This is a genomic window from Halorarum halophilum, assembly GCF_013401515.1.
GTDB lineage: Archaea > Halobacteriota > Halobacteria > Halobacteriales > Haloferacaceae > Halorarum > Halorarum halophilum.
The window spans coordinates 501,947-937,919 of record NZ_CP058529.1 but is presented as its reverse complement, the minus strand read 5'-3'; the positions used below and the strand labels follow the sequence as shown (position 1 = coordinate 937,919).

The window sequence follows — 435,973 nt, the reverse complement described above, 5'->3', positions numbered from 1 at the left end:
CGGGAGCGGCGACCGCGGGGCTTGGTACGGCGAGCACGGCGACGACCTCGCCGACAGACTCGCGGACGTGACCGAGCGCGCGGAGTACCGCGAGGTCGCCGACTGGGTCGAGCGCGAGGCCCCGCCCGAGGCCGACGACGAGGAGGACATGGACCACGTCCCCGGCCTGCTCCGCCAGCTCTCGCGTGAGCCCCGCGAGCGCCCGCTCATCGAGGTCGCCGACAAGCCCCTCGAGGAGTTGACGTACGACGACGTCCGCCTCCGCGAGTACGACCCCGCCGAGGGAATCCGGTTCGCGGTCGCCGAGTGAGCGATGGACCTGGTCATCATCGCCGCCGTCGCGGCCAACGACGTCATCGGCGCGGACGGGGACATCCCCTGGCACCACCCTGAGGACCTCCGGCACTTCAAGGAGACGACGATGGGGAGCCCGGTCGTCATGGGCCGTCGCACCTACGAGTCCATCGCGCGCGACCTCGGCGGGCCGCTCCCCGGCCGGACGAACATCGTCCTCTCCCGGTCCGCCCCGGACCTCGGCGGGGGTCCCGACGCCACTCCCGCGTCCGACTTGCCCGACGGGGTCGTCGTCGTCGGCTCCCCCGACGAGGCGGTCGCGGCGGCCGAGGCGACGGGCGCGGACACCGTGTACGTCGCCGGCGGCGGCGCGGTGTACGAGGCGTTCCTCGACCGCGCGGACCGGCTGGTCCTCACCGAACTCCACGACGCCCACGAGGGGGACACGGTGTTCCCGGAGTGGACCCGCGGGCGATGGCGGGAGGTGGACCGTGAGGAACGGGACGACTTCGATTTCGTGGTCTACGAACGGATCGACGGGTGATCGACGCGGCTCCGACGGTCGGACTGCCGTCGCCTACCCCGGCTGTTCGAGTCGGTTCAGCCGAGCGAAAGGTCCGGCACGTCTGAGCGAAATCGCTTTCCGACGGCCGGCCGCCCGTCCCCCATGGGACGACCCCGCGCCGCCGTCGTCTGCTGTCTCCTCCTCGTCCTCGCCGGCTGCGCGTCCGTGTCGGTGCCGGGCGATCCCGGCCAGCCGACTGGGGAACCGGCAACGGCCACTGACGGGACGTCCGGAACGAGCACGCCGCCGGCAGATGGGACCACGGTGACCGTCGTCGAGGTCGTCGACGGCGACACCGTGAAGCTCCGCTACCCGAACGGGACGCGCGACACGGCCCGCCTGCTCGGGGTCGACACGCCCGAGGTGTACGGCGAGAACACGCCGGGCGAGTTCGAGGGCGTCCCGGACACCGACGCCGGGCGGTCGTGCCTTCGCGAGTACGGCGACCGGGCGAGCGCGTTCGCGAAGCGGCAACTCGTCGGCGAGGAGGTCACCATCACCTTCGACGCCAACGAGCCGCGACGGGGCTACTACGACCGCCTGCTCGTCTACGTCCACCACGACGGCCGGGAGTTCAACCACCGGTTGATCCGTCGCGGCCTGGCGCGGGTGTACGACTCCTCGTTCGAGAAGCGCGACGCCTACTACGCGACCGAGTCCGCGGCGATGGACGACGGACGCGGGCTGTGGGCCTGCCGCGACGGCGACGCCGGGACAGGCACGGCGACCGTGACGAGGACCGCGTCCGCCACCGCGTCGCCGCCGACGGGAACCGGCGTCGTCGTCTCGGAACTGCACGCCGACGCCGAGGGCGCCGACGGCGAGAACCTGAACGACGAGTACGTCGTCGTGACGAACCGGGGGGACGAGGCGGTCGACCTGAGTGGCTGGACGCTCACCGAGGCCGCCGGACGCACGTACACCTTCGCGGACGGGACGACCCTCGCCGCCGGCGCGTCCGTGACCGTCCACGTCGGCACCGGCGAGGACTCCGACGGCCACCGGTACTGGGGCCGGGAGAGCCCCGTCCTCAACAACGACGGCGAGACCGTGACGCTCCGCGACGCGAGCGGCGAGGTCGTCGCGGAGCGGTCCACCTGAACGGGTGAACTGATAACGGATCCGGCGCGGCCACCGACCAATCGGGATCAATGACGAACGGGCGGACGGGATAACTGCGGGCAGACGGGATAACTGCGAACGGATGAGACAGCCAGCCCTTACGTGGCCGGACCCACCAGGTACTGGTATGAGTAGCAAGGCGACCTTCGAGGTGTACGAGGATCGCGTGGACGAGTGGCGCTGGCGGCTCGTCCACGACAACGGACGGATCATCGCGGACTCCGGCGAGGGGTACGCGAGCAGGCAGAAGGCCACCGAGGGGTTGGAGAGCGTCAAGCGGAACGCCCCGGACGCGGACGTCGTTCGGGTGGATGGGTGAGCGGTCGCTACAATTCCCTTTAGGGAGGCTTTTTCCGGCGCCGACACATAGCCGAACTCGATGACCGATACCGTGAGAACGAGCAGCGCTGGAGGTGCGCGATGAGAGGAAACGACCAGCAGGCGTACGACCGCGGGACGTCGCTCTTCTCGCCGGACGGGCGGATCTACCAGGTCGAGTACGCGCGGGAGGCGGTCTCGCGGGGCGCGCCCTCGGTCGGCGTACGGACGGCGGACGGCATCGTCCTCGCCGCGCAGGCCCGAGCGTCCTCGACGCTGATGGAGTCCGAGTCTATCGAGAAGCTGCACAAGCTCGACGACCACGTCGGCACCGCGAGCGCCGGCCACGTCGCCGACGCCCGACAGCTCATCGACTACGCCCGGCGGATGGCCCAGGGCAACCGCCTCCGCTACGGCGAGTCGGTGGGCGTCGAGACGCTGACGAAGTACGTCACCGACCACATCCAGGAGAACACCCAGCGCGGCGGCACGCGACCGTACGGCGCCGCGCTGCTCGTCGGCGGCCTCGAGAACGGCAGCCCACGGCTGTTCGGCGCGGATCCGTCCGGGACGCCGCACGAGTGGAAGGCGACCGCCATCGGCGGTTCGCGCGGCGAGATCCAGGAGGTCCTCGAGGAGGGCTGGACCGAATCGCTCTCGCTCGACGGCGGCATCGACCTGGCGCTGCGCGCCCTGCTCACCGCGGACGACGAACTGGACGCGGGGGATCTCAGCGTCGCCACCATCACCGAACACGACGGCTACCAGTCGCTCACCGTCGAGGAGATGGAGGAACTCCTCGAGGGGATCGACGTCCCCGACGACGGGGAGAGCGAGGACGAGGAGGAGTAGGCCCGCCACCGGCCGCCGGTGGGGCATCGGAATTCGATTCTTCAGAGCCGAACGCCGAGCCGCTGGTCCGTCAGCGTCTCCGAAATCGAACGCTCGACCCGCCGAGGCCCACGGGGGTACCCGGGTTGCCCCAACCTCCCCCTTTTAGCACGACGGTGTCGTCCTCGGCGACATGACCGACTCCGTCACGCTCGACCGAATCCGGGTGTTCCCCGTGAAGTCCCTCGACGGCGTGGACGTGGACGCCGCGAGGATCGGGCCCGGCGGGCTCGACCCGGACCGGGAGTTCGCCGTCCTCGACGCCGACGGCGAGTACGTGAACGGGAAGCGCGAACGGGAGATCCACCGCGTCCGCGCCGAGTTCGACCTCGACGCAAGGCTCGTCGGGCTGGCGGCACCGGGGATGGACGACGCGACGTTCCACCTCGACGACGACCGCGCGGCGATGGCCGACTGGCTCGGCGAGTTCCTCGGCTACGAGGTGTCGCTCGTCGCGGAGCGACCCGGCGGCTACCCCGACGACACCGAGGCCCACGGCCCGACGGTCATCTCGACGGGGACGCTCGGCGAGGTGGCGTCGTGGTACGACGGGATCACCGTCGAGGGGATGCGACGGCGGCTCCGCGCGAACCTCGAACTCGCTGTGCCGGAGCCGTTCGCGGAGGACCGACTGTTCACCTCGCGCGGCGAGCGGGTCGGCTTCCGCGTCGGCGACGCACGGCTGGAGGGCGTCAACCCGTGTCAGCGCTGCGTCGTCCCGTCCCGCGACCCCGACACGGGCGAGGAGTACCCGGGGTTCAGGGAGCGGTTCGTCGAGAAGCGGCGGGCGACGATGCCGGAGTGGAGCGGGGGCGACTGGTTTGACCACGACTTCCGGCTGATGGTGAACACCGCGGTTCCGGCCGACGCGCACGGGGAGGAACTCCGCGTCGGCGACCCGGTGGAGGTACTCGAGGCGGTTGAGGCCGGGGAGTAGTCGGGCTCAGACCGCGTTCCGTTCCGCCTCGATGCGATCGACGTACGCCTCCGTCACGCGCTCGAGGATGCGCTCGCCGGCCTCCCCAGTCGCCTGTCGGGGGTCTCCGAGGACGCCGTTCTCCGTGATCGACCTGAACCCCTCGCTGAGCAACCGGGCGGTGCTGACCTCGCCCTCGTGACCCACCTCCAGTTCGTCGATGCGGACGAGGCCCTCGTCCACCGCCATCACGACGGCCGTCTCCGCGGCGCCCGCGTGGATCACCGGCTCCTCGTCCAGTCCAGCCTCGCGCAGCCCCTCGTTCTGCAACGCCATGAGCTCGTGGAGGTCGGCGACGGCGATCACGCTGGCGTCGATCTCGCGGGCGACGTCGGGCGCGACGGTGTTGACGGGCGCGAAGTTGCCGCCGTGGGTCGGCACGAGGGCGATGTGCTCGAAGCCGTGCTCGTCCAGCGACCGGCAGTACCCCCGAACGGTGTCCATCAGCGTCTCCGGGGGAACCGTGATCGTCCCGGGGAACTCCATGTGGTGACGGAGCATCCCGGTCGAACGGTCGGCGCCGCGAGCGCGTCGCCGAGGCCCTCCGCGATTCGCCGCGCGAGTTCGTCGCCGGCCAGCGTGTCCATGACGAGCGGCAGGTGCGGACCGTGCTGTTCGATGGAGCCGACGGCGACGACGGCCGTCCGCGTTCCGTTCTCCAGCTCCGATTCGACCTCCGTCCAGGTACGCTCCTCGAGGAGAACCGACGTGTGAGAAGACATCGTTCCTCGACGTCGTCGACGACGAACATAAACGTTGGTCCGCTACGCGGCCGCTACGCCCGGTTCTCGACTCGTTCGACCAGCCGGCGGACGAGGGCGTACTCGATCGCGTAGAACGCCGCGGCCGCCACGGTGACTACAGCTACCGCGGGGATGGGCGGGGGGCCGTCGAGTCTGGTTCCGATTCTGAGGAGGAGAGTTACCTCTAACGCCAGCGCCAGGGGCCCGAACAGTACGATCCCGGCGAACGCGACCCTGAACGGGAACCGCCCGTAGTGGCGGATGAAAGTCAGGTACTCCTCCGCAACCCTCCCGAGCACCGCCTCACGCCCCGTCCGAGTACTCCTCGTACTCCTCCGGCGTGTACGTCTTGATCTCCAGCGCGTGGACCTCCCTCGTCATCGCGTCGCCGACCGCGTCGTAGACGAGCTGGTGCTGCTGGACGAGCGACTTCCCCTCGAAGGCGGGCGAGACGACGACGGCGGCGAAGTGCTGGTCCTCGTGGTCTGGGTCGGGCGCGCGGGGCGTCGTCACGGTCGCCTCGGCGTCCTCGATGCCGGCCTCGATGGCCGCCTCCACGTCTTCGGCGTTCATGGTCGTGTCTGGGATTCCGGAGGGGAAAAGCGGTCGGATGCTCGTTCGGTCCCCATTGGCCGTCAGGTTGCGTCGGTTCGACTGGCACCACGACCGCGAACGTTCTCGGCCTCTTCAGCCCCACCTATCTCGGTTTCGTCCACGAGCAACCCAGTCGAAGTGGAAAGCGTCGCTACGTCGCTCACCGACGGGCTTACGCGGCCCCCGACTCCATCGGAGCGCGTGACCGACGACGCGACGCTCGTCCGCGAGCGCATCCTGGCCGGGCACGCGGACCTCCTCGGGACGGTGGCCGACTGCGCCGAGGCGGTCGCGGCCGGCTGGGACGGCGACGCGACGGCCGACCGCGAGGCGGTGGTCCCGCCGCTGCGCGCCGCGCTGGAGCGGGCCGGCGCCCTCAGCCGGCTTCCATCGTTGCTACACACTGCCGCCGAGGCGCTGGGGACGTCGTTGCCGGCGGAGCCGGTGGCCGCCCCGCCGTACGTCGTCGTGACCGCGACCGGGCCGGTCGTCCGCGCGACGTTCCCGGACCGCGGTCGGCTGGTTGTCGAGATCCGCGTGTTCGCGGTCGAACCCGGCGGGGGCGGGGACGACCCGCGGTACCGACGCGTCACCGCCGACGATGCGGACCCCTCGCCGGCGGTCGGCGTCGCGTTCCGGTGACGGCGGCCTTTTGGTGGTCGGTTCCGTCCCGGCGCGTATGCGAATCGTCGACTACGACCTGTACGCGGTGCCGCCGCGCTGGCTGTTCCTCCGCATCGAGACCGACGACGGCACGGTCGGCTGGGGCGAACCCGTCGTCGAGGGGCGGGCCCGGACCGTGAAGGAGGCGGTCTCAGAGCTGATGGACGACTACCTGCTCGGCGAGGACCCCCTCCCCGTCGCGGACCACTGGGAACGGCTCTACCGCGGCGGGTTCTACCGCGGCGGCCCGGTGCTCATGTCCGCCATCGCCGGCATCGACCAGGCGCTGTGGGACATCAAGGGCAAGCACCTCGGCGCGCCCGTCCACCAGCTCCTCGGCGGGCCGGTCCGCGACAGGGTCCGGGTGTACCAGTGGGTCGGCGGCGACAGGCCAGAGGGCGTCGCCGAGGCGGCCCGCGAGAAGGTCGACGCCGGCTTCACCGCCCTGAAGATGAACGGGACGCCGGAACTGGAGCGCGTCGAGTCCCCAGCGGCGATCGAACAGGCCGCCGAGCGCCTCCGGACGGTCCGCGAGGCGGTCGGTCCCGAGGTCGACATCGGCGTCGACTTCCACGGCCGGGCGACCAAGACGGCCGCGAAGCAACTGGTCGCCGCCCTCGAACCGTACGAGCCGTTCTTCGTCGAGGAGCCGGTCCTCCCGGAGCACGACGACGCGCTCGCGGACATCGCCGCGTCGACCTCCATCCCGATCGCCACCGGCGAGCGGATGTTCCACCGGACGGACTTCAAGCGGATCCTCGAGGAGAACGCCGTGGACGTCATCCAGCCGGACCTCTCGCACGCCGGCGGCATCACCGAGGTCCAGCGCATCGCCGCGATGGCGGGCGCCTACGACGTGTCGGTCGCACCCCACTGCCCGCTCGGGCCGGTCGCGCTCGCCTCCTGCCTCCAGCTCGACGCCGTCGCGCCGAACGCCCTGATCCAGGAGCAGAGCCTCGACATCCACTACAACGAGACGAGCAACGTGCTCGATTACCTGGCGGACCCCTCCGTGTTCGAGTACGAGGACGGCTACGTTCCGATTCCCGACGGCCCGGGGCTGGGCATCGAGGTGGACCGGGACGTGCTGGAGGAGCGCGACGGCCACGACGACTGGCACAACCCTGTGTGGCGCCGTCCCGATGGGTCCGTGACGGAGTGGTGATTACGGGTCGTCGACGCATCCCGCGTTTCTCCTTCTCGCTCTGCGACCGCTGACGCGCTGACGATCGTGGAAGCCCCCGCGGCCCCTTCCATTCCCACCCTGCCGGATTCCGGCGAAGTGACGCGACCCCGACTACCGAACGTGCACGCTGCTGGTAGTCCCCACTGAGCGTTTGCAGATCGACGGTCAGGGGGATGCGGCGGGCGCGAACGCGAGCGGCGCCGTCAGGCATCGGGAGCCGCGCCCGCCGGGAGGACTGGGGACAGGGCGCAATGGCGACCGACCGTCCAGGGTGCGGGATTGAAAGGAGCCGAGACGCCGGGGGCTTTCGAACCGCTCCGATCGGCGATAACGACGTCCCAACGGACAGTGTCCCATTCGCACCAGACCTGAAGTCCCTTGCAACCGATAGAAAACACATCGAATGACCAGCATCGACAACTCAGCCATCGAGGCGAAGCGGCTCCCCTCCCGATTCCGCGACAGGACCGCCGTCGTCACCGGCTCGACCCGCGGCATCGGCGCCGAGATCGCGCGCCGACTCGCGGCGGAAGGGGCGAACGTCGTCGTCACCGGACGCTCCGAGGAGTCCGGACGCGCGACCGTCGAGGACGTCGAGGACGTCGGCGGGGACGCCGTCTTCGTCCGGGCGGACCTGCGCGATCCCGACGACATCGCGGCGCTGTTCGAGGCGACTTCCGAGCGCTATGGCGGGCTGGACGTCCTCGTGAACAACGCGGGCGTGGAGACGACCACTGCTGCCGACGAGGCGACCATGGACGACTGGGAGTCCGTCTTGGAGACCGACCTCCGCTCGTACTGGCTCTGTGCCAAACACGCCCGCGAGTACGTCGACGAGGGTGCGATCGTGAACGTGTCATCGAACCACGCCCACGCGACCACGCCGGGGATGTTTCCGTACAACGCCGTCAAGGCCGGCGTCGACGGGATGACGCGGGCGATGGCGCTCGACTTCGGGCCGAACGTGCGCGTGAACTCCGTCGACCCCGGCCTCGTCGCGGTCGACCGGACGACCGGGGAGATGTCCGTGGAGCGCCGCGAGGAGCTTGCGAGCATCCACCCGACGGGACGCATCGGCAGGCCCGAGGACGTCGCCGCCGCGGTCGCGTTCCTCGCGAGCGACGAGGCCGGGTTCGTCACCGGCGCGAACCTGACAGTCGACGGCGGGCGGACGGCGGTGCTGCAGGACGACACCCTGCCGGACTATCGGGAGCGTCGGGAATAGGGCGGGAGGTCCCCGAACGCGGAGAACCGAGCGGACGGTCCCCCGTCGATTCCCCCTGCCCAGTCAGTCTACACTCCCTCGATCAGCGGCGGACTCGGTCGTCGTCGTATCGAGCCCGAAGAGCGCGTTCCCGCCGCAAAAGCAGGTGAGGTAGTTGACGAGCAATCCGCCCCCGGCGAGGGCCGCGGTGACAGCCTTGGTCCGCTCGCCGTCGAGTAGCGCGGCGACGGCGACGACGAGCAACCAGCTACCCAGTACGCCCCGTACCACTCGGTCCAGACCGCCGACGTTCCGAATCACGACGTGAACCGGATACGAGCCGACGGCAGGAAGTAGTTCCCCCGGTGTCCTCGGGCTGTTTATGGGCGTCCTTCGAGGGTGTCCGCGAGAGCCCTACGACAGTAACCCTTCGAAATGAGACGAAGTCGGATCCAGCCCGATTACCATCGTCGGCGCCAGGTCGGACAGGCAGACTGCGGGCGACAGCGCGCCCGAGTGCGTCCGCGTGGTCGTCGACAGGGTCGGGGGACGGCGGGTCCGCGCCTACTTCCCCTCGAACTCGGGCTCGTCGTCGGACATGAACGCCGTCACGCCCTCCATCAGGTCGTCGGTCGCCATCAGGTGGCCGAACGCCTGCGCCTCGATCTCCAGGCCGGCGTCGGTGTCCTCGCGACCGCGGAGCATCGCGCGCTTCGTGTAGCGCTGGGCGACCGGCGGGCCGGCCGCGAGGTTGCGGGCGAGTTCGAGGGCGCGCTCCTCGAGCTGCTCGTTCGGGACGACCTCGTTGAGGAAGCCGTAGTCCGCCATCGTCTCGGCGTCGTAGCGCTCGGCGGTGAAGATGATCTCCTTGGCCCGCCCCTCGCCGACGATGTGGCGCAGGCGCTGGGTGCCGCCCCAGCCCGGGAGGAGCCCGAGATTGTGTTCCGGCTGGCCGAGTTCCGAGCGCTCGGAGGCGACCCGGAGGTCCGCACAGGTCGCGAACTCCATCCCACCGCCGAGGCAGTAGCCGTCGATGCCGGCGACGACCGGCACGTCGGCCTCCTCGAACTTCCCGAAGGTCGTCTGGCCCTTCCGCGAGAGCTCGACCGCGCCGAGCGGGTCCGCGCCGCCGGCGGCCATGCTCTGGACGTCGGCGCCGGCCGAGAAGGCGCGGTCGCCCTCGCCCGTGACGAGCACGGCGCGCACCTCGTCGTCGGCGTCGAGCAGGTCGATCGCCGTCGAGAGCTCGTCGAGCATCTCGGCGGAGACGGTGTTCATCCGATGGGGACGGTCGAGGACGATGCGGCCGACGTTCCCGTCGCGCTCCAGCCGGATGGCGTCGAACTCCGGGGCTCCCTCCCCGTCGTCGCCGTTCGCTTCGTGGAACCCCTCGCCCGACTCGGCGAGTTCGCGGAGGAGCGGGACGACCTCGTACCGCTCCGCGCCGGTCTCCTCGTGCAGGTCGTCGAGCGACTCGACGAGGGTGTCGAGCCCGCCGGCGTCGGCCATCTTCGCCGGGCCGTCAGGGAAGCCGGCGCCGAGCATGACGGCGCGGTCGATGGCGTCCGCGTCGGCCACGTCGTTGCCGACGAGCCCGGCGACCTCGTTGGCCATCACCGCGAGCAGTCGGTCGCGAACGTCCTCGCGGCCCGCGTCGGAGGGGATGTCGGCGCCGCCGTCCTCGTAGTCGTAGAACCCCTCGCCGGTCTTCTTGCCGAGCTTCTCGTTCTCGACCTTCTCGGCGAGCAGGGGGCACGGCTCGTAGGCCGGGCCGAGCACCTCGTGCATGTACTCCAGCACGTGGTAGCCCACGTCGACGCCGACCTGGTCGGCCAGCTCGAAGCTCCCCATCGGGAGGCCGATGTCGAACTTCGTCGTGGAGTCGACCTCCGCGACCGTCGCGTCGCCCTCGTGGACGATCCACGCCGCCTCGTTCATCAGCGGGACGAGCACGCGATTCACGATGAACCCCGGCGAGTCCTTCCGGACGCGGACGGGCGTCTTGCCCATCTGTTCCGCCACGTCCTCGACGAGTTCGAGGGTGCCGTCGGCGGTGTGGGTCCCGGAGATGACCTCGACGAGCTGCATGCGCACCGGCGGGTTGAAGAAGTGCATCCCGCAGAACCGCTCGGGGCGATCGGTCACCTCCGAGAGCTCCGTGATGGAGAGGCTGGAGGTGTTCGAGGCGAAGACGGCGTCCGCGGGGGCGTATTCCTCGACGTCCGCGTACACGTCCTTCTTGATGTCCATCTTCTCGGGCACCGCCTCGATGACGAGGTCGGTGCCGGCGACGGCCTCCTCCACGTCGACGAGGGGCGTGACGCGGTCGAGCGCCGCGTCCGCGTCGCCCTGCGAGATCTGGTCCTTCTCCGCGAGCTTCCCCAGGGACCACTCGATCTGGTCGTAGCCGTTCCCGACGAACTCCTCGTTGATGTCGCGCATCCGTACCTCGTAGCCGGCGAGCGCGGCCACCTCGGCGATGCCGTGACCCATGTTCCCGGCGCCGAGGACGGTCACCGTCTCCACGTCTGATGCGTCCATGGTAGGCGGGTCGAACGGGCCCGGATTCAACGTTTCCCCTCGAGCGCGCGTGAACGGAACTCCCGTTCACCGTCGTTCCCGTTCATCGCCTCACGTGCAGACGCGTGTTTCTCAGCCCATTCCGGCGTCCGTGACTCCGCCCGGCGCGACGTCCGCTACTCGGACTCGTACTCGGCCCAGATGTACCGCGTCGCCACCGATCGGTAGGGTCGCCACTGCTCGGCCACCTCGCGCATCTCGGCCCGCGTCATCTCCGCGCCCTCCCCGTACAGCTGTTCGATGCCCCGCCGGACGGCCAGGTCGCCGAGCGGGAGGATGTCCTCCCGCTCGAGGACGAACAGCAGGAACATCCGGGCCGTCCAGTCGCCGACGCCCTTGATTTCGGTGAGTTGGTCGACCACCTCGTCGTCGGAGTAGGCGGCCAGCCCCTCGCGGGTGAAGTCCCCCTCACGGAAGGCGTTCGCCGCGTTCCGAAGGTACTCCACCTTCATCCGGGAGAGGCCGGCCTCGCGGAGCGCCGGTTCCTCGGCCGCCAGCACCATCTCGGGGTTGACCTCGTTGTTCAGGAGGTCGAACACCCGTCCCTTGACGGCGGCCGCGCTCGCCGTCGAGAGCTGCTGGTTGATGATGGAGACGCACAGTCGCTCGAACTCCGACCACTCACGCTCGGAGTACGGGTCGTGTCGGTCGATGAGTCCCGCCATCACGGGGTCCTGTCGCAGTACGGAGTGGGCTTCTTCGTGCATGGTTCGATCGCGATCGATGGTGGGTACGGGGGGCTGCTCGGCTGAAAGGCTCTCGGTTGTCGCCGCGGCGGTTCGTCGGCGGACCGGCGACCGCGGGGCCTGGCCGGTGCTCAAGCTGACTTGACACCCTGCGGCCTACCTTCCTGTCTGCCTACCTACCGCTGAAAAACGATCCTGTCGGCGGCTACGCGTCGTCCTCGTCGTCGTCCTCGTCGGGGTCGTCCTTCATCTCCTGCAGCCGGGAGACGAGGTCGTCGGTCGAGGCACCGCTGTCGAACGTCATCTCGCCCTCGTGCTCGTTCTCGTGTGCGTCGACGGTCGCCTCGTCCCCGGGTCCCTCGTTGGACTGTTGCCGTTCCTGCTCGGATTCGTCGTAGCTACCAAAGCCCATACTCGTCCCGAGGAGCCCTGCACGGAAAAGAGGTCTGACTCTCCGGCTCCGGTCGCGGATCGGGGTTCATCCCTCACTCCTCGCCCGACTCCTCCTCCTCCTCCTCGTCGCGTTCCTGGCTGACAGTCTCGTCGGCGCGCCGCCTCACGTCGACCTGGTAGTGCTCGAGGATGTCCCGGCCGAGCAACAGCGGGTACTCCATGTGCGAGCGGTCCTCGACGCTCGCGGTGACGGTGTGCTGGTCGCCGCCGATGCCGACGACGAGGTCGACGACCGGCCGCGCCTTGCCGCGCTTCATGCTCCCGGACTTCACGCGGGTCATGCTCTTGATGGGGCCGGCGCCGATCTCGGCTGCGAGTTCCGTGTCGATCGAGGAGCGCGTCGCGCCCGTGTCCGACTTCGCGAACGACTGCGTCGAGCCGCGGGTGCCCGCGACGACGACCTCCTCGATGTACCCGATCAGCGGCGTGTCCTTGGGCCGTTGCTGGGACCCCCTCGGCATGCACGAAGGGACTGAGTCGTCGAGGACAGTGGCGAGTTCCGCCACGCGGTCGTCGTCCACGGTTCCCCCGGCGCGCTCGATGGCGAGTTTGGCGATGTACGGGGCGGGCGAACGGCCCGTCGCCTTGAACAGTCCCTTGAACCCCGCCGTCGGGTTGACCTCGAGGACGTACCAGCCGTCGAACCCCTGCACGAGGTCGACGCCGGCGTAGTCCAGTCCGATCGTCTCTGCGGCCGCGATCGCTAGTTCTTTCGCCTCATCGTCGAGGCTGTCGGTCGCGTCCTCGACGTCGCCGCCGAGCGCGACGTTCGTCCGCCAGTCGTCGTCTGGCGCGTAGCGGTTCATCGCGCCGACGATCTCGCCGTCGACGACGTACACCCGCTGGTCGTGGTGGCGCACCTCGTCGCGGTCGATGAGCTCCTGGAGGAACGCCTGCCGGTTGCCGACCATCGGGTTCACCGGCTCCCGGAGGTCCAGTTTCCAGGTGCCGCCGCCGTGGGTGCCGATGGCCGTCTTGTAGACTCCCTCGGGCGTGAAGCGGCTCCGGCCCTCGTTCAGGCCGGCGTTCGAGAGCGCAAGGAGCGCGTCGGGAACGCGGATGCCCGCCTCCGAGAGCGCGACGGCGGTTGCGAACTTGTGGACGGCCGTGAGCACCGCTTCCGGCGGGTTGAGAGTCGGCCGCGCCTGCGCGAACGTTCCCGCAAGCCCCAGGCCCTCTGCGGGCTCCGGCGTGTTCGAGAGCAGCATCCGGTTGGCGATCACGTCGACGTCCGGCTCGATCTTCACCTCCCCCTCCTCGATGCTGACCGACGCGTTCTCCTCGCGCAACCACTCGGGGTCGTGCCCCAGGTCCTCCACGGCGTTGCAGATCGCCTTCGACTCCTTGCTCGTGTGGAGCGCGAGCACGCCCACGCGAACCGGATCCTCGTTCATACCGATTCGTGCCACGGCGCGAGTAAAGTTCTCCCGGTCCTCGTGGCCGCCTGTGACGTTTTCGGGCGCTGTCAGGACTGCTTCGGGGCCGCTGACCGGGGCGTCCCGGAATCAGCGATGATATCGTTCCGCGCAACCTTATACGGGTCGACCCCCACGCTCGGGTATGAACGACGACGGGGCGTTCACCTACGATGGGGGAACTGTCGCGCCCGGCGAGCGCGAGAACCTCCGGTTCGTGGTGAGCGAGACCTACCTCGGCGACCCGGTCCGCATCCCCGTTACCGTGGTGAACGGTGAACGGGACGGGCCGACGGCGTTCCTCTCGGCGGCCGCCCACGGCGACGAACTCAACGGCATCGAGGTCGTCCGCGAGGTGGCCCACGAGTGGGACCTCTCGGACCTCGCGGGGACGATCATCTGTCTCCCCGTGCTGAACGTCCCGGCGTTCCTCGCCCAGCAGCGCTACCTGCCGGTGTACGACCGCGACCTGAACCGATCGTTCCCGGGGTCGCCCGGCTCGACGAGCGCAAAGCGGATGGCCGACCGCATCTTCCGGAACTTCATCGAGCCGTGCGATCTGGGGCTGGACTTCCACACCTCGACCAGGGGACGGACCAACATGCTCCACGTCCGGGCGGACATGTCGGACCCCGCGGTGGCCCGCGTCGCCCGCGCGTTCGGGACCAACGTCGTCATCGACAGCGAGGGTGGGTCGGGCATGCTGCGGGTCGAGGCGTCCGCCGTGGACACGCCGACGATCACCGTGGAGATGGGCGAGGCCCACCGCTTCCAGCGACCGCTCATCGACGAGGCGCTGGAGGGCGTGCTGAGCGTCTTCACCGAGTTCGGGCTCGAACTGGGGGACGCCGTGCGCTGGCCCGGCTGGCGCACCGTCATCACCAACTCGAAGGAGAAGACCTGGCTCCGGGCGGACGCCGGCGGCATCGTGCACATGCACTTCGACCACGGCGCGCTCGTCCACGAGGGCGACATCGTCTGCACCATCACCAACCCGTTCAAGGACGACAACGTCCCGGTCGAGGCGCCGTTCACGGGGCTGCTCGTCGGCGTGCTCGAGAACCCGGTCGTCTACCCCGGGAACCCGCTGTGTCACCTCGTCGAACTGGACGAGCGGACCAGGCGGGTCGTCGAACGGGAGCAGTCGCCCAACGGCGTCGGCGAGACCTGACCCGACCCTCGCCCGCTTATCACGACTCCGCCCGTACTGGCACGACATGTCCGGAGCTACCGAACCTCTCCCGGAGTCGACGCGCGTCGGCCGGACCGTGCTTCACGTCGCCGACCTCGCTGGCACGACGGCGTTCTACCAGCGCGTCGTCGGGCTGGCGGTCCTGACGCGGGAGCGGACGACCGCGACGCTCGGCGTCGACGGGACGCCGCTCCTCGTCCTGGAGGCGGACGCGGACGCACCCGAACGCGACGAGTCCGCCACGGGCCTCTACCACAACGCGTTCAGGGTTCCCACCCGTGGCGCGCTCGGCGACGCCCTGGCCCGGATTCGGAACCACTGGCACCTCGACGGGGCGTCGGACCACGGCTTCAGCGAGGCGCTCTACCTCGCGGATCCGGAGGGGAACGGCGTCGAGATCTACCGCGACCGACCGCGCGAGGACTGGCCGTTCCGTGAGGACGGCCGGCTGCGCGGGATGTCGGACCCCCTCGACCTCGACGCCCTCGCGACGGACGCGATCGGCGGAACCGGGGCACCGGCCGGTACGACCGTCGGACACGTCCACCTCGAGGTCTCCTCGACGGAAGCCGCACGGGAGTTCTACGCCGGGACGCTCGGCTTCGACGTGACGACCGACCTCGCGCCGTCGGCGCTGTTCCTCTCGGCTGGCGGCTACCACCACCACGTCGCCGTCAACACGTGGCACCAGCGCTCGACGCCGGCGGCCGGACGGGGACTAGAGTGGTTCGAACTGATTCTCCCCGACGGGGACGCCGTCGCCGCCGTCGCGGAACGCGTGGAGGCGAGCGGCGGTTCAGTCGCGGAACTCGACGACGGCGTGGAGATCGCGGACCCCGACGGCATCGCGATCCGGCTTCGACCCGAGGAGTGAACCACGTCGTCACCCGCCTGCCCCCCTTCACCGGAACCGTCGTCGATCCCGATTCACCCGGCTCGTCCCCAAGCCTGATTCACCGGGACCGCCGCCGGGTCCATCCTCCCGTCTCGCTCGGGGATTCGATCCCGCGTCGTGCCCCCGTCCGACCCCGACGCCATGCCGTACACGTAACTACTATACCCCCATGGGACCGAGCCACGAGCACGCATGAGCCAGTCGTACGACAGGGGCCTCGTGGAGGACTTCGGCCGGTGGCGGGAGTTCTCGGCGGGGATGTGGGCGTGGGTGTTCCACAAGTTCACGGGCTGGGTGCTCGTGGGCTACCTCTTCACCCACATCGCCGTGTTGAGTACAGCGACGACCAGCGAGACGGCGTACACCAACACCATCCAGGCGCTGGAGTCGCTACTCGTCGTCCGCCTCCTCGAGATCGGGCTGCTGGCGGTGGCCGTCTTCCACATCCTGAACGGCCTCCGCCTGCTGTTCGTCGACCTCGGGGTCGGCCTCCGATCGCAGGACAGGAGCTTCTACGCGTCGCTGGTGCTGACGGGCGCCATCGTCGTGGCCTCCGTCCCGACGTTCCTCGCGGGGGTGTTCGGCTGATGGCCGAGCACTACTCCTCGTTCGAGCGCGGCGGGCGCGGATGGCTCTGGCAGCGCATCACCGCGGCGTTCCTCGTCGTCGTGCTCGCGTTTCACTTCTTCCTGCTCCACTTCGTGAACCACGCCGACGAGGTCACGTTCATGGCCTCGAGCGTCCGGATGGGGGACCTCGCCTACTACTCGCTGATGATCCTGTTCCTCGTCACGGCGACGTTCCACGGCGTCAACGGCGTATACAACGCGCTCGTCAACCAGGGTCTCACCGGTACCAGGAAACGGGTCGTCAAGTACGTCCTCGTGCTCGCGAGCCTCGTCCTGATCGTTCAGGGCGTCCGCACCGCGAACGCGTGGGCCGGCCTCCCGACGTTCTAACCATGAGTACGCAAATCCCAGAACCGGAAACCGAGGCGGAGAGCGAAGGCGCGGAGTCGGAGACGGCCCCGGCGGAGACGCTCCCACCGGCCCAGCAGGCCAGGCTGCAGCGGAAGGCCGAGGAGCGGGCCGATCGCGAGGAGCGCGCCCGCGAGGAGGCCGAGGAGGAGGCCTCCTCGGACGAGAACACGTACCACCTCAAGGTGTTCCGCTACGACCCCGAGGTGAAGGGGAAGCAGGAGCCCCGCTTCGACGACTTCTACGTCCCGTTCGAGAAGGGGATGACCGTCCTCGACGCGCTCATCCACGCGCGGGACACCTTCGACTCCTCGCTCACCTTCCGTCACTCCTGCCGGCAGGCGATCTGCGGGTCGGACGCGTTCTTCATCAACGGCTCCCAGCGGCTCGGCTGCAAGACCCAGCTGTCGGACCTCGACGAGCCGGTCCGCGTCGAGCCGCTCCCGCACGCCGAGGTGCGAAAGGACCTCGTCGTCGACATGGAGCACTTCTTCGACCAGATGGAGTCGGTCGAGCCGTTCTTCCAGACGAACGACCTGCCCGACGACGAACTCGAGGAGCAGCGCCAGAGCCCGGAGAACCGCGAGAAGGTGAAGATGTCCACGCGGTGCATCTGGTGTGCCGCCTGCATGTCCTCGTGTAACATCGCGGCGGGCGACAACGAGTTCCTCGGGCCGGCGGCCATCAACAAGGCGTACCGCTTCGCGATGGACGAGCGCGAGGGCGAGGACCTCAAGCAGCACCGGCTGAACATCATCGAGCAGGAGCACGGCGTCTGGCGGTGCCAGACCCAGTTCTCCTGCACCAACGTCTGTCCGAAGGACATCCCGCTCACCAAGCACATCCAGGAGCTCAAGCGCGAGGCGGTCAAGAGCAACCTGAAGTTCTGGTAGCGACACACGACACTACACAAACCATGCACGAACACGACGTCATCGTGGTCGGCGCCGGCGGCGCGGGACTCCGCGCGGCCATCGCCGCCCAGGAGGAGGGCGCGGACGTTGCCATCGTCTCGAAGTTGCACCCGGTGCGGAGCCACACGGGCGCGGCCGAGGGCGGGATCAACGCCGCGCTGCGCGACGGCGACTCCTGGGAGGACCACGCCTACGACACGATGAAGGGCTCGGACTACCTCGGCGACGCGCCAGTGGTCGAGACCCTCTGCAAGCAGAGCCCGAAGGAGACCATCCAGCTCGAACACTGGGGGATGGCGTTCTCGCGGGACGAGGACGGGCGTGTCTCCCAGCGGCCGTTCGGCGGCCTCTCGTTCCCCCGCACCACCTACGCCGGCGCCGAGACGGGCCACCAGCTGCTCCACACGATGTACGAGCAGCTCGTGAAGCGCGGCGTCACCGTCTACGACGAGTGGTACGTCACCGACCTCGCGGTCACCGACGAGGAGCGACCAGAGGACCGCACCTGCCACGGCGTCGTCGCCTACGACATCAAGTCGGGCGAGCTCTCGGGCTTCCGGGCGAACGACGGCGTCATCCTGGCGACCGGCGGCCCCGGCCAGGTGTACGACCACACGACCAACGCGGTGTCCAACACCGGCGACGGCGTCGCGATGGCCTACCGCGCGGGCGTCCCCATGGAGGACATGGAGTTCATCCAGTTCCACCCGACGAGCCTGCCCAGCACGGGTGTGCTCATCTCTGAAGGCGTGCGCGGCGAGGGCGGCATCCTCTACAACGCCGAGGGCGAGCGCTTCATGTTCGAGTACGGCTACGCGAGCAACGACGGGGAACTCGCCTCCCGCGACGTCGTCGCCCGCGCGGAGCTGAGCGAGGTGAACGCGGGGCGCGGCATCGAGGACGAGTACGTCCACCTCGACATGCGCCACCTCGGCGAGGACCGCATCACCGACCGACTGGAGAACATCCTCCACCTCGCGGAGGACTTCGAGGGCGTCGACGGGCTGGAGGAGCCGATGCCCGTGAAACCCGGCCAGCACTACGCGATGGGCGGGATCGAGACGGACGAGAACGGCGAGACGTGCATCACCGGCCTGTACGCCGCGGGCGAGTGCGCCTGCGCGTCGGTCCACGGGGCGAACCGCCTCGGCGGCAACGCGCTCCCCGAACTCATCGTCTTCGGCAAGCGCGCCGGCCAGCACGCCGCGGGCAGGGACCTCGGCGAGGCCCAGGTGACGACGGGTCAGCAGGGCGAGTACGAACTCGGCGAGGTCGACACGCCGGTCGAACCCGGCGCGGTCGGCGCGACCGGCACCGGGGACGACGCCGCGGCGGACGGCGGCGTCAGGACGGAGACGGGCAACGCAGCCGCCGGCGACGTCGTCGAGCGGACCGTCGAGGCCGAGCGCGAGCGCGTCCAGGCGCTGATGGACCGCGACGAGGGCGTCCAGCACGCCGAGATCCGCGCGGCCGTCCAGCAGTCGATGACCGCGAACGTCAACGTGTTCCGCGAGGAGGCGGGGCTCAAGCAGGCGCTCCGCGACATCCGCGAGGCCCGTGAACGGTACCAGGACGTCTTCGTGAAGGACCCATCGCGGACGTTCAACACGGACCTCATCCAGACGATCGAGACACGCAACGTCCTCGACCTCGCGGAGGCGATCACGCTCGGCGCGCTCGCCCGCGAGGAGTTCCGCGGCGCCCACTGGCGCGCGGAGTTTCAGGAGCGCAACGACGACGAGTGGCTCAAGCACACGATGCTGTCGTGGAACGACGGCACGCCCGAACTGTGGTACAAACCGGTCCTCCTCGAGGGCGAGGAGAAGAAGTACGAGCCGAAGATCCGGTCGTACTGACTCCACTGTTCTCTCGAAAGTTTTGCCGGACCGGTCCGTCAGGAGTCGAAGACCGGGTCCGACACGCGTCGACGCCCAGTTTACTCGGAACCCGATGAACCCGTCACGTCGCCGTCGATGGCCTCCAGAGGCCCTCTCCGTGGGATTTCGACGATAGTCGTACGGGGGTTTTACGGGTGTCGAAGCCATGGTGTCGGTACGATCATGCAGGCACGTACGCGACCCGGACCGACGGGCGAGGCGGAGACGGCGATGGAGCGAGTTCCGGCGGAGCTCTCCTCGCCCCGCGCGAAACTGGTCTACCTCTACCTCGCGACCCACGGCGCGGTCACGGAGGACGACCTCTGTGAGGGGCTCGACATGAAACGCCTCTCGCTGTACAGCATCCTGAAGACGCTGCGGAAGGGCGGCTTCGTCTCGCGGGACGACGACCGGTACGTCCTCGACTGATTCTCATCGGGTGGTCGGTGCGGTCAAGTTCCAGGACGTGAGCTTCGGGGATCCGAAACCGCGAGGAACTACCAGGAAGCCCCCGTGGTTCTCGACTTACGGGAGACGTTCCTGCTCGCTCGCTTCGCTCGCTGTCGTTCGAGAGAGCGAAGCTCTCTCGTGATGACGAGACGGCAGAGCCGTCTCGAACCATGCGGGCTGCGACTCCCGAAGTCCCGTTCGCTGACGTTCACGAGACTCGCGCGCCACACGCTGGGCTTTCCCTCGGAGCAAGCTCCTCGGACGTGCACGAAAATCGGAGTTTTTCGGCAGCGGGCGAGCGCTTCGCTCTCGCGGCCTCAGCGAATCCCCGATTCGCAGAGTGATGAACGGCGTAGCCGTCTAGAACCATCACGCTTGCTGGTGCTCACGTGACCCTCACGCCCATCGAGTGGCGCGGCCCGGCTATCGAACGCGTACGCTACGGTTGTCAACCGCGACGCTCGACTGACCATCCGGGGGCTCTCGAGGCGGTCGCTCGTCCGTCGACCAGCGACCGAATCCGATCACGGAAAAAACGAGCCGGTGAAGCCGATTAGCCGCCCAGGAAGTCCTGCCGGACCTGCTCGTCGGCGAGCAGCGCATCGCCGGAGTCGACGTAGGCGTTCTCGCCGTTCACGAGCACGTAGCCGCGGTCGCAGCGCCGGAGCGCTTCCTTCGCGTTCTGCTCGACCATGAGGATCGACGTCCCGTCCGCGTTGATCTTGTCGATGCGGTCGAACATGTCCGCGACGAGGTCCGGTGCGAGGCCGGCCGACGGCTCGTCGAGGAGCAGGAGGTCCGGGTCGAGCATCAGCGCGCGACCCATCGCGAGCATCTGGCGCTGTCCGCCCGACATCGTGCCGGCCGTCTGCCCCTCGCGCTCTTCCAGGATGGGGAAGCGGTCGTAGATCTCCCGAATCCGGTCCTCGGGGACGTCGTCGAGGATGTACGCGCCCATCTCCAGGTTCTCACGGACCGAGAGGCTCTCGAAGACGTTCTCGTTCTGCGGGACGTAGCCGACGCCCCGGTGGATGATCTCCTCGGGCGCCAGGCCGTGGATGGCCTCCTCCGCGAACGTCACCGTGCCGCCCATGTAGGTCGTCAGCCCGAACACCGACTTCATCACGGTCGACTTGCCGGCCCCGTTCGGGCCGACGATGGTGACGTACTCGCCGTCCGCGACGTCGAGGTCGACGTCCCGGAGGATCTGGAGGTCGCCGTAGCCCGCGTCGAGGTCCCGCACCCGGAGCAGGGCGTCGCCGTCGGTCGCGGATTCGCTCGCCGCCGTCGCGCCGGAGGCGCCGGAAGGGGACGCCTCGGCGGGGCTTCCGTCGCCATCTCGGGCGTCCACCTCGGCGGGGTTTCCGTCACCGCCTCGGGCGTCCACTTCCCCGGCGTCCGAGTGCCGACTCGGGTCACCCATTACACGTCACCCCCGAGGTACGCCTCGACGACCTCCTCGTTGCCTGTGATCTCCGCGGGCGTGCCCTCGGCGAGCACCTGCCCCTGATGCATGACGATAACGTGTTCGCAGTTCTCCATGATGACGTCCATGTCGTGTTCGACGAGCAGGAACGTGTTGCCCCGCTCGCGCAGTTCGTGTACGCGGTCGAGCAGTTTCTCCTCCAGCGTCGGGTTCACGCCCGCCAGCGGCTCGTCCAGCAGGACGAGTTCGGGGTCCGTCAGCAGCGCTCGGGCCATCTCCAGCAACTTTCGCTGGCCGCCCGAGAGGTTCCCCGCGTACTCGTCCGCCAGGTGGTCGATCTCGAAGAACTCCAGCTGCTGCCAGGCACGCTCGCGGAGCTCCTCCTCCTGTTCGATCACCTGGCCGCGGAGGCCGGGGAGGACCGAGTGCCAGAAGCGCTCGCCGACCTGGCCCTTCGGCGCGAGCATCATGTTCTCCAGCACGGTCATCTCCTCGAGTTCACGGGCGATCTGGAACGTCCGGACCAGCCCGCGGTTCGCGATTCGGTGGGTCGACAGCCCGGTGATGTCTTCGCCGTGGAACCGCACGGTCCCGCTCGTCGGCCGGTGGACGCCGGTGATGAGGTTGAACGTCGTGGACTTGCCCGCGCCGTTCGGGCCGATGAGCCCCGTCAGCGTCCCCTCCTCGACGGAGAAGCTCGCGCCGTCGACGGCCGTGATGCCGCCGAACGTCTTGCGGAGGTCCTCGACGACGAGGGGCGGCTCGGAGTCCTCCCCGGGAACCGCGTCCGTCGACTCCTCGGGGGGAGCCTCGGTCGCCTCACTCATCGTCGCCACCCCCGTCGGTCGCGGCGGTACGGCGGCCGAGCGGCACCGCGGCGGCCTCCTCCTTCCGGTGGCCGAGCAGCCCCTCCGGCCGTCGCTGCATCAGCCAGATGAGGATGGCGCCCACCAGGATGAACCGCAGCGCGTTGATGTTGTTGAGCATGAACGCGAGGAACGGCAGCACCTTCCCCTCGAGGAACGGACCGACCGCCCCCGGGAACGTCGGCGGTGCCTGGCCGAGGTTGACGTAGTTCGAGATCACGCGCCTGAGGTACGTCGGCCCCTCCCAGAGCAGGGAGGCGAACAGCGCGCCACCGAGCACGCTCCCCGTGTTCGAACCCGCGCCGCCGATGATGAGCGCGACCCACACGTAGAAGGTGATGATCGGCCGGAACGCGGCGGGGTTCGTGTACCCCTGGCTCCCGTGCCAGAAGATGCCGCCCAGCCCCATCAGCCCGCAGCCGAACATGAACGCGACGATCTTGAACCGCCGGGTGTCCTTCCCCAGCGCCTCGGCGACCTGCTCGTCCTCGCGGATCGCCTTCAGTACCCGACCGAACGGGGAGTTCCCCACCCGGACGAGCAGCACGTAGAACAGCGCGACACCCGCCGCGAGCACGAACAGGTACGCGACGCTCACGATGACCGGCGGGTTCACCGCGAGGTCGAGCGTGAACGCCGGCAGCGGGACGACGCCGAGCCAGGAACTGCCCGGGGGGACGAGTTCGATCCGGAGGTCGCGGAACAGCGGGAACAGCACCGAGCCCAGGAACGCCGGGTCACCCCCGCTGTAGAACAGAAGCCTGACGGGGTTCACGGGCATCGAGATGCCGCCCGCGCCGCCCGTCCCCGTCTCCATCCCGACGAGCGGGATCGTGAACTCCTGGAACGTCTGCGAGGTGAGGGTGAGCCTGACGATCTCGGAGAACGCGACCGTGACGATCGCGAAGTAGTCGGCGCGCAGTTTGAGCGCCGGGAGCGCGGCGAGCAGTCCGACGAAGGACGCCGCGAGTACCCCGCCAAGGACGCCGACAGGCAGCGGGAGCCCGAGCCCCGGAACGCCGCCGACGCCGGGATCGACCGGCCCGGTGAGGATCGCCATCGTGTAGACGCCGACTGCCATGAAGGCGGCGACGCCGATGTTGAACACGCCCGTGTACCCCCAGTGGAGGTTGAGCGCGAGCACCATCATCGCGTACACGGCGGTGAAGAAGAACACCGAGGCGAGCGAGTTCACCAGTCCGTTGAACCCGTATCCGAGCGCTACCGCGAACACGAAGAAGCCGATCGACACGTGGCCGAGTACAATGAGCAGTTTGTCGAGATCCGAGTGCATCCACCGTTCGTCGAGCCACGCGATGTACGGCTCCATCGGCGGCGCCACCGCGAGGTACAGCGTCCCCGCGAGGACCAGCGTGTAGAGGAAGCCGATGAGCGACCCGCCGATCGGCAGCGAACCGAGGTCGAACGAGAGCACCGCCCAGAACACGAGCAGGCCCACGAACAGGTGGCCGAGCGCCGTCGCCCACGCCACGCTCCCGCCCTCCGCCCACTGCTCGCGGAACCAGTCGCGGTACTCGTTCCACGCCCCCACGTCGAGGGGGTTCGAGTCCCGGTCCACCGTCCGATCGTGATCGGTCACGGCCGGACACCCCCTGTCGTTCGGTCGGAGCACGTGCAGCGTGCGAGGTAGCTCACGCGAGCCGCCTCAGGCGGCGAGCGAGCGTGAGGTGAAACGATCGGGGTCACGCCGTCGTCACCCCGGAGAAGATCCCCTCCGGCTTGAACAGCAGGACGAAGATCATCACGGCGAACGCGGCGACGGTGGAGAACTCGTTGGGGATCCAGACCAGCGAGAGGTTCTGTGCGATCCCCATGACGACCCCGCCGAACATGGCTCCGTAGATGGAGCCGATCCCGCCGAGGATGACCGCCGCGAAGATGAGCAGCAGCAGGATCCAGCCGAACTGGAAGTTCATGGTGCCGCGTTCGAGCGCGATGAGGAACCCGCCCGCGCCCGCGAGTCCGCCCCCGATGATCCACGTGAACCGGACGACCCGCTCGGTCGGGATGCCGGTGATCCGCGCGAGGTCCTCGTTGTCGGCCATCGCGCGCATCGCCTTCCCGAGCTTCGTGCGCTGGAGCAGGAGGTGGAGCCCGAGCATCAGCCCGGCAGCCACGACCACGAGCGTCAGCTGGTGGGCGCCGATGTCCACCGTACCGCTGCCGACCGCGAACGCGTACTCGGGGGCTGCCTGCGCGTTCGTGAGCCCGCGGGTCCGCTGGTTGAACACGATGAAGATGATGTACCGGAGCACGAGCGCGACGCCGATGGAGGCGATGAGCAGCGAGATGCCCTCCTCGTCGCGCATCGGCTTGTAGACGACACGGTCGATGAGCAGCGAGAGCACGACCGTGAACGCGCCGGCGACGACGATGCCAACGAGGATGGCGAACGGCGACGTCGCGATGGAGACGCCGAGTTCGCGCGTCGAGAGCTGTCCGATGAAGAGCAACGTCGTGAGGTCGAACTGCCCGAAGCCGGCGATCGCCCACGTCACCGCCCAGCCGGCGAACGCCCCGCTCGTCACGTAGTCGCCGTGGCCGAAGTTCGCGAAGTTCAGGATGCTGTACGTCATGGACAGTCCGACGCCGGCGAGTCCGATCGACAGGCCGACGACCAGCCCCTCCCAGAGATACCCGACCAGGGCAGCGACGGTGATGTCGCCGGTCGAGAGCTGTCGGAGGAGGTCCAGGAACAAGAGCACACAGAGTACCGCGGTCACGACGACGGGAAGTCTGTCGCCGATGACGCGGCGTCCGTGCGCGTACGATTCGCTAATACCCATTGCGATTCCCTCTCACAGTCTCGGGGTCCTTTGAGGGAGTTAAATGTTCCCTCACGCGCGCGTGCGACCACCATTATTCGCATCGCCGTTCGATCGTGCTCGCGTTCCATCCCAACCCACGCCGGAAACTCCAAGCGGCGCGCCCCCGTCGGTGTGTGTGATGGACGGCGTGAGGATCGAGCGCGCGAGGATGGACGACTCGGACAGGCTCGCCGACCTCTGGGTCGACCTGGCGGCGGGCCAGCGTGCCCACGGCTCCTCCCTGCGCGCCGAGGAGAACCGCGCCGTCGCCCGGGACGCGGTGGCCCGTCACATCGTCACCGGTGGGCTCCTCGTCGGCAGGGACGAGGACGGGATCCAGGGGTTCGTCATGTTCGCACCGGAAACGGGGAGCTACGAGCAGGACGTCGAACGAGGCGTCATCCGGAACCTCTACGTCCGGCCGGCGGACCGCGGAAACGGGCTGGGCGGTCTGCTGCTCGCGGCCGCCGAGGAGGAACTCGCCGCCGAGGGGGCCGACGTGGCGTCCCTGGAGGCGATGGCCGACAACGAGGACGCTCGGCAGTTCTACGAGCGCGCCGGCTACGAGGAACACCGCGTGGAGCTCGAAAAGCCCCTGGGGGCGGGCGAAAACGATACCGATTCAAGGGAGGGCGAGTAATCGCCGACGCGCGCCGGGGGAGCATGGGCGGTGCATGCACTCGACTTGTAATCGAGACTTCGCGGGTTCGAATCCCGCCCCCGGCTCTCCCTTCGAGTTCCACTCGAGTGGCAGTCGGTTCCAGGGGGAAGTGTCCGGTTCCAAATCTCCATCGTACCGTCCGAAATCGGCCCTCTGAAACGGTTTAACAGCCCTCTATTATTGTTCCGAGAGCGCATCCGATACCCCGTGAGCAACCAGAACGTCGCCGACTCCCGTCCCGTCCCGCTTGCATCGACGACCGTTTATGAGGGCGAAACGGTGGCCACGACGGTCACGTTCGCGATGGGCTCCGTCCGCGGGGTCGACGCCGCGGAACTCCCCCCCATCCACGACGCCGTCGACACCGACGCGCTCGACGCGCTGTTCCAGGGGAGCGCTCGAACGGGGCAGGTCAGCTTCCCCTACTGCGACCACCTCGTCGTCGTCGACGGGAACGGCCGCGTCGAGATCCACGATCGACCCGTCTGAGGCGGGTCTGCCGAGTAGAATCCCGAGATCGTTCGGTACCACGCTCCCGGGAGCGGCCGGCCGGACTCACTCGACGACGAGCGTCAGGTCCGCGCCGATTCGGAGGCGGCGGTTCCCGCCTGCGTTCCGGTACGCGATCGCGGGCTCCTCCTCGTCGACGATCTCGTACTCGCGCGTCATCGCGACCCCGAACCGTTCCCAGGCGTCGGTCCCCGTGCCGCGGACGTTCAGTAGATCCAGGACCTCCGGGTCGCGGACGTGAGCCAGCAACGGCGGCGTTACGCGGCCGTATCCGCAGGTCGTACAGCCGAGCTCGGCGACGGCCCCGACCGAGAGTTCGCAGGTGCGACACCGCGTCGTCTCCCCCGCGTCGTGATCGAGACACACCACGAGTTCGGCGTCGACCGACCCACCGCACTCCGGGCAGGTGTCGGCCGCGAGCATTCCGATCTCGCGTTCGAACCTCGCGTGAGCCAGTTCGAGGACCTCGGCCGGACTGCGCTCGTCGAGGCCGGCGGGAGGGTAGACGAGCGCGGAGAGCGTCCCGGGCGGGGTGTAGTTCAGCGCGAGGGTTCCCTCGCACGCCCGACACCGGGTGAACACGTGCTCGTTTCCGTACGAGACGGCGACTGGTTCCCCGCACAGGAAGCACGTCTCGTCGACGGTGACCGGTCCGAACCGCGGGTCGTCGGTGAACGTCCCGCTGAGCACGGCGCGCACGACCGACTTGCTCGCCTGGCGCATCGCGTACCCCTCGTCGACCTTCTCGACGAACTGCCCGGTGAGGCGGCTCAGGTGGTAGTTGAACTTGCCGCTGTCCGGCTCGTCGACGGCCTCCTGGAGTTCCGAGTACGCGACGGAACCGCGGTTGTGGTCGCCGCGTTCGGTGGCTTCGTAGAGGGCGAACAGTATCGAGAGCCGAAGCCGTTCGCCGAGCAGGGCGAACGCGGACTCCGGGGAGAGTTCGGTCTCCCCGTCGCGGTCCATGACGTCGTGTAAGTACAGCTGTCTGAAAACTCTATTCAAAAATAACACGCTTCTGCCAATGAATTATCCGGGATAGATCGACTTCCACGCCTGCCCGAGACGGAAATTCGACCCAGGGTCCCAACGGAGGGTCACTCGACGGTGGGTCTTATCCCCGCGGGGCGCCTTCGATCGGGTATGAGCGAACACGAACGAGCGACGCTCGCCGGCGGGTGCTTCTGGTGTGTCGAGGCGGCGTTCAAGGAACTCGACGGCGTGTCCGCGGTGACGTCGGGGTACGCCGGCGGCCACGTCGAGGACCCGTCCTACGAGGAGGTCTGCAGCGAGACGACCGGCCACGCCGAGGTCGTCCAGGTGGAGTACGATCCGGACGTCATCTCCTACGCCGATCTCCTCCGCGTGTTCTTCACGATCCACGACCCGACGACCCTGAACCGGCAGGGACCGGACGTCGGCGAGTCGTACCGCTCGGCGATCTTCCACCACGACGACGGCCAGCGGGAGACGGCCGAGGCGTTCATCGAGGAACTCGAGGCCGAGGACGCCTACGACGACCCCATCGTCACGGAGGTCGAACCGCTGGAGGCGTTCTACGAGGCCGAGGAGTACCACCAGGACTACTACGCCAAGAACCCGAACGACGGCTACTGCCAGTTCAACGCCGACCCCAAGATCCGGAAGGTGCGCGAGAAGTTCGGGGACAAGGTCACGCGGAGCGCCTGAGGCTCACGCGGCCTTTTCGCGTGAACACACGTCGTCCGATCGTCCTCTGGCGGGTGTCCGGCCAGCGGCCCAATCACCCGGCACCGGGAAAGCACTCATTAATAGAGGGGTGACTACCGATATGGATCGTCGTCGGCTCCTTCTCGCTGCCGGTTCGTTCGTCCTCCTCACTCCGGAATGCGCGAGCACTCGAACCACGAGCAGAGCCACCGGTGAAATCCACGATTCGGAGAAACTGATCGAGTTCGGATGGCAGGAGGAGAGTCCGCTCGTCGGCGGTCTCTCGCCGCGTTCGGAGACCCGATATCACCTCGCCGTCGTCGGCTCATCGTCGGATAACGACGTTAACCGGGGGTTCCTTCGCGAGAACGACGGTGAGCACCTCCTCACCTTCCTCGATGAAACGTCGTTCGGAACGAACCGGATCCTCGCACTGCAGGCACGACATTCGAGCGGTGCCCGGTACCTCGACGCGGAGTCGCTCCGCCTCGACGTCGGCGAGCGGATCGAGGGGTCGATCTCGATCGGTACCGCCGAGGGCGGTGCGACGGCGCTGACCCGTGAAACGCTGTTCGTTCGATTCGAGGTGGGGGAGAACGAACCGACCGACGCGCGGATCACTGTCCAGGGGTTCGACGGGGACGTTACCGTGAGTAGCGAGTAGTCCGCACGAATGGATCGCCGGCCGTCGCAACCCACGCCTGCGGACCGGTGTATCGGTGCGATTACATCGCGCAGTACGGGGATTTCGACCGGACGACCCCCGGTCGGCCACCACGCCTTTGTGGCGGACGCGAGTTCCCCCGTTGCGGTTCGCGCCGACGAACTGAGTCACGTGGGCGTGTACCGTTCCGTTCCGACGGCTCGGTCGAGATCGCGACCGGCAGGCGAACGTCCCACGCGGACGGTCGCTTTCGACAGCCGAGCGCGACTCGCGACGACGCGATACCTCGGGGAACGTTTTTAAAATCGGCGTGCACTTACTCGCTATGGACGGCGCGGACCGGTTCTTCCTCGTCATCGTGCTGCTGATTCTGCTGTTCACGCTCGTCGGCGTCGCCATCAGCGTCCTCTGAGATGGGGCGTGATCGCCCCGGCGTGCCGCGGGAGGGTGTCCACTCGGGGTCAGTTCCTCGATCCGTGCTCAAACACCATCGACGCACTTGCTCCCGATTCGGTGGGTTCCGAAGCAGTAGGGGTGAAACGGGAGAATCGAGCTGCGGACGATCGAGTGCGTCGGGCCCCCGCCCGTTCAGACGCGGGGCTCGGTCGCCTCGGCGTCCTCGAGGACCCGGTTCTTCAGCGCCTCCCCGGTGTCGCCGTCGAAGAGGTGGATGGCGTCCTCCGGAAAGCGTGCGACGGTCTTGGTTCCGGCCTCGACGGTCCGCATCCCGCCGACCGTGGCCACGAACGTCCGGTCGTCGTCCTCGAACGTGAGGTACACCGCGTTCTCGTTGCCCATCGGTTCGACCACGTCCACGATCGTCTCGTAATCGTGTTCGCCAGTCGCGGCGTCGACCAGTTCGACGTCCTCCGGGCGGACGCCCAGCGTGACTTCGGTGGCCGACCGGACCGCGGAGGCGGCGTCCTCGCTCAGTGGGTAAGTGAAGTGCTCGCCGACGAGGGTGTCGCCCTCGACCGTCATCTCGAAGAAGTTCATCGAGGGCTCGCCGATGAACCCGGCGACGAACCTGTTCGCCGGACGGTGGTAGCACTCCAGTGGCGTCCCCGCCTGCTGGAGCCTGCCGTCGTCGAGGACCGCGATGCGGTCGCCCATCGTCATCGCCTCCGTCTGGTCGTGGGTGACGTACATCGTCGTCACGTCCAGGTCCTCCTGGAGTCGCTGGAGCTCGGTTCGCATCTGCGAGCGGAGCTTCGCGTCGAGGTTCGACAGCGGCTCGTCCATGAGGAACACCTCTGGATCCCTGACGATGGCCCGCCCGAGCGCGACGCGCTGCTGTTGCCCGCCCGAGAGCTCCGATGGCTTCCTGTCGAGCAGCGGTTCGATGCCGAGCATCTCTGCGGTCTCCTCGACGAGTTCGCGGATCTCGGCGTCGGACATGTCGGTGGACTCCTCGAGCCCGAAGGACATGTTGCCGCGGACGGTCATGTGCGGGTAGAGCGCGTACGACTGGAACACCATCGCGATGTCCCGCTCCTGGGGTCCCTTGTCGGCGATGCTCTCGTCGCCGAGCAGGATGTCCCCGGAGGTGACCGTCTCGAGCCCCGCGACCATCCGCAGGGTGGTGGATTTGCCGCAGCCGGACGGGCCGACGAGGACGAGGAACTCCCCGTCCCCGATGTCGACCGAGACGTCGTCGACCGCGACGATGTCGCTTCCGTCGTCGTCGGTGAACACCTTGCTCAGGTGTTCGAGTGCGAGTCGTGACATGATCAGGTTGCAACCCCCTCGGCGAACTGCTCGCCGAACGCGATGTAGACGACGAGCGTAGGAAGCGCGGCGACGAACGCGCCGGCCATCCGAAGCCCGAAGTCGACGCCTTCGAGCGACGCTCCGAGCCCGGCCAGCTTGAGCGTCACGGGAGCGGCCGGGCTCGTGGCCGAGGAGACCAGGATGAGCGCGAACAGCAGGTCGTTCCAGATCTGGGTGAACTGGTAGATGAGCACCACGGCGAACATCGGCGTCGACAGGGGGAACACGATGCGGCGGTAGACGCGCCGCAGGGTCGCCCCGTCGAGCCTCGCGGATTCGAGCATCTCGGTGCTCATCGACTTGTAGTACGAGCGGAAGAGGATCGTACAGATCGGGATCCCGTACGCCACGTGGGCGATGATGAGCTCGATGATGCCGGCGTAGTCGGAGGAGATGCCGAGCAGGTTCCAAAGCGGCAACTGACCGAGCGAGAGGATGTAGAACACCTGCGAGAGCGGCACGAGTACCGCCTGGTACGGGATGAAGATGCCGGCGACGAACAGCACGAGCACCGGCACCTGGTACTTCCAGTCGACGAGCGTCAGCCCGTAGGCGGTGAAGCTCCCGATGAGCGCCGACAGGATCGTCGCCGGGATCGCGTACAGGAGGCTGTTGAACACGCCGATCGCCAGGGTGTCGAACGCCCGCTGGTACTTTCCGAGGGTCGCTCCGTTCGTGGGGAACTCGGTGAACGGCCACACGGGCGGCGCGTACGGCGCGGTCCCCGTGACAGCGCTGGTGGTCTTGAGTGACGTGACGAACCCCGCCTCGATGGGGGCGAGGAAGAACGCCACGAGCAGTCCGAGCGCCGCGTACAGCGCGACGCGGTAGCCGGTGAGGGACGCGAGGAACGACTCCTCGCGCGTGTGTGTCTCCGTACTCATAGGTTGTCCCGCGTGTACTGGTGATAGAGGTACGGGCCGACGACCGCGAGCGCCATCGCGAACAGGATGACCGCGATCGCGGCGCCGTACGCCCAGTTCGTGTTGCTGTACGCCTCGCGGACCATCTTCGTCGCGAGGATGTCCGCGCCGTTCGGCGGGCGGTACCCGCCGACGAGCGCGTAGAGGAAGTCGAACGCCTTCAGCGCGAACACCATCAGCACGACCGTCGCGCTGATGGTCGCGTTCTTCAGCTGCGGCACGATGACCCGCCAGTACATCCGGGGGATGCTCGCGCCGTCGACCTTCGCCGCCTCGAAGTGCTCGTCCGGGATCGCCCGCAGTGCGGCCAGGTAGACGACCATCGTGTAGCCGCTGAACTGCCAGACCAGCGCGAAGATGATCGCCCCGAGGACCAGGCTCGAGTTACCGATCCAGTTGTACGGGCCGAGTCCGACCAGCCCGATCACGGCGTTGACGATACCGCTGTCGAGGTCGTACATCCACAGCCAGAACTGGGCGGTGACGACGAACGACAGGCTCATCGGCAGGAGGTAGATCGTCCGGAACGTGTTCTCGAACCGGATGCCACGATCGACGAGGATGGCGATGAGCATCCCGAACACGAGCGCGACGATCGTGAACGCCACGAGGAGGACGAACGTGTTGACGGCGGCCTGGACCACGTTCGGGTCGTTCGCCGCCCTGACGTACATGTCCAGGTCCAGGTTCGAGTAGTCGGGCGAGCCGAACCCCGAGAAGTCGGTCAGCGAGATGAGGACGTTCCAGCCGATGGTCCCGTACACGAAGAAGGCCATCAGGAGGAACGGCGGCAGCCAGAACGGGGCGGACTCGACGAAGTCGCGCCCGAACCGCTCCTCCAGCCGCGACCGGACGCCGTCGTCGGCGCCGTCGCCTCCCGTCGCTACACCCCCGTCGGTCGCGACCTGTTCGCCCCCTTCGGTCCCCGTCCGTTCGGCTTCCTCGCGTCCTCCTCGAGCGCCGAGGCTGAGCGACCGGACCAGTCTGGTGAAAAATCGCTCCATTTGTGCCTGGGTGACCGTCTCAGTTCTGAACCGCGTTCATGAACCCGTCCGTGGCCTGCTGGACGTTGTACGGTCCGGTGAACTGGTTCGTGATGACGTTCTCCAGATCCGTCATCGTCTGGGACTCGACCGCGAGGCCGTGGGCCAGGGTCGGCGGCAGTTCGGTCGCGTTCTCGAAGTCCTCGATGGTCTCCTTGAGGTACGGACCGAACTCGCTGGTGTCGACGCCGGTACGCGTCGGGATGGAGCCCTTGTGCTGGTTGAACGCCACCTGCGCCGTCTCCGAGCCGGCGAACTCGAGGAACGTCTTGGTGTTCTCCGGCGACGGGTTGTCGCCCGGCATGATGAACGAGTCGATGTGGAACGTGTAGAGCTCCTCCGTGCCGGGGAACGTCTTGTGGCCCCAGTGCTCGTCGTAGTTGAAGTTCTCCGCGCCCCGGTAGGCGCCGGCGGCCCAGTTGCCCTGGTGGATGAAGGCGGCGTCGCCGTTGATGATCTTCTGGTTGGCCGCGGTGAGGTCCGTGGAGGACGCGTCGTCGTTGATGTAGTTCTCCAGGATTTCCTTCGTCGTCTCGAAGGCAGTCTTCACCGCGTCGCGGCCGCCCTCGCCGTTGACGAAGCTCATGTACGCGTCGTATCCGCCCGTCGAGAGCAGCACGACCCCGAAGAGCTGGAGCGTCGTCCACGCGCTCTGCATCGCCTGGGCCATCGGGACCGCGTCCGTCTGCTCGTCGACGGTCTGGAGGGCGCTCAGGAGCGCGTCCGCGGAGTCGAGGTCGTCCGGGTTGACGCCGGCCGCCTCGACGACTTCGACGTTGTAGAACAGGCAGTTGAGCCGGTGCGAGCCGATGGGCATCGCCCGGTACTCGCCGTTGTACTTGCACAGTTCGGCCGCCTCCGGGATGTGGGCGTCGAGCATGCCGTTCTCCCAGACGTCCGTGACGTTGCCGAGCGCGCCGTCGTACTTCGCGAGGTTCTTGCCCGGCCAGCCGGCGAAGGAACTCGGCGGGTCACCGCTGTTCAGGCGGTTCGCGACGACGGTGTCGAGGTTCTCGTTGCCGCCGCCCCCGATGGGGCTGAAGTTGGTCGGCATGTCGGGGTACTCCTCCTCGAAGGCGGTGACGAGCGCCTCGGCGGCCGCCGCGCCGTCGCCGCCGGTCCACCCGTGCAGGACCTCGAGTTCGTTGTTCCCGCCGCCGCCCATCCCCATGCAGCCAGCGATGCCGGTAAGCCCCGCTGCCCCGGCGCCCGCTGCACCTTTGAGGTACGTCCGCCGTGTGAGTTCCGTGTCCTTCATGGTTTATCCCTCCATGACAGAGGTTAACGACTTCTTCCACAAGGCGCCACTTAACCCTTCTCAAGTTAACTCCTCGCTGAGTGAACTTCACGGCGCGAATCACCGGAAAGAAAGGCTCTCGTTCCACATGCCCGATCACCGTTCGCTTTGGCGGAATAATCGCTGCTGATTCAGCTATGACGGAATCAGTTCGTCGCTACCGGCGAGCGCGTTCAGGAGCGTCACCGCCTCCGGTTTCGAGAGCGGGTCGTTCGCGTTGCCGCAGTGGGGCGACTGGACGCAGGCCGGGCAGCTGTCGGCACAGCCGCAGCCGGAGATGAGCCGGGCGGTCCGGCCCATCAGGTCGGCTGCGAAGTCGTAGGCGGCCCTCGTCAGGCCCACACCGCCGGGGTAGCCGTCGTAGATGAACACCGTCGACCGGCCGGTGTGGCGGTGGTACGGCGTCGAGAGCCCGCCGATGTCCGCCCGGTCGCAGAGCAGCGAGAGCGGCATGAGCGAGATCATGCCGTGTTCGGCCGCGTGGATGCCGCCGTTGAACCCCGCCTCGCCGCCGATCGTCCGCATCTCCGACTCCACGTCGTCCGGGACAGTGTAGTAGAGCGCCGTCGTCGAGAGGCTCGTCTCCGGGAGGTCCAGCGCCTCGCTGCCGAGCGTCTCCCCGGTCGAGCCGTCGCGCCGCTCGAACCCGGTGATCCGCTCGGTGACGGTCACGTCGGCGAACCGGACGGGCGTGTCGGGACGTGCCTCCAGCGCCTTCTCCCGCCGGTCCGCCTCGACGGTGACGTCTTTGTCCGTGAGGACGCGGGTGTAGTAGTCGGCCCAGGTCGGCTGGAGTCGCGCCGCGTCCCGGTCGAGGTCGAGGTCGACGACCTCGTACGACTGGCCCTGGTGGTGGTAGATCGCGCCGGGGTGGGCGTCGCGGAGCGCGTCGGAGAACGACAGCGACGCGATGCGGTCGTTCGACCGGGCGTCCAGCAGGTCGACCTCGCGCTCGTCGATGGTCCGCAGGCTCATCGCGTGCTGGGGGCTCTCGTCGCCAGAGTGCGTCCAGCGGATCCCGTCGTCGGTGGTCCGCCGTTCGAGCGTCCCCGCGGCCTCGAGATCCGTGACCACGTCCGGGAACCCCTCGCCGAAGTGCCGCTCGTCGTCGGGCGAGAGCCAGTTCTCCGCGGCCGCGCAGGCGACGTGACGGGGGCGGAGTTCGTCGTTCTCGGGGTCGACCATCGCACGCTCGGGCTCGCCCGCGAAGAAGTCCTCCGGGTTCGCCATCAGGTACTGGTCGAGCTGGTCCTCGCCGCCGACCATCACCACGAGCGCGGGGTCCGTCCCCCGCCCGGCCCGGCCGGCCCGCTGGAACGACGCCATCCTGGTACCCGGGTAGCCGTCGAGGATGACGGCGTCCAGGCCCCCCACGTCGACGCCGAGTTCGAGCGCGTTCGTCGACCACACGCCCCGGACGTCCCCCGAGTGGAGGCCGGCCTCGATCTCCCGGCGGCGGTCGTGCGTGAGCGCGGCCTGGTACGCCTCGATGTTCCCGGCGAGGTCGTGGCGGCCGCGGTTCCGCAGTTCCTCGGCGGAGTCGGTCGCGTAGCGTTCGGCCGCCTGCCGCGCGCGTGTGAAGACGAGCGTCTGGTAGCCCCGAGAGACGAGATCGCAGAACAGCCGTTTGGTCTCGGTGTGACTGGAGCGCCGCCGTCCCGACTGCCGGTCCGCCACCCCGCCAGTGTACTCGGGCGGGTTCCACAGCAGCCAGTTGCGCGGCCCGCGCGCGGAGGTGTCCTCGTCGACCAGGATGAAGCCGTCGGTCGGCTGGCCGGTGACGCGGCTCGCGTGCTCGACCGGGTTGCCGATGGTGGCCGAGCAGCAGACGAACCCCGGGTCCGCGCCGTACCGCTCGCAGATGCGGTTCAGTCGCCGCAACAACAGCGCGACCTGGGAGCCGAACACGCCGCGGTAGCCGTGTACCTCGTCGACGACGACCAGGTCGAGCGAGGAGAAGAACCACTCCCAGTGCCGATAGGCCCACGGGAGCAGCGCGTAGTGCAGCATGTCCGGGTTCGAGAGGAGGACCGTCGGTCGGCGGCTCCGCACGTCACGCTTCTCCCCGTCCGAGAGCCGTCCGGTGTACTGGTCCACCGAGACACGGGAGCCAAACCCGAGCCCCCGTGCGAGCTCCGAGAGCGTCTCGGACTGGTCCGCGATGAGAGCGTTCTGCGGGGCGAGGTACAGCGTCCGGCCCCCGTGGTCCATCGCGTTCTCGAACGCGGGGACCGTGTAGGCGAGCGACTTCCCGCTCGCGGTCCGGGTGGCGAGCACCACGTCGCGGCCGTCACGGATCGCCTCGACCGCCTCCGCCTGGTGCTCGTACAGCCTGTCGATACCCTCCGCGGCGAGCGCGTCGGCCAGCCGCGGCTCGAGATCCACGTCCGCGAAAGCCGCCTCGCGGCCTGGGAGGGTCCGCTCGGCCGCGACCTGCCCCTCGTAGTACGGGCGGTCGCGGAGCCACGCGACGGTGTCGTCCACGGTTCGTGTGGGGGAGCCGCCGGCTTACGGATTCCGGTCGTCCCCGACGGAACCCGCCTCACGCAGGGAGAGTCGAATGACGCGCCCCACTCGACGAGCAACCTCGCCGGCGAGACGTACACCGGCGCTTCAACGACTCGGCTCGAGAGCCAAGACGGCACCTGTCGGTGAGGCGTGAACTGACCGTTCCGACCGGCGCGAAGCCGCGGTCGGTGCCTCCTACTGCTCCCCGACCGCTCGCTCGATCGCCTCCTCGACCGCTTCGACGACCCCTAGTTCCGCCACCGACGGCTGACGCTCCCGGTGTGCCGCCAGGGTAGCGACCGTCTCCAGGTCGTCGCCGTCGGCAGCGTACACTAGCACGCTCGTCGCCCCGAACCGGATGCGCGCCACGCGCCGGCCGCCGAGCGAGAGGTCGAGCGTCGCGCTCGCGTCGCCGTACCCCGCCTGTCGGTCGAAGTCGGCCAGGTCGTCGACGACGCGCACGACCTCGGCCGCCCTGTCCGCCAGCCCCGGCGGGTAGCCACCGACCCGCTCCTCGAGGAAGGCCGTCAGGTCGCCGACGTCGCCCGGCAGGCGCACGCCGGACTCCCTGGCGAGCGAGACCAGTTCATCCCCGTCGTACAGCTCCACGCCGTTCTCCCGGGCCGCATCCCGCGCATCCTCGGTCGGCTCGCCGGTGCAGGCGAGGACGACGAACGAGAGCGCGCGCTCACGGGCGAGCGCCGCCGCCTCCTCGACGGGGCGTTCGTCCACGTCGCCCCGATGTACCCGGACGATCGCCTCCTCGCCGTCGCGGCGGAGCGCGAGTTCGACGGTCCCCTCCGGCGTCGGCGGGGCGACCGACGCGTCCCAGTCGAGCCAGGCGGCCCCGAGGCGGTCGAGGAACGCCGCCAGTTCCCCGTCGGGGAGCGTCTCGAGCGTCTCGTGGGACCCCATCACGCGTGGAGGTTCGTGCCCACCGGGAAAACCGTGGCGTCGGTTCACTTCCGCCCCGACCCGCGGCGTTATGCGCTCCGGGCGCTCCCGCTCTCTCATGGACGAACCGTTCAGCGTGGACGTTCCCGGCGGCTCCCTCACCATCGACGGCGCGTTCCTCGACGCCTCGCCGGACGAGGTCCGCGACCAGGCGGCCGACTACGCCGCGGGCGAGCGCACGTCGTTCGATGCGGCCGTGGCCTACCCCGACTCCTTCACGGGCGAGGTGATGCGGGCGATCGCGGCCATCCCCTACGGCGAGACCCGGACGTACGGCGATCTCGCGGCGGACCTCGGGACCAGCCCGATCGCCGTCGGCGGGGGCTGCGGGCGCAACCCCGTCCCGCTCGTGGTGCCGTGTCACCGCGTCGTCGGTGCCGACGGGCTCACGGGGTTCTCCGGGGACGGCGGACTGGACCAGAAGCGCGCCCTGCTGGAACACGAGGGCGCCCTGCCGGCGGACGGGGCGTAGTCGCCTGGACGGCACGCGCCCTTTTAGTCGCCGGAGCCACATCCCCGGCCGTGAGCGACACCGTCGAACTCGTCGTCCGCGAGGGGAACCCGGACCACTCGCGCGCTCGCCGGCTCTTCGACGCGGACGTGGCCGCGAAGTTCGCGCTGCTCTGCACCGCGCTCCCGCAGTCGGACTGCTGGAAACAGGTGTGCGCCTCCCTGGTGATGCTAGAGCACATGGCCGCACACGACGAACCGCCCGGCAACGCGACGCGACACGACTGATGAGCGACGCGGTCGGCGGCACGTACACGCTCGTCCTCTCCGTTCCCGAACCGATCACGGTCACCGTCGGCGCCCTCGGGACGCGGCGGTTCCCGGATGGCGGGTACGCCTACACGGGCAGTGCGCTCGGTCCGGGCGGGTTCTCGCGGATTGACCGTCACCGCCGCGTCGCGGCCGGCGACCACGACGTCCGCCACTGGCACGTCGACTACCTCGCCGGCCACGACGGGGTCGCGCTCGTCGACGTCGTCCGGGCGGTCGGTCGCGACGTCGAGTGCCGCGTCGCAGACGCGCTCGCGGACGGGCCCGTCGAGGGGTTCGGCGCGTCCGACTGCGGCTGCCGCTCGCACCTGGCCGCCTACAATGGCGTCGACGCCGTCCGTTCGGCGGTCCGGGACGCGTACTCGTCTCTGTAACGCCGGCGTCGACCCGGACACGCCGGCCGTGTCCGAAGCGGGACGGATGAACTAATGGCCGGGACGCCGAAGCGGTGGTATGTTCCCACCGCTGCCGTACCTCGAGTGGATCGACGGCCGCCCGTCGGCCGCCCGCCACGACCTCACCTCGAGCGACCTCCGCCGCGATCAGCCGAACTCCGTTTCCGACGCCGTGCCCCCGAGGCTCGCCGACCTCCCCGTCTCCGACGACGGGACCCCGCTCGTGGAGTTCGTCGCCGCGGAGTACGACGTGGACCCCTCCTCGGTCGTGCTCGCGGCCGGCGCGACCCACGCCAACTTCCTCGCGGCGGCGACCGCACACGCCCTCGCGGTCGAGCGCGGTAACGCCGCCGACCCGACGCCGCGCGCGCTGGTGGAGGTTCCGGGGTACGGACCGCTCGTGGAGACGCCGCGCGCGCTCGGGATGCGGGCCGACCGGTTCAGGCGACCGCTCCCCGAGGCGTCCATCGACAGGGCGCGCGTGGAGGCAGCCATCCACGAGCCCGCGCTCGAACGGCAGTTCACGCACCTGACGATCACGAACCGGCACAATCCGACCGGGGCGCTCACGACCCGTCGCGAACTGAAGCGTCTCGCGAAGGTGACGCGGGAGAACGAGGGCTACCTCATCGTCGACGAGGTGTACGCCCCGTACGTCGCCGAGGCTGACGGCGACGCCGGCTTCGGCGGGCCGACGGGGGCCGGCCTCCGCGGCGTCGTCTCCGTCGGGTCGCTCACCAAGTTCCACGGGCTCTCCGGCCTGCGGGTCGGCTGGCTGATCGCGCCCGAGCGGTTCGCCCGCCGGGCCGAGCAGGTGAGACACCACGTCCCCGCGCTCGCGGGCCCGAGCGTGGCGCTCGCCCGGCGATTCTTCGCCAACCGCGACGAACTCGTGGCCGAGGCGCGGGACCACTGCGCCGCGAACCACGAGCTACTCGCCGACTTCGCCGATGCCAGGTCGGACCTGATCGGTCCCGTCGCCGAGGGCTGCCCGTTCGCCTTCCTGTCCCACGAGTCTGCCGACGGCGACGCCGTCGCGGAGGCGGCCTGGGAGGACGACGTGCTGGTCGTTCCCGGCCGGTTCTTCGGCGAGCGCGACTGGTTCCGGGTCGCCCTCGGGAACGGTCCGGACGACTCCGCGGAGGCGCTGGATGCGCTCGGCTCGGTGCTCGACGGGCTCTGAAGGCGGGTGCTATCCCGACGCGGCAGTACCTGACGAACGGGGGGAGTGACGAGTAACCGACGGAATGTGACGGGTGGAGCCCGCCGGTCACACCGACCGGGGGTTCGCGAGCGTGTCGGCGAGCTTCTCGACCGGGTGGGGCGGCTCGTCGGCGCCCTCGCGGTCCTCGAGCTGGGATCGGCAGGACGCGCCCGGGGCGACGACCACCTCGCCGCGGCTCGCGTCGACCTGCTCGTAGAGGATGCTCGCGACCGCCTTGCTCATCGAGTAGTGCTCCGCCTCGTAGCCGAAGCTCCCGGCCATGCCACAGCAGGTGGAGTCGAGCGGGTCCACGTCGTAGCCCGCCCGGCGGAGCACGCCGACCGCGTGGTGGTCCTTCTTCGTCGCCTTCTGGTGGCAGTGGCCGTGGTAGGTGAGCGACTCGCCCTCACCGTCGCGGAACGGCATCGCCTCGTCGAGCCGGAACGTGTCGACGTACTCCATCACGCCGTAGCTGTTGGCGGCGACCAGTCCCGCGTCCTCGTCGGGGGCGACCGTCTCGTCGCTCGTCGGGTCCGGGTCGTCGTGCACCTCGCCTCGGAAGTCGAGCAGGTCGGACTGGAGCATCACTGCCTCGGATGGCTCCACGAGGACGACGTCGCGCCCGTCCCGGACCCGCGGGGCCAGGTCGGCCACGGCCTCGTCGAGGTGCTCGCGCGCGCGGTCGATGAAACCGAGCGAGTGCGCCGGCCGGCCGGTGTCCTCGACGTCGGCGAGTTCCACGCGGACGCCGGCCGCCTCCAGCGCGAGGACGGCCGCCCTGCCGGCGTCGGGGTGGTTGTAGTTAGTGTACGTGTCGGGCACCAGCACGGCGACGCGGGTCGCGTCGGCTTCGGGGATGGCCGGCCCGCCGCGGTCCTCGAACCAGTCGCGGAGCGTCTCGCGGTGGAACGCCGGGAGGTCGCGCTCGCGGGCGATGCCGAGCGCCTGCTCGGCCACGAGGCCCGCACCGGGCAGGCTGGTCGCCCAGTTCGAGAGCGGCGCGAGCGCGGAGCCGAGTTTGCTGAGGGTGTTCACCTCGGCGAACATGCGCTCGCGGAGGCTTGCCCCCTCGCGCTGGTGGTGCTCGTGGACGACCTCGGCCTTGAGCTTCGCCATGTCCACCCCGCTGGGACAGTCGACCTTGCAGCCCTTGCAGCCGACGCACATGTCCAGCACCTCCTCGCGGAACTCGTCGGTGAACGGGTCGCCCGGCAGGTCGCCCGAGAAGGCCTGCCGGAGGAGGTTCGCGCGGCCGCGCGTGGACTGGATTTCCTCGTTGGCGGCGCGGTACGTCGGGCACATCACCCCGCCGGTGGTGGACTGCTTCCCGCGACAGCCGCCGCAGCCGTGACACAGCTCCGCCATGCCCTCGAAGCCGTTCTCGTTCTGCCAGTTCAGCTTCGGATCGAACCCCTCGTCGAAGTCATAGTCGGGATCGAACCGGAGGTTCTTGGTGAGGTCGTGGTCGCCGCAGACGTTGCCGGGGTTGAGCAGCCAGTCCGGGTCGAACGCGGTCTTGAGCGACCGGAACGTGTTCCAGACGTCGTCGCCGTACAGCTTCCGGTTCCACTGGGTCCGCGCGCGGCCGTCGCCGTGCTCGCCCGAGACCGACCCGCCGTACTCGGCGACGAGGTCGGTCGCGCGGTCGGCGATGTCGCGCATCGCGGAGACCCCGTCGACGTCCTTCGTGTTGACGAGCGGCCGGACGTGGAGCACGCCTGGACCGGCGTGCGCGTAGAAGGTCGCGAACGTGTCGTTGTCCGCGAGGATCTCCCCGAACGCCGCGACGTACTCCGGGAGGTGCTCGGGCGGGACCGCGCAGTCCTCGATGAACGAGATGTGCTTCGCGTCGGAGGTGCGTCCGAGGAGGATCGGGAGCCCCGCCTTGCGCATCTTCCAGAACGTCGCCCGCCGCTCGGCGTCGTGGGCCTCCATGGCAGCCCGCGCGCGAACCGGCGCCCCGGTCTCGACGCGGTCGCTCGTCGGTTCCGCTTCAGTCTCGGTGTTGGGCGAGCGGTCGGCGACGAGGTCGGCCACCTTCCGCCGGCCCTCGTCGTCGTCCTCCGCGTAGAACTCAACGAGGAGCAGCGAGTCCGTGCCATCGGGCAGCAGGTCGACGACCGGGCCGAACTCGGTCGTCTCGCGGGCCAACCCCAGCAGCACGTCGTCCATCACCTCGACCGCCGCCGGGTCGTGTTCTAGCACGGGGGCCACGTCCTCCATCGCGTCGGCGAGCGAGTCGTAGGTGAGCAGCGCGACCGCCTTCGTCTCGGGCACCTCGACCAGCGACACCTCGACCTCAGTGACGATGGCGAGCGTCCCCTCGCTGCCGGCCATGAGGCGGCCGAGGTTGACGACGCCCTCCTCGCCCCGCTCACCGCGGGCTTCCTCGACGAGCATATCGAGGTTGTACCCCGAGACGTTCCGCTTCATGTCCGGGAACGCCTCGGCGACCGCGTCGCCCTCCTCGTCGACGATTCGCGCGACCTCGGCGTAGATTCGGTCGCGGACGCTCCCCTCCGGGTCGCCCTCCTCGCGTAGCGCGTCGACCTCGATCTCCCCGAACGTCTCGACGCTCCCGTCCGCCAGCACGACCTCGCACTCCTCGACGTAGGCGTCCGTCTTGCCGTACTTCAGCGAGTGGGCGCCCGTGGAGTTGTTGCCGACGGCGCCGCCGATCGCGGACTTGTCGCGCCAGGCCGGGTCGGGCGCGAACTTCAGGCCGTGCGGCGCGAGCAGCTCGTTCAGGTCCCCCAGGATGCACCCGGCCTGGACGGTCGCACGCTCGGCGTCGGGGTCGATCCCGCGGATCCCATCCATGTAGCGCGAGAAGTCGAGGACGACCGCCTCGTTCACGCTCTGACCGGCGAGCGACGTGCCGCCGCCGCGCGGCAGTACCGGGATCCCCTCGTTGGCGCAGTAGGCCATCGCCGCGGCGACGTCTGCGGTCGACTTCGGCATGACGACCCCGATGGGCGTCACCTCGTACGCCGACGCGTCCGTGGCGTACATCTGGCGCGAGTAGCTGTCGAAGCGCACGTCGCCGTCCACGCGCTCCTCCAGCGCGTCCACCAGGTCCGGTCGGGCGACGTCGTCGGAGACGAAGTCGTAGTCCGCGCCGGACAGTTCGGGATCGCCGCCCGGCGTCGGCACGTCGGAACTCATGCGGGTGGCTCGGTGGTGGAGTCGCATAAGCGCGGTGGACGCGGCGAGAGCCGGCGGGGGAGTCGCCGGCGAACGACCCATGGTAGCGCAACACACAAACGCCGCGGGTCGATAGCTGTAGACATGACAACGAACGCGCTATCGGCGTTCCGCGCGAGCGCCGAGCGACACCACGCGACCGTCCACGAGGTGACACCGGCGGACGTCGGCCCGACGCTCGACGCCCTCGTCGAACCCCCCGCGGTCGGCGTCGCCCCCGGGTTCGACCTCCCGTCGTCGGTCGAGACCGACCCGTCTCCGGCCGACCTCGACGCCGCGCGGACCGGCGTCACCGTCGCCAGCCTCGGCATCGCCGACTACGGCACCCTCGTGCTCGAGCAGGATGCGGCGGCCAGCGAGGCCGCGTCGCTGTTCCCCGAGCGCCACGTCGCGCTCCTCCGAACAGAGGACGTCGTCCCGAGCATCGGCGACGCGCTCGGCACCCTCGGCCCACGCCTGCGGGACGGGGGGAGCGCCATCCTCGCGACCGGCCCGAGCGCGACCGCCGACATGGGCGAACTGGTGCTCGGGGCACACGGCCCGGAGGCCGTCGACGTCGTCCTCGTCGGCGAGGAGTACGGCGACGAAGCGGGGAGCGATTCTAACGTCGCCGACGCAGCCGACCCCACAACGGTCGACGCCGGGGGCACGGACGCGGAGGCCGACCGATGAGCGAGGCGCGCCGGGAGAAGGCCGAGAAGCTCCACCACCTGCTTGAGACCGAGGGCGACACCGTGGCGGAGAACACGCGCCTGTTCAACCGGGGTCGGTACGAGGCGACGGCCGATCTCGCCGACTACGAGGCGCTGAAGGACGAGGCGCGGGCGATTAAGGAGGACGCGATCGAGCGGCTGCCGGAGCTCATCGAGGAGCTTCGCGACAGCGTCGAGGCGAACGGCGGCAACCTGTACGTCGCGGACGACGCCGCGGACGCGAACCGGTACGTCCGCGAGGTGGTGACCGACCGCGGCGACTCGGTCGTGAAGAGCAAGTCGATGACGACCGAGGAGCTCGAACTGAACGAGGCGCTGGAGGAGGCCGGCGTCGACGTCACCGAAACCGACCTCGGCGAGTGGGTGTTGCAGGTCGCCGACGAGGCACCGTCCCACCTCATCGGGCCGGCGCTACACAAGTCCAGCGAGGGCATCGCCGACCTGTTCAACGAGCAGTTCGACCTCGAGGAGCCGCTGGAGACGCCCCGGGAGCTGACGAAGTTCGCGCGCGACCAGTTGCTCGTCGACATCGAGGAGGCGGACGTCGGCATCACCGGGGCCAACTTCGTAACTGCGGACTCGGGCACCGTCGCGCTCGTGACGAGCGAGGGCAACGCCCGGAAGTCGGCGCTCGTCCCCGACACGCACGTCGCCATCACCGGGATCGAGAAGGTGATCCCCGCGGTCGAGGATCTCGAGCCGTTCCTGGAACTCATCGGGAAGTCGGCGACCGGCCAGGACGTCCCCTCGTACTACTCGCTGCTGACCCCGCCGCTGACGTCGCCGCCGGTGGACTTCGAGAGACCGAACGAGGCCGTGACTGACGACCCGGAGGGGAGGGAGTTCCACCTCGTGCTCGTCGACAACGGCCGGAGCGCGATGCGCGAGGACCCCGACCTGAAGGAGACGCTGTACTGCATCAGGTGCGGCGCGTGCGCGAACTCGTGCGGCAACTTCCAGTCGGTCGGGGGCCACGCGTTTGGCGGCGAGACGTACACCGGCGGGATCGCCACCGGCTGGGAGACGGGCGTCGAAGGGCTGGAGAGCGCCGCCGAGTTCAACGACCTCTGCACGGGCTGTACCCGATGCGTGCCCGCCTGCCCGGTGAAGATCGACATCCCGTGGATCAACACGGCGGTCCGGGACCGGGTGAACCACATGGACGGCGAGGGCGAGTTCGACTTCCTCGTCGAGGGGTTGACGCCCGACGACGAACCGGCCGGTCTCGACCGGGCGAAGCGGCTGTTCGGCAACTTCGAGACGCTCGCGAAGTGGGGGAGTGCGACGGCGCCGCTGTCGAACTGGATCGCCGGCAGCGCGCCCGCCCGGTGGGCTATGGAGCGCTGGATCGGCGTTTCCAGCGAGCGCGACCTCCCCGAGTTCCAGCGGGAGACGCTCGTCGACTGGTTCGAGACGAGGGGCAGTCGCGTCGACGCCGCGGACGCAGAGCGCGAGGCGGTGCTGTACCCGGACGTGTACACCAACCACGTCGCCGTCGAGCGGGGGAAGGCGGCGGTCCGAGCGCTCGAGGCGCTCGGCGTCCGGGTGGTCGTACCGCGCTCCGCGGCGGTCGGGAGCGGCCGCGCGCCGCTCTCGCAGGGGATGGTCGAGACGGCGCGGGGGCAGGCCGAACGGTTCCGCGACGCGCTGTCGTCCGAACTCGACCGCGGCCGCGACGTCGTGGTCGTCGAGCCGAGCGACCTGGCGGCGATCCGTCGGGAGTACGAGAAGCTCCTCCCCGCCGACGACTACGAGCGGCTGTCGGAGTCGAGCTTCGAGGTGATGGAGTACGTGTTCGGCATGCTGGAGAACGGTGCCGACGGGAACGAACTCCGCGCGGGTGACCAGGAGCCGGTCGACTACCACGCCCACTGCCAGCAGCGGACGCTGGGACTGGCGGCCCACACCGTCGCCGTGCTGGAGCGGCTGGGATACGAGGTGACGACCTCCGACACCGAGTGCTGCGGGATGGCCGGGAGTTTCGGCTACAAGTCGGAGTACTACGAGCTGTCGATGGACGTGGGCGAGCCGCTGCGCGAGCAGTTCGGCGACGACGGCCGCCGGGTGCTCGCGTCCGGGACATCGTGCGTGGACCAGCTGGAGGCGCTGCTGTCGCGACCCGCGACCCACCCGGTCGAGCTGATCGCCCCCGACACGTCCCCGCGTTGACGGGCGTCTGACGCCCGTCCTCCGTTGGGACGCTTTTAAGACCCGCCACTCCGTTTCCGTCGGTATGGACGCAGACGGCTCCCCTCAGGAGATCACCACGCTCGTCGGGCGCGAGGTGTACTCCAACAACGGGGTCTTCGTCGGCGAGGTGGAGGACGTTCGGCTCGATCTCGACACCCAGGTCGTCACCGGTCTGGCGCTCACCGAGTTGAACGGGGAACTGTTCTCGGGCCGCATCGAACCCGGGAAGGGCGTGATGTTGCCGTACCGCTGGGTGCGCGCGGTCGGCGACGTCATCCTCATCAACGACGTCATCGAGCGCCTCAAGGACGACGAACACGAGGAAGCGCTGGCGTAACCGGGGGCCTCCCTTTCCTGCGATATCTCGGAGTACAGGACCGTAAGGAAGACCGGAAGACGGGACCGGCGGCGGTCGGGCCAGGTCAGGACCCGTTGCTCGACTCGCTACCGCCGCTACTGCTGCCCGAACTCTCGACGCCCATCGCGTCGAACAGCTTCCTGCGGACCGCCTCCTCGGAGAGCTTCAGGAGGGTGTCGCGGTTCGACTCGCTCGCCTCGATGCCGGTGAACAGCCCAAGCGGGATCTCGGCGTTCCCCTGCGTCGAGTGGCCGGCCGCCTCGCCGATGTCCGAGAAGGCGTCCTGGAGGACGTTGCCGATGTTGATGCGGATGTCCTTCGAGCGCGCCGCGAGGTAGATGGTGTCGTCCGCGATGCCGAAGACGGCGGACGTTGTGATGCCCTCCAGGTCGAGTAGCTGCTGGGCGGCCTGCGCGAGCGCCTCGCGGTCGCGGATGAACCCCGCGTTCGAGACGAGGTGGCTCCCCTGGACCTCGCGGTTCTGGATGGCCTCGGCGAGCACGTCGAGCGTCTCGGGCGACATCGAGGGCGACTCGACCTCCTCCAGCATGTCGTGGTCGGCGAACGGGTGGAGGTAGGCGGCGGCGGTGAGATCCGCGGGCGTCGTGTCGCGCTTGAAGTCGACCGTCTCCGCACGGATGCCGTACAGGAGGGCCGTCGCCACCGTCTCGCTCGGCGAGAGGTCGAACTCCTGGATGTACTTCGTGAGGATGGTCGAGGTCGCGGAGACGTTCCGGCGGATGTCGGTGAACTCCGCCTCGAACGACTCGTCGGGCTCCTCGTGATCGATGTAGATGTCGACGTCGGCGCCGATGTCGAGCTGGCCGGCCTCGGAGTAGTCGACGAGCGCGAGCGCGCCGTAGCTCGACAGCGGGCCGGCGTCCTCGCGCGCCCGAAGGTCGATGCCGAGCGTGTTGACGAACGCGCGGTTCTCCTGGTGGCCGATCTCGCCGTCGTAGAGGATGTCGGCCTCGATGTCGTACTCGGCGGCGATGGCGGCCAGCGCGACGGCCGCGGCGATGGAGTCCGGGTCGGGGTTGTCGTGCGCGAGGATGGCCAGGTGGCCGTCGGTGTTCTCGAGGATGTCGGCGAGCTGTCTCGCCTTGTACTCCAGCTCCCCCGATTCGAGCGCGCGTAGCGCCGAGTCGGCGATGACCGTCGAGGGGTTGATCACCACGTCGGCCCCGAGCTGCGTGAGTTCGTCCTGGCTGACGGGGTCCGACGCACGGACGACGACGTACTGCTCGCCGTCGCGGTCCCGGATGGCCCGGACGGCCTCCTTGTTCGCGTCCACGTCCGACGAGAGGATCAGGATGACGTCCCTGTCGGCGACGACGCCGGCGACGTCGTCCTCCGCGATGTCCTGGACCTGCGCGTTGAGGTCCTGGTCGCGCAGGGCCTCGACGCGGGACTCGTCCTTGTCGAGGATGAGCACGTCCTTGCCCTCCTCCGTGAGATCGTCCGCGACGGCGTGCCCGACGCTCCCACACCCCAGAATCGCGTAGGTAGACATCGAGGAAATCGTCACCCCAGTACTCATTGGTGACTCGCCGTCGGGCGTCACGGGACTTAAGCGGTGATGTTCGTTCACGACCGAGAGCGGGCGGGAAGCGGAAGGCATTTTACAGGGACGGCGGAAGTTACGAGCGTCGGGGCCGGTAGCTCAGTTAGGGAGAGCGACGGACTCTTAATCCGTCGGTCGGGGGTTCAAATCCCTCCCGGCCCGTGCAACGAGACGGTGAGCGGAGCGAACCGTCGTGTGAACCGGTAGGGGGGATTTGGGGTAGACCGGACGCGCGCAAGGGAGTGAGCACGTCCGGGCGTGGTTCAAATCCCTCCCGGCCCGTTTTCCGCGCGACACAACTGCGGGGAGCGTCAACGACGAGTCCGCGTAGCGCTGTGACGGCTCACCGGGGGATTCGTCCCACGCAGAGCCAGTCTACATTCTCCTCGGTCGTTGTGGTACGCGAGCCCCGGACCTCGAGAGTTCCACAACCTGAATACGGGGTCACGTTGCGCCAATAAGCGTGGACTACCCATCCCACTATTGGAAAAGTGTCACTCTACGACATCTCTTGAGGGAATTGAGTTTGATGCTTGTCCAATTTGTGCCCTAAAATCCACATGGCTGCCACATCAGCACGCGAAGTGCTTTGTATGTGGCCTACATCGAGTCACGAGCATTGATAACAAGTGCAATTTAGTGTATGAACAGCATCAACAGCCCGCTACGGAAGAGCAGCAACAGTATTCGATCATGACTCGTACTCGGTATCTATTCTCCCCTCGGATACGCACTGTCGCCATCACGCTCGTACTCCTCTGCTCGGCGCTCACTATGGGCGTGCCAGTGGGAGCGAGTGCGCCGGACGGACCTGCGAACGACCTGCACACCAACGTTTCGGCCGCCGACTGCGACGAGACGGAACTCGAGTTCGCCGACACGCCGACGAGCGAGGGGATACCGGTGACGGCGTGTTTCCCCCGCGGGGGATTCGTCCTGGTTAGTATCGGCAGCGCTTCCAATGCTGCTACGGCCACCGAGTTCTACGACGTGACCCAGAGCCGGTATCTGGAACCGGGCGAGCGAGCGACGCTCGTGCTGGAACTCCCCGAAGCGATCCCGTTCGAGGACGAGGACGAGAACCCGCTTCCGGAAGTGATCGTCCAGACGAGGGCCGTCGAGGACACAAACGAGAACGGGGAGTTCGACTTCGAACGCCCCGACTTCACTGACGGACATAAGGGGGAGGATACGAACGTGAAGGAACTCCAGACGACGGTAGTCTACCCCGTGGACGCTCCCGGGGAGGACTGCTGAATCCGCTCGCCGAGTGCCTCGGGGTCGACGCGGACGGGTGGACGTAGACGCTCGTTACCCTGCGCGCGATAGGCGAGGATTCGGCCCCGCCTCGCGCTCCGTAACTCAGCCGTCCGAGCGTCCGCAGTCCACCGCGACCTCGTAGGACACCGGCAGCTCCTCGCAGTCCATGATCTCGGCGATCTGCTCGGCCGTGAGGCTCCCCTCCTCGCGCGCCCGGCGGAGGAGGCGGGCGACGCGCCCGCTCGCGGGCTGGAGGCGGTTGTCCCCGGCCATGAAGCAGTAGTACTCGGTGGCGACGTCGATGGCCTGCGAGCGGGAGCGCTCCCCCGTTGCCTCCTGGAGGGCGTCGTACACCGACTGGCGGCGGTCGGTCAGCCTGATGGTCGTGGCCTCGCTCTTAGTGCGAGTGTAGTCGGCAAGTGGCAAATATCCTCAGATGACTGAAGCCACGGTTTAAGCGACGGATTCGGGGGGTTCCCGGTGACCCCGTCTCAGTACGTCGATAGGGTCGCGCTGGCGATCCGGAGTTCTACCAGCCCGCTCGACGTTTCATCGTCGACGCCTCCCTCTCGGGCTCCCGCTCCGCCGTCGGCGGCTCCACTGCCGGACGTCCCCCCGTCGGTCACAGTCCCTCCGCCCGTATCCGGGTCATCGTCGGCGTCAGCGTCGTCGGCTGCGTCACCGTCGGCTCCCCCACTCTCGCCATCGCCCCCGTACTTCTCGTCGATCCGTTCGAGCAGCCACGACTCGCGTTCGTCGTCCTCGACGATCCGGGCGGTGGCGAGCAGCGTCGCGTTCCAGTCGACGTTGCCGGCGCGGTCGGCGCTCTCGACGGAGACGGCGACGCGGGGGTTCCGCCGGAGGTTCCGGAGCTTCCGCCCGCCGGTGGACACCCAGAGCGACCCGTCGTCGTAGGCGTACCAGACGGGGGCGACGTGGGGTCGGTCGTCGACGCTGGTGGCGAGGTGCGCCGAGAGGGATGCGTCCGCGATACGGTCGACGACGCGGTGGGGGATTGTCATGGCTCCGTTACGGACGTCGCGGGCAAAACGGCGCCGCCCACCCCGGACGAAAACCCGCTATCGATCCGGCTCGCCGTCGAGCGCCGCTCGCTGTAACCGACGGCCCCGTTCCGTCTCGACTTCGAGCTCCGGGACCGAGGTGGGCTTCAGATCCTCGTCGATGGCGACGAACACGAAGTACGAGGCGGTCGTCTGTTCCCGCTCGCCGGTCCGCGGGTTCTCCCGGAACGCCCGGAGGCGAACGCGGACGCTCGTTCGACCGGTGGCGAACGCGTACGACTCGATCACGCACGTGTCGCCACGGGGGATCGGTCGCTCGAAGTCGAGGCGGTCGATGCTCGCCGTGACACACGACTCGCCGGCGAGGCGCATCGCGGACAGCGCGCCGGCCTCGTCCATCCACTTCGCGACGTTGCCGCCGTGGGCGGTGTCGTAGTTGTTCGTGTCGTCCGGCTGGACGCGCTCGCGGTTCTCGATGAGCGTGTCGACGAGGGTGACCATGGTCCGCGTTCCCGCCGTGTCGCCTTGAAGCAACGGCACTCGCCACCCGACACGACCGCGACCTCGAACGGCGAGTCGCGGCGACAGTTGCCGACTCGGTCGTGCGGTTTCGACGCCTCTTTGCCGGCGGTCGTCGGAGCGCCGGTGTGCCCCCCGACGAACAGCCGTCCCCGCTCCAGTTCTGGACGCTCTACCTCTCCCGCTTCGCGGGCGGGTTCGGGTCCATCACGCTCATCATCCTGATCCCGAAGATCGCCCCCGAACTCGGAATCGGCGGCGTCGGTTTCGGGCTCCTCTACACCGCCTACACCCTCGCACAGACTGCCACGGTCGTCCCGCTCGCCTGGGCCGGCGATCGGTACGACAAGCGGCTGGTGCTGCTCGGGACGCTCGCGCTCGGGATCGTCACGTACGCGGCGTTCGGCTTCGTCACCACGGAGTCGCAACTGCTGGCCGTTCGGGCGTTCCAGGGCATCGTCTTCACCGGGATGGGGCTCATGACGCTCGCGCTCGTCGGCGAACTCGCCACGACCGGGACGCGCGCGAACCACATCGGGAAGTCCAACGCCGCCTCGTTCGCGGCGTCGATCCTGGGCGGCCTCTCGGCGGGGTTCCTCTACGACTACTTCGGCGGCTCCTACGAGGTGTTCCTGCTCATCACCGGACTGTACGTCGTCACGTTCGGCGCGACCGCGCTCCTGCTCTCGGCCGACGACACCCGGATCGGCGGGTTCCCGTTCTCGGACCTCGCGGTGAACCGTCGCATCCTCACGCTCACCTCCTTCCGCGCGCAGTACGCCGTCGCCGTGACGCTCGTCCGCAACTGGGTCCCCGTGTTCGCCGGGTTCGCGCTCGCGCAGGGCGGCCTCGGCTATCCGGCGTTCGCCGTCTCGGTCATCACCGTCTCCGAGAAGTTCACGAACATGCTCCTCCAGCCGTTCACCGGCCGGCTCTCTGACAGTGCGGGTCGGTCCCTGTTCGTCTTCGCCGGCGGCGGCGCCTACGGGCTGGTCGCGCTGCTCGTCCCGTTCACGCCCGTCATCGGAGGGTCGCTCGGTCTCCCCGGCTCCCTGCCGGTCGTCGGCGCCGTGTCGGCGGCGTTCCTCCCCCTGCTCGCGCTCAACTGCGGGCTGGGCATCGCCGACAGTTTCCGCGAACCGGCCAGCATGGCGCTGTTCGCCGACGAGGGGAGCGACGGCGACGGCGTCGCGTCGAGTTTCGGCATCCGCGAACTGGTGTGGCGCCCCGGGTCGGTGGTGGCGCCGATCGCCGGCGGCTGGCTGATGGCCGAGGTCGGGATGGACTCGGTGTTCTACGCCGGCGGCGCGTTCGCGATCCTCGGCGCGCTCACGCTCCTCGGGGTGCTCTGGCGGACCCACGGCGCGGGCGCGCTGCGACAGTGGTGACCTGAAGCGGAAAATCGCGGCGGACGTCTCCGTCCGCGTCGGTTCGACTACCCAGAAAAACGTGTCGGCGACGGGCTTCCAGCTACAGTTCGCTCGCGACCGTCTCGGTCCCCGCGCCCACGTCGACGTCGGCGCCCTGTTCGCGGAGCGTCTCGCCCAGCGCACTCACCAGGAACGAGACGTTGCCGGGTCGGGCGGAGTGACCCATGCAGCCGATGCGGAAGATGTCGCCCGACAGGTCGCCGAGGCCGCCGGCGATCTCGACGTCGTAGTTCGCCAGCAGGCTCTCGATGACGGCGCCGTCCGTCACCCCGTCAGGGACGCGTACCGCGTTGAGACTCGGCAGCCAGAACTCGTCCGCGGCGTTCATCTCGAGCCCCATCGCCTCGACGCCCGCCTTCAGGGCGCCGGCGACGTCGCGGTGGCGGTCCCACCGCTGTTCGATGCCCTCCTCCGCGACGAATCGGAGCGACTCGCGGAGAGCGTACACGTTCGTGATCGGCGCCGTGTGGTGGTACGCGCGCTCGTCGCCCCAGTACCCCTCGAGCAGCGAGAGGTCGAGGTACCACGAGCGGGACGGCTCCTCCCGCCCCAGGACCTTGTCCATCGCGCGGTCGTTCAGGGTGAGCGGCGAGGCGCCCGGCGGGCACGAGAGGCACTTCTGCGGGCCGGAGTACGCCACGTCGACGTCCCAGTCGTCGACCCTGAGTTCGACGCCGCCGAGCGACGTGACGCAGTCGGCGATCACGTAGGCGTCGTGGTCGTGGGCGATCGACGTGAGTTCGGGGACGCTCGGCTGGCGCACGCCCGTCGACGTCTCGGCGTGGACGAAGCCGAACACGTCGGGCTGGTGTTCGTCGAAGGCGTTCTTCACGTCCGCGGGGTCGAGCGGCTCGCCCCACGGCGCGTCCACCTCGACGACCTCGCCGCCGGCGCGGCGCGCCATGTCGGCCATCCGACCGCCGAAGTAGCCGTTCGTCGGGACGAGCATCGTCTCGCCGGGTTCGACGAGGTTGCCGATGGCCGCCTCCATCGACGCCGACCCCGTCCCGGAGACGGGGATGGTCCACTGGTTGTCGGTTCGGAACGCGTACCGCAGGAGCTCCTGAGTCTCGTCCATGATCTCGACGAACGCGGGGTCGAGGTGGCCGACGAGCGGGGTCGACATCGCGCGGAGTACTCGGGGGTGAACGTCGCTCGGGCCGGGACCCATCAGCGTTCGGTCTGGCGGCGTAAGTTCATCAACTTCGGGTCGGTCCATGTGCGTGGCGAATACAGGCCGGGCCAAAAACGCCGCGCTTCCGGTCGAGACGACCGGGACAGGTCGGAGAGCTGACGCCGCTGATGGTCACGACAACGATGGGGAGTGCATACAGGCCGTTTCACTAGAGGGAGTGACCGGCCGTGTATCGGCGAGTTCCTCGGGGCGATTTCCCGATTCGTCCGGGACGGGTTCGCCATCCGCTAGCTGCATGATTCTCCCGGCGGCGTCCTCGCGAGTGCGCCGGTCCATCGGGACCCCGAACAGATCCAGCACGCGTCCCCGGCGTTCCGCGACCGAGGCGAGTACTCCCTCGGCGTACAGCCGCTCGACCGTCTCGATACGCAACCGATCGGTCGTGAGGCCGACGGCCGGCAATTCGCGGTCCGCGACGATGTCAGTGAGTTGGATCAGCGAACGACCCGTGTGGTGCCAGTCGGTGACGGAGCCGGAGTAGTCGGAGACGAGCACGTCTGCCGCGCGCATGCTCTCGTCGGGGGTACGGGACCGACTAGCAGCGCACGTGGGCTTCGGCTGGCATCGTTCTTCCCGATCGAGCTGTTGAGCAGACGATTCCGTCGAGTTCCAAGTGATCGGAACGTGTTCGACTAACTTCCGTTCGGGAAGACGCTCGCAGGTTTCGATACTGTGGGCGACCGAGGGGTAGGGGAGACGGACGCCGGTATCGGGAACGGGTTTACAAGCCGGGTGCCTAAGGTCGACGTATGGCCGAGAACACGACTGACGGGGGGTGGTTCGAAGGGTTACGCCCGGGCGACCTCGACGGTTCGCGTGACGCGATCGAATCAGGGTCCGCCGACTCCCCGGCGGATTGGCCCGAACGGGCGATCGAAGCGGGCTTCGTCGCCGACGAAGGTGAGTACTACGCACTCCTCCACGAAGCGACGGTGGCCGCCGCCGAGACCGCGGTCCGCGAACGGGAGCGAGCGGACGACCAGCAGCTGAAGCACGGTGTCCGGGCCATGGACGACGCCGACCGGACGGCGAACGAACTTGCCGAACGGCTCGCCGAGTGGGCCGGGAGCGTCTACGACGAGTCGGGTTCGGGCGTCGACTACGCCCGCGACGTCGCCGCGCGGGACCCAGAGGGCCCCGTCGAGGAGCGGGTCGTCTCGCTCGCGTCCACCATCGTCGACCTGTCGGACGAGGCGCGGGAGCTGGAGTCGTTCATCGAGGCACGGGCACCGATCGCGGCGCCGAACCTCGCCGCCCTGGCCGGCCCGGTGCTCGCGGCACGGCTCGTGTCGCTGGCCGGCGGGCTGGAGGCGCTGGCAAAGAAGCCGTCCGGGACGCTCCAGGTGCTCGGCGCGGAGGACGCGCTGTTCGCCCACCTCCGGGGACACGCCCCCTCGCCGAAGCACGGCGTCATCTACACCCACGAGTACGTCAACGGAACCAGGCCGGCGGACCGGGGGTCGGCCGCACGCGCGCTTGCGGGCAAGCTAACCATCGCGGCCAGAATCGACCACTATTCCGGAGATCGCCGTCCGGAACTCGAAGCCGAACTCGACGAGCGGATGCGGACCATTCGGGCGCGTGCCGGCGACGGGGAGGGTGACGATGAGTGACCTACCCGACGGAGTGACTCGCCGGGACGTCGAGGGCAGAGAGCGGCTTTGCACGCGCGGTCGGCCGGTATACGGGGAGCCGACTGACGGCGACTGGCGCGTCTGGGACGCCTCGCGGTCGAAGCTCGGCGCGATGCTGGAGCTGGGGATGGAGACAGGGTTGACCGGCGGCGAGTCGGTGCTGTATCTCGGCGCCGCGAACGGGACGACGGTGAGCCACGTCGCCGACTTCGCCGGCCCGACGTACGCCGTCGAGTTCGCGGCCCGGCCCGTCAGGGACCTGCTGGAGGCCGCCGAACCGCGCTCGAACCTCTTCCCGCTGCTGAAGGACGCGCGCAAGCCGGCGACGTACGCCCACGTCGTCGAGGCGAACCTCGACGTGGTGGTCCAGGACGTGGCGACGCGCGGTCAGGCGAGCGTGGCCAACCGGAACGCCCGGTTCCTCGCGGAGGACGGTCGGCTCCTGCTCGCGGTGAAGGCGCGGTCCGAGGACGTCGCCGAGCGCCCGGAGGAGGTGTTTGACGAGGTCCGCTCGGAACTGGAGGAGCGCTACGAGATCCTGGCGGAGTCGCGGCTGGACCGCTTCCATACCGACCATCTCGGTATCGTGGCGCGACCACGGTAGCCCGGGTCGACGGCTTCGAGGCGATCGTCGTGATCGTCCCGCCTCGAAACTGCGGATCCTTGCTCGGCCTCTCGGCTACGCGGACTACGGGTCCCGGCCCCGCAGTCGGAACCCCTCTACGTCCGTGCGCCCTGGTCCCGTTCCCCTATTTGAACCTTCGTTGTCCCGCGCCGCCCGTGCGCGGAAAGCGCACGACTCGAGCCGCTATCCCGAGATATATACTACCCCGCGCCCAACCCCGCTCCGATGGAGACTGGTTCGCGGGAGTCGTTCGCTCGGCTGGGGACCCTGGGGGTCGAGGAGGAGTTCTACGTCGTCGACGACGGGGGCCGACCGACTTCGGGCATCGACGACCTCGTGTACGGCGACGCCGAGCCCCCCGAACCGCTCGCCGGCCGCATCGACCACGAGCTGTTCAAGTTCACCGTCGAGACGCAGACGCCCCTCGTCGAGGACCCCGCGACAGTCGAACGGCACGTGACCGCCGTCCGCGACGCGCTCGTCGAGCACGCTGCCGATCACGGCTATCGCATCGCCGCCGCCGGGCTCCACCCGGCCGCGAAGTGGCGCGAACTCGACCACGCTGAGAAGCCCCGGTACCGGTCCCAGCTCGACCGAATCCAGTACCCGCAGCACCGGAACACGACCGCCGGGCTGCACGTCCACGTCGGCGTCGACGACGCGGACAAGGCCGTCTGGGTGTCGAACGAACTCCGCTGGTACCTCCCGCCGCTGCTCGCGCTCTCGGCCAACTCGCCGTTCTGGAACGGGTTCGACACCGGCCTGGCCTCGGCACGGGCGAAGATATTCGAGGGGCTGCCCAACACCGGCATGCCGACCCGGTTCGCCGACTTCGAGGCGTTCGAGCGGTTCGAACGGCGGATGGTGGAACACGGCTCGATCGACGACCGCGGCGAACTCTGGTACGACGTCCGACCGCACACCGACCACGGGACCGTCGAGGTGCGGACCCCCGACGGCCAGTCGGACCCGGCCGCGGTGTGTGCGTTCGTGGAGTTCGTCCACGCGCTGGTGGTCGACCTCGCGGAGCGATACGAGGACGAGTCGGCCCCGACCGACGAGGCGGTCGTGCCCGACGGCGACGGGCACGGTGGCCTCCGTCGGGAACTCCTCGACGAGAACAAGTGGCGGGCGATGCGGTACGGCCACGACGCGTCGTTCGTCGACCGGGACGGCGAGTCGACGGTGGACCTGCCGACCGTCGTGGACCGCGAGTGCGACCGCCTGGACGTGAACGGGCTCCGGGCGCTCGTCGACGGCGAGTCGGGGGCGCAACGACAGCGACGAATCCACGAGGCGGACGGACTCGACGAACTCTGCCAGTCGTTGCTCGTTTAGTCGTCGTTCGGGCGACGAGTTTTTGCGGGCGGAGTGTTGACCGGCTCACGCACTATGGCTTCCGACGACGGTCCCGACGAGCTCGGGGACGCGGGCAAACGGGCTGAGGGAACCCGGACGGACGGGGCGAGGGAGGAGCTCCGCGGGGCGAGGGAGCGACTCGAGGAGGGCGCGGGGGAGGTCGCCGAGAGCTTCGACCAGCGCGCAGTTGACCTGCTCTCCTGGCTCCTCGACACGGAGACGCGCGCCCGCATCTACGTCTTCCTCCGACAGAACCCCGGCTCCACCAGCCAGGAAGTCGCGGACGGGACCGGGCTCTACCCGAGCACCGTCCGCGAGGCGCTCGCCGAACTCCACGGGGACGAGACGGTGACGCGACGGAAGCGCGAGGCCGCCGGCGCCGGCAACAACCCGTACGAGTACGAGGCGATCGCCCCGTCGACGCTCGTCGAGGGCGTGGTCGAGGAGGTCCAGTCCGAACTGAACACGGTGTTCAACCTCGATCGACACCTCGGGAGGGACGAGAGCGACGAGACCGAACCCGTGACCATCTCCGTCGAGACGGTCGACGGGGACGACGCTTCGGGCGGGGAACCGGCGGACGACGCGGACGCCACCACGGACCCGGACGGGGCCGTGGACGAGGAAGACGAACCGTAACGCCCCACTTATGGTTCGCCGGAGTAACGCTGCCGTATGAACGTCGCGCTGGGCGGGACATTCGACCCCATCCACGACGGCCACCGCGTGCTGTTCGAGCGCGCGTTCGAACTCGGTGACGTGACGGTCGGGCTCACCTCCGACGAACTCGCCCCGAGGACCCGCCACGAGGACCGCTGGGTCCGCCCGTTCGACGAGCGCAAGCGCGACCTGGAGTCGGAACTCGAACCCCTGGCGGCCGACCACGACCGGTCGTTCGAGGTCCGCGAACTCACCCAACCGACCGGCATCGCAACCGAACCGGAGTTCGACGCGCTCATCGTCTCCCCGGAGACGCGGGCCGGGGGGGAACGCATCAACGAGATCCGTCAGGAACGCGGATTCGACTCGCTCCGGATCGAGGTGGTCGAGCACGTCCCAGCCGAGGACGGCGAACGCATCTCGTCCACGCGCATCGTGAAGGGCGAGATCGACGAGCACGGCAACCTCACCCCCGAACGGGAGGGGCGCGGGACCGCCCGCCCGGAGTAGCGTGGCGGCGGACGGCGCCTCGGCGTGGCTCGCACGTCGGTCGTCGGGAACCCTCCTGCTGCTCGCGGGCGGGACACTCGGGCTCGTCGGGTTCTCGCTGATCCGTGCGGGGGGAACCGACCCGGACAGCCTCCTCGCGTACGTCGGCGGGGCGCTGCTATTACTCGGTCAACTGGCGGCCATAGTTTGACTGGTCGCCCTCGCGTGGCGCGTCGTCCGGGACCGTCGCTGATCGTCGCCCTCCTCCCTCCGCGGGGCGGTCACCACGTCGGCGGCGAGAACCCCGCGTCCTCGAGGATGTCCTTCCAGTGTTGCTGGACGGAGAGCCGGGTCACCTCCATGGCGTCCGCGACGCGCGTCTGTGACCGTTCGTCCCCGGCGATGAGCGCCCCGGCGTAGAGCGCCGCCGCGGCCATCGCCGGTTTCGACCGCTCCGCTTCGGGGACGTGTGAGAGGAAGAGGTCCGTTGCGTTCGACCGCGCCTCGCCGGAGAGGTCGAGCGACTCCGCGGCCCTGCGGAGTCGCGCCAGCCACTCCTCGTTCTGCACCTCGTCGCTGGCCCGGTACATGGGCCGGGATACGACCCGACCGTACTTAACGGCTCGGCGCCCTCCGACAACTTCTTACGGCGATTCCCGGTACGTTCGTGCGAGCGCGGGTAGCCAAGCCAGGCCAACGGCGCAGCGCTTAGGACGCTGTCCCATAGGGGTCCGCCGGTTCGAATCCGGTCCCGCGCACTCCGCAACTCCGTTGCGTCGTGCAGTTTTCTTGGGGCGTCAGATAGAACGAAAGACCCCAATATGTCCGAAAACAGACCGAAAACGCTGGAACGCTGTCCCGTAATGGATGGAAGTGAAACAGAACCGAACAGGTCTATCAGAATCGTCCCCACGCCCAACGAAGAGCTACTGACCGAGAAGGAACAACTCGACTACTACGAGTACCGCAAGTCGTTCCTGACGTGGTTACTGAAATTTGGCAAGAACCCGGAGATGGCGAAAGGCTACTCTCCGTATACCGTCTACGCGACCGGCTACCGCTCCGCCGCGTTTGACCGATGGGTGTGGGACCACAATGGCGGATACAAAGCTCCCCCGACGGAGGAGGACGCGACGGTCTTCATGGACGAAGTGGCACTTAGTGACGACTCGGACTGTATGAAGGGCAAGAAGTTAGAAATGCTCCGTCGCTACTCGAAGTGGCTGTCAGAACAGCACGGGCAAGACCAGTGGGCGTTCCCCTGGAAGTTCAAGAGCGGCGGTGGAAACAACCAACCTCGCGATTTCCTGTCCGTCGATGAGCGACGTGCTATCCGTCAAGCTGCGCTTGGCCTCGACGGGAACCCCGCCTACGGTGTGGAGGACAAGGACGCGCTCGCTGTCACAGACGGGAGTTGGAAGTTTACCTCAATAGTGTGGACGTCCCTCGACGCGGCTCTACGGCCTGTGGAAGTGGGGCGGGCCAAGGTCGGATGGGTAGACCCTGATAACGGAGTCCTGCGAATCCCAATCGAGGAATCTAGCAAGAACGACGGCAACTGGACAGTCAGCGTTACCGACCGCACTGCAACAGCACTGAAGCGATGGCTTGAGGAGCGGGCAAGCCACCCTCGCTATGAGGATACGGACGCTTTGTGGCTAACCCGTCACGGGAACAGGTACGGTGCCAACGAACTTCGGCGGTTACTGCATGGATTGTGTGATAGGGCAGGAATCGACTATGAGCACCGGCAAATGTCGTGGTACACAATCCGGCATAGCGTAGGAACGTACATGACCAAGGAACGGGACTTAGCCGCGACGAAAGCCCAACTGCGTCACAAGTGTCCGAAGACGACGATGAAGTACGACCAAGTCCCGGTCGAAGACCGCCGGGACGCACTTGACCGCATGGGGTAACCATGAACGAACACAATCCACCTAAAATCGATGAGAACCGGCTGGCCGAACTCATGCAGGAGTACGCGAGCGCCAGCAACCGTGAACAGGAACGAGAGATTGAGAGTGAAGTTCTCAAAGAAACGGTGTGGCGAGTAGGTAAGGACGGGCGTCTGGACGGTTGGGCGACCTTCAGTCGGGACGAGTGGATGTGGCTCACCGAGAACGTCGAAGCGAAAAACATGGAGGCCGAAGCGAAACTTAGGAGGCCCTACCTCCAAGTCCTCTAATAGACGGTCAATACTGCCACGTTTCCTTTTCCGACTCAGGTCTGGCCGACTTCTACGAGAACGCCGGACCTTCCATAATGCCGTATTCTAATTTCCACTTGAAACCCCCAGGAACGGCGGTGACAGCCGTAGGATGTGACTGGCGAGCGAGTGAATATGAGCGGGGCTGTGCTATCGAAACACTATGACAAAGGGTCATCCGCTGACAAAGCCGAGCGACGCCGGGAACACATTAGAGACATTTAGTTTGTATCAGATTTGTCGTTTTTCGTTGTGATAATGGAGAGACGCTGAATATCGTCTTCCAGTAGCACAACGCTGTGTTCGCCATGATTGTCCATCTCGCCACTAGAGCGGTTAAGCCACGAAGGATTTTCAAGAACCAGTTGGCGCTCTTTTCCCACCCGGCTGTATTCGCTCAATATTCCGTTGACTAGTTCTCGGTCCGACGTAATTACACACACCTCATGAGCGTTTTCGAGTCCTCCCTCCCACGGTTGCCGATGGTGACGTGAATACGCGTTACGGGACCACAACCTTCGCCTGATTTGTTTTGGGACATCATATGTCAGTCCAACCGCGTAGACGACTCCGAGGGCAACGGAAGCCGTTAACAAGCCGAGAACCAAATCAGCTCGGAACTGTGGTGTGAAGAAGATAGTTCGTGTAGATGAGAGAGTGGAGACCGTACCTCCGGCCATCTGATAAATAGCAATGAATACTGTGTCTATTATCAAGCTAGAAACAAGACTGAAACCTAAGAGTTCAGTATCCGTAACCTCTTTCTCAACAACTCCTAAACTAATTGCAATTAGCGTAGCAATAAATCCCGGTGTGATTAGTAGAAGTGCGAGGAGTATGTATTCGGGCGAGAGCGTCGGCACCACGAAGAATCAGAAAACGGGATTCTATTCGTCTGAAGAACTGCTACCTTCTCCAGAACTGCCGTTCCCCTCGCTACTGCTACCACCGCTACCCTGCATATCGTGCGGGATGTGTCCGGTTGCCTCTTGACGAGACGGGCCGTCGCCACTGTTGGAACCACTTTTTCCTATACTACGGCTATTTGAACGACTGTTCTCCGTTGGCACTTCCTTGCTGAGTTCCCTACTCGACTCTGAGGAGGAGGATTCACTGCTTGAATCAGATGATTCGTCACTCATGGTTAGTAACTATCGACAAGGACAAAAGAAGGTATCGGAAACCTCTGCCAATCATCGACATTTGGTGGCCGCATGCCTTTGCAGAGAAAGGACAGCTCATAAGAAAAGCGGGACACCTCCAGCAACTAAATCCTTAGATTTCCTCCATTAGCTTGTCCTTCTTCCTCTCAAACTCTTTCTCAGTCACAACTCCTCTATCACGAAGGTCGGCAAGACGTTCCAATTTGTCCAATGCACTCTCTTCAGAGGATTCATCTCCCTCTGACCCAATTTCCTCCTTTCTCTGACGGATATAATCAACAACCTCGTCTGCAAGGCCAGGTGCGCTCCCTCCCGCGCTAATCTTGTAGGAGTGCCCAGCCGTTTGGATACGGATATGCGATAGGACTCGTCGTTGGACAGAAAGCCCAATAATATCTTCAAACAATACTGTGTACTGGCTTCTCTTTCCTGTAATGGAACTGGCCAGCATTATCACCTTTTTATCCGTTACAAGAAGTTGACTACTGTACCCCTCATCGTTATCATCGATATCTAAATCGAATCCGTTGAGGAAATAGACGAGTTTTTCTCCTTCGTCAAGCCAATCCAAGGGAGCCTTCCCCATCTTCTTCATCCGAAGCGTCTCTGGATTGACCTCATTTCGCATTTCGTTTGCCACTTTCTCTGCTTGCTCAACAGAATATTCTTGAGTATATGCTGCTTCTTCTACTGTCTTCTTTCCTTTCTCAAACTCCTCTTTCGCCTTTTCCCAAAAACCCATAAACCCCTAACCGACTTTTCAGAGTATGAATCTTTCTGCTGAAACTCTTCCTTTTTACTATCTCTCAAGAGCGAGCCTTCTCCATCAACAAGATATTGAAGAAGTGCTTTCGACCATCACGGACAATAGTCGGGAAGTCAAATCCTCCATACGACCGTATTTCAATTTCCACCTAAAACCGTCAGGAACGGCGGCGACAATCCTCATACTTCCGGCAGTTTAAATAGCCATTGGGCATTGGTCGTGGTGGGCTTCCGGCGGAACGCGAGCTGCTTCATTTCAAGAACTAGCCCATTGGAACAGCCACAAAATAGGTCTGCGAATCTATCGAGGGAGATTTGAATAAATTTGGTCCCAATAGCGATTTGTCAAGAACGGCAGGAGAACAAGAAGCATGGCAATGACCCCAATCACTTGGCTTGCCACATCTGCAGTCGCAATTAATGCACCAAGAAAAGCACCAAGTAGTGAATACTCAACTTGAAGTGCCGATTTTCGACGCTTCTCTCGCGATGATTCCTCCGGTGCTGAAAATGGTTCTCGGCCCATATGTGGGCAATGGTACTGATGGAAGCGTACAGTTCTTTCCCTGTACTTAGTGAACGCAGTGACAGGGACTCTCCCTAAAAACGATAGCCGCTGTGACCCATCCAACAGGAGCCCCGGTGACCCCCCGTACTGCGTTTCTTGTCTTCAACGTAGGAAGACTCTCGGTGGTTCACGGAAGCCCGTGGTGAGTTCGTCCGGACCTCTGAGGGCCATCGTAGGGGGGTAGACGTTGGTCACAATGACGGCCAGCTGATGACCGTGGAGGGTGTGCAATGAGCGTGACACCCTATCAGTGGGACACCAATGGGCGTACCTGTAGAGGCCCTGCTCATCTCATCACTGTCCATATTTCCCGGACAACGTCAAGAACGCCGCAGTACACGGAGTGTACCGGTCATTATTTGCCGGTCAATAGAAACCGGTCACACTTGTCAGGATATGGTCAATAGGGATACTAATACTGAATACAGGTCCATTGTCGTCAACGAGAACGGTGAAATACAGAACTTGTATCAAACGACTGTGTTCAAGTGGGACACCCTTCAGACACAGACCGGTCGTAGATAACCGGTCATCGTCAAGAACGGCCGCGACTCCATCTCCGTGAACAGGTACAACATGACCGGTCCAGGGGTTGGAAGGGAAGGAACGCTCGGTGGCCCGCTCCCACCCCTGCGGGGCGGGTCGGTGGGCGGCGGCGTTCTTGCGGATTTCAAGACCTTGTCTCTCACCTACTTCCTCTCACTTGTAGGAATAGAGTTTGGTATATACAGGGGGTCGGTCATTTATATACTCATACTTCTGCATGGAGGACTTGATTCACCGCCTCATTTCGAACAAAGTCTGGTTCATACATCGGCTTGAAGTCCGGTACCCTGTCTCGAACCCTTTCTAAGCACGAAATGACGGTTGGAGTGTCTAACGGCAGTTCTTCCAAGAACTCCATGAATAGGATATGCCGGTCGTTCGTAGCATCATAGGCTCGCCTAATCGACCCGTCGTAAGCCTGCCGTGAGGGGAAATCCTTCTTCCCCGGATAGTAGACGTACCGCTCGTCACGGTCGCCGTTCTCCTTCGTCTGCTGGTTCTCGTTGTGTACCAGCACGCAGATACAGAACGGGACGACGAGCCACTTTGATTGCTCACCGTATTTCTCTGACGGGAAAGCCCGCATATCGATATGCTGGTCGTAGAGCCTACAGACTCGGCGCTTTTGGTGTTCAGTCATTTCTAACGTGTCGGAAATCGCATGACACCAGTACCAATCGTCGCAACGCCGGAGCCACGTATTATCATGCCAGGCCAGATTGTGCGTACCGGCGTTGTACCTCTGAAACCGGTGGTCTCTTTTCTCAACTTCGCGGCGACGACTTGATGGTAGTCCCCTCTGCCACGCTTGATAGTCGTGGTCGTTCACGTCGAGAAACGTCGTGTTCCGGGTGAAGGGGGCAAATGTCCAATGATACTCATTTACGTCTCCTTCAAGCATTGAGGCAGTGTGAGTAGCAAAATGTTCCTCGTCAGTTCTAATCTCTTCTGCGGCATTGTTACTGTACATCATAGGTCACCAAAGGGATATGGCGATGGCAGGAACCTACGCATCCACCAACTTGAGAGCGAAAAACACCGCTCTCTTATTCCCTCAATAGCATATACGTGGGAGACGGCATAATATTAGCGTGACACTTGTAGTAGCACGGCTTAATGGTGGTCTGGAAAATCACCAAAATTGTCGCACCGACTAACGATTATTCGCGGTCACAGAGATAGTCTGGTGTTGCAACCGTCCTCCCTGTCGCCGTCGTTCTTGCCACTTCACACTCCATTTGGTAGGTAGATGTAGACCACAGCCGCCGCTCCGACAGTTTTCTTGTGAAGGTCTCCCCGTTCGGTCAATTCCTCCAGTTTGTTATACGCCGACGGACGCGAGCAGTCCAATGCCTCGGCTACCTCGGTGGCGGTGAGGACTGGCACAACGGCGTTCTTGAAGACGTCAAGGACGCTATTCAGTGTTATTTGCTCAGTGTAGCGCCCGCCCTCATCCCGCTTTCTACCCATGTGTCTGCGTGGGAGCGGCTTCGCTATAACACCATTGACTGCGGAGTTAAAGGAGAACGCTTAATACCACTAACTCCGGAGTTACTGGTAGAGAAGTCGGGTTCCTCGGGACGTGTGAAAGTGTCCGGGCGTTGGAGCGCCCGAACGTGGCTTCTCACAGGACTGGAAGCCAATGGCAACTACAAGCCGAATCGGAGAAAAGCGTACCGCTGTTGACCACCTATCGTTTGACGCCCGCACAGCGAAGCGTGTCGCTTGGGAGTCGTGGGAGTTCACCGTGGTCGGTCCGTACCAAGTCCGAGTAACGAACGCGAGCTACGGTTTCAAGAAGGACAAGCACGCTTACGTCGTCGGCGTTGAGGACCGTGAGGGTATCGTAGTGCCCGCCGAGTGTGAGTGCCCGGCAGACGTACACCGGGACCCCGACTGCAAACACAAAGTAGCACTTGCTTCCGTAGGTGGCCCAACTGTTCTCAACGCGGCGGTCATTTTCGAGAACCCCGCCCCCGCCACCGACGACAGACCGGCGGTTAAGACCGGGACGGACCTACTGGCGGTGGACGGCGGCGTTCTCGCGGATGCCAAGCTCGACGACAACGAGGAGTGTAAGGAGTGCGCGGAACTTTCAGACCTTCCCTGCTTCGACTGCTACTGTGACCAGCGGGAGGCTCGTTAACCATGCCTGTCCCCCGGAAGGTCAAAGAGTCCTGTCCCCGGTGCGGTGACTCCAGCGACGTGGTGATGTTCGCGAAGGCGGAAGGGACCATCACCAAGGAGTGCTACACCTGCAAGTCCTGCGGGTGCGAGTGGACCGAAGTGAAGTAGCCGACTGAAAGATACTTTCCTCCCCCCTTCGTTCTCGTCGTTGTCCAATGCCGCAGTTCATGGAGGGCGACCGTGTTCGGATAGACATCCCCGACGAGACGGACCCCGACCACGACGCCTACCATGGGGTCCACGGGACAGTCATTAATGTCGTTGAGGACGACGCCGATACGCTGACCGGTGATGCCCGCGAGTCCATAATTTACCGTGTCGAACTTGAAGCGGGTGGTGAGGTAGACTTTCGTTGGAGGGATTTGCGACCCCGGTGAGATTGTCTGGTGGTTTTAACTTCTGTCTGACCTAGGGTACCCTCAATGAAGGAGGCGGCTGCCAAGGACTATATTCGTGACCAGTACTTGGGGATAACTCCCACGCAGTTTGAGCAGTTATCCAAGCTTGTCCTTGAGCGGTCAGAGCGAACACGGGAGCTTGAGTTAACGCCGTTTCGCCAAGATGGGGGTATAGACGTACACGCTGTAATTGAGCGTGACCTCTTTTGGGCGAGGTTGGGTGTTCAGGTCAAGCAGTATCAAGAAAGCTCGAATATTGGCCTGTCGGGGATTCAGCGGTTCAAAGGTGCCCTGTTCGACGTTGACTATCAAATTGGTACGTACATTACTTCTTCAGGGTATACTGACTCCGCGATTGAGAGCGCCGAACAAAGCTACCTCCGCCTGATTGACGGCGAGCGGTTGGCTGAAATTATGCTCAATAGTGAAATTGGGGTAGAATATGTCGATTCTTCTACCTACCATGAGGATATTGAGTTTTGGGAGGCGTTCGAGAAACCGGAAGAAGAAGGCATTATCCCAACCAGCGAGGTTCCCCAAGCCGACCATCTCCATATTATTCGGACAACTCTTGAAGCAGTTGACAGAGGCTATACTATCGTCCCTGAAATCAAGTCGTACTTGGACACCAACGCTGAAAGTTCATATGTCGAACGGCAGGGCTTGTACTACCCCGACGCCGCATGGATGTTGGGTCTACTGCATAAAGGGTTTCAGAAGAAGGTAAACGGTCAAAAGAAGCGAGAGTTCGGCCTCACTCGACGTGGAGAGGAGTACCTTGAGTTAGTCGAGGTTGGACAAGACGAAGCTGCGAAAGAGGTTCTTTGCGAGGCCATTAGAGGGGTCGAAATGATAGAACGGATTACTGCCGAAATACGGGAAGAAGGGGTCATTACTCACACCGAATTAAAGGAAATCATAGATAGGGAGTCTGCCGTTACAGGGACGACGATAACAAGGAGAGCGACTACCTGTGGAAAGTGGATAGACTACCTTCCAGAGTATCAAAAACGAACTACGGGAGGCCCACAGAGATACGAATATGTGGGTGACGGCTTAGGTAACTGGTCGTGATTTAATAAGAAGAAAGCGACTCCTTTCGTTTCTGCTCGGGGACCGACGTGAGAATAATCTCGTCTGCCCCGGTGCGGTTTTCGCCGTCGCTGTTGATACTCCGCCTTGCCTCTAAGGGGACCACAAAGAGGTCTTCATTTTCAATATACTCCTGATAGCGGTCTTCTTTCTTGTAAAGCCTCTCCGCAGCACCGGAATTGGACATAGCTACCTCCACTCCTTGTTCGTGAAGGTCCAATACGAGGTGGAGCAGTTCTATTTGGTCGTCTACGTCGAACGTGTCGCTGAAGTATTCTGCAAAGTTCTCTCCGGACCCCTTCTGGTATGGAGGGTCAAAGTACACTAAGTCTTCAGCTTCGGCTTCGTGGCCGATATACCGATAATCTTTGTTCATAATGTCTATCCCTTGGAGAGCATCGTGAGCCTCCTGAAGCTGGTCGGGGTGAACGATGTCGGGATTGCTGTAAGACCCAATCGGCACGTTAAATTCCCCACTCTGGTTCTCTCGGTACAGTCCGTTGAAGCAGGTTCTGTTCAGGTAGAGAAGAAGTGCGGCCTCCTTTACGCGCTCGTCGTACCTCATTTGGCCTCGCTGATTACGGAGGCGATTGAACTCGTCTCTGCACTCGTAGTAGAACTCCTCAGAGTGGTTTTCCTCTAATTCTTTGGCCTCCTCGACCATATCTCGCCAATCTTCACTCTGGAGGATTGAGTAGAAATTCATTAATCGCGGGTTAATATCATTTATACTCCCGTTGCCAGGTTCTAAATCGAAAAAGAGGGCACCTCCTCCGAAGAACGGCTCATGGTATGCGTCGTAATCTTGCGATATACACGCGCGGAGCTTGTGGAGGATTTGCCGTTTCCCTCCAGCCCATTTCAAGACCGGCTTCGCCATCTATGGTAACAGAACAAGATTGAGGCGGTGATAGGCCTTACGTTGAGTAACGCCGTTCACCTTCCCCCTCCGTCAGGGCGGGCGTTCTCGCCGGAGTCCGGTGCATTGTCAAGCCGTGAAGGAAGGAATACCGACCTCCCCATTACGAGAAGGAGCGAATCATCGGGTTAAACGTCGGTGATTAAATGACTCTACAATGAACTACTCTCCCCGTTCTACGGGAATAACGTCTAACACTGTCCCGTGAAAGCTTATATACTATCGAGGGTGTACTACTTAAACAGACGCGCCAAGAGAGCCTGAAAGGGGCAGAGATGGCCGCTAAACCGTGCTTTCGGCACGGTTGTGCTTAGGACGCTGTCCCATAGGGGTCCGCCGGTTCGAATCCGGTCCCGCGCAGTGAGCGAGTTTTCGAGCGAAGTGAGAAACCGACCGAACGGGTGAGTCGTGTGGACGCGTTCCGGACTGGATACAAATCCGTCCCAACCGAGATGCAGACGAGTACGACGTGTTCGACGACGGTCCAGCGCCAAACGACTTACCGTCGGTCCCAGTCATACTGAACTATGTTCACCGAGGTCGCGCAGAACCTGTTCGTCCTCTCGGAGCCGCTCTCGTTCTACGGGTTCCAGATCGGCCGGAAGATGATCGTCGTCCGCCTCCCGAACGGAGACCTCTTCGTGAACTCCCCCGCGGAGTTGACGGCGGAGCGGATCGAGGCGCTGAACGACCTCGGGACGGTCAGATACGTGACGCCGTCGAGCAAACTGCACGGCCACCTCTACATGGAGGACTATGCACGGACCTTCCCGGAGGTCGAACTGTTCGCCGCGCCCGACCTGGATCGTCGGCGGACCGACCTCGCCTTCGACGGCCTACTCGGCAGTAGTCCGGACCCGCGGTGGGCGGACGTCCTCGATCAGACGGCGTTCCTCGGCCACCGATGGCTCACGGAGATCGAGTTCTTCCACGTTCCGAGTGGGACGTTGATCCTGGGCGACGTCTGTTACAACCTCGGCCCCGAAGTCCCGCTGAAGACCCAACTGTTCGCTCGACTCCTCGGCATGTACGGCGACGTCTCCGTACCGCTGGACCTCCGGTACACGATGAAGAACGAGGCGGCTGGACGCCGGTCAGTAGAACGAATCCTCGACTGGGACTTCGAGCGCGTGATCGTCGGCCACGGACGGATCGTCGAACGCGACGCGAAACGTCGAGTTCGGGATGCGTTCGAGTGGCTCGTCTAACCGGGACCGGCTGGTCGAGACGGACCAGCACTCGGACTCACTGTCCGTGTGAGTGCTGTGTAGACCACGGCTTCATGCGGACGCGACGCCGTTACCTCTGGGAAACCGTATCTCCACCTCGAATCGGTTCGAGGCGGAGCTGAAGACGAGTAGATAATTCGCACTCGAAGTGACGTTCATCCATCCTGTCCGACGCGGAACTGATTTGTGTTCTGCCTCGGAAGCGAAGCCATGAACGATCGGCCGGCGCCGATGCGAGCCTACGTCGAACTGTTCGACGCCTCGCCGAACCCAGCCCTCCTCGCCGGCCCCGACTTCCGCATCGTCGACGCCAACCAGGCCTGCGTCGAGTTCACGGGCTACTCACGGGAGGAACTCCGCGGGAAACTGCCCGAGGTCCTGTTCACGAACCCGGAGCCCTTCGAGGAGGCGATCTCGGCGTTCGCCGCGGGGGAGACGTGGCGCGGCACCTTCGAACTGGAGGCGCGGGACGGGCGATTCAAGTACGGCCAGGGGATCGGCGCGCCGATCCAGGACGGCGAGGAGATCGTAGGCTACTTCGGCATCTTCGTCGACGCGACGCGACTGCGCCGGTACGAGCAGACGCTGAACATCTTCTCGCGGGTGTTCAGGCACAACCTCCGGAACGACGCATCCGTCGTGCTGGGCTACCTGGAACTGCTCCGCGAACACGTTGACAGCCCCGAGGCGCTCTCGGCGGCCACGTACGTCGAGCACCGCGTGCGGACGCTGCTCGACCGGGCGGAGACCGCACGCCGACTCGAGTCCGTCCTCGACGCGGGCGGGGAGGACCTCGGGCCGGTCGCGCTCGACGAGGTGATTCCGGACGCCGTCGAACGTACGGCCGAGCAGTTCCCGGAGGCGACGTTCAGAACCGATCCGATCCCGTCCGTGGCCGTCGCGGCGGACGACGCGATTCCGGAGGTCCTGTCGGCCGTGCTGGAGAACGCCGTCGTCCACAACGACGTCGATCGGCCCGTAGTCGAGGTGTCCGTGGAGACGGACCTCGGGAGTGATCAGGTGCTCGTCACCGTCGCCGACAACGGACCGGGTATCGACGCGGACGAGGTGCCGGCGGCGCTCGGCGACCGTGAGGCGAGCCAGCTCGAACACGGCGCGGGTCTCGACCTGTTCTTCGTCTCCTGCGTGATGAACGAGTACAGCGGTCGCCTCGACATCCGAGACAACCACCCTCGGGGAGCGGTGGTGGAGCTCCGGTTCCGCCGCGTCGACCGGCCCTGACGGCCCTCCATGCGGGCGTCCAGTATCGTCTGCCCGGCGTATGACAGGGTCGCAAGGACTTTGACGGCGCCGCGGGACCGTACAGGAAATGTCCCGTTCCACCGACCTCCTGTCCGACCTGGTGGCGGACGTCGACGGGGTCTTCCTCTTCTCGCCAAGCGGGTCGATGTACGGTGAGTTCGCCGACGCCGGCGAGGAACCCGTCGTCATCGCGGACGAGAACGACCACGACGCCGAGCGGTTCGTCGAGTTGCCACTCACGTTCGACAACGTTCGGGACCGCATCCGGTTCGGGGTCGAGGGCTCGATGGATCAGGGGTTCGCGGAGGACGGGGACGTCGTGGCCTGCGCGGTCGGCGTCCTCGACGACTCCATCGACAGTGTCATCCGCACGCCCGTCTCCGAGTCGATGCACTCGGGCATCTACGACCTGTTCGCGAACTCGCGGGCCGACCCGAACGTCATCCGGGACGTGTTCGACGTCGCCATCGAACTCGGGAAGAAGGGCCAAAAGGGGAAGCCGGTCGGGGCGCTGTTCGTCGTCGGCGACGCGGGCAAGGTAATGAACAAGTCCCGGCCGCTGTCGTACAACCCGTTCGAGAAGTCCCACGTTCACGTCGGCGACCCGATCGTGAACGTGATGCTCAAGGAGTTCTCCCGGCTCGACGGCGCGTTCATCATTAGCGACGCGGGGAAGATCGTCTCGGCGTACCGCTACCTCGAACCCGCGGCGGAGGGCGTCGACATCCCGAAGGGGCTCGGCGCGCGCCACATGGCCGCCGGCGCGATCACCCGTGACACGAACAGCATCGCCATCGTGCTCTCGGAGTCCGACGGCCTCGTCCGCGCGTTCAAGGGTGGGACGCTCATCCTCGAACTCGACCCGGAGGAGTACTGAGCCATGTCGGTCGCTGACGTAACGATCTCGCTCGCACAGGTGACACCCTCCGGGATCCCCCCGGAGTCGCCGGGTCGCCTCGGACGCGTCTTCAACTCGATCCCGCCGCGTATGTGGCTGGCGATCGGGGTCCTCCTGCTCGGGGCGTTGCTGAGCTACGTCGTCATCGCGGTGAACCGTCGCATCCTCGAGGGCGCCGGCGTCCCGGAGACGATCGAGGGGACCGCGTTCGAGCGCACCGCGCGCGAGTTCGGCACCTCGACGGTGGCGATCATCGCCCGCCTCTCCGGCTACTTCATCTTCATCCTCTCGGTGCTCGTCGCGCTGACGGTCGCGGACGTGACCTTCATCTCGGAGTTCTGGAACCGCGTCGCCGTCTTCCTCCCGAAGGTGTTCATCGCGATCCTGGTGCTCATCATCGGCATCGTAATCGGCGACAAGGCCGAACTGTTCGTGGAGGAGCGACTCCGCGGCGTGAAGCTCCCACAGGTGAGCGTCCTCCCGCTCGGCGCGAAGTACAGCGTGTTCTACATCGCGGCGCTCGTCGCGCTCGGGCAGGTCAACGTCGCGACCAACGCGCTCATCGTCCTGCTCGGCGCCTACACGCTCGCCGTGGTGCTGTTCGCCGCGCTCGCCTTCCGCGACCTGCTCGCCTCCGGCGCCGCCGGCATGTTCCTCCTCCTCAACCAGCCATATGGCATCGGCGACCGCGTGCGTATCGGCGACACGGAGGGCATCGTCCAGGAGGTGGACATCTTCGTCACCCACGTCGAGACCGACGACGAGGAGTACGTCGTCCCGAACCGGCAGGCGCTCACCGAGGGCGTCGTCCGCGTCAGGCAGTAGGATCTGATCCGGGATCCGTGTCGGCGACCGACGCGTCACTCCCGTTCGACGGGTTCGGCGGGGACGCCAGCGACCGTCTCCCCGGGCGGCACGTCGTCGGCGACGAGCGAGTTCGCGGCGACCTGTGCGTCCGCGCCGATGTGGACGCCCGGCAGCACCGTCACCTTCGCGCCGAGCATCGCCCGGTCGCCGACGACCACGTCGCCGACGCGGTACTCGTCCTGCAGGAACTCGTGACACAGGAGCACCGAGTCGTAGCCGACGATGGCGTCCTCGCCGACCGTCACGCGCTCGGGCCAGAAGACGTCCGGCGTCGCCTCCAGTCCCCACGAGACCCCGGCGCCGACGTCCGCGCCGAGCCGCCGGAGCAGCCAGTTCTTCAGCCGGAGGCTGGGGGAGACGCGGATCAGCCACACGACGAGGTAGTTCCGGGCGACGACGAGGGGTGACCTCGCGTCGGTCCAGAACTGGAGCGAGTTGCGCCCGCCCGGGGTGGCGTGTCGCTCCATCCGATCATACCGCGCCGGTCGGTCGTCGTCCGTTCCGACGCCGTCGGTCGCGCCCCCATCGTCCGTCACGGCACCCTCTCCGGGCGGCTTCGACATGAAACCACCCGTCGTCGGTTCCGTCCGCCGGGATCGGGCACCAGTTCGGTCGGGGCCAGGTCGTGTCCGGCAGGTTTCAGATATGATACTCGCGGCCGAACGCTTACCAGCGGCGTCCGAGACGTGTCGCCGATGCCAGACAGACAACTCCAGGCCCGGATGCTGGTCTCCGGCGCGATCCTGTTCGGGTTCTACGTCCTGCTCGCTAAGTTCGTACTCGTCCCGATGTTCGGAATCGGAGTCGCGGTCGCGGGGAGCGGGCTCCTCGTCGTCGGCCAGTACGTGCTCGGAACGAAGCTCGCGCTCTGGCGGGTCGACGCCGAGGAGCTCTCCAGGGAGGAGTACCCCGAGGTGTACGACCGCTTCGAGCGGCTCTGTGCCGAGCGGGACCTCCCGCAGCCGGACCTGCTCGTCGGCCGGATGGGGACGCCGAACGCGTTCGCCGTCGGTCGCCGGGGCGCGGGCGTCGTCGTCGTCAGCGAACTTATGCTCGAACTGCTCGATCCGGACGAACTGGAAGCGGTGCTCGCACACGAACTCGCCCACATCGACAACCGCGACGTCGTGATGCTCCTGCTCGGGCAGACGGTCGCGACGCTCGTCGGACTGGCCGTGTTCTTCGTCGTGGACCTGCTCGCCGACGAGATCCCGGGCGGGTTCGTCATCGCCTGGATCGTCTCGATGCTCGCCCAGCTGCTCGTGATGGTGTTCGTCTTCTCCATCTCGCGCTACCGGGAGTTCGTCGCCGACAGGGAGGCCGCGGACGCGACCGATCCGGCGGCGATGGCGTCGGCGCTCGCCACCATCGAGGCGGTCGGGACCCACGAACAGGCAGCCAACGTCGACGACTCGGTCGCCGCCCTGTGCATCTTCGGCGGCAGACGCGGCCTCCTCGCCGCGCTGTTCTCGACGCATCCGTCGACCGAGAAGCGGATCGTGAAACTGGACGCGATGACGGACTGAGTCCGGTTCGAGTCCGTTCCGCTCTTACTCGCCGCGCAGTTCGGCCATGTGGTCCACGCGTCGCTGGACGAGGTCGGCCGTTCCGATGTCGTGGCGCACGTGGAACCCCTCGTCTACGCCTTCCAGGGCAGCCTCCGCTTGCTCCTCCGCGGCCGCGATGGAGTCGCCCCGGCCGACGACCGCAAACGAGCGGGAGGTGGTCGTGTACAGGCCGTCGTCCCGCTCGTCGACGCTGGCGTAGAACAGCAGCGCGCCTTCGTCGTCCTCGTTCACGTCAACCGAGATTCGAGCGCCCGCCTCCGGGTCGGTGGGGTAGCCCGCCGGGACGGCGTACTTGCAGACGGTCGCCTCGCCCGAGAACGAGAGCTCCGGGAGCGCGTCGCCGTCGCGGGCGGCCGTCAGCACGTCGAGGAACGGCGTCGTCAGCACGGGAAGCGTGTTCATCGCCTCGGGGTCGCCGAAGCGCGCGTTGAACTCCACGACCCTCGGCCCGTCCGCGCCGAGCATGAACTGGCCGTAGAGCACGCCCTTGTAGTCCGGGAGGGCCTCGACGACCGCCTCGAGCACCGCGACCGCGTCGTCGTAGTCCGCGTCGATCATGAACGGGAGCGTCCGGCCGGTGTCGGAGTAGCTCCCCATCCCGCCGGTGTTCGGACCCTCGTCGCCCTCGTAGGCCCGTTTGTGGTCCTGGATCGCCGGCGTGACGCGGAACTCCCCGTTCGCGACGAACGCCTGGACGGTGAACTCCTCGCCGACGAGCCGCTCCTCGACGACCCACTCGTCGTGGTCGGCCCCGCGGACGTAGGCGGCCGCCTCCTCGTGGGTCACCTGGTCGCCGGTGACGCGGACGCCCTTCCCCCCCGTGAGCCCGGCGGGCTTCACCGCCACGTCGTCGTCGACTGATTCGACGTACTCCGCGGCGGCGTCGGCGTCCTCGAACGTCTCGAAGTCGGGACAGCCCGGGATGGACTCCTCGCGCATGAACCGCCGCTGGTAGGCTTTGTCCGTCTCCAGCCGCGCCTCGGCCGCCCGCGGGCCGAAGGTGTAGACGCCCGCGTCGTCCAGTTCGTCGGCCACGCCGGCCTCGAGGGCCGCCTCCGGGCCGACGACGGCCAGGTCGGCGCCGATCTCCTCCGCGTACGTCAGGATGGCGTCGGCGTCGCGCTCCTCCGCCGACCTGAAGCCGTCGGCGAGGGCGGCGATTCCGGGGTTGCGGTTGCTCGCACAGGCGTACAGGTCGCAGTCGTCCGCCAGCGCGCGGGCGATGGCGTGTTCCCTGCCGCCGCCGCCGACGAGGAGCACCGTCTCTGTCATGGTCCCAGCGGGTACGCACAGAAGTGTAAACCTTGCTCTCCGAGGGGGACTCGATGGGCACGAGCGTGCATACGGAGGGCGAACGAACGGCGGACAAGTCGGACGACCGCCCACCTTTTCCGGCGCGCGCCCGACGGTCCGAGTATGAGCGATCCGACGGCGCGAAACCGGCTGGACGAGGAGGCCAGCCCCTACCTGCGCCAGCACGCGGACAACCCGGTCAACTGGCAGCCGTGGGACGGGGACGCGCTCGAAGCGGCCCGCGAGCGCGACGTGCCGATCTTCCTCTCGGTCGGCTACTCCGCGTGCCACTGGTGTCACGTGATGGAGGAGGAGTCGTTCGAGGACGAGGCCGTCGCGGAGGTGTTGAACGAGTCGTTCGTGCCCGTGAAGGTCGACCGGGAGGAGCGCCCTGACCTCGATCGGGTGTACCAGACCGTCTGTCAGCTGGTGAGCGGTCGCGGCGGCTGGCCGCTCTCCGTCTGGCTCACGCCGGAGGGCGAGCCGTTCTACGTCGGGACGTACTTCCCCCGCGACGGCCGGCAGGGGATGCCGGGGTTCATCGACGTCTGCCGGAACGTCGCCGACTCGTGGGCCGATCCGGAGCAGCGGTCCGAGATGGAGAACCGGGCGGACCAGTGGACCGCGGCCGTGACCGACGAACTCGAGGAGCCCGAGTCGTCCGGCGAGTCCGACGACCTCGACCGGCCGGACGATACCGGGGACGAGGTGGAAGTGGAGCGGTTCCTCGACGAGGCGACGACCGCGGCCATCCGGAGCGCCGACCCCGAGTACGGAGGCTTTGGCCGCGGCGGTCCGAAGTTCCCCCAGCCCGAGCGCGTCGACCTCCTCATGCGGGCGCACGCCGAATCCGGGCGGGACGAACCCTTCGACGTCGCGATCGGCACTCTCGAGGCGATGGCGAACGGCGGCCTGTACGACCACGTCGGCGGCGGGTTCCACCGCTACTGCACCGACCGGGAGTGGGTCGTCCCCCACTTCGAGAAGATGCTGTACGACAACGCCGAACTGACGCGAGTGTACCTCGACGCGTACCGGCTGACCGGGCGATCGCGGTACGGCGTCGTCGCCCAGGAGACCCTCGGGTTCGTCGACCGCGAACTCTCGCACCCCGATGGCGGCTTCTACGCCACCCTCGACGCCGACTCCGGCGAGGGCGAGGGGGAGTTCTACGTCTGGACGCCCGATAGGGTCCGGGAGGCGGTCGAGGACGACCTGACGGCCGACCTGCTGTGTGACCGCTTCGGCGTGACCGACGCGGGGAACTTCGAGGGCGGGAGGACGGTCCTGACGATCTCGGCCGGGATCGACGAACTCGCGGAGGAGTACGACCTCGACGTGACGGAGGTGCGTCGCCGACTCACCGACGGCCGACTCGCGCTGTTCGACGTGCGCGAGGAACGCGAGCGGCCGCCGAGGGACGAGAAGGTACTCGCGGGCTGGAACGGTTTGATGATCTCCGCGTTCGCCACGGGCGGCCGCGCGCTCGGCGAGGAACTCGCCGACAGCGCCGTCGACGCGCTCGCGTTCGTCCGCGAGCACCTCTGGGACGGCGAGCGGCTCTCCCGGCGGTTCATCCAGGAGGACGTGAAGGGCGAGGGCTACCTGGAGGACTACGCCTTCCTCGCCCGCGGCGCGTTCGACACCTACCAGGTGACTGGCGACGTGGCGCACCTCGCGTTCGCGCTCGACCTCGCGCGAGTCATCCGCCAGGCGTTCTACGACGCCGACGCGGGCACCATCTACGCGACGCCGGCGGACGGCGAGGAACTCGTGGCCCGGCCCCAGGAGCCGAAGGACCAGTCGACCCCGTCCAGCCTCGGCGTGGCGACGTCGCTCCTGCTCGACCTCCACCAGTTCGCGCCCGACGAGGGGTTCGAGGACGTCGCGACGGACGTGCTCGCGACGTACGATTCACGGATCCGTGCAAGCCCGCTCGAACACACTACGCTCGCGATGGCGGCGGCGAAGCGAGCGCGCGGGCCCATCGAAGTCACCCTCGCAGCGGACGACCTGCCGGAGGAGTGGCGCGAGACGCTCGCGGGCCGTTATCTGCCCGGCGCGATCGTCGCGCCGCGCCCCGCCGCCGACGGCGAACTCTCGGACTGGCTCGACGAACTGGGGCTAGCGGAGGCGCCGCCGGTGTGGGCAAACCGCGATGTGCGCGACGGCGAGCCGACGGCGTACGTCTGCGAGAACTTCACCTGTTCCCCGCCGAACCACGACCTGCGTGCGGCGCTGGAGTGGTCGAGCGAGCGAGGGACCTGACCCCGTCTCGGATCGGCGGTTCCCGGCGACGTTCGGGCGGCGGCCATCGAGGATCTGTTCCGCCGTGTGGGCCACTCACATCGTCGGACGGTGGTCACTTCGTGATGTTTAAGTAGGGCTCACGTGTTCCTCCGAACGGAGACACTGTAGGGGCAGTCGGGTCCCGAGTCCCGGGCGCGGTCGCTCGCAGGGCGACGATACTGAACGCAGGTGTTGCGGTAGCCAAGCCTGGCCCAAGGCGCTGGGTTGCTAACTCAGTGGCGCAAGCCTCCGGGGTTCGAATCCCCGCCGCAACGCTGTCCAGCCACCAAAAGACATGAGTGCAGAAGAACCAGAGGACGCGCCAGACGGCGAGGAGGACGACGAGGACCTCCAGTACTTCGTCCGGATCGGCCAGACCGACCTGGACGGGACGAAGACCGTCGAGCGCAGCCTCACGGAGATGAAGGGTATCGGCCAGCGGACGGCGCGACTCGTCGCCGAGACGGCGGACGTGGACCGAACAGCCACGTTCGGCCGTCTCGACGACGAGTCGATCGACGCCGTCGTCGACGTCGTCGAACACCTCGAGGACCACGTCCCGTCGTGGATGGTCAACCGGCAGAAGGACTTCTTCACCGGCGAGACCACCCACCGGACGGGCGGGGACCTCCAGGAGAAGCGACGTCACGACATCAACCGCATGAAGATGATCGACTCCTACAAGGGGACCCGGCACAAGCGCGGGCAGAAGGTCCGCGGTCAGCGGACGAAGTCCACGGGGCGGACCGAGGGCACCATCGGCGTCAACGTCGAGGAGATCCGCGAGGAGGCCGCCGAGGAGGCCGCCGCCGCCGAGGAGGAGGGTGACGAGCTCTAATGACGACAGGTAAGTCCACCAAGCGCTACGAGACGCCGAACCACCCCTACCAGGGTGAGCGCATCGCCCAGGAGTCCGATCTGCTCGGACGCTACGGGCTGAAGAACAAGGAGGAACTCTGGCGCGCGCAGTCGGAACTGCGCGACTACCGCCGCGAGGCGCGACGCCTCATCGGCGACGCGCAGGGGGACATCGAGGTCGCCGGGGAGGCCGGCGAGGACTTCGTCACCCGCCTGCGCCGCTACGGCATCCTCGGCGAGAGCGACGAGATCACCGAGGTGCTGTCGCTGGAGGTCACCGACGTGCTCGAGCGTCGCCTCCAGACGGTCGCCTACCGGAAGGGCGTCGGCAACACGCCGAACCAGGCGCGCCAGTTCATCGTCCACGGCCACGTGGTCGTCGGCGACGCGCGCGTCACGCGCCCCTCCTACCAGGTTCCGACCGACGAGGAGGACCTCGTCTCCTTCGACGAGACGAGCCCCCTCGCCGACGACCTCCACCCCGAACGCGCGGAGGGTCAGTAAATGAGTGACGCAGAGAACACGCCACAGGGCGAGGGCAAGTGGGCCATCGCCAACGTATTCGCATCGTTCAACAACACGCTCATCACCGTCACGGACGCCACGGGCGCAGAGACGCTCGTGAAGTCCTCCGGCGGCGCCGTCGTGAAGCAGAACCGCGACGAGGCGTCGCCGTACGCGGCGATGCAGATGGCCGAGGGGGTCGCGGAGGACCTCCTCGCGCAGGGCATCGAGGGCGTGCACGTCCGTGTGCGCGGACCCGGCGGGAACGCGCAGAAGTCCCCCGGGCCGGGCGCGCAGGCGACCATCCGGGCGCTCGCGCGCGCCGGGCTGGAGATCGGCCGCATCGAGGACGTGACTCCCATCCCGCACGACGGCACGCGGGCACCGAAGAAGAACCGGCTGTAACCCACCATGGCAGACGAATTCGACGTGGAGGTAGTTTCCCGGGACGACCGCTCGGCGCGCCTACTCGTGCGTGGGCTCACGCCCGCGATCGCGAACGGCATCCGACGGAATGTCCTCGCGGAAGTGCCGACGCTCTCCATCGACACCGTCCGGTTCGTGGAGAACACGTCGGTGATGTTCGACGAGATGGTGGCGCTCAGGCTGGGACTCGTCCCCCTGACGACGCCGCTCGACGACTACGAGATCGGTGACACCGTCACCGTCGCGCTCGACGTCGACGGGCCGGCGACCGCGTACTCGGGCGACATCGAGACGTCCGACGAGCGCGTCCAGCCGGCCGACGAGAACATCCCCATCATCGAGCTGAAGGACGGCCAGCGCCTCGAGTTCGAGGCCGACGCCGTCCTCGATACGGGGAAGGACCACGCCAAGCATCAGGCCGGCGTCGGCATCGGCTACCGGCACCTCCAGCGGGTGGAGGTCGTCGGCGAGCGTGGCGAGTTCGACGAGGAGGAGCCCAACATCCTCCGCGGCGTCATCGAGACGGAGGACGGCGAGTACGTCCACACCGACGAGTTCGGCGCCGATCTCACGAACAGGTACCCCGGCAAGGAGCTGGAGGTGACCGACGTCCCCGACGCGTTCGTCTTCCATATCGAGTCGGACGGGTCCATGGGCGTCGACGAACTGATCCTCCGCGCGGTCGAGTCGCTGCAGGACCGCGCGGACGAACTGTCGATCAAGGTCGCAGTCTAAACCGACCATGTCCGCATCCCCCACTCGAACGGCGTTCGCTCCCGCGACGAGCGGCGCGTCCGCGACGCGAACCGCGGCGCCCGCGACAGGTGGGACCGAAAGCCGTTTAACCGGGGATGCGGTACGACGGAGTGCTTGCAGGGATAGCCAAGTCTGGCCAACGGCGCAGCGTTCAGGGCGCTGTCCTGTAGAGGTCCGCAGGTTCAAATCCTGCTCCCTGCACTCCCACTCCGTTTCTCTCATCGGTCCCGCGGGGGGCAACGTCCTCCCCGAGGGGCCACGATACTCCACTACGGAGGTTCACTATGAGTAGTAGCAAGACCAATCCGAGACTTCAGAACCTCATCGCCGAACTGAAGTCGGTCGCGCGTTCGTCCGACGCAGCAGTGTGGCAGGACGTCGCCGACCGGCTCGAAAAGCCGCGGCGCACGCACGCGGAGGTCAACCTCGGCCGCATCGAGCGGTACGCGAACGAGGACGAGACCGTCATCGTGCCGGGCAAGGTGCTCGGCTCCGGCGTGCTCCGCAAGGACGTCACCGTCGCCGCCGTCGACTTCTCCGGAACCGCCGAGACGAAGATCGACCAGGCGGGTCAGGCCGTGACCCTGGAAGAAGCGCTGTCGAACAACCCCGAAGGATCCGACGTACGGGTGATCCGATAATGAGCCTCGCAGAGTTCGATGCCGACGTCGTCGTCGACGCCCGCGACTGCATCATGGGTCGCGTCGCGTCCGAGGTCGCCCAGCGCGCGCTCGACGGCGAGCGCGTCGCCGTGGTGAACGCCGAGCGGGCGGTCATCACCGGCAACGAGGAGGCCACGATGGAGACGTACCGCAAGCGCGCGGAACTCGGCTCCGATCGGGGCCCGTACTACCCGAAGCGGCCCGACCGGATCTTCAAGCGGGCCATCCGCGGGATGCTCCCGTACAAGAAGACGCGCGGCCGCGAGGCGTTCGAGAACGTCCGCGTGTACGTGGGCAACCCCTTCGAGGAGGGTACGGCGACCACGTCGCCGCGCGGCGACGGCGAACCCGTCGAAGCCCAGATCCTCGAGGGTACCTCGCTGGACCGCCTGTCGACTATCAAGTTCACGACGCTCGGGGACGTCTCCGAGAACCTTGGAGCGAACGTAACATGGTAACGAACACATCAGGGAAGAAGAAGACGGCCGTCGCCCGCGCCACCGTGCGCGAGGGCGAGGGCCGCGTCCGAATCGACTCCCAGCCCGTCGAGCTCGCAGAGCCCGAGCAGGCCCGCCTGAAGATGCTGGAGCCGTTCCGCATCGCCGGCGAGGACCTCCGGTCGAAGGTCGACATCGACGTCGTCGTCAACGGCGGCGGCTACTCGGGGCAGGCAGACGCCGCCCGAACCGCCATCGCGCGGGGGCTGGTGCAGCATCTCAACGACGCCGAACTCCGGGATGCGTTCATGGAGTTCGATCGCTCGCTGCTCGTGAACGACTCGCGGCAGTCCGAGCCGAAGAAGTGGGGCGGGCCCGGCGCTCGTGCCCGCTACCAGAAGTCGTACCGCTGAGGTGATCCACCAATGATGATTCCCGTCCGGTGTTTCACGTGCGGCACCGTGATCGGTGAACACTGGGAGGAGTTCAAGGCCCGCGCCCGCGAGGGCGAGGAGGATCCAGCCGAGGTGCTCGACGAACTCGGCATCCACCGGCACTGCTGCCGCCGGATGATGATCTCCCACACCGACCTCGTCGACGTCGTCTCACCGTACCAATGAGCGAGAACGAACAACCCATCCGGTACAACCGGTACGAGAAGGCCCGCATCCTCGGGGCGCGAGCGCTGCAGGTCGCGTACGGCGCCCCCGTGCTGATCGAGAGCGACCAGTCGGAGCCGATCCTCATCGCCGCCGAGGAGTACGACGCGGGCGTCCTGCCGTTCACGGTCAGACGGGAGGGCGCATGACCCGCATCGCCTCGGTGTCGCTCCGGCGCGTCCTCGACTCCCGGGGGAACCCGACCGTCGAGGCGGACGTCCTCACGGAGTCGGGCGGCTTCGGCCGCGCGGCGGCGCCCTCCGGGGCGAGCACGGGCGAGTACGAGGCGATCGAACTCCCGCCGCGGGAGGCCATCGCCGCGGCCCGTCAGCACGCCGTCCCCCGGCTCGTGGACGAGATCCACGCCGGCAACCAGCGCGACGTCGACGCGGCGTTGCGCGGTGCGGACGGCACGAACGACTTCTCCGAGATCGGCGCCAACAGCGCCGTCGCCATCTCGATGGCGGCCGCGAAGGCCGGCGCCGACGTGCTCGGCGCCCCGCTGTTCCAGCACCTCGGGGGGACGTTCCGCGACGCGAACCGGTCGTTCCCCGTCCCGCTGGGCAACGTCGTCGGCGGCGGCGAGCACGCCAAGGAGGCGACCCACATCCAGGAGTTCCTCGCCGCGCCCGTCGGCGCGCCGTCGGTCTCCGAGGCCGTCTTCGCGAACGCCGCCGTCCACGCGACCGTCGGCGACCTGCTCGACGAGCGGGGCGTCCCGGCCGCGAAGGGCGACGAGGGCGCCTGGGCGCCCCCAATCGACGACGCCGAGGCGTTCGAGGTCGTCGAGGAGGCGACCGATCGCGTCGCCGACGAGATCGGCTTCGACGTGCAGTTCGGCCTCGACGTGGCCGCCGCGGAACTGTGGGACGCCGACGCCGGCGTCTACCGGTACGGCGACGTCGAGCGGACGCCCGACGAGCAGATCGACTACATCGCCGACCTCGTCGACGAGTACGACCTCGCGTACGTCGAGGACCCGCTCGACGAGGACGCCTACGACGGCTTCGCCGACCTGACGGACCGGGTCGGCGACCGGACGCTCGTCTGCGGGGACGACCTGTTCGTCACCAACGTCGAGCGGCTGGAGCGCGGCATCAACGTCGGCGCGGCCAACAGCATCCTCATCAAGCCGAACCAGATCGGGACGCTGTCGGACGCGTTCGACGCCGTGGAACTGGCCCACCGGAACGGGCTGGACGCAGTCGTCTCCCACCGCTCGGGCGAGACCGAGGACACGACGATCGCACACCTCGCCGTCGCCACGGACGCCCCGTTCATCAAGACGGGGACCGTGGGCGGCGAGCGAACCGCCAAACTGAACGAACTCATCCGCATCGCGGAGGAAGCCGTATGAGCGAAAGCGAAAACGACACCGAAGAGGCGCCGGCCGAGGAGGAGGTCGACGAGACCGAGGCCCCGGCCGAGGAGGCGCCCGAAACGCAAGAACAGCCGGACGAGGCGGCCGACGCCGAGTCCGAGGAGGGGACCGACGGAGCCGAGGACGAGGCGGCCGAGGAGGCCGGCCCGCGCTTCGACGAGGACGTCATGCCGGACGAGGAGGCCGACCTCCTCATCCCGGTCGAGGACTACCTCTCGGCCGGCGTCCACATCGGTACCCAGCAGAAGACGAAGGACATGGAGCGGTTCATCCACCGCGTCCGCGACGACGGCCTCTACGTGCTCGACGTGAGCCAGACGGACGGCCGCATCCGGACCGCGGCGGACTTCCTCGCCAACTACGACCCCGAGCAGGTGCTCGTCACCTCCTCGCGCCAGTACGGTCGGTTCCCGGCCGAGAAGTTCGCCGACGCCATCGGGGCGCGCGCCCGCACCGGGCGGTTCATCCCGGGGACGCTGACGAACCCCGAGTACGCCGGCTACATCGAGCCGGACGTCGTGGTCGTCACCGACCCCATCGGCGACGCGCAGGCGGTCAAGGAGGCCATCACGGTCGGCATCCCCGTCATCGCCATGTGCGACTCAAACAACCAGGTGAGCAACGTCGACCTCGTCATCCCGACGAACAACAAGGGTCGACGCGCGCTGTCGGTCGTCTACTGGCTGCTCGCCAACGAGACGCTCGACCGCCGCGGCGCGGAGCCGACCTACTCCCTCGAGGACTTCGAGGCCGACCTGTAGTCGGGACTCGACATTCGTTGCTTTCTCCGGGCTTTCACCGTCACCAGCAATCGCACGGCCGCGCCGCTACCTGACCTGGCTGTGCGGTTCCGCTACGAAGTCAACGTCGACGAACGGTGAGTTCCGACTGTACCTATCCAGCGTGTTCGCGGTCCCTGATCACCGCTCGAGTTGCCGCTCGGCGGCCGGCCGGTCCGGCGCGGCCAGTTCGGCGTTCGAGACGGTCTCCCCCTCGCCGAGGCGGACGACGGCGCGCGCGCCGGCGAAGCCGAGCACGCGCTCCCACTCGGCGAGCGTTCCGAGCGCGCCGTCGTCGCCGGCCGAGAACTCGCGGGCGTCGACGACGACGGTGAAGCCGGGATCGCACTGCTCGGCCGCGTGGCGGGCGCGCGCCATCGCGGCGACGACTCCCGACGTGGAGAACGTCCCGGAGAACGTGAGATACAGCCGGTTTCCGTCGGGGTCCCTGTTCACTTCCGGACCGGACCCGGTGGGAGTCGTGGAACTCATGGAAAAGGACACGGCACCAACGAACCATAATCCCACCGCCTCATTATCCGATAAGATAATTGGAACATATAACCACTAGGCGTTCGAACGCTGTCTCGGAGCCCCCCAGTAAGCGTCTGCTATCGAAAGTTTACCCCTCACTGGAGACCGGTTCGTGTTCCCTACTGGCTCCGGAACCAGGGGGTTCGAACGATCGTCGAGCGTGTAGGATCGCCATACGGGTCGCTGCTACCGAATCGTGCCGCAGAATCGGCGATGGTACGCATCGCCGCGCGCCTTCGGACGACGCGCGAACGCCGTTGCACCTCTCCCCGAATCGACGCCCGCGGACGGGTCCCCGGGATCGTCGTCACACGCGTGGTGGCGTCCCCGCGCCACGGTGTCACAGGGTACTGTAGTTAGCTTAAACCTATCGGTGCGGTATCAGGACGGGCGGACGTTTGTCGGCGATTGCCGGCGGGGGAGAGTCGCAACTTCTGTTACCCCTCCCGCGGAGTAGGGGGTATGACCACCTGCAGCGCGCCGGGGAAGGTGTACCTCTTCGGCGAGCACGCGGTCGTGTACGGCGAGCCGGCGGTGCCGTGCGCCATCGAGCGCCGTGCGCGCGTCACCGCCGAACCCCGGGAGGACGGGCGCGTCAGGGTCGAGGCGCCCGACCTCTCGCTGGACGGGTTCACCGTCACCTGGGACGATTCCGCCGACGAGCGCCCGGACCTCGACGTGCCGACGCCGCTCGTCGAGGCCGGGATGGGCTACGTCAACGAGGCCGTCGCCCAGGCGCGCGACGCGGCCGACGCCCCCGAAGTCGGCTTCGACATCACGGTGGAGTCGACCATCCCGCTCGGCGCGGGGCTGGGCTCCTCCGCGGCCGTGACCGTCGCGGGCATCGACGCGGGAACCCGCTCGCTCGGCGTCGAACTCTCGACCGAGGAGATCGCCGACCGCGCCTACCGCGCGGAGTACGAGGTGCAGGACGGCCAGGCGTCACGGGCGGACACGTTCTGCTCCGCGATGGGCGGCGCGGTCCGCGTCGAGGGGGAGGACCGCCGGACCATCGACGCGCCTCCGCTGCCGTTCGTCATCGGTTACGATGGCGGTGCGGGGGACACGGGCGAACTGGTGGCCGGGGTCCGCGCGCTGCGGGAGGAGTACGGCTTCGCAGCCGACACCATTGGCGCCATCGGCGACGTGGTCCGGCGCGGAACGGAGGTGCTTCGGGGGAGCGAGCCGAACGGCGGGGCGGACGAGGAGCTCCTCGCCGAACTCGGCCGCCTGATGGACTTCGATCACGGGCTGCTCGCCGCGCTCGGCGTCTCCTCCCGGTCGCTCGACGCGATGGTGTGGGCCGCACGAGACGCCGACGCGTACGGCGCGAAGCTCACCGGCGCAGGCGGCGGCGGCTGTATCGTCGCCCTCGACGACACGGAGGCGACCGAGACGGCGCTGGACTACACCCCCGGCTGCGAGACTGCGTTCCGGGCGGAACTGGCGACCGAGGGCGTCCGGGTGGAGGGAGCGTGACCACGGTTCTCAAGCTCGGCGGCTCGGTGATCACCGAGAAGGACAGCCCCGAGACGCTCGACGGGCCGGCGCTCGCCGCCCTCGCCGACGCCATCGCCGAGTCGCACTCGGGGGCACGTCGGGCCGCGAACCGGTCCGACGAAGTCGCCGGGGCCGACCTGGCGGAACTCGTCGTCGTCCACGGCGGCGGCTCGTTCGGCCACCACCACGCCGCTACCCACGGCGTCTCCACGATCGACGGGACCCACGACGTCGGTGCGATTACCGACATCCACGGCGCGATGACGACGCTCAACCGGTTCGTCCTCTCGCGCCTCCACGAGCGCGACGTGCCGGCGGTGCCGGTCCACCCGCTCTCGGCGGCCGCGCGGGATACGAACGCGACCCTCTCGATGCCGACCGACCAGGTGGCGACGATGCTCGCCGAGGGGTTCGTGCCGGTGCTCCACGGCGACGGGGTCGTCCACGCCGGCGAGGGCGTGACGGTGCTCTCGGGCGACGAACTCGTCGCGCACCTCGCGCGTGAACTCGATGCCGACCGCGTCGGCGTCTGCTCGACGGTCCCGGGCGTGCTCGACGGGGACGACGAGGTGATCCCCGGAATCGACTCGTTCGACGAGGTCGCGGACCTGCTCGGCGCGAGCGACGCGACGGACGTGAGCGGCGGCATGGCCGGCAAGGTGCGGGAGCTCCTCGACCTCGGCGCGCCGGCCCATGTCTTCGGCCCGGACGCGCTCGCCGAGTTCCTGGACGGCGGCGAACCCGGCACCAGGATCGGCTGACCGCCGCACCTACCCGGCGCCGTTCGGTGTCACCCGAAGGCGCGTCGAAGCCCCGCCCGTAGCGCTCGTCGCTTGACCAGCAGGAACGCGACGAGGACGAGCAGGAAGCCGCGCACGGTGCCCGGTGCCAGCGTCTCCTTCAGCACCAGCCACCCGAACGCGGCGGCGAACGGCGGAATGGCGTACTCGAGCAACCCCGCCTGGATCGGTCCGAGACGGTCGAGCAGGCGGAAGTACAGCAGGAAGCCGCCGGCGCCCGGAACCACCGCGAGGTACACCAGCCACCCCAGACTCCCGGCCGTGGCTGTGGCGTCGCCGACGCCCTGGCCGAGCGCGAGCGCCGCGACGTGGAGCGAGGCGGCGCCGACAAGCGCCATCCACGCCTGCATCGCGAGCGGTCGGAGCGTGGCGTCGTCCTCGCGCGTCGTCACCGCGCCGAGCACCCACGCGACCGCGGAGCCGAACACGAACAGCGCGCCGGCGTTGGCCGCGAGGTTCCGCGGATCAGGCCTCGCGATGACTAGCAGGCCGCCGAAGCCGACCAGGACGCCGAGCACGCCGACCGCGTCCAGACTCTCGTCCGACCGAAGGAGGCGGGTCGTCATCGGCGTGAGCACCGGGATGAGCCCGATGAGCGTCGCGGCGACGGCGCTCGTGACGTACACCTGGCCGCTGAACAGGAGCGCGTGGTGGGCACCGATGCTGAACAGGCCGCCGGTCGCGATGGGTCGGAGGTCGCCCGCGCCGGCCGGCCGAATTCGTCTCCCGCCCGCGAACGCGAGACCGAACAGCAGGACCGCGGCGATGTCGAACCGGAGCGCCGCGAGCAGCACCGGCGGGAAGTCGGCCAGCGCCGCCTTCGTGGCGACGAACGCGGTACCCCACACCGCGGCGAGGGTGAGAAAGCCCGCCGCGTCTCTCGCGCCCCTCACACTTCGAACCGGAGTCCATCGCGGGCGACGCGGACGTCGCCGTCGAACTGGTCGCGGACGCTCGCCAGCATCTCCTCGTGTCTACCCTCCGTGTGGGGGTAGAGGTGCGTCAGATAGACGCGGTCGACCTCGTGGCCGGCCAGCGCCCCGCCGAGTCGACTCGGCGTGGGGTGGTTGTCCACGTCGACCTCGTCGGGGAACGAGCAGTCGTGCGCGAGCACCCGGGCGCCGTCGGCGAACGCCGCCAGCCCCTCGAACGCCTCGGCGTCGCCCGAGAAGACGAAGTCGTCGTCGCCGCCGGGGTCGGAGAACCGGTAGGCGAAACACTGCACCGAGTGGATCGTCTCCCGCGCGGCGACCTCGAACCCCGCGAGCTCGAACTCGGAGTCGGGGTGGACCTCCCGCACCTGGAGGTCGACGCGGCCGTCCAGGTAGTCGTGCACGTCGAGCATGCCGTCGAGGATACCCTTGGTACCCGGCGGGCCGACCACCTCGAGTTGCTCCTCGCCGGCGAGCCAGCGGGCCTTCAGCAGCGCGAGCAGGTCGGAGACGTGGTCGAGGTGGTGGTGGGTCAGGAGGACAGTCGACACGGCCTCGTAGCCGGGGTCGGTCTGGGCGAGTCGGTGGAGGATCCCGGCCCCACAGTCGACCAGCAGCGGCCCGCGGTCGCCGGGTGCGGCCTCCAGCAGGAGGCCGGTCTGGACCCGGTCCGGGACGGGCATCGCCGCGCCGGTGCCGAGGAACGTGACGCGCATGAGGTGGATTCGGACGTCGTGTCGGATAGCGGTGGCGATTAGCGTCAGCAGTGGTCGACGGGAGGTAACCCGGCGCGACGGTCGACCGGTGGTCGAGACGTCGAAACCCCGCGCCGAACTGGTCGGTGGAAGGTCGCCCCCTGGTCGGGTCTGATCACGTCGTCCGTCCGAATTTCACTTCCGCCGCCCGCACAACCCACTTACCCGCTCGCCGCCTCCACACTCCCAATGCGAGGACGGGAACTGCTCGCGGCGACGGGGGTCGAGTACGAGTTCGACCCCGCCGCGGTTCCCATCGAGGACGAGGGGGTCCTGGAACGACTCGAACCGTCCGTCCGGGAGTGGTGGGTCGAACAGTTCGGCGAGTACGTCCCCGGCAACGGCGGCTTCTTCACGCCACCCCAGCGCGAGGCCATCCCGCTCATCGCCGGGGGGACGAACAGCCTCATCTGCTCGCCGACCGGGTCCGGCAAGACGCTCGCGTCGTTCACGGCCATCATCAACGACCTCTACCGCCGCGAACGCGAACTGGACGACGGGCTCGACAACGCCGTCTACTGCCTGTACGTCTCACCGCTGAAGTCGCTCGCGAACGACATCCACCGGAACCTGGAACTCCCCCTGGCGGGCATCTCCGGGAAGCTCGCCGACCGGGGGTACGAGACGGAGATCCGCCACGCCATCCGCCACGGCGACACCGGCGACAGCGAGCGCCAGCGGATGCTGGAGGAGACCCCGCACATCCTCAACACGACGCCCGAGACGCTCGCCATCCTGCTCAACTCCCCCAAGTTCAAGGAGAAGCTTCGGAGCGTCGAGTACGTCGTCGTCGACGAGATCCACAGCCTCGCCGAGAACAAGCGGGGCACCCACCTCGCCGTCTCGCTCGAACGGCTCGAGCGCATGTGCGAGGGCTCGCCCACTCGGATCGGCTGTTCCGCGACGGTGGAGCCGCTCTCGACGATGGCCGAGTTCCTCGTCGGGGGACGGCGGACCGACGGTGGCGAGTGGGAACCGCGCGAGTACGAGATCGTCGACACGCGCTTCGTCCGCGAGTTCGACCTGAAGCTGGAGTGTCCGACCGACGACCTCATCGGCACGCCGCGTACCGTCGTCAACGATCGCTTCTACGACCGCCTCCACGAACTGATCCAGGACCACGAGAACACGCTGGTGTTCACGAACACCCGGTCGGGCGCCGAGCGGGTACTCGGCACCCTGCGGGAGCGGTTCGACGACTACGACGAGGGGAACTCCGGCTGTCACCACGGCTCCATGTCGAAGGAGACCCGCGAGACCATCGAGGGGAAGCTGAAGTCGGGCGACGTCGACGTGGTCACCTCCTCCACGTCGCTGGAACTCGGCATCGACATGCCCCACCTCGACCTCGTCGTCCAGGTCGGCTCGCCGAAGTCGGTCGCCGCCCTCCTCCAGCGCGTCGGCCGAGCGGGCCACCGGCTCGGCCAGACAGTCGAGGGCCGGGTCATCGCGCTCGACCGGGACGAACTGGTCGAGTGCGCGGTGATGCTCGAGAAAGCCGAGGAGGGGTTCGTCGACCGCGTGTTCGTCCCCGAGAACGCCCACGACGTCGCCGCCCAGCAGGTGTACGGCATGGCCATCAACGACGTGTGGCGCGAGGCCGACGTCCGGGAGACGCTCCGCTCGGCCTACCCCTACCGGGGCTTCGACGACGACGACTGGGAGGTGCTGATGCGCTATCTCACGGCCGACTACGAGGGGATGGAGGACCGCAACGTCTACGCCAAGATCTGGCGGGACACGAACGACGCGCCCGACGGCGAGCACCACTACCCCGAGTACGACGTCGGCGAACACCTAGTCGGCAAGCGCGGCCGGCTGGCGCGGGTCATCTACATGACGAACATCGGCACAATCCCCGACTCGTTCACCTGCGACGTGTTCGTCCGCGGGACCGACGAGTGGGTGGGCCAGCTGGACGAGAACTACCTCGACACGCTGGAACCCGGCGACGTCTTCCAGCTGGGCGGGAGCAACTACGAGTACCGGTATCGGCGCGGCTCGAAGGTCCGCGTGGACCGGTCGAGCGCCCGCCCGACCGTCCCGTCGTGGTTCTCCGAGCGCCTGCCGCTGAGCTACGACCTCGGTCGCGAGGTGCTGGCGTTCCAGCGCGACGTCCTGGACCGGCTGGACGACGGCGGCCCGCCCGCGGCCCGCGAGTGGCTCCGGACGTTCCCGCTGGACGAGAACTCCGTGCGGGCGATCACTCGGATGTTCGACGAACAGCTCCGGTACGCGGGCGAGGGCTCCGTCTCGACGCCCGATCAGCTTGCGATCGAGGTGGAACTCGACCGCGAGGAGTACCGTCGACACTACTACGTCCACTCGAACTACGGCAGGGAGTTCAACGACGGTCTCTCGCGGCTCGTCGCGGCCCACTGCGCGCGACGGGCGAACACGAACGTCAAGGTTGCGGTCGCGGACAACGGGTTCACGGTGTCGATGCCGCTGAACCGGAAGGTGGACGTGCCGGGCGTCATCGAGGAACTGGACCCCGACGACGTGCTCGCCGACCTCCGCGCGGCGCTCGACGGGACGGACCTCCTCAAGCGCTACTTCCGTATCAACGCCACGAGGGCGCTGATGATCCTCAAGCGATACAAGGGGTACGAGAAGTCCGCCGCCCAGCAGCAGGTGTCCTCGGAGATGCTCATCTCGTTCGCACAGGAGCGCGAGTCGTTCGCGGTGATGGAGGAGACGTACCGGGAGATCACCGAGGACAAACTGAACCTCCAGGGCGTCCGCGAGGTCGTCGAACGGATCGGGTCGGGCGAGATCGCGGTGACGAGCCGGGAGGTCGACAGCCCGTCGCCGCGGGCGTTCGGCCTGGCGACGCTGATGGCCAGCGACGTCGTGCTCGCCGAGGACGAGTCGGCCGTCCTCCAGGAGTTCCACGAGCGCGTGCTCTCGGAACTCGGCGAGGACGCGAGTAGCGGTGTGCTGGCCGAGAGCGACGACTGACCGTTCTCCGCACTCGAACTGTCCCCGCTGTACGTGTCGCTCCGAGCAGTCACACGGGGTGTCGAGCGGGCCAGGTCCGGCCATGCGAATACAGGCGTCGCGGGCAAGGTCGTCGGGACCGAGGCGAACGTACGATGGATCTGATGGAACCCACCATAGACTGCCACGTCGGAACGGGGGACGGCGAACCATGAGCGTGGACCTGAAGGACGTCGAGGATCAAGTGATCGTCGTCACCGGCGCGTCCTCGGGCATCGGCCTGTCGACGGCGCGGATGGCCGCGGAGCGGGGAGCACAACTCGTGCTCGCGGCCCGCAGCGAGGACGCGCTGGAGGAGTTGACCGGGGAGATAACCGAGGCGGGCGGCGACGCGGTGTACGTCGTCGCCGACGTGAGCGACCAGGACGACGTCCGCACGATCGCGGAGGTGGCCGAGGAGACGTACGGCGGGTTCGACACGTGGGTCAACGTCGCGGGCGCCTTCATCTACGGCAAGCTCGAGGACACCCCGATCGAGGACATGCGGCGACAGTTCGACACCAACGTCTGGGGCCTGCTGTACGGCTCGCTGGAGGCGGCCGACCACCTGAAGGAACGCGGCGGTGCGATCATCAACGTCGGCAGCGTCGTCTCCGACCAGGCCATGCCCCTGCAAGGCAGTTACTCGGCCTCGAAGCACGCCGTGAAGGGCTTCACCGACTCCCTGCGCATGGAACTGGAGGAGGAGGGGGCGCCCGTGTCCGTGACGCTCGTCAAGCCGAGCGCCATCGACACGCCGTACCCCCAGCACGCGAAGAACTACATGGACAGGGGGGCGCGCCTCCCGCCGCCGCAGTACGCGCCGGAGACGGTGGCTCGGACGATCCTGCACGCCGCGGAGCACCCCGAGCGCGAGGTGTTCGTCGGCTGGGGCGGCAAGAGCATGGCCGTGCTCGGCCACTACGCGTCGAGTCTCATGGACACGCTCATGGAGACAGTGTTCTACCGGTTCCAGCGGGCCGACCGCGAGCCCGGCCCGCTGGAGGACAACAGCCTCGACGAGCCGGGAGGGGAACTCGAGGAGCGGGGCGACTACGACGGCCACGTCTCCGAGACGAGCGTCTACACCAGGCTCTCGCTGCGAACGACGCCCGCGGGCAAGGTCGTCGCAGGACTCGGGGTGGCGATCCTGCTGGTGTACGCCTACGTCAGGGCGATGGGAGACCGGGGCGAAGGGACCGAGTGAACTCCGAGGCGGAACGCCCCGATACGCCAGGTCCGAAGCGTGTCCGGACGCCGGGGTGCCGACCGCCACCCGACGGGACCGGGTCGCCCCCCGCGAAACCCCTCACCCTTTTGATGGAGCGTCGGAACCAAACCCCCATGGAGACACTCGACCCCCGCGTCCGCCTCGTCTGGATCGGGGGCGCGCTCGTCACCGCCGCCGTCCTCGCGGTCCTCGGGTTCGGCGTCAGGCGCTTCGGCGTCCCGTTCCCCGAGGCGGCGATCGTCGCCGTCGTCGCGCTCGCCGCGGTCGTCGGCGTCGTCCTCGCGCTCCTCCGCTACCGGGTGTGGCGCTTCGAGGTGCGCGGCGACTCGCTGTACCTCGTCCGCGGCGTCCTCACCCGGACGGACACCTCGGTGCCGTTCGTCCGCGTCCAGCACGTCGACACCCGCCGCGGGCCGGTCGAGCGGGCCGTCGGACTCGCCAGCGTCGTCGTCTACACGGCCGGCACCCGCGGCGCCGACATCACCATCCCCGGGCTGACCCCAGAGCGGGCCCGGACGCTCCGCGAGCGCCTGCGCGACCTCGCGACCGAGAGCGAACTGGACGCCGTCTGAGATGACCCGGCTCCACCCGCTCTCGGCGCTCACCGACGCTGTCCAGCGCGCCCTCCAGTTCGGCTCGTTCGCCCTCTTCGCGAGCATCATGCTCTCGGGTCCGCTTGGCGTCGTCGACGTCCTGCCGGCGCTGCTGCTCGCGCCCCTGGCGGCGGTGGTCGGTGCGGGCTACGCCGTCGCGCGCTACCTCCGGTTCGAGTACGACCTCGGCCCCGAGCGTCTCGTCGTCACCTCCGGCGTGTTCTCCCGGCAGGAGCGTGAGATCCCCCTCCGCAGGATCCAGAACGTCGACGTCTCGCGCTCGCTCGTCCAGCGCGTGCTCGGCCTCGCGACGGTCAGGTTCGAGACCGCCGGTGGGAGCGCCACGGAGGCCGAACTGGACGCCGTCGGGGCCGAGGACGCGGAGCGCCTCCGCCACCAGGTCGGCGAGCGGGTCCGGGCTCTCCGGGAGGGCGAACGGTCGACCGGCGCCGCGGTAGACGACGAGGTCGGCGCGGTCGATACCGGCGGTTCCCCCGGCGAAGCGGGGACTACCGGCGTCACCGGGAGCGAGGTGGCGGCCGGCGGATCGGAGTTCGACGACTCGTTCGCGGGGTCCCGGGGCGAGACGCTGTACGAGATCTCTGCGAGGGACCTGCTCGTCCTCAGCGCGATCTCCTTCCGGCCCGGCGCCATCGCCGCCCCCGTGTTTGGCGCGCCCTTCGTCGGCGACGCCGCTACCCGGGGCGGCGTGCTGTTGTTCCGGTTCTTCGGCGGCGGACGCGAGGGCGGGGCCACTGACCTGCTGGCGGCGGCGTTCACCGCGCTCGTCGGCCTCGTCGCGTTCGCGGTCACCGTGTGGATCGCGAGCGCCGCGCTGACGTACGCCCGCTACTACGACTTCAGGCTCGAACGCGTCGCGGACGAACTGCGGTACGAGCGCGGTCTGCTCGGCCGCTACAGCGGCACCGTCCCGCTGGAGAAGGTTCAGACCGTGTCGATCGGCGAGAACGTCGCCATGCGCCGGCTCGGCTACGCGACGCTCTCGGTCGAGACGGCCGGCTACGCGCCCGGGTCGAACCGCGCGGGCGGCGCGGAGACGACGATCCCGCTGGCGGCGCGCGGACGAGTGCTCGACCTCGCGCGGGACCTCCAGCCGTTCGGCCGGCCGACGTTCGAGCGGCCGCCGACCCGCGCGCGACGGCGGTACGCGATCCGCTACGCGCTCGTCTCCGTCGGCCTCGCCGCGGTCGTTCTCGGGGCGAGCTGGCTCTGGACGCCGCTTCCGGCGATCGCGGCAGCGGTCCCCCTCGTCGGCCTCGCGCTGGCGCCGATCGCCGCGCGATCGAAGTGGCGTCACCGCGGGTACGACGAGCGCGAACGCGCGATGCTCACCCGGTCGGGGTTCTGGTACCGGAGCACCCGCGTCGTCCCGTACTACCGGCTCCAGACGGTGTTCGCGCGAAGGACGATCTTCCAGCGTCGCTGGGACCTCGCCAGCCTCACGGCCGACACGGCGTCGACGACGAGCATCGTCGGCGGCGACGCCACCGCACACGACATCGACGGCGACGAGGCGGACGACCTCCGGGAGCGCCTGCTCGACCGGCTCCGGGAGGACCTCGCCGAGCGCCGCGGCCGCTCAGCAGGCGGATCGGAGGGAAGTGTGTCGCCGGATACCGGGCGGAACGCTCCCGGGGAACGGGACGGCTCGGGAACGGTTGCCGGTGCCGGGGAGGAAGGCGGGGACGAATACCGGGACGGGGCGGGGGGCGGGGACGGGCACGCGCCCTGAACACCGGCCCACCCCCCTGGAAACCGTCCGTCGGATCGGGCCGGTCACACGTCGTAGGAGGGGACCCTGGCGTACCGGCCGAACAGCGAGCCGAGGACGTAGCCGTACGCGAAGTGGGCGAGCAGGGTGGTGACGACGAACACCCAGAACGTCACCCCGCTCTGGTCGATCTCGAACGCGAAGAAGAACCCCGTCCAGACGATGGTGGCGAACGCGACGCCGCGGAGACCCAGTGACCGCTCCGGCGGGAGGAAGCCGGCCAGCGAGACGAACAGGATCGGGAGCATCGTCATGCCGGCGCCGACGAAGAGGATCACGCCGACCGGGAACGCCCACGGCGAGGTGGTCGAGATGCCGACCAGCTCGGAGAGGCTCGCGAACGCCACCGGCGTGAGCGCGCCGAATGTGTACGCGACCGCGAAGAACGGGAGCATCGCGAGTATCCCGACGAAACCGGCGCCGCCGGCGATCACCAGTTTACGGGGGGTGATGTTCCGGGAGCTGTTGCCGCCGGACTCGGTTTCTGAGGCCGTCTCGGAGGAGTTCGACATGGTCCCCCAGATGGTCACGATTTCAATAAACGCGGGCCCTGCACTAGCGACGTGCCCACTCGAGCATCCGGCGGTAGAACGGCTCGGACGCCAGGGCGTCTGAGTCGCCGACGAGACAGAGCGCCTTCCGCGCGCGCGTCAGCGCGACGTTCACCCGGCGCGGATCCTCGAAGATGGGCGAGTCGAGCGAGTCGGTCGCGACGAACGAGACGACGATCACCTCCTCGCTCGACCCCTGGAACCGGTCGACGGTGTCGACGGTCACGTCGGTCCGCCGGCCGATCTCCGCGACCTGCGCGCGGAACGGCGCGATGACGCCGATCCCCTCGCGCGGCACGCCGGCGTCGACGTACGCCTCGACGATCTCCTCGACGCGCTCGGCCTCGATCGGGTTCGCGTTCCCCTCGCGCCGGCCGTCGGGATCGACGAACGACACGCCCTCGCGGAGGTCCGGCGGGAGGTCCGTGACGTCGACGCCGAGGTCGCCGAGCGTCTGGCCGGCGACCTCGGGCGTCGCCGGCCGAAGCGCCCCGTCGTAGAACTCCGCCGAGGAGAACGCCTGGATGCGCTGGCTCATCCGGTACTGCCGGTCGAGCATGACCCCGGCGTCGGGGTGCTCCTCGATGAGCCGCTGGAACAGCGACCGCTGGAGGCCGTTCTCCGCCCGGACGACGGGCGGTAACTGCTCGTGGTCGCCGACGAGCACGAACCGGTCGGCGAGGTTGACCGGAGCCAGCGTGCCGGGTTCGGTGAGCTGTGACGCCTCGTCGACGAGCGCCACGTCGAACTCCTGCTCGCGCATCGCGCGCGACCCGCAGGCGGCGGTGGTGGCGGCGACGACCGGCGCGCCGTTGAGCTCAGCCGCACGATCGTTCGGCTCTCCTCGCCTGACGAGCCTGATGTCCTGCATGTCGCCGCGGACGCCGGTCTCCGTGCCGTACCGGACGGCGCCCTCGTACCCCTGCTCGCGGAGGGCCTGGAGGGCGTTGTCGACGGCGCGGTTCGTGAACGCCGACAGCAGCACGCGGTCGCCGCGTTCGACGAGCGCGCGGACGATGCGGGCGATGGTGTACGTCTTGCCGGTCCCGGGCGGGCCGTGGACGAGCGCGAAGTCCTCTGCGTTCACGGCGCGGTTCACCGCCCGGTTCTGCGACTCGTTGTTGTCGATGAAGGTGCGCTCCCCGTCCGAGAACTCCGGCTCCCGTCGCCCGAACAGCACGTCCTTCCTGTCGGGGTCGCCCTTCAACAGCGCGTCGTGGAGCGCCGTCAGCATCCGGTCGACGGAGATCTCCGAGGGGTACACATCCAGCCGTCGGAGGTCGACCGGCTCGTCGGCGGTGACGACGACCTCTTCGTCGAGCCGCTCGATCCGGCACAGCTCGCTGTGACCCGCCGTCGGGTCGCCGTCGGAGGCGAGGGCGACGTCGCCCTCGCGGAGCTTCGAGACGGCTTCGGGGTCCTTCCGAGCCCGCAGGCGCCAGCCGCCACCGGGGAGTTCCTCGCGGTCGACCGGGTCGAGGTCGACGAGCGCTCTGTCGTCGGCCGCGCGCTCTTCGGGGGTCTGCTCCCAGAGCTTCCGGTACTCGGCGTGGGTCTCAGCGCGCTCCTCCTCGATGGCGCGGTAGAAGCGGTCGAAGTACTCGCGCTCCTCCTCGGGGAGGGGCGTGCCGATCTGGCCAGCCTTCGACTCCTGGTCCAGGCGCCCGGAGACGACCATGCAGGTGTCCTGCTCGAAGCAGTACTCGCACTTCGCGTTCGCCTCGAAGCCGGTCGGCACCGACGTGTCGAACTCCATCGCGGCGATCTCGTTGCGCGTGCGGACGACGAAGTCGAGCAGGCCCTTCCCGACCGAGAACTCCTTGGCCGGCGAGAGGTCGCCGCTCGCCTCCGACCGGTCGAGCGCCGTGTTCTTCGTGTACAGCAGCGTGCCGGTGTCGGCCGGGACGCCGCGCTCCTGGAGGAGCAGCGCGTAGCAGGCCGCCTGGATCTTGTCCTGGAAGCGCGGGTCGCGGTTCGTGTTCTTCCCCGTCTTGAGTTCGACCGGCATCCCGCGGCGCAGCGCGTCGGCCCGGCCCTTCACGCCGAACGTCGGCGAGATGAGCGTGTACTCCGAGCGCCAGTCGTCCTCCTCAGGGGTGAGCGTCCCCTGGTTCAGCCAGCCCTCGATGGCCGCCGCGTTCCGGCGCACCTCGTCGGCCACCTCGTCGCGCTCACGGCCGAGCAGGCCGAGTTCGAGGCCGGCGTTCGCCACCTGGTCCTCGATGCTCTCCTCCAGGTCGACGCCGCGCAGCAGGTCGCCGAACACCTCGTGGACGATGGTCCCCTTGACCACTGGGTAGTTCAGCGGGATGCCCGAGAGCTTGTTCAGGTAGTACATCCGCGGGCACTGCACCCACGACCGGACGTCCGTCACGTCGACGAGGAAGTCTGGTTCGAGGACGACGTACGACTCCTTCGAGGTCGTGTACCCCTCCCGATCGCCGAAGTCGTCCCGCTCGGCGTCCGTGACCAGCAGTTCCATGCCCGGCTCCGCGTGCTCGGCGGTGTGGGTCCACTTGCCCCACAGCGTCACCGTGACCGCGTCCGCCGCCCCGCCGTCGGGGCGGACGGTCAGTTCCGCCAGATCGCGCTCGCCGTACTGCGTGTCCACCGAGCGCACCTCGCCGACCTCCAGAACCGGGCCGCGAACGTTCACTATCGGAGTGGGTCGGTGCGTGGGAAAAACGGTGTCGGTAGTCGGACCGCATCCGGCACCACGTCGGGCGAGGCGTCGCCCGGCCCGCCCACCTCCTCCGGTGGAGTTTACCGCACCGGCGTCTCAGGGCCGGCCATGGAGTACTTCGCTGTCGCAGTCCGCTGGCTTCGCCTGGCCGACGACGGGCTCACGGGCAAACACCGCGTGCTTACGGAGTCCGTCGCGCCGACGATGCGCGCTGCCGAAGCCGACGGCGACGTGGCGTTCTGGATGCACTCGTTCTGGGACGCCAGCGGCCGGTACGACGCGCCGACGCTCCGGCTCATCGTCGGGACGGAGGGCGACCCCGCGGAGTCGGCCGCCGCGGTCGCCGAGGCGCTGGAGGCCCACGGCGTCCCCGCGGACGCCTACGACGTCGACGCCGACTTCGAGGCCGAGCGCCTCCGCCGGTTCTGGGGCGACCACCTCGACGACTGGGCCCTGGCGAAGGCGGCGCTCTCGGACCTCGCGGTCGCCGCCGTCGAGGACGACCTCGGCGAGTCGTTCGCGTTCCATCGGACCGTGAACCGCCCCGGACACGTCTGGGCGAACATGCTCGGCTGCACGTACCTCGACGAGGCGGCGATGTACGTCGCGCTCGCCAGGGGGTACCTCCAGCTCCTGAACCACGGCGAGGGGCCCGAGGGCGGCCCCGTCGCCGACGCGCTCGCCCACCTCGACGCGGCGGCAGCGGGGCTCCCCGACCCGATGCAGGAGCTGAACACGACGGAACTCGGCGCCGCGAACGCGAGCGGGACCCGGACGCCGCGGCGCTGATCGACGATTACAGTCGGATTCGGTGAGAACGCCTCCGGACCCGTCCCCAGAACGGACTCCCGTTTACGGTCGATTTTCTCCTCTCGACGCTCAGTTCGCGTCGGGAGCCGCGAACTCCACGAGCGTCAGGTCGCGATCGAGCGCGCAGTACTCGTGGGGCGGGTCGCCCCGGACCTCGGTGATCCGGTGTTCCTCGTCGAACGACGCGCCCTGGGGGACGCAGTACTCGTGGCTCGGGCACTCGACGTGCGGGCACGGCCCGGCCAGCGAGCCCTTGCTCCCGGCGTAGGCCCCCTTCGAGGGGACGCAGGCCGTGACGCCGGCCGGTTCGACCTCGACCGCGCGGACGCCGCCGTCGTGGACCGCGCAGTCGAGGAGCTGGGTGTTCTCGCGCACGTCGCTCACGCGGTAGCGGCGACCCTCCTTTAGGTTGAGACACTGTTCGCGGTACGGACAGCCCTCGCAGGCGGCCGACTCCCCCTCGTAGACGAACTCGGTCCCCACCTCCGCGAGGCGGTCGCCGACGAGCGTGACCGTGGTCATGCCCGGCCCTACCCGGCGGCGGCGGTTACGCCTTTCGCCCCGTCAACTCGTCGAGTTCCGCGAAGTACTCCTCGCGGGGGACCTGGTAGGCGCCCCGGTAGTCGATCTCCCCCGACGCGAACCGGTCGGTCAGGTCCCTGGCCGCGGCGACCGCCTCCTCCCGCTCGTCGTGACGACTCGACTCGGCCTCGACGTCGGGTTCGAGGAACAGCGTCACGCGCCACTCGTCGGCCTCGCGCTGGGCGGCGCCGGGACGCCTCCTAGGCGACCCGTTCGTCACGTAGAGGGTCGGGAGACACGCCGCGGGGAAGCGATCGCCGTCGAACACGTCTGGGCGGTAGACGAGCACGGTCCGGCCCTCGGCCTCCTCGTTCCACACCCGCCAGCCGTCCGGGAGCGACGCCGACTCGAAGCTCATATCGACCGCTAGGGCGGCGGGCCACAAATGCCGTCCGCTCGGCCGCCGACGGGGGGCGTACTTAAAGGAGGGCGGACGCCCGGCATGCGCAGGGCTGACGCGTGCGGTTCAGCCTCCCTGCCGGGGCAAGGCTTTTAGGTGTTAACAACCCACATGGCATTAAGCCTCCCCCAAGAAGGGGGAGGTCGACCCCGCTCGCTCCGCCGCTCTGGTCGCTTCCCCGCCGTTTCAGTCGCGTGGGCTGGGTCGAACACGGTCGGCGTCGGACCGACGTTCGTCGTCGGCCACGCGGACACACACAACCATGACCGGAGCCATGAAAACCCTCGAGGAACTGAGCGATCGATACAAGGAGACGGTGCCCTCGGACCTGCGCGAGGCGAAGTCCTTCGACTGGTACCTGTCCGAGGTCCACGAACACCCCCGAATCGCGCGCAACGCCCACCAGCGCGTCGCCGACATGTTCGACCACTACGGCACGCGCTACGACGAGGACGCGGGCGTGGTGGAGTACCTCATGGCCAGCGAGGATCCCCTCCACGACGGCGAGAACACCTTCTACGGCCGCGAGGTCCACGAGTCGATCCACGAGTTCGTGAACAAGGTGAAATCGGGGGCTCGCGGGCTCGGGCCGGAGAAACGGATCAAGTTGCTCCTCGGCCCCGTCGGATCGGGCAAGAGCCACTTCGACTGGCTCGTCCGCCGGTACTTCGAGGACTACACCCGGACCGACGAGGGGCGGCTGTACACCTTCCGGTGGACGAACCTCCTCGACGTCATCCCGGACCAGGACCCCGCGGACGACACCGTCCGGTCGCCGATGAACCAGGACCCGCTCGTGCTCCTCCCCCAGCCACAGCGCGAGGAGGTGATCGAGGGGCTGAACGAGGTGCTCGACGCGCCCTACACCATCCGGAACGAGCAGAGCCTCGACCCCGCATCGGGCTTCTACATGAACGCGCTGCTCGCGGAGTACGACGACGACCTGCAGGCCGTCCTCGAGAACCACGTGGAGATCGTCCGCCTCGTCGCGGACGAGAACCGCCGGCGCTGCGTCGAGACGTTCGAGCCGAAGGACAAGAAGAACCAGGACGAGACGGAGCTGACCGGCGACGTCAACTACTCGAAGCTCGCGGTGTACGGCGAGAACGACCCGCGATCGTTCGACTACGCCGGCGCGTTCTGTAACGCCAACCGCGGCATCTTCAGCGGCGAGGAGCTGTTGAAGCTCCAGCGCGAGTTCCTCTACGACTTCCTCCACGCCTCCCAAGAGCAGACGATCAAGCCGCGGAACAACCCCCGCATCGACATCGACCAGGTGATCGTCGGCCGGACGAACATGCCCGAGTACCGGGACAAGAAGGGCGACGAGAAGATGGAGGCGTTCAACGACCGCACCAAGCGGATCGACTACCCGTACGTCCTCGAGTACGGCGAGGAGGCGGAGATCTACCGGAAGATGCTCCGGAACGCCGACGTGCCCGACATGCACATCGAACCCCACGCCATGGAGATGGCGGGTCTGTTCGGCGTGCTCACCCGCATCGAGGAGCCGTCCGACGGCGGCGTCACGCTTGTCCAGAAGGCGAAGGCCTACAACGGCGAGATCGACGAGACCGACGACATCGACGAGCGGAAGCTCCGCGAGGACGGCGACGCGGTCGCCGACATCGCCGAGGGGATGGAGGGCGTCTCCGCGCGGTTCATCGGCGACGAGATCGCCGAGGCCATCATGGACGCCACCCACCGCGGCCGGTCGTACCTCTCGCCGCTGTCGGTGTTCTCCCATTTCGAGGAGAACCTCGAGAACCACGGCTCCATTCCCGAGGACAACCTCGAACGCTACGAGCGCTACCTCGAACTCGTCCGCAACGAGTACCGCGAGCGCGCCATCGAGGACGTCCGCCACGCGCTCGCCTACGACGTTGAGGAGATCCAGCGGCAGGGCGAGAAGTACATGGACCACGTCATGGCGTACATCGACGACGCGACCGTCGAGGACGACCTCACCGGCCGCGAGCAGGAGCCCGACGAGACGTTCCTGCGCTCGGTCGAGGAGAAGCTCGACATCCCGGGCGACCGCAAGGACGACTTCCGCCAGGAGGTCGCCAACTGGGTGTCGCGGCGCGCGCGCGAGGGCGTGAGCTTCGACCCGCAGGACAACGACCGACTGCGCCGCGCGCTCGAGCGGAAGCTCTGGGAGGACAAGAAACACAACATCAACTTCTCCGCGCTGGTCTCGGCCGGGGAACTCGACGACGACGAGCGGAGCGCCTGGGTCGACGCGCTCCACGAGCAGGGATACTCGCGTGAGGGGGCTCGCGAGGTGCTGGAGTTCGCCGGCGCGGAGGTGGCAAAGAGCGAACTGGAGCAGTGATGACCGACTACATCGACCGTGCCGACCGCGCGCTCGCCGGCGCCTACGAGCCGCCGATGAGCCTCGGCGAGTACGTCGACCAGGTGTTCGAGCGGCCCGCGACGGCCGCTGGCTCCGCGGCGTACCTGCTCGGGGCCATCGAGTCGCTCGGCACACGGACCGTGGTGGAGGAGGGCGAGGAGCGGGAGCGCTACCGCTTCTTCGACGACCCGAACAACGACGGCGAACACGCGGTGCTCGGCAACACCGCCGTGCTGAACGCCTTCGTCGACGACCTGCGCACGCTCGCGGCCGGTCGCGGCAAGGACGAGAAGATCCACTGGTTCGACGGGCCGACGGCGACCGGGAAGTCCGAGCTGAAGCGTTGCCTCGTCAACGGCCTGCGCGAGTACTCGAAGACCGAGGAGGGCCGACGGTACACAGTCGAGTGGAACATCGCGGGCGGCGACGACGCCGGGACCCTCGGCTACGGCACGACACAGGATCACGAGGACGACTGGTACGAGAGCCCGGTCCGGACCCACCCGCTCTCGGTGTTCCCCTCGGACGTTCGCCGCGAGCTGCTCGCGGAGTTGAACGACAGTTCCGACCCGGAGTTCCCCATCCGCGTCGACGCCGACCTCGACCCGTTCAGCCGCGAGGCGTACGACTACCTCGAGGAGGAGTACCGCCGGGAGGGTCGCAGCGACCTGTTCTCGGCGGTGATCGACGACCGACACCTCCGGGTGAAGAACTACGTCGTCGACGTCGGTGACGGCATCGGCGTGCTCCACGCCGAGGACGACGGCAGCCCCAAAGAGCGGCTGGTCGGCTCGTGGATGCCCGGGATGCTCCGTGAACTCGACAGCCGCGGCCGGAAGGACCCGCGGGCGTTCAGCTACGACGGCGTGCTCTCGCAGGGGAACGGCCTCCTCACGGTCGTCGAGGACGCGAGCCAGCACGCGGACCTGCTCCGGAAACTGCTGAACGTCCCCGACGAGCGTCGGGTGAAGCTCGACAAGGGCATCGGGATGGACCTCGACACGCAGCTCGTCGTCATCTCGAACCCCGACCTCGACGCCGAACTCGACCAGTTCTCCGACCGGAACGGCCGCGACCCGCTGAAGGCGCTCAAGCGCCGGCTCGACCGCCACGAGTTCCGCTACCTCACGAGCATCTCGCTGGAGACGGAGCTGATCCACCGCGAACTCACCAACGAGACCCAGGTGTGGGAGACGGTCGCCGCCGCGGAGGCGACGGACGGGGACGGCGCCGACCCGACCGCGTCGGGCCGGCTCGACTCCCGCGCGACCCGCCTCGGCGGGACGGACCGGGAGGCCGTCCGACGGGCCGTCGACGAGCGCGTCCGCGCGCCCATGCGCCTGACCGTTCGCGACGAGCGCGGCCGGACCAGTTCGCGCGAACTCGCCCCGCACGCGCTGGAGGGCGCTGCGGCCTACAGCGTCGTCACGAGGCTCGACGGGGAGGACCTCCCGAAGGACCTGTCGCTCGTCGACAAGGCGCTGCTATACGAGAAGGGGTTCCTCCGCGAGGGCGACGACCGCGTCGACGCGGACGAGTTCGAGTTCGAGGGCGAGGACGGCGTCCACGGCATCCCGGTGACCTACACCCGCGACGTCATCGCCGACCTGCTCCACGAGGAGACCGACCGGGCGCACCCGGACCTGGACGTCGGCTCGGTGTTGATGCCCGACGATATCCTCGATGAGATGGCAGAGGGGCTCGACGAGGCGCCGGTGTTCTCCCGGGCGGAGGCCGCCGAGTACGAGAACCGTCTCGCCGAGGTGAAGGAGTACGTGTTCGACCGCCAGGAGCGCGACGTGCTCGACGCGGTGCTCGCCGAGAAGGGCGTCCCGGAGGAGACCGTCGCCGAGTACGTCGAGCACGTCTTCGCGTGGGACGCGGGCGAGCAGGTGGAGACCGACCACGGCACTGTCGATCCCGACCCGCTCCTCATGCAGGTGTTCGAGACCGAGCACCTCGGGCGATTCGAGGAGGACGACTACGACGGGACGAAGCCGACCTCCCCGGTCGCCCGCTTCCGGACGGAGAAGGTCATCACGGCGCTGAACCGCTACGCGTGGGAGCACCGCGACGAGGACTTCGCCGTCTCCGACGTCGACCTCGGGGAGATCCCCGTCATCCGGGAGGTGCTCGACACGCACTCCTGGGAGGACGTGCGGCGCATCTTCCCCGACTTCGACCCGACCCGGTGGGACGACCCGCCGGCGAACACGGAGACCGAACGGGTGAAGGAACGCACGGTCGCACACCTCCGCGACCGCGGGTACAGCCCCGCCTCGGCCGAGTTGACCGGCCGGACCGTCATGCGGGAGGTGAGCGCGCGATGGGACTGAGGGAGGACCTCGAACGGTTCCGGGAGATCGGCGACGAGCGCCGTCCCGACCTCGAGGAGTTCATCCGCGAGGGCGACCTCGCCGGGGGGAGCGACCGGATCCGCATCCCGGTGAAGATGGTCGACCTGCCGGAGTTCGCCTACGACCAGCGCGACATGGGCGGCGTCGGCCAGGGGCAGGGCGGCACGCCCGAACCCGGCCAGCCGGTCGACGTCCCCGGCGATCCCGGGGACGGCGACCAGGATGGCGACGGCGACGAGGCCGGCGAGGGAGGGGGCGAGCACGGCTACTACGAGATGGACCCCGAGGAGTTCGCCGAGGAGCTCGACGAGACGCTCGGGCTGGACCTCGAACCGAAGGGCAAGCGCGTCGTCGAGGAGCTCGAGGGCGACTTCACGGAGCTGACCCGCGCCGGCCCGAACTCCACGCTGGACTTCGAACAGCTGTTCAAGCGCGGCCTGAAGCGGAAGCTCGCAACCGACTTCGACGAGTCGTTCGTCCGCGAGGCGTGCAAGGTCGAGGGCGTCGACGCCCGCGACGTGTTCCGGTTCTGCCGCGAGGAGAACGTCCTCGTCTCGCTCGCGTGGGTCGAGGAGGCGATGGACGAGGTCGCCGACGAGCGCGGCGCCTGGGCCTCCTTCGACGAGGTCCGCGAGGAGGTCGAGCGCGAGCCGATCACCGACCGCATCCGCCGCGACGGCCTCCGCCAGGTGCCGTTCCGACAGGAGGACGAGCGGTACCGCCACCCCGAGATCGTCGAGAGGAAGCAGAAGAACGTCGTCGTCGTCAACATCCGCGACGTGTCGGGGTCGATGCGCCAGCGCAAGCGCGAGCTTGTCGAGCGGGTGTTCACGCCGCTCGACTGGTACCTGACCGGCAAGTACGACGAGGCCGAGTTCCGGTACATCGCCCACGACGCCGAGGCGTGGGAGGTCGAACGCGGCGAGTTCTTCGGCATCCGCTCGGGCGGCGGGACGCGCATCTCCAGCGCCTACGAACTGGCCGCGGAGATCCTGGAGGAGTACCCCTGGAGCGAGTGGAACCGCTACGTGTTCGCGGCGGGCGACTCCGAGAACTCCAGCAACGACACCGTCGAGAGCGTCGTGCCGCTGATGCGCGAACTCGACGCGAACCTCCACGCCTACGTGGAGACACAGCCGGGCGGCGGCGCTGTGAACGCGACCCACGCCGAGGAGGTCGAGCGAGAACTCGCCGACCGCGACAACGTCGCCGTCGCCCGCGTCGGCGGGCCCGCGGACGTGACCGGCGCGATCTACGAGATACTCAGCACGGAGGACGACTCATGACGACGAACGGGAACCGCCGCGCCCGCCGGGAGGCGGCGCGGCTCACCGAGGCGACCGAACGAGCCCGGGACCTGGCCGAACGGCTCGGCCTGCGACCGTACCCGGTGAACTACTGGGTCGTCGACTACGACGAGATGAACGAGCTCATCGCCTACGACGGCTTCCAGACGCGCTACCCGCACTGGCGCTGGGGGATGAAGTACGACCGCCAGCGCAAGCAGGACGCGTTCGGGATGGGCAAGGCGTTCGAGATCGTCAACAACGACAACCCCTGCCACGCGTTCCTCCAGGAGTCGAACGCGCTGGCCGACCAGAAGGCCGTCATCACGCACGTCGAGGCCCACGCGGACTTCTTCCGCAACAACGAGTGGTTCGCCCGGTTCGCGGGCGACCGCGAGGAGCCCGCGGCGGCGGCGATGCTCGAGCGCCACGCGCACACCCTCGCGGGGTACATGGACGACCCCGAGATCGATCGGGGCGAGGTCGAGCGGTTCATCGACGCCGTGCTCTGCCTCGAGGACACCATCGACCAGCACCGCGCGCTCGCGGACGAACGGGGCGGCACGTTCGAGCAGGAGGTCGCCGACATCGAGGAGCGGCTCGACCGGCTCGGGCTCTCCCCGGAGGTTCGCGACCAGGTGTTCGACGACGAGTGGATCGCCGACCGGGAGGGCGAGGAGAGCCCCGAGGAGCCGCGCCCGGACGTCCTGGCGTTCCTCCGCGAGCACGGCGAGCGGTACGACGAGGGGGAGGGCAAGGCGGTCGAGCGGGAGCCGTGGATGGACGAGACGCTGGAACTGCTCCGGCGGGAGGCGTACTACTTCGCCCCGCAGAAGCTGACGAAGGTGATGAACGAGGGGTGGGCCGCCTACTGGGAGTCGCTGATGATGGCCGAGGAGGGGTTCGCCGCGCCCGACGAGTTCCTCACCTACGCCGACCACCAGTCGCGCGTGCTCGGCTCGCAGGGGCTGAACCCGTACAAGCTCGGCAAGGAGATCTGGGAGTACATCGAGAACACGACCAACCGTCGGGAGGTCGTCGACAAGCTGCTCCGCGTCGACGGCATCACCTGGCGGAGCTTCCACGACGTGGTCGACTTCGAGGAGGTCCGGGAGCTGATCGAGCCGGACCCCGTGATCGACGAGATCCGACCGGACACCCTCGACCGGCTCGACCCCGACGACCCGCGCGTCGACGCCGACAGTCTCGCCGCCGCCAGGGCGGGCGAGATCGACGTGGAACGCTACCCGTGGGCGGTGCTCACCAACGAGGGGCTCGCGGAGCGGCACTTCTCGCTCTCCAAGCCCGCGCACCGCGGCTTCCTCGAGCGCGTCGGGCGCTCGGAGCTCGAACGGCTCGCCCGGTACATGTTCGACGACGGAAAGTACGCGAGCGTCGAGGAGGCGCTCGCAGACGTCGACTACGGCGTCGGCTGGGACCGGATGCGCGAGGTGCGCGAGAGCCACAACGACGTGACGTTCCTCGACGAGTTCCTCACGAGCGAGTTCGTGACCGAGGGGAACTACTTCACCTACGAGTACTCCCAGGCGGCCGGGGGGTACCGCGTCGCCAGCACGGACCCGGAGGACGTGAAGAAGAAGCTCCTGCTCCGGTTCACCAACTTCGGGAAGCCCAGCATCGCCGTCTTCGACGGCAACTACGCGAACCGCGGCGAACTGCTGCTCGGCCACCGGTACAACGGCGTCGCGCTCGACCTGGAGAAGGCCGAGCGGACGCTCGAACGCACCTTCGAGCTCTGGGGGCGCCCGGTGAACCTCGCCACCATCGTCACCGAGTACGACGAGCACGAACTCGAGGTGGCGAGCCGTCGCGGCTACGAACCGACCGGTGAGGAGGTCGGCGTGCTCCTCAGGTACGACGGCGAGACGGTCGAGCGCCACGACCTCGACGCGGACCTCGAGGAGCGGATCGGCGCCGAGGGCGTCGACTACGACACCAAGCCCGAGGAGTGGCTGGCGTAATCTGTCCCGATTCCCTCCTCGTTTCGCGTTCAGTTCAGACGAACTCGTCCGAGCACCGCGGCGGGCCCGTTCACCGACGGACGGTCGATACGCGCCGATACGAGTGAGGATACGAGCGTCGCGCCCCGTTCGTGGGTTCTTTTTGCCGGTGTGTGCAGAACGTAGCATGGACGAGGCAGTCGACGAGGACGTTCGCCAGAGCGACCTGGTCCACGAGCGACTCCGGGAGTCGCCGATCAGGCGCTGGGTCCTCCTGGACGGGAACCGATACGTGCTGGCGATACTGCTCTCCCTGGTAGTCTTCGTCTCGTGTACCGTGATCGGGCTGGCGGGGTACATCCCGGTCACCGACTCCGACACGGCGACGACGCTCATCGGCTCGATCGTCGGCGGAACGCTCCCGTTCATCACGATCGTCCTCGCGATCAACCAGCTAGTGCTCTCACAGGAGCTGGGCTGGACCGGCGATCTGCAGGATCGGTTCGAGCAGATGCTCGCGTTCCGTCGGCAGGTCGAGGAGCTGACCGCGTCCCAGATCAGTCCGGCCTCGCCGGCGGACTTCCTCCAACTCATCGTCGAGACTGTCGTCGAGCACGGCGGGACGTTCCGCTCGGAAACCGACCACGTCGACGATCCGGAACTCGACGCGCTGATCGAGGACTTCGTCGAGGCGATCGAGAGCGAGGGGGAGATCGTCTCGGACGCCCTCGAGGACGCGGACTTCGGCACCTTCGACGCTCTGTCGGCGGTTCTCGGTCACTACAACGGCGCCCACCTACACGCGGCACGCACCATCCGAGCGGTGTACGGTGAGGACATCCCCGCCGACGCGCTCGAAACCCTCGACGGTCTCGTCGAACTGCTTAGCCATCTCGCGGTGGCCCGCCAGACGTTCAAGACGTTGTACATGCAGTACGAACTCGCGTACCTCTCCAAACTGTTGCTGTACGTCGGGTTTCCGACGCTGCTGGGCGGGGGAATCTTCATGATGACCTACGGGTCGATCATCGAGGCGGTAGCCGAGCCGATACCGCTCGTCTTCATCGTGAGCACCGCGGTCACGCTCGTCTTCCTCCCGTTCGTCGTGCTCCTCGTCTACACGTTCCGCATCGCGACGATCGCGAGCCGTACTGCCGACTTCGGTCCGTTCGTCCCCCGGGTCGACATCGACGGGTGAGGCCCGACCCGAATCCCAACGGCGTACCGAACACGATAGGGCTTTGAGAGGGCGCGTGCGGTTGGAGACGTATGAACCGCCGGCGAGTGGGCACGAGCGTGTACGCCGGGTTCCTCTTCCTGGTTCTCGGCCTCATCGCGTGGGTCAGCGGCCAGCCGTTCATCTTCCCCAGCCTGGGGCCGTCCGCGTTCATCCTCGCGTTCGAACGCCGGGGCGAACGAACGCGCGTGTACCGCATCGTCGGAAGTCACGTGATCGGCGGCATCGCCGGACTCCTCGCGTACTACCTCATCGCGAGTGGCGTATCACTCACGGCCACTCCCGCCGGATTCTCCCCAGGCGGGCTTCGTCTGGCAGCGAGCGGGTTCATCTCGATCGTCCTGACGAGCTGGGGGATGATCGCGACCGACACGAACCACGCCCCGGCGTGCGCGACGACGCTCATCGTCTCGCTCGGACTGCTCTCGACGCCGCGCCAGGTCGCCATCATCGTCGTGAGCGTCGTGATCCTCGCGGAGGTCCACTGGGCCGTCCTCGCCTCGTTCAAGAAGGCGGTCGGCGGGACGCACCCGCGCATCGGCGACGACTGACGACCGGGTCGAACACCACCAGTCGTCCGGCGGACGGACGGGGTTGGTCGGGAACTCCCGTTCGGCGTCGGTCAGTCGGTGGCGCCCTCATCGCCGACTTCGGTCTTCCTCTCGTGCGCCTCCGCTCGTCAGTTCGTTCCTCGCGGGACGTTCGGTTCTCGGATCGAAATGTCGCACCTGGCTTACCCGGACACGTCGTCGGCCCGCTCCGCAGGGAGAACGCGCAACAGGCCGTCGGCCGCGAGATCGTCGGTGGTGACGAACAGGATGCTGTCGCCGCCGGTGACGGCGGTGCCGCCGTCGATCACGCTGTCCCAGTGATCGAGGACTACGTCGGGGATCGGCAGTTCGCGGACGTCCTCGCCGATCTCGCTGCTGGCGACGTACCGCACCCCGTCGCGCCCCTCGATCGCATCGTAGTCCTGGGAGACCAACACCTCGTCGTCGCCCGTTCGAATCCCCCAGAACGCCTCGGCCGAGTGCGCCAGGAAGCCCTGGTTGAACGCCCGCTGTGGAGCCGGGACCTCCCGGCTCTGCCTGTCGATCGCCGCCTCACCCAGTCGGTCGACGTCCTCGGTCTCGACGCCGGCGCCGGAGCCGGTTCCAGTGTCCACCGCGCCCGTCGTCGTCTCGTCGCTCGTGGTCTCCGTACCACCGGCGTCTCCTGTTTCACGCGTGGTCGCCTCCGCGAGGTCATCGCTATCGACGCCGGTGTCGGCGACCTCGCGTTGGTCCACCGATGCCGACTCGGCGTCGGTGTCAGATTCGGACTCGAGCCCGGATCCCACGTCCTCGACGTCGGGGGACGTGTCCGTGACCTCAGCGGCCGCCTCGCCGGCGGCGTGGTCCTCCTCGCCGACGCCGCCGGCCTCGTCGGCGACCGCCTCGACGTCGGGGCCGGTGTCGACCACGTCGGTTTCCTCGACGGTCGACTCCCTGCCCAGGATGCGGAACCGCCGCTGGGCGAGCGCGGCCGCCAGGAACGCGGCTCCGACGGCGAGCCCCGCGAGCCCGCGCTTGCGCTCGCCGCTCACGAACGCTCGGAGGCCGCCGAGGAGGCCTACTCCGCCGATAACCGTCGGCACCGCGCCCGATTCGACGCCGTGCCGAAGGGACGGTGCGAGCTTCGAGACGTACTCGCGGCCGCTCTTCGCTACGCCCCGCGCCGTTCCGACGCCTGATTCCGACTCCGATCGTGCGGTGGTGTCGGGCTGTGTCACACCGGACCGTTCGGTCGCGACGCACAAATCCTCATGGGCCCCCTATCCCATCTGGAATGGACCGGTCGTCTAGCTGGATCGTTTCTTCCCGGCGACCAGAACCACGTGCTGGCGATCGGTCGACGCTCCGGATCGGAATCCCGTCCCTCGCGGTTCCCGTTTCGCTCGAAAATGCTCGGTCAGGGATTTGAACCCTGGTCGTCGGCTCGAAAGGCCAACATGATTGGCCGGACTACACCAACCGAGCGTACTTCCACCTTCCGCTCGGGGTGTGTTAATCGTGTCGAATCGTGGCGCCCGCGCTCGGTCAGGTCCAGTCGTCCAGACCCGTCTGGGTGAGCGCCTCCTCGATCCGCTCGAAGCCGCGGCTCACCTCGTCGGCCGACACCTCCCACTCGTCGATCACGTACTCGCGGGCGTCCCCGATGTTCGGGTTCACGGTCGTCTCCAGATCGTACTCGTCGGTCGTCGGGGGTTCGAAGAAGAACTCGCGGATGCGCTCGGCGTACTCGATCTCCGCGCCCCGGGCCTCCAGCACCGCGAACAGGTCGCCGCGCTCCTTCACCTCCTTCAGCGCCGTCTTCGGGCCGATGCCCGAGACGCCCTCGTTGAAGTCGGTCCCGCAGAGCATCCCGACGTCGACGAGCTGCTCGTAGGTGATGTCGTGCTCCTCCAGCGTCGCTTCGAGGTCCATCAGCTCCGGGTCGCCCGAGGAGGTGAGCTTCCGGAGCGTGCGCGGCCCGCCGAACAGCAGGACGTCGTAGTCCTCGCTGCCCGTGTAGTCCACGTCGCCGACGCGGTTCATGTACGCGCACTGGGCCTCCCCCTCGGCCGGGGCCTCGACGACCGGCACGTCCAGCCGGCGGAGCAGTTCGCGGGAGGTCTCGTGGATGGTCTCGGTGAGCCGCTGGGTTCGCGCCTCGAGCCGGGCCGCCTCGATGGCGTCGCCGCGGTCCTCGGCTGCCTGGCGGAGTTCCTCGGCCTGTTCGCGGGCCTCGCGGCGCTTCGCCACCTCGTGGTCCTTCAGGTCGGTGACGCCGCCGTCGAAGACGAAGACGGGCGTGAGGCCGTGCTCGAAGAACTTCGGGAGCCCCTGGACGATGCCGATGAGGTTCGCCACCTCGGTCCCGCCGGCCGTGGTGTACTTCCCGTCGGACGTGAACTTCACCGTCGTCGTGAGGTACCGGTAGAGCCAGTTGTGCGCGTCGACCGCGACGACGCCGTTCACGTCGTCGAAGGCGACGTCCTCGATGGCCGCGATGTCGCGGAGGTCTGCGTTTCCCATTGCCGGCCGTACGGCGCTCCGGGTGTTGAAACCCCCGAGTCGGGCCCGGGCGTTCCCGTCGCGGCTGTCGTCAACGAGTCGCGGTCGTCCCCGGCGGCCCGCGTTCGCGCTTCTCCCGGGCGAACGCGACCTCCCCGTCCGTCAGGTCCTCCCGGTCCGCGACCGCGTCGAGTCCGGCGCGGTACTGCTCCGGGTTCCGGGCGGCCGGTTCCACGGCCGGCCGTTCGAGCACCACCTCGGCGATCCCGGTCGTCTCGCCGGTGAAGCCGAACCCGGCCCTGTAGAGCGCCTCGTAGGAGTAGGGGTTGTTGACCGCGATGCGGACGCGCTCGAACTCGCGGCCGGCCGCGCGCTCGCAGACGAACGTGCAGAGCCGCGGGCCGAGCCCCTCCCCCCTTCGGTCGTCCCGGACGGTGACGTATCGGAGTCGGAGCGCGTCGGAATCAGTCCGGTCCACGTCGAACGCGACGGCGGCCAGCACCGACGACTCCATCGAGTCGGTACTCTCCCCGTCTCCAGGGTCGGTCTCGGTCCTGTCGGCCTCCTCGTGTTCCCAGCCGTCCGGCGCGAGGACGGCCTTCCCGGTTCCGGACATGACGAACTTCCCCGCGTAGGCGTACCGCCGGTAGTCGAGCCTGAGCGTCGGACCGTCCGTCGGCCAGCCGAGCAGGCGGGGTTCCATACCCCCAGTCGCGGCCCGAACGGCATGAGCGCCACGGCTTTGAGTCGCGGCCACGAACCCGGGGCATGTTCGGCCCGGGCGACGTTCGCTTCTTCGACACGATCGCGGGACTGTACGACCGCACGATGCCTGCGGCCGGCACTGCGGACCTCCAGGCGGGCCTCGCGTTCGCCCATCGCCCGCTCGAACGAGTCCTCGACGTGGGCGGCGGGACCGGACGCGCCGCCCGGGCGCTCCGGCCGCGGGGGATCGAGCCGACCGTCGTCGACCTCTCGGCCGGGATGCTCGCTCGCGCCCGGGCCGTCGGCCACCCCGCGATCAGGGCCGACGTCGGGGCGCTCCCCGTCCGCGACGGGGTCGCCGACGCGGTCGTCGTCGCTGACGCGCTACACCACTTCCCGTCGCCCGGGACGGCGCTCGCCGAGTGCGCCCGCGTCCTCGCGCCGGGCGGGGTGCTCGTCGTCCGGGAGTTCGATCCGACGACCCGCCGCGGCCGTGCCCTGGCCTCGCTCGAACACCTTACCGGGATGGACTCCCAGTTCTTCGCTCCCGACGACCTGGCCGACTCGCTCGCGGCCGAGGGACTGCGGAGTTACGTCGTCCAGCCGGGTTTCGGCTACACGGTCGTCGGCGTGAAGCCCACCGATGAGGACGGTTCGTAGCCGGGACGGCCGAACCGTGAGCGGGACGAGGGGAAACCCATTGGCGAATCCACCACGGGGTTCGTAACGGGAAGCGAGGGCGTTTACGGCAGCGGGCCGGGCGACCTCCCCCTGCTACTCGCTCTCACCGGTCGAACTGGAACCCGGAACGTTAAGCGGGGTCGCGCGAACCCCCGGACATGGCAGTCGCCGACTTCCTCGACCGCCGGGTGGACGCGGGGGCGCTCCCGCTGGCACTCGGCGACGTCCTGGTCATCCTGGCGTTCATCTACGCCGGATCGCTCCGTCACGAAAGCGTCGCGTTCCCGCCCGCCGGCGTCGGGGACCTGACCACGTTGCTCGCGATCGCCGCGCCGTTCCTGATCGGCTGGGTGATCGTCGCGCCGCTGGTCGGGGCGTACTCGGCGGGGGCGCTCGAATCCGCGAAGGCGTCGGTTCCGCTCACCATCCGCTCGTGGATCCCGGCCGCGATCCTCGGGCTCGTCATCCGGGCGACGCCGTGGGTCGAAGGGGGCGTCCAGGTCGTCTTCGCCGTGGTGATGCTCCTCGTCGGCACAGTCTGCCTGGGTCTGTGGCGGGTCGTCGCCGCGCGGTTCGTGTAGTCCGACCGGACCCGGATCCCCGGATCGGGAATCGGGAGCAGTCGAACGATTCAGTTTTCCCGAAGGGTCCCGCCGTTCCGACGGTTCAGCCCGTTCCCCTCCCCGTATCGAGGCAACGACACCTATTTGCTCACACCCCGATTTCGCTCCACCGTGACGTTCCTGGTCCCGTTCGACGGCTCCGAACTCGCCGAGGCGGCGCTCGTCCGCGCGACACGGTTCGGGGCCGTGCTCGAGGAACGCGTGCCCGCCGTGAGCGTCGTTCCGAGGGGGAACGCCGACTACGCCCGGGAGCGCGGCTGGATCGGGCCCGACGAACCGTTCGACGTGACGGCCGTCGTGTCCGGACTACACGAGCGCGTGACGGAACTCTGCCCGAGCGCCGACTTCCGACACGAGGTCGTCGATCGGTACGCGCCCGCCGGGACGATCTCGCGGCGAATCCGGCGCGTCGCGGTCGACGAGGGGGCGTCGATGGTGTTCGTCGGCAGCGAGAACGCCGGGCGCCTCGTCACCTCGCTCGGCAGCGTCGGCGGGACCCTCGCGTCCGCCGGCGACTACGACGTGGTCATCGTCCGGAACCCGACGCCCGCGCGGATCGCGAGGCTCCACGAGGAGACCGACCGTCGCAACTCCCGTTCCGACTTCTTCCTGCCGGAGTGACCGGACGACGGTTCAGCGCCGCCAGAGGTACACCCCGACCGCGGAGGCGACGACGGCGAAGCAGGCGAGGATCGCGAACAGCGTCGGCGGGTTCGCGTACTGGAGGACGACGCCGGCGACGGTGCCGCCGAGCGCGCCGACGCCGAACACCCCGAGATAGGTGTAGCCGTACGAGAGTCCGCGCGTGCCGGCGGGGGTGTACTCCGCGACGGTGGCCTGGTAGAACGGCTGGACGACGAACAGCGACGCGCCGAGCACGAACCCGACCACGAGCAGGGGGACGACGCCGGCGTTCGCCGCGGGGAGGAACAGCACCGCGAGCACCGCGAGCAGGCCGAAGCCGCCGGCGATGCCGCGTTCCACGGGGATGCGGTCGGTCAACTTTCCGCCGACGAACTGCCCGAGGACGCCGACCATCAACAGCCCGGAGTAGAAGTAGTCGCCCGGACGGACCCGCCGCGAGCCGACTTGCTCGATACCCAGCGTCTCCAGGAGTCCCGGCGGAACGACCGACGAGACGGTGACGGGGGAGAACGTCGGGATCCCCTGGAGCAGGTCGGGCATGAACGTCAGGATGCCGCGGTAGTACAGCCCGGAACACATCACGACGAGGAACACGAGCGCGAAGGAGCCGGTGAACAGCCGGGCGCTCTCGCGACGGAACTCCGCGAGCGAGTCGACCCCCGAGGAGGCCTTCGAGTCGCCGCCGTCCGTTGCGGCCTCGACGGCCGCTGTCTCGTCGAAGCTCGCGGTCGTCGCGTACGCGGCCGCGAGGAGGGCGGGAACCGCGAGCACGATGGCGACCGTCCGCCACTCGAAGAACAGCAGGAGGACCGCGGTGAGGAGCGGTCCGAGTCCGATGCCGAGGTTGCCGGCGATCCCGTGGTAGGCGAAGCCGGAGCCGCGCTCCTCGACGCCCTTCGAGATGAGCGCCAGCCCCGCGGGGTGGTACACCGACGCGGAGACGCCCCAGACGACCATCGCAAGGGTGACGGCGACGAGCCCGGGCGAGACGCCGAGCAGGACGAACGAGGCGGCCATTCCGGCGAGGCAGGCCGTGATCAGCCGTCGGGAGCCGATGCGGTCGACGAGAACGCCGCCGGGCAGCGCCCCGAGGCCGAACAGTCCGTAGCCGATCGTGACGAGGACGCCGAGCGTCGCGGACGTGACGGCGAGCTCCACCGGTCCGAGGCTGATGACGTCGAAGGCGTCGAGCCAGACCGGGATGAAGATCGGGATGGAGAGCTCGTACGTGTGGACCATCCCGTGGGCCAGCATCACGAGCGCGACGATCGATCGGTCGTTTCGATTCACTGGTCCGATATCCGGGACTGTCCCACCTGTAAGCGTCGGTCTCGGCAGCCCTCTCCGAGTCCCCCGGGTCCCGGCAGAGCGAAACGGCTAACCGACCCCCCTCACAAACCGGGACCCATGAGCACGCACGACTGGCCGCACGACCCCGACGGCGAGGAGGGGAGCGAGGGACGCCGGAAGTACGGACACGCGGTACTCGTGAAGAAGATCGACGAGGAGGACGACTTCCCGCTCCGCGCCGGCGACTACGCCGACGAGTTCGGCGACCACCCGGTCCGACTCGACGCCGACACCGTCGTCTCCGTCGCCGACATCTTCGCGGGCATCGACGACGACGCCGAGTACGACGACATCGTCGCCTTCCACAAGGCGGTCGGCGCCGCGATGCGCGAACAGGGGTACTGGACGTACGAGGGCGCCGACGCCTTCGTCCGGTAGCCGGGTCGTCCGACTCCGCTTCTCACGCCGTCACAGTCCGTGCCGAGCGACGCCGGGTGCCGCGACTGCGCACTCCATGGTGGTACGGACCTCGCGGATGGCAGTACGGACTGTACGGACGGCCGGGGTTTCTCTACAGTCGCGGTCTACTCGCCGTCGATGCGGGAGCCGGTCACGTGCTTCTCGAGCGCGCCGCGCTCCCAGGTGCGCGTTGCGTCGCCGTCGACCTCGTTCTGGAGCCGCTCCTGCAGGAGGTTGACCGCCATCGAGTTCGCCCCCTCGGGGATGATGAGGTCGGCGTGCTTCTTCGTCGGCTCGATGAACTGCTCGTGCATCGGTTTCACCGTCGAGAGGTACTGGCCGATGACGCCCTCGAGGTCCCGGCCACGCTGGACCACGTCGCGTTCGATGCGCCGGAGGATGCGCACGTCGGCGTCCGTCTCCACGTAGAGACGGAGGTCGAGCATGTCGTTGATGGCGTCGTCGTACAGCCCGAGGATGCCCTCGACGACGATGACGTCGGTCGGCTCGACGGTGACGGTCTCGTCGGCGCGGTTGTGGATCTCGAAGTCGTACTGGGGCATCTCGACCGGCTGACCCGACAGGAGCAGTTCGAGGTGCTCGCGCAGGAGCCCCCACTCGAACGCGTCCGGGTGGTCGTAGTTGACCTCCTCGCGCTCCTCGAGGTCGAGGTGCGAGAGGTCCCTGTAGTAGTTGTCGAGCGGGATGCGCGTCACCGAGTCCTCCACGTTCTCGGTGATGAGCCGCGCGACGGTGGTCTTGCCGGCACCGGTACCCCCGGCGATGCCGACGACGAACGAGGGGTACGTCATTCACCAGTTACCCCGGCGGCCGGCGGTTTGAACGCATCGCTCGCGCTCCGCGCGTGACAGCCACCACCAGGCGTGTGAATCGTAACCGGACGCCGGAATCACTGCCTGCCGGCAGATCACTACCGGACGAGGGAATCAGATCTGACAAGCACAGCCGTGGAAATGGGCGAGCTCATCGCGGGCCGCCGACCGATTCGCCCACGAACGGCCCGTTCACGGGGCGCAACCTCCGGGTGCGGACCTCTTCGCTCATCGGACAAGTTTATATCCGGGTGGAACATGGTCGCCGATATGGTACGTGATATCGACCGTCGCGACATGCTGAAGAGCGTCGGAGGTGCCGGCGTCATCGGACTCGCCGGCTGCATTACGCAGAACGGCGGAAACGGTGACGGGAACGGCGATGGAAACGGCGGCGGGGACACCCCCGAGCCCGGGGACACCGGGACGGACACGCCGGACGACTCCGGCGGCGAGAGCCGGACCATCAACCACGGCGTGCTCATGCCGGTCACCGGCGACCTCGCGTCCCTCGGCGGCACCATCCGGGACGGCGCCATCCTCCCCGCGGCAGTCCTCGACGGCGAGGACCTCCCGGTCACGGTCAACATCCAGGAGGAGGACACGCAGACCGACCCGCAGGCCGGCGTCCAGGCCGCCAACTCGTTCGCGAGCTCGGGCGTCCCGTCCGTCACCGGCGCGGCGTCCTCCGCGGTGAGCCTCCAGGTGTACCAGCAGACGTTCATCCCGAACGGCATCGTCGGCTGCTCGCCCGCGTCGACGAACCCGAGCATCTCAAACCTCGAGGACGACAACCTCATCTACCGTACGTGCCCGTCGGACGCCCTGCAGGGGCCGGTGATGGCCCAGGCCGCCGCCGAGAAGCTCGGAAGCTCGACGGCGTCGGTCATGTACGTGAACAACGACTACGGCCAGGCACTCAACGGCGCGTTCGTGGACGCCTTCAGCGGCGAGCAGGGCGGGACGGTGCAGTCCGAAGTCGCCTTCGAGAAGGAGCAGTCGTCCTACTCCTCGCCGCTCTCGAACGCGATGGGCGGCGACCCGGACCTGCTGGTCGTTATCGGCTACCCCGCCTCGGGGATCCAGATCTTCCGCGACTTCTACGCGGAGTACAGCGCGGACACCGACATCATGGTGACCGACGGCCTGCGCGACGGCACGCTCCCGGACGAGGTCGGTAACGACATGGCCAACGTCTACGGGACCTCCCCGCTCGCACAGGGTCCCGGCACGGACGCGTTCAACCAGCAGTACCAGGACGAGTACGGCCGCGCACCCGGCGTGTTCAACGCCCAGGCGTACGACGCCACCGCGGTGTGCCTGCTCGCCAACGCGGCCGCTGGCGAGAACAGCGGCGACGCCATCAAGGAGCAGATGCGGAACGTGGCGAACCCGAACGACGGCACCGAGATCACGCCCGCGAACCTCGCGGAGGGTGTCCGCATGGCCGCGAACGGCGAGGCGGTGTACTACCAGGGCGCCTCCTCGAACGTCGACTTCGACGAGAACGGCGACATGCAGGCCGTGACCTACGAGTACTTCCAGTTCAACACGAGCGTCGAGGGCAACCTCGAGCAGCTCGACGCCATCGACTTCGAAGCGTAGACCCCCGGTCCGCGACCCCTGTTTTTTCGAGCGGCGTGCGACGCCCGACCATCCGACGAGCCTCGGCTGACTCGACGTAGCGAGTACCCGGCCCGTCCCATTCACGGTGGCCGACCCAACTATACCGGCAACCGCACGCCCTACCGCGGCCTTTACGCCGCGGTGCTCGAAGGCACTCCCCATGCACGTGCTACGGAACGGGACGGTCGTCGACGCTGACGGGACCCGGGAGGCCGACGTCGCGGTCGAGGCCGGCGAGATCATCGCCGTCGGCGACGTGGGTTACGGCGACGCGGAGACGGACGTCTCGGGTCGGTTCGTCGCGCCGGGGCTCGTCGACAGCCACGTCCACCTGATGATGGACGGGCGACCGGACGTCGCCAGCGCGATCGCGGAGAGCGACTTCGAACACGCGTACGTCGCCGCCGCGAACCTCCGTGCGGCGGTCGAGGCGGGCGTGACGACCATCCGCGATCTCGGAGCGCCGAGCACGCTCGCGCTCGACGCCGGGACGGCGGTCGCCGCGGGGAAGCTCGTCGGCCCACGCGTGCTCGCCTGCGGGGAGAACGTCACCATGACCGGCGGACACGGCCACTGGTTCGGCCGGGAGGCCGACGGCCCCGACGAGGTCCGCCGGGCGGCCCGCGAACAGCTCAAGCGCGGCGCGGACGTCGTGAAGTGCATGGCGACCGGCGGCGTCCTCACCGAGGGCGCACAGACCGGCGCCCCCGAACTCACCTACGAGGAGATCGAGGCGCTCGTCGACGCCGCGTCCGCGAAGGGCGTGCCGACCGCGGCCCACGCCCACGGGAGGGAGGGCCTGCTCAACGCCGTCGACGCCGGCATCACGAGCATCGAGCACGGGACGTTCATGGACCGGGAGGCGGCGGCGGCGATGGCCGACGCGGGCACCTACTGGGTGCCGACGGCGAGCGCGCTGTTCAACATCGTCGACAACCCCGACGCCGGCATCCCCGCGTCGGCGATGGCGAAGGCGGAGGCCTCCGCGGAGTCGTTCGTCACCTCCTTCGACCACACGGCCGCCGAGGGCGTCACGGTCGCGATGGGGACCGACGCCGGCACGCCGTTCAACTACTTCGGCGACATCCCCCAGGAGATGGGCTACATGGTCGAGCACGGGATGACGCCCGCGGAGGCGCTCGAGGCGGCGACCGTGAACGGGGCGGAGCTCTGCGGCCTCGACGACGTCGGCAGGGTCGCGGAGGGTTACCGCGCTGACCTCGTCGTCCTCGACTCGAACCCCGCCGAGGACGCGGACGCGTGGACCGATCCGGAGCACGTGTTCGCCGACGGCGTTCACGTCGTCTGAGCGGTCGGAGTCGGCGGTCGGTCCGCGTTCCCCTCGAATCAGTCCTCCAGCGGCTCCCGAGGTTCCACGTTTCGGGCCTCCGGGGCCGGCGCGTCAGCGGTCCCCGCAACCCACTCGCAGGCGTTCGCGAGCACCCGCTGGATCGTCCCGTCGTGGTAGATCGGGTACGTCTCGTGGCCCGGCCGGAAGTAGAACACCCGACCGTTCCCCCGAGTCCAGCAACAGCCCGACCGGAACACCTCCCCACCCTCGAACCACGAGGTGAAGACGGTGGCCTCCGGCCGCGGAACGTCGAACGGTTCGCCGTACATCTCGGAGCGCGGGAGTTCGATCGGGCCGTCGACGCCCGCGGCGATGGGATGGCCCGGTTCGATCGTCCAGACGCGCTCGCGCTCGCCGGTCTCGCGCCACTCCAGCGACCCGCTCGTACCCATCAGTCGCCGGAAGGGCTTCGAGAAGTGGGCCGAGTGGAGCACGACGAATCCCATCCCCTCCAGGACCCGTTCCTGAACCCGGTCGACGACCTCGTCGGTCACCTCGTCGTGCGCCTCGTGGCCCCACCAGAGCAACACGTCCGTCCCGTCGAGGACCTCCTCGGTGAGGCCGTGCTCCGGTTCGTCGAGGGTGGCCGTTCGAGTGTCGAACCCGTACCCGTCGAGCGCGTCGGCGACGGCGACGTGGATGCCGTCGGGGTAGACCTCCGCGACCTCCTCCTGCTCCCGCTCCTGTCGGTACTCGTTCCAGACGGTGACCGTCGTCATGGTGGAATGTGCCGGCGGAGGGCATTAGGCGGTTTCGCCGGCCGGCCGTTCGTCCCTTCATACGCTCGACCGTTCGTCCACGTTCCCGAGTTCCGTTCCGACGGGACCTGCAGTTCGAGAGTCTGACGATACCGGATCACCGGGAGGGGGTCGGAAGCGGGGAAGCAACCGCGCCAATCCGCCACACGGCGGCGTCGAAGCGACACCGTTTTAATGTGGTCCGCGCTATCTGCTGGTGCGCACTGACGCTGTGCGATGCACGCTCTGGTAGTGTAGTCCGGCCAATCATATTGCCCTCTCGAGGCAATGACCGGGGTTCAAATCCCCGCCGGAGCATCCTTCTGTGGTACGTGCCGACCGTGACGAGTGACGTCTTGGTCTCGAAGAGTAGTCGGTTCTCGTCAGGCCACGGTCGAAATCGAAGGTGGAGTAGCGGTCGGCGTCAGTTCCCCGTTCCGTCCAGCAACTCCGACAGCGGGTCGAGGTGATCGATCCCCACGACGGCTACGACGCTCCCGGTCTCCCGGAGGTCGGCCAGCCGATCCGCCATGTGTGCCTCCCGCGTCGCGTCGCGGAACGCCGTGGCTCGTGACGCGGTACACGGTCCGAGCGCGCTCGTAAGCGCCTGGGACTGCCGGATCTGTCTCCGCTCGTCCGCGGCCTGGTCCTCGGGGTCGTCCGCCCAGGTGCAGTCGTGCGCGACGGGCACGTCGACCTCCAGGCGAACGCCGGTCCGGGCGGCCAGAGCGCCGGCCACCCGGCAGACCACCGCGCGCTTCGATGCCGAGGCGAGGCCCGACAGGATCCGCTTCGCCTCGGGCCGGGACGGCCGTTCCCTCGAGAGGGTTCGGACCAGCCGCCGGTAGAACGCGCGGTCGGGACCGTCGATCCCGGCGACCGCGTCGGTCCGTGCGGCCTGGATCGCCGCGCTCATCTCGCCACCGAACGTCGGCGGCGTCCGCTCCCCCTCCGCGTACTGTTCGAAGAGTCCGACGGCGAGAGGCGGGAGTTCCAGGGCGAGCACGTCGGGGTCGACGGCGTCGACCACCGTCCGAACGCGGTAGGTGCTCGCCGGATGGTCGTGGACCACGCCGACCAGGGTCACGCGGCCGCCGGTAGGCGAGTCCAACTCCTGTCGAACGTAGCTATCACCGAATCGCGGGTCGTCGTCGCGTACAGTCATCGTACTCCCCCGGTAACGGGGCCTTACCGCTCCCAACTGGCAGAGTGTGATAAACGTTCCTCTGCCGGTTTCCGATCTGATAACGACCGGTTGGTGACGGGATTCGATCGGGTCCGGTTTGGCCGGCTCGACAGCTCCCGACGCCGCGTCGGCTCGTCGGAGTTCAGGCCGAGGTCGTACCCGCTGCCGGAAAACTCAGGAACTGCTCGAGAGCGGCTCCCGCAGCGCCCAGGAGTCGCTCGTCGGGTCGAGCCGGGAGGGTTCGGCGCCGCGGTCCGTCACGATCCCGGCGTGGTACAGCATCGCCTTCAGCTGGAAGACCGTGGGCGAGTGGTAGACGTCCCCGTCGCGGAGTTCGCCGACCCGCAGGTCGCCGTCACCGTCGAGAACTCGACTGCGGACTTCGTCGGTTCCCCGGACGAACAGTTCGACGGTGAACGTCGGGTGGTGGACGTGGAGCCACTCGACGAGGTCGACGAGCGACGGGTCGGCGATCCCGTCCCCGTGCATCGTCTGGAGTTCCTCGACCAGCAGTCGCGTCGCGGGGTACGTCCAGACGACGCGACGCGTGAGCAGCCCCCAGTCGGGGGCGACGTCGCAGAACCGGCCCCGCGAGCCACGCCAGTCGTCGAACTCGTCCAGCGCGGCGTCGACCGACCCGTACCGACCGAGGGCGAACCGGACGACCTCCCGACCCATCGGGGTGAGTTCCACGCCACGTGGTCCCTCCTCCACGAGTCCGAGGAACGCGGCACCGGAACGGGCGCCGTCGACGGCTCCGACGACGCGCTCCGCCAGGACGTCCCACGTCTCGCCCGGATGGTACAGCGCGAGGGGGACCCCGAGGTAGTTCTTCGGGTGGTTCAGGCCGAACGACCTGTCGGCGACCCCCTGGGCCGTGGCCTGGAACCGGATCGCCGTCGCCTCGTCGGAGGTGCGGTTGCCGACGACGCGCGGAACCTCCAGCGGATCGACGCGACCGTCCGCGTCGACGCCGAGGACGCCGACGTTCAACTCGCGGGCGAGCGTCCGAACCGACTGCGTGATCGAGTCGTCCGGCGCGGCAAGGTACGCGGCGTTCGCCTCGTGGAGCCGATCGTACGCCTGGACGACGCCTCGCTCGACGTCCGCCGTCCCGGTGCCGGTGTACCCCTTCGCCTCGATCGCGATCAGGGGCGGGTGCTCGCCGAACCGCTCGACGGCGAGGAGGTCGTCCTCGAGCACGCGGACGCCGACCAGGTCGGGATAGCCCGAGCCGACCCGGACGTGGTTGAACGGCGCGAGTCGCTCGCGGACCTCGGCCGGGATGGGCTCGCCGTGGAGCCACTCGTCCGTCCCGAACTGCGTGTCGCAGACGGCGTACGTGTTCGGCTCGTCGGTCTCCGGGAACAGACGGCGCTTCGCGTGGGCGAGGACCTGCGGTTCGGAGAGCGACGCCGCGGTAGCCATGGCCTCGGGTTTTCAGGGTGACGACAAGAAGCTTCGGCCCCGCGGCTCCGGCGGTCCGCCATCTCGGCCGTCCCGGGTCGTCCGAGCCGATTCGGGGTCCCGGTCTCAGAGCGCCGTCGCGCCGGCCGCCACCGGGAGCGCGCCGCCGGTCACGAACCGCGCGTCGTCGCTGGAGAGACACATGAACGCGGCGCTCACGTCCTCCGGATGGAGGATGACGGTGAAGAGGTTGTCCGGTCCCGTCTGCTCGGCGATCTCGGCGACTTCGAGGTCGCGCGCGACTCAGGACTCGATCTTCTCGACGATCTGGTCGGCCTTCTCCCGGGCCTCGTCCTCGTCGTCCACCTTCCCCACTGGGACGAGGACGCTCTGGATCTCCCAGTCGTCGTCGTCCCCCCCTTCCTGGTGGCCGGTGCGGACCTCGGCGTCCTCGACGACCGACCCGGCCGGTTTCTCCGCCCAATCGGGCGTGCGGATGGCGTCGAAGTCGTCCGGGTCGCGGTAGCGGACGTGGTAGTAGTCGTCTCCCTCGTCGACCTCCTCGATCGATGGGGTCTGCGCCATGTCCGACGTGGGGGTCCCCGTTCCGAAGAACGACGTGCCGACATTCGCAAGGATGGGGTCTCGACGGGACTATCGCGCGAATTCCGCGGTCGGCTCGAAAAGCAGCACGCCGGGGGCACCGGTGTCGACGTAGCCGAGCGAGCGAAGCGCGTGCGCGCAACTACCGTCGTGGACGTTCTCCGGGAGCCTCACCGGGGGTCACGTGTTCGGGAGACACTCGACCGGAATCGACGTGTCACGGACGGAATCAGGCCCCGAACCGGCGGCGTACTGTAACCATTAAGGGGGAATGTCGTCTACGTCGACTCGATGACGGTGGACGTCCGCTCGGGGCGGGACGGTCCCGGGCTGGAGCGAGTTGTCGGCGCGCTCGACGACGACGCGTGCCGGGAGATCGTCTCGGCCCTCGACGAGCCGATGAGCGCACAGGAGGTCGCCGACTCGGCGGACGTGCCGCTCTCGACCACCTACCGGAAGCTCGACAAGCTGACCGACGCGTCGCTGGTGAACGAGGAGACCGAGGTCCGCCCCGACGGCCACCACCGGTCGCGGTACGTGGTCGACTTCGAACGAATCGTCGTCGAACTCGACGAGGGGCGCGAGTTCGATCTGGACCTCGAACGACCGCGGGACACGCCGGAGGGGCGCCTCGCGAACATGTGGTCGGAGGTGCGACGGGAGACGTGAGCCACCTCGCCGACTACATCTCGACGGGGGTCATCGCGTTCAAGAGCATCACGCTCGTCCTCGGCGGCATCGTCACGTTCCTCGCGTTCAAGGCGTACCGCCGGACGCACGCGACCGCCCTGGGGGCGCTGGCGCTCGGCTTCGGGTTCGTCACCGTCGGAGCGATGCTGGCGGGGATGGCCCACCAGGCGTTCGGCTTCGCCACCGAGTCGGTGATCCTCATCGAGAGCGCGCTCACGGCCGTCGGCTTCGGTATCATCGTGTACTCGTTGTACAGCGAGTGACGAACGGCGTCGGACTGCGAGCGACGGCCGGTCGGGAAGCCAAAAAAGGGTGTTCGTGCCGACGGTTCAGCCGAGGACGTACTCGAGGACGGGGTAGCGCTCGACGAGGGGCTGGCCGTCGACCTCGTAGTTCTCGATGTACGCGTCGAGCCCGAGGATCCGCCCGGCGCCGAACGCGGCGACCGCGAGGAACACGAGCATGTACGCGAAGTCCCCGTTGATCACGCCGTGGGCGACGTCCCAGTTCCCGAAGTAGAACAGGAGCATCATGAGCGCGCCGAAGAACGCGGCGAGGCGGGTGAACGCGCCCACGAGGAGCCCGAGCCCGATGAGGAGCTCCCCCCACGGCACCGCGACGTTGGCGAACTCGACGAACCAGGCGGTCTGACCCATCCAGGTGAACAGGCCGACCAGCGGGCTCCCGTTCGCGGCGGGCGAGTTCAGCAGGTACCACTGCGCGCCGAACGAACCCCCGGCGATCTTCGTCCACCCCGAGTAGAGGAACGCGTAGCCCATCATCAGTCGCAGCGCGAGGACGAACCACGCGCTGAGGCTGTGGGCACGCGCCCTGACCTCGATCCCGCCGAGTCTGCTCTCGAACACGTTCGCGCTTCCGGTGTTGGTAGATTCCATCGTCGTTCCTCCTACAGGTAGACTGTGGCCGGGGAACGGCATATAACGGAACAGCGATTCCCGGGCTCCGAGAACCGTCCAGGGGCGCGCGGAGCAGGCGTGGTGGCGACGTCACCGGCGGCACGACTCCGAACGGAACACTCCTCGAGGACGGCGGTCCGGGCCCGCCGGCGAAAGAATGGCGTCGGTTGGAGGGCGGCTCAGTACTGCTGGGTCTGCTGCTGGGCCCCGACGACCCCCTGCTGCTCGATGGACTCCAGCATCCGCCAGGTCGACTCCACCGCTCGATCGAGCACGCTCGCGCACTCCTGGCAGTGCGAGTGGGCGTGGCGGGCGCACTCGTTCGCACACTCCTCGGCCGCGATCGCGAACGTCTCCGCGAGTTCCGGACCGAACGGCGAGTCGCGCGCCATGAACTGTACGTTCTCGACGGCGAGGTCGGCGACGTCCCGGCAGAGTCGGATGCACTCCGCCATCTCCGGCCATTCCATGAGGCAGCGGTCCGCACACCACTCGCAGACCGTCGCCGCCTGGACGAAGTCGTGCAGCGCGAGTCGCATGTCGCTCGTCAGCGACGCCTCGAACTCGCTCGCTGGGGGCTGGGTCATGCCCTGACCACCGATCTGGGTCTGCTGTTGGCCGCTTGGCTGGAACTGCTGTTGACTCCCCGGCTGGACCTGCTGTTGGCCGCCGGCCTGGATTCCCTGCTGACCGCCGGGCTGGACACCTTGCTGGCTACCGGACTCGAGGCCCTGCTGGCCGCCGAACTAGAGGCTCGACTGCTGGCCCGGAGACTGGTACTGCTGCTGCCCACTACTCCCGGCAGCCTGCTGACTGCTTGGTTGATACTGCTGCTGACCGCCTTGCTGGGGATACTGCTGACCAGTAGGTGGACCGCTTCCGGAACCCTGCTGGACTCCGGTGCCGTACTCCACCGTCTCCCCGCCCGATCCGCCGATTCCGGTCCCCGTTCGAGGTGTCCGCTGGGACACGTTACAGGTCCTCCTTCAGTCTGATCTCGTCGTCGGAGATCATCCCGATAGAGGATCGGTCGAGCGGGTAGTCGTCCTCGTCCCTGTCGCTCCATCCGAGCTTCGACGTGATGGTGTCCGTGATTCCGGGGTCCGGGTCGACGTACGCCGTGCCGCCACGGACGTCGGAGACCATGCCGATCTCGTCGCCGTTCGCGTTGACCACGCGCTTCCCCTCGTCGTCTTCCGTGAGTGCTCTCTCTGACATCGTGTGTTCCTCCGTGCCGATCTGGTGTATCGATCCACCACCGAATCGGAGACGGACGGCCAGCCGTGTCGGACCGCCGTCCGCCGGTTTCGGGTGGCAAGTGAACGCTCCCCGGCCAGCCGCATTTGTTATAGGTGTCGTAGCCGGTCGCCGGGAATCGGGCCGCCAGATGTCGGAGAAGGTACGGCCGCGTTACTCGCTCGCGTCGCCTGCTCCGACTCGATTCGCCGACCCTCGCACCCGGAGACCGACGACGGATTTGGGGTCGTGAGTCGACCGTCTCCGGCGAACGCGTAGCTCGGGACGGGACCGCGATCGGCGAGGGCGAACCCTTCCGCTCGACAACGTCGCCCTACTGTTTCCAGATTTCCGTCCCGGTGGAATCCGACGCGACGCGTCCCCGTTTCCCACAATCACCTGCGTACCGGACGGACTCAGGGGAATGGGGCCGTACCGCAAACCGATGTTTCACCGCCCGGGATTCCCCCGTCGGTCGTTCTAGACGCTCTGGTCCTCCTCGTCGTCGGGCTCGTCGCTCCCGCTCCCGCCGCGGTCGGAGTAGCCCTCCCGACCGACCGCGCCGTCGCCGACCATCGTGAAGATGGCCTGGCGGACCGCGTCCGCCGACTCGTACGTGGTTCCCTCCTGCGGACCGAGTACCGTCACGAGCGTCTGGGAGCCCGATTCGAGGTCGAGTTCGTGATCGCCGTACTCCTCGAGGAGCTCCTCGTTCTCGACGGGGTACTCCAGGTTCTCGAGTTCGTCCGCGAGGGAGCCGAAGTCGACGCCCTGCTCGCGGTTGTCGTCATTCTCGTCGGCCATGAACGTTCGGTCGGCGGGTCGCCACAGGTAAGTCCCTTCCCCCGGCCGTGGCTCGGTCCTTTTCAGGCGACGACCGAACGGCGTCCGGACTCCCACGAGTAGCGGTCGGTTCGGTCCCGAATACAACCGAAGTGGATGTCCGCTCAGACGCGATTGTGCTACGGCAAACCCACTTTCGACGGTTCGTCGGGATCGCCGGGATTCCCACCTCCCGGTTCCGACGATGAAAAGCTACTTGCGCTCCGGTTCCCGACTCTTCGGCATGAACGGGTACGGGAGCGACGGGGGGCCCGCCGGCGTCCTCCGGAACAAGCGGGACGCGACCCGGTACCAGATCCTCGTCCAGATCGCGGAGCGCCAGCCGGCGGTCAGCCAGCAGGAGGTCGCCGACGCCATCGGCGTCACCTCGCAGGCGGTGAGCGACTACCTCCAGGGGCTCGTGGACGAGGGGTACGTCCGCAAGCACGGCCGCGGGCGATACGAGGTGACGAAGGAGGGGGTGGACTGGCTCATCACCCGCACGGACGAACTGCGGGAGTTCACCGACCACGTCTCCGAGGACGTCATCGGACAGGTCGAGATCGACACCGCCCTCGCCACGACCGACATCGCCGAGGGTCAGGAGGTGTCCATCTCGATGCACGAGGGCGTCCTCCGGGCGGCCGCCGGCCCGGGCGGAACCGTCACCGCCGTCGCCGTCACCGACGCGAACGCCGGCCAGGACGTGGGCGTCACGAACTTCGAGGGCGTCCTGGAGTACGACCTGGGCAAGGTGACCGTGCTCGCCGTCCCCCTTGTTCAGGACGGCGGGAGCCGCGCCGTCGACGTCGACGCGGTCCGCGACGCCGCGGCCGACCACGACCTCCTCGGGGTCGCCGGGACCGAGGCGCTGGCGCTCGCGCGGCGGGCCGACCGCACGCCTGACATCCGTTTCGGCACCCCGCTCGCGGTCCAGGAGGCGTCGATGAAGGGGCTCGACGTGCTCCTGCTGGCGGCGACGAGCGAGGTGGCGACCCACACGAACAAGCTGGTCGCGGAGAACATCAGCTACGAGGTCGTCGACGCGACGGAGTGACGTCTCCACACGAACGCCGCGCACCCGGACCATTCTCCCGGAACGCCCCCCGTCTGATCAGTCCCGGTCGAACCCAGCCGGTTCGACTCCGGTGACCGCCGGTCACCCCTCGTCGGCACGGCGGAGCGTCATGCGGAGTTCCGTTCCTTCTTCGGGCGAGTCGAGGATGTCCAGGCTCCCCCCGGAGGCAGTGACGATCCACTTGACCAGCCACAGGCCCAGGCCGCTGCTGTGGGTGAGCGCCGTCTCCGTCTGCCGTTCGATCGCCACCCGGTCCTGTTCCGGGATGCCCGGTCCGTCGTCGCGGATCCGCAGCTGGACGATTTCGCGACCGTGCTCTTCGACCGCGTCGAGCGAGATCGAGATGGCGACCGGCGGCTCCCCGCCGTGGCGGAGCGCGTTCTCCAGCGCCTCCCGAATCGCCGCGTCGAGCACCGGTACCGCGGAGACTTGGCACGACGCCGGCAGCGAGACGTCGAGTTCGACGCCCGGCCGCCGTTCGAACGCCTCCACGCGCCTCCGGACGACGGCCGCGAGGTCCACCGACACCCGGTTGGACTCGTCGTCGCTTCCGAGCAACCCCTCGAGCGTCGCCGCCTTCTCGCTGTGCCCGATGAGTTTCGCCGCCGCCGACTGGATGCGCCGCACGCTGTCGAGCATTCGCTCGTCCCGGACCTCCCGTTCGAGGATGTCCGCGTGGCCCGAGATGACCTGTACGTCGTTGCGGAGGTTGTGCCGCAGGAAGCGGTTCAGCACCTCGAGCTGGGCCCGACGGCGGTTGCCCGTCACGTCGGTGAGGAACCCCTCGAGGGTCGCGGAGTCCGCCTCGTCGGTGAACAGCCCCGTCGCTCGTTCGCGCACCCATCGCTCGCCGGAGTCCGCGGTCACGAGCCGGTAGGTCGCCTCGTAGGACCTACCCTCCAGGAGCGCGGCTCGGCGCTTTCCGACGATGCTCGCACGGTCGTCCGGGTGGACGAGGTCGCCGAAGGCAACGCCGTTCTGGCTCGTGAGCGTCGCGGGATCGTACCCCGTCAGTTCGGCCGCGTAGTCGTTCACGAACGCCAGCCGATCCACGTCGTCCGTCGACGTGCGGAACACCATCCCGGGAAGGCTGGCGACGAGCGACGAGAACTGGGTCTTCTGTCGCTCCAGCGCGCGGGCCGACTCGGCCCGTTCGGCGGACGTCGCGACGTGGGCGGTGAGCAACTCGGCGAGTTCCAGGTCGTCGTGCGAGAAGGCGTCGGGCTTCCGGGAGAACGCCTGGAACACGCCGATGCTGCCGACCGGGACGGTGATCCCCGAGACGATCCCCCCGACCATCGGCTGTGCCTCCTCCTCGACGGCGACGTCGGCCACGAGTTCGCTCTGGCCGGTCCGGTACACCCGCCCCGCGACGCCCTGATCCGTGTCGAGCAACCGCTCGGGCAGGTCGAGTTCGGAGGACGACGCCGCGACGACGAACTGCCCGTCGACCGCCCGGAGGAACGTGCACTGGTCGAAGTCGAGGAGCTCCTCGGCAGCGTCGACGGCGAGTTCGAAGACGTCCTCTCCCGTCTCGGCGGTTACCATCTCGTCGGCGACGTCGTGGAGTCTCGCGATCCGCTTGCGGTTCTCCCGGAGCGCGTCGACGCTCCGGATGCGTTCGAGCGCGTCCGCGGCGTGTCCCGCGAGTAGCTCGGCGAGTTCGAGGTCGCGCTCGGAGAACGCCCCGACCGCCGTGGCGCTCGCCTGGAACACGCCGACCTCGTCGATGGGGACGCTGATGACCGACCGGTGGCGGCGGTGTCCGTGCTCGTCCTCGTCGAACGTGTGGACGTCGTCCACCCGGAAACTCCGCCCCGTCTGGTAGGTCCTCCCCGCCAGGCCGTAGTCGTTCGGAACGGCCTCCGGAAGGTCCGCGGCGACGTCGGAGGTGCTCGCCTTCGTGACGAGGTTCGCCCCCTCGACGACCGAGACGGTGCTGGTGTCGAAATCGAGGATGTCGGTCGCGGCGGACACGGTCAGATCGTACACCGCCTCGGCCTCCACACATGATTCGAGCTGCGTGGCGACGTCGTGGAGGCGCTCGACGGGGCGGACGGACCAGTCCCGGTGGGACCACGACGGCGTCCCGCGCACGAACAGCACCACGTCGCAGTCCTCCCCCTCGGCCCGTCGGGCGGCGACCTCCGTCGTCACCTCGCCGGTCGGCCCGCGATCGAACACCCACACGAAACTGTCGCCCGTCTCGACGCTCCGGTCGATCGCGTCCAGCAGCCGGTCCGCATCGTACACGGTCGGGCTCCGAGGGCAGATGCGCGACAGCGGTCGACCGACGAGTTCGGACCGGGGGACCTCGAGCAGCGACGCGGCGACGTCGTCCGCATCGACGATGGTGCCGCCGCTCACGGCGAGCGTTCCTTCGTCGAAGGGGCTGCTCGCGTCCGCGGCGGCCGTCACGTCCAGCGCCTGTCCGTCATCCGTCATCGGCGCCGGGGACTGATTCCGGGGTTGTCAACGCTCCTCGCGACACGGGGGAGAGTGGCGAGAGGAGTTAATATAACCTTTGGCGCGCCGGTCGAGAAATCCCCCGTTCCGGGTTACCGCCGGAGCCGATCCGCGACGCGAACCGTCCCGTCCTGCAGGCCCCACGCCTTCTCGGCCGCGATAACGTACTGCGCGACCGGACGCGAGACGTACTCGGCGGAGACCTCCCCGTCTAGCCTCGACAACTGCTCGTCGCCGTGTGCGACCAGGTTCCCCAGGGCGGGGAGCACCTCGGCCGCCAGCGCCGGTTCGGTCGGCGAGTCGACCGCGGAGCGAAGCGCGGTGACGGCGTCCCGTCGTCGTATCCGGACGTCCCCCGCGTCCTCGACCTCGTACAGTTCCCCCTCGGAGACGTCGTTCCGAACCGCGTCGAACGCTCCCAGCGCGGCGAACCCGTCCACGGCGGCCACGAGCGCACGGGCAGGGCGATCGGCGACGGCCTCCTGCTCCCAGAGGTGGAACGAGAGGTCATCGGCGAGGTCGTCCAGCGCCCACCTCGCGGGGGTGTCCTCCACGTCACGGTCGACGTAGTCGGATACCTCGCGGTCGCGGGCGATAGACCGGTCGGCGGCGGCCGACCGAAGTTCCTCGGTCGACTCGGTCGCGGCCCGTTCCAGCCTGTCACCGAGTTCTCGCCGTTCGTCGAGCGAGTCGAGGAACCGTCCGTAGAGATGCTCCGCGTCCCCGACGAGCGCGCGAACCTGCTCGTGTCTCCCGGCCAGTTCGCCTACCCCGAGCACCCCGTCGGACTCCCGGTGCCGGTGGTCCGGCCGTTCGAGATGGGATGCTGCCCTCCGGAGAAACCCCTCCAGCGCCGCGTGGACCACTGTCGCCCTGACGGGGTCGTCCCCGACGTATCGGACGCGGTCCCGGAGGTCGGAGAGGTCCCCGCGAAGCCCGCCAGCCTCCGCTTCGACGTCCCCTCGCGTGAGGGTCCCGTCGGTGGCGCGCCACGCCGCGGAGACGGTCATTGCGGACTTGCGAGCGTATCGCGCCGCGGTGAGGCGCTCTCGTGCCGACGCAGCGTCGTCCGCCCGACGCAGTTGCTCCGCCGCCCGCTCGGCCTCCCGGCTCATGTGCTCGCGAACGACGCCGTTGGGGACCTCGTCCGGGCCGAGCGGCGTCGGAACGTCCTCGAGCAGGTCGCGCGCGCGATCGCTGCTCCCCGACAGTTGGGTCTCCTCCAGGCGGACCGGGAACGTCTCCGGGACACGAGGGTCCGGCCCGTCCACGGCCGTACTCACCGCGGAACCGTCGAGCGTCGGACCTCCGGTTCCGAGGAGTTCCAGGTCACTACAGCCGGCGAGGGCGACGGCGCCGGCGAGCGCGAGCGCCCCGCGGCGCGTCGTTCGCGGACCGGTCATCGGTTCGCCTCCGTCGACCCGGTCGACCCGGTCGTTTCCGACGTTCCGGTCGCCACGTCGGAGCGCTCGTGTATCCAGGGTGGGAGGTGGCAGCCGCTGGAGCTCATCCCCGAGCCGTGGCTGCGAACCTCGTCTGGATCGAGCGTATCCGGAATTCGGACTAGCGTCGCGACGGTGTCGCGGGCGTCGGCCTCGCAGCTGACGCTCACGTCGCGGAGTTGGCGACCGTAGTCCGTCCGCACCTCGTCGGCCGACCAGCCGACGTAGCAGAGCTCGGTCCGGAAGCACTCGCCAACGCGCGACTGCTCCACGTACACCGTCTCCGCGTCGTAGTCCGTCGCGTCGAGGAACTCTCGGGCGTCGTCGGCGTCGACGCGGTCGTCGAAGCGGAGGCGCCTAGCGGTCTCGGTGTCGGCGACGAGCCGGTGGACGTGCCGGCGGCTCCGTTCGTCGGTCGTGCCCGTCTCCTCCGTTGCCGTCCAGACGACGGGGGACTCGTCTGGGGCTCGGAGGGTGAGATGTTCGGGGTCGACCACGACGTTTTCCGGGCCGCGTCGGCCTTCGGTCGGGATCGAACGTGGGGTATCGACGTCGTTACAGCCGGCCACGACCGGGAGGAGTGCCGCGACTCCGCGGAGGGCGTCTCGTCTCGTGATGGGGACCATCCTTCGAGTCGACTGGTGTATCGTCCTACAAATAACGGCCGGATGTCCGGTGACGGCGTCCGGTCGTCACTCGAACGAGCGGAGGTCGACCAGCGCGCTCATGACGTTCCGCTCCGCCTTCCGAAGGTGTTCCGCGGCGGTCCCCGCCGAGCAGCCCAGTTCCGCGGCGACGTCGGTGGCGTTCGCCTCGCTCGGAACGGCGTAGTAGCCGAGGTCGACGGCGACGGCGACGGCCTCGCGCTGTCGGCCCGTCAACCCCGGGTCGAACGCCGCCTGCCTGTCGTCGTACTCGCCGACGCGGTCGATCGACACGTCCAAGCCGTCCGGGAGGTCGTCCACCGTCGACTGGAGCGCCGCCGGATCGCCCAGGACGGTCACGTGAGCCTCCCCGCCGTCGACGAACTCGACCGGCGGCACGACGATGACACCGGTCCGCGAGAACCGCTCGAAGAGGGCTGCGTCGAAGGCGTCCGCCTCCTGCTCGATGTACGCGTAGAACGAGTTCTCGCCGAGGTGGGTGAGCTCGTAGTCGACGATGCCGTCCGCCGCCTCCAGCGCCGCGGCGTACGTGTCCGGGTCCCCGTCCACGTAGAACAGGAGCGTATCCCAGCCCTCGGTGGCGGTGTTGCCGTGGAGGAGCAGATCGCGCTCCACGCCCTCGTCCCGGTCGATGAGTTCGTGGACCGGGTGGACGACGTCGTCGTGGAACCGGAGGGTCAACCGGACGTACTTCATCGCTCACCGCGAACGTGCCGCTCCGTTGTTATAAATGACCTCGTCGGTGCGGCGCAACCGACTGGTCGGCATCGACGAATGGTCGGGTATGAGCGCCCAGTCCTCCAGACCGGACCCCAGGTCCGCCCGAGCCGCCGACGAACTGGCCGACCTGCTCGGCGAGCACGTGCTCGCCCGCGAGGAGCACCGCAACGCGCCGGGCTTCGTCGTCCGCCCCGACGCCGTTCAGGATGTCCTCTCCATCCTCAAGGCCGAAGCCGGCTTCGACCATCTGTCGTGTGTCACCGCCCAGGAGTACGAGGACCGCTACGAGTCCATCTACCACCTGAAGAAGTACGACGACCCGACCCGTGAGGTCAGCGTCGTCGTCCCGACCGATCGGGAGGATCCGATTTCGCAGTCGGCCGAGCCTGTGTTCCGGACGGCCGACTGGCACGAGCGGGAGGCGTACGACCTCGTCGGCATCGAGTACGACGACCATCCCGACCTCCGGCGCATCCTGCTTCCCGAGACGTGGCAGGGCCACCCGCTCTCTCGCGACTACGACCAGAACTGTCCTCAGGTAGTCACTCACACGGAGCACGCGAACCCGCTCGCGGACGACGCTCGGGGTGAGGGTGACTCGGACACGATGTTCCTGAACATCGGGCCGCACCATCCCGCGACCCACGGCGTGCTCCATCTGGAGGTGACGCTCGACGGCGAGCAGGTGGTCGACGTCGACCCCGACATCGGGTACATCCACCGCTGCGAGGAGCAGATGTGCCAGAACGGCACGTACCGCCACCAGATCATGCCGTACCCCGACCGATGGGACTGGAGCGGGGCCGGCCTGCTGAACGAGTGGGCGTACGCGCGCGTCGCCGAGGACCTCGCCGACATCGACGTCCCCGAGTACGCGCAGGTCGTCCGCACGATGAGCGCCGAACTGTCGCGTATCCTCGCGCACCTGCTCGCGGTCGGCACCTACGCCCTGGACGTCACGGGGGAGTTCTCGGCGACGTTCATGTACGCGATTACCGAGCGCGAGCGGGTACAGGACCTGCTGGAGGACCTGACTGGCCAGCGGCTGATGTTCAACTACTTCCGGCTCGGGGGCGTCGTCTGGGACCTCCCCGAGCCTCGCGAGGAGTACAACGGGAAGGTCCTGTCGTTCACGGACGACCTGCCTGAGCGTCTCGCCGAGTTCCATGAACTCCTGACGGCCAACGAGGCCGTCCAGATCCGAACGCTCGACACCGGTCGGCTGGGCCCCGAAACGGCGAGGTCGTACGGCTGTACCGGCCCGGTCGCCCGTGCGTCGGGCGTCGACTACGACCTGCGCCGGGACGACCCGTACGGCTACTACGACCAGCTCGACTGGAACGTCGTTACCGAGGACGGCTGCGACAACTTCGCCCGCCTGCTCGTCCGGCTTCGGGAACTGGAGGAGTCCGCCCGGATCGTCGAGCAGTGCGTCGACCTGCTCGAGGACTGGCCCGAGGACGACCGCGAGATCCAGGCGAACGTCCCTCGGACGCTGAAACCGGAGGACGACACGGAGGTGTACCGTGCAGTCGAGGCCGCGAAGGGCGAACTCGGCATCTACATCCGCGCGGACGGGACGGACGAGCCGGCGCGGTTCAAGATCCGGGGTCCGTCGTTCTCGAACTTGCAGGCCCTGCCCGAGATGTCCCGGGGCGAGTACGTGCCCGACCTGATCGCCACGCTCGGCAGCCTCGACCCGATCATGGGCGACGTCGACCGCTGAGACGGTTCGACGGGCTTCCACGGGCGGGGTCCGCTCCCCAGCGCGTGGGTCACCGGAACTCCGTAAACCCTTACTCACCGCTCGGTTTACGAGCGGACGATGAGCACGGACACTCGGCAGGTCGACCTCGTCGGCGACGCGGTCGTTGGCAACCTCGCCCGCGCGGCGCTGTTCGCGGCGCTCACGGGCGTGTTCGCGTACGTGTCGTTCCAGCTTCCGGTGACGTCGGTCCCGTTCACGCTGCAGGTGCTCGGCGTCTTCCTCGCCGGCGCGTTTCTCGGCCCCGTCTGGGGGGCGTCCTCGATGGTGCTGTACATCCTCGCCGGCGTCGTCGGTGCGCCGGTGTTCGCCTACGGCGCCGCCGGCGTCGGGGTACTGTTCGGCCAGTGGGGTGGCTACCTCTGGTCGTACCCGTTCGCTGCGGGCGTCGTCGGCCTCGCGGCCCACGGCGTCGGCGACCTCGTCGATCCCGCCGAGGTCGGACTCCCCCGCCTCGTCGGCGGGATGGTTGCGGCCACGCTCGTCGTCTACACGTTCGGCACAGTAGGGTACGCCGTCGTCGGCGACGTGGGGCTCGTCACGGCGCTCCTCGCGGCCGCCGTCCCGTTCGTCCCGGCCGAACTCGTCAAGATGGCCGCGACGATCGGCGTCGTCCGGAGCGACGCCGTGGTCGCCCGGTAGATGATCTCGGTCCGCGGTGTGACCCACCGCTACGGCGGCGCGGTCGCGCTCGACGACGTCTCCCTGTCGATCCCGGACGGCGAGTTCCTCGTCCTCGCCGGCGCCAACGGCTCGGGGAAGACGACGCTCGTCCGGCACTTCAACGGCCTCCTCGCGCCCGACGAGGGCGAGGTCGTCGTGGACGGGACGGCCGTGGGCTCGGACCTCGTCGCCGCCCGAACCGCCGTGGGGATGGTGTTCCAGGACCCTCGCGACTCGTTCGTCGCGGCGACCGTCGGCGCGGACGTGGCGTTCGGCCCGGAGAACCTGGGGCTCCCGCGTGCCGAGATCGACGCCCGCGTCGCGGACGCGCTGGAGGCGGTCGGGCTGTCGGGCCGCGAGGACGAGCGCGTCGACCGGCTCTCCGGCGGCGAGCGCGAGCGAGTCGCCATCGCCGGTGCGCTCGCGATGCACCCCAACCACCTCGTGCTCGACGAGCCGTTCACGGGGCTGGACGAACCGGCCCGTCGTTCCGTCCTCTCGCGCCTCGACGACCTCCGGGCCGGAGGAACGGGCGTCGTCGTCGTCACCCACGACCTCCGCGACGTGTTCGACCGCGCGGACAGACTCGTCGTGCTCTCGAACGGCCGGGTCACCGTCGACGGCCCGCCCGCCGAGGTGCGCGACGCGCTCGCGGACCTCCCGGTCCGCGTCCCGGATTGATGCTCGCCTACGCCTCCGGCGAGACGCTCGTCCACCGGCTCGACCCCCGGACGAAGCTCGGGGTCCAGGTCGCGTTCGTCGCCGCGGCGTTCGTGCATACGACGCCTCTCGGACTGCTCGTGCTCACGGTCCTCGTGCTCGGCGTACTCGGGGCCGCCGGGCTCCGACCGCGAACGGCGTTCCGCGAGGTCCGCGTGGTCGTGCCGTTCCTGGCCGCCGGACCGATCATCGAGGCGGCTCGGTTCGGGTCGCCGTGGCTCGACCTTGGGGACGCCGTCGCACCCGCGCTGGCGAGCTATCGGACCCTGCTCCTGCTGGCGCTCGCGCTCACCTACGTGAGAACGACGCCGGTGCGCCACTCCGAGGCCGCCGTCGCCTGGGCGATTCCAGGGCGGGTCGGACGGCTGGCCGCCCTGGGGGTCGGGCTCGTCTTCCGGTTCCTGCCCCTCCTGCAGGCGGACGTCGCCCGCGCACGAGAGGCCAGTAGCGCACGCCTCGGCACCGAACGACCCCTCCGGGATCGAGTTCGGCTCGTCGCGGCGGCCGGACTCGGTCGCGCGCTCGGCCGTGCCGACAGGCTCGCCGTCGCGATGCGCGCCCGATGCCTCTCCTGGGACCCGACGCGCCCGGACCTCCGGCCGGGTCGCGCCGACCTAGTCGGTGGCGCGCTCGCGGCGGCGCTGGTGGGCTGGGCGTTCGCCCCGGGACTCGTGGGACTCCTCTCCGCCCCATAGCGACGGGATGACGACGGTCTTTTTACGGACCCCGTTGGAGTTCCGGACGACAATGGGCGAGAGAGCGGCGGAGGACTGGTTGATTCGCTATCTGGTCGTGCTCGTCGTGGGCGTCGTCGCCATGCTGGCGCTGCTGTACGGTCTCGTGCTCGAGTGGTCCCCCGTGACGGTCCTCGGGTCCGTCGTCGCGCTCGTGCTGGTGTCGGTCCTGGTCGCGCGGGACCTCCGGAGCTGGCGCGCGGCCTGATCAGGCCGCGTCCGTGAGGCGCGCGAGTTCGTCGTCGGACAGTTCGAGTTCGGCCGCGCCGACGTTCTCCTTGAGGTGGTCGACGCTCGACGTGCCCGGGATCGGGAGCGTCACGTCCGACCGGCCGAGCAGCCAGGCGAGCGCGACCTGGCGCTCGGTGGCGTCGTGTTCGTCGGCGATCTCGGCGAGGGGGGCGGCGGCGTCGCCGAGGTCGCCCGCGGCGAGCGGGAAGTAGGGGATGAACCCGACGCCCGCGTCCTCGCAGGCCTCGAGCACGTCCTCGTGCTCGCGGTTCGCCACGTTGTAGTCGTTCTGGACGGTCGCGACGTCGACCTGCTCTCTCGCCTCGTCCAGTTGTTCGACGGAGACGTTCGAGAGGCCGACGTGCGAGACGTGTCCCTCGTCCTTCAGCTCCGCGAACGCCGCGACGCTGTCGGCGAACGGGGTGTCCGGGTCGGGCCGGTGGAGCTGGTAGAGGTCGATGGTGTCCACGCCGAGGCGGTCCTTGCTGACGAGCACCTGGTTCCTGACGTAGTCGGGGTCGGCGTGGGGTTTCCACTCCCCGCTATCGTCGCGGAGCAGCCCCGCCTTCGTCGCGACGACGGCGTCCTCGGGCGCGCCGGCCTCCCGGAGGAGGCGCTCGGAGACGCCGGGGCCGTAGGAGTCCGCGGTGTCGACGAAGTCGACGCCCAGGTCGAGCGCGTGCCCGACGACCTCGCGTGCTTCGTCCTCGTCGTCGGGGCGGCCGATGATGCCCTCGCCGCAGAGCCGCATCGCGCCGAATCCCATTCGGTTCACGGTCGTCTCCCCGTCGAGGTCGAACGTGCCGGCAGCGCCGGCGTCGGGTGTCTTGCTCATACACGCGGACGTCGGGTCGCCAGTTGGAAAGGGGATTCGGCGGCGATACCGTGGCGTTCATCTACGTCCGAACCAACCCCCGCCCGTGATCCCCCTCCAGTTCGGTCCCGGGTTCGGGCTGTTCCGCCTCTTCGGCCTCCTGTTCGCAGTCGTCGCGTTCGCGATGGCGTGGAAGCCGCGCGAACTCTCCGCGCGGCGGATCCGGTCCCCCGACGGGAGCCTGGCGACGATCGAGCCGACCGACGCGCAGGTGACGCTCCTCCGCGTCGTCGCGGTCGTCTTCGGCCTCGTCGGCCTGGCGATGGCGCTCGGCGGGCCGTTCGCGCTGCTCAGGATCTGAAGCAGTCGGGTATCGACCCTGCCTACAGCGTCGGAGTCGCCGCTGTTCGGTCGGCGTCCCTAAAATCGTGAAGTCGTGTGGTGCTCGGTCGTCGCCTGTCGGCGACTGCGAGTGTCCTTACAGGCGCTCGACGTTCGTCGCGCGCGGGCCCTTGGGGGCCTGCTCGATGTCGAACTCGATCTCCTGTCCTTCCGTGAGGTCCTCGCCGCCGACATCTTCCATGTGGAAGAAAACGTCGTCGTCCGCGTCCTCGGTGGAAATGAAACCGTAACCGCCCGTGTCGTTGAAGAAATCAACCTTGCCTTTCGCCATTGCAACCGAACTGAGAGGGGCCGAAGGGATAACCCTTCCGCGAGTCGCGGTACCACGGCCCTCGCCCCCCTCGGGGCTGACCGAACCCCGTGTGACCGTCCGCCGTTCCGCGTTCAGGCGGGTCCGAGGTAGCCCCACGCGAGGAGTTTGTCGCCCTCACCCTCGATCCACCGCTCGCCGATGTCGTCGCGGTAGTAGAGGTTCGGGATGACGATGTCGTCGATCCGGCCGTACGCCTGCTCCCTCGCCTCCCGCATCGTGGTCCCCTTGCCGGTGACCACCAGCGGCATCCCGGACTCGCCGGCGGCGCGCCACTGGCCGTCGTCGTTCGCGCTCGGGTCGCACGGCTCCTCGCTCCCCGGTCCGCCCTCGCCCACCGACACGCACTTCGCGTCCTCGATGTGGATCCCCTCGCGCGAGTCGGTCTCGAAGACCACGGCGGCGTTGCGCGAGTTCTCGTCGTACGTCTTCCCGTCGTCGAACGGGAACGGCGGGAGGACCACCCGGACGCCGACCTGGTACCCCTGGTGGACCCGAAGGTCCGGATCGTTCCCGTGCGCGAGGTCGTAGAGGAACTCGCCCGTCGGCGACTCGAACGACTCCTCCTGGAGCGTGATGGTCGGGTAGCCGAACCGCGGGGTGAACTCCAGCGGGTAGATGCCCGTCTCGTCGACGATGCAGTTGAGGTCGATGCTGCCGACGTACCCCTCGTCGGCCAGCCAGCCCTCCAGCTTCCCGAGCGTTCGGGAGAACAGTTCGTTCCGCCCCGCCCAGAACATCGAGGTTCCCATCTCGCCGGTCGAGGGGCCGATGTTCCCCGGGAAGAGCCGCTTGTGCTCGAAGTTGAAGTTGATCCGGTCGACGAACGACTCGCCGTCGAAGAAGCCGCAGACCGCCACCTCGACGCCCTCGGCGCGGCGCTGGAGCTGGAACCCCTTCATCCGGTGGCCCCACGCCTTCTCGTACGCCTCCAGCACGTCGACCACGTCGCTCCCGTCGGCCTCGCGCCCGACGTACACCAGGCGCTTGACGTTCTGCACCTCGCCCAGCGGTTTGATGACGTAGGGTGCCGGGTGCTCCCTGACGTGTTCGATGGCGGCGCCGAAGTCGGAGAACTCGCGGTGTTCGAGCGTGGTCACCCCGTGCTCCTCGAGGACGTCCATCGCGTACCCCCGGTCCTCCTCCAGCAGGTCGGTGTTCGGCGTCCCGCCGACGACGGCGTGCCCATCCGCGCGGAGATCCTGTGCCAGTCGACCCGTCCCGATATCGGAGCCGACCCAGATGTCGTCGAAGACGATCACGTCGGCCCAGTCCGACTCGGCGCGCCAGTCGTCCGTCTTGTGGACAAAGCCGTCTGCGATCTCGCGGTCGCTCTCCGCCTCGATGTAGTACCGCACGTCGTGGCCCTCCTCGTACACCCGCCGGGCGACGTCGCCGATGAGGGCGGCGTCCAGCGAGCAGAAGAGGAACCGTTTCGGCTCCATGGTGGGGAGCCACAGGGCGGGCTTATATAGCCGGTGGCGACCCGACGCGACGGCCGCAGGGGGTGAGGGTACCCCGAACCTACTCGGGCGCCCGGCCACGAGCCCTGCCCGAATCGGTGCATTTCGACCCCCCGGTTCGCTGCAATCGAAAGGCTTGACTGACTGGCCAGTCAGGTTACGGTAGAGCCGGCTTCACGGTCGGATTTCCCTCCACCACGATGAATCAGGAGAATCAGGAACACGACACCGAGACGGCGTTCATGGAGGCGACGTACCGGGCGCTCTGCGAGCACGGGTACGCCGACCTCACCATGCAGGACATCGCCGACGAGACGGACAAGAGCAAGGCCGCCCTCCACTACCACTTCGAGGGCAAGGAGGACCTCCTCCTGCGGTTCCTGGAGTACCTCCGCGACGACTTCGCCGAGCGCACCGCCGACCCGGCCGGCGACACGTCCGCCGAGCGCCTCGTCGCGCTCGTCCGGACGGTGCTCGGCACCTCGGAGGACGGCCCGGACCAGCAGTTCAACACGGCGTACATGGAGATCAAGGCACAGGCGCCGTTCCGCGACGGCTACCGCGAGGTCCTTCGCGAGATGGACGAGGGGCTCCGCTGCGAGGTCCACGACCTCGTGGCTGCCGGCGTCGAGGCGGGAGAGTTCCGCGCCGACACCGACCCGGACGAGGTGGCGGGGCTCGTCGTCACGTACATCCACGGGACGTGGACGCGCTCGGCCGCGGTCGGCGAGGACGTGCCCGCGATGCGCGAGCGCCTCGTCAACTACATCACGGATCTGCTTGTCGACGGGGCGGACGCCACCTTCGACGCCGACCCGGAGGTGCCCGAGTGAGCCTGCGCGACCGCCTCTCGACGGTGTTCAAGGGCCGCGATGAGTTCGACCTGACGTCGGGCGACATCGGGAAGCCGCTGTTGTACCTCTCGCTGCCCATCGTCATCACGAACCTCCTCCAGACCGCCTACAACCTGGCGGACACGTTCTGGCTGGGCCAGTACAGCACCGAGGCGCTGGCGGCCATCTCGTTCGCCTTCCCGATGGTGTTCCTGCTCATCTCGCTCGGGATGGGCATCTCGGTCGCCGGGAGCGTCCTCGTCGCCCAGCACACGGGCGCCAACGAGGAGCGCGAGGCCGAGTACGCCGCCTCTCAGACGGTCACGTTCGCCATCATCGCGTCGCTCGTTCTCGGCGGGATCGGCTACCTCTTCGTCGGCGACTTCCTCGCGCTGCTTGGCGCCTCGGAGGAGGTGCTCCCGCTGGCGACCGACTACATGGAGATCATCGCGCAGGGGCTCGTGTTCATGTTCGGCTTCTTCGTGTTCGTCGCGCTCATGCGCGGGTACGGCGACACGATCACGCCGATGCTGGTGATGCTGGGGACGGTCGTGCTCAACATCGTCATCGACCCGTTCCTCATCTTCGGCTTCGAGAACAACCCCCTGTTCGGCATGCTCGGTGCGCGGGGGCTGGAGGCGAGCCTGCTCGCCGCCACCGGCTACACCGGATCCGGCGTCGCCGGTGCGGCGTACGCGACCATCTTCTCCCGGTCGATCGCGCTCGTGGTCGGCCTCGCCATCATGTTCCAGGGCGTTCGCGGTGTCGAGATCAACCTCCGCGACATGGCGCCGGACTTCACATACGCCCGGCGGATCGCCAGGCTCGGCGTGCCCGCGTCGATCGAGGGGACCGGCCGCTCGCTCTCCGTGAACCTGATGCTCGTCATCGTCGCGTTCTTCCCGACGACCGTCGTCGCGGGCTATGGGATCGGCGTCCGGGTGTTCTCCGTCATCTTCCTCCCGGCGATCGCGGTGGCACGCGGGGTCGAGACGATGACCGGCCAGAACATCGGCGCCGGCAAGCCGGACCGCGCGGCCGAGGCCGCGCGGCTCGCGGCGAAGGTGATGCTGATCGTGCTCACGGGCGTCGGCGTGGTCACCTGGATCGCCGCCGCGCCGATCGCGTCCGTGTTCACCGACGACCCGGTCGTCGTCGCGGTCACGGAGGATTTCCTGCGCTGGGTCGCGCCCAGCTTCGGGTTCATCGGCGTGATGCGGGCGTACACGGGGAGCTTCCGCGGCGCGAGCAAAACGCTCACCGCGGCGGCCATCTCCGTCACGATGCTCGGGCTCATCCGCCTCCCGATCGCCTACTTCGCGGTGCGGCCGCCGTCGTTCCTCCCGTTCGCGGCGTTCGACGAGACCGGCATCTGGATGTCGTTCGCCGTGTCGAACGCGCTCGGCGCCCTCATCGCCTACGCCTGGTACCAGCGCGGGACGTGGCGCGGGGGCGACCTCACCGAGGAGGAGGGTCGAGTCGGCGAGGACGGGGAGGTCACGACGCCGGCGGTCGACGACTGAGCCGAACCTCCACCGAAGCATTATCCTCGCGCGCGCCGTTTCCCCCACCATGGACGCGGAACCGGACTCCATCGCCGACGAGAGTCGGGTATGGCTCGTCGAGCGCACCTACGGCGACGACGAACTGAACCTGATCATCCTCGTGTACGCGACGCCCGACGGCGACCGATACGTCCGAAAGGAGCGCGCCCTGACGAGCTTCGCCGACGACCGCCCGACGCGGGCGTCGCTGACGGTGCCGACCGACGAACTGGGCACGGTGACCGACGAGGACGACCGCGAACGGTACGCGGAGGAGGCGTCGCGGATGGCGGCCGAGCACGACCCGGACGACACGATCTGAGCGTCGAGGCGGCGGGGGGTCGGTGCATCGGGGGGTCGGGGCTTCCCGTCGCGAAGGAGTCGGCAACGGACGAGGGAGGGAACACGGTTTTTACTCGGTAGCTGAACAGACACCTATGCTTCACGCGACAGGGCCGCTCCTGACGGTCGACGTCTCCGAGCGCACCGTCGAGGAGACCGACGTCTCCGACACCCTCGAGGAATTCATCGGCGGGCGCGCGGCCGCGACAGCGCTGGCCCACGAGCGGATCCCGTTCGACGCCGACCCGTTCGGGCCGGAGAACCGCGCCTACCTCGCCACCGGCCCGCTCCAGATGAGTCGGATGAGCTTCACCGGGCGGATGAGCATGACCGGCCTCTCGCCGCTCACCAACGGCCTCGCGTCGACGAACGCGGGGGGATACCTCTCGCGCAACTTCGTCGACACGGGGTACTCGGTCGTCGAGTTCACCGGGCAGTCGGACGACCTGCTCGCAGTCCACGTCACCGACGAGGGGGTCGAGTTCGAGGCGGTGCCCGAACTGGAGGGCGCCACCGTCCCCGAGACGTCCGACTACGTCGAGGAACGCCGCGACCTCGGCCCGGAGAACTGCATCGCCATCGGCCCCGCGGGCGAGAACCTCGTCCGGTTCGCGTCGGTGATGACGTTCGACTCGCGCGCGTTCGGCCGTGGCGGCCTCGGCGCCGTCCTCGGCTCGAAGGGCATCAAGTGCGTCACCTTCGAGGGCGACTCCAGCCCCGAGATCGAGATATCGAACCCGCCGGCGATGGACGTCCACCGGGAGGCGGCCACCAGCGACGACCGGATGAAGCGGCAGGGGACGACCGGCGGGACGGAGTTCATCAACGACAACTTCGCGCTGCCGACGCGCTACTTCGACGAGTACGAGTTCGAGTCGGCCGCCGCCATCGGCGGCGACGCCGTTGAGGAGAAGAAGTACAAGAAGGGCGCCTGTTCCCAGTGCGCGTACGCCTGCAAGCTCCCCACCCGCGACGAGGCGGAGGGCGTCGAGACGGAGGGGCCGGAGTTCGAGACCGTCTACTCGTTCGGCTCCTGCCAGGGCGTCGGCGACATCGTCGACGTGATGAAGGCGAACAAGTTGTGCGACGACCTCGGCATGGACACCATCTCCGCGGGCGTCACGGTCGCGGCGTACCTCAAGAGCGAGGACGCATTCGGCGACGCGGAGCTGGCACAGGAAGTCACAGAGAAGATCGCCTACCGCGAGGGCGTCGGCGACCTGCTCGCGGAGGGCGTCGCGCGTGCGCACGAGGAACTCGGCGTGAACAACTACTCGGTGAAGGGGATGGAGTTCGCGGCCCACGACGGGCGCGTGCTCCACGGGCAGGGGCTCTCGTACGCGGTGGCGAACCGCGGCGGGGACCACATGTACGCCGGGATGCTGGGGCTCGAGTACTCGGGCGAACTCGACCCGGAGGGGACCCTGGGTAAGGCGGAACGGCTCGTCCACGAGGAGAACCGGAACGTCATCCGCGACTCGGGGATCGTCTGCGCGTTCGCCGGCGACTACGTCACGAACGACCGACTCGCCGCGCTGCTGGAGACGGACTACGAACACCTGCTGGAGATCGGCGCCCGGATCGTCGCCCGCGAGCGCCACTTCAACAACCGGCGCGGGATGGACGTCGAGGCCGATCGGCTCCCGTACGAGGACGAGGTGCCGGACCTCGACGCCTCCATCGGGGAGTACTACGAGGCGCGCGGCTGGAACGACGACGGAACCGTGCCGGCCGACGCGCTCGACTCCATCGACGAGACGGCGGTCGGCGCGCGGGCGATCGCGGACGACTGAGCTACCCGCCGTACACCGAGGGGACGAGTCGGATCACGTCGCCGTCCTCCAGTTCGGTGTCGAGTCCGTCGAGGTGGCGGACGTCCCGCTTCTCCTTCGTCACGACTGTCGAACCCGCAGGCTCCCCGTCGCCGACGAGTCGTCCGGCCAGTTCGGGGTACTCGCCCTCGAGGTCGGAGAGCAGCGCGCCGACGGTTCCGACGTCCGTCTCGCGTAGCGTCCGCTCCGTTCCAGTGGCCTCCCGAAACGGTCCGAAGAAACGACACTCGATCTGCACGGTCGGGAGTTGCGGCGCTGAGCCTTGTACCCGGCGGTTCCTGACGACGAACGGCGACCGTTCGTGGTGCCCACTCACGACGGTCGCCGGCTACGGTCGGGGTCGTCGCTGCCCCACTCCCGAGAACCCGTGGCCCATCGAGCACCCGTTCGAACCCACAGACATCGGCGCACGATGGGCACGAGGAATTATCATCCGAACATGATAACTCTTTTGCCGGTTCCGACAGGTCCGGTGTCGCTTTATCCGCCGCTCGCGAACCCTTCCACATGAACGAGGAGCCGACACCCGACGCCGGCGCAGGTGAGCAGGGTGGGGCGGAACCCGGTGACCGGGACGACGCGGACGGGGGGGACACCTTCGGCGTCGGCATCCACGTTACCGCGGAGGAGTTCCGGTTCGTCGTCCACGTCCCCGCCGACATCGACTCCGGCTGGTCCGATCCCGAGGCGTTCCAGCGGCGGATCGAGGAGGTGACCTGGGACGTACTCGACAAGGAGGAGACGCTCCGAAGTCTGTCGGAGACGGCGTCGGCGGGCGAGACGGTGACGATCGGAACGGTGTCGATGCGCCCCCCCGGAACCGTCGTCTCGCACACGCTGTCCGCTCCCGAAGTACGGTCGACCGAGAACCCGTAGTTCGACTCAGTCCGCCAGCGACTCGATGGCCTCGCCGATCGTCGCGACGCGTTCCGGATCGTAGGCCGTGAGGTCGTATCGGTTCGCGGCGACGGTGTCGCCCCACACGCCCAGTGCGCCGAGTTCCACGAGCGCGCGGAGCGCCGCGCCGAGGGTCCTCGGCGTCGTCCGGGGGTCAGAGAGGGTCGCGTGGACCTGCTTCGCCTGCGGGTAGGACATCTCTACCGCCTCGAGCCCGCGCCTGGCCTCTCGCCAGTGCTGTCGGAGGTAGCCGAAGTTCGTCGGGTCGGTCGCGCGCAGGTAGGAGAGGCCGACCTCCGCGGCCGCCCTGGCCGTCTCGTCGTCCGCCGGCTCGAACCGGCGTGAGACGAGTGCAGCCGCCTCGACGTCCGTCGGGAGGCCGACGTGGAGCTCCGCGCCGGCAGCAGCGGCGGCCGACGCGAGGTCCTCGATCGCGGCCTCGGGGTCGTCCGAGTCGGCGAGGACGAACGTCGGGTCGTCGACGACGACCGTGCCCCCGGACGCGTCCGCGAACGCGTCCTCGATCGGCGCCGTCGGGTCGGTCACTGGCCGTTCGAGCACCGAGACGAACACGCCGCCGCCGACGGCTCGACCGCCCCCACCGGACGACGCGGTCGCACCGCGGACCGTGTCGTCGACGCTGACGTAGTGGCACCGCCCCTGGGGCGTTCCCGAGAGGGATCGGTGCCACTCGTCCACCGTCGTGGCCTCGAGAAGCGCGACGTGCGTCCCGCCCGCGGCGACGGCTGCCTCCCGCAGTCCGCGGTCCTCGGCGTGTACACGCGGGGCGCAGGCGGCGTGTTCGCTTGAACCCATTCGACCTTCAATAGCCGACCGTTGGCTTAAAATTATGGATATTCGTCGGTTCGAACGGATTTCCGCCTCGTCGGCCTGTTCACCCTACACGGCGGAGGTAGCCCTCGCTTTGCCTCGAGAACCGGTCTCGGAGGTGATTGAACGCGCGAGCACGGGAGGCAGACACCCGTCTTTATAAACCCATGGTTTATAAGCAGAGACGAGGAACGACGACGCATGACGGACCCGGCAGACTCAATCGAAATCCAGAACGTGGTCGCATCGACGGGTATCGGGCAGGAACTCGACCTCGAAGCGCTGGCGGAGGACCTCCCCGGGGCCGACTTTAACCCCGACAACTTTCCCGGTCTCGTGTACCGGACCCAGGAACCGAAGGCGGCCGCGCTCATCTTCCGCTCGGGGAAGATCGTCTGTACGGGTGCAAAGAGCATCGCCGACGTGCACGACGCGCTGGGAATCATCTTCCAGAAGCTCCGTGATCTCTCCATCCCGGTCGAGGAGGACCCCGATATCACCGTCCAGAACATCGTCTCCTCGGCCGACCTCGGTCACCAGCTGAACCTCAACGCCCTCGCCATCGGGCTCGGGCTCGAGGACGTCGAGTACGAACCCGAGCAGTTCCCCGGTCTGGTCTACCGGATGGACGAACCGGACGTGGTCATCCTCCTGTTCGGCTCGGGGAAGATCGTCATCACGGGCGGGAAGCGGACCGACGACGCCGAGGGCGCGGTCGAGGAGATCGTCGAGCGCATCGAAGCCCTCGGCCTGCTGGGCTGAGGACGGCGCACAACGGGACAAAGCGTTTATACGAAGACCGCCTATTGCGACTCAGTGGCATCCCGACAAGGGGGCTCCGGCGCCGGCCGGGCGGCGGACCCCAACTCGGACGGCGTGTCGCTCCCGACCGCCCCCCGCGTGCCCGGTGGCTCGCGACCGGACGCAGGGGGCCGTGACGTTTCTGCGCCCCCCTCACGCGACCCGACAGCCTACGCGCAGACGGACCACTTCCGCCAGCGACTCCGCCAGCAGGGGCGGTACGTGACGCTCCCCCTGGCCGCGGAAGCGATCCGGAGCGGCCAGCTCCGCTGGAACAGCAGCGACGGCTGGCGCTTCGCACTCGTGGACGAGGGCGTCAGGTACGTCATCGTCGTCGGCGACACGGAGACGCCCTCGCCGGTGCTCGTCACCGGATGGACGGAGATCGCAGACTGGGAGACGGTGGCCGAGTCCGATCGGTGGTCCGAACTCGACGCGCACACCATCCGGCTCCGGGCGGACCTCTCCTCGCACAAGGAGCGACAGATCCCTGGTCGCATCCGTCCCCGGGTCGTCACCCGCCCCTTCGAGATCGGCGGCCACCGCGTCCGAACCGCCGCCGGCGACGGCTTCGTCGAGTGTGTCGACTGCGGCGGCCGCTTCCGGTCGAAACGCGCACTGTGCGAGTGTCGCTGTCGGTAACCGGGCGCAACTCGTTCGGGTGACTCCGGGACGCGCCCGGAGAACGCGACTCCTTTACAGCGGCGGGTGCTACGCTCGCCGATGACCGACGATGCCGGCGGCGACGAGCCTCCACCGACGGGCGACGCCGTCGAGAGGGGGGCCGAGGGCGTCACCGTCGACGAGTTCTACGACGCGGTCGAGGCCGAGGAGCGACCCGTCCTCACGGCCTCGCAGGTCGCCCGCCGGCTCGGACTGACCCAGGCCGCGACCGGGGACGCGCTCGACGCGCTCGCGGAGTCTGGGGTCCTCGAACGGGTCGACGTCGAGACGGACCCGATCGTCTACTACCCCGCCACCTGGGGCGAACTGGCCGAGCGCGAGCGCGTCGTGCTGTTCCCTGACCGGCGGCAGGTCGTGGTGGACCGGCCGACCCAGTACACCCAGGCGCAGCTCTCGCAGTTCGCCCACCTCGTCGACTCCACGGGGACCGACCCCGGAACCCGGGGATACCTCTACGAGATCCGCCAGGAGGACGTGTGGGCCGCCCCGTTCGACGACCTCTCGGAGTTGCTCGCACGGATGCGGTCGGTGTTCCCCCGCCGGTCGCCCCACCTCGAGGCCTGGGTCGAGGATCAGTGGAAGCGCGCGCGCCAGTTCACCCTCCGGACGCACGAGGACGGGTACGTCGTGCTCGCGGCCGAGCGCGAGGAGCTGATGGGGAACGTGGCCCGCCAGAAACTCGACGAGACGCACCTCCAGGCGGACCTCTCCGACACGGAGTCGTGGGTGAACACGAACGAACTCGGCGCCATCAAGCGGATCCTCTACGAGGCCGGCTACCCGGTCCGCGACGAGCGTGACCTCGACTCCGGCGACCCGCTCGACGTGGCGCTCACAGTGGAGCCCCGGGCGTACCAGGCCGACTGGCGGGACCGGTTCCTGGAGAAGCGGGCCGGCGTGTTCGTCGGGCCGCCGGGGAGTGGGAAGACGGTGGCTGCCATCTCGGTCCTCGCTGCGGTCGGCGGCGAGAGCCTGATTCTGGTGCCCTCCCGCGAACTCGCGGGACAGTGGAAGGCGGAGCTCCTCCGGCACACCGACCTGACGGCGGAGCAGATCGGCGAGTACCACGGCGGCGCGAAGGAGGTCCGACCGGTCACGATCGCCACCTACCAGACCGCTGGGATGGACCGCCACCGCTCGCTGTTCGACTCGCGCGAGTGGGGACTCGTCGTCTACGACGAGGTCCAGCACATCCCGTCGGACGTGTTCCGCCGGACCACGGACCTCCAGACCAAACACCGGCTCGGCCTCTCCGCGACGCCCGTGCGCGAGGACGACCGGGAGGAGGAGATATTCACGCTCATCGGCCCGCCCATCGGCACCGACTGGAGCGCGCTGTTCGACGCGGGCTACGTCCAGGAGCCGGAGGTCGAGATCCGCTACGTCCCGTGGCGCGACGAAGAGGCGCAGAACGAGTGGGCGAGCGCGGACCGACGGGAGAAACACCGGGTCGCCGCGCGGAACCCCGCGAAGATCGGGGAGATCCGACGCCTGCGGGAGCAACACGCCGACGCGAAGGCGCTCGTCTTCGCCGACTACCTCGCGCAGGGCGAGGCGATCGCCGAGGCGCTCGGGGTCACGTTCGTCTCCGGCGAGACGCGCCACATGGACCGGCGGACGCTGTTCGAGGAGTTCCGCCAGGGAGAGCGCCGGACGCTCGTCGTCTCGCGCATCGCCGACGAGGGCATCGACCTGCCGAACGCCGAACTCGCGATCGTCGCCTCCGGGCTGGGCGGGAGCCGTCGGCAGGGCGCCCAGCGCGCCGGGCGGACGATGCGGCCCGCCGGCTCGGCGCTCGTGTACGTCCTCGCGACGCGGGGAACGAGCGAGGAGGACTTCGCCCAGCGACAGATGAACCACCTCGCGGAGAAGGGTGTCCGGGTGCGCGAGCGGACGGTCGAGTGACCGGACGGGCTACTCCTCGGTCCCGGTGTCCGACCCGAAGTCGGGTTCCGTCCACCGGTCGTCCGCCTCGACGGGCGCGACTGCGTACTCGATCTCCTCTTCGGAGAACTCCACGTCGTGCGACCGCATGAGTTCACGCTGCCACTCGGCGCTCAGTTCACCCTCCCCTTCCGGCCCCACACGGGCGCCGTGGTCCTTGAAGAAGCGCGTCCCGCGGCCGAGCCGCGACCCCTCGCCGGTGTGCTTGTCGAAGGCGACGTCGTACTCGCCGCCAGGCTCGAACTCGCCGACCGGGAAGTCGTGAGTCGGGTCCTCACCGGCGTCCCGTGCCTCAGCACGCTCCTCCGCGACGGTCCGGAAGTACTCGTCGGCGTTGGGGCCTTCGCGCGTCGACGTGGCACGGGCGCACGCGAGCGCGGCGTGGATCGCGCAGAGTCGTCCGCGCCACTCGGCCGGCTCCCAGCGCTCGGTCGCGAGTTCCTCGTATCGTTCGACGAGCAGCGCGACGTCCTCGCCCGCGCGGAGGTCCTCGACGGTGTAGAGCGTCAGCCGGTCCCAGAGGTTCCACGCGAACCCCGACCGCGCGAGCTCCCAGGCTGCCCAGGCGGCGACCTCCTCGTCCGAGCGACGGACGGCCTTCTGGAGCAGGCTCGAGACCGCGTAGCGGTTGTAGCCGCCGTCGGTCTCGTCGGAGCCCTTCGGGTCGCCGAAGTCGTTCGTGGCGTCGGCGTCGGGGTCGCGGTCGGAGAGGTCGCCGTCGGCCCCGAACGTGGCCTGTCTGCCGTCGTCGTCCATGTCGGTCGGGTGTGGGCGGGACGCGATAAATCCCCCGACGGGAGCGTGGTTCGGCGGGGCGAACGGGAGGTAACCGGGAGTTCGTTCGTCCGTCCGCTCGGGTCGGCTTTCAGGAATTCGATGCCCCGTGACGCCACCCGTCACGCCCGGTAAGATACGCTTACTGGTGGCGGTTTTTGGCTTGCCGATTACGCTGCTGGCGTGTGCAGGCACGCCGGTTATCGAAGGACGTTTACAAGTTGTGGTGCTTACGACGATGAGAAACGGCGAGGAGGGAGACGCCATCGTCTCCGTCAGGGACGTCCACAAGGTCTACGAGCTCGGCGAACCGGTGCCGGTGCTCAACGGCGTCTCCCTCGACCTCCAGCGGGGCTCGTACACCGCGATCATGGGGCCCAGCGGCTCGGGCAAGAGCACCCTGCTGAACCTCGTCGGCTGCCTCGACCGGCCGACCACGGGAACCGTCCACGTCGACGGCGTCGACGTCACCACCCTCGACGACGCCAAGCGCACGACGGTCCGGCGCGACAAGGTGGGCTTCGTCTTCCAGCAGTTCAACCTGATGCCGAAGCTCACGGCGATCCAGAACGTCGCGCTGCCGCTGGTGTTCAAGGGCGTCCCGCGCGCCCAGCGGCGGGAGCGGGCGAGAGAACTGCTGGAACGGATGGACATGTCCGACCGCGGCGACCACCACCCGAACGAACTCTCCGGCGGTCAACGCCAGCGGGTCGCCATCGCCCGCTCGCTCGCCAACGATCCCGCGCTGTTACTGGCCGACGAGCCGACGGGGAGCCTCGACTCCGAGACGGGCGCCCGCATCATGGGCGTGTTCGAGGAGCTCCACGAGGCGGGCAACACCATCGTCCTCGTGACCCACGAGCGACCCATCGCGGAACACGCGGAGCGCATCGTCCACCTCCTCGACGGCGAACTGGAGCGCATCGAGGAACTCGCCGACGCCTCGCCCGACGAGGACGGAGGGGGGACGGAGGCCGATTACCGATGGACTTCGTAGAGACGTTCCGTATCAGCTGGCTCAACATCCGGAGCCACAAGCTCCGGTCCGTTCTGACCACCCTCGGCGTCGTCATCGGCGTCGCCGCGGTCATCACGTTCGTGACGCTTGGCGCGGGCCTGCAGGCGGACATCGTCCAGACGATCGCCGGCGACAACGCGGACATCCTCTACGTCTCGGCGGAATCCGGATCCGACAGTGGTCTCCCCAGCGTCAGCGGCGGGGAGACCGTCTTCACCACCCACGACGTCGAGCGGATACGCGAAATCGATGGCGTCGCCGGTGTCGCCCCGCAGGGGGGCATCGTCTCGTCGTCTGTAACCCACGAGAACTCCTCCGTCTCCCGCCAGTGGGTCTCGGTCACGACGCCGAACTACTTCGCCATGAAGGGGTTCAGGTTCATCGAGGGCCGTCCCTACCGAACTGGTCAGGAGGAGGTCGTCCTCAACGAGCGCGCCGCGCAGATGTTCCAGGAGAACGTCTCCGTCGGCGACCGGATCACGTTCGTCCGGGCCGTGAACAACGAGCCGTTGAACGCGACAGTCGTCGGCATCGTCCGGGAACAGTCGAACGAGGGCGGCGCCACCGAGTCGTTCATCGGTCGGGAACCCCAGCCGGCCATCTACGCGCCGCCGGACCCCTACTACGCCAACACGAGGGTCAGCCCGACACAGGACATCCGCCAGCGCGTCTACAACCAGATCGTCGTCGAGGCGGAGAGCCCGGGGCAGGTGGAGGCCGTCCAGGGACGGATCCACCAGTACCTCGGTGAACAGTCCGACGCCAGCATCCTGAAACCGGCCGACGCCCAGTTCGGGGTCACCACGTACGACCAGCTCGTCAACCAGATCCAGGACATCAGCAGCACGTTCACCGCCTACATCACCGGCATCGCGGTCATCTCGCTCGTCGTCGGCGCCATCGGCATCGCCAACATCATGCTCGTGAGCGTCACGGAACGGACCCGCGAGATCGGGATCATGAAGGCGCTCGGCGCCCAGAAGCGGGACATCCTCCAGCTGTTCCTCCTGGAGGCCGTCCTGCTCGGACTCATCGGGGCCGTCACCGGCGCGATCGCGGGTGCGCTGGGCGGGTACGTCGGCACCCGACTCATCAACCTCCCGCTCGCCTTCCGCCCGGAGTGGTTCGTCCTCTCCATCGTCGTCGGAATCGTCGTCGGCATCCTCGCCGGCCTCTACCCCGCGTGGAGCGCCGCCAGCACTGACCCGATCGACGCGCTTCGGTACGAATGATCCGACACAGCCTCGCCCGATCGACGAGTCGCTCCCAGTACGCCCGAACCCCCAGTTCGGGTCCCGCACGTCCCGAGGGTGTTTCCAGGACCGAGGTTCGATGGCCACGATAGGAGATCTCCGGGCATCGACCGAGCGCGACGTCGCCGTCACCACCGCCGACGCCGTCTTCCTCCTCCCGGGAGTAGCCGCGAGCGCGCTGGTGTACGCGGCCTACCTCTCGACGCACCCGTTGCCGTCCTACGGCGCCGGTCTCTTCCACGCGATGGCGGCGGCCGTCAGCAGCCACGGCTACCTGCCGCCCGAGACGGTTCCGGGCTACACGGCGGACGGCGTCCCGTTCGCCTATCCGCCGCTGGCGATCTACGCGCTCGCAGTCGTCCAGGACGCGACGGGGGTCGACGGGCTGACGCTGGCGCGCGTGCTCCCCGGGCTCGTCTCGACGCTCGCCGTCGTCCCGACCTACTTCCTCTCGCGGGCGCTGCTCGACACCCGCATGCAGGCGGCGCTGGCGACGGTGCTGGCAGCCACGTCGCCGCCGGTACTCCAGTGGCACCTGTCCGCGGGCGGCGTGGTTCGGGCGCCGGCCTACCTGTTCCTGCTGACCGGTCTCTACGCGGGTGTTCTGCTGTTCGGGGAGCGAACCCGGTCGTGGCTGTGGCCCGCCGCGGGGCTGTTCGGGCTCACGATGCTCACGCACCCCCTGTACGCGGCCGCGTTCGGTCTCAGCTACCTCTGGCTGTACGTCGCCCTCGACCGGACGGTGGGAGGGCTCCGGGACGGGGCGATCGTCGCCGGGGGCGGGGTCGGGCTCGCGTCCCCCTGGCTGGTCACGGTCGCGACCACCCACGGCCTTGGGCCGTTCACTGCGGCCGCGGGCACGCACGGCGGGATCGGCGGCCGGCTCGTCGACCTGCTCTCCGGGCGTGGAGTCGCCTCCGTCCTCTTCAGCACCCTCGGTTCGGGGACCGGCTCGCCGGCAGGCCAGTTCGTCCTCTGGGTCTGGCTGGCGCTCGTTATCGCGGCCTTCGCGTACACGCTCCTCGCACGAGGAGTACTCCTGCCGGGCTGGTTCCTCGTGATCGGCGCGACGCTGTGGAAGGGACGGTTCGCGTTCCTCCTCGGCGCGGTGGTGACGGCGTTCGCGACCACCCACGGCCTCCCGCGACTCCTCGACAGGCTGGGCAACGTGCAGAGGCCGGACCGCGTGCGCCCGGAGCAGATCGGGGTCGCCGTGGCCGTCCTCCTCGCGGTCACCAGCACCGCAATCGGCGGCCTCTACGCCGCAGGGGCGATCCAGACGCACCCCGGGAACCCGAGCCAGCCGCAGTACGTCGACGAGTCGGACGTCGAGGCGATGGAGGCCCTCGAGCGGACCACCGGCCCGGACGCCGAGTTCGTCGTCCTCGGCGACGCCGCCGAGTGGTTCCCCTACCTCGCGAACCGGACCATCCTGACGAGCCACTGGGGCGTCGAGTGGCGCGGCGCCGACGAGTTCACCCGTCAGTTCAGCCTCCAGCGACGGATCTCCCACTGTCCCACCGCCGCGTGTATCACCAAACAGCTCCGGGCGAACGGGATCGAGCCCGACTACCTGTACGTCCCCACTGAGCCGTACACGGTCAACGGCGTCGTGTACCGCCCGCCACCCGGCCGGATCGGGGGCCTCGTGGCCGACGACCGCTACCGCCCCGTCTACGTGAACGACGGGGTCGTCGTCCTCGCGGTCGGTCGCCGTGGCAACGCGTCAGCATCGTCCGCCCCCGACTCTTCCATGCCCCGGCTATGGCCGTCTCCGGCGTAGTTACCGCACGCACGGAGCAGCGATGTCGTCCACGTCACGTCCCCGTCACGTTCCGGTTGTAGTGCCGGTCTCCCCCAGGGCCTCGCCGACCCACGATGGTCGGGAGACCGACGAGACGCCGAGTTCCTGGAGGTCGAACGAAATCGTGTGGGTCCGGTCGCTGCCCTTGATCGTGTAGTCGAGGGTGGCGTCGAACTCGTGGATGCGCCCGTCCTCGTCAACGACGACGGTCGCGCTGAAGTTGCGGGGGTCGGACGCGCCGTTGGGAAGCTGGGTCTCGATGTGGGTCGCGTTCTCCAGTTCGGTCGCGGTGAGGGTGTAGCGCATCTCGCCGCCGATGGGTTCGCCGGACGAACTGCTCCCGTTCGCGGTTCCGGTGTCGGTCACCGTGTAGGTGGCCGAGCGGAGGTACGGCCGCATGAGGAACGCCGCCGAGAGGCTACCGTTGGACTTCCCCTCCCCTGTCTCGTAGCTCGTCCGACCGTTCTCGACCCGCTGTCTGGCTTCGACGCTGTCGTTCCCCCAGAACTCCGTCCCCCGGGTGGCCGACCCGACGGTAGCCTTCGCGTCGGTCTGCTGGGACTGGCGGTACTCGGCACCGTCGACCACCACGGACCGGTTCGCGGTTCGGTGGACGTCGACGAGGACGCCCCGCCGGTAGACCGTCACGTTGGCCGACCCGTTCGCCGAGAACCCGTCCGCGAGGAGCGCCGACGTGTGGGCCCGGAGCAACGACGTCGAGGAGTCCAGCTCCCCGTCGGTCACCCCCGGCGGCTCCGACCGGTCCTCCCCCTCCTGGGCGGCGACCAGTGGACCCGCCGCCGGTGCCGTCACCATCACGAGCGCCAGTGCCAGTACCCAGCGGCGGGGCGTGTTTGCCATACGCCGATATTCGACGGTATCTCGGAAAAAAGAGCGTTCCAGTTGCCGACCAGGTTACGTCCCGTAGTGACGGTGCTGGTCGGCCGTTCGGTTCCGACGGCACCGGAGGGTACCGTTCGTGCTCGTCGTCCGTGTCCGCCGGGTTCGTTCGGGTGCGATAAACCCCCCGACGGGAGCATGGTTCGGCGTGACGAACTCCCGACGAATGAGAATCCTTAAGTCCGCCACCGGGCGAGTAGACGATGGGCCGCCCTTAGCTCAGCCTGGTAGAGCAGCCGACTGTAGATCGGCTTGTCCCCCGTTCAATTCGGGGAGGGCGGACTCGATTCTGCCGCCGCCACCGCGAACGAGCGAAGCGAGTGAGCCGGCGGCGGCCGTCGTGTACACCCCGAGCCCAATTGAAGAGAGGAGTCGCACGCCCGGAACGGCGCGAAGCGCCGCATGCCTGGAACGTCTCCGCGTATTCAATTCGGGGAGGGCGGACTTCGAAGCCATGTCATCCGGATTCACGGGATAGCGCGCAGTTCGACGCTCGTTCGCATCGAATCTACGGGGGTCCAATTTTGCCGAGTACAGCCACCGACCTCGCGTGTTTCGCAATCGGGTCGCCGACCCCGGTCTATTTCTTCACGCAGTCGCCGATCCGGAGATCGTTGAACTCCTTCCGCGATACTTCGACGGCGTCGCCACCCTCGTCGCCGGGGACACCGTTGCAGTCGTGGGCCCCGTATCGAACGAGGTAGTAGGGTTCGTCGGGGCCGAACTCGCGTTCGAGCGCGCGGTGGAGATCCCTCGAAACGTACGTTCCGTCGTCGAACGCGTCCGTGTACTCGTCGTGAATCGTATGACTCACTGTCCCATCGGATTCACGCGACACGGTCATGATGATCAACGACCCCGGTTCTCCGCCGGCGTCGACTGCCATCTCCCGCCAGAAGATCCGTCCCTCTCGACCGGATCGGAATCGATCGTATCCGATCCACCCGCCGGCACCGACGCCGAGGACGGCGAGAACTGACCGGCGCTTCATGTACCAGAGACTTCAGACTCTGCCTAATAACTCCAGGGAAAATCCCCTTCGTCCCGTCGGACGCCTTCTGCCTCCATCTGCTCGACTAGCTCCGGCGGCGACGACGCGAACGATTGGGGTTCCCGGAAACGACCTCGGGGACGCAACCCGTTCCGGAGAAGGTCAACTTATTAGACGTCGCTTCGGGGTCCGAGCGTGAACGGAGACGAGAGCGGAGGGTCCGGGAGGGAGTCGGATCGGACGTCGTTCGTCGAGTACGGCATCGAGGACCGCCCGTCGTTGTCGGCCTCGGTCGTCCTCGGCCTCCAGCACTACCTGACGATGGTCGGCGCGAACGTCGCAGTGCCGCTCATTTTGGCGGGGGCGCTGGGGATGCCCACCGGCGAGACCGCCCGGTTCGTCGGGACGTTCTTCGTCGTCTCGGGGGTCGCGACGCTGGCGCAGACGACGTTCGGGAACCGCTACCCCATCGTGCAGGGGGCGCCGTTCTCGATGCTCGCGCCCGCGATCGCGATCGTCACCGTGGTCGGGGCGACCGCCGGCGAGCCACTCTGGCAGACTCGCCTCCAGGCGCTACAGGGCGCCATCATCGTGGCGGCGCTGGTGGAGATCGCCATCGGCTACTTCGGCATCGTCGGGAAACTCCGGCAGTACCTCTCCCCGGTGACTATCGCGCCGACCATCGTCCTCATCGGCCTCGCGCTGTTTGACGTCCCGCAGGTCACCGCCGCGACGAACGACTGGTGGCTGCTCGGGCTGACGCTGCTGCTCGTCCTCGCGTTCTCCCAGTACCTCGACCGACGACACTGGGCGTTCCGGCTGTTCCCAGTCATCCTCGGGGTCTCCATCGCCTGGGTCGTCGCCGCGGCCCTGTCGGTCGCCGGGGTCTACGGTTCTGGAGCGCCGGGCTACGTCGCCCTCGGCACCGTGGCGGACGCGCCGGCGGTGGTACCGATCTACCCGTTGCAGTGGGGGATGCCGACGTTCCAGCTCTCCTTCGCCATCGGGATGTTCGCCGGCGTCCTCGCCTCCATCGTCGAGAGCTTCGGCGACTACCACGCCGTCGCCAGGCTCGTCGGTAGCGGCGCGCCGAGCGAGGAGCGCATCAACCACGGCATCGGCATGGAGGGGATCATGAACGTCTTCTCCGGGATCATGGGGACCGGCGGCTCGACCTCCTACTCCGAGAACATCGGCGCCATCGGGCTGACGGGCGTCGCCTCCCGGTTCGTCGTCCAGATCGGCGCGGTGATGATGCTCGTCGTCGGCTATGTCGGCTACGTCGGACAGCTCGTCGCGACCATCCCCGACCCCATCGTCGGGGGCCTCTTCGTCGTCATGTTCGGCCAGATCGTCGCGGTCGGCCTCTCGAACCTGACGTACGTCGACCTCAACTCCTCGCGAAACGTCTTCATCGTCGGGTTCGCGCTGTTCGTCGGGCTGGCGATCCCCGAGTACATGGGCGCCGTCGGCAGCGCCGAGGCGTTCCAGGCGGGGATGGCGACGGTCCCGCTGCTCGGCCCGGCTCTCGGCACGTCCGTCTTCGCGGGCACGATGTACGTCGTCGGCACGACGGGGATGGCCGTCGGCGGGCTGGCCGCGCTCGTCCTCGACAACACGATACCGGGGACGGACGAGGAGCGCGGGCTCACGCGGTGGGAGTCGCTGACCGAATCGTCGGACGCCTTCCAGCCCTTCTGGCGAGAGTGGTTCGGCGGCGACGAGCGGACGCCCGACGCGGAGCGGTGATCGACGCACCTCGAACGAGGGACGAGGGTCAGCGAAGAAGTGCAGTCGGCTGAAGGACTCCCCGACTGGAAACAGGGAACGGACGCGGCCGCTCAGCGTCCTACACTCCCCTCCATCTCGTCGGCCCCCTTCAGCTCTACCGCCTCGTCGGTGATCCGCTCGATCTGCTGGGACTCGATGGGGAGGTCGTCGTCGTCGCTGCTGCCCCAGTCGAGCGCGGCCCTGATCCGCTCCGCGATCCCGGGCTCGGGGTCGATGTACATCATCCTCCCGCTGTCGTCGACGTCCGTGACCATCCCGACCTCGTCGCCGGTCGAATCCACGACCGTCTTGCCGATCTCGTCGTCCGTGAGCGTGATCGCGCCCGTCTCGGCGACGTCGGCCTCGACTTCGGCGTCGCTCGTCGCGACCGTCCCGGTCTCGCTCGTGTCGGCCTCGGTGGCGCCCGCCGTGGTCGTCTCGACCCCCTCCTCCTGGGGGGTCGTCTCGGCGACGTCCTCGCTGTGGATCGTCTCCATTCCGAGCAACTCGCCCTCCACGACGTCCGCACGGAGGCGCCGCCGGTCGACGACCTCGTCTTCGACCAGACGCTGGCGGTCGAAGTACGTGAGGATCGTCTCGTCCTCGTTCATGTCCGTCTCGACGTCGTACTCCGTCATGACCTCGTCTGCCGACATGTCGACGTCGAGGATGTCGCTCTCGACGATGGTCTGCTGGAGCCCCTCGATGTCGATGTCCCGGTCCTCGACCGTGTCGGTCTCCGTGACGTCCTCCTCGACGATGCGGCTCTCGACCGTGAGTCGCTCGTCGATCTCGCGCGTGACCGCCCACGCCTCCTTCACGTCCAGTTCCGCGTGGTACGGGAGTTCGTCCCCCGGGCCGAGGGCGCCCATCGGCTCGCCGGTAGCGTAGTCCGTCGCCCCGATGCTCTCGAAGTATCGGTTCGTGTCGAACAGGTCCTGCTCGTCGACTCCGCGGTCATCGACGAGTTCGCAGTCGGTGCACTCGCGCCGAAGGAGGTCGACGTCGACCACCTGTTGATCGACGATCTCCGTGTCGATCAGTTCGCTCTCGACGGTCGCGTGCTCGACGATGACGCGCTCGACCACGGTGGTCTCGGTGATCTCGCTCCGCACCGTCTCGCCCTCGAGCAGGCGTTCCTCCATCTCCTCGCGCTCGAGGTCCATCCGGGTCAAGGCGTCCCGCCTCCCGGTCACCTCGAACGTCTCGTCGGCGCCTTCGCCGTGGTGGATGACGACGTAGTCGCCCTCGTCGATCTGGGTGAAGAACTCGTCCCAGTCGACGCGCTCGTGGGTTTCGCCCATCTCGGACTCCCGGACGAAGCGGTACCCCTCGGCGTCGCCCTCCTGGTGACGGACGGGAATCGTGCCGTGTTCGTCGGCCCACTCGCGGATCGTCTCCCTGTCCGTCGACATACGTCTCTCTCCCGGTCGGTCAGAACTGTCGGACATAGCGTCTCACTCTTCCACGCTCAGGCGAATAAAAACGGAACATCGTTCGACGTTTCGGCGCTCGGTAGGCAGGTCCATTTTCGAAGGTAACGTTCGATTGTCGGTTCATCCGCTCGATCGGTTGGCGGGGTCGTGGCGGTAAGGAGGTGCATCCGATCGACCGGATCTGTACGTCGGCGGTTCACCCTGTACTCGTCGGCTACCGCGAGTCTGTCGGTTCCGGGGTCTCCCGGGGAACGTGGACCAAACCGAGCGGGAAGGCTCTAGCTACGTCCTCAATCGACGCGCTCGGAGGTTTCCTCGTACCGGTTCGCCAGTTCCACGTAGTGCGTTGCGGGCGCCCGCGCGGCCGCCTCGTCGACCTCGGCCTTCGGTTCCGCCGGGGAGCCGACGACGAGCGTCTCGGGAGGCACCTCGGTTCCCTCCGTCACCACCGACCCGGCGCCGACGACGGCGCCCTCGCCGACGGTCGAGCCGTCGAGAACCACGGCGTTCATCCCGACGAGCGCCCCCTCCCCGACCGTCGCGGCGTGGACGATGGCGCCGTGTCCGACCGTGACGTCCGCTTCGAGTTCGGCGTCCTCGTGCAACACGGCGTTGTCCTGTACGTTCGAGCCCTCGCCCACGACGATCGTCCCGCTGTCGCCCCGGAGGGTCGCGTTCGGCCAGACGCTGGCCCCGGCTTCGAGCACGACGTCGCCGATGACGACCGCCGCGTCGTCCACGTACGCCGAGTCCGCGATTCGCGGCGTGGTGCCGTCGACTGATCGGATCACGTGATCCACCAGCCCGAGCGCCCGCTTGAACCTGCCCCTCCCGGAGGGGAGACACGAACCTGTCGATGGAGTCGGGCTGGAGGTCGGTCCGACGACGAGATTGATCCGAGGTTTGATCGATCCGAGGTTTATGTGTTCGGTGGTCCAATGGCCGTCCATGGCTCACGTCGCTGTGGTCGGTGGGGGGCCGGCAGGACTCTCGGCCGCGCTGTTCCTCGCGAAGAACGGCCTCGACGTCACCGTCTACGACACCGACGAGACCTGGATGCACAAGGCTCACCTGTTCAACTATCCCGGCATCGACTCGCTCGACGGGGACGCCTACATCGAAGTAGCCCGTGAGCAGGCGACGCGCTTCGGCGCGGAACTCCACTTGGGCGAGGAGGTCACCGCCGTGAGCGACGACGGCGGACTCGCGGTCACGACCGGCGAGGACGAGTACGATGCGAACTACGTCGTGCTCGCGACCGGAGCGAACCGAGACCTCGCGGAGGACCTCGGCTGTGACACCACCGAGGAGGGCGCGATCGCCGCGGACGTGACGATGGAGACCAGCGTCGACGGCGTCTACGCCACGGGCGCGATGGTTCGGACCGAGGAGTGGCAGGCGATCATCTCGGCCGGCGACGGCGCCGCCGCGGCGCTCAACATCCTTTCCCGGGAGCGGGGGGAACACTTCCACGACTTCGACACTCCCGCGGACATCCGTGAGGCGTTCGCCACCCTCGTCGACGAAGGTTGAAGTCGAAAGGGGCGACCACGCTCGCCGTGCGCTGATCCGCCGCCGACGAGGGTGAAGCGAGTGTGCGGTGCGCCCCTCGTCGACCATGCCGCGCCGCCTGTTCGCCCACGATCGCTCGTCTTCCGGGCCGTAGAATCCGCGTAGCGTCGCATCCGCCGTCCGCAAACGCAAGCACTAACGGAGCTCCCGCGTAGCCGACGCTGTGTCACGACTGGCCGTCGCCGAGGAGCGCGTCCCGCCGCTCGCCGCGCTCGTCGTGGCCGTCCTCGCGGTGTCGACGAGTGCCATCCTCGTCGAGTGGAGCCACGCCCCGAGCATCGTGAAGGCGCTCTACCGCGTCGTCTTCACAATCGCACTCCTCCTCCCGATCGTGCTCGGCCGGCCGGACGACCGCGCCGCCTTTCGCCGACTCCGCCCGCGGGATACGCTCGTCGCCGTCGCCGCCGGCCTCGCGCTCGCGGTCCACTTCGCCGCCTGGTTCGAGAGCCTCCGGTGGACCTCCGTCGCCGCGAGCGTCACGCTCGTCCAGGCCCAGCCCCTGTTCGTCGCGGCGGGCGCCTGGGCGCTGCTCGACGAGCGCGTCACCCGGAAGACGGTCCTCGGCATCGGCGTCGCGCTTGCGGGGATGCTGGTGATGAGCGGCGCCGACGTGGTGCTCGGGACGGCGGCGCTCGCCGGCGAGCGCCCGCTGTTCGGCAACGCTCTGGCGGTGCTCGGCGCCGTCACCGCCGCGAGCTACGTGCTCGCCGGCCGGTCGCTCCGCCAGCGACTCCCGCTGCTCCCGTACGTGCTCGTCGTGTACGCGAGCTGTGCGCTCGCGTTGCTGGTGGCGACGATCGCGCAGGGGTACCCGCTCGTCGGCTACCGGACCCGCGAGTGGCTGCTCTTTCTCGCCATGGCCGTCGGACCGGGGGTGTTCGGACACACCGTCATCAACTGGGCGCTCGCGCACGTCGAGTCCAGCGTCGTTTCGGTGTCGTTGCTCGGCGAGCCCGTGGGGAGCACGCTCCTCGCGGTGTTCCTCCTCGCGGAGTACCCGACGCCGATGACGCTCGTCGGCGGCGCCGTCGTCCTCGCCGGCGTCTACCTCACCGCGGCGGCGCGACGAAGCGGCTCGTAGTCCGGGCTCTCCCCCTCACTCCAGCAGTTCCCTCGTCCGCCGGTGTCGATGGCGGAACATCGGCTCGAAGCCGACGACAGCGAACGGGCCGAGCGCCCTGCCGAACGGGCCGCCGGGGAGCCGGTACCGAACGTCGTCCTGCACGACGGTCCCGTCGCCGTCCGCACGGAACCGGTGGGTGTGACGCCACGCCGGGAACGGTCCCTCCTCCATCGTGTCGACGAAGTAGCCGTCGGTCTCCCCGGCCTCGCGCTCCCGGATGTACGAGGTCCAGGGCCGACGCGGTCCGACGCCGAATGGCCGGACGCTCATCCGGAGGCGGGTTCCGGCCTCCAGGACGTCCGGATCAACCTCCCCGTCGGGGCCGACGACGCGCTCGACGCGCAGGTTCATGAACGACGGCGTCACCGCCTCCAGGCCGGAGACCCGCGAGTGGAACGACCAGACCTCGTCGAACGGTGCATCGACGCGCATTCGACGCCGGTAGGTGCTCATGCAGAGGCGTACGGGTTCGCGATAGAAACCGTCACCGGCGGGCGAGGAGGCCGGCGGGGACACCGACCGCAAGTGGCGACCGTATCGGTGGTTTTTACGACGACTCACCCCGAGTCCTCGCGTATGAGCGACGACGGAGACTACCGCATCGAACGCGACAGCCTCGGCGAGATGGAGGTCCCGGCCGACGCGTACTGGGGCGCACAGACCCAGCGCGCGGTCGAGAACTTCCCCATCTCCGGAATCAGCTTCGGCCGACGGTTCGTCCGGGCGCTGGGCGTAGTCAAGAAGGCCGCGGCGCGGGCGAACCGTGACCTCGGTCACGTCGACGAGGACGTGGCTGGGGCCATCACGGAGGCGGCCGACGAGGTCATCGCCGGCGAACACGACGACCAGTTCCCCGTCGACGTGTTCCAGACGGGGTCGGGCACCTCCTCGAACATGAACGCGAACGAGGTCATCGCCAACCGCGCGGCCGAACTCATGGGCGAGGGGATCGGCGACCGCGTCGTCCACCCGAACGACCACGTGAACTTCGGGCAGTCGAGCAACGACGTGATCCCGACGGCGATGCACGTCGCCGCGCTCGAGGCCGTGGAGAAGGACCTGATGCCGGCGCTGGAGGAGCTCCACGCCGCGCTCGAGGAGAAGGAGGCGGAGTTCGACGGCGTCGTCAAGACCGGCCGGACGCACCTCCAGGACGCGACGCCGGTCCGACTCGGCCAGGAGTTCGGCGGCTACCGCGCGCAGGTACAGAAGGGGATCAAGCGCGTCGCCGACACGCGCTTCCACCTGCGCGAACTCGCCCTCGGCGGCACCGCCGTCGGGACCGGGCTCAATACCGACCCCGAGTTCCCCGAGCTCGCGGCGGAGTACATCTCCGAGGAGACGAACACGCAGTTCCGCGAGGCGGACAACCACTTCGAGGCGCAGGCGGCCCACGACGCGATGGCCGAGGCGCACGGCGCGCTCCGCACGGTCGCGGGGAGCCTGAACAAGATCGCGAACGACCTCCGGCTGCTCGCCTCCGGCCCACGCAACGGCCTGGGCGAGATCGAACAGCCCGAGAACCAGCCCGGGAGCAGCATCATGCCGGGCAAGGTCAACCCCGTCGTCGCCGAGGCGGTGAACCAGGTCCACAAGCAGGTCGTCGGCAACGACGCCGCCGTCGCCGCGGGCGCGGCGGAGGGACAGATCGACCTGAACCTGTACAAGCCGGTGCTGGCGCACAACTTCCTCCAGTCGACGGAGCTCCTCGCGAACGCCTCGTCGGTCTTCGGCGAGCGCTTCGTCGCGAAACTGGAGGCGAACGAGGAGTACTGCGCCGAGCGCGTCGAGCAGTCGATGGCGCTCGCGACCGCGCTCAACCCCGCGATCGGCTACGACAGGGCCAGCGAGGTCGCCAAGACCGCGCTGAAGGAGGACAAGACCGTCCGCGAGGTAGTCCTGGAGAAGGGCTACCTCTCCGAGGAGGAGGCCGACGAGGTGCTCGACCCCGAGGCGATGACGCACACGGGTATCCTCGGCGAGGACTGACCGAATTCGGACGTTCCCGTCCCAACAGTTTTTCTCACAGCGCCGCGACCGTGCGCCCGTGACCGACGAAGACGACATCGCACGCGGGCTGGAGGACGTCACGGTCGCCGAGACCCGCTTGAGCAGCATCGACGGCGAGGCCGGCGAGCTGGTCATCGGCGGCTTCCCGCTCGCCGAACTCGCGGGCAACGTGACGTTCGAGGAAACAGTGTTCCTGCTCCGGGAGGACAGGCTGCCGAACGAGTCCGAACTGGCGTCGTTCCGCGAGGATCTCGCGTCCCGTCGCGCGATCGCCCCGGAGACGCGGGAGACGCTCCGCGCGGCCGCCGAGGACGGGTTGCCGGCGATGGACGTGCTCCGGATGGGTGTGGCCGCCGCGAACCTGGGTGGTGACGCCGACGGAGCGGGAGGGACGGACGAGAAGCAGGAGTTGGGCGACCTGTCGGACGACGCGCTCACCGCCATCGCGGTGATGCCGACGGTCGTGGCGGCGTACTGGCGCTATCGCGAGGGGGACGAGCCAGTGGCGCCCCGCGAGGACCTCGGCCACGCGGCGAACTACCTCTACATGCTCACGGGGGAGGAACCGGACGAGGCAGCGGTTCGGGGGCTGGAGACGTACCTCAACACCGTGATCGACCACGGGCTGAACGCCTCGACGTTCACCGCACGGTGCATCGCCTCCACCGAGTCCGACGTGTTCTCGGCGGTGACGGGCGCCGTCGGCGCACTGAAGGGGCCGCTCCACGGCGGCGCGCCCGGCCCGGTGCTCGAGATGCTGATCGACATCCACGAGTCCGGCGACCCCGAGGCGGCGGTCCGGGAGCGCCTCGACGCCGGCGAACGGTTGATGGGATTCGGTCACCGGGTCTACTCGGTTCGAGACCCGCGTGCGGCCGTCCTCTCGGACGCGGCGGAGTCGTTCTACGAGGAGTCGGGGGACACCGATTTCTTCGAGTCGGCCCGCGAGGCGGAACGCGTCGGTGTCGAGGCGCTCGCCGAGCACAAGCCGGGTCGACGGCTCGAGACGAACGTGGAGTTCTACACCGCGGTCCTGCTCCACGGCATCGGCATCCCGCGGGAGCTGTTCACGGCGACCTTCGGCGTCGCCCGCGTCGGGGGCTGGACCGCCCACTGTCTGGAACAGCGGGAGGACAACCGGATCGTCCGTCCGCGCGCTCGCTACGTCGGCGAAACCGACCGGGCGTGGACCCCAGTGGGCGAGCGGTAGTCGGGGTCCCGGAACGGGCGGTAGTCGGGGTCGGCGGAGGGCGAATCCCGTCGGACTCGCCGGGACCTCCCGAGACAGTCCCCGCCTAGACTCCTTCCTCGATCCGGTCGTATCGCTCGCGGAACCGCGACTCGCAGGAGGGACAGCAGAAGTGGTACAGCGACCCGTCGAGACGGGCGGTCGCGCCCTCGCTCGTCACGGAGTTCCCGCACTCGACGCACTCGAAGGCGAACTCGGTCGCGCCGACGCTCGGCGTCCACTCCGCGTCGGCGAGCGACTCGACCGCGAGGTCGGCGATCCGTTCGGGGCCGAGCGTCGACTCGACCCACTCGTAGGTCGGGCCGTGGGGGACGCGAGCGTGGGCGAGGACGTCGCCGTCGGCGGTGAGGAACACGTGCTCGACGGCCGCGTCGTCGGAGAGCGCCCCCCGCACCGCCTCGCGCTCCCCCGTCGCCGGGGTGACTCGGAGGAGGACCGGCGTCCCGGCGCGGAGGGTGGATCGGTCGACGTCGATGGTGAACCGCCGGATGACCCCGGCCTCGCGGAGTCGGGAGACCCGGTCGGAGACGGCCGGCGGGGAGAGGTCGACGGCCTCGCCGATGTCGCTGTAGGACCGGCGGCCGTCCTCGGCCAGCATCCGGAGGATGTCCAGGTCGGTGTCGTCCAGGTCGGACATGCGTCGGTCCACGAGCCCCGCGGCAAAGTTCCTGTCCAAACCGCCATTCGGACGCGCTCGGGGACGCTCGGGGGCGCTCGGGGGCGCTCGGGGGCGTACGCATCGGTACGTTCAACACGTATCCCCGCGAGAGTCTCGACATGCAGCAACTCATCTCCCGGAGTACCGGCCGGGATCTCCTGCGGTGCCGCCGGTGCGGCACCGAGTTCCCCGAGGGGCGCGCGACGACGGACGGGTGGCACTACTCGTGCCCCAAGGACGGCTGTGAAGCCACCGGGATCGGCGACGGCCTGAAGCGACTCGACTGACGCAACTCGACGGACTCGACTTTACGGACCACGCCCACCCGATCCCGTCCGGAGTAGGGCTCCCGCCCTGCGGAGACGGAGCCCGGCCAGCCGCGGCGGCCGCCGCGACTCATACCCTTTTTGCCCCCGGACGCCGCACGTCCGCGTAATGACCGACCGCGACTACGACGACCTCGGACTCGTCGCCGGGCTGGAGATCCACCAGCAACTCGACACGGCGACGAAACTGTTCTGCGGGTCGCCGACGACGCTGCGTGAACCGGCGGAGGCGGAGCGGACCATCAGCCGGTTCCTCCACCCGACGAAGTCGGAACTCGGCGAGATCGACGAGGCTGCCCTCGAGGAGTCACAGGTGGAGCGGGAGTTCGAGTACCTCGCGTACGACACGACTTGCCTCGTCGAGGAGGACGACGAACCGCCCGCCGAGGTCGACGCCGAGGCGCTCTCGGTCGCCATGCAGATCGCGAACCTGCTCGACGCGACCGTCGTCGACCAGGCGCACGTGATGCGGAAGATCGTCATCGACGGGTCGAACACCTCCGGCTTCCAGCGCTCGATACTGCTGGGCCAGGAGGGCGAGATCGAGACGCCCGACGGACCCGTCGGGATCGAGGATCTGATGCTGGAGGAGGAGTCCGCAAAACGCGTCGAGGAGACGGACGAGGGCGTCCGCTACTCGCTCGACAGGCTGGGCATCCCGCTGGTGGAGATCGGCACGAAGCCGGACATCTCGACGCCGGCCCAGGCCCGCGACGCCGCCGAGCGCATCGGCATGCTGCTCCGCTCGACGGGCGCCGTCAAGCGCGGACTCGGCACCATCCGGCAGGACGTGAACGTCTCCATCGCCAAGGGGGCACGCGTGGAGATCAAGGGGGTGCAGGCGCTGGACCAGATCGACGAGATCGTCGCGCTGGAGGCCGACCGGCAGGCGGAACTCGTCGCCATCGCCGGGGCGCTCCAGGGGCGCGACGCGGCGGTCGGCGAGCCGGTCGACGTGACCGGGGTGTTCGCCGACACCGACTCCGGCGTCATCGCGGGCGCGCTCGACGCCGGCGGCGAGGTCCACGCGGTCCGGCTCGAAGGGTTCGAGGACCTCGTCGGACGCGAACTCCAGCCGGACCGCAGGCTCGGCACCGAACTGTCGGACCACGCGAAGCGCCACGGCGCGGGCGGCATCTTCCACACCGACGAACTCCCCGCCTACGGCGTCACCGAGGCCGAAGTCGAGGCGCTCCGCGAGGCGGTCGACGCCGGCCCGAACGACGCCGTCGCGCTCGTCGCCGACGACCCCGATACGGCGGAACTCGCCATCGAGGCGGCTGCCGACCGCGCGCGGGCGGCCATCGAGGGGGTCCCTGAGGAGACGCGAGGCGCCAACGACGACGGGACAACGCGGTACATGCGGCCGCTCCCCGGCGCGGCGCGGCTCTACCCCGAGACGGACGTCCCGCCGGTCGAACTCGACCCGGCCGACGTGGAGACGCCGGAGCTCCTCACCGAGAAGTCAGAGCGGTACGCCGACGAGTACGGCCTCGACGCCGGTCTCGCAGAGCAGGTGGCGTACGGCAGGCGGATGCCGCTGTTCGAGGAGGCCGTCGACGCGGGCGTCGACCCCACCTTCGCCGCCACGACGCTCGAATCGACCGTGACTGAGCTGCGACGCGACGACGTGCCCGTCGAGAACGTCTCCGACGACCAGTTCCTCGCCGTGCTCGCGCTCGTCGAGGACGGCGACCTGGCGAAGGAGGGCGTGGTCGACGTGCTCTCGACGCTCGCCCGGAACCCCGACCTGAGCGCCGAGGAGGCCGTCGAGGAGGCCGGGCTGTCGGGGGTCGACGACGAGGAGGTCAGGGAGGCGATCGCCGAGGTCGTGGAACGCAACGCCGAGCAGGTCGAGTCGGAGGGGATGGGCGCCTTCTCCGGCCTGATGGGCGAAGCGATGGGCGCGCTCCGCGGCAAGGCGGACGGCGAGGTCGTGAGCGACGTCCTGCGCGAGGAGATCCAGAAGCGGGCGTGAGCGGCGGGCCGGCCGGCCCGCGGAACGTCGAACCCTCGAACGGCGAATTGGACGGCGGTCGGATTCTCCCGGGATTCCTCCTGGCGCCCCGCGAACCCGCACCGTTTTGAGCGCGCCACCCCTCGATTCAGGCGTGCCCGTTCAGGACGACCTCGCCAACCCGTACGGCATGGACGAGGACTGCCCGAACTGCCCGGAGCTCGTCGCGTGTCGCGAGCGCGTCGTCCACGGTTACGGCGACGCCGGTGCTGAGATCATCCTCATCGGCGAGTCGCCGACCGCGGCCGCGGAGGAGAACGGCGTGCCGTTCACGGGCGACGAGGCGGGGCGCCGGATCCAGCGGGTCCTCGGCGAACTCGGGCTCTCGCGCTCGGACCCGAACGCCGACGAACCGGAGCTCCAGAACGTCTATCTCACCTACCTCGCGCGGTGTCGCCACCCGGACCGACCGGCGACCGACGGGGAGGTCGCGAACTGCGAGCCGTTCCGGAACGCGGAGCTCCGGATGATCAACCCCGAGCTCATCGTCCCGGTGGGCCAGCGCGCGCTGAAGGAACTAGCGGTCGAGTACACCACCCGCGCGCCGGGGAGCTTCGACGCGGAGGCCGAGCACGCGACGACCGTTCGCGGGCGCGGGTTCGAGCTGTTGCCGATGAAGGACCTCGAGGAGTTGACCGACGAGGACGCGGACGCGTTCGTCGAGCACGTGCTCGAGAACGTCTTCTCACGGGACTACCGGCAGACGAAGGGTCGGCGGAGTCGGTAGCGGACGGTCCCGGAGCCGAGAAAGGAGGCGGCGAACGTTTCCTGCCGCTGAAATCGGATCGGGCTACCAGTACGGGGTCCGCCAACGTCGCGGCGCCGTCTTCCGCCCCCAGTACACCCCTGCGGCCACGGCGACACACAGGAGGCCGAGCGTCGCGAGGACGCCGGTCTGCGAGAGCCCCGTCGCTGCGAGCGAGGCCAGCGAGCCGAGGACCACCAGCGCGACGAGCAGCGTTCCGACGACGCCGAATCGAGCCAGTCGCATGGGTTCGCTCCGGCGGCCGAGTGTATAAGCTTGAAGGACGCGCCTCCCGACATCCACACATGACCGTCGTCGTCGTCCTCGCCGACCCGCCTCGCCCCGGACTCGTTCTCCCCGAGCTCGCGGAGACGTCGCCCCTCACGGCCGAGGACGCGGCGGAACTGTACGCCGCGCTGGTGCGGGACACCGTGCTGGCGGTCGAGCGCTCGGGGGGCGAACTCCTCGTGAACTTCCGGCCCGACGACCTCCTCCCCGACGAGCACGTGACGGACACGTCCAGCGAGGCGGAACTCCGCTCGCTGGCCGCCGGGGCGCTGGCGGACGTGACCGAGGCGCGGTTCGAACCGCAGGTCGGCTCGGATGTCTCCGCCCGCGCCGGCAACACGGTGGCGCACCTGCTCCGCGAGGAGGGCGCCCAGTCGGTCGCGGTGGTCCGCGGAACCGCGCCGCTGTTCACCCGGACGGTCGTCGACTCGGCGGCGATGAAGCTCCGGACGAACCAGACGGTGCTCGGCCCGTCGACGCGCGGCCGGACGTTCTTCGCCGGCTATACGGAGCCGGTGGACTTCGCGGACTCCTTCGGCGACGCGGAGCTGGAGACGCTGACGGACCGCGCCCGCGACGTCGGCCACGACGTCGAGTACCTGCCGATGCAGGTCGCGGTCGAGACGGGCGCGGACCTGCGCGACCTCCTGCCGGTGCTCTGGTCGCGCATCGCTGCCGAGCGCATCGTGCCCGAGCACACCGCGTCGTTCGTCCACGACCGGGGGCTCCGGGTGCGCGACGGCGAGATCGTCATCGACGGATAAGTCGTACGGAAGACACTTATCGAGTCCGTTGGAATCCGGTCTCGATGTCCTCCACACGACGCACCGCCCTCGAAGTCGCAGGCGCCACGCTCTTCGGGCTGGCTGGATGTGCCGGGAGGCTCGTCGGAGACGGCGCAAGATCGAACTCGCCGACCGAGGAACCGACCGAATTCCCGACGCCAGCCGCTTCGTCCGCACCGGAGGAAACCGCGGCCGTCGGCGAGGCACTGACCGTCGAGGGCGCGACGGTGTCGATCACCGACGTCCGGGTCCAGTCGTCGTTCCAGTATCACGACTCGGACGATTCGATGGACGTGATCTCCGAGAGCGGCGTCTGGTACGTGTTCGCCGGGGTCGAAGCCTCGGTGGGGAGTTCCGGTGACCCCCCGAGGACGACCGATTTCACGCTGGTCACCGACGGAGGCGAACTCGCTACGCCGACCGGGGTTCAGGGAGGTGGACAGCACGTCCGCGGCTGGGAGGGAGCATACGACGCGGGGTCCACCGCCGAGGGCTGGATCGCGTTTCCCGTCCCGGCTGAATCGTCGGTCGAGGGGGCTCGGATTACGCTCGGCGACGGCTCGTGGCGGTTGGACGACGAGCACGTCGAGAGGGTCGCGGGGCCGAAGCCGACGTTCGAACTCGTCGCGTTCGAGGTCCCCGAGACGGTGGAGGCGTGGAGTCGGTTCGAGGCCTCGGTCACCGCACGGAACGCGAGCGAGGTACCGGGGACCTACAGGGCCGTGCTCAACGTTGCGGGCGGCGTGGCGGCCTACGCGCCGTATCCGTTCGAACTGGAGCTCGAAGCGGGTGAGGAGGCGACGTGGACGAACGAGTTCGGGAGGGACGTGACCGATCCCGGGACTCGGATTCGCCACTACCTCCGGTCGCCTACCGGCGACCGCAGCGCGGAGACGCGGATCCCCGAGCTCTCGACCGGGACTTCGGACTGACCGATGGGGACGAACGGAACGACTTTTGTCCCGCGTCGAGAAGCAACGACCGCGGTGGGATGGCAGAGCGGCCTATTGCGCCTGCCTTGAAAGCAGGTGGCGCAAGCCTCCTGGGTTCGAATCCCAGTCCCACCGACTGTTTCAGTACGCTGAGCCTCCCCTCCGTCAATTAAACTGGGGTTTAGCGTCTCCTCCTATTTGCACTTGGTTCTGGTTGTGGCGCGTGCCGGCGAGCCTCCGTGCTCGCCGGATGCGCTCGAGGGGCGAGCGAACGAAGTGAGCGAGTCGGCTGGGGAGGATGAGGAGAGGGTCGAGGGCTTTCGGGGCGCAGTTCTCGACGGACACGGTCGTTCGGAATGGAGCACAGACGCACCGAACCCATCCCGCAACGCCCAAACGCCCACCCCATCAACGAGACTCCAAGAATGGAGCCGAAACGCGAGATGACGTCGGTCGACCTCACGGCCCTCGTGGGCGAACTCGGTCGCTACGAGGGCGCGAAGGTCGACAAGGTCTACCTCTACGGCGACGACCTCGTGCGGTTCAAACTCCGCGACTACGACCATGGCCGGGTCGAGCTCCTGGTCGAGACGGGCGACGTGAAGCGCTGTCACGTCGCCGACCCGGCCAACGTCCCCGACGCCCCCGGCCGACCGCCGGAGTTCGCGAAGACCCTGCGCGCCCGCATCGGCGGCGGCGAGTTCGCCGGCGTCGAGCAGTTCGAGTTCGACCGCATCCTCACCTTCGAGTTCGAGCGCCCCGACGAGGACACGCTCGTCGTCGCCGAACTGTTCGGGCAGGGCAACGTCGCCGTGCTCGACGAGAACCGGGAGGTCCAGCGCAGCCTCGAGACGGTCCGGCTGAAGTCCCGGACCATCGCGCCGGGCAGCCAGTACGAGTACCCGCAGTCGCGGCTGCATCCGATGGACGTCGACTTCGAGCCGTTCGCGACGCGGATGGCCGAGTCCGACACCGACGTCGTCCGGACGCTGGCGACCCAGTTGAACTTCGGCGGGCTCTACGCCGAGGAGTTCTGCACCCGGGCGGGCGTCGAGAAGGCGACCGACATCGAGGAGGCGACCGAGGAGCAGTTCCGGGCGATCTACGACGCGATCGTCAGGTTCCGTGACCGGCTGAACGCCGGCGACCTCGACCCGCGCGTCTACCTGGAGGACGGCGAGGTCGTCGACGTGACGCCGCTCCCGCTGGAGGAGCGCGAGGGGCTGGAGAGCGAGGCGTACGACGACTTCAACGCCGCGCTGGACGCCTACTTCCACCGGCTCGACCTCACCGAGGACGAGGAGGTCGACGAGTCCCCCGACTTCGAGGCCGAGATCGAGAAGAAACAGCGCATCATCCAGCAGCAGGAGGGCGCCATCGAGGACTTCGAGGAGCAGGCCAACGAGGAACGCCGGCGCGCGGAGCTCGTGTACGCCCACTACGACCTCGTGGACGACGTCCTCTCGACGGTCCAGAGCGCAAGGGAGGATGGGCTCCCGTGGGAGGACATCGACGCGACGTTCGCGGAGGGGGCCGAGCGCGACATCCCCGAGGCCGAGGCGGTCGAGGACGTGAACGGCGCCGAGGGGACGGTCACCGTCTCGCTCGACGGGACGTCGGTGACCCTGGACGCCTCGACCGGCCCGGAGAAGAACGCCGACATGCTGTACAAGGAGGCCAAGCGCGTCGAGGAGAAGAAGGAGGGTGCGGAGGCGGCGATCGAGAACACCCGCGAGGAACTCGCTGCCGTCCGCGAGCGGAAGGAGCAGTGGGAGCAGGCGGACGAGGAGCCGGCGGATGCGGACGCGGCGGAGTCCGAGGGGGACGATGCGGAGGACGGCGAGGGGGACGAGGAGCGGCAGGTCGACTGGCTCTCCCGCGCCTCCGTGCCCGTCCGCCAGCAGGACCACTGGTACGACCGGTTCCGGTGGTTCACCACCAGCGACGGCTTCCTCGTCATCGGCGGGCGCAACGCCGACCAGAACGAGGAACTGGTGAAGAAGTACATGGACGCCGACGACCTGTTCATGCACGCCCAGGCCCACGGCGGCCCGGTCACGGTCATCAAGGCCACCGACCCATCAGAGCCGGCCCGCGACGTGACCATCCCCGAGCAGTCCCGCGAGGAGGCGGCCCAGTTCGCGGTCTCCTACTCCTCGGTGTGGAAGGACGGCCGCGGGGCCGGCGACGCCTACCTCGTCACGCCCGACCAGGTGTCGAAGACGCCCGAGTCGGGCGAGTACATCGAGAAGGGCGGGTTCGTCATCCGCGGCGACCGCGACTACTACGACGACGTCCCGGCGAAGATCTCGGTCGGCGTCCAGGTCGAACCGGAGACGCGGGTCGTCGGCGGCCCCACGTCGGCGATCGAGGAGCGGGCGGAGTCGATCATCGAACTCCGGCCGGGGAAGTTCGCGCAGAACGACGCCGCGGTGAAGTGCTACCGCGAGTTCAAGCGGCGCTTCGCGGACGACTCGTTCGTCCGGAAGGTCGCGTCCGCCGACCGGATCCAGGAGTTCCTCCCCCCGGGCGGGAGCGACCTGCTCGGGGTGTAGGATGCTGCGGGAGGCGCTTCGGTTCCCGTTCCGGGGCGACCGCGGGAACGTCCTCGAGACCCTGGCTGTCGGCGGGGGACTCCACCTGCTCGCGGCATTCCTCCCGGTCCTTCCGCTCGTACCGGTAGTGGGCTACCTCGTCGGTGTGCTCCGTGACGACGGAGGGGACGAGCCGCCGCTGTTCAGGGAGCCCCGACGGCTCCTCCGGGACGGACTCCTCGGCTCGGTTGTCTGCCTCGCGTACCTGCTCCCCCCGGCGGCGTTCCTGCTGCTCACCGTCGGACGGGCGGCCGTGGACGGGATACCGGGCGACGTGCCGTCGTCCCTGTTCCTCGCGTTCAGCACCCTCTCGCTGCTGATCGCCGTGGCCTTCGCGTACGTTCTGCCCGCGGCGCTCGTCGCGCTCGCGCGCTCGGGACTTCGGGCCGCGTTCGCCCCGCGAGCCCTCCTCGGCGCCGTGACGAACGGGCGGTACTTCTACGGCTGGACCGTCGGCGGGGCCACGTTCGGGTCGGCGCTCGCGCTCACCCCGGCCCTGAACCCGATCGCGGTCGGCTTCTTCGTCCTCTTCTACGCCGAGGTGGTCGCTGCGGCCGCCTGGGCCGACGCCGTCCGGGGAAACCGTTTTACTCCGGGTCGGTGACCTGCCACCCGTGATCGAAGAGTCACTGCGGTACCCGTTGAACAGCGACGACCGGGTCGCGACGCACCTCATCGGCGGACTGCTGCTCGTCCTGAGTATCCTCGTACTGCCGGCGTTCGTCGTCCAGGGCTACCTCGTCCGCGTGCTGCGATCCGCGGCGGGCGGCGAGACGGAGGCGCCCTCGTTCACCGGCTGGGGCGGCCTGTTCGTCGACGGGCTCAAGTTCCTGCTCGTCAACCTCGTCGTCGGCCTCGTCATCGCGATCCCGTTCGTCGTCGTCTCCGTCGTGGTCTTCGGGGGCGCCGCCGCGATCGGTGACGCGGGCGGGGAGACCAGCGTCGCGGCACTGAGTCTCGTCGGGATCCTGCTGTTCGCCGTCGCGACGCTGTTCGCCGTCGTCGTGTCGTACTTCCTCCCGGCGATGTTCACGAACTTCGCGGTGGAGGGACGTCTCGGCGCCGCGTTCGACCTCTCGACGGTGAAGTCGATCGCGTTCACCACCGACTACCTCGTCGCCGTCCTCCTCGCGGTGGTCCTCGGTGGCGTCATCAACTCGATCGGGAGCCTGTTCGCCATCGTCCTCGTCGGCATCCCGATCCTCTTCTACGGGCAGGTCGTCACCTACTACCTGTTCGGCCGGGCGTACGCCGAGGGTCGTTCGGCGGCCGGGCTTCCGCCCGCGACCGTCGTGTCGACACCGCCCTCGACGCGGACGACCGACCGCTCCGGCCGCGTCTGAGAAGGCCTTAGTAGCCGGGTCGCCCATCCCCGGCCATGCGAATCGAAGGCCGCGGCCGCGGCGCGGAGGGCCGCGAGCGGCTCACGGTCGTCCCGGAGACGACCGACGACCTCTGGCACCTCTCGCACGTCCTCGAACCCGGCGACCTGGTCGAGGCGGACACGACCCGACGGGTCCAGCGCGACGACGACAACCTCCGGGACACCGGGGGTGAGCGCGAGCCCATGCACGTGACCCTCGAGGTCGAGGACGTGGAGTTCGCGCGGTTCGCCAACCGCCTCCGGGTCGGCGGCGTCATCGTCGGCTGCTCGCGCGAGGACCAGCTCGATCACCACCACACCATCAACGTCGAGGAGCGCTCGGAGCTGACCGTCGAGAAGCACTTCAAACCCGACCAGCTCGAGCGCGTCGAGGAGGCGGAGGAGGCGACCGACGCGCCCGACGTGGCCATCGCCACGGTCGAGGAGGGAGCGGCCTACATCCACACCGTCCAGCAGTACGGCACGGAGGAGTACGCGAGCTTCACGAAGCCGACCGGGAAGGGCGAGTACGCCCGTCCCCGCGCGGAGCTGTTCGCCGAACTCGGCGACGCCCTCTCCCACCTCGACTCGGACGCGATCATCCTCGCCGGCCCGGGCTTCACGAAGAACGACGCCCGCGACTACATCGCCGAGGAGCACCGCGACCTCGACGACCGCATCACGGTCGTCGACACCTCCGCCGCGGGCGACCGCGGGGTCCACGAGGTGCTCAAGCGGGGCGCCGTCGCGGACGTCCAGCAGGAGACGCGGATCGCTCGCGAGGCGGAACTCATCGATCAGCTCACCGAGCGCATGGCAGAGGGCGCGAAGGCCACGTACGGCGTCGCGGAGACGATGGAGGCGGCCGAGTTCGGCGCCGTCGAGACGCTCCTCGTCCTCGACGAGCGCCTCCGCTCCGAGCGCCAGGGCGAGGGCGACTGGGACGTCGACGCGAACGACCTCATCGAGGAGGTCGAACAGAAGGGCGGTGACGTCGTCGTCTTCTCCGAGGAGTTCGCGCCGGGCCAGCAGTTGAAGAACCTCGGCGGCGTGGCGGCGCTGCTCCGGTACCGGCTCCAGTAGCGCGACGTCGGCAGTGGCGTGCCGCCCGGGGATTTGTTCGCCCGCGTCCGAACGGAGCCGGACAGGAGTTCCGGGTATCGGAACGAGGTACCCCAGTACGAGCAAATTATGCCAAGGCTGAAGCGGCTCTGATTGAACGATTTTCACAAATTACTATAATCGAGTCCGTTCTGTTATCCACTGATGTCGAACGCATGGGTCACAGGCGCTTTCGGAGACGAAGCGTTCCCGGACCCCGACGACGCCGACAACGTGACGTACAATCCGTCCTTCGAGCGCCTCCGCGAACTGGCCGCGGGCGGCGAGACGACGACGGAGTACGGCTGTCCGGCGTACGTGAGCGAGCACCGCTCGCGCAACGCCGACCTGACACGGAACGCCGTCGACGACGAGTTCGACGGCGAGGACTACGCCCGCTTCGAGGCGGCGGCCGCCCACGTCGGGGAGCACGAGATGCTCTGTGTCGACCGGCGGATGGGTCGCCACCCCGACCACTCCTCGGTGTGCCGGCTCTTCGTCCCCGTCGAGCACGCGCGGATCGCACTCGCGTGGGCGAAACTGTTCGAGCCCGTCGAGTCTGCGGGTACGGGTGCCGGCGCGCCCGACCCCGACTTCGTCACCGTCCAGCTCCCGGACTGGGACGAGGTCGCGATCCGCGTGCTCCCCGACGAGGGCGTCACGGTCGTACTCGGGACCGATTACTCTGGAGAGGCGAAGAAGTCGTTCCTCCGGCTGTTCATGTACTACGCGAAGCGCGCCGGCGGCCTCGGGCTCCACGCGGGGAGCAAGCGCGTCGTCGCCCGGACTGCCGGCGGGGACGGTGAGCTCGAGGAGGTCGGACAGTTGTTCCTCGGCCTCTCGGCCACGGGCAAGTCGACGCTGACAGCCCACGGACTCTGGCTCGACGAGCCCGAACGAGCGACGATGCTCCAGGACGACGTGTGCGCGCTGCTCCCCGACGGCAGCGTTGCCGGCAGCGAGGGGAACGGGCTGTACGTCAAGACCATCGGCCTCGACCCGGAGGAGCAGCCGGCGGTGTACGAGGCGGTGACCCACGAGTCGGCCGTGCTCGAGAACGTCTCGGTCGACGAGGACGGGACCGTCGACTTCGACAGCGACGAGTACACCGCGAACGGCCGGGCCATCGTCCTTCGCGAACACCTCTCCTCCGCCGACGAGGACATCAACCTGGACCGCGTCGACCAGGTGTTCTTCATCACGCGCAACCCCGCCATGCCCCCGGTCACGAAGCTCGACCCTGACGAGGCGGCCGCGGCGTTCATGCTGGGCGAGTCGATCGAGACCAGCGCCGGCGACCCGTCGAAGGCCGGCGAGTCCATCCGCGTCGTCGGCACCAACCCGTTCATCGTCGGCCCGGAGGGCGAGGAGGGGAACCGATTCCGGGACCTCGTCGCGGAACTCGACGTTGACTGTTTCGTCCTCAACACGGGGACGCTCGGGGACGGGAAGGACATCGGCGTCGACGACACGGTCACCATCCTTCGCGAACTCTCGCGCGGCGCCGTGGAGTGGACCACCGACGACGCGACCGGGCTCACGGTCCCGAGTTCCGTGCCGGGGATGGACATCGGCTCCTTCTCCGTCGCGGAGCACGTCGACGGCTACGAGCGGACGCTGCGGGACCTCAGGGACGAGCGCCGGGCGTACCTCGCCGAGTTCGAGGAGCTCGACGGGGCGATCCGGGACGCCGTCTACTGAGCATGCCCAGAGGGTAATCTCTCGACGGGAGCACCCTCCGGGTGCCGACTCGGTATCGAGGTACCATCGAGGGCCGGACCCGTGGCACCTCGTCGCCGGACGTAGTACCGCGGGCTCGCTCCGGTGACGGTCCCGGTCGCCGGAGTCACCAGCCATAAGGGGGCCATCGATCAATCACTCGTATGGCAGGAATCGACCGCGGGCACGCGATGTGGCTCGTCCTCGCGTGCGGGTTCCTCTTCGTGAACTTCTTCCGCAACTCGACGGCGGTGCTCGCAGGCGACCTCGCGGCCGTCTTCGACGCCACGGCGGCCGAACTCGGCCTCCTCCACTCGTCGTTCTTCTACATCTACGCGGCCGCCCAGCTCCCCGCCGGCCTCGTCGCCGACCGCTACGGACCGCGCAGGGTCGTGGCCGGCGGGCTCGTCGGGATGGCCGTCGGCGTCGCGGTGTTCGCGGCCAGCGGGTCGCTCGCGGTCGGGTTCCTCGGCCGGGCGCTCGCCGGTCTCGGCGGGAGCGTCATCTACGTCGCCGTGCTGCGCTTCTGCGCGAACTGGTTCGCGTCGGACGAGTTCGCGACGATGACGGGCTTCACCATCGCCGCCGCGGGCATGGGCGGCATCCTCGCGACGACGCCGCTCGCCATCGCGTCCGACGCGGCCGGCTGGCGACCGGTCATGTTCGGGTCGGCCGCGGCGATGGGGGTCGTGGCCGTCGGCGTGTACGCGGCCGTCCGGGACCGACCCGACGACGCCCGGGTCGAGGCCGCCGCCGACGGGTCCCAGTCGCTCGGCGACGTGATCGCGGGCGCACGACGCGTGCTCTCGGACCTCGAGACGTGGCTCATGGGGATCATGCTGTTCCTGGTCATCGGGCTGAACTTCACCGTCGTCGGCCTCTGGGGCGTCCCGTACATGGTCCACGTCCACGACGTCTCGGTCGCCACGGCGGCGACGACGGTGCTCGCGGCGAACGTCGGCTTCGCGCTCGGCTCGCCCGTGCTCGGCGCGCTCTCGGACCGGCTCGGCCGGCGCACGGAGGTCATCCTCGCCTCCTGTCTCGTGTTCCTCGCGTCGTACGCGGTCGTGTTCCTCACGGTCGCGCCGCCGCTCGTCGTCGTCGGCGCGGTGCTGTTCGTCGCCATGTTCGTCACCGGCGGCACCGCCGTCTCATACACGGTCGCGAAGGAGCGCCACCTCGACGACAGCGGCGCCGCGACGGGCACGGTGAACGGACTCGGGTATCTGGGCGCGGCCGTGTTCCCGGCGGTCATGGGGCTGGTTCTCGACGCGTACTGGACGGGCGAGGTCATCGACGGGGCGCGCGCGTACACCCCGGCGGGGTACCGGGTCGCGTTCGGCGTCGTCACGCTCGGCGGCGTGGTCGCCGTGGGCTGCGCGCTCGCACTCCACGTCAGGGAACGGCGGCGGACGAATGCCGAGGCGGCGGCAGGCGCGGACTGACCCGTCGGACGAAAAAGCGGACTTCGACAGTGGATTCCCTGCTTCCCGCGTGACGTCGATTACTCCCCGGTGAGCGCCTGGCTAGCGGGCGAGAGGTCGATGGGCGTGCCGAGCCCGTCCTCGACGGCCTTCTCGTACAGCAGGTAGGCGGCGGCGGTCGTCTCGATCCCGGTTCCGCCCGAGTCGAAGATCGTGATCTCGTCCTCGTCGGTGCGGCCGGATTCGACCCCGGCGACGACCTCGCCGAGTTCGGCGTGGACGTGGTCCTCCGTGACGACGCCCGCCTCCAGCGCCGAGATGAACGAACCGGCGTCCCGCGTGACCCGTTTCCGGAGGTCCGGCACGTAGGTGCCCCGCCGGATCGTCTCGTGGTCGAGTTCGCGCTTGTCGGGGTCGTACTGGCCCATCGCGGTGACGTGGCTCCCGGGTTCGAGCTGGTCGCCGTCGAACACCGGCTCGTCGGCGTTGGTCGCCGTGACGACGATGTCGGCGTCCTCGATGGCCGCCGCGGAGGAGGCGACGGCCGCGACCGACGCGTCGAGCGCCTTGTTCAGTTCGCCGGCGAACTCCTCCCGGCTCTCCTTCGTCGGCGAGTACACCCACACCGTCTCGAGGTCCCGGACCGCGGCGGCCGCCTTCAACTGGCCGCGGGCCTGCGCGCCGCTTCCGATGAGCGCGAGCGAGGTCGCGTCCTCGCGGGCGAGCGCGTCGACCCCGACTGCCCCTGCGGCGCCGGTCTTGAAGGGGTTCATCGACGCGCCGTCGAGCAGCGCCAGCGGCTCGCCGGACTCGGCGTCGAACAGCGGCGTCATGAACCAGGCGTCCCGCTCGCCGAAGCCGGCCGAGTACATGTACCCGCCCATCGCGCCGGTCTCGGGGAGCACGGCCGCGTACGTCGTGAACATCCCCGGCGGATCGTCGTTCGCGAGTTTCGTGCGCGGTTCGGCCGGCGCACCGTCGCCCACCTGCCGGTAGGCGTCGCGGACGGCGTCGACGTACTCGCCAGGCGATGCGAGGCCCGCGACCTCATCGCTCGACAGGAACAGCGCCTCGGTCATGACTCGCGGTTCGACGGGAGGGGTGAAAAGGACTGTCGCCTAGTCGGCGTTCGGCGGTGCGACGGACGTCGTCGTCTCGGTCGCGGCCGATCCGGTCGTGGCACCGGGGCCGCGCACGAACATCGCGTGGGCGATGAGGAGCGCGGCGACACCACCACCGACGGGAACGGCCATCTGCACGGACAACCCTGCCAGCGCGAGGAGCGCGGTGATTCCGAGGAGCGCGGCGGGAATGAGGCCGAGAACGTAGTCGTGGTATCCGGTCATAATGTATTACATACTATGGCCGGCGGCCATATAATTGTTTTGCATACGTCCCCTGTGGGGGCTGAGTTGGGGATGGTTTGGCCATCCATAACTTATGGGGAACCCAGGATTCCAATTCTGATAACGCGCCCCTCACGTCCAGCGATTGACGCATGTTAGCAGCCGACAGCCACGTGTGAGAACAGTTACGTGGGGGCCGTCCGACGCCGACCCGTGAAGCGACAACTGGGGTACGGCTCGCTCCTACTGGCCGCCGGGTGCTGGCTCGGTGCAGTGACGGTGCGGGCCATCGCCCCGTTCGAGGGGCTGACCGTCGGCTCGTTCCCGGCCGACGCGGTGCTCGTCCGGGCCCTGCTCGTCGGCGGCGTCGCCTTCGCTGCGTACGGCAGTTACCTCCTCGCACTCCGGCTCGTGCTCCGCACGGAGAACAAGCGACGCGCCCACGACCTCCGGAACGTCCTTCGGCTCCTGTTCGGCGCCGCCGCGGTCGTGACCGCGCTGGGCGCGCTCACCGAACAGTGGCTCGGGGTCCTCCTGTCGCTCGGCGTCGTCGGCTTCGCGGTCACCTTCGCGCTCCAGCAGCCGCTGCTGTCGCTGATCGCGTGGTTCTACATCATGCTGAACCGGCCGTACACGGTCGGCGACCGCGTCCAGATCGGCGAGGCCAGGGGGGACGTCATCGAGGTGGACTTCCTCGTCACGACGCTGTGGGAGATCAACGGGCCGCTCGTCTCCTCGAACCAGCCGTCCGGCCGGGTGGTCACTGTCCCCAACAGCACCGTGCTGTCGGCCGAGGTGAGCAACTACGGCGGCGAGTTCCCGTTCGTCTGGAACGAGCTGACGGTCCAGGTCGCCTACGAGACGGACCTCGCGTTCGCCCGCGAGCGGATGGTCGCGGTAGCGGACGACCACCTCGGCGACGACATGGAGCGGGCCATCGGGCGCTACCGCGAGCGCCTCTCGGAGACGCCCGTCGAACTGGAGGTGAACGAACGCCCGGCCGTCAACGTCGTGCTGGGCGAGTCGTGGGTCGAACTCAAACTCCGGTACCTCGTCCACCCGCGCCGGGGAACCCGCGTTCGAAACGCCCTCTACGAGCGCGTCCTCGATGAGTTCAACGAGCATCCGGACCGGGTCGGCTTCCCGATCGGCCGCAACCGCTGACCGCAGGCGCACTTTTCCCCGTCGCCGTCCAGAGCCGGGTATGAACCGGGAGGACGCGGTCCGGACACTCCGAGTCGCCGGCGTCGGGGTCGCGGGCGCGCTCGGTGGCGGGCTGTTGTTCGTCCCGGAGCGAGTCGCGCCGACCGCAGGTCCGGTCGCGCCCGCGGCGTTCCTCCTCGCCGGTGGCGCGTTCGCCTGCGTCGCGGCCGCGTTCGCCGTGCTCCGGTCCGGACCGTTCGGGACGGGGAGGGGGCTCGTCTACCGCGCGGTCTCGCGAACGTGGGGCTCGCGCGCGGCGGGCGTCGTCGCCGCCTGGCCGGCGGTCGCCGCGTACGTCGCGCTGCTCGCGCTGCTCGCGAACTGGTTCGGCCACCTCGGGACGCTCCCCCCCGACGCGGCCGCCTGGATCTCGGGCGTCGGCCCGACGGGCCCCGTCTCGGCCGTCGAGATCGTCGTCGGCCCCCTTCCCGACCTGCCGGCCGGGCCGATCGGTGCCGCCGCCTGCGCGCTGGCGCTCGGCGTCCACCTACTCGGCCCCCGCCGCGCGGTGACGGCCGTCGCCGTTCCCGTCTGGACGCTGCTCGTCGCGCTCGTCGCGGCGCTCCTGCTCGCGTTCGTTCCCGGCGTGGGCGAGTTCGTTCCCGGCAACTACGACCCGCCGTTCCCGACCGACGACCTCCGCAGGGCGCCGTTTACGCGATTCGCCAGGGGTCTCGGCACGGCGCTGTTCGCGTTCCTCGGCGTCGAGGCCGCGGCGAGCGTGGACGTCGGCGGGTGGTCCCGTTCGAACGACGGGCGTTCGACAGGCGGGCCGGACGCGTCCGCGGGCGTGCTCCTCGCCGTCCTCGCGGTCGGGCTCGTGACGGCGCTGGCGACGTTCGTCTCGCTCGGCGTGGTGAACTGGATCCGACTCACGCTCGCCGACGTGCCGACCGCCGACGCGCTCGCCGCGTACCTCCCGGTGGACCCCGCCCTGTTGACGGCGGCCGGCAGCCTGCTCCTCGGCTGGACCGCGCTCGTCGCGCTCGGGTTCCCCGCCTCCCGGACGCTCGCGGGCTTCTCGGAGCTCGCGGGCGACGATACGTCCGTCGAGCCGGTGACAGCGGGCCTGGTCGTCTGCTACGGTGCGGCCGCGGCGATCTGCTTGCTCGGTGCCGTCGCACCGGCGCTGTACATCGCCGTCCCCGGTCTCGCGATCTCGTATCTCGCCGTCGTGCTCACGGCTGGGGCACTTCCTTGGCGCCGCCCCGACCTGTGGGCCGAGTGCGGCCTTCGGCCGGGCCGTCGGCTCCGGGTCGCGCTGGCCGGGGGCGGCGTCCCGGTCGCCGTCTCGGTCCTCGGGGTCGCGCTCGTCCGCGACCCGTCGGTCGTCCTCTCCTGGACGCTCCACAGGGTCGCTCTCACCGTGCTCGGCTTCGATCTCGTCCGGGACCCGCTGGAGAGCGCGGTCCCCGCCGTGCTCGCCTGGGAACTGGTCGGGCTGGGCCTCCTGTTCGTCCTTCGGGACTACCGCGAGGCCCGCGGCGTCCGCCTCCCGCCGCTGTCGGGGTCCGGCGGCGAACCGTAACCGCCTCACCCCTGCGGTGTCTCGGGTCCGACGATGGAGAGAGGGGCGATCCCGATCGCCGACCTGGCCGGACCGTTCGATCTGCAGGCGACCGTCGAGAGCGGCCAGTCGTACCTCTGGGACCGCGCGGACGACAACACCTACGAGTCGCTGTCGGCCCACGGCGGCGACCACTGGTTCGGGACGGTCGTCCCGCCCGTCGACGGGGTGACCGACGAGCGGGCGGTGGTCCGTGTCCGGCAGGTCGACGGCCGGCTGGAGTGGGAGTCGACTATCGATGCCGTGCCGCTGCTCACGCACCTGCTCAGGCTCGACGACGACCTCGACGCGATCCTCGACGCCACGCCGGACCTCCCGCTCCTCCGGCGCGCGTACGACGCCTACGAGGGGATGCGGCTCGTGCGCGACCCGCCGTTCGGCTGTCTGGTCTCGTTCATCTGCTCGGCCCAGATGCGCGTCTCGCGCATCCACGGGATGCAACGGGCGCTCGCCCGGACGTACGGCGACGAGATGGAGTTCGACGGGCGCACGTACCACGCGTTCCCGACGCCCGACCAGCTCGCGGCGCGGACAGAGGCCGAACTCCGAGACCTGTCGCTCGGCTACCGGGCACCGTACGTGCGGCGGACCGCGGAGATGGTCGCCGACGGCGAGGCCGACCCGACCGACGCGGTGGGGCTGTCCTACGAGGAGGCCCGCGAGTCCCTGAAGCGGTTCGTCGGCGTCGGCGACAAGGTGGCCGACTGCGTGCTGCTGTTCTCGCTCGGCTTCCTCGAGGCCGTCCCGCTCGACACCTGGATCAGGACCGCCGTCGAGGACCACTACCCGGACTGCGAGCGCGGGAACTACGCGGGGACCTCGCGTGCCATCCGGGAGCGGTTCGGGGGCGAGTACGCAGGCTACGCGCAGACGTACGTGTTCCACTACCTCAGGGCCGGCGGGGAGTGACGGGACGTCCTGAGCGCCCCTGATCGAACCGGGAGGAGGGAGATCGGCTCGGTCCAACGCGCCAGCGAGGACCCGGGGGCGCTCCCGATACCGGCGAACGCCGGCTCGACCGACTGCTCTGCGACGCGTTCCGACCCGACTCAGTCGTCGGCGGAGGCTGGGGGTCGACTGCCGAGTTCGACGGACGGCCCGTCGACGTCCAGTTCGTCGAGCGCGAGTTCGGCCGCGCGCTTGCCCGAGACGAGCATCGCGCCGAACGTCGGACCCATCCTGGTGAGGCCGTGCGTCGTCGCCGTGGCGAGACCCGCCGCGATGAGGCCGTCGTGGACGAAGCCGGTCTCTTCGACGACCCTGTCCTCGCTGTCCGCGACCCACATCGAGTCGTGTCCCGGCGAGTCGTGGCCCGGCGCGCCGTACTCGCCGTCCGCGCTCGTGTCCATCCCGGTGTTGTGTTCGCTGGCGTGTTCGACGCCCGGCGCGTCGACGACGCCGCGCTCGTGGAGCTTCGAGACGACGACCGCCTCGTGTCCCGTCGCGTCGATGACGAGGTCGGACTCGACGGCGATCGGGTCGACGCAGGTCAGCTCCCGGGGGAGCGAGTGGACCGGCGTCCAGTTCATCACCACGCCCGCGACGCGGTGGTTCTCCCGGACGACCACGTCGGTGAACTCGGTCATGTTCTGGATGCGGGCGCCGGCGTCGCAGGCAGTCTCGATGAGCGCCGACGAGGCGTGGGGGGCGTCGGCGACGTACAGCCCGTCGGCCCCCTCGGTCTCCTCGGCGGGGACGCCGAGGTCCTCGAGGATCTCCTGGGCCGGGTCGCGCACGGTCAGCTTGTTCATCAGGAAGCCGCCGAGCCAGAACCCCCCGCCGAGGTAGTTGTTCTTCTCCACGACGGTCACGTCCACGTCTCGCTCGGCGAGTTCCTTCGCCGCCATAAGGCCCGAGGGCCCGCCCCCGACGACGATGACGTCCGCCTCGGTGCTGTCCATGAACTCCTCGTGCCACGCGTCCGCGATGGCGCGGGTCACGGCCGCCTCGTTCGTGTCGCTGAATCGATCGAACTCCATACAACACTAGGTAATATCACTCGATAATTAAGCGTTGTCACTGTCGTGGGCCGGCCGAAGTTTCATGCCGCCAGATTCGGTATATTGGGGTGTAATGGACTGTAGGGTCGTCGTCGAGGCCGCCGTACCCGTGTACGACGTCGAGACGACCGACGAGGCGGTTCGCATCGCCATCGCCAAGACCGGCGAGATGCTGAACCCCGACCTCAACTACGTGGAGATCACGATGGGCACCAGGCAGTCGCCCTCAGGAGAGGAACTCCCGCCGGCGTTCGTCGCGGCCGACGAGGCGCTCGTCGCGCTCGAACTGGAGATGACCGTCTTCAACGTGGAGGGGGAGCAACACGCCACGCGGATCGCCCGCAAGGAGATCGGGCAGCGCCTCGAGAACATCCCGCTGAAGGTGCTCGACGTCGAACCCGTCGGGGAGTCCGACGAGGACGCGGACGACGTCGAGGGGGACGGCGGCGGGAGTAGCAGTGACACGGACAGCACGAGCGACGACGGGACGAGCGTCGACGGCGGGGACGAACGGGAGACCGAGAGCGACTCCGACGACCTCCTCCCGGAGTTCGAGGAGATGGTCGAGGACGACAACTGACGAGCGGTTCGACGCGCCTCGGTCCGTTTAGCCGGTTGATAACCCGTCGAACGACACCGCTTGGCCGACGACGACGGGGGTTGTACGGCTACCGGACGACGTAGTCACTCGGGGTGAGAACGGATTGGGTAGGAAGGAACTGGCTCAGTCTGCCTTGGGGGCGACCGCTTCGGACTGGGCCTCGACGACGGACGACGTGATCCCTCCGGCCAGTTTGAATACCGCTGCTTTGTGGTCTGTCTTCGACTTGTGGATCGATGTCGGCTTCACGCCGAGTGTTTCGTACTCGGTGAGGTCGAGATCCGCATCGCGTGCTTCACACTCGCTCCGTACCTCGGCGAGAAGGCCGTGCAGGTGGATGAGCTCCTGCTTCTTCATGGACGAATCTGGCTTGCGACCGGAGGGTTAAAGGCTTATCTTGAGGGGCGTTAGCATAGTTCGCGCCAGATTAACCCGTCGTGGCGTCACGTTACCCACGGCCTATCGGATACTGCTCGGCGGACGCCGGCAGTTAGGATGCCGCTTACCCGTCGAAATCGGGGGAACTCGGCTCCCGCCACGAGAGTTTTACCCGACGCGCACGTCCGCGTACCCATGGCGTACGACGACATGCTCGATCGTGCCGTCGAGGAGGCGCCGGAGATCGACGAGGGCGAATCGCGGTTCGCGGTGCCGGATCCCGAGGTCCGCCCCGAGGGGAACGTCACTGTTTTCGAGAACTTCCGCTCCGTCGCCGATACCCTGGGTAGGGAACCCGAACACCTCCTGCAGTTCATCCAGAACGAACTCGGCACGTCGGCCGGTATCGACGAGCGCGGCCGGGCGCGGTTCACCGGCGACTTCAGACAGTGGCGGGTGGGCGACGCCGTCGACGAGTACACCGAGGCGTTCGTCATCTGCCCGGAGTGTGGACTCCCCGATACGAAACTCGTCACCGAACGCGGCGAGCAACTGTTGAAGTGTGACGCCTGCGGAGCGCGCTCCCCGACCCCCGAGTGAGCACCCCTGCCTGTCGGTAGCGGCCGTGGTCGACGCTGCCCGTCGGGCGTTGGCCGACGGAGGCGTGTGTGAGAAGTTGGGACGGCGGGGAACCGTCAGTGGAACTGCTTGAGCGTCTCGAGGTCTCGCTCGGTCCGCATGAACTCGGCGAGGCGCCGGGTCGCGTGGCAGGACGGACACGAGTAGTTCCTCCGGTGGTCCGTCAGTTCGGTGGGGTTCTCCTCCCAGTTCTTCGAGCACTCGGGGCAGAGCAGCCGGATGAACGCCTCGACCATAGGGAAGGCCGTCGGACGGCCGGTCAATAAAGGTTTTCGCGGAACGGAAAAAACGTGGGACGCGCCGGGGGTGTTCGCCTACGCCTGGAGGTCGTCCGCCGCCTCGAGCAGCTCCTTGTATCGGTTCCGGATGGTGACCTCGCTCACGCCGGCGACGTCGCTGACGCGGCTCTGCGTGAGCGACTCGTTGGTGAGCAGCGCTGCGGCGTAGACGGCCGCCGCGGCGAGGCCGACCGGCGACTTGCCGCTCGTCACGCCCGCCTCCTGGGCGCCCTTGATCAGTTCGCGGGCGCGCCACTCGCCCTCGTCCGAGAGGCCGAGTTCCGAGGCGAACCGGGCCACGTACTGTGAGGGGTCGGCGGGCGCCACCTCGAGCTTCAGTTCGCGGACGACGTAGCGGTACGTCCGGGTCAGCTCCATGCGCTCGACGCGCGAGACCGCCGTCACCTCGTCCAGCGACCGGGGCGTGTTCGCCTGCCGCGCGGCGGCGTAGAGACTAGCCGTGGCGACGCCCTCGATGGAGCGGCCGGGGAGGAGGTCGTCCTCGAGCGCGCGGCGGTAGATGACGGAGGCGGTCTCGCGGACGTTCTCGGGGAGGCCGAGCGCGGAGGCCATGCGGTCGATCTCGCCGAGCGCCTGCTTGAGGTTGCGCTCCTTCGAATCGCGCGTCCGGAACCGCTCGTGCCACGTCCGCAGGCGCTGCATCTGCTGGCGACGTTCCGCCGAGAGGGTCTTCCCGTAGGCGTCCTTGTTCTGCCAGCCGATGTTGGTCGAGAGGCCCTTGTCGTGCATCATGTTCGTCGTCGGCGCGCCGACCCGGGACTTGTTCGTTCGCTGGCCGTTGTCGAACGACCGCCACTCGGGGCCGTGGTCGATGGCGTCCTCCTCGACGACGAGGCCGCAGTCGCGGCAGACGCTCTCGCCGTGCTCCTCGTCGGCGACGACCGTCCCGCCGCACTCGGGACACGCCGTCCGCGTTCGCTCCTCCCGCGACTCGACTGCCTCCTCGCGCTCGTAGTTGCTGATGGTGGTGCTGGTTTCTGTCATGGTGAACTCCCGGAGCGACCACGACCGGTGGAAGAAAGGTTCCCGACGGCAGTCGTCCTTACCCATAGTGAGGTGGCCACAGTATTAAACATATCGGGTACGTGCGAACCGTCCACACGGCCTAAATACGTCGAATCCAGCGGAATAAAGGCAAATACGGCCACCCGACTCGGATAACCAACCGATATAAATCGTTCGGTGGTCGCCAACACGTCCCAACCTAACTGTATCGGTCGCTGGGGGCGCCGACCGCCGGACGCGAACTCCCCGGGCGAGCCTGGCGACACCCGGCAACTTTTGGTATGCGCCGTCGCCTTCCCTCGCATGAACGACACCGAGGCGGTCTGTGTGCTGGGGGCGGGCACGATGGGTCGCGGCATCGCCCACGCATGCGCGGTCGGGGGACACCGGGTTCGACTTCGCGACGTCAACGGGGACGTGCTGGCCGAGGCGGCCAAGGCCGTCCGTCGAACACTCGACGGCGGCGTTGAACGCGGGAAACTGTCCAGGGACGAGGCGGACGCGGCGTTCGAGCGGCTGGAGACGACGACTGACCTCGCCACAGCGGCGGCGGACGCCGACGTCGCGATCGAGGCCGTTCCGGAGGACATCGACCTGAAGCGCGACGTGCTCGCCGAGGTGGAGTCCCACCTCTCGCGGGACGCGCTCGTCGGCTCGAACACCTCGTCGCTCCCCCTGACGAGCGTCGCCGCGGCGCTCGACCGACCCGGCCGCGCCGTGGGCCTCCACTTCTTCAACCCGGTTCACGCGATGGACCTCGTCGAGGTCGTCCTCGCGGAACAGACGACGGACACGACGCGCGAACGCGCCGAGTCGTTGGTGGAGGGGCTCGGGAAGACCGCGGTCACCGTCGCCGACTCGCCGGGATTCGCCACGTCCAGGCTCGGCGCGATTCAGGGCGTGGAGGCGATCCGGATGCTCCAGGAGGGCGTCGCCGGCCCGCGCGACGTCGACGCCGGGATGGAACTCGGGTACCGGCACCCGATGGGCCCCATCGAACTCACGGACGTCGTCGGCCTCGACGTCCGTCTCGACATCCTCGAACACCTTCGCGAGGAACTGGGCGAGCGGTTCGCGCCACCTCCGCTGCTCCGGCGGAAGGTCCGCGCGGGGAAACTGGGACGGAAGACGGGCGAGGGGTTCTACGTCTGGGAGGACGGCGAGATCGCGGGCGTTTCGGGGAGTGACGATCCCGCGGCGGAGGGGGAGGGACGATGACGACACCAACCGAGGCCGCCGCAGAGGGGAACGAGTTCGTCGCCGCCGAGGTCGGCAGCCGGGGGGAGTTCGTCGCGACGGTCACGATCGACCGACCCGACGCGCGGAACGCGCTGAACGCGACGGTCCGCGAGGAGTTGACGGCCGCGTTCGAGGCCATCGCCGCGGACGACGCCGTCCGCGTCGTCGTCCTGACCGGCGGGGAGGGGTCGGGCGCGTTCGTCGCCGGCGCGGACGTCACCGAACTCCGCGAGCGTGGCCCCGAGGAACAGCGGGAGGCGAGCGCGTTCCCCCGGGTGTACGAGACGGTGGCCGAGTGCCCGAAACCCGTCGTCGCGCGCGTGAACGGCCACGCGCTCGGGGGCGGCTGCGAACTCGCGCAGGCGTGCGACGTTCGCATCGCCGGGGAGGGAGCGAAGCTCGGTCAGCCCGAGATCGGCCTCGGCATCATCCCCGGCGGCGGCGGCACCCAGCGACTCCCCCGGCTCGTCGGCGAGGGACAGGCGCTGAAGCTCGTCCTGTCGGGCGAACTCGTCGACGCGACGGACGCAGCGGAACTGGGGCTCGTCGAGGAGGCGGTCCCGGAGGCGGAACTCGACGACCGCGTCGACGACCTCGTCGGCAGCATGGCGGACAAGAGCCCGCTCGCGCTCAGGCGGGCCAAGGAGGCCGTCAGGGGCGCGGCCGAACGGCCGCTCCGGGAGGGGCTGGAGTTCGAGCGGGACCTGTTCGTCGGCCTCTTCGACAGCCACGACAAGGACGAGGGGATCGACGCGTTCCTCGAGGGGCGCGACCCCGAGTGGCGCGGCGAGTAACCGAACCAGCGCCTTCGGCGGACGTGGTGGGGGAGTCCGTCGGTGGGGGAGATCCCCGAGCGACGTGAGCCACATAACTTATGCCGGGACCCCAGGAACGCGAGCGCATGAGACGTCGTCAGCTGCTCGGCGGAACGGGACTCGCGCTCGCGACGGCGACGGCGGGCTGTCTCGGGTTCGTGACCGGGGAGGAGCCGCTCTCGTTCGCGGCGGACCCGGCCGTCGCGTCCGAGGACACCGCCGGCGAGACGGGGTACGAGACGGAGGGCCCGCAGGAGCGGACGGAGTCCCGGGAGTTCACGGTCGCCGGGCAGACCCGGCAGGTCGAGGTGACGAACCAGGTCACCACCTACGAGAAGACCGTCGAGTACCCAGCCATCGGCGAGGCGCGGCTGGGCGTGTTCGCCGTGATCTCCAGCCCGAAGGTGGAGATCGCGGGTCAGACCCTCAACCCGATGGAGGACTACTCGAACAAGCGGCTCGTCGAGCTGCTGGCGAGTCAGTACGAGGGGATCAGCGACCCGAGCCGGGTCGGCGAGCGGACCGTCGAGACGCTCGACGGGGAGCTGACGTTCGAGAAGTACGAGGCGACCGCGACCGTGCAGGGCCACGACGTCGACGTGTTCGTCCACGTCGGCCGAACCGCGCACGGCGACGACTTCGTCGTCCCGGTGGCGCTGTACCCGAAGCAGCTGGCGGACGACGAACGGCCGAACGCCGTCGCGCTGACCGAGAGCCTCGAACACCCCGCGTGAGCCTCGGCGGGCCTTCACAGTGCCCATGCCGGAGGGTGCTCGGTGCCGGCGCGACCGGCACGACACCTCGCCGACCGGCTCCCGTCCCCTGATCGCCCCGATCCGACCCATAGCTATATACGTCAGACAGCCCTTACCACGATTCGAGGTCATCGCGAATGGCGAAAGGAACGGTCGCATTCTTCAACGACACGGGCGGATACGGGTTTATCGAAAGCGAGGACGCGGACGAGGACGTCTTCTTCCATATGGAGGACGTCGGCGGTCCCGACCTCGAAGAAGGACAGGAGGTGGAGTTCGACATCGAACAGGCCGACAAGGGCCCACGAGCGACGAACCTCCAGCGCCTCTAGCCGAGGTACGAGACCCGGACCGTCAGACGTCCGGAGCAGGTGTCGAGAATCACACGTTTTTGCAGCGCGTCACGCACCGACGAGCGCCAGCGCTCGGCCCCGCGCCCGGGGAACCGGGGGACGTCGTCCGAGACGAACGCCCGCGGCTCGACGTGGATCGGTTCCGGTCCCTCGTAGGTCCCCTCGCCCCCCTCGACGTGGAGTCGAGCGCGCATCCGCGGGGAGAACGGGGGCGTCACACGAAGGACCGCGTCGCGTCGGTCGCGGTCGCTGGCCTCGACCGCTGCGACGACGTCCTCGGTCGTCACGGCGAGTGACTCGATGACCGTCGGGTCGGTCCCGGCCTCTGCCATCAGTCGGCCGTCGCTCGGTCGTGTTCGAGCGGAGCCCCGCAGTCGGGACAGGAAGCCCGGTAGGAGAGGACGCTCACGGACCGGCGACACTTGCTACAGACGAATGCGCGGCCGACCATCGGTCCGTCGTACGCCCGTCTTACTGTTAAATGTTATCACACCGCTATCGCCGCGATTTTTACCACCCCCTGCGGTCTGTCGGGTATGGCATACAGCTACGAGCCACACCACTTCGAGGACTTCGAGGAGGGCCAGACCTTCGAGAGCGTCGGCCGGACCGTCACCGAGTCGGACTTCGTGATGCACTCGGCGTTCACCGGCGACTGGACCGAGTTGCACACGAACGCCGAGTACGCCGCCGACTCCCAGTTCGGCGAGCGGGTGGCGCACGGCCCGATGACGTTCTCGCTGGCGACGGGGTTCGTCTACCGCTGCGGCTTCCTCGAGCGCACCGTGATCGCGTTCCTCGGGATGAATTACATGGACATCCCGGCGCCCGTCTACGAGGGCGACACGATCTCGCTGGACATGGAGGTCACCGAGACGAAGCCGTTCTCCTCGCGCGAGGACGCCGGACTCGTCGTCATCAACACCGAGATGACGAACGGTGACGGCGACACCGTGTTCGCGGGCGACATGAAGTTCATGATCGAGCGACGCGACTAACCCACCCGACGCGGCGGGGTCGACGGCTGCGGCAGGTATTTACGACTGGTTGATGACGGCGTTCCTATGAGTAGCGACGAGCCCTCCGACGATCCCACAGACGAGTTAGCCGGGGACGGCGACGCCGACCGCGAGCGGACGTCGTCCGGCGTCGAGGACGATCCGACCGCCTCGGGCGGCGGCAGGGAGCCGGTTCCGACAGCCGGCGCGACGACGGGACGCAAGCACTGCATCTCCTGCGGGGAGGATATCTCGGCCGACGCGGCGGTGTGCCCCGAGTGCGGGGTCAACCAGAGCCGCGTCCCGGGGAGCGCCGGCCCGGGTCGTACCGCGGACGAGAAGTACTGCACCAACTGCGGCGCCGTGATCAACCGCGAGGCCGAGATGTGTCCCGAGTGTGGAACCACGCAGACCGTCGGCATCTCGGGCGAGAAGGACAAGCTCGCGGCGGCGCTCATCGCCATCTTCCTGGGCGGACTCGGCATCCACAAGTTCTACCTGGGCGATAACAGGATGGGCGTCATCTACCTCTGCTTCTTCTGGACGGGCATCCCGGCGCTGCTGGGGCTCATCGAGGGGATCATCTACCTCACCAAGACCGACGAGGAGTTCCAGTGGCGGTACGTGACGGACTGAGATGGGCCGTGCGTGGACGGGCCGTCTCCGCGAGGTCCGACGGGGGCTTCGCGCCGCGGCGCCGTTCCTCCTCTCGCACCACCTTCCCGGGGAGCGCGATCGCTGTCACACGGTGGACGTCGCCGGCAACGAACTCCACCTCTGTGCGCGCTGTACGGGGATCTATCCCGGAATCGCCGCGGCGTTGATCGTGGTATCGAACGGCATCGCCGTTCCCCTCGCCGCCGTCGCGGCCCTCCCCGCACCCGCACTCCTCGAGTGGCTCTCGACGGGTCGCGGCGACCGCCCGGGACGGAACGACGTCAGGACGCTCACCGGTCTCGCCCTCGGCCTCGGCTACGGGTTTGGTCTCGTCCGTCTTCTCACAGATCAGAACCGATTCGGCGTCGTCGCAGTCGGCGTCGCGTACGCGACGCTCGCCGGTGTACTTCTCTACGGGAGCGGTAACCGGGATGCGGACACGAACTGAGACGCGGATTCGGACGACCGAGTGCTCACCTCCCGAGGATCTGCCTCACAGTTCCTCCCCGAGCACCTGCGCGAACAGCGTTGCTTGCCCCCGGCGCAACCGTTCGAGGAACGCCGACTTGCTGATGTCGAGGTGGTCGGCCACCTGCTGGGCGGTCGCACCCTTCGGAACCGAGAAGTAGCCGGCCGCCATCGCCGCCCGCAGCGCCGCCTCCTGGGCGGGCGTCACGTCCCACCGGCCGGCCGCGTCCCCGGACTGCGGGCCGAGCGGGTACACCCGTTCGAGCGTGACGCCGACGGCCTCCCCCGCCGCCTCCATCACGCCGCGGAGGACCTCGCGCCCGACGACGGCGCCCTCGAACCTGCCCTCCCCCTCGGCGTACGTCAGCGACTCGGCCATGAACCCCGCGTCGATGAGGTCGTGGACGACGCAGGCGTGCATCGACAGGCACCGGTACCGGTCCCGGCCGTCGCCCCTGGACCGGTGGAGGTACCGGACGTGCTCGTCCGCGTCGAGTGCCCCAGCGAGGTCCTCGCCGCGGGGCGCGGAGAACCGGAGGAGGGCGTTGCCGTCGCGGCGCAGGAGCGGCGGTTCGGCCTCGACCCGCGTTCCGGTCGCACGCGTCGCGGCCGCGAGCGGGCAGTCGTCCCCGGTGACGCGGACCTCGACGACCAGGCACTCGTCGATCACGGTCGGTTTCACTTCACGAATATATTTAAAACCAGTCTATAGGCGGGCGAACCGATACGGGCGGTGGAATGTAACGATTCAACATGGACATTGAGGAGGTCAAACGGCGGGCGAGTCCCCGCGAGTTCGGCCCGGGCGACGACATGCCGGAGGAGTACCGGCGGGCGGCAACCCGGATGATCCAGTTCCACGCGAACAGCGAGGTGATGGGCGGCTACCTCGACAAGCAGTTCACGCGACACGCGCCGTCGCTGGACCGGAAGCTCGCCTGCACCGCCAAGGTGCAGGACGAGATCGGTCACGCACAACTGCTGTACCGGGCGGCCGAGACCCTCGGCGTGAAGACGCGCGAGGAGATGCTGGAGGAGCTCCGGACGGGCGAGGGGAAGTTCCTCAACTGCTTCCACTACCCGGTCGACTCCTGGTACGAGGCGCCGATGATCGACTTCTTCGTCGACGGCGGCGCGATGCGCCGGCAGGCGACGCTGAAGAACACCTCGTGGACACCCTACGCCCACGCGATGGACAAGGTCTGCTTCGAGGAGGGATTCCACGTCAAGCACGGCGAGTCGATCCTCCGCGAATTGATGCGGGGGTCGAAGGCGACACAGGAGCGGGTCCAGGAGACGTTCGACGAGTGGTGGCCGCGCATCCTCCAGTTCTTCGGGCCGACGAACGACCAGTCCACGCACAACGACTTCGCACAGGACGTCGGTCTGAAGACGACGACGAACGACGACCTCCGCAACTCGTTCCTCAACATGTACATCCCGAAGGCCGAGAAGTACGGCCTCGAGATCCCCGACCACCCGCGGCTCTTCGAGCGCGACGACGGGACGATGGCGGTGCGCGAGGACGACCTCGACTGGGACGAGTTCTGGACCATCGCGAAGAACGACTACGAGGGCAGCCACGAGCAGATCGGCTCCCGCCGACGGCGGCAGGACGCGGTCGACTGGGTCCGCCAGTCGATGGACGCGTGGGAGTCCAGCGCGGGCGCCACGGCGGGGGTGGCCGAGCCGTGATCTTCGAGGTGTTCCGCCAGGAGAAGCCCGGCGACTACCACCGCCACGTCGGCAACGTCCACGCCCCGGACCGCGAGATGGCGAAGCTGTTCGCGAGCATCCAGCACGGCCGCCGGATGCAGACGAACTCCCTCTGGGTCGTTCCACAGCCGGAGATCGGCGAGGTCGACGTCGACGACGTGCGGTTCGGCGGGGCGACCGACAAGGCGTACCGCTGGGCGATGACGTACAACGACATCGACGCCTCGTTCGCGCGGGAAGTCGAGGACAGCGAGGCCGAACAGCGCGAGGCGGCGCGCAAGCGCCGCGAGGCCATGCGGGAGGGCGACGACTGATGGCCGCCGACCTCGACCGCGGCGACCTCACGACTGAAGGGCAACTCGCGCTGGAGGAGCTCCTCTTCCGGCTCGCGGACGACGAGTTCGTCCACGCCGAGCGGCTCACGGAGTGGCAGATCTACTCGCCGACCGTCGAGTCCGACCTGGCGCTCGCGAACGTGGCCCAGGACGAGTTCGGTCACGCCCGCCTCTGGTACGACCTCCTCCAGGAACTCGGCTACACCGAGGCCGAGTGCATCTGGGAGCGCCCGCCCGGGGAGTGGACCCACAGTACGCTCGTCGAGCGTCCGTTCGCCGACGACGGCTGGGACGACGCGGTCGTTCGGACCTACCTCTACGACGTCGCCGAGCGACTCCGGCTCGAAGCGCTCGTGGACACGAGGTACGCCCCCCTCGCGGACCGCGTCGGCAAGGCGCTCGCGGAGGAGGACTACCACCGTGAACACGCGGAGAGCTGGCTCGAACGGCTCGTGGTGGTGCCGGCCTCCCGGGAACGCGTCCAGGGGGCCGTCGAGGACCTGTTCCCCCACGCGCTCTCGCTGTTCGCCTCCGGACGACACGAGGACGGGATACTGGAACACGGCTTCCGCACCGAGACGCTCCCCGACCTCCGGGCGGAGTGGCTCGAGCAGGTCGTTCCGTTCCTGGAGTCGCTGGGCCTCGACGTACCGGAACCGGACGACGCGGAGCGCCCCGACGCCCGCGGCCGCGACGGGAGCCACACGGACGCCTGGTACGACCTGTACGACGAGTTCACCCACACGTACCGCGAGGTCGAGTTCGAGTCGCCCGCCCGCCTGCGGGGCGAGGAGGCGTAGATGCCCGTGAACGCTCCGACGGATTCGGATGCCTGCGCGTACACGGACTACCCGTCCGGCGAGTCTCCCGAGGAGTACCCGAAGACCGGTGACGGCGCGACGGGCGTCGAGGCGGACGTGTGGGCCGCCCTCGCGGAGGTCGAGGACCCGGAGATGCCCGTGAGCGTCGTCGACCTCGGGCTCGTGTACGGCGTCGAGGTGGACGAGGAGACGGACCACTGCGTCGTCGAACTGACGCTCACCTACTCGGGCTGTCCGGCGCGGGACATGCTCATGAACGACGTTCGATGTGCCGCGGAGACGGCAGACGGCGTCAGGGACGCGGAGGTCTGCCTCCGCTACTCCCCGCAGTGGACCGTCGACATGGTGACCGAGCGGGGGCGGGAGAACCTCCGCGAGTTCGGCCTGAGCGTGTGATCGGATGACCCGAGACGATCCGAGCACGACGGTCGGGACGGCGGCGGGGACGACCGCCGAGTGTCCGTACTGCGGCTCCGAGAACACGGTCCGGGACCACCCGAAGGGGCCGGGGCTCTGTCGCTCGATGCACTACTGCGAGGACTGTCAGCAGCCGTTCGAGAAGTTCGGTTAGTTTTCGAATTCTTTTGCGGCTTCGGTTTTCACAGCGAAACGGCCGTCACTGATCCGACCCCGGAAGCCCCCGCGCTCTCGGCGAAGCCGGACCCGCCAAGCACCGGAGCGCGAACGAGCGGAGCGAGTGAGCGCGAGGAGCACAGGCGTGGTCCCGCGAGTCGAGAGCGCGGCCCCTTCCATTCCCACCCTCCGGATGCCGAGAGGAGTCGTCGCGTCGGGACACCCGCCCGTACTGCTGGGGTGTCGGGGGAGCGTCGGAACGGTGGACCGAGCCGTACGCGGCTGAAGAACGGGGCCGGACCGTCGCGCGTCGCTTACTCGGCGTCGACGAAGTCCGGTTCGACGCGCTTCTCGGCGCGCTCGGCTTCGAGGTGTTCGCGGAACTCGCTCGGGTCGACGTCGTTAACCTCGTTCTCGAAGCGGTCGCGTACGGAGATCGTCTCGGCCTCCTCCTCGTCGCCGCCGACGATGACCATGTACGGGACGCGGTCGTCGTGGGCCGCGCGGATCTTCCGACCGATGGTCATGTCGCGGTCCTCGACCTCGACGCGGAAGTCGTCCAGTGCGTTTTTGGTTCGGTGGGCGTAGCCGAGGTTCTCGTCCGAGATGGGGAGGATGCGGACCTGCTCGGGCGCGAGCCAGAACGGGAACTTCCCGTCGAAGTGCTCGATGAGCACCATGAAGAAGCGCTCGTAGCTGCCGTAGAGCGCGCGGTGGATCATCACGGGGCGGTGGTCCTCGTTGTCCTCGCCCGTGTAGGAGAGTTCGAACCGCTCGGGCATGTTGAAGTCCAGCTGGACCGTCGGGCCGTCCCACTTGCGGCCGAGGGCGTCCTCGAACGAGAAGTCGATCTTCGGGCCGTAAAACGCGCCGTCGCCCGGTTCGAGGTCGTAGTCCATCCCCTGCGAGTCGAGCACGTCGCGGAGCTGTGACTCGGCCTGCTCCCAGATCTCGTCGCTGCCGACGGACTTCTCGGGCCGCGTCGCGAGGGCGACGTGCGCCGAGAGGTCGAACGTCTCGAACACCGTCAGGATGTTCTCGATGATGAGGTTGATCTCGGCCTCGATCTGGTCGGGGCGGACGAACAGGTGCCCGTCGTCGATCGTGAACGCCCACACCCGAGAGAGCCCCGAGAGCTCGCCGCGCTGTTCCTTGCGGTACACCTTCCCGTCCTCGAAGTAGCGGACGGGGAGGTCCCGGTAGCTCCACGAGTGGTCGTCGAAGATGGTCGCGTGGCCCGGGCAGTTCATCGGCTTCAGCCCGTACTCCTCGTCGTTCACGTCGAGGAGGAACATGTCGTCGACGTAGTTGTCGTAGTGGCCCGATTTCTTCCAGAGCTCCGTCCGGAACAGGTGGGGCGTCTCGACGGGGTCGTATCCCGCCTCCAGGTTGAGCGACTTGGCGTAGTCGGCCAGTTCGTCGAGGATCCGCTTGCCGTTCGGGTGGTAGAGCGGCAGCCCCGGCCCCGTCGTCTCGTCGATGGAGAAGAGCTCCATCTCCTGACCGATCTTCCGGTGGTCGCGCTCGGCCGCCTCCTCGCGCAGTTCGAGGAACTCCGTCAGCTCAGCTTCGGACTCGAACGCCGTCCCGTACACGCGCGTCAACTGGTCGTTGTCCTCGTCCCCTCGCCAGTAGGCCGAGGAGATGCTCATCAGCTTCACCGCGCCGATCTCTCCCGTGGACTCGACGTGCGGGCCCTTGCAGAGGTCGCGCCAGTCGTCCTGCTCGTAGAAGGAGACGGGGTCCTCGCCGGCTGCCTCCTCCTCCAGGATCTCCCGCTTGAACCGGTTGTCCTCGAAGGACTCCAGCGCTTCCTCCCGGGGCACCTCCAGCCGCTCGATGGGGTAGTCCGCCTCGACGATGTCCTCCATCTCTGACTCGATCTCAGGGAAGTCGGACTCGTCGAGGTCGACGCCGGTGACGTCGTAGTAGAAGCCGTCGTCCGTCGGCGGCCCGATGGCCAGTTTCGCCCCGGGGTGGAGACGCTGGAGCGCCTGCGCGAACACGTGGGCCGCCGAGTGGCGCAGGACGTCGAGGTACTCCTCGGACTGGTCGGTGACGATCTCGAGCCGTGCGCCGTCGTGGAGCGGCGCGGCCTTGTCGACCAGTTCGCCGTCGACGACGCCGGCCACCGTGTCCTTCCCCAGGCCCGGGCCAATCTCGTAGGCCGCGTCCTCCACCGTCGCGTCCGCCGGGACGGACAGTTCCGAGCCGTCCGGCAGTATGACCGCGATGTCGCTCATACGAACTCGGAGTCGGAGGGCGCGAATAAGTCTTGTCGAACCGTGTCAGGGCGTCCCCCCGCGCTCCGACGCCGGAGCGCGTCATCCGCTGCCGAACGCGGCGTCCTCCGCCGCGGCGGAAAGGCCCAAGCACCGACCGCGGCAGTGGACTGTATGGACATTCCGGTGGACGCGGACCGGCTCCGCGCCGATATCGAGGCCAACGCCGCGTTCGGCGACGTCGACGCGGACGAGGGCCGCGGCCGCACCGTGCTCTGTGGAAGCGACGCCAACCGACGGGCCCGCGAGCGGTTCGTCGACGGACTCGAGGACGCCGGCCTCGACGTGACCATCGACGCCGTCGGCAATATCGCGGGGACGTGGACCCCGGATTCGGCCGACCCGGACGCCGACCCCGTCGCCGCGGGCAGCCACCTCGACTCCGTCCCCGAGGGCGGCATCTTCGACGGTCCGCTCGGCGCCTACGCCGCGCTGGAAGCGGTCCGGGCGATGCAGGACGCGGGCGTCGATCCGGCCCGTCCGGTCGAGGTCGTCTCGTTCACCGAGGAGGAGGGCCAGCGGTTCGCGGACGGCCTGCTCGGCTCGTCGGTGGCGGTCGGCGAGCGCTCCGCCGAGGAGGCGCTCGCCCTGACGGACGACGAGGGAACCACGCTTGAGTCGGCGCTCGACGGGATCGGCTTTCGCGGCGAGGGCGTCCTCGACGCGAGCGAGTGGGATGCATGGTACGAACTCCACGTCGAACAGGACACGACGCTGGAGCGCGCCGGCGTCCCGGTCGGCGTCGTCACGACCATCACGGGCATCACTCACTGCGAGGTCGAGATCGAGGGCGAGGCGAACCACGCGGGCGCGACGTCGATGGGCGAGCGGACGGACGCGCTCGCCGCCGCGGCCGAGTTCGTGCTCGACGTCGAGTCGGCGGCGAACGACGTGGTCGGGGCCAGCAGCGAGTCGGCGGTCGGAACCGTCGGCTCGTTGACCGTCTCCCCGAACGCGACGAACGTCGTGCCGGGCCGCGTCGAGGCGGGCGTCGACGTGCGCGACGTGGAGTACGGGTCGATGGAGACGATCGTCGCTGCGGCGCGCGACTCGCTCGACCGACTGGAGCGCGAGCGGGGCGTCGAGGCCGACCTCTCGCGACCGTTCGACCTGACCCCGACGCCGATGAGCGACCGCCTCCGCGCGGCCGCACACGACGCCGGGGAGGCCGCGGGGATCGACACGGTGGACCTCCACTCCGGCGCCGCCCACGACACGATGTACGTCGCGGACGTGACCGACGCCGCGTTGCTGTTCGCCCCCTCGCGCGGCGGGATCAGCCACAACTCCCGCGAGTGGACGGACTGGGACGACTGCGCCGCCGCGACCCGGGTGATGGCCGGCGCGATGGCCGACGTGGCGACCGAGTAGCGAGGATAGGGACTGCGGTGGCGCGTGCCGCTCGCGCTCCGTCGCGAGCGGACGCGCGCGAGGGATGAGCACCACAGCGCGACCGAAGGGAGCGCGAGGGGCGCAATCGGCTGGGGAGGCTCACGCGAGCGACCAACGGGAGCGAGCGTGAGTTCCGAGGAGCTGTGCTCCGAGGTAAGTGTGGCGTCCATCACGCTCGGGAGTGGTAGCCGACCGCTTCAGCAACCGCACTCGCACGGATAGTGGTCGAACACGTCAGCACCTGCCCCCGTACGGAAGCGACACTGATTCGACAGCGACGACGGTCGGGAGAGTTCAGGCGGCCAACGCGACGTCCAGATACAGCATCACCACGACGCCGGCCATCGTCCCGAGCGTCGCCAGCCGCTCGTGTCCCCGGGCGTGCGTCTCGGGGAGGATCTCGTCGGAGATGACGAACAGCATCCCGCCGGCGGCAAAGCCCATCGCGTAGGGGAGGATCGGCGCGGCGAACGACACCGCGACGGCGCCGATCATGACCAGGGGGATCTCGACGAGCCCCGATCGGATGCCCGTGAGCACGGCGTACGTCTTGCGGTCGAATCCCGCGTTGATGGCGGCGACCGACACGGCCAGTCCCTCGGGGATGTTCTGGATGCCGATGGCGAGCATCAGCGCGAGGGCGTTCGAGATGTCGCCCGAGCCGAACCCGACGCCGACCGCGAGCCCCTCGGGCATGTTGTGGATGGTGATCGCGACGATGAAGAGGATGACCGAGGCGACGCCCGACTCCGTGACGGTCTGGTCGGTCCGCCGCCGGCCGGTGATGAGGACGTGGACGTGGGGGACCCAGTGGTCGGCCTGGTCGAGGAGGACGACGCCGAGCACGAGGCCGACGAGCACGGGGACCGGGTTGAGTAGCCCCGTCGCGGGGACGCCGGGGACGATGACCTCGGTCGCCTCGATGCCGGGGACGATGAGGCTCGTGAACGACGCCGCGAGCATCACCCCCGCGGCGAACCCCAGCGCGCCGTCGAGCGCGCGCTCGGTGGGGTTCCGGTAGACGAGCACCAGCGAGGCGCCGAGGAGGTTCATCCCGGCGATGACGAGGCCGCCGACGAGCGCCTGGACGAGCGGGTTCGTCCCGACGAGATCGACGAACAGCTGGTCGGCCATACCGGGGTCATGTGGTGGGACCTTTCAAAGATACCGTTCCGCGGAGCGTCATCCGGCTGTGCCTCCGGCCGTACGCCGAGCACCCGAGCTTCGGTGGCCGATTCCGTCGGTCGGTCGAGCTACAGCCGCCGGCTGACGAACGGCCCGTCCTGGTGGTAGCCCAGCTTCTCCCGGTAGTAGCCGCGGACCCCGAGCCCGGAGATAATCGAGAGCTTCTCGAACCCCGCGTCGGCGGCGATGTCCTCCGCCTCGCGGACGAGCCGCCGGCCGTACCCCCGGTGCTGCCAGTCGCCGTCGGCTTCAGCACCGTCGCTCGGGTCGTCGTCGAACGTCGCCGGCGAGCCGTACACGTGGAGTTCCCGCACGAGCGCGGCGTCGGCGAGTTCGCGTCGGACCGGGTCGTCGTCCGCGTCGGGGCCGGCGCCGGGGGCAGCGTGCGAGTAGGAGGGGAAGCGCAGGCGACAGAAGCCGACGAGGAGGTCCCGTTCTGCGTCCTCGAAGGAGACGAAGTGCTCGACGCCGCCGCCGGACTCGTACCGCAGCACGTCGAGTTCCACGTCGTCGGGGTCCGGATCGGCCTCGTTGTGGCCCACCTCGCGGGCCCTGATGTCGCGGAGTTCGTACCCCTTCTCCTCGGCCCGCTGCTCGGCGAGCTGGCGGAGGTTGGACTTCCAGACCCCCGCGTCGATGAAGTCGGCCGGGATGTCGCGCTGGACGCGCTGGAGCCGGCAGTACTTGGGGATCTCGTTCATCGCGTCGGCGACGATGTCGGCGGCCGACTCGTTGTCGAGCGGCTCGAAGTCGTCACGGCGCCACTGGTCGTAGACGCGCGTGCCGCGGACGACGAGCGTCGGGTAGATCTTCAGGTAGTCGGGCCGCCAGTCGGGGTTGGCGAACAGCTCCCGGAAATCCTCCCGGCACATCTCGGCTGTCATGCCGGGCTGGCCGGGCATCATGTGGAAGCCGACCTTGAACGCGGCGTCGCGCAGCCGGCGGTTCGCGTCCACCGACGCCTGGCTGCCGTGGCCGCGGTGCATCTCGCGGTTCACACGCTCGTAGGTCGTCTGGACGCCGACCTCCACCTTCGTCCCGCCGAGTCTGAGCATCCGATCGACCTGTTCGGGGTCACACCAGTCCGGCTTCGTCTCGAACGTGATGCCGATGCAGCGCACGTCCGCGGACTCGTTTCGCGCCTTCACGTCCTCCAGGTACTCGAAGTCGTAGGCGCCGGGCTCCTGGGCGAACGAGCGCCCCTCGGCGGGGTTCGGTTCCGAATCGACGTCGTACTCGTTCATCGCCTGGAGCGCGCGCTTCACGAACCACTCCTGGTAGTCGTGCGACCGCGCGGTCATCGTCCCGCCCATCAGGATGAGCTCCGCCTTGTCGACGGGGTGGCCGATGTGTCGGAGCTGTTCGAGCCGGAGGGTGACCTGCCCGTACGGGTCGTAGTCGTTCTGCTTCCCGCGTGCGGCGGCCGGCTCGTGGCCGGTGTAGCTCTGGCTGCTCGAGAACTCCGAGGCCGGCCCACCGGGACAGTAGAGGCACTTCCCGTGCGGGCACATGTGCGGCGAGGTCATGATCGCGATCGGCGAGACGCCTGAAGCCGTCCGGACGGGCTTTCGCCGGACGACCTCCTGCACCTCGTCGCGCCGGTCGTCCGGGGCGTACCGGAGGACGTCCGAGTTCTTCGGTACCTTCGGCGCGGAGAACTCCGAGCAGGCCTCCAGCTTGGCGGATTCGAGCCCCTCGCGGTCGAGGTCGCCGTCGAGGATGCGGCCCACGAGCGCCTCACAGACCCGCTGGAACGCTTCCGGGTCCTCCGGCTCCTCCTCGGGTTCCTGGGACGTGGCGCCGCTCATCGCCGGTGAATCCGCGCGTTTCTCGGGTAAGGGTTTCGTTCCGCCGGGTCAGTCCGCCCGGCCGCCCCCGACCACGTCGACGCCGCGGAACTCGAAGCGCGCGCCGCCGTCCTCGCCCTCGTGCGCCTCGACCGTCCAGCCGTGCGCCTCCGCGGCGCGCTCGACGATGGCGAGGCCGAGTCCCGTCCCGCCTGGGATCGAGGTGTAGCCGGTCTCGAACACGTCGGTACGTTCGTCGCCCGGGATCCCCGGCCCGTCGTCGGCGACGTAGAAGCCCTCGCCGTTCGCGAGCGGTCCGATCGTCACCGTCGGATGCGGGGCGGCGTGGTCCGCGGCGTTTCGGACCAGGTTCTCGAGCACCTGTCTGAACCGGGCTGGGTCCGCCCGGACCGTCGTCGTCCCCGTGACCTCGAGGGTCCCGTCGGGCGAGACGGTCGCCCAGGCCTGCTCCGCGGCCGTGCGTAGGTCGACGGGGGCCGCGTCAGTCACCCGGCGGCCGTTTCGGGCCAGCGCGAGCAGGTCCTCGATGAGCGCGGCCATCCGGTCGTGGGCGGTCGCGATCCGATCGATCCGCTCGTCGTCCACGTCCTCCGAGAGGAGTTCGAGGAAGCCGGTCGCGGTGTTGAGCGGGTTCCGGAGGTCGTGGCTGACGATGGCGGCGAACTCCTCCAGGCGCTCGTTCTGCCGGCGGAGGTCGCGCTCGCGCTCGTGGCGTCGAGTGACGTCGCGGGCGACGAGTACGGCCGCAGGTCGCCCGCCGACGTTCGGGAGCGGCGCGACCCGTCCCTCGAAGTGTGCCCGGTCGTCCGTCCCCCCCGTCGAGTACTCGACGCGCTGGACGTCGCCGGTTCCGATCGCGGCGCGGATCGCCGAGACGATCCTGTCGGCCTCACGCTCGTCGTGGACGTCGCCGACGCTCCGCCCGACGAGTTCCTCCTGGGGGCGCAACTCGATCGTCCTGATCCCCAGCAGCACGTCGAGGAACGTGCCGTCCTCGTCGAGGATGAACGCGGAGTCGGGGAAGGCGTGGGAGAGCGCCTCCAGGAGCTCCTCCTCAGAGACGTCCGGTCTCACCTCCGCGGTGGCCGCCCGCCGAAGCGTCCCGCCCTCCACGTCGCCGAGGGCCACCTCGGCGTGCCCGGAGAGCATCGAGAGCGCGGCGTGCACCTCCGAGCCGAACCCGTCGGGGTCCGCAGAGAGCAGCAGCACCGCGCCGTCGCCGTTCAGGGGGGTGACGCAGTACTCGGTCGCCTCGCCGAAGGCGTCCCCGGTGATTCCCCCACAGTGGGTGCCGCCCTCGTCGACGACCGCCGCGATGGGGGAGTCCCCGCCAGGGAGGAACTCCGGAACGACGACGGAGTCCCCGTTCGAATCGCGCACCAGCGCCCGGTAGCGGTCCCCCTCGCGGTGATAAATGCCGACCGCGTCGACGGCCAACTCCTCGGCGAGGACCCGCGCGAGCGCTTCGCGGACCGAGCGGGCCGTCCCGCAGTCCGAGAAGGCCTCTCCCCGCTCCCGGAGCGCGTCGAAATCGACCCAGTCGCTCCGGCCGGCGCGCGCGTGCTCCTCGTCGGTCGGCTCTGTGCGTTTCATACTCGTCCGTACTTCGCTATCACGTGTCGAGACGTACTCCGACAAATACTTTCCTAATGACAACTACGGGAACGGAGTAACGGTTGGCGATCCACGATGCACGCTAGCGGGGGCCTTGCGTAGACGCCGAGTAATAGCACGTTCCGTTCGTTAACGACGTTACGAATCAGCCGTGGATTACCCTGCGTAGCTACCGTGATTTCTACATCCCGTTGTCACAGTTGCTGGACTTTGCAGCATTGATAACCAAAGAATGTGTATGTAGCAGGACTTCCCCAGTTTCTCGAGCTATCCCTGGAAACCGAACTGTAACGCGGTATACGAACCTTCAGGTGGAAAACACCGATATTCGTACCACAAGTAATGTCGATGAATGCTCGGGCCTTGGGACGTCGGTTACCCCATCACGATCTGGAACACGACGAATCCAGTGAGGAAGAAGAGGACGATGCCGACGAGCGCATGCAGCGATGGGTGCATATCGATATTGGCCAGCAGCAGGTAATGGATCCCCGTAGCTAGAACGATCGAGATTAGGACGGCGAGGCTGATCTTGCCCCATTCCGCGTCCTCGTCCGTCGTGGATCCCGTGGGTACTGCCTCGCTAGTGGTGTCAGCTGACATGGTCAGTTCTCCACCTGATCGGCGAGTTTTTCGAGGGAACGCTCCTTGGCCTCCGCGACCCCGTATTTCTCGGCGACATCCTGGGGGATGCCGTCTAAGCGGAGGGTGACCTCGGTCCCGTCGGGGACCGCGTCCAACGTGACCGTTACCATACTGGGGTCCTCACCCTCCCCGGAGTCCTCGGTCCAGACGATCTTCTCGCCGCGTTTCAGTTCCTGGTAGGTGCCCTGGAACGTGTGGGAGTACTGTTCCATCTCCTCTGTTTCACCGACGTTCTCGACTCGGAAGGACCCGCCCTCCTCGGGTTCGACCTCCTGAACGTCAGCGCGGAACCCGTCCGGGGGAGCCCACACCGCGATGTCCGCAGGAGTGAGGAACGCTTCGTAAACGCGTTCGGCCGGCGCTTCGATCACGCGATTCACGGTGATGCTCCGCTCTTCGTCCGGCGTGTTCTCTGTCGTTGCTGCATCGCCTTCGTTGGGGTCGTCCGTCATTGGTCTTCGTTCTCCAGATGGTTGGCCAGTGCATCCAACCGGTCCTCCCAGAAGACGCGGTACTGGGTCAGCCACCCGAACGCCGCGGAAAGTGGTACGGCGTCGAGGTGGCAGCGGCGAACTTGGCCGTCCTTCTCGACGTCGATCAACCCAGCGTCCTCCAGCACGCGCAGGTGCTTGGATACGGCCGGCAGGGAGACGTCGTGAGGTTCGGCCAGGTCGCCCACACTCTCCGGGCCGTCGGTCAACTGCTCGAGGATTGACCGCCGTATCGGGTGGGAGAGTGCCTGGAAGACCGAATCGAGGTTCAGGTCGTCTGGCTCCTGTTCAACCATCCGGTTTAGTATACAGCTCCCTACCATTTAACCTTCTAGTTAAACAGATGTTTGGAGCAGTATGAAGCGAGGCGTGACGATCTACGGCCTGAGCGGCGAGGGTCGCTTGGCGTTTGAACTCCCGTGAAGCTAGCTGCCAGGTCCCAACGGAAACATCCGGCTCGCCCCACTCCCGAGGACCGCGGAATATTGATAAGCCAATACGACATCTCGGTGAGCGATTATGAGTGCGTCCGGCTCACTTACGGCCAAGCGGGTCTCCGAACTCGTGATGGCGAACCGAGCGATCAGAGCACCCTACTACAGTAAAGACCACGACGAGGGGGTTCGTTTCACGGATCCCGAAAAGGGACTCCAGTGGGGTGCCGACGCTATTCCAGCCTTACTGGGTCTGTTCCGGGTCGAACAGGACACCCGGGACGACCACCCCGACGGCTGGGTTGGCTTTGCTCGCCACTGGCGAGGAGGGACGGTGCGGCTGGCCTTCGACCTGTTTTCTGACCCCGAGGGTCCGGACCCGATCCTGGTCGTGACTTCGATATCGGGTCGAGAGGGCGAGGAAACCATCGTGGACGAGGACTTCGGGGAGATCGAGCTGTCGGACCAGGTTCCGACGGAGGGAGAGTGGGAGGAACGGAGCAAACAGTACCAGGCGGCGCGGAGGAAGGACGAAACCGATGGATCGACAGCAGTGAAGGCGTACGTTGCGGCGCTGCCGGGGTGGAAGCGTGAGGTCGCGGCACGAATCGACGAGATCATCCAATGCGAAGTGCCCGACGTGCGCCGCGCCGTGAAGTGGCACCAGCCGTTCTATGGCGTCGAGGACGAGGGATGGTTCGCGTCGTTCAGCGCGTTCTCGAAACACGTGAAGCTGACCTTCGTGTGCGAATCGTACCTCGAGCCGGAGCCGCCCAGCGGATCAGATCCGACCAGACAGGCGCTGGACCTGGAGGAGACGGACACGCTGGACGAGGAGCAGGTCGCTTCCTGGGTGCGGCAAGCCGCCGACGAGCCGGGGATGGGCTGGTGAGGAAGCCCGCCGTCGTGCGATGGCGGTAAGGAAGATACAAATCCTATCCGCGGGCGTATCTGATCAACTGCCCACCCTGTACTGACCGACGTTGGGGACCACGTTCGACGTTTCTCACAACTGCGGTCAGAGCGAGTTCTCGGATCTGACCGACCACGTCCACGCCCGGAGCGTGTCACCGTACCGTTGCTGAGCGCGAGTTCGTTTGCCGAACTGAGTCGTTCCCTCTGGCGTCTAAACGATGCCCTAGCGGCGAGAAAACGGTCCGAGAGCGGTCCGGAGAAGATCGAGACGTTTTCGACTCAGGCGACCTGGCTCGCGACCGCGTCGACGACGGCGTCGACGACGGCCTCGCGGCGCCCGGAGAGGAACTCGACGCGCCCCTCGCGGACGCCGACCGCGGTGACGCCCGCGTCGGTCACGTCCTCGGCCGCGTCCCCGGCGACCTCGCGTACGTCCAGGTCCTCGCTCGCGCGGAGGAACAGTTCGTCGGTGCCGTACACCAGCGTGACGTGCGTTCCCTCGTCGCGCTCGCGGCGGTGAAGCGCGTCCGCCAGGAGGCTCGTCGGCGGGAAGTCGTACCGGTGGGCGTACGCGTCGGCGTCGAGGACGGTGAACGGCACGTCGCCGGCCTCGCGGGACTCGGCGTTGGCGCTGGCCGTGTCGAGTTCGGTCTCGAGCTTCTCGCGGAACTGCGCGGAGATGTGGCCCGCGAGGTCGCCGTCGTCGCCGCTGAAGAGGATGTCCGTGATGAGTTCGCGCTTGTCCTGGTAACTCTGGTAGAACGCCTCCAGGGCGACGGCCTCGCGGAGCTCCGCGACGCGCTCGGCGTCGTACCCGGCGTCGGCAGCCAGGTCCGCGTACGGTTCGGGGGTATCCTCCCAGTAGCTGATCGCCGGGAGGTGTGCGACGTCGTCGCGAACGTCCCCGTTTACAGTCGCGGCCAGCGTCGCGGCCAGCGCGCCGGTGGAGAGCTCCCCGGCGTCGGCGCCCGCGAGGTCGGGGTTCGCGAGCGTCTCGACGGAGTCGGCGATCTCGGGGTCGGCGGCTGCGGCGTCGACGACGGCGCGCTCGGCGCCGTAGATGCCGAGGAGGTCGAGGCCGTCGGCGGACTCGACCGTCGAGCCGGTGCCGAGCAGCAGCACGAACGGGAGCTTCTCGTCGTGGCGGTCGCGGTCCTGGAGCATCCGCGTCGCGTCCTTCGTCGCCGCGTCCATGTCGTACACCGGCTCGTCGAGCGGCCGGCGGGTAAAGTAGTGGTACTGGGCGTCGCTCGCGGCGTGCTCCTCGCGGATGAGCGGGAGCACGGCGCGCTCGACCGCCGCGCCGGCGACGTAGCCGTCCGCGGTCGCGGCGTGTCGCACGACGACCGGGCGCGACTCGAGCACCGAACGCCGGAGCGCCTCGGCGATGTCGAGCAGGTCGTCGGTCATCGCCTCGAGCGCGTCGTGGTCGGCGAGCGTGTCGACGGTCTCCGGTCGGGCCTCCGCCGTCAGGGCGTCGGCGAGGCGGCGCTGGACCGTCTCGGCCTCCTCGCCCTCGAGCGCAGCGAGCGCCTCGGTCTCGACCTGGATCTCGTTCCGGCGGCGTTCGACCTGGCCGTCGAGGCGGACGATGTCGCCCACGTCGATCGACGGGTACGCGCGGACGCCGGCCTCGATGAACGCGGCGCAGTCGACGACGCCCGTCTCGTCGCGCAGTTCGAAGACGGTCGGGCCACCGGTCTGTCGGGCGCCGACGACCTCGCCCTCGATACGGACGTCCTGGCCGACCCGGTCCCCGAGCGAGCCGATGTCGACCCGCTCGCGGTCGGCGGTCGGCTCGGCTCCCTCGTCCTCGTCTCGGGAGTCGTCCGCGGTCTCGGAGGCCGGCTCTGCCTCCGGTTCGGTCGTGGACGTCGTCTCGGTCCCCGAGGGTTCGGTCGTGTCCCGCGACGAGGACCCGTTCGTCTCCGCGCCGGTCCCGCCGCTACGCCCGTTTCCCTGGCTCTCGCCGTCGTCGTCCCCGCCCCGGTCCTTCTTCGTCGGCGTGTGGGTCACGGGGCCCGGTCCGTCGTCGTCCTCGTCGTCCGGCTCCGCGTCGCGTTCCTCGGTGCCGTCCTGGATGAGCGCGCCGCGGAACTCGCGGTCCGACTGGCGGATGGACCACGCGAGGTCAACGTCGCCGTTGTCCCGGACGTTCTTCACCTGGACGTACACCGGGTCGCCGGGTTCGAGGTCGAGCGACTCGAGGCGCTGGTCGAGCTCCGAGCGGTGGAGCAGCCCGGTGACGTTCGACGACAGGTCGACGAACAGCCCGAAGTCGGCGTAGCCGTCGACCGTCCCGCTGTAGAAGCGGTTGGGAACGAGCTGGCTCGGTTTGTTGCCGCGGAACTCGAACACGACGTCCTCTTCGTGGGAATCACAGATGCGCCCGTCGACGGGCGTACCACAGATGATACAGGTACCCATTTGTGCGAACGGTGGGTCCCCTGCTTAAAACGGTTGTCGAAACGCGGACGCGAGCGCACCCCCTCTCTCGGCCCCCGCTCGCGTTCTCGCCCGAGTCAGATCTCGCCGAGAAGTGTGCTCAGCGCATCCAGCCCCCGGAACCCCACACCGAACACCAGCGTCGCGGGGATGGCGCCGGCGGCTGCGGCCCGGAGCGTGCTCGTCCCGTGAACCTCTCGAAGGCCGAGGACGAGGAGCGCGGCGCCGTAGAGCGCGCACGCCGCTCGGAGGCCAGGCACCGGCGGTCCCGCGAGCGCGCACGGCGCGCTCGCGTACGCGATGACCTGTACCGTCTCGCTCACTCCCCCGCGGTCGCGGACGATCGGGATGAGCAGGGCCGTCTGGAGGGCTGCAGTGAGGTGGAGTATCGCCGGCGCGACGAGCAGCCCCGTCAACGCCAGGACGAGGAGCGCCGAGGCGACCGGCCCGCCGAACACGGTCGGGACGCTCCCCGGCGGAAACGCGAACGGGTCGCCAAGGCGGAGGTACGCGTGGAGGAACCGACCGCCGACGAACGCGACCGCGACGCAGATCGCGAACACGAGCCCCGGCGCCTGGTCGCCGGGCGACACTCCGGTTCGGAAGAAGCGACCGGGCCGGACGAGCACCTCGACCCACGCCCGCGCGAGTCCGCGCGGCCCGCGCGCCCGGCCACCCTCCGGGTCCTCTACCCACGTCGTCACGGTCGGAGTTGCTCCGGCCGGGCTATGACCGTTCCGATGATCGGTCGCCGGAGCCGGTTCCCGGGCCTGTCGTCAGCCCTGCCGCATCGTGTGGCAGTTCCGGCAGCGCGCCTCGTAGCTCTCCTCGGCGCCGACGAGGATGGTCGGCTCGTCGACGTGCGCCGGTTCGCCCTCGATGAGCCGCTGGTTGCGCGACGCCGGCTCCCCGCAGACCGAGCAGATGGCCTGGAGCTTGTCGACGTACTCGGCGACGGCCATCAGGTCCGGCAGCGGGTGGAACGGTTCGCCGCGGAACGTCTGGTCCGTCCCGGAGACGATGACCCGGCGGTCGTCCTCCGCGAGCGCCTGGCAGACGTCGACGAGTTCGTCGGAGAAGAAGTTCGCCTCGTCGACGGCGACGACGCGTTCGCCGTTCAGCGTGTCGAGGATGTCCCACGGCCCCTCACCCTCGTTCTCCACGACCGTCGCCTCCCACGCGCGCCCGTTGTGCGTGCCGATTGTCGTCTCGCCGTAGCGGTCGTCCATCGCCGGCGTGAACACCGCGACCTCCTGGCCCGCGATCTCGGCGCGACGGAGGCGACGGAGGAGCTCCTCGGTCTTCCCGGAGAACATCGAGCCCGAGATGACCTCGATCCACCCCGACCCCGTGATGGCGTGCATGTTCACCCGGGCAGTAGCCGAGGTGAAAACGATTGCTCTCTGGTCGGCACACGTCTGAGGGGGCCTACGAGTTCGCGGGAGATCGGCCGAGGAGTCTTGGGTATCTAACCGTGTGGCGCGCGGCGGCCGCGCCCTGTGCGCGGCCAACAACGCGCGAGGGATGAGCACCACAGCGAGCGGAGCGAGTGAGGAGCGCAATCGGTTGGGGAGGTCGTGGCTATGGTTGCAGGCGGGTGGGACTTTCGGGGAGTTCCCGCTTGTGATGCCGAACAATTGAGGGAGTGAGCTACTGACTGAGCGATCGCTCGGGGATCGTAGCGTCGGAAAGGATTGTGCGTGGGTGCTGTCTGTAGAGCGACCCCGAAGGGCCGCACAGCACCTGCATCCGCTTGGATGCGTGGGACCGGATTTGAACCGGCGGACCTCTACAGGACAGCGCCCTCAACGCTGCGCCGTTGGCCTGGCTTGGCTACCCACGCACCGTGCGTCAGTGCGCAGTCGTTCGTTTCCCCGAGAGGGATAAAAGGTTGTCCATCTTCCCGCTCGCGCGTCAACGAATCGCAGGCGGGAGCGGCCCTTCGGGGCCAACGGCTTTGTGCTCGCCGCCCCTCCACCCGACCATGACCACCGACGCGACCGGGGTTCGCGCGGCCGCTCGGGAGCACGCCGTCGCCGTCTCGGCGCTCCTCTCGGCGGTCGCCCTCGCGCTGGTCTTCGCGGTCGTGCTCGAACTCGTTCCGGGCGGATCGCTGCCGCGTCCCCCGGAGGCGGCCCTCGCCGCCGTCCCGCACGTCAACGCCGCGCTCTCGCTGACCGCAATCGTGACCATCTCCCTCGGCGTCCGGTTCGCCCGTCGTGCCGAGTACGGGCGCCACCGGGTCGCGATGCTCGCGTCGACCGTCCTGTTCGCGGCGTTCCTCCTGCTCTACCTCTACCGCGTCGCCATCCTGGGGCCGACGGAGTTCCCCGGCCCGGCGACGGTCGAACAGCTCCTCTACCTCCCGGTGCTGGTGATCCACGTCACGCTGGCTGTCGTCTGCGTCCCGCTGGTCATCTACACCCTCACGCTCGCGGCGACCCGGCCGCTCTCCGACCTCTTCGACACCCGACACGCACGGGTCGGTCGGATCGCAGCGTCGCTGTGGCTGATATCCTTCACGCTCGGGACGGTCGTCTACGCGTTGCTGTACCACCTGTACTGAGTATCGTCGCGGAAGCGCACCTGGAACCAGCGAACTCAGTTGAGGTCCTCGGCTTCGATCACGACGTCGCACAGCGACCGGAACCGGTTGAACGTCTGGGGAGCGACCACGTCGCGGAGCAACGCGTACACGCCGCGGACGTCGTTGTCCCGCGCGTTGGCGATGAGCCAGTTCGTGAGCTTGTACACCCGCCGTTCCTCGGAGTACATCAGGAGGGTGCTGATGGAGTCGAACACCAGCCACCCCGTCCCCGCGTCGAGGTACTGGAACCCGCGGCTGACCTCGACGCTGATGCCCGTGAGGTCGCTCGGGGCGACGCGTTTGCTCACCCACAGCGGCCCGTCGTAGTCCACGTCGTTCGCCGTGATGGGGACGACGCCGATCCGGCGGGGATCCAGCCCGCGTTCCTCGACTGCCGTCTGGATCCGATTGGGTCTCGATCCCGTCGTCACGATGAGGGTGTTCCAGAAGGCCTCGTCGGGCAGGTCCGCCAGCGGCGGTCCCATCGTTCCCTTCGCGAACAACGCCTGTTCGCCGGGTTCGACGTCGACGTGGCCCCCGCTTCCGACGGAGCCCGTACGGGTGAGGTCAATCGCGTCGAGCATCCTCGAACCCCTCCTGGGTCGTCGTGAGTTCGACGTTCAGGTCCGGTGGCGAACCGCCGTGAACGTACTCGCGTGCGAACAGCCAGACGCTCCAGAGGTACCCGCCAGAGGCGGCGACCTGGAGCCCCTCCGAGACCACCGACCGTCCCTGGAACGCCTGGACGACGACGCTGATCGCCAGCACCGCGAGCGTCGCGGTGAGCACGAAGATGGCGTTCGTGTGCATCACCCGCGGCGCGTAGGCCGCGACCGGGTAGAGGAGTGCGACCCCGACGCCGATGAGCACGAACACCCGCAGGAACTCGACGACGGTCAGGCCGGCGATCACCCGCCCACCTCCGTCCACCCGCCGAGCACGCGGACGAGCTGGAGGCCGACCCAGGCGAACCCGGCCACGGCGACGACGCTCCCGACCTGCCACGTCAGACTCCCCACGGCCGGCGTGAGTGACAGCAGTTCCCCGCTGGCCGACAGGAGCAGGCCCACGCTCACTACCGGCAGGCCGGCGACCACGAGCCCGAACGGCGCCCCCCAGTACCCCCGGAGGGCGATCAGTGCCAGGGGCAGGCTCGCCGCGAGCAACAGCGCCTGCCCGTAGTTGAGGATCGAGAGGACGGAGGTCATACGGTCGTTCTCCGGGTCGTTTCCGACGAGCGACCATAATTATTTCGTGGTAGTCACGACACGAATCGACGTGCGCGCCCCGGGAGGGTGGGGTGCTCCCCGGAGCTCAGTCGTCCGCGAGCTCGCGCTCGCCGACGGTCGGCCGCTCCAGCTCCCGGTCGGTCTCCTCGCCCTCGATGTCGAACGGGTACTCCCCGGTGACGCAGCCGAGACAGAGGTCCGCGCGCGACTGTCCGATCGCCCCCGCGACGGCGTCGATCGAGAGGTACGACAGCGAGTCGGCCCCGATGGAGTCGCGGATGTCCTCGGTCGACTGGCCCGCGGCGATCAGCTCCTCCCGGGTCGCCATGTCGATGCCCATGTAACAGGGTGCGACGATGGGAGGCGCGCCGATTCGGAGATGGACCTCGGTCGCCCCCGCGTCGCGGAGGAGATCGACGAGCTGCGTCGACGTCGTGCCGCGGACGATGGAGTCGTCGATGAGCGTCACCGACCGCCCCTCTACGGTGGACTTGATCGGGTTCAGCTTCAGCCGGACGGCGCGCTCGCGCTCGTTCTGGGTCGGCATGATGAACGTCCGGCCGACGTAGCGGTTCTTCATCAGCCCCTCAGCGAACTCGGTGCCCGCGCCCGCTTCCTGGGCGGCGTCGGCGTACCCGGACGCGAACGCGCGACCCGAGTCCGGAACGGGCATCACCGCGTCGGTCTCGATGCCGGACTCCTCCCACAGCGCCCGTCCGAGGTTCCGGCGCGCCTCGTACACCAGCCTGTCGTCGATGACGGAGTCGGGTCGGGCGAAGTAGACGTGTTCGAAGAAGCAGTGGGCCGCCGTCTCCTCCTCGAACAGCTGGTAGGAGTCGTAGCCCGAGCCGTCGGCCTCGAGGACGATCAGTTCGCCGGGCTGGACGTCCCTGACGAGCGTCCCGTCGAGGGTGTCGATGGCGGCCGACTCGGAGGCGAGCACGTACCCGTCCTCCAGTTCGCCGAGACAGAGCGGGCGATTGCCGCGCGGGTCGCGGACGCCGAGCACGGTGTCGTCGTGCATCACCGTCAGGGCGTACGAGCCGTGCATCCGACCCATCGTCCGCTTGACCGCACGGATGAGGTCGGAGTCGAGGAGGTTGCGGGCGAGGTCGTGGGCGATGACCTCGGTGTCGCCGTCGGAGGTGAACGCGTGGCCGAGCGATTCGAGTTCGTCGCGGAGTTCGTCCGTGTTGACGAGGTTGCCGTTGTGCGCGAGCCCCAGCGCGCCGGACTTGAACGAGACGGAGAACGGCTGGGCACAGCTCGTGTTCACGCTCCCGGCCGTCGGGTAGCGGACGTGACCGATGCCCGCCGACCCGTTCAGGTCGTCGAGGTCGTCGGGTCCGAAGGCGTCGCCGACGAGTCCCATCTCCACGTGGCTGTGCTGCTGGAAGCCGTCGTGGGTGACGATGCCCGCGGAGTCCTGCCCCCTGTGCTGGAGAGCGTACAGCGAGTAGTAGAGCGGTCTCGCCGCGTCACGGTCCGCCAGCGCGACCCCGACCACGCCGCACTTCTCGGTCGGGCCCTCCCCGTGTTGCATGGACGACGGTCGGCGAGCCAGTCACAAAAACCCTCGTTATCGTGCGTATCGACCCGGTACTCGATGAGCAGATATGCACAGGCGTGTATCACGCGGGGATCAGGGACGGAGACCGCGGACGTACCCCGTCCGGCAGGAGACACTCGCACCGTGGGCGCTCGGGGTGCCAGCACGGAAACCGCTACACTACCGAATCGAGAGGGAGAAGGAGAACGGAGAGGAGAGACTGGACGGGAAGCGTCAGTTGTCGCCGGCCTTCGACTGCCACTCGTAGCCGCGCTGCTTCGCCGACTTGCCGAAGCCACACGAGGCGCACTCCTTCTTCTTGGTGTGGTACGACTTCTCGCCGCATCGGCGACACTTCACGTGGATCTTCTTGTTCTTCTTGCCCTGGGAGGGAGTTCCTGCGCCAGTCATGCGTTGATTCGGACGACGTTGTCGCCACGGATAATCGTTGTGTCTTCCACCTCCCCGTCCGCGGCTCCCTCCACGTCCGTCGGTTCGAGGACGACGTTCATGTGTTGGTCGTAGCCGGCGAGGACGCCGAAGTGTGCAGTGCCGTCCTTCAACGTGACGGTCACCGGCGTGTCGAGTGCTTCCTCCAGCACGTCGAGTGGTCGGCCGCTCATACAGCGGGCGTCGGCCGAGCGAGGTTTAAATATACCGGACGACGGAGCGACGACGGGCCGTTCGACCCCGTGCGCCTGGAGTCGGGATCAGGTTCGGACGTTCCGTTTCGAACGAATCCGGACCGTTCGACGGGGAACCCGTACAGTTTTAAGAGCGGCCGGTCAACGTCCGGTTACCAGAGCCCGCGGGCAAGTACGCGGTGGGCGATCGGCCCACCGTGTATAGCGGGATTGCGGACCGACGCGCTGCAAGACGCCGGGGTCCACAGCGACCCGTGTTACCGGGGCTTTCCGTACGAGCCTGTCCGTTCGCCGCGGTGCGGCGAGCCGGATTTCCAACGCTCGCAACAGCGGTTCGAAATCGACACCAATGGAAGTAGAAATCGCAACAATCGGTGGCTACGAGGAAGTCGGCCGCCAGATGACGGCAGTTCGCGCAGGGGACGACATCGTCGTGTTCGACATGGGCCTCAACTTGAGCAAGGTCCTGATCCACGACAACGTCGAGACCGAGAAGATGCACAGCCTGGACCTCATCGACATGGGGGCCATCCCGGACGACCGCGTCATGTCCGACCTCGAGGGCGACGTGCAGGCCATCGTGCCGACGCACGGCCACCTCGACCACATCGGCGCCATCTCGAAGCTGGCCCACCGGTACGACGCGCCAGTCGTCGCCAGCCCGTTCACCATCGAGCTTGTGAAACAGCAGATCAAGGGGGAGAACAAGTTCAACGTCAACAACGACCTCGTCAAGATGGAGGGCGGCGAGACGATGTCCATCGGCGACTCCGGGCAGGTCGAACTCGAGTTCGTCCACGTCACCCACTCCATCATCGACGCGATCAACCCGGTGGTCCACACGCCCGAGGGCGCCGTCGTCTACGGCCTCGACAAGCGCATGGACCACACGCCGGTGCTGGAGGACCCGATCGACATGGAGCGGTTCCGCGAGATCGGCCGCGAGGGGAACGGCGTCCTCTGCTACATCGAGGACTGCACGAACGCGGGCCGGAAGGGCCGGACGCCGTCGGAGTCGCACGCACGTAACCACCTCGAGGACACCCTCAACAGCATCGAGGACTACGACGGCGGAATCGTCGCCACCACGTTCTCCTCCCACGTGTCCCGCGTCTCCTCGCTCGTCGAGTTCGCCCAGGACATCGGGCGCGAGCCGGTGCTGCTCGGCCGCTCGATGGAGAAGTACAGCGGCACCGCGGAGCGGCTGGACTTCGTGGACTTCCCGGACGACCTCGGGATGTACGGTCACCGCAAGTCCGTCGACCGCACGTTCAAGCGCATCATGAAGGAGGGGAAGGAGAACTACCTCCCCATCGTCACGGGCCACCAGGGCGAGCCGCGCGCGATGCTCACCCGGATGGGTCGCGGCGAGACCCCCTTCGAACTGGACGACGGCGACAAGGTCATCTTCAGCGCCCGGGTCATCCCGGAGCCTACGAACGAGGGCCAGCGCTACCAGTCCGAACAGCTCCTCCGGATGCAGGGTGCCCGCATCTACGACGACATCCACGTGTCGGGCCACCTCCGCGAGGAGGGCCACTACCAGATGCTCGACGCGCTCCAGCCCCAGCACCTCATCCCGGCCCACCAGGACCTCAAGGGGTTCGCGCCGTACGTCGACCTCGCGAGCAACATGGGCTACTCGCTCGGGCGTGACATCCACGTGACGCAGAACGGCAACATGATCCAGCTGACGGAGTGAGCCCATGACCCAGGACGCGACGGAGGACCGGGTGCTCGCCGCGGTCAGGGAGCGGCGCGAACTCGTGAACGACGCCATCGACGAGGACCTCCCGATGGCCGAGCCGGAGCGGCTCTACGAGGCGACGCGGTACCTCCTCGACGCCGGCGGGAAGCGCCTCCGACCGACCGCCGCGCTCCTCGCCGCCGAATCGCTCGCGGACGTGGCGCCGCTGTCGACCGACTACCGCGCGTTCCCCTCGCTGTCTGGTGAGACGTTCGATCTCATGCGGGCGGCCGTGAGCGTCGAGGTGATCCAGTCGTTCACCCTCATCCACGACGACATCATGGACGAGGACGACCTGCGCCGGGGTGTCCCGGCAGTCCACCGTGAGTACGACACGGAGACGGCCATCCTCGCCGGGGACACGCTGTACGCCAAGGCGTTCGAACTCCTCTCGGACACCGGCGCCGACCCGGCCGGCGGGCTGGAGGCCGTGAACCTCCTCGCGTCCACCTGCACTCGCATCTGCGAGGGCCAGTCGCTCGACGTTGACTTCGAGGGCCGCGACGACGTGAGCCCGGAGGAGTACCTCCAGATGGTCGAGCTGAAGACCGCCGTCCTCTACGGCGCCTCGGCCGCCATCCCGGCGGTCCTGATGGGCGCCGACGACTACGTCGTCGACGCGCTCTACCAGTACGGCGTCGACTCCGGGCGCGCGTTCCAGATCCAGGACGACGTGCTCGACCTCACCGTCCCCTCCGAGAAGCTCGGCAAGCAGCGAGGCTCGGACCTCGTCGAGGACAAGGAGACGCTCATCACCCTCCACGCACGCCAGCAGGGCGTCGACGTGGACGGACTCGTCTCCGCCGACACTCCCGCCGAGGCCACCGAGGAGGCGATCGAGGAGGCCGTCGCCGCGCTTGAGGAAGCTGGCAGCATCGACTACGCCCGCGAGAAGGCGACCGAACTGACCGAGCGGAGCAAGGAGCGCCTCTCGGTGCTCCCCGACAACGAGGCGCGTTCGCTCCTCCGGGACCTCGCGGACTACCTCGTCTCCCGGACCTACTGACGCGGCCGTTCGATCGGTCGTTCTTTTCTCTGTGCGTTCGCTCCGCGAGCGGCGACTGAGACTGGCGGATCGTCCAACGGACGGTCGCCCGTCCGCCCGACCGGAACGGAAACGACGAAGAGGGACGGACGCCACTCTCCGACGTGAGCCGACTCCGGGACGCCGCGCTGTTTCTGACGCTCGGTCTCTGCTGGGGCGGGACGTTCCCCGCTGTCGAGGTCGGGTTGACCGAACTGTCCCCGGTCCTCCTGGGTGCGATCCGGTTCGACATCGGCGCGCTCGTCGCGCTCGGGTACGTCCTCCTCGCGGTGGACGATCCCCTCCCCCGGACCCGCGCGGACGGGTGGGCGATCCTCGTGGGCTCGACGCTGCTGGTGAGCGTCAACGTCGTCTTCCTGTTCTTCGGCCAGCGGTTCACCACCGGGAGCATCGCCTCCATCGTGTACAGCCTCAACCCCATCCTGACGACGGCGTTCGCGGCCGTGCTGCTCTCCGAGGGGAGCCTCGACGCGCGGGGGTACCTGGGCGTCCTGTTCGGGGTGCTCGGCGTCGCGCTCGTCGCGAACCCGTCGCCCGGAAACGTCGGCGGCGACACGACGATCGGTGTCGCGCTGGTGTTCGTCGCCGCCGTCTGCGTCTCGCTCGGCGGCGTCGTGACCCGGGCGCTCGAACCGCCGGCCCCGGCGCTCACCCGTACCGCGTGGGCGATGGCGTTCGGGGCGGTCCAGCTCCACCTCGTCTCCCTCGCGCTGGGGGAGCCGACGCCCGGGCCGGCCGCCTTCACGCCGGTCATCCTGCTCGCGATCGGGTTCATGGGCGTGTTCGCGAGCGCGCTCGCCTACGCGATCTACTTCACCCTGCTCGATCGGCTGGGCGCGTTCGAGACGAACCTCGTCTCCTACGTCGTCCCCGTCGTCGCGACGGTGCTCGGCGCGGTCCTCCTCTCGGAGCCGGTGACGATTCTCACCGTCTCCGGGTTCGTACTGGTGGTCCTGGGCTTCGCGCTCGTGAAACGCCACGCGCTCGCCGAGTTACTCGGCCGGTAGGCCGACGACTACACCGAGAGTTCGTCGAGGTCCGCGAGTAGTTCGTCCGCGTGACCCTCCGGGGAGACGCCCTCGTAGGCGCGCTCGACCGTCCCGTCCGGGCCGACGACGTACGTGTTCCGGAACACTCCCGTCACCTCGTTGCCGAACACGTTCTTCTCGCCGTACGAGTCGTAGGCGGCGGACACCTCGCCGTCCTCGTCCGAGAGCAGGTCGAACGGCAGGTCGTACTTCTCGGCGAACTTCTCGAGGTCCTCGACGGGGTCGTCGCTGACGCCGAGCACGGTCACGCCGCGGTCCTCGTACTCGGCCCACGCGTCGCGGAACCCGCACGCCTCGGTGGTACAGCCGGGGGTGTCCGCTCGCGGGTAGAAGTAGAGGACGACGTACTCGCCCTCGTGGTCGGCGAGCGAGACGGTGTCGCCGTGCTGGTTCGGAAGGTCGAACTCGGGCGCGACCTCTCCTGGTTCGAGCATACGCGACCGTGTGGACGGGCGGGAAAAACCGGTTCCGGTTCGGGAGTTCGCGCTCGGCGATGACGGTCACAATTTCCGGTCGCCGCGCCCCATCATCGGGAATAATCAGCTACTCTAGCCGTTCCGCCGCGTCCCGGTCGACAAGCGGGCCAGCGTTCGCCGCCGGGAGCGACACGACGTCCTCGGACTCGAGGTCGTACTCGCGGTCGTCGACGCCGAGGATCTGGCCGATGTCGCGGGTGATCCTGACGGTCGTCCGGGTGTCGTCCTGCCCTGGTTCCACCTCTCCCGGTTCGGACTCGGCCCTCTCCGGACTGGATTCGACCCCTCCGTCCCCTTCCGTCTGGTTCCCACCGAGCACCTGTCCGGTTTCGTCCCCGGACGGGTCCGGTTCCTCCGGCGGCACGGGCGGGTCGTCGTCCGACGCGCCCGCCGGTGAGGTCGATTCCAGTCCGGCGTCCCCGCCCTGGTCCTCGCCACCCATCGCGTCCGCGAGGACATCCCCGCCGGCATCCGCGGTGGCCACACCGTCCTCAGGGGTAGGGGCGGCAGGATCCGGCGTTCCTTCGGACGCACCGTGGCTCGTCCCGGACGACGACCCGGCGGCGTCCTGCGCGTCGAGGTCGACGTCGGTGGCGCCGCCGAGCACGTCTAGCACGGTCTCCTTGTTCCGCTCGATCCGACCGACGAGGTCGTCGAACAGGTCCGCCTCCTCCGTCGTCATCCCCTCGGTGTCGACCGGGGCGTCGGCCGCGGCGAACGAGGAGAGCTTCACGACCTTCCCGATCCGGCGCTCGTACAGCGACTCGACGACCTCCTCGGCGGTCTCGATCTCGTCCGAGAGCTTGCGGACCTGCTCGTCGGAGAAGGGGTTGTCGACCGACGCGGCCCGCTCGTCTCGCCGTTGCTTCCGACCCGCGATGTAGGCGGCCACGTCCTCGTAGAAGGTGTCGCGGAGGTGCTGGAGGCTGTCGCGCTGGCGTTCGGTCGATTGCACGCCGCGTAGTTCATCCAGATCCATCGTTCACTCCTTGGCCTTCTCCGCACGTCCGCGCGCCATCAGGAACACGCCGACGTATTCGTTGACTGACTCGACTCCCGCCTCGACCTTAGTCCTATCGCCACCGAGCGGAACGGGTCCCGGGTCGGTCACGTCGATCAGGATGTTCCGTCCCCTGAACCGCTCCGGGATGGCGTCCCGCAGCGGGTCGAACCCCTCGACCTCGTCGCGGTCGAGCGGCGTCACGACCAGCCCGCTGCCGCCGTGGATGCTCCGCGGGAGGCGGATGAGCCGGCGGACGTCGGTGGTGACCGGTTCGTCCACCGGGGAGGTCTGTTCCTCCACCACCTCCCGGGCAAGCGCCCGGATGAGCGTGCTCGCCCCCGGACCCAGTTCGACGTTGCCGCTCGTCACGCCCTCCGGGTTGCGCTCGAGCACGCCGCGGATCGTCCGGGCCGTCTTCTCGCCGACGCCGTCCAGTTCCTCGAGCCGTTCGAGGGCCGCCTCCTCGTCCATCTCCCGGAGTTCGTCGGCGTACGCGACGAGTCGGTCGTGGACCCGTCCGCCCCAGCCACCCTCCGCGCGGAGGGTCTTCTGGAGCGTCCCGCGCTCGTTCGGCCGCTTCTCGATGAGGCCGTCGAAGTTGAGGTCGATGGCGCGGACGTAGTCGACCACCTCGCGGCGCGCCTTCGAGTCGAGTCCGGCCACCGCGGGATCCCGGACGTGGACGTGGTAGCCCCGCCCGCCGGAGAAGACGATCTCCATGTCCGAGTCGGCGAAACCGAAGTCGCGGTCGAGCAGGTCGAGCAGCCTGACGAGCGCGTCCTTCGAAGCCTCGAGCATCGCCGGGTAGGAGTCGGCGTCGGGGTCGACGCCCGGCAGGTGGTCGGCGTCGATGTCGAACACGAGGTCGGCCGATCGCCACCCCTTCTCGCTCATGGTCCGGTGGCTCGGGTCGTCGTACCTCGCGGCGGAGAAGTACGCGTGCTGTGGCGCCTCGCGCGCGAGGAACTCCCCCACGTCGCCGAGGTCGAGCAGCGACTGGTGGCGGACCATCGTCGTTCCGTCGCCGGAGGTGAACGGGATGTGGCCCCACTCGCGCTCGTCCGCGCCCGGCGGGGGGACGATGTCGACGCTCCGGTAGTAGTCGCCGAAGCGTCCCCCGAGGTACTCGCGCGTGCGCCGGTTCATCGTCGTCTCGGGTTGGTTTCGCTGTGGGGGCCAAGAGTGTTACCTATTCGCGGGAACGCAGGCGGCGATTCCCGTCGTGGAGAGGGTGATAACCGCGCGAGTACGACGACCACCCCTGCCCCTGCGCCCTTTCGCCCCCGGGGTGTTGGACGGTCGGGTCGTCTCGTTGGCTCCCCACGCCTCCCCGGCGGGCGCGACTCACGGCCCCGCGGGGGCCGTTCGCGTGGCGCCCGCCGCATCCCCCCGACCGTCGGACGGCGAGCACTCGGGGACTACCGACGACGTACTCGTTCGGTAGTCGGGTGACGTCGCTCGAAACACCCATCGAACAACCCCGTACCGAATCCGACTCCCCGGAACACCTTTTGCCCAAACCCGTGACTTCGAACCCATGATAGACGAGACGGTCGAGGAGATCCGCGACATGCAGACGCACTCCTCGTCGGTCGTCGCCGTGAAGGCGACCCGCGCCCTCCGGGAACTCTCCCGCCGGGAGTACGCCACGCTCGACGAGTTCGAGCGCGACCTCGACTACAACGTCGGCGCGCTCCGCCGCGCGAACCCCTCCCACGCGTCGCTCCACAAGGCGATGCGCGAGGTCGAGGACGCCGTGGTCGGCAACGCCGAGACGGTCGACGGCGCGAAGGAACTCCTCGAGGCGGCGATCGAGCAGACGACCGCCCGTATCGAGACGGGCAAGCGCGAGGCGGCCGTCAACGCCGCCTCGACGTTCGTCGACGGCGAGACGTTCCTCACCCACGACTACTCCTCGACCGTGCTCGAGGCCGTGGAGTCCGCCGCCGCGGAGGGGAACCACACGACCGCCTACGTCACCGAGGCGCGACCCCGCTACCTCGGCCGCAAGACCGCCCGTTCGCTCGCGGCGATCGACCGCGTCGACACGCACCTCCTCGTCGACAGCGCCGCCGGCTACTGCCTGGAGGAGTGCGACCGCGTCGTCGTGGGCATGGACTGCATCGTGGGCGACACGCTCTACAACCGCGTCGGGACGTTCCCCATCGCCACGGCCGCCGCCGAGGTGGGCGTCCCGGTCGTCGTCGTCGGCTCGGGCGCGAAGATCATCGAGGACGGGTTCGTCTTCGAGAACGAGTTCCGCCCGCCGAGCGAGGTGATGCTCGAACCCGCCGAGGACATCGCCATCGAGAACCCCGCCTACGACGCGACGCCAATGCACCTCGTCGACGAGGTCGTCACGGACGAGGGCCGCCTGGAGTTCTGAGCCGGCTCCGGCCCCCGCGCTCCCGGCGACCTAGTCGTCCGCCGCCGCCTCGTCCCGCCCGGAGTCGAGGTCGCCGACGCGTTCGACACGGACGCTCGACACCTTGTACTCCGGGATGCCGCTCGTCGGGTCGACGTGCTCGCCCGTGAGCTCGTTCGCCGCGCCGCCGGCGAAGTGCATCGGGATGAAGACGACGCCCGGCCCCGGACGCTCGGACAGCTCCGCGCGAACCTCGATGCTCCCGCGGGCCGAGGAGACGCGGACCCGGTCGGCGTCAGCGATACCCAGCGACTCGGCCGTCTCCGGGTTGATCTCGACGAACGACTCGCCGACGTGGTGGCGGAGTCCCTCGACGCGGCGCGTGAGCGTGCCGGTGTGCCAGTGGTACAGCACCCGGCCGGTCGTGAGCGTGAGTGGGAACTCCTCGTCCGGGAGTTCCCCGGGCCGGCCCATGTCGGCCGGCACGAAGCGGGCCTTCCCGTCCGGGAAGTTGAACCGGGCCTCGTAGAGGAACGCCGTCCCGGGGTCGTCGGCGTCCTCGCAGGGCCACTGGAGCCCGTTCTCCTCGCGGAGCCGCTCGTGACTGATGCCGCCGTAGATCGGCGCGAGCGACGCGATCTCGTCCATCACCTCCTCCGGGTCGTCGTACTCCCACCCGTGGCCCATCTGCCGGGCCACCGCTTGGAGGATCCTCCAGTCCTGGCGGGCGTCCCCGGGCGGTGACGTGGCGGCGTTGACCAACTGAACGCGCCGCTCGGTGTTCGTGAATGTGCCGTCCTTCTCCGCGAACGACGCCGCCGGGAGCACCACGTCGGCGTACTCGGCGGTCTCCGTGCGGAAGATGTCCTGGACGACGAGGAACTCCAGCGCCTCCAGCGCCTCGTCGGCGTGCGAGAGGTCCGGCTCCGAGAGCGCGGGGTTCTCCCCCATCACGTACAACCCGCGTACGTTCCCCGCCAGTGCCTCGTCGAACACCTCCGGCACCTTCAGCCCCACCTCGTCCGGCGGCCGGACGCCCCACGCGTCCTCGAACTCGTCGAGCACGTCGTCGTCCCCGAGGTCGCGGTAGCCGGGCAGGACGTTCGGGAGCGTCCCCATGTCGCCCCCGCCGCCCTGGACGTTGTTGTGCCCGCGGAACGGCGAGAGGCCGGCTCCCGGCTTCCCGAGGTTCCCGGTCACCAGCGCCAGGTTCGCCATCGCGAGGACGTTCCCGGTGCCGTGCGAGTGCTGGGTGAGCCCCATCGCCCAGCCGAAGACGACGGAGTCGGCTGCCGCGATCGTCTCGGCCGCCCTGGCGAGCTCCACTGGCGGGACCCCCGCCAGCCGCTTCACCTCCGCAGGGGTGAACGGCTCGACCTTCTCCCGGAGGTCCTCGAAGTTGCGGGTCCGCTCCTCGACGAACGCCTCGTCGTGGAGGTCGTGCTCGATGATGTAACGGATCAGCCCGTTGAGCCACGCGATGTCGTAGCCGGGCTTCGTCCGGACGTACTGGTCGGCATGCTCCGCGATCTCGACCTTCCTGGGGTCGAAGACGACGAGGTCGGCGCCGGCGTCGACGTTCCGCTTGATGCGCGTCGCCAGCACCGGGTGCGACTCGGTCGTGTTCGACCCGCTGATGAGGTAGGCATCGGCCTCGCCGACGTCCTCGTTGATGCGGTTCGTCATCGCGCCGTAGCCGACGGTCTGCTTGAGCGCTGCGACCGTCGAGGAGTGGCACAGGCGGGCGCAGTTGTCGACGTTCTTCGTCCCGAGCACCGCCCGGGCGAACTTCTGCATCAGGAAGTTCTCCTCGTTCGTGCACTTCGAGGAGGCGAAAGCGGCCAGGGCGTCCGGCCCAGCGGACTCCCTGATGTCGGTCAGCCCCTCGACCACGCGGTCCAGCGCCTCGTCCCACGATGCCTCACGGAGGTCACCGTCGGCGTCGCGGACCAGCGGCGTCGTCAGCCGGTCGTCGCTGTTCGTGAACTCGTAGCCGAACTTCCCCTTCACGCAGGTCGAGAAGTCGTTGGCTGGCGCGGCAGCGGGGTCCTCCGTCGGCACGGCGCCGAGCACCTCGTCGTCCTTCGAGGCGACCTCGAACCGACAGCCGACCGCACAGAAGCCACAGGTGGTCTCCGTGAACTCCACGTCCCTCAGCCTGCGGTCCGCGACCCTGCTCGCGACGTCGAACAGCCACCCCTCCTTCATCGTCCCCGCGGCGAGCGACTCGGCAGCGTGTTCGCCCGCGAGGAACGCCTCCCTCCCCACGTCGCGGGCCTTCCCCTTCGCCCAGCGCATCGCCGACGCGAGTCCGTCGCGCTCCGCGCGCTCCCGGGTCGGCGACGGGCCGCCGCCCGCGTCGGGCGCGGGCGCCGTCGCGGGATCGGCCGGCTCGTACGGGATCTCGCTCCCGACGGAGTTCCGGTGGGTGAACCCCGGAATCGGGAGCGTGGCGAGGCCGGCGAGCCCCTTCTCCGTCAGCGACCCGGTGGGACAGACCGTCGCGCAGTGCCCGCAGGAGACGCAGGTCGACTCGGCCATCGAGGCGGCCCCGTTCTGGAACCCGATCTCAGTGTCCTCGCCGGTCCCCTCGACGCGGAGGACCCCCGACACCTGCACGTCGTTGCAGGCGTCCACGCAGCGCGTGCAGGTGATGCACTTGTTCCGGTCGATCTGGATGAACGGCGAGGACTCGTCGAGGGGCTCGTACTCGCTCCGCTCGTCGAACACGCCGAAACGCGGCTCCTCGACGCCGGTGTCGATGGCGGCGTCCTGCAGTTCACAGCGGCCGTTCTGGTTGCACGTCGTACACCGGAGGTTGTGCTCGGAGAGCACGAGGTCGAGGTTCACCTCCCGCGCCTCCGTCGCGTCGGGGTCGTCGGTCCTGACGACGGCGCCTTCCTCGGCCGGGTGGGAGCAGGCGGGCACGAGCTCCCCGTCGGCTTCGACCGTGCAGGTCCGACACGTCGAGCGCGGGCCGATGTCGTCGGCACACTCGGAGTCGCGGTCGTAGTGGCACAGCGCCGCGACGGTCCCCTCGTACTCCACGCGCTCCATCGCGTCGATGAGCGTCGCACCCTCGGGGACCGACACCTCGGCCCCGTCGACCGTGATGGTCGGCCCATCACCAGATTCGACTTCGGTGCGGGCGCTCCCGACCGGCGGGTCGGACGCGGTCCCCGGCTCGAACTCGGCGGTGACGGGCGTGCTCGTCCGGGGGTCCGGGACGTCCGGGACGCGCGGGAGTGGGGCCGGCCGCTTCGAACTCACGGCGAACACACCCCCGCGGGACAGCGCCCGTCGGCGTGGGCGCGCAGGTCGGTCTCGAACCTGTCGAGCGCGGTCGCCAGCGGCCTCGCCGCGTCGCGGCCGAAGCCGCACAGCGAGGTGTTCCGCATCGTCCGCGAGAGCTCCCGCAACCGGGTCGCGTCGAACTCGCCGTCGTACACGTCGCGGAGCTTCTCGTGGGCCTGCACGCTCCCCGCGCGGCACGGCACGCAGCGCCCGCAGTTCTCCTCGCGGGCGAACCGCACCCGCCGGCCGGCGACCGCGACCGCGCAGTCGTCCTCGCCGAACGGCTCGAGGGCGCCGTTCGTCCCCAACCCGGCCCCGGCGAGGGCGGGCGCCGACGCCGGCACGTCGATGTCGGTCGTCAGCCCGCCGAACTCGCCCCCGACGCAGGCGAACGACGGCGTCCGCTCGACCGACTCCGGGAGCGCGGCGGCGATTGTGGCGTCCGTCGGTAGCTCGACGGTCCGTCGGGTCTCGCCGTGGACGGTGAGCAGCCTGGTTCCCGGGTCCGCTGAGTCGACGTCGAACCCGCCAGGGTCCGCGAGCAGCGTTCGCACGGCAGCCAGCGTCCGCGGAGTGTGGACGACGGTCGGGCGCTCGAACAGGCCGTGTTCGTCCGGCCCGGGCGGGCGGCGGCGCGCCTCGATCCTGTCGGCGCCCTCCAGCGCCTCCAGCACGGCGGTCGGCTCGCCGGCCATGTACGAACCGGGGACCGCGGCGACCTCGACGTCCCGACCGGTCTCCGCGGACACCGCGTCCGCGGCGTCGCGGACGCGCCCGGCGACTACAGGGTCGTTCTCGGGAAGCGCGACGACGACGTCGGTCGCCCCGGTCGCCCCGGCGATGGCGAGCGCTCCTTCGAGGACGCGGAGCGGGAGCGACCCGAGGAGGAGTCGGTCGGCGTCCGCGCGGGGGTCCGCGTCGGTTCCGTTGACGACGACGACCGGGTCGCCGTCGGCGTCCCTCGCGGTCCGCCACGATCCGGCGACCGGTTCGTCCTGTCTCGCGTCCCCCCACCCGCGACCGAGGAGTCCGACGCGGTCGACCCGCGCGATGGGGTCGGAGTCGGCGGAGACGAGCGGGTTCCCCGCGAGGCTCGTCGGTCGGACCCAGCCGGCCCCGGCCAGTGTCCGCCTGACGCCGACCGCCAGCGGGCCATCGGGAACCGGGAAATCGTCGACCCCCGGGTCGTGTTCCACCACCGACGAGGCGGCGTCGGTGGGCAGGTCACCCGTGCCGACGCACTCGACGACCTCGCGGGCGGCTTCCGCCGTCGCTGACTCGAACAGCGCGGTCCTCCCGTCGACGGTCGCGATCACGAGCGGGAGCGCGTCGGTCCCGGGCGACCCGACTGGAACGACCGGAACGTCGTCGCTCGCACCGTGGGCGGCATCGTATACGACTTCACCCTCGCTGTCGTAGAAGGCGACGCGGACGACCGGGTTCCGGACGTCGCGCGCGTCCGATTGCATGGCTTGTGGTTTCGAGGAACCGTTGATAAGGGTTCGCACGGGTCCCGCGGGATGCCGGTTCCCGTCGTCCCTCGGCGCGTTCCCGGTGCCCACTCAGAGGTCGACCCACTCGCCGCGCTCGTCGCTCCGCTGGACCGCATCGAGCAGTCGCTGGACCTCGTAGGCCTCCTCGAACGACGGCGAGAACTCGCCGCCGTCCCGGACCGCCGTGAGGAACTCGTAGTTCTCGTGGACGAACGTGTGCTCCCAACCGAGGACGTGGCCCGGCGGCCACCAGGCCTCGACGTACGGGTCGGACTCGTCGGTCACCATCACCGTCTCGTAGCCGCGAGCGTCGCCCGTCTTCACCTCGAGTTCGTTCAAGCGTTCGAGCGAGAACCGGATGGAGCCCTCGGTTCCGTGGACGGCGATCGAGTGGTCGTTCTTGTGACCGTTCGCCACCCGCGACCCCTCGAACGTGCCCATCGCGCCGCTCTCGAAGTCGACCTGCGCGGAGTAGGCGTCGTCGACGGTGACCGGGCGTTCCTCGTTCGAATCGGGATCCGGGCGCTCCTCGGTGAACGTTCGCAGGTGGCCGGACAGGCGCTCGACGTCGCCGACCTGCTCGCCGACCAGGAACCCGGCGAGGTCGAACGAGTGGGCCCCGATGTCACCGAGCGCGCCCGACCCGGCGATGTCCTCGTCCATCCGCCAGGTCCACGGCGCCTCGGGGTCCGCGAGCCAGTCCTGGAGGTAGCGAACCCGGACGTGGCTGATCTCGCCGAGGTCGCCCCCGTCGACGAGCCCCCTCGCGTAGCGGATCGCGGGGACGAACCGGTAGTTGAACGCGCAGCCGGCGACCGCGTCGCTGGCCGCGGCGGCGTCGCGCATCTCCTCGGCGCCGTCGAGCGTCGGCGCGAGCGGTTTCTCGCAGAGGACGTTGGTGCCGGCTTCGAGGGCGGCGACGGAGGGTTCGACGTGGAGGTGGTTCGGGCCGAGGTTGTAGAACACGTCCACCTCGTCGACGACGTCCCGCCAGTCGGTCGCGGTGTGTTCGAACCCGTACCGGTCCGCCGCGTCGGCGAGCGCCTCCTCGTCGCGGCCCACGATGGTGTGGCGGACGACGTCGGGCGCGTCGGGGAAGAACATCGGCAACCGGGAGAGGGCGTTCGAGTGCGCCTTCCCCATGAAGCGGTAGCCGAGCATGCCGACGGTGAGGGGGTCGCTGGTCGAGTTCGTGTCACTCATGTCGGTCACTCCGCCCAGTAGGCGTCGCCGGGGGTCGTCTCGAACACGGCCCGCTGGAGCAGGTCGACCGCCTTCTCCAGCCCCTCGCGAGAGGAGGTGAGCGAGTCCTCGTGTTCGATGGAGAGGGCACCGTCGTAGCCGACCATCCGCAGAGTCGAGACGATGTCCTTCCAGTGGTCCTCGCCGTGGCCGTAGCCGACCGACCGGAACAGCCACGAGCGGTTCGGCTCGTCGGTGTAGTCCGTCGTGTCGAGCACGCCCTTCTCGCGGGCGTTCTCCTCGTACACCTTCGTGTCCTTGGCGTGGACGTGGTGGATGGCGTCGCGTTCGCCGAGCAGGCGGATGGCGGTGGTGACGTCGATGCCCTGCCAGTAGAGGTGCGAGGGGTCGAAGTTCGCGCCGATGCGGTCGTCCGTCGCCTCGCGGAGGCGCAACATCCCGTGGGGCTCGTAGACGAGCATGTTCGGGTGCATCTCGATGGCGACGTCGACGCCGTGATCGTCCGCGTGCTCGGCGACGTCCGACCAGTAGTCCTCGGCGACCTCCCACTGGTACTCGTGGGCGTCCTTGTGTTCGACGGGCCACGGGGCCGTGATCCAGTTGGGGACCTCGTCGTTCGGGCCGCCCGCCGGGAGCCCCGAGAAGCAGGTGACGGCGTCGACGTCGAGTTCGCCGGCCAGTTCGATCGCGTCCCGGATTTCTCGGTCCGCCTCGTCGGCCCGCTCCTCGTCGGGGTGGAGCGGGTTGTTGTGCGTGGCGAGCGCGCTCACGCGGAGGTCGTGTTCCGCGAGGTCGTTGCGGAGCGACTCGCGCGCGTCGGCTGATTCGAGCAACGTTTCGCGATCAGTGTGTCCCTCCCCGGGGTGGCCGCCGACGCCGAGTTCGACGGCGCCGACGCCGATGTCCGAGAGGTACTCGAACGCGTCCGGTCTCGACTGGTCTCCGAGGGGGACGGTTAACACTCCCACGTCCATGGGATAAGGTTGTACTACAACCCGAATAAAGCCCGGGGGCATCGCGGGACGGGAACCGGTCGAATCGCTGAACGAACCTGGGTTCGGGGTCGCCCGACAGGAGGTGAGTGAAAGAGGGAGGGTCGCGAACGGAGCGTCGAGGACGTCTCTGGGTGGAAGGTGGTACGGTTCGCGAGCAGTCCTGCGTGGGTCTCGATAGGTCGAGCCGATTAGTCCGGCAGGTTCAGTCGAGTTGTGCGGCTTCGGCTGCTTCGGAGTGGGAGAGGGATTCCTCCGAGAGGAACTGGACCGCCTTCCCAGTGTCGCTCGACTGGTAGATGGCGTCGATGATCCGCTGGACGGCGAGCCCCTCCTGGACAGTGTTCTGCTCGGGTGCCTCGCCGGACGCGACGGCTTCGAGGAACGCGGCCTGTTCGACCTCGTGCGTATCCACTTCGCTGGTGGAGACCGTCGTGTTCGTCAGGTGGTTGCTGCCGCCGGTGCCCGACTCGTAGATGGTGAGTTCGCCGGTGCTGCGGTCGAGGTGCGCGCCGCCCTTCGTCCCGCGGACGTAGAAGTCGTTGTTCGGCGGGCGGTTCGTCGCCCACGCCGCCTCGAGGCTGAAGCTCTGCCCCTCCGTGCCCCGCACGAACGCTGAGACGGAGTCGTCGACGTCGAACCCCTCGGGACCGGTGTCCTCGCCCCACATGTCCACGAAGGCGTAGTCGTCGCGGTTGCCGAACTCCGATCGCGTGACGCCGCTCACCTCGGAGACCTCCGGGAAGTCCATGAAGTACATCGCGAGGTCGATCGCGTGGACGCCGATGTCGATGAGGGCGCCGCCGCCCGAGATGCCCTTCGTGGTGAACCAGGAGCCGCGTCCGGGGATGCCGCGGCGGCGGACGAAGTTGGCCTCGACGTGGCGGATCTCCCCGAAGCGACCTTCGTCCCGGTAGTGGGTGAGGACCTGGGCGGCGGAGGCGAAGCGGTTGTTGAACCCGACCATGCAGAAGCCGGGCGCGCTCTCGGCGGCCGCCGCAATGGCCTCGGCCGACTCGAGCGTGTGGGCGAGGGGCTTCTCCAGCAGGACGTCGAGGCCGGCTTCGAGCGCGGAGACCGCGTACTCCTCGTGGAATCGATTCGGGGTCGTGACGAGGACCGCGTCCACCTGGTCGTACAGTTCCGTCTCGTCCTCGAACGTCTCCACCTGATACGCGTCCGTGAATCGTCGTCGGGCCTCGGCGCTGACGTCCATCCCGCCGACCAGCGTCGCGCCCTGGCGGCTCAGCCGCTCGGCGTGATGGTTTCCTATTCCGCCGAGCCCGATAATCCCGACTCTGACGTTCGAGCTATCTCTCATAAGAGCGTCCTACCGGCTCGGTTCGCTTAAACCCGCCGGATGAATATCGCTTATGATTCCGGATATCGGGGCTGTTTCGGTGCGGCGATACGAAGGACCTGTTCCTCGGTGAGTGACACGTCGAGCGCGCCCAGGTCGTCGTCGAGTTGCTCGCTCGTCTTCGGCCCGATGATGGGCGCGGTAACGGTCTCCTGATGGAGGAGCCAGGCGAGCGCGACCTGCGCCGGCGTGGCGTCCTCCTCGTCTGCCACGGTACGGATCGCGTCGAGGACGGCCCAGTTCTCGTCGGTGAAGTAGGACCGGACTGACTCCGAGGCGGCGCCGCGCGTCCCGTCGGCCGGGTCGGCCTCCCGCTCGTACTTCCCGGTGAGGAACCCGCCCGCAAGCGGGGACCACGGGATGACCCCGAGCCCCTCGCCCTCGGCGACGTGGAGCATGTTCTCCTCCTCGTGGCGGGCGACCGCGGAGTACTCCGGCTGTATGCAGACGAACCGACTACAATCCTCCACGTCGCTCGTGTACAGCGCCTTCGTGAGGCGGTAAGCGGACATTGTCGAGGCGCCGATGTACCTGACACGTCCCGATTCGACCAGGTAGCTCAGCGCGGCGAGCGTCTCCTCGATGGGGGTGTTCTCGTCCCACCGGTGGAGCTGGTAGAGGTCGACGTAGTCGACGCCGAGGCGGTCGAGGCTGGCCTCGCACTGGTCGATGATGTGCTTCCGGGAGAGTCCGCCGCCGTTCGGTGCCTCGCGCATGTCGCCGTACACCTTCGTCGCGAGAACGAGGTCGTCCCGGTTCGCCGAGGCGACCGCCTCGCCGACGATCTCCTCGCTCTCGCCGGTCGAGTAGACGTTCGCCGTGTCGAGGAAGTTGATGCCCGCGTCGAGCGCCTCGTGGACAAGGTCGACGCTGGCGTCGCGGTCGTTCATCATCCACGGCTGCTCGGATCCGAAGTTCATGCAGCCGAGACAGAGTCGGGAGACGTCCAGCCCGGTCCGCCCGAGGGTGGTGTACCGCATCTCGGTCATGGGCGTAAATCTTGCCAGGACCCGCATAAGCGTGAGGGGATTCCGCTGTGCGGAGGCTCCCCCGGACCCGAACAACACGCCAATGGTTCACACGCGAGCGTCGTCGACAAAGACAACCCTTAAACGCCGCGCGGGGGTTTCTCGGGACATGGCTGGAACCATCGAAGTGCTCGTCCCCGGTGGCCAGGCCACCCCCGGCCCGCCGCTCGGGCCGGAGCTTGGCCCGACCCCGGTGGACGTGCAGGCGGTCGTTCAGGACATCAACGACCAGACCGCCGCGTTCGACGGCATGGAAGTGCCCGTCACTGTCGAGTACGACGACGACGGCTCGTTCAGCATCGAGGTCGGCGTCCCGCCGACGTCGGCGCTCGTCAAGGACGAGGCCGGCTTCGAGACCGGCTCGGGCGAGCCCCACGAGAACTTCGTCGCTGACATCTCGGTCGAACAGCTGAAGAAGATCGCCCAGCAGAAGCAGTCCGACCTGCTCTCCTACGACGTGAAGAACGCGGCCAAGGAGGTCGCGGGCACCTGCGTCACCCTCGGCGTCACCATCGAGGGCGAGGACGCGCGCACCTTCAAGGAGCGCGTCGATTCCGGCGAGTACGACGACGTGCTGGCCGAGGACGCCGAAGAAGCCGCCGCGTAAGCGACCCTCCCTCTTTCAGGTTCGACCCCTCAGTACCCGAGCGCCGCGAGTCTCCCGTCCACCTCCGCACCGTACTCGTCGGCCCCGAAGTACCGGACGTGCTCCAGCGCCGGGTAGAGCGCGTACACGTCGACCCGAACGTCCCGGAACCCGTCATCGATCCCCCGGACCCGCTCGTACGCGTCGAAGAACGGCCCGTCGAAACCGACGAACTCGCAGTAAGCGAGTCCTACCTCGGCGTGTCCGTAGCTGCACGCCGGGTCGAGGAACGCCGCGACCGCGCCGTCGTCCACGACGAGGTTGTTCGCCCACACGTCGCCGTGGAGCAATGACGCTCCGGGATCGTGGGGGAGGAGATCATCGAGGTCCGCACAGAGCGAGCTTACGCGCCGATACAGTTCGTCGGGGAGGCTCCCCTCGTCGCGGGCCGCGCGCGCGACGTGGTCGAGTCGGTGTTCGCGGAAGAACTCGACCCACGAGTCCGTCCACGGGTTCGGCTGGTGGTACGCCCCCGAGAGCGTGTCGAACGGGAAGCCGTACCGGTCGGCCGAACGGTCGTGGAGCGCGGCCAGGTGGCGGGCGACGTCGCGCTGGACTCCCGCGTCGAGGGGGCCGTCGTGGGCCCCGTCGCCGGCGACGAACTCGAGAACGAGGAGCGCGTCGGAGGCGTACAGCACCGAGGGGACCGGAAGCCCGCGCTCCCCGAGGTGACGGAGCATCCGGGCCTCGACCGTCAGCGGCGTCTCCCCGGTCTTGGCGACGACCGTCCGACCGTCGGCGAGAGCCACCTGACGGACGCCGCCGACCATCCCGCCGTCGAGTTCCTCGACCGCCCTCACGGTTCCATCGAGCGCGCGTGCGACCGCCCGTCCGACCGACGCCGAATCCATGGGCCCGCGTCGGCCCGGGCGGACAAGTCGTTTCGGTCGCAGGTCGGGGCGAACGGGAACCCTCACGGTCGACCGCGGTGTTTTTCGTCCTGCTGACGCAACCTCCGGACGTGCACGATTTCCACGCCCACTCCACGTACTCCGATGGGTCGGCGTTCCGGCCCATGCTGGAGGCGGCAGTCGAGGCTGGACTCGAGGGGGTCGGCTTCGCCGACCACTGTTCCTTGACGACCGACCCGGGGTGGCGTCGACAGCGTGATCGGTTCGCTCGGCACTTCGACCTGACCTACGAACGCCGCCGCGCGGCGCTCGAGCAGCTACGCGAGGAGTACGACATCGCCATCTACGACGCGGTCGAGGTGGACTACGAACCGGGGCTGGAGGACGACATCCGGTCGTTCCTCGCGGAGGGGGAGTTCGACTACGCGCTTGGGAGTGTCCACTACGTCGGGGATCACGTCGCGTTCGCCAGCGAGGACTTCTCGTCGCCGGACGCCCCCGAGCCGGCGGCGTTCGTCGCGGACTACTACGACGCGGTCATTCGGCTGGTGGAGTCGGAACTGTTCGACGTGGCCGCCCACGTCGACCTCGTGGAGGCGCACCCGCAGCTCGCCGGGTTGCGGTCCGACGAGCACGTCGAACGGCTCGTGGACGCCCTCGCGGAGTCGCGGACGGTCCCGGAGGTGAACGCGAAACGGGCGAAGCGCGACGGGAAGCCGGACTTCCACCCGAGCGACGACCTGTTCGACGCGCTCGTCGAACGTGGGGTCCGGTTCACGGTCGGGACCGATACGCACCGGCCGGAGGAGTTCGCCGGACGGACGGAGTCGCTCCGCGCGTTCGTCGACGAGCGCGGACTGGACCCCGTCTCCCCCGTGTGACCCGGTCGCTCGCCCCCGACGCTTCGGAGGCCTTAAGTTGCGCATGGCCGTCCGTTCCGATGAGACAGGTTTACGCCTGTTTCACTGACCCGTAGGAGCATTCCTGCGTACTACGGAGGTGAAAGATGGCAGATTCAATAGAGGAAGCAGTAACCCAAGCGCTGGAGGACGCCCCGCCTCGCAACTTCCGCGAGACGGTGGACCTCGCGATCAATCTCCGCGACTTGGACCTCAACGACCCGTCGAATCGAGTCGACGACGAGGTCGTCCTACCCAGCGGTACCGGGCAGGACACCCAGATCGTCGTCATCGCGGAGGGCGAGACCGCCCTCCGCGCAGAAGACGTCGCCGACGACGTACTGTCGGGCAGCGACCTGCAGGACCTCGCAGGCGAGGAGAACGAGGCCAAGGACCTCGCCGATGAAACGGACTTCTTCATCGCAGAGGCCAGCATGATGCAGGACGTCGCGTCCAACCTCGGACGCATCCTGGGGCCGCGCGGCAAGATGCCGACGCCGCTCCAGCCCGACGACGACGTCGTCGAGACCGTCAACCGCATGAAGAACACCGTCCAGCTCCGCTCGCGCGACCGGCGCACGTTCCACACCCGCGTCGGCGCGCAGGACATGTCCGCCGAGGACATCTCGAGCAACATCGACGTCATCATCCGTCGACTGGAGGCGGACCTCGAGAAGGGGCCGCTCAACCTCGACGGCATCTACGTCAAGACGACGATGGGGCCGTCCGTGGAGGTGCCCGTCTGATGAGTTCGAGCGAAGCCCGTCGAACGGAGACGATCCCCCAGTGGAAGCGCGAGGAGGTTGAGGAGCTCACGGAGTTCCTCGAGTCCTACGCCTCGGTCGGCGTCGTCGGCGTGACCGGCATCCCGAGCCGGCAGCTGCAGGCGATGCGCCGCGACCTCCACGGGGAGGCCGAGCTCCGGATGAGCCGGAACACGCTGACGAACCGCGCGCTCGAGGAGGTCGACGACGGCCTCGAGGAGCTCGTGGAGTACGTCGGCGGCGAGGTCGGGCTCATCGGGACGAACGACAACCCGTTCGGGCTGTTCAAGCAGCTCGAAGCGTCGAAGACGCCCGCCCCGATCAACGCGGGCGAGGTCGCCCCCAACGACGTCGTCATCCCCGAGGGTGACACCGGCGTCGACCCCGGCCCGTTCGTCGGGGAACTCCAGCAGGTCGGCGCGGACGCGCGCATCCAGGAGGGCTCCATCCAGGTGCTCTCCGACTCGACCGTGCTCGAGGCGGGCGAGGTCGTCGACGACACGCTCGCGAACGTCCTCTCCGAACTCGGCATCGAGCCGAAGGAGGTCGGGCTCGACCTGAAGGCCGTCTACTCCGAGGGCGTGCTGTTCGAGCCGGACGAGCTGGCCATCGACGTGGACGAGTACCGCGCGGACGTCCAGTCCGCCGCCGCCGCCGCACGGAACCTCTCCGTCAACGCGGCGTACCCGACCGCGCGCACGGCCGGCACGCTGCTCGGCAAGGCCGCCGGCGAGGCGAAGGCGGTCGGGCTCTACGCGGCCATCGAGGACGAGGAGCTCATGCCGGACCTCGTCGCCCGCGCCGACGCGCAGCTGCGCGCGCTCGCCGCGACCATCGACGACGAGGAGGCGCTCCCCGAGGAGCTCCAGGGTGTCGAGGCGCCGAGCGCCCCGGCCACCGAGGACGAGGAACAGACCGACGACGAGGACACGGAAGCCGAGGCCGACGCCGAGGAGCCCGACGATGACGACGACGACGAGGGCGACGCCGGCGAGGGCCTGGGCGCGATGTTCGGATAACAACGGAGATTCACAACAATGGAATACGTTTACGCTGCACTCATCCTGAACGAGACGGACGAAGAGATCAACGAGGACAACGTCACGGCGGTGCTCGAGGCCGCCGGCGTCGACGTCGAGGAATCCCGCGTCAAGGCGCTCGTCGCCGCGCTGGAGGACGTCGACATCGAGGAGGCCATCGACACGGCCGCCGCCGCACCCGCCGCGGGTGCCGGTGGTGCCGCGGGCGCCGCCGGTGGCGCCGAGGAGGCCGAGTCCGACGAGGACGAGGCCGAGGACGAGGAAGCGGAAGCCGAGGAAGCCGGCGACGACGACGAGGACGAGTCCTCGGGCGAGGGCCTGGGCGAGCTGTTCGGCTGAAGCGGTACCCGGCCACCGCAGAAGTATTCGGCTGAAGCGGCACTCGGTCGACGAAACCCGATTTTCTTTCGCGCCCGACCGCCGAGCGACGGTGCTCGCCAACGTTTAAATCCGATACCGGGACCACTCCGTCGCGATGCCCCCAGCCCTCCCGGAGGCGACGCTGCTGCCGCTCTCCTATGCCCTCGCCGGCTGCGCCCTCGGAACCGCGAGCGGCCTCCTCCCGGGACTCCACGCGAACAACTTCGCGCTGTTGCTCGCGGCCGCGGCGCCCGCCCTCGACGCGTCCCCGCTCGCGCTCGGCTGTGCGATGCTCGCGGCCGGCCTGGTCCACACGTTCCTCGACGTGGTCCCCGCCCTGGCGCTCGGCGTCCCCGACGCCGCGATGGCCGCGAGCGCGCTGCCCGGCCATCGCCTCGTCGTCGAGGGTCGGGGACGGGAGGCGATGCGCCTCTCCGTCGTGGGAAGCGGGCTCTCGGTCGTCCTGGCCGTCCCCGTCGCCGTCCCGCTCACCGCCGCGATGGAGATCGCCTACCCGACGCTCCGGGCCTGGCTCCCGCTCGTCATCCTCGGCGTCGTGCTCGCGCTGGTCTGGACCGAGGCCACCTGGCGGGCGCGCGCGGCCGGCGTCGTCTCCCTCGTGCTCGCGACGGGGCTCGGTTCCGTCGCCCTCGACGCAACCCCGACCGGACCGCTTCCCGCAGGGGGGATACTCGCGCCGCTGTTCGCCGGCCTGTTCGGCGCGCCGATCCTCGTGGACGCGCTGGACGGCGGAGGCGTCCCGCCGCAGGCCGACGCGCGGATCGCGCTGGATCCGCGCGGGACGGGGGCGGCCGCGCTGGCCGGTACCGGGGCCGGCGCGGCGGTAGGCTACCTCCCAGGCGTGTCGGCCGGCGTCGCGTCGACGCTCGCACTCCCCGTCCTCGGCGGCGACGACCCGGCCCGCGAGTACCTCGTCGCGACCAGCGGCGCGAACACGGCGACGGCGGTGTTCGCGCTGTTCGCGTTCACGGCCCTCGGGACGCCGCGATCTGGCGTGCTCGTGGCGATGGCGGACGTGGACGTTCCCGCCGCGCTGCCGACCCTGCTCGTGGTGGTCGGCGTCGCGGCGGCCGTCGGGACGCTGGGGGTCCTGTTTCTCGGCGACGTCACCCTTCGAATCGTCGGGCGGGTCGACCAGCATGCACTCGTCGCGTGCGTGCTGGCGGGACTCGTGGCGCTCTCGTGGGGGTTCGCGGGCGGGACGGGGCTACTGGCGTTCGGCGTGGCGACGGTCGTCGGGTTCGTCCCGACCCGGCTCGGCTGCAGGCGCGTCCACCTGATGGGGGTGCTCGTCGGGCCGCTGGCGCTCGGGATCTGACCGACAGGCGGGGAAAGACAACCGTTAAAAGCCGCGCGCCGGTCCGTGTAGGTATGAGCGAGGCAGAGCAGGCGTCCGACCGACGCTGCGTCTCCTGTGGTGTGAACGTCGCCGGCATGAGCGCGGCGGCGTTCAAGTGCCCCGACTGCGGAACCCGCATCTTCCGCTGTGCGAAGTGCCGCAAGCAGAGCAACCTCTACGAGTGTCCCGACTGCGGGTTCCGGGGGCCCTGAGATGGGGAAGGTCGCCGCGAAGATGAAGGTCATGCCGAACAGCCCCGAGATCGACCTCGACGACCTCCAGGACAAGCTCGAGGCCTCCCTCCCCGAGGGAGCCGAGATCCGGAACGTCGAGCGCGAGGACGTCGCGTTCGGCCTCGTCGCGCTGCTCCCGATGGTCGTCGTCCCCGACGACGCGGGCGGCACCGAGGCCGTCGAGGAGTCGTTCTCCGGCGTCGAGGGCATCGAGAGCGTGCAGGTCGAGGAAGTCGGCCGCCTCTAGGCCGGTCTTCTCTTTTCGCGACGTTCACCGAGGCTGAGCAGCAGCCCGCGGGAACTCCGTTCCGGCCATCTGCCTGTACGATTACGATTCGAAACGAAACCGTCCGACTGCGCTCCGATTCCGTGCGAACGCTTAAGACACGAGGGCGACAGTGTCCGACAGACGTTATCATGGGGCTGTACGAGCGTATCCTCGTCCCGACGGACGGCTCGGACGGCGTCGAGCGAGCGATCCGCCACGCCGTCGACCTCGCGGTCGACCACGGCGCCACCGTCCACGCGCTGTACGTCGTCAACTCCGCCTCCTACGCCGGCATGCCGATGGAGTCCTCCTGGGAGGGGATCGACGAGATGCTCCGGTCGGACGCCGAGGACGCGGTGTCGATGGTCGAGGCGCTCGGGGACGACTACGAGGTCCCGGTCGAGACGGCCATCCTCGACGGGAGTCCGAGCAAGGAGATCGTCCGCTACGCGGAGACGGAGGACTGCGACCTCATCGTGATGGGGACCCACGGCAGGGGCGGTATCGACCGACTGCTGCTGGGGAGCGTCGCAGAGAAGGTCGTCAGGAGCTCCTCGGTCCCGGTGTTGACGGTCCGCGTGAACGACTAGTCCCGAACCGGGCGGAGGTGTTCGCAGTCGCCGGCGGTGACCCGGACCTCGCCGTTCCCCGTGTCGAGTACGAGCGCGCCGGGGAACTCCACGTCCACGGCGTCGCCCTCCACGATGCCGCCCGGCGTGTCGACCCTGACGCGCCGCCCGAGCGTGTCCGCGTGCTCGCGCCACGCCGGGATCACACCGTCGAGGTCCCTACCTAGCTCGTGGAACTCCTCCAGGACGCGCTGAACCAGGATCCGCCGGTCGACGTCGTGACCGAGTTCGGCGGCGAGGCTCGTCGCGTCGGCCCCCGCCGGGAGGTCGCCGGCATCCACGTTCGCGTTGAGGCCGATCCCGACGACGAGCCACGAGACGCGGTCCGCTTCCCCCTCCATCTCGGTCAGGATCCCGCAGAGTTTTCGTCCGCCTCGATCGACGGTATCGCCGGCGCCGTCGCTTGCATCGTCACCGTCGTCGCCCTCGTCGCCCCGGTCGTTCGTGTGGGGAACGAGGACGTCGTTCGGCCACTTGATTCGGGCGTCGACCCCGACCTCGCGACAGGCCCGCGTCACGGCCACTGCGGCGGCGAGCGTGAACGCGGGGGCGTGCGCCGGCGGGACGTCCGGCCGGAGGACGAGGGAGAGCCAGACGCCGCCCGAGGGCGAGCGCCACTCGCGGTCGAGACGCCCGCGGGAGGCCGTCTGTTCGTCGGCGATGACGGCCACGTTCGCCGCCCCCCCGGTCGCGAGCTCGCGCGCCCGGTCGTTCGTCGAGCCGACGCTGTCGTGGAACTCCACCGCGAAGGGGGCGTCGAGCCCGTAGGCGACGGCCGGGCCGTCGTACTCGGTGACCTCGGTGACGACGTACCCCTCGTCGGTCCCCTCGATCCGGAACCCCGATTCGCGGAGCGTCTCGACGTGTTTCCACACCGCCGCGCGGGAGACGCCGAGTTCGTCGGCGAGGGCGGGACCCTCCACCGGCCCGTCGGCGAGCGCGTCGAGCAACGCACGCCGTGCCGGCGGGAGTCCGCCCCCGGTCACGGACCGTCCCCGCGGACCTGTGCGCCGTCGACGGTGATGACCGTCGCGTCGAGCTTCTCGCGGAGGTACGACTCCACGTCCGGATCGGAGAACAGTCGCTGGAGGGTCCGCCGCCACCTGCTCGCCTGTTTCGCGCCGATGACGACCACGTCGGCCTCCTCGGCGGCCACCTCGTCGAGGATGGTCTCCTCGACGAGGAAGCCCCGACGGACGACGTACCGCGCGGTCGAGGGGGAACCGAACTCGCGCTGGACGGCGCGCTTCAGATCGGTTCGCGTGACCTCGCGGCTGTCCTGATAGAGGTCGACGTGCAGTACGGTGAGCTCCGCGTCGCGCTCCTCGGCGATGCGGATGGCCTCCGAGAGCGTGGCCATCGAGTGTTTCGAGAGCGGGTACCGCACCGGAACGACCACCAGCGTCATCGTCCGTACTGCACGGCGGACCGACTAAACCCTACTCCTCTCGGAGCCCTACTCGTCCGTCGGTTCGGCGAGGACGCCGGTCGCGTCCTCGTTCTCCCCCTCGCCGGCGACCCTCCCCGCCCGAACACCGCCGCTCACCCGCCGGATGCGCCCCTCGATCCGGGCGTCGAGTCCATGGTCGCGGATGTACTCGGCCAGCACGTCGTGCTGGATGCCGTGTTCGGCCGCCCGGTGGCGTTCCTCGATGGCGGGGAACTCGTGATCGGAGTGCAGGAGGTACTCCGGGGTGGCGACCCGGTAGGTTCCGTCCGGGTCCACGGGTTCGCCCGCGACGCGCGCCTCCAGGAGTTCCCGTTCCGAGTCGTCCCAGACGATCTCCGCCCCGCTGACGTGCCCGTGCCACCAGTGCGGTTCGCCGAAGTCGACGACCGCGGCCGACATCTGTCGGAAGGCGTCGAGCAGTTCCGCGCCGGTGAGTTCGACCGTGACGACCGGCTCCTCGAACGGAACGGTGCTGATCAGGTCGGCGAGGGTGACGTCCCCCGCGAGGTCGTCGCCCAGCCGGATTCCCCCGGCGTTCTGGAGCCCCACGTCCGCGTCCGCGGCGTACCGGTACGCGTCGGCGACGAGGTTCCCGACGCGGGACTCGCCGCCGTGGATGGTCCCCTCGGTGCGCTCGATCGGCTCGTCCACGTGGCCGACGACCTGGTCCAGCCCCGCCGCGTGCATCCGTTCCCGGAGCGCGTCCGCGAGGCGCTCGTTCGGCGACCAGTCGCTCGGGTCGTGACGCGTCGCGGTCGCACCGTCCCCGGTCAGTTCGATCTCGAGGACCGCCTCCCCGTTGACGCCCGGCCGGGTGCAGAGCACGCCATCGACCTCCTCGGCCCGTTCCGTGTGGACGTGTCCGCCGAGCACGAGGTCCACGTCGGCCCGGCGCGCCAGTTCGTCGTCCCCGCCACCCAGGTGCGAGGCCGCGACCACGTGATCGACACCCTCCGAGCGGAGCAGCCCCGCAGCGCGCTCGGCGGCCTCGTACGGGTCTGTGAACGCCAGGTCGGCCGCCATCGGGTTCAGCGAGTCGGTCGCGGGGTCGGTGACGCCGAATACGCCGACGTCGGCCCCGGCGACGGTCTCGACTGTCCACGGGACGACGCCCTCGGCTGCGCCGAACACCGAGTCGAGTTCGTCGCCGCTATCGGCTCCCAGGGGTACTTCCGGTACCTCTCCCGGCCCGTCGTAGACGTTCGTGCTCACCCACGTCTGGGGCGAATCCGCGACGAGTTCGCGCGTGGCGTCCGGGCCGAAGTCGAAGTCGTGGTTGCCGAACGTCTCGACCGTCGCGTCGATGGCGGTGAAGAATTCGAGCGCCTGCCGGCCGCGGGCGACGAGCGCGAGCACACCCGGGGCGGTGTTGTCGCCGGTGCCGACGACGAGCGCGTCGGGTCCGTGGAGGTCCGAGATGCAGGCCGCCAGGCGACCGGCCCGCTCGGGGTCGTCGTAGACGTTCTCGATGTCGGAGTAGTGGAGGAGACGGACCATGGGGTCGTGCTTCGACGGACCGCGCCCGGTGACAAAACGCCATCGGGACCGGCGCGATGGCGAACGCGCCCGCGTCGAGGCCGGTGCGCTGCCAGATCGATTCGGCACTGAAGCGCCACAGTTCAAGTACAAGGAGTTCGGGTTGTTGCTGATAGCAACGAACCGTAGCACGCCGGGCCTGCTATCGTGTAGGATACCCCGCTCTCCTATCGATCGAGCAACCGGAACGGGGCAACCGAGTAAAGACGTGGAGCTCAGCCGTCGCCGAGCGTCCGGTCGAGCAGCGATCGAATGTCCTGTATCTCCTTCGCGTCGAACCCGAACTCGCCCCGGTCGGGACCGACGAGATAGTAATCGAACTGTTCCCCGTCGTCGCCGTCTCGGATGCCGATCCCCTCCGGGTCACCGAGCAGGAGATCGTCCTTGCGAGTGCTCATCGGTGTTCCTCCACCGTCGAATTCTCCACGGAGCGAGTTAGCCCTTTGCCCCAGTCGGTGTTCGTATCCGAACGACGGGACGACGATCACCGACTCTACCTACGGGAACGGGTGGTACGCGCGGTCCGGTCTCGGCTCGAACCCCATCGACTCCGCGACGCGCGCGAGTCGCTCCCCGAAGAACGGTTCGCCCGTGAACAGGGGCTGGGCTTCGGGAACGAGCACACGGACCCCCTCGAACCCCAGCGCGGCGACGTCGCGGGTGGTGAGCCGAGACGCGTAGGCGTCGAGGTCCGCCGCCCCCAGGTGGTCGAGCACCGCCTCGAGTTCCTCCTCGCCGGAGGTGGTCTCGCTGACGCCGGCGGCGGGGATCGTCGCCTCGGGGTCGACGAACTCCCGTGCCTCCCCGGGGAAGTCGGCGTACGAACCGATGGCGCCCTCCTCCTCGCTCGCCCGTTCGGAGCCCATCGCCCGGAGCTCCATCCAGTTCTGGATCGCCTCCGCCGTTGCGGATGCGGCGGCCGCGCCGGCGTCCAGGTCGGCGGCCGAGCCCATCGCGAACCGCGGCCAGTCACCCTCGCGGTGGACCGCGGCGCCGACGACGGGGACGTCCACGTCCTGGGTGAGGAGCAGCGGCGTGACGGTCAACTCCTCAGCGCGCGCCCGCCGGGCGAGCTCCCGGAACCGCTCGTCCGCTACCTCGAGCCCGAGCGGCTCGAACGTGGAGTACCAGGCCAGCATCGACGCGTCGCGCTCGATCGCCTCGTACAGGCCCGACAGGACGGCCTCGACGGTGGAGTTGCCCAGCCCGAGTCCGGTCGTGATGGTCGGCTTGAACCGCTCCTCGGGCGGGGGGAAGTGGACGAACTCGGCCGGGAGCGAGACGCGCTCGCCCGTCCGGAGGTCGACGCCGGGGACCCACTCGATGCGGTCGTCGGGGTCGGGAATCGGCGTTCCCTCGGGCCGGACGAACCGGTCGATCGGCACCGCGTCGACGAGGCCCTCGGTCGGGGCGGAGCGGAGTTCGGAGGCGCGGTACACCCCCGCGCAGTAGCGCTCCAGCGCCTCGCCGATCGCCTTCGCGTAGGCCGCGTCCCAGTCGGCGGAGACGCCCGCAGCGAACTCGGCGCACCGCGCGTCGGCGAACGCGCTGGTGTCCGTCGTCCGGGCGATGTAGTACGGGAGCGGGAACGACTCGCGCTCGCCGACGTCGGTGACGATTCCGAGGCGGTCGTCGACCGCACCGTCCATCCGGTCGACGGCGTCGTCGAGGTCGACGTCGCGGTACGCGAGTTCGAAGCCCTCGGGCGCCGGGCCGCAGTCACACGTCGGCGAGGGGAGGAACGACCGTTCGGCGCCGGGAACCTCGACGACCGTGCCGCCGAGGTCCTCGCCGGCGAAGTGCTGGATGGTGCGCCGGCCGGCGAGCGCGCCGGCGAAGCGGACGGCGCTCCTCGTCCCCTGCGGCGTCGCGTCCTTCTCGGGAACGTTCGCGCGGACGCGGTCGACGAGGCAATCGTAGCAGCCGGAGTCCTCCGAGAACAGCGTGACGGCGGCGTTGAGCCCCTCGATCGCGCGTCCGCCGACCCCGCCGATCTCGACCGCGACCCACTCGTCGATCAGGGCGTTCGCCGTTCGGAACCGTTCGTCGCCGGTCGTCCCGACGACCGCCGCGAACTCGAAGCCGTCCAGCAGGCCGACCTCGACCTCCATCACGTTCACGTCGACGTCGGAGAACGCGCCTCGAAGCGCCGACGCGGCGGGGTCCGGACCGACGATGGCGATATCCATGCGCGTTCCGACGAACGAGGTGTTGAAAAAGGTGGGCGACAGCGGTCGACCGCGAGTCGGCGGTCGAGTCGCCGTTCGGTCGGGTGCTTCGCGGTCCCGTCGGGAGATTCGGTCAGCGAGGTCGAGTTACGCGCGGCAGTTCAGTTCAGCATGCTGTGGGCGACGCTCGCGAGGCCGCCGGAGTCGGCGCCGCGGAGCTTCTCGTCGCCGAGTTTCAGGCGCAGGCGGGGGCGGCCGACGTCGATAGGCACTTTCTCGGTGTCGATGAGCCCCATGTCCTCGAGGCGGGTCTTCGTCCGGGAGAACGTCGCCTTGGAGGCGATCCCCACGTCCTCGCCCCACTTGCTGATGTCGTAGAGGAGCACGTCGTTCTTCGCGGCGACCAGCAGGCTGATCGTCACCTCGTCGAGGCCGTCGCCGTCGCCGCGCGCGGTCTCGAGGGACGCGAGCACGCCGTCGAAGTCGGCCCGCACGTCGTCGCCGATGTCCTCGGAGAGCGTCGAGCGGACGCGCCCGAGCGGCGGGGTCCGGAGGTTGAACGGCTCCGCCTCGCTCCACACCTCGTGGTACGTCTCGTACGCGTCCGCGATGAACGCGTCGTCCTCTGCGGAGAGCGCGGCCACGTGCTCGCCGGCCGAGACCAGCGCGTAGAGGGACTCCTTCCCGACGAGGAGGGTGTTGTCCGCGCCGTCGCTCAGGTTCCGGAACGTCATGTCGCCGGCGTCGACGAGGTCGGCGGCCGCGGAGGCGACGATGAAGTCGTCCATCACGTCCTTCAGGAGCCCCTCGTCGGCGACGACGTTCAGCGTCGGCAGGTCGTCCTCGTAGTCGGAGCCGATCTCGACCAGCGCCTCGACGACGTCGGCCGAGGGGTCGACGACGACGAGTTCGCTTTCGGATCGCTCGAGCACCGAGCGGAGGATATCATCGGTCGTACCTTCGAGTAAATTCGAGGTCATCGTTATACCTACAGAAGGTCCCGAGAGCTATTTAATACTAACGGGAATACGGGGGAATCAAGCCGTGTACCGTCCGCCGCCTGAAACCGCTGGGACGGTCCGGGATGGTCACAAAGTATATGCCAATCTGCGTGTAGGTGGTCCCCATGGTGAAATCGACGGTCCGAACGCTGCTCGGGTCGCGTCCGGTGCGTACCGTGGCAGCTCACCCACGAACGGTGACGGTTCTGGTGCTCGGCGTGCTGATGCTGGCGATGGGGGGAACGGCGGCGGCCTCGGAGTCCTTCGCCACGACGTTCGGCGAGGGCGTGACGAAGACCGGCCCCTAGTCCAGCAGCCGTTCGGCGACCTCGTCGCGCCAGCGGAGGTCGCCGTCGTAGACGATCGGGTTCTCGGAGTACGAGAGGAACTCCCTGAGCTGTTGCCGTCCGACGATGTACTCCTCCGTCGTGCGCAGGAGGCTGTACCCGTCGTCCCGCCGGAGGTGGCAGTGGTGGGTCGCGCCTGGGAACCGCGGCCCGTCGACGCGGTAGGTGACGGTGAACTCGTCGTCGTCCCCCTCGCCGACGATCTCGGCGTTCGGGGGGACGAGGGTGTCCGTCTGGGTGAGGACGTGAGTGCCGTCGCCGACGACGGCGTAGTCCTTGCCCGTCATGATGCGACGCCGTGCGGCGTCGAGCGCGCGCTCGATACAGTATCCCAGCGTCATCAGCCGCGCGAAGGTGGTCCCGACCGTCGCGGCCTGGCTGTCGAGCACCTCGTTGAAGGTGACGCCGCCGGCGACGCTCCCCTTCCGGACGAGTTCCTCGCCCTCGTAGTACGACCCGCAGGCGTTGAGGAAGAACGTCTGGACGTTCGACTCCTCGATCGAGCGGGCCGAGAGGTACCCGTCCGCACAGCGGAGGCCGTCGGTCTCGCAGTGGCCGATGTAGTGGAGCAGGTCGTGGCGCTCCTCGAACGTCCGCGCGAGTTCGTCGACGGTGAGGTCCTCGCGGATGTCGATGTCGATGTTCAACTCGGCGGCCCGCTCCCGGTAGCGCGCGGCGGCGTCGTCGTACTCCTCGCGCATCGCGCCGTCGTTGAGGATCGCGACGATTGAGATCGGCTCGCCCGCGGCGTCGAGGTACGCGGCGCGGTTCTCGTACGCCTCCGGGAGCGTCTTGAACACGTCTATCGGGACGCCGTCGGCGAGCCAGCCGTGGACGCGGCCGGGCCCGAGGTTCGGTCGGACGAGGTCGATGGACGCCACGTCGCCGGCGGTCCCCCGGTAGAACGCCGACAGCGAGCGGTCGAGCCACTCGTTGTCCGCGAGCTCGTCGGCGTCCGGGAGGAAGACGAACGGGACCTCCTCGAGCAGGTACGGGAGCGTCCCCACGTGCGAGTAGCTCGGTTCGACGTACATCGAGAGGTGCCAGTCCGGGAGCCGGTCCGAGACGTCCTCGAACGGCGCGTCGAGGTAGCGTTCGACGCGCTCTGCGAACGGCGATTCGTACGTCGTCTCCGCGTCGATGCTGAGCGCGTCGAGGTGTTCCGCCTCGTCGAGATCCTCGCCGTGCGGGCCCGCCGAACGAACGAGACAGTCGCAGAGGAACACGCGCCTGAGGAGGGCGCTCGCCTCGCGCTGGAACAGCGGCAGTTCGGGGAACTCGTGGCTCGTGCCGGGCGCGACCAGTGTCGGTGTCGTCCCGCGTTCGACGGAGACCGTCGCGCCGAGATACGAGGCGAGCGGCGCGCCGGTGAAGAGGTAGCGGAGTTCCGGCGGCAGGCGGAGTTCGAGGTCGGTCGAGTGCAATCGGTCGCGGACCGACCGCGGCACCGACACCTCGTCGCCGAACGCGACCGTCGGCTGCGGCCCGCGCATCGCCGGGAACGTCCTGTCGGGGGTCGTCGTCCGGTAGCCCGCCGGCAGCACCGACAGCGCACGCGCGACGCCTTCCGGTGTGCGCGGCACCGTCACCGTCCCCGTATCGCCGCCGACGCGCGCGTCGAATCCCACCGTGACGGCAGTCGGTTCCGGGAACTCCACGACGAGCCGCTCGTAGTCGACCTGGGAGACGGTGGCGGCGCCGTCGAACCGCACCAGCGCTCGGATGGCCCCGTCGACCGTGAGGACGTACCTCCCGTCCGGGATTGGGACGTCGTCAGGCTGGCTCCCGACGACGTAGGTGTCGTCCCCGTCGAGCGAGCGGACCGTCGCGTGGTACGGCGGAAACGAGAGCGACCGGGTCCTGCCGGAGACGACCGTTTCCGGGATGCGGGCGTCCTCGAACCCGAGGACGTCCAGCCCGCAACCGAGCGAGGGGCCGTCCGCGTCCGGGACCCAGCCGTCGGTCGTGACCGACAGCGAGGTCTTGGCGGCGTCCACGGCGTGGAGGCCGTCCTCGGTCGTCTCGATCTGCATTGGCTAAGACAGGTAGGGTACCCGTTTCATAAAGTCGTGTCGTCGTCGCCGTTTCGGCCGGGAGGGGCGGGGTTTTTGTGTCCATGCGCCGGAGCGCGGATATGGAGTACCCCCAGGTCCGCGAAGTCGACCCCGCCGTCGCAGACGCCCTCGTCGGCGAGGTCGACCGCCAGCGGGAGACGCTGTCGATGATCGCCTCCGAGAACCACGTGTCGAGGGCCGTCCTGGAGGCCCAGGGCAGCGCGCTGACGAACAAGTACGCCGAGGGGTACCCCGGCGCCCGGTACTACGCGGGCTGCGAGTACGCCGACGAGGTGGAGGAACTCGCGATCGAACGCGCGAAGGAGCTCTGGGGCGCGGAACACGTCAACGTCCAGCCCCACTCGGGAACCCAGGCGAACATGGCCGTCTACCTCGCGATGCTCGACCCGGGCGACCGCATCCTCTCGCTCGAACTGAACCACGGGGGCCACCTCAGCCACGGACACCCCGCCAACTTCACCGGCCAGTTGTACGAGGTTGAACAGTACAAAGTGGACGAGGAGACCGGCTACATCGACTACGAACTGCTCGCCGAGCAGGCCGAGGAGTTCGACCCGGACATCGTCGTCTCCGGCTACTCGGCGTACCCGCGCGAGGTCGAGTGGGAGCGGGTCCAGGACGTCGCCGACTCGGTCGACGCCTACCACCTGGCGGACATCGCCCACATCACCGGCCTCGTCGCCGCCGGCGTCCACGAGTCGCCCGTCGGCGTCGCCGACTTCGTCACCGGCTCGACCCACAAGACCATCCGCGCGGGCCGGGGCGGCATCGTGATGACGAGCGAGGAGCACGCCGACGATATCGACTCGGCGGTGTTCCCCGGCGGGCAGGGTGGCCCGCTGATGCACAACATCGCCGGCAAGGCGGTCGGCTTCGGGGAGGCGCTCCAGCCGGAGTTCGAGGAGTACGCCGAGCAGGTCGTCGCCAACGCGGAGGCGCTCGCCGAATCGTTCGCTGACAACGGCTTCGAGGTCGTCTCCGGCGGCACCGACACCCACCTCGTGCTCGTCGACCTCCGCGAGTCGCACCCGGACGTGTCGGGCGGCGACGCCGAGGACGCGCTCGCGGACGCGAACGTCGTCCTCAACGCGAACACGGTGCCGGGCGAGACGCGCTCGCCGTTCGACCCGTCGGGCATCCGCGCGGGCACGCCGGGGCTCACGACCCGCGGGTTCGACGAGGACGACCTCCGAGAGGTCGGCGACCTTATCTACCGCGTCGTCGACGACGTCGAGGACGAGTCGGTAATCGCCGACGTCCGCGACAGGGTGGCCGAACTCACCGACGCACACCCCCTGTACGAGTAGGACCAGGTCGAGGGAGCGGGAGGGGACGACCCTCGAACCGACCCGGACGATGCACATTCTTGCGTATATTCGTTCGAACTACTCGTTCGATATGCACCATCCAGAGGATACTTACGCTTCGCGGGCGCCAGTCGAGGTATGACCGACGTCATCGACGGCAACGCGGTCGCCGCCGACATCCGCGAGGGCGTGACCGAGTGCGTCGACGTGCTCGAGGACTCCGGCGTGCGACCGGGGCTCGCCACGGTCCTGATGAGCGACGACCCCGCGAGCGAGACGTACGTCTCGATGAAGCAGCGCGACTGCGAGGAGGTCGGAATCGAGGGCATCCACGTCGACGTGGACAACGACGCCCCCGCGCAGGAACTGTACGACACCATCGAGTCCCTCAACGACGACGACGCCGTCCACGGCGTGCTCGTCCAGAAGCCGTTCGTCGACCAGGTCGACGAACGGCGCGTCCTCCGCACCATCGACCCCGTGAAGGACGTCGACGCGTTCCACCCGGAGAACGTCGGCCGACTCGTCGCGGGCGACCCCCTGTTCAAGCCCTGCACGCCCCACGGCATCCAGCGCCTCCTCGCCGCCGCGGACGTCGACCCGGAGGGGAAGGAGGCGGTCGTCGTCGGCCGGTCGGACATCGTCGGCAAGCCGATGGCGAACATGCTGTTCGGTCGGGACGAGGGCGGGAACGCGACGACGACGGTGTGTCACTCGCGGACCGCCGACCTCGCCGAGCACACCCGCCGGGCCGACATCGTCGTCGCCGCCGCGGGCGTGCCCGAGTTCATCACGGGGGACATGCTCTCGGAGGGTGCGGTAGTCGTCGACGTGGGCATCAATCGCGTCGAGCGCAACGGCGAGTCCACGCTCGTCGGCGACGTCGCATTCGAGTCCGCGAAGGAGAAGGCGAGCGCCATCACGCCCGTCCCCGGCGGCGTCGGGCCGATGACGCGCGCGATGTTGCTATACAACACCGTGAAGGCGGCGGGGCTGGAGGCGGACGTGGACGTCCCGCTCCCGTAGTCGGCCCTCGCGTGCTTCCGAACTGTCGCAGCGACCTCACTGGGGACCCGCAGTACCGGCCGAACCGTCACCTCGTTTTATCGAGGCGGGACCCGTGGGCGGGGGTATGGACCGCGCGAACGAACCGGATTCCGAGGTGCGATCGCTCCTCTCGACGCTCGACTCGATGGACGTGCCGGCGCTGTCGGACCTCCCACCCGAGCAGGCCCGCGAACTGTTCGACGAGCTGCGATCGGCGCCGACCGACGTCCCGGACCTCGCCGACGTTCGCGACGAGACGATACCCGGCCCCGGCGGTGACCTCCCGGTTCGCGTGTACCGACCGGAGGGTGAGGGACCGTTCCCGACGCTGGTGTACGTCCACGGCGGCGGCTGGGTCATCGGCTCGCTCGACTCGTACGACGGGGTGTGTCGGGTGCTCGCCGCGGAGGCCGAGTGCGTGGTCGTCTCCGTCGACTACCGGCTCGCGCCGGAGAACCCGTTCCCGGCGGCCGTGGAGGACGTCCGGGCCGCGACGGAGTGGGTCGCCGGCGATCCGACCGCGGTCGACGGGGACGGGACCGTCGCCGTCGGCGGGGACAGCGCGGGCGGGAACCTCGCGGCGGTCGCGAGCCTGCTGGCGCGTGACTTCGACGGCCCGGACCTCGCACATCAGACCCTCATCTACCCGATCACGGCCCTCCCCGGCGAGTTCCCCTCCTACGAGCAGAACGCGACGGGCTACTACCTCGAACGGGCGGACATGGACTACTTCGTCGACCACTACTTCCGGAGCGACCTCGAGGCGTACAACCCCTACGCGATGCCCCTGGAGGCGGCCGACCACTCGGACCTCCCGCCGGCGACGGTCCTCACCTGCGGGTTCGACCCGCTCCGCGACGAGGGGATGGCGTACGCCGACGCCCTCGAGGACGACGGCGTGGCCGTCGAACGGCTTCACTACCCCGGGCTCATCCACGGTGCGGCAGGCATGCTCGGCGAACCGGGCCTCGACGCCGCACGGGACCTCCTCGAGGACGTCGCCGCCGACCTTCAGGGCTCCTTCTAGGGCTCCCCCGAACCGTCCAGGAGGTCCCGCGCATCCGCGAGCGCGTCCGCGTCGTCGACGATGAGATACCGGCCGAGTTCCCGTGCGGCAGCGACCAGATCGTCCGCTTCCGCGGGTTCCACGTCGCCGCCGAGCGCCTCGATCCGCTTGGCACGCTCGCGGACGGAGCCGAGGACGCGCCGGGCCTCCCGGTCCGGCGACCCGTCGAGGAACGTCGACACGTCGCCCCTGTAGGTCAGTACCACCGACGCGGCGGCCAGCCCCCGGGCCTCGCGCAGACGGGGAGGGACGTCCGTGGCGGCCGGTCGCTCGCCCGTGTCCGTCGCCCGGAGCAGCGACGTGACGTACCACTCCTCGTCGTCGGTCGGGTCGCGGAGGCGGCCGTACAGATCGGCGGCCTGCAGCAGTTCGGCCGCGGCGAGGTAGGCATCGTCGAGCGGTTTCAGCTCGCCGGCGCGGATGAAGCCCCGCTTTCGGAGGTACGACCGGCAGGCATCCTTTATCTCGTCGGCGAGGTCCCGGAACGGTTCGTCGTCGAGCCGAGCGAGCACCGGGTCGAGGTCGAGTTCCGCCGGCGCGTCGGTGTGCTGCTTCCGGTCGCCCGTCCCGACGCTCCGCAGGCTCCCGCAGTTCGGGCACGCGACGCTCCCCGTCTCGAAGTAGGACCACCGCGCGCCGCACTCCTTGCACTCGCGCTCGCCGCGAACCTCCATGGCCGGTCGTACCGGTCCCGCCCTCAAAAACCACCCGTCGGGACGGCGCGAACCTACTTGTCGTCGGGCGGCGTTACGCCTCGCATGACGCCCACGGAGTTCTACCACGTCGCGATTAAAGCGGACGACGTCGCGGCGACAGCCGAGTTCTACGAGAGGCAGTTCGGCGCCGAGGTGTTCGACCGCGGGATCCCCGACGAGGGCGAGGACGGGGACGAGAACGCCGTGGAGTACGCCGCCCTGGAGATCGCCGACAAGCGCCTCTACGTCTTCGACCGGCCGCCGTACGAGGCGTCGGGGCTCGTCGAGGACCTCCCGACGGGGCTGCTCCACTTCGGCTTCGTCGTCGAGGACGTGGACGCCGCCCGCGCGGACCTCGGCGAGGCGGGCGTCGAGTTCGTCATGGAGCCGACCGACTTCGGCGACCTCCGCATCGCGTTCCTCCTCGACCCGACGGGGACGTTGGTGGAACTCATCGAACATCTCGAGTGAACCGGTCCGGTGACCGGCGTACTTCCACGGCGCAGTAATCGCTTCGACAGCCCCGACGCGACGGCAAGGAACCTGTACGACCGCTCCCTTTATCTTGTCGGGGCGTCGCGTACCGGGTACCATGCAGACGGATTCCACGCCGTCGGCGGAGGATAGAGGAAGTCGCCACCAGGCGACTGGTCGAGAAATCGGCCGACACGAGTTCTAACTCTGGGACCGACGTCGACGCGTCGACGGACCCGAACGGCGATGTACTGCTCGAGTTCGACGGTACACAGCGACGGCTCTCGCGCGAGGCGGCGTGCGCGCTGCGCGACGACCTCGCGGACGCGCTCACCCGACGACGCGAGTTCCTCTACACCGCGGGCGAACACCGCGAGGACGGGAGCTACGTCGTCGAGCGTCGCGCCGCGGACTCGGCGGGCCACAGCAAGGTGTTCGAACGGTTCATCGCGCTAGAGCGGCTGTACGGCCGCCTCCCCAGCGAGTTCACGGCCGAGGAGGTCGGTCGGACGGGGCTCACGGGCGGCAGGCGACACATGCTCTTGCGCCACTTCGCCGAACACCCGGTGTTCGACTGCGAACTGGTCTCGAGACAGCCGCTGACGGTCAGGAAAGCCGAGGAGGAAGCGGTCGAGTCCGATCCGACGGAAACCGGATCGGCCGAGGCCGATTTCGCCGAATCCGACCCAGGGGGCACCGTACCTACCGGAGCCGACCCCGTGACTGTACGCGCGTCGAAGGAGGTGGACGTCTCGGGGGACTGATCCCGCGGCGCGGCAGCGCTCTCGTCGGGATCTCGGTGGGTCGCCGACGGGACGGCGAGGCGGGTTAGCCGTGTCTCTCGACCAGTTTCGCGACGATCTCCTTCGTCGAGAGCAGTTCGCCGTCGTACCGGGGTTCGCGGGCCGACGCGCGGACGACCTCGGCGTCGAGGCCGCGGTCGCGCAGCGCCGTGCGGATCGCATCGTCGTCGTGGTGCTGGTCGAACCCGAGCACTATCACGTCCGGGTCGATCTCGCGGACCGGGACGAAGAAGTCCTCCGGGTGGCCGAGGTGCGCCTCGTCGACGATCGAGAGCGCCCCGACCATGTCGCGCCGCTGGCGGTCGGGGCAGACGGGTGCCGACTTGTGCGTGACGTTCTTCGCACGCGAGACGATGACGTGGAGTTCCTCCCCGCGGTCCGCCGCTTCCTCGAGGTAGTGGAGGTGACCGGGGTGGAGGATGTCGAACGTTCCCTGCGCGAGCGCCCGGCGCGGCTCCCCGCTCATTCGTACAGCTCCGCGTCGATGTCCGACTGGTCGAAGTCGAAGAACTCGTCGTCGGACGGGAGCGCGACGTTGAGCACCTCCAGTTCCCGGGTCTCGCCGTCCGAGTCGAACGCCCGCCAGCAGTCGCGGTCGTAGGGGGCGCCCATGATGACGTGAACGTCGCCGGCGTGGAACGTCGAGAGGTCCTGGTTGGAGGGGCGGAGCACGCCGTTCGGGTGGGAGTGGATCGACCCGACGGCCTTCGACCCGTTCGGGATGAAGTTCTCGCGGACCGTCGCGCTCTCGGGCGAGGAGGTCGTCCCCGGGATGACGAGCACGTCGGTGATGACGGTGCCCTCGCGCGCGAGGTTCAGTTCGGCGGCGTCGGTCCCGCGGAGGAACCCCATGTACTCGTTCGGGTGGGTCTCGCTGGCCGCCTCCAGCGCGAACTCCAGCGTCTCGGCGGCGATGCCGAGCACCTCGCCCGACCGGAACAGTCGCATACTCTTCCGTGGGTCCGAGTGCCTTCTAAGGGTATCGATGGGTGCAGCCGCGGAGTCGGCGGACGGACGGGACCGCGCGACCGGACGGCCAGATTACAAGCCTTATACGCCGCCTCACCCTACCCACGGTCATGACCGACTCAGCCGCCGGGGATTCCGGCGACACCCGGGACGATTCGAGTCCCGTCGTCTACGACCTCGACTCCGACTGCTCGCTCGCGGACGTCGAGGTCGGCGAACACTACCGCGCGACCGTCAACGGCGTCGTCGATTACGGTGTCTTCGTCGACATCTCGGAGAAGCTCTCGGGGCTCGTCCACGAATCGAACATGGACGGCGAATCGTTCGAACTGGGCGACGAACTCGTCGTCGTCCTGGAGGAGGTGAAGGGGAACGGCGACATCTCCTTCGGCCTGGCCGAGGACGACGAGTACCGAACGGTCTCCGTCGAGCACGAACCGGAGATCACGACCGTCTCGCGCCTGCAGATCGGCCGCGAGGTGACTGTCGAGGGCGAGGTCGTCCAGATCAAGCAGACGGGCGGCCCCACCATCTTCCACGTCGGCGACGAGTCCGGTATCGTCGCGGCGGCGGCGTTCGAGGAGGCGGGCGTCCGAGCCTACCCCGAGATCGACGTCGGCGACCTGGTCCGCGTCGCCGGCACGGCCGAGGAACACGACGGTGCCCTCCAGCTCGAGGCCGACGCCGTCACGGTACTCGAAGACGAGACAGCAGCGACCGCTCGCGAACGGCTCGACCGGGAGCTCGCCGAGCGCGCCGAACCGGCACAGGTCGAACCGCTCGTGGAGTGGGACGCCTTCGAGAAGCTCCGCCCCGACCTCGAGGAGGTCGCGACGCTGCTCCGCCGGACGGTGCTCGAGGGACGCCCCATCCGCATCCGCCACCACGCCGACGGCGACGGGATGTGCGCCGCGATCCCCGTCCAGCTCGCACTCGAGAACTTCATCCGCTCGGTTCACGCCGACTCCGGTGCCGCGCTCCACCACCTGAAGCGCCTGCCGAGCAAGGCCCCGTTCTACGAGATGGAGGACGTCACGCGCGACCTCAACTTCGCGCTCGAGGGCCGGGCGCGCCACGGGCAGAAGCTCCCGTTCCTCCTGATGCTCGACAACGGCTCGACCGAGGAGGACGTGCCGGCGTACAAGAACCTCGCGCACTACGACATGCCCATCGCGGTCGTCGACCACCACCACCCGGACCCCGACGCCGTGGACGACCTGCTCGACGCCCACGTGAACCCGTACCTCCACGACGAGGACTACCGCATCACGACCGGCATGATGTGCGTCGAACTGGCGCGGATGATCGACCCAGACGTGACCGACGACCTCCGTCACGTCCCCGCAGTCGCCGGCCTCTCCGACCGCTCAAAGGCGGAGGTCATGGACGAGTTCGTCGAGCTCGCCGGGACGGTCGGCTACGACCGCAGGGAACTGGAGGACGTGGGCGAGGCGCTCGACTACGCCGCCCACTGGCTCCGCTACAGCGAGGGCAAGACCCTGGTGAACGACGTGCTCAACGTCGGCTGCGAGGACGAGGAGCGGCACGAGGAGCTCGTCGACTTCCTCGCGGCGCGCGCCGAGGAGGACGTCGACCGCCAGCTCGAGGCCGTCGAACCGCACGTCGAACACGAGACGCTCGAGTCCGACGCCCACCTCTACCGCGTCGACCTCGAACGCTTCGCTCACCGCTTCACCTACCCCGCGCCGGGCAAGACCACGGGCGAGCTCCACGACCTGAAGGTCCGCGAGCACGGCGAGCCGGTCATCACCATCGGCTACGGTCCGGACTTCGCAGTCCTCCGCTCGGACGGCGTCCGGCTCGACATCCCGCAGATGGTCACCGAACTGAACGAGGAGATCGTCGGCGGCGGCGTCTCCGGCGGCGGCCACCTCGTCGTCGGCTCCATCAAGTTCGTGAAGGGCCGACGGGAGGACGTCATCGACGCGCTCGTCGAGAAGATGGGCGACGCGGCCATCGACGAGGAGCTCTCCACGACGGTCAGCATCGGCGAGTAGCTCACGCGAACTCGATCCTCCGTCGGGCGTACAGTACCGTCGCGGCCGCGACGCCGACACCGACGAGCAGCAGGGACCGCGGAACCGCGTCGCTCCCGGCCCGCCAGTCCGCCTCGAACACCTCGCGGTAGTACGTGGCGACCTCCGGCCCGCGAAGCGCCACTGCGACCTCCCGGTTCTCACGCGCGCTCGTCGGATTCCAGTTCAGCGAGCCGACGACGGCGACGTCGTCCGCGACGACCCCCTTGGCGTGGATCTTCCCGTACCGTCCGGCTGGGTCGGCAAGGCGGGCCTCCAGCGGGAGGCCAGCCCGGTCGGCCCAGCCGTTGAGACGCCCGGCGAGGGCCTCGTTCTCCTCGCGGACGTACCACGCGCTCGAGAGGAGGATCCGGACCTCGACGCCCCTCTCGGCCGCCCGCCGCGTCGCGGTGAGCATCGGTCCGTCCTCGACGGTGGGCTGGACGACGTCCACGCGTTCCGTCGCCGCGTCGACGACGCGGACGACCCCGGTTTCTGCGTTGCCCGGCGCCGTCAGCACTATCGCATTCCGAACCCGGACGTTCGCCGGGCCGAACTGCTGGGCGTACGTCTCGTCAGCAGGTGCCGCCGCCGTGAAGGACCGCCCCGTCCGGTACTCGTCCCACGGTCGGGCGTCGCGCCAGCCGGCGTCGTGTTCGAAGACGGACGCGAGTTCGTCGGCCGCGGCGCGCGAGTCGAGGCGCACGCCCCACCCGCGGCTGTCGGCGCCGCCCGTCCCCGCCGGCTTCCAGTTCTCCGTCAGCACCAGGGCGGTGTCATCCACGACGGCGTACTTGGCGTGATGGTACCGGAAGCGCGCGACGGGACCGCCGAGGGCGTGCACCTCGACGCCAGCGGCGACGAGACGGTCGAGCAGTCGCGCCTGGCGGTCGGTGATCCCCCCGACCGGCGCGTCGTCGACGAGGACGCGCACCCGCACCCCGCGCCGCTCGGCCGCGAGGAGTTCCTCCGTCGCCCGCTCGGACTCGAAGGTGTAGCCGGCAAGCAGGATCCGTCGATCAGCCCCACGAAGTGTGGCTGCTGGCGGACCCGGCGCGTCGGGGAGGACGAACGCCGTCGCGTTCGCCGTTCCGACGGAGGCCGGGTCCCGGGGATGGTAGCCGACCGGTCGCCAGGGAGGGTCGGTGCCACGGAGCCAGGGTTCCCCCTCCGGGGCGGACCCGTACTCGACCGAGTCGACCCGCCGGCCGTTCGCGGTCCCCTCGTGGAGCGTCAGTCGTTCGCCGCCGTTCGCGAGCGACAGCGGGGCGGCCACCACGGATCCCTCGGTTCCGTTCGGGAGGGCGTCGGGCGCCCCCGTGACGACGAGGTATCCAGGGTCGGCGCTCACGGAGACGGTCGACTCCCCGTCGGAGAGCGTCCAGTTTCCGGCCGGCACCCGGAGCCTGACGTACTCGCCGCGGTCGTCCGCCCTCGCCGGGTTCGGATACACCTCGACGATGCGGGGAGCGGACACCGTCGATCCGGCCACGGTCTCGGTGTCGGGGGTCGCCGCGAGGCCGGCCGACGGGGCGACGGCTCCCGGGACGACCGCCCCCAGGACGACCGCGAGCAACAGCAGGCGAGCGGAACGACGCACGGCGGTCCTGGTCCCGTTCCGCTACAAGAAGCTTCGGTGCGCTTTTGCTCCGACACGCCCCCGGCGGGGTATGGTCACGCTCGCCGAGGGACTCACGCTCGCCGGCGCAGCGCTCGGCGTCGTCGGGGGAGTGCTCGTGTTCGTCGAGTTCATGCAGTATCCCTCGTACGTCGAGTACCGCGAGGAGTACGACAGCTACGACATCGACATCGCGCCCCGGGAACTCCGGGAACACACCTGGCTGGGTCGTGCCGGCGGGTTACTCGTCGGCAGCGGCTTCGCGTTGCTGTTCCTGGGCGAGCTGCTGTAGAACGGAAGGGAACTGTCGAACCGCGGGGGGCGATCGGTCGGACGAGGAAGTGGAGACGTGAGCGAGGCTGCTTACGCGGTCGCCCGTTCGGGTTCGCCCTCGTCCGTGTCGAGGGCGTCCCGCGCCTTCTCGGCCTCCGTCTGGACGATGAACGTGCGGTCGTCGACGTGCTCGGCCGCCGCCTCGAGCGCCTCCTCGGTGCCGATCTGCCGGAGCGCCCAGAGCGCCGCCGCGCGGACCGTGTCGCTGTCGTCGTCGGATGCGGCGTCCGCGAGCGGGTCCACGGCGCGGGTGTCGCCGATGAGTCCGAGCGACCGGACGGCCAGCGGGCGGACCTCGTCGTTGTCCATGACGAGCTTGTCGGCGAGCGGCTGGACGGCGTCCTCGTGGCCGATCTCGCCGAGCGCCTTGAACGTCACCTTCTGGAGCGCGGGGTCGGAGTCGGCGTCGACGTACTCGACGAGCGTCTCGACGGCGTCCTCGGCACCCATCTTCCCCAGCGCCCGGATGGAGGGCTTGTCCCGTTTCCCGGCGCGCTGGTGCATCGCCTCGAACGCGCCCTGGTCGTTCATCCGGGTGATGGCCTCGAGCGCGTGCCGCTCCATGAAGTCGGACTGCAGCGAGTCGAGCGCGAGCAGCACCATCTCGACGTTCCCGCGCTTCTCCCACTCCTTCAGGGCGGCCCACTCGGGCGGGAAGTCCTTGTAGTGTCCGAGCACGTCGTAGAACCCCTGCGCCCGAAGCTGCTCGTTCGTCTCCAGGTCGTCCCACTCCTCGGCGTCCTCGAGGTCGTTCCGCAGCTCCTCGGTCGCGTCGAGCAGCGCCGAGATCGTCTCCGCGTCCTCGTCGGGATCGAGATCGGCGTCCTCCACGGCCTCGATGGCCCCGTCGAGGTCGGCGGCGAGTCCCTCGGGCTCCGTCCCGGTCCGGGACAGGTTCGTCTCCAGCTCCCAGTTCACCGCTTCGAGGAAGGAGTCGACGGCCTCGGGGATCTCCTCGGCGCCGTTCTCGGTCCATCGGGTGTCCCGGAGCGTCGCCTGGGCGTCCTCGATGTCCGCGACGACCTCCTCGGCGTACGGGCCGCGCTTCTCCTCGAGTTCGTCCCGGAGCTCCGAGAGGCGGGACTCCAGTTCCTCGCGTGGGTCCTCCGCGTCCTCGTCGTCCTCGTCCGGTTCGGGGAGGTCGGCGGCCTCGAGGTCGGCCTCGACGGCGTCGAGCGTCGTCTCCACCTCGTCGAGGTCGGACTCCGTCTCCGCGTTCTCGAGCGATTCGGCGGCCTCGTCGAGCCGCGCCTCGAGGTCCTCGGGCGACACGACGGGGGCCACCTCGCCCGCCTCCTCGGTCGGGTCCTCGGCGGGTTCGTCGTCACTCATACTCGTGAGTCCGTATGTCGGCTACAAGGGCGTTTCCCTTTCAGCGGGAACCAGTCCGCGGACGGCGAACCGGGCGCCCCCGGATTCAGTCGATTCGAGGTCGACGGTCCAACCGTGCTCCTCCGCGACGTCGCGGACGATCGCAAGCCCGAGTCCGGTGCCGCCGCCGTCCCCCGAGACCCCGTACTCGAACACCGCGTCGCGGTCGTCCTCGTCGACGCCGGGGCCGTCGTCGGCGACGAAGAACCCGACGCTACCACCATCGAGTTCCCCGTCCGCATGGGGGTCCTCGCGCCCATCGAGCAGGCCGACGGTCACCTCTACGTCGCTTCCCGCGTGCTCGACCGCGTTTCGGAAGAGGTTCTCGAACAGCCGCATCGTCCGATCCGGGTCCGCCATCACGACCACGCCCGCGTCCACGTCCAGTCGTCCGCCCGGCTCGACGCGTCCCCCCGATTCGACGCTCTCCCAGGCGCGTCGGGCCAGTTCGTCCAGCGCCACCGGTTCGAGTTCTGGATCGGTTCCCGACCTGGCGAGCGCGAGCGTGTCGTCGACGATCGTGTCGATGCGATCGTGTGCGTTGTGTACCCGTTCGAGCGCGTCCTCGTTCACCTCGTCCTCGGCGAGGACGTCGGTCCAGCCGCGGGCGACGGCCAGCGGGTTCCGGAGGTCGTGGCTGAGAACCGACGCGAACCGATCGAGCCGCTCGTTCTGGCGCTCGAGTTCGGCGGTCTGCTCGGCGAGGCGCTCGCGGTGCCGTTCCTCCTCCGTCACGTCGTGGAAGATGACGACGCGTTCCCCGGCGTCGACGGAGAGCGGCGAGATGCGCACCTCGAAGTGCCACGTTCCGTCCTCGCGGTCGACGGCGATGCGACCGCGTCCCTCCACGACGTCGCCGAAGCGGTCGACGGATTCCGCGTTGAACACCGAGTCCATGTGCCGGCCGACGATCTCGTCCGGCCTGAGCAGTCGTCGGGCGGCGGGGTTGGCGTCCACCACCTTGTCCCGATCGTCGAGGACGACGACGCCCTCGCGCATCTCCTCGACGACGCGGTCCCTCGCGACGGGGACGACGTCGAGGAACCGGTAGTGGAAGAGGCCGATCCAGAGGAGGACGCACGTCACCGGGAACACGAGCGGCGTCACGTCGGCCGGAACGGAGACCAGGCCAGTCACGTAGGCGACGTTCGCCGCCCATGGGAGGGCGACGGCGGCGAGGACGGCGACCGACTGCGACCGGTAGGCGTCCCGTGTCCGGAGCGACCAGTTGACGAACACGCCGGCCCCGACGGCGAGCAACCCGTAGGAGTAGAGGGTGTGGACCCAGAACCACGGCCCGGAAGTGCTGACCACGGTCGTCATGACCCCGTCCTGCGAGATCCCGTGGACCCGCCAGAGGAGGTGGTGGAGGTCGTTCGTCAGGCTGACGAGGAGCGTCGCCGCGGGGACGAGACACATAAGTACGACGCGACGCCGGTTCACCATCCCCGGCCGCCCGACGTACCTGAACGCGAGGACGACCCAGGCGACCGGAACGACGCTGATCGCGAAGTACGTTACACGCTGGGCGACCATCGCCTGGAAGAGCGTCCGGCTCAGGAGGCCAGTGAGGTCGGCGAGCACCCAGAGTGCGACCGCGCCGGTGAGCACGCCGAACGCTCGTCCCCCGGTCCGCTCGTAGTATCGCCACGACGCCACGGCGGTGACGACGCTGGTGACCACGGCGATCCCGAGCAGGGCCAGGTACGTCGCGCTGGCCGATAGTCCGACCGTCATCACGGTCGCTCGCGACCGATCGGCCGCCTGTCGTCGCTCATCGTAGGTACCACGTTCTGCACGACAATTGTACTGAAATGACAGGACCATTACTTAAGTGTAGGCTTCCAGTCGTCAGTTTCGAGAACGCCGCTGCACGGTCCCGAACCCGGAGCGAACCGACGAATCGTGGAGACGGTTCGGATAACACTCCGACGGGGTACTGTTTTGGTCGGGCAAACCCAACGGAAAACGCACCGAAGGACAGAATTCGGCGTCCGCTACCCCCACCTAACTGGTGATCGCGATACTAGCCTACGCTCGCTCGAGTCACAGATGGGGAAATAGTTTTGGCCAATCGAAAACTGGAGTTCTCGTTCGTATAGGTTTAAGTGGCTCCGTGTCCAAGTTACGGACGCAATGAGCACCCAGAAGCACGTTCGCCAGACCCAGGGGACGGTCGAAGGGAGCGAGGCGCTCCGCATGGACGCGGAGAAGGCCGAGCAGATCGTCGACGCCCTCAACACGGACCTGGCGGCGACGTACGTCCTCTACCACCAGCTGAAGAAACACCACTGGAACGTCGAGGGAGCGGAGTTCCGCGACCTCCACCTGTTCCTCGACGAGGCGGCCGAACACGCGGAACTGTTCGCCGACGAGCTCGCCGAGCGGGCGCAGGCTCTCGGCGGCGTCCCGCACGCGAACATGACGACGCTCGCCGAGGCGTCCCCCGTCGAGGCCGAGGACGAGGACGTGTACGACATCCGCACGTCGCTCGCCAACGACATGGAGATGTACGGCGACATCATCGAGACGCTCCGCGAGCACATCGAACTCGCCGAGAACCTCGGCGACCCGGCGACCGCCGAGATCCTCCGCGAGAACCTCGTCCAAGTCGAGGAGGACGCCCACCACGTCGAGCACTACCTCGAGGACGACACGCTCGTCTTCCCCGAGGCGATGGACGCGCCCGTGACGACCGAGTAGGGTCCATTCCTCGCGGTCCGCCCGGTTCGAACGGGAACGGATCGCCTCCGACTCCGCGTTCTTTCCGCACTCGACCGAGTACCGGTGGGTATCGAGAACCGGGAGCTGGTCGGAGAAGTCGTTCGATCAGGACCGACAGGTAGACGAGAGTGGATCCGTTCCGCCGGGACTTCAGCGTTCGACGTCGAGCGTCAGGTCGGTCGATATCCAGCCGTCGCAGTTCCCGTCCTCGGTGAACACCGTTCTCCCCGGGGAACTGCGGAGGGCCGCAACGGCCACTCTTCGTTCCCCCTCGTCCGCGTTCTCGCCGTCGGCGACTGCCATTACCGAAGTTAGGTCGACCTAATCGTTTATAGGTTTTGGTCCGCCGAAAGATCGCTCACGGGTCGTCGATCGGGGCAAGGCCGTCGCCCGACATCGACCATTTAAGCCATCCCCCGTTACGACGCGTATGGTCGAGACGCTGTTCTCCCCGTTGACCCTGCGCAGGACGGAACTCCCGAACCGGGTGATGGTGTCGCCGATGTGCCAGTACTCCTCGCCCGACGGGCTGGCGACGGACTGGCACCTCGTCCACCTCGGCTCGCGCGCGGTCGGGGGGGCCGGGCTGGTGATGGCGGAGGCGACGGCCGTGACGCCCGAGGGGCGCATCACGCCCTACGACCTCGGCATCTGGTCGGACGAGCACGCCGACGCGCTCGCGCCGGTCGCGGACTTCGTCCGCTCGCAGGGGTCGGTGCCCGCGATCCAGCTCGCCCACGCCGGCCGGAAGGCGTCGACCCACCGCCCCTGGGAGGGCGGCGACCCAGTCCCGCTCGACTCGGGCGGCTGGGAGACGATCGCTCCGAGCGCGAAGCCGTATCCTCGCGACGGGGACGAACACCCGACACGCCGCCTCGACCGCGACGGGATCGAGGAGACCGTCGCCGCCTTCGCGGACGCCGCCGGCCGGGCGCTCGAGGCCGGGTTCGAGGTCGCGGAGGTCCACGCCGCGCACGGCTACCTCCTCCACGAGTTCCTCTCCCCGGTCGCGAACGACCGCACGGACGAGTACGGCGGCTCGTTCGAGAACCGGACGCGTCTCCTCCGGGAGGTTACGGGGGCGGTGCGGTCCGTGTGGCCCGACGACAAACCGGTCTTCGTCCGTATCTCCGCGACGGACTGGATCGACGACGAGGAGTCGTGGGACGTCGAACAGTCCGCCAGGCTGGCCCCGCTCCTGGCCGACGCCGGCGCCGACCTCGTCGACGTGAGTTCGGGCGGCATCTCGCCGGCCCAGGAGGTCCCCCACGCCGGGCCAGGCTACCAGCTCCCCTACGCGGAGACCATCCGCGAGCACGTGGTGGACGAGAACGCCGACATCGCCGTCGGAACCGTCGGGGGCATCACCTCACCGGAGCAGGCAGACGAGATCGTGCGCAACGACCGCGCCGACGCAGTCCTGATGGCCCGCGAGTTCCTCCGCTCGCCGTACTGGCCGCTCCACGCCGCTCACGAACTCGGCGAGGACGACGCGGTCGAGTGGCCGGTCCAGTACGGCCGTGTCGCGCCCGAGTGACGGACTCGGATACTCGTACTGCGGCCACGCTGTCCGTGCGAGGCGACCGACGGCGAATCGCCCGTTCCGCTGTTTCAGGTGCAGGGGAGGGTTTTTCGCCCGAGCGTCACAACCCCCGGGTATGAGCGACCGGTCACCCCGTGACGACGAGGAACTCGAGACCCTCCTCTCGGAACTGGAGTCCACCCTCTCGGAGCTACGGTCGGAACTCGACGACGGGCGGGGACGACGGCGGCGACGGGGCCCTCCCCGTCCCCCCAGCGTCGGCGACCTCCTCCGCTTCACGAACGACTACACCATCCCGACGGTCATCGCCACGCTCCAGGCGACGATCGAGGCGCTCGAACTGTTCCGCCGGTTCCTCGAACTCACCGCCGGCACGGATCGGGACGGCGGCCGGGTGTCAGCGAGGGACCGGTCCCGGCTGTCGCCGATCCTCTCCGGCGCGGGCGAGCGCGCGGCCTCGGACGCGAGCGACGCCCTCTCGCAGCTCAGGACCGCGCTCGCGGAGGCCGACCTCCCCGAGGACGAGGAGTCGCGGGACGTCATCGAGGAGGCACGCAGTCTCTCAGAGCAGATCGAGGAGCGCATCGCGGCGTCCCGGGAGACGGTCGCCCGGGAGCGCGACCGCGAGCGATCCGAGGACGCCTCGGCCGACGGTGCCGTGACCATCGACGTGACGGACGGGGAGGAGCAGGACTCTACCGCGGACGGAAACGGTGAGGGCGAGGACAGCGAGGGAGGGGACGAGAAAGCCGGGAACGCTGTCGTGGAGAACCCGGAAGTCGACGTCGAGGCGGAACTCGAGTCCATCAAGCGACAGCTGGGGAAGGCCGAGTCGCCGGACGGGGACGGTGCCGCGGACGACGGGTCGGGACGCCGCGACGCGGACGAACCGGACGACGACTCGGACGGGGACGACGCGTCACCCGCCGAGTGAGGTCAGCCCGCTTCCTGGCCGGGACGCGTCAGCAACAACACGACTGCTGAACCGGTCGGCAGTCGCACCGAGTTCCCGAACACCCGCAATCGGACTGGCTTTCCGAACACCCACAGTCACGCCGGTTCTCCGAACACCGGCAGCCACCTCGATTCCCCGCACACCCACAGCCACACCCGCACGCGAGCGCGGCGAGGACGGCGGCCGGAACGTCGACGGTCTCCGTCGGGTCGATACCACAGTCACACGTCTCGGTCTCGGACATGCGGGCTCACCGAGGCGCCACATCACCTTCCCCACCGATGCCGACTGTCACCGCCGACAGCCCGCAAGTGCCGTGCGTTTCCATCGCCGGTACTCCGACTGTCGCGACCGACAGTCGGCGCTGCCGTTATCCCGGGGCGGGGTCTGGATGCCCACGATGAGCGACGACAGCGGCGGAACGACGTGGCAGCGTCGGCTGGACGACCTCCACGGAACGCTCTCCGGGAAGTGGGCGCTGCACGTCCTTCGCGGCCTCGCGGACGGGCCGGTCGGGTTCGGCGACCTCCGCGAGCGCGTCGGCGGGGCCCCGGAGAAGAGCCTCGCGCGACGGCTCCGCGAGCTTCGATGCCGGGGCCTCCTCGTCAGGGAGTACGAACCCGCGTCGCCGCCGATGGCGCGATACAGGCTGACGGAGGAGGGCGAGCGACTCGTCGACCTCCTCCGCGGGGTCGAGAGCGAGGTGGAGTACGTCGACTGCGAGTCGTGTGCGGACGACTGTCGGGTGGCGACGGTGAACCCCGACGCGACCCGTACCGCGATGGCCGAGGAGTGTTGAACGGCGATCCGGACTACTCGACAGGCCGGAACCGGTAGCCGTCCCACGACTGGCTGGCCGGTTCGCGGATGCCGGCGTCGGGGTCGCGCAGTTCCTCGGCGTACACCGGTTCGACCTCGTCGCCGATGGCGACCTCGTCCTCGTCGGTGACCTGGCCGATCGCCCGCACCGGCTCCCCGTCGACGTCGAACTCGACGATCGCCAGGGTGTTCGGTTCGCGGACCCCCGGCGGCGTCGCCGTGGAGGTGGTCCACGTGACGACCTCCGCGGTGTACCCGCTCAGGTCCACGGTGTCGACCGGCGCTTCACCGCCCGGACCGACCGGGTGGGGCGGGTACGTGAGGCTGCCGTCCGGGTAGCACGCCGCCTCGAACGTCGGTTTCAGTTCCCCCTTGCTCCCGTCCTCCCCTTTCTGCACTTCCCCAGTCCCGTTCCCGTCTTTCTCTCTCATGCTTCCGCCTCCAAAATGGTCGTCGTGACGCAGTTACCGAAGCCGCCCACGTTGCAGGCGAGGCCGACGTCGGCGTCGACCTGGCGCTTCCCCGCATCGCCCATCACCTGCTGGTAGATCTCGTACACCTGCGCGACGCCCGAGGCGCCGAGCGGATGACCTTTCGACTTGAGGCCGCCGGACGTGTTGACGGGGATGTCGCCGTCACGCTCGGTTCGTCCCTCCTCGATGGCCGTCCAGCCCTCGCCCTTCGGGGCGAAGCCGAGGTCCTCGAACTGCAGGAACTCGAGGATGGTGAACATGTCGTGGAGTTCCGCGACGTCGACGTCGTTCGGTCGGAGTTCGGCCATCTCGTAGGCCTGGTCGCTCGACTCGACGACCCCGCGCATCGTCGTCGGGTCCGCGCGCTCGTGGACGACGTGGGTGTCGGTCGCACCCCCGATCCCGGAGACGACCGCGTACTCGTCCGCGTACTCCCGCGCGACGGACTCGGGGCAGAACAGGAGCGCCGCCGAGCCGTCGGTGATCGGACAGAAGTCGTAGAGGCGGAGCGGGTCCGCCACGATGGGCGAGTCGAGGACGGTGTCGAGGTCCACCTCCTTGCGGAACTGCGCGTGGGGGTTGTCGACGCCGTTCCGGTGGTTCTTCACGGCGACCTTGCCGAGGCTCTCCCGCGGCGCGTCGTACGTGTCGAGGTAGAGCCGCGCGGTCAACCCGGCGAACGAGGGGAGCGTGACGCCGTGCTTGTACTCGACGGGGTGCGTGAGCGACGCGATGACGTCCGTCGCCTCCGCGGTCGAGCGGTGGGTCATCTTCTCCCCCCCGACGAGCAGCGTCATCTCCGAGGCCCCGGAGGCGACCGACTGCCACGCCGCGTACGCGCCGGCGCCGCCGGACGAGGAGGTCTGATCGATCCGGGCGGTGTACGCCGGCATGGCCGCCAGGTCGTGTGCCAGCGCGTTCGGGACGCCCGTCTGTCCCTCGAACTCGCCGCTGGCCATGTTGGAGACGTACAGGTGTTCGACCGCGTCGGGCGGGACGCCCGCGTCGTCGAGACACGCTTGCCCGGCCTCGGCGAGCAGTTCACGTATCCACGCGTCGCGCTGCCCGAACTGGGTCATCGACGCGCCGATGACTGCGACTCTGTCCATATCGAGCGACCGGCCCGGGGCCACTTCGCAGTTTCCCTCCCGGCCGAAACGTGCACTGGTTAAGTGCCGTCCGTCCGGATTCCGGGTATGGAACTGGCCGACGCCGCGCCCGTAGCCGGCATCGTTGGCTGTCTCGCGACGCTACTCGCGCTCGCCGCGCCGTACGTGCTCATCGGGGAGCCCGGCACCGGGCTCTCCGTGTACTACGCCAGCGGCCCCGTCGGGGTCTGGGGAACCGGCTTCCTCGCGGCGCTGCTCGTGGTGGTCTTCCTCTCCGGGAAGCAGCGTCGAACCGCGCCCGACACGGTCGCCGGCGTCGCGGTCGTCGCCGGCCTCGGACTCCTCGCGCTGACGGCGCTCTGGGCGTTCACGGTCGACCCCCAGAACGTCCTCTCGTTCCCCCCGAGCGCCGACTGGATGACGTCCCACCGCTGGGTCGTGCTCGCGTGCACCGGCGTCGTGGCCGGCAGCGCCGCCGCGTACGCTCGCGCGAGTCTTGCCTGACGTCGAAGGGTTCGATCCGACAGACACGGACGTCGCGGACGAATCAGTCCCCGACCGACTCCGCGAGTTGCGCGTCGGCGAGCGCCCCGGCGAGGCGGGATCCCGACGGCACCATCCGGGCGAACGCATCGCTCCCGATCGCGACGTCGCCGTTCACCGCGAGGAACCCGAGCCCGCCCTCCGCCGCCGCGTCGAGGTTCGTCAGGAACGCGACCTTCCGGGTGGCGGGGACGCCGGCGACCGTTCCCGACTCCTCGACCGAGCCGTAGAGCCGGCGGTGCTCGTGCACGTGCTCGACGCAGCGGCTGGTGGGCGCGAACAGCAGCATGACGTACACACCCGGACCGTCCCGTCCGACAGACTTCCGGATGCCGTGCTCGTCGTCCTTGTAGAAGTAGCGCTCCATCCGCCGGTACTGCCGGAGCACCTCGTTCGCGCCCGTGACGTGCCCGAGCGCCGCGTCCGATTTGAGCTCGATCAGGTACTCCACCCGGGCCGGCGTCCGGACCCGCACGTACGCGTCGACGACCCCCCGGTTCCCGTAGTGGTCGTACGGCTCCTCGAGGCGGACCTCGACGTCGTCGAAGGCGGCCTCGAAGTGCGCCACCACGGCCGTCGCCAGTTCGTCCTCCCGCATCGACTGTCGGTGAGACGGCGCCGACGGGGAAAGCTTCCGCGGTCGCGTCCCGCGATTTCCGCCTATTGTACCGAGAATCTGTCGGGTCGAGTCGGGGCCGGACCGCAAGGCCCATAAGTCGGTCCGGTCTAGCACGAACTGGACTAGGTCGGGCAGTTAGGCCCTGCCCGTAACCCGTGAGAGAGTCTTTAGCGGGGACCGAACGCCGGCCGCGTCCGGGGCGCCCGTCGCGGGCCCCGGAAGCCGACGTCGAAGCCTCGTCCGCCGGGGACAGCGGTCCGTCGGGTCGCACCCGCAGGGGTGCTCGCCCGCGGTTCGTCGGCGGCACCGGGCCAGGCGCGGAAGCGAGCAGCCCACCGCCGAACGCCCGTCGCTCGTCGGGTCGCGGGGCCGAGGAGGCACCCGGGATTCCCCGCGACGGAACCCCCGGGCAACGCCGGTTCGTCCATCATTCATACCGCATTTCCCGTCGCCGAGCGGCGAGCACGCCGGTCGGCATCCGAAGCTTCGATTACCCGGCGTCCCGACCGCCACGTATGAGCGAAGCCGAGGCGGACGGCGTCACCGCCCGATACTACACGACCGACGCGGAGCGCGTGCTCACCTTCGAGCGCGACGGCCGGACCGCGGCCGTCGCGCAGAACCTCGAGGGGTACGCGATGTTGAAGGTCCGTACGGGGGCCGACGGCGACGAACTGGAGCGCTACTACGGTTTCGACATGGCGCTCGACCACGCGGCCGAACTGCTCGGCGTCGGCGTCGACGAACTCCCGGTCCCCGAGAACGCGACGGATATGGGAATGTGAACGCGCCGGCGGGGGACCGGGGCGAGTGTGCAGAACCCATCCCCTCGGAGCGCTGTCCTCACATCCCGTCCACGAAGACGTCGAGCGGCGCATCGGAGTTCCTGGCCCGGATCGTCACGCCCACGTAGTTGCCGTCGCCGTCGGTCTCGAAGGACCGCTCGCGCACGCCGCCGGCCGTCCGTCCGAACGAGATCCGCGGGGGGCGGGCGTAGGGGCTGTCGAACTCGACGGAGACCGTCGGTCGGTCCGAACGGGTCCGCAGGCCGCGGTGAACGTCGACCGCCGGCGTGTTGTTCAGGACCCGGGACGTCGAACTCGTGATCCGCCATGGCCGCTCCTCGCCGGTCCAGTTCCCCTGGAAGACGTTGCTCCCGGCGCCGTCCCCCTCGGCGATCGCCGGCGCCCCGGGATGCCGGATAGCGTTCCCCGTCACCCAGACGCCGCGGTCGTCGACGAGAACCCCGGGGAACGATCCGTCCTCCGCGTTCCGGTCGTTGGCGACGACGTAGTTCCCCGCGATGACGGTGCTCGCGTTCGACTTCGACCCCCTCGTGACGATACCGTACGTTCCGGCCCCTCGGACGTCGTTCCCCCTGACGGCGACGCCGGAGGTCCCGTCGAGCAGGATGCCCGCTTCGGCCGGGTCCCTGACGTGATTGCCGCTGACCACGCCATCGACGTCGCCGATCACCCTGATTCCGGCGATTCCCGGCGAGGAGACCGTGTTGTTCTGAACGGTGAGTCCGTCGACGGTGCTGTTAATCCTGACGCCGTGGCCGCTGTAGTCGTACAGCTCGTTGTTCTTGACGGCCAGGTTCCCCCCTCCCTTCCCGTCGATGGCCACCCCCGAGAACTTCGTCGTCTCCTCCGTTCGGAGCCGTTCGGTGGACTGACGGCTCACGTTGTTCTGGATGCTGACGTTCCGGACGGGCCGCGGGCCCCGGATGTGACAGAACGACTTGTGCGAGCCGAACCCGACGTTCCCGAAGATGTTGACGTAGCCGTGGTCCGATCTGCGCGGCGAGTTCCGCGCGACGCCGACGAGGCTTCCCTCGACCGTGTTCCCGAGCATGTTGCCGAATATCGAGACGCTCTCCGCGGTGTGGTTGCGGTGGTCCGGGTACCACATGTCGCAGGCGATCGCCCTGTCGAGTCCGTTGGCGATCTCGTTCCCCGACACGACGATACGCTCGCCGCCCAGCTGGACGCCCCGGTCGCCGAACGCGTGGATGCGGTTGTCGACGATCCGAACGTTGGAACACTCCCTGGTGACGCTGATCCCGCAGCCCCCATCACCGTGCCCCCGCGGGTACGTCTCCCGGATGCGATTCCGTTCGAGCGTCACGTTCCTGGCGTCCCTGACGGCGATGCCGTGGTGCCTGTCGCTGGCGCCCCGCGGCTCGACCGGCGTGCCCTGGTACCCGACTCCCCGGATCACGGTTCCCCGGCAGCGTCGATTGTGGCCGATCCGGAACCCGCCGACGTTCGCCCCGGCGGCCGGTCTGATGAGCGTCCGCACGCCGGGCCCGACGACGGTCACGTCGTCGACGTCGATGTCCAGCCAGTCGGTCGTGCGGTACGGTGCGTTCTCCTCGCTGATGTACACCGTCTCGCCGGGCGAGAGGTCCTCGAAGGCGGCCTCGAGTTCCGACCGGGTGGTGACGACGACGCCTCTCCCGTTCGATTCGGGTCGTCCGCTGGTTGGGTTCGTACTCATGGAGTTGCATCCCGAGAGGACGCCCGTGGCCGCTGCCAACAGGCTACAGAACGCACGGCGGTCGACGCCGTCCATTATCGTGTAACGATTCGTGGTTCACCCGTGTAGTGGTATCGGCCGAATCAGTTCCCTCCCGAGGTGCGGCGGCGGATCGCCCGGTAGCCGGCCGCGGTGACCACCGCGACGCCGTAGGACCCGGCGACGAAGGGGACCCAGAACAGCCAGAGCGCGAAGTTCGGGAGGAGGTGGCTCCCGTACCAGCTCCCGACCGTGAGCAGGAGGTAGCCAGGCAACGCGAGCGGCGTCATGAGCGACGTCTCGATCGCCCCCACGGCGACCGGAACGACGAGCAGCGCGAAGACGACCACGACGTCGCGCCCGACGAGCACGCGGCCCGCGGTCCCGCGGTCGAGGGTCACGATCCCCCCTCCGTTGCAGCCTCCTCGCCGTTGGAGAGGTCGACGCCGTGCCGCGCGAGCAGCGCGGTGGCCGCCTCCGTCAGCCACTTCGTCTGCGTCTCCGTGTCCACGAGGAACCGCGTGGTCTCGACGATGTACCCCGGGCGATCGAGTTCGCCGACCACCTTGTGGACGAGCATCGGCTTCTCGCCGGTGATGGTGTTGCCCCTCACGAACTCGTGGAGCGGCATGTACCACGGGACGGCGTCGCTGTTCAGGCGGTCGACGACGGCTTCCGCCACGCCCGGTGCGTCGTCCACCTCGGCCGGAAAGATGGCCTGTCCGACGCTGGCGTCGTGGCGCCGGTAGATCCCCACCGAGCGATGCAGGTCGACGAAAACGTCGGGGTCCGTCCCCCGGACGAAGTCCCAGATCTCCTCGGCGAGTTCCGTCTCGGGCGCCTTGCCCGGCGGGAACTGGCGGTTGAGGTCCCCGTTCTTCCCTTCACGGGTGTCGCGCTCGATGGCGACCTGGTTCGCCCGCGGGAGGACGACGAGCGTCCCCGCGTCGGGAACGCGCGACCGCAATCGCTCGGCGGCGAGATAGCCCGGCCGTTCGTCGCCGTGGACGCCGCCGACGACCAGTGCGGTCGGACCGTCAGTTCCGGACTCGTTGACGTAGACGGGCGTGGCGTGTTCGGTCCCCTGCATGACGGTGGCGGCGGGCGAAACGCCCGCGTCGCCGGCGGTCCCGTTCCCGTCGTTGGACGGACGGGAGTCCGTGGACTCCCCGTGCGCAGCGGTCGCGGATGCGAACGCCGGGACGGCCGCGGCGGCCCCTGTCCGGCGGAGGAAGGCTCGTCGATTCATGCCCGCCCTACCGGCCCCCGACCCGGGTAGCCGGTGGCCGTCGGGGCCAATCGCCGTTCGTCGCCCGACGGGGGACGACTCCGTTTCCGGACGTGCCCTGTCATCGGTGTCGACTCGGGCCGCGACGGGTTTGCTTATTCTGGGGATAATCCGATCGTACTGACGTTCCGGCGGCGGTGGCGGCATCCCCTCGCGGCACGCGAGCCCCGACGTCGTCCCTTACAGGGTCAGTAATAACGTCGGTCGCACACACCACGTGAACCGAACCACTTCGATGACAGGATCCTCCCGGCCCCGTTTCGTACTGGCGGCGTTCGCGGCGGTCTGTCTGCTAGCGGTCGGTGCGACAGCGGTCCTCGCGCCGGGTGCGATCGGCGCCGTCTGGGATGGAGCAGTACCGTCACAGGGGGCGGTAGAGACCCCCGACGGGAGTTCCGCCGGGCCGTCCGCGTCGCCGACTCCGGCGACGGGGGCGAACGAATCGGGGACGGCGGAATCGAACGAAACGCCCGCCAACGGTTCGTACAGGTACACCGCGGGCGAGGGGGCCACCGCGCTCTCGGTGACCGTCGTCGAGGCGGAGCGGCCGGGGCCGACGGTCGTCGTCGTGGGCGGCCAGCACGGTAACGAGCAATCGGGGTACCGGAGCGCCCACCGGATCGAGAACTGGGACGTCGAACGTGGGACCCTCGTCGTGATCCCCGAGGCGAACCCGCGGGCGATAGCGAACGGGACCAGGAAGGTCGAGGGCCGGGACCTCAACGCCCAGTTCCCCGTCGGCGAGCGCCCGACCAGCGAGCAGGCGCGGGTCGTCTGGGGTGTCGTCGAACGTCACGACGCCGACGTCGTCGTCGACCTCCACAGTTCCAGCGGCATCTACGGCGTCGACGGCGGCGTCGGACAGGCCGTCTTCCCGACCGTCACCGGCCCCGCGAAGGGCAACGCAGAGGCGGCCACCCGACGGGTCAACGACGAGTTCGGGCTGACGGGGAACCACTCGTTCAAGCGCGGGAACGTCATGGGACGGTCCGGGATGTCGCTCACGCGGAAGGTCGCCGGCGACCTGAACGAGTCGGCGTACGTCGTCGAGACGACCAAGCGCGGGACCGACCTCGAGATCCGCGTCGAGTGGACGACGGCGGTGACGTGGGAACTCCTCCGACTCCACGGCCTCGTCGAGGGCGAACGGCCGTCGGCCGACTCGCCGTCGAACCAGCGTCCGCCGACCTCTCAAGCCCGTCCGAGCGTGTCCGTGGCGCGGTGAGCGTTCCCGGCCAGACCCTCCTGGCTCGGCCGGTTTTCGGTTGCTGAAGCGTGCGGACTTCCTCCCGGACCGGTCAGTCGTCCGCCACCACGTTCGAACTGATCCGGTCCTGGCCCATGTGGTGGTGACACGCGACGCCCGCCAGCGGCACGAGGCGGTCGCAGACCGACCCGTCCTTGCACTGTCGGTGACATCGCGGCGGGTCGCCGTCGTACGGGTTGTACGTCGGCCCGTCGGCGTCGGTACTCGTCGTCGGTTCGTCGCTCCTACGGGTCTGGTGTGCAGTGTCGTACATCGGTCTTAAGCTCAGCACTCCACGGGGACGCGGATGGTCGACTGCAGCCACGCGTCGGTGTTCTCGGTGTCCCGGATGATACCGAGGGAACTCGATTCGGTGTCGAACACGACGAACTCGTACCGTCCGCCGGTCATTCGTCGGCCCCGCCGTGGCCGAGCCACTCCCGCCGGCAGGACGCTCCACAGAAGAGGAAGACCGTCGGTACATCGTCCGATCGGGCGACGACCGGGTGCCACTCGCTCGCGTCGATCGCGGCCGCACAGGACGCACAGACGTAGGCGATCCCGTCCTGCTGGTTGCTGGAGTCGAGCGACTGGTCGGCGATCTCGTCGGCGTCGTAGGGGGGCACCTCGTCCCGGCCACGGGTCGAGCGTGCCGTCGAGGCGGCGTCGGTGGGACTGAACGTCCCCTTCGATTGGTCCGTAAACGAACCGGTTCCTGTCTCGTCCGGGTTCACATATGGTAAGAAGACCCCCAGGCCCATGACGACGGACGATATCTGTATGCCGTGACTTGCAGTGGCCGGGGCTATACAGTTAACCCCCCGGGGGGTCGTCGTCCTCGAACGCGACGTCCAGCAGTTTGCGTTCGCCCGTCCGGATGTGCCGGTTCACGGTCGGCTGGGAGACGCCGAGCATCTCCGCGATCTCCTGTCCGGTCTTGTGGCGGGGCCACTCGAAGAACCCGCTGAAGTACGCCGTCTTCATCACCTCCTCCTGCCGCTCCGTGAGGCGTTCCTTGTACACGGCCTGGAACTCCTTGCGGGTCCTGATCGGCCGGTCCCGTTCCCGTCTGGCGACGAGTTCCGAGCCCTCGAACGTATCGAGGAACATGCGGATGAACGACTGGAGGTCCCCGCTGCGCGGGAGTTCGACGGTCACCCTGCCGCCGTCCGGCGTGGCCGACATGCTCCTCGGGTGCGCCCCGTACGAGACCAGTTTCCCCAGGTAGCCGGACTCGGAGACGTTCGCCTCGAAGCGGACGGCCCCGTCCCGCTCGGAGATGAGCGACACCCCGGTCACGGAGTCGATCCGGTCCGCGAACTCGTAGACCGTCTCCGGGTCGGCGCCCGAGACGGTGAAGAACACCCGGAAGCTCCCGTCGACCCCCTGGACGAACTCGTCGAACTCGAACGTCCCGCCCGTCTCGCGCGCGAACCGGATGGCCGGGATGGACGGGTCCGACAGTTCGAACTCGAGTTCGACGGCCGAGTCGCTCACCAGGAGCTTCTTCCGCTCCATCGCGTTGATGGCGTAGCCGACCATCTCCCCGAGTTCCTCGAGGACGGACGCCTCCATCTCCTCGAACATCCCCGCCCGGGCGGCGTAGACGTTCAACACGCCGTACAGCGTCTCACCGTACGTCAGCGGGACGGCGACGCTCGATCGGAAGCCGTGCTCGATGGCCCTCGACCGCCACGGCTCGAACGGCGGGTCGGTGTGGAGGTCGTTCTGGACCTGGATCTCGTGGGTCCGGAACGCGCGTCCCGTCGGGTCGGTACCCTCCTCGTCGTCCCCGTCGACCGAGACGCCGATCCCGTCGAGGTAGCCGTCGCCCGCGCCGGCGGACGCGCTCGCGGTCACCTCGTTCCCGGTGACGCTCGTCCGCTCCGCGACCCAGCTGAACGCGTACGGCCCGTCCTCCGTCAGCTCCCGACAGACCGCCTCGACGATGTCCTCCCGGGACGTCGCCTGCGTCAACGACTGCGTGATGCTTCGGATGACGCGGTTGATCCGGTTGACCCGTTCGAGCGTGTCGTTCTGTTCCTCGAGGCGGTCCTTCCGCGCGCGGAGCTCCTGTTCCCGATCGACCCGGTCCAGAGCCGCGTGTACGTTCGCGGCGAGGATGTTCGCGACCGTCACCTCCGTCTCGCCGATGGCGTCCGGCTCCGTCGCACCCGAGACGAAGACGCCGTACTTTCCGATGGGGACGACGATGGCGCTCCGCAGCGGGGTCTCGCCGTCCGGGACGTCCTGTTCCGCCCGCAGATCGTCGTAGACGAGTTGCTCGCTCCCGGCGTAGGCGCGCCAGGGGATCCCCCTGGTAGACTCGAAGAGCGGCCCCGTCCCGACGAGGTCGACGACCCCCTCGGTCCGCGCCGTCGGGACGAGGTGGCCGCGCTCCTCGTCGTAGAACTCGACGCTCGTGAGCGGGAGGCCGAGGGTCTCGGACGCGGCCTCCAGCACGATGTCCGTCACCTCCTCGTACGTCTCGGCACCCGTCAGGGACTGAGCCACCTCGTTCAACAGCGCGAGCCGTTCCTCCCGCCGTCGACGCTCGGTGATGTCACGGACGACCCCGACCCGGCCGAAGCGATCGTCGCCGAGCGGGAACAGGGAGATCCGCACCTCGATCGGGACGACGCGCCCGTCCGCGGTCGTGATCGTCGTCTCCAGGGTCGTCACCTCGTCGTCGCCCTCCAGCAGCTCCTCCTGGAGGCGGCGGGCTTTCGCGATCACGCTGTCGGAGACGACCTCGTCGGCGCGTCGCCCGAGCAGTTCGTCGCGGCTGTGTCCAACGAGCGCCGTGTAGGCGTCGTTGACCGCGACGAACCTCCCGTCCTCGTCGACTGCGTAGATGCCGTCGCTCACCGTCTGCATCACCGTCTCGTACTGGACGAGCTGCTGCTCCCGTCGCTTCCGCTCGGTGAGGTCCTGGATAGAGAACACCGCCGCGGTGACCTCGTCCGATCCCTCGACCATCGGGACGCCGCTCGCCGAGAGCCACCGGTCCTCGCCGTCGATCCGGAGGCGGAACTCGCCGGCGACCGGACTCCGATCCTCGATGACGGTCCGGTACGGCCGACCGTCCTCGCCCAACCGGTCCCCCTTGGCGTCGAGGAGTTCGATGTCGAGCGCGTCGTACGAAGGTGCCGGCTCGTCGGCGGCGAGGCCGAGCATCTCCCTCGCGTGCCCGTTCAGGTACTTGAACGTGCCCTCGTCGTCGAGGATGAGGATCCCGACCGGACTCGTCTCGAGGATCAGATCCTTCAGCGCCCGCTCCTCGCGGAGATCGGTCTCGACCCGGAGCCGCTGCATGAGCCGGCCGAGGTCGGCCGCGACCGTCGCCGTCACCTCGATCATCCCCTCGTCGACCTCGCGCGCCTCGGGTAGCATGAACACGAGCACTGCGACCACGTCGCCGTCCGCGACGATCGGCACGGCGAGGGCGGTGTGGAGGCCAGCCTCGTGCGCGGTCGTCGCCCGCTCGAAGCCGCCGTCGTCGGTCAGATCGGCGATCCACTCCGGTTCGCCCGTCTCCCAGCAGCGGCCGGGCAGTCCCTCGCCGCGTTCGAAGGTGGTCGAGCGAGCACCCTCCGCGAACTCGCTCGACTCGTCGGTCGTGACGTACTCCCCCGGTGCGCGTTCGAGGCGTTCCCCGTTCTCGCCCAGCACCCACGCCTCGCCGTACGCCCAGTTCATCGCGTCGCCGACCTCGTTCAGGGCGATTTCGAGCCCGTCCTCGAAGGTCTCGGCGTGGAGGATGCGCTGGCTCGTCTCGTGGAGGAGTCTCCGCTCCGCAAGGTGCCGTTTCCGCTCGGTGACGTCCCGCATGATGCCGGTGAAGTACCGCTTCCCGTCCACGGTGAACTCCGAGAACGAGATGCTGAGGGGGACGCTGTGGCCGTCCTTGTGTCGACAGGGGAGTTCGACGTTGGCCCAGTCGAGCGTCCGCTCCCCCGTCTCGAGGTACCGCCGTATCCCCTCGCTGTGCTTCCGGGCGAACTCGTCGCTCATTATCTCCGTCAACGACTCGCCGACGAGTTCCTCCGGCGTGTAGCCGAACACCGACTCCACGGCGGGGTTCGCGTACAGTATCCGGCTCCGTGCGTCGATGGTGACGACGGCATCCTCCGTCACGTCCATCAACTCCTCGAGGTGTGTGGGGGACAGGGAGACCCCCGACTCCTCGTCGGTGGCGAACTTCCCGACGTGGTGATCGAGGATACGGGCCGCCTCCTCGCCCGTGTAGTGGACCACCTCGTCGACGCCGACGTCGTAGGCTCGTTCGAACAGGACCGGCGAGTCGAGTTCCGACAGGAGGATGGAGTTGACCGTCGGGTACTCGTCGGCCACCGCGGAGAGCAACGAGCAGGGGTCGTCGGCGGCGACGTCGGGCGTGAGAATCACGCACGCGTACTCGTCGTCGATCACGTCCCGGATCTCCTCGACCGTCCGGACTACCGTGACGCGACGCTCCCCGCCCGTTTCGAGGTGGTGCCGAACCCGTTCGGCGCGTCCTTCGTTCGGGTCCGCGTAGAGCACTCGGTCGGGTTGGTCACACACGGTACCCCTCGTTAATTCCTCTAACAACCCTGGAGTAAAATAGCCTTGTGGTCGAGGCCGAACGACCAGCACGTTCGCTCGCACAGGGCGCACCCGGTTCGACCGGCGGTCGGAGCCCGAGGATAGAACGAGAGGGTGGACTATGTAACCGATTCGTCATCACTATTAATTCAGTTCCCGAGGGTTGAAAACCACTCGTTTACCGGAACCGGGTGGAGCAGGATTCGGCCACAGTCGGGATCATCGGGTGACGATACGATCCTTCACGTACTCGCGGGCCGGCGTCGCCCCGACCCTGTCGGGGCGACCTCTCCCGGAGTTAACAGAATCTGAACCGACACGGCCGTCCCGTCGTAGCTCGGAATCGGTCACAGGACTCCCGGTCGTCACTCACCCCGTTCCGGGTCCGTCGAAGGGCTCCCAGCCGAACGTGTTCCGGGCGGGTCAGACCGGCAGGCGGAGCGCGAGGCTGTACATCCGCCCCGCCGACTCGCCACCGATCTCCGTCGCCAGGCGCTCGACCTCCGCCGTCAGGCGTTCGCCCAGGTCGTCGGGGAGCTCCGACGCGGCGGAGCGCGTCACGTCCGCGTGCGCCTCGAGGTGATTCGCCGTCCAGGGGACGGGGTCCAGCAAGGTCCGCTCGCGCTCGAACTCCCAGCCGTGCCCGACGAGGAGCCGTCGGAGAACTGGCGCCGGGTAGAACGTCAGTGCGGGACGGTTCTCGGCCAACTGTGTCGCCGCGTTCTCGACGGCGAACAGGTCGGCCACAGCAGCACCGTCGGGTAGTGGTTCGTAGTCGTCCACGACGAGGTGGCACCCGGGAGCCGTGACCCGCGTCAGTTCGGCGACGACCGGCTCGAGTACCGAGGGATCGAGAACGTTGAATAGTCCATGGGCGGTGATGATCCCGACCGAGTCGTCCGCCAGGGGGACGGAGCTGAGGTCCGCCTCGATCACGGCGATTCGGTCCGGGTCGTCGCGGCCGACCCGCTCGCGTACTACTGTCGCGTGTTCGACGTCGTTCGTGATGGCGTAGACGCGGTCCGCGCCGGCCGCGAGCAGTCCCGCGCTCGTGTTCCCGACGCCCGCCCCGGCTTCGAGGCAGACCGCACCCTCCACGGGGCGGTCCGCGAGCGCCGCAGTCACCGTACTCGGTACGTCCATCAGCGATCGTCGTAACTCGGGCGAGTCAGTGGTGGAGCTGCTCCGGGACGGGGCTCTGCTCGTGACGGAGGCGCTCGATCAGGGAGCGCTGGGCCGCCTCGTCCATCCCGTCGTAGCGCTCGGCCGCGTCGAGTACCATCGCGACCAGCTTCGGATCGCCGGGGTTGATGACGCTCGTGAGCCCCTGTTCGGCCGCGAAGTCGAACCGTTCCCGGATCTCGTCGGGTGTATCGACGGGCTCGTACCAGTTCGAGTAGGGTCGGTCACCCTCGGGGAGTTCGTCGGTCGAGGGCCAGGGTCCCTTCGCGAAGGCCTTGATGCCCAGTGTGCCGATTCCCTCGTCGTTCGCGCGGTCGAGCACCGCCCCGTAATCGTGCTCGTCGTCGTCCTTCCCGGCGACCACCGGGTTCATCGGGAACATCACGGTCTCGAGGTCGTCGATGCGGTCCATCGCCTCGAGGATGAGCCGCGGGTCGCCGTGGCTCGTCAGCCCGATGTGGTCGACGAGCCCCTCCTCCTTCGCCTCCCAGAACGCCTCGAGCGCGCCGTCGTCGCCCGTGATCGTGTCGAGTTCCTCCTCGTACTCGAGCCCGTGAACCTGGTAGAGGTCGATGTGCTCGACGCCGAGGCGGTCGAGCGACCGATCGAGCTTCCGCCTGGCCCCCTCGTACCCGCGCTCCTGGGTCTTGCAGCCGAGGAAGATCTCCTCGCGGTGCTGGCGGAGCTTCGGCCCCAGTTTGAGTTCCGCGTCCCCGTACGTCGGGGCGACGTCGAAGTGGTTGACGCCGTAGTCGAGCACGAGTTCGACCATCTGGTCCGCCCCCTCCTGTTCGAGCCAGTTGAGCGCGATGGCGCCGAACGTCGTGATGGTGCTGTCGTGACCGGTCTCGCCGAGGGCGCGCGTCTGCATAGCAGATGGGTCATGGTCGGCGTACAAAAGCGTGTGTCTCGCTGGATTCGCGTACTCGGTCGTTACAGTAGGGGACGTCGGTTGTGTAGTGTCCGGTGGCGAACGAGCGGACCGGTATCGGTCGTTCGAGGATGTCGGCCGGTGCACTACTGGGTGTAAATCTACCAGTAAACTCAGCGGAAGGAAAACTGGGGCATACAGCACTCAAAAGCCAAAGGATCGGCAGGTTCTCTCGTATTCAACCTTCTTGAGGATGTGACAGTCAGAGGGCAGATCACTCGATTATGGGACCACGCATAGTCTATCGGCCACGTACTGGTGGAAGATCTATCAAGAGCAGCGTGTTGAATAGAGAGTACGGAATTCAAAGCGTCTCTAGTGGTGATTCGAGAAATCGGAGACTTACGCAGGAGAAAGCTTATTTACGCCGAAAGGTCTGAATAAATATGGATGGAGATGGCGGAGGATTAGAGGGTGGCGGTATGGGGGGTATGAATAGTGGTGGAATAAGGGATGTAAATGGGGATATAGAAGCTAGAATGGAGAATACGGACGGAGATTCTGGGGTTGCAGCCCTCCAGTCGATGGGATACATAGATGGTGGAGCTGAAATGGGACAGGGGGACGGGGATTCTACGAGTTCTTGGCATTCAACCCTCAACTCGGTCATAGTGATAGCAATGGCAGCCCTTCTCGGAGGGTATCTCCTGTACTCCCTTCTCTCGGGTATATTGGCTATGTTTGGTGTGCAACTGTAGTGAGCAGTTCCGCTATGGTAACTGTCTGAAGAAGAGGCTTTCAACAGAACCCCCACGATCTAAAACTGCAACCCGACAACTCCATTTCCGATGGAATTTTGCGGGAGATACACGCCTGTATGCCGCAGTGCCAGAGCGAGTTATCGAGTCTCCGGAGGAACTGGCCTGCTCACTACAGAGGACGGATACACCGCGGAGAGAGCGTCGTTTCACGTTTTCTCGCTGAATCGGGCATTAGATAGAGCGTGCTTGTAGTCAGTTCGACAGCCAACCCTGTCGCTGTCACGAGTCATCTGCCGAATGAAAAGGGTGTTTTCAGCAGCGCACCGTCGATATTGTCGGCAGAGAATTCTGAAATAGCCGCTAAGAAGAACCTGCGTACGGAACGGACACCGGCGATGAGAAGGCCGATCGCTGATCCGTCAGTTCGATTCACGGACGAACGTGAGCACCTCGTCGACGAAGCGGTCCGGTGCGGTGTTCATCGGCTCGTGTGCGAGCCCGTCGAGGAACGTGACCCGGCTGTTCGGGAGCGCCTCGTCGACCGCTTCCGCAGCATCTTTGAATAGTTGGGGGCTCTCGCTGCCGGACAACACCAGGGTGGGGGTGGTCATGTCCGCGAACCGGGTCGCGTCGAACTCGTACTCGGCGATCGCCCGCAGTTCGCGGGGCAGTGTATTGGCCGCCGCAACCATCTCTTGCCACATCGGTTCCGAGCGAAACTCGTCGATCTCCGCCTGCGAAATCCCGGCGACTTCTCGCAGGAACACGACGAGCGCTTGCTCGTTCTCGCCGTCGTCCAGCAGCTTCTCCAATTCGACGAGACCCTCGACGTCGAGTTCGTGGTCGTCGACAGCGATAGGGGGTTCGTTCAAGACGAGTGTGTGCAGATTGTCCGATCGCAGGGCCGCCTCCAACGAATAGACGGCTCCCCCGGAATGACCGAGCAGGGTCACCGGTTCGTCTATCGCATCGACGACCGCAGCCACGTCCTCGGCCTCCCGATCCAGTGCGTATTCGGCGGCGTCGCCGCTCTCGCCGCGACCACGACGCTCGATCGCGTAGACCGTGCAGTGCTCCGCGAGGGCGAGGCGGGCGCCAGCCAGGTCCCAGAACTCGTGGACATCGCCGTTCCCATGCACGAGCACGAGCGGTGGTCCGTTTCCCGTCCGCTCGAAGGCGATTGCGGTTCCGTCTGCTGATGTGACTGTCTCCATCGTACTTCGGCTCCTAGACTACGCTGGCAGCTCATGTTAACCCTTCACATGCTGTGCGCGAAGGAGGCTGCTATTAGTTCCGTCTGTAGTGAATGATTGGTGAACCACTCGTTCTTAGCGATACCTTCGACCATCACACGGTCCCGTTCTCGTGCCCGATATGCGCCGTATATCCAGCACGGACATTCGAACCTTACAGACATACACCACTCCCGGCAGACATTATTCCTGGCTCCTCATCATCATTCAATTCCCGTATGCACGACAGGAGATCGGCTCCTTGGGGGATGACCAATCTAAACGATAGACCGTAACCGATGTTGTGAATAATATTTGCAGATACTCCTGATTGGATATCTGAAATGTGCGCCCGGAACACTAACGTCCGACCTCATCCCGTGGCGGCGTGCCGCGTCGGTCGGGAAACCCTCGTGCCGGGCGGGCGGCTTCGAAGAAGCCACCGGATGCCGTACCGGCGTGAACCGGCGTGGCTGGTATCGTCGGATGCGGCTGACGAGGGAGCCGGGTCGCGTCAGCGACCGATGTCGCGCGCCTGGGTTCTCCGCGCTGTCATCGCACCCTGATGGGTAGACTCGGGCGGGGACTAGTGGCGCGCACCGGGAGGTACGCGACCCGGGCACAAGGGGGTGTCGACTCCCGTCACCGGAGGAACTCAGAGAGCCGCTCCGTTAGCCCGCCGTCGTCGCCGAGACGGAGGTAGTACGCCGCGCCGCCGTCCTCGTAGTAGTTGTCGATCCGGCGGACGATGTCGAACCCGACGTGTTCGTAGAAGCCGAGCGCGTCCTCGTTGGTCGTCCGCGCGTGGCAGGTGACGCTCCCGTGCTCCTCCGCGACCTGTGCGACCAGCCGTTCCGCGTACCCGCGGCCTCGCGTGTCGGGCTCCACGGCGAGAAAGAGGACGTACCCGTCGCGTCGAACCGATGCGAAGGCGACGAGGGTGTCGCCGTCGGAGTCGAGCGAACCCTCCTCGAAGAACAGGTACGTCGTCGAGCGTCGGTAGGCGTCGGTGAAGAATCCGCGTCGCTGTTTGAGGACGCCCTCCTCCGCCCGGATCCGCTCCTTCAACGTCCAGGCGTCCTCCACGTGTGTGGCGTCTCCGGGTCCGTCCACACGCTTTTCCACGTTGACGCTCACAAGGGTCCGGTAGTCGTGAAGGGGATATAACTCCACCGTCGGATCCGACCACGCCGAGCCGGTGACGACGCCGACGGCCGTCGGGGGGAACGGTTTTGCCTCCCCTTCTCATCGTTCGGGGTGATGGAAAGGGACTGGTCGGCCCGGGAAGTCGGGGACTCGCTCCGCGCCACGATCCGGGGTGCGTTCATCACCGGGGTCGCCGTCATCGTTCCGCTGCTCATCACGGCGATCGTCCTCGCGATCGCAGCACAGTACGTGTTCACGTACCTCGACCTGCTCTCCGACGGCGTTCTCGGCATCAGCAGGGGGACGGAGCTGACGATCCCCGTCGGCAACCTCGGAGGCGTCACCGTGAACCGGGAGGACCTCATCGAACTCGTCTCCCCGGTCGTCCTCCTCGCGGTCATCTTCGTCGTCGGCCTGTTCGTCAACTCGACCCGCTTCGGGAGCATCGCCATCGACTACTTCGACGCCGCCATCGCGGCCATCCCGGGCGTCGGCTCGGTGTACGAGTCGTTCAGGCAGATGTCGGACGTGATGCTCGAGGACGACACGCAGAACTTCCGTGACGTGAAGCTCGTGGAGTTCCCCCACGAGGGCGCTTACACGCTCGGCTTCGTCACGACCGAGACCCCGGACGCGCTCCGCGAGCCGGCCGGACACTCCCGGATGCTCACGCTGTTCCTCCCGCTCGCACCGAACCCGGTGATGGGCGGACACCTCGTCCACATGCCCGAGGAGAAGGTGATGAACGTGGACATGACCGTCGAGGAGGGGATCCGCGCGGTGGTCACCAGCGGCGTCGCGGTCAGCAGCGGTTCGGGGGGATCGGCGGGCCTCTCGGAGGAGGAGATGCGGGAACTGGCCAGCGTCGAGCACGCCGACCAGAAGCTGAACCCCGGCGCCGACTCCCCCGACGTCCGCCGGACCGAGGACGTCGAGGGGGATCGGTCCGACGAGTGGGACCGCCAGGTCACGCCGGAACGGTCGAAGACCCCGACGGACATCGCCCGCCGCACTCGCGCCCAGCGGGACGACGCGGACGACGCGGACGACCCGGAGGAGGATCGTCGACACGATTCGTTGTACGGGCGTGACGAGACCACCGTCACACCTGCCCGGGAGGCGGGTCGCTACGACCCGGAGACGGATGGGACCGACCGACCCCCCGCGTCCGCCGCGGATCGGGACGAGGAACTGCGGGAGACGGAGGACCGGCGTCCCGAGGCTGTCGCCGACCGAGACGAGGAGCTCCGGGAGGAAGAGCGCCAACGGCCGGCGGAACTCGCGGATCGGGACCCGGACCTCCGAGAGGGGACGGAGCGACCTCCGGCGAAAGCCACTCGAACCGACGCCGAACGGGAGGGGACCGCCACTCCGCCAGCCGAGATAGCCGACCGGAGCGACCTCGAATCGACACGGGACTGCTCCGGGGAGTCCGACGACGACTCCCTCGGGGAAGACGGCACCCACGAGAGCGACGACGACAGCGAGGACGAAGCGCGATGACGGCCTCGGAGGCGACCTACGAACTCCGCGACCACACCGCGGACGTCGGTGTCGCGGCACGCGGGCCGAGCGTCGACGCGGTCTTCGGCGCCCTGGCGGACGGGCTCGCGGCCGCGATGTGCGATGACGTACCCGAGAGCGGCGAGCGCTTCTCGTTCTCGATCCGTTCGGAGAACCCGGAGGCGGCGCTGTTCGACTACCTCGACCAGCTCATCTACGAGCGGGACGTGCGCGGCGTCCTCCCCGTCGACAACGAGGCGACGGTCCGACGGGACGGCGAGGAGTGGGTGGTCGAGGCGAGCGCCCGCGGTGTCCCGTTCGCCGACGTCGCCGGCGCGCGCGAAGTGAAGGCGGTGACGTACTCGGAGATGGACCTGACGGAGACGTCGGACGGCTGGCGAGCGTACGTGGTGTTCGACGTCTAGCACCGTCCGTTTCGACGAACGCCGTCGTCTCCCACGACGTGTTCGGCGGTCCCACTACGTCTATCCGTGGACGAAGGTGGGGATTTACGACGGTACCGTGGGAACGTCCAACGATGGCACTTCGACCCACGGTCTGGGGAGTGCTCCTCGGCGTTCTCTCGCTTCCGGGGGTGGCTGCCGCGCACGTCGAGTACGTCACGGAAGCGTCGGAACGCGGTGACCCCGTGGCGTTCCTGGTCGCAGCGCTGGGCGATCCGGTCGTCGTCGGCGCGCTGGCTGCTGGAGCCGTCGCGGTCATCGTCTCGATGGCGGGCTACCTCTGGTTCCAGCCGTTCTCGGCGGACGTCCGGGCCTTCCGTCGGGCGCTCTCCGAGTACGAGGAGTTCCTCCCCTGGCTGTTCCGACTCAGCCTCGGGCTCCCGATGGTGGGGGCCGGGTACGCCGGCTACCTGTTCACACCGCTCGTCACAGACGGCGCCACCGCCGTTCCCGTCCGACCCTTCGGCGTCGCGGTCGGCTTCCTCCTCCTGTTCGGGCTCGCGACCCGGGCGGTCGCCCTCGTCGCGCTCGTCACCTACGTCGCGCTCCTGCCCATCCACCCCGATTTCCTGTTCGCGTTCGAGTACTCGGCCGGGCTGGTCGCCGTGCTCGTGGTGGGAAGTGGTCGACCGAGCGCCGACCACCTTCTCACACGACTCTCCGAGGACGAGGATACCGTCTACTCCCGGATCGACCCGTTCTACAGGCGCGTCGCGGTCCCCTTCGATCGCTGGACGGAGCCGTACCAGCGCTTCGTTCCGACGATCGTCCGTGTCGGGATGGGCGCCGTGTTCGTCTATCTCGCACTCGCGGAGAAGCTACTGGCCCCCGAGGCCGCGCTCGCCGTCGTGGACAAGTACGGGCTGACGACGGCACTGGCGGTCCCTCCGGAGCTGTGGGTGCTCGGCGCGGCGTTCACCGAACTGTTCATCGGCGCGCTGCTCCTCGTCGGGTTCTTCACCCGGGCAGCGTCGGCGGCCGCGTTCGCCGTCTTCACGACGACGCTGTTCGCGCTCCCCGACGACCCCGTACTCGCGCACATCTCGCTGTTCGGTCTGGTCTCGGCGCTGCTGGTCACGGGCGCCGGACCGTTCTCGGTCGACATGACGTCGTTTCTGGCTCCCGACGAGCATGGCGTCCCGGCCGACTGACGCGAGCGGATACGCTCTACCCCTCATCATACAGGGTTCGAAGTCCGACCCCTGTCCGCGTAGAGTTACACGGCCTCGCGTTGTAGGGTAGTGGTATGCCGAGAACAGACACCTTCGCTCGGTTCGAACGCCGTGGAGAGACCACCGCGGAATCCCCGACGCTGATCGTCGGTATGCCGGAAAACGGAGTCGTCGGGAGTATCGTGGTCAATCAGATCACCAAACAGCTAGGGCTCGGCCACGAGGGAAACATCGTTTCGGAGTCGTTTCCGAACGTGTCGACGTTCGGGGAGGGGAAGGTTCGTGATCTGGTGAGGGTGTTTGCCGGCGCCGATCCACCCGTCGTGATACCGCACTGTGATATCGCGTTGCCGATGTCCGCCAGCGCTGATCTGGCGACCTGCGTGGTCAACGACCTCGCCGCGGAGTTCGAACGGGCGATCATCATGGCCGGCGTTCCGGCACCGAGCGAGGAGCAGATCGGCGAGGTCACCGGGGTCGTCACGTGCGAGGAGACGGAGAACGAGCTCCGGGAGGCAGGGGTCCAGTTGGAGCCCAGTGTGGGGTATCTCACCGGGGCGAGCGGTGCGATCTTGGACGAGTGTTATCACGCGAACGTACCCACGATGGCGCTCGTCGTGAAGGCGCACCCGTTCTTCCCGGACCCGAAGGCTGCACAGGCGGTCATCGAGAAGGCGCTGGAACCGCTCGTCGACTTCGAGATCGATACGGGGGAGTTAGAGGAGCAAACCGACGAGATCCGGCGTCAGATGGAGCAGGTCTCGCGGCACTTCGAGCAACTACAGAACAGCCAGGAACGCCGCACTGGGACGTCCTCCATGTACCAGTAGCTCTCGGAGGATCTACCACCGCGTGGTGCCCAGTTCCACGCCTCTTCGCGTTTCAGATCCGGCAGGACCCGAGGCGAGCGCCTGGTGTACGCCGGGAGACCGAATTCAGTTCCGCTGGGGTCGGTACTCAGCAGGTCGCTGCCCCTGTCCCGCCCACCCGTTTTCCGCTCCGCTCTCGTCGTTCGCCGTACGACCGAACAAGGAGGGGCGCGTAGTGGTTCTCTCCCATCACCTCCTCTCTCGATGCCTGGATGCGGCAGAGGTTGTGAATCGAGTGCGTAGATCTCCATCACCAGGCTAACGAGCCGGTGCAGCATCCCTCGTGTGTGCTCCACCGAGAAGCGGTGGGGGGAGCTGGGATTCAGGTTGAGAAACGCTCTTCCGCCCCCGACGTGACTCTTCCAGTAATGAACGAGACACGCGAGTACGACGGAATCCGGCTGGAGAAGCTCCGGGAGCACGTCTGGGAGATCCCGCAGGAGGGAGGGATGAACGCCCCCGCGCGGGTGCTGGCGAGCGAGCCCCTCCTCGAACAGATCGCCGACGACAGGACGCTCCAGCAGCTGAAGAACGCGACGCATCTGCCCGGAATCGCCAAGTACGCAGTCTGCATGCCGGACGGGCACCAGGGCTACGGCTTCCCGGTCGGCGGCGTCGGCGCCACCGACGCGACCGACGGCTGCATCTCGCCCGGCGCCGTGGGCTACGACATCAACTGCGGTGTCCGGATGGTGCGGACCGACCTCACCTACGACGACCTGGAGGGTCGAGAGGAGGAACTCGTCGACTCCCTGTTCGCGAACGTCCCGTCCGGGCTGGGGGGCGGCGGCGTCGTCGAGGGCGATGTCGGCACCGTCGAGTCGGTGCTCGACCGCGGCATGGACTGGGCGCTCGAACACGACTACGCGACGCGGGACGACCTCGCTCACTGCGAGGACGAGGGGCAGCGAACGGACTCGCGTCCGGAGTTCGTCTCTCAGAAGGCGAAGGACCGCGGGAAGAACCAGCTCGGGAGCCTCGGCTCCGGCAACCACTTCCTGGAAGTGCAACGCGTGACCGACGTCTTCGACGACGAGGTGGCGGAGGCGTTCGGCCTCGTCGAGGAGCAGATCGTGGTCCTCATCCACTGCGGTTCCCGCGGCCTCGGCCACCAGGTCTGCTCGGACTACCTCCGGCGGATCGAGCGCGAACACGGCGACCTCCTCGACCGGCTCCCGGACAAGGAGCTGGCCGCCGCCCCCGCCGGGTCCCGCCTCGCCGAGGAGTACTACGGGGCGATGTGCGCGGCGATCAACTTCGCCTGGGTGAACCGGCAGCTCATCACCCACCGAACGCGCCGGGTGTTCGAGCGGGTGTTCGGCGAGGACTGGGAGGACCTCGGCATGGAGCTCCTCTACGACGTCGCCCACAACATCGCGAAGAGGGAAGTCCACGACGTGAACGGCGAGGACCGGGAGCTGTTCGTCCACCGGAAGGGGGCGACGCGGGCGTTCCCCGCCGGCCGCCCGGAAGTTCCGCGGGCGTACCGAGACGTCGGGCAGCCGGTCATCATCCCCGGGAGCATGGGCTCGGGGAGCTACGTCCTCGTCGGCGGGGAGCGATCGCTCTCGGAGACCTTCGGCTCGACGGCCCACGGCGCCGGCCGGACCATGTCCCGAACGCAGGCGAAACAGGAGTTCTGGGGGGAGACCGTCCGGGACGAACTGCGGGACCAGAACGCCATATACGTGAAGGCGCAGTCGGGCGCGACCGTCGCCGAAGAGGCGCCGGGCGTCTACAAGGACGTCGACGAGGTGGTCCGTGTGAGCGACGAACTCGGTATCGGCGACAAGGTGGTCCGGACGTACCCGGTCTGCAACATCAAGGGCTGAGGGCTGACAGGCGGCACGGAACTGCGACCGGGGGGCGTGGTGCCGCGAACCTCGCGCCGACGCGGGAATCGGCGCGAGGAGACGACCTCGAGCGAACCCCGGCGTTCCTCACGTCACGGTGCATCTGGTCCCGGCTTCGGATTTGAACCCTCGGTTCAGTAGAACCCGCCGGTCGGCCCGTCAGGGCTGTCGGGCTGACTCGGGCCGCGTGGGTCGTTGCCCTCCGCGAGTTCGACGTACTCGCTCGGCACACGTGGGTCGAGTTCCTCACCGTTCGCGAACCGGACGAACGAGAGGTAGAACGGCTCCCCGCACCCGTCCTCGCCGGGAACGAGCGTGCCGTCCTCCCCGCAGACGAACCGCACGCCGTCGGCGTCCTCGAACGCCTCGTCCGGAGCGGCGTACTCCCACCCCTCGAACGGGTACGGCGTGACCGCCTTGTCCGCCAGGTAGGCGTCGCGTTCCAGTTCGGCGAGTGCGCCGCAGTGGGGACAGTAGTAGGTGACCGGGAAGCCCATCTCGGCCGAACTACGGCGCTGCGGGACTTCCGCCTGTCGGGCGGCGGACGAACGCGGTTTTCAAGCCCCCCGCGCCCCAGCCTACTGACGATGACACCCGAGGAGACCGTCCGAGCGTACTACGACGCCCTCCGCGACGGTGACCCGCTCGCGCCGTTCTTCGTCGAGTCGCCCGACGTGGTGAAGTTCGGTATCGGGGAGCGCCTGACCGGCTACGCCGACGTGGGGCGGGGGCTGCGCGAACAGACGCGCACGACCGAGGACTGGGTCGTCGACAGTCGGGGGCTGCGCGTCGTCGACCGCGGCGACCACGCCGCCTTCTCCGACGACGTGCACATGGCGTGGTTCGACACGGAGTCGTTCAGCGAGCACGACCACGAGACCCGGTGGAGCGGGACGCTCACGCGCGTCGACGACGACCCCGGCTGGAAGTTCCTCGGGATGCACGTCTCGGTGGAGGTCGACGCCTGATGGTCGGCCCCTCCCTGACGGAGGAGGACCGTCGCGTGGCGAGCAGGCGGCTGAAGGCCGGGTTCGTGCTCCTCGTCGGCCTCTCCGCCGGGCTCGTCTCCTACCAGGCGGGCGCGACCCTGCGGGAGGGAGCGATCGTCGTCGGCGCGGCACTGGCGGTCGGGGCGGCGCTCCTATGGTTCGTCGTCCGCCTCCTCCGCGGGGTACAGTCCCCGACTCAGCGTCGCCCGCGACGGTAGGATGAACGAGGACGAATTCGTCGGCACCGCGTGGGACTGAACGCTGCGGGCCGAGGAACGAGAACTTCGAGAAGAGACGCCCGGGAGACGAAACGCGTTACGCCACGCGCGAGAGCCAGAGTCCCGGTTCGTCGAGTTCCGCGTCGGTGGGGAGGTTGTCCCGGTCCTCCCAGACGAGGCTCGCCGTCGCGAGGTCGCGTTCGTCCGCGACGGCCTCGAAGAACGCCGCGCCGCGCTCGTACTGCTCGCGCTTCATCTCGAACCCCAGGATCCGCTTGAGCAGTCGCGTGAGCGGGTCGCCGCCGCCGCGTCGTTCGTCCAGCTTCCGCCGGAGGTCGGCGTACTCCTCGTCGAACGCCCTGTCCATCAGTAGCTCCGCGTACCCCTCGACTGCGGTCATCGCGGTGTTGAGTTCGCCGAACGCCTCGCGGTCGAGAGTTCCCTCGGAGAGCGCATCCACGCCCTCCTCCATCCGCGCCTCGAGGTACGACGAGAGCCACGGCGCCGCGGAGAACTCAGCAGCGTGAGCGACCTCGTGGAAGGCGATCCAGCGCCGGAACCGCGGGTAACCCACGTCGAGTTCGACGGCGACGCGCTGGATGTTCGGCCGGACGAAGTAGAGGCCGTGGTCGTCGCCGTCGGCCAGCAGCAGCGGATCGTACTGCCCGAGGACGTTGCGAGCCAGGAAGGCGAGCGTCACGGCCATCGTCCCGGAGTTCACCGATCGGGCGATGCCCGGGAACACCCCGCCGCCCTGCTCCTCGAGCGGTCGGAGCACCCGCTCGAACGTGCTGACGTTCGCGTCGATCCAGTGGTGGCGGCTCTGCACCTCGACGGTGTCGGGGAGGTCGAACTGCACGCCGCTCGCCTCCCGGAGGCCGTCGCGGGCGGCGCGAACGTCAGCGGCGATCGCTTTCCGCTCGGCCGGCTCCATCCGAAGGTCCCCCGGTTCCACCCCTCCCTTGGCGGCCTCCGCGACCGCCTCCCAGTCGATGATGCCGCCGGGAGCGTCCGCGGCGTCGGCGATCGCCCGGATGCTCCGCGTGAGGTCCATACACCAACTGGGCGACCGCGGTGGATATGCCTTGTCCTGCCCGACGCCGCCCCGCGCTCGCGTCGTTCGGTATTCGCGTCTGTTCCGCCGCCAGGGTCGCTCGTTCGCGGAATTACGTCACTGGACTGGAAGCACGGACGGTTCGGGGGGTTTAATAGTCGAACGTGGCCCCTTATCGGCCATGGAACGAGTCGACGTCGCAATCGTCGGCGGGGGACCGGCCGGCGCCTCGGCGGCACACGCGGCCGCCTCGCGCGGCGCGTCCGCCCTCGTGCTCGAGAAGGGCGTCCCCCGCGCCGACCGCGAGGGGCTCGGCCCCGACTCCACGGACGCGGCCGGCATCCTCGACTACTGGGTCGACATCATGGACATCCATCCGGACGAGTTCCCCGACGGCGTCTTCCAGCAGGAACTCGACCGGGCGGAGTTCGTGGGCCCCACCGAGCGCTGCACCCTCCGCGCGACCGGTATCGAGTCCTCGTACGACCACTTCGGCTTCACGATGCACCGCGCCCGCTTCGACGACTTCATGCGGGAACGGGCGGAGGAGGCCGGCGCCGACTATCGCGTGAAGGCGTCAGTGAAGGACGTCGAAACCGATCCCGGCGGCGACCCGCGCCACGTCCTCCTCCTGGGGTCGGGCGAGGAGGTCGGCGCGGAGTTCCTCGTGCTCGCGGACGGACCCCAGCGCACCGTGACGAATCGCGTCCTCGATGACTACCTCCCGGCGGACGAGTCCGCGTCCCAGCGCCTTGCCTCGACGAGGAACAACCACATCGCCTACCAGGAGTACCGGCGCTTCCCGAGGGAGGTGTACGAGGAGGTGTCGGGCGGCATCACCTTCTGGTGGGGCGTGATGCCCGGTCACACCGCCTACCCGTGGGTCTTCCCGAACGCGGAGCGCATCTGCCGGGTCGGGTTGACGATGCCGATCGGCATGGACCTCGACGAGGTCGAGGACCGGGACCAGTACGCGCTGTTGCGCCCCGAGGACGACCGCATCCCGACGGGGAAGGAGTACGTCCGCCGCCTCCTCGAACGCGAGTACGGCGACGAGTACGACGTCGAGACGGACTTCCCGCTCGTCGAGGACGCCGGGAAGGCGAGGGGGACCGAGACGTACCCGATCTCCTCGACGAAACCCATCGAATCGCCCGTCGAAGCCGGCGTCGCGGTCGCTGGGGGCGCGATGGGTGCCACCTCGGCATTCCACGAGGGCGGCGACCACGTCGCCGTCAGGACCGGGGCGATCGCCGGGGAACTCGCCGCCGCCGGCGACCTCTCCGGGTACAACGAGCGGTGGCACGAGGCCATCGGGGAGGAGGTCCTGAGGAACGTGGCGATGGCGGAGATGTGCCGCGACTTCGGGCCGGGCGACTGGGACGGGATATTCCGGACGGGCCGGAAGATGCTCGCCGACGAGAAGGGCTTCGGGATGTTCGAACAGCGGTTCGCCGCGGGCTTCGGCGCCATGAAACTCCTCCTCACGTACAGGTGGAACAAGTGGAAGCTCCGCGACCGCCGGTACGTGCAGCTCACAGCGGACGAGTACGTGTACTGAACCGGGCCGACGGGACTCCCGAACCGGACGGACGCCGTCGACGGCTCAGACGACCCTGTTCTCGAGGTCCTCCTCGCCCGCGGCGAGGCGCTCGACGTTGCCGGCGAGGATGTCCGCCACGCGCGCGAAGTACTCCGGCGTGTGGCCGGCGTTATGCGGGGTGATGTGGATGTCGTCGAACCCCCACAGCGGGTGGTCCTCGGGGAGCGGTTCAGGGTCCGTCACGTCGAGGAAGACGCTCCCGACGAAGTTGCGCTGGAGCGCCGAGAGGAGGGCGTCGGTGTCGACGACGGGTCCCCGCGCGATGTTCACCAGCGTCGCGTCCGGCGGGAGCGTCCGGAACGCCTCCGCGTCGATCAACCCCTCGGTCTCGTCGGTGAGCGGACAGGCGAGCACGAGGTGGTCCGTCCGGGCGAGCGCGTCGTGGAGGTCGTCGAACCCGAACACCTCGTCGGTCGGGCCGCCCTTCTCAGGGGAGTAGCGGACCCCCAGTTGCTCCACCCCGAACGGCTCGAGGCGCTCGGCGATGGCCCGTCCGATCGCGCCGAGTCCGACGATGGTCACGGTGGAGCCGTGCAGCTCTCGAGTGGGGTACGCGCGCCACTCGCGGCGGTCCTGCTGGCGGGTCGCGCGCCGGAAGTCGCGCGCCATGGAGACGAGCGCGCCGACGACGTACTCGGAGATGTTCGGCCCGTGTACGCCGGAGGCGTTCGTCACCGCGACGCCGGCCTCGCGGAACGAGTCCAGATCGAGGTGGCCGGTCCCGGCGTACACGCCGGCGAACAGCCGCAGCGACCCGGCGGAGTCGAGCAGCGACTCCGTCGCGGACCCCGGGCCGGTCACGACGTCGGCGTCGGCGACGAGTTCCGACTCCTCCTCCGGCGTCGCCGCGTGGACCACCTCGTGGTCGGGGAGTCGGTCGCGGATCTCCGACGCGTACTCGGTGGCGGGGTGGCCGTGGATCTTCTGTCGCGTGACCAGGATTCGCATGCGCGACGGCACGACGCGGGGTCACTTAGTCGCGCCGGGGTCGGTACGAACCGCCGCTACTCCGCCGCGACCTCGTTGACCAGCGTGCCGATGCCCTCGTACGTGATCTCGACGGAGTCGCCCGGCTCGACCAGACCGGGGTTGGCGGGGCTGCCGAACGCCACCACGTCCCCGGTACGGAGGGTGAAGTGTTCCGAGAGGTAGGAGACGACCTCGTACGGGTCGAACAGCATGAGCTCCGTGTTCGCCTCCTGTCGCCGCTCGCCTGCGACGTCGGTGTACATGTCGATGGCCGTCGGGTCGACCTCGGTCTCGAGCCACGGACCGAGCGGACCGGACCCCGTGAACGCCTTGCGCGCCGTCCGCCCCTGCTGGTCGAGCGCGTCCATATCGTTCATGACGGTGTAGCCCCGGACGTACTCCGGCACCTCAGTCGGCTCGACGTCGGCGCAGGGTTCGTCGATGACGGCGGCGAGTTCCCCGGCGTACGTGAGTTCGTCCGTCCATCGGGGGTACGGGATCGGGTCGCGGTGCCCGAGCAGCGAGTGGGGCGGCTTGATGAAGAAGTCGGGTTCCTCGGGTCGCTCGTAGTCCATCTGGTCGAGCGTCGCCGCGAAGTTCCGGCCGACGCAGAACAGCGCGTCGGGGTCACAGGGCGGGAGGAGGTCCCCCTCGTCGACCTCGTACTCGGCGTCGTCGGCGACGAGTCGACCGTCCCGGTACTCCCCCTCGCGGACGCCGTCGTCGGTGCGTGCACGCGCGAGTCGCATGCCCGTGCCATGCGGCCCCTTCCGAAAGTAGCTCCCGGTTTGGTCCAGTATAACACGGTCGGTCCGGCGTTCCGGCCAGGGGAGTCAATGGGGACCTTGAGCTACACGCCGTAACTCGACGCGGAAAAATCGATCCGAGGGGAGCCGTGCTCCGTTCAGGCGCCGACGTCCGTCGCGCGTTCGACGACGTCCGAGCCGTACAGCTCCTCCAGCTCCTCGTGCTGGTCCGGCCGGTGCTCGTAGACGTCCTGGAACAGCGTGATCGGCGTCTGGGCCGCCTGGTAGGTCGCCTCGTCCCACATCCGGTCCTTGCTGAGTTCGACCTCGATTCCGTCGATGACGACCGTCGCCGACTGGGTCATGGCGATGGCGCCCTTGCCGGACTCCTTGGCCGCCTCGAACTCCTCCATGGAGTCGACGATGTCGTCCATGCTCGGGACGTAGGCGGTCATGTCCACGAGCTTCTCGTGGAGGCCGTCCTCGTCGAGCTCGAACTCGTCGTTGCCGACCTCGAGCTCGTACGTGCCGTCGCTCGCCTCCTCCAACTCGACGGCGTCGCCGTCGTACACCTCGCGACCGTCCTCGGACCGGAGTTCGACCTCCTTCCCGTCGAACCGGAGGAGCCAGCTCCCCTCCTTCGGCGGGAGCGGCGCCTTGTTCGCCACCTCGACCTGGCCGGGGGTCAGCGACCAGATTCCGGTCATCCCCTTCGCCCGGTTCTCCTTCATCCGTTCCCTGTACCCCTCCACGTCGCGGATGTCGTCGTACGGGCCGTCCACCGCGATGAGCCCCGCCGCGCTGGCCCCCCTGGAGGTGTTGTGTCTCAGCTCCGGCCAGGGCGGGAGCTCACCGGTCGGCGTCATCGCGCGCATGTCCTTCGTGTAGTCGACCTCCCCGTCGACGAGCATGAACATCCGCTGCAGGTTGTTCGAGGGCTTGCCCATCTCCTCGCGGAGGTCGCCCATGGCCAGTTCGGCCTCGCCGCTCTCGACGATGACCGACATCGAGAGGCTCCCCTCCTCCAGCCCGTGCTCGCGCTCGACGATGGTGAGGAACTCGTCTGCCTTCTTCCAGTCGTCGATGTCGCCGACCTCCGGGACGACGAACCCGTCGATGTGCTCGACGGCCCCGTTGTCAGGGTCCGCGATCTCCAGCATGTACTGGAACCCCTGGTACCGTGTCGTCGGGTCCTCCCGGTGCCAGACGATGCGCGGGTGGATCTCCCCGGGGAAGTCGGCGCCGTTCTCGGCGACCACCTCGACGATGTTCTCGGCCCCTTCGTCGCGCATGGACGGGGCCGTCGCGTCCTCGTTGTCGGGGATCCAGACGTCCGGAGCCTGCATCCCGCGGAGCTCCGCCGCTCGTCGCAGCATCTTCGCCGAATCGTCCTCGCCCTCCACCGCCGTGGGGGAGGTGAAGAACGTCCTGACGAACTCCCGTTCGTAATTGCGTGACACACTCATGGTATTCGGTTGATTCGTCCCCTGGAAAACTCATAAACGTTGGCCCAGGTGGCACATACTGCGGACGAGTGTCCCGGTTTCCAACTCGCTTCCGAGTGATTCGTTACCCTCGGAGTCGGATCGACCGACGACCGGAAGCGCGCGTGACCGTCACTCCAGCGGTTCGACGAGTTCGACCGTATGGCCGTCCGGGTCCTTCACGAACGCCGTCCGCGCACCGGCGGCCGGCTGGTCGCCCGGCTCCTCCACCACGCCGTGGTGGTCGATGTCGGCGAACGCCGCGTCGACGTCGTCGACCACCACGGCGAAGTGGTCCACGCCCGTTCCGGGATCGAACTCGTCCTCGCCCTCGGTATCCGAGAGCTGGAGTTCGACGCCCCCCTCGTCCGCGACGTAGACGTTCCGGGTGTCGCCGCTCTCGAACTCCCAGCTGTACTCGAACCCGAGGTTCTCATCGTACCACTCGACGGCGGCGTCCGCGTCCGCGACGTTCAGGCAGACGTGCAGGAACTTCATCGTCAGGAGTGGCGAGCGCAAGCGACAAACAGGTTCCGGCGGTGGCAACGCCGTGCGACCGCTTGCCGCGAACGTCATGGTCTACCAAAGGGTTTTGCGCACTGACCTCTGAGAGCGATCATGGCGACGGAGAGGCAGAGCGAGTCGCGGTCGTGGGACACGTCAGCGGCGGCACTCGGCCACGACCGGCCGGACGAGCCGGCGTACGCGGCGCTCGCGGATGATCTCCGCGGGCGTGTCTCCGGGGAGGTCCAGTTCGACGAGTACGCGCAGGTGCTCTACGCCACCGACGGGAGCATCTACCAGGCCAGGCCGGCGGGGGTGGTCTGCCCGCAGGACATCGACGACGTCCAGGCAGCCGTCCGGACGGCGGCCGAGCACGACGTCCCGGTGCTCCCCAGGGGCGCGGGCTCGTCGCTCGCCGGTCAGGCAGTCGGGCCGGGCTGTGTCGTGCTGGACCTGTCGCGGCACATGGACTCCATCCTGGACGTGGACCCGGAGGCGAGGCGGGCGACCGTCCAGCCCGGCGTCGTGCAGGACCACCTCGACGACAGGCTGGCCGAACACGGGCTGAAGTTCGCACCCGACCCGGCGTCGTCCGCGCGCGCGACCGTCGGCGGCGGTCTCGGGAACAACTCCACCGGCGCGCACTCGGTGCGGTACGGGATCAGCGACGCCTACACCGAGGAGCTCGACGTTGTCCTCGCAGACGGCTCCCTGATCCACACGCGCGAGATCGTGCTCGACTCGCCGGAGTGGGAGGAAGTGGTCGGACAACGCGACCGAGAGGCCGAACTGTACCGGACGGTGCGGGGACTCGTCGAGGAGAACGAGGCCGAGATCGAGGAGCGGTACCCCACGCTGAAGCGGTCGGTCTCCGGGTACAACCTCCACAAGGTGATCTACGAGAACGACGCCGGCGAGGAGGTCATCAACCTGAGCAAGCTGTTCGTCGGCGCGGAGGGTACCCTCGGCGTCATCGTGGAGGCGACGGTGTCGCTCGTAACGCGGCCGGAGGAGACCGCGCTCGCGCTCTACTGCTTCGACGACCTGATCGACGCGATGCGCGCGGTGCCGGTGGCGCTCGAGTACCCGGTCTCGGCGGTGGAGCTGATGGACGACGAGGTGTTCCGGCTCGCCCGCGAGTCGACCGAGTACGCCCAGTACGAGGAGCCGATCCCGGACGGGACCGAGGCGGCGTTGATGCTCGAGTGGGACTCGGAGGTCGTCGACGACTTCCAGACCTCGGTCGCCAACACCACGACGGAGTTCGTCACCGAGGGCGCAGCGTTCGACGTGCTCGAGGCGTACACCGACGAGGCGCAGGCGGACCTCTGGAAGCTCCGGAAGGCCGCCATCCCGCTGCTGATGAGCCTCGAGGGCGACCCGAAGCCGTACCCGTTCATCGAGGACGCAACCGTGCCACCCGAGGAGCTCGCGGAGTACGTCCAACAGTTCGAGGAGGTGCTCGCGGACCACGGCACCTCGGCGGCGTACTTCGCTCACGCCGGCGCCGGCACGCTGCACATCCGTCCGATCCTCAACCTGAAGGACGGCGACGGCATCGAGGCGATGCACTCCATCACCGACGACGTGACCGACCTGGTACTCGAACACCACGGGTCGTTCTCGGGGGAGCACGGCGACGGCCTCGCACGGACGGAGTTCAACCCGAAGATGTACGGGGAGGCGCTGTGGGGTGCGTTCCAGGACCTCAAGTCCGCGTTCGACCCGGACTGGCGGATGAACCCCGGGAAGGTGGTGTACACCGACTCGGAGACGGCCTCCGAACGGGGCTACCCGGACTCGGCAGCGGACACTGACATGCGGGAGAACCTCCGCTACGGCGCCGAATACCAGTCGCTCGAACCGCAGACGGCGCTCGACTTCTCGGACGAGGGCGGCTTCTCGCATCTCGTCGAACTGTGCAACGGCTGTGGGACGTGCCGGCAGACCCGCGGCGACGTGATGTGTCCCACATACCGCGCGTCCGAGGAGGAGATCCAGACCACCCGCGGCCGCGCCAACATGCTCCGGGCGGCCATCTCCGGGGAACTCGACGAGGACGAGATCCACTCCGACCGCTTCCAGGACGAGGTGCTCGGGCTCTGCGTCGGCTGCAAGGGGTGCAAGTCGGACTGCCCCACCGGGGTCGACCTCGCGAAGCTGAAGGCGGAGGTGAAACACCAGCACCATCGCGAGGAGGGCGCGGGCGTTCGCGAGCGGCTGTTCGCCGACATCGACTCGGCGAGCCGGCTCGGGTCGGCGCTCGCACCGCTCTCGAACGTCGCGACCAAGGTGCCGGGCGCGCGGTGGGCGATGGAGAAGACGCTCGGTATCGCCGCCGATCGGAAACTGCCGACGTTCGAACGGGAGACGTTCGTGACGTGGTTCGAGGACCGCGGCGGCCCGGCCGTCCCCGAGGCGGAGGCCGAGGCGAGCGTCGTGCTGTTCCCGGACACGTACACCAACTACAGCGCGCCCGAGATCGGCAGGGCGGCCGTCGACGTGCTCGAGGCCGCCGGCTGCCACATGACGGTGCCGACCGACCTGGCCCCATCGGGCCGTGCGGCGTTCTCCAGCGGCTTCCTCGACCGGGCCCGGTCCCGGGCCGAGCGAAACGTCGAGGCGCTGCTCCCGCACGTCGAGGACGGCGCGTCGGTCGTGTTCGTCGAACCGTCGGACGCCGTCATGTTCCAGGACGAGTACCTCGACCTCCTCGACGGCGACGACGTGGAGGCGGTTTCGGCGGCGAGCTACGGCGTGCTCGAGTACCTCGACGTCGGCCGCGCCGACGAACGCATCGAGTTCGACGGGGCCGGCACGTCGCTCGCGTACCACGGCCACTGTAACCAGAAGGCGACGAACAAGGACCACCACGCCGTCGGCGTCCTCCGGCGCGCGGGGTACGAGGTCGATCCGCTGGACACGAGTTGCTGCGGGATGGCGGGGAGTTTCGGCTACGAAGTCGAGCACTACGACCTCTCGAAGGCCATCGGCTCGTTGCTGTTCGACGCGGTCGACGCGAGCGACGCGGGGATCGTGACGGCCCCCGGCGCGTCCTGCCGGACGCAGTTAGGCGACCGTGAAGGAGTCGACGAGCGTCCGCCCCACCCGATAGAGATGCTGTCCAGGGCGCGAGCACGGTGAGGATTCCGGGAAGCGGAGGTAACACCGCCGTACCGACCTCGAAAGCTCGGATCGATTCCGGGGTAGGAACCTCCTAGCGCCCATCGACCGAATTTCGCCGGACGGCGCGGCGTCGTTTCGGTAACGAAACCACCGGTAGTATTTTATCATGTCAGTTTCCTCTTTCCTCCGTACCATACGTGGTACGTTGACACGCATCGCGTTCCAATCTGGCACGGAACGATGGAGGGTGACGGAAACCGATCATGACCACGGACGACATCGAATCAGACGGCGGCGTCGCCGGCGCGAGGGACGAGGTCTTCGCGTCGGATGACGAGGGAGTACAGTACCGCGATACCGTGTATCGCGACATCGACTACGATTCGCTCGAGACCGCACCTGAGACGGCCGACTACCCGAAGACGGACGGGGAGGGGCGGTACAAGATAGCGAACCTCCCGAAGGTCCCGAAGGTATCACACATCGTGGGGCCGAGCGCCATCATGCTCGGCGCCTCGCTCGGGAGCGGCGAGACCATCTTCTGGCCGACGCTCGTCGCCACAAACGGGTGGGGCCTGTACTGGGCGTTCTGGGTCGGCGTCATCACGCAGTTCTTCATCAACACGGAGATCCAACGGTGGACCCTCGCGACCGGTGAGAGCATCTTCCGGGCGTTCGAGCGCATGAGTTCGTTCTGGCCGTGGTTCTTCCTCGCCGCCGGATTCGCCCACGTCGGCTGGCCGGGCTGGGCCGCCGGAGCCGCCGAGGTCGGCGCCGCCGCCGTCGGCATACCCAGGGGCAACTGGCCGATGATCGGCATCGCGCTGATGATCCTCATCTGGCTGTCGTACCAAGCCGGCCCGATCGTCTACAACATGGTCGAGAAGGCGCAGGTGGCGTTGATGTTCATCGCCATCTTCGGCGCCGTGGTGCTCATCTTCATCGTCGGTTCGGTGGGACAGCTAGCGAACGTCCCCGCCGGCGCGGTCAACTTCGGCGCTCTCCCGGCGGACATGAACATCGCCGTGTTCCTCGGCGGGCTGGCGTACGCCGGTGCAGGTGGTTACATCAACCTCGCACAGGGCGTCTGGGCACGCGAGAAGGGGTACGGCATGGCGACCTACCAGGGCCGGATCCTCAACCCGCTCCAATCGGGCGGCGAGATCGAGGAGGTCCACGAGAGCGGGATGGTGTTCGAACCGACGACGACAAACATGCGGCGCTGGCGTGGCTGGTGGAAGATCGTCCAGCAGGAGCACTTCCTCACCTTCGTCGTCGGCCTGCTCGTCGTCGCGACCGTCGCGATGACCATCACCGCGGAGTACGCTCCGGGTACAACCGAGGGCGCCATCGACATGTGGCTCGACCAGGTCATCCCGGCCGTCGGCGGCGTGAGCGGCGCGCTGCTGTACGTCGTCCTCTTCATCGCGCTGTTCTCGACCCAGTACGCGATCCTGGAGGCGTTCGTCAGGAACAGCGTCGACATCATCTTCGAGATGTACGGCCGTGGCGCGGGCTGGGATCTCAACAAGGTGTTCATCGGCCTGCTCACCATCTTCACGCTGTGGGGCATCGCCATCATCGGGCTGCAGCTCGAACAGCCGTTCATCCTGCTGGTCATCGGCGCGGCGATCGCCGGCGTGATGATGTGGCCGTACAACGCCCTCGTGACCATCCTCAACGCCACCCGGCTCCCCGAGCACACCCAGCCCGGCTGGGGCCGCGTCATCGCGATGTGGTGGGCGACGGGCTTCTTCGGCTTCTTCAGCGTCCTGCTGATCGGCGACACCGCGGTGCAGTACCTCGGTGCGGACTTCATGGCGACCACCGTCGGCGTCGTAGGCAGCAGCCCCGGAGGCTACGTCCTCTGGCTGTTCGCGCTGGTCGTGCAGGTGTACACCATGTACCGCTCCGCGCAGGGCAAGCTCGCGTCGAGCGACACCGTGGACAACGCGGACGAGGCCACAGGGCTGCTGTCCTGAGGCTTCACCGCTCGCGGCTTCGAACGAACCGGGAACCCGAACGACCGACCACGTTTTTTGGACCGGACGCTCATCAAACACCTATGAACAACGACATCGACGCGCCCGGGGGCCCGGGTGCGTTCCTCGTGACGTATCGCATGGCAATCTACCTCGGCGGGGTCGCCGTCATCGGCCTCCCGCTCGTGCTCCACAACACGGCGGGCGTGACGGTGTCCCAGTCCGCTCGCCTGGCGATCACGATCGCGACCCTCGGGCTCATGACGGCCACCTACATCGCCGAACGGCGCCTCGGCCGGGACTCCGACGTGACAGGGGACGAGGACGGGACCGTCGGCTCGGACGCGAACACCGGGGAGTACCCGATGCGGACCCGGATCGCCGTCGCCTCGGCCGTACTCGGGCTGGCTGCCGGCGTCTACGTCGGCCTGGAGGTGTCGTGGCTCGCGGGCCTCATGTTCGTCGCCGGGGCGTACTTCTTCGCCTATCTGGCCTACGCGGGCGACGGGGGTGGCCGATGAGCGCCGCCGACGAGCCGTGGGAGGACGAGGAGCCGTGGGAGGACGACTTGGAGTACGGCGAGTCCGGAATCGAGGTAGAGGTGCACGCCCACTTCGGGATGACCGGCTCGTTCCCCCTCCGGATCGCGGAACTGTTCTTCGCCTCCGACGGCCTCCACATCGCCGAGTACGGCCTCATCACACCATTGTTCGGCCTCGGCGTGAAGAAACACGAGCGCGAGGCCGGCGCGATGGCGGAGATCTTCGACCGGTTCGGCGTCGACGAGGTTCTCGCCCGGGCCGACGCGGTGACGTGGCTCTCCTACGACGCGCTTGATCGGGTCGTGATCAGCGACGGCGGCGTGCTCGGGAACCCCCGGGTGGGCGTGTACGCAGAGGACGGCGGGACGCACGCCTACCGGATGCACGACGACTCGTTCGTTCCCGAGTCACTGGAGGCGGAGCTGTCGAAACTCGCGGACGAGCGGGGGTTCGACGTGGTCCTGGAGTCGGGGCTCGGGTACAGGCCCCGCGAGAGCCTCCGTCGGTTCTTCGGCTGAATCGGTCCCCACGCTCACCCGTTCGGCCCGCCGACGCCGAGCGTCGCGGCGACGTGTCCGGCCGCCGCGACCACGACGCCGACGACGTAGAGGGCGACGAGGAGCGCCGAGAGAGCCACTCGCCCGTGCCCCGACGTCGCCTCCCGTCGCCTCGCTAGCCCGGCACAGGAGCGGACGAGCGCCCGGACCACACGCGCTGTAGCGCCGTCCGGTCGCTCGGCGAGGGTCCCGGCGATCGGCGGGCTGATCTGCTCGTACAGGCCGACGAGCGGCCGACCGAGGGGCGAGGGCGCCATCGCCTTGTCCCGGAATCCCCTGAGGGCCGCCAGTGTCCGCTCCTCGCCCGCCACAGCGGTCGTGATGAAACAGGAACTGTGGTGCTGTTCGATCGTCACGCGCGACAGTTCGGGCTTCCGGTAGGTCACGGTGTCCTCGGGGGCGAATCCGGGTTCGGTCGAGACGAAGATCGCCCCTTCGGACTGCCGGATGTACGAGTCGCCGTGCTCGTGGCGCTCGCCGGTGGCGGTCACGACCTCGACGTACTTCTGACGCCCGTCGCCCACCGCTTCGGAGGGGTCGTGGGTCGGTTCCCCGGCGTCGACCTCCTCGGCGCCATCCGGACCGACACCGCCCGCGTCGGAGGGGTCGTCGGGGACGTCGGTGATTCGGTCGTCCGTCATGCTAGCCGCTATCGTCCTCCACGTGAAAAAGCCCCACTACGTCCTCGACTCGCGCGACTCGACTCGCGCGACTTTTCAGCGTCCGATTCGAACCGCGCGCATGAGCGATCCAGTCGGTGCCCTGCTCGCGGGCCTCCTGAACAAGACCATCCTCGTCTCGGCCGTCCTCGTCTCGATGAAGCTCTTCTCCGAGGGCATCTATCTCGCGGCGGCGGGCCTCGCGCTCTCGCTCGTCTTCCTGGCGTACCTCTCGTTCGGCGACGCGCGACTGTTCCGTTGATCGCCAGGGACGGTGGTCGCCGGATTCGGCTTCTACGCTCGGGTCAGCTCGGGGTCGACGGACGCGAGTCCATCGGTCGTCAGGTTCTCCCAGGTGCCTGCGTACACCGAGTTCCCGGCCGTGTTGCCCCAGGACAAGGCGTTGCTCCTGTTGACCGACCCCCGAACCACCGACGCGGCCGCCGGCGGCGTGGATGCGACCGGCTGGGTCGGGGTCGTGCTCCTCGCCATCGGCGTCGTGCCGGTCACGATGTGGCTCCTGTCGGTCCGGTCGAACCGAGAACCCCGGGGAAAGCGGTCGATGGGACGCCGTCCTCGACGTACCCGTTCGGCATTGGAACGGGTGGCGGCTACAGCACGTCCCGTTCCTCGACAGTCGACAGTCCGGACGGTGAACGACCGTTCGAATTCGGCGTCAGAACGGCCCCTGACCCCGGAGGATGCTTCCGACGGTACGGAGCTTCGACGGCTGATGGACCGCCAGCAGCTCCGCGTCCGTGAGTTCGAAGTCGAACACGTCGAGGTTGGCCGCCAGATGGTCGCGGCTGGTCGCCTTCGGAATGGTACAGACGCCCGCCTGCTGGACGAGCCAGCGGATCGCCACCTGCGCGGGCGACTTGTCGTAGCGCTCGCCGATGCGTCTCAACCGCTCGTCGTCCAGCACGCCTCCCTGTCCGAGCGGGCTGTAGGCGGTGAGGAGCACGTCCTCGCGGAGACAGTAGTCGAGCAGGTCCGACTGGTCCCAGTACGGGTGGTACTGAACCTGGTCGGCGAGGATCGGCGCGCCGGACCGCTCCCGGGCGGCCGCCAGTCGCTCCGGCCCGAAGTTGCTCACGCCGAGGTGGTCGATCAGTCCCTCCCTGCGGAGCGTCGCCATCGCGTCGAGCGTCTCGCCGATGGGAACGGCGGCCGCGTCGGGGGCGAGCGGACCCGGCAGGGCCAGCCAGTCGGGGAGGAACTCGTCGAGGACGGGCAGCGAGTCGTTCGGCCAGTGGACGTACAGCAGGTCCACCCAGTCGAGTCCGAGCCTATCGAGGCTCGCCTCGACCCCGGCGATGACGTCCTCGTACGCGCGGTGGTCGCCGTCGAGTTTCGTCGCGACGAACAGTTCCTCGCGGGGCACCTCGGCGTCGGCGATGGCCGCGCCGACGTCGGCCTCGTTGTCGTACGCCTGCGCCGTGTCGAGGTGCCGGTAACCGAGGTCCAGCGCGTCGGCGACAGCCCGCCGGCACTCTCGACCCTCGAGCCGCCACGTACCCATCCCGACCGCCGGAACGTCCACGTCCTGCACCGTGACGTGTTCCATGGACCGTCCAGGGACGCCGAACAAAATAGTCTGCCGCCCGCCGGTACCCCTCGGTGCGGGTTTTCGCCCTCTCAGATCCAGCCTTCGGCCGCGAGCAACTCCCCGTTCAACACGGACGCCCCGGCCGCGCCGCGGATGGTGTTGTGCGCCAGGCAGTTGTACTTCACGCCCTCGGGGGTGGACTGGACGCCGCCGGCGACGACCTGCATCCCGCCGCCACGCATCCGGTCCATGCGGGGCTGTGGCCGCTCGGGGTCCTCCGGGCCGAAGACGTGGATGAGCGGGTCGGGGGAGGAGGGGAGGTCCGCACCGGGGAAGCTCCGCATCGCCTCCCGGACGTCCTCCGGGTCCGCGTCGGCGGTCAGTTCCGCGAAGACGTTCTCCAGGTGACCGTCGAGCGTCGGGATTCGGTTGCAGGAGGCGGCGACTTCCGCCTCGTGCATCGACAGTTCCGCGCCGTCGAACGAGCCGAGGAGCTTTCGCGACTCCGACTCCATCTTCTCCTCCTCGCCGCCGATGTGGGGGATGGCGTTGTCGAGGATCTCCATCGAGGTGACGCCGGAGTAGCCAGCGCCCGAGACGGCCTGGAGCGTCGAGACGTGGACGCGTTCGAGCCCGAACTCGTCGAGCGCGGCGAGCGTCGGCACCATCGTGATGGTCGAGCAGTTGGGGTTCTTGAGCAACGCGCCGTCCCAGCCGCGCTCCTCCCGTTGCACCTCGATGAGGCCCAGGTGATCGGGGTTGATCTCGGGGATGGTGAGCGGCACGTCCGGCGCCATCCGGTCGTTCGATGAGTTCGAGGAGACGACGTACCCCGCCTCGCACAGCTCCGGCTCGACCTCCGCGGCGACGCCCGAGGGGAGCGACGAGAACAGCAGGTCGACGTCGTCGGGGATCGCCTCGGGGCTGGTCTCGCGGACGACGAGTTCGGCGACGTCCTCGGGGATGGGGGTGTCGACGCGCCACTTGGCCGCGTCTCGGTACGACTTACCCGCGCTCTCGCCGCTGGCCGTCACGCAGACGAGGTCGAACTCCGGGTGGTCCTCGAGGAGCTGGATGAACCGCTGGCCCACGGCGCCCGTCGCGCCGAGGATTCCGACTCGTTGGGTCATTGTGTGGCCGTGTGTCACACGGGCATAAGACGGTTCGGATTCGGGGGAGGGCGGCGAGATTTACCGTATCGACGTGTCCACGACGTTTCCCGTTCCTCGCCGAGGGATCGCCGGCGACCGGTCGAGTGGAGCGACGGTTCGTCGGAGACGCGACAACTGCCGGGGCGCCCCGACGCTTATTCGCCGAGTTACGCTCGGGAGGGGTTCGGGCAGGAGGCGGGTCTACAGCGCCGCGTCGAACGCCCGCTGGAGGTCGGCCTTCATGTCCTCGATGTGCTCGACGCCGACCGAGACGCGGATCAGGCCGTCCGTTAACCCCGCCGCGATCCGTTCCTCTCGGGGGATGGCCGCGTGGGTCATCACCGCCGGCTGCTCGATGAGGCTCTCCACGCCGCCGAGGCTCTCCGCGAGGGTGAACACCTCCGTCCCCTCGACCACCGTGCTCGCCTGCTCGAGCGTCCCGTCGAGTTCGAACGAGAGCATGCCCCCGAAGTCGTCCATCTGCTCGGTCGCGAGTTCGTGTTGCGGGTGCGAGTCGAGCCCGGGGTAGAACACCTCGTCCACGGCCTCGTGCTCGTCGAGCCACCGTGCGAGCTCCCGGGCATTGTCGCAGTGGCGGTCCATCCGGATGGGGAGCGTCTTCGTCCCGCGGAGCACGAGGAAGCAGTCGAACGGCGACGGCGTCGCCCCGACCGAGTTCTGGTAGAAGCCGATCTCCTCGTCCAGTTCCTCGTCGTCGGTGACGAGCGCGCCGCCGACCACGTCGGAGTGCCCGCCGAGGTACTTCGTGAGCGAGTGGGAGACGATGTCCGCGCCGTGCTCCAGCGGGCGCTGGAGGTACGGCGTCGCGAACGTGTTGTCGACCGCACAGAGCGCGTCGTACTCGTGAGCGATATCGGCGAGCGCGTCGATGTCGTTCACGTTCATGAGCGGGTTCGTCGGCGTCTCGACCCACACCAGCTCCGTCGACTCGCCCACCGCGTCGCGCACGGCGTCGTGGTCGGTGGTGTCCACGAAGTCGAACTCGAGGTCGAACTTCTCGTACACCTGCGTGAAGATGCGGTGGGTCCCCCCGTACACGTCGTCGCCGGCGACGACGTGGTCGCCCGCCTCGAGCAGGTTCAGGACGGTGTTGATCGACCCCATCCCGGAGGAGAACGCGCGCCCGTACTCGCCGCCCTCCAGGGCAGCGACGTTCGCCTCGAGGTCGGTCCGCGTCGGGTTCCCGGTCCGGCTGTACTCGTACCCGCGGTGCTCGCCGGGCCCGTCCTGCTTGTACGTCGAGTTCGCGTGGATGGGCGTCATCAGCGCCCCAGTCTCCTCGTCGGGTTCCTGCCCGGCGTGTATCGCGTCCGTCTCGATGCGGAAGTCCTCGGACCGATCTGTCATGCCCGGTACTGCGGTCGCCCGCGGTGTCACTCTTGCCATCCCAGCCGGGATCAACTCGGTCCTGCGACCGTCGTTCCGTGCGCCAACCCACCCGGCGTCGGGCGGACCCGGAGCACGGATTTAAAAGCCGGGACCGAATATGGTGGGTATGGCCAAGTACTCCACCGGCAGCGGGGGCGGTGGCGACGACGCGGACGCCTGCGAACTGTGCGGGCGCGAGGGGACCTCGCTCACGCGCACCAACGTCGCCGGCGCCGACCTGCTGGTCTGCTCGAACTGCGCGCCGCACGGCGAGAACCGCAACCAGCGCCGGAAGAAGTCGGAGCAGGAGGGCGGCTCCCGCGACGACACCGAGCGGAACCGCAAGAAGCGCGCGGCGCAGAACACCGCCCGCGTCTACGACGCCACCCGAGCCAACACGAAGCGGTGGGAGGAGGAGGGCACGGACTACGAGGAGGATCGCCTCCCGTACCTGGTGAAGGCGTACGGCGAACGCGTCCAGGTCGCCCGTCAGGAGGAGGGGCTCTCCGTCCAGGAGCTCTCCGCGGACACCGGCATAGACGAGGACGACCTCCTCGCCGTCGAGGAGGGGCGCGCGTCCCGGGCGGGCGTCGGCGGGTCCGTCGTCCGTACCCTCGAGGAGCGACTCGACGTCGACCTCGTGGACGAGTAGCCCCGAGCGATTTTTCCCGTCCGACTGCTACCTCGGCCCATGAGCGGAACGCTTGCGCCGGCGAACCCAGACGTCCGGGAGTTCGTGGCGACCGTCGAACGCGTCGACGGCACCGAGGTCGTGCTGGAGGAGACGTACTTCTACGCCGAGGCCGGCGGCCAGCCGGCCGACCGCGGGACCCTCGGCGGCGTGGCCGTCACCGACGTCCAGTCCCGGTCGAACACCGTCGTCCACGAACTCGCCGAGCCGCCGGAGTTCACGGCCGGCGAGGAGGTGACCGGCGTCGTCGACGACGACTTCCGTACCTACTGCATGCGGGCCCACACCGCGAGCCACCTGCTGTACGGCGCGGGCCGGCACCTGCTCGAGGACCTGGGCTACGGCGGCTTCGGCATCTCCCCGGAGAAGGTCCGCGTCGACTTCACCACCAGCACCGACATCGACGACGAGACCCTCGTGGAACTCGAACGGCTCGTGAACAGGGCAGTGTGGGAGTCCCGGGACGTCTCCTGGGAGGAACTCCCCGTCGAGGAGGCGCGGGGACGGGAGGAGGTCGCGTTCAACACGAAGACCGAGGAGGGCGTCATGGCCGACGCCGACGCGGTTCGGGTCGTCACCGTCGACGGCTGGGACTGGGCCGCCTGTGGCGGGACGCACGTGAGGAACACCGCGGAGATCGGGCCAATCGCGGTCCGCTCGCGCTCGAACCCCGGCGAGGGGATGACGCGCGTGGAGTTCTCGGTCGGTCCGCCGGCCATCCGAGCGGGCGCGGACCGTCACGGGGCCGCGCTCGCCGCGGCGCGCGAACTCGACAGCAACGTCGATAACATGGCTCGACGGGTCACGAGCCTGCGGGAGGAGCGTGACGCGCTCGAATCCGAACTGACCGACCTCCGGGGCGAGGTGCTCGACGCGCGGCTCCGCGAGTTCGAGGAACTCACTGGCGGGGACGACCCGTGGCTCGTCGGGGGCGTCTCCGGGTTCGAGTCGAACGCGGTGAGCGAACGGGCGAAGGCGGTCGCCGAGGAGGAGTCGGCCACGGTCGTCGCCGTCGGCGAGGGGGACGCACCGTTCGTCGTCGTCGCCGCCGACGGGGCGGTTCACGCGGGCGAGGTGGTCGACGCGCTCACCGACGAGTTCGGCGGTGGCGGGGGCGGCGGGCCGCCGTTCGCACAGGGCGGTGGCCTGAACGCGGAGTCCGGCGAACTGCTGGAGTGGGTCCGCAACTACGCGGTAGAGAAGTAGTCGAGCGCGACGTACAGCAGCCACATCACGGCGAAGAAGCCGACGATGACCGGACCGAGGCTCGCGGAGCCGAGCGCCGCGGCGACAAGCCACAGGACGGCGGCGACGACCGCGAACACGATGGCGGCGCCGAGTTCGTTCAGTTCGTCCTCGCCGCCGGGCGGGAGCCGCCGTCTGATCCTGACGTACAGCCGCTCCGCCCCGTCGTGCTCGTGCTCGGACGTCATGGACGACGTTCGCCCGACACGAGGAAGTGTCTTCCCCCGACGGCGGCCGAGTCGGACACGTTTAATCCCGGGCGCGCGAACCCGGGACCATGACCGACGCCTACGGCCACTCCGACACGCTGCTCACCGACGAGCAGCGGGCCATCCGCGAGGTGGTCCGCGAGTTCGCCGTCGAGGAGGTCCGCCCCGGCGCGAGGGAGGCGGACGCCGAGGAAGCGTTCCCCGAGGACACCTGGGACGGCCTCGCCGACCTGGACTTGACCGGGCTCACCGTCCCGGAGGAGTACGGGGGGTTCGACGCCGACCGCGCGACGTACGCGCTCGTGAACGAGGAGCTCGCCTACGGCCAGCTCGCGGTCGCGACGGCGCTGTCAGTTCACTGTCTCGCCACCTCCTGTATCGCGGAGTTCGGGACCGAGGCGGTCCGCGAGGAGTGGCTCCCCGAGATGGTCGACGGCCGACCGGTCGGCGCGTTCTGTCTCTCGGAGCCCCACGCCGGGTCGAACCCCGCGGAGATGTCAACCACCGCGGTTCGCGACGGCGACGTGTACGTCCTGAACGGGGACAAGCAGTGGATCACCAACGGCGAACGCGCCGGCGTCTACGTCGTCTTCGCCAAGACGGACCCGGACGACGACGGCTCCATCACGCAGTTCCTCGTCCCGGCGGACTACGACGGCGTCACCGTCGGCAGGAAGGAGGACAAACTCGGCCTCCGCGCGTCCGACACGACGGCGATGCAGTTCGACGACGTTCGCCTCCCGGAGAAGTATCGGCTCACCGAGGAGGGGAAGGGCCTGAGCGCCGCGTTCCGCATCCTCACCGGCGGCCGCATCGCCATCGCGGCCCAGGCCGTCGGCCTCGCCCAGGCCGCCATCGACGAGTCGGTGGAGTACGCCTGGGAACGGGAGCAGTTCGACGGGCCGATCGCGGAGATCCAGAGCGTCCGCCACAAGTTCTCCGAGATGGCGACGAACACGCAGGCCGCCCGACTCCTCGTCAGGGAAGCGGCCCGGCAGTCCGACGCCGGCGACGACCCCCGGCTCCTCGCCTCCATGGCGAAGTACTTCGCCAGCGAGACGGCGGTCGACGTCACGAACGAGGCGGTCCAGATCCACGGCGGGTACGGCTACATGACCGAGTTCGACGTGGAGCGGTTCTACCGGGACGCGAAGATCACCACCATCTACGAGGGGACCTCCGAGATCCAGAAGAAGATCATCGCGCGAGACGTCCTTGGGTAGCGCAGACCGGGCGTCCGAACCGAGCGACCAGGCTGCCCGCCCGTCTACCCCACGCTTTTAGCGGCGTGGCTCCTGACCCTGACCGTGAACGCCGACGAACTCGCCGGTTACGACGCCGTCGTGTACGATCTCGACGGGACGCTGGTCCACCTCGCCGTCGACTGGGGTGCCGCGGCCCGTGACGCCGTCGCGCTGTTCGAACGGAACGGCCACGACGCGTCCGACGCGGACCTCTGGAGTCTCCTGGAGCGTGCCGACGACGTCGGCCTTCGCGGGGAACTCGAGGCGCTGCTCTCCGACCACGAGTGCGAGGGCGCGCGGACCTCCGAGCGACTCCCGCCCGCCGACGACCTCCCGCTGGCCGTCCCGACCGGCGTCTGTTCCCTGAACTGCGAGGCAGCGTGTCGGCTCGCGCTCGACGTCCACGACCTCTCCGGACACGTCGACGCGGTTCTCGGTCGGGATTCGGCGGCGACGTACAAACCTGACCCCGAGTCGCTCCTCGCGACCCTTCGGGAGCTGGACGTTCCTCCCGACCGGGCCGTGTTCGTCGGCGACTCGGAACGCGACGAACTGACTGCCGAGCGGGCTGGCGTCGCTTTCCGCTGGTACCGTCAGCGGGCCGATCGGGCGTAGAGGAACACCGCAATAGCCGTGAGAAACCACACGACCGCACCCACGCGGATCGCGAACTCGGCACGGGCGGCCCACGAGGTGAGCGTCACGAACGTCGAGAGCGCGGTGACGAGCGGGGCGCCGACCACGATCGTGACGACGAACGTCGTCTGCATCACCCACCCGTAGTCGACGCCGTCCGGGTTCGTCGTCTCGACGCGCGTCGGCATGGCTGGTTCTTCGGACGGTCGTGCTAAGGGGTGTCGGTTCGTCTCGCTCAGCAGGTTCCCGTCCCGGTCGGTTCCGAGGGGACGTCGACCTCGTGGATGGTGAGCGTTCTCCCGTCGTGTTTGAAGACGATGGAGTACGTCTGACCGCGGGTCGTAACCGGGTCGAGGGCACCGTCGCTGCCACAGCCGTCGATGTGGGCGTACGACCCCGGCCCGACGGTCGGACCGGTCGTCCACACGTCCGCCCAGGCGACCTCGTTCCCCGACTCGTCACGAACGGACACCTTCGTCCCGTCGGCGATGTCGCCGGCCCGGTGGTTTATCTCGAGGTAGGGTTTCCCACCGTTTCCGTCGCCGGCGGCGTCGTACTCGGAGACCTCCAGTGCCACCTGCGGGGCCGGCTGGAACAGCTGATCGTCGAATCCGAGTGCGAACGTCCCGAGGACGGCCGCCAGGATCGCGACGATGGCGAGCAGGAGGAGCGTCCCGATCACCGGCGAGATCCCCCTGGAGTCCATGATTCGCCCTCCTCACCGGGGAAGTAAACCGTTGCGTCGAACCGGTCGAATTTATCGGCTCGCCGTCGAATACCCGCCCGTGACCACTACACGGACCCTCCGGGAGAAGGCGGGTGAGGAGCCGATCACGATGCTCACGGCATACGACGCGCCGACGGCGGCCGTCGTCGACGGGGCGGGCGTGGACGTCATCCTCGTCGGTGACAGCATGGGGAACGCGGTGCTCGGCTACGACTCGACGCTCCCCGTCACGCTCGAGGAGGTGCGGAGCAGGACTGGCGCCGTCGCTCGGGCGACCGAGGACGCGCTGGTGGTCGCCGACATGCCGTTCCTCTCGTTCGGCGTCGACGAAGCCGAGAGCGTCGAGAACGCCGGTCGGATGCTCAAGGAGGCCGACGCCGACGCGGTGAAGCTCGAATCGGGCCCTCATACGGTCGAACTGACCCGGCGGCTCGTCGACATCGGGATCCCCGTGATGGCCCATCTCGGGCTCACGCCACAACACGTGAACCAACTGGGCGGATACCAGCGACAGGGGACCGATCGTGGCGCGGCGGAGGAACTGATCGAACTGGCCCGGGAACACGAGGAGGCGGGCGCGTTCTCCCTCGTCCTCGAGCACGTTCCGGCGAACCTCGCGCGCCAGGTGACGGAGGCGCTTTCGATTCCCACGATCGGCATCGGCGCGGGCCGCCACACCGACGGGCAGGTGCTCGTCATCACAGACGTACTCGGGCTGGACGACTGGTCGCCGCCGTTCTCGAAGCAGTTCGGAAACGTGCGCGAGGAGATGGAACGGGCCGTTTCGGCCTACAAGAAGGAGGTCGAGGCCGGGGAGTTCCCGGCCGAGGAACACAGCCACGTCGAGGACGACGTCGAGAACGTGTACTGATCTCGTCGATCAGGGGGCTGACAGGCGGTTCGACGGCCGCTCGTGCGACCGTTTCGACGACGGACGTGCGGCCGACCGTCCCCGCGCCGTGAACTGCGCAACTGCGAGCTACGCCGGAGTGACGTTCACTTCACACGTGAGGGTGGTCCCGCTCTCCCGTTTCAACCTTCGTCCCCGATCCGATCGAGGAACGTCTCCACAGCCTCGTTGAACGCCTCGGGAGCCTCCAGCATCGCGAGGTGGGCGGCGTCCTCGACGACGGCTATGTCGCAATCGGGCATGTTGTCGGCCAGGAACTCGTGGTACCGCAGTGGTGTCATCTTGTCGTGCTCGCCGACGACGGCTAGCGCGGGGACGTCGAGTTCCCCGAGCCTGTCGCGGACGTCGAACGCGTGGCAGGTACGGAAGTCGCGTTCCGTGACGGCGCGCCCGGCCTGCCGCATCGCCCCCTTCGAGAGTTCGAGGGACTGCTCGTCGGGATCGTGGAACAACCTGTCGGGTGCGTGGAGGAACTCGATCGCCCGGTCGAAGTCGTCCCCGAGCCACGCCAACAGGTCGTCGAGAACTGCGAGTTTCGCGCCGGTCCCGGTGAGCACGAGCCCGTCGAGAGGGAGACCACGTTCGAGGGCGGTCCACATCGCCACGGCACCGCCCAGCGAGTTACCGACGAGGATGCTCGCGTCCGTCTCCTCGGCGACCGCGACGACGTCCTCGACGTACGCTTCCAGGGCGTCGGGACCTGCCGACGAGGCGACGTCCTCGCTCTCGCCGTGGCCGCTGAGGTCAAGCGCGACAATCGGTGCCCTGTCGGCGAGTCGAGACTGGGACTTCCACGCCCCCGCGGAACCCCCGCTCCCGTGGATACACAGCAGTCCCGGCCCGTCACCTCCTCTGTCGGAAACACGGTAGGCAGTCTCGCGACCGTGGTGCGCGATTCGCTCCATGTCTGTACTCGTCGTGGCTGTGTGATAAAATGACAGGGGGCGGGCCGGGATGAACCGCAACACGACCGCAATTGTGCGATAACCACCGTCGTACCGCGGTTCGCCGACGGAAGATTTAAATAGGAAGGTGCATTACCTGGAGTTAGGATTCGTCATGAACCAACGCCAATTCAACGGGGAAACCGAGCGGTTCGTGCGTCGCTACGACTACGACGACACGACCGTGCTCGCCGCCGATCTCGACATCGACGAGGAGGACGTGTACGTCGACACCGTCGACGACACCGCCATCGTCGTCCTGCAGCGTGAGGACGGCGATGAGGAGTTCGAGATCGATCTCCCCGGCACGGCCGCAAACATTGACACGCAGAACGGCGTACTCACTATCACGATCACCCAATGAAACTAACTGTCAAACCACTGAAGCAGAAGGACGCGGGGCGGCGCCTCGCAGCGATCGACCGCGTCGCGGCCGAGGAACTGGAGCTCTCGGGCGGCGATTACATCCGCCTCGAGGGTGACTCGACCGCTATCGCGCGGGTGTGGCCCGGCTACCCCGAGGACGACGACACGGGCGTCGTCCGCATCGACGGTCAGCTACGGCAGGAGGCCGGCGCCGGCATCGACGACCGCGTCGAGGTCGAACCCGCCGACGTCGAGCCGGCCGAGCGCATCACCATCGCGCTCCCCCAGCAGTTCGGCATCCGCGGGAACGTCGGCTCGATCATCCGCGACAAGCTCTCGGGCCAGCCGGTCACGCAGGGGCAGACCATCAGGTTCCCCCTCGGGCTCGGCCTCATGGGCGGCGGCTCGCAGGCGGTCCCGCTGAAGATCGCCTCGACCCAGCCGTCCGGCACGGTCGTCATCACGGACTCGACCGACGTCGACATCTCCGAGAAGCCGGCCGAGGAGATCGCCGAGGCCTCCACGTCGGGCGCGGAGTCGCCGGACGTGGCCTACGAGGACATCGGCGGACTCGACGACGAACTCGAGCAGGTCCGCGAGATGATCGAACTGCCGATGCGCCACCCCGAGCTGTTCAAGCGGCTCGGCATCGAGCCGCCGAAGGGCGTGCTGCTCCACGGCCCGCCGGGCACCGGGAAGACGCTCATCGCGAAGGCCGTCGCCAACGAGATCGACGCGCACTTCCAGACCCTGTCGGGCCCCGAGATCATGTCGAAGTACTACGGGGAGTCCGAGGAGCAGCTCCGCGAGGTGTTCGAGGAGGCCGAGGAGAACGCCCCCGCGATCGTCTTCATGGACGAGCTGGACTCCATCGCGCCCAAGCGCGAGGAGGCGGGCGGCGACGTGGAACGCCGCGTCGTGGCCCAGCTGCTCTCGCTGATGGACGGGCTCGAGGAGCGCGGCGAGGTCGTCGTCATCGGCGCGACCAACCGTGTCGACGCGATCGACCCGGCGCTACGCCGCGGCGGGCGCTTCGACCGCGAGATCGAGATCGGCGTCCCGGACCGGGACGGCCGCAAGGAGATCCTGCAGGTCCACACGCGGAACATGCCGCTCTCCGAGGGCGTGGACATCGACGAGTACGCGGAGTCCACCCACGGGTTCGTCGGCGCCGACCTCGAGTCGCTTGCGAAGGAAGCCGGTATGAACGCCCTGCGGCGCATCCGCCCGCAGCTCGACCTCGACGCGGAGGAGATCGACGCCGAGGTGCTCGACTCCATCGAGGTCAACGAGTCCGACATGAAGGAGGCGATGAAGGGCATCGAGCCCTCCGCGCTCCGGGAGGTGTTCGTCGAGGTGCCGGACGTCACCTGGGCCGACGTCGGCGGTCTCGAGGCGACCAAGGAACGGCTCCGCGAGACGATCCAGTGGCCCCTCGAGTACCCCGAGGTGTTCGAGGCGATGGACATGCAGTCGGCCAAGGGCGTGATGATGTACGGCCCGCCCGGTACGGGGAAGACCCTGCTGGCGAAGGCCATCGCCAACGAGTCGGAGTCGAACTTCATCTCGGTCAAGGGGCCTGAGCTCCTGAACAAGTTCGTCGGCGAGTCGGAGAAGGGCGTGCGCGAGGTGTTCAGCAAGGCGCGCGAGAACGCCCCCACCGTCATCTTCTTCGACGAGATCGACTCGCTCGCGACCGAGCGCGGCACCAACACGGGCGACTCGGGCGTCTCCGAGCGCGTCGTCTCGCAGCTCCTGACGGAGCTCGACGGCCTCGAGACGCTGGAGGACGTGGTCGTCATCGCGACGACGAACCGCCCGGACCTCATCGACTCGGCGCTGCTCCGCCCCGGCCGGCTCGACCGCCACGTCCACGTGCCGGTCCCGGACGAGGAGGGCCGCCGGGCCATCTTCCAGGTCCACACCGAGGAGAAGCCGCTGGCCGACGACGTCGACCTCGACTCGCTGGCCCGCCGGACGGACGGCTACGTCGGCGCCGACATCGAGGCCGTCTGCCGCGAGGCGTCGATGAACGCCTCCCGCGAGTTCATCGAGTCGGTGAAGCCCGAGGAGATCGCCGACTCGGTCGGCAACGTCCGCATCACGATGGACCACTTCGAGTCGGCACTGGACGAGGTGAAGCCCTCCGTCACCCCCGAGACGATCGAGCGCTACGAAGAGATCGAGAAGCGCTTCCGGCAGGCCGACACAGCCGAGCCCGAGGAGGGCGAACTGGGCCGGACGTTCCAGTAAATCCTCTCTAGCGGTCTCCCCTCTCGGCCGCCTTCGGCGGTTTCGCTCGTCGACCCCCGTGGTTCACGCCCCGTTCTCTTCCCTTGCGTTCGCCACCGAGGGTGTTCCATCACGCTTCCCACGACCGACGCGATACCGGACTCTGGACTGGGAACCAGTAGCAGACGATTCGGCCAGGTTCCGCCGGTCGTAGGGGGGTTCGAAGACCACGTATCCGCTCCGATTCCGAGTACCCGATTCGGGCGGTAGAAAGGCGTATACAGCTGTAGGTCCTGTTTCTGTCGCGGGCAACCGCACGAAACAACCATGCCCGACGACACGAAAGCGACCGTTCCGAGTACCAACGGTGACCGGCGACGCTTCGAGCGACTCGACGGCGCCGATAACGACCGAGTGGACGTGTTCCTTAGGGGCCGGGTGGCGTTCACGGCACGTGAGTGGGCCGTCGCGAGGCTGTGTGCCGACTTCCGGACGAAGACCGGGGTCGAGATGACGAAGGTCGGCGAACAACTGCCGGAGCTCGTGCCCTTCCTCGACGACACGTACACACGCCAGGCGGTCTATCAGGCCAGGCGGGACTTCGAGGGGAAGGTGCGGACGGCCGGTGCGACGTTCCTCTACGGCGCGATGAGCGACTTCCTCACCGCCGACGAGCTAGACGACGTGATGTTCGAGGCGACCGAGGTCGCCAAGTTCCTGATCGAGGTCGAAGGAGCGACGCTGGCCTACGACGAGGAGATCGCCAGCGAGAAGCGCGTTCGAGCCGCGATGCGGGCGGTCCACGAGGCGAGCGTCGAACTCCGGTACGACCGGTGTCCTCACTGCGGCGAGACCATCGGGTCCGACGACCCGGACGAAACCGACTGATCGGTCCAGTCCGGACCACCGGAACGCCGCGGTCGTCATCACGGTCTCGACGTCTGTTCCCACCAGCCGTCCACAGTCGTCCTACTCCCGTTCCAGCCCGCCGCGCTCCTTGATCTGCATGATCCGCCTGACGTTGAGGTAGATCTCCTCGGGCGAGGTGTCCTCGTCGGGGTCGTACAGGTCCGAGACGCGGTAGAGGATGGCCGAGAGCTGTTTCGACTCGCTCGACTCGCCGCGCACGTCCTCCGCGACCTGCCGGAGAAACCGGCGCCGGTCGGCGTCGGGGACGAACTCGGCGTCGGACTCCGGCGCGAGCGCCCAGTCCTCCTCCTGCAGGTCGGGCGGGAGTTCGTCATCGGGAGAATCGGGGTCGGTCATGTCGCGTCCCTGGTCGGCCCGCGCCTAAGCCCTTACTGAGTCCGTTACGACGGAGCGTCGCGGTCACCTACTGCGTCGGCGCGTCGCGGGAGGCGCGCTGGCTCGCCCGCCGGCGCTGGACGACGCCGACGTTGTTGGCGACGTTCTCGGTGACGAGCTTGAACGCGTCCGCCGTCTCCGAGTCCTCGCGCAGCACGATGGGCTTCCCGCCGTCGCCGCCCTTCCGGACCGCCGGGTCGAGCGGGACGCCGCCGAGGAACGGCAGGTCGTTGTCCGCCGCGAACGCCTTCCCGCCGCCCTTGCCGAACACGTCGTGTTCGCTGCCGCAGTCCGGGCAGACGAAGCCGCTCATGTTCTCCACGATGCCGAGCACGTTCGTCTCGTGCTTGCCGAACATCCGCAGCCCCTTGTTCGCGTCGTCGAGCGCGACGTCCTCGGGCGTCGTGACGATGACGGCGCCCGTGAGCGGGAGCGTCTGGAGGATGGTGAGCTGCGTGTCGCCCGTCCCCGGCGGGAGGTCGAGCACCATGTAGTCGAGGTCACCCCACTCCACGTCCTCGACGAGCTGGGTCAGCACCTTGTGGACCATCGGGCCGCGCCAGATGACCGGGTCGTCCTCGCCGACGAGGAACGCCATGCTCATCAGGCGCATCCCGTACTTCTCCGGCGGCACGATGGTGTCCTCGCCCGTCGCGCGCGGCGCCTCGTCGGCGTCGACCATCCGCGGGACGTTCGGACCGTACACGTCGGCGTCGAACAGGCCCACGCGCGCGCCGAGCTTCGAGAGCCCGGCCGCGAGGTTCACGGCGACCGTGGACTTGCCGACGCCCCCCTTCCCGGAGGCGACGGCGATGACGTTCGTCACGCCGGGGAGCACCTGATCCTCCTCGCCGACGTCGGAGGGGAGGCTGGCCGAGAGGTCGATCTCGTAGTCGGTCCCCGAGAGCGCCTCGCGGACCCGTCCGGCCATGTCCGTCTCGTCGGGCGAGTACGGCGCGCCGAGCGCGAGTGACACGCGGACGACGCCCGCCTCGTCGTCCACCTCTACCGCGTTAACCAGCCCGAGCGAGACGATGTCGTCGCCGAGCGCCGGGTCCTCGACGGTCGCGAGGCGGTCGCGAACCGTTGCTTCGTCCATGTTCCACCTTCAGCGAGCCCCGCGAATAAGGGTTGTGAAGGGGTCACACCGAACTCGCTCGCGACGCCGATCTGTAACCATATCTGATTACAATCTCACCCGATTGCACCACAAGTTCAAGTCCCTCCGCGAGAATTCTCGGCTATATGCAGGCCCCGCTGGAGGACGACTTCGGACGTGCGGTGACCGGGGTTCGCGTCTCGCTTACCGACCGGTGCAACTTCGACTGCGTCTACTGTCACAACGAGGGCCTCGGGGACACGCGCGGGCCGATGGACGCCCAGGAAAACGAGATGACCGCCGACGACGTGGTCACCTTTCTGGAGGTCGCAGCCGAGTTCGGTGTCGACTCGGTAAAGTTGACCGGCGGGGAGCCGATGCTCCGCGAGGACCTCGAGGAGATCATCCGCCGGACCCCCGACTCGATGGAGACGTCGATGACGACGAACGGCACGTTCCTCCCCGGACGCGCGGAGGACCTCGTGGACGCAGGTCTCGACCGCGTGAACGTCTCGCAGGACGCGCTCGACCCGGAGGCGTTCGGGGAGATCACGAAGTCGGGCGCCTACGAGAAGGTAATGGAGGGGGTGGAGGCGGCACTCGACGCCGGGCTGGCTCCGGTGAAGTTGAACATGGTCGTCTTCGAACACACGGCCGGGTACGTCGAGGGGATGGTCGAACACGTCGCGGAGAACGACGGACTCCAGCTCCAGCTCATCGAGTACATGCCGGAGCTCACTGGCAGGCCCGAGTGGAACATCGACATCGGACGCGTTCACGACTGGCTCGCCGACATCGCCGACCGCGTTGAGCGACGGGAGATGCACGACCGGAAGCGCTACTTCGTGAACGGCGGGATGGTCGAGATCGTCGACCCCGTCGAGAACGCCGGCTTCTGCGCCAACTGCGGCCGCGTCCGCGTCACCCACGAGGGCTACCTGAAGGGCTGTCTCAACCGCAACGACGACCTGAAGTCGATGGGCGAGATGACGAAGCCGGAGATCCGCGAGGCGTACCGCCAGGTCGTCGCGGATCGGGTCCCGTACTACGGCGAGTACCTCGTCGAGAACGACCGGGGCGAGTACGAGATCAACGAGAAGTACATCGGCGCGTAGGACCCTCGATCGGAGCGACTCCGACGGCGAGCGCTTCCCTACGTCCGTCGAGTTCGCGCACCCACCACGTTCTTCCTCCGGCGGTTCGACGCGCCCTCATGAACCCGGCAGACCTCCCCGAGGAGGGAACCGTCGTCCGCCACGAGCGCACCTTCACCCGGGAGGAGGTCCGGGAGTTCGCCGACCTCTCGGGCGACCGCGGCACCCACCACGAGGAACGGGACGAGCAGGGTCGCCTGCTCGTCCACGGCCTGCTCACCGCGACGCTGCCGACGAAGATCGGCGGGGACCTCGACGTGCTCGCCCGGGAGATGACCTTCGAGTTCCGCCGACCGGTCCACACCGGCGAGCGCATCGTCTGCGAGGTGACCGTGGCGGACGTCGAGCACGGCGACGGTCGCGCGGACGTCACCGCCCCGTTCGTCTGCCACAACGGGGACGGGGAACTCGTCCTCTCGGGCTCGTTCGACGGCGTCGTGTTCGCCTGAGCGGCGCTCCCGCCCCGCTGCGGTAACACGTGTGTCACCGACGGTCACACCTAAACGGTCGGCGGCCGCAGTGTGGGTATGACGTGCCCGCACCTGGAGTACCGCGAGGGCGACGGGAGTCGGGAGTTCGAGACGGCCCGAGCGTTCTGCACCGTGGCGGAGAGGTTCGTCCAGCCGGTCCGCGCCGACATCTGTACCGAACGCTACGACCTCGACCCAGAGGCAGACTGCGAGTACTTCCGCGAACACGAGGGGCTCGACTGGGACGAATGACGTACCAGGAGTACCTCGACGGCAAACCAGTCGTCGTCACGGCGGCGCTGACCGGCGGGATCCACGGGAAGGAAACCCACCCGGGATTGCCCGAGACGCCCGAGGAGATCGCCGCCGCCGCGGCCGCCTGCGAGGAGGCCGGCGCGGCCATCGTCCACCTGCACGCCAGGCGGGACAACGGCGAGCGCGCGTTCTCGACCGAGCGGTTCCAGGCGGTGACCGACGCCGTGCGCGACGCGACCGACGACCTCGTCATCCAGCACTCGACGGGCGGCACCGCCGCGCCGGACGCGCTCCGGGCCGAACCGCTCCGGACCGACCCCGCACCGGAGATGGCCAGCCTCGACATGGGTCCGATGAACCGCGGGCGACGGCTCACCAGCGAGAACACCCGCGACACCATCGACGGCCTCCACGCGGAGATGCGCGAGCGGGGGATCAAGCCCGAACTCGAGGTGTTCAACGACGGCCACCTCAACGAGTCGTTCCGCATCCTCGACGACCTCGCGGATCCGCCGTACCTGAATCTCATCTTCGGGCCGGGGACGCTCTCCCCGCCCTCGCCGGCCAACCTCCAGCACATGGTCGACCAGCTCCCCGACCGCGCGGAGTTCAACGTGATCGGGTTCGGACCGCACCAGCTCCCGCTCACCACGCAGTCGCTGCTGCTCGGCGGGCACGTCCGCGTCGGGCTGGAGGACAACAGCTACTACCGGAAGGGCGAGCGCGCCACGAACGAGGCGCTCGTCGCTCGTTCGGTTCGCATCGCCGAGGAACTCGGACGGCCGGTCGCCTCGCCGGCGGAGGCCCGCGACCTACTCGGGCTGTAGTCGTCAGCTGCCAGAACTGTTTTCATCCCCCACCCGAAGGCAGGGATATGACCGAGGGAGCGTGGGACGAGCAGGAGGAGGCGGCCCGGCGGTTCGTCGAACGCGCGCGGTCGCTGCCCGGGGACGATACCTACCCCGCGTTCCCGCCCGCCGAACCGGTCGGCAGGGCCGACCCGTACGGCGCGTTCGCCACGGCACTCGAGACGCCGGAGTCGGTGGACGGGCCGCTCTCCGACCTCGATTTGGCGACGAAGGACAACGTCGCCGTGAGGGGCGTGACCCACCGCGCCGGTACCGGCCGACTCGCCTGGGAGCCGGACCACGACGCGACGGTCGTCGAGCGACTGCGCGTCGCGGGCGCCGACCTCGTCGGGACTACGCGGATGGACCCGTTCGCACTCGGCGTCACCGGCGAGGGCTGCGTCGCGGGCCGGACGGAGAACCCGGCCGTCGCCGGCGCGGTTCCCGGCGGGTCCTCCAGCGGGAGCGCCGCGGCGGTCGCGGGCGGGCTGGCGGACGCGGCGCTCGGCACGGACACGGCCGGGAGCGTCCGCGTACCGGCGTCGTTCTGCGACCTCGTCGGCGTGAAGCCGACGTTCGATCTGGTCCCCCGGACCGGCGTGCTCGACCTCGCACCGACGCTCGACCACGTCGGCGTCCTCGCCCGCGACGTGGGGACGGCGGCCCGCGTGCTCGGCGCACTCGGCGGCGGCGACCCGCTCCGTCCCGCCACCGCTCACACGGACCCCGTCAGGCCAACGGGAACGCTCGATTCGGAACTCGGTCGCCTCCGCGTCGGCGTCCCAGAGGAGTTCGTCGCGGCGGCCGACCCGGGCGTGCGGGCCACCGTCGAGGGGACGCTCGCCGACCTGGCCGGCCGCGCGGGCGTGACGGTGGAGCGCCTCGACTTCCCAGAGCACGGGGACGCCGGATTCGTCAACCAGCTCCACACCCTCCGGGAGTTCGCCCGGCTCCGGGCCGGCGGCGGTCAGCCGCTCGGAAACGGGCGCTTCCCGGACGCCCGCACCGCGCTCGCGACCTCGCTCTCCGACGCCGAGGTCCCTCCGCGCGTCCACCGCCTCGCGGCCATCGGGGAGGCGTTGCGGCGCGAGGGACGCGACGCCTACGCGGCGGGGTGGGACGCACGTCGCCGACAGGTCCGCCGGACCCGTTCCTGCTTCGACCGCGTGGACGTGCTCGCCGCACCGACGACGCCGATGACGGCCCCGGAATTCGGGGCGGTCGGCGGGGAGGACCGCCACGAGGTCTCGGTCCCCGAGGTGGTCGCGAACACGGCGCCGTTCAACAACACCGGCTCCCCGGCCGTTTCCGTCCCGTGCAGCCGTGCGGACGGGGCGCCGGTCGGCATCCAGTTCGCCGCACCTCGCGGAGAGGACGCGCTGGCGCTCCGGGCCGCGCTCGCCGTGGAGCGGCTCAGCTGAGCAGGAGCACGAACGTGACGAATCCCACGAGCATCGAGAGCGTCAGGAGGAACTGCGCCACCGTGGAACCGAGCAGCCCGGCGACCGTCCACACGGAGGCGACCACGGCCTCCCGCGGCTCCTTCCCGGCGCGCAGTTCGGCCAGGACGACGACGGCGACGACGCCAACCACGACGCCCAGCGGGCCGAGGACGAACAGGAGGAGGACGGACGACAGTCCAGCGAGGATCATTGTCTCGGTCTCGGCGCCGCCCGCCTTCGACGCGAGCGCGCCACCGAAGTGCTCCACCAGCGCCGTGACGAGCCCGACGACGGTGAACCCCGCGAGGAGCCAGAGGCCCATGTCCTCCCCGGCGCCCGGGGCGAAGAAGTAGTAGCCGTAGACGCCCGCCAGCGCGGTCAGGCCGGACGGGACAAGCGGCAGCAGGCTTCCCGCGACGGCCACGAGGAGGAGCAGGAGGGCGACCCCGGTGACCAGATCGACCATGGTGGCCCCGACGACCCGGACCCCGATGAATCTCCCGGCCAGGGTGGTTCCAGGGACGTCGTTTCAGTGGCGGTGGCATCGAAGTACGTCGGTTCGGTCCCAAATCGGTTCGGGGATATCTCGACCCGGCCGCGACAGTAGGACGTACCAACCCGTCCACGACTACTCGAATCTCCCAAATCGTACCGTTTCTTCTACTCGTACCGCTCCCGTTCCTCGAGCGCGACTTCGCCACCGTACTCGTCGACGAGGTGGCGGTACGCCGCCCCGAGCGATCGCATGCACTGCCCGGTCGAGACGAACTCCAGTTCGTCGGCGACCTGTTGCCAGGGACGGGCCTGGAGCACTTTCCGGACCAGAAGTCGCTCGGCGCGGGGGTCGAGCGGCGCGCGGTCGTCGAGCAGGTGTGCCATCGCGAGGCGGCGGAAGGGTCGCGGCGCGGCGTCGTACAGCCCCGGGCCGTAGGAGGCACCGACGACGACGCGCCACTCGTACTCGGAGAGGTCGAGCAGCGGCGCGGCGTCGGCGTCGCAGGCGCGGAGGGCCCCCCGAACGACGTCGGCGTCGACGTCCCGGAGCGCGTCCGAGAGCGCCGCCTCGACCCGGCCCCGGAACCGGCCCGCGTTGCGGTCGTGGAGGGCGACCCCGGCGTCGGTCACGGGCCTGAGCATCACGGCCGAGTGCTCGCCGCTGGCCTCGTTCCTGGTGGTCGCGAGGTGGACCGTCCGGTAGCCGTTCCGGCGCCAGAAGCGGAGCAGTTCGGGCGTCGCGCCGAAGCCGGTCCCGAGGTAGTCGACTTCGGCCCCGATCTCGTCGTGGATCCCGGAGAGGAGCCGCGAGCCGAGCCCCTCCGATCGGACCGCGTGGTGGGTCGCGATGCGCATCACGCGGTAGCCGACGGGCGCGGCCGCCTCGCGGTCCCGGAGCTGGCTCGTCAGCACGTCTGGGATCATGTTCCCCCTGACGCGGGCGCCGTCGTACATCGACTCCCGCGTCGATTCGTCGAGGCCGCCCTCCCGCGCGAGCAGCGCGACGGAGACTACGTGGCCGTCGTGGGTGAGCGCCCGGAGGGAGAGGTTCGGCGCGTCGAGCAGGCGGACGAGGTCGTCCGGTTCCGTCCGGTAGTGGGCGAGCACGAGCAGGCCGAACGCCTCCCCGAGGAGGTGCTCGTCCGACGCGAGTTCCTCCGCCGAGACGGCCCGGAAACGGGCCGACTCCGGGTCGGCGCCCTCGACCGCCTCGTCGACCGCGGGCCGCGCGTCGAGGAGCAGCGCCCTGAACGCCCAGGACTCCACCGGGTCGCCCCGGGCGTACCGGATCGGGTCCTCCAGGCGGAGTTCGGTCACGTCGTGGCGCGACCGCCGGAGCCGGTCGCGGAAGCGGACCGAGAACCCCCGGCCGGCGCCCTCGTAGCCGTGGACCGTCGTCACGAAAGCGACGGACGGGGCGTCGAGGAAGCGTTCGAGGAGCCGGACCGGGAGCGCGGCCGCCTCGTCGACCATCACGACGTCCGCCTCGGTCGCTTCCTCGACCGCGTCGGCGGGAGCGAGGAATCGGACTGTCCCTCCGGTTGTCGCACGCAGTCGCCGCTCCTCGTCGTCCGCCAGAACGCCCTCGGCGTCGAGGAGTTCGCGGGCGCGGTCGAACAGCGCCTCGGCGCCGCGGAATCCCGGTGCCGAGACCAGGACGTCACGGCCTTCGGCCGCGAGGCTCCCGGCAGCGAGCCCGGCGGCGCTCGACTTGCCTCGTCCTCGGTCGGCTTCGAGCACGACCGCGCTTCCGTTCTCGCGGAGACGTTCGAGCGACTGGACCGCCCGCGACTGGTCCCTCGTGAGACACGACGCGTAGGCGGCTTCGGGGAACGCGTGATCCGCCGGCGTCGTCGGTTCGGGCGATACCGGCGGAGCGCCCTCGCCCATGAGGCCGTCCCGTTCCAGCCGGTCGTCGTCCGTGTCGTAGATCGCGACTCCAGGGTGTTGACGGAGCGTCGTAACGAGGCGCCGCCGGAACCGGCTCGTCACGTCGTCGACGGTGTACGGCGGGACGGCGAGCGACTCGTCGAAGTCGTCCCGGCGGTCCGGCCAGTCGTCGAGCGGCGGCGCGAGGAGCAGGTAGAGGCCGCCGCCGTCGACCGCGCCGATCGTCTGGCCGAGCGCGTTCGCCGAGAACTCCTCGAAGGCGTCCAGGACGACGGCGTCCCGCGTCGTGCCGAGCAACCGGCGGGCGTGTTTCGGCCGCAGGCGGTCGTACGCGAACCCCTCCCGGGTCGTCAGGAGGGTGGCGTCGTCCGCGTCCACGTCGGCGGCGTCGAGGGCGGTGTAGGCGGCGTCGATGCAGGCGTCGCGGCCGCCGTGGACGACGAGGAGCCGTCGCTGGTCCGTCGCGCGTGCCTCCGTGCGGAGGGCCTCGACCGCCGCTGACAGCGACATGCTCCCCAGTAGCGGGGAGGGCGAGTTGGCTCTTTCCGTCCCCGTTCGTCGCCGACGTGCTGTCCGAGACGGATTCCGATCAGCGATCGATCCGTGTCCACGGCCGATTCGAGCAGGGATTTGCCGGGACTTTAATGAGGGTTGGAGGTCTGTGGTGAGGTAGCAATGGCCATCGACCCGAACTTCGAGGACAACCGTGAGGTAGCCGAGGAACACGAGGGCCACCAGGTGTGGGGACCGGTGGAGGAGCCGGAGACCCTCGGCATCCACGGTACGCACGTCGCGGTGGACTTCGACATCTGCCTCGGGGACGGCGCCTGTATCGACGACTGCCCGGTCGACGTGTTCGAGTGGGTCGACACGCCGGGCCACCCGGAGAGCGAACTGAAGGCGGACCCCGCGAACGAGGACCAGTGCATCGACTGCATGATCTGCGTCGACGTCTGCCCGGTGGACGCCATCGACGTCGACGCCGGCCGGGCCGGGCGGCTCTGACCGAGGCGTCGCCTCGGCCGGTGCGAGCGAGGACGGCAACCGAACGGCGGACCGTTCGAACCCCGAGTAGCGGCGCCTCCGGGTTCAGATCCGTCGATCTCGCCCGTTGGCGGAGCAACAGTTATTAATTTTCGTTAGAAACTCGGGGGCGACGAGTGTTTCCAATGCACACGGTAGTTCTGACGAAGGGCGTTCCCGACTTCCGCGAGGGGATGGTGTCGTTCGACGAGGACGGCCACCTCGAGCGCGGGAACACCCCGACGACGATGAATCCGAACGACGAGCACGCCCTTCGCGCGGCGTTGCAGACGCGCGTTCGGCACGGGGGACAGGTGGACGTGATGAGCATGGGCCCGCCGGGCTACAAGGACGTGCTGCGGGAGGCGATGGAGTCCGTGTACGCGGACGACCTCTACCTCATCTCGGACAAGCAGTTTGCCGCGGCCGACACCTGGGCGACGGCAATCACGCTCGCCACGGCGATCCAGCACCTCGGCGAGCCGAGCCTCGTCTTCGCGGGGTTCAAGACCGCCGACGGGGAGACGGGCCACACCGGGCCGCAGACGTGCTGGGGGCTCGACATGCCGATCATCACCCACGTCATCGCGCTCGACGTCGACCCCGAGGCCAAGCGGGTCCGCGCGAAGCGGCTCGTCGAGGGCGACGTCTCCGAGATCGAGACCGTCGAGGCGCCGCTACCGGCGTTCATCGTCGCCGACCCGGAGTTCGAGCCGTCCTACCGCACGGCCCGACACCGGCTCGAGCGAAAGCGCCTGCGGGCGGAGGCGCGCGAGCGGGCGGGGTCGTTCGAGGACCAGTTGACGATGTGGGACCACGAGGAACTGAACCTCGACCCGGACTACGTCGGACTGGACGGCTCGCCGACCATCGTGAGCTCCGTCGACCCCATCCCGAAGGCGCCCTCCGAGCGCGAGGCGACCGTCGTCGACCCCGAGGACGCCGACGCGATGGCCGGGCTCGTGGACGAACTCGCGCCGTACGCGGGGGGTGACTGACCGTGCCCCCGTTCGACCCCGCTGAGTACGACATCTCGGAACTCGGCCCCAAGGTCCAGGGCATCGACGACGTGGACGAGCTGGAGGAGCTACTCGAAGCCGAGGAGGCGGGCGAAGACCGCGCCCCCGTGCTCACCGTCATCCGGAGCCGCATCGAGAACCTCTCGGATGACGAGGAGGGCGGCGACGCGGAGTTCGACCTCTCGGAGATGAGCGCCGCCGAGGTGGGGAACGCGCTCCAGGACATCGACGACGTGGACCGCCTCCGGGACATCCTCGACCGCGAGGAGTCCGGCGAGGGCCGGGACTCGGTCGAGCGCCTCGTCCGCCGACGGATCGACTCGCTCGAAGGGGGCGAGGAGGAGGGCGAAGCGGAGGAACCGGAGAGCCCAGAGGAGCGCCACCCCGAACTCGACCACCCGACCGCGGACAAGCAGTACGTGAAGGCGCTCGCGGACGGCACCTACGGCGACATGTGGGTGTACTGTGAGACGCAGGCGGGCGACCTGCTCGACGTCTCCCGCGAGATGCTCGGGCACGCCCGGACGATGATGGACGGCTACAACGAGACGTACGTCGACGACGACGAGGACGACGAGCGCGTCGTCGCGGTGCTCATCGGCGACGACGTGGAGCGCCACGCGGAGGAGTGCATCGCGCTCGGCGCCGACGTGGTGGTGTACCACGAGGACGATCGCCTCGAACGCTTCCGCCACAAGCCGTACACTGAGATCTTCGCGGACATGGCACGATGGGGCGCGGACCCGCCGGCCCGGGACGGGTCCGAGGGTCATCCGGGCGAGGACGCCGACTGGCGCGAGTACGACGAACCGCGCTATACCCTCTACCCGGCGACGAACAACGGCCGGGACCTCTCCGCGCTGGCACAGGCCGAACTCGACTCGGGGCTCGCCTCCGACTGTTCGGGGCTGTACATCGAGGAGACGGTCATCTCGAACCCCGTCAAGACGGGCAGCGCGGGCTCGAACCGGACGTTCGAGCGCGTGCTCCACATGAAGCGCCCGGACTTCTCGGGGTTCGAGTACTCGACCATCCTCTGTCTCGACAACCCCGACCGGGAGTTCCACCCGCAGGGCGCCTCCGTCATCCCGGGGAGTTTCGACCTCCCGGAACCGGACGGGGACCGCGAGGGCATCGTGGTCGAACACGACGCCGACCTGGAGGAGGACTGGTTCCGCGTCGACGTGACCGAGTTCGACCGACTCGAGGGCGGCGTGGATCTCACCGGCCACGACGTCGTCGTCGCGGTCGGCAGGGGGATCGGCGACGATCCGACGCGGGGCATCGAACTCGCGGTCGAACTGGCCGACGCGTTCGAGGACGCCGACGTCGGCGTCTCGCGCGGCATCGTCACGGGGTCGTACAACTTCGACGGCCACGTCGAGCGGTACACCCAGGAGGAGCGGCAGATCGGCGAGACCGGACAGGTGATCGAACCGCAGATCTACATTGCAGCAGGCATCTCCGGCGCGGTCCAGCACAAGGTCGGCTGCGACGAGTCGGACACGATCATCGCGATCAACACCGACCCGGACGCGCGCATCTTCGACTGGTCCGACTACTTCATCGAGGGCGACCTGTTCGAGGTCCTCCCCGAACTCACGGCCGCGGTGAAGGCCGGGAAACTCGACGTCGCCGCCGACGGCGGGGTCGCCGAGGATGGACGGGACGGGCCCGACGGTGACGTCGCCGCGGATTCGGGGGGTGCGGACGATGACTGACGCCGTCGACGTGGACGCGGCCGACGCCGAGCACTTCGAGGCGGTCGTCGTCGGCGCCGGCCCGGGCGGCGCTGCCGCGGCCGCCGTCCTCGCGAACAACGGCGTCGAGACGCTCGTGCTGGAGCGGGGCGTCGAAGCCGGGTCGAAGAACGTCTCCGGCGGGCTCATCTACGCCGAGAGGTCGGCACCGTACACCATCGACGACCTGTTCCCGGACTTCCGGGAGGAGGCCAGCGAGCGCCCCGTCACCCGGAACTACATGGACAACATCGCGGGCGACAGGGTTCACACGGTCGACCTGAAGGATGTCCACGAACACGACACCCTCTGGTGCGACTCCGTGTTGCGCCGACCGATGGACTCCTGGCTGGCCGACCGCGTCCACGAGTTGACCGCCGAGACTGGGGGCGGCGTGCTCACCGGAGTCCGGGTCAACGGGCTCCTCCGTGAGGACGGGGAGATCGTGGGCGTCACCTGCGACGAACTCGACCCGATCCGCGCGGACGTCGTCGTCGCTGCCGACGGCGTGAACAGCGAACTGGCCCGGGCGGCGGGCCTGATGGACTGGGAGGAGCCCAACGAGTGGTTCCAGGGCGTGAAGGCCGTCGTGGACGTGGAGCCCGACGTCATCGCCGACCGGTTCGACGTGGCCGAAGACGAGGGGGTCGCCCGGCTGTTCGGCGGGGACCTGTTCGACGGCGTCCGCGGCGGCGGCTTCCTCTACACGAACCGCGACTCGCTGTCCATCGGGACGGTGTTCCACCTCGACAGCCTCGCCGCGGAGCGGGCGGAGCCGCACGAACTCCTCGACAACCTGCTCACCCACCCGCACCTCGGGCAGTGGCTCCCCGACGAGTACAGCGAGCGGGAGTACTCGGCGAAGCTCGTTCCTGACTCGAAGAAGGTGGCCCACGGGTCGCCCTTCCGCGACCGGCTGCTGCTGGTCGGCGACGCCGCCGGCCAGATGCAGGCGCAGGGGCCGATCATCAAGGGGATGAACCACGCCGTCACCGCCGGCGGACTCGCAGCGGAGGCGTACATCGAGGCCAGGTCGCGGAACGCCCCGTACAGCGCGGGGGACCTCTACGCGGACAAGCTCCGCGACGAGGGCGTGATGGACAAGCTCCGCCCGACGCGGTACGAGCTCTCCCGGCGCGTCAGCGAGTCGGACGCCGTCTCGGGCGCTCTCGACGGGCTGGTTCGTTCCTCGGTCGGTCGCCTCGGCCTCCGCGCCGCCGGCGGGCTCACGGGGCGCGTGTTCAACTCGCCGTTTGCGCTCGGGATGCTCCCGGACACTCACACCTCCTACGTCACCGTACCGACGGTGCTGGCCGAGGAACTCGGGGAGCCGGCCACCGCGGAAAACGACGCGACCCCGCCGACGCTGGAGGAGCGCATCGGCGAACTCACCTACGACACCGACGTGGGCAACCCCCACATCGAACTGGTCGACGAGTCGTACGAGGCCAGCGGCACAGCCGTCACCGCCTGCCCAGTCAGCGCCCGGGACTTCGGCGGGGGGTGCTACCGCGAGGAGACCGTCAGGACGGACGGGAGCGAGGAGCGCGTCGTGAGCCTCGACACCCAGCCCTGCGTCGAGTGCGGCACCTGCGCCATCGTCGCCGACACCGAGTGGACCCACCCCCGCGGCGGGAAGGGCGTGGAGTTCGACCAGGGATGACCGGGCGCGGCGCGACCGCCGACGGCGGAGACGGGGCGGCGGGCCTGGAGCGACCGCCCTCGATCGAGCGGCTTGCCGCGGAGGCTCGCGCGGAACGCGAGGACCGTGAATCCGCCGGGCCGCCGGCGAATCCGCCCGACTCCGAGGCAGCGCTTGCGGCAGCTCGGGACGGGCTCGGACCGGTCGTCGCGCGGTACATCGCCGCCCGGACGGGCGAACGGGAGCGGCTCTCGGGGCGACAGCTCGACCTGCTCCACCGGGCCACGAACGACTGGCTCGCGGTGTACGCGCTGGAACACGGCGTCGAGAGCGACCCGGACGCGACGGTCCGCGCCGCCGCGGAACTGGTCGTCGACACGCACGATATCGCGGCCACGGCGCGCCTGCTGACGGGCGTGGGGGACGAGTGAGTTCGCCACGCTGTGCCCGGAATTGGCGGTCACGCTGACGGCGACGGACCCCCTCGCCGGCACCGTTCGGCACGCACAGTTAAGTGCTGGTAATTGTTATCATTAATCATGGAGCTGACCGAGCGACTCTCGTTCGACGACGGCGACCGACAGGACCTGTACGAGTACGTCGAACAGCACGGGACCGTTCGCGAGGACGCCGCCCGACGGGCTCTAAACATGGACCCCACGGCGTTCGGCCACCACGTCACGGTGTTGCAGCGCGACGGCTACGTCCGCCGTGTGGACGGGAAGATCACCGTCGCCTACGGGGAGGAGGAGACGAGGGAGTACAGCGCGGACGGCGTCGACTACATGATCCGGCAAGCCGGACAGGAGGACCTCTCGGGGCTCGTTGACGTCATCCGGCGGGTCGCCGGCGACGGGAGCTACATCGAGGCAGAGACGGTCGCCGACGTGATCGAGTCCGAGGAGGTCGTCCTCCGGCACAACCAGCTCGGCTCGCGGCTGTTCTTCGTCGCGGTCGTGGACGACGACGTGGTCGGCTGGGTCCACCTGGACCTGCCGGAGGCCAGCAAGCTCTCCCACACCGCCGTGCTCACCGTCGGCCTGCTCTCCGAGTACCGCGGGAAGGGGATCGGCGAACGACTCCTCGAACGCGGCGAGGAGTGGGCCGGGGAACAGGGGTTCGAGAAGCTGTACAACAGCGTCCCGTCGACGAACGAGCACGCCATCGCGTTCCTCGAGGCCCACGGCTGGGAGACGGAGGCCGTCAGGTCGGACCACTACCGCATCGAGGATGAGTACGTGGACGAGGTGATGATGGCGAAACGGCTCGACTAGGGCCACTCGCCGTCCGCGTCGGCCAGCGGCTCCGCCACGACGCCGTCCTGCTGGACGAGCGCCCTGGCGTGGGCGGTACAGACCGACCGATCGGCCGCCCAGGGGACGTGGAGACGGACTGCGGCGACCGCCTCGCAGCCGTCCTCGGCGCATTCGGGCATCGGTCCACCCTTCTCGACCGACCGTAATCGATGTGTCGCCATCGACGATCGGTCACGCGAGCACGGCCACCGCTGACGGTAGCCGACGTTTTATTCGGGCACCGCGTCGTCCCTCCCGGATGACGCTGTACGACCTCACGCGACAGGTCGAGGACGGGATGCCGACGTATCCAGGCGACCCGGAGGTCCGCGTGACCCCGCACGCGACCGCCGACGCCGACGGGTACCGGGTGACCGCGCTCGAACTCGGTACCCACGCCGGGACCCACGTCGACGCGCCGAGCCACGTCCTGGAGGACGGGGCGACCCTCGGCGAGTTCGACCTCGACACGTTCCGGTTCGGCGCTCGGGTGGTGGACGTGCCGAACCTCGGACCCCGAGGAGTGATCACGCCAGAGGCCGTTCCGGACGCCGGCGTGGACCTCGTCCTGTTCCACACCGGCTGGGACGAACACTGGGGGACGGACCGCTACCGTGAACACCCGTACCTCTCGCGGGAGGCGGCGGAGCGCTGCGCCCGTCGCGGGTTGGCCGTCGGCCTCGACTGTTTCAGCCCGGACCCGACCCCCGACCCGAACGCCGAAGTCGGTGGGGGCGGTCAGGAGGAAGACGACCACGACCGCCGGAACTGGGCTCACGGTCGCCGGGACGACTACAGCGACTACGGAGCGCCAGCCCATCGCGCACTCCTGGGGGCGGAGTTGCTCGTGTTCGAGAACCTGGTCGGCCTCGGCCGCCTCCCGGAACGATGTACGGTCTCCGCGTTTCCGCTCCGCGTCGACGCGGACGGGGCACCTGCGCGGGTCGTCGCCGAGACGGGCACTAGGGGGGCGGAGTGAGTCGACGAACCGTCATCAGCGAGTTGACGAGTCGGTGCTGCGAACCCCCGTGTACCCCCGTCACACGGTCGGGAGACATTGAAAGCGTTTATACGGCAACCCGAACTACCGAGCAAGTACAACCTTCCCGGGGTCGTGACCCTCCCCGTCGTCAGGGATCTACAGCGGCGGGGAAGTCGAGCCGCCGGGAGGGAGGACCAGACAAATGTCAGTATACGTCGACTACGATGTACCCGCGGATCTCGCGGAGCGAAGCCTCGACGCGCTCGAGGTCGCCCGCGACACAGGAACCGTCAAGAAAGGAACGAACGAGACGACCAAGGCCGTCGAGCGCGGCAACGCCGACCTCGTCATCATCGCCGAGGACGTCGACCCCGAGGAGATCGTGATGCACCTCCCCGAACTCTGCGAGGAGAAGGGCATCGCCTACGTCTTCATCGAGACCCAGGACGACGTCGGCCACGCGGCCGGTCTCGAAGTCGGCTCGGCCGCCGCCGCGATCGTCGACGCCGGCGACGCCGACGACGACGTCGAGGACATCTCGGACAAGGTCGAGGAACTCCGGTAACCCACCATGTCGGCTGAAGAACAAGAGAGCGGCTCCACGCCCGCCGAGGTCATCGAGATCGTCGGCAAGACCGGGATGCACGGCGAGGCCATGCAGGTCAAGTGCCGCATCCAGGAGGGCGACAACCAGGGCCGCATCATCACGCGGAACGTCCTCGGTCCCGTGCGGGAGGGGGACATCCTCCAGCTGCGCGAGACCCAGCGGGACGCGGACTCCATCGGAGGTCAGTAACCAATGCCACAGCATCGAGACTGCGACTACTGCGGCGCGGACATCGAACCCGGCACGGGCACGATGTTCGTCCACACGAACGGGAGCATCACGCACTTCTGCTCCGCGAAGTGCGAGAAGAACGCGGATCTCGGGCGCGAGGCCCGCGATCTCGAGTGGACCGAGGCGGGGAGCGAATGAGCCACCACGACGAGCGCACCTTCGTCATGGTCAAGCCCGACGGCGTCCAGCGCGGCCTCATCGGCGAGATCGTCTCCCGTTTCGAGGACCGCGGCCTGAAGCTCGTCGGCGGGAAGTTCATGCGGATCGACGAGGAGCTCGCCCACGAGCACTACGGCGAGCACGAGGGCAAGCCGTTCTTCGAGGGCCTCGTCGAGTTCATCACCTCCGGACCCGTCTTCGCGATGGTCTGGGAGGGCGCGGACGCGACGCGGCAGGTCCGCGGAATGATGGGCGAGACCGATCCCGCCGAGTCGGCCCCGGGAACCATCCGCGGCGACTTCGGGCTCGACCTCGGCCAGAACGTCATCCACGGCTCGGACCACGAGGACGAGGGTGCGAACGAGCGCGAGATCGCCCTCTTCTTCGACGACGACGAACTCGTCGACTGGGACCTCGGCACCGCGGAGTGGGTGTACGAGGACGTCGGCGACCACTGATCCGACTCGCGGCTCCGTTCTTTGCGATCCGACGCCGAGTGACGGCCACCTCTCCTCACGTCTAAATTCTCACCCCGATTTACGGTTCTCGCGTCCGTACGCGAGCGCGTGACCCTCAGCGCACGCAATCGGCTGACCGGCACCGTCACGAACGTCGAGACGTCCGGCCTGACGGCCGAGGTGACGATCGAACTCGACGACGGACAGGAGGTCACGTCCGTCATCACGGCGAACTCCGTCGAACGGCTCGGCATCGAGGAGGGTTCCGAGGCGACGGCGGTCGTCAAGGCGACCGAGGTGATGGTCGACGCCTGAGTCGCCGCCGTCCGCACCGGGCGATCCACTATCTGAGGAACGTCCCAGCCGTACCCGGTCGAGAGCGTTCCCACGTCGAGCAGTCGCGTCGTCGGCCGGCGACCGCCGGTATCGGAAGGGTCCAAGTCCCCCCGCCACCACGTATCGCACATGGCCACGTTCCTCGCCGGCGGCACCGGCACGCCGAAGCTGCTGGAGGGTGCCGCCCCCGTCTTCGCCCCCGAGGACACCGTCGTCGTCGGCAACACCGGCGACGACGTGGAACTCGGCGGGCACCTCGTCTGCCCGGACATCGACACGGTGCTGTTCGCCGGCGGCGGCGTCCTCGACCGCGAACGGTGGTGGGGGATCACCGACGACACGACCGAGACCCACCGGGAACTCTCGCGCCTGGCCGAGGCCGCCGGCCTCGAAGGCGGCCCGCGGTACCTCCCAGACGAGGCGCAGACCGCCGGACGTGACATCGCGCGCTGGCGCCGCTTCTCCGGGGTCGCGGAGTTCATGGAGATCGGCGACCGCGACCGCGCGGTCCACGTCACCCGCACCTCGCTGCTCGACGAGGGCCACACGCTCACCGAGGTCACGCGGACGCTCGCGGACGCGTTCGACCTGGCCGTCGACCTCGTTCCGATGAGCGAAGACCCCGTGGCGAGCATCGTCCACACGCCCGACGGCGAACTGCACTTCCAGGAGTTCTGGGTAGCCGAGCGCGGAGAGCCGACCGTCGAGGACGTGGAGTTCCGCGGCGCGGTGGAGGCGACCCCGGCCGACGCGGCGCTCGAGGCCCTCGCGGACGACGTGATCGTCGGCCCATCGAACCCGGTCACCAGCATCGGTCCGATGCTCGCCGTCCCCGGAATAGAGGACGCACTGCGCGACACGCGCGTGGTCGCAGTCTCCCCCTTCGTCGAGGACGAGGCGTTCTCGGGGCCGGCCCCCGACCTCATGCGGGGCATCGGCTACGAGCCGAGCACCGCGGGCGTCGCCGAGGCGTACCCCTTCGCCGACGCGTTCGTGCTCGACGACGAGGACGGGACGGACCTCGACCGACCGACCGTCCGGACCGACACCCGGATCGACGACGAGGCGGACGCGGAGCGCGTCGCCCGCGCCTGCGAGGCCGCGCTGGAGGCCGTCTGATGTTCGAGCCCCGCGTGGCGCTCGCGTCGCTCTCGGGCGAGTCCGACCACGAGTGGGCGCGACGGGGTGAGGGGTTCGCCGGCGCGGCGTTCCTCGGCGGCATCGCCCTCGACGGACCGAGCAGGGACGCCGCCCGGGAGATGGTCGCCGACCGCGACCGGACCGAGTTCCTCCCACCCGATCCGCTCGGGTGGATCGACGACGAACTCGCCGCGCTCGCGGGGGCCGACCTCCGGCCGGCCGTGAACGTCCGGAGCGCGACGGCGGGTCCGGTCCGGGAGGCCGGGCGCATCTGTGCCGAACACGACGCGATCCTCGAGGTGAACGCCCACTGTCGTCAGGCGGAGCTCTGTGACGTCGGCTGCGGCGAGACGCTGCTCCGTGACACCGACCGACTCGCGGAGTACGTCGCGGCCGCGAGCGAGACCGGCGCCCTCGTTTCGGTGAAGGTCCGCGCCGAGGTCCCGGGCATCGACCTCCCTGAGACGGCTCGCGCGCTCGCGGCCGCCGGCGCGGACGCAGTACACGTCGACGCGATGGATTCGGAGGGGATCATCGCGGAGGTGGCCGACGCGGCGCCCGACACCTTCCTCGTCGCCAACAACGGCGTCCGAAATGCGGAGGCGGCGCGGGAGTACTTCGCGTACGGCGCCGACGCAGTGAGCGTCGGCCGGCCGAGCGACGACCCGTGCGTGCTCCGGCAGGTCCGGCGGGCCGTCGACGAGTGGTTCTCCGAGAACAGTGGAGAGGGTGGCGGAGGAGGAGAGGAAGGAGGCGGGCGACCGCGACCGTCGGCGTCGGGGCGGGAGGTCCGGCGGTGAGGGGGCCGGCGGCGAACGCCGAACTCGCGCTGCTGCTCGAGGTCGCGGGGACCCCGAAACCGGGGAACGTGGACCGTCGCTGCGACCTCGAGACGCTCCGCTTCGAACACTTCCTCGCGGGGGCAGTCGGCGCGCGCGAGGGGCTCGAACTCGCCGAGGACGGCGCACCCATTGGGGATGCGTTCGAGACCGCAGTGCTCGGAATGAGCGAGCAGTCCGGCGGGAACACGCAGTTTGGCTGCCTGCTCCTCCTCGTCCCGCTGGTGAAGGCCGCGACCGCCGGCGACCTCTCGCCTCGCGGCGTCGGGGAGGTGTGCGAGTCGACGACCGTGGCGGACGCCGCCGGCTTCTACCGCGCGTTCGAGCACGTCGACGTCGCCGTCGGCGACCCGCCGAAGGGGATGGACGCGCTGGACGTCCACCGGGGCGCCGACGCGGTCCCGACGCTCCGCGAACGCGACCTCACCCTCCTGGACGTGATGGCACGCTCGGAGGACGACGCGAACGCCCGCGAGTGGCACGAAGGGTTCCCACGAACGTTCCGTGCCGCCGAATCGATCGCGGCGGACGAGGGGCCCATCACCGACCGCGCCGCGAGGGCGTTCCTCGATCTGCTCGCGGAGACCGAGGACACGCTCGTCCGGACGCAGCACGGGGAGACGGTCGCACGCGAGGTGTGGCAGCGCGCCGGGAGGATCGACTCGCGGGCCGAGGCGGAGGAGTGGGCCGACGAACTGGTCGCCCGGGGGATCAACCCGGGGACGACGGCCGACCTCACGGCCGCGGCGCTGTTCGTCGCGCTCGAACGGGGGGTGGAGCCGTGAGCGAGGAGGGCCATGATGTGGGCGACGTCGCGGACGCGGAGTGGCCCGTCGACCTCGCGGGCGTCACCGAGTCCGTCGTCGCGACGCTCGGTCCGAACGACCTCTGGAACGTCGCGGCCCTGGGACTCCATGCGCCGGCCGCGGACGGCCGTCGGGCCAGCGAACCGGTCCGAGCACGGACGTGGGGCCGGACAAGAACCGCCCGGAACTTCGCGGCGCGGGGCGGGGGCGTCGTGCAGTTCGTCACGGACCCCCGGGACTTCGTCGACGCGGCGGTGACCGTCCGCGAGGAGCCCGAGCCCGTCCTCGACTCCGCAGACGCGTGGGTCAGAGTCGCCGTCGAGCAGGTGGGTGCCGGCGAGGACGGGGACACCGAGTGGATCGACTGGCACCTCCGACCCGTCGAGTCCTCGGTCGTATGCGAGGGCGTCCGGACCATCGACCGGGGGTTCGCCGCCGTCGTGGAGGCGACGGTGGCGGCCTCACGGCTCGACGTGGACGGCTACGACACGGACGAACTCCTTGACCGCCTCGTCTACTTCGCCGACGTGGTGGAGCGATGCGGCGGGCGCCGGGAGCGGGATGCGTTCGAATCGCTCTCCGCGGCGACCGGATGGCGGGAGCGCCGATGAACCGGCCCGGGAAACGCGATGAGCGTTCCGAACGCTTTTAGTTCGCGTCCGGCGACCGTATGCACATGGCGATCAAACCGAAGTACGTCAAGCAGCTCGCGAAGGTACTGCTCGAGCAGTATCCGCAGTCGTTCAACCAGGACTTCGAGACGAACAAGGAGAGCGTCACGACGCTCACGAACGTCGAGTCCAAGTCGGTCCGAAACCGGATCGCGGGCTACATCACGCGGAAGAAGGCCAGCGCGGCCGCGAACGCGGCGTAATCGGTTCTTCTCGCTTCGACCCCGGCGACCGCCAGCGACCGCCACCGGCACTGACCCACGACCGACAGTTTCAACGATGAGGCCGCCGCCGGTCCGGTATGTCACGACTCGCGGACGCGCTCGGGACGACACCCGTGCGCGCCTACCTGCTCTCGGTCGGGGGCGGCGTCGTCGCGCTCGTCCTCGGCTGTCTGTTGTTCCCGCGAACGGTGTACGACGGATTCGTCTGGCACTACTTCTGGGGGCCGGTGCAGGCCGACGCGAACAACGCGTACTGCGCCGTTCGTGAGGGGGGCGAGACGGCGTATCTGGACTCGGCCGCCGCCTGCCAGTCCGCGGCGGAACCGGTAGCCTATCCCGGCTACACGCTCGTCTCGGAGGTCGGCTACGTCGTCGTCCTGCTGGTGGCGCTCGCGGGGCTGGTGCTCCTCCTCCGCGAACTCGACCTCGGCGGCGACGTCGACTTCTTCTACGCGCTTGTCCCGTTCTTCGTCTTCGGCGGGGCGCTCCGCGTCCTCGAGGACGCCGACAACGCGCTCGGCGACTCGCTGTTCCCGTACCCCTGGGACACGCTGTTCATCTCGCCGATCATCTACTTCACCGTCTTCGCGCTCGCGCTCGTCGCCATCGTCGCCGCGGTCGGACTCGCCCGCCGCGGCGTCGTCGCCGATCACGATCGAGCGTTGCTGTGGGTCGGCGTCGGGCTGAACGTCCTCACCGTCGGCTACCTGTTCGCGCTCGCACTGGGGGGCGTCGGGCCGGTCACGTTCCACCCGCAGGTGCTGGTGGCCTCTCTCGCGCTCACCGCGGTCACGACGGCCGGAACGTGGTACGTCACCAAGCGGTACGTGCCGTGGATCCACCAGGGCACCGGGACGGCCGGCGTCGTCGTCCTCGCCGCCCACGCGCTCGACGGGGCTGCGAACGTCGTCGGCCTCAACTGGATGTCGGCGCTCGTCTACGGGGGCGGCTTCGTCCCGCAGCCGCCGGGCGTGAACGGGAACCTCGTCCCGAAGCACCCGGTGAACGAGGGAATCGTGAACATCGCACAGTCGACGTTCCCCCAGGTGGTCCTCGCCACGCTCGGCGACGCCTGGCCGTTCCTCCTCGTGAAACTCGTCGCGGCGGTCGCCGTGCTCGCCATCTTCGAGCGGGAGATGTTCGAGGAGTCGCCCCGCTACTCGGTGCTGCTCCTCGTCGCCGTGACTGCCGTCGGGATGGGCCCCGGGACGCGGGACATGCTCCGCGCGACGTTCGGGATCTAACCCGGCCTCTCTTGACGGGATCCTCGTCGCACGCGCCTTCGGCGCTCGATCCTCGAACCGCCGAAACCGGTCGGCCCCGATAATTTCGTTGCCGCGGGGTGGAACACCCACACCAGTGGTGAACCGCTCGCTTCGCTCGTGGATGCTCCCCACCTCGTCGACGCTCGATTCACAGACGGGGTTACCTAGAAGTCCTTACGGGAAGAATCGCCCGGTACTGAACGGACGGGTGTCGGAAAGGCACGGTTCACCGTGAGGGGTGAGAAACGAGGCAAGGACCCTGATTCAGGGCCTGCGAGTCCCGTTTCACGACCGACCGATACCGTTCGTAAGGCCAGCGACGGTTATTCGCCCTCTCTCACTTCGTGGATCTCGTCCGCGGTGAGGCCGTGTGCCTCTTCGTGGACTTTCTCGCCCGCTTCCTTGCTCGGCCCTTCGAAGAGACAGAAGACGGTCCCCTCGTCTTCGTCCACCCAGTACCGCTTGTATTCTACCCCGTGTTCGCCTTGAACTTCGACGTCCTTCTTGTGCGCCTCGATGACCTCTTCGACGCTCGCGTCGACGTCTTTGTGTACGTCCATATACAGAGGCATGACAACCGATAACACGAATGGCTCGGTGATAGCCGTGTTTCCCACTTTATACTCAGTCGGCTACCCTCCTCCGGAGTGTACTGTTCGCAGGTCTCTCTACAGACTAGTTCCCTTCAAGTACGTCGAGAGTAACGGCCGTCGGTCGCTCGACGGCGTCTTCGAGAACGATCCGATAAGTACCGCCGGAGCGTCAGGAGTGGTTCCGTTCCGAACTACTCCAGCACGACGAGCGGGTCGCCCATGTCGACGCTGTCGCCCTCGGCGACGAGCACCTGGCTCACGACGCCGCCGCGGTCCGCGACGACGTCGTTCTCCATCTTCATCGCCTCCAGCACGCACACCACGTCGCCGGCGGTCACCTCGTCGCCCTCCGCGACGTCGACCGAGAGGATGGTCCCCTGCATCTCGGCGGCGATCGTCTCGCCGTCGCCCTCGATGACGACCTCGTCCTCGGACTCCTCCGCGACGTCGGGGCGCTCCATCCGCCCGGCACCGCTCCCGCCCGACGGGTTCGGCACGGCCGGCGCGCCGCGCTCCTCGAGGCTCACCTCGAAGCGCTTCCCGTTCACCTCGACCGTGAAGTCGCGCTCGGTGACCTCCCCGTCCCCCTCCCCGTCCGATTCGCCCTCGGTTCCCCACTTCTCCTGGGCCTCGGCCACGCGTTCGCGGTCGAGTTCCTCGTCGAGGTAGTTCGTCGTGTGGGTCCCCTCGACGAAGCGTTCGTCCTCCAGCATCAGCCGGTGGAACGGGATGATCGTCACGACGCCGTCGATCTCGTACTCGGCGAGCGCCCGCCTCGAGCGCGCGAAGCACTCCTCGCGGTCGGCGCCCCAGACGATCAGCTTCGCGATCATCGAGTCGTAGTCGGTGACGAGGTCGTCGCCCTGTCGGAGCGCGTCGTCCATCCGGACCCCGATGCCGCCCGGCGGGTCGTACACGTCGAGCGACCCGCTGGTGGCGGGCGAGAAGTCGTTCGCGGCGTTCTCCGCGTTGATTCGGAACTCCATCGCGTGGCCCTCGAGGTCGACGTCGTCCTGCGAGAAGGCGAGTTCCTCGCCGGCGGCGACCCGGAGCTGTTCCTTCACGATGTCGATGCCCGTCAGCTCCTCCGTGACGGTGTGCTCGACCTGGATACGGGTGTTGACCTCGAGGAAGAAGAATTCGCCGTCCTCGACCAGGAACTCGACCGTCCCCGCGTTCGTGTAGTCGGCCTCGCTGACGCCGCGTCTGGCCGCCTCGCCGATGCGCTCGCGGAGGTCGTCGGAGAGCGCCGGCGAGGGACCCTCCTCGACGACCTTCTGGTGGCGGCGCTGGAGCGAGCAGTCGCGCTCGCCGAGGTGGCGGACGTTGCCGTGGTGGTCCGCGAGGATCTGGACTTCGATGTGGCGCGGGGACTCGAGGTACCGCTCGAGGTAGACGGAGTCGTTCGAGAAGTACGCCTCGCCCTCGCGCTTGGCCGACTCGAACTGTTCGTCGGCCTCGTCCGCGGACTCGACGACCTTCATCCCGCGGCCGCCGCCGCCGCCCTCCGCCTTGATGGCGATCGGGTAGCCGTACTCGTCGCCGAACTCGCGGACCTCGTCGGCAGACTCGGCGGGGTCGGTGGTGCCGGGGACGATTGGGACGTCGGCCGACTGCATCACCTTGCGGGCCTTGGTCTTCTCGCCGAGCGTCTCCATCGCGTCGCTGGACGGGCCGACCCACGTGATGCCGTCGGTCCCCTCGACCTTCTCGGCGAAGTCGGCGTTCTCGGCGAGGAAGCCGTAGCCGGGGTGGATCGCGTCCGCGCCGGCCTGTTCCGCGGCGTCGACGACTGCGTCCTGGTCGAGGTAGGAGTCGGCGGCCCGTGCGGGTCCGACGTTGTACGCCTCGTCGGCGTAGCGGACGTGCCCCGAGTGTTTGTCGGCCTCGGAGTAGACGGCCACGGTGTCGATGCCCAGTTCCTCGCAGGCTCGCATCACGCGCACCGCGATCTCCCCGCGGTTCGCGACGAGCACCTTGTCGAACATTCCTGGGGGATGGTACCCGGGTACGCCTACTCAAACCGTCGGTTCGAGTCGGGTCCATCCGTGAACCTTCTCGACGTGCGAGGCGAGGGGAGAACGCGGACCGACTCGACGCCGACGGTTCAGAACCGGTCCGTCCGACCCGACGCGGCCCAGGCGTCGGTGGGCGCGCCGTCGGGAACCCGCTTGGCGCACGGCTGCAGCGACGCGATCCGTCCGGCGAACGCCCAGCGCTTGCCGTCCCACGTCTCGACGTCGGATGCGGCGGCCGCCGCGGCCGCTGCCTCCTGGTCGCGGAGGTGGGCGCTCACGGCGGCCGCGATGGCGGCTGCCTCCCGGTCGTCGGCGGATTCGGGGATGTCGAGGTCCTCGGGGTCCATCAGATGGGGATGTTGCCGTGCTTCTTGTCGGGGAGCGAGTCGCGCTTCGACTTCAGCATCTCCAGATCGTCGACGAGCCGCGGACGGGTCTGCGGCGGTTCGAGCACGTCGTCGATGAACCCCTTGTCGGCCGCGGTGTAGGGGTTCGCGAACTCCTCGCGGTACTCGTCGATGAGTTCGTCGCGGCGTGCGTCGGGATCGTCGGCCTCCGCAAGTTCGTCCGAGTAGAGGATGTTGACCGCGCCCTGTGGACCCATCACGGCGATCTCGGCGCTCGGCCACGCGTAGTTCACGTCGCCGCCGATGTGCTTCGAGGCCATCACGTCGTAGGCGCCGCCGTACGCCTTCCGCGTGATGACGGTGAGCAGCGGCACCGTCGCTTCGGAGTACGCGTACAGCAACTTCGCGCCGTGGCGGATGATGCCGTTGTGCTCCTGGTCGGTGCCGGGCATGAAGCCCGGCACGTCCACGAACGTGAGGATGGGGACGTTGAACGCGTCGCAGAAGCGGACGAACCGCGCGCCCTTCTCGCTGGACTCGATGTCCAGCGTCCCGGCGTTCACGCGCGGCTGGTTCGCGACGATGCCGATGCTGTGACCGTCGAGGCGGCCGAACCCGGTGACGATGTTCTTCGCGAAGTCCGCGTGCGTCTCGAAGAACGACCCCTCGTCGACGACGCGGTCCACGACGTTCGTCATGTCGTAGGGCTTGCGCGGCTGGTCGGGGACGATGGAGTTGAGCTCCTCGTCGGCGCGCTCCGGGTCGTCCCACGGCTCGACGCGCGGCGGGTCCTCGACGTTGTTCTGCGGGAGGTAGGACAGCAGGCGGCGCATGTGGTCGAGCGCGTCCTCCTCGCTCTCCTCGGCGAAGTGGGCGACGCCGGAGGTCGATGCGTGGGTTGTCGCCCCGCCGAGTTCCTCGAAGGAGACCTCCTCGCCCGTGACGGTCTTGATGACCTCCGGGCCGGTGATGAACATGTGGCTGCTGTCCTTCACCATGAAGACGAAGTCTGTGATGGCCGGCGAGTACACCGCGCCGCCGGCACAGGGCCCCATGATGGCCGACAGCTGGGGGATGACCCCGGACGCCTCCGTGTTCCGCCGGAAGATCTCGGCGTAGCCGGCGAGCGAGCCGACGCCCTCCTGGATGCGGGCGCCCGCCGAATCGTTGAGCCCGACGACTGGCGCGCCGACGTCCATCGCCTTGTCCATCACCTTGCAGACCTTCTCGGCGAACACCTCGCCGAGCGACCCGCCGAAGACGGTGAAGTCGTGGGCGAACACGAACGTCTTCCGACCGTTCACCTCGCCGTAGCCCGTGACGACCCCGTCGCCGTAGATCTGCTGTTCCTCCATCCCGAACGTGTGCGTGTCGTGGGTCCGGAACTGGTCGAACTCGTGGAAGGTGCCGTCGTCGAGGAAGTAGTCGATCCGCTCGCGCGCCGTCATCTTCCCCTTCTCGTGCTGGCGCTCGATGCGGTCCTCGCCGCCGCCGAGGAGCGCCTCTTCCCGCCGCTCCCGGAGTTCCTCGATGCGGTCCTCCATCGTCATCGCGGACCACCCTTCGTGGACATTCGTTGGGGGGAGGTGCGGTCAGCCACACAAAAAGGATTCCGTAACGGGCAGCGACTTGTGTGAACTCGTCCAGCGGTCGACTGGGTGGTCGCTCAGGCCGTCTGCTCCGCGAGGAGCGCCTCGATGGCCTCCCAGGACAGGTCGGCGCGCGCACCAACGGCGCCGGAGGCGACGGCGCCACAGGCGTTCGCCACGGCGAGCGCACGCTCGTAGCCCGCCCCGTCCGCCCGCGCCGCGAGGAAGCCCGACGCGAACGCGTCGCCCGCACCGGTCGTGTCGAGCGGGTCGATGTGGAACCCCTCGTGGGTGTACGAGCGGCCGTCGACCCGAATCTCCGCGCCGTCGGCACCCCTGGTGACGACGAGGCGCGCACCCTCCCTGAGCGCGTCCATTCCGGCGCCCTCCACCAGCGCGGCGGCCTCGAGTTCGTTGAGGAAGACGAGGTCTGCGAGGGGGAGCGTCGTCGAGAAGTCGCGGTCCGCGAACCGCCGACCGGGGGAGAAACTGACCCTGGCGCCGGCCTCACGCCCCCGTCGGGCGAGCGCCGCCGCCACCGCGGGGGGCTGGTTCGTGAGGTGAAGCAGGTCCACGTCGAGCGCCTCGGAGGGCAGGTCCTCCGCGACGAACGCCTCGTTCTCGCCCCGGTTGGACAGCATCATCACCTCGCCGTCCCCGTCGACCACGAGGTACTTTACGGCCGTCTCGCCGTCTGATTCGACGAGGTGGGTCTCCACCCCGGCCTCAGCGAGTTCGCGTCGCGCGAACCGCCCGGACTCGTCGCTTCCGACGGAGCCGAACAGCGACGCGTCGTGGTTCAGTCGCTCGAGGTTGACCGCCACGTTCGCCGCGCTGCCGCCGCCGGCCTGGTGCTGTTCCTCGATCGTCACCTCGCCGTCGGGCGCCGGGAGGTTGTCCACCCGAAGGGTCACGTCCCAGTTGACGTGGCCCGCACAGAGCGCCTGCATCTACCGCGGCTCCGTCCGCTCGTCGACGCGCGGCTCGGCGGCTTCACCCGCTCCATCGGTCGACTCCGGCTCCTCCCACGGTCGGGTCGCGGACTCGCCGAACAGTTCGCGCATCAGCGTGACGACGCTCTCGGGCGGGAACTGCCCGCTCTCGGTGACGATGGCGTCGAGGTAGCGCGGCGGCGTCACGTCGAACGCCGGGTTCTCGACCGTCAGGTCGCCCAGTTCCGCGCGCTCGTCCGCCGAGATCACCTCCTCCTCCTCGCGCATCTCGATCTCGACGGTGTGGCCGGTGAGGGTGTCCGGGTGGAGCTTGATGGTCTGTGCGGCGACCATGATGGGCACGCCGCGCTCGCGGGCGTTCACGGCCAGCCCGGAGGTGCCGATCTTGTTGATGACGCTGCCGTCGGCGGCGATGGCGTCGGCGCCGACGAGCACGTGGTCGGTCTCGTCGAGGTACCGACGGGCGGCGGAGTCGACGATGAGCACCACCGGGACGCCCATCTTCCGGAGCTCGGTCGCGGTGATGTGCCCCTGCCGCCGGGGTCGGGTCTCCTTCACGATGGCCGAGATCTCCTTGCCCTGCTCGACCGCGGCCCGCACGCACGACAGCGCGTCCGTCGAGTGGCAGTGGGTCATGATCGTGTCGCCGTCGCGGAGCCGGTTCGCGCCGATCCGGCCGAGTTCGTCCTGTGCGGTCTCGAGCCGCCGCGAGAAGTCGGCCGCCGCGGTCGTGACGGACGACCGGAGTTGCCCGACCGTGTCGCCCTCCATCCGCCCGAGGACGTACCGGAGCGAGTTCGGCAGCGACACGGCCGTCGGGCGGGTGTCGTACAGCCGTCGCCCGGCGGCGCGCATCGTCGCGCGGAACTCCTCGGGGTCGGCGGCGTCGACGGCGCGCGCCTGCTCCGCGAGGGCGACTGCCGCGGCGTCGGCGATGGTCGCGGCGCCGCGGGTCTCCATCGTCGCGATGGCCTCCGCCGTCTCCTCGACCGACTCGCTGAGGTCGGTGTCGGCGGTCGTGGTCATGTCCCTCGACTTGGGTGTGGGCGCTCTTGAGTCATGGGGTCCCAGATCGTTCGGGGATTCTCTAACACCGAGTCGTGGGACTGGAATACCGGGGCGACCTCGAGAACGGAAACGGAAGGAGGAGGGACCGGTCAGTCGTCCGCGGTAGGGGCGCCACTCGTCGTCGCCGGGACCTCTACCTCGCCCGCGTCGAGTTCGGCCTCCAGTTCGCGCGCCGCCTGCACCATGTTCGCCATCTTGCCGTAGGCGATCTCTCGCGGGAGGAGCTTCAGCCCGCAGTCGGGCGAGACGGTGAGCTTCTCCGGCGGGACGACCTTCAGGCCCTCCCGGATGTTCGCCTTGATCTCCTCGACCGGTTCGACCTCGGCGACGTGGGCGTCGACGACGCCGAGCGCGAGGTCCGGCGCGAACTCGCCGTCCGCGAACACCTCGATCTGTTCGTAGTCGCCGTTGCACAGCTCGACGTCGAACTCGTCGATCGGGTAGTCGTTGATCTCGGGGTACACCCGCGAGTAGTCGCCGTAGCAGACGTGGAGCCCGATCCGGATGTCCTCGGGGACCCCCGCGACGATGCGGTCGAGACACTCGCCGACGATGGCGTGGTCGTCTGGCGTCGTCGCCAGCGCGGGCTCGTCGATCTGGATGTAGCGCGCGCCTGCCTCGACCAGCTTCTCGATCTCCTCGTTCACGAGGTCAGCCAGGTCGTACGAGAGCGCCTCGCTGTCGTCGTACGCCTCGTTGAACGACCAGTTCGCCAGCGTGTACGGCCCCGTGATCGGCACCTTCACCGGGCGGGACGCGACGGCGTCGGTGAACTCGAACTCGTCGACCAGCCACGGCTCCGCGTACGCAACGTCGTCGACGACCGACGGCTTGTCGAAGTAGTTGTGGCCCCACACCTTCACGGGGCCATTGAACTCGTAGCCGTCGATGCGCTCGGCGAAGAACTCCACCATCTCCTCGCGGCGCATCTCCCCGTCCACGACGGTGTCGAGGCCCGCGCGCTCGTGCTCGTGGGTGATGACCCGACACGCGTCGTCGTGGGCCTCCGCGAGATCGTCGGCGTCGAACTTCGAGTCCGGGTCCTCGCTGAGATCGCCGGCGCGGTTCAGCCACTTCGGCTTCGGGTACGAGCCGACGACCGTGGTGAGCAGGAAGTGGTCGGTCGGGTGTCCCTCGGGCCGGAACTGCTCGCGGTTGGCGGGGTTTCGGCTCACGCCTCCACCCCCTCGGTCGCGGCCAGGCGAGCGGCCTCCGCGATCGCCGAGAGCTTCTCCACGTGCTTGCTCGTCGGCAGGTAGAACGGCTCGGTGTTGTAGCTCACGTACGTCGTGTCGAACTCCTGGCCGGGGACCTGCTCGCGGACCCAGTTCACGCGTTCGGCGATCGTCCCCGGTTCCTCGACGAGCGTGTTCTGCCCGTCGACGAGGCCGAGGGCGACGTCCCCCTTCGTGCCGTACTCGTTGATGCACTCGAGGTTCGCCTCCCGGTCCGCGGCGACGAAGTCGAAGCCGAGCGCGTCGACGTCGGCGTCCATGAGGTGGGCGTACGGCTTCTCCGCGAACGCCTCCCAGTACGTGTGGACGACCACGTCGGCGTCCGTCGCTCCCGCGACGGCGTCGATCGCCTCGCTCGCTCGCTCGTCGAGGTCGTCGTCGGGCGCGTTCGTCACGAAGGAGGGTTCGAGGAGGAACAGCGTCGCGTGCGCGGGGAACGCCTCGACCTCCCCGGCGAGGAACTCCGAGACGGCGGCGAGGAACTCCGCCTCGTCGCCGTAGTACTCGTCGGACGCGAGGTCGGCGAGGGTGTAGGGGCCGGGGAGGACCGCCTGGAGTCGGTCGTCGGCGTCGCTGCCGAGCAGTCCGCTCGCGGCCTCGAGTTCGGCGGCGACGTCGCCGGAGAACGTCAGTTCCCCCGTCACCCGGGGGTCGCGGTAGAAGTTGTTGTTGTCGTAGTACCGGACGATGCCACCCGTCTCCACGTTCTCGTGGACGGTCAGCGGGTGGGCCAGCATGTCGTCCCAGCGGGCCTGCCCCTCGACGAAGCGGTCGAGGCCGGCGTCCGTCTGGTCGTCCACGACCTCGTTCCGAACGCGGTCGTACGCCCTGGCGATCTCCCCGCCCTCGCCGCCGGAGACGAGATCGCCCTTCTGGTGGCCTTTCAGGTCGGAGAGGTCCTCCTTCGCCCAGTCGGGGAGCGGGAACAGCCCCGGTGTGGTCGCGACTACGTCAGTCATCGTCAGACGGTTCGAAATGCCGAGGCATAATACTTGCTAAAGCAAAAAATGCACTTCAGTTATCCAACGACAGCGCGAGCACCGATAGCGTCTCGTACGGGAACGACTCCTCCACCACGGTCTCCGCGCGGAACCCGCAGTCGACGGCGTGTTCGACGACCTCGCCGAAGCCGGTCAGCGAGGAGACGAGCAGCAGGACGGTCCCCGACGGGGCGAGCACGCGACCGACGTCCTCGAGGAACGGTTCGATGAGTTCGCGACCGGACTCGCCGCCCGAGAGGGCCGCCTCCTGCCAGTCGCCCCACTCGGCGTCCGGGTCGGTCGGTAGGTACGGCGGGTTGAACAGCACGGTGTCGAACGCGCGGTCGCGGAACGGGTCGACGAGGCTCGCGCGAACGGCCTCGACGCCGCGCTCCCGCGCGCGTCGGCAGGCGTGCGGGTTCACGTCGCTGCCGAGGACGCGCGAGACTCCCTCGACCTCCGCAGTCCGCTCCGCGACCCAGCCGGACCCGGTGCCGACCTCGAGGACGACGCCGCGTGCTCGTTCGGCGGCCGCCTCCGCGAGCAGCCCGGAGTCCTCGGCCGGCGCGTACACCGGGTCGTCCAGCCCGCGACGCGCGGCGAGCGCGTCCCGCGTTCCGTCGTCCTCGCCGGAACCGTCGGCCTCATTCGGCATCGCCGGCCCCCGTCCCTGCCCCTCGATCGCGCGCAGAGTTAGACTCCGTCTCCGGAGGCGCGCCGTTGTCGGCAACCGCCTCGGTGACGTCGACGGCCGGTCGCCCGCCGCGGGCCGACAGTTCGCGCTGCGGGAACGGGATGGTCACGCCGGCGTCGTCGAACGCCGACTTCAGCGCCGCGATGACGTTGGTGCGTGCCTTCCACATCTTCCGCGCGCTCGGGTTGTCGATGTAGAAGCGGAGCCGGAGCACCACCGCGGAGTCGCCGAACTCGGGAAGGACGACCTGGGGGTTCGGCTTCTCGAGCACGTGTTCCCGGTCGGCCATGACGCCCTCCGCGATGTCGATCGCCTCCTCCAGGTCGGCGTCGTAGTCGACGCCGACGTCGACGTTGATCCGGAGCCGCCCCTTGCGCGACCGGTTCAGGATCTCCTGGCTCGTCACCGTGTCGTTGGGGACCATCAGGAACTCGTCGTTGTACGTCCGGAGCTGGGTGTTCACGATGTTGATGTCGGTGACGATGCCCTCGTGCTCGCCGATCCTGACCCAGTCGCCCAGTTCGAACGGCCGCGAGAACAGCACGACGAACCCGGCGAGGACCGCCCCCAGCGTCTGCCGGGCCGCGAGGCCGAGCACGATGCCGGCGAACCCCGCGCCAACGAGGAGGCCGCCGATGTTCACCTTCCACAGGCTCAGGGCGACGAGGACCGCGACGATGAAGATGGTGACCTGGACGACGTGGTGTGCGATCTGACGCTGGTGCTGGGAGAGCGCGCCGCGTCGTTTTCCGATGCGCTTGACGGAGCGCTTCGTCACCCGGGTGAGCGAGTACGCCCCGGCGAGGATGACGGCAGTGAACATCAGCTTCGCGATGTCCCGCTCCTCGATGTCGAGCACGTCGATAAGGAACAGGACGACGGCCCCGCCGCGCCACACGACGACGAAGAAGATTCCGACGAGCGCCGTGAGGACGGCCATCGTCCCGGCCTGCGCCGCCTCGACGAGCGTGTCGTTGTACCGCTCCTTCAGCGGATCGCCCGACGCCCGGATGAGTTCCCCGACGAGCAACAGGCCGACGACGACCATGAGCGTCCCGACGAGTTGCGCCTCGACGGTCGGGAACAGCTCGTGCAGCGGTTCGGTCACCTCCGGGGGGAACAACGGCGTGCTGCCGGTCGTCTCGTTTCCAGTGGGGAACGCGGTCGGCGTCTGGGTCCCGTTCTGTGCTCCCGCCGCCCCGGTCACTGTCCTTCACCGACGTCGCTCTCCCGGAGCGCGGTCCCCGCGAGCGCGGCGAACGCGGCGGGCGGGAGCTCCCCCGGTCGCTTCGCGAGCGTCCCCTCGTCGACCGCCTCGACCACCGCGTCGGGGTCGGCGAGCCCGGAGATGTGGGCCGTGTTCCGGATCGCGTTCCGGACCGTCTTGCGCCGCTGGGTGAACAGCGCCTTCACGAACCGGAGGAAGAACTCCTCGTCCGCGACCTCGTACTCCGGGTCGCGGGGCGTACACCTCACGAGCGCGCTCTCCACGCGAGGCTGCGGGTCGAACGCCTCACGCGGCACCGTCTCGACCAGTTCCACATCGGCGTAGTGTCCGGCGCTCACCGAGAGCCTGCCGTACTCCTCGGTTCCGGGGTCGGCCACCATCCGCTCGGCGAACTCGAGCTGGAACATGAGCACGAGCGGTCGCTTCTCGGGGAGCAGCCGGAACGCGATCTCCGAGGAGACGCCGTACGGGAGGTTCGACACGCAGGCGGTGAACTCGGGGAGCTCCACGTCGAGCGCGTCGCCCTCGAGGACGTCCAGGCGGCCCGCGGCGACCTCCTCGTCGAACTCCTCGCGGAGGAAGGCGGCGAGGTCGGGGTCCCGCTCGACGACCGTCACGTGCTCGCCGCTGGCGAGAAGCCTGTCGGTGAGCGCCCCGGTGCCCCCGCCGATCTCGAGCAGGTGCGAGCGGTCGGCGTCCGGCGGGAGGTAGCCCGGCACCCTGTCCAGCACGCGATCGTCGACGAGGAAGTGCTGGTCGCGGTCCGGATTCCCCCTCACACCGGCACGCCGGCGGAGACGGTCCGGGTCCCGGGGTGGGGACTCGGACTCGTACTCGGTCATCGAACCGGCGTTTGGGGTGGCCCGCCGTAAATCCGTCTATCCCGGTGGGCGTCGTCCGGTGGGCGTCGTCGGCCGACCTCAGCCGTCCTCGTCGTTCCGGCCGACGAACGTCTTGTACTTCAGGTCCTCGTCGCGGAGTTCCTCCATGATGCGCTCGGCGAGCACCTCGCGCGGGCGGTGGAGCCCGGAGACGCGCTCCTCCACGTCGTCGAACGACTCGAACGGACCGCGCTTGCGCTCCTCGAGGATGTTGTTCCTGAGCTTCTTCCCGATACCCGGGAGGAGGTTCAGCTGGTGGAGTCGGAGGGTGATGGGACCCGCGTCGTTGTAGAAGTCCACGAACCGTCGCTCGTCGCGCTCGATGAGCTCCTCGACCGCGTACTCGAGCTCGCCCTGTGCGTTCCGGGTGAGGTCGTCGAACCCGATCTCGCTGATGCGGTCGACGACCTCGTTGGGTTCGGGTCCGACGGCGATCCTGTCGCCGATAGCGAGGTCGGCCTCGTCCGCGAGGCGGAACTCGTACAGGCGGAAGTCGTCCTCGCCGAGCGCGTAGGCGAGCGCCGGTTTCTGGTGGGGCGGTCTGTTGTCGGACGGGTCTCCGTTCGGCAGGTAGTCCAGCAGTACCGCCATCCGCTGCCGCTCGGCCGAGCCGGGTGCGTCCTCGGCTTCGGTGGCGTCCGCCTCGGCCGAGGTGTCGTCCAGTGACGGCTCGTCATCGGTCATACATCCGGATACACCGGGCAGGTGCATAAAAGGTGGTCGCGGGGGACCCGCCGTCAGGCGTACTTCGCGACGACGTTCAGGATCTCGTCGAGTTCGTCGCCGTCGAGGGCGTACCGTTCCTGCGCGTAGATGGCCCGCAGCTCCGTGCGGTCGCGCGGCAGCAGATCGGCGATCTTGTAGGCGGTCGCCTCGTTCACCTTCTCCAGTTCCTGGAGGTCCTGGACGAGCTCGACCGACTCCTCGGCGTCGAGCACCGCGAACCGGTTCACGTGCTCGATGGCCCGAGCTAGCTCGTAGCGGAGTTCGCGGTCCTCGTCGGCCGCGCGCTCCGCCTCGACGTCGGCGAGCAGCTCCTTCGCCTCGGAGACGGTGAGGTACTCCTCGTCGAGCTTTTCCTTGAATATCGTCATTGGCTACTCGTTCTTCTGGGCGCGGAGGTGTGCGGGCTTGGCGATGATCGTCTTGGTGACGCCGCCGTCGGTGATCTCTACCTTGTACGCGGCGCCCTGCTCGCCGATGACGCTTCCCGTCCGGCCGTTGAACCGCGGGTGGAAGCGCCCGTCGGGAACCGACGGGTCGAGCGCGAGGTGGACGGTCTGGCCGTCGTCGAACTCGGCGATCGCGCGTTGGGGCGGGGAGGTCCCCCGGTCCCGCGGGTCGTTCGAGAGCTTGCCACGCGTGCCGTGGAGTGGTCCGTTGGAGCTCGGCATAATCGTACGAGGTGTTTCCGCGGGTTCACTTATAAATGGTGCGTTCTCCCGTCGTCGCGCCCGTGACTGGAACACGGCGAGTCGAGATACCGAGTTCCCCTCACCGAACGACCCGCTTCAGGTCCGTCTCACCGGCCCGGCGGACGACCGCGCGGACCGGATCGCGGACCCCGGCGAGGTTGTCCGAGTCGCCGTCGAGGACGAGCAGTTTCGCCGGTCGACCCTCCTCGACGAGCCCGCAGTCGAGGCCGGCCAGTTCGGCGCCGTTGACCGTCGCCATCCGCAGGACATCGACGGCTGTCACGTCAGTGAGCTTCGAGGCGAACTCCATCTCCCGGAACATCGACGGGGAGTTCAGCATCACGTTGTCCGTTCCGAGCGCGACGGTGGTCCGCTCGACCAGTTCTCGAAGGGGGGCGACGCCGACGTTCGTGACGAGGTTCGACCGAGGGCAGACGACCACGGGAACGTCGGCGTCGGCCAGTCGGTCGAGGTGGACGGGGTCCGGGTGGACCATGTGGACGAGGAAGTCCGGGTCGAGGTCCATCGCCGGGTTCACGTCGTCGGCGTCGCGCTCGCCGGCGTGGATGCCGAACAGCTTCCCCGCGCGCCTGGTCGCGTTGCGTGCGGTGTCGAAGTCGCCGTCACGAGCCCCGCTGGCCCCGTAACCGTCGGACTCGGGGTGCTCCATGGCGTCCACGGAGCCGCGACCGAGGACGACGCTCTCGATCGGGACGCCCTCGCCCGCGTCGCGGATGGCCTCCACGCCGGCGACGTCCCCCTCGCGGAACTCGATGTGTGCGACCGTGCCCGACTCGGCCATGAACTCGAGGCTCCGCCGCATCGCGGCGACCGTCTCCTCGCGGCTCGCCTCCCGGAGGAGCCGGTGTTTCAGTCCGTCAGGGGGGGCGACGAGTTCGTCCAGCGAGAGGCCCCGGCCGGCCTCCTTCGCGATGGAGTCACCGATGTGGGTGTGGGCGTTGACGAACGCGGGCGCGACGATGTCGGTCGACCCGGTGGACGTCTCCTCGACGGCGGTGATGACGCCGTCCTCGACGACGACGCGTCCCTCCACGGGGTCGAAGTCGCGGCCGACGAGCACCGTGCCCTCGAACGTGACCGGTCCGCTCATCGCGCACCCCCGTCGAACTCGTCGAGCGTCGCGGTCACGCCCGGCGTCACGTCGGCGACGAGCGCGCCATCGATGTCGAGCCCCAGTCGCTCGGCGGCAGCCCTTCCCACCCGGCCGGTCGCGTCCGCGACGGTGTAGACGCCGAGGCGCCACTGCTCGCGCTGGGACGTGCGGAGGGCCGTGACGAGCGGCGACTGGTCCTCCAGCCGACGGACCTCGCCGTTGACGAGGACCTCGGAGGTCGACTCGGTCATCCCGGGTTCGGCCGGTACGTCGACGATGACCTCGTTCGCATCGAGTTCACAGCTCTCGGCGACGTCGGCCTCGACGTCCCGGAGTTCGGCGGGGTCCGCCGAGCGAACCGACTCCGGGACGTCGTGGTACTCCGCCCATACGGCTCGCTTGTAGAGGTCCCGTGAGTCGTAGCGCCGAGCGAACTCGGCGGTGCCGTCGTTCATCCGGAGCGCGGTGACGAGGTCGTAGTCGTCCATCCGACGGACGACGTCGGCGTCGATGTCGGGCGCGTCCAGCAGGCGCTCGGTCGCGCGCCGGAGCATCGCCTTGCTGATACGCGCGACGTGGTGGGTGTAGACGGTCGGATTCATCAGCGCCCGAGCGACGAGGAGCGATTCGGCGGTCTGGACGTTGCCCTCGTCGAGCACGAGTTCGCCGCCGACGAAGGTCAGCTCCCTGACCAGCCGTTCGTGGTCGATGGTGCCATACGGAACGCCGGTGTGGTGGGCGTCCCGCACCAAGTAGTCCATCCGGTCCACGTCCAGTTCACCCGACACCAGCTGACCGTACTTGCCCTCGCCGGCGATGAGCCCGGCGACGCGGTCGGGGTCGAGCCCGTGGTCCGCGAGCACGTCCGCGACCGCTGTGTCGGCGATGAGCTCCTCGACGTCGTCGTGGTACAGCCCGGTGTGTCGGTGGAGCAGTTCCTCGACGTTGTGGCTGAACGGGGCGTGGCCGATGTCGTGGAGCATCGCGGCGGCGCGGATGCGCTCGGCCTGGACGCCCTCGATGGAGAGGTGTTCGAGCGCCCGGGAGGCGAGGTGGTAGACGCCGAGGCTGTGCTCGAACCGCGTGTGGTTCGCCGACGGGTAGACCAGCTTCACGGTGCCGAGCTGGGCGATGCGACGGAGTCGCTGGACCTGGGGCGTGTCCAGCAGGTCCGCGGCGACGCCCTCGACCTGGATGTGGTCGTGGACGGAGTCCTTGATCGTCGTCACGCGGGGACCCTCCGATGGGAACGGGTCGTCGGAGCCGCGACGAATCGGATCATACCCCGCGTTTGGCCGGCATCGGATAAAAACAGTTGCCGATTCGACGGTGCAGGTGGGACCGAACGCCCTCGATTCCCGGTAACCGTCGGTCGGATCCGAGTCCAAGGGAAGTCGTTAGTGCGAGAGGACCGCTCAGGGGTGCTACGAACCGATCAGCTCCATCGGGACTGAACGTTCCACGCCACGCCGACGAAACCGAGTATCACACTGAACATGGCCACCCCACGCCTGATATCCGTGAGTGCGTCCTCGCACATCACGATGACCGATGGATCGTCGTCGTACTCGTCGTGACACGCACGAACCTCTTGTTCGTTCCGGATTCCAATAGTCGCTCCCGTGACGAGTAACCCGATGAAGAAAACCACCAGAACGTTACAAGGGACGACCGGTTCTGTCATAGAACTAAACGTCGTCTCGGATACAAGTGCTTTCCGTGCGGTAGCTCCGGATACGCTCGTCTGCACTGTCGGCGCCCGTCAACTACCGGAGGTGGTGAGCAGTCCTGTCGGCGGCCGCAGCGGAGGGAAAACGCAGCCGTCACGGCGGTCGCACCGGCGGTCGGGTAGTCGTGAACGCCTGTTCGATCCAATCAAGTACCGTCCAGAACCTACCCACTTAGACAAAGACCTTAACTCGGGGAGGGCCAATCGATGTGCTGGAAGCTCCTGAACCTCTCCGTAACATGAATATTGACATTCTACTCGTCGAGGACAATCCTGGTGACGTTCGACTCATCCAGGAAGCCTTCAAAACGGTGGACCGCAGCACCTCGATCCACGCTGTGACCACCAGTCGGGAGGCGCTCGACTTCCTCTCCGAGCGCGCGGCGACGGAGCCGCCCACACTGCCGGACGTCCTCCTCCTGGACCTGAACCTTCCCGGGAGTAACGGGTTTACGGTGCTCGAGGAGGTCCGCGAGAACCAGGAACTCGCTCATCTCCCCGTTCTCATCCTCACCAGCTCCACGGTCGAGAAGGACGTCCAGCGGAGCTACAAGCTCCGTGCGAACGCGTACCTGCGGAAACCGGACAACCCCGACCAGTACGAGGCGTTAGCGCAGCGAGTCGTCGACTTCTGGTTCTACGAGAACGTACTTCCGCACAAGCAGTAACGCCCTCTATTCCGCGCCAATCTCGCACGTTCGGTTCCGAGCGATTCTCGCTTCTTCAATGGCCGAGACGGTGCGTGCTGAAACGGCCAGTCTCTTCGAGGTCGGTAGGTTCCGATGAGTGACGACGCCGATTCGGAAGCCGTCACGGGGCGACCGCGCGGACGCCGAGGACCGCCTCCGTCGCGGCCGCGACCTCGTCGACGTGTTCCTCGGGCGCGTAGACGCCCATCCGCCAGCCGGCGCGCTGGGCCGCTCGGAGTCCCGAGACGAGTTCGGAGGCGTCCTCCAGCCGCTGGGGGACGCCGTTGACGACGACGCGGCTGGCGGCCTCGGTGAACGTCGGCCGGCCGGGCACGTCGACGAGGACGTCGCGGTCGTCGACGCCGGCGACGTCCGCGATGTCGCGCTCGGCGGCTCGTTCGCCCGCATGGTCGAGTTCCACCACGTCCGCCGGGACGTCCCCGAGTTCCGCCCACACCGCCCGCTTGTACAGGTCGCGGTACTCGATGCGCCGGCCGAGTTCGGGGACGTCCTCCCGGAGCGCGACGAGCAGGTCGTGGTCCGCCATCCGGCGGAACGTCCCGACGTCGATGCCGGAGGCGATGAGCCGCTCCGAGGCGCGCTCCAGCATCGCGCCGGCGATGCGCGAGACGTGGTGACGGTACACCGTCGCGTCCATGAGCGCCCTGGCGAGCAGCAGCGACTCGGCGGTCCGGACGTTCCCCTCCTCGAGCACGAGTCGTCCGTCGCTGTATCTGAGTTCGCGGACCAGCCGTTCGTGGTCGATGGTGCCGTAGGGGACGCCGGTGTGGTGGGCGTCCCGCACCAGGTAGTCCATCCGATCCACGTCCAGTTCACCCGAGACGAGTTGGCCGAGTTCCCCCTCGCCGCGGACGAGCGCAGCGACACGATCGGGGTCGAGGTCGTGGAACTCGAGGACGTCGGCCGCGTCGGTCCGGCCGAGCAGGTCGCCGACCTCGTCGTGATGCTGGCCGGTGTGTCGCTCGATCACCGTCTCGGTCTGGTGACCGTACGGTCCGTGGCCGACGTCGTGGAGGAGCGCGGCGGCCCGGACGTGCCTGGCCCGGTCGCCCTCGATCCCCAGCGAGTCCAGCGCCCGGGAGGCGAGATGGTAGACGCCGAGGCTGTGCTCGAACCGTGTGTGGGATGCCGACGGGTAGACGAGCCGGACGGTGGAGAGCTGCTTGATGTGCCGGAGCCGCTGGACGGCGTCGGTGTCCAGCAGGTCGGCGGCGGCGGGGTCGAGGGTGATGTAGTCGTGGACGCTGTCCTTGATGGCCTTCATCGGTCGCTACGCGGAGGTGGAGGTGTCGCCGTGAAATACTATCGGTGCGACGGGATCGGGACGCCCGCCTCCTCGTAGGCGGTCCCGAGGATGACCATCGTCTGCGAGCGGTCGAACCCGTCCATCCCCGCGATCTGTCCGAACATCAGCTCCCGGAGGTCGTCGGTGTTCTCGGCGTACACCCGCATCATCACGTCCCACTCCCCGGTCGTCAGGTGGATCTCCCGGACGCCGTCCACCTCGCGCAACCGGGCGAGCGCCTCGTCCTCGTGTCCCTGCTGGACCCGAAGTCCGACGAGCGCCGAGACCCCGTATCCCACGGATCCGGGGTCGATCTCGGCGTGGTACCCCCGGATGACCCCGGCCTCCTCCAGGCGCGAGACGCGGTCGTGGACCGTCGCGCTGGACATGTCGATGCGCCGCGCCACCTCGCTGAACGGCGTGCGCGCGTCCTCCTGCAGGATGCGGAGGATGGCACGGTCCGTGTCGTCGAGTTCCATACCGAACCTCCGACTGGCCGGTACTTCGACGTTGCGCTCGTTCCACTCCCGGCGAGTTCCTCACCCCCTGACGGCGTCGATTCCGCGCGCCGCGTCGAGCAGTTCGTCGTGGACGGAGCCGTTCGAGGCGACGAGACCGCGGGAGTCGTGCGTCCAGCGCTCACCGTCGAGATCCGTCACCCGTCCCTCCGCCTGCCGGACCATGTGGACGCCGGCGACCGTGTCCCAGGGGTTGCACGCGACGTTCGTGATCGTCCCCTCCAGTGACCCGTCGGCGACCATCGCCAGCGTCGCCTGCGCGCAGCCGAACCGTCGCATGTCGCCGAACCGACGGACGATCTCCGAGCAGGCCGCCGCGTACTCGTCCCGCCGGTCGAACCCCCACCAGACCGTCGGCGCGACCGTCGCCCTCTCGGGGTCGGAGATATCGCTGACCGCCACGGATTGCCCGTTTCGGTATGCGCCGTCGGCGTCGGACGTGTACACGTCGTCCATCGCCGGGAGGACGTTCGCGGCCGCGACCGGGTCGCCGTCGACGACCGCGGCGACTGCGGTGGCGAACACCCGAATATCGCGGACGTAGTTGTTCGTCCCGTCGATGGGGTCGACGACCCAGGCCGGACCCTCCGATGGAATCGCCTTCAGCTCCTCTTCCTCCTCGCCGACCAGCGCGTCCGTCGGGTAGGCGTCGCGAACGATCTCGATGACCCGGCGCTGTGACGCCCGGTCGGCCTCGGTGACGACGTTCGTCTTGCCACCCTTCGTCTCCACGTCGACGTCGCTGCGGAACCGTCCGGACGCCACTGCCGCACCGGCCCGCGCGGCGCGCTCGGCGACAGCCGCCCGACTCGTTCGCCCGTTCATGCGGGGGATCGACGGGGGAGTGGCCCGTAATACCCGTCGGTCCGGCGTCGCCGACCTGCGGGATTTAGGTGCGTCCGCCGACTACCCCGGTGCGTGAGCGACGAAGGGACCGATCGCCCGGCGGGCGTCCACACGGCGTTGTCTCATCTGGTCGCCGAGGCCCGCCTGTACGCGGCTGGAGGTGAGACGGAACGACTGCTCGACGCGTTGGATACGGTCGTCACCGTCTCCCGGACCGAACTCCCGGAGGGCCCCCTCCGGGAGCGACTCCTCTTCGGCTGTTCCCGGGTCGAGTACCACGCCGACGCGGACCACGAGGTCGCCGCGGAGTACCTGCGGGCGATGGAACGGCTCGTCGACTAGCGATTTTCCGCGACCCGAAGGGCACCAGTGGCGAACGAGCAGACGATTAACTCGATTCCGACTCAGAGTGAAGTTAACTGTGACGAACCCGTACGTCCCACCATGCGACCGACGGAAGCGGTCAAACAAATCGAGTACGCGATAGACGCGACCACCACGGACGGCGGGCAGCGCTGTGCGGCCACGTACCAGCGGACGTTCGAGCGCGTCGCCAGCGACGGCACCGAGGCCGACGTCACGGACCTCGCCGCGAAACTCTGCGGCGAGGTCTGCAACGGGAACCGGCCGTCCCCTGCGGAGGCCAGGCGGAGCGCGGACGAGGTCCTCGGCGTCGCGACGGACGGCGGACGGTAGTCGACCGTCCGTTCTTCCCGAGCTGGAGGTTTCGTTTTCGGGGTGCGTTCGACGTTGGGTAGTTCAAGGTGTGCCGCATCGCGAGGCCCGGTGGTGATGTGCTCGCGCAACGGGCAGACCGCGAGTTGCAGCGGGGCCTCGACGAGGGGACGGTCTCCGACGCGTACTCAGAGGCTGATACCTACCGAGACGAGGACACTCACGAGCGCCACTATCGCTGCGATCACGGTCGCGTGCTGCACCGAAACGTCGCGGGCATCCTCGATCGCGTACACCAGCAGGTAGCCGATCCAGAGGTAGCAGCCGACGGCAACGACGAGACTCAGTCCGTCCAGCCAGGACGGGAACCGAACCGACCCCTCGCCGGAGAGTCGGCCGGAGAGATACACTCCCCACCTCGCCAGCGACGTGACCACGTTACCGAGCAGGAGCGGGAGAAGTGACCAGCCAACGTTCGCCGCCGTCCGGGTGAACGATCCGGTCCCTCCGGCCACCGCCGTCGCGAGATAGATACCGACGGCGTACACCGTCCAGATCACGACGGCACCGCCTGCGGCACCGACCAGTACCGCGAGGAGGAGTAGCCAGCCCGTGACGTCGGCGGGACCGAATCCGCCCGTCGCGATAGCACCCGTCGAAACGGGAGCGATCCCGGCGAAGTAGAGGATGGCCGCGGCGCCTCGCAGGGACGGGTTCCGTTCGGTGAAGAACGCGCGGGGATCGAACAGTGGCGTGGAGGGCATCGTTCTGAACAGCACTCGAAGGGGTGAATAATATTCGGGTTCCCCGACAACTCGTGATAGTCAACCGGCCGTGAATCCGGTTCGGTCCGGGTTCCGGTCGGGGATTCCCCGGTGGGACGATCGTTGCGGAACCTCCGTATCTCACAGGGGGGCTCGAATCCGATGCCGGTGAACTACAACGAGAAGAGGAGCGAGAGAACTCCGAAGGACGCCCCCAGTAGTATCATCAGCGCCAGGAGGAGCGCGAACCACTTCCGGCCGCTTCCCGGGATACCGGGGGCCTCCGACGGATAGTACGGGGAGAGCGGGTTGTTCGGATCCGGGTCGCTATCGGTCACGCTAGGAAATCGTCGGTGGGGTACATTACGGTTGTGCCGGCCGAATCCACCAGCAATCGGCCCCTCCCGTTCGAACGGTGGATCGGAAACGGGTCTCGTCTCTCTCTGTATCGCTGACGGGTCGATAGTAATTGCGAGGGAAGAGCGCCCCTGCGGCGTCTTCCGCATCTCGGGGTTGATTCCCCGGCGATGCGAGGGAAGGGATTTGAACCCTTGGACCTCTACAGGAGCGGATCTTGAGTCCGCCGCCGTTTCCAGGCTTGGCTACCCTCGCACGCGTCTGGAACTCCCGCTCGGTCGATGTAAAGCGTTCCGAATCCGCGAGTCAGCGGCGACGCGGCGCCGTGCCGGCCTGCCGGAGCGACACGTAGAACACGACGCCGAGCGAGCCGAACTGCATGCCGAGTTCGAGCCCTGTCGGGTCGCCGCCGCCGCGGAGGAAGTAGACCGCGAAGCTCCCGAACCCGAGGGCCAGGGCGACGAGATACAGCATGCCCGGGCGAGCCGCCTCGTCCGTCAGGAGGTCCCACGCGCCCTCCACTGCTCGCCGCGGAAGCGCCGCGACGGCGGCCAGAAACCCGACGAGCCGGGCCAGTCCGCGACGGATGAATCGCACGGGGGATTGTTCGTGCGGTCGATCATAAAGCCACGTCGCCCCCTCACCCCCTTCCTCCTAGTCGCCGTGGAACACCACGACGACCGCGAAACTGATACCCGTCGAGGAGCAGGAACGGACATGGACGACCACACCCGCGACCCCGGCGTCGCGCCGCCGCTGGGTGAGCCCGCCGGATGGCGCGCGGACGAGCGGGTCTGGGAGCACGCGACCCTCCGGCGCGCGACCGAGCACGGCGTCCGCCTGTTCAACGCGGGCGACTACCACGAGAGCCACGACTGCTTCGAGGACGAGAATGTTTGATTAAGTGACGCCAATTCATTCGAGGCGTTCTGCGTACTCGCGGTCGACCGCGTCTGCAACGGGTCGCTCGCCATCGAGTTCGATTTCCCAGCCGTGGAGCACCGCCGGGTTCTCAAGCGCAGTATCGAGCGTGGTCCGCACTCCATCCACGTCCACGCCATAGAAGTCCGACGGAACGCCGTGGAGGTACTGGAGAGCGGTCTCAAAGAGTGACCGCATCCCTGCGTCATCCTCGAAATCAAAGTGCTTGTACGCGCCAGCAGCGACCTGTACCATCCCGTGGAGGAACGCGCTCTCAGTCGTTCCTGACCCGTAGTTGTACCACTCTGCTTCGAAACAATCGTGGGCCTCGTGGTACTCGCCTGCGTTATAGAGTCGAACGCCGTGGAGCGTAGCGCGTCGAAGTGACCCGTGCTCCCACCCATTCGACTCTGCACGCTCGGCGAGCCACCCAGTCGGCGCGCCGTGCGTCGGCGGACCCACGGATTCGTCTCGGGTGTGGTCGTCCATATCGGCTGTATCGGCCACACCAACCTAATCTCGTCGCCGGGCGTGCGTACCGCTTATCCCGGTTTGGGTGAGCGGAGCACTACATGCTCACACGCCGGGTACGCTCCCGCGGCCGGGCAGGCGGGAAGTTCCTCAGGGAACACTCCGACCGCCAGCACGTCGTAGCCCGTGTCACGGAGGTCCGCGAGCGGCGTGTCCGCTGGCATGCCCGGTGGAAGCACCACATGGATGACGCGGCGATCTCCGAACGCCTAGTTTGTTTCACAGATGTGGACCGTTGGCATGCCCACCGCGGGAGTCATCGATCCACCTTGGAGAGGTCGCATCGGAGGGCGGTGGTGCCATGGAACGTCCCATAACTGAACGGGTCCGCGGTAGCCGCTCGTTCCATCATTCCCCGCGCCCCGCTGTCGGATGGCCCTCCGGAATGAAATACATCCTCACGGACGTCTTCCACCGTGAGTTGGCCCAACCCTCCGCGCTCCTGTGCTTCGCTGATGGCCGCGTCGCGGATGGCCTGGAGGCGTTCGTCTGCGTCGAGTGCGTCATAACCCTTCCGTTCGTGTTCAGGCGCTTCCGGGTCGGGAAGGTCCAACTCGTCCGCTCTCGCGGCCGCTTCTTCTTCCGGGATGAACAGGTCTGTGTTCACCGGATGTTCGGCGTACTCCAACCGGTCGAGCACCCGCTCAGTGTAGGTCCTGATCGTCCTCGTCGATTCTAACTCTTCGGTGCGAATCGCGTCCTCCAGGTCATCACGCGTGAACTCATCACCGAGACGCCGACAGATGGAGACTGTACGGCGACCCACGGTGCCCAGGTTGCCGTCTGCGTCAGGAGACGCTTCCGCGAGGAGTCGCTCGGTGTCCGCACCGAGTCGCTCGAGCTTCCGCACGAGCCGGGTGGCGCGGCCGCCGTCCATGCGCTCTTGGAGGGCGCGGGTGAGGTGTTCGCCTGGGCGATTGTCGGCCTGGTTGGCAGCGGCCTGGAACCCCTCCTTCACGCCCGCGCGCACGTGAACCTGTACAAGGGTTGTCTCCTCTCCCCCGATGGCGTCAGCGATGAGTTCTTTTTCGGCGGAGAGGTCTGCGGGGGTCCGCCCCGCGGCTCGGATGAGCCGGTCAACCTCTGCCTCGACAGGGGCGTAGGCATCTAAGTCGGCGTACTCTGCCATCGCTGCGTCGACTTCATAGCCAAGCCGTCCCTCGATCCCGTCGTACTTCTCGTCCACGTACTCACGGAAGGCAGCCCACACTGCCGCCACGACGCGCCAGTTCACCTTCGGTCGCGCCGTCATCGGGTCCTCACCTCCCCTCGAAACCGCGCATCCGTCTCGGGGTAGCTTCCCCTCGTTCCTTCCCTTAAGTGGATGCAGTAGTTAGTAGTAGTGCGGAGTTTGGTCGGCGGAACAGTGGTGTGGAGTGGGGACGAGGCCGCCACCGTCACGCGGTTTCGCCACGCCTGGGTCGGTGGTTCGTGGCGGAGATGCGACCGCTGGCCAGTGTTGCGAGAGAAAAACAATCTCCCGGTCGGGTTGCCGAACATCGCCGCGAGGCCGGTGAGGTTCACGATTCTCCCTCCGCGTCGGCGACTTCGAGGAGCGTCTCAGCTATCCATGCCGCGGGGAGGTCGCTGTCGGCGACGCGTTCGAGCGCCTCTCTCCGTTCCCTGACGACATCCACGAAGTCGTCGCTCATCCGTCGACCCCCCAGTCGGCCTCGTAGCTCGACCGGTCAGCAGCGGTCTCGGGCGCTCGCTCGACACGGCGGAGGTCCTTGATGGTCCCGCCACGAGCGAGTCGGAACATGGTGCGCTTGCCGCCTGGGATCGGCTCGAGCACATCCGGAAACTCTTGGCCAAAGCCACTCCGTTCAAGGCGACGTCAGTAGCACGCGCCGAGGACAGGGCAAAGCCGGAGGAATCGACGAGAAACCAACCCGGTCCTGCGTACGATGTTGGATCGCTCGAGTACGATCCCAGTGAGATTCGGAGTCAGAAGGACTTCCTCTTGAAACTCGGTATCCCTCACTACGACTTATTCTGTCAGCTCATCTCGGAGAATGGGGGTACGCTTCCCCAGAAGGGGTTCGCCACCTATGCGAATCTGTCGAGTTCGACAATCAGTCGGCTTCTCCAGGAGATGGAGGACGACGGCCAAGTCGTGCGCGTGCGAGTCGGCCGGGAGAAGGTGGTCTGCCTCCCCGAATACGCGCCAGAGACTCAGTTCTTCGCGACCGACGACAGCGACGAGACGCTCCGTGTGTGATGGGTATCTCTTCCAATTTCGGGGGCAATGCGTGCGTCTCTCTGCTGTTGAGACACCGGAAGTGAGTATCACACAGGTCGCTCCACGCGCCGCTGCTACTCGAGAAAATACTCCCAAAGGCATAGTTACCGCTGGGGATGAAGTGCCTCCCCTAGTGAGAGCCCCAGTCTCTCGTTGCTTCGACTGAGTTCATTTCAATCATCGGCGGGCGATGACGGCCGGGTCGCGGGTGTCTGCTCCTCGCGCAACTCGAACCCGCGGGCCTCCATCTCCTCGAAATACCGATCAGCGTCGAGCCCGCTAGTTTCTGTGACGAAAATCCTCTCCTCGTTGACAGCACCGTCGGCCATGAGTTGGAGCGTCACCGAGAGCGGGAGGTCGACGTAACAGCCGTATTCACGCATCGTCGTGATCTCGTTTCCGTCGAAGAACGGATACGGCTGTTCGAGGTGAAGGACTGCCGTCTCGTCCTCTTCCGCAACTGACCCGGTGATCTCCGCCGAGAGAATGGTCTGTGGTGTCCACTCCGTCTCGGTCGACAGTTTTTCGGGGGGCTTCCATTCGGCCTCGCGTTCACGTCCGGCGCGCTTGACCTGTTCCTGCGCAACTTCCAGAGGATCGACCTCGCCGCCGTAGACCTCGAGAGGCTCCGCATCCAAGGCATCCATTGCATGCAGGGTCCGTTCGTACTCAGCCCACTCCTCGTGCCAGACCCCGCGGGTAATGATCCGGTCGACGTTCGTCTCCTGTGCGATCGGTGCCTTCGGGAACGTGATCGGCTCGGGGTGGGAGATCACGTACGTTTCCTGCTCGCCGATGGGGTCGGGGAACTCAAAGGTCCGCGTCTGGGAGAACGGTGCGAGGTCGTCGATCACCTCACCATCTTCCCAGCGTGCTCGTTCGTCAACGTTCGGATCGTGCTCGTACGTGACCGTGTCGGTAAGCCCGGCGGTCGTCTGGGTGAGGAGCCGCCACATCCCCCAGTAGAAGTTCACGTCGTTCACGTCGTCGAACTGTTCACAGCCGACCATTCCGAGCGCGATCGTGCTCACAAGCCCGCCATTGGCGAACCACAGCGAACACCCCACGTCGGCGAACTCATCGGACCGACCGAGCACGTCGTCGAAGTCGAAAGCGTTCAGGTCGACGCCGGTGAGGTCGCCCACCTCGACGATGGCGTCGAGGACGTTCTCCTCGAACGCGTAGGGAAGGCCGTTCACGACGTAGTCGGCGTCCTCGAGGACCCGAACGATGTCGACCGTGTCGGTCGCATCGACCGGTTCGAAGCTGACACGATCATCGTCGATCAACTCGACCAGCTTCTGCGCGTTCTCCTCGTCGGACGCGAACCGTCACTCCTGCGGTTCGAGCTTTTCCCGACGCGTTTCGAACTCTTCGTCAGTCAACTCTCCCCGAGCGTATGCCGTACGGAGTTCTTCCAGCGCGGGGTTTCGAGCCGTCTGATTTTCGGTCACGCGCCTGAGGACGAGGTACCCACCTCCGAGGATGATGAGGAGAAACGCGAACGGAACGAGCATACCCACGAATGGCCACCAGCCACCAGTACTGCCGTACTGACCCATCATCCCACCGAAGCCCATCATCCCACCGAAGCCCATCCCCATCGTGAGTAACGGGAGTACGACGATCACTCCGAGGACTAGGAGGAGGATGGTCGCGATATTGAGTTGATCGGATGAGGACATGGGTGATCAGGTCCCCAGCGCGGAACTCGGTTCACCGGACGGGATCGCGCGGACGCTAACTCCCGTATCTTCGAGCACAGCGAGTATCGCGTCGACGCCGTCGAAACCGTCGAAGACTGGAGTTCGTATTGTAGTTCTCATACAATACACTACCCCATCAGTTGCCTTAATGCTGTGGTGCGGGTTGGGGGGACCAGCACGTTCCTTGTGGGGAGTTCGAACTCCGCGTTCCGGTCGCTGGGTCTGGCATAACTATCCCTTTTCAGCTCAGTGGGCTGCGTGACCGGCATCCGTCGAGAATGCCGCCATCTGCCGGACGTGTCCGCGTCGCGAGCGGCAGAACCGACCGAGTGACCGATGACGTCGACTCCCCCTTCCCGCTCACTACTTGAGATACTGGACGACGCGAGCCATCCCTGCGTCGAGGTGATAGAGGTTGTGGCAATGGAAGAGCCAGTTGCCGGGGTTGTCCGCGACGAAGTCGAAGGTCACCTCTCCTCTGTGTCCCGGAACGACGACGGTGTCTTTGACCGCGTCCTGAACCTGGAAAAAATGGCCGTGAAGGTGCATCGGGTGAACGACGGGACTCCGGTTCGTCATTCTGACTCTGACGTGCTCTCCCTCCCTGACCTGAAACGGCTCCGCATCGGGATACGCTTGCCCGTCGATCAACCAGTCGTCCGACCGGCCGCCAGCTGAGAGCGTGACGTCGAACGTGCGGTCCGGACTCCCGTCGACGCCATCGAGCGGCGAGATCGCGTCGAGGTCACGATACGAGAGCTGGCGCTCGCTCGTCGACGGTGCTGTCGGTGACGACGACTCACTCCCGTCGTACGCGAGAACTGCCCGTGCGGGTGATTCGTTCCCGTCGACAGCGCCAGCACGGATTTCCCACGTGCCGGGATTCGAAGCCTCGACGATCGCGTCGTAGCGCTCGCCGGATCCGAAGACGAACGAGTCGACGGACACTGGATCGACCGGCTGGCCGTCGGCATGCGTGACGGACAGCGGGTGCCCGGCCACCTGCACGCGAAAGAGCGTCGCACTGCTTGCGTTGATGAACCGTAAGCGGACGCGCTCTCCTTCCTGGACGTCGAACGTCCGCGGATCAGTCGGTAAGCGTCCGTCGATGAGGAGTCCGGCGTACGGCGGTCGTCTGTCGGCCATCATGCCGCCGCCCATGCCACCGGAGCCACCGCCTCCAGGCCCCCGGTCAGAGTCGTCGTCGGAGAGTGGTCGCGGCGCTCCCTCGAGGTAGTCGTCGACGACGACGGTGTGCTCCCGGTCGTACTCCACGTGCGGGTCGGATTCCTCGATGACCAGCGGTGCGAGCAACCCGCGGTCGAGTTGGAGGCCGGCGTGGCTGTGGAAGAAGTACGTGCCCGCCGGCTCCGCCCGGAACTTGTAGGTGAACGAGCCGCCGGAGTCGACTGGCTGTTGGGTGACGTTCGGAACGCCATCCATCCCGTTCGATACGGGGATGCCATGCCAGTGGATCGTGGTTCCTGCTGGAAGTTCGTTCGTCAGTTCGACTTCGACAACGTCCCCTTCAGCCATCCGCAGTTCCGGCCCCGGGAACGCACTGTCGTACAGCCAGCTTTTAGCGGACGCGGCCCCACTAGGCTGGATCGTACTCGGTGCCGCCTGCACCGTGGCAGCCACATCGGCTGCTGCCGAAGGGGCCGGCCGCGGGGTTGCCGTCGGTGCGCTTCCGTCGGGGGATGGATTAGCGGGCTGAGCGCATCCAGCAAGCGCACTGACGCCCGTCGCACCCAGTACCTGGAGGAACTCCCGCCGTGGAATCGAAGTGTGGTCGCTCACAGTGATTCAAGGACGCGTTCCAATCGGGCGGAGACGTCCGCCGAGATCGAATCGAGGTCGGGGTTATCCGTGATACCGACGAGCTGCGTCGGATCGACCGCACTTACCACGATGGTTTCATCGGCCTCCTTATACACGATGACGTTACAGGGGAGCAGGGCTCCGAGCTCGATCTCCGCTTCGAGTCCCTGATAGGCGAGCCGCGGGTTACACGCTCCGAGGATTCGGTACTGGCGGAACTCCTCGTCGAGTTTCTCCGTGAACGTCGCCTGGACGTCGATGTCACAGAGCACGCCGAACCCTTCGTCGGAGAGGGCGTCGATGGTCTGCTCGACAACGGCATCGAACTCGCCCGCAACCCGCTTGTCTGTAGTATAGGACATACTGTACAATTTTGTCGGGACGTCTTAGGGGTTGTGTCCCCATCTGGGCGAATTTTCAGTCAATGAGAAGCTGAATATCTGCCTCGGCCATGTCCTGTATGGCGGTTGCCGCGCGCCGCCACCCGTGGTGACGCCGTCATAGAAGTCCGCCTCGTCGTCTCCGGGATGTTCTTAGCCGGCGTCGGGGTGCTCGCGACGGGCCTCGTAACTGGGTACTGGAGCTGGCTCCTCGCTGCTGGTGTGGCGGGCGTGGGGATGGCGCTCCTCTACCCGAACCTGATTACGGTCGTCGGTGACGCCGGCGATCTCGTTTCCCAGCTGACTGAAACCGCTAACGAACTCGGCGTATCAGTTCGAATCGTTCCAGAAGAGGAGTGGACGTATGGGGAGACGAAGGGCGTCTGCGAACAGCTGAGTCTCGTCGACGTGCAGCCACTCGTCGAGGTTCGTGATCGAGAGAACGACGCTGACCTTGCGCGAACGCTGATCCACGAGTACGCGCACGCTCTCCTGCACTTCGACGTCGGCCACGAGACGGAACGTTCGAAACGCGAAGTCGAGGCGGAAGCCGTCGCGTATATCGTTGGCCGGTACTGTGGACTCGACACCAGCGGGTCGGCGTTCTACCTTGCTGCGTGGGTATCAGACGATGCCGCGGTCGTTCGCGACCGGCTCGACCGAATCAGCCGCACCCCGAAGGAGCTTATCGAAATTCTCGACCCCTGAATCGCTATCCGTTCCGTATTAACCAACAGATAGGCATATCACCAGTCCGATGTTGGTTAAGGTGGGGTCGCTCCTTTCGAAAATTGCCGCCATACCAGTCGATCACTACCAACGATGCTTCGTCTGATGGAAGGACGCTCTGCGTTCGGCTGAGTCACTCTCTCCGATTTGAATTCACAGATATCCCCGATTAGGGGAGTTCGCCGGTCATCGCAACGAGGTCCTCATCAGTTTGCCATCGATACAACCGTCCGTCCTGGTCGAAGAGGTCAAAGACGCCGTCCTGCATCCAGCCAAACGGATTGGTTTCGTCCTCGTACTCCCGCTTGAGCACGTAGCTCTTGGCGAAGTACTCGACAGTGCCGACGAGGAGGCCCTGTTCGACGAGGAAATCGCTGGGATCCTTCTCGGCGACACCCACCAGATACGTGACGAGATCAGCGATGAGACAGAACTTCTGGATACTGTTGTCCCACTCACCGCGGATGTCGACCATCCGGAAGGCGTAGGCATCCGTCCGCCGGTTCAGGCGGTCGACGACCACGTTGAGCCGCCGAATGGGGTCACGATCGTAGTTTCCGAGCACGAAGTACGACCGGTCGGTCTCGTAGATTGGCGTGAGTTCGCTCAGCGCATGCAGAATCTCCTCGTTGTCCGCCAGCGAGAGCTCTTCCTTGTCGAGTTGCGCTTTCGCGCTTGTGAGGATCTCATCAGGAACGGGCGACTCCTCGTCAGTCATATCGCAGCCCTCTCATGGAGTTGTGATATGGTTTACTCAGTAGATTACAGCGTGAACTCTGCGTCTTCTATTCCCACAAGTAATTTACTCAAGGGTAAACTACTTGCTGCACCACGGCGTAGGTGGCAGTATGAGTACCGACCTAGGGACCGCTAATGGGACGGAGGCGCGCGAACTCGTTCACTTCGTGACTCAGCAGACGCGATTTTCCCTCCTCACCAACATTCTCCAACACCCCGAGCAACTGCCCTCGATGTACGAGCTCGAACAGCTCAACCCAAGCGTCAGCGCCGCCACCGTGTACAAACACACCCAGAAGCTCATCGACGCTGGCATCGTGGAGGAGGTCCCCCTCCCGGACGGCGAGCGTCGGCAGGGCTACCCGTGGAAGTTCTACGGACTGACCGATGAAGGGCGCGCGTTCCTCGAAGAACACAACCTGTTGGCGGCTGAGGAGACGCTGCAACGGATCTACGAGACGATCGCCGACAAACCCGAGAAGATGGTCAAGTACGAGAACGCGCCCCGCCCTGCCACCAGATAATCAACTGTCCAATACGGTGTCAGTAGCTAGTCGCGGGGATTCACTTTCACACTGCTCTGCGGAATTAAGAGTGGCCCGAGTGGTTAGTCAAATGCACTCCGTCGAGAGTGTAGGACAGCAGTTCGAAGGTTTCCAAAAAATGGCATCCTCAGATGGACAACTTGGTGTCTGCCCACTCTGTGAGACCGACATTCACGCCCGAGATGTCCTCATCGAGTATCGTGAGGACAACGAGACGGGCATCTGGGCCGACTGCCCCCACTGCTCGGAAGTAGTACATCCGGAGTAACGCACATCCATGATCCCACTCCTCACCCAGTTGCTTGGCCGGGCAAACGATCCGAGCACCGTCTGTGAATGCCGCTATTGTGGAACGAGTGTGGCGTGCAAGCGGACGACGTGCCCGCAGTGTAATCGGAGCGAGATCAGTCGCTTCAACCTCTAGCCGTCAACGTATTAGGCCTCCCAGATCCGGCGGGTCTCCAGTTCGCGCTGGCCACGCTGTGTGACCGTATAGTAGTTCGTCCGCTTATCCAGCTCGCTCTTCTCGATGAGGCCCTTCTCCACGAGCGTATCGAGATCCTGGCAGTTAATCCCGATCGTCCCGAATTGAATGTTCCTCCTGGGCTGGACGTAGACAGAATAGCTTTTGTTCGGAGTCGGAGTCCCTCCGGTTACTGTGGCGTTCGTGGAAATGCGCCAGCAGACAGTCGTCGTCCTCATGTTGAGCGCAATCGTCGGTACCGTCTGTGCGTTCATCGTCAGAGGGTTCGGCCAATTCGTCGTCGAATACGATTTTGCACTGCTTGTTGCGGCACCGCTCTTTGGGGTCGCCTTTGGTCTCGCGATCCTTGGGTTTTGTCTCGCTCTTCTGGCTAAGCTTTCAATCGTAACGCTCGAGTGAGCCAGAGTGGATTCGATAGTGACCGATGTATGCGGCTACTCGCACGACTCCTTGCGCTAAAAATTGCAAGCCCTTCAGCCCTCTGTGTGGAAATCTACTAAACGTCTGTATCTTCCGCACGTGAACGCTAAGTACAGGTGAAGCAGTTACCGGAGCGACTATTAATCCTTCTGCGATCTGCCAAATGTAGCCTGCTGAATATAGAGGCTGGATTCAGTATAGGTGCAGTTCCGAATGACCCTCTCCTCCTCCTTCGTGAACATGCAAATATATAACGATAATTGATGATTAATTATATGCGCTCCCATCTCATTTCTACAAGTCGTCTTGCTATGACAATAGACGCAATGTCGGTAGATCGTAGTGCAGGTCGAGGGGTACACGACCGACTTAGCAGACCAGTACTTCCAACCGACGAAGAGGGGGACATCCATGACTGCTAAGGAATTCAGTGACACGCAGGCCGGGTGGGACGAGATCGCGGCCGGTTTCGACGAGTACGCCACGCCCTTGACGACCGCGTTTGCGGAGGCTGCCCTTCAACGCGTGGATCTCCGCCCAGACATGCGATTTCTGGATGTGGCAGCGGGAAGCGGAGCGCTCAGTCTCCCAGCTGCACGCCTCGGCGCGGAGGTAGTGGCGACAGACATCTCGCCGGCGATGGTCGAGCTGCTAGAGGCGCGGGCTCGGGACGAGAATCTGACCACTATTGAGGCCCACGTCATGGACGGCCACGCCCTCGAACTTGAGGACGACGCCTTCGATGTCTCTGCATCCATGAACGGTGTCTCGCTATTTCCGGACATGCAGCGCGGACTAGGTGAGATGGTGCGAGTCACGAAGCCTGGTGGTCGGATATTGATCCTCGCGTTTGGTCCGCCTACCGAAGCGGAGTTCATCACCTTCTTCCTGGAGGCGATGCAATCGGCCGTTCCCGGCTTCGACGGCCTGCCGATGGATCCACCGCCGTTACCCTTCCAGGTGGCGGATCCCGAGCAGTTGCGCGCACGATTTGTCGACGCTGGATTGAACGACATCCGCATCGACACTGGTTCGTGGGAGACGGAGTTCCGGTCCGCCACACACCTCTGGAATATGGTAGTCAACAGCAATCCAATCGCCGCATCACTGGTCGCCAATCTCTCTCAAGAGCAAATCGCTGAGATCCAGGAGGTTCTAGACACCAAACTCCGTGAACGCGCCGGAGGGAGCGGCCCCGCAGTCCTGGCCACCCGGATGAATATCGCCTCCGGCACGAAGTGAACGCGCAGGTCTGACTCACTGCGATGAATTCATCATTGCAGTGTACATGGTCTAGATCGGTTTTAGCTGCGGTTGCACGATACGCGCTCTCTATTCAGCAACGCTCGATTGATCTGTCGAGCAGCAGGAACCAACCACCTGCTGCATACAGAGATTATATGCAGTAGACGGTCGTCGTTCGTTTCAGCCTAACAGAGGCGAATCAACCGCTCAGAAGAACCCGCGAATTGATACTGAACCCATGCCGGAACGCCTACTCGCTGTGGATCCCCACGTGGCTCCCGTCGATTCGAATCTGGTATTCGTCGCCAGTGAATGCAATCGTAATGTCGTCGTGAGTGACGAGCGAATCGAGTGCATCCGGATCGAAGTACTCGCTCAAGGGCAGCCCTTGTCCGAACACGAGCTCATCTGGCTCCACGTTCTCGACAGCTGCGATGGTCTCGACGACAGCAACACTCGGAGTCATTTCCGACCAATCATATTGAGCGCGACCCCACGCCCTCTCCGTGTGTACGGTGCTCACGACACCAAATTGCACTCCATCGAAAAAACCTAGTGTGATATTTCGGATGAAAGTAATCTACCACTCAACCGTTCCACTGTACGTAGCGATTCTTTCGACCGTCACACCGGTCTGTCCTCATGCCCGTTACGCGCCCTTCGTTCAGCAAGCGTTTGACCAGGGTAGCAGATCTCTCCTTCTCGCCTGTCAGACGTGGATTATCAATGTGTACGCCTTTCCCTTTGCAGTGTGGTATCACACGTATGGCGCCCCGTGATGACGAGCTGGTTGAAGCAGAGCTAGTCGACCACCTGAAGGCGCTCGGGTTCAAAGAATACGAAGCCCACACGTTAATCGCCCTCTTCCGTCTCGGGACGGCGACCGCCAAGGACATCGCTGATAGTAGCGACGTTCCACGGACTCGCGTCTACGACGCGATCGACCCACTCCATGAATCTGGGCTGGTTGACATCCAGTATGCGTCACCGAAGAAATTCACCGTCCTCTCCCGGGAGTCGCTCGTACGCAAACTCAACACGGACCGCGAGAACATGATCACCGAAGTGGCCGAGTTGTTCGAGCAACTTGGGTCGGTGGAGCCACAGACCGAACAGATGGGGGTCTGGACGGTCACCGGGCGAGGTTCCGTCGCTGAGCGGGTCTTCGAGTTTATCGACGAGGCTGATGACGAGATCATCTATATGACCATCGACGACCTCTTCACCGACGACCATCTCGATCGCCTGCAGGACGCCGATGAGCGAGGGGTGGACATTCACCTGGCAGGGATCTCCGACGAGGTCCAAGGACGCATTCAGGACGTCATTCCGTCGGCGGACCTGTTCGAGACGCTCTGGGAGTGGGAAGACACGCCAGCCGGAAGCCTTCTTATCACGGACGAGCAGACCGCGCTCGTGAGCGTTCGCGTCGATGACCAGCCGGCGGACGAGGGTGAGGAGTCGGCGATCTGGGCGAGCGGCGCGCGAAACAGCCTGGTCGTCGTCCTGCGGGCGATCTTCACCTGGCGGCTCAGGACCAACGAAATGCCCTGATCGAATCAGGATGCAGAGATGCCTGCCGGTCACAACCTGGGGAATAGAGTGGGCTATTGTATGAATCCGGCTCAAACCACCGGTTTATCGATTCCTGTGTCGACCCGTTGTTCCATCCGACCATGACACAACTCACGACCGAAATCGATGACCTGGATCGGGTGTTCGACAGTCTGAGCCAGGCCCACCGATGTCATATTCCGTCTCTGATTGAATGGAGTGCCGTGGGAATCACGAGTGCCTTCGACACCGTACGAAAGTTACGTACAGATGGACTACTTTGCACGGCTGTAGCTACACTGGTCAGATCCATCCCTCGGGAAGCTTCCCTTGGTGTGAATGAATCAGCTCAAGGAGGGGTCGTATCTCATCGAAATTCGGCCCTTTCACGACTTCGTGCTTGTCTTGCCTCCCACGAGATGTACTCTGCGTCCTCCAGCTTCGGTAGGTGAGTATGAATGAACCGCAGCTGTAGTACCTCCAGTTCCTCTTCATCGTACTGCACGTCTTCGGGGACGCTCAGTCGATCTTCTCTGCATCCGTATAGGGGACAAACTCCGTGTTTCCACATTCGCAAGCACCGTCCGTTCCCATCGGACGGAGTTGATCGTCTGCTGTTTGCTGCACTGTATACACGTTCTGGCATTCCGTACACATGCCGAATCCCTCGGGGTCACCACCAGAACGTCGGTCTTCGTGCACCATACCCCCGCTGTATGGCATATCCGCTATATAGCCATTGTGTGATTATTTGGTCAACAGGTTCCAAGACAAACACCTAGTGAACAACGGTTATCGTCATGTTCTTGAATTTCACCTGGTTTACTAGCAGGTCTACTTCGTATGCAGTCACAGTCGGAGACGACTGGAACGTGGAGGTGGGGACGGTACTCGCCTCGGAATAGCTTCCACCGACTGATTTTCGATGTCTGGGGAGCTGCCGACCGCGCACTACCTCGGATTGAGGGTGATGGTCCCGTCGCTCGTGATTCGGACGTGATACCCCTCGTAATTGAACGAGACGCGCCGGTCGGTGGAACAGCTGCGGTCTTTAGTACTCATAGAAATGAATGCGTCGAGGGCGTCCGTGTCGATACAGTCTGGGAGGAACGCCAACTCGGTGGGGTCAGTGTTTTCCAGGGTGATGATTGAACTGATGAGTGCCACGCTCGCCGACTCGGTCTCCGTGTCGAATTCGTGTGTGTAGTCGTCAGTCTCGGTGCGTCGCTGGGTGTCTCGGAACGGACTCTCGTCTGTCATGCTGGGTTAGGGGCGAGTCTGGACTAAGTGATGCGCCCCGCGAAAATACAGCTACTAACGCGGTTCCCGTGCCACGGCACCAGCGGTGGACCGTCCCCACGCCGGACCGGACGCACAGTGTGAACTGGCTCGTAATACTGGTACGCGGCGAAATTGGATATGCTCCTCGATAACCCAGTTACTCACACTAACTTTGAACAGCAGATCCGTAGGCCACTAGGCCAATTCCTCAACGAATGCACGTTTACACACTGTGGGAGTTTCACTAGGATATTGAATAGCGTGAATTTCCTGCTAGTGATTCGCCTGAAGGAGTTCTGCGACTAACGTATCTTACCGACCATGACCGTGTTTGAGTCTCGGGCGCCACTCGTCAAAGCTTCCCCCTCGGCTCACGGTCTCTCCATGCCGGTCAAACTCAATTACTCCGGCTGCCTGTAACCCGGGTAGTTGGACGTGGTGGAGTTCATACACGAGTGTGACATACTCCTCGTAGGAGAGAGCTTCATCCTCCTGAATTATCGGCGTCGCATCTATCGTCTCCTGTGCTGCTAGGGCCTCCACCACTCGTTGTTGTTGCTTTCGCAGCACGGTCCGGAAGTCCTCACCTCTCGGAGCAGCCTGTTCACTCATTTTCCAGTCGTTGCTCCAATGCCGAAATTTCCGCATCCACACTCCGGGCACGTGTCCTGATACGGAACAACCGCAGTATCAGGCGTCCGTTTTCGGGCCGCTCGAAGCGCTTCACAGCCAGTACATACGATTTGATACGGAAGCATCGTGCCGATTATGTATCCTCGAGATGGTTCGCCTCGATAACGTCCTCGCTAGTGACGGTGATCTCGAATCCGCCATACCTGAAGGAAATCCTGTCACAGGCCCTGAATCCGGTAGCTGACTCCGTCGTCAGTTTGTCAAGTGCGTCTGTGTCAATAATGGTCTGAAGCGGTGTCAAGGCCTGCGGGTCTTCCCCAAGGGCGGTCGCAACCACTGCAACGACCGCTAAACTCGTCGAGTCACGGATACTATCGTACGTAGCTTGGAAGGATTTGCTCTCCAGATCGAATTCAATAGGGCTCAGTGACTCTGTGATTTCTGGATTCGCGGCCATCGTTTGAGAATGTTTCATCACCCAAACAGAGGCCTTCTACGGGGTTGAGGGTAGCTTTTGCTCGCGCAAAACGTTTTAATACCGAGATTCCGCGCTTACTCTTCAGGAGTGATGAGGGTACTCGCTACGAGGCGTCTCATACCGCGCTGTAACCGTGATGAGACCGCCTGACGGGTGATTCCAAGTTCGTCTGCGAGATCGGCTTGCGTGGCGTCTCGTGGCGAGTCAAAGTACCCGCTCGAGTACGCCAGTACCAGCGCTTTCCGTTGCCCGTCGGTTAGGTCGTACTCTCGGTCAGAGTTGAGTGATGAAACCGCGTGTAGTTCAGTCAGCTCAATCGGAATATCATGGTCTTGGCAGTACGTCTGGAAGTCGGAGAGGTCTTGTTGCTCGCCTGCCCGGACTTCAAAGGTCCACTGCTTTTCCTTGCCGATGCCGGAAAGAAGCGTGATCTCAGTATTAACGATCGCCGTGAGAATGCTCTCGTGAGTGAGGTTCCAGTCAATACGGACGAACATCTGTTTCTCCACTTTGTCGATTACTTTGACCTGATCGATCCCGATATCCGCGCTCAAATCCGTCGTGAGTTTATCGGTGTCATCAGCGGAAATCCAAAAGTAGGGGATAACAGCCTCGCCCGTCGGCACAATACGATCTAACTCGATCGTCACATCCGTTAACTGCTCAAACACAGCGCTCAATGGGAAATCTGCGTGTTCGACAGTGAATGAGGCTTCGATTGCCATACTAGATGACTAGCGCGTCAGCTGTTTGGATTACTCGCTATCGAGGTCCTTAAGAAGGCTTCCGACATTTAGCAAATTTATTTCCTGTATTGAACGATCCAACTCATCCGTATACCAGGGGTGGCTCTGTGCAAATACGCGCTCTCTATTCAGCAACGCTCATTTGATCTATCGAGCAGCAGGAACCAACCACCTGCTGCATACGGAGGATGTACGCAGCAGACGGTCGCCGTTCGTTTCGGGCCATCAGCGACGAAACAGCCACTACGTGGGCCTGCAATCGTATCACGAATCGGAATAAATTGGCCGTTGGTGTCGCACCTCGGGAGATGGAAACGTCTTCGTATGATTGACTGAACCCCCTTGCATGGCAATTCTGGTCGCCCTCCAGCGGACTTCAGACGCCCTCCAGCGCAATCCGGTCCTACTCGTCCCGATCTTGGCCCTTCTCCTGTTCCAGGTCCCCCAATTGGTATCCCAATCGGCCAGCCCTGGACTTGCAAACTTCTTCGCGTTAGTACTCTCGGTGGCGTTCGTACTCATCCTGCCGTTCGTACAAGGTGGTCTCGTTGCGATGGCTGCCGATGCCCTTGGCAATGGCACATCGCTGGCCACGTTCGTCGAGGGGGGGAAGCGGAACTACGTGTCTCTTCTCGTCGTCTCCCTCATATTCGTAGTCATCAACATCGTTGTCAGCATCGTTGTGGTGTTTGCTGGTCTCGTCACGCTTTTTGCTCGCTACCCGGGGGGTGCTGGCGACACGAGTGCTCTCGTCGTGGTCGTTCTGACTGTCGTCGTCGTGGTGGTGCTGGCTTACCTGCTGTTACTCTATTTCATTCAGTTCTACGCGCAAGCAGTTGTCCTTGACTCCCAGGGTGCTATTGACAGCCTCAAGCGAAGTGCCAGCCTGGTTCGGGCAAACCTCGCCAGCGTATTTGGATACTCAGTCTGTGTCGGCTTTCTCGGTGGCTTGACCGGCGGACTGTTCGGTATCTTTTCATTGGCAATCAGGCCAGAGACATCGATGAGTTTCGGCCTTCCACGGGTTTCACTCGCTGGCGTTCTCGGCATCTCCTTAGTCATCGTGGCTGTCGAGACACTGTTCGCAGGGTTCATGGGAGTGTTCTCAGTCGCCTTCTACCGTACGCTGAGGGACTGACGTAGTTCGCCCTGTATTCAGCAACGCTCAATCGATCTGTCGAGCAGCAGGAACCAACTACCTGCTGCTTACAGAGGGTGTATGCAGTAAAATACAACCACCAGAACACGCCGGACGTTTTTATTTTGGGAGCTAACTGACGAGCGACACTCCGATTAGACTTCCTGCCCCGTAGGTCAAGATCGCTGCACTGAGACCGATTCCCACCTGACGCAACCCAGAATAGAGAACGGACCGACCGGTGAGAAGCGTTATTCCAGCACCGATTACGAACAGTGCGATACCACTGAGGAGCAGACTCGTTCCGACCGCAGTAAGGCCACTGGCGACGAAAAACGGCGACACGGGGACGATAGCACCGAGAGCGAATAGAACGAACGATGCACCGGCTGCCTCCCACGCAGAACCACCGAGTTCCTCAGGGTCGATCCCGAGTTCCTCACGCGCCAGCGTATCCAGGGCCATCTGCTCGTCGGAGATTATCTGATCGGCGATCTCCAGAGCACGCTCTCTGGAGAGCCCCTTCGCCTCGTATATGAGCGCCAACTCTTGGGCTTCCTCTTCCGGTACTTCAGCTAGCTCTTCTGCTTCGATGCTGATCTGGCGTTGGTAGAGTTCACGTGAACTCTGGACGGAGAGCCATTCCCCCATCGCCATTGAACCTGCTCCCGCGAAAAGCCCGGCTAATCCCGTAATCAGAATCGTGGTGGATTCGAGTGCCGCCCCAGCCACGCCCATAACGAGGCTGAGATTGGAAACAAGACCGTCGTTCGCGCCGAGAACCGCAGCGCGAAGTGCATTTCCGCTCGTCGCTCTGTGACGGCCCTCTAATTGCGCGAGGACCCCTCCCGTCGCACCAGGACCTGGGGTTTCTGCGATAATCGTCAGCAAACGGTCGTGGGACCGCTCGGCGGCGACCATTCCTGTCTCCCGGACCTCCGGTTGAGTAGCGTATCCCTCACCACCTTCGACTTCTCCAGACCGCATCGTAGGCAGCACCAGCCCTGGCCCGAAACGTCGAGCCAACCACGCAAGCACTCTCCCCCTTCTGGAGGGTTCCAGGCTCTTCGGGTCTCCACCAGCTTCGCGGAGTTTCTCGGTCCAGAACGCAGCGTGGTTTCTCTCTGTCTCGGCCAACCGCCGGTACACTTCGGCCACCTGCGGTTGTGCTTCTGTATCAGCCATCGCCGTATAGACGGTTGCACTATCGACCTCGTCCTGGCGATTACGCTGATACCGAGCGATGTCTTCTCCACTAGCCATTCCACCAAGCTAATGTGTTCAAGAGGTTTAGGTGCAGGGCCGCTGATCCAGAGGAGCTCGTTGTTATACCCCGATCACCGGTCTCGTGACGTCATCTCGTCGATGAGTTCCGATTGCAATTCTTGGATTTCCAGTAACCGTCGCCACTGGCGGACCAACAAGAAATCGAGTTTTTCGTGGAGTTGCCGAATTTCGAGTTCCGCGTTGAGGTTCACCTCGTAATCGTGTTCAGCCCGAATGCGGTTCCGGGTCTCCTGACGGTTCTGACTCATCAGGATGATGGGGGCTTGAATCGCGGCGAGACTGGACAATATCAAATTGAGGAGGATGAACGGAAACGGATCAAGGGGCCGTGTAAGTACGATCGTATTCGTGATCATCCACCCCACGAGGAACAGCCCGAACAACCCGATAAACGGCCAACTGCCCCCGAACGAGGCAAGGGCGTCTGAGACGCGAGCACCGAACGTCTCGGTTTCCTCCATCGTCTCGTTCACGTTCTCCGTAACGAGGGTCCCACGATTGCCTGCCGAGAGGATGTCCTTTTCTGACTCCGTGAGGCCGGCATCATCGGTCACTAACTTCTGAATGTGCTCCACCCGGAATCGATGGAGGTCGTCCAGGCAGATTGCCTCTGCGGACGTCCACTCCGGGTACTGTTCCCGGATGTGTTCAGCGATTTCGGGGCGAACAAGGGTGCCTGGAACGAATCGATCTGCTGGCAATTCCCGCGAGCAGAGTGGGCATCGTCGGCGGGGCTGTGACCTAGTTCCTTGGTCGGCTTCTGATTCCATAGCATATGTGTGGCTGTGGAGACGGAAACCAATCTTGCCACTGTCGCGGCAGTCAAATGATTATGATCTGGTGGCTCCCAGGAGTGAAAGAGGGTTCGTCCGTGATATACGCGGACGTAAGCGCTGCTGAATCCAATTCGGACTGCCTTGCAAGAGAGGCGCTGTATATTCTGCATCACTCAGAAAAAATAATCTGCAACTGGCACAATCTCGCACGGTAAGTTTGCCGATCTACTTAGCAGTTGTTCAGACACAGCCGATTGAACAAATCCAGCAGTGAGTGTGACCGCTGTGAGTGACCAGTCGGATTTCTGCGGAAAATCTGCCGAGAATAACCGATTCTCGGAACTGACGGTATGGTCGACGACCTACTCAGGGGGCAGTACCGTTTGAACAGTTATCCGGTAGTTTCGATGGTGGCGTCTGTCCGGTCCTGAAGGTACGATATGATATCTGGATTGTTGCCGAGCACTCGGCTGAGATACTGTTGCCATCTTGGTTTCTGATTCTGCCCGAGCACGATGATATCGGCACCCCGCTGTTCCGCTTCTTCCCGGATTACATCCTCAATGATGAAACCACGTTGGACGATTACGGATGCAGACTGATCTCCGACGATCGGAGTGATCGCTCGGTGGATGTCCTGCGCTGTTGAGTGCTGATTGGCCTGGACGAGGTCGACGTGTAGCACGAGGAGTTGCGCGTCCTCGTATTCCTCAGCAATACCCCTCGCATGGTCTAGCGTCTGGGTGCTCTGTGCAGTCAACGGATATCGGATCGGGGTGAGGATAACCGGAGCGTCTGGTGTCCAATTCATACCTGTTTGTCGGACGCGTAGACGGAAAGAATTCGTCCTACAAAGCTGAAAGTGTGTGTACGATGCCCGTCTGACCACGACCATTATGTGATAGTCACCTATCGGTGCGGACAGGATGGCATCGTCGGATTCCAAATTGGTCGAGTACTGCAAAGAACGGACTGGCGAGAACCTCCGGACAGTCGCCCGATACAATACGACCAGCGAGACATTGACTGTCGAGTGCGTCCGAGACGACCTGCGGTCACAATACACGGACGAGCAATATGAAATGCTCGTCGAGAAGCTATACGACACACACGAGTCCGTGGTCGAGATTGGGGACAAGGGAGCACCGATCGGGGACTGCGTCTCAAGCGTCCACTATTTTGAGAATGGCTTTGTCATTCAGCTAGTCCTCGACGAGGATGACGGATACATTATCACGTTCGACAGCGTTGTTGGCTCATCACTCGCGTCATTTATCGAAGAGTGTCTCACACACGCTGGAGTTCCCTCGGAGCTGGCTCAGTAGCTCGCCAGCCGTGCGTCCTCAGTCGTGGCGAGGTACTGTTTGATTCGATCATGGCGCCAGTCGAGGAGAATCAGCACGCTCTCCGTGGCCCGTATGGCCTCCTCTCCGTACCAATTGGCGTCGTATTCGGCCAGGCCCTCAAAATCAAGTCGAACGCGCTGTACTCGCGCCCTGCATTTGACACGCTCTCGACGATCTGCTCATTTCCTGTCAACAGGAGCGTGCTGACTAGAGCGGATGTATGCAGTAGACGGTCATTGTTCGTTTCAGCCCGTCTGCGTCGAAACAGCCGCTACGTGGACCTGCATCTGTAATGGGATTCCCTATCGGGTGAACAGCAAGGCACCGACCAACGTTAGTAATATCTCGGACCAGCACTGACTCACGCTGAACGAGAAGGTCATCATGGAAGCCAGACACGGAAGGAGTTGTAGGACTCCGGCAACAAGGATGAGCAATCCAGCGACAGTTAGCAACTGGTGGGAAGTAACGGAGGGCACAGTACGACGAGATAGTGAGAAAATCATAACTTTTCTCCTCTGTACTTAGCGACTGAACTGCTATCGAGGGAACAAGGCGGCTTTGAGTCTACAGAAATGGTTTATCCCGACTTACCTTTGGAGTCGTATGGTCGCCGAATCGCACGATAAGATTCTGATTGTCGGGGGTACAGTCGCTGTTGCAGTCGGAACGTATCTCCCTTGGCTGAGGACGAATCCAAACCTGCCTCCTAATGCCAAGATACCGATAATCTACTACACCGGTATGAGCGCTGGATTTGAGGGGTTCGACTTCGCACTGCTCGGTGCAGTCGGGTTTACCCTTCTACTCCATGGTGTCAGTTTCCGGACGCCGATACGTACCGTAGTGACACTTGTAGTGGGAGTTGGAATGGCGGTGTTTCCGGTGTACTACCTGTCTTATTCCACGTTGTTTGGATTCTCCGCCACGTTTGTTCCCGCGCTCGGTTGGTACCTCACCTTCCTTGGTGGAGTTCTGTTCTCCGTTGCCGGAGGACGCCAACTGCCGTCCGTGATTCGCCGGCCAAAGGCGACAGCAAGCCTGAGAGAATAGTCGGATCTCTACCAATCCAACTCCTCGTCAAGCGGTGAGTGACCAGTGGCCGATTCACGCGCTGTATTTAGCAGAGAACCTACAAACTACCGGGCTGTTGTCAGAATCGGCGTGACCGACTCAGAGGGTAGTCAGCAGAATGGTAGCTACAGGCGAAGGAGTGAGCAACCAGCCAGATATGCAGAAGGTGGAGTTATAGTTAATCAGCGGTCAATTCTGCTATGGGCATCCGTGATACACTTTCTGCCATAGAAAAGTTGGAGATCTCAGTGGGGGATGCAGCTTCAATCGTTATCATTTCTGGACCGATTGGTGCGATATTCGGAGGGAGTTTCACAGTCCACATTGTCTCATCAGAAACGACTGCGATATGGGTGACAACTGTCGCGTTTTCCATTCTGGGCTTGATTGTCTGGTCGCTCCGGTCTTGAGCCAAATCGGACAGTTCACGGGTATCTCGAACGGGGTGTTCGGGATTTGACGATCTGCAGCATGCGCGCTCTGTATGCAGCACGCTCTCGACGATCTACGCAATTCCTGTCAAAAGGTGCTTGCTGCATACAGAGGATGTATGCAGTAGACGGCCGTCGTTCGTTCCAGACCATAAGCGGCGAAACAACCGCTAAGTAGGCCTACGAACGTTCAATCTAACTGGCTACAATAGCGGCAGGGTTAGCGACACGAATCGGGATACTTGACGCCGATGTATAGATACCCATCTCGGTCGATGACAACGTCCAGCCCGACACAATCACCGTGTTCTGCTGAGCACTGAGCGACGCCGAACCGTACCCGGTAAGTACCCCGCAGTCGGACGGCCGGTATGCGTATCCACCAGTTGGGTGACGGGGTCCCCGAGGTCGCCGTGGTCGGCGGAATCCACGGCGACGAGCCCTGCGGGCCGGCGGCGGTCGAGCGCCTCGTCGCCGAGTCCCCGGACGTGGAACGACCCGTGAAACTGATCGTCGCCAACGAGGAGGCGCTGGAGCGCGGCGTGCGGTTCGTCGACGAGGACCTCAACCGGGCGTTCCCGGGCGACGCGGACACCGGGAGCCTCGAAGGGCGCCTAGCGTCCGACTTGGCGCGCGAACTGGAGGGCTGTACCACGCTCGCGCTCCACTCGACGCAGTCGTACGCGGAACCGTTCGCGCTCTGTGACACCGTCGACGAGATCGCCCGCGCCGTCGTCCCGCACCTCCCGGTCGACACGCTCATCGAGACCGACCTGTTCACGGAGGGGCGACTCATCGAACACCCCCACACCGTCGAGGTCGAGTGCGGCCTGCAGGGCAGCGACGACGCCGCCGAGAACGCCTACTGGCTGACGCGCGCGTTCCTCTCCGCGACCGGCGCCCTGGACGCGCCGGTCGCCGACGAACCGGCCGGCGCCTCGGACGCGACACCGGGGGACGTCGACGTGTTCCGCCTGCTCCAGCCGGTCGGGAAGCCGCCGGCCGAGGAGTACGAGGTGTTCGCGCACAACTTCGAGCGCGTCGGGACCGGCGAGCGGTTCGCGGTCGCCGACGGCGAGACGTTCACCGCCGACGAGCCGTTCTACCCGGTGCTGATGTCCGCGCGCGGCTACACGGACGTGTTCGGCTACGCGGCCGAAAAAGTCGGAACGCTGGAGTGACCGATCAGGCCGGGATCTCGTCGAGCTCTTCCAGTTCCTCCATGTCCTCGCCCATCATCCGCTTCGCGCCGAGCGCGAGGACCGCGAGGAGGATGAGGACGCCGAGCGCGACCATCCCGCCCCGGGAGGAGCTCGAGTCGGTCTCGTCCTCGGCCTCGTCGACCTCGGAGGAATCCGAGCTGCCGATCGAGCCGGTCGGACTGAAGTCGAAGCCGTCGTCCACGTGCAGTTCGAGGAGCGTTATATCCATGCACAGGGGATACGACGACCAGGGGTTTATCCGTTGGGGCGGAACTGCCGGCGACGGTCCGCGGTGACCGAGTAACGAATCCCCGGCGAGAGTAGCAACTCACCAGTAGCGGAGTCGATCGATAGCCCCGGGTTTCGCCGGCTTCATGCCGCCGCCGGTCGACCAATCCCCATGAACGACGACCGACGAGCGTTCCTCGAATCGCTCCTCGAGACGCCCTCCCCCTCGGGATTCGAGACCGCGGGCCAGCGAGTCTGGACCGAGTACGTCCGGGAGTTCGCCGACGACGTGCGGACCGACGCGTACGGCAACGCGGTCGGGGTCCACGATGGGAGCGGCGACGGGCCGTCCATCGCCTTCGGCGGCCACGCCGACGAGATCGGGTTCATCGTCCGGGACGTACTAGAGGACGGGTTCCTCAGACTCGACCGCGTCGGCGGTTCCGACCGGACAGTCTCCAAAGGCCAGCACGTCACGGTCCACGCCGACGAGCCCGTCCAGGGCGTGATCGGGCAGACGGCCATCCACCTCCGCGAGGAGGACGAGGACACGTTCGAGGACGTGCGGGAGCAGTTCGTCGACGTGGGCGCGGAAAGCGCCGAGGAGGCACGCGAACTGGTCGAGGTCGGGGACCCCGTCACGTTCTCGACCACCGTGTTCGACCTCCACGGAACGCGGGTGAGCGCCCGCGGGATGGACAACCGCGTCGGGACGTGGGCGGCGGCGGAGGGGCTCCGCCGCGCCGTCGAGGCCGACGTCGACGCCACCGTGTACGCCGTCTCGACGGTGCAGGAGGAGGTCGGCCTGAACGGCGCGAAGATGGTCGGGTTCGACCTCGCGCCGGACGCCTACGTCGCCGTCGACGTGACCCACGCGACCGACAACCCCGACGTTGCCAAGAAGAACACCGGACCAGTCACCCTCGGGGACGGCCCCGTCGTCGGTCGCGGCAGCGCGAACCACCCGCGCGTCGTCGAGCTCGCCCGGGAGAGCGCCGCCGCCGAGGGCATCGAGGTGCAGTTACAGGCGGCGGGCGGGCGCACCGGCACCGACGCCGACGCGGTGTTCACCAGCCGCGGCGGCGTCCCGTCGCTCAACGTCGGCCTGCCGAACCGGTACATGCACACGCCGGTCGAGGTGATCGACACCGAGGACCTCGTCGCCGTGGCGGACCTCCTCGGGGCGATGGCCGGTCGCGCCGGCGAGTTCGCACCGTTCGTCGTCGAGGTGTAGTCGACGCTCTCGGAGGGGGTTGTCCCGCTACGTAGTGCGATTCTGCCTCGAAAATCGACTCGGAGCCGCGGCTATCTGGGGAGGATCACTCGGGAGTCGCGTCGGTTCCGCCGGCCGAAATCAGCGTCAGTCGATGTGGCCTTCTTCGCGGAGCTGCTGGGCGTCCTCGCTCGTGTAGCGCCACTCGATGTTGGCCTTCTCGTCCTGCCAGTCCCACGGCTCCGCGATGACGACGTCTCCCTCGTTGATCCACGTGCGGTACTTCATTCGGCCGGGGATCCGCCCCATCCGCTCCTCGCCGTCCGCACACCGGAGCCGGACGTGGTTCCCCCCGAGGTGTTCGGTCACGACGGCGAACACCTGATCGCTGTTGGGCATGCGGAGATTCCGCCGCCCGCGTTCTTCACTCACGGTCCTATTTCGTACGTTACACGGATAAGTCATTGGAGAGGCCCGTTAGCGTATGACAGGGTGTGGCGTGAGGCGACGGGTCCAAGTGATGTGCCGTTCGGTCGCAAAAACGTTCGGAGACGGGCTCAGCCCCGGTCGAGACGGATCTCCTGACCCTCGATGTCCTCGAAGGCGGCGACGAGTCCGCCGATGCTGACCCGGCCCCCCTCGGGGTCCTCCACCGAGATGGAGGCGACCTGCTCGGAGGGGTCGAACTCGTACTCGACGACCGGCCCCTCGACGCGGACCTCGTTGCCCGTCTCCACGTTGCGCCCCGTGATGACCGCGCGGAAGTCCCCGTCGAGTTCGTGGACGTCCTTCACGGCCCGACGGATGGAGGCGTACGTCCGAGGGAACGGCCGTCCCTGGCCGTCGACCGCGATACTCTCGGCGGTGCTCCACAGCACCGTCCCGAAGAACCCCGAGACCAGGAAGCCCAGCGCGGAGCGGTTGAAGATGACGCCGTAGCGGTCGCGGTCGTCGCGCAGCGCGTCCTGGGTCGCGTACACCGAGTACTCCCCGTCGGCGACTGCGATGACGGGCGTGGTGATGCCGCGACGGCCGCGGACCTCCGTCGCCACCGCCTCGTAGTCGAACTCGGCGGGCGACGGCGCGCGCGAGGCTGGTGTCACGAGCAGTTCGATCGCGATCCCCTCCGAGACCCGGTCCGAGAGCGTCTCGCGGAAGCGACGGAGCAGGTCGGGCGTGAGCGAGATGGTGAGTTCGTACTCGGCCTGCTCGATGACCTCCTCCAGGTACCGGAGGATCGTCGAGCGCGACTTCACGAGCGAGACTGCCTCCGTGTCGCGGGTCGGCGCGGTGTACCGGGCCTCCAGTTCGTCGACCATCTCGGCGAGCGACGAGCGGATGTCGCCGAACGCCTCGCCGGGGTCGACCGCCACGATCTTCATCGGTCGCGACTCGCGGAGCTCCACGAGTCCGCGGTCGGAGAGGCTCCGGACGGTGTCGTACACCCTCGGCTGCGGGATGTCGGTCTCGCTGGCGATCTCGCTCGCCGTCAGTTCGCCCCGCTCGAGCACCGCGAGGTACGCGTCGATCTCGTACTCGCCGAGGTTGAATCGCTCTCCCACGCGCTCCATCGTCGAGCGCAGGTCGTCGGCCATACCGTCACCTCCGGCCGAGGGTATATGTGATTTACTACCTCGCGAGTACAACCGGAGTCCGGAACGAAGTCACATGACTGCCATAAATCACTTTCGCCCGGGTTCGAATCCCCGTCGGCCGAGTATCGTCGCGGGTGCCGGTTCCGGTCGGCACTGCCGCATCCGCGCCTGCCTCACATGTACATCCGGTCGAGCGGTTGTTCCTCTTCGGCGGCGGCCTCGAGGCGCTCGGCGAGGCTCTGGTAGTGCTGGTGGACCTGCTCCGCGAACGCCTCCAGCGGCGCCGTGTCGATACCGAGTTCGTACACCGCCTCGACGGCCTCGAGGAGCCGGATGGTCGCGTCGACATCCGGGACCTCGGCGTGGACCGGCGTGACGTACACGCCGACGGCGAGGTCGGACTCCATGGCCCGTGCCATCAGTGCCGCGTTCGTCCCGTCGAGGAAGCCGTTCCCCATCGGGGGGACGGGGGACGCGTCATCGCCCTCGAAGTGCCTCGCGGCGTAGTCGTCGCTGGCGACGTAGAACGCCCGGTGGTCGTCCGGGCCGTGGGCGAACGGGATGCCCGACAGCACGCCGACCTCGGTGACGTCGCTCTTCCCGGTCCACTGGAGGATCGCGTTCGAGAACGGATCGGCCATGGAGACGGGGACGAACAGCTCCCCGACGAGCACGGTCACGTCCAGGTCGGGACGCGAGTAGAGCCGGGTCGGGTACCGGGGGCGGCCCGCCTCGAACGGGGTGATGGTCGGTAGCCCCTCGGCGCGGATGTGACCCGTCTGTTCGAGTTCGAGGTGGTCGACCAGGTAGTCCACGGCCGTCAGGCCCGCCAGGCCGAACCCGGAGAACCCGGCCAGAACGGTACTCGACGGCTTCGACGTGCTATCGACGTGGAACGACGGGCCGCCGTCCGTGCGCGTGTCGGGCATGGGGATAGGTACGACCGGCTCGGGGTTAGTGGTACCGGGAGGGGGGCAGTTCCACCGGACGCACGATCGGCGGGCGGTGGGGTGTGCAGTCCACCTGCCGAAGGCAACGCTTTTTCGCGGCGGCATCCTCGCCGGTCGTATGCAAACGGGGACCGAAACGCCCACTGGCATTCCCGAGGCGTTGGGGATCACGGAGGGATCGTTGAACGCCTTCTACAACGAGGTCCTCGCGTTCCCGGGCGCCCCCGCCGCCATCTTCCTCCTGTTCGTGGCCCTCGGTGCGATTTTCTCGAAGTACGTCGTCCGCCTGCTCGGCAGGCCGATCGCCCGCCGGTTCGTCAGACAGAGCGTGGCCCAGACGATGCTCCGCGCCACCCGTCTCGGGATCATCCTCCTGTTCGCGTTCACCGGACTCGGTGCGGCCGGCATCGAACTCGGCAACATCGTCCTGTCGGTCGGTGTGTTCTCCGCGGTGGTCGGTATCATCCTCGCGCCCATCGTGGGGTCGATCATCAACGGGGTGTTCGTGCTGGCGGACCAGCCGTACGAGATCGGCGACATGATCGAACTCACGGACGGCACCACGGGGTTCGTCGACGACATCACCCTCCGGTTCACGAAGATCCTGACCATGGACAACACGTTCGCGGTCATCCCGAACTCGGTCATCCGGGACGACATGGTGAAGAACTACTCGGCGGAGGACGAGCGCACCCGCCTCTCCATCGACGTCGCCGTCAGCTACGAGTCGGACGTGGCGAAGGCGCGGTCGCTCATCGAACGGGCCGCCTCGGACTGCGAGGACGTCGTCGAGGGCGGGCCGGACATCCGCATCGGTACCGCCAGGTACCCCGCGAAACCGACCTGTTACATCGACCAGTTCGGCGATCACGGCGTCTACCTCAGGCTCCGCTACTGGGCGCACCGGCCGTACAAGCTGCTCACCGTTCGCTCGAAGGTCCAGACCGAGGTCTGGCGCCTGCTGAACGAGGAGGACGTCGACGTGACGATCCCGTACCCGCACCAGCACCTCGTATTCGACGATACCAGCGGCACCGCGGAGGTCAACGTCGGCGAGGGACGCGGCGTCGACGCTCCCTCCAGCCCCGCGCGTCGGGACTGACGCGCCGCCGGTTGGAAGAACGGCGCCCCGAGGAGCTAGTCCTCGAGTTCGAAGGCCACCTCGACCTCGGCCTGGTACTCCCGTCCCTCGACCGACGCGACCTCGACGCCGAACTCCTCGACCGTGATCCAGTGGACGTTGTCGAGCGTCTCCTCCGCGCGGTCTATCGCGTCGTCGGCCGCCGCGTCGAAACTCTCCGTGCTCTGCCCGATGAGTGTGATCTTCTTGAACACCATCGCGTCGACGGTACGCTCGCAACCGGGAAAAAACGGGTGGCGGAACGCGCCCCCGACGCGTCCCGCTACCTCGACCGTCGCCCGTCGAGTCTATCCGTGATCGCACCGGTGAGGTCGGTGAGGTGTGCCGTCCCCCAGATGGCCACGATTATCCCCCCGATGGTGTCGAACACGAGGTCCAGCAGCGTGTCCTCCAGCCCGTACTGGGTGAGCACCGAAGCGGTCCCGAGCGCATGGGCGGTCTCGGCGATGGCGAACTCGATGACCTCCCAGAACACGCCGAACGCGAGGACGAACAGGAGGATGAACACAAACATGAACCGGTCGGGGAGGTACACCGCCTCGGAGTGCCTGTCGATCGCCCGCGTGACGGTGTAGCCGGTGGCGGCGACGACGGACGAGGAGAGCGCGTGGGTCATGTGGTCCCACCACCAGACGTTGTTGTAGAAGTTCCCCGTGGCGCCCGGCAGGCCGACGGTACCGATCGCGTGGAGGAACACCGCCGAGGTGATCCAGAGCGTCAGTCCGGCGTCCATGGGGAGGTCGTACTCCCGCTCGAGCACCGCGGGGAGGTAGGACACGAGGAGGCCGACGCTCGCGTTCACCATGATGCCGGTGTCCCCCCGGTCCAACCCGACGAACAGCAGGCCCACGAGCGTGAGCTGCATGAGCCGCGTTATCAGGCGCTGGGTATCGTCCGAGATGCCGAGTCGGTCGCGAACGTTCACGGCTCCGGCACCTCCACGGGGACGCGGACGTCGGCGTTCGATCGGCGCCTGAAGTAGTACTCGAACAGCAGCCCCGCGGCGAGACCTGCGAGGGTCGCGGCGATGAAATCCAGCATGAGCGCCCGCTCGACGACCTCCTCGGGCCGTCCCCGGAGCAGGAACCCCGTCCCGAGGAGCAGGTCCGAGGCGTACTGGAGCACCGCCCAGAGGCCGGCCGCGGCCATCGTCGCGATGGTGACGAAGAACACCGCGAAACTGTGGCTCATCCGGACGGGCGTGAACACGTCCATCTCCACTGCGACGATGAGCGCGACCGTCGCCACCGCGAGGTACGTCGTCACTCGCCCGGTGAAGGAGACGCCCGCGACCGTCTCGCCGGCGACCAACGCCCGGCCGATCGCGGGTAGCGCGACCAGCAGTAGCACCTCCCAGGGGAGCATCGCGGTCGAATCACGGAACGCCAGCGGCGGGACGACCGCCAGGGCGACGACGAGCAGGACGAACACGCCCCACACCGGTTCGCCGCCGAGGAGTTCGCCCAGGGCCACGGCCGCCATGAAGATGACGACGAACCAGCCCATGCCCGCGTTGAGCCGGCGGTCCTCGACCACGTTGCGGAGCCCGCTTCGTTGCATGGCATCCGGTTGTGACCCGGATGACAAAAGGGGTTCCGTCGGGAGGTCCGCGACGACGGCTGCCGACGTCGGCCGCGGGGGACTACCCGAACAGCGACACGTACGCCGCCGCGTACGCCAGGGCCGCGACCGTCACCGCGGTCAGCCCCGTGTAGACCGCCCGTTCGGGGCCGGGTCGGGAGAACGTCCGCGACCGGAACCGGACGCGTGGCGCGACGCCGACCAGGCCGACGGCGAGGACGCTGAACACGAACGGGTACGAGACGTCGAGCGTCGGCGCCGGGATGACGAACGCGGTCGCGGCGTAGGCCGCACCGGTCGCCGCGCGGGCGTCGACGCGGGGGAGCCGTCGTCCCTCGCGGAGGCCGGTCCAGACCAGCAGCGCGGCCCACACCGTCGCGAGTTCGATACCGAACGCCGCGAGCAGGTGGAGGGTCGGATCCGGGTGCAGCGAGACGGTCTCGAGGGGGACCGACGCGAGCGGGTAGAACAGCGCCGGCGGCTCACCCGTGAACATGTCGCCGAACGGGTGGGTGGCGAGGCCGACCAGGGCCAGACAGAACGTCGCCCGCGGATCGAGGTCGGTCCGACGGACGACGACCGACGCGAGCGCGAGACAGGCCGCCGCGAACGCGAACGTGACGACCCCGGCGAGTGCGCCGGTCGCGACCGTGGCGACCGCGACGAGCAGTACCGCGAGCACGATCGCCAGCGTCCGCGCGAGCCGTCGACCGTCCACCCACGCCGCCGCGGCGAGCGCGGCCACCGGGGCGACGACGAGCGAGTGTGTCACCGCGCGGTGGACGACGTTACCGGTCTCCCAGAACGCCGAGGCGAGTTCGAGCGGACCGGCGCCGAGCGCGCCCCCCAGCCCCACGACCGCGTAGCCGATGTCGACGTCGGGCACGGCGGCGAACGCCGCCGCGACGGCGCCGTACGCGAGGGCCCTCCGGGGATCGGTCACCCTGGCGGCGAGAGCGCCGACGAGGGCGAACGCGAGGAGGGCGTGACCCACGAACATACGCCGGGCTTCGCAGCGTGGAGAGATAAGCCTCGTGGGACATCGTGTGTCTGAGTATCACCCGACTGTCCACCCTCTCATCCACCTACTCGCACTCTCACTTCCCGGACGCGCCGTGTCCCTGGGAGCCCTCGGGTCGAGTCGGGTCGGACGTCGCGTCCCGCACGTCCACGTCGTTCAGTTTCGTCCACTTCTGCTCGATCTCCGAGTTCCCGCGGACGACCGTATCGCCCTCGACCGTAAGTCGGGTCTTCCGGAGTTCGATCGACCGGACCTCGCCGACGGTCCCGTCGATGTCGACCCGATCGCCGGGGTTGAAGTCCGGGTCCCGGAGGAGGTAGACGCCGGCTACCGCGTCGGCGATCATGCTGGAGGTCGCGTAGGAGACGCCGAGGGCCACGAAGCCGGCCGCCGTGCCGAGCGACTGGGCGATCCCGTCGAGGCCGACGACCGAGAGGAAGGAGAGCCCGACGCCGAACCAGAGGAAGATGGCGACGATCGTCGCCAGGAACTGCCGGTAGACCGGCGATTCGCCAGGGAACGACCTGTCGAGCACGGCCCGGACGATCGTCATCAGCAGTTTGACGAACACAATCGCGACGACGAGAAAGACGGCTCCGGCGATCACCTGCGGGAGCGCGGACTGCACGTCACCGACGAACTGTACCAGCGCGCTGCGCGTCAGACTCGTTGCAGACTGCAGGAGCATGACGGCCCCTGCTCACGGCTGTGAGTTAACACCGGTGGCTCGGACGTGACGCCGGTTGGAGAACCCCCACCGCCGGCCGTCCGCTCGTGGTCCGAGTCCCCCCGCCTACTCGTGGGCCGCGTCCCACTCCTCGGGCTTCCGGATGTTGCCGCACTCGTTGCACTCGATCCGTCCCATCGCGTCCATCGCGTTGTTCACAGTCTCGCAGTTCCCGCAGAAGTACCCCCAGCGGGTTTCCCCGTCGGGGTCGGCGTACACGTGGTAGAACGGCGCTTCGGCGCCGCGCTCGCCGTCCGCGCGGTCGACGTACAGCTCGCCGGCGGGCGTCTCGACGACTTCGAGGTTCACGGCCGAGATACCCGGGCGTCGCGGAAAACCGTTCCGGGGCGGCTCAGGCGCCGCGTGCGAGGGTACCGACGTCGCCGACCAGCCGACGGAGTTCGGCGTGTTTCACGAGCGCGAAGCCGGCGAGGATACAGGCGAACCCGGCCATCGTGCGCGGACCCACCACCTGGCCGAGCACGGCCCACGAGACGCCGGCGGCGACGAGCGGTTCGACGTAGCCGACGAGGTTCAACTCCGTCGGCCCGATCGCCGAGAGCAGGTGGAAGTACACCAGGAAGGCGACCGCGCCGGCGAGCACCGCGAGGTAGACGAACGCCGCGAGCGCCTCCGGCGTCCACGCGACCTCGCCCAGCGATTCGCCGCGTGCGGCGGCCCAGACGTGAAGCAACCCTGCCCCGCCGAGCATCGCCCAGCCCTCGACGGTCCGGAGGGGAAGCGCCCCGTCCTCGGGCGCGAGGACGGTTCCCAGCGCGAACGCGGCGGCCCCCGCGAGCACGAGGACGACCCCGCCCGCGTCGCTGCCCGCGAACCCGGCCGGACCGATACCCGCGACGACCGCGACGCCGAGGAAGCCGAGCAGGATCCCGCCGACTCGGGGTCCGTCGAGCCCCTCGCCCCGGTGGAGCGCGGCCGCGAAGCCCGCGGTCAACACGGGCGCGAGTCCGATGAGTACCGCCGCGACCGCGCCGCTGACGTGCTCGATGCCGAGGAACAGCAGGCCGTGGTACGCGGCGATGACGAAGATCGCAGTCACCGCGACCGGGAGCCACTCCTCGCCGCGGGGCCGCCACCGGTCGACGGTCGCGTACGCGTACGCGATGACGAGCAATCCGGCCACGTCGTAGCGGAGCGCGGCGAACGACAGCGGCGGGAAGTAGTCCAGGCCCACCTCGATCCAGACGAACGAGCCGCCCCAGAGGGCCGCCAGCAGCGCGAAGAGCGCCGCCGGGTGGACGGCGCGGAAGTTCCAGTTCATAGGAGATTCGAATGTGGCCCGTATCTTTAAACCCTTCTACAAAGAATGGCGTTGGAACTGAGTAACACGCCCCGAAATCGGCATTCTACACGATTATTATCTCATTAGGTAGCGGTTCCATTGGAGAGGACTCCAACCGAACGAGCCGGTGACTATTTGCCCGCGGCACCGAGTCTCTCGGGAAACGAATGGACGAGCGCGACGTCACCATCCTGAAGGCCATCGCGGACCTGGAGACCGGGAGCCCCGAACGACTCCACGAGGAGACCGGGATCCCCGTCTCGACGATCCACTACCGACTCAACAACCTCAGGGACGAGGGCGTCGTCGAGAACGACCTGTACGACGTCGACCTGGAGGCGGTGGGACTCGGGGTGACCGTCGTGCTGGAGGTGCTGACCGACTACTCGGGCACCCACCACGACGTCGGGGAGAAACTGGCGGACGTCGAGGGCGTGACGCAGGTGTACTTCACAATGGGCGAGACCGACTTCATGGTCATCGCGCACCTCTCCGGCCGCGAGATGGTCGAGCGGCTCATCACCGACTTCGAACGGCTCGACGAGGTCGACCGGACGAACTCGACGTTCGTCGTCTCGACGGTCGCGGACGCCAACTCGGCGCTCCAGAGCTACAGCCTGGAGACGCTCGTGGACGAACTCGTCAACGAGTGAGCCGAACCGCCCCCGTCAACTAGACGGAGGAACCGACGCGGAACCTGCCCCCGTAGCCCCGTGCCCGATCCGACACTGCTGTTCTACCACCGAACTCACCGGCCCCGGAACTCCGCGACGGCGGCCCCGGCGAACCCGGTGACGCCGAAACCCGTGAAACGGACGATCGCGTAGTAGACCGCGTACAAGACGAAGTCCAGTCGTTCGAGACCGACCACCGAATCGGCGTCGAGTGAGACGATGACGACGAGGTAGCTGACGAACACCCCCAGGGCTCCGAGCGATCCTATGGTGAGGATGAGACGCAACCAGTCGGCGGAGACGTCGACGTCGGTTCCGATCCAGTACCCGGCGAGGAACATCCCGACGGGTGACAGCAGGAACGAGGCGAGGGTCGCCCCCGCCATGACGAGCCCGGTCAGCTGCGGTTCACGGTCGAGGAGGACCGGGAAGAACTGGCGACCGGCGGAGAACGCCCCGACGAGCACTCCCAGGAGGACCACGACGAGCCAGCGGCGATGGTGTACCTTCACGAATGGTCGGATTCGACACGGCCAGATAAACGTTCTTCACCGACATGTGCGAGGAGAATTTTATCCACGCGCCCCGTCAGTTCCCGATGACAGCCGGTACAGGTCTACCGGACAGGCCCGGCAAGAGTTCCGAACAGATCCCGCAAGGGGACCCCTCTCGATCGGTCTGGTCGAACAACGGAACGAAACGTCGGAAACCTGGTGTCGACTACGTCCGGAACGACTCGCCGCAGCCGCACTCGCTCTCGACGTTCGGGTTCTCGACGTGGAAGCCCGCGGCCTGGAGGCCGGACTCGTAGTCGAGTTCGGCGCCGCCGATGTAGTTCAGCGACGACGGGTCGATGAAGATGCGGAGCCCGTGCTGTTCGGTCACGCGGTCGTCCTCCTCGGGTTCGTCGTCGAAGCGCATGCCGTAGGAGAGGCCCGCACAGCCGCCCTGCTGGACGAACAGCCGAAGCCCGCTCACGTCGGTGTCCATCCCCTCGCCCTCCAGCAGCGAGAGCGCCTCCGCCGCCGCTTTGGCCGTCACGTTGACCGGTGGGCCGGCGGCCTCGCCGTCGGACGCGTCCGTGCTCATGCGAGAAGGTATCGCACGGAGAGGGTTAACTGTGACGACGAGTTCGACCGTCGGCCCGCACGTGGCGCTCAGTCCTCGGTTCGCTCGCGGACGCTCGCGGCGTGGCCCTCCAGCCCCTCGGCCTCCGCGAGCGTCGTCACCGTTCCCGAGAGGTCCCCGAGGGCGTCGGCGGAGAGCCGCTGGACCGTCGAGGACCGGAGGAACGTGTCGACGGAGAGCCCGCCGAACGCCTTCGCGCCCCCGTTCGTCGGGAGGACGTGGTTCGTCCCCGAGGCGTAGTCGCCGGCCGCGACCGGGGTGTAGGGACCGAGGAACGCCGACCCGACGTTCGTGACCCTGTCGAGGAGCGCCTCGTCGCCCTCGGCCTGTATCGAGAGGTGCTCGGGGGCGTACTCCTCGGCGAACAGCACAGCCTCGGACATCGACCGGGCGAGCAGCACGCCGGAGGCGTCGTTCCCCAGCGCTGCCTCGATGGTGTCAGCCCGCTCGCGCGCGTTGAATTGCTCGGCGACTGCTTCCGCGATGGCCTCCGCAGTCGACTCGTCGTCGGTGACGGCGACGACGCTCGCGTCCGAGTCGTGTTCCGCCTGGGCGAGCAGGTCCGCGGCGACGTAGCCTGGCTCTGCGGTGTCGTCCGCGAGCACCAGGACCTCCGAGGGACCGGCGAGGAAGTCGATCTCCACGTCGCCGCGAACCTCGGCCTTGGCGGCGGTGACCCACCTGTTCCCCGGGCCGACGACTTTCCGGACGCTCTTCACGGTCTCGGTTCCGTACGCGAGCGCCGCGACCCCCTGGGCGCCGCCGACAGAGTAGACGGCGTCCGCGCCGGCCTCGTGGATCGCCGCGAGTGTGACGGGGTTCAGGTCGTCCGCGGGTGGTGTCGCGACGGCGACGTGCTCGACTCCCGCCACCTTCGCCGGGACGACGCCCATGATGGCGGAGGATGGGTACGCCGCGGCGCCGCCGGGGACGTAGACGCCGACCCGGTCGATCGGCCGGAACCGTCGGCCGAGTTCCCTGCCGTCGGCGAACTCGCGCGTCCAGTCCGTCGGAACCTGGGCCTCGTGGAACTCCCGGACGTTCTCGACGGCCTCCTCGATGGCCGCCATCGCCTCCGCGTCGACGTCCTCGGCCGCGCGTTCGGCCCGATCCGTCACGTCGATGTTGGCGACCTCGACGTCGTCGAACTCCCGGGAGAACTCGCGGACGGCAACGTCGCCCTCCTGCCGGACGCGGTCGACGATGTCGGCCACGTCGCCACGGACGGCGGAGACCCCCGCGTCGCGCTCGAAGAACGCCCGGCGCTCGTCGGGCGAGAGCTCCGCGACGGCGCGGGGTTCGAAGTCCGGTATCATGTCGTCGGCTCCGGCCCGGCGGGGAAAAGTCGTTCCGGTCGTGCGAGCGACCCTGCCACGGCCTTGGAGATGAAACCCGAGTCGGGTCACGCGAGTGACTACGCGCCCGCCTCGCCGTCGACGACGTCCTCCGCCCCGCCGTCGCCGCTCACGTCGCGCCAGTAGTACCGCGGGCCGAGCGTCATGTAGCCGAGCGCGAGGAACAGCAGGGCGAACGCGAACACCTCCCCAGGCCTGTCGGGCAGGAGGATGGCGCCGGCCTGCACGACTCCCATCACGAGCGCGTCGCGCCAGTGGAGGTCGGGGTACTGGACCGGCGTCACCATCAGCGGAGCGAGGATCGCCGCGAGGCCGAGGAGGAGCGTGGGCGATCCCATGCCGGCGAGGGTGCCGGCCGCGACGACGGTGGCGGCGAGGGTCGTCTGCACGCCGTGGGTCGTCTTCTCCCCCTCGTCCTCGACGTTGTACACGCCGAGGCGGACGACCGCCATCGCGACGTACAGCGCCGGAACCAGCGCGGACGCGGCGAACAGTGCGGGCGACGCGCTCCACGTCCACTGGCCGGTGGCCACGACGGCGACGAGCACCGCGGGCGCGACGCCGAAGGACGCCACGTCCGCGAGCGAGTCGAGGTGGGGGCCGACCGGCGTCCCGCCGTACTTCCGGGCGAGCACCCCGTCGAGTCCGTCCGCGACGGCCGCGAGGAGGATGAGACGCGCGGCGACCTCGGGGTCGTAGGTCGCCGCCAGCGCGGCCAGCGTGCCGAGTGCGGCGTTCCCGGCCGTGACGACGTCCGCGACGCCCAGCCGTGAGAGGAACCGCGGCCGCTGCGACATACCCCCACGCTCGGAGAGACCGGGTATACGTCTTTACATCCGGGCTCATCCGGGCCCCCGTCCCGAACCGGGGGCCATTTATCCGCGGCCCCCCGACACGCGACCATGCGACGACGACGGTTCCTCGCCGCCGCCGGATCCGCCGCGGTGCTCTCCGCCGCCGGCTGTATGGGCCTCTCGGCCGGCGCCGACGACTGGGACGTCGGGATGACCTCCGAGGCGTTCCGCCCGTACGAGTTCACGACGACCGTCGGCGAGGAGGTCGTCTGGGAGAACACCTCCTCGCGCGACCACTCGGTGACCGCCTACGAGGACACGCTCCCGGACGGCGCCGAGTTCTTCGCTACCGGGGGGTTCGACTCCGAGGCGGCCGCCCGCGAGGCGTGGAAGGATGGTCGCGGAGCGATCAGCAACGGCCAGCAGTTCGGCCACACCTTCGAGGTCCCTGGCGAGTACTCCTACTTCTGCATCCCGCACGAGAAGGGCGGGATGGTCGGGACGATCATCGTCGAGGAGTGACCCCAGCGGTCCGGTGCTCCGTTCGCCGGTTGTTAGTTCAGAACTTGCTACCGACAGGTAGTCGTGGCGAAAAAGTGCACCTACAGTCGTTATTCTCGATCAAACCATACGTTCGTGTTCTAATCCCACATTACGGGCGAAACATGCTAATACGCCCCACGGATAGTGTGACGTGTGGGGTGAACAGTATGAGCCTCATGGACACGGTGAAAGGCATGATCACGTCCGAACGAAAGGACGTGTTCCGGTGTGACGAGTGCGGGGAGATCGTCAAGGTCGAACCGGGATCCAGCCCCGACGACTGTCCCGTGTGCGGCGCCGACGACTTCTCCGTGATCAACCGGCGCGCGAAGGTGTAGCCGTCGCATCGCTCGTCGACCAACCGTCTTTTCGGTGCCGACGCCGCGACCGAGGCGCGAAAAGGTAGTATCGTCGAGTCGAGCCTACTCGTCGCTCTCGACGGCGACGTCCTCCTCGTCGACGTCGACCGCGGTCTCCTCCTCGGCGGCGACCTCTTCGGGTCGCGCCTCGAGCGAGAGCTTCTGGACCTCGACGCGGCGAAGCGGGTAGATCGTCTTCGCTTCGCCGTAGATGGCCGACGAGAGCCGACCCTCGACGACGGAGTCGACGAGCCCCTCGAAGGTTCGATCGCTGGCCGCCTCCTGGACGATGTCGGTCATCACCGAGCGGATGGCCTGCTCCTGGGAGCGGTCGGCCTTCTTGGTCGTGAACGCGACCGGCTGGAGCCGGACGCGGTAGTCGTCGGTCGTGCGGACCGTGAGCACCGCGTCGACCTTCGAGGCGCCGCGGCGGACGAGCGAGCGCAGGTAGTCGCGCGCGAGCTCGTGCTCGACGAACTCCGTGTACGCGGAGTCCGAGCCGACGTCCGTGATCTTGAACTTCAGCTTGGTATTGTTCTGGCTCTGGTCGTCGGTCAGCTCGCCGAGGGTCGTCTCGACGGTCCGGCCGACCACCTGGTTCGGTTCCTCCGCGATGGTCTCGCCGAGCTCCGCCCGGTCGAACTGCTCGGGCGCGAGCACGGTGTACCACCGCTTCCCCTGTCGCTGTCGTGAGACTGATCGTTCACTCATGTGTGTTTGTATCGCTGGTGTCGCTAGTGTCGTTCGTTCCGCTGGTGTCGTTCGTGTCGCTACGTCCGCTGTCGTCCTCGACGTCCGAGCCGGTGGCGCGAGCGCTCGTGACGACCGCGTCCGCCACGGAGACGTTGACGAGGTAGTCGTCCGCCGTCGCGTGGAGGCCGCCTGTCGTGTCCCGCTCGATGCGCGTGTGGACGACGTCGGCGTCCGCGTCGGTGCGCATCTGGGGGGTGTTGTCCGGCGCTAGGGCGGCCGCGACGGTCGCCGCGGCGGCCGCGTCGGCGTGCCGCGTCTCGAACGCCGCGGTTCGCGCGTCCTCGCTCATAGCGCCCCCCTGAGCCCGTCGACGAACTCGTCCGCCTCCCCGTCGAACCGGACCTCGCCCTCGCGAGCGTCGCCGCAGGCCGAGCCGACCCCGGCCGCGGTCTCGAGCGTCCTGGTCACGTCGGTCCCGTCCGTTCCGGCCGCCGCCGCGGCGCCGTCCGTGACGACGACCGCCATCGGCTCTGGCGACAGGAAGTCGCGGGCGAGCCGTGCGGCAGTCGCGAGCGCGGTCGTCGTCTCCGGGTCGGCGTCGACGCGGAGGACGAACGCGCCGTCGTAGCGGGCCGTCCCCGCGTTCGAGAGCAGGCCGTGCGTGGCCGCGGCGTGCGATCGCCAGGCGTCGAGCGCCGCCTCACGGACGACGTCGTTGCCGAGTGCGAGCGCGACGCCCAGGCCGGGCGCCTCCCGCGCGGTCGCCCCGAGCACGTCCGCGTACCCGCCGAGGGTCGCGAACGGACCCCGCGGCGTGGCGTACGGCTGGAGCGCGCGTCCGACGGCCTCGGCGGCCCGCTGGGGGCCGTCCGTGGTCGCGTCGAGCGCGACCACCGAGGCGAACCGGCGACGGTCGTCGTCGTCCGGCTCCGCTGGGTAGTCGAGGTCGGCGAGCAGCGCGCGTGCGGCGTCCGCATCGTCGGAGTACGGCGCTCGGAGCAGCGTCGAGTTGGCGAGCCCCTCGGCGGGGTCCGCGGTCGGGACGGCCACGCCCGATCGGCGGTCGACCGCACCGGTGCGTTCGGCCGCCTCGAGCAGCGAGCCGCTCCCGTCCGCGCCAGGGGCGGATTCGGCGGCGACGACCCCGGCGAGCCCCACGAGGGGGTCGGGGTCGACGCCGAGTTCCTCCGATACCTCCGCCGCGACGACCGAGACCGGCCGGTCGCCGGTCGGGACGAACGTCGCGTCGGGGGCGACCCAGCCGAGCGCGAAGGCGGTTCCGTCGCCCTCGGGGGCCGTCGCCGCGCGGGTCGTCCTGACCTGGAACGGCGTGTCCGTCGAACGGAGCGCGTACGCGAGCAGGCCGGCGGCCGCGAGCGCGTCGCCCGTCGGTCGGGGACACAGTCGGATGAAGTCGGCCTCGCGCAGCGCCGTCGCTACCGCGTCGGGCGCGGGCGAGTCGGCTGCGCGAGTGGTCGACATCGTGGTGTTAGTCGAGGAGCCGCTTCGCGGCGTCGTAGCTGTACGTGAAGTCCTCGTCGAGCGCGTCGCCACGGTAGTAGTTCACCAGGCGGCGGATCTTCGACTCCGTGTTCTGGAGCGCGCGCTTGTTCTGTGCGTCCTGCGCGTTCTCCTCCATGTGCTCACGGAGGCGGATCGCGCGCTCGAAGAGGTTCCGGAGGTCCTCGGGGAGCTCCGGCGCCGCGTCGTTCTCCTCGAGGATCTCGGTTACCTTCTTGTCCGTCGCCAGTTTCACGTCGGGGACGGGCGTGCCCTTCACGCCCTCGTCGCGAAGCTTCAGGCCGATCTGGCTGGGGTCGTGCCCCTGCTCCGCGAGTTCGACGACGCGTTCCTCGACGTCCTCGGCGTCGACGTCGCTCCATTCCGGGGGTTCGTCTGCCACCGGGTGGTCCGAACCGGACGAACCGCGGCGGCGGGTGTGCATTCGTGCCATGTTCCAAATTGGAACGCACCACCGCAGAAGCGAGCCACCGTCGGCCGCAGGTGGCACCGACGCGCGTCGCGGTGACGGCGCCGATACGGCTGGCCGACGGGGGCACCTCCGCAATCTCGAAGCCCGCGACGGGCGAGTCAGATTTGCGGCCGTGCTGTTCCCATCGTGTCATCCCGTCGGCGCGGGTTAAACCGTTTCGGGTCTACGATCCGGCTCGCACGCTGGCTACGCTGAACCCCGAACGACTCCTCGCCAGTACGATTTTGTCCCGGGACGCCCAACGGATTCCCACATGGTCTCCCTGCGACCGCTGGTCGACCGACGGGGGCTCGACGCGGGGTTCGCGTGGCTGGCCACGGCCGTACTCGTCGCGTGTTCGGGGCGGTTTCTGACGCTCGGCGAACTGGACTGGGCGGCGTTCGTGGCGATCGTCGTCGGGGTCGCAGTCGTTCCGCCCGTACTGGAACGCGACCCGGCGGTGACGATGCCGAGCGAGTTGCTCGTGCTGGTCGTTATCCCGGTGGTCGTGCGGGCAGCCGCGGTCGTCAGCGTGGCGACGCCGTTCTTCGTACTCGCCGGGCTGTCGTTGCTCGTCGTCGTCCTCCTCGACTCATACACGTCCTTCACCGTGACTCCGCGGTTCGCCGTCGTCTTCGTGGTCCTCACTACGATGGCGTTCGCCAGCGTGTGGACCGTCGGTTCGTGGGTTTCGGACGCGCTGTTCGGGACAAACATCCTCCCCGGCGAGACCGAACTGATGTGGGACCTCGTGGCCGCGACCGTCACTGGCATCCTGGCCGGCGTCGTCTTCGAACTCTACTTCCGGATCTCCGACCGGGTGACGAGACTCGACGAACCGGCCGTGGGCACGGCCGAGACGGAGCACGATGGGGAGTCGACCGCGGACGTCGTCGACCTGCCCGGCGACAGGAGCCACCACCGAACGGCGGTCCGAGCCATGCGGGCCATCCTGGCGCTCATCGCGGTCGCGGGGCTCCTCCAGGCCAACATCGGACTGGTCGTGAACGGCGGTCTCACGCTGCTGATCACGTTCGTCCCCGCCGCGCTCAGGCGGGAGTACGATTACCCGATGGATCTCGGACTGACCCTCTGGGTGACGGTGGCCGTCTTCCTCCACGCCGTCGGCGCGCTCGGTCCGTACCGGAGCGTGGAGTTCTACGACACCATCACGCACACCCTCTCGGCGACGCTCCTCGCGGGCATCGGCTTCGCGGTCGCTCGGGCCGTCGAACTCCACAGTCGCTCCGTGGACTTCGACTCGACGTTCCGAAGCGTCTTCGTCGTCGTGTTCGTGCTCGCCGCGGGCGTCGTCTGGGAGATCCTGGAGTTCGCGAGCGGCGGCGTCGCGTCGATCGTCGGTGGGGACGCAGTGCTGGCCCAGTACGGGACCGGCGACATCGTCCACGACCTGGCGTTCAACACCGTCGGCGCCATCGTCGTCGCCGTCCTCAGCACCGGCCGATTCGAGGCCGTCGCGCAGTCGCTCGCGGGCCAGGTGGACGTGCTCGTTCGCGGCGGCGAGTAGGTGGATTGGGTACGGGGGGCCTGCGTGGCGGGTCGACGACGGCACCCTCGTCACGCGTTCGCAGGGGACGCCGTGAACCGAGGGGTTTATGCCCGAACCTCGGCTACGAACTGGTGCGAGGGCTCGTAGATCAGTGGTAGATCACTCCCTTGGCATGGGAGAGGCCCCGGGTTCAAATCCCGGCGAGTCCACTTCGATTCCTGCGCCATACCCAGGGTCCACGACCGCAAGGTACTGACTCTGAGGCAGCCGGATTCGCTACTTCTGGGCTGACGACCGCTCCCTCAGCTACGGGAGTTCAACACTTTTTCAGACGCAGGTCCCCGCCTGCTCGCGTTTTCGTGAGGAAACTGAGGTGGTCGGCGCGAGCGTTGCCGACCTCCTCGTCTGCGACTACTGCGGGATCGAGATCGAGGAGGACGGGCAGCGCTGCCCGGCGCTCGACAACGGAAGGTGCCGACCATGACGGGTGAGCCGTGCGTTCACTGTAGCGATCTCGCCACCGACACCTTCCTCGGGGCGCCCATCTGCGAGCAGTGCGTCCCGGACGGCGACGCGTGTGCCGAATCTACCAGCGCGTCCGACAAGTCGACGTCCGCAGAACCATCCAACGGTTTAGATAACGAGACTGAAACACCCGACTGCGTTGGGGAGGTGTCGACGGTTCCGGCGGAACCCTGCCCCACGTCGGAGGATTACATATCTGAGGCGCGAACGCGGGGAGACCAGAACGCATCGCCGCTCAACGGCCCGCTTGCCGACATTGGAGAGGTATTCGTCCCCATCCCGCCGCGGGAGAAGGGCACCCGACACCCGCGGACACCCGAGAGCCTCTTCGCACCCGACGACCCCGTCTTTCAGGCGTACCTCGAGACCGGGCACAACTACGGAATCGCCTGCCGCGGTAACCTGGCGATCCTCGACGCCGACGAGCCGGAGCAGTTCGAGGAGCTCGTCGACGCGCTCCCCGCGACGGCGTCACAGGTGTCCGGCAGCCGGTCGAGTGAGCACTACTTGCTCCACGTTCCCGGCCTCAACGATGACATTCCGCTCGCGTGCTCGGTGACCCGCTCCCCTGCCAGCACGAGGGCGAGTGTCCGTACACACGGAAGTGGGACTTCGACCCCGACGAGGTGGACGTCCTCATTGGCCACTACGCCCACGCCCACAAGCGGAAGGTCATCGCCGGGCGGACTGTCATCGTCGACGAGTTCCCCAAGGGCGCCTACGAGACGTTCCCGCTCTACGTCGCGAGACCTTTTGACAGGAGTTGGGAAGACGGTCGAGAGCGTGCTGATTACAGAGCGCGTCTCGGGCACGAGAACTGGACGATGTGATGGCCGAAGGTATCGCTAAGAATAGATGATGGAACAAGCGTGTCGTCCGGCAGATGTCGATAGGGCGGACGACAAACCCACTAGATACCGAGGCAAACAATTATCCGAACTGTTCAGTCCTCGTGGTTGGGTAGGGAGACAATCGAGAGCCAGAACTGCTTGAACGTCCGTACGACGTCGATGAACTCGTCGGGATCGACCGGCTTCGTGAGGTACGCGTTCGCGGTGTGGTCGTACGATCTTACGATGTCCTCGGCGACTTCCGAGCCCGTTAAGATTATCACAGGTATGCGCATCAGTTCTGGATCGTCCTTGATCTCCGAGAGCACTTCGTGGCCGCTCTTCTGGGGGAGATTCAGATCGAGCAGGACGAGGTCAGGTCGGGGTGCGTCCGCGTGGTCGCCGCGTTGATAGAGGAAGTCCATTGCCGCGACGCCGTCGGTCACGACGCGAAGGGTATTCCTGATCTCCCCCTCTTCGAACGCCTCCTGGGTAAGCCGAATATCGCCAGGATTGTCCTCGACAAGTAAGATTTCCGCCGGGTCGCCGGCGAGGCGTTCACTCATCCGTAGCCGCAGGGAGGCGATTGAGGACGCGGACGAAGCGGTCGCGTACATCAGCTGCAACCTCGTCGAGTTCAGAATTGTCGACAACCCCGAGCAGAACGGTTGGATCGACTGCGCTCACTCCGACTGCACCTTCGTCGGTTTCGTAGACGACGACGTTACAGGGGAGGAGCGCGCCGAGGCGGAGTTCGGATTCCAGGGCGTGGTGGGCGAGCGAGGGGTTGCAGGCACCGAGGATACGGTAACGTCGGTAGTCATCGTCGAGGTCGAGTTTCTCAGCGAACGCCTGCTGTATATTGATGTCACAGAGGATGCCGAATCCTTCCTCGGAGAGGGCGTCAGTGGTCTCGTCGACGACCGCATCGAACTCGCCCGCAACTCGCTTGTCCATGGTAAAGGACATATCATACAATTCTCTTGGAATGCCTTAGAAATTGTGTCCAGATGAGAATGGAACGACGATCAGATGAGGAGTTGAATATCGGCCTCGGCCATGTCCTGTATGGCGGTTGCCGCACCGACGCCCGTGGTGACGCCGTCGTAGAAGTCTGCCTCGTCATAGTCCATCAGATCGATCGTCATCTGACATGCCTGGAACTCCACGCCCATGTCGAGTGACGTTTCGAGGAGTTCCTCGATGGTCGCCGTGTCGTTGTCGTCGATCCGTTTCCCCATCATCGTCGTCGTCACGCGGTCCATACCGGGGAGCGCACCAACGATGTTCGGGACGGGCATGTTCGGGTTGCCGACCGAACTCAGTTTCAGATTCTTCGACTTCTCCTCGTGGAGGATATCGAGGCCCCAGAACGTGTGGAACACGGTGACGTCGTAGCCGAACGCCGCGGCCGTCGACGCAAGGATGAGCGGCGGGTAGGCCATGTCGAGGGTGCCCTTCGTCGCGATGATGGACATCTTCGGCGGGCTGTCGTCATCAGTCGCCGCAGCTAGTTGGTCCTCCAACTCCCCGACACGCGCCGCCAGTTCGGCTCGCGATGGAGTGGCGTCGGCCTTTCCGTCAGGTACGTCCGTGCTCATTGGTCGGTCTTGCGGACGTAGTGTTTGTAGACGTCGTCGCCCTCCCGCTGATCGAGGAGTTCGACACCGGCGGTCGTGGCTGCCCAGCCGCCGAGGTCGTTCATGCTACCCGGATCCGTCGCGAGGACTTCGAGGACATCTCCTCTGGCGAGCTGGTCGATGTTCTGTTTGGTCTTGACGACGGGCATCGGGCAGTTCTGACCCTTTACGTCGAGCGTCTCGGTAACTTCGTACTCGGTCATGGTATTGACTTCACTACCCAATATTGGGGCTGCTCTGAAAAGGGTGTCGGTAGAAATTCTCCACGAGAGCACAACCATGTATGTGGTATGGGCGTTAAAGCACGTCATGGGCAAATATGGCGAGAGTTGCAGAATCAGTATTGTATAGAAATTGGATTACCATACGAAGCCTTATCTGATAGGACCAAGTAGATGGGAGTGACGATGACCGAAGGGAATCATCCCGACACCAACGAACCGGTCGCATCGATCACGCCCGAGGAACTCAAAGACCGCATCGACAGCGGCGACGACGTGTTTCTCCTCGACGCGCGCTCGGAAGGCGACTTCGAGGAGTGGCACATCGACGGGGAGACCGTCGACGTCGTGAACTACCCGTACTTCGAGTTGCTCGACGGTATTCCAGCGGAGCTCCACGACACGCTTCCCCACGATCGGCGCATCACCGTTCTCTGCGCGAAGGGGGGCTCAAGTGAACTGGTCGCTGAGCACCTCGAGGCCGCGGACTACGACGTCGAACATCTCGAACGCGGCATGAAGGGCTGGGCGCGCGTGTACGAGTACGAGGAACTGGACGTGGACGCCGACGCGACGATCGCGCAGTATCGGCGACCGTCGAGCGGTTGTCTCGCCTACCTCGTCGTCTCCGGCGGCGAGGCGGCGGTCGTCGACCCACTCCGAGCGTTCGCCGACGAGTACGTCCAGGACGCTCGACTGCTCGGGGCCGACCTCGAGTACGCGCTCGATACACACATCCACGCGGATCACGTCTCCGGAATTCGTGCCCTCGTCGCGGAAACCGACGCGACGGCGGTCCTTCCCAAATCGGCTGCGGAACGAGGCGTCGAGTACACCCTGCCCTACGAGACCGTCTCAGACGGCGAGACCCTCGCCCTGGGCGAGGTGGAGATCGAGGTCATTCACACGCCCGGCCACACGTCGGGGATGACCACATACCGGGTCGGTAACGTGCTGTTCACGGGTGACGGGCTCTTCACCGAGAGCGTCGCCCGACCTGACCTCGAGGACCCCGAAGCCGCGAGGGACGCCGCGAGGACGCTCTACGGGAGTCTCCACGAGGAGGTCCTGTCGCTCCCCGGGGAGACGATCGTGGCGCCCGCCCACTTCAGCGACGCGGCGACGCCGAACGACGACGGTACCTACACCGCCGAACTCGGCGAGCTGCGCGAGCGGATGGACGCGCTCACGATGGCGGAGGACGCCTTCGTCGAGTTCATCGTCGCGGACATGCCGCCCCGCCCGGCGAACTACGAGGAGATCATCGCCACCAATCTCGGTCGGGAATCGCCCGACGATGAGGAGGCGTTCGAACTCGAACTGGGGCCGAACAACTGCGCGGCAAGCGAGGGAGCGCTGACCAACTGATGTTGGAGGCGCTCACATCACTGCTCGCGTCCGGGGACCTGTTCCCGCGCGGGATCCTGCCGTACCTCCTCGGCGGCGTCCTCGTCGGGGTGGGAGCCGCAACGATCTACCTCGCGACGGGGATCATCGCCGGCGCGAGTACGTTCCTCGAGTCCACCCTGTCGTACGTCTCGAACGTGCCGCGGTTCAACCGCTTCACGTATCTCCAGTCGCGGGGTTGGCGGCTCGTGTTCACCGCCGGTATCGTCAGCGGCGCGGCCCTCTACGGGCTCGTGTTGAACCCCGGCATCTGGACGACCGACGTCCAGTGGTGGCGACTGCTCGGCGGCGGTTTCCTCGTCGGCGTCGGCACTCGCCTCGGAAAGGGGTGTACCTCGGGGCACGGGGTCTGCGGCGTCGGCTCGCTGTCGGGCACGTCGCTCGTAAGCGTCGCCACGTTCCTCACCGTCGCCATCGGCACCGCGCAACTGGTGCAGGCGTTGGGGGTGTCGCCGTGAGCGACAGCGAACGGAGCCCGCTGTTCCTCCCCGTGATCTACGTCGGGGGGCTCGTCTTCGGGTTCGGGCTCGCGCTCAGCGGGATGGCCAAGCCCGAGATCGTCCTCGACTTCCTCCAGTTCGAGGACTTCGGCCTCCTGTTCGTTATGGGCGGCGCGGCGGTCGTGACCGGGATCACGTTCGCGGTCGCGACCCGGTACCTGGACCGTGCTCCCCTGACCGCCAGTGCGTACACGCGACGCGTGAAGTCGTTCGACCGGAACGTCCTCATCGGCGGCGCGATCTTCGGCGTCGGCTGGGGGGTCTCCGGCATCTGCCCGGGGGCTGCCTACGCCAGCGTCGGCATCGGGAACTACCCTATCCTCTGGGCGATCGCCGGGATGTTCGCCGGCGCATACGTGCAGGGGTACGCGCGCTCGTCCGATACAAAGAGTACTGAATCCACAAGTGACGCTCCGGCCAACTAACAATGCTGTTTCGACACTTCCCCTTGGCAATTGAGCGGCAGAAGGATTGTGCGGTAATGAACCAACAGAGCAAGATAGTGGGGACACAGTGAGATGTTCGGACTTGAAACTCTAACTGGGCCTGGGCAGGCAGTCGCCACGGTCGGACTCGTGTTCGGAGAGGCCATCGTGCTGTACGTCGGTTACGGTGCACTCAACAGTGTAGCTGGCACGGCCCTCCTCGACAAACTCGGGGGTGACTGACGATGGCGATCCTCGGACTGAGCCTCACGATGCTCGCGGTCTTCGTCGGATTCGGGTTGCTCGTAGGGATCCTCTTCGGGTTCTTCGGAATGGGTGGCTCATTCCTCGTGACCCCAGCACTGCTCGTGATGGGATACCCGTCGACGGTTGCCGTCGGGAGCGGGCTCGCGTTCGTCTTCGGAACGAGCGTCATCGGCGCGCTCCGCCACCGCGATCACGGTCAGGTCGATTACAAACTCGCGGCCATCATGACGGTCGCCATGACGCTCGGCATCGAGGTCGGGAAGCGCGTCGTGTTCTTCCTCGAGGCGACCGGCATGGCCGACCTCATCATCAGCGTTGCATACATCGGGCTGCTCGCGGTCGTCGGCCTGTTCACCCTGCGTGATGCGCGGAGCTCCGCCGACGACTCGGAGTCGGAGGCGGGTGACCTTGCAGACCGCGTGCAATCGATCCACATTCCGCCAATGGTGACGCTACGGGGCGACGTTCACGTCTCCGGCACGATCGTCTTCGCGGTCGGACTCGCCATCGGCGTGTTGTCCGGGTTCCTCGGCGTCGGCGGCGGGTTCCTCCTGATGCCCGCGATGATGTACGGCCTCGGGGTCCCTGCCGCCATAGCAGTCGGCACGGACATCCTCCAGATCACCATCTCCGGTGCGTTCGGAGCGTTCGTCTACGCGCAGTCAGGGGCTGTCGCGTTACCCGTCGTGGGGGCGTTGCTTGCGGGGAGCGCGCTCGGCGCCCGCATCGGAGCGGGCGCGACGAAACTCGTCGACGAAGACGAAATCAAGGGCTATTTCGCGGCGATGCTACTCGCGGGGAGTGGAGCGGTCGCTGCGAAGAATCTCGGAACTGGATACGGGATCGACGCGCTCAATATGGTGAGTATCGCGCTCATCTTCGGTGCAGCGATCCTCGTGAGTGGTGCGGTCGTCCTTGCGGCCGTCTGTCGACTCCGTGGAGACCGCACTGGGAGGGTATGTCGGCTCACCACGTCGTAGGCGAGCGCAGTATTGTCTCGTCTCTACAAACACTTTTTGCCGTGCATCTCGTAGGTTCGGCAACTGATGGCTGATTCGATGAGCGAGATGCTCCGGCAGGACATGCAGTGTGAGGGACTGCTGGAGTGTTTCCACGATCTAAAGGAGATCGACAAAAACGTGTTTCAGCTGCTGCACGAGCACGAGAACCCGCTTACGGTCGACGATATCGCCGACCGGATCGACCGCGAACGGTCGACTGCGTACCGCTCGGTACAGCGGTTAATGCAGGCAGGGTTCATCCAGAAAGAGCAGGTGAACTACGAACAAGGAGGGTACTACCACGTGTACCGGCCCCGTGACGCCGACGACATCACCCAGGAGATGCAGCGCACCCTGAACGACTGGTACGCGAAGATGGGCCAGCTCATCGGCGAGTTCAGCGAGAAGTACGCGGACGAGCCTGGCCCACCAGCGACCGCCGAGGGCTGAGTGCGTAGCACAAGGTCCCCGTTACCGCTCTGTGGTCGCGCAGCGCCACCGACGTATTGGTTCAGTATATTCGGGCGAAGGGACTCGTAATCCAGGCGTCCTTGCATCCACTCGTCGCTACTGAGGTAGCTCCGCCTCCACTGGTATCATTCAGAGATGCATCCAACGGGAGAACACGGTTGCAGTCGTGGGCCATCTAGAGCACGACCCGTACTCGTGAAGGAGCGAAACCTTACCTGATCCGTCCGCAGACGCGGCTTGGTTTCACCGTCCTTCTGACGTACAGTCCTCTATTCGACGCGTTCGATGAACATTTTTCCTCGGGAGTGTCGACGGAGGCCGACGAGTTTAAGTTCCGAGAATGTATAGTATTGGGTGTAATGAGCAATACAGCATTCGACCCCGAAGTGGTCGCACGTCGCGTCCAGGACGACGATGCCGACGGTTTGTTCGTCCTCGACGTCCGCAACGAGGACGACTACGACGAGTGGCAGATTCCAGGAACCACGAACATTCCCGTCTACGACGAACTCCTCCAGAACGATTTCTCCACGCTGGAGGACCACCTCGACGAGCTCCCGAAGGACGAGGAGATCGCCGTCGTCTGTGTCGCCGGCGTCACGTCGGCTCGCGCTGCCGAGTTCCTCCGCGACCACGGCTTCGACGCAGAGTCCATCGAGAACGGGATGAACGGCTGGGGTCGAGTGCACCGCCAGTACGACCTCGATGACGTCGACGGCGTCGTCCAGATCGTTCGCCCCGGAACGGGGTGCGTCTCCTATCTCGTCCACGACGGTGACGACGCAGTCGTCGTCGATCCCTCTCAGTACATCGACGAGTATCTGATCGCTGCCGACGAACGGGACCTCGACATCGTCGGCGTCGCGGACACCCACGCGCACGCCGACCACGTTTCCGGTGCGCGTCGTCTCGCGGGCGAACTCGACGTTCCCTACTACCTCCACGCCGAGGATGCGGGAGCGCTCGACAACGTGACGCAACTCGCGGATGGCGACACGATAGACGTCGGTGAGCGCTCGCTGACCGTCGTCTACACGCCCGGCCACACGCCCGGCAGCGTCTCCTTCGAGTACGGCGACGCCCTCCTCTCCGGGGACACGCTGTTCCTCCGGAGCGTCGGTCGCCCCGACCTCGAAGATAGCTCGGAGGACGCCGTTCGAGAGGCCGCAAGCCAACTGTTCGACAGCCTCGATCGGCTCACCGACCGCAGTGCCGACACGGTGGTCCTCCCCGGGCACTTCAGTGACGAGGAAGTTCGACCGCTCGCAACGGCGCTCGGTGATCTCCGGGCAGAGACGACGAACGAACTCCTCAGCTACGTTGAGGACGACGACGAGACCGCGTTCGTCGAAACCATCGTCGAGAGTCTCGCCGACGAACCGGCGAACTACAACGAGATCAAGCAGATCAACTGGGGCAAACAACAGCCCGGAAGTGACGTCGAGTCCCTCGAACTCGGTCCGAACAACTGCGCGGCGAACTGACGACGCCCGTCTTTTATATGTCGTACACGCAGGGAATCCGACGGAATTGGCCGCAGTTCGCGATTCAGTTGCTCACGGTGTTCGCCGTTGGGCTCACCATCGGCGCCGAGCGGAACGTCGTCCCGGTCATCGGCCGGGACGTGCTCGGTGTTGAGTCGATGCTGGTCATCGGCTCGTTCGTGGTCAGCTTCGGTTTCGTGAAGGCGCTCCTCAACCTCTATGGCGGGAAATGGTCGGAGTCGTACGGACGCAAACCGATCCTCGTCGCCGGCTGGCTCGTCGCGCTGCCGATTCCCGTCATCCTCGTCTACGCACCGAACTGGTGGTGGATCTCAGTCGGGAACGTCCTCCTCGGCATCAACCAGGGACTGGCGTGGAGTATGAGTGTCAATGCGAAGATCGACCTCGCCGGCGGTGACGCGCGTGGTCTCGCCGTCGGACTCGACGAGGCCTTCGGGTACGGTGGCGTCGCAGTCGGCGCCTGGGTCACGGGCGTCCTCGCCGCGCAGTACGGACTTCGTCCCGCGCCCTTCTACTTGCTCGCGGGCGTCATCGTGTTCGCCCTCATCGTTTCGATACTGCTGGTCGAGGAAACGCTCCCCTACGCGGAGGCCGAGGCCGAGAACGAGGCCGACGACGCGGACGCCGACCTCCCGTTTCGTGCGATTCTGGCACGCACGACGTGGGGTGACAAAACTCTCTTTGCAGCATCACAGGCCGGCAGTGTCGAGAAGTTCGTCGACGCTCTCGTCTGGATCGCGTACCCACTCTACCTGACTACCGCCGGATTGTCAGTCGCACAGGTTGGAGTTGTCGTCGGCGTGTACGGCGGGGTCTGGGGAGTTCTGCAGCTGTTCACGGGACAGCTCGCAGACGAGGTCGGGCGGCGTCCGCCCGTCGTCGCTGGAATGTTCCTGGCCGGCGTCGGCGTGCTCGCGACGGGCCTTGTAACTGGGTACTGGAGCTGGCTCCTCGCTGCTGGTGTGACGGGCGTGGGGATGGCGCTCCTCTACCCGAACCTGATTACGGTCGTCGGTGACGCCGCCCACCCGACGTGGCGAGCGACCGGTCTCGGTGTCTATCGAATGTGGCGTGACGCCGGCTACGGGTTCGGGGCCATCACGATCGGAGTCACAGCAGATCTCGTTTCGACGGCGGCCGCGTTCTACGTCGTCGCCGCAGCGATGTTCCTGTCGGGCGGAATCGTGCTCGTCTGGATGCGAGAGACGCATCCGGAACTAGAGCAGCCAAACCCACAAGCCGAGGAGACCGAACAACCGAGCTAACCACGAACCGACGACCCGTATTCTACCGGGTTCTATCGAGAGAGACACCTTGTCGGAGCGAAACCCCCCTGACAACGTGGGCTGAGAATAGCTTCTCGCTGTCGAGATGAGGGTGAACACAAAATGAGGTGCGTGCGGAACGTGAATCAGGGGAGAGGGCACCAGTGCTTCCAGGCCAGTCAGGGATCTGCCCTCGTTCTTTTGGTCCCGCGAATCGATCGTTCGAACATGGTTTCGTTCGACGACGCAGTGGCAGTCGTCACCGGTGGTGGCTCAGGAATCGGACAGACGACCGCTCTCGAGTTCGCTGACCGCGGGACGAGCGTCGTCGTCGCCGATGTCGACGTCGAAGGTGGCGAGAAAACGGTCGCTGACATCGAGGCCGCCGGGGGGGACGCCGTCTTCGTCGAGACGGACGTGACCGATTTGGCGGCGACTCAGGCGATGGTGGACACCGCCGTCGAGGAGTTCGGTCGCCTCGACTACGCGTTCAATAACGCTGGCATCGGTGGTGCACGGGGTCCGGTCACCGACTACCCCGCTGAGAAGTGGCGGGCAGTCATCAACGCGAACCTCGTCGGCGTGTTCAACTGCATGCAGGCCGAGCTCAGCCAGATGCAGAACCAGGACGCCGGGGGCGTCGTCGTGAACAACTCCTCGGTCCTCGGGAAGGTCGGATTCGAGACGGCATCGGGGTACGTCGCCGCGAAACATGGCGTCCTCGGCCTGACGAAGACCGCCGCCTTGGAGAATGGTGAGACCGGCGTCCGCGTGAACGCCGTCTGCCCGGGGTTCATCGATACTCCACTTCTCGCGGAGGGTGGCATTACGAGCGATCCCGAGGTTCGCGACCAGATCGAGCGCCGCCATGCCATGGATCGGCTCGGAACCTCCGAGGAGGTCGCGAACGCGGTCCTCTGGTTGTGTGATGATGATGCGTCCTTCGTCACCGGGGAAGCCCTCGACGTCGATGGTGGCTATCTGAGCCAGTAGTTGCCGCCGTGGTACGAGTCATCTGTTCCCCTCTCAATGCTCAGCATCGATTGTAGACTGATTTCCGAAATCTGTTGCAGCTAGCTTGAGAACCGGACTGGTTCAACTGTCGAGCAGTCATCCAATGGCAGATTGTGTTAGTAATCTACTGAATACTCTCCCGGCGATGGACCCATCGATAATATTCGCGAGCAAGCGTATCGAGCGCGGTGGCTTCGTTCGCGATCAAGCGTTCGGCCAACTGTTCGGCCCGTTGCTTCTGAATAGGACGCAACTCCAGCCGCTTGACGTGTGCCGGGACCTTCTGCTACGAACTCCGATCCCGCTGAAGCCGCTGGCGTCGCTGCTCGTACTCCTCGTCGCTCAGGTCGCCACGGGCGTACGCCGTCCGAAGTTCCTCGATTGCCCGGTCGTATTCGTGGACGCGACTATTGGTGATCCCACGGTAGAGAAGGTACCCGATGCCGAGTAACACGGCGAGAAAGAGGAGCATCATCCCGATGCCCCAGAGCGGTGAGAGGCCCATGGCAGAGCTGTTTCCACCCCACCACCAGCCCATCATTCCCATCATCGGCATCGCGAACACCATCATCAGAACCGGAAAGAGGACGATGACGCCGAGGACTACGAGGACGACGCGGACGAACGAATCACCCTGTTGCTGGCTGGCCATGGTCTGTATTCCTCGACCGCTAGATTGCCTCTGTGTGGGTATAAGTACACCCCTGCGTCCATGGTTCCGAGATGGGAGTCCCGATCTGCGGAAGGCAATCACCGTGATGGCGGCAACCAGTGCTTCCGAGTCCTCGACGTCTTATCCGACGAACGGCCAGACGACAGTGAACAATCCGTAGGAGAGAACCGCGGTTACTACGGCCATTGCGACGTCAAGGACGAGGCCCGGCCGGAGCATATCGTCCTTCGTCATTTCCCCCGTGCCAAATGCAATCGCGTTCGGCGGCGTTGCAACCGGCAGCGCGAATCCAAAGCTCGCGGCGATCCCGCCGGTAACGGCGAGAAAGACGCTGGCTGTGATCGGGTCTGCGCCGAACTGCTCGGCGTACTGTGGTCCCATAGCGATCAAGATCGGGACCGAGATGGCCGCCATCGCGGTGTTCGAGGCGATCTCGGAGACGGCGATCGTGATAACGGCGATGGCGAGTGCAACCAGGAGAACGGGCGCGCCAGCGAGCGAGCCGACGGCGTTCTCCGCGAGCCACTGCGTCGCGTTCGTCACCGCGAGCGCGTTCGCCAGCGTGATCCCACCGCCGAGCAGGACGATCGTCCCCCAGTCGATCCGCTGGACGTCGTCCCACGCGAGCACGCCTGCTATCGAGAGTGCCGGAATCGCTGCCAACCCGACAGTCACGTAGTAGAGGGCCCCCTGGTGCGGTCCGGCTCCGAAGAGGTTCCCGTCGGCACCCCCGAACAGGGTGACGTACCACGTTGACGGAAGAACTCCCTCGAAGAGGAATCCGAGGCCGCCGAGCAACCACAGTCCGGCAGTCAGGCCGGTGATCAGGAGGACACGCCGTTCAGCGGCTGACGGCGCTCCCGCCTCCTGAAGATAGCGCTGGGCCTCGACCCTGGCAGCGCTCACGTCCGTGACCTCCGGAGGATACACGACGAAGGCGAGGACGTACCACGTCAACGGGAGGCCGACGACGACGAACGGGATACCCACGAGCAACCACTCGCCAAACGTGATGGTATAGCCGAGCCGCTCGGAGAGCTGCGAAACGAGGATGGCGTTCGGCGGGGTGCCGATGAGGGTCCCGACGCCACCGATGCTGGCCGCGTAGGCAACGCCAAGTACCATCGCGAGCTGGAAGTTCGACCGATCGCTGACAGTCCCCCTGCCCGTACCCGCCTCAGCTTCGTCCACGGCCATCTCAGAGACAGACGCGTCCGTAGCCTGGCCAGCCCCGTCCGCTACTTCAGCATCCTCGAGGACGCGGTCGGCGATGCCGATCGCGATGGGGACCATCATTGCCGTCGTCGCGGAGTTCGAGATCACCATCGACAGTGCTGCCGTCGCCAGCATGACGGCCAAGACGATTCGCCGTGGGGAGGTCCGGACGGAGGCGAGGACGTGGTACGCGATCCGACGGTCAGTCCCGTGCTTCTGCAGGGCTTCTGCGAGGACGAACCCCGCGAGTAACAGGAAGATGATGGGGTCGGCGAATCCGACAACGGCAGCGGCGGTCGTCGGCACGACGCCGAACGCGGTCAGGAGGACTGGGATCGTCAGCGCCGTAATCGGCAACGGGAGCCCACCTGTGACCCAGAGTGTCCCGGCGAAGATCGCCGTGGCGAGTGCGAACTGAGCGGCAGGAGAGAGCCCATCGACTGGAACGACGGCAACGGCGACGAACGCGACGACGGCGGCCAGGAGGGACCGGCGGTCGGCCATCTATGCGAGTCCACCTAGCGCTACGCCAGCGGCGTAGGCGACGCCGGCTGCGAGCATCCCGACCGTGAACATCTCCGTCCCGGCGAGGTACCACCGACGATCCGTCACGAGGCTCCGGCTCGTCCCGACGACGAAGAATGCGACCCCAGTCACCACGATAGAGAACCGAAACGTCGCGTCGATGCCGAAAGCGTACGGGACCAGCGGTGCCCAGCCGGCAACGACGAACGCCAGAAAGGTCACCGCGGCCGTGTAGATCGGCGGCCGGCTGTCCGTGGCCCCTGTCCCCTGGGCAGCCAGATAATCTCGCTCCGAGCGCTGGCTGAGGTAGTTGCTCATCCCCATCGAGAAGCCGTCCGCCAGTAGGTTCGCGACGCCCAGAATCAGGACGATCGCCGGATCGAGCGCCGCACCCGCGACGCCGGCGACGACCGCGAACGTCGTGACGATGCCGTCGTTTGCGCCGTAAATCAGCTCGGCGATGTAGCCACCAACATCGTCGAGTTCGTCACCGAGCAGTCGTTCGAGCATTGCTCAACACCTGAAGCGCCGACCGGTTAACGGTACTGTGAACCGCAAGAGAGACAGTGACAGCTACGTGTGCAGGAGTTACGTGATGCTGTATCAAGACGGTGGTTCGTCCAGAACTGCTAGTTTGCGGGTTCTGCCTGCCCCGGCGTCGATACTCCTGGAATCCCCGGCACAGAGAGGTCGACCCGACGGAGCAACTGAGCATTGATCGCGACGATTACCGTGCTCAGCGACATCAGGAGTGCGCCGACCGCCGGCGATAGGAGGATGCCGATCGGGGCAAGGACACCCGCTGCCAGCGGAATGGCGAAGATGTTGTACCCGGCGGCCCACACGATGTTCTCCTGCATTTTCCGGTAGCTTGCCTTGCTCAATTTCACGAGGCGGACGACGTCCATCGGGTTGTTCTTGACGAGGATGACGTCCGCCGACTGCACCGCCACGTCCGTCCCGCTTCCGATGGCGATGCCGACGTCGGCCCGCGTGAGCGCCGGCGCGTCGTTGACGCCGTCGCCGACCATTGCCACGAGCTTGCCCTGTTCTTGCAGTTCGATCACTTTCTTGTCTTTATCTTCGGGTAATACCTCGGCGAAGACCGTGTCGATGCCCAGTTCCTCGGCCACTGCGTCAGCCACGTCCTGTGAGTCTCCAGTGAGCATCGCCACCTCGATGCCGAGGTCGTGAAGCGCGTCGACGACGCGGTAGCTCTCCTCACGGATCACGTCTGCCATGGCGAAGGCAGCAATCGGGTCTCCCTCCCGGACGAGGTACACGACGGTCTGTGCGTTCTCGCCTGCCTCGTCGGCGAAGCTTCGCAGAGCGGACGGAACGTTGCTGTTCAGGTGGTTCAGGAGGTTCGGACCACCCACGTACACCTCGTCACCGTCGACGCTCGCACGGACACCACGGCCTTTCATCGCCTCGAAGTCGGCTGCAGGAGGCACGCCGATCCCACGTTCATCGGCAGCCTGACGGATGGCGCGGGCGATCATGTGTTCGGAGTCGCCCTCGACTGCCGCCGCCAGCGAGAGGGCCTCGTCCCCGTCGACACCTTCGACGGTCGCCATGTCGACGACGCCGTGCTCACCTTCGGTGAGCGTCCCCGTCTTGTCGAAGATGATCGCATCCAGGTTCCGCGCCTCCTCCATGGCGACGCGATCGCGGACGAGCATCCCGTTTCGAGCGGCCAGCGAGGTGTTGATCGCGACGACGAGCGGGATGGCGAGTCCGAGCGCGTGCGGGCAGGCGATAACGAGGACCGTCACGACCCGTTCGATGACCGTAGCATCGAACGAAACGGCGACAGTCCACGCGATGCCGGTCACGATCGCTGCGGCGAGCGCGACGTAGAACAGCCAGCCCGCAGCTCGATCGGCGAGGACCTGGGTCTGGGATTTGCTCCCCTGGGCCTCATCGACTAGTCGCATGATTCCTGCAAGCGTTGTCTCGTCACCGGTGGCGTCGACGCGGATACGAAGGCTCCCATCACCGTTGATGGTGCCACCGATCACCTCGTCGTCGGGTTCCTTCGAGACCGGCCGGGATTCCCCGGTGATCATCGACTCGTTCACGTCCGAGTCGCCCTCCGCGACGACGCCGTCGGCGGGAACGCTCGCACCGGGACGCACGAGCACGAGGTCCCCCTCTGAAAGCTCGGTTACTGGGACCTGCTCCACCTCCCCATCTTCGGTGATTCGCTCGGCGGTATCCGGCATGAGCTTCGCCAGTTCGTCGAGCGCACTCGAGGCCCGCCGGACCGACCGCATCTCGATCCAGTGGCCGAGCAGCATGATGTCGATCAGCGTCACCAATTCCCAGAAGAACGCCGACGTCGTGGGAAAGATGACGCTGGCAAGGCTGTAGACGAAGGCGACGGTGATCGCCATCGAGATGAGCGTCATCATGCCCGGCGCCTGGTCTTTCAGCTCCGGAGCCGCCATCCGGAGGAATGGGACACCCCCGTAGGCGAAGACGATCACCGCGAAGACGGGGTTGATCCATTCGCTGCCGGGGAACGCGGGAACTGAGAAACCGAGCCATTCCTGGAGCATCTCGCTGTAGAGGAGCACCGGGATGGAGAGCAGAGTCGAGACGAAGAACCGCCGCCGGAACATCTCTTCGTGCCCTTCGTGCATGCCTCCATGGTCTCCGTGGCCGTGGCTCCCGTCTCTATGGTCCGTCTCGTGTTCGTCGTGCGCTGTAACCTCGCGCTGGGCCTCGGCGGCGTCCCCGGCCTCCTCCCTGAGCATCGACTGCTCGACCTGGGACTCCGTAGCTGACTCGGCCGTCTCGTTACCGTCTCCGTGTCTATGACCGCTGTGGGGGAGGTTCTCCGACGGTAGTTCCCCGTTAGACGAGTCGTCGTTGTTGCTCATGAGTATTGGATTACAGGAACGTACGGTACCGAGGGTGATGGATGTGTGGTCGATCCAAGGCCAGCGATCGCCTGAACACGCGCTCTAGGCGGCAGCCGGAAGCGCCATCACGGGTGCTTCTGAGCTCACGATGATTATCTTGTTCGGACTGTCGTACTCGTCTCATGCTGATGGATTCGAAAACATCGTCTTCTCACAGCGAAACGGTCAGAGTCGTCTGAAAGCGGATTGATCGTGGATCGGTTCTCCTCTGAAAACGCCATCGGAACGGTTACGCCGACATCATGTTCCGATAGCTCTCAGCGCAGTCGCGAAGGATATCCGCGCAGACCTGACAGTGTTCAGCGTCGTGGCAGTCGCACTCCTCGGCATACTCCTCAAAGGCGCCGGCACAGGCCTCCGCGAGTTCGGCACCGTAGCCCGAATTCCGGGCCATGAACCGAGCGTGCAGGGTCGTCAGATCAGCCACAATCCGGCAGAGACGGAGACACTTCGCCATCCCCTCGCCCCCGTCAGCCTCGTCGTCGGACTCGAACTTGTGTATATCCTCTACGTCGATCCGCGTTTGCCAGCTATCGCCGGCCACTGCTGGTCACTGTGACCGGACTGATCCTGTTCGTCGTCGGTGGATCGGTTATGGAGGTGGTCTCGCCCAACCTCCTCCACTGGATTCACGGAATTGCTGCACTTCTGGTCATCCTTGGCCTCTACAGCCCCGTCAATAACGTCCTTCGAAAGGAAGAGTGGGTCCGGCCTTGCTCCACGAACCCTCACAAATTCGCAAGCCAGCAGACTGGATGACACCCATGGACGATTCGATTATTGAGCTGTTTCACTCGTCTAAACTCATCCTCACCCCCACAATCGTCGCCCATGAACTTCGATCACAGTCGCGAAGAGGTCAATCGCCGGCTGGGGAAGCTAGGCGCATACGGACGTCTCGAAGGAGGTGCTCGACCAGCACTACGACGAACGCACCGAGCGCGAGAAGATGCAGATTCGACGAGAGTTCATGGAGGAGGCGTGACAGCGATGACAAACTCCACTCCACGACAGATGGACGACGCTTCTACCCGAGTTTCGGCAGGCATCCGTATGGACGAAGCCCCGGCGAGTCCATCATTTGCGGCGGTCGCTACGATCGATAGCGGGTGCCGATGTATTTTGAAGGCTCACCCGACATTGCACCGCTCACGGCGGTATTTCCGGGCATTAGTATCTCCCGTAGCTCCCTTCCGTCATCACCCTCGGTAGCCCCCGTCCGGCGATCTTCTACAGTAGATGATTCAGTCACCAAGTCCGGCAGAATCTTCGTCGGGGTCGTCAGCAGTGTGAGGACGCGCAAATCGATCTGGTGAGATCAGTCAGAAGAGTTCACATCCGGTCTGACGTTCTACCGTGGCTCGCCGGGAAGTACGCTCATGGGTGTCACGCTCAACCTTCTGAAGAATGGTTTCCGTCGCCTCTATCGACGTGTCGACGAGGTCCTGAACGTACGATCCCCTCTCAACACTACCCCGCTTGTGGATATCAAGGGGGTTCTCAGTCCGTTTCTGGTAGGCCGATTTTTGGTTACTCATGTGGTTCTGGCGTTCCGCGTCCGCCCTTCGACGGCGGATTCTCCCATCTCTGTTCGAGAAATGGCTTACCCGGGAATAAGGCGAATGCCTAATCGTCAACCGTTTTGGGCTTTTTCGATACCTACTGGTCGTCCACTAGAAATCAGAAACCGCCCGGATCAAATCACGGTCCATCACGTCTACACGGTTAGCAGCCAGTAAATGCGCCGCCGGACCCGCGAGCGGAAGAGACGTGTCCGTGATACTCTACTCCTGAAGTCCGGCAGGGGATCGTAGTGACCTTCGTAACCGTACCCGTGTCGAGTCGAGTCCATGTCACGAGGACGAGGTCGTTCGACTGCCAGTCTCCGAGTTCGGTCGAAGTGGTTTCACCAGGGTCGAGTTCGGTCACCCATGACGTTGAGGAAGATTCGATAACCTCGATCCCTGTGACGTTCGGGGGAACAGCGAAGTCGTTCCCGACAGCGTACTCGCGAAATGCGAGTTCCTCCTTGCTGCCGTTCTGATGGGTCAATTCGAGTCGAGTTTCCCCGACAGGTCCGTCCGTGTGAACTGTGGTCGCCGTTACCTCGAACGAGACGTTCGCTCGATTTTCGACGGTGACGTCGGGCGCGGGCGAGAGAACAGACTCGACGCCCAGACAGCCGGTGAGAGTGACGAGGAGAAGGAGGGCAAGCACGCCAGTCCTCCTTGGTATGTTCCACTATTCGAAGAAACCCACATAGAATTTTTCATGTGTTCTGTGGAAAACAGGCGGCTGATATGCGGTCATCATCCTGATCTGTTCGTGGTCACTCTTTTCCTGACAAAAGGAGTGGCAGAGGCCGCACCGACGATCGATAGCCTCCGTGACCCCCTTGTGAGGAGCCCGGACATTCACCGTACTGCACTGCCTGCCGGAAACGTGGGAAGACCAACGGACACCCACCCGGTGCAACACCGAGAAACCAGGTGGTCCTCCTCTCGGAATTCGGTGTCGTGTTAGGGCACATGCCCACGACTCCGAAATGCACCGTACTGAACGAGCCTGTATGGTCGGTTTTCCCGAAGACCGTGTCAGGGCCGGTCGTCGCCGACGAACTCGTCGATTACGTCCTCCACCTTCCCTATCGTCAGATCGATGTCGTCGGCGAACTCCTCACCTACGATGTCCGCCAGTTCCTCGTCGTCCTGTATTCGTTCGGCCATCTCGTCGATGCGGTCGTCGTCGACTTCGGTGAACCGCGAAACCGCCTCACGAACGAGCAGTATCGACCCGCCGGCGACGATGCCACCGGCGACAGCGCCCTTGAGACCGTACCTGTCGTACCCGAGTTTCGCGCCTTTGAACACGAGAATCGAGAGTTCGACCATGGGATTCGTACCAGTGGGCGCTGACCGAAATCGGTTGTGGCAGGCCCATCGAGCGAGTTGTCACGAAACACTTTGGTCGGAGGTATTCTGAACGATCGAGAACTCGACTGTTCGTGAGGTTTCACCGGCTTTGATGCTTTCCAGGGATCTAACAGTGAGAGATAGTATCGGCCATCACCTCTTTGCACGGAAGGGCGGTATCCAGACACCGCAAATGGAACTCGAATCGATCAGTAACTGGACGGGACGTTCCAGACGGACGGCGCTGAAAGGCATCGGCGGACTCGCGCTCGGCGCGGTCGCCAGCGGGACGGCAGTCGCTCAGGAGGAGGACTCCCGGACCGACTTCACGGCCGAGCTGTTACCCGAGAACGCCGTGCCACCGGACTACGAGCCCGCGTCGTGCGACGCGGAGGGTGTCGCGAACTTCCGTCTGGTCGAGGAGGAGGAGCGGGTCGAGTACCAACTCCGACTGGACGGCATCGAGGGCGTCTCCGGGGTCCACCTCCACCGGGGGTCGAGCGGGGAGAACGGCCCACACGTGGTCGACATCCACAAGGGCGAGCCGACCGGGGACACCGGCGAGTTCTTCTCGCTGTACGCTCGGGGCGAATTCCTGCCGGACGACTTCGCCGACGACTTCGACGGCTCGTTCGCCGACGTGGTCGAACTGATCCGGGACGGGGAGACCTACCTTCAGGTCCACCGGGACGATGAAGGGAAAGAAGTCGTTCGGGGGGCCCTGAAGTAGGCTGCCCTCTTCGACCTTCGCGAAGTCCAGTGTTTTCCGACGACGCTCGAACATACGGACCGACATGCGGGGAAATGTTCATCCGTTTTTATTTAATTCCGTAAATACATAAGAAACTATAATTCAGTAGGCTACTGTGTCCGTCTCGTGGTACGACGCCTGATCAGCACGGACGATCGAAGCATGGTTCCCGCTGGAATCGCCCTCGTACTGGTTGCCGCACTGATGGCGAGTTCGGTTACCGCAGCCGAACCCGGCGAAGCATCCCACTCACAGGAGATGGACGGTGGAGTGCCGAACGACGTGGGTGGAGAGCCGAACGACGTGATGGGGAACGCGACGGAGGTCGAAACGTCCCAGAGTGTGAACGCGACCCTCTCGTCAGGGTCGGACGCCGACTGGTACGCCGTGAACGCGACGTCCGGCGATTCGCTGATCGCTGAACTCGCGCTCAGGACGAACGACAGCGATCAGAGTATCAAGGTGGAGCTGTTCCGACCGACCGGCGAACGGATCGCCGAGTACACGGAGGACCAGATGCACGGTCCGCAGTACGTCGCGGGGAACGGACCGTTCGGCGAGCAGGAACTCGGCGTCGCCGCCGACGTGGCCGAAGGTAACCGGACCTACTACGTCCGCGTGACGGAGAGCCAGTGGGCGGAGACCGACGAGAACGCCTCGTCGCCGTACACCTTGTCAGTGAGGTCCTCGGACCTCGACCGGTACGACCCGAACGAGAACAGTAGCGTGGCTTCGACGCTCTCGGTCGGTGACAGCGTCAACGCCACCGCGGCGAGTTACGACCACGACGTCTACGCGGTCGACGTCGAAGGTGGCGAGAACGTGACTGTGTCCGTTCGGGAGACCGGCGAATCCGGCAGCGCGTTCAGTTCGATGCTCGCAGTGACGACGAACGCCTCCGCCGACGTCGCCACGAATCCGGAGGACGGTGGCTCGGGCCACCGAACGACGGGTAGTACGTTCGTTCTGAGCCCCGACGAGAACGAGACGTACTACCTCGTTTACGCGGAGGCCGACGACAACGCCGCCCTCCTCGGGACGGAGAACTACACGCTCACCGTCGAGGACGGCCAGTCGAGCGACGGGGACGACGTACCCCTCTGCTGACCGGCAGCGAGAACTCCTTTGCGTCTAATTTTTCAGTCTCATTATAGCCTCCACTCCCCTCCGAGCTTCGGCTACCGGTGCATAACGACAGCACCGAGAGTTGACTGTCCGACGACGAGGGTGTGTCGAGACGGAGGTCGAACGGATCGGATGGGACAGCGGGGGAAGGGACTAGACGAGAATAATTTGAGGAACGAACTCGGTCCCAGTCGATCAGTTCGAACCCGAAAACCGACGAACGCGACTATCCCCTGATGATCAACATCCCGTCGTTCGTGGTGACCTCGGTCGCACCCTCGGGCACCTCGAACTCGAGTTGGTGATCGCCGGCGACGACGATGGCCGTGTCGCCGACGGTGTCGATCGACGCCTCGACTCCCGGCCCGAAGTCGACGATGACCTCGGTCTCCCCCTCGTGCTCCCGTTGCGTGATCGTGACGTCCTCCTGTTCGTCGGCGGCCGAACGGAGTTGGTGTGGCGTTTGCACGGTTTCGATTGGTTCCGCTCACGTCAAAGCACTGCGCCCGTCTCTTGCAGGGCGCGGCTGCCGCTCGGGTCCGGATGGTGTGGTCGCGAACTCCCCGAACGCTTTTCGCCCCGACCCTCCACCACCGGACGAGTGAAGATCGCCATCCTCACCGTCGGCGACGAGCTCCTCGCCGGCGAGACGGAGAACACGAACGCCTCGTGGCTCGCACGGCAACTCGCCGAACGCGGCGCGAGCGTCGCCCGTATCCTCGTCGTGCCGGACGAGACCGACACCATCGCCGCGTACGTCCGCGAGTGGTCGGCCGAGTTCGACGCCGTGGCCGTCACCGGCGGCCTCGGCGGTACGCACGACGACGTGACGATGGACGCCGTCGCGGTGGCGTTCGACCGCGAGGTCGTGGTCGACCCCGACGCGCTGGAGGCCGTGACCGAGTCCGCGCGCGCGTTCGCGGACTCGAACCCCGACATCGTCGACGAGTACGACCTCGACATCGACCTGGAGGCCTGGGCGGAGATGCCGGACGGGGCCCGGATGCTCGACAACCCGGCCGGGCTGGCCCCCGGCTGCGTGCTGGAGAACGTCTACGTGTTCCCGGGCGTCCCCGACGAGATGCGGGCGACGTTCGCCGGCGTGTCCTGCGAGTTCGGCGGCGACGCGGTCTCGGAGACGGTGTACACGGACGCGCCGGAGGGCGCGCTGGTCACGACGCTCGAGGAGCTTCGGGACCGGTTCGACGTCGTGGTCGGGAGCTACCCGGCACCCCGCGGCGAGCCGAACCGGGTGAAGGTCACCGCGACCGACCGCGGACGCGTCGACGAGGCGACGGCGTGGCTCCGCGAGCGGATCCAGACGGTACCGGCGTCCGACGCAAACGACCGGTGAGAGTATCCGAACTGATGGACGGGAGCGCGGATTTAACACGCGGAACGGCGAACCCCGCCGCGTGCAACGGGGGAACTCCGGGGACAGGGCCGTCAGCGAGACGATCGGCTTCGTACTCGTCTTCTCGCTCGTCGTCTCGTCGGTCGGCGCCGTCTACGTCGTCGGTTTCCAGGGGCTCACCGACGCCCGCGACGGCGAGCGCGTCGACAACGCCGAGCGCGCCTTCGAGGTGATGGCGCACAACGTCGAGGACCTCACCCGTCGGGGTGTGGAGAGCAGAGCCACGGAGATCAGAATCGCCGACGCCGGCATCCGCGCCGGAGCACCGATCACGATGAACGTCACGGGCGACTACGACGAGACGGATCCGAACTCGGCGGAGGACTTCGTCACTGGGAACGTGACGATCACCCCGCTCGTCTACGAGACGGCCGCCGGGGGCGACCGGGTCCGGTACTCCAACGGGGCCGTCCTCCGGGGCAACGACGACGGCATGGTGATGCGAGAGTACCCGGACTTCGTCATCGACGAGAACCGGACGGTGATTCCCATCGTCCAGACGAGCGTGTTCGGGACCCAGCGGGTCGACGGGAGCGCGACAGTGCTCGTGCGCACCGAGCGCACGCTCTCGGACGTTCTCATCGCCGAGCGCGGGACCTACGATAGCGTGACTCTCCGACTGCACACCCCGAACACGGACCCCTGGGAACGCTACTTCACCGAACAGGGGATGACGTGTTCCGTTCCGACCGAGGGGACCCTCCAGTGCAGCGCGAACGACGTGCAGCGACTCACGGTGGTCGTCTTCGACGTCGACGTCACGTTCGAGTGAGTCACTCGAACTCGACGCGGATCGAGTTCTCGGTGATGTGGAGGTAGGTGATATACTGTGGCCCCTCCGCGGTGTCGTAGTCGAACCTGCCGGTGGGATCGCTGTCGATCCGCATCCCTCCTCCTCCACCACCCGTAGCGTAGTAGACCGTCAACTCGACGTCCTGGCCCATCTCCGCCATGTAGTGCCGGACGAGGTGTCGACTGTCGGTCTCGCCGGAGGTCGAGAAGGTGGTCTCCTCTCCATCCTCCCCGTCGTGGCCGAACGTGACATCGCCCAGCACGCTACCCTCGAACTCGCCCTCGCGGTCCCCCGCCGAGATAGAGGAGACGCCGTACTCTAGATCGGTGTCACCGGTGAAGTCGAGGACGAGTTCGGGCTCGTCGCCGACGCACTGGTAGCGGATCGGGCCGCTGGTGGCGTCGACGGAGTCGTTACCCCAGACGTGGTAGCCGCTCGTGGACTCGTTCTCGAAGAGGACGTCGTAGCTGAGCTTGGGCGAGTTCTCCAGCGACCCGCCGTCGGAACAGCGCGGTTTCTCGTCCGTGTGGATCAACAGCTCGAACTCCCGTCCGTCCTCCCTGGCGTGGATGGAGAACCGCATGTTGTTGAAGTCGTTTCCGTTGTCGCTCGCGCCGAGTGTGATGGACAGATCCTCTATCGAGTGACCCTCCGCGATCCCGCGAGCGTCGATGGTGCTCCCGCGCGAGGAGAGGCGGAAGTCGCCGACGGCCCCTCCGGTCTTGAGTTCGACCATGGCCGTCCGGTTCCCGTGGAACACCGTGACGTTCCCCTCGGTCCGGGTGTCGAAGTAGCGACCCCACGCCTCGTAGAACTCGCTGTGGACGGTGAGCGTCACCGTACCGTTTCGCACCGGGTTGAGGTGGGATCGGCCGCCCGGATACGACAACGATTCGTTGCCGTTGGGGTAGCGGGACTCTGTCGGACCCTCGCTCCTCACATACGCGGTCGGCGATCCGCCGGCGCCGCCGTCGCCCATCGTCCGGATCACCGGGAGCGTCAGCGTCGCCCGGCGGTACGTCACCTCCGGCGGCGAGACCATCACGGACCCGTCGCCGTCGGACCGCCAGACTCCCCCGCCCTGGTAGGCGACCGTGGTGTCGTCGTTTGTGTAGCGGACGGCGCCGAGGCTCCCGTTGTACACCTCGTAGTCGTCGCCGTCGGTGTAGTTCCGGTGGGTCACCCTGATCCAGCCGGCGTCCTCGTCGACGCTGTACGTCCCTCCGCCACCCCCGCCGAACCGGACTCGCTGTCCGGACGCGTCGCCGAGCGCGACCATGGAGGCGCGGGAGTCGAACTGGGTCATCGCGTTCTCGACCCGGTCGACGGTGCTCGCGCTCCGGGTGTCCTCGAGCGCCTGCCCGCCGAGGCCGACGACCGCACCCGCGCCCGCCACCGTGAGCACGATGAGGAGCACGAACCCGATGGTCGATGACTGCCCGCGAGTCCCCGTCACGTCAGTCACGAGCCTACCCTCCACCAGCCGGCGATACACGAGGGTCGCCTGAATCCGACGAAGGCGGCCATCAGTTCGGCCCCACCTCCTCGCCGGTGACGAGCGCGAACTCCATGGACCCGCCGTCCTCCTGCAACACCACGACGATGCTCCCGCCCGGTACCTGCGTCTCCTCGACGGGGCGGTCGGTCCTGACCGTGACGTTCCAGGAGACCTCCGCAGCGGGGCTGGAGAACGTCAGGACGTACTCGCCGGGTTGATCGGCCGGTGGGGTCGTCTCCGTGACCCGGACGAGGTAGCTGCTCCCGCCGACCGAGTCGGGGAGTCGGACGGCGACGCGAAGGTCCTCGGCGCCGGTCGACGCCAGCGAGTCGGCCTCCCCGACCCCCGCGGCCAGTTGCTCCCCGAGCACGGTGAACTCCTCCCGGGTGACCGACTCCCGTCGGTCCTCGAGCAACGACCCGCCCGCGATGAGGAGCCCGGAGATCAGGATCGCGGTGAGCGCGAGCGCGATGACGTAGTTGACCGTGACCGAGACGGCCCGGTCCTCCCCACTGGCGATCATGGCCGCACCTTCGGCGCACCAGGTGCGACCGTCCCCTCGTTGCGGTAGTAGACGGACGCGCTCCGGAGCACCACCTCGATATCCACGGCGTAGATCGCCGTCGAGCGGAAGGGGCCGTCGCCGCCGTACGCCGCGTAGTGTCCCCCGACCAGCTCGTCGTGTTCGGCGTCGACGGTCGTCGCGTACGTGCCGGAGACGTGGTCCGCGTTGGCGTACCTCAGTTCGTACGACCCCTCGAGCGCCCGGTAGAAGTCGAGGGCGTCACAGTCCGCCCCGTCGACCGTTCCCGCCGTGAAATCGACCTCGACCTGTCCGGACGAGCGCGTGCAGCTCCCGACGTCGTTGCCGTCGGGGTCCTCGGCCCGGAGTTCGACTTCACCTCCCGACTCGTACACGTAGATCGAGTAGTTGCCGGAGGCGTTCTCGAACGTGAAGTTGAACGCCCCGTCGGTGTTTCCGTTCAGGACGTCGGACTGACTGCTCTGTGCCAGATCGTTCCCCTCCACCGTCATCGTGTAGTTGCGCGTCCGGACGTCCTCGGCGAGCGTCCAGTTCGCCGCGCCGTCCGCGTCGGTGAAGTTGCGGGTCCCGTTCTGGACCACGCGCGTGCCGTTCGTGACCGACACAACCTCGACGCTGGGCGCGTCGCCCTCGATCGCGTACTGTCTTGCGGTCCCGCGGTCCCAGTCGCCCACGGCGGTCGTGAGGTTCCCGTGAAGCGAATCGTAGCTCCGATTCTCCCCGGCAGAGAGGCGGTCGATGGTCCCGCCGGTCGCGTCGACGGCAGCGTTTCGGTAGCCGACGACGGTGTCGGCCTCCACGCCCGTCCCCCTGCTCGCGATGGTCTCGGTGTAGATGGCCGCGTTCAGCAGGAACGCGAACGAGACGAACAGCACGGCGAGCGCGAGCGCGCCGACCAGCATGAGTTGACCGCGGTCGGCCCCCCTCAGATGCGCCACACGACCACCTCGATCCGCAGGACGTTGTACAGCGGACTGTCCGGCGAGGCGTCGTCCGCGTAGAACGCGTCGGTCCCGTCCAGACGCGACCCGGTGGGGTTCCCGTCGGCGTCGTGAACGCGGTCGTCGTCGAACAGGGTGACCGTCGTGGTCGCGACGGCCGAGTTGTCGCTCGGCGCGCCGAGGTTCACGAGCGCGACGCCGTCCATCCGGTCGTCGGGGCGGAGGAACGTCACCGTGACGTCCATTGCTACGCCGCGGGAGCGGAACGTCTCGTTCAGCAGTTCGCCGAACGGCGTCGGCGGGCCGCCGTTGAGGTAGCCGTCCCGCGTGGCGCCGTGGAACGCCTCGTCGGTCCCGTTCCAGGCGAGCAGCGTCGGCTTCAGGGTGCCGTTCGCGACGGCTGCGTCGAGGACGCCCTCGGCCATCGCGCCCTGCTGGTTCTGGATGTGCTGGTTCGACGTGCTCCCGGTCAGCGGCGTCACCGCGGTCACCTGGAGGGCGAACGCGACCGTCGACAGGAGCAGGAACCCGGCGACGATCGCCTCCAGGGTGTGGGCCTGTCCGCGCACGCTACCACACCCTCGCGACGAGTCGGTAGGACTCGCCGTCGATAGAGACGACGCGGCGGCCGCTCGTCACGGACTGCGTGTCCGGTGGGGTCGGACCGGCCGCCAGCGTGACGGGAGTACCATCGGGGTACTCGCCGGTGACGATGCCACCCTCCAGGCCTTCGACGGTCAGGTTCAGCGAGGTCCCCGCCGGAAGACCGAAGACCGCCGCTGGCTCGTCCACCGTCGTGTCGAACCGACAGGTCGTGGGAGCACCCGTCCCACCCTGGAGCCCGGAGAAGAACCCGGCCGTGCAGGTGGCGTCGAGGACGTGCGGCGTTCCCGGGTCGCCAAGCTGATTCGTAGCGAGCGAGGCCACTACACGGTCGGCCGTTCCGACCGCGCTCGACCCCTGGAACGGGGCGAAGATGTCCGGCACGAAGGTGACGACGAACGTCGTCACGAGGAGGAAGATGCCCATCCCGATGGCGAAGTCCACCGTCGTCTGGCCGCGGTCGCGCGCTTTCGCCGGGTAGTCCGACCCGTCCATCATGCGACCACCACCCACACGCCGAGCGCGAGCGTCATCAGGACGACGACGAACTTCACGCCCGACACGATCTGGGCGTCCCGGATGTAGCCGCTGATGAACCCCGAGATGACCGCCTGGAGCGTGACCGCGTGGAAGAACAGCGTCGAGAGCACCTCCGGTTCGACGCCCCCGCCGAAGCTCATTCCACCAGCCTGCGTCCCGCCCGACCCGCTGCCGGCCTGCTCCGTCAGCCCGCCCATCACGTCGATGAACTGCGTCTGGAGGATGGCCATCACGCCGAGCAGGGTGATGTACGTCATCAGGATAATCGCGACCTGCATCCGCGCCCGCGACTTCCGCTCGCGGTCGATGTCGTCCTGGTTCTCCGAGGCCTGTGCGGCTGTCGTCAGCACGTCGGTGATCTGGCTCGACGCCTCCTGGGCCTTGGAGATGAGCTTGACCGTCCGGGCGAGCCGCGGGATGTGGTACTTGTTGTTGAACTCGATGAGCGACTCCCGCAGGCTCATCCCGTAGTTCACCTTCGCATGCATCACCTCGAACTCGTCCGAGAGCCGCCCGGAGGAGGTGTCCGCGACCGTCTCGAAGGACTCCAGCAGCGTCTGGCCGGTGTCGTTCGCCGACGAGAGCTTCCGGAGGCTCTCGGAGAGCTTTCCGGTTATCCCGGCGCGGGTGCGGGCGTTCCACGAGTGGAACACGGCCAGCGGTACGCCGATGACGTACACGGGAAGGTAGAACCAGAGGAACGTCCCCCAGATCGAGTTGTCGACCATGGCGTCCCACGAGAGCGGGGCTCGCCCGGACGCCGCCGCGATGCCGGTCAACACGATGGCCGCAGGGACGGTGAGTGCGAGGGTGTACAGCGGGTTGTCCCGGAAGAAGTGGTGCGGCGCCCGCAACAGCTCCCTCGTTCGGAACGTTCCCTCGCGGCTCTTGATGCGGTCGAACAGGCTGAACGTCCCGACGAACGACTCGATCAGGCCGAGGTGGAGGAGCCCCTCGCGCTGGGTCTCCGCGAACTGATCGTCGACCCCGGACGGGTCGAGGTAGCCGTCGCCGACCTCGTCCTGTTTCACGGTCGAGACGAGCACGAGGAAGCCGACGCCGATGAGCGGCGTCAGGAGGTACACCGTGGCGAACAGCAGGAAGTCCTGGCTCTCCCCGATCATCGACATGATGACGAGGATGATGATGAGCAGCAGCGGGAACAGCGAGAGGGTCATGTACATCTCGCCGAACAGCTCGAGCGTCTCCAGGGTGAGCTCCTGCTCCTGTTTTGCCGTCCGGAGGTGCTTCTCCTTCTTGTCCTTGAGGAACTGTTCCATGTCCCCGCCGGAGTTGATGATGGAGAGCATGTCGGTGAGGAACTGGGAGAGTTCGGGGCTCGGCGTCTCGATCGCCTGCTCGCGGACCGCGTTCCGGTAGTCGGTCCCGAAGTACTCCGTCTCTTGTACGATGCTCTGGAACTCCCGGGCGACCTCTCCGTACGTGTCGTCCGCCTGCGCCATCGACTGCAGGATCTCGAGCTGGTTCAGCCCGCCGACCGACAGCGCGTACATGAACGACACGGAGTCCGAGAGCAGCATGTTGATCTCGCGCTTTCGCGCGCTCGCCCGCTGGTACGGGATGGCGAGTAGCGTCCCGAAACCCAGCCCGAACCCCACGGTGCCGAACACGAGCCCGCTGGTGAGCACGCCGATGGGCATCTTCAGGTCGTCGAGCAACTGCGCGCTCCCCCTGGACGACACGGGGATTCCCAGCCCCACGGCGTCCGGCGAGAGGATCCCGAACGCAAACAGCGCCCAGCCGAGCAACGCCCCCACGAACCAGAGCGCACCGCCGACGAGGACGCCGACGCCGAGCGCCCGGGAGACGTACAGTTCGACCGGCTGGTTCATCCGCGCCTCGGTCAGCTTCCCCTGGATGCCGCCGACGAAGTCGCCGTCCTCGTCGAACAGGCGCCGGAAGAGCGGGTAGAAGGCGTCGGCGAACCCCCGCGTGTCGCCGAAACCGCTCCCAGTGTCGAGGCTCATCTACTCGTCCTCGCGGGTCTCGACGTCGCCGAACCCCCAGTCGTCGATGGCCTCCTCGGCGTCGTCGTCCTCGTCAACGGTCGACGTGATCTCCCTGTTCGTGTCGTCAGCGTCGTCATCGTCGCCCCCATCCCGGTTCTCGTCGGCGAGACCCTCGTCGGGCCGCCGAACGTCGTCGGCGTGGGCCGGGTCCGTGGGTTCGTCATCGCGCGAGAAGGGGCTGTCCTCCAGAATTCCCTCGTCCGAGAACTGGTCGATGGCGTCGAACGTGTCCTCGTCCTCCGCGTCGATCGGAGCGTCGGTTC

Annotated in this window: 468 protein-coding genes, 12 tRNA genes, 1 other RNA gene and 6 pseudogenes (2 of these 487 cut by a window edge); 251 read left to right on the top strand and 236 right to left on the bottom strand. The window is 67.7% G+C overall.

All coding sequences use genetic code 11. From position 1 onward, the window contains the following. The 6 genes from thyA to HUG10_RS04930 form a co-directional block, all read left to right on the top strand. Positions 1-310, top strand: the 3' end of a protein-coding gene (gene thyA / locus HUG10_RS04955) for a thymidylate synthase (RefSeq protein WP_179168503.1). The gene continues 692 nt to the left of window position 1, outside the view; 310 of the gene's 1,002 nt are visible here — the last part of the coding sequence; its start codon lies beyond the left edge, outside the window; its stop codon occupies positions 308-310. Positions 311-313: 3 nt separating this feature from the next. Further along, positions 314-838 carry a dihydrofolate reductase gene (locus tag HUG10_RS04950; RefSeq protein ID WP_179168502.1) on the top strand — a complete coding sequence of 175 codons (525 nt, stop codon included), beginning with the start codon at positions 314-316 and terminating at the stop codon, positions 836-838. Positions 839-961: 123 nt separating this feature from the next. Beyond that, positions 962-1,960 (top strand): lamin tail domain-containing protein, encoded by a 999-nt coding sequence (locus tag HUG10_RS04945; protein ID WP_179168501.1) that lies wholly within the window; start codon positions 962-964, stop codon positions 1,958-1,960. Between the two features lie 148 nt (positions 1,961-2,108). Further along, on the top strand, positions 2,109-2,300 hold the full coding sequence (locus HUG10_RS04940; protein WP_218780646.1) for an HVO_2922 family protein: 192 nt from the start codon (positions 2,109-2,111) through the stop codon (positions 2,298-2,300). 101 nt (positions 2,301-2,401) lie between these two features. Further along, positions 2,402-3,151, top strand: coding sequence for an archaeal proteasome endopeptidase complex subunit alpha (gene psmA / locus HUG10_RS04935; protein ID WP_179168499.1), 750 nt, complete (start codon positions 2,402-2,404; stop codon positions 3,149-3,151). A gap of 172 nt (positions 3,152-3,323) precedes the next feature. After that, complete coding sequence (locus tag HUG10_RS04930) at positions 3,324-4,127, top strand: MOSC domain-containing protein (RefSeq protein WP_179168498.1); 804 nt, start codon at positions 3,324-3,326, stop codon at positions 4,125-4,127. 6 nt (positions 4,128-4,133) lie between these two features. On the opposite strand, the pseudogene HUG10_RS04925 reads toward HUG10_RS04930, so the two are convergent. From HUG10_RS04925 to HUG10_RS04915, 3 genes and pseudogenes are all read right to left on the bottom strand, one after another. Next, positions 4,134-4,888, bottom strand: a pseudogene (locus HUG10_RS04925) (creatininase family protein). Positions 4,889-4,941: 53 nt separating this feature from the next. Next, complete coding sequence (locus tag HUG10_RS04920; RefSeq protein WP_179168497.1) at positions 4,942-5,208, bottom strand: hypothetical protein; 267 nt, start codon at positions 5,206-5,208, stop codon at positions 4,942-4,944. A 4-nt stretch (positions 5,209-5,212) separates the two neighbouring features. Beyond that, a complete protein-coding gene (locus HUG10_RS04915) occupies positions 5,213-5,482 on the bottom strand; it encodes a BolA family protein (RefSeq protein ID WP_179168496.1) in 270 nt (89 codons plus the stop codon). Positions 5,483-5,704: 222 nt separating this feature from the next. Between HUG10_RS04915 and HUG10_RS04910 the strand changes: the two genes are divergently transcribed. The 3 genes from HUG10_RS04910 to HUG10_RS04900 all read left to right on the top strand — a co-directional run bounded on the left by HUG10_RS04910 (position 5,705) and on the right by HUG10_RS04900 (position 8,577). After that, positions 5,705-6,145 carry a hypothetical protein gene (locus HUG10_RS04910; RefSeq protein ID WP_179168495.1) on the top strand — a complete coding sequence of 147 codons (441 nt, stop codon included), beginning with the start codon at positions 5,705-5,707 and terminating at the stop codon, positions 6,143-6,145. 37 nt (positions 6,146-6,182) lie between these two features. Next, positions 6,183-7,331: a galactonate dehydratase gene (dgoD, locus tag HUG10_RS04905; RefSeq protein ID WP_179168494.1), complete on the top strand. Its 1,149-nt coding sequence runs from the start codon at positions 6,183-6,185 to the stop codon at positions 7,329-7,331. Between the two features lie 424 nt (positions 7,332-7,755). Then, a complete protein-coding gene (locus HUG10_RS04900; RefSeq protein WP_179168493.1) occupies positions 7,756-8,577 on the top strand; it encodes an SDR family NAD(P)-dependent oxidoreductase in 822 nt (273 codons plus the stop codon). A gap of 63 nt (positions 8,578-8,640) precedes the next feature. Here the strand turns inward: HUG10_RS04900 and HUG10_RS04895 are convergent, their stop codons facing one another. The 5 genes from HUG10_RS04895 to HUG10_RS04875 form a co-directional block, all read right to left on the bottom strand. Continuing rightward, complete coding sequence (locus tag HUG10_RS04895) at positions 8,641-8,877, bottom strand: YgaP family membrane protein (protein ID WP_179168492.1); 237 nt, start codon at positions 8,875-8,877, stop codon at positions 8,641-8,643. Positions 8,878-9,120: 243 nt separating this feature from the next. Then, entirely contained in the window at positions 9,121-11,097 is a 1,977-nt protein-coding gene (locus tag HUG10_RS04890) for a 3-hydroxyacyl-CoA dehydrogenase/enoyl-CoA hydratase family protein (protein ID WP_179168491.1), read from the bottom strand. A 155-nt stretch (positions 11,098-11,252) separates the two neighbouring features. Next, positions 11,253-11,843, bottom strand: a complete 591-nt coding sequence (locus HUG10_RS04885) for a DNA-3-methyladenine glycosylase family protein (RefSeq protein WP_179168490.1) — start codon at positions 11,841-11,843, stop codon at positions 11,253-11,255. Between the two features lie 184 nt (positions 11,844-12,027). Then, on the bottom strand, positions 12,028-12,234 hold the full coding sequence (locus HUG10_RS04880) for a DUF5786 family protein (protein WP_179168489.1): 207 nt from the start codon (positions 12,232-12,234) through the stop codon (positions 12,028-12,030). Positions 12,235-12,307: 73 nt separating this feature from the next. After that, a complete protein-coding gene (locus HUG10_RS04875) occupies positions 12,308-13,669 on the bottom strand; it encodes a putative ATP-dependent zinc protease (RefSeq protein WP_218780645.1) in 1,362 nt (453 codons plus the stop codon). Positions 13,670-13,835: 166 nt separating this feature from the next. Between HUG10_RS04875 and HUG10_RS04870 the strand changes: the two genes are divergently transcribed. The 7 genes from HUG10_RS04870 to HUG10_RS04840 all read left to right on the top strand — a co-directional run bounded on the left by HUG10_RS04870 (position 13,836) and on the right by HUG10_RS04840 (position 19,974). After that, entirely contained in the window at positions 13,836-14,861 is a 1,026-nt protein-coding gene (locus tag HUG10_RS04870) for a succinylglutamate desuccinylase/aspartoacylase family protein (protein ID WP_179168488.1), read from the top strand. Between the two features lie 46 nt (positions 14,862-14,907). After that, on the top strand, positions 14,908-15,756 hold the full coding sequence (locus HUG10_RS04865; protein WP_179168487.1) for a VOC family protein: 849 nt from the start codon (positions 14,908-14,910) through the stop codon (positions 15,754-15,756). A gap of 213 nt (positions 15,757-15,969) precedes the next feature. After that, a complete protein-coding gene (gene sdhC / locus HUG10_RS04860) occupies positions 15,970-16,365 on the top strand; it encodes a succinate dehydrogenase, cytochrome b556 subunit (protein WP_179168486.1) in 396 nt (131 codons plus the stop codon). Continuing rightward, positions 16,365-16,736, top strand: a complete 372-nt coding sequence (locus HUG10_RS04855) for a succinate dehydrogenase (protein ID WP_179168485.1) — start codon at positions 16,365-16,367, stop codon at positions 16,734-16,736. Before sdhC ends, HUG10_RS04855 begins: the two co-directional genes overlap by 1 nt. Before the next feature lie 2 nt (positions 16,737-16,738). Continuing rightward, positions 16,739-17,647 carry a succinate dehydrogenase/fumarate reductase iron-sulfur subunit gene (locus tag HUG10_RS04850; protein ID WP_179168484.1) on the top strand — a complete coding sequence of 303 codons (909 nt, stop codon included), beginning with the start codon at positions 16,739-16,741 and terminating at the stop codon, positions 17,645-17,647. Between the two features lie 23 nt (positions 17,648-17,670). Then, on the top strand, positions 17,671-19,524 hold the full coding sequence (locus tag HUG10_RS04845) for an FAD-binding protein (protein WP_179168483.1): 1,854 nt from the start codon (positions 17,671-17,673) through the stop codon (positions 19,522-19,524). Between the two features lie 204 nt (positions 19,525-19,728). Continuing rightward, a complete protein-coding gene (locus HUG10_RS04840) occupies positions 19,729-19,974 on the top strand; it encodes a helix-turn-helix domain-containing protein (RefSeq protein WP_179168482.1) in 246 nt (81 codons plus the stop codon). A 574-nt stretch (positions 19,975-20,548) separates the two neighbouring features. On the opposite strand, the gene HUG10_RS04835 is transcribed toward HUG10_RS04840, so the two are convergent. The 4 genes from HUG10_RS04835 to HUG10_RS04820 form a co-directional block, all read right to left on the bottom strand. After that, positions 20,549-21,418, bottom strand: coding sequence for an ABC transporter ATP-binding protein (locus HUG10_RS04835; RefSeq protein ID WP_179168481.1), 870 nt, complete (start codon positions 21,416-21,418; stop codon positions 20,549-20,551). After that, on the bottom strand, positions 21,418-22,248 hold the full coding sequence (locus HUG10_RS04830; RefSeq protein WP_179168480.1) for an ABC transporter ATP-binding protein: 831 nt from the start codon (positions 22,246-22,248) through the stop codon (positions 21,418-21,420). Before HUG10_RS04830 ends, HUG10_RS04835 begins: the two co-directional genes overlap by 1 nt. After that, on the bottom strand, positions 22,241-23,887 hold the full coding sequence (locus tag HUG10_RS04825) for a branched-chain amino acid ABC transporter permease (protein WP_246310216.1): 1,647 nt from the start codon (positions 23,885-23,887) through the stop codon (positions 22,241-22,243). The genes HUG10_RS04830 and HUG10_RS04825 overlap by 8 nt, the downstream gene beginning before the upstream one ends. A gap of 103 nt (positions 23,888-23,990) precedes the next feature. Further along, entirely contained in the window at positions 23,991-25,094 is a 1,104-nt protein-coding gene (locus tag HUG10_RS04820; RefSeq protein ID WP_179168479.1) for a branched-chain amino acid ABC transporter permease, read from the bottom strand. 169 nt (positions 25,095-25,263) lie between these two features. On the opposite strand from HUG10_RS04820, the gene HUG10_RS04815 reads away from it, so the two are divergent. The 3 genes from HUG10_RS04815 (at position 25,264) to HUG10_RS04805 (ending at position 26,265) form a co-directional block, all read left to right on the top strand. Next, positions 25,264-25,755, top strand: a complete 492-nt coding sequence (locus HUG10_RS04815; RefSeq protein WP_394354989.1) for a GNAT family N-acetyltransferase — start codon at positions 25,264-25,266, stop codon at positions 25,753-25,755. Positions 25,756-25,767: 12 nt separating this feature from the next. Beyond that, positions 25,768-25,841, top strand: a tRNA-Thr gene (locus HUG10_RS04810). A gap of 142 nt (positions 25,842-25,983) precedes the next feature. Further along, positions 25,984-26,265, top strand: a complete 282-nt coding sequence (locus tag HUG10_RS04805) for a HalOD1 output domain-containing protein (protein WP_179168477.1) — start codon at positions 25,984-25,986, stop codon at positions 26,263-26,265. A 66-nt stretch (positions 26,266-26,331) separates the two neighbouring features. On the opposite strand, the gene HUG10_RS04800 is transcribed toward HUG10_RS04805, so the two are convergent. Then, complete coding sequence (locus HUG10_RS04800) at positions 26,332-27,252, bottom strand: DUF7351 domain-containing protein (RefSeq protein ID WP_179168476.1); 921 nt, start codon at positions 27,250-27,252, stop codon at positions 26,332-26,334. Between the two features lie 177 nt (positions 27,253-27,429). Here HUG10_RS04800 and msrA point away from each other — a divergent pair, with 177 nt between their 5' ends. Both msrA and HUG10_RS04790 read left to right on the top strand, forming a co-directional pair. Next, the gene (gene msrA, locus HUG10_RS04795; protein WP_179168475.1) at positions 27,430-27,975 is read left to right on the top strand and encodes a peptide-methionine (S)-S-oxide reductase MsrA; all 546 of its coding nucleotides are present in this window, start codon (positions 27,430-27,432) and stop codon (positions 27,973-27,975) included. 121 nt (positions 27,976-28,096) lie between these two features. After that, positions 28,097-28,639 (top strand): hypothetical protein, encoded by a 543-nt coding sequence (locus tag HUG10_RS04790; protein WP_179168474.1) that lies wholly within the window; start codon positions 28,097-28,099, stop codon positions 28,637-28,639. 588 nt (positions 28,640-29,227) lie between these two features. Here the strand turns inward: HUG10_RS04790 and HUG10_RS04785 are convergent. The 6 genes from HUG10_RS04785 to HUG10_RS04760 form a co-directional block, all read right to left on the bottom strand. Continuing rightward, a complete protein-coding gene (locus HUG10_RS04785) occupies positions 29,228-30,367 on the bottom strand; it encodes an ABC transporter ATP-binding protein (RefSeq protein ID WP_179168473.1) in 1,140 nt (379 codons plus the stop codon). A gap of 2 nt (positions 30,368-30,369) precedes the next feature. Beyond that, positions 30,370-31,293, bottom strand: a complete 924-nt coding sequence (locus HUG10_RS04780) for a carbohydrate ABC transporter permease (protein WP_179168472.1) — start codon at positions 31,291-31,293, stop codon at positions 30,370-30,372. Then, on the bottom strand, positions 31,290-32,336 hold the full coding sequence (locus tag HUG10_RS04775; RefSeq protein WP_179168471.1) for a carbohydrate ABC transporter permease: 1,047 nt from the start codon (positions 32,334-32,336) through the stop codon (positions 31,290-31,292). Before HUG10_RS04775 ends, HUG10_RS04780 begins: the two co-directional genes overlap by 4 nt. A gap of 19 nt (positions 32,337-32,355) precedes the next feature. Further along, positions 32,356-33,633 (bottom strand): ABC transporter substrate-binding protein, encoded by a 1,278-nt coding sequence (locus HUG10_RS04770; RefSeq protein WP_179168470.1) that lies wholly within the window; start codon positions 33,631-33,633, stop codon positions 32,356-32,358. Positions 33,634-33,807: 174 nt separating this feature from the next. Next, entirely contained in the window at positions 33,808-36,156 is a 2,349-nt protein-coding gene (locus HUG10_RS04765) for a DEAD/DEAH box helicase (protein ID WP_179168469.1), read from the bottom strand. A 219-nt stretch (positions 36,157-36,375) separates the two neighbouring features. Then, positions 36,376-37,095 carry a restriction endonuclease gene (locus HUG10_RS04760; RefSeq protein WP_179168468.1) on the bottom strand — a complete coding sequence of 240 codons (720 nt, stop codon included), beginning with the start codon at positions 37,093-37,095 and terminating at the stop codon, positions 36,376-36,378. 97 nt (positions 37,096-37,192) lie between these two features. Between HUG10_RS04760 and HUG10_RS04755 the strand changes: the two genes are divergently transcribed. From HUG10_RS04755 to HUG10_RS04740, 4 genes and pseudogenes are all read left to right on the top strand, one after another. Next, entirely contained in the window at positions 37,193-37,606 is a 414-nt protein-coding gene (locus HUG10_RS04755; RefSeq protein ID WP_179168467.1) for a methylated-DNA--[protein]-cysteine S-methyltransferase, read from the top strand. Positions 37,607-37,656: 50 nt separating this feature from the next. Then, complete coding sequence (locus HUG10_RS04750) at positions 37,657-37,872, top strand: hypothetical protein (RefSeq protein WP_179168466.1); 216 nt, start codon at positions 37,657-37,659, stop codon at positions 37,870-37,872. Then, positions 37,872-38,285: pseudogene (locus HUG10_RS04745) on the top strand (GIY-YIG nuclease family protein); the annotation flags it as partial. The gene HUG10_RS04750 and the pseudogene HUG10_RS04745, both read left to right, overlap by 1 nt. A gap of 82 nt (positions 38,286-38,367) precedes the next feature. Continuing rightward, complete coding sequence (locus HUG10_RS04740; RefSeq protein ID WP_179168464.1) at positions 38,368-39,492, top strand: pyridoxal phosphate-dependent aminotransferase; 1,125 nt, start codon at positions 38,368-38,370, stop codon at positions 39,490-39,492. Positions 39,493-39,579: 87 nt separating this feature from the next. On the opposite strand, the gene HUG10_RS04735 is transcribed toward HUG10_RS04740, so the two are convergent. After that, positions 39,580-42,678, bottom strand: a complete 3,099-nt coding sequence (locus HUG10_RS04735; protein ID WP_179168463.1) for an FAD-binding and (Fe-S)-binding domain-containing protein — start codon at positions 42,676-42,678, stop codon at positions 39,580-39,582. A 123-nt stretch (positions 42,679-42,801) separates the two neighbouring features. Between HUG10_RS04735 and HUG10_RS04730 the strand changes: the two genes are divergently transcribed. The 3 genes from HUG10_RS04730 (at position 42,802) to HUG10_RS04720 (ending at position 45,957) form a co-directional block, all read left to right on the top strand. After that, on the top strand, positions 42,802-43,389 hold the full coding sequence (locus HUG10_RS04730) for a LutC/YkgG family protein (protein ID WP_179168462.1): 588 nt from the start codon (positions 42,802-42,804) through the stop codon (positions 43,387-43,389). Beyond that, positions 43,386-45,599, top strand: a complete 2,214-nt coding sequence (locus HUG10_RS04725) for an LUD domain-containing protein (RefSeq protein ID WP_179168461.1) — start codon at positions 43,386-43,388, stop codon at positions 45,597-45,599. The genes HUG10_RS04730 and HUG10_RS04725 overlap by 4 nt, the downstream gene beginning before the upstream one ends. A gap of 64 nt (positions 45,600-45,663) precedes the next feature. After that, positions 45,664-45,957 (top strand): PRC-barrel domain-containing protein, encoded by a 294-nt coding sequence (locus tag HUG10_RS04720; protein ID WP_179168460.1) that lies wholly within the window; start codon positions 45,664-45,666, stop codon positions 45,955-45,957. A gap of 85 nt (positions 45,958-46,042) precedes the next feature. On the opposite strand, the gene HUG10_RS04715 is transcribed toward HUG10_RS04720, so the two are convergent. Further along, positions 46,043-47,518 (bottom strand): DHH family phosphoesterase, encoded by a 1,476-nt coding sequence (locus tag HUG10_RS04715; RefSeq protein ID WP_179168459.1) that lies wholly within the window; start codon positions 47,516-47,518, stop codon positions 46,043-46,045. Between the two features lie 112 nt (positions 47,519-47,630). Here HUG10_RS04715 and HUG10_RS04710 point away from each other — a divergent pair. Continuing rightward, positions 47,631-47,704 (top strand) — tRNA-Lys (locus HUG10_RS04710). Between the two features lie 624 nt (positions 47,705-48,328). Continuing rightward, positions 48,329-48,799, top strand: coding sequence for a hypothetical protein (locus tag HUG10_RS04705; protein WP_179168458.1), 471 nt, complete (start codon positions 48,329-48,331; stop codon positions 48,797-48,799). A 105-nt stretch (positions 48,800-48,904) separates the two neighbouring features. Here HUG10_RS04705 and HUG10_RS04700 read toward each other — a convergent pair whose 3' ends face one another. The 3 genes from HUG10_RS04700 to HUG10_RS04690 form a co-directional block, all read right to left on the bottom strand. Next, positions 48,905-49,228 (bottom strand): hypothetical protein, encoded by a 324-nt coding sequence (locus tag HUG10_RS04700; RefSeq protein WP_179168457.1) that lies wholly within the window; start codon positions 49,226-49,228, stop codon positions 48,905-48,907. A 65-nt stretch (positions 49,229-49,293) separates the two neighbouring features. Further along, positions 49,294-49,824, bottom strand: coding sequence for a pyridoxamine 5'-phosphate oxidase family protein (locus HUG10_RS04695; RefSeq protein WP_179168456.1), 531 nt, complete (start codon positions 49,822-49,824; stop codon positions 49,294-49,296). Positions 49,825-49,881: 57 nt separating this feature from the next. Then, complete coding sequence (locus tag HUG10_RS04690; RefSeq protein WP_179168455.1) at positions 49,882-50,325, bottom strand: acyl-CoA thioesterase; 444 nt, start codon at positions 50,323-50,325, stop codon at positions 49,882-49,884. Between the two features lie 146 nt (positions 50,326-50,471). On the opposite strand from HUG10_RS04690, the gene HUG10_RS04685 reads away from it, so the two are divergent. Continuing rightward, positions 50,472-51,731 (top strand): MFS transporter, encoded by a 1,260-nt coding sequence (locus HUG10_RS04685; protein ID WP_179168454.1) that lies wholly within the window; start codon positions 50,472-50,474, stop codon positions 51,729-51,731. 82 nt (positions 51,732-51,813) lie between these two features. Here the strand turns inward: HUG10_RS04685 and HUG10_RS04680 are convergent, their stop codons facing one another. Continuing rightward, the gene (locus HUG10_RS04680; protein ID WP_179168453.1) at positions 51,814-52,992 is read right to left on the bottom strand and encodes a pyridoxal-phosphate-dependent aminotransferase family protein; all 1,179 of its coding nucleotides are present in this window, start codon (positions 52,990-52,992) and stop codon (positions 51,814-51,816) included. A gap of 87 nt (positions 52,993-53,079) precedes the next feature. After that, complete coding sequence (locus tag HUG10_RS04675; protein ID WP_179168452.1) at positions 53,080-53,478, bottom strand: hypothetical protein; 399 nt, start codon at positions 53,476-53,478, stop codon at positions 53,080-53,082. Positions 53,479-53,717: 239 nt separating this feature from the next. Here HUG10_RS04675 and HUG10_RS04670 point away from each other — a divergent pair, with 239 nt between their 5' ends. The 6 genes from HUG10_RS04670 to HUG10_RS04645 all read left to right on the top strand — a co-directional run bounded on the left by HUG10_RS04670 (position 53,718) and on the right by HUG10_RS04645 (position 57,946). After that, positions 53,718-54,581, top strand: coding sequence for an NOP5/NOP56 family protein (locus tag HUG10_RS04670; protein ID WP_179168451.1), 864 nt, complete (start codon positions 53,718-53,720; stop codon positions 54,579-54,581). Further along, positions 54,574-55,206, top strand: coding sequence for a fibrillarin-like rRNA/tRNA 2'-O-methyltransferase (locus tag HUG10_RS04665; protein ID WP_179168450.1), 633 nt, complete (start codon positions 54,574-54,576; stop codon positions 55,204-55,206). Before HUG10_RS04670 ends, HUG10_RS04665 begins: the two co-directional genes overlap by 8 nt. Positions 55,207-55,452: 246 nt before the next feature. After that, a complete protein-coding gene (locus HUG10_RS04660) occupies positions 55,453-56,565 on the top strand; it encodes a glutamate--cysteine ligase (protein WP_179168449.1) in 1,113 nt (370 codons plus the stop codon). Between the two features lie 54 nt (positions 56,566-56,619). Beyond that, positions 56,620-57,225, top strand: coding sequence for a winged helix-turn-helix domain-containing protein (locus HUG10_RS04655; protein ID WP_179168448.1), 606 nt, complete (start codon positions 56,620-56,622; stop codon positions 57,223-57,225). Positions 57,226-57,261: 36 nt separating this feature from the next. Further along, positions 57,262-57,756 carry a phosphopantetheine adenylyltransferase gene (locus HUG10_RS04650; protein ID WP_179168447.1) on the top strand — a complete coding sequence of 165 codons (495 nt, stop codon included), beginning with the start codon at positions 57,262-57,264 and terminating at the stop codon, positions 57,754-57,756. A 1-nt stretch (position 57,757) separates the two neighbouring features. After that, positions 57,758-57,946, top strand: a complete 189-nt coding sequence (locus HUG10_RS04645; RefSeq protein WP_179168446.1) for a hypothetical protein — start codon at positions 57,758-57,760, stop codon at positions 57,944-57,946. A 70-nt stretch (positions 57,947-58,016) separates the two neighbouring features. Here the strand turns inward: HUG10_RS04645 and HUG10_RS04640 are convergent, their stop codons facing one another. Then, positions 58,017-58,325: a transcription initiation factor IIB family protein gene (locus tag HUG10_RS04640; RefSeq protein WP_179168445.1), complete on the bottom strand. Its 309-nt coding sequence runs from the start codon at positions 58,323-58,325 to the stop codon at positions 58,017-58,019. Between the two features lie 83 nt (positions 58,326-58,408). Here HUG10_RS04640 and HUG10_RS04635 point away from each other — a divergent pair. The 3 genes from HUG10_RS04635 to HUG10_RS04625 all read left to right on the top strand — a co-directional run bounded on the left by HUG10_RS04635 (position 58,409) and on the right by HUG10_RS04625 (position 59,923). Then, positions 58,409-58,493, top strand: a tRNA-Leu gene (locus tag HUG10_RS04635). 105 nt (positions 58,494-58,598) lie between these two features. Continuing rightward, on the top strand, positions 58,599-59,654 hold the full coding sequence (locus HUG10_RS04630) for a tyrosine-type recombinase/integrase (protein ID WP_218780644.1): 1,056 nt from the start codon (positions 58,599-58,601) through the stop codon (positions 59,652-59,654). A gap of 2 nt (positions 59,655-59,656) precedes the next feature. Beyond that, positions 59,657-59,923, top strand: coding sequence for a hypothetical protein (locus HUG10_RS04625; RefSeq protein ID WP_179168443.1), 267 nt, complete (start codon positions 59,657-59,659; stop codon positions 59,921-59,923). 242 nt (positions 59,924-60,165) lie between these two features. Here HUG10_RS04625 and HUG10_RS22145 read toward each other — a convergent pair whose 3' ends face one another. The 4 genes from HUG10_RS22145 to HUG10_RS04610 form a co-directional block, all read right to left on the bottom strand. Further along, positions 60,166-60,807 carry a DUF6338 family protein gene (locus tag HUG10_RS22145; RefSeq protein ID WP_394354983.1) on the bottom strand — a complete coding sequence of 214 codons (642 nt, stop codon included), beginning with the start codon at positions 60,805-60,807 and terminating at the stop codon, positions 60,166-60,168. A gap of 412 nt (positions 60,808-61,219) precedes the next feature. Then, positions 61,220-61,849 carry an SHOCT domain-containing protein gene (locus tag HUG10_RS04620; RefSeq protein WP_179170994.1) on the bottom strand — a complete coding sequence of 210 codons (630 nt, stop codon included), beginning with the start codon at positions 61,847-61,849 and terminating at the stop codon, positions 61,220-61,222. Between the two features lie 1,342 nt (positions 61,850-63,191). Continuing rightward, entirely contained in the window at positions 63,192-63,959 is a 768-nt protein-coding gene (locus HUG10_RS04615) for a hypothetical protein (protein ID WP_179168442.1), read from the bottom strand. Between the two features lie 254 nt (positions 63,960-64,213). Next, complete coding sequence (locus HUG10_RS04610; protein WP_179168441.1) at positions 64,214-64,456, bottom strand: helix-turn-helix transcriptional regulator; 243 nt, start codon at positions 64,454-64,456, stop codon at positions 64,214-64,216. Between the two features lie 172 nt (positions 64,457-64,628). Here HUG10_RS04610 and HUG10_RS04605 point away from each other — a divergent pair, with 172 nt between their 5' ends. Genes HUG10_RS04605 through HUG10_RS04590 form a run of 4 tightly spaced genes read left to right on the top strand, consistent with a single transcriptional unit; the run spans position 64,629 to position 66,645 of the window. After that, positions 64,629-65,132: an SWIM zinc finger family protein gene (locus tag HUG10_RS04605; RefSeq protein WP_179168440.1), complete on the top strand. Its 504-nt coding sequence runs from the start codon at positions 64,629-64,631 to the stop codon at positions 65,130-65,132. Between the two features lie 2 nt (positions 65,133-65,134). After that, entirely contained in the window at positions 65,135-65,281 is a 147-nt protein-coding gene (locus HUG10_RS04600) for a hypothetical protein (protein ID WP_179168439.1), read from the top strand. 47 nt (positions 65,282-65,328) lie between these two features. Then, positions 65,329-65,550: a hypothetical protein gene (locus HUG10_RS04595; protein WP_179168438.1), complete on the top strand. Its 222-nt coding sequence runs from the start codon at positions 65,329-65,331 to the stop codon at positions 65,548-65,550. 45 nt (positions 65,551-65,595) lie between these two features. Further along, positions 65,596-66,645: a restriction endonuclease gene (locus tag HUG10_RS04590; protein ID WP_179168437.1), complete on the top strand. Its 1,050-nt coding sequence runs from the start codon at positions 65,596-65,598 to the stop codon at positions 66,643-66,645. A gap of 1 nt (position 66,646) precedes the next feature. Here the strand turns inward: HUG10_RS04590 and HUG10_RS04585 are convergent, their stop codons facing one another. Further along, on the bottom strand, positions 66,647-67,543 hold the full coding sequence (locus tag HUG10_RS04585; RefSeq protein ID WP_179168436.1) for a DNA adenine methylase: 897 nt from the start codon (positions 67,541-67,543) through the stop codon (positions 66,647-66,649). A gap of 566 nt (positions 67,544-68,109) precedes the next feature. Here HUG10_RS04585 and HUG10_RS04580 point away from each other — a divergent pair. The 4 genes from HUG10_RS04580 (at position 68,110) to HUG10_RS04565 (ending at position 71,797) form a co-directional block, all read left to right on the top strand. Further along, positions 68,110-68,790 (top strand): DUF4336 domain-containing protein, encoded by a 681-nt coding sequence (locus HUG10_RS04580; RefSeq protein WP_179168435.1) that lies wholly within the window; start codon positions 68,110-68,112, stop codon positions 68,788-68,790. A gap of 231 nt (positions 68,791-69,021) precedes the next feature. After that, entirely contained in the window at positions 69,022-70,053 is a 1,032-nt protein-coding gene (locus HUG10_RS04575) for a PAS domain S-box protein (RefSeq protein ID WP_179168434.1), read from the top strand. A gap of 88 nt (positions 70,054-70,141) precedes the next feature. Continuing rightward, entirely contained in the window at positions 70,142-70,951 is an 810-nt protein-coding gene (gene dacZ / locus HUG10_RS04570) for a diadenylate cyclase DacZ (protein ID WP_179168433.1), read from the top strand. A 111-nt stretch (positions 70,952-71,062) separates the two neighbouring features. Beyond that, on the top strand, positions 71,063-71,797 hold the full coding sequence (locus tag HUG10_RS04565; protein WP_246310246.1) for a mechanosensitive ion channel domain-containing protein: 735 nt from the start codon (positions 71,063-71,065) through the stop codon (positions 71,795-71,797). A 35-nt stretch (positions 71,798-71,832) separates the two neighbouring features. Here HUG10_RS04565 and HUG10_RS04560 read toward each other — a convergent pair whose 3' ends face one another. After that, the gene (locus HUG10_RS04560; RefSeq protein WP_246310245.1) at positions 71,833-72,306 is read right to left on the bottom strand and encodes an acyltransferase; all 474 of its coding nucleotides are present in this window, start codon (positions 72,304-72,306) and stop codon (positions 71,833-71,835) included. 228 nt (positions 72,307-72,534) lie between these two features. Here HUG10_RS04560 and HUG10_RS04555 point away from each other — a divergent pair, with 228 nt between their 5' ends. Next, a complete protein-coding gene (locus HUG10_RS04555; RefSeq protein WP_179168430.1) occupies positions 72,535-73,365 on the top strand; it encodes a M48 family metalloprotease in 831 nt (276 codons plus the stop codon). A gap of 24 nt (positions 73,366-73,389) precedes the next feature. On the opposite strand, the gene purD is transcribed toward HUG10_RS04555, so the two are convergent. Then, entirely contained in the window at positions 73,390-74,679 is a 1,290-nt protein-coding gene (gene purD, locus HUG10_RS04550; RefSeq protein ID WP_179168429.1) for a phosphoribosylamine--glycine ligase, read from the bottom strand. A 144-nt stretch (positions 74,680-74,823) separates the two neighbouring features. On the opposite strand from purD, the gene HUG10_RS04545 reads away from it, so the two are divergent. From HUG10_RS04545 to rpsB, 14 genes are all read left to right on the top strand, one after another. Further along, positions 74,824-76,968: a thioredoxin domain-containing protein gene (locus HUG10_RS04545; RefSeq protein ID WP_179168428.1), complete on the top strand. Its 2,145-nt coding sequence runs from the start codon at positions 74,824-74,826 to the stop codon at positions 76,966-76,968. A gap of 212 nt (positions 76,969-77,180) precedes the next feature. Then, positions 77,181-77,264, top strand: a tRNA-Ser gene (locus HUG10_RS04540). Between the two features lie 20 nt (positions 77,265-77,284). Next, entirely contained in the window at positions 77,285-77,827 is a 543-nt protein-coding gene (locus HUG10_RS04535) for a 30S ribosomal protein S13 (RefSeq protein ID WP_179168427.1), read from the top strand. Then, positions 77,827-78,351 (top strand): 30S ribosomal protein S4, encoded by a 525-nt coding sequence (locus HUG10_RS04530; protein ID WP_179168426.1) that lies wholly within the window; start codon positions 77,827-77,829, stop codon positions 78,349-78,351. Before HUG10_RS04535 ends, HUG10_RS04530 begins: the two co-directional genes overlap by 1 nt. After that, positions 78,352-78,756: a 30S ribosomal protein S11 gene (locus HUG10_RS04525; protein ID WP_179168425.1), complete on the top strand. Its 405-nt coding sequence runs from the start codon at positions 78,352-78,354 to the stop codon at positions 78,754-78,756. Positions 78,757-78,762: 6 nt separating this feature from the next. Continuing rightward, on the top strand, positions 78,763-79,512 hold the full coding sequence (locus tag HUG10_RS04520) for a DNA-directed RNA polymerase subunit D (protein ID WP_179168424.1): 750 nt from the start codon (positions 78,763-78,765) through the stop codon (positions 79,510-79,512). A 137-nt stretch (positions 79,513-79,649) separates the two neighbouring features. Further along, positions 79,650-79,734: transfer RNA gene (locus tag HUG10_RS04515), tRNA-Leu, on the top strand. 83 nt (positions 79,735-79,817) lie between these two features. Then, entirely contained in the window at positions 79,818-80,174 is a 357-nt protein-coding gene (locus tag HUG10_RS04510; RefSeq protein WP_179168423.1) for a 50S ribosomal protein L18e, read from the top strand. Then, positions 80,174-80,653 (top strand): 50S ribosomal protein L13, encoded by a 480-nt coding sequence (locus HUG10_RS04505; protein ID WP_179168422.1) that lies wholly within the window; start codon positions 80,174-80,176, stop codon positions 80,651-80,653. Before HUG10_RS04510 ends, HUG10_RS04505 begins: the two co-directional genes overlap by 1 nt. Continuing rightward, positions 80,647-81,045 carry a 30S ribosomal protein S9 gene (locus tag HUG10_RS04500; protein ID WP_179168421.1) on the top strand — a complete coding sequence of 133 codons (399 nt, stop codon included), beginning with the start codon at positions 80,647-80,649 and terminating at the stop codon, positions 81,043-81,045. The genes HUG10_RS04505 and HUG10_RS04500 overlap by 7 nt, the downstream gene beginning before the upstream one ends. Positions 81,046-81,057: 12 nt before the next feature. Beyond that, the gene (locus HUG10_RS04495) at positions 81,058-81,252 is read left to right on the top strand and encodes a DNA-directed RNA polymerase subunit N (protein ID WP_179168420.1); all 195 of its coding nucleotides are present in this window, start codon (positions 81,058-81,060) and stop codon (positions 81,250-81,252) included. Then, positions 81,249-81,440: a DNA-directed RNA polymerase subunit K gene (locus HUG10_RS04490; protein WP_179168419.1), complete on the top strand. Its 192-nt coding sequence runs from the start codon at positions 81,249-81,251 to the stop codon at positions 81,438-81,440. The genes HUG10_RS04495 and HUG10_RS04490 overlap by 4 nt, the downstream gene beginning before the upstream one ends. After that, positions 81,437-82,648, top strand: coding sequence for a phosphopyruvate hydratase (eno, locus tag HUG10_RS04485; protein ID WP_179168418.1), 1,212 nt, complete (start codon positions 81,437-81,439; stop codon positions 82,646-82,648). Before HUG10_RS04490 ends, eno begins: the two co-directional genes overlap by 4 nt. Then, positions 82,645-83,433, top strand: a complete 789-nt coding sequence (rpsB, locus tag HUG10_RS04480; RefSeq protein WP_179168417.1) for a 30S ribosomal protein S2 — start codon at positions 82,645-82,647, stop codon at positions 83,431-83,433. The genes eno and rpsB overlap by 4 nt, the downstream gene beginning before the upstream one ends. A 159-nt stretch (positions 83,434-83,592) precedes the next feature. Here the strand turns inward: rpsB and HUG10_RS04475 are convergent, their stop codons facing one another. Next, positions 83,593-83,943, bottom strand: coding sequence for a hypothetical protein (locus HUG10_RS04475; protein ID WP_179168416.1), 351 nt, complete (start codon positions 83,941-83,943; stop codon positions 83,593-83,595). A gap of 504 nt (positions 83,944-84,447) precedes the next feature. On the opposite strand from HUG10_RS04475, the gene mvk reads away from it, so the two are divergent. Together mvk and HUG10_RS04465 are read left to right on the top strand one after the other, a co-directional pair. After that, a complete protein-coding gene (mvk, locus tag HUG10_RS04470) occupies positions 84,448-85,464 on the top strand; it encodes a mevalonate kinase (protein WP_179168415.1) in 1,017 nt (338 codons plus the stop codon). Further along, positions 85,461-86,246 (top strand): isopentenyl phosphate kinase, encoded by a 786-nt coding sequence (locus HUG10_RS04465; RefSeq protein ID WP_179168414.1) that lies wholly within the window; start codon positions 85,461-85,463, stop codon positions 86,244-86,246. Before mvk ends, HUG10_RS04465 begins: the two co-directional genes overlap by 4 nt. A gap of 29 nt (positions 86,247-86,275) precedes the next feature. On the opposite strand, the gene HUG10_RS04460 is transcribed toward HUG10_RS04465, so the two are convergent. Further along, a complete protein-coding gene (locus HUG10_RS04460; RefSeq protein ID WP_179168413.1) occupies positions 86,276-87,178 on the bottom strand; it encodes a DMT family transporter in 903 nt (300 codons plus the stop codon). Continuing rightward, a complete protein-coding gene (locus HUG10_RS04455; RefSeq protein WP_179168412.1) occupies positions 87,175-87,933 on the bottom strand; it encodes an MBL fold metallo-hydrolase in 759 nt (252 codons plus the stop codon). The genes HUG10_RS04460 and HUG10_RS04455 overlap by 4 nt, the downstream gene beginning before the upstream one ends. A gap of 228 nt (positions 87,934-88,161) precedes the next feature. On the opposite strand from HUG10_RS04455, the gene HUG10_RS04450 reads away from it, so the two are divergent. From HUG10_RS04450 to HUG10_RS04435, 4 genes are all read left to right on the top strand, one after another. Then, positions 88,162-90,933, top strand: a complete 2,772-nt coding sequence (locus tag HUG10_RS04450) for an ATP-dependent helicase (protein WP_179168411.1) — start codon at positions 88,162-88,164, stop codon at positions 90,931-90,933. Between the two features lie 190 nt (positions 90,934-91,123). After that, positions 91,124-92,158 (top strand): SDR family oxidoreductase, encoded by a 1,035-nt coding sequence (locus HUG10_RS04445; RefSeq protein WP_179168410.1) that lies wholly within the window; start codon positions 91,124-91,126, stop codon positions 92,156-92,158. A gap of 137 nt (positions 92,159-92,295) precedes the next feature. Then, the gene (locus HUG10_RS04440) at positions 92,296-92,754 is read left to right on the top strand and encodes a PH domain-containing protein (protein WP_179168409.1); all 459 of its coding nucleotides are present in this window, start codon (positions 92,296-92,298) and stop codon (positions 92,752-92,754) included. Between the two features lies 1 nt (position 92,755). Then, on the top strand, positions 92,756-94,528 hold the full coding sequence (locus HUG10_RS04435; RefSeq protein WP_179168408.1) for a PH domain-containing protein: 1,773 nt from the start codon (positions 92,756-92,758) through the stop codon (positions 94,526-94,528). Between the two features lie 44 nt (positions 94,529-94,572). On the opposite strand, the gene HUG10_RS04430 is transcribed toward HUG10_RS04435, so the two are convergent. Both HUG10_RS04430 and HUG10_RS04425 read right to left on the bottom strand, forming a co-directional pair. Further along, positions 94,573-95,079 carry a DUF6789 family protein gene (locus tag HUG10_RS04430; RefSeq protein WP_179168407.1) on the bottom strand — a complete coding sequence of 169 codons (507 nt, stop codon included), beginning with the start codon at positions 95,077-95,079 and terminating at the stop codon, positions 94,573-94,575. Positions 95,080-95,122: 43 nt separating this feature from the next. Next, a complete protein-coding gene (locus HUG10_RS04425) occupies positions 95,123-97,774 on the bottom strand; it encodes an AAA domain-containing protein (protein WP_179168406.1) in 2,652 nt (883 codons plus the stop codon). A 135-nt stretch (positions 97,775-97,909) separates the two neighbouring features. Between HUG10_RS04425 and HUG10_RS04420 the strand changes: the two genes are divergently transcribed. Beyond that, positions 97,910-98,590: a hypothetical protein gene (locus HUG10_RS04420; protein WP_179168405.1), complete on the top strand. Its 681-nt coding sequence runs from the start codon at positions 97,910-97,912 to the stop codon at positions 98,588-98,590. 90 nt (positions 98,591-98,680) lie between these two features. Here the strand turns inward: HUG10_RS04420 and HUG10_RS04415 are convergent, their stop codons facing one another. Then, positions 98,681-99,133 carry a UPF0179 family protein gene (locus HUG10_RS04415; protein WP_179168404.1) on the bottom strand — a complete coding sequence of 151 codons (453 nt, stop codon included), beginning with the start codon at positions 99,131-99,133 and terminating at the stop codon, positions 98,681-98,683. A gap of 25 nt (positions 99,134-99,158) precedes the next feature. Beyond that, the gene (locus HUG10_RS04410) at positions 99,159-99,551 is read right to left on the bottom strand and encodes a DUF5820 family protein (RefSeq protein ID WP_179168403.1); all 393 of its coding nucleotides are present in this window, start codon (positions 99,549-99,551) and stop codon (positions 99,159-99,161) included. 304 nt (positions 99,552-99,855) lie between these two features. Between HUG10_RS04410 and HUG10_RS04405 the strand changes: the two genes are divergently transcribed. The 6 genes from HUG10_RS04405 (at position 99,856) to HUG10_RS04380 (ending at position 109,341) form a co-directional block, all read left to right on the top strand. Continuing rightward, complete coding sequence (locus HUG10_RS04405; protein ID WP_179168402.1) at positions 99,856-101,928, top strand: PrkA family serine protein kinase; 2,073 nt, start codon at positions 99,856-99,858, stop codon at positions 101,926-101,928. After that, positions 101,928-104,285: a PrkA family serine protein kinase gene (locus HUG10_RS04400; RefSeq protein ID WP_179168401.1), complete on the top strand. Its 2,358-nt coding sequence runs from the start codon at positions 101,928-101,930 to the stop codon at positions 104,283-104,285. The genes HUG10_RS04405 and HUG10_RS04400 overlap by 1 nt, the downstream gene beginning before the upstream one ends. After that, positions 104,276-105,592 (top strand): DUF444 family protein, encoded by a 1,317-nt coding sequence (locus HUG10_RS04395; protein WP_179168400.1) that lies wholly within the window; start codon positions 104,276-104,278, stop codon positions 105,590-105,592. The genes HUG10_RS04400 and HUG10_RS04395 overlap by 10 nt, the downstream gene beginning before the upstream one ends. Further along, positions 105,589-107,574: a SpoVR family protein gene (locus HUG10_RS04390; protein ID WP_179168399.1), complete on the top strand. Its 1,986-nt coding sequence runs from the start codon at positions 105,589-105,591 to the stop codon at positions 107,572-107,574. The genes HUG10_RS04395 and HUG10_RS04390 overlap by 4 nt, the downstream gene beginning before the upstream one ends. Before the next feature lie 166 nt (positions 107,575-107,740). Next, positions 107,741-108,751, top strand: coding sequence for a hypothetical protein (locus tag HUG10_RS04385; protein ID WP_179168398.1), 1,011 nt, complete (start codon positions 107,741-107,743; stop codon positions 108,749-108,751). A gap of 71 nt (positions 108,752-108,822) precedes the next feature. After that, the gene (locus HUG10_RS04380; protein ID WP_179168397.1) at positions 108,823-109,341 is read left to right on the top strand and encodes an HPP family protein; all 519 of its coding nucleotides are present in this window, start codon (positions 108,823-108,825) and stop codon (positions 109,339-109,341) included. 182 nt (positions 109,342-109,523) lie between these two features. Here HUG10_RS04380 and HUG10_RS04375 read toward each other — a convergent pair whose 3' ends face one another. From HUG10_RS04375 to HUG10_RS04360, 4 genes are all read right to left on the bottom strand, one after another. Further along, entirely contained in the window at positions 109,524-110,561 is a 1,038-nt protein-coding gene (locus HUG10_RS04375; protein WP_179168396.1) for a hypothetical protein, read from the bottom strand. 172 nt (positions 110,562-110,733) lie between these two features. Further along, a tRNA-Glu gene (locus HUG10_RS04370) sits at positions 110,734-110,808 on the bottom strand. Positions 110,809-110,868: 60 nt separating this feature from the next. Further along, on the bottom strand, positions 110,869-111,846 hold the full coding sequence (gene fen, locus HUG10_RS04365) for a flap endonuclease-1 (RefSeq protein ID WP_179168395.1): 978 nt from the start codon (positions 111,844-111,846) through the stop codon (positions 110,869-110,871). 70 nt (positions 111,847-111,916) lie between these two features. After that, positions 111,917-112,528: a GNAT family N-acetyltransferase gene (locus tag HUG10_RS04360; protein WP_179168394.1), complete on the bottom strand. Its 612-nt coding sequence runs from the start codon at positions 112,526-112,528 to the stop codon at positions 111,917-111,919. Between the two features lie 65 nt (positions 112,529-112,593). Between HUG10_RS04360 and HUG10_RS04355 the strand changes: the two genes are divergently transcribed. The 3 genes from HUG10_RS04355 to HUG10_RS04345 all read left to right on the top strand — a co-directional run bounded on the left by HUG10_RS04355 (position 112,594) and on the right by HUG10_RS04345 (position 114,455). Continuing rightward, a complete protein-coding gene (locus HUG10_RS04355) occupies positions 112,594-113,190 on the top strand; it encodes a class I SAM-dependent methyltransferase (protein WP_179168393.1) in 597 nt (198 codons plus the stop codon). A gap of 179 nt (positions 113,191-113,369) precedes the next feature. After that, positions 113,370-113,792, top strand: coding sequence for a DUF3054 domain-containing protein (locus HUG10_RS04350; RefSeq protein ID WP_179168392.1), 423 nt, complete (start codon positions 113,370-113,372; stop codon positions 113,790-113,792). Between the two features lie 153 nt (positions 113,793-113,945). Continuing rightward, entirely contained in the window at positions 113,946-114,455 is a 510-nt protein-coding gene (locus tag HUG10_RS04345) for a universal stress protein (protein ID WP_179168391.1), read from the top strand. 12 nt (positions 114,456-114,467) lie between these two features. Here HUG10_RS04345 and HUG10_RS04340 read toward each other — a convergent pair whose 3' ends face one another. Further along, positions 114,468-115,733 carry an MFS transporter gene (locus HUG10_RS04340; RefSeq protein ID WP_179170993.1) on the bottom strand — a complete coding sequence of 422 codons (1,266 nt, stop codon included), beginning with the start codon at positions 115,731-115,733 and terminating at the stop codon, positions 114,468-114,470. 153 nt (positions 115,734-115,886) lie between these two features. Here HUG10_RS04340 and HUG10_RS04335 point away from each other — a divergent pair, with 153 nt between their 5' ends. Then, entirely contained in the window at positions 115,887-116,207 is a 321-nt protein-coding gene (locus tag HUG10_RS04335; protein WP_179168390.1) for a DUF5785 family protein, read from the top strand. Between the two features lie 146 nt (positions 116,208-116,353). On the opposite strand, the gene udk is transcribed toward HUG10_RS04335, so the two are convergent. Further along, a complete protein-coding gene (gene udk / locus HUG10_RS04330) occupies positions 116,354-117,040 on the bottom strand; it encodes a uridine kinase (protein ID WP_179168389.1) in 687 nt (228 codons plus the stop codon). 291 nt (positions 117,041-117,331) lie between these two features. On the opposite strand from udk, the gene HUG10_RS04325 reads away from it, so the two are divergent. After that, positions 117,332-118,666, top strand: a complete 1,335-nt coding sequence (locus tag HUG10_RS04325) for an ABC transporter substrate-binding protein (RefSeq protein ID WP_179168388.1) — start codon at positions 117,332-117,334, stop codon at positions 118,664-118,666. 181 nt (positions 118,667-118,847) lie between these two features. Continuing rightward, positions 118,848-119,996 carry a metal-dependent hydrolase family protein gene (locus HUG10_RS04320; RefSeq protein WP_179168387.1) on the top strand — a complete coding sequence of 383 codons (1,149 nt, stop codon included), beginning with the start codon at positions 118,848-118,850 and terminating at the stop codon, positions 119,994-119,996. 38 nt (positions 119,997-120,034) lie between these two features. Here HUG10_RS04320 and HUG10_RS04315 read toward each other — a convergent pair whose 3' ends face one another. Beyond that, on the bottom strand, positions 120,035-120,757 hold the full coding sequence (locus HUG10_RS04315; RefSeq protein ID WP_179168386.1) for a ThuA domain-containing protein: 723 nt from the start codon (positions 120,755-120,757) through the stop codon (positions 120,035-120,037). A gap of 261 nt (positions 120,758-121,018) precedes the next feature. On the opposite strand from HUG10_RS04315, the gene HUG10_RS04310 reads away from it, so the two are divergent. Beyond that, positions 121,019-121,093: transfer RNA gene (locus HUG10_RS04310), tRNA-Glu, on the top strand. Positions 121,094-121,199: 106 nt separating this feature from the next. Here the strand turns inward: HUG10_RS04310 and HUG10_RS04305 are convergent. The 3 genes from HUG10_RS04305 to HUG10_RS04295 form a co-directional block, all read right to left on the bottom strand. After that, the gene (locus tag HUG10_RS04305) at positions 121,200-121,940 is read right to left on the bottom strand and encodes a TraB/GumN family protein (RefSeq protein WP_179168385.1); all 741 of its coding nucleotides are present in this window, start codon (positions 121,938-121,940) and stop codon (positions 121,200-121,202) included. 195 nt (positions 121,941-122,135) lie between these two features. Then, the gene (locus HUG10_RS04300; RefSeq protein ID WP_179168384.1) at positions 122,136-123,389 is read right to left on the bottom strand and encodes a hypothetical protein; all 1,254 of its coding nucleotides are present in this window, start codon (positions 123,387-123,389) and stop codon (positions 122,136-122,138) included. Between the two features lie 282 nt (positions 123,390-123,671). Continuing rightward, positions 123,672-123,953, bottom strand: coding sequence for a hypothetical protein (locus HUG10_RS04295; protein WP_179168383.1), 282 nt, complete (start codon positions 123,951-123,953; stop codon positions 123,672-123,674). A gap of 309 nt (positions 123,954-124,262) precedes the next feature. Here HUG10_RS04295 and HUG10_RS04290 point away from each other — a divergent pair, with 309 nt between their 5' ends. Both HUG10_RS04290 and HUG10_RS04285 read left to right on the top strand, forming a co-directional pair. Beyond that, entirely contained in the window at positions 124,263-124,640 is a 378-nt protein-coding gene (locus tag HUG10_RS04290; RefSeq protein WP_179168382.1) for a winged helix-turn-helix domain-containing protein, read from the top strand. Further along, complete coding sequence (locus HUG10_RS04285; RefSeq protein ID WP_246310214.1) at positions 124,637-124,924, top strand: DUF7521 family protein; 288 nt, start codon at positions 124,637-124,639, stop codon at positions 124,922-124,924. Before HUG10_RS04290 ends, HUG10_RS04285 begins: the two co-directional genes overlap by 4 nt. Positions 124,925-124,990: 66 nt before the next feature. On the opposite strand, the gene HUG10_RS04280 is transcribed toward HUG10_RS04285, so the two are convergent. The 4 genes from HUG10_RS04280 to HUG10_RS04265 form a co-directional block, all read right to left on the bottom strand. Continuing rightward, positions 124,991-125,557, bottom strand: a complete 567-nt coding sequence (locus tag HUG10_RS04280) for a DoxX family protein (protein ID WP_179168381.1) — start codon at positions 125,555-125,557, stop codon at positions 124,991-124,993. Positions 125,558-125,757: 200 nt separating this feature from the next. Next, positions 125,758-126,165 carry a four-helix bundle copper-binding protein gene (locus HUG10_RS04275; RefSeq protein ID WP_179168380.1) on the bottom strand — a complete coding sequence of 136 codons (408 nt, stop codon included), beginning with the start codon at positions 126,163-126,165 and terminating at the stop codon, positions 125,758-125,760. Positions 126,166-126,550: 385 nt separating this feature from the next. After that, positions 126,551-126,796 (bottom strand): PRC-barrel domain containing protein, encoded by a 246-nt coding sequence (locus HUG10_RS04270; protein ID WP_179168379.1) that lies wholly within the window; start codon positions 126,794-126,796, stop codon positions 126,551-126,553. Positions 126,797-127,294: 498 nt separating this feature from the next. Continuing rightward, on the bottom strand, positions 127,295-127,618 hold the full coding sequence (locus HUG10_RS04265) for a DUF5789 family protein (RefSeq protein WP_179168378.1): 324 nt from the start codon (positions 127,616-127,618) through the stop codon (positions 127,295-127,297). Positions 127,619-127,880: 262 nt separating this feature from the next. On the opposite strand from HUG10_RS04265, the gene HUG10_RS04260 reads away from it, so the two are divergent. Then, a complete protein-coding gene (locus HUG10_RS04260) occupies positions 127,881-128,693 on the top strand; it encodes a DUF7839 domain-containing protein (RefSeq protein WP_179168377.1) in 813 nt (270 codons plus the stop codon). A 102-nt stretch (positions 128,694-128,795) separates the two neighbouring features. Here HUG10_RS04260 and HUG10_RS04255 read toward each other — a convergent pair whose 3' ends face one another. The 4 genes from HUG10_RS04255 to HUG10_RS04240 all read right to left on the bottom strand — a co-directional run bounded on the left by HUG10_RS04255 (position 128,796) and on the right by HUG10_RS04240 (position 133,983). Then, entirely contained in the window at positions 128,796-131,159 is a 2,364-nt protein-coding gene (locus tag HUG10_RS04255; protein WP_179168376.1) for a GAF domain-containing protein, read from the bottom strand. A 113-nt stretch (positions 131,160-131,272) separates the two neighbouring features. Next, complete coding sequence (locus tag HUG10_RS04250; RefSeq protein WP_179168375.1) at positions 131,273-132,583, bottom strand: coiled-coil domain-containing protein; 1,311 nt, start codon at positions 132,581-132,583, stop codon at positions 131,273-131,275. Continuing rightward, positions 132,580-133,248 carry a hypothetical protein gene (locus tag HUG10_RS04245; RefSeq protein ID WP_179168374.1) on the bottom strand — a complete coding sequence of 223 codons (669 nt, stop codon included), beginning with the start codon at positions 133,246-133,248 and terminating at the stop codon, positions 132,580-132,582. The genes HUG10_RS04250 and HUG10_RS04245 overlap by 4 nt, the downstream gene beginning before the upstream one ends. A gap of 66 nt (positions 133,249-133,314) precedes the next feature. Further along, on the bottom strand, positions 133,315-133,983 hold the full coding sequence (locus tag HUG10_RS04240; protein WP_179168373.1) for a helix-turn-helix domain-containing protein: 669 nt from the start codon (positions 133,981-133,983) through the stop codon (positions 133,315-133,317). Positions 133,984-134,071: 88 nt separating this feature from the next. Between HUG10_RS04240 and HUG10_RS04235 the strand changes: the two genes are divergently transcribed. From HUG10_RS04235 to HUG10_RS04215, 5 genes are all read left to right on the top strand, one after another. Further along, a complete protein-coding gene (locus tag HUG10_RS04235; protein ID WP_179168372.1) occupies positions 134,072-135,733 on the top strand; it encodes an NADH-quinone oxidoreductase subunit D in 1,662 nt (553 codons plus the stop codon). A gap of 99 nt (positions 135,734-135,832) precedes the next feature. Then, positions 135,833-136,414, top strand: coding sequence for a biotin transporter BioY (locus HUG10_RS04230; RefSeq protein ID WP_179168371.1), 582 nt, complete (start codon positions 135,833-135,835; stop codon positions 136,412-136,414). Then, on the top strand, positions 136,415-137,116 hold the full coding sequence (locus tag HUG10_RS04225; RefSeq protein WP_179168370.1) for an energy-coupling factor ABC transporter ATP-binding protein: 702 nt from the start codon (positions 136,415-136,417) through the stop codon (positions 137,114-137,116). Then, the gene (locus HUG10_RS04220) at positions 137,116-137,850 is read left to right on the top strand and encodes an energy-coupling factor transporter transmembrane component T family protein (RefSeq protein ID WP_179168369.1); all 735 of its coding nucleotides are present in this window, start codon (positions 137,116-137,118) and stop codon (positions 137,848-137,850) included. The genes HUG10_RS04225 and HUG10_RS04220 overlap by 1 nt, the downstream gene beginning before the upstream one ends. A gap of 52 nt (positions 137,851-137,902) precedes the next feature. Next, positions 137,903-138,097: a hypothetical protein gene (locus HUG10_RS04215; RefSeq protein ID WP_179168368.1), complete on the top strand. Its 195-nt coding sequence runs from the start codon at positions 137,903-137,905 to the stop codon at positions 138,095-138,097. Here HUG10_RS04215 and HUG10_RS04210 read toward each other — a convergent pair whose 3' ends face one another. Then, positions 138,098-138,955, bottom strand: coding sequence for an aldo/keto reductase (locus HUG10_RS04210; RefSeq protein WP_179168367.1), 858 nt, complete (start codon positions 138,953-138,955; stop codon positions 138,098-138,100). Between the two features lie 85 nt (positions 138,956-139,040). Here HUG10_RS04210 and HUG10_RS04205 point away from each other — a divergent pair, with 85 nt between their 5' ends. After that, positions 139,041-139,295 carry a hypothetical protein gene (locus HUG10_RS04205; RefSeq protein ID WP_246310213.1) on the top strand — a complete coding sequence of 85 codons (255 nt, stop codon included), beginning with the start codon at positions 139,041-139,043 and terminating at the stop codon, positions 139,293-139,295. Between the two features lie 117 nt (positions 139,296-139,412). On the opposite strand, the gene HUG10_RS04200 is transcribed toward HUG10_RS04205, so the two are convergent. After that, positions 139,413-139,607: a cold-shock protein gene (locus tag HUG10_RS04200; protein WP_179168366.1), complete on the bottom strand. Its 195-nt coding sequence runs from the start codon at positions 139,605-139,607 to the stop codon at positions 139,413-139,415. Between the two features lie 113 nt (positions 139,608-139,720). Then, positions 139,721-141,091: a phosphoribosylamine--glycine ligase gene (locus tag HUG10_RS04195; protein WP_179168365.1), complete on the bottom strand. Its 1,371-nt coding sequence runs from the start codon at positions 141,089-141,091 to the stop codon at positions 139,721-139,723. 218 nt (positions 141,092-141,309) lie between these two features. Here HUG10_RS04195 and HUG10_RS04190 point away from each other — a divergent pair, with 218 nt between their 5' ends. The 4 genes from HUG10_RS04190 (at position 141,310) to HUG10_RS04175 (ending at position 145,621) form a co-directional block, all read left to right on the top strand. Continuing rightward, on the top strand, positions 141,310-141,942 hold the full coding sequence (locus HUG10_RS04190; RefSeq protein WP_179168364.1) for a TetR/AcrR family transcriptional regulator: 633 nt from the start codon (positions 141,310-141,312) through the stop codon (positions 141,940-141,942). Next, positions 141,939-143,465 carry an MATE family efflux transporter gene (locus HUG10_RS04185; protein WP_179168363.1) on the top strand — a complete coding sequence of 509 codons (1,527 nt, stop codon included), beginning with the start codon at positions 141,939-141,941 and terminating at the stop codon, positions 143,463-143,465. The genes HUG10_RS04190 and HUG10_RS04185 overlap by 4 nt, the downstream gene beginning before the upstream one ends. 49 nt (positions 143,466-143,514) lie before the next feature. Beyond that, positions 143,515-143,808, top strand: a complete 294-nt coding sequence (locus tag HUG10_RS04180) for a hypothetical protein (protein ID WP_179168362.1) — start codon at positions 143,515-143,517, stop codon at positions 143,806-143,808. Positions 143,809-143,923: 115 nt separating this feature from the next. After that, the gene (locus tag HUG10_RS04175; protein ID WP_179168361.1) at positions 143,924-145,621 is read left to right on the top strand and encodes an aldehyde ferredoxin oxidoreductase C-terminal domain-containing protein; all 1,698 of its coding nucleotides are present in this window, start codon (positions 143,924-143,926) and stop codon (positions 145,619-145,621) included. Position 145,622: 1 nt separating this feature from the next. Here HUG10_RS04175 and HUG10_RS04170 read toward each other — a convergent pair whose 3' ends face one another. After that, positions 145,623-145,898, bottom strand: coding sequence for a MoaD/ThiS family protein (locus HUG10_RS04170; protein ID WP_179168360.1), 276 nt, complete (start codon positions 145,896-145,898; stop codon positions 145,623-145,625). Positions 145,899-146,167: 269 nt separating this feature from the next. On the opposite strand from HUG10_RS04170, the gene HUG10_RS04165 reads away from it, so the two are divergent. After that, the gene (locus tag HUG10_RS04165) at positions 146,168-146,536 is read left to right on the top strand and encodes a hypothetical protein (protein WP_246310212.1); all 369 of its coding nucleotides are present in this window, start codon (positions 146,168-146,170) and stop codon (positions 146,534-146,536) included. Between the two features lie 6 nt (positions 146,537-146,542). Here the strand turns inward: HUG10_RS04165 and HUG10_RS04160 are convergent, their stop codons facing one another. After that, complete coding sequence (locus tag HUG10_RS04160) at positions 146,543-147,373, bottom strand: hypothetical protein (protein ID WP_179168359.1); 831 nt, start codon at positions 147,371-147,373, stop codon at positions 146,543-146,545. A 216-nt stretch (positions 147,374-147,589) separates the two neighbouring features. On the opposite strand from HUG10_RS04160, the gene HUG10_RS04155 reads away from it, so the two are divergent. The 3 genes from HUG10_RS04155 to HUG10_RS04145 all read left to right on the top strand — a co-directional run bounded on the left by HUG10_RS04155 (position 147,590) and on the right by HUG10_RS04145 (position 150,778). Continuing rightward, positions 147,590-148,150, top strand: a complete 561-nt coding sequence (locus HUG10_RS04155; RefSeq protein WP_179168358.1) for a TATA-box-binding protein — start codon at positions 147,590-147,592, stop codon at positions 148,148-148,150. A gap of 54 nt (positions 148,151-148,204) precedes the next feature. Beyond that, on the top strand, positions 148,205-148,831 hold the full coding sequence (locus HUG10_RS04150) for a hypothetical protein (protein ID WP_394354982.1): 627 nt from the start codon (positions 148,205-148,207) through the stop codon (positions 148,829-148,831). Between the two features lie 81 nt (positions 148,832-148,912). Further along, the gene (locus tag HUG10_RS04145; protein WP_179168357.1) at positions 148,913-150,778 is read left to right on the top strand and encodes a DEAD/DEAH box helicase family protein; all 1,866 of its coding nucleotides are present in this window, start codon (positions 148,913-148,915) and stop codon (positions 150,776-150,778) included. A 9-nt stretch (positions 150,779-150,787) separates the two neighbouring features. On the opposite strand, the gene HUG10_RS04140 is transcribed toward HUG10_RS04145, so the two are convergent. Then, positions 150,788-151,573 carry a hypothetical protein gene (locus HUG10_RS04140; protein ID WP_179168356.1) on the bottom strand — a complete coding sequence of 262 codons (786 nt, stop codon included), beginning with the start codon at positions 151,571-151,573 and terminating at the stop codon, positions 150,788-150,790. Between the two features lie 256 nt (positions 151,574-151,829). On the opposite strand from HUG10_RS04140, the gene HUG10_RS04135 reads away from it, so the two are divergent. The 3 genes from HUG10_RS04135 (at position 151,830) to HUG10_RS04125 (ending at position 155,645) form a co-directional block, all read left to right on the top strand. After that, positions 151,830-152,588, top strand: a complete 759-nt coding sequence (locus tag HUG10_RS04135; protein ID WP_246310211.1) for an ABC transporter ATP-binding protein — start codon at positions 151,830-151,832, stop codon at positions 152,586-152,588. Further along, positions 152,576-153,841, top strand: a complete 1,266-nt coding sequence (locus tag HUG10_RS04130; protein WP_179168355.1) for an ABC transporter permease — start codon at positions 152,576-152,578, stop codon at positions 153,839-153,841. Before HUG10_RS04135 ends, HUG10_RS04130 begins: the two co-directional genes overlap by 13 nt. A 100-nt stretch (positions 153,842-153,941) precedes the next feature. Continuing rightward, the gene (locus HUG10_RS04125) at positions 153,942-155,645 is read left to right on the top strand and encodes a hypothetical protein (RefSeq protein ID WP_179168354.1); all 1,704 of its coding nucleotides are present in this window, start codon (positions 153,942-153,944) and stop codon (positions 155,643-155,645) included. A gap of 45 nt (positions 155,646-155,690) precedes the next feature. Here the strand turns inward: HUG10_RS04125 and HUG10_RS04120 are convergent, their stop codons facing one another. Then, entirely contained in the window at positions 155,691-156,527 is an 837-nt protein-coding gene (locus HUG10_RS04120) for a hypothetical protein (protein ID WP_179168353.1), read from the bottom strand. A 247-nt stretch (positions 156,528-156,774) separates the two neighbouring features. Here HUG10_RS04120 and HUG10_RS04115 point away from each other — a divergent pair. Continuing rightward, positions 156,775-156,848 (top strand) — tRNA-Tyr (locus HUG10_RS04115). A 298-nt stretch (positions 156,849-157,146) separates the two neighbouring features. Here the strand turns inward: HUG10_RS04115 and HUG10_RS04110 are convergent. After that, positions 157,147-157,557 carry a hypothetical protein gene (locus HUG10_RS04110; RefSeq protein WP_179168352.1) on the bottom strand — a complete coding sequence of 137 codons (411 nt, stop codon included), beginning with the start codon at positions 157,555-157,557 and terminating at the stop codon, positions 157,147-157,149. A gap of 195 nt (positions 157,558-157,752) precedes the next feature. On the opposite strand from HUG10_RS04110, the gene HUG10_RS04105 reads away from it, so the two are divergent. After that, on the top strand, positions 157,753-159,306 hold the full coding sequence (locus HUG10_RS04105; protein ID WP_179168351.1) for a uracil-xanthine permease family protein: 1,554 nt from the start codon (positions 157,753-157,755) through the stop codon (positions 159,304-159,306). A 92-nt stretch (positions 159,307-159,398) separates the two neighbouring features. Here the strand turns inward: HUG10_RS04105 and HUG10_RS04100 are convergent, their stop codons facing one another. Beyond that, a complete protein-coding gene (locus HUG10_RS04100) occupies positions 159,399-160,742 on the bottom strand; it encodes a hypothetical protein (protein ID WP_179168350.1) in 1,344 nt (447 codons plus the stop codon). A 311-nt stretch (positions 160,743-161,053) separates the two neighbouring features. Next, on the bottom strand, positions 161,054-161,554 hold the full coding sequence (locus HUG10_RS21980; protein ID WP_179168349.1) for a gamma carbonic anhydrase family protein: 501 nt from the start codon (positions 161,552-161,554) through the stop codon (positions 161,054-161,056). 157 nt (positions 161,555-161,711) lie between these two features. Here HUG10_RS21980 and HUG10_RS04090 point away from each other — a divergent pair, with 157 nt between their 5' ends. Then, positions 161,712-162,296: an NAD(P)/FAD-dependent oxidoreductase gene (locus HUG10_RS04090; RefSeq protein WP_179168348.1), complete on the top strand. Its 585-nt coding sequence runs from the start codon at positions 161,712-161,714 to the stop codon at positions 162,294-162,296. Positions 162,297-162,507: 211 nt separating this feature from the next. After that, on the top strand, positions 162,508-163,416 hold the full coding sequence (locus HUG10_RS04085; RefSeq protein WP_179170987.1) for a DMT family transporter: 909 nt from the start codon (positions 162,508-162,510) through the stop codon (positions 163,414-163,416). A 15-nt stretch (positions 163,417-163,431) separates the two neighbouring features. Here HUG10_RS04085 and HUG10_RS04080 read toward each other — a convergent pair whose 3' ends face one another. Next, complete coding sequence (locus tag HUG10_RS04080; RefSeq protein ID WP_179168347.1) at positions 163,432-163,911, bottom strand: SRPBCC family protein; 480 nt, start codon at positions 163,909-163,911, stop codon at positions 163,432-163,434. A gap of 123 nt (positions 163,912-164,034) precedes the next feature. Between HUG10_RS04080 and HUG10_RS04075 the strand changes: the two genes are divergently transcribed. Both HUG10_RS04075 and HUG10_RS04070 read left to right on the top strand, forming a co-directional pair. Further along, positions 164,035-165,447, top strand: a complete 1,413-nt coding sequence (locus HUG10_RS04075; RefSeq protein WP_179168346.1) for a class II fumarate hydratase — start codon at positions 164,035-164,037, stop codon at positions 165,445-165,447. Between the two features lie 58 nt (positions 165,448-165,505). Further along, complete coding sequence (locus HUG10_RS04070) at positions 165,506-166,678, top strand: citrate synthase/methylcitrate synthase (RefSeq protein WP_179168345.1); 1,173 nt, start codon at positions 165,506-165,508, stop codon at positions 166,676-166,678. Positions 166,679-166,763: 85 nt separating this feature from the next. On the opposite strand, the gene HUG10_RS04065 is transcribed toward HUG10_RS04070, so the two are convergent. Continuing rightward, complete coding sequence (locus tag HUG10_RS04065) at positions 166,764-167,354, bottom strand: winged helix-turn-helix transcriptional regulator (protein WP_179168344.1); 591 nt, start codon at positions 167,352-167,354, stop codon at positions 166,764-166,766. A gap of 140 nt (positions 167,355-167,494) precedes the next feature. Here HUG10_RS04065 and HUG10_RS04060 point away from each other — a divergent pair, with 140 nt between their 5' ends. From HUG10_RS04060 to HUG10_RS04050, 3 genes are all read left to right on the top strand, one after another. Next, positions 167,495-167,662, top strand: coding sequence for an HVO_2901 family zinc finger protein (locus HUG10_RS04060; RefSeq protein ID WP_179168343.1), 168 nt, complete (start codon positions 167,495-167,497; stop codon positions 167,660-167,662). 148 nt (positions 167,663-167,810) lie between these two features. Continuing rightward, positions 167,811-169,679 carry a Glu-tRNA(Gln) amidotransferase subunit GatE gene (gene gatE / locus HUG10_RS04055; RefSeq protein ID WP_179168342.1) on the top strand — a complete coding sequence of 623 codons (1,869 nt, stop codon included), beginning with the start codon at positions 167,811-167,813 and terminating at the stop codon, positions 169,677-169,679. Between the two features lie 169 nt (positions 169,680-169,848). After that, positions 169,849-170,445, top strand: a complete 597-nt coding sequence (locus tag HUG10_RS04050) for a uracil-DNA glycosylase (RefSeq protein WP_179170986.1) — start codon at positions 169,849-169,851, stop codon at positions 170,443-170,445. 63 nt (positions 170,446-170,508) lie between these two features. Here HUG10_RS04050 and HUG10_RS04045 read toward each other — a convergent pair whose 3' ends face one another. Next, positions 170,509-170,709 (bottom strand): hypothetical protein, encoded by a 201-nt coding sequence (locus tag HUG10_RS04045; protein WP_179168341.1) that lies wholly within the window; start codon positions 170,707-170,709, stop codon positions 170,509-170,511. A gap of 59 nt (positions 170,710-170,768) precedes the next feature. Between HUG10_RS04045 and HUG10_RS04040 the strand changes: the two genes are divergently transcribed. The 9 genes from HUG10_RS04040 to HUG10_RS04000 all read left to right on the top strand — a co-directional run bounded on the left by HUG10_RS04040 (position 170,769) and on the right by HUG10_RS04000 (position 180,690). Next, positions 170,769-171,515 (top strand): hypothetical protein, encoded by a 747-nt coding sequence (locus tag HUG10_RS04040; protein WP_179168340.1) that lies wholly within the window; start codon positions 170,769-170,771, stop codon positions 171,513-171,515. Positions 171,516-171,559: 44 nt separating this feature from the next. Beyond that, complete coding sequence (locus HUG10_RS04035; RefSeq protein ID WP_179168339.1) at positions 171,560-172,468, top strand: hypothetical protein; 909 nt, start codon at positions 171,560-171,562, stop codon at positions 172,466-172,468. A 53-nt stretch (positions 172,469-172,521) separates the two neighbouring features. Further along, a tRNA-Ser gene (locus HUG10_RS04030) sits at positions 172,522-172,603 on the top strand. Between the two features lie 290 nt (positions 172,604-172,893). Next, positions 172,894-175,023 (top strand): ribosome rescue protein RqcH, encoded by a 2,130-nt coding sequence (gene rqcH / locus HUG10_RS04025; protein WP_179168338.1) that lies wholly within the window; start codon positions 172,894-172,896, stop codon positions 175,021-175,023. Position 175,024: 1 nt separating this feature from the next. Then, on the top strand, positions 175,025-175,666 hold the full coding sequence (locus HUG10_RS04020; protein ID WP_179168337.1) for a DUF4013 domain-containing protein: 642 nt from the start codon (positions 175,025-175,027) through the stop codon (positions 175,664-175,666). Positions 175,667-175,676: 10 nt separating this feature from the next. Continuing rightward, positions 175,677-176,405, top strand: coding sequence for a DUF4013 domain-containing protein (locus HUG10_RS04015; protein ID WP_179168336.1), 729 nt, complete (start codon positions 175,677-175,679; stop codon positions 176,403-176,405). A 35-nt stretch (positions 176,406-176,440) separates the two neighbouring features. Then, entirely contained in the window at positions 176,441-177,508 is a 1,068-nt protein-coding gene (locus tag HUG10_RS04010; protein ID WP_179168335.1) for an mRNA surveillance protein pelota, read from the top strand. Positions 177,509-177,691: 183 nt separating this feature from the next. Further along, a complete protein-coding gene (locus tag HUG10_RS04005) occupies positions 177,692-179,227 on the top strand; it encodes a phosphoenolpyruvate carboxykinase (ATP) (protein WP_179168334.1) in 1,536 nt (511 codons plus the stop codon). Positions 179,228-179,409: 182 nt separating this feature from the next. Further along, on the top strand, positions 179,410-180,690 hold the full coding sequence (locus HUG10_RS04000; RefSeq protein ID WP_179168333.1) for an MFS transporter: 1,281 nt from the start codon (positions 179,410-179,412) through the stop codon (positions 180,688-180,690). A 59-nt stretch (positions 180,691-180,749) separates the two neighbouring features. Here the strand turns inward: HUG10_RS04000 and HUG10_RS03995 are convergent, their stop codons facing one another. After that, positions 180,750-181,748 (bottom strand): ornithine cyclodeaminase family protein, encoded by a 999-nt coding sequence (locus tag HUG10_RS03995; protein WP_179168332.1) that lies wholly within the window; start codon positions 181,746-181,748, stop codon positions 180,750-180,752. 39 nt (positions 181,749-181,787) lie between these two features. After that, the gene (locus HUG10_RS03990; protein WP_179168331.1) at positions 181,788-182,015 is read right to left on the bottom strand and encodes a hypothetical protein; all 228 of its coding nucleotides are present in this window, start codon (positions 182,013-182,015) and stop codon (positions 181,788-181,790) included. 213 nt (positions 182,016-182,228) lie between these two features. Here HUG10_RS03990 and HUG10_RS03985 point away from each other — a divergent pair, with 213 nt between their 5' ends. Genes HUG10_RS03985 through HUG10_RS03975 form a run of 3 tightly spaced genes read left to right on the top strand, consistent with a single transcriptional unit; the run spans position 182,229 to position 185,694 of the window. Further along, positions 182,229-183,179 (top strand): mechanosensitive ion channel family protein, encoded by a 951-nt coding sequence (locus HUG10_RS03985; RefSeq protein WP_179168330.1) that lies wholly within the window; start codon positions 182,229-182,231, stop codon positions 183,177-183,179. Between the two features lie 40 nt (positions 183,180-183,219). Next, entirely contained in the window at positions 183,220-184,746 is a 1,527-nt protein-coding gene (locus HUG10_RS03980; protein ID WP_179168329.1) for a hypothetical protein, read from the top strand. Positions 184,747-184,779: 33 nt separating this feature from the next. Continuing rightward, on the top strand, positions 184,780-185,694 hold the full coding sequence (locus HUG10_RS03975; RefSeq protein ID WP_179168328.1) for a DNA-3-methyladenine glycosylase family protein: 915 nt from the start codon (positions 184,780-184,782) through the stop codon (positions 185,692-185,694). A 140-nt stretch (positions 185,695-185,834) separates the two neighbouring features. On the opposite strand, the gene HUG10_RS03970 is transcribed toward HUG10_RS03975, so the two are convergent. After that, the gene (locus HUG10_RS03970; RefSeq protein ID WP_179168327.1) at positions 185,835-186,764 is read right to left on the bottom strand and encodes a sulfide-dependent adenosine diphosphate thiazole synthase; all 930 of its coding nucleotides are present in this window, start codon (positions 186,762-186,764) and stop codon (positions 185,835-185,837) included. Positions 186,765-186,858: 94 nt separating this feature from the next. Between HUG10_RS03970 and HUG10_RS03965 the strand changes: the two genes are divergently transcribed. Then, a complete protein-coding gene (locus HUG10_RS03965) occupies positions 186,859-187,365 on the top strand; it encodes a DUF555 domain-containing protein (protein WP_179168326.1) in 507 nt (168 codons plus the stop codon). Between the two features lie 144 nt (positions 187,366-187,509). Here the strand turns inward: HUG10_RS03965 and HUG10_RS03960 are convergent, their stop codons facing one another. Continuing rightward, positions 187,510-187,743 carry a UPF0058 family protein gene (locus tag HUG10_RS03960; protein ID WP_179168325.1) on the bottom strand — a complete coding sequence of 78 codons (234 nt, stop codon included), beginning with the start codon at positions 187,741-187,743 and terminating at the stop codon, positions 187,510-187,512. Between the two features lie 216 nt (positions 187,744-187,959). Between HUG10_RS03960 and HUG10_RS03955 the strand changes: the two genes are divergently transcribed. Then, positions 187,960-188,364: a translation initiation factor IF-2 subunit beta gene (locus HUG10_RS03955; protein ID WP_179168324.1), complete on the top strand. Its 405-nt coding sequence runs from the start codon at positions 187,960-187,962 to the stop codon at positions 188,362-188,364. Between the two features lie 95 nt (positions 188,365-188,459). Here HUG10_RS03955 and HUG10_RS03950 read toward each other — a convergent pair whose 3' ends face one another. Both HUG10_RS03950 and HUG10_RS03945 read right to left on the bottom strand, forming a co-directional pair. Next, a complete protein-coding gene (locus tag HUG10_RS03950) occupies positions 188,460-188,639 on the bottom strand; it encodes a DUF7836 family putative zinc-binding protein (protein ID WP_179168323.1) in 180 nt (59 codons plus the stop codon). Between the two features lie 78 nt (positions 188,640-188,717). Further along, the gene (locus HUG10_RS03945) at positions 188,718-189,686 is read right to left on the bottom strand and encodes a transcription initiation factor IIB (RefSeq protein WP_179168322.1); all 969 of its coding nucleotides are present in this window, start codon (positions 189,684-189,686) and stop codon (positions 188,718-188,720) included. 324 nt (positions 189,687-190,010) lie between these two features. On the opposite strand from HUG10_RS03945, the gene HUG10_RS03940 reads away from it, so the two are divergent. The 4 genes from HUG10_RS03940 to HUG10_RS03925 all read left to right on the top strand — a co-directional run bounded on the left by HUG10_RS03940 (position 190,011) and on the right by HUG10_RS03925 (position 192,848). Next, positions 190,011-190,925: a 3-hydroxyacyl-CoA dehydrogenase family protein gene (locus HUG10_RS03940; protein WP_179168321.1), complete on the top strand. Its 915-nt coding sequence runs from the start codon at positions 190,011-190,013 to the stop codon at positions 190,923-190,925. Beyond that, entirely contained in the window at positions 190,922-191,740 is an 819-nt protein-coding gene (locus tag HUG10_RS03935) for an enoyl-CoA hydratase/isomerase family protein (protein ID WP_179168320.1), read from the top strand. The genes HUG10_RS03940 and HUG10_RS03935 overlap by 4 nt, the downstream gene beginning before the upstream one ends. A gap of 107 nt (positions 191,741-191,847) precedes the next feature. Then, the gene (locus HUG10_RS03930) at positions 191,848-192,495 is read left to right on the top strand and encodes a DUF6517 family protein (protein WP_179168319.1); all 648 of its coding nucleotides are present in this window, start codon (positions 191,848-191,850) and stop codon (positions 192,493-192,495) included. Positions 192,496-192,653: 158 nt separating this feature from the next. Continuing rightward, the gene (locus HUG10_RS03925) at positions 192,654-192,848 is read left to right on the top strand and encodes a cold-shock protein (protein ID WP_179168318.1); all 195 of its coding nucleotides are present in this window, start codon (positions 192,654-192,656) and stop codon (positions 192,846-192,848) included. Here the strand turns inward: HUG10_RS03925 and HUG10_RS03920 are convergent. Beyond that, complete coding sequence (locus tag HUG10_RS03920) at positions 192,845-193,201, bottom strand: hypothetical protein (protein WP_179168317.1); 357 nt, start codon at positions 193,199-193,201, stop codon at positions 192,845-192,847. The genes HUG10_RS03925 and HUG10_RS03920 overlap by 4 nt on opposite strands. Positions 193,202-193,405: 204 nt before the next feature. On the opposite strand from HUG10_RS03920, the gene HUG10_RS03915 reads away from it, so the two are divergent. The 3 genes from HUG10_RS03915 to HUG10_RS03905 all read left to right on the top strand — a co-directional run bounded on the left by HUG10_RS03915 (position 193,406) and on the right by HUG10_RS03905 (position 194,972). Beyond that, entirely contained in the window at positions 193,406-193,867 is a 462-nt protein-coding gene (locus HUG10_RS03915; RefSeq protein WP_179168316.1) for a MaoC/PaaZ C-terminal domain-containing protein, read from the top strand. A 66-nt stretch (positions 193,868-193,933) separates the two neighbouring features. Beyond that, positions 193,934-194,503 carry a TM2 domain-containing protein gene (locus HUG10_RS03910; RefSeq protein WP_179168315.1) on the top strand — a complete coding sequence of 190 codons (570 nt, stop codon included), beginning with the start codon at positions 193,934-193,936 and terminating at the stop codon, positions 194,501-194,503. 1 nt (position 194,504) lies between these two features. After that, entirely contained in the window at positions 194,505-194,972 is a 468-nt protein-coding gene (locus HUG10_RS03905) for a DUF2085 domain-containing protein (RefSeq protein WP_179168314.1), read from the top strand. A gap of 45 nt (positions 194,973-195,017) precedes the next feature. On the opposite strand, the gene HUG10_RS03900 is transcribed toward HUG10_RS03905, so the two are convergent. After that, positions 195,018-195,662 carry a helix-turn-helix domain-containing protein gene (locus HUG10_RS03900; protein ID WP_179168313.1) on the bottom strand — a complete coding sequence of 215 codons (645 nt, stop codon included), beginning with the start codon at positions 195,660-195,662 and terminating at the stop codon, positions 195,018-195,020. Between the two features lie 83 nt (positions 195,663-195,745). Between HUG10_RS03900 and HUG10_RS03895 the strand changes: the two genes are divergently transcribed. Genes HUG10_RS03895 through paaE form a run of 5 tightly spaced genes read left to right on the top strand, consistent with a single transcriptional unit; the run spans position 195,746 to position 198,435 of the window. Beyond that, on the top strand, positions 195,746-196,687 hold the full coding sequence (locus tag HUG10_RS03895; RefSeq protein ID WP_179168312.1) for a Phenylacetic acid catabolic protein: 942 nt from the start codon (positions 195,746-195,748) through the stop codon (positions 196,685-196,687). Next, on the top strand, positions 196,684-197,022 hold the full coding sequence (gene paaB, locus HUG10_RS03890; RefSeq protein WP_179168311.1) for a 1,2-phenylacetyl-CoA epoxidase subunit PaaB: 339 nt from the start codon (positions 196,684-196,686) through the stop codon (positions 197,020-197,022). The genes HUG10_RS03895 and paaB overlap by 4 nt, the downstream gene beginning before the upstream one ends. Continuing rightward, on the top strand, positions 197,022-197,843 hold the full coding sequence (gene paaC, locus HUG10_RS03885) for a 1,2-phenylacetyl-CoA epoxidase subunit PaaC (protein WP_179168310.1): 822 nt from the start codon (positions 197,022-197,024) through the stop codon (positions 197,841-197,843). Before paaB ends, paaC begins: the two co-directional genes overlap by 1 nt. Next, positions 197,844-198,260 carry a 1,2-phenylacetyl-CoA epoxidase subunit PaaD gene (paaD, locus tag HUG10_RS03880; protein WP_179168309.1) on the top strand — a complete coding sequence of 139 codons (417 nt, stop codon included), beginning with the start codon at positions 197,844-197,846 and terminating at the stop codon, positions 198,258-198,260. A 4-nt stretch (positions 198,261-198,264) separates the two neighbouring features. Beyond that, complete coding sequence (gene paaE / locus HUG10_RS03875; protein WP_179168308.1) at positions 198,265-198,435, top strand: 1,2-phenylacetyl-CoA epoxidase subunit PaaE; 171 nt, start codon at positions 198,265-198,267, stop codon at positions 198,433-198,435. A gap of 316 nt (positions 198,436-198,751) precedes the next feature. Here paaE and thrS read toward each other — a convergent pair whose 3' ends face one another. Then, positions 198,752-200,680: a threonine--tRNA ligase gene (gene thrS / locus HUG10_RS03870; protein WP_179168307.1), complete on the bottom strand. Its 1,929-nt coding sequence runs from the start codon at positions 200,678-200,680 to the stop codon at positions 198,752-198,754. Positions 200,681-200,833: 153 nt separating this feature from the next. Here thrS and HUG10_RS03865 point away from each other — a divergent pair, with 153 nt between their 5' ends. Next, positions 200,834-202,090, top strand: a complete 1,257-nt coding sequence (locus HUG10_RS03865; protein ID WP_179168306.1) for a Zn-dependent hydrolase — start codon at positions 200,834-200,836, stop codon at positions 202,088-202,090. 315 nt (positions 202,091-202,405) lie between these two features. Here the strand turns inward: HUG10_RS03865 and HUG10_RS03860 are convergent, their stop codons facing one another. The 6 genes from HUG10_RS03860 to HUG10_RS03835 all read right to left on the bottom strand — a co-directional run bounded on the left by HUG10_RS03860 (position 202,406) and on the right by HUG10_RS03835 (position 208,150). Beyond that, on the bottom strand, positions 202,406-203,245 hold the full coding sequence (locus HUG10_RS03860; protein ID WP_179168305.1) for a ZIP family metal transporter: 840 nt from the start codon (positions 203,243-203,245) through the stop codon (positions 202,406-202,408). A gap of 119 nt (positions 203,246-203,364) precedes the next feature. Further along, positions 203,365-205,104: a tRNA uridine(34) 5-carboxymethylaminomethyl modification radical SAM/GNAT enzyme Elp3 gene (locus HUG10_RS03855; protein WP_179168304.1), complete on the bottom strand. Its 1,740-nt coding sequence runs from the start codon at positions 205,102-205,104 to the stop codon at positions 203,365-203,367. Between the two features lie 48 nt (positions 205,105-205,152). After that, positions 205,153-206,697, bottom strand: a complete 1,545-nt coding sequence (locus tag HUG10_RS03850; RefSeq protein ID WP_179168303.1) for a sensor histidine kinase — start codon at positions 206,695-206,697, stop codon at positions 205,153-205,155. A gap of 396 nt (positions 206,698-207,093) precedes the next feature. Beyond that, positions 207,094-207,321, bottom strand: coding sequence for a hypothetical protein (locus HUG10_RS03845; protein WP_179168302.1), 228 nt, complete (start codon positions 207,319-207,321; stop codon positions 207,094-207,096). Between the two features lie 2 nt (positions 207,322-207,323). Next, positions 207,324-207,815, bottom strand: coding sequence for an SRPBCC domain-containing protein (locus HUG10_RS03840; protein WP_179168301.1), 492 nt, complete (start codon positions 207,813-207,815; stop codon positions 207,324-207,326). Then, positions 207,812-208,150 carry an ArsR/SmtB family transcription factor gene (locus HUG10_RS03835; RefSeq protein WP_179168300.1) on the bottom strand — a complete coding sequence of 113 codons (339 nt, stop codon included), beginning with the start codon at positions 208,148-208,150 and terminating at the stop codon, positions 207,812-207,814. The genes HUG10_RS03840 and HUG10_RS03835 overlap by 4 nt, the downstream gene beginning before the upstream one ends. A gap of 223 nt (positions 208,151-208,373) precedes the next feature. On the opposite strand from HUG10_RS03835, the gene HUG10_RS03830 reads away from it, so the two are divergent. Then, on the top strand, positions 208,374-209,180 hold the full coding sequence (locus tag HUG10_RS03830) for a DUF1801 domain-containing protein (RefSeq protein WP_179168299.1): 807 nt from the start codon (positions 208,374-208,376) through the stop codon (positions 209,178-209,180). A gap of 302 nt (positions 209,181-209,482) precedes the next feature. Here the strand turns inward: HUG10_RS03830 and HUG10_RS03825 are convergent, their stop codons facing one another. From HUG10_RS03825 to HUG10_RS03810, 4 genes are all read right to left on the bottom strand, one after another. Beyond that, the gene (locus HUG10_RS03825) at positions 209,483-211,630 is read right to left on the bottom strand and encodes a DHH family phosphoesterase (protein WP_179168298.1); all 2,148 of its coding nucleotides are present in this window, start codon (positions 211,628-211,630) and stop codon (positions 209,483-209,485) included. A gap of 95 nt (positions 211,631-211,725) precedes the next feature. Next, complete coding sequence (locus tag HUG10_RS03820) at positions 211,726-212,352, bottom strand: YIP1 family protein (RefSeq protein ID WP_179168297.1); 627 nt, start codon at positions 212,350-212,352, stop codon at positions 211,726-211,728. 72 nt (positions 212,353-212,424) lie between these two features. Next, positions 212,425-213,012: a thymidine kinase gene (locus tag HUG10_RS03815; protein ID WP_179168296.1), complete on the bottom strand. Its 588-nt coding sequence runs from the start codon at positions 213,010-213,012 to the stop codon at positions 212,425-212,427. Between the two features lie 394 nt (positions 213,013-213,406). After that, positions 213,407-213,491, bottom strand: a tRNA-Leu gene (locus HUG10_RS03810). A gap of 141 nt (positions 213,492-213,632) precedes the next feature. Here HUG10_RS03810 and HUG10_RS03805 point away from each other — a divergent pair. Then, a complete protein-coding gene (locus tag HUG10_RS03805; protein WP_179168295.1) occupies positions 213,633-214,214 on the top strand; it encodes a DUF420 domain-containing protein in 582 nt (193 codons plus the stop codon). 35 nt (positions 214,215-214,249) lie between these two features. Here the strand turns inward: HUG10_RS03805 and HUG10_RS03800 are convergent, their stop codons facing one another. The 6 genes from HUG10_RS03800 to HUG10_RS03775 form a co-directional block, all read right to left on the bottom strand. Then, positions 214,250-214,819 (bottom strand): DUF7504 family protein, encoded by a 570-nt coding sequence (locus HUG10_RS03800; RefSeq protein WP_179168294.1) that lies wholly within the window; start codon positions 214,817-214,819, stop codon positions 214,250-214,252. Beyond that, entirely contained in the window at positions 214,803-215,147 is a 345-nt protein-coding gene (locus tag HUG10_RS03795) for a hypothetical protein (protein ID WP_179168293.1), read from the bottom strand. The genes HUG10_RS03800 and HUG10_RS03795 overlap by 17 nt, the downstream gene beginning before the upstream one ends. Then, positions 215,144-215,443 (bottom strand): hypothetical protein, encoded by a 300-nt coding sequence (locus HUG10_RS03790; protein WP_179168292.1) that lies wholly within the window; start codon positions 215,441-215,443, stop codon positions 215,144-215,146. Before HUG10_RS03790 ends, HUG10_RS03795 begins: the two co-directional genes overlap by 4 nt. 106 nt (positions 215,444-215,549) lie before the next feature. Continuing rightward, the gene (purF, locus tag HUG10_RS03785) at positions 215,550-217,007 is read right to left on the bottom strand and encodes an amidophosphoribosyltransferase (protein ID WP_179168291.1); all 1,458 of its coding nucleotides are present in this window, start codon (positions 217,005-217,007) and stop codon (positions 215,550-215,552) included. A gap of 240 nt (positions 217,008-217,247) precedes the next feature. Next, on the bottom strand, positions 217,248-217,424 hold the full coding sequence (locus HUG10_RS03780) for a 50S ribosomal protein L37e (protein WP_179168290.1): 177 nt from the start codon (positions 217,422-217,424) through the stop codon (positions 217,248-217,250). Then, a complete protein-coding gene (locus HUG10_RS03775; protein ID WP_179168289.1) occupies positions 217,421-217,636 on the bottom strand; it encodes an LSM domain-containing protein in 216 nt (71 codons plus the stop codon). The genes HUG10_RS03780 and HUG10_RS03775 overlap by 4 nt, the downstream gene beginning before the upstream one ends. A 370-nt stretch (positions 217,637-218,006) precedes the next feature. Between HUG10_RS03775 and HUG10_RS03770 the strand changes: the two genes are divergently transcribed. The 3 genes from HUG10_RS03770 (at position 218,007) to HUG10_RS03760 (ending at position 221,456) form a co-directional block, all read left to right on the top strand. After that, positions 218,007-219,359 (top strand): ribonuclease J, encoded by a 1,353-nt coding sequence (locus HUG10_RS03770; RefSeq protein WP_179168288.1) that lies wholly within the window; start codon positions 218,007-218,009, stop codon positions 219,357-219,359. A 4-nt stretch (positions 219,360-219,363) separates the two neighbouring features. Next, positions 219,364-220,410 carry a geranylfarnesyl diphosphate synthase gene (idsA3, locus tag HUG10_RS03765; RefSeq protein ID WP_179168287.1) on the top strand — a complete coding sequence of 349 codons (1,047 nt, stop codon included), beginning with the start codon at positions 219,364-219,366 and terminating at the stop codon, positions 220,408-220,410. A gap of 143 nt (positions 220,411-220,553) precedes the next feature. Then, positions 220,554-221,456 carry a DMT family transporter gene (locus HUG10_RS03760; protein ID WP_179168286.1) on the top strand — a complete coding sequence of 301 codons (903 nt, stop codon included), beginning with the start codon at positions 220,554-220,556 and terminating at the stop codon, positions 221,454-221,456. Positions 221,457-221,464: 8 nt separating this feature from the next. Here HUG10_RS03760 and bcp read toward each other — a convergent pair whose 3' ends face one another. The 3 genes from bcp to priS form a co-directional block, all read right to left on the bottom strand. Continuing rightward, positions 221,465-221,932, bottom strand: a complete 468-nt coding sequence (gene bcp, locus HUG10_RS03755; protein WP_179168285.1) for a thioredoxin-dependent thiol peroxidase — start codon at positions 221,930-221,932, stop codon at positions 221,465-221,467. A 109-nt stretch (positions 221,933-222,041) separates the two neighbouring features. Continuing rightward, the gene (locus HUG10_RS03750; RefSeq protein WP_179168284.1) at positions 222,042-222,953 is read right to left on the bottom strand and encodes a DNA replication complex subunit Gins51; all 912 of its coding nucleotides are present in this window, start codon (positions 222,951-222,953) and stop codon (positions 222,042-222,044) included. Between the two features lie 3 nt (positions 222,954-222,956). Continuing rightward, the gene (gene priS / locus HUG10_RS03745; RefSeq protein WP_179168283.1) at positions 222,957-224,123 is read right to left on the bottom strand and encodes a DNA primase small subunit PriS; all 1,167 of its coding nucleotides are present in this window, start codon (positions 224,121-224,123) and stop codon (positions 222,957-222,959) included. Between the two features lie 391 nt (positions 224,124-224,514). Between priS and HUG10_RS03740 the strand changes: the two genes are divergently transcribed. Continuing rightward, positions 224,515-225,363 carry a translation initiation factor eIF-2B gene (locus HUG10_RS03740; protein ID WP_179168282.1) on the top strand — a complete coding sequence of 283 codons (849 nt, stop codon included), beginning with the start codon at positions 224,515-224,517 and terminating at the stop codon, positions 225,361-225,363. Positions 225,364-225,393: 30 nt separating this feature from the next. Here HUG10_RS03740 and fdhF read toward each other — a convergent pair whose 3' ends face one another. The 6 genes from fdhF to HUG10_RS03710 all read right to left on the bottom strand — a co-directional run bounded on the left by fdhF (position 225,394) and on the right by HUG10_RS03710 (position 234,673). After that, positions 225,394-228,612 (bottom strand): formate dehydrogenase subunit alpha, encoded by a 3,219-nt coding sequence (fdhF, locus tag HUG10_RS03735; RefSeq protein WP_179168281.1) that lies wholly within the window; start codon positions 228,610-228,612, stop codon positions 225,394-225,396. After that, positions 228,609-230,105: an NADH-ubiquinone oxidoreductase-F iron-sulfur binding region domain-containing protein gene (locus tag HUG10_RS03730; RefSeq protein WP_179168280.1), complete on the bottom strand. Its 1,497-nt coding sequence runs from the start codon at positions 230,103-230,105 to the stop codon at positions 228,609-228,611. The genes fdhF and HUG10_RS03730 overlap by 4 nt, the downstream gene beginning before the upstream one ends. Positions 230,106-230,198: 93 nt before the next feature. Continuing rightward, a complete protein-coding gene (locus HUG10_RS03725; RefSeq protein ID WP_179168279.1) occupies positions 230,199-231,332 on the bottom strand; it encodes a Gfo/Idh/MocA family protein in 1,134 nt (377 codons plus the stop codon). A gap of 5 nt (positions 231,333-231,337) precedes the next feature. Beyond that, positions 231,338-232,306, bottom strand: coding sequence for a sugar phosphate isomerase/epimerase family protein (locus HUG10_RS03720; protein WP_179168278.1), 969 nt, complete (start codon positions 232,304-232,306; stop codon positions 231,338-231,340). 223 nt (positions 232,307-232,529) lie between these two features. Then, a complete protein-coding gene (locus HUG10_RS03715; RefSeq protein WP_179168277.1) occupies positions 232,530-233,645 on the bottom strand; it encodes a Gfo/Idh/MocA family protein in 1,116 nt (371 codons plus the stop codon). Between the two features lie 50 nt (positions 233,646-233,695). Further along, entirely contained in the window at positions 233,696-234,673 is a 978-nt protein-coding gene (locus HUG10_RS03710; RefSeq protein WP_179168276.1) for an aldo/keto reductase, read from the bottom strand. Between the two features lie 148 nt (positions 234,674-234,821). On the opposite strand from HUG10_RS03710, the gene HUG10_RS03705 reads away from it, so the two are divergent. Next, positions 234,822-235,319 (top strand): 50S ribosomal protein L11, encoded by a 498-nt coding sequence (locus tag HUG10_RS03705; protein ID WP_179168275.1) that lies wholly within the window; start codon positions 234,822-234,824, stop codon positions 235,317-235,319. Between the two features lie 29 nt (positions 235,320-235,348). Here HUG10_RS03705 and HUG10_RS03700 read toward each other — a convergent pair whose 3' ends face one another. Continuing rightward, entirely contained in the window at positions 235,349-236,209 is an 861-nt protein-coding gene (locus tag HUG10_RS03700; RefSeq protein ID WP_179168274.1) for a fructosamine kinase family protein, read from the bottom strand. A gap of 110 nt (positions 236,210-236,319) precedes the next feature. Here HUG10_RS03700 and HUG10_RS03695 point away from each other — a divergent pair, with 110 nt between their 5' ends. From HUG10_RS03695 to HUG10_RS03660, 8 genes are all read left to right on the top strand, one after another. Further along, complete coding sequence (locus HUG10_RS03695; protein ID WP_179168273.1) at positions 236,320-237,090, top strand: PHP domain-containing protein; 771 nt, start codon at positions 236,320-236,322, stop codon at positions 237,088-237,090. A 125-nt stretch (positions 237,091-237,215) separates the two neighbouring features. After that, positions 237,216-237,854 (top strand): 50S ribosomal protein L1, encoded by a 639-nt coding sequence (locus tag HUG10_RS03690; RefSeq protein ID WP_179168272.1) that lies wholly within the window; start codon positions 237,216-237,218, stop codon positions 237,852-237,854. Beyond that, the gene (locus HUG10_RS03685) at positions 237,854-238,891 is read left to right on the top strand and encodes a 50S ribosomal protein L10 (RefSeq protein WP_179168271.1); all 1,038 of its coding nucleotides are present in this window, start codon (positions 237,854-237,856) and stop codon (positions 238,889-238,891) included. The genes HUG10_RS03690 and HUG10_RS03685 overlap by 1 nt, the downstream gene beginning before the upstream one ends. An 18-nt stretch (positions 238,892-238,909) precedes the next feature. Continuing rightward, positions 238,910-239,251: a 50S ribosomal protein P1 gene (rpl12p, locus tag HUG10_RS03680; protein WP_179168270.1), complete on the top strand. Its 342-nt coding sequence runs from the start codon at positions 238,910-238,912 to the stop codon at positions 239,249-239,251. A gap of 136 nt (positions 239,252-239,387) precedes the next feature. After that, the gene (locus HUG10_RS03675) at positions 239,388-240,611 is read left to right on the top strand and encodes a tripartite tricarboxylate transporter permease (protein WP_179168269.1); all 1,224 of its coding nucleotides are present in this window, start codon (positions 239,388-239,390) and stop codon (positions 240,609-240,611) included. A 53-nt stretch (positions 240,612-240,664) separates the two neighbouring features. After that, positions 240,665-240,844, top strand: a complete 180-nt coding sequence (locus tag HUG10_RS03670) for an HVO_2753 family zinc finger protein (RefSeq protein WP_179168268.1) — start codon at positions 240,665-240,667, stop codon at positions 240,842-240,844. 1 nt (position 240,845) lies between these two features. Then, positions 240,846-241,112 (top strand): elongation factor 1-beta, encoded by a 267-nt coding sequence (locus tag HUG10_RS03665; RefSeq protein WP_179168267.1) that lies wholly within the window; start codon positions 240,846-240,848, stop codon positions 241,110-241,112. A gap of 170 nt (positions 241,113-241,282) precedes the next feature. Continuing rightward, complete coding sequence (locus HUG10_RS03660) at positions 241,283-241,723, top strand: universal stress protein (RefSeq protein ID WP_179168266.1); 441 nt, start codon at positions 241,283-241,285, stop codon at positions 241,721-241,723. Here the strand turns inward: HUG10_RS03660 and HUG10_RS03655 are convergent. From HUG10_RS03655 to tbsP, 6 genes are all read right to left on the bottom strand, one after another. After that, positions 241,720-242,748, bottom strand: a complete 1,029-nt coding sequence (locus tag HUG10_RS03655; RefSeq protein WP_179168265.1) for a biotin--[acetyl-CoA-carboxylase] ligase — start codon at positions 242,746-242,748, stop codon at positions 241,720-241,722. The two genes, HUG10_RS03660 and HUG10_RS03655, sit on opposite strands and share 4 nt — an antisense overlap. Beyond that, the gene (locus HUG10_RS03650; protein ID WP_179168264.1) at positions 242,745-243,170 is read right to left on the bottom strand and encodes a universal stress protein; all 426 of its coding nucleotides are present in this window, start codon (positions 243,168-243,170) and stop codon (positions 242,745-242,747) included. Before HUG10_RS03650 ends, HUG10_RS03655 begins: the two co-directional genes overlap by 4 nt. Before the next feature lie 48 nt (positions 243,171-243,218). Next, a complete protein-coding gene (locus tag HUG10_RS03645; RefSeq protein WP_179168263.1) occupies positions 243,219-244,709 on the bottom strand; it encodes a bifunctional metallophosphatase/5'-nucleotidase in 1,491 nt (496 codons plus the stop codon). A gap of 254 nt (positions 244,710-244,963) precedes the next feature. Then, entirely contained in the window at positions 244,964-245,146 is a 183-nt protein-coding gene (locus tag HUG10_RS03640) for a hypothetical protein (protein WP_179168262.1), read from the bottom strand. A 99-nt stretch (positions 245,147-245,245) separates the two neighbouring features. Then, the gene (locus HUG10_RS03635) at positions 245,246-246,937 is read right to left on the bottom strand and encodes a YcaO-like family protein (RefSeq protein ID WP_179168261.1); all 1,692 of its coding nucleotides are present in this window, start codon (positions 246,935-246,937) and stop codon (positions 245,246-245,248) included. A 140-nt stretch (positions 246,938-247,077) separates the two neighbouring features. Then, a complete protein-coding gene (gene tbsP, locus HUG10_RS03630) occupies positions 247,078-247,896 on the bottom strand; it encodes a transcriptional regulator TbsP (RefSeq protein WP_179168260.1) in 819 nt (272 codons plus the stop codon). A 146-nt stretch (positions 247,897-248,042) separates the two neighbouring features. Here tbsP and HUG10_RS03625 point away from each other — a divergent pair, with 146 nt between their 5' ends. Further along, positions 248,043-248,225 (top strand): hypothetical protein, encoded by a 183-nt coding sequence (locus HUG10_RS03625; protein WP_179168259.1) that lies wholly within the window; start codon positions 248,043-248,045, stop codon positions 248,223-248,225. On the opposite strand, the gene HUG10_RS03620 is transcribed toward HUG10_RS03625, so the two are convergent. Beyond that, positions 248,222-250,297: a hypothetical protein gene (locus tag HUG10_RS03620; protein WP_179168258.1), complete on the bottom strand. Its 2,076-nt coding sequence runs from the start codon at positions 250,295-250,297 to the stop codon at positions 248,222-248,224. The two genes, HUG10_RS03625 and HUG10_RS03620, sit on opposite strands and share 4 nt — an antisense overlap. Positions 250,298-250,398: 101 nt before the next feature. Here HUG10_RS03620 and glyA point away from each other — a divergent pair, with 101 nt between their 5' ends. The 3 genes from glyA to HUG10_RS03605 all read left to right on the top strand — a co-directional run bounded on the left by glyA (position 250,399) and on the right by HUG10_RS03605 (position 253,720). Beyond that, entirely contained in the window at positions 250,399-251,646 is a 1,248-nt protein-coding gene (gene glyA, locus HUG10_RS03615; RefSeq protein WP_179168257.1) for a serine hydroxymethyltransferase, read from the top strand. A 138-nt stretch (positions 251,647-251,784) separates the two neighbouring features. Next, entirely contained in the window at positions 251,785-252,672 is an 888-nt protein-coding gene (locus HUG10_RS03610; protein ID WP_179168256.1) for a tetrahydrofolate dehydrogenase/cyclohydrolase catalytic domain-containing protein, read from the top strand. A gap of 106 nt (positions 252,673-252,778) precedes the next feature. Beyond that, complete coding sequence (locus tag HUG10_RS03605; RefSeq protein ID WP_179168255.1) at positions 252,779-253,720, top strand: alpha/beta hydrolase; 942 nt, start codon at positions 252,779-252,781, stop codon at positions 253,718-253,720. On the opposite strand, the gene HUG10_RS03600 is transcribed toward HUG10_RS03605, so the two are convergent. Next, entirely contained in the window at positions 253,717-254,433 is a 717-nt protein-coding gene (locus HUG10_RS03600; protein ID WP_179168254.1) for a DUF7117 family protein, read from the bottom strand. The genes HUG10_RS03605 and HUG10_RS03600 overlap by 4 nt on opposite strands. 84 nt (positions 254,434-254,517) lie before the next feature. Between HUG10_RS03600 and HUG10_RS03595 the strand changes: the two genes are divergently transcribed. Next, entirely contained in the window at positions 254,518-254,925 is a 408-nt protein-coding gene (locus tag HUG10_RS03595) for a VOC family protein (RefSeq protein WP_179168253.1), read from the top strand. An 89-nt stretch (positions 254,926-255,014) separates the two neighbouring features. Here HUG10_RS03595 and HUG10_RS21725 read toward each other — a convergent pair whose 3' ends face one another. Then, positions 255,015-255,353 carry a hypothetical protein gene (locus HUG10_RS21725; protein WP_246310210.1) on the bottom strand — a complete coding sequence of 113 codons (339 nt, stop codon included), beginning with the start codon at positions 255,351-255,353 and terminating at the stop codon, positions 255,015-255,017. Between HUG10_RS21725 and HUG10_RS03590 the strand changes: the two are divergent. Further along, positions 255,234-255,590 (top strand): annotated as a pseudogene (locus HUG10_RS03590) (DUF7528 family protein); the annotation flags it as partial. The gene HUG10_RS21725 and the pseudogene HUG10_RS03590 sit on opposite strands and share 120 nt — an antisense overlap. A 166-nt stretch (positions 255,591-255,756) precedes the next feature. On the opposite strand, the gene HUG10_RS03585 reads toward HUG10_RS03590, so the two are convergent. Further along, positions 255,757-256,197, bottom strand: a complete 441-nt coding sequence (locus HUG10_RS03585; protein WP_179168252.1) for an adenylyltransferase/cytidyltransferase family protein — start codon at positions 256,195-256,197, stop codon at positions 255,757-255,759. After that, on the bottom strand, positions 256,194-256,679 hold the full coding sequence (locus HUG10_RS03580; protein ID WP_179168251.1) for a Mov34/MPN/PAD-1 family protein: 486 nt from the start codon (positions 256,677-256,679) through the stop codon (positions 256,194-256,196). Before HUG10_RS03580 ends, HUG10_RS03585 begins: the two co-directional genes overlap by 4 nt. A 131-nt stretch (positions 256,680-256,810) precedes the next feature. On the opposite strand from HUG10_RS03580, the gene HUG10_RS03575 reads away from it, so the two are divergent. Next, a complete protein-coding gene (locus HUG10_RS03575; RefSeq protein ID WP_179168250.1) occupies positions 256,811-258,718 on the top strand; it encodes a DHH family phosphoesterase in 1,908 nt (635 codons plus the stop codon). Between the two features lies 1 nt (position 258,719). Here the strand turns inward: HUG10_RS03575 and HUG10_RS03570 are convergent, their stop codons facing one another. Continuing rightward, positions 258,720-260,336 (bottom strand): phospholipase D-like domain-containing protein, encoded by a 1,617-nt coding sequence (locus HUG10_RS03570; RefSeq protein WP_246310209.1) that lies wholly within the window; start codon positions 260,334-260,336, stop codon positions 258,720-258,722. Positions 260,337-260,406: 70 nt separating this feature from the next. On the opposite strand from HUG10_RS03570, the gene HUG10_RS03565 reads away from it, so the two are divergent. After that, complete coding sequence (locus HUG10_RS03565) at positions 260,407-260,646, top strand: hypothetical protein (protein WP_179168249.1); 240 nt, start codon at positions 260,407-260,409, stop codon at positions 260,644-260,646. Positions 260,647-260,717: 71 nt separating this feature from the next. On the opposite strand, the gene HUG10_RS03560 is transcribed toward HUG10_RS03565, so the two are convergent. Next, positions 260,718-262,019 carry a HEAT repeat domain-containing protein gene (locus HUG10_RS03560; RefSeq protein ID WP_179168248.1) on the bottom strand — a complete coding sequence of 434 codons (1,302 nt, stop codon included), beginning with the start codon at positions 262,017-262,019 and terminating at the stop codon, positions 260,718-260,720. Between the two features lie 21 nt (positions 262,020-262,040). Continuing rightward, positions 262,041-263,795: a sensor histidine kinase gene (locus HUG10_RS03555; protein ID WP_179168247.1), complete on the bottom strand. Its 1,755-nt coding sequence runs from the start codon at positions 263,793-263,795 to the stop codon at positions 262,041-262,043. Positions 263,796-264,194: 399 nt separating this feature from the next. Between HUG10_RS03555 and dpsA the strand changes: the two genes are divergently transcribed. Beyond that, on the top strand, positions 264,195-264,761 hold the full coding sequence (gene dpsA, locus HUG10_RS03550; protein ID WP_179168246.1) for a DNA starvation/stationary phase protection protein DpsA: 567 nt from the start codon (positions 264,195-264,197) through the stop codon (positions 264,759-264,761). A gap of 171 nt (positions 264,762-264,932) precedes the next feature. On the opposite strand, the gene HUG10_RS03545 is transcribed toward dpsA, so the two are convergent. Continuing rightward, positions 264,933-265,085, bottom strand: coding sequence for a hypothetical protein (locus HUG10_RS03545; RefSeq protein ID WP_179168245.1), 153 nt, complete (start codon positions 265,083-265,085; stop codon positions 264,933-264,935). A gap of 127 nt (positions 265,086-265,212) precedes the next feature. Here HUG10_RS03545 and HUG10_RS03540 point away from each other — a divergent pair, with 127 nt between their 5' ends. The 3 genes from HUG10_RS03540 (at position 265,213) to HUG10_RS03530 (ending at position 268,079) form a co-directional block, all read left to right on the top strand. Continuing rightward, the gene (locus HUG10_RS03540; protein WP_179168244.1) at positions 265,213-266,319 is read left to right on the top strand and encodes an NADH:flavin oxidoreductase/NADH oxidase; all 1,107 of its coding nucleotides are present in this window, start codon (positions 265,213-265,215) and stop codon (positions 266,317-266,319) included. A 121-nt stretch (positions 266,320-266,440) separates the two neighbouring features. Next, positions 266,441-267,259, top strand: a complete 819-nt coding sequence (locus tag HUG10_RS03535; protein WP_179168243.1) for a DUF7547 family protein — start codon at positions 266,441-266,443, stop codon at positions 267,257-267,259. A gap of 421 nt (positions 267,260-267,680) precedes the next feature. Further along, on the top strand, positions 267,681-268,079 hold the full coding sequence (locus HUG10_RS03530; RefSeq protein WP_179168242.1) for a winged helix-turn-helix transcriptional regulator: 399 nt from the start codon (positions 267,681-267,683) through the stop codon (positions 268,077-268,079). Positions 268,080-268,092: 13 nt separating this feature from the next. On the opposite strand, the gene HUG10_RS03525 is transcribed toward HUG10_RS03530, so the two are convergent. Both HUG10_RS03525 and HUG10_RS03520 read right to left on the bottom strand, forming a co-directional pair. Then, the gene (locus HUG10_RS03525) at positions 268,093-268,530 is read right to left on the bottom strand and encodes a Zn-ribbon domain-containing OB-fold protein (RefSeq protein WP_179168241.1); all 438 of its coding nucleotides are present in this window, start codon (positions 268,528-268,530) and stop codon (positions 268,093-268,095) included. After that, positions 268,527-269,681 (bottom strand): thiolase family protein, encoded by a 1,155-nt coding sequence (locus HUG10_RS03520; protein ID WP_179168240.1) that lies wholly within the window; start codon positions 269,679-269,681, stop codon positions 268,527-268,529. Before HUG10_RS03520 ends, HUG10_RS03525 begins: the two co-directional genes overlap by 4 nt. 87 nt (positions 269,682-269,768) lie before the next feature. Between HUG10_RS03520 and HUG10_RS03515 the strand changes: the two genes are divergently transcribed. Continuing rightward, positions 269,769-270,185 (top strand): DUF7548 family protein, encoded by a 417-nt coding sequence (locus tag HUG10_RS03515; protein WP_179168239.1) that lies wholly within the window; start codon positions 269,769-269,771, stop codon positions 270,183-270,185. Positions 270,186-270,228: 43 nt separating this feature from the next. Here HUG10_RS03515 and HUG10_RS03510 read toward each other — a convergent pair whose 3' ends face one another. Beyond that, positions 270,229-270,822, bottom strand: a complete 594-nt coding sequence (locus HUG10_RS03510) for a hypothetical protein (protein ID WP_179168238.1) — start codon at positions 270,820-270,822, stop codon at positions 270,229-270,231. 136 nt (positions 270,823-270,958) lie between these two features. Between HUG10_RS03510 and ffs the strand changes: the two genes are divergently transcribed. Together ffs and HUG10_RS03500 are read left to right on the top strand one after the other, a co-directional pair. Continuing rightward, an RNA gene (gene ffs, locus HUG10_RS03505) (signal recognition particle sRNA) lies at positions 270,959-271,273 on the top strand. An 85-nt stretch (positions 271,274-271,358) separates the two neighbouring features. Next, on the top strand, positions 271,359-271,628 hold the full coding sequence (locus HUG10_RS03500) for a DUF7111 family protein (RefSeq protein WP_179168237.1): 270 nt from the start codon (positions 271,359-271,361) through the stop codon (positions 271,626-271,628). Between the two features lie 58 nt (positions 271,629-271,686). Here the strand turns inward: HUG10_RS03500 and HUG10_RS03495 are convergent, their stop codons facing one another. The 3 genes from HUG10_RS03495 to HUG10_RS03485 all read right to left on the bottom strand — a co-directional run bounded on the left by HUG10_RS03495 (position 271,687) and on the right by HUG10_RS03485 (position 274,612). Next, positions 271,687-273,345 (bottom strand): right-handed parallel beta-helix repeat-containing protein, encoded by a 1,659-nt coding sequence (locus HUG10_RS03495; RefSeq protein WP_179168236.1) that lies wholly within the window; start codon positions 273,343-273,345, stop codon positions 271,687-271,689. A gap of 122 nt (positions 273,346-273,467) precedes the next feature. Beyond that, positions 273,468-273,764 (bottom strand): hypothetical protein, encoded by a 297-nt coding sequence (locus HUG10_RS03490; protein ID WP_179168235.1) that lies wholly within the window; start codon positions 273,762-273,764, stop codon positions 273,468-273,470. Beyond that, complete coding sequence (locus HUG10_RS03485) at positions 273,761-274,612, bottom strand: M14 family metallopeptidase (RefSeq protein ID WP_218780643.1); 852 nt, start codon at positions 274,610-274,612, stop codon at positions 273,761-273,763. The genes HUG10_RS03490 and HUG10_RS03485 overlap by 4 nt, the downstream gene beginning before the upstream one ends. Positions 274,613-274,886: 274 nt before the next feature. On the opposite strand from HUG10_RS03485, the gene HUG10_RS03480 reads away from it, so the two are divergent. Further along, the gene (locus HUG10_RS03480; RefSeq protein WP_179168234.1) at positions 274,887-275,876 is read left to right on the top strand and encodes a M14 family metallopeptidase; all 990 of its coding nucleotides are present in this window, start codon (positions 274,887-274,889) and stop codon (positions 275,874-275,876) included. Between the two features lie 73 nt (positions 275,877-275,949). Here HUG10_RS03480 and HUG10_RS03475 read toward each other — a convergent pair whose 3' ends face one another. From HUG10_RS03475 to HUG10_RS03455, 6 genes are all read right to left on the bottom strand, one after another. Then, positions 275,950-276,171 (bottom strand): hypothetical protein, encoded by a 222-nt coding sequence (locus tag HUG10_RS03475; RefSeq protein ID WP_179168233.1) that lies wholly within the window; start codon positions 276,169-276,171, stop codon positions 275,950-275,952. An 11-nt stretch (positions 276,172-276,182) separates the two neighbouring features. After that, positions 276,183-276,308 carry a hypothetical protein gene (locus HUG10_RS21975; protein WP_281375696.1) on the bottom strand — a complete coding sequence of 42 codons (126 nt, stop codon included), beginning with the start codon at positions 276,306-276,308 and terminating at the stop codon, positions 276,183-276,185. Further along, entirely contained in the window at positions 276,305-276,523 is a 219-nt protein-coding gene (locus HUG10_RS03470; RefSeq protein WP_179168232.1) for a DUF7576 family protein, read from the bottom strand. The genes HUG10_RS21975 and HUG10_RS03470 overlap by 4 nt, the downstream gene beginning before the upstream one ends. 187 nt (positions 276,524-276,710) lie before the next feature. Continuing rightward, a complete protein-coding gene (locus tag HUG10_RS03465; protein ID WP_179168231.1) occupies positions 276,711-280,460 on the bottom strand; it encodes a PAS domain S-box protein in 3,750 nt (1,249 codons plus the stop codon). A 444-nt stretch (positions 280,461-280,904) separates the two neighbouring features. Then, entirely contained in the window at positions 280,905-281,624 is a 720-nt protein-coding gene (locus HUG10_RS03460; RefSeq protein ID WP_179168230.1) for a class I SAM-dependent methyltransferase, read from the bottom strand. Positions 281,625-281,649: 25 nt separating this feature from the next. After that, on the bottom strand, positions 281,650-282,534 hold the full coding sequence (locus tag HUG10_RS03455; RefSeq protein WP_179168229.1) for an aldo/keto reductase: 885 nt from the start codon (positions 282,532-282,534) through the stop codon (positions 281,650-281,652). Between the two features lie 446 nt (positions 282,535-282,980). On the opposite strand from HUG10_RS03455, the gene HUG10_RS03450 reads away from it, so the two are divergent. Then, on the top strand, positions 282,981-283,292 hold the full coding sequence (locus HUG10_RS03450; RefSeq protein WP_179168228.1) for a hypothetical protein: 312 nt from the start codon (positions 282,981-282,983) through the stop codon (positions 283,290-283,292). A 422-nt stretch (positions 283,293-283,714) separates the two neighbouring features. Here HUG10_RS03450 and HUG10_RS03445 read toward each other — a convergent pair whose 3' ends face one another. Both HUG10_RS03445 and HUG10_RS03440 read right to left on the bottom strand, forming a co-directional pair. After that, positions 283,715-284,509, bottom strand: coding sequence for an alpha/beta fold hydrolase (locus tag HUG10_RS03445; RefSeq protein WP_179168227.1), 795 nt, complete (start codon positions 284,507-284,509; stop codon positions 283,715-283,717). A gap of 660 nt (positions 284,510-285,169) precedes the next feature. Next, positions 285,170-285,664, bottom strand: coding sequence for a GNAT family N-acetyltransferase (locus HUG10_RS03440; RefSeq protein WP_179168226.1), 495 nt, complete (start codon positions 285,662-285,664; stop codon positions 285,170-285,172). A gap of 123 nt (positions 285,665-285,787) precedes the next feature. Here HUG10_RS03440 and HUG10_RS03435 point away from each other — a divergent pair, with 123 nt between their 5' ends. From HUG10_RS03435 to HUG10_RS03415, 5 genes are all read left to right on the top strand, one after another. After that, positions 285,788-287,176 carry a DUF502 domain-containing protein gene (locus tag HUG10_RS03435; protein ID WP_179168225.1) on the top strand — a complete coding sequence of 463 codons (1,389 nt, stop codon included), beginning with the start codon at positions 285,788-285,790 and terminating at the stop codon, positions 287,174-287,176. Beyond that, positions 287,173-287,601, top strand: a complete 429-nt coding sequence (locus HUG10_RS03430) for an archease (RefSeq protein WP_179168224.1) — start codon at positions 287,173-287,175, stop codon at positions 287,599-287,601. The genes HUG10_RS03435 and HUG10_RS03430 overlap by 4 nt, the downstream gene beginning before the upstream one ends. A gap of 113 nt (positions 287,602-287,714) precedes the next feature. Continuing rightward, positions 287,715-288,791, top strand: coding sequence for a DoxX family protein (locus HUG10_RS03425; RefSeq protein ID WP_179168223.1), 1,077 nt, complete (start codon positions 287,715-287,717; stop codon positions 288,789-288,791). Between the two features lie 95 nt (positions 288,792-288,886). Next, complete coding sequence (locus HUG10_RS03420; RefSeq protein ID WP_179168222.1) at positions 288,887-289,642, top strand: proteasome assembly chaperone family protein; 756 nt, start codon at positions 288,887-288,889, stop codon at positions 289,640-289,642. Positions 289,643-290,049: 407 nt separating this feature from the next. Continuing rightward, positions 290,050-291,513 carry an RtcB family protein gene (locus HUG10_RS03415; RefSeq protein ID WP_179168221.1) on the top strand — a complete coding sequence of 488 codons (1,464 nt, stop codon included), beginning with the start codon at positions 290,050-290,052 and terminating at the stop codon, positions 291,511-291,513. 155 nt (positions 291,514-291,668) lie between these two features. On the opposite strand, the gene HUG10_RS03410 is transcribed toward HUG10_RS03415, so the two are convergent. Beyond that, positions 291,669-292,031, bottom strand: a complete 363-nt coding sequence (locus HUG10_RS03410; protein WP_179168220.1) for a hypothetical protein — start codon at positions 292,029-292,031, stop codon at positions 291,669-291,671. 90 nt (positions 292,032-292,121) lie between these two features. On the opposite strand from HUG10_RS03410, the gene HUG10_RS03405 reads away from it, so the two are divergent. Next, on the top strand, positions 292,122-292,502 hold the full coding sequence (locus HUG10_RS03405) for a nuclear transport factor 2 family protein (RefSeq protein ID WP_179168219.1): 381 nt from the start codon (positions 292,122-292,124) through the stop codon (positions 292,500-292,502). Continuing rightward, positions 292,502-292,741 (top strand): hypothetical protein, encoded by a 240-nt coding sequence (locus HUG10_RS03400; protein WP_179168218.1) that lies wholly within the window; start codon positions 292,502-292,504, stop codon positions 292,739-292,741. The genes HUG10_RS03405 and HUG10_RS03400 overlap by 1 nt, the downstream gene beginning before the upstream one ends. A gap of 97 nt (positions 292,742-292,838) precedes the next feature. Here HUG10_RS03400 and HUG10_RS03395 read toward each other — a convergent pair whose 3' ends face one another. Further along, positions 292,839-293,795, bottom strand: coding sequence for a zinc-dependent metalloprotease (locus HUG10_RS03395; RefSeq protein ID WP_179168217.1), 957 nt, complete (start codon positions 293,793-293,795; stop codon positions 292,839-292,841). 181 nt (positions 293,796-293,976) lie between these two features. Here HUG10_RS03395 and HUG10_RS03390 point away from each other — a divergent pair, with 181 nt between their 5' ends. Continuing rightward, positions 293,977-295,356, top strand: coding sequence for an NAD(P)/FAD-dependent oxidoreductase (locus HUG10_RS03390; RefSeq protein ID WP_179168216.1), 1,380 nt, complete (start codon positions 293,977-293,979; stop codon positions 295,354-295,356). 45 nt (positions 295,357-295,401) lie between these two features. Here HUG10_RS03390 and HUG10_RS03385 read toward each other — a convergent pair whose 3' ends face one another. From HUG10_RS03385 to HUG10_RS03370, 4 genes are all read right to left on the bottom strand, one after another. Further along, positions 295,402-296,346, bottom strand: coding sequence for a D-2-hydroxyacid dehydrogenase (locus HUG10_RS03385; RefSeq protein ID WP_179168215.1), 945 nt, complete (start codon positions 296,344-296,346; stop codon positions 295,402-295,404). 56 nt (positions 296,347-296,402) lie between these two features. Beyond that, positions 296,403-297,116 carry a fumarylacetoacetate hydrolase family protein gene (locus HUG10_RS03380; protein WP_179168214.1) on the bottom strand — a complete coding sequence of 238 codons (714 nt, stop codon included), beginning with the start codon at positions 297,114-297,116 and terminating at the stop codon, positions 296,403-296,405. A 155-nt stretch (positions 297,117-297,271) separates the two neighbouring features. Next, positions 297,272-298,579 (bottom strand): malate synthase AceB, encoded by a 1,308-nt coding sequence (aceB, locus tag HUG10_RS03375; protein ID WP_179168213.1) that lies wholly within the window; start codon positions 298,577-298,579, stop codon positions 297,272-297,274. A 150-nt stretch (positions 298,580-298,729) separates the two neighbouring features. Next, positions 298,730-299,095 carry a VOC family protein gene (locus HUG10_RS03370; RefSeq protein ID WP_179168212.1) on the bottom strand — a complete coding sequence of 122 codons (366 nt, stop codon included), beginning with the start codon at positions 299,093-299,095 and terminating at the stop codon, positions 298,730-298,732. Between the two features lie 120 nt (positions 299,096-299,215). Between HUG10_RS03370 and HUG10_RS03365 the strand changes: the two genes are divergently transcribed. The 4 genes from HUG10_RS03365 to HUG10_RS03350 all read left to right on the top strand — a co-directional run bounded on the left by HUG10_RS03365 (position 299,216) and on the right by HUG10_RS03350 (position 305,269). Then, positions 299,216-302,245 carry an FAD-binding and (Fe-S)-binding domain-containing protein gene (locus HUG10_RS03365; protein WP_179168211.1) on the top strand — a complete coding sequence of 1,010 codons (3,030 nt, stop codon included), beginning with the start codon at positions 299,216-299,218 and terminating at the stop codon, positions 302,243-302,245. 245 nt (positions 302,246-302,490) lie between these two features. Further along, the gene (locus tag HUG10_RS03360; RefSeq protein ID WP_179168210.1) at positions 302,491-304,209 is read left to right on the top strand and encodes an Nramp family divalent metal transporter; all 1,719 of its coding nucleotides are present in this window, start codon (positions 302,491-302,493) and stop codon (positions 304,207-304,209) included. An 83-nt stretch (positions 304,210-304,292) separates the two neighbouring features. Beyond that, on the top strand, positions 304,293-304,730 hold the full coding sequence (locus tag HUG10_RS03355) for a hypothetical protein (RefSeq protein ID WP_179168209.1): 438 nt from the start codon (positions 304,293-304,295) through the stop codon (positions 304,728-304,730). Then, positions 304,727-305,269, top strand: coding sequence for a hypothetical protein (locus tag HUG10_RS03350; RefSeq protein WP_179168208.1), 543 nt, complete (start codon positions 304,727-304,729; stop codon positions 305,267-305,269). The genes HUG10_RS03355 and HUG10_RS03350 overlap by 4 nt, the downstream gene beginning before the upstream one ends. Positions 305,270-305,283: 14 nt before the next feature. Here HUG10_RS03350 and HUG10_RS03345 read toward each other — a convergent pair whose 3' ends face one another. After that, a complete protein-coding gene (locus HUG10_RS03345; protein WP_179168207.1) occupies positions 305,284-305,949 on the bottom strand; it encodes a CFI-box-CTERM domain-containing protein in 666 nt (221 codons plus the stop codon). Positions 305,950-306,049: 100 nt separating this feature from the next. Between HUG10_RS03345 and HUG10_RS03340 the strand changes: the two genes are divergently transcribed. Continuing rightward, on the top strand, positions 306,050-306,229 hold the full coding sequence (locus tag HUG10_RS03340) for a hypothetical protein (protein ID WP_179168206.1): 180 nt from the start codon (positions 306,050-306,052) through the stop codon (positions 306,227-306,229). A 32-nt stretch (positions 306,230-306,261) separates the two neighbouring features. Here HUG10_RS03340 and HUG10_RS03335 read toward each other — a convergent pair whose 3' ends face one another. From HUG10_RS03335 to HUG10_RS03320, 4 genes are all read right to left on the bottom strand, one after another. Further along, a complete protein-coding gene (locus tag HUG10_RS03335) occupies positions 306,262-306,477 on the bottom strand; it encodes a hypothetical protein (protein WP_179168205.1) in 216 nt (71 codons plus the stop codon). 166 nt (positions 306,478-306,643) lie between these two features. Further along, positions 306,644-307,534 carry an aldo/keto reductase gene (locus tag HUG10_RS03330; protein ID WP_179168204.1) on the bottom strand — a complete coding sequence of 297 codons (891 nt, stop codon included), beginning with the start codon at positions 307,532-307,534 and terminating at the stop codon, positions 306,644-306,646. Positions 307,535-307,605: 71 nt separating this feature from the next. Continuing rightward, complete coding sequence (gene asd / locus HUG10_RS03325; RefSeq protein WP_179168203.1) at positions 307,606-308,646, bottom strand: aspartate-semialdehyde dehydrogenase; 1,041 nt, start codon at positions 308,644-308,646, stop codon at positions 307,606-307,608. A gap of 222 nt (positions 308,647-308,868) precedes the next feature. Continuing rightward, positions 308,869-310,035, bottom strand: a complete 1,167-nt coding sequence (locus tag HUG10_RS03320) for a cystathionine gamma-synthase (RefSeq protein WP_179168202.1) — start codon at positions 310,033-310,035, stop codon at positions 308,869-308,871. A gap of 148 nt (positions 310,036-310,183) precedes the next feature. Here HUG10_RS03320 and HUG10_RS03315 point away from each other — a divergent pair, with 148 nt between their 5' ends. Together HUG10_RS03315 and HUG10_RS03310 are read left to right on the top strand one after the other, a co-directional pair. Continuing rightward, positions 310,184-310,708 (top strand): helix-turn-helix domain-containing protein, encoded by a 525-nt coding sequence (locus HUG10_RS03315; protein ID WP_179168201.1) that lies wholly within the window; start codon positions 310,184-310,186, stop codon positions 310,706-310,708. Positions 310,709-310,747: 39 nt separating this feature from the next. Continuing rightward, on the top strand, positions 310,748-311,953 hold the full coding sequence (locus HUG10_RS03310; RefSeq protein ID WP_179168200.1) for an alanyl-tRNA editing protein: 1,206 nt from the start codon (positions 310,748-310,750) through the stop codon (positions 311,951-311,953). Here HUG10_RS03310 and HUG10_RS03305 read toward each other — a convergent pair. After that, positions 311,935-312,180 carry a hypothetical protein gene (locus HUG10_RS03305; RefSeq protein WP_179168199.1) on the bottom strand — a complete coding sequence of 82 codons (246 nt, stop codon included), beginning with the start codon at positions 312,178-312,180 and terminating at the stop codon, positions 311,935-311,937. The genes HUG10_RS03310 and HUG10_RS03305 overlap by 19 nt on opposite strands. Positions 312,181-312,269: 89 nt before the next feature. On the opposite strand from HUG10_RS03305, the gene HUG10_RS03300 reads away from it, so the two are divergent. Continuing rightward, positions 312,270-313,424 carry an acyl-CoA dehydrogenase family protein gene (locus HUG10_RS03300; protein WP_179168198.1) on the top strand — a complete coding sequence of 385 codons (1,155 nt, stop codon included), beginning with the start codon at positions 312,270-312,272 and terminating at the stop codon, positions 313,422-313,424. An 84-nt stretch (positions 313,425-313,508) separates the two neighbouring features. Then, the gene (locus HUG10_RS03295; RefSeq protein WP_179168197.1) at positions 313,509-314,060 is read left to right on the top strand and encodes an HAD family hydrolase; all 552 of its coding nucleotides are present in this window, start codon (positions 313,509-313,511) and stop codon (positions 314,058-314,060) included. On the opposite strand, the gene HUG10_RS03290 is transcribed toward HUG10_RS03295, so the two are convergent. After that, positions 314,039-314,269 (bottom strand): DUF5822 domain-containing protein, encoded by a 231-nt coding sequence (locus HUG10_RS03290; protein WP_179168196.1) that lies wholly within the window; start codon positions 314,267-314,269, stop codon positions 314,039-314,041. The two genes, HUG10_RS03295 and HUG10_RS03290, sit on opposite strands and share 22 nt — an antisense overlap. Before the next feature lie 47 nt (positions 314,270-314,316). Further along, the gene (locus HUG10_RS03285) at positions 314,317-314,787 is read right to left on the bottom strand and encodes a type IV pilin (protein ID WP_179168195.1); all 471 of its coding nucleotides are present in this window, start codon (positions 314,785-314,787) and stop codon (positions 314,317-314,319) included. A gap of 79 nt (positions 314,788-314,866) precedes the next feature. On the opposite strand from HUG10_RS03285, the gene panB reads away from it, so the two are divergent. Then, the gene (gene panB / locus HUG10_RS03280) at positions 314,867-315,679 is read left to right on the top strand and encodes a 3-methyl-2-oxobutanoate hydroxymethyltransferase (protein WP_179168194.1); all 813 of its coding nucleotides are present in this window, start codon (positions 314,867-314,869) and stop codon (positions 315,677-315,679) included. A gap of 161 nt (positions 315,680-315,840) precedes the next feature. Here panB and HUG10_RS03275 read toward each other — a convergent pair whose 3' ends face one another. Next, positions 315,841-316,623, bottom strand: coding sequence for an alpha/beta fold hydrolase (locus HUG10_RS03275; RefSeq protein ID WP_179168193.1), 783 nt, complete (start codon positions 316,621-316,623; stop codon positions 315,841-315,843). A 154-nt stretch (positions 316,624-316,777) separates the two neighbouring features. Here HUG10_RS03275 and HUG10_RS03270 point away from each other — a divergent pair, with 154 nt between their 5' ends. The 3 genes from HUG10_RS03270 (at position 316,778) to HUG10_RS03260 (ending at position 320,148) form a co-directional block, all read left to right on the top strand. Further along, the gene (locus HUG10_RS03270; RefSeq protein WP_179168192.1) at positions 316,778-317,026 is read left to right on the top strand and encodes a DUF7127 family protein; all 249 of its coding nucleotides are present in this window, start codon (positions 316,778-316,780) and stop codon (positions 317,024-317,026) included. After that, positions 317,023-319,281, top strand: a complete 2,259-nt coding sequence (locus HUG10_RS03265) for a CDC48 family AAA ATPase (RefSeq protein ID WP_179168191.1) — start codon at positions 317,023-317,025, stop codon at positions 319,279-319,281. Before HUG10_RS03270 ends, HUG10_RS03265 begins: the two co-directional genes overlap by 4 nt. 306 nt (positions 319,282-319,587) lie before the next feature. Next, complete coding sequence (locus HUG10_RS03260) at positions 319,588-320,148, top strand: DUF5806 family protein (protein ID WP_179168190.1); 561 nt, start codon at positions 319,588-319,590, stop codon at positions 320,146-320,148. An 81-nt stretch (positions 320,149-320,229) separates the two neighbouring features. On the opposite strand, the gene HUG10_RS03255 is transcribed toward HUG10_RS03260, so the two are convergent. Further along, a complete protein-coding gene (locus tag HUG10_RS03255; RefSeq protein ID WP_179168189.1) occupies positions 320,230-320,526 on the bottom strand; it encodes a hypothetical protein in 297 nt (98 codons plus the stop codon). A 67-nt stretch (positions 320,527-320,593) separates the two neighbouring features. Next, positions 320,594-321,664, bottom strand: coding sequence for an Mrp/NBP35 family ATP-binding protein (locus HUG10_RS03250; protein ID WP_179168188.1), 1,071 nt, complete (start codon positions 321,662-321,664; stop codon positions 320,594-320,596). A gap of 146 nt (positions 321,665-321,810) precedes the next feature. On the opposite strand from HUG10_RS03250, the gene moaA reads away from it, so the two are divergent. From moaA to HUG10_RS03225, 5 genes are all read left to right on the top strand, one after another. Beyond that, positions 321,811-322,779 (top strand): GTP 3',8-cyclase MoaA, encoded by a 969-nt coding sequence (moaA, locus tag HUG10_RS03245; protein ID WP_179168187.1) that lies wholly within the window; start codon positions 321,811-321,813, stop codon positions 322,777-322,779. A gap of 98 nt (positions 322,780-322,877) precedes the next feature. Further along, positions 322,878-323,267: a hotdog domain-containing protein gene (locus tag HUG10_RS03240; protein WP_179168186.1), complete on the top strand. Its 390-nt coding sequence runs from the start codon at positions 322,878-322,880 to the stop codon at positions 323,265-323,267. A gap of 78 nt (positions 323,268-323,345) precedes the next feature. Then, positions 323,346-323,540 carry a hypothetical protein gene (locus tag HUG10_RS03235; RefSeq protein ID WP_179168185.1) on the top strand — a complete coding sequence of 65 codons (195 nt, stop codon included), beginning with the start codon at positions 323,346-323,348 and terminating at the stop codon, positions 323,538-323,540. Next, positions 323,537-324,370, top strand: a complete 834-nt coding sequence (locus HUG10_RS03230) for a BKACE family enzyme (protein WP_179168184.1) — start codon at positions 323,537-323,539, stop codon at positions 324,368-324,370. Before HUG10_RS03235 ends, HUG10_RS03230 begins: the two co-directional genes overlap by 4 nt. Positions 324,371-324,417: 47 nt before the next feature. After that, the gene (locus HUG10_RS03225; protein ID WP_179168183.1) at positions 324,418-325,812 is read left to right on the top strand and encodes an amidase; all 1,395 of its coding nucleotides are present in this window, start codon (positions 324,418-324,420) and stop codon (positions 325,810-325,812) included. Here the strand turns inward: HUG10_RS03225 and HUG10_RS03220 are convergent. Both HUG10_RS03220 and tmcA read right to left on the bottom strand, forming a co-directional pair. Next, positions 325,805-326,299 carry a DUF456 domain-containing protein gene (locus HUG10_RS03220; protein WP_179168182.1) on the bottom strand — a complete coding sequence of 165 codons (495 nt, stop codon included), beginning with the start codon at positions 326,297-326,299 and terminating at the stop codon, positions 325,805-325,807. The genes HUG10_RS03225 and HUG10_RS03220 overlap by 8 nt on opposite strands. Before the next feature lie 194 nt (positions 326,300-326,493). Then, on the bottom strand, positions 326,494-328,728 hold the full coding sequence (gene tmcA, locus HUG10_RS03215) for a tRNA(Met) cytidine acetyltransferase TmcA (protein ID WP_179168181.1): 2,235 nt from the start codon (positions 328,726-328,728) through the stop codon (positions 326,494-326,496). Positions 328,729-328,893: 165 nt separating this feature from the next. Here tmcA and HUG10_RS03210 point away from each other — a divergent pair, with 165 nt between their 5' ends. From HUG10_RS03210 to HUG10_RS03185, 6 genes are all read left to right on the top strand, one after another. Beyond that, positions 328,894-329,223, top strand: a complete 330-nt coding sequence (locus HUG10_RS03210) for a 4Fe-4S dicluster domain-containing protein (protein ID WP_179168180.1) — start codon at positions 328,894-328,896, stop codon at positions 329,221-329,223. A 164-nt stretch (positions 329,224-329,387) separates the two neighbouring features. Further along, on the top strand, positions 329,388-330,239 hold the full coding sequence (locus HUG10_RS03205) for an electron transfer flavoprotein subunit beta/FixA family protein (protein ID WP_179168179.1): 852 nt from the start codon (positions 329,388-329,390) through the stop codon (positions 330,237-330,239). Between the two features lie 2 nt (positions 330,240-330,241). Then, on the top strand, positions 330,242-331,981 hold the full coding sequence (locus HUG10_RS03200; protein ID WP_179168178.1) for an electron transfer flavoprotein subunit alpha/FixB family protein: 1,740 nt from the start codon (positions 330,242-330,244) through the stop codon (positions 331,979-331,981). Beyond that, the gene (locus HUG10_RS03195; protein ID WP_179168177.1) at positions 331,974-333,662 is read left to right on the top strand and encodes an FAD-dependent monooxygenase; all 1,689 of its coding nucleotides are present in this window, start codon (positions 331,974-331,976) and stop codon (positions 333,660-333,662) included. The genes HUG10_RS03200 and HUG10_RS03195 overlap by 8 nt, the downstream gene beginning before the upstream one ends. Beyond that, positions 333,659-334,072 (top strand): hypothetical protein, encoded by a 414-nt coding sequence (locus tag HUG10_RS03190; RefSeq protein ID WP_179168176.1) that lies wholly within the window; start codon positions 333,659-333,661, stop codon positions 334,070-334,072. Before HUG10_RS03195 ends, HUG10_RS03190 begins: the two co-directional genes overlap by 4 nt. Before the next feature lie 108 nt (positions 334,073-334,180). Next, the gene (locus tag HUG10_RS03185) at positions 334,181-334,915 is read left to right on the top strand and encodes a GNAT family N-acetyltransferase (RefSeq protein ID WP_179168175.1); all 735 of its coding nucleotides are present in this window, start codon (positions 334,181-334,183) and stop codon (positions 334,913-334,915) included. Here the strand turns inward: HUG10_RS03185 and HUG10_RS03180 are convergent. Continuing rightward, a complete protein-coding gene (locus HUG10_RS03180; protein WP_179168174.1) occupies positions 334,912-335,076 on the bottom strand; it encodes a hypothetical protein in 165 nt (54 codons plus the stop codon). The two genes, HUG10_RS03185 and HUG10_RS03180, sit on opposite strands and share 4 nt — an antisense overlap. Before the next feature lie 119 nt (positions 335,077-335,195). On the opposite strand from HUG10_RS03180, the gene HUG10_RS03175 reads away from it, so the two are divergent. The 12 genes and pseudogenes from HUG10_RS03175 (at position 335,196) to HUG10_RS03120 (ending at position 342,633) form a co-directional block, all read left to right on the top strand. Continuing rightward, positions 335,196-335,915, top strand: a complete 720-nt coding sequence (locus HUG10_RS03175) for a cyclase family protein (RefSeq protein ID WP_179168173.1) — start codon at positions 335,196-335,198, stop codon at positions 335,913-335,915. 205 nt (positions 335,916-336,120) lie between these two features. Beyond that, positions 336,121-336,483, top strand: coding sequence for a 50S ribosomal protein L7Ae (gene rpl7ae / locus HUG10_RS03170; protein WP_179168172.1), 363 nt, complete (start codon positions 336,121-336,123; stop codon positions 336,481-336,483). 6 nt (positions 336,484-336,489) lie between these two features. Next, entirely contained in the window at positions 336,490-336,714 is a 225-nt protein-coding gene (locus HUG10_RS03165) for a 30S ribosomal protein S28e (RefSeq protein WP_179168171.1), read from the top strand. A gap of 3 nt (positions 336,715-336,717) precedes the next feature. Further along, positions 336,718-336,879, top strand: a pseudogene (locus tag HUG10_RS03160) (50S ribosomal protein L24e); the annotation flags it as partial. A gap of 11 nt (positions 336,880-336,890) precedes the next feature. Beyond that, positions 336,891-337,373, top strand: a complete 483-nt coding sequence (gene ndk / locus HUG10_RS03155; protein ID WP_179168169.1) for a nucleoside-diphosphate kinase — start codon at positions 336,891-336,893, stop codon at positions 337,371-337,373. 108 nt (positions 337,374-337,481) lie between these two features. Next, positions 337,482-337,688, top strand: coding sequence for a TOBE domain-containing protein (locus HUG10_RS03150; RefSeq protein WP_179168168.1), 207 nt, complete (start codon positions 337,482-337,484; stop codon positions 337,686-337,688). 150 nt (positions 337,689-337,838) lie between these two features. Next, on the top strand, positions 337,839-338,828 hold the full coding sequence (gene cofD / locus HUG10_RS03145) for a 2-phospho-L-lactate transferase (RefSeq protein WP_179168167.1): 990 nt from the start codon (positions 337,839-337,841) through the stop codon (positions 338,826-338,828). Beyond that, positions 338,828-339,649 (top strand): tRNA-dihydrouridine synthase, encoded by an 822-nt coding sequence (locus tag HUG10_RS03140; protein WP_179168166.1) that lies wholly within the window; start codon positions 338,828-338,830, stop codon positions 339,647-339,649. Before cofD ends, HUG10_RS03140 begins: the two co-directional genes overlap by 1 nt. Further along, positions 339,646-340,473 carry a triphosphoribosyl-dephospho-CoA synthase gene (locus HUG10_RS03135; RefSeq protein ID WP_179168165.1) on the top strand — a complete coding sequence of 276 codons (828 nt, stop codon included), beginning with the start codon at positions 339,646-339,648 and terminating at the stop codon, positions 340,471-340,473. Before HUG10_RS03140 ends, HUG10_RS03135 begins: the two co-directional genes overlap by 4 nt. After that, the gene (locus HUG10_RS03130; protein WP_179168164.1) at positions 340,470-341,105 is read left to right on the top strand and encodes a DUF447 domain-containing protein; all 636 of its coding nucleotides are present in this window, start codon (positions 340,470-340,472) and stop codon (positions 341,103-341,105) included. The genes HUG10_RS03135 and HUG10_RS03130 overlap by 4 nt, the downstream gene beginning before the upstream one ends. Before the next feature lie 65 nt (positions 341,106-341,170). Beyond that, entirely contained in the window at positions 341,171-341,368 is a 198-nt protein-coding gene (locus tag HUG10_RS03125; RefSeq protein WP_179168163.1) for a 30S ribosomal protein S17e, read from the top strand. Between the two features lie 98 nt (positions 341,369-341,466). Continuing rightward, positions 341,467-342,633 carry a DUF63 family protein gene (locus tag HUG10_RS03120; RefSeq protein ID WP_179168162.1) on the top strand — a complete coding sequence of 389 codons (1,167 nt, stop codon included), beginning with the start codon at positions 341,467-341,469 and terminating at the stop codon, positions 342,631-342,633. A gap of 344 nt (positions 342,634-342,977) precedes the next feature. Here HUG10_RS03120 and HUG10_RS03115 read toward each other — a convergent pair whose 3' ends face one another. From HUG10_RS03115 to HUG10_RS03035, 17 genes are all read right to left on the bottom strand, one after another. Beyond that, complete coding sequence (locus HUG10_RS03115) at positions 342,978-343,214, bottom strand: DUF4242 domain-containing protein (RefSeq protein WP_246310208.1); 237 nt, start codon at positions 343,212-343,214, stop codon at positions 342,978-342,980. A gap of 224 nt (positions 343,215-343,438) precedes the next feature. Further along, positions 343,439-345,235 (bottom strand): acetyl-CoA carboxylase biotin carboxylase subunit, encoded by a 1,797-nt coding sequence (locus HUG10_RS03110; RefSeq protein ID WP_179168161.1) that lies wholly within the window; start codon positions 345,233-345,235, stop codon positions 343,439-343,441. A 119-nt stretch (positions 345,236-345,354) separates the two neighbouring features. Then, positions 345,355-345,612: an acc operon protein gene (locus HUG10_RS03105; protein ID WP_179168160.1), complete on the bottom strand. Its 258-nt coding sequence runs from the start codon at positions 345,610-345,612 to the stop codon at positions 345,355-345,357. After that, entirely contained in the window at positions 345,612-347,156 is a 1,545-nt protein-coding gene (locus tag HUG10_RS03100; RefSeq protein ID WP_179170982.1) for an acyl-CoA carboxylase subunit beta, read from the bottom strand. The genes HUG10_RS03105 and HUG10_RS03100 overlap by 1 nt, the downstream gene beginning before the upstream one ends. Positions 347,157-347,278: 122 nt before the next feature. Continuing rightward, on the bottom strand, positions 347,279-348,151 hold the full coding sequence (locus HUG10_RS03095; protein ID WP_179168159.1) for a carbohydrate kinase family protein: 873 nt from the start codon (positions 348,149-348,151) through the stop codon (positions 347,279-347,281). Beyond that, positions 348,152-349,180 carry a ribose 1,5-bisphosphate isomerase gene (locus HUG10_RS03090; protein ID WP_179168158.1) on the bottom strand — a complete coding sequence of 343 codons (1,029 nt, stop codon included), beginning with the start codon at positions 349,178-349,180 and terminating at the stop codon, positions 348,152-348,154. It lies immediately after the preceding gene. 131 nt (positions 349,181-349,311) lie between these two features. Further along, positions 349,312-350,397: a methionine synthase gene (locus HUG10_RS03085; protein WP_179168157.1), complete on the bottom strand. Its 1,086-nt coding sequence runs from the start codon at positions 350,395-350,397 to the stop codon at positions 349,312-349,314. After that, on the bottom strand, positions 350,394-351,416 hold the full coding sequence (locus tag HUG10_RS03080; protein ID WP_179168156.1) for a 5-methyltetrahydropteroyltriglutamate--homocysteine methyltransferase: 1,023 nt from the start codon (positions 351,414-351,416) through the stop codon (positions 350,394-350,396). The genes HUG10_RS03085 and HUG10_RS03080 overlap by 4 nt, the downstream gene beginning before the upstream one ends. A 55-nt stretch (positions 351,417-351,471) precedes the next feature. Beyond that, positions 351,472-352,092 carry a HemK2/MTQ2 family protein methyltransferase gene (locus tag HUG10_RS03075; protein ID WP_179168155.1) on the bottom strand — a complete coding sequence of 207 codons (621 nt, stop codon included), beginning with the start codon at positions 352,090-352,092 and terminating at the stop codon, positions 351,472-351,474. Then, positions 352,082-353,338, bottom strand: coding sequence for a mechanosensitive ion channel family protein (locus tag HUG10_RS03070; RefSeq protein WP_179168154.1), 1,257 nt, complete (start codon positions 353,336-353,338; stop codon positions 352,082-352,084). Before HUG10_RS03070 ends, HUG10_RS03075 begins: the two co-directional genes overlap by 11 nt. Continuing rightward, on the bottom strand, positions 353,335-354,201 hold the full coding sequence (locus HUG10_RS03065; protein ID WP_179168153.1) for a 16S ribosomal RNA methyltransferase A: 867 nt from the start codon (positions 354,199-354,201) through the stop codon (positions 353,335-353,337). The genes HUG10_RS03070 and HUG10_RS03065 overlap by 4 nt, the downstream gene beginning before the upstream one ends. Before the next feature lie 78 nt (positions 354,202-354,279). After that, positions 354,280-354,924 (bottom strand): DUF655 domain-containing protein, encoded by a 645-nt coding sequence (locus HUG10_RS03060; protein ID WP_179168152.1) that lies wholly within the window; start codon positions 354,922-354,924, stop codon positions 354,280-354,282. A gap of 53 nt (positions 354,925-354,977) precedes the next feature. Beyond that, the gene (locus tag HUG10_RS03055) at positions 354,978-355,334 is read right to left on the bottom strand and encodes an RNA polymerase Rpb4 family protein (protein ID WP_179168151.1); all 357 of its coding nucleotides are present in this window, start codon (positions 355,332-355,334) and stop codon (positions 354,978-354,980) included. A gap of 3 nt (positions 355,335-355,337) precedes the next feature. After that, positions 355,338-355,634 (bottom strand): 50S ribosomal protein L21e, encoded by a 297-nt coding sequence (locus HUG10_RS03050; protein WP_179168150.1) that lies wholly within the window; start codon positions 355,632-355,634, stop codon positions 355,338-355,340. A gap of 100 nt (positions 355,635-355,734) precedes the next feature. Further along, on the bottom strand, positions 355,735-356,766 hold the full coding sequence (locus tag HUG10_RS03045; RefSeq protein WP_179168149.1) for an amidohydrolase family protein: 1,032 nt from the start codon (positions 356,764-356,766) through the stop codon (positions 355,735-355,737). Next, a complete protein-coding gene (locus HUG10_RS03040; protein ID WP_179168148.1) occupies positions 356,763-357,998 on the bottom strand; it encodes an HD domain-containing protein in 1,236 nt (411 codons plus the stop codon). Before HUG10_RS03040 ends, HUG10_RS03045 begins: the two co-directional genes overlap by 4 nt. A 206-nt stretch (positions 357,999-358,204) precedes the next feature. Then, positions 358,205-358,453 (bottom strand): hypothetical protein, encoded by a 249-nt coding sequence (locus tag HUG10_RS03035; protein ID WP_179168147.1) that lies wholly within the window; start codon positions 358,451-358,453, stop codon positions 358,205-358,207. A 284-nt stretch (positions 358,454-358,737) separates the two neighbouring features. On the opposite strand from HUG10_RS03035, the gene HUG10_RS03030 reads away from it, so the two are divergent. Beyond that, on the top strand, positions 358,738-359,166 hold the full coding sequence (locus HUG10_RS03030; protein ID WP_179168146.1) for a response regulator: 429 nt from the start codon (positions 358,738-358,740) through the stop codon (positions 359,164-359,166). 142 nt (positions 359,167-359,308) lie between these two features. Here the strand turns inward: HUG10_RS03030 and HUG10_RS03025 are convergent, their stop codons facing one another. The 3 genes from HUG10_RS03025 to HUG10_RS03015 are packed head-to-tail and all read right to left on the bottom strand — an operon-like array spanning position 359,309 to position 361,836. Continuing rightward, positions 359,309-360,472, bottom strand: coding sequence for an HD domain-containing protein (locus HUG10_RS03025; RefSeq protein WP_179168145.1), 1,164 nt, complete (start codon positions 360,470-360,472; stop codon positions 359,309-359,311). A 38-nt stretch (positions 360,473-360,510) separates the two neighbouring features. Beyond that, positions 360,511-360,972, bottom strand: a complete 462-nt coding sequence (locus tag HUG10_RS03020; protein ID WP_179168144.1) for an Lrp/AsnC family transcriptional regulator — start codon at positions 360,970-360,972, stop codon at positions 360,511-360,513. A gap of 60 nt (positions 360,973-361,032) precedes the next feature. Further along, entirely contained in the window at positions 361,033-361,836 is an 804-nt protein-coding gene (locus HUG10_RS03015; RefSeq protein ID WP_179168143.1) for an inositol monophosphatase family protein, read from the bottom strand. A gap of 93 nt (positions 361,837-361,929) precedes the next feature. On the opposite strand from HUG10_RS03015, the gene HUG10_RS03010 reads away from it, so the two are divergent. Together HUG10_RS03010 and HUG10_RS03005 are read left to right on the top strand one after the other, a co-directional pair. Next, the gene (locus HUG10_RS03010; protein WP_179168142.1) at positions 361,930-362,199 is read left to right on the top strand and encodes a hypothetical protein; all 270 of its coding nucleotides are present in this window, start codon (positions 361,930-361,932) and stop codon (positions 362,197-362,199) included. A gap of 102 nt (positions 362,200-362,301) precedes the next feature. Further along, positions 362,302-362,553: a hypothetical protein gene (locus HUG10_RS03005; protein ID WP_179168141.1), complete on the top strand. Its 252-nt coding sequence runs from the start codon at positions 362,302-362,304 to the stop codon at positions 362,551-362,553. Positions 362,554-362,720: 167 nt separating this feature from the next. Here HUG10_RS03005 and HUG10_RS03000 read toward each other — a convergent pair whose 3' ends face one another. The 4 genes from HUG10_RS03000 to HUG10_RS02985 form a co-directional block, all read right to left on the bottom strand. Next, positions 362,721-363,296 (bottom strand): Yip1 family protein, encoded by a 576-nt coding sequence (locus HUG10_RS03000; protein ID WP_179168140.1) that lies wholly within the window; start codon positions 363,294-363,296, stop codon positions 362,721-362,723. Between the two features lie 173 nt (positions 363,297-363,469). Then, positions 363,470-363,634, bottom strand: coding sequence for a hypothetical protein (locus tag HUG10_RS02995; RefSeq protein WP_179168139.1), 165 nt, complete (start codon positions 363,632-363,634; stop codon positions 363,470-363,472). 190 nt (positions 363,635-363,824) lie between these two features. After that, positions 363,825-363,908, bottom strand: a tRNA-Leu gene (locus HUG10_RS02990). Positions 363,909-363,959: 51 nt separating this feature from the next. Next, positions 363,960-364,250 (bottom strand): hypothetical protein, encoded by a 291-nt coding sequence (locus HUG10_RS02985; protein WP_179168138.1) that lies wholly within the window; start codon positions 364,248-364,250, stop codon positions 363,960-363,962. 120 nt (positions 364,251-364,370) lie between these two features. Between HUG10_RS02985 and HUG10_RS02980 the strand changes: the two are divergent. Next, a pseudogene (locus HUG10_RS02980) lies at positions 364,371-364,544 on the top strand (DUF309 domain-containing protein); the annotation flags it as partial. A 24-nt stretch (positions 364,545-364,568) separates the two neighbouring features. On the opposite strand, the gene HUG10_RS02975 reads toward HUG10_RS02980, so the two are convergent. The 4 genes from HUG10_RS02975 to HUG10_RS21970 form a co-directional block, all read right to left on the bottom strand. Next, a complete protein-coding gene (locus HUG10_RS02975; protein WP_179168137.1) occupies positions 364,569-365,063 on the bottom strand; it encodes a DUF309 domain-containing protein in 495 nt (164 codons plus the stop codon). Positions 365,064-365,116: 53 nt separating this feature from the next. Then, positions 365,117-365,269, bottom strand: coding sequence for a hypothetical protein (locus HUG10_RS02970; RefSeq protein WP_179168136.1), 153 nt, complete (start codon positions 365,267-365,269; stop codon positions 365,117-365,119). A 92-nt stretch (positions 365,270-365,361) separates the two neighbouring features. Further along, positions 365,362-366,357, bottom strand: coding sequence for a hypothetical protein (locus HUG10_RS02965; RefSeq protein WP_179168135.1), 996 nt, complete (start codon positions 366,355-366,357; stop codon positions 365,362-365,364). Positions 366,358-366,625: 268 nt separating this feature from the next. Continuing rightward, positions 366,626-366,757, bottom strand: coding sequence for a hypothetical protein (locus HUG10_RS21970; protein ID WP_281375695.1), 132 nt, complete (start codon positions 366,755-366,757; stop codon positions 366,626-366,628). A 155-nt stretch (positions 366,758-366,912) separates the two neighbouring features. Here HUG10_RS21970 and HUG10_RS22255 point away from each other — a divergent pair, with 155 nt between their 5' ends. Further along, on the top strand, positions 366,913-367,326 hold the full coding sequence (locus HUG10_RS22255) for a helix-turn-helix transcriptional regulator (RefSeq protein WP_449272357.1): 414 nt from the start codon (positions 366,913-366,915) through the stop codon (positions 367,324-367,326). 194 nt (positions 367,327-367,520) lie between these two features. Here HUG10_RS22255 and HUG10_RS02960 read toward each other — a convergent pair whose 3' ends face one another. From HUG10_RS02960 to HUG10_RS02945, 4 genes are all read right to left on the bottom strand, one after another. After that, positions 367,521-368,492 (bottom strand): saccharopine dehydrogenase family protein, encoded by a 972-nt coding sequence (locus HUG10_RS02960; RefSeq protein ID WP_218780641.1) that lies wholly within the window; start codon positions 368,490-368,492, stop codon positions 367,521-367,523. Positions 368,493-368,678: 186 nt separating this feature from the next. Continuing rightward, positions 368,679-369,032 (bottom strand): SHOCT domain-containing protein, encoded by a 354-nt coding sequence (locus tag HUG10_RS02955; protein WP_179168134.1) that lies wholly within the window; start codon positions 369,030-369,032, stop codon positions 368,679-368,681. A gap of 384 nt (positions 369,033-369,416) precedes the next feature. Further along, on the bottom strand, positions 369,417-370,694 hold the full coding sequence (locus HUG10_RS02950; RefSeq protein ID WP_218780640.1) for a multicopper oxidase family protein: 1,278 nt from the start codon (positions 370,692-370,694) through the stop codon (positions 369,417-369,419). 155 nt (positions 370,695-370,849) lie between these two features. Continuing rightward, on the bottom strand, positions 370,850-371,236 hold the full coding sequence (locus tag HUG10_RS02945; RefSeq protein ID WP_179168132.1) for a DUF302 domain-containing protein: 387 nt from the start codon (positions 371,234-371,236) through the stop codon (positions 370,850-370,852). Between the two features lie 254 nt (positions 371,237-371,490). Between HUG10_RS02945 and HUG10_RS02940 the strand changes: the two are divergent. Then, a pseudogene (locus HUG10_RS02940) lies at positions 371,491-371,962 on the top strand (ImmA/IrrE family metallo-endopeptidase); the annotation flags it as partial. Positions 371,963-372,152: 190 nt separating this feature from the next. Here HUG10_RS02940 and HUG10_RS02935 read toward each other — a convergent pair. After that, a complete protein-coding gene (locus tag HUG10_RS02935) occupies positions 372,153-372,701 on the bottom strand; it encodes a hypothetical protein (RefSeq protein WP_179168131.1) in 549 nt (182 codons plus the stop codon). Between the two features lie 130 nt (positions 372,702-372,831). Here HUG10_RS02935 and HUG10_RS02930 point away from each other — a divergent pair, with 130 nt between their 5' ends. Next, a complete protein-coding gene (locus tag HUG10_RS02930; protein ID WP_179168130.1) occupies positions 372,832-373,245 on the top strand; it encodes a MarR family winged helix-turn-helix transcriptional regulator in 414 nt (137 codons plus the stop codon). 91 nt (positions 373,246-373,336) lie between these two features. Continuing rightward, a complete protein-coding gene (locus tag HUG10_RS22250) occupies positions 373,337-373,534 on the top strand; it encodes a DUF7837 family putative zinc-binding protein (RefSeq protein WP_449272356.1) in 198 nt (65 codons plus the stop codon). A 167-nt stretch (positions 373,535-373,701) separates the two neighbouring features. Here the strand turns inward: HUG10_RS22250 and HUG10_RS02925 are convergent, their stop codons facing one another. Continuing rightward, positions 373,702-374,004 carry a helix-turn-helix domain-containing protein gene (locus HUG10_RS02925; protein WP_246310207.1) on the bottom strand — a complete coding sequence of 101 codons (303 nt, stop codon included), beginning with the start codon at positions 374,002-374,004 and terminating at the stop codon, positions 373,702-373,704. A gap of 508 nt (positions 374,005-374,512) precedes the next feature. Here HUG10_RS02925 and HUG10_RS02920 point away from each other — a divergent pair. Further along, a complete protein-coding gene (locus HUG10_RS02920; RefSeq protein ID WP_218780639.1) occupies positions 374,513-375,412 on the top strand; it encodes a class I SAM-dependent methyltransferase in 900 nt (299 codons plus the stop codon). Between the two features lie 253 nt (positions 375,413-375,665). Here HUG10_RS02920 and HUG10_RS02915 read toward each other — a convergent pair whose 3' ends face one another. Next, the gene (locus HUG10_RS02915; protein WP_179168129.1) at positions 375,666-375,938 is read right to left on the bottom strand and encodes a HalOD1 output domain-containing protein; all 273 of its coding nucleotides are present in this window, start codon (positions 375,936-375,938) and stop codon (positions 375,666-375,668) included. Positions 375,939-376,180: 242 nt separating this feature from the next. Here HUG10_RS02915 and HUG10_RS02910 point away from each other — a divergent pair, with 242 nt between their 5' ends. Next, a complete protein-coding gene (locus HUG10_RS02910) occupies positions 376,181-376,969 on the top strand; it encodes a TrmB family transcriptional regulator (protein WP_179168128.1) in 789 nt (262 codons plus the stop codon). Positions 376,970-377,920: 951 nt separating this feature from the next. Here HUG10_RS02910 and HUG10_RS02905 read toward each other — a convergent pair. The 4 genes from HUG10_RS02905 to HUG10_RS02890 all read right to left on the bottom strand — a co-directional run bounded on the left by HUG10_RS02905 (position 377,921) and on the right by HUG10_RS02890 (position 380,086). Beyond that, entirely contained in the window at positions 377,921-378,229 is a 309-nt protein-coding gene (locus HUG10_RS02905) for a HalOD1 output domain-containing protein (protein ID WP_179168127.1), read from the bottom strand. A 333-nt stretch (positions 378,230-378,562) separates the two neighbouring features. After that, positions 378,563-378,862, bottom strand: coding sequence for a hypothetical protein (locus tag HUG10_RS02900; RefSeq protein ID WP_246310206.1), 300 nt, complete (start codon positions 378,860-378,862; stop codon positions 378,563-378,565). Between the two features lie 154 nt (positions 378,863-379,016). After that, positions 379,017-379,340 carry a HalOD1 output domain-containing protein gene (locus HUG10_RS02895; protein WP_218780638.1) on the bottom strand — a complete coding sequence of 108 codons (324 nt, stop codon included), beginning with the start codon at positions 379,338-379,340 and terminating at the stop codon, positions 379,017-379,019. Positions 379,341-379,435: 95 nt separating this feature from the next. Further along, a complete protein-coding gene (locus HUG10_RS02890) occupies positions 379,436-380,086 on the bottom strand; it encodes a helix-turn-helix domain-containing protein (protein ID WP_179168125.1) in 651 nt (216 codons plus the stop codon). A 367-nt stretch (positions 380,087-380,453) separates the two neighbouring features. On the opposite strand from HUG10_RS02890, the gene HUG10_RS02885 reads away from it, so the two are divergent. Then, positions 380,454-381,245 carry a DUF7847 domain-containing protein gene (locus tag HUG10_RS02885; RefSeq protein ID WP_179168124.1) on the top strand — a complete coding sequence of 264 codons (792 nt, stop codon included), beginning with the start codon at positions 380,454-380,456 and terminating at the stop codon, positions 381,243-381,245. 132 nt (positions 381,246-381,377) lie between these two features. On the opposite strand, the gene HUG10_RS02880 is transcribed toward HUG10_RS02885, so the two are convergent. The 3 genes from HUG10_RS02880 to HUG10_RS02870 form a co-directional block, all read right to left on the bottom strand. After that, positions 381,378-382,508 (bottom strand): VIT1/CCC1 transporter family protein, encoded by a 1,131-nt coding sequence (locus HUG10_RS02880; protein ID WP_179168123.1) that lies wholly within the window; start codon positions 382,506-382,508, stop codon positions 381,378-381,380. A gap of 74 nt (positions 382,509-382,582) precedes the next feature. Continuing rightward, positions 382,583-383,086 carry a DUF1003 domain-containing protein gene (locus HUG10_RS02875; RefSeq protein WP_179168122.1) on the bottom strand — a complete coding sequence of 168 codons (504 nt, stop codon included), beginning with the start codon at positions 383,084-383,086 and terminating at the stop codon, positions 382,583-382,585. Positions 383,087-383,699: 613 nt separating this feature from the next. Next, entirely contained in the window at positions 383,700-384,119 is a 420-nt protein-coding gene (locus HUG10_RS02870) for a universal stress protein (RefSeq protein WP_179168121.1), read from the bottom strand. Positions 384,120-384,234: 115 nt separating this feature from the next. On the opposite strand from HUG10_RS02870, the gene HUG10_RS02865 reads away from it, so the two are divergent. From HUG10_RS02865 to HUG10_RS02855, 3 genes are all read left to right on the top strand, one after another. Then, a complete protein-coding gene (locus HUG10_RS02865) occupies positions 384,235-384,633 on the top strand; it encodes a DUF7522 family protein (RefSeq protein ID WP_179168120.1) in 399 nt (132 codons plus the stop codon). Between the two features lie 627 nt (positions 384,634-385,260). Beyond that, on the top strand, positions 385,261-385,707 hold the full coding sequence (locus tag HUG10_RS02860; RefSeq protein WP_179168119.1) for a hypothetical protein: 447 nt from the start codon (positions 385,261-385,263) through the stop codon (positions 385,705-385,707). Between the two features lie 823 nt (positions 385,708-386,530). Further along, positions 386,531-387,340, top strand: coding sequence for a M14 family metallopeptidase (locus HUG10_RS02855; protein ID WP_179168118.1), 810 nt, complete (start codon positions 386,531-386,533; stop codon positions 387,338-387,340). A gap of 4 nt (positions 387,341-387,344) precedes the next feature. Here the strand turns inward: HUG10_RS02855 and HUG10_RS02850 are convergent, their stop codons facing one another. Continuing rightward, complete coding sequence (locus HUG10_RS02850) at positions 387,345-387,590, bottom strand: hypothetical protein (protein ID WP_179168117.1); 246 nt, start codon at positions 387,588-387,590, stop codon at positions 387,345-387,347. 171 nt (positions 387,591-387,761) lie between these two features. On the opposite strand from HUG10_RS02850, the gene HUG10_RS02845 reads away from it, so the two are divergent. Then, positions 387,762-388,823, top strand: coding sequence for a zinc-binding metallopeptidase family protein (locus HUG10_RS02845; protein ID WP_179168116.1), 1,062 nt, complete (start codon positions 387,762-387,764; stop codon positions 388,821-388,823). Positions 388,824-388,949: 126 nt separating this feature from the next. On the opposite strand, the gene eif1A is transcribed toward HUG10_RS02845, so the two are convergent. From eif1A to HUG10_RS02830, 3 genes are all read right to left on the bottom strand, one after another. Beyond that, positions 388,950-389,234, bottom strand: coding sequence for a translation initiation factor eIF-1A (gene eif1A, locus HUG10_RS02840; RefSeq protein ID WP_179168115.1), 285 nt, complete (start codon positions 389,232-389,234; stop codon positions 388,950-388,952). A 125-nt stretch (positions 389,235-389,359) separates the two neighbouring features. Beyond that, on the bottom strand, positions 389,360-390,397 hold the full coding sequence (trmB, locus tag HUG10_RS02835) for an HTH-type sugar sensing transcriptional regulator TrmB (RefSeq protein WP_179168114.1): 1,038 nt from the start codon (positions 390,395-390,397) through the stop codon (positions 389,360-389,362). 173 nt (positions 390,398-390,570) lie between these two features. Continuing rightward, positions 390,571-391,326: a proteasome assembly chaperone family protein gene (locus tag HUG10_RS02830; protein ID WP_179168113.1), complete on the bottom strand. Its 756-nt coding sequence runs from the start codon at positions 391,324-391,326 to the stop codon at positions 390,571-390,573. 139 nt (positions 391,327-391,465) lie between these two features. On the opposite strand from HUG10_RS02830, the gene HUG10_RS02825 reads away from it, so the two are divergent. Next, positions 391,466-392,449, top strand: a complete 984-nt coding sequence (locus tag HUG10_RS02825; RefSeq protein ID WP_179168112.1) for a mechanosensitive ion channel family protein — start codon at positions 391,466-391,468, stop codon at positions 392,447-392,449. 35 nt (positions 392,450-392,484) lie between these two features. Here HUG10_RS02825 and HUG10_RS02820 read toward each other — a convergent pair whose 3' ends face one another. The 7 genes from HUG10_RS02820 to HUG10_RS02790 form a co-directional block, all read right to left on the bottom strand. Further along, positions 392,485-392,685, bottom strand: a complete 201-nt coding sequence (locus HUG10_RS02820) for a dodecin (RefSeq protein WP_179168111.1) — start codon at positions 392,683-392,685, stop codon at positions 392,485-392,487. Positions 392,686-392,750: 65 nt separating this feature from the next. Beyond that, entirely contained in the window at positions 392,751-393,413 is a 663-nt protein-coding gene (locus tag HUG10_RS02815; protein ID WP_394354981.1) for a hypothetical protein, read from the bottom strand. Continuing rightward, a complete protein-coding gene (locus tag HUG10_RS02810; protein WP_179168110.1) occupies positions 393,410-394,048 on the bottom strand; it encodes a hypothetical protein in 639 nt (212 codons plus the stop codon). Before HUG10_RS02810 ends, HUG10_RS02815 begins: the two co-directional genes overlap by 4 nt. Before the next feature lie 82 nt (positions 394,049-394,130). Next, positions 394,131-395,069, bottom strand: coding sequence for a metal-dependent hydrolase (locus tag HUG10_RS02805; RefSeq protein ID WP_179168109.1), 939 nt, complete (start codon positions 395,067-395,069; stop codon positions 394,131-394,133). A gap of 97 nt (positions 395,070-395,166) precedes the next feature. Further along, positions 395,167-395,778: a mechanosensitive ion channel domain-containing protein gene (locus HUG10_RS02800; RefSeq protein ID WP_179168108.1), complete on the bottom strand. Its 612-nt coding sequence runs from the start codon at positions 395,776-395,778 to the stop codon at positions 395,167-395,169. A 105-nt stretch (positions 395,779-395,883) separates the two neighbouring features. Next, positions 395,884-396,126: a DUF5816 domain-containing protein gene (locus tag HUG10_RS02795; RefSeq protein ID WP_179168107.1), complete on the bottom strand. Its 243-nt coding sequence runs from the start codon at positions 396,124-396,126 to the stop codon at positions 395,884-395,886. A gap of 43 nt (positions 396,127-396,169) precedes the next feature. Further along, entirely contained in the window at positions 396,170-397,099 is a 930-nt protein-coding gene (locus tag HUG10_RS02790; protein ID WP_179168106.1) for a DMT family transporter, read from the bottom strand. A 188-nt stretch (positions 397,100-397,287) separates the two neighbouring features. Here HUG10_RS02790 and HUG10_RS02785 point away from each other — a divergent pair, with 188 nt between their 5' ends. Then, positions 397,288-397,773 carry an Lrp/AsnC family transcriptional regulator gene (locus HUG10_RS02785; RefSeq protein ID WP_179168105.1) on the top strand — a complete coding sequence of 162 codons (486 nt, stop codon included), beginning with the start codon at positions 397,288-397,290 and terminating at the stop codon, positions 397,771-397,773. A gap of 95 nt (positions 397,774-397,868) precedes the next feature. Here the strand turns inward: HUG10_RS02785 and HUG10_RS02780 are convergent, their stop codons facing one another. From HUG10_RS02780 to HUG10_RS02765, 4 genes are all read right to left on the bottom strand, one after another. Next, positions 397,869-398,306: a hypothetical protein gene (locus HUG10_RS02780; protein ID WP_179168104.1), complete on the bottom strand. Its 438-nt coding sequence runs from the start codon at positions 398,304-398,306 to the stop codon at positions 397,869-397,871. A 208-nt stretch (positions 398,307-398,514) separates the two neighbouring features. After that, entirely contained in the window at positions 398,515-398,883 is a 369-nt protein-coding gene (locus tag HUG10_RS02775; RefSeq protein WP_179168103.1) for a HesB/IscA family protein, read from the bottom strand. 68 nt (positions 398,884-398,951) lie between these two features. Then, positions 398,952-400,238 carry a histidinol dehydrogenase gene (gene hisD / locus HUG10_RS02770; RefSeq protein ID WP_179168102.1) on the bottom strand — a complete coding sequence of 429 codons (1,287 nt, stop codon included), beginning with the start codon at positions 400,236-400,238 and terminating at the stop codon, positions 398,952-398,954. Positions 400,239-400,336: 98 nt separating this feature from the next. Next, complete coding sequence (locus HUG10_RS02765) at positions 400,337-401,074, bottom strand: protein sorting system archaetidylserine synthase (protein WP_179168101.1); 738 nt, start codon at positions 401,072-401,074, stop codon at positions 400,337-400,339. 105 nt (positions 401,075-401,179) lie between these two features. Here HUG10_RS02765 and HUG10_RS02760 point away from each other — a divergent pair, with 105 nt between their 5' ends. Further along, positions 401,180-401,593, top strand: coding sequence for a plastocyanin/azurin family copper-binding protein (locus HUG10_RS02760; protein WP_179168100.1), 414 nt, complete (start codon positions 401,180-401,182; stop codon positions 401,591-401,593). A 188-nt stretch (positions 401,594-401,781) separates the two neighbouring features. Beyond that, positions 401,782-401,952 (top strand): hypothetical protein, encoded by a 171-nt coding sequence (locus HUG10_RS02755; RefSeq protein ID WP_179168099.1) that lies wholly within the window; start codon positions 401,782-401,784, stop codon positions 401,950-401,952. 84 nt (positions 401,953-402,036) lie between these two features. Here HUG10_RS02755 and HUG10_RS02750 read toward each other — a convergent pair whose 3' ends face one another. From HUG10_RS02750 to HUG10_RS02735, 4 genes are read right to left on the bottom strand one after another with little or no spacing between them, the layout of a single operon-like run. After that, complete coding sequence (locus tag HUG10_RS02750; protein ID WP_179168098.1) at positions 402,037-402,684, bottom strand: 30S ribosomal protein S3ae; 648 nt, start codon at positions 402,682-402,684, stop codon at positions 402,037-402,039. Next, on the bottom strand, positions 402,677-403,015 hold the full coding sequence (locus HUG10_RS02745) for a KEOPS complex subunit Pcc1 (protein WP_179168097.1): 339 nt from the start codon (positions 403,013-403,015) through the stop codon (positions 402,677-402,679). Before HUG10_RS02745 ends, HUG10_RS02750 begins: the two co-directional genes overlap by 8 nt. Continuing rightward, the gene (locus HUG10_RS02740) at positions 403,012-404,148 is read right to left on the bottom strand and encodes an exonuclease RecJ (protein ID WP_179168096.1); all 1,137 of its coding nucleotides are present in this window, start codon (positions 404,146-404,148) and stop codon (positions 403,012-403,014) included. The genes HUG10_RS02745 and HUG10_RS02740 overlap by 4 nt, the downstream gene beginning before the upstream one ends. A gap of 7 nt (positions 404,149-404,155) precedes the next feature. After that, positions 404,156-404,620, bottom strand: a complete 465-nt coding sequence (locus HUG10_RS02735) for a 30S ribosomal protein S15 (RefSeq protein WP_179168095.1) — start codon at positions 404,618-404,620, stop codon at positions 404,156-404,158. Between the two features lie 292 nt (positions 404,621-404,912). On the opposite strand from HUG10_RS02735, the gene HUG10_RS02730 reads away from it, so the two are divergent. From HUG10_RS02730 to HUG10_RS02720, 3 genes are all read left to right on the top strand, one after another. Beyond that, positions 404,913-406,166 (top strand): hypothetical protein, encoded by a 1,254-nt coding sequence (locus HUG10_RS02730; RefSeq protein ID WP_179168094.1) that lies wholly within the window; start codon positions 404,913-404,915, stop codon positions 406,164-406,166. A 119-nt stretch (positions 406,167-406,285) separates the two neighbouring features. Further along, positions 406,286-406,357, top strand: a tRNA-Ala gene (locus HUG10_RS02725). A gap of 864 nt (positions 406,358-407,221) precedes the next feature. Beyond that, positions 407,222-407,503, top strand: coding sequence for a hypothetical protein (locus HUG10_RS02720; protein WP_179168093.1), 282 nt, complete (start codon positions 407,222-407,224; stop codon positions 407,501-407,503). Between the two features lie 113 nt (positions 407,504-407,616). Here HUG10_RS02720 and HUG10_RS02715 read toward each other — a convergent pair whose 3' ends face one another. Genes HUG10_RS02715 through HUG10_RS02700 form a run of 4 tightly spaced genes read right to left on the bottom strand, consistent with a single transcriptional unit; the run spans position 407,617 to position 409,346 of the window. Continuing rightward, a complete protein-coding gene (locus HUG10_RS02715; RefSeq protein WP_179168092.1) occupies positions 407,617-408,069 on the bottom strand; it encodes a response regulator in 453 nt (150 codons plus the stop codon). After that, entirely contained in the window at positions 408,062-408,472 is a 411-nt protein-coding gene (locus HUG10_RS02710) for a DUF302 domain-containing protein (RefSeq protein ID WP_179168091.1), read from the bottom strand. Before HUG10_RS02710 ends, HUG10_RS02715 begins: the two co-directional genes overlap by 8 nt. 59 nt (positions 408,473-408,531) lie before the next feature. Continuing rightward, positions 408,532-409,104 carry a DsrE/DsrF/DrsH-like family protein gene (locus HUG10_RS02705; protein ID WP_179168090.1) on the bottom strand — a complete coding sequence of 191 codons (573 nt, stop codon included), beginning with the start codon at positions 409,102-409,104 and terminating at the stop codon, positions 408,532-408,534. Further along, entirely contained in the window at positions 409,101-409,346 is a 246-nt protein-coding gene (locus HUG10_RS02700; RefSeq protein WP_179168089.1) for a sulfurtransferase TusA family protein, read from the bottom strand. The genes HUG10_RS02705 and HUG10_RS02700 overlap by 4 nt, the downstream gene beginning before the upstream one ends. 204 nt (positions 409,347-409,550) lie before the next feature. On the opposite strand from HUG10_RS02700, the gene HUG10_RS02695 reads away from it, so the two are divergent. The 9 genes from HUG10_RS02695 to HUG10_RS02660 all read left to right on the top strand — a co-directional run bounded on the left by HUG10_RS02695 (position 409,551) and on the right by HUG10_RS02660 (position 417,198). Continuing rightward, positions 409,551-410,732 carry an MBL fold metallo-hydrolase gene (locus HUG10_RS02695; RefSeq protein WP_179168088.1) on the top strand — a complete coding sequence of 394 codons (1,182 nt, stop codon included), beginning with the start codon at positions 409,551-409,553 and terminating at the stop codon, positions 410,730-410,732. Continuing rightward, positions 410,732-411,229, top strand: a complete 498-nt coding sequence (locus HUG10_RS02690; RefSeq protein WP_179168087.1) for a YeeE/YedE family protein — start codon at positions 410,732-410,734, stop codon at positions 411,227-411,229. Before HUG10_RS02695 ends, HUG10_RS02690 begins: the two co-directional genes overlap by 1 nt. Then, positions 411,226-411,696, top strand: a complete 471-nt coding sequence (locus HUG10_RS02685) for a YeeE/YedE family protein (RefSeq protein WP_179168086.1) — start codon at positions 411,226-411,228, stop codon at positions 411,694-411,696. Before HUG10_RS02690 ends, HUG10_RS02685 begins: the two co-directional genes overlap by 4 nt. 93 nt (positions 411,697-411,789) lie before the next feature. Beyond that, complete coding sequence (locus HUG10_RS22245; RefSeq protein WP_449272355.1) at positions 411,790-411,939, top strand: DUF7512 family protein; 150 nt, start codon at positions 411,790-411,792, stop codon at positions 411,937-411,939. 2 nt (positions 411,940-411,941) lie between these two features. Next, positions 411,942-412,943: a sulfite exporter TauE/SafE family protein gene (locus tag HUG10_RS02680; protein ID WP_179168085.1), complete on the top strand. Its 1,002-nt coding sequence runs from the start codon at positions 411,942-411,944 to the stop codon at positions 412,941-412,943. 66 nt (positions 412,944-413,009) lie between these two features. Continuing rightward, positions 413,010-413,414, top strand: coding sequence for a helix-turn-helix domain-containing protein (locus HUG10_RS02675; RefSeq protein WP_179168084.1), 405 nt, complete (start codon positions 413,010-413,012; stop codon positions 413,412-413,414). Positions 413,415-413,794: 380 nt separating this feature from the next. Further along, complete coding sequence (locus tag HUG10_RS02670) at positions 413,795-414,919, top strand: MBL fold metallo-hydrolase (RefSeq protein ID WP_179170977.1); 1,125 nt, start codon at positions 413,795-413,797, stop codon at positions 414,917-414,919. A 17-nt stretch (positions 414,920-414,936) separates the two neighbouring features. Beyond that, the gene (locus HUG10_RS02665; protein ID WP_179168083.1) at positions 414,937-416,205 is read left to right on the top strand and encodes an MFS transporter; all 1,269 of its coding nucleotides are present in this window, start codon (positions 414,937-414,939) and stop codon (positions 416,203-416,205) included. Between the two features lie 228 nt (positions 416,206-416,433). After that, the gene (locus HUG10_RS02660) at positions 416,434-417,198 is read left to right on the top strand and encodes an SDR family NAD(P)-dependent oxidoreductase (RefSeq protein ID WP_179168082.1); all 765 of its coding nucleotides are present in this window, start codon (positions 416,434-416,436) and stop codon (positions 417,196-417,198) included. 307 nt (positions 417,199-417,505) lie between these two features. On the opposite strand, the gene HUG10_RS02655 is transcribed toward HUG10_RS02660, so the two are convergent. The 5 genes from HUG10_RS02655 to HUG10_RS02635 all read right to left on the bottom strand — a co-directional run bounded on the left by HUG10_RS02655 (position 417,506) and on the right by HUG10_RS02635 (position 423,061). Then, positions 417,506-417,871, bottom strand: a complete 366-nt coding sequence (locus tag HUG10_RS02655; RefSeq protein ID WP_179168081.1) for an SHOCT domain-containing protein — start codon at positions 417,869-417,871, stop codon at positions 417,506-417,508. A 141-nt stretch (positions 417,872-418,012) separates the two neighbouring features. Next, a complete protein-coding gene (locus HUG10_RS02650; protein WP_179168080.1) occupies positions 418,013-419,611 on the bottom strand; it encodes an SLC13 family permease in 1,599 nt (532 codons plus the stop codon). Next, on the bottom strand, positions 419,612-420,142 hold the full coding sequence (locus HUG10_RS02645; RefSeq protein WP_179168079.1) for a VIT1/CCC1 transporter family protein: 531 nt from the start codon (positions 420,140-420,142) through the stop codon (positions 419,612-419,614). 119 nt (positions 420,143-420,261) lie between these two features. After that, positions 420,262-422,277, bottom strand: a complete 2,016-nt coding sequence (locus HUG10_RS02640) for a copper-translocating P-type ATPase (RefSeq protein WP_394355000.1) — start codon at positions 422,275-422,277, stop codon at positions 420,262-420,264. Positions 422,278-422,788: 511 nt separating this feature from the next. Then, positions 422,789-423,061 carry a four-helix bundle copper-binding protein gene (locus tag HUG10_RS02635; RefSeq protein ID WP_394354999.1) on the bottom strand — a complete coding sequence of 91 codons (273 nt, stop codon included), beginning with the start codon at positions 423,059-423,061 and terminating at the stop codon, positions 422,789-422,791. A 53-nt stretch (positions 423,062-423,114) separates the two neighbouring features. On the opposite strand from HUG10_RS02635, the gene HUG10_RS02630 reads away from it, so the two are divergent. Continuing rightward, positions 423,115-423,318: a hypothetical protein gene (locus tag HUG10_RS02630; RefSeq protein ID WP_179168077.1), complete on the top strand. Its 204-nt coding sequence runs from the start codon at positions 423,115-423,117 to the stop codon at positions 423,316-423,318. A gap of 966 nt (positions 423,319-424,284) precedes the next feature. Here HUG10_RS02630 and HUG10_RS02625 read toward each other — a convergent pair. Beyond that, positions 424,285-424,776 carry a hypothetical protein gene (locus HUG10_RS02625; RefSeq protein ID WP_179168076.1) on the bottom strand — a complete coding sequence of 164 codons (492 nt, stop codon included), beginning with the start codon at positions 424,774-424,776 and terminating at the stop codon, positions 424,285-424,287. 377 nt (positions 424,777-425,153) lie between these two features. Continuing rightward, the gene (locus tag HUG10_RS02620) at positions 425,154-425,450 is read right to left on the bottom strand and encodes a hypothetical protein (RefSeq protein ID WP_179168075.1); all 297 of its coding nucleotides are present in this window, start codon (positions 425,448-425,450) and stop codon (positions 425,154-425,156) included. A 214-nt stretch (positions 425,451-425,664) separates the two neighbouring features. Between HUG10_RS02620 and HUG10_RS02615 the strand changes: the two genes are divergently transcribed. After that, on the top strand, positions 425,665-426,201 hold the full coding sequence (locus HUG10_RS02615; protein ID WP_179168074.1) for a CHRD domain-containing protein: 537 nt from the start codon (positions 425,665-425,667) through the stop codon (positions 426,199-426,201). 183 nt (positions 426,202-426,384) lie between these two features. Then, positions 426,385-427,329: a hypothetical protein gene (locus HUG10_RS02610; protein ID WP_179168073.1), complete on the top strand. Its 945-nt coding sequence runs from the start codon at positions 426,385-426,387 to the stop codon at positions 427,327-427,329. Between the two features lie 244 nt (positions 427,330-427,573). Here the strand turns inward: HUG10_RS02610 and HUG10_RS02605 are convergent, their stop codons facing one another. Beyond that, the gene (locus tag HUG10_RS02605; protein ID WP_179168072.1) at positions 427,574-427,816 is read right to left on the bottom strand and encodes a hypothetical protein; all 243 of its coding nucleotides are present in this window, start codon (positions 427,814-427,816) and stop codon (positions 427,574-427,576) included. A 132-nt stretch (positions 427,817-427,948) separates the two neighbouring features. Here HUG10_RS02605 and HUG10_RS02600 point away from each other — a divergent pair, with 132 nt between their 5' ends. Further along, a complete protein-coding gene (locus HUG10_RS02600) occupies positions 427,949-428,701 on the top strand; it encodes a competence/damage-inducible protein A (RefSeq protein WP_179168071.1) in 753 nt (250 codons plus the stop codon). Between the two features lie 61 nt (positions 428,702-428,762). After that, positions 428,763-429,533, top strand: a complete 771-nt coding sequence (locus HUG10_RS02595; protein WP_179168070.1) for a DUF7289 family protein — start codon at positions 428,763-428,765, stop codon at positions 429,531-429,533. Position 429,534: 1 nt separating this feature from the next. Here the strand turns inward: HUG10_RS02595 and HUG10_RS02590 are convergent, their stop codons facing one another. From HUG10_RS02590 to HUG10_RS02560, 7 genes are all read right to left on the bottom strand, one after another. Then, a complete protein-coding gene (locus HUG10_RS02590; protein WP_179168069.1) occupies positions 429,535-431,019 on the bottom strand; it encodes a DUF7289 family protein in 1,485 nt (494 codons plus the stop codon). Between the two features lie 61 nt (positions 431,020-431,080). After that, the gene (locus tag HUG10_RS02585) at positions 431,081-431,575 is read right to left on the bottom strand and encodes a DUF7266 family protein (protein WP_179168068.1); all 495 of its coding nucleotides are present in this window, start codon (positions 431,573-431,575) and stop codon (positions 431,081-431,083) included. Beyond that, positions 431,572-432,534, bottom strand: coding sequence for a DUF7261 family protein (locus tag HUG10_RS02580; RefSeq protein ID WP_179168067.1), 963 nt, complete (start codon positions 432,532-432,534; stop codon positions 431,572-431,574). The genes HUG10_RS02585 and HUG10_RS02580 overlap by 4 nt, the downstream gene beginning before the upstream one ends. Beyond that, positions 432,522-433,106: a DUF7288 family protein gene (locus HUG10_RS02575; protein WP_179168066.1), complete on the bottom strand. Its 585-nt coding sequence runs from the start codon at positions 433,104-433,106 to the stop codon at positions 432,522-432,524. The genes HUG10_RS02580 and HUG10_RS02575 overlap by 13 nt, the downstream gene beginning before the upstream one ends. 1 nt (position 433,107) lies before the next feature. Then, positions 433,108-433,638, bottom strand: a complete 531-nt coding sequence (locus HUG10_RS02570) for a DUF7287 family protein (RefSeq protein ID WP_179168065.1) — start codon at positions 433,636-433,638, stop codon at positions 433,108-433,110. Then, on the bottom strand, positions 433,635-435,668 hold the full coding sequence (locus tag HUG10_RS02565) for a type II secretion system F family protein (protein WP_179168064.1): 2,034 nt from the start codon (positions 435,666-435,668) through the stop codon (positions 433,635-433,637). The genes HUG10_RS02570 and HUG10_RS02565 overlap by 4 nt, the downstream gene beginning before the upstream one ends. Then, positions 435,669-435,973, bottom strand: partial view of a type II/IV secretion system ATPase subunit gene (locus tag HUG10_RS02560; RefSeq protein ID WP_179168063.1) — the 3' end only. Its footprint extends 2,671 nt past the window's final position; the window shows 305 of its 2,976 coding nt (coding positions 2,672-2,976); its start codon lies off the right edge, out of view; the stop codon is at positions 435,669-435,671.

Excerpts from the sequence above, each read along its gene's own strand:
- HUG10_RS04950 (WP_179168502.1), top strand. The coding sequence starts at position 314 with ATGGACCTGGTCATCATCGCCGCCGTCGCGGCCAACGACGTCATCGGC.
- HUG10_RS04945 (WP_179168501.1), top strand. The coding sequence starts at position 962 with ATGGGACGACCCCGCGCCGCCGTCGTCTGCTGTCTCCTCCTCGTCCTC.
- HUG10_RS04940 (WP_218780646.1), top strand. The coding sequence starts at position 2,109 with ATGAGTAGCAAGGCGACCTTCGAGGTGTACGAGGATCGCGTGGACGAG.
- psmA (WP_179168499.1), top strand. The coding sequence starts at position 2,402 with ATGAGAGGAAACGACCAGCAGGCGTACGACCGCGGGACGTCGCTCTTC.
- HUG10_RS04930 (WP_179168498.1), top strand. The coding sequence starts at position 3,324 with ATGACCGACTCCGTCACGCTCGACCGAATCCGGGTGTTCCCCGTGAAG.
- HUG10_RS04915 (WP_179168496.1), bottom strand. The coding sequence starts at position 5,482 with ATGAACGCCGAAGACGTGGAGGCGGCCATCGAGGCCGGCATCGAGGAC.
- dgoD (WP_179168494.1), top strand. The coding sequence starts at position 6,183 with ATGCGAATCGTCGACTACGACCTGTACGCGGTGCCGCCGCGCTGGCTG.
- HUG10_RS04900 (WP_179168493.1), top strand. The coding sequence starts at position 7,756 with ATGACCAGCATCGACAACTCAGCCATCGAGGCGAAGCGGCTCCCCTCC.
- HUG10_RS04890 (WP_179168491.1), bottom strand. The coding sequence starts at position 11,097 with ATGGACGCATCAGACGTGGAGACGGTGACCGTCCTCGGCGCCGGGAAC.
- HUG10_RS04885 (WP_179168490.1), bottom strand. The coding sequence starts at position 11,843 with ATGCACGAAGAAGCCCACTCCGTACTGCGACAGGACCCCGTGATGGCG.
- HUG10_RS04880 (WP_179168489.1), bottom strand. The coding sequence starts at position 12,234 with ATGGGCTTTGGTAGCTACGACGAATCCGAGCAGGAACGGCAACAGTCC.
- HUG10_RS04875 (WP_218780645.1), bottom strand. The coding sequence starts at position 13,669 with ATGAACGAGGATCCGGTTCGCGTGGGCGTGCTCGCGCTCCACACGAGC.
- HUG10_RS04870 (WP_179168488.1), top strand. The coding sequence starts at position 13,836 with ATGAACGACGACGGGGCGTTCACCTACGATGGGGGAACTGTCGCGCCC.
- HUG10_RS04865 (WP_179168487.1), top strand. The coding sequence starts at position 14,908 with ATGTCCGGAGCTACCGAACCTCTCCCGGAGTCGACGCGCGTCGGCCGG.
- sdhC (WP_179168486.1), top strand. The coding sequence starts at position 15,970 with ATGAGCCAGTCGTACGACAGGGGCCTCGTGGAGGACTTCGGCCGGTGG.
- HUG10_RS04855 (WP_179168485.1), top strand. The coding sequence starts at position 16,365 with ATGGCCGAGCACTACTCCTCGTTCGAGCGCGGCGGGCGCGGATGGCTC.
- HUG10_RS04850 (WP_179168484.1), top strand. The coding sequence starts at position 16,739 with ATGAGTACGCAAATCCCAGAACCGGAAACCGAGGCGGAGAGCGAAGGC.
- HUG10_RS04845 (WP_179168483.1), top strand. The coding sequence starts at position 17,671 with ATGCACGAACACGACGTCATCGTGGTCGGCGCCGGCGGCGCGGGACTC.
- HUG10_RS04840 (WP_179168482.1), top strand. The coding sequence starts at position 19,729 with ATGCAGGCACGTACGCGACCCGGACCGACGGGCGAGGCGGAGACGGCG.
- HUG10_RS04835 (WP_179168481.1), bottom strand. The coding sequence starts at position 21,418 with ATGGGTGACCCGAGTCGGCACTCGGACGCCGGGGAAGTGGACGCCCGA.
- HUG10_RS04830 (WP_179168480.1), bottom strand. The coding sequence starts at position 22,248 with ATGAGTGAGGCGACCGAGGCTCCCCCCGAGGAGTCGACGGACGCGGTT.
- HUG10_RS04820 (WP_179168479.1), bottom strand. The coding sequence starts at position 25,094 with ATGGGTATTAGCGAATCGTACGCGCACGGACGCCGCGTCATCGGCGAC.
- HUG10_RS04800 (WP_179168476.1), bottom strand. The coding sequence starts at position 27,252 with ATGGACCGCGACGGGGAGACCGAACTCTCCCCGGAGTCCGCGTTCGCC.
- msrA (WP_179168475.1), top strand. The coding sequence starts at position 27,430 with ATGAGCGAACACGAACGAGCGACGCTCGCCGGCGGGTGCTTCTGGTGT.
- HUG10_RS04790 (WP_179168474.1), top strand. The coding sequence starts at position 28,097 with ATGGATCGTCGTCGGCTCCTTCTCGCTGCCGGTTCGTTCGTCCTCCTC.
- HUG10_RS04785 (WP_179168473.1), bottom strand. The coding sequence starts at position 30,367 with ATGTCACGACTCGCACTCGAACACCTGAGCAAGGTGTTCACCGACGAC.
- HUG10_RS04780 (WP_179168472.1), bottom strand. The coding sequence starts at position 31,293 with ATGAGTACGGAGACACACACGCGCGAGGAGTCGTTCCTCGCGTCCCTC.
- HUG10_RS04775 (WP_179168471.1), bottom strand. The coding sequence starts at position 32,336 with ATGGAGCGATTTTTCACCAGACTGGTCCGGTCGCTCAGCCTCGGCGCT.
- HUG10_RS04770 (WP_179168470.1), bottom strand. The coding sequence starts at position 33,633 with ATGAAGGACACGGAACTCACACGGCGGACGTACCTCAAAGGTGCAGCG.
- HUG10_RS04760 (WP_179168468.1), bottom strand. The coding sequence starts at position 37,095 with ATGGGGTCCCACGAGACGCTCGAGACGCTCCCCGACGGGGAACTGGCG.
- HUG10_RS04755 (WP_179168467.1), top strand. The coding sequence starts at position 37,193 with ATGGACGAACCGTTCAGCGTGGACGTTCCCGGCGGCTCCCTCACCATC.
- HUG10_RS04740 (WP_179168464.1), top strand. The coding sequence starts at position 38,368 with ATGTTCCCACCGCTGCCGTACCTCGAGTGGATCGACGGCCGCCCGTCG.
- HUG10_RS04735 (WP_179168463.1), bottom strand. The coding sequence starts at position 42,678 with ATGAGTTCCGACGTGCCGACGCCGGGCGGCGATCCCGAACTGTCCGGC.
- HUG10_RS04730 (WP_179168462.1), top strand. The coding sequence starts at position 42,802 with ATGACAACGAACGCGCTATCGGCGTTCCGCGCGAGCGCCGAGCGACAC.
- HUG10_RS04725 (WP_179168461.1), top strand. The coding sequence starts at position 43,386 with ATGAGCGAGGCGCGCCGGGAGAAGGCCGAGAAGCTCCACCACCTGCTT.
- HUG10_RS04720 (WP_179168460.1), top strand. The coding sequence starts at position 45,664 with ATGGACGCAGACGGCTCCCCTCAGGAGATCACCACGCTCGTCGGGCGC.
- HUG10_RS04715 (WP_179168459.1), bottom strand. The coding sequence starts at position 47,518 with ATGAGTACTGGGGTGACGATTTCCTCGATGTCTACCTACGCGATTCTG.
- HUG10_RS04695 (WP_179168456.1), bottom strand. The coding sequence starts at position 49,824 with ATGACAATCCCCCACCGCGTCGTCGACCGTATCGCGGACGCATCCCTC.
- HUG10_RS04690 (WP_179168455.1), bottom strand. The coding sequence starts at position 50,325 with ATGGTCACCCTCGTCGACACGCTCATCGAGAACCGCGAGCGCGTCCAG.
- HUG10_RS04680 (WP_179168453.1), bottom strand. The coding sequence starts at position 52,992 with ATGGACCGACCCGAAGTTGATGAACTTACGCCGCCAGACCGAACGCTG.
- HUG10_RS04675 (WP_179168452.1), bottom strand. The coding sequence starts at position 53,478 with ATGCGCGCGGCAGACGTGCTCGTCTCCGACTACTCCGGCTCCGTCACC.
- HUG10_RS04670 (WP_179168451.1), top strand. The coding sequence starts at position 53,718 with ATGGCCGAGAACACGACTGACGGGGGGTGGTTCGAAGGGTTACGCCCG.
- HUG10_RS04665 (WP_179168450.1), top strand. The coding sequence starts at position 54,574 with ATGAGTGACCTACCCGACGGAGTGACTCGCCGGGACGTCGAGGGCAGA.
- HUG10_RS04660 (WP_179168449.1), top strand. The coding sequence starts at position 55,453 with ATGGAGACTGGTTCGCGGGAGTCGTTCGCTCGGCTGGGGACCCTGGGG.
- HUG10_RS04655 (WP_179168448.1), top strand. The coding sequence starts at position 56,620 with ATGGCTTCCGACGACGGTCCCGACGAGCTCGGGGACGCGGGCAAACGG.
- HUG10_RS04650 (WP_179168447.1), top strand. The coding sequence starts at position 57,262 with ATGAACGTCGCGCTGGGCGGGACATTCGACCCCATCCACGACGGCCAC.
- HUG10_RS04640 (WP_179168445.1), bottom strand. The coding sequence starts at position 58,325 with ATGTACCGGGCCAGCGACGAGGTGCAGAACGAGGAGTGGCTGGCGCGA.
- HUG10_RS04630 (WP_218780644.1), top strand. The coding sequence starts at position 58,599 with ATGGATGGAAGTGAAACAGAACCGAACAGGTCTATCAGAATCGTCCCC.
- HUG10_RS04625 (WP_179168443.1), top strand. The coding sequence starts at position 59,657 with ATGAACGAACACAATCCACCTAAAATCGATGAGAACCGGCTGGCCGAA.
- HUG10_RS04620 (WP_179170994.1), bottom strand. The coding sequence starts at position 61,849 with ATGGGTTTTTGGGAAAAGGCGAAAGAGGAGTTTGAGAAAGGAAAGAAG.
- HUG10_RS04615 (WP_179168442.1), bottom strand. The coding sequence starts at position 63,959 with ATGATGTACAGTAACAATGCCGCAGAAGAGATTAGAACTGACGAGGAA.
- HUG10_RS04610 (WP_179168441.1), bottom strand. The coding sequence starts at position 64,456 with ATGGGTAGAAAGCGGGATGAGGGCGGGCGCTACACTGAGCAAATAACA.
- HUG10_RS04605 (WP_179168440.1), top strand. The coding sequence starts at position 64,629 with ATGGCAACTACAAGCCGAATCGGAGAAAAGCGTACCGCTGTTGACCAC.
- HUG10_RS04600 (WP_179168439.1), top strand. The coding sequence starts at position 65,135 with ATGCCTGTCCCCCGGAAGGTCAAAGAGTCCTGTCCCCGGTGCGGTGAC.
- HUG10_RS04595 (WP_179168438.1), top strand. The coding sequence starts at position 65,329 with ATGCCGCAGTTCATGGAGGGCGACCGTGTTCGGATAGACATCCCCGAC.
- HUG10_RS04590 (WP_179168437.1), top strand. The coding sequence starts at position 65,596 with ATGAAGGAGGCGGCTGCCAAGGACTATATTCGTGACCAGTACTTGGGG.
- HUG10_RS04585 (WP_179168436.1), bottom strand. The coding sequence starts at position 67,543 with ATGGCGAAGCCGGTCTTGAAATGGGCTGGAGGGAAACGGCAAATCCTC.
- HUG10_RS04580 (WP_179168435.1), top strand. The coding sequence starts at position 68,110 with ATGTTCACCGAGGTCGCGCAGAACCTGTTCGTCCTCTCGGAGCCGCTC.
- HUG10_RS04575 (WP_179168434.1), top strand. The coding sequence starts at position 69,022 with ATGAACGATCGGCCGGCGCCGATGCGAGCCTACGTCGAACTGTTCGAC.
- dacZ (WP_179168433.1), top strand. The coding sequence starts at position 70,142 with ATGTCCCGTTCCACCGACCTCCTGTCCGACCTGGTGGCGGACGTCGAC.
- HUG10_RS04565 (WP_246310246.1), top strand. The coding sequence starts at position 71,063 with ATGTGGCTGGCGATCGGGGTCCTCCTGCTCGGGGCGTTGCTGAGCTAC.
- HUG10_RS04560 (WP_246310245.1), bottom strand. The coding sequence starts at position 72,306 with ATGGAGCGACACGCCACCCCGGGCGGGCGCAACTCGCTCCAGTTCTGG.
- HUG10_RS04555 (WP_179168430.1), top strand. The coding sequence starts at position 72,535 with ATGCCAGACAGACAACTCCAGGCCCGGATGCTGGTCTCCGGCGCGATC.
- purD (WP_179168429.1), bottom strand. The coding sequence starts at position 74,679 with ATGACAGAGACGGTGCTCCTCGTCGGCGGCGGCGGCAGGGAACACGCC.
- HUG10_RS04545 (WP_179168428.1), top strand. The coding sequence starts at position 74,824 with ATGAGCGATCCGACGGCGCGAAACCGGCTGGACGAGGAGGCCAGCCCC.
- HUG10_RS04535 (WP_179168427.1), top strand. The coding sequence starts at position 77,285 with ATGAGTGCAGAAGAACCAGAGGACGCGCCAGACGGCGAGGAGGACGAC.
- HUG10_RS04530 (WP_179168426.1), top strand. The coding sequence starts at position 77,827 with ATGACGACAGGTAAGTCCACCAAGCGCTACGAGACGCCGAACCACCCC.
- HUG10_RS04525 (WP_179168425.1), top strand. The coding sequence starts at position 78,352 with ATGAGTGACGCAGAGAACACGCCACAGGGCGAGGGCAAGTGGGCCATC.
- HUG10_RS04520 (WP_179168424.1), top strand. The coding sequence starts at position 78,763 with ATGGCAGACGAATTCGACGTGGAGGTAGTTTCCCGGGACGACCGCTCG.
- HUG10_RS04510 (WP_179168423.1), top strand. The coding sequence starts at position 79,818 with ATGAGTAGTAGCAAGACCAATCCGAGACTTCAGAACCTCATCGCCGAA.
- HUG10_RS04505 (WP_179168422.1), top strand. The coding sequence starts at position 80,174 with ATGAGCCTCGCAGAGTTCGATGCCGACGTCGTCGTCGACGCCCGCGAC.
- HUG10_RS04500 (WP_179168421.1), top strand. The coding sequence starts at position 80,647 with ATGGTAACGAACACATCAGGGAAGAAGAAGACGGCCGTCGCCCGCGCC.
- HUG10_RS04495 (WP_179168420.1), top strand. The coding sequence starts at position 81,058 with ATGATGATTCCCGTCCGGTGTTTCACGTGCGGCACCGTGATCGGTGAA.
- HUG10_RS04490 (WP_179168419.1), top strand. The coding sequence starts at position 81,249 with ATGAGCGAGAACGAACAACCCATCCGGTACAACCGGTACGAGAAGGCC.
- eno (WP_179168418.1), top strand. The coding sequence starts at position 81,437 with ATGACCCGCATCGCCTCGGTGTCGCTCCGGCGCGTCCTCGACTCCCGG.
- rpsB (WP_179168417.1), top strand. The coding sequence starts at position 82,645 with ATGAGCGAAAGCGAAAACGACACCGAAGAGGCGCCGGCCGAGGAGGAG.
- HUG10_RS04475 (WP_179168416.1), bottom strand. The coding sequence starts at position 83,943 with ATGAGTTCCACGACTCCCACCGGGTCCGGTCCGGAAGTGAACAGGGAC.
- mvk (WP_179168415.1), top strand. The coding sequence starts at position 84,448 with ATGACCACCTGCAGCGCGCCGGGGAAGGTGTACCTCTTCGGCGAGCAC.
- HUG10_RS04455 (WP_179168412.1), bottom strand. The coding sequence starts at position 87,933 with ATGCGCGTCACGTTCCTCGGCACCGGCGCGGCGATGCCCGTCCCGGAC.
- HUG10_RS04450 (WP_179168411.1), top strand. The coding sequence starts at position 88,162 with ATGCGAGGACGGGAACTGCTCGCGGCGACGGGGGTCGAGTACGAGTTC.
- HUG10_RS04445 (WP_179168410.1), top strand. The coding sequence starts at position 91,124 with ATGAGCGTGGACCTGAAGGACGTCGAGGATCAAGTGATCGTCGTCACC.
- HUG10_RS04440 (WP_179168409.1), top strand. The coding sequence starts at position 92,296 with ATGGAGACACTCGACCCCCGCGTCCGCCTCGTCTGGATCGGGGGCGCG.
- HUG10_RS04435 (WP_179168408.1), top strand. The coding sequence starts at position 92,756 with ATGACCCGGCTCCACCCGCTCTCGGCGCTCACCGACGCTGTCCAGCGC.
- HUG10_RS04430 (WP_179168407.1), bottom strand. The coding sequence starts at position 95,079 with ATGTCGAACTCCTCCGAGACGGCCTCAGAAACCGAGTCCGGCGGCAAC.
- HUG10_RS04420 (WP_179168405.1), top strand. The coding sequence starts at position 97,910 with ATGGAGTACTTCGCTGTCGCAGTCCGCTGGCTTCGCCTGGCCGACGAC.
- HUG10_RS04415 (WP_179168404.1), bottom strand. The coding sequence starts at position 99,133 with ATGACCACGGTCACGCTCGTCGGCGACCGCCTCGCGGAGGTGGGGACC.
- HUG10_RS04410 (WP_179168403.1), bottom strand. The coding sequence starts at position 99,551 with ATGAGCTTCGAGTCGGCGTCGCTCCCGGACGGCTGGCGGGTGTGGAAC.
- HUG10_RS04405 (WP_179168402.1), top strand. The coding sequence starts at position 99,856 with ATGACCGGAGCCATGAAAACCCTCGAGGAACTGAGCGATCGATACAAG.
- HUG10_RS04400 (WP_179168401.1), top strand. The coding sequence starts at position 101,928 with ATGACCGACTACATCGACCGTGCCGACCGCGCGCTCGCCGGCGCCTAC.
- HUG10_RS04395 (WP_179168400.1), top strand. The coding sequence starts at position 104,276 with ATGGGACTGAGGGAGGACCTCGAACGGTTCCGGGAGATCGGCGACGAG.
- HUG10_RS04390 (WP_179168399.1), top strand. The coding sequence starts at position 105,589 with ATGACGACGAACGGGAACCGCCGCGCCCGCCGGGAGGCGGCGCGGCTC.
- HUG10_RS04385 (WP_179168398.1), top strand. The coding sequence starts at position 107,741 with ATGGACGAGGCAGTCGACGAGGACGTTCGCCAGAGCGACCTGGTCCAC.
- HUG10_RS04380 (WP_179168397.1), top strand. The coding sequence starts at position 108,823 with ATGAACCGCCGGCGAGTGGGCACGAGCGTGTACGCCGGGTTCCTCTTC.
- fen (WP_179168395.1), bottom strand. The coding sequence starts at position 111,846 with ATGGGAAACGCAGACCTCCGCGACATCGCGGCCATCGAGGACGTCGCC.
- HUG10_RS04360 (WP_179168394.1), bottom strand. The coding sequence starts at position 112,528 with ATGGAACCCCGCCTGCTCGGCTGGCCGACGGACGGTCCGACGCTCAGG.
- HUG10_RS04355 (WP_179168393.1), top strand. The coding sequence starts at position 112,594 with ATGTTCGGCCCGGGCGACGTTCGCTTCTTCGACACGATCGCGGGACTG.
- HUG10_RS04350 (WP_179168392.1), top strand. The coding sequence starts at position 113,370 with ATGGCAGTCGCCGACTTCCTCGACCGCCGGGTGGACGCGGGGGCGCTC.
- HUG10_RS04340 (WP_179170993.1), bottom strand. The coding sequence starts at position 115,733 with ATGCTGGCCCACGGGATGGTCCACACGTACGAGCTCTCCATCCCGATC.
- HUG10_RS04335 (WP_179168390.1), top strand. The coding sequence starts at position 115,887 with ATGAGCACGCACGACTGGCCGCACGACCCCGACGGCGAGGAGGGGAGC.
- udk (WP_179168389.1), bottom strand. The coding sequence starts at position 117,040 with ATGACGTACCCCTCGTTCGTCGTCGGCATCGCCGGGGGTACCGGTGCC.
- HUG10_RS04325 (WP_179168388.1), top strand. The coding sequence starts at position 117,332 with ATGGTACGTGATATCGACCGTCGCGACATGCTGAAGAGCGTCGGAGGT.
- HUG10_RS04320 (WP_179168387.1), top strand. The coding sequence starts at position 118,848 with ATGCACGTGCTACGGAACGGGACGGTCGTCGACGCTGACGGGACCCGG.
- HUG10_RS04315 (WP_179168386.1), bottom strand. The coding sequence starts at position 120,757 with ATGACGACGGTCACCGTCTGGAACGAGTACCGACAGGAGCGGGAGCAG.
- HUG10_RS04305 (WP_179168385.1), bottom strand. The coding sequence starts at position 121,940 with ATGACTGTACGCGACGACGACCCGCGATTCGGTGATAGCTACGTTCGA.
- HUG10_RS04300 (WP_179168384.1), bottom strand. The coding sequence starts at position 123,389 with ATGGCTACCGCGGCGTCGCTCTCCGAACCGCAGGTCCTCGCCCACGCG.
- HUG10_RS04295 (WP_179168383.1), bottom strand. The coding sequence starts at position 123,953 with ATGGCGCAGACCCCATCGATCGAGGAGGTCGACGAGGGAGACGACTAC.
- HUG10_RS04290 (WP_179168382.1), top strand. The coding sequence starts at position 124,263 with ATGACGGTGGACGTCCGCTCGGGGCGGGACGGTCCCGGGCTGGAGCGA.
- HUG10_RS04280 (WP_179168381.1), bottom strand. The coding sequence starts at position 125,557 with ATGGAATCTACCAACACCGGAAGCGCGAACGTGTTCGAGAGCAGACTC.
- HUG10_RS04275 (WP_179168380.1), bottom strand. The coding sequence starts at position 126,165 with ATGACCCAGCCCCCAGCGAGCGAGTTCGAGGCGTCGCTGACGAGCGAC.
- HUG10_RS04270 (WP_179168379.1), bottom strand. The coding sequence starts at position 126,796 with ATGTCAGAGAGAGCACTCACGGAAGACGACGAGGGGAAGCGCGTGGTC.
- HUG10_RS04265 (WP_179168378.1), bottom strand. The coding sequence starts at position 127,618 with ATGGCCGACGAGAATGACGACAACCGCGAGCAGGGCGTCGACTTCGGC.
- HUG10_RS04260 (WP_179168377.1), top strand. The coding sequence starts at position 127,881 with ATGAACGGGTACGGGAGCGACGGGGGGCCCGCCGGCGTCCTCCGGAAC.
- HUG10_RS04255 (WP_179168376.1), bottom strand. The coding sequence starts at position 131,159 with ATGACGGATGACGGACAGGCGCTGGACGTGACGGCCGCCGCGGACGCG.
- HUG10_RS04250 (WP_179168375.1), bottom strand. The coding sequence starts at position 132,583 with ATGACCGGTCCGCGAACGACGCGCCGCGGGGCGCTCGCGCTCGCCGGC.
- HUG10_RS04245 (WP_179168374.1), bottom strand. The coding sequence starts at position 133,248 with ATGGTCCCCATCACGAGACGAGACGCCCTCCGCGGAGTCGCGGCACTC.
- HUG10_RS04240 (WP_179168373.1), bottom strand. The coding sequence starts at position 133,983 with ATGAAGTACGTCCGGTTGACCCTCCGGTTCCACGACGACGTCGTCCAC.
- HUG10_RS04235 (WP_179168372.1), top strand. The coding sequence starts at position 134,072 with ATGAGCGCCCAGTCCTCCAGACCGGACCCCAGGTCCGCCCGAGCCGCC.
- HUG10_RS04230 (WP_179168371.1), top strand. The coding sequence starts at position 135,833 with ATGAGCACGGACACTCGGCAGGTCGACCTCGTCGGCGACGCGGTCGTT.
- HUG10_RS04225 (WP_179168370.1), top strand. The coding sequence starts at position 136,415 with ATGATCTCGGTCCGCGGTGTGACCCACCGCTACGGCGGCGCGGTCGCG.
- HUG10_RS04220 (WP_179168369.1), top strand. The coding sequence starts at position 137,116 with ATGCTCGCCTACGCCTCCGGCGAGACGCTCGTCCACCGGCTCGACCCC.
- HUG10_RS04215 (WP_179168368.1), top strand. The coding sequence starts at position 137,903 with ATGGGCGAGAGAGCGGCGGAGGACTGGTTGATTCGCTATCTGGTCGTG.
- HUG10_RS04210 (WP_179168367.1), bottom strand. The coding sequence starts at position 138,955 with ATGAGCAAGACACCCGACGCCGGCGCTGCCGGCACGTTCGACCTCGAC.
- HUG10_RS04200 (WP_179168366.1), bottom strand. The coding sequence starts at position 139,607 with ATGGCGAAAGGCAAGGTTGATTTCTTCAACGACACGGGCGGTTACGGT.
- HUG10_RS04195 (WP_179168365.1), bottom strand. The coding sequence starts at position 141,091 with ATGGAGCCGAAACGGTTCCTCTTCTGCTCGCTGGACGCCGCCCTCATC.
- HUG10_RS04190 (WP_179168364.1), top strand. The coding sequence starts at position 141,310 with ATGAATCAGGAGAATCAGGAACACGACACCGAGACGGCGTTCATGGAG.
- HUG10_RS04180 (WP_179168362.1), top strand. The coding sequence starts at position 143,515 with ATGGACGCGGAACCGGACTCCATCGCCGACGAGAGTCGGGTATGGCTC.
- HUG10_RS04175 (WP_179168361.1), top strand. The coding sequence starts at position 143,924 with ATGCTTCACGCGACAGGGCCGCTCCTGACGGTCGACGTCTCCGAGCGC.
- HUG10_RS04165 (WP_246310212.1), top strand. The coding sequence starts at position 146,168 with ATGAACGAGGAGCCGACACCCGACGCCGGCGCAGGTGAGCAGGGTGGG.
- HUG10_RS04160 (WP_179168359.1), bottom strand. The coding sequence starts at position 147,373 with ATGGGTTCAAGCGAACACGCCGCCTGCGCCCCGCGTGTACACGCCGAG.
- HUG10_RS04155 (WP_179168358.1), top strand. The coding sequence starts at position 147,590 with ATGACGGACCCGGCAGACTCAATCGAAATCCAGAACGTGGTCGCATCG.
- HUG10_RS04145 (WP_179168357.1), top strand. The coding sequence starts at position 148,913 with ATGACCGACGATGCCGGCGGCGACGAGCCTCCACCGACGGGCGACGCC.
- HUG10_RS04140 (WP_179168356.1), bottom strand. The coding sequence starts at position 151,573 with ATGGACGACGACGGCAGACAGGCCACGTTCGGGGCCGACGGCGACCTC.
- HUG10_RS04135 (WP_246310211.1), top strand. The coding sequence starts at position 151,830 with ATGAGAAACGGCGAGGAGGGAGACGCCATCGTCTCCGTCAGGGACGTC.
- HUG10_RS04130 (WP_179168355.1), top strand. The coding sequence starts at position 152,576 with ATGGACTTCGTAGAGACGTTCCGTATCAGCTGGCTCAACATCCGGAGC.
- HUG10_RS04125 (WP_179168354.1), top strand. The coding sequence starts at position 153,942 with ATGGCCACGATAGGAGATCTCCGGGCATCGACCGAGCGCGACGTCGCC.
- HUG10_RS04120 (WP_179168353.1), bottom strand. The coding sequence starts at position 156,527 with ATGGCAAACACGCCCCGCCGCTGGGTACTGGCACTGGCGCTCGTGATG.
- HUG10_RS04110 (WP_179168352.1), bottom strand. The coding sequence starts at position 157,557 with ATGAAGCGCCGGTCAGTTCTCGCCGTCCTCGGCGTCGGTGCCGGCGGG.
- HUG10_RS04100 (WP_179168350.1), bottom strand. The coding sequence starts at position 160,742 with ATGTCGACGGACAGGGAGACGATCCGCGAGTGGGCCGACGAACACGGC.
- HUG10_RS04090 (WP_179168348.1), top strand. The coding sequence starts at position 161,712 with ATGGCTCACGTCGCTGTGGTCGGTGGGGGGCCGGCAGGACTCTCGGCC.
- HUG10_RS04080 (WP_179168347.1), bottom strand. The coding sequence starts at position 163,911 with ATGAGCACCTACCGGCGTCGAATGCGCGTCGATGCACCGTTCGACGAG.
- HUG10_RS04075 (WP_179168346.1), top strand. The coding sequence starts at position 164,035 with ATGAGCGACGACGGAGACTACCGCATCGAACGCGACAGCCTCGGCGAG.
- HUG10_RS04065 (WP_179168344.1), bottom strand. The coding sequence starts at position 167,354 with ATGTCCGACCTGGACGACACCGACCTGGACATCCTCCGGATGCTGGCC.
- HUG10_RS04060 (WP_179168343.1), top strand. The coding sequence starts at position 167,495 with ATGCAGCAACTCATCTCCCGGAGTACCGGCCGGGATCTCCTGCGGTGC.
- gatE (WP_179168342.1), top strand. The coding sequence starts at position 167,811 with ATGACCGACCGCGACTACGACGACCTCGGACTCGTCGCCGGGCTGGAG.
- HUG10_RS04050 (WP_179170986.1), top strand. The coding sequence starts at position 169,849 with ATGGACGAGGACTGCCCGAACTGCCCGGAGCTCGTCGCGTGTCGCGAG.
- HUG10_RS04045 (WP_179168341.1), bottom strand. The coding sequence starts at position 170,709 with ATGCGACTGGCTCGATTCGGCGTCGTCGGAACGCTGCTCGTCGCGCTG.
- HUG10_RS04040 (WP_179168340.1), top strand. The coding sequence starts at position 170,769 with ATGACCGTCGTCGTCGTCCTCGCCGACCCGCCTCGCCCCGGACTCGTT.
- HUG10_RS04035 (WP_179168339.1), top strand. The coding sequence starts at position 171,560 with ATGTCCTCCACACGACGCACCGCCCTCGAAGTCGCAGGCGCCACGCTC.
- rqcH (WP_179168338.1), top strand. The coding sequence starts at position 172,894 with ATGGAGCCGAAACGCGAGATGACGTCGGTCGACCTCACGGCCCTCGTG.
- HUG10_RS04020 (WP_179168337.1), top strand. The coding sequence starts at position 175,025 with ATGCTGCGGGAGGCGCTTCGGTTCCCGTTCCGGGGCGACCGCGGGAAC.
- HUG10_RS04010 (WP_179168335.1), top strand. The coding sequence starts at position 176,441 with ATGCGAATCGAAGGCCGCGGCCGCGGCGCGGAGGGCCGCGAGCGGCTC.
- HUG10_RS04005 (WP_179168334.1), top strand. The coding sequence starts at position 177,692 with ATGTCGAACGCATGGGTCACAGGCGCTTTCGGAGACGAAGCGTTCCCG.
- HUG10_RS04000 (WP_179168333.1), top strand. The coding sequence starts at position 179,410 with ATGGCAGGAATCGACCGCGGGCACGCGATGTGGCTCGTCCTCGCGTGC.
- HUG10_RS03995 (WP_179168332.1), bottom strand. The coding sequence starts at position 181,748 with ATGACCGAGGCGCTGTTCCTGTCGAGCGATGAGGTCGCGGGCCTCGCA.
- HUG10_RS03990 (WP_179168331.1), bottom strand. The coding sequence starts at position 182,015 with ATGACCGGATACCACGACTACGTTCTCGGCCTCATTCCCGCCGCGCTC.
- HUG10_RS03980 (WP_179168329.1), top strand. The coding sequence starts at position 183,220 with ATGAACCGGGAGGACGCGGTCCGGACACTCCGAGTCGCCGGCGTCGGG.
- HUG10_RS03975 (WP_179168328.1), top strand. The coding sequence starts at position 184,780 with ATGGAGAGAGGGGCGATCCCGATCGCCGACCTGGCCGGACCGTTCGAT.
- HUG10_RS03970 (WP_179168327.1), bottom strand. The coding sequence starts at position 186,764 with ATGGAGTTCGATCGATTCAGCGACACGAACGAGGCGGCCGTGACCCGC.
- HUG10_RS03965 (WP_179168326.1), top strand. The coding sequence starts at position 186,859 with ATGGACTGTAGGGTCGTCGTCGAGGCCGCCGTACCCGTGTACGACGTC.
- HUG10_RS03960 (WP_179168325.1), bottom strand. The coding sequence starts at position 187,743 with ATGAAGAAGCAGGAGCTCATCCACCTGCACGGCCTTCTCGCCGAGGTA.
- HUG10_RS03955 (WP_179168324.1), top strand. The coding sequence starts at position 187,960 with ATGGCGTACGACGACATGCTCGATCGTGCCGTCGAGGAGGCGCCGGAG.
- HUG10_RS03950 (WP_179168323.1), bottom strand. The coding sequence starts at position 188,639 with ATGGTCGAGGCGTTCATCCGGCTGCTCTGCCCCGAGTGCTCGAAGAAC.
- HUG10_RS03945 (WP_179168322.1), bottom strand. The coding sequence starts at position 189,686 with ATGACAGAAACCAGCACCACCATCAGCAACTACGAGCGCGAGGAGGCA.
- HUG10_RS03940 (WP_179168321.1), top strand. The coding sequence starts at position 190,011 with ATGAACGACACCGAGGCGGTCTGTGTGCTGGGGGCGGGCACGATGGGT.
- HUG10_RS03935 (WP_179168320.1), top strand. The coding sequence starts at position 190,922 with ATGACGACACCAACCGAGGCCGCCGCAGAGGGGAACGAGTTCGTCGCC.
- HUG10_RS03930 (WP_179168319.1), top strand. The coding sequence starts at position 191,848 with ATGAGACGTCGTCAGCTGCTCGGCGGAACGGGACTCGCGCTCGCGACG.
- HUG10_RS03925 (WP_179168318.1), top strand. The coding sequence starts at position 192,654 with ATGGCGAAAGGAACGGTCGCATTCTTCAACGACACGGGCGGATACGGG.
- HUG10_RS03920 (WP_179168317.1), bottom strand. The coding sequence starts at position 193,201 with ATGGCAGAGGCCGGGACCGACCCGACGGTCATCGAGTCACTCGCCGTG.
- HUG10_RS03915 (WP_179168316.1), top strand. The coding sequence starts at position 193,406 with ATGGCATACAGCTACGAGCCACACCACTTCGAGGACTTCGAGGAGGGC.
- HUG10_RS03910 (WP_179168315.1), top strand. The coding sequence starts at position 193,934 with ATGAGTAGCGACGAGCCCTCCGACGATCCCACAGACGAGTTAGCCGGG.
- HUG10_RS03905 (WP_179168314.1), top strand. The coding sequence starts at position 194,505 with ATGGGCCGTGCGTGGACGGGCCGTCTCCGCGAGGTCCGACGGGGGCTT.
- HUG10_RS03895 (WP_179168312.1), top strand. The coding sequence starts at position 195,746 with ATGGACATTGAGGAGGTCAAACGGCGGGCGAGTCCCCGCGAGTTCGGC.
- paaC (WP_179168310.1), top strand. The coding sequence starts at position 197,022 with ATGGCCGCCGACCTCGACCGCGGCGACCTCACGACTGAAGGGCAACTC.
- paaD (WP_179168309.1), top strand. The coding sequence starts at position 197,844 with ATGCCCGTGAACGCTCCGACGGATTCGGATGCCTGCGCGTACACGGAC.
- paaE (WP_179168308.1), top strand. The coding sequence starts at position 198,265 with ATGACCCGAGACGATCCGAGCACGACGGTCGGGACGGCGGCGGGGACG.
- thrS (WP_179168307.1), bottom strand. The coding sequence starts at position 200,680 with ATGAGCGACATCGCGGTCATACTGCCGGACGGCTCGGAACTGTCCGTC.
- HUG10_RS03865 (WP_179168306.1), top strand. The coding sequence starts at position 200,834 with ATGGACATTCCGGTGGACGCGGACCGGCTCCGCGCCGATATCGAGGCC.
- HUG10_RS03860 (WP_179168305.1), bottom strand. The coding sequence starts at position 203,245 with ATGGCCGACCAGCTGTTCGTCGATCTCGTCGGGACGAACCCGCTCGTC.
- HUG10_RS03855 (WP_179168304.1), bottom strand. The coding sequence starts at position 205,104 with ATGAGCGGCGCCACGTCCCAGGAACCCGAGGAGGAGCCGGAGGACCCG.
- HUG10_RS03850 (WP_179168303.1), bottom strand. The coding sequence starts at position 206,697 with ATGAAACGCACAGAGCCGACCGACGAGGAGCACGCGCGCGCCGGCCGG.
- HUG10_RS03845 (WP_179168302.1), bottom strand. The coding sequence starts at position 207,321 with ATGTCAGCTGACACCACTAGCGAGGCAGTACCCACGGGATCCACGACG.
- HUG10_RS03840 (WP_179168301.1), bottom strand. The coding sequence starts at position 207,815 with ATGACGGACGACCCCAACGAAGGCGATGCAGCAACGACAGAGAACACG.
- HUG10_RS03835 (WP_179168300.1), bottom strand. The coding sequence starts at position 208,150 with ATGGTTGAACAGGAGCCAGACGACCTGAACCTCGATTCGGTCTTCCAG.
- HUG10_RS03830 (WP_179168299.1), top strand. The coding sequence starts at position 208,374 with ATGAGTGCGTCCGGCTCACTTACGGCCAAGCGGGTCTCCGAACTCGTG.
- HUG10_RS03825 (WP_179168298.1), bottom strand. The coding sequence starts at position 211,630 with ATGGGTACCTGTATCATCTGTGGTACGCCCGTCGACGGGCGCATCTGT.
- HUG10_RS03815 (WP_179168296.1), bottom strand. The coding sequence starts at position 213,012 with ATGCACGCCATCACGGGGTCGGGGTGGATCGAGGTCATCTCGGGCTCG.
- HUG10_RS03805 (WP_179168295.1), top strand. The coding sequence starts at position 213,633 with ATGACCACCGACGCGACCGGGGTTCGCGCGGCCGCTCGGGAGCACGCC.
- HUG10_RS03800 (WP_179168294.1), bottom strand. The coding sequence starts at position 214,819 with ATGCTCGACGCGATTGACCTCACCCGTACGGGCTCCGTCGGAAGCGGG.
- HUG10_RS03790 (WP_179168292.1), bottom strand. The coding sequence starts at position 215,443 with ATGACCTCCGTCCTCTCGATCCTCAACTACGGGCAGGCGCTGTTGCTC.
- purF (WP_179168291.1), bottom strand. The coding sequence starts at position 217,007 with ATGCAACACGGGGAGGGCCCGACCGAGAAGTGCGGCGTGGTCGGGGTC.
- HUG10_RS03780 (WP_179168290.1), bottom strand. The coding sequence starts at position 217,424 with ATGACTGGCGCAGGAACTCCCTCCCAGGGCAAGAAGAACAAGAAGATC.
- HUG10_RS03775 (WP_179168289.1), bottom strand. The coding sequence starts at position 217,636 with ATGAGCGGCCGACCACTCGACGTGCTGGAGGAAGCACTCGACACGCCG.
- HUG10_RS03770 (WP_179168288.1), top strand. The coding sequence starts at position 218,007 with ATGGAAGTAGAAATCGCAACAATCGGTGGCTACGAGGAAGTCGGCCGC.
- idsA3 (WP_179168287.1), top strand. The coding sequence starts at position 219,364 with ATGACCCAGGACGCGACGGAGGACCGGGTGCTCGCCGCGGTCAGGGAG.
- bcp (WP_179168285.1), bottom strand. The coding sequence starts at position 221,932 with ATGCTCGAACCAGGAGAGGTCGCGCCCGAGTTCGACCTTCCGAACCAG.
- HUG10_RS03750 (WP_179168284.1), bottom strand. The coding sequence starts at position 222,953 with ATGGATCTGGATGAACTACGCGGCGTGCAATCGACCGAACGCCAGCGC.
- priS (WP_179168283.1), bottom strand. The coding sequence starts at position 224,123 with ATGAACCGGCGCACGCGCGAGTACCTCGGGGGACGCTTCGGCGACTAC.
- HUG10_RS03740 (WP_179168282.1), top strand. The coding sequence starts at position 224,515 with ATGATAGACGAGACGGTCGAGGAGATCCGCGACATGCAGACGCACTCC.
- HUG10_RS03730 (WP_179168280.1), bottom strand. The coding sequence starts at position 230,105 with ATGCAATCGGACGCGCGCGACGTCCGGAACCCGGTCGTCCGCGTCGCC.
- HUG10_RS03725 (WP_179168279.1), bottom strand. The coding sequence starts at position 231,332 with ATGAGTGACACGAACTCGACCAGCGACCCCCTCACCGTCGGCATGCTC.
- HUG10_RS03720 (WP_179168278.1), bottom strand. The coding sequence starts at position 232,306 with ATGGACGTGGGAGTGTTAACCGTCCCCCTCGGAGACCAGTCGAGACCG.
- HUG10_RS03715 (WP_179168277.1), bottom strand. The coding sequence starts at position 233,645 with ATGAGAGATAGCTCGAACGTCAGAGTCGGGATTATCGGGCTCGGCGGA.
- HUG10_RS03710 (WP_179168276.1), bottom strand. The coding sequence starts at position 234,673 with ATGACCGAGATGCGGTACACCACCCTCGGGCGGACCGGGCTGGACGTC.
- HUG10_RS03705 (WP_179168275.1), top strand. The coding sequence starts at position 234,822 with ATGGCTGGAACCATCGAAGTGCTCGTCCCCGGTGGCCAGGCCACCCCC.
- HUG10_RS03700 (WP_179168274.1), bottom strand. The coding sequence starts at position 236,209 with ATGGATTCGGCGTCGGTCGGACGGGCGGTCGCACGCGCGCTCGATGGA.
- HUG10_RS03690 (WP_179168272.1), top strand. The coding sequence starts at position 237,216 with ATGGCAGATTCAATAGAGGAAGCAGTAACCCAAGCGCTGGAGGACGCC.
- HUG10_RS03685 (WP_179168271.1), top strand. The coding sequence starts at position 237,854 with ATGAGTTCGAGCGAAGCCCGTCGAACGGAGACGATCCCCCAGTGGAAG.
- rpl12p (WP_179168270.1), top strand. The coding sequence starts at position 238,910 with ATGGAATACGTTTACGCTGCACTCATCCTGAACGAGACGGACGAAGAG.
- HUG10_RS03675 (WP_179168269.1), top strand. The coding sequence starts at position 239,388 with ATGCCCCCAGCCCTCCCGGAGGCGACGCTGCTGCCGCTCTCCTATGCC.
- HUG10_RS03670 (WP_179168268.1), top strand. The coding sequence starts at position 240,665 with ATGAGCGAGGCAGAGCAGGCGTCCGACCGACGCTGCGTCTCCTGTGGT.
- HUG10_RS03665 (WP_179168267.1), top strand. The coding sequence starts at position 240,846 with ATGGGGAAGGTCGCCGCGAAGATGAAGGTCATGCCGAACAGCCCCGAG.
- HUG10_RS03660 (WP_179168266.1), top strand. The coding sequence starts at position 241,283 with ATGGGGCTGTACGAGCGTATCCTCGTCCCGACGGACGGCTCGGACGGC.
- HUG10_RS03650 (WP_179168264.1), bottom strand. The coding sequence starts at position 243,170 with ATGACGCTGGTGGTCGTTCCGGTGCGGTACCCGCTCTCGAAACACTCG.
- HUG10_RS03645 (WP_179168263.1), bottom strand. The coding sequence starts at position 244,709 with ATGGTCCGTCTCCTCCACTACTCCGACATCGAGAACGTCTACGACGAC.
- HUG10_RS03640 (WP_179168262.1), bottom strand. The coding sequence starts at position 245,146 with ATGAGCACTCGCAAGGACGATCTCCTGCTCGGTGACCCGGAGGGGATC.
- HUG10_RS03635 (WP_179168261.1), bottom strand. The coding sequence starts at position 246,937 with ATGGATATCGCCATCGTCGGTCCGGACCCCGCCGCGTCGGCGCTTCGA.
- tbsP (WP_179168260.1), bottom strand. The coding sequence starts at position 247,896 with ATGACCTCGAATTTACTCGAAGGTACGACCGATGATATCCTCCGCTCG.
- HUG10_RS03625 (WP_179168259.1), top strand. The coding sequence starts at position 248,043 with ATGGTGAAATCGACGGTCCGAACGCTGCTCGGGTCGCGTCCGGTGCGT.
- HUG10_RS03620 (WP_179168258.1), bottom strand. The coding sequence starts at position 250,297 with ATGCAGATCGAGACGACCGAGGACGGCCTCCACGCCGTGGACGCCGCC.
- glyA (WP_179168257.1), top strand. The coding sequence starts at position 250,399 with ATGGAGTACCCCCAGGTCCGCGAAGTCGACCCCGCCGTCGCAGACGCC.
- HUG10_RS03610 (WP_179168256.1), top strand. The coding sequence starts at position 251,785 with ATGACCGACGTCATCGACGGCAACGCGGTCGCCGCCGACATCCGCGAG.
- HUG10_RS03605 (WP_179168255.1), top strand. The coding sequence starts at position 252,779 with ATGGACCGCGCGAACGAACCGGATTCCGAGGTGCGATCGCTCCTCTCG.
- HUG10_RS03600 (WP_179168254.1), bottom strand. The coding sequence starts at position 254,433 with ATGGAGGTTCGCGGCGAGCGCGAGTGCAAGGAGTGCGGCGCGCGGTGG.
- HUG10_RS03595 (WP_179168253.1), top strand. The coding sequence starts at position 254,518 with ATGACGCCCACGGAGTTCTACCACGTCGCGATTAAAGCGGACGACGTC.
- HUG10_RS03585 (WP_179168252.1), bottom strand. The coding sequence starts at position 256,197 with ATGAGCGGGGAGCCGCGCCGGGCGCTCGCGCAGGGAACGTTCGACATC.
- HUG10_RS03580 (WP_179168251.1), bottom strand. The coding sequence starts at position 256,679 with ATGCGACTGTTCCGGTCGGGCGAGGTGCTCGGCATCGCCGCCGAGACG.
- HUG10_RS03575 (WP_179168250.1), top strand. The coding sequence starts at position 256,811 with ATGACCGACTCAGCCGCCGGGGATTCCGGCGACACCCGGGACGATTCG.
- HUG10_RS03565 (WP_179168249.1), top strand. The coding sequence starts at position 260,407 with ATGGTCACGCTCGCCGAGGGACTCACGCTCGCCGGCGCAGCGCTCGGC.
- HUG10_RS03560 (WP_179168248.1), bottom strand. The coding sequence starts at position 262,019 with ATGAGTGACGACGAACCCGCCGAGGACCCGACCGAGGAGGCGGGCGAG.
- HUG10_RS03555 (WP_179168247.1), bottom strand. The coding sequence starts at position 263,795 with ATGACGGTCGGACTATCGGCCAGCGCGACGTACCTGGCCCTGCTCGGG.
- dpsA (WP_179168246.1), top strand. The coding sequence starts at position 264,195 with ATGAGCACCCAGAAGCACGTTCGCCAGACCCAGGGGACGGTCGAAGGG.
- HUG10_RS03545 (WP_179168245.1), bottom strand. The coding sequence starts at position 265,085 with ATGGCAGTCGCCGACGGCGAGAACGCGGACGAGGGGGAACGAAGAGTG.
- HUG10_RS03540 (WP_179168244.1), top strand. The coding sequence starts at position 265,213 with ATGGTCGAGACGCTGTTCTCCCCGTTGACCCTGCGCAGGACGGAACTC.
- HUG10_RS03535 (WP_179168243.1), top strand. The coding sequence starts at position 266,441 with ATGAGCGACCGGTCACCCCGTGACGACGAGGAACTCGAGACCCTCCTC.
- HUG10_RS03530 (WP_179168242.1), top strand. The coding sequence starts at position 267,681 with ATGAGCGACGACAGCGGCGGAACGACGTGGCAGCGTCGGCTGGACGAC.
- HUG10_RS03525 (WP_179168241.1), bottom strand. The coding sequence starts at position 268,530 with ATGAGAGAGAAAGACGGGAACGGGACTGGGGAAGTGCAGAAAGGGGAG.
- HUG10_RS03520 (WP_179168240.1), bottom strand. The coding sequence starts at position 269,681 with ATGGACAGAGTCGCAGTCATCGGCGCGTCGATGACCCAGTTCGGGCAG.
- HUG10_RS03515 (WP_179168239.1), top strand. The coding sequence starts at position 269,769 with ATGGAACTGGCCGACGCCGCGCCCGTAGCCGGCATCGTTGGCTGTCTC.
- HUG10_RS03510 (WP_179168238.1), bottom strand. The coding sequence starts at position 270,822 with ATGCGGGAGGACGAACTGGCGACGGCCGTGGTGGCGCACTTCGAGGCC.
- HUG10_RS03500 (WP_179168237.1), top strand. The coding sequence starts at position 271,359 with ATGAGCGAAGCCGAGGCGGACGGCGTCACCGCCCGATACTACACGACC.
- HUG10_RS03495 (WP_179168236.1), bottom strand. The coding sequence starts at position 273,345 with ATGAGTACGAACCCAACCAGCGGACGACCCGAATCGAACGGGAGAGGC.
- HUG10_RS03485 (WP_218780643.1), bottom strand. The coding sequence starts at position 274,612 with ATGAATCGACGAGCCTTCCTCCGCCGGACAGGGGCCGCCGCGGCCGTC.
- HUG10_RS03480 (WP_179168234.1), top strand. The coding sequence starts at position 274,887 with ATGACAGGATCCTCCCGGCCCCGTTTCGTACTGGCGGCGTTCGCGGCG.
- HUG10_RS03475 (WP_179168233.1), bottom strand. The coding sequence starts at position 276,171 with ATGTACGACACTGCACACCAGACCCGTAGGAGCGACGAACCGACGACG.
- HUG10_RS21975 (WP_281375696.1), bottom strand. The coding sequence starts at position 276,308 with ATGACCGGCGGACGGTACGAGTTCGTCGTGTTCGACACCGAATCGAGT.
- HUG10_RS03460 (WP_179168230.1), bottom strand. The coding sequence starts at position 281,624 with ATGGACGTACCGAGTACGGTGACTGCGGCGCTCGCGGACCGCCCCGTG.
- HUG10_RS03455 (WP_179168229.1), bottom strand. The coding sequence starts at position 282,534 with ATGCAGACGCGCGCCCTCGGCGAGACCGGTCACGACAGCACCATCACG.
- HUG10_RS03450 (WP_179168228.1), top strand. The coding sequence starts at position 282,981 with ATGGATGGAGATGGCGGAGGATTAGAGGGTGGCGGTATGGGGGGTATG.
- HUG10_RS03445 (WP_179168227.1), bottom strand. The coding sequence starts at position 284,509 with ATGGAGACAGTCACATCAGCAGACGGAACCGCAATCGCCTTCGAGCGG.
- HUG10_RS03435 (WP_179168225.1), top strand. The coding sequence starts at position 285,788 with ATGGAAAGGGACTGGTCGGCCCGGGAAGTCGGGGACTCGCTCCGCGCC.
- HUG10_RS03430 (WP_179168224.1), top strand. The coding sequence starts at position 287,173 with ATGACGGCCTCGGAGGCGACCTACGAACTCCGCGACCACACCGCGGAC.
- HUG10_RS03425 (WP_179168223.1), top strand. The coding sequence starts at position 287,715 with ATGGCACTTCGACCCACGGTCTGGGGAGTGCTCCTCGGCGTTCTCTCG.
- HUG10_RS03420 (WP_179168222.1), top strand. The coding sequence starts at position 288,887 with ATGCCGAGAACAGACACCTTCGCTCGGTTCGAACGCCGTGGAGAGACC.
- HUG10_RS03415 (WP_179168221.1), top strand. The coding sequence starts at position 290,050 with ATGAACGAGACACGCGAGTACGACGGAATCCGGCTGGAGAAGCTCCGG.
- HUG10_RS03410 (WP_179168220.1), bottom strand. The coding sequence starts at position 292,031 with ATGGGCTTCCCGGTCACCTACTACTGTCCCCACTGCGGCGCACTCGCC.
- HUG10_RS03405 (WP_179168219.1), top strand. The coding sequence starts at position 292,122 with ATGACACCCGAGGAGACCGTCCGAGCGTACTACGACGCCCTCCGCGAC.
- HUG10_RS03400 (WP_179168218.1), top strand. The coding sequence starts at position 292,502 with ATGGTCGGCCCCTCCCTGACGGAGGAGGACCGTCGCGTGGCGAGCAGG.
- HUG10_RS03395 (WP_179168217.1), bottom strand. The coding sequence starts at position 293,795 with ATGGACCTCACGCGGAGCATCCGGGCGATCGCCGACGCCGCGGACGCT.
- HUG10_RS03390 (WP_179168216.1), top strand. The coding sequence starts at position 293,977 with ATGGAACGAGTCGACGTCGCAATCGTCGGCGGGGGACCGGCCGGCGCC.
- HUG10_RS03385 (WP_179168215.1), bottom strand. The coding sequence starts at position 296,346 with ATGCGAATCCTGGTCACGCGACAGAAGATCCACGGCCACCCCGCCACC.
- HUG10_RS03380 (WP_179168214.1), bottom strand. The coding sequence starts at position 297,116 with ATGCGACTCGCGCGTGCACGCACCGACGACGGCGTCCGCGAGGGGGAG.
- aceB (WP_179168213.1), bottom strand. The coding sequence starts at position 298,579 with ATGAGTGTGTCACGCAATTACGAACGGGAGTTCGTCAGGACGTTCTTC.
- HUG10_RS03370 (WP_179168212.1), bottom strand. The coding sequence starts at position 299,095 with ATGAAGTTCCTGCACGTCTGCCTGAACGTCGCGGACGCGGACGCCGCC.
- HUG10_RS03365 (WP_179168211.1), top strand. The coding sequence starts at position 299,216 with ATGGCGACGGAGAGGCAGAGCGAGTCGCGGTCGTGGGACACGTCAGCG.
- HUG10_RS03360 (WP_179168210.1), top strand. The coding sequence starts at position 302,491 with ATGACCACGGACGACATCGAATCAGACGGCGGCGTCGCCGGCGCGAGG.
- HUG10_RS03355 (WP_179168209.1), top strand. The coding sequence starts at position 304,293 with ATGAACAACGACATCGACGCGCCCGGGGGCCCGGGTGCGTTCCTCGTG.
- HUG10_RS03350 (WP_179168208.1), top strand. The coding sequence starts at position 304,727 with ATGAGCGCCGCCGACGAGCCGTGGGAGGACGAGGAGCCGTGGGAGGAC.
- HUG10_RS03345 (WP_179168207.1), bottom strand. The coding sequence starts at position 305,949 with ATGACGGACGACCGAATCACCGACGTCCCCGACGACCCCTCCGACGCG.
- HUG10_RS03340 (WP_179168206.1), top strand. The coding sequence starts at position 306,050 with ATGAGCGATCCAGTCGGTGCCCTGCTCGCGGGCCTCCTGAACAAGACC.
- HUG10_RS03330 (WP_179168204.1), bottom strand. The coding sequence starts at position 307,534 with ATGGAACACGTCACGGTGCAGGACGTGGACGTTCCGGCGGTCGGGATG.
- asd (WP_179168203.1), bottom strand. The coding sequence starts at position 308,646 with ATGACCCAACGAGTCGGAATCCTCGGCGCGACGGGCGCCGTGGGCCAG.
- HUG10_RS03320 (WP_179168202.1), bottom strand. The coding sequence starts at position 310,035 with ATGACAGATCGGTCCGAGGACTTCCGCATCGAGACGGACGCGATACAC.
- HUG10_RS03315 (WP_179168201.1), top strand. The coding sequence starts at position 310,184 with ATGGCCAAGTACTCCACCGGCAGCGGGGGCGGTGGCGACGACGCGGAC.
- HUG10_RS03310 (WP_179168200.1), top strand. The coding sequence starts at position 310,748 with ATGAGCGGAACGCTTGCGCCGGCGAACCCAGACGTCCGGGAGTTCGTG.
- HUG10_RS03305 (WP_179168199.1), bottom strand. The coding sequence starts at position 312,180 with ATGACGTCCGAGCACGAGCACGACGGGGCGGAGCGGCTGTACGTCAGG.
- HUG10_RS03300 (WP_179168198.1), top strand. The coding sequence starts at position 312,270 with ATGACCGACGCCTACGGCCACTCCGACACGCTGCTCACCGACGAGCAG.
- HUG10_RS03290 (WP_179168196.1), bottom strand. The coding sequence starts at position 314,269 with ATGCCGACGCGCGTCGAGACGACGAACCCGGACGGCGTCGACTACGGG.
- HUG10_RS03285 (WP_179168195.1), bottom strand. The coding sequence starts at position 314,787 with ATGGACTCCAGGGGGATCTCGCCGGTGATCGGGACGCTCCTCCTGCTC.
- HUG10_RS03275 (WP_179168193.1), bottom strand. The coding sequence starts at position 316,623 with ATGGAGCGAATCGCGCACCACGGTCGCGAGACTGCCTACCGTGTTTCC.
- HUG10_RS03270 (WP_179168192.1), top strand. The coding sequence starts at position 316,778 with ATGAACCAACGCCAATTCAACGGGGAAACCGAGCGGTTCGTGCGTCGC.
- HUG10_RS03265 (WP_179168191.1), top strand. The coding sequence starts at position 317,023 with ATGAAACTAACTGTCAAACCACTGAAGCAGAAGGACGCGGGGCGGCGC.
- HUG10_RS03260 (WP_179168190.1), top strand. The coding sequence starts at position 319,588 with ATGCCCGACGACACGAAAGCGACCGTTCCGAGTACCAACGGTGACCGG.
- HUG10_RS03255 (WP_179168189.1), bottom strand. The coding sequence starts at position 320,526 with ATGACCGACCCCGATTCTCCCGATGACGAACTCCCGCCCGACCTGCAG.
- HUG10_RS03250 (WP_179168188.1), bottom strand. The coding sequence starts at position 321,664 with ATGGACGAAGCAACGGTTCGCGACCGCCTCGCGACCGTCGAGGACCCG.
- moaA (WP_179168187.1), top strand. The coding sequence starts at position 321,811 with ATGCAGGCCCCGCTGGAGGACGACTTCGGACGTGCGGTGACCGGGGTT.
- HUG10_RS03240 (WP_179168186.1), top strand. The coding sequence starts at position 322,878 with ATGAACCCGGCAGACCTCCCCGAGGAGGGAACCGTCGTCCGCCACGAG.
- HUG10_RS03235 (WP_179168185.1), top strand. The coding sequence starts at position 323,346 with ATGACGTGCCCGCACCTGGAGTACCGCGAGGGCGACGGGAGTCGGGAG.
- HUG10_RS03230 (WP_179168184.1), top strand. The coding sequence starts at position 323,537 with ATGACGTACCAGGAGTACCTCGACGGCAAACCAGTCGTCGTCACGGCG.
- HUG10_RS03225 (WP_179168183.1), top strand. The coding sequence starts at position 324,418 with ATGACCGAGGGAGCGTGGGACGAGCAGGAGGAGGCGGCCCGGCGGTTC.
- HUG10_RS03220 (WP_179168182.1), bottom strand. The coding sequence starts at position 326,299 with ATGGTCGATCTGGTCACCGGGGTCGCCCTCCTGCTCCTCCTCGTGGCC.
- tmcA (WP_179168181.1), bottom strand. The coding sequence starts at position 328,728 with ATGTCGCTGTCAGCGGCGGTCGAGGCCCTCCGCACGGAGGCACGCGCG.
- HUG10_RS03210 (WP_179168180.1), top strand. The coding sequence starts at position 328,894 with ATGGCCATCGACCCGAACTTCGAGGACAACCGTGAGGTAGCCGAGGAA.
- HUG10_RS03205 (WP_179168179.1), top strand. The coding sequence starts at position 329,388 with ATGCACACGGTAGTTCTGACGAAGGGCGTTCCCGACTTCCGCGAGGGG.
- HUG10_RS03195 (WP_179168177.1), top strand. The coding sequence starts at position 331,974 with ATGACTGACGCCGTCGACGTGGACGCGGCCGACGCCGAGCACTTCGAG.
- HUG10_RS03190 (WP_179168176.1), top strand. The coding sequence starts at position 333,659 with ATGACCGGGCGCGGCGCGACCGCCGACGGCGGAGACGGGGCGGCGGGC.
- HUG10_RS03185 (WP_179168175.1), top strand. The coding sequence starts at position 334,181 with ATGGAGCTGACCGAGCGACTCTCGTTCGACGACGGCGACCGACAGGAC.
- HUG10_RS03180 (WP_179168174.1), bottom strand. The coding sequence starts at position 335,076 with ATGCCCGAATGCGCCGAGGACGGCTGCGAGGCGGTCGCCGCAGTCCGT.
- HUG10_RS03175 (WP_179168173.1), top strand. The coding sequence starts at position 335,196 with ATGACGCTGTACGACCTCACGCGACAGGTCGAGGACGGGATGCCGACG.
- rpl7ae (WP_179168172.1), top strand. The coding sequence starts at position 336,121 with ATGTCAGTATACGTCGACTACGATGTACCCGCGGATCTCGCGGAGCGA.
- HUG10_RS03165 (WP_179168171.1), top strand. The coding sequence starts at position 336,490 with ATGTCGGCTGAAGAACAAGAGAGCGGCTCCACGCCCGCCGAGGTCATC.
- ndk (WP_179168169.1), top strand. The coding sequence starts at position 336,891 with ATGAGCCACCACGACGAGCGCACCTTCGTCATGGTCAAGCCCGACGGC.
- cofD (WP_179168167.1), top strand. The coding sequence starts at position 337,839 with ATGGCCACGTTCCTCGCCGGCGGCACCGGCACGCCGAAGCTGCTGGAG.
- HUG10_RS03140 (WP_179168166.1), top strand. The coding sequence starts at position 338,828 with ATGTTCGAGCCCCGCGTGGCGCTCGCGTCGCTCTCGGGCGAGTCCGAC.
- HUG10_RS03125 (WP_179168163.1), top strand. The coding sequence starts at position 341,171 with ATGGCGATCAAACCGAAGTACGTCAAGCAGCTCGCGAAGGTACTGCTC.
- HUG10_RS03120 (WP_179168162.1), top strand. The coding sequence starts at position 341,467 with ATGTCACGACTCGCGGACGCGCTCGGGACGACACCCGTGCGCGCCTAC.
- HUG10_RS03115 (WP_246310208.1), bottom strand. The coding sequence starts at position 343,214 with ATGGACGTACACAAAGACGTCGACGCGAGCGTCGAAGAGGTCATCGAG.
- HUG10_RS03110 (WP_179168161.1), bottom strand. The coding sequence starts at position 345,235 with ATGTTCGACAAGGTGCTCGTCGCGAACCGCGGGGAGATCGCGGTGCGC.
- HUG10_RS03105 (WP_179168160.1), bottom strand. The coding sequence starts at position 345,612 with ATGGACCCCGAGGACCTCGACATCCCCGAATCCGCCGACGACCGGGAG.
- HUG10_RS03100 (WP_179170982.1), bottom strand. The coding sequence starts at position 347,156 with ATGGAGGACCGCATCGAGGAACTCCGGGAGCGGCGGGAAGAGGCGCTC.
- HUG10_RS03095 (WP_179168159.1), bottom strand. The coding sequence starts at position 348,151 with ATGCAGGCGCTCTGTGCGGGCCACGTCAACTGGGACGTGACCCTTCGG.
- HUG10_RS03090 (WP_179168158.1), bottom strand. The coding sequence starts at position 349,180 with ATGACCACGACCGCCGACACCGACCTCAGCGAGTCGGTCGAGGAGACG.
- HUG10_RS03080 (WP_179168156.1), bottom strand. The coding sequence starts at position 351,416 with ATGACTGACGTAGTCGCGACCACACCGGGGCTGTTCCCGCTCCCCGAC.
- HUG10_RS03075 (WP_179168155.1), bottom strand. The coding sequence starts at position 352,092 with ATGCCGAATGAGGCCGACGGTTCCGGCGAGGACGACGGAACGCGGGAC.
- HUG10_RS03065 (WP_179168153.1), bottom strand. The coding sequence starts at position 354,201 with ATGACCGAGTACGAGTCCGAGTCCCCACCCCGGGACCCGGACCGTCTC.
- HUG10_RS03060 (WP_179168152.1), bottom strand. The coding sequence starts at position 354,924 with ATGACCGATGACGAGCCGTCACTGGACGACACCTCGGCCGAGGCGGAC.
- HUG10_RS03055 (WP_179168151.1), bottom strand. The coding sequence starts at position 355,334 with ATGACGATATTCAAGGAAAAGCTCGACGAGGAGTACCTCACCGTCTCC.
- HUG10_RS03050 (WP_179168150.1), bottom strand. The coding sequence starts at position 355,634 with ATGCCGAGCTCCAACGGACCACTCCACGGCACGCGTGGCAAGCTCTCG.
- HUG10_RS03045 (WP_179168149.1), bottom strand. The coding sequence starts at position 356,766 with ATGAGCGGACCGGTCACGTTCGAGGGCACGGTGCTCGTCGGCCGCGAC.
- HUG10_RS03035 (WP_179168147.1), bottom strand. The coding sequence starts at position 358,453 with ATGACAGAACCGGTCGTCCCTTGTAACGTTCTGGTGGTTTTCTTCATC.
- HUG10_RS03030 (WP_179168146.1), top strand. The coding sequence starts at position 358,738 with ATGAATATTGACATTCTACTCGTCGAGGACAATCCTGGTGACGTTCGA.
- HUG10_RS03025 (WP_179168145.1), bottom strand. The coding sequence starts at position 360,472 with ATGAAGGCCATCAAGGACAGCGTCCACGACTACATCACCCTCGACCCC.
- HUG10_RS03020 (WP_179168144.1), bottom strand. The coding sequence starts at position 360,972 with ATGGAACTCGACGACACGGACCGTGCCATCCTCCGCATCCTGCAGGAG.
- HUG10_RS03015 (WP_179168143.1), bottom strand. The coding sequence starts at position 361,836 with ATGAACGGGCGAACGAGTCGGGCGGCTGTCGCCGAGCGCGCCGCGCGG.
- HUG10_RS03005 (WP_179168141.1), top strand. The coding sequence starts at position 362,302 with ATGCGACCGACGGAAGCGGTCAAACAAATCGAGTACGCGATAGACGCG.
- HUG10_RS03000 (WP_179168140.1), bottom strand. The coding sequence starts at position 363,296 with ATGCCCTCCACGCCACTGTTCGATCCCCGCGCGTTCTTCACCGAACGG.
- HUG10_RS02975 (WP_179168137.1), bottom strand. The coding sequence starts at position 365,063 with ATGGACGACCACACCCGAGACGAATCCGTGGGTCCGCCGACGCACGGC.
- HUG10_RS02970 (WP_179168136.1), bottom strand. The coding sequence starts at position 365,269 with ATGCCAGCGGACACGCCGCTCGCGGACCTCCGTGACACGGGCTACGAC.
- HUG10_RS02965 (WP_179168135.1), bottom strand. The coding sequence starts at position 366,357 with ATGACGGCGCGACCGAAGGTGAACTGGCGCGTCGTGGCGGCAGTGTGG.
- HUG10_RS21970 (WP_281375695.1), bottom strand. The coding sequence starts at position 366,757 with ATGAGCGACGACTTCGTGGATGTCGTCAGGGAACGGAGAGAGGCGCTC.
- HUG10_RS02955 (WP_179168134.1), bottom strand. The coding sequence starts at position 369,032 with ATGTCCTCATCCGATCAACTCAATATCGCGACCATCCTCCTCCTAGTC.
- HUG10_RS02945 (WP_179168132.1), bottom strand. The coding sequence starts at position 371,236 with ATGTCCTATACTACAGACAAGCGGGTTGCGGGCGAGTTCGATGCCGTT.
- HUG10_RS02935 (WP_179168131.1), bottom strand. The coding sequence starts at position 372,701 with ATGACTGACGAGGAGTCGCCCGTTCCTGATGAGATCCTCACAAGCGCG.
- HUG10_RS02930 (WP_179168130.1), top strand. The coding sequence starts at position 372,832 with ATGAGTACCGACCTAGGGACCGCTAATGGGACGGAGGCGCGCGAACTC.
- HUG10_RS22250 (WP_449272356.1), top strand. The coding sequence starts at position 373,337 with ATGCACTCCGTCGAGAGTGTAGGACAGCAGTTCGAAGGTTTCCAAAAA.
- HUG10_RS02925 (WP_246310207.1), bottom strand. The coding sequence starts at position 374,004 with ATGAACGCACAGACGGTACCGACGATTGCGCTCAACATGAGGACGACG.
- HUG10_RS02910 (WP_179168128.1), top strand. The coding sequence starts at position 376,181 with ATGGCGCCCCGTGATGACGAGCTGGTTGAAGCAGAGCTAGTCGACCAC.
- HUG10_RS02905 (WP_179168127.1), bottom strand. The coding sequence starts at position 378,229 with ATGACAGACGAGAGTCCGTTCCGAGACACCCAGCGACGCACCGAGACT.
- HUG10_RS02900 (WP_246310206.1), bottom strand. The coding sequence starts at position 378,862 with ATGAGTGAACAGGCTGCTCCGAGAGGTGAGGACTTCCGGACCGTGCTG.
- HUG10_RS02895 (WP_218780638.1), bottom strand. The coding sequence starts at position 379,340 with ATGGCCGCGAATCCAGAAATCACAGAGTCACTGAGCCCTATTGAATTC.
- HUG10_RS02890 (WP_179168125.1), bottom strand. The coding sequence starts at position 380,086 with ATGGCAATCGAAGCCTCATTCACTGTCGAACACGCAGATTTCCCATTG.
- HUG10_RS02885 (WP_179168124.1), top strand. The coding sequence starts at position 380,454 with ATGGCAATTCTGGTCGCCCTCCAGCGGACTTCAGACGCCCTCCAGCGC.
- HUG10_RS02880 (WP_179168123.1), bottom strand. The coding sequence starts at position 382,508 with ATGGCTAGTGGAGAAGACATCGCTCGGTATCAGCGTAATCGCCAGGAC.
- HUG10_RS02870 (WP_179168121.1), bottom strand. The coding sequence starts at position 384,119 with ATGAATTGGACACCAGACGCTCCGGTTATCCTCACCCCGATCCGATAT.
- HUG10_RS02865 (WP_179168120.1), top strand. The coding sequence starts at position 384,235 with ATGGCATCGTCGGATTCCAAATTGGTCGAGTACTGCAAAGAACGGACT.
- HUG10_RS02860 (WP_179168119.1), top strand. The coding sequence starts at position 385,261 with ATGGTCGCCGAATCGCACGATAAGATTCTGATTGTCGGGGGTACAGTC.
- HUG10_RS02855 (WP_179168118.1), top strand. The coding sequence starts at position 386,531 with ATGCGTATCCACCAGTTGGGTGACGGGGTCCCCGAGGTCGCCGTGGTC.
- HUG10_RS02850 (WP_179168117.1), bottom strand. The coding sequence starts at position 387,590 with ATGGATATAACGCTCCTCGAACTGCACGTGGACGACGGCTTCGACTTC.
- HUG10_RS02845 (WP_179168116.1), top strand. The coding sequence starts at position 387,762 with ATGAACGACGACCGACGAGCGTTCCTCGAATCGCTCCTCGAGACGCCC.
- trmB (WP_179168114.1), bottom strand. The coding sequence starts at position 390,397 with ATGGCCGACGACCTGCGCTCGACGATGGAGCGCGTGGGAGAGCGATTC.
- HUG10_RS02830 (WP_179168113.1), bottom strand. The coding sequence starts at position 391,326 with ATGCCCGACACGCGCACGGACGGCGGCCCGTCGTTCCACGTCGATAGC.
- HUG10_RS02825 (WP_179168112.1), top strand. The coding sequence starts at position 391,466 with ATGCAAACGGGGACCGAAACGCCCACTGGCATTCCCGAGGCGTTGGGG.
- HUG10_RS02820 (WP_179168111.1), bottom strand. The coding sequence starts at position 392,685 with ATGGTGTTCAAGAAGATCACACTCATCGGGCAGAGCACGGAGAGTTTC.
- HUG10_RS02810 (WP_179168110.1), bottom strand. The coding sequence starts at position 394,048 with ATGCAACGAAGCGGGCTCCGCAACGTGGTCGAGGACCGCCGGCTCAAC.
- HUG10_RS02805 (WP_179168109.1), bottom strand. The coding sequence starts at position 395,069 with ATGTTCGTGGGTCACGCCCTCCTCGCGTTCGCCCTCGTCGGCGCTCTC.
- HUG10_RS02800 (WP_179168108.1), bottom strand. The coding sequence starts at position 395,778 with ATGCTCCTGCAGTCTGCAACGAGTCTGACGCGCAGCGCGCTGGTACAG.
- HUG10_RS02790 (WP_179168106.1), bottom strand. The coding sequence starts at position 397,099 with ATGAACTGGAACTTCCGCGCCGTCCACCCGGCGGCGCTCTTCGCGCTG.
- HUG10_RS02785 (WP_179168105.1), top strand. The coding sequence starts at position 397,288 with ATGGACGAGCGCGACGTCACCATCCTGAAGGCCATCGCGGACCTGGAG.
- HUG10_RS02775 (WP_179168103.1), bottom strand. The coding sequence starts at position 398,883 with ATGAGCACGGACGCGTCCGACGGCGAGGCCGCCGGCCCACCGGTCAAC.
- hisD (WP_179168102.1), bottom strand. The coding sequence starts at position 400,238 with ATGATACCGGACTTCGAACCCCGCGCCGTCGCGGAGCTCTCGCCCGAC.
- HUG10_RS02765 (WP_179168101.1), bottom strand. The coding sequence starts at position 401,074 with ATGTCGCAGCGGCCGCGGTTCCTCTCACGGCTGGGCGTCGCGGACGTC.
- HUG10_RS02760 (WP_179168100.1), top strand. The coding sequence starts at position 401,180 with ATGCGACGACGACGGTTCCTCGCCGCCGCCGGATCCGCCGCGGTGCTC.
- HUG10_RS02755 (WP_179168099.1), top strand. The coding sequence starts at position 401,782 with ATGAGCCTCATGGACACGGTGAAAGGCATGATCACGTCCGAACGAAAG.
- HUG10_RS02750 (WP_179168098.1), bottom strand. The coding sequence starts at position 402,684 with ATGAGTGAACGATCAGTCTCACGACAGCGACAGGGGAAGCGGTGGTAC.
- HUG10_RS02745 (WP_179168097.1), bottom strand. The coding sequence starts at position 403,015 with ATGAGCGAGGACGCGCGAACCGCGGCGTTCGAGACGCGGCACGCCGAC.
- HUG10_RS02740 (WP_179168096.1), bottom strand. The coding sequence starts at position 404,148 with ATGTCGACCACTCGCGCAGCCGACTCGCCCGCGCCCGACGCGGTAGCG.
- HUG10_RS02735 (WP_179168095.1), bottom strand. The coding sequence starts at position 404,620 with ATGGCACGAATGCACACCCGCCGCCGCGGTTCGTCCGGTTCGGACCAC.
- HUG10_RS02730 (WP_179168094.1), top strand. The coding sequence starts at position 404,913 with ATGGTCTCCCTGCGACCGCTGGTCGACCGACGGGGGCTCGACGCGGGG.
- HUG10_RS02715 (WP_179168092.1), bottom strand. The coding sequence starts at position 408,069 with ATGAGTGAACGCCTCGCCGGCGACCCGGCGGAAATCTTACTTGTCGAG.
- HUG10_RS02710 (WP_179168091.1), bottom strand. The coding sequence starts at position 408,472 with ATGTCCTTTACCATGGACAAGCGAGTTGCGGGCGAGTTCGATGCGGTC.
- HUG10_RS02705 (WP_179168090.1), bottom strand. The coding sequence starts at position 409,104 with ATGAGCACGGACGTACCTGACGGAAAGGCCGACGCCACTCCATCGCGA.
- HUG10_RS02700 (WP_179168089.1), bottom strand. The coding sequence starts at position 409,346 with ATGACCGAGTACGAAGTTACCGAGACGCTCGACGTAAAGGGTCAGAAC.
- HUG10_RS02695 (WP_179168088.1), top strand. The coding sequence starts at position 409,551 with ATGACCGAAGGGAATCATCCCGACACCAACGAACCGGTCGCATCGATC.
- HUG10_RS02690 (WP_179168087.1), top strand. The coding sequence starts at position 410,732 with ATGTTGGAGGCGCTCACATCACTGCTCGCGTCCGGGGACCTGTTCCCG.
- HUG10_RS22245 (WP_449272355.1), top strand. The coding sequence starts at position 411,790 with ATGTTCGGACTTGAAACTCTAACTGGGCCTGGGCAGGCAGTCGCCACG.
- HUG10_RS02680 (WP_179168085.1), top strand. The coding sequence starts at position 411,942 with ATGGCGATCCTCGGACTGAGCCTCACGATGCTCGCGGTCTTCGTCGGA.
- HUG10_RS02675 (WP_179168084.1), top strand. The coding sequence starts at position 413,010 with ATGGCTGATTCGATGAGCGAGATGCTCCGGCAGGACATGCAGTGTGAG.
- HUG10_RS02670 (WP_179170977.1), top strand. The coding sequence starts at position 413,795 with ATGAGCAATACAGCATTCGACCCCGAAGTGGTCGCACGTCGCGTCCAG.
- HUG10_RS02665 (WP_179168083.1), top strand. The coding sequence starts at position 414,937 with ATGTCGTACACGCAGGGAATCCGACGGAATTGGCCGCAGTTCGCGATT.
- HUG10_RS02660 (WP_179168082.1), top strand. The coding sequence starts at position 416,434 with ATGGTTTCGTTCGACGACGCAGTGGCAGTCGTCACCGGTGGTGGCTCA.
- HUG10_RS02655 (WP_179168081.1), bottom strand. The coding sequence starts at position 417,871 with ATGGCCAGCCAGCAACAGGGTGATTCGTTCGTCCGCGTCGTCCTCGTA.
- HUG10_RS02650 (WP_179168080.1), bottom strand. The coding sequence starts at position 419,611 with ATGGCCGACCGCCGGTCCCTCCTGGCCGCCGTCGTCGCGTTCGTCGCC.
- HUG10_RS02645 (WP_179168079.1), bottom strand. The coding sequence starts at position 420,142 with ATGCTCGAACGACTGCTCGGTGACGAACTCGACGATGTTGGTGGCTAC.
- HUG10_RS02640 (WP_394355000.1), bottom strand. The coding sequence starts at position 422,277 with ATGCACGAAGGGCACGAAGAGATGTTCCGGCGGCGGTTCTTCGTCTCG.
- HUG10_RS02620 (WP_179168075.1), bottom strand. The coding sequence starts at position 425,450 with ATGGTCGAACTCTCGATTCTCGTGTTCAAAGGCGCGAAACTCGGGTAC.
- HUG10_RS02615 (WP_179168074.1), top strand. The coding sequence starts at position 425,665 with ATGGAACTCGAATCGATCAGTAACTGGACGGGACGTTCCAGACGGACG.
- HUG10_RS02610 (WP_179168073.1), top strand. The coding sequence starts at position 426,385 with ATGGTTCCCGCTGGAATCGCCCTCGTACTGGTTGCCGCACTGATGGCG.
- HUG10_RS02585 (WP_179168068.1), bottom strand. The coding sequence starts at position 431,575 with ATGATCGCCAGTGGGGAGGACCGGGCCGTCTCGGTCACGGTCAACTAC.
- HUG10_RS02570 (WP_179168065.1), bottom strand. The coding sequence starts at position 433,638 with ATGATGGACGGGTCGGACTACCCGGCGAAAGCGCGCGACCGCGGCCAG.
- HUG10_RS02565 (WP_179168064.1), bottom strand. The coding sequence starts at position 435,668 with ATGAGCCTCGACACTGGGAGCGGTTTCGGCGACACGCGGGGGTTCGCC.